Origin of the sequence: Sphingopyxis sp. PAMC25046, assembly GCF_004795895.1 — a bacterium.
Lineage (GTDB): Bacteria > Pseudomonadota > Alphaproteobacteria > Sphingomonadales > Sphingomonadaceae > Sphingopyxis.
The window spans coordinates 1,766,069-2,216,195 of record NZ_CP039250.1 but is presented as its reverse complement, the minus strand read 5'-3'; the positions used below and the strand labels follow the sequence as shown (position 1 = coordinate 2,216,195).

The window sequence follows — 450,127 nt, the reverse complement described above, 5'->3', positions numbered from 1 at the left end:
TCAACGAGACTTCATGGCTGTAATGGCTCTTGAACGTCGTCGTAAGTTCATCGACCACCCGTTTGCGCATCCGTCCGACAACTTCCGGCCCCGCCTTCGCCATGAAAGGCGTCAGCAGGAAACCGCCGAGCGCCCAGGTCAGGCCGAAGCTGCGCGCCGAAAAGGTCGTCGGCGACAGGTCGAGCGCGCCGTAGATGTAGACCTGTTTGAAGGTGTCCGAGCCATAGCGGCTGTAGCTCGTCATCCGCTTGACCGCGGCGGCTTCCATCGCGGTCAGGATCTGCCCCGCGAGCTTGCCGCCGCCGGTCGCGTCGAAACCGAGCGTCGCGCCCGTCTCGACGATCGCGTCGATCAGCCGATCCATGAAATCGTCGGCGCTGCTGTTGACGATATATTTGGCGCCGATGCCCTTGAGGATTTCGACCTGCGCGTCGCTGCGCACGATGTTGACGAGCGGGATGCCATCCTTCGCGCAAATCTTGACCAGCATCTGGCCGAGGTTCGACGCCGCGGCGGTGTGGACGATCGCGCTGTGGTTCTCCATCCGCATCGTCTCGGTGAACGCGAGGCTGGTCAGCGGGTTGACGAAGCAGGAAGCGCCGTCGGCGGGGTCGGTGCCGTCGGGCAGCGGCATTACCATCTGCACCGGCAGGCAGCGATATTCGGCGTACATCTCTCCGCCAAGCAGCGCGACGGTCTTGCCGAGCAGCGCCTGCGCTTCGGGCGAATTCCCTGCCGCGACGACGGTGCCGCATCCCTCGTTGCCGATCGCGAGCGCGTCGCCGATACGGCCGCCCATCGCGCGCATCCCGGCGGGCGGGACATCGGCGGTGATGACGGGCAGGCCGTCGCGTGTCGATGCGCGCGCAGTCGACATGTCGGCGCCACCGAACAGCAGGCCAAGGTCCGACGGATTGATCGGTGCGGCGAGCACCTTGACCAGCACTTCGTGCGGCTTCGGCACCGGCATCGGACGGCGCTCGAGCGATACTTCGAGCTGCCCTTCGGGCTTCACGAGCGTCAGCATGGTGAGGTTGGTTTCAGGCAGGTCGGTCATCATGCGTCTCCCGTGTTCGGTTTCTCGATGAAACCGAAATAGGACGACAGAATGACGCTGGCAATCGCCGACCGCGAAAAATGCAGCGGACGATTGCCCGCATCCCGGCCGTGCCGCCCTCAGACCAACCGCACCGAGACCCCGCCATCGGCGATCAAGGGGCTTCCCGTCATGAAACTCGAGCGATCGGACAGAAGGAACAGCGCCGCCTGCGCGATCTCGACGGGCGCCGCCATCCGTTTCATCGGGTGCAATCCGGCGATAAACTCCAGGGCGGCCGGGTCCCCTTCGCCCCCGGCTGGCGTGATCGTGCCGCCGGGCAACAGCGTGTTGACCCTGATGCCCTCGGCGGCATGATCCGATGCCAGCGACTGCGCAAAGCCGATCAGCCCCGCCTTCGATGCCGCATAAGCCCCCATGCCGGGCATGCCGCCGTTGCTGAAGCCCACGAAGGAGGAGGTGAAGACGATCGAGCCCCGGCCGCGCGCCTTCATCGCCGGTATCTGCGCCTTCGCCGCCAGAAAGGCGGCCGTCAGATTGACCGAAATCACATCGGTCCAGTTGCCGATGGCCATATCGGGGACGGGCTGCATTTCGCCGACGATACCGGCATTGTTGAACGCACCGTCCAATCCGCCGAACGCCTTTCCGGCAAGATCGACGAGCGCCGCGGCATATCCCTCGTCCCTCACGTCGCCGGCGAGGAACACCGCCCGGCCATCGCTTTTGTTGATCGTCGCTGCAAGGGCTTCGAGTTCCGCGCCTCGCCGCGCGCCGAGCACCACATTCGCTCCTTCGGATGCGAACAGCTTCGCCGCCGCCGCGCCGATCCCGCTGCTCGCGCCGGTGACGATGATGGTCTTGTTTTCGAGTTCCATGACGTGCCTTTCCTGACATTGGTCATGGCGGTCTATCGACGCGGCGGAGAGTGCCGCGACCCGATTCTTGCGCTCAAATCGCCTGTCACCGGAACAGGCGGGAACGCCCGTCGTCAGTCCGCAGGCGAATATTCCGCAGCGAGATGCAGCACCTCTTGGGCGAGCTCTTTCCGGCAGATCAGCAGGTCGGGCAGATAGGTGTCGGGATTATTGTAGCGGATCGGGGATCCGTCGACGCGGCTTACGTGCAGCCCCGCGGCCTGCGCGACCGCGACCGGGGCGCAATTGTCCCACTCATATTGGCCGCCGGTGTGGAGGTAGATATCGGCCTCGCCGCGCACGACCGCCATCGCCTTGGCGCCGGCCGAGCCCATCGCGAGCAGCTCGGCGCCGAGCTTTTCGGCCACGAACACCGCTTCCGCCGCGGGACGCGTCCGGCTGACGAGCATTTTGAGCGGCTGGTTGACGGGCTGGAGCGCAACCGGTGCACCCGACGTCAGCGTGACGCCCAAGCCGGGCAACGCGACCGCACCGACCGCCGCGGCGCCGTCAACGGCGAGCGCGACATGCACCGCCCAATCATCGCGGCCCTCGCCATATTCGCGGGTGCCGTCGAGCGGATCGACGATCCAGACGCGGCGTTGCCCGCAACGCGCGATATTGTCCTTTTCCTCTTCGGACAAAAGCGCATCGTCGGGACGTGCGGCGCGAATCTCGCGGCAGAGCAGCGCATTCGCCTGCTCGTCGCCCGCTTTCCCGAGCGCCTTGCCCTCGAGCTCGCCCTTTGCACGCAGGTCGAGCAGGATGCGGCCCGCGGCCGTCGCCAACCGCTCGGCGAGTTGTTCGTCGCTCTCTCCCACGCGCCCCCCTTAACCCAGCAGCCGATCGATGATCAGGTCCGCCGCCTCTTCGGGCGTCATCGCGGTGGTGTCGATACGAATTTCCGGATTCTCGGGCGCCTCGTAGGGGCTGTCGATGCCGGTGAAATTCTTGAGCTGGCCCGCGCGCGCCTTCTTGTAGAGCCCCTTTACGTCGCGCTTCTCGGCCTCGGCGAGCGGGGTGTCGATGAAGATTTCGAGGAACTCGCCTTCGGGCAACATGCCGCGCACCATTTCGCGTTCGGCGCGGAAGGGCGAGATGAAGGCGGTGATGACGATCAGCCCCGCATCGCTCATCAGCTTCGCAACCTCGCCGACGCGGCGGATATTCTCGATCCGGTCGGCCTCGGTAAAGCCGAGGTCGCGGTTGAGCCCGTGCCGGACATTGTCGCCGTCGAGGAGGAAGCTGTGACGGTTCATCCGGTGCAGCTTCTTTTCGACGAGGTTCGCAATCGTCGACTTGCCCGACCCCGACAGGCCGGTGAACCACAGCAGCGCGGGGCGCTGGTTCTTGAGGCTCGCGCGCATGTCTCGGTCGATGTCGGTCGCCTGCCAATGAACATTCTGCGCGCGGCGGAGGCTGAAATGCAGCATCCCCGCCGCGACCGTCGCATTGGTGAGCTTGTCGATCAGGATGAAGCCGCCGAGCGTGCGGTTGTCGCCATAGGCCTCGAAGGTGATCGGTTTGTCGGTCGACAGCTCGACGACGCCGATGCCGTTGAGTTCGAGCGTCTTCGCCGCGAGATGATCGAGCGTGTTGACGTTGATTTCATATTTCGGCTGCTGGATCGTCGCCGACACCGTCTGCGTAGCGAGCTTGAGCCAATAGGCGCGGCCTGCGATCATCGCTTCGTCGGCCATCCAGACGAGCGTCGCTTCGAACTGATCGGCCGCCTCTGGCGGCGCATCGGCGGCAGCCACCACGTCCCCACGCGAACAATCGACCTCGTCGGCGAGCGTCAGCGTCACCGACTGGCCCGCCACGGCTTCGTCGAGGTCGCCATCAAGGGTGACGATGCGGTCAATTGTGGTCGTCTTGCCGCTCGGCAGCACGCGCACGGCGTCACCTGGCTTGACCGCTCCGCCCGCTATCTGGCCCGAGAAGCCACGGAAATCGAGATTCGGGCGGTTGACCCATTGCACCGGCATGCGGAATGGCTTCGCCTCGTCGGCGGCGCTGCCGACCTCGACATTTTCGAGATGCTCGATCAGCGCCGGCCCCTTGAACCAGGGCGTGTTGTCCGAGAGCGCGGTGATATTGTCGCCCTTGAAACCCGAAATCGGGATCGCGGTGAAGTTGGTGATACCGATCTCACTCGCGAAGGCGCGGTACGCAAGCGTGATGCGGTCGAACACAGCCTTGTCGTAACCGACAAGGTCCATCTTGTTCACCGCGAGCACGATATGCTTGATGCCGATCAGATGCGCGAGGAAGCTGTGGCGACGCGTCTGCGTGAGCACGCCCTTGCGCGCGTCGATCAGGATGACCGCGAGGTCGGCGGTCGAGGCGCCGGTGACCATGTTGCGCGTATATTGTTCGTGGCCGGGCGTGTCGGCGACGATGAACTTGCGCTTTTCGGTCGTGAAAAAACGATAAGCGACGTCGATCGTGATCCCCTGCTCGCGCTCGGCGGCGAGGCCGTCGACGAGAAGCGCGAAGTCGATCTCCTGCCCCTGTGTGCCGACGCGCTTGCTGTCGGCTTCGAGCGCGGCGAGCTGGTCCTCGAAGATCATCTTGCTATCGTAGAGCAAGCGCCCGATCAGCGTCGACTTGCCGTCGTCGACCGAGCCGCAGGTGATGAAGCGGAGCAGCGACTTCTTTTCGTGGCCCGCAAGATAGGCGTCGATATCCTCGGCGATGAGGGCGTCGGTGACGTAAACAGGATCGGTCATCAGAAATACCCCTCCTGCTTCTTCTTCTCCATCGACGCGTCGCCGCCATCCTTGTCGATGATGCGGCCTTGCCGTTCGCTCGTGGTGGTGAGCAGCATTTCCTGGATCACTTCCGAGAGCGTCATCGCTTCGCTCTCGACCGCGCCCGTGAGCGGATAGCAGCCGAGGGTGCGGAAACGCACCGAACGTTCGACCGGGATTTCACCGGGCGCTAGCGGGAAGCGATCGTCATCAACCATCAGCAACAGCCCGTCGCGCTCCACCGTCGGACGCGGCGCGGCGAAATAGAGCGGGACGATCGGGATATTTTCGCGCGCGATATATTGCCAGATGTCGAGCTCGGTCCAGTTCGAGATCGGGAAGACGCGGATGCTCTCCCCCTTCGCCTTGCGCGCATTGTAGAGGTTCCACAGTTCGGGACGCTGCTTCTTGGGGTCCCAGCCGTGGCTCGCTGTGCGGAAGGAGAAGATGCGCTCCTTGGCGCGGCTCTTTTCCTCGTCGCGGCGCGCGCCGCCGAAGGCGACATCGAAGCCATGGAGGTCGAGCGCCTGCTTCAACCCCTCGGTCTTCCACATATCGGTGTGGAGCGGACCGTGGTCGAACGGATTGATCCCGCGCGCCTTCGCCTCGGGATTCTGGTAGACGATGAGTTCCATACCGCTCTCGGCGGCCATGCGGTCGCGCAGCTCGTACATCGCCTGGAACTTCCACGTCGTGTCGACATGAAGCAGCGGGAACGGCGGCGGCGAGGGATAAAAGGCCTTGCGCGCGAGATGAAGCATCACCGCGCTGTCCTTCCCGACGCTGTAGAGCATCACGGGCTTGGTGGCATCGGCCATCACTTCACGCATGATATGGATGCTCTCGGCCTCGAGCCGGTCGAGATGCGTCAACTCGGACGACAACAAGCTTCGTCTCCTGTCACTTCCGCCGTGCGTCAGCGGAATAGGCTATTTCAAATTCCGTCATACGTCCAAACGGACGGTGTGGATGAGGCCGCCGTAGCTCCGCGCGACGTTGGCCGGCAAACGTTATGGCCTTTGGGCGTTGCAAGCCAGACTTGGGAGGATCGCGTCAAGCAGCTGCCTCGACCTTCGACCGGCGCCATTCGGCCGCGATCGCACCGATGGTTTCGAGTGCGTGCGCGAGGCGCGGCGCGACATCGGGCAGCGCGCGCCACGCCGGATCGACAAGCAGCCCGAGTTCGCGGCGGAAGTCATAACCCGCGACCTTCAGCGGGACGATGCCCTCGATCGCGAGCGACGTCGGCGCGGTGGTGATGCCGACGCCGGCGGCAACCATGCGCAGGCAGCGTTCGTCGCTTTCGCTGCGCAAGGCGAAGCGCGGACGAACGCCATGACGCGTGAAAAAGCGGCTCGTCGCGTCGAGAAATTCGCACGAGCGACGCGCGATCATCGTCTCGGCGGCGAGCTCTTCGGGCGCCACCTCGACCCGCCCGGCGAGCGGATGGTCCGCCGCGACGAACATCGCGAGCGGTTCCTCGTAGAGCGGGACGGCATGGTCGCCGCGCTCGCCGTCGCGCAGTGGAACAAGCGCCATATGAAGCCGACCGCTGCCGAGCGCCGAGCGAAGTTCGGAGTCGCTGTTTTCGACGAGCTCGATCGAAAAGCCCGGGCGCAACGCCGCGGCGATCGCCTGCAGCAATTCGCCCGGTGCCGAGCGGACGATGCCGAGCTTGAGTTCGGCCGCCTGCCGGTCGGCGTCGCGCCCGAAGCTATCGGCGGCGCGAAAGCCGCGTTCGAGGTCGCGCGCGATCGGCAGGAAGCGCCCGCCCGCTTCGGTCAGCCGGATCTGGCGGCGGTTGCGGATGAAGAGCTGGGTGCCGACGAGCTTTTCGAGTTCGGCAATCCCGGTCGACAGCGCCGGCTGGGTCACGCGAATGCGGAGTGCCGCCTGCGTGAAACTGCCCGCGTCGACCACGGCGAGGAATTGGCGGATGTGGGCGCGTTTAATCATAGATTTTACTTATGATAAATGTGCAATCGTTTCAATTTCCATATGATGGAATTTTGATGCACACTCGCGCGCAATCCTGCCCTCCATCGATAGGTCCTCCATGCGCGCCACCCCCGATTTCGATTTCGCGCTCGGCGAAACCGCCGAGATGATCCGCGACACCACCGCTCGCTTTGCCGACGAACAGATCGCGCCGCTCGCCGCCAAGGCCGACGCACAGGACTGGTTTCCGCGCGACGAGCTGTGGACGGCGATGGGCGAGCTCGGGCTGCACGGCATCACCGTCGAGGAAGAGTTCGGCGGCCTCGGCCTCGGCTATCTCGAGCATGTCATCGCGGTCGAGGAAGTGAGCCGCGCGAGCGCCGCGATCGGCCTTTCCTACGGCGCGCATTCAAATCTTTGCGTCAATCAGATCCGCCGCTGGGGCAATGCCGAGCAAAAGGCGAAATATCTCCCCAAGCTGATCTCGGGCGAGCATGTCGGCAGCCTTGCCATGTCCGAAGCGGGCGCCGGCAGCGACGTCGTGTCGATGAAACTGAAGGCCGACAAGGTTCAGGGCGGCTATGTCCTCAACGGCACCAAATTCTGGATCACCAACGCGACCTGCGCCGACACGCTGGTCGTCTATGCCAAGACCAGCCCCGAGGCGGGATCGCGCGGCATCACCGCCTTCCTGATCGAAAAGGACATGCCGGGGTTCGCGATCGGACAGAAGATAGAAAAGGTCGGGATGCGCGGCTCGCCGACCGCCGAGCTGGTCTTCACCGATTGCGAAGTCAGCGAAGAACAGGTCATGGGGCCTGAGAATGGCGGCGTCGGCGTGCTGATGTCGGGGCTCGATTACGAACGCGTCGTGCTCGCCGGGCTCCAGCTCGGTATCATGCAGGCGTGCCTCGATACGGTCATTCCTTATGTTCGCGAGCGCAAACAGTTCGGCAAGCCGATCGGATCGTTCCAGCTGATGCAGGCCAAGGTCGCCGACATGTATGTGATGCTCCAGTCGGCGCGTTCCTATGTCTATAATGTCGCCAAAGCCTGCGACGCCGGCCAGACGACGCGTTTCGACGCCGCGGGCGCGATTCTGCTCGCGAGCGAGAATGCCGTGAAGGTCGCGGGCGAAGCGATCCAGGCGCTCGGCGGCGCGGGATATACCAAGGACTGGCCGGTCGAACGTTACTGGCGCGACGCCAAGCTGCTCGACATCGGCGCGGGGACGAACGAGATCCGTCGCATGCTGATCGGCCGCGAACTGATCGGCGCCGGCGCGTGATCTGGCTCTGGCTGTCGGCCGCCTTCATGGTGACGACGGCCGGGGTTCATTCGGTGCTCGGCTATCGTCGGATGATGGTCCCGCTGCTGCGCGGCGAAGCGGGCTCGCTCGCCAATCCACTGACGCGCCGGATTATCCGCTTCGCATGGCATGCGACGTCGGTACTGATGCTGATTTCGGCGGCGGCGGTCGCATGGCCCGGCACGCCCAAGGGTGTATTGATCGTCATCGGGGGCGGGTGGCTCGCTTCGGGACTTTTCGACGCAGCCTATACGAAGGGCCGCCATATCGCATGGCCGGCGCTAGCCGGCGCGGGCATCCTTGCCTTGATCGGCGCGTTGGCATGACCATGCGCGCGCCCCTCGCCGTCACCGGTTTCGATCATATCGTGCTGTGCGTGCGCGACGTCGCCGCGACGCGCGATTTCTACCAGCGCGTTTTGGGCATGGCCGCGCGCGAGGAGCGGCCGGGCAAATATTCGCTGCAGTTCGGCGAAAACAAGATCAGCCTGCAGGATGCCGCCGACAGCCCGACTATCGCGCGCGATACCGTGCCCGGCAGCGGCAATTTCTGCGTGCTTAGCGACACGCCAGTCGCCGAATGGCGCGTGCATCTGGCGGCCGAGGGGGTCGAGATTGTCGACAGCGGCCTTCGCGACGGCGCAACCGGAACGATCGACTCGCTCTATTTCCGCGATCCCGACGGCAATCTGATCGAAGTCAGCAACCGGGTCGATCGCCGGTGAGCCAGACGCTGCTCGACATCCTGCAATATTATGGCGCGGGCGCGGCGACGCTTGCGGCGCTGCTCGTTTCGCTCAACCTCGGGCGGCGCTGGACCGGCTGGGCGTTCGTCATCTTCGTGACGAGCAGTCTTGCGCTGATCGGCTGGGGTTTCCTGCAACCCGACAGCGAAGGCATCGGATGGCAGAATATCGCCCTGCTCTGCATCAACTGCGTCGGCGTCTATCGCTATCTGATCCTGAAAGAAAAGCCCGGCGGGCCGGCGGATCAGGGCGGGACCGACTGAGTGCCCCGCCCTTCCCGGTCATCAGCCCCAGACGCGGACGCGCTTGTCGGGCGCAAGGTAGAGCTTGTCGCCTTCCTTGACGTCGAACGCCTTGTACCAGGCGTCGAGGTTGCGGACGGTGAGCGCGCGATAATTGCCCGGTGCGTGGCCGTCGGTCGCGACGCGCGCGCGCAGTGCCTCGTCGCGCATCTTGGTCGCCCAAGTCTGCGCATAGGCGATGAAGAAGCGCTGGTCGCCAGTGAAGCCGCCGATTACCGGCGCTTCCTTGCCGTTCAGCGACGCGCGATACGCGTCATAGGCGGCCTGAAGACCCGCGACGTCGGCGATATTCTCACCCAGCGTCAGCTTGCCGTTCACCGCGAGGTCGGGGAACGGCTTGTACGTGTCGTATTGCGCGGCGAGCGACGAGCCCGCTTCCTCGAACTTCTTGAGGTCGGCGGCGGTCCACCAGTTGCGCAGCGCGCCCGTCGAGTCGAACGCGGCACCATTATTATCGAAGCTGTGGCTGATCTCGTGGCCGATGACGGCACCGATCGCGCCATAGTTATAGGCTGGATCGGCCTTGGCGTTGAAGAAGGGCGGCTGGAGGATCGCGGCGGGGAAGTTCAGCGCGTTCTGCACCGGCAGATTGACCGCATTGACCGTCTGCGGGGTCATCCACCATTCGGCCTTGTCCATCGGCTTGCCGATCTTCGCGAGCTGGTGGGCATATTCAGCCTTCCCCGCCGCAATTTCATTCGCATATGCGTCGGTCGCGCTGACGCTGTAACTGCCATAATCGCGCCAGCTTTCGGGATAGCCGACGCCGACGACGATCGTTTCGACCTTCTTGATCGCTTCCTTCTTGGTTTCGGGCGCCATCCAGTCGATGCCGTTCACGCGCGTCGCGAACGCCGCCTTGATGCCCTTCACCATGTCGCCGACTTCGGCTTTGGCGGAGGCCGGGAAATATTTCTCGGCATAGACGCGGCCGACCGCGTCGCCGAGGTCGGTGTTCAGCGCGTCGAGAGCGCGCTTGTCGCGGCTGCGCTGCTGCGGTGTGCCCGCAAGCGTCGTGCCGTAAAAGGCGAAGTGGGCATTGTCGATCGCGCTCGGCAGCACGTCGCTATGGCTGTTGATCTGGTGGAACGTCAGCCAATCCTTCCACGCATCGAGCGGCTCCGACGCCACAAGCGCCGACAGGCCGGTGATCGCGTTCGCGTGGTAGGCGCCGAACTTGCCCGCCGTGTCGAGCTTCGCCGCAGCGAACCAGGCATCCCAGTCGATTCCCGGCGCCTTCTTGGCGAAGTCGGCCTTGGTCCAGACGTCGGCCGATTTGGTAAAGTCCTCGCTCTGTTCGCGGCTGACGTGCGCCCGCGCGATCTTGAGTTCGAGGTCGTAGATGCGCTTGGCCTTCGCCGCAGCGTCGCTCTGGCCCGCCGCGGTCAGCAGCTTTTCGATGTAGGCCTGATAATCGGAGCGGATCTTGGCCATCTTGGGGTCGGCCGACAGATAATATTCGCGCTCGGGAAGCCCGAGGCCGCCCTGCAACATATAGGGGATCACTTCGCCCGGGGTCGCGAGCCCCTGCGTCACAAAGATGCCGAAGAGATTCTCGGTCCCGAAGTCGGTCGCGTTGAGCGGGTCGACGTCGGCGCGGGTCTGTTCGCCGAGGACCTTCGACAGCGCGGCCTTGTCGTTGATCGCGGCGAAGCGCGCGAGGTCGGCCGCGACCGGCTTGATGCCCGCCGCGTCGATCGCCTGAGTGTTCATATAGGCCTTGTAGAAAGCCGCGATGCGCCCTTCGTCGGTGGCCGGCTCGCCGCCCTGCTGGACGATCGCGCCGACCAGCTCGCGGACGCGCTTCTCGGTCTCGAGAAAGGCGATGTAGAAGGCGCCGATCGACGAGCGGTCGGCGGGGATTTCGGTCGTCCTTTGCCAATTGCCGTTGGCATAGGCGTAAAAGTCGTCGCCGGACTTCACGCTGGTGTCCATCGCGGCCTTGCTGATCCCGAGTTCGGTGCCGACAGTGTAGCTGGTGTCGGCCTTGTCAGTCTGGTCGCCCTTCGAACAGGCGACGGGCCCCGCGACGATCGCGGCGGTCGAAAGCAATATGGCGAGGACGGCTTTTTTCATGGGAATGACCTTGTTCTTAAACGGGCGTGCGAGGGGCATAGGCCTGTGACGAATTGGTTTCAACGCCAACCATTTTCGGCCTGCGGTCCTTGTCGCTCGACGAGCGGCGGGATAGTCCGGCCCGACTTCAGAGGAGATTTCGAAACGTGAGCGCACCTGTTCTGGGCACGATGGTGAGTAGCGAGAGCGACGCGTTCCGCGCCAATACCGCGCACAATCGCGGCTTGCGCGACGAGCTGTACGCGCGCGTCGCCGAGGCCGGCCTCGGCGGCAACGAAAAGTCGCGCGAGCGGCACACGAGCCGCGGCAAGCTGCTGCCGCGCGAGCGCGTCGAGCGGCTGCTCGATCCGGGTTCGCCCTTCCTCGAGATCGGCCAGCTCGCGGCGTGCGACATGTATGGCGGCGAAATCCCCGGCGCGGGGATGATCGCGGGCATCGGCCGCGTCTCGGGGCGGCAGACGATGATCGTCTGCAACGACGCGACGGTGAAGGGCGGCACATACTATCCGATGACGGTGAAGAAGCATCTTCGCGCGCAGGAGATTGCCGAGGCGAACCGCCTGCCCTGCGTCTACCTCGTCGACTCGGGCGGCGCGAACCTGCCGCATCAGGATCAGGTCTTTCCCGACCGCGACCATTTCGGGCGCATTTTCTTCAACCAGGCGAATATGTCGGCGAAGCGTATCCCGCAGATCGCGTGCGTGATGGGAAGCTGCACCGCGGGCGGCGCTTACGTGCCCGCGATGAGCGACGAAACCGTCATCGTGCGCAATCAAGGCACGATCTTCCTCGCCGGCCCGCCGCTGGTGAAGGCCGCGACGGGCGAAGAGATCAGCGCCGAGGATCTGGGCGGCGGCGACCTGCACGCGAAGAAATCGGGCGTCGTCGACCATCTCGCCGAAAATGACGAGCATGCACTGACCATCGTGCGCGATATCGTCAGTCATCTCGGCACCGACGAAGGTTTCAAGGTCGAGATGAAGGAACCGCGGCCGCCGAAATATGACGCCGAGGAACTCTACGGCATCATTCCGCAGGATGTGCGCGCACCCTATGACGTACACGAGGTGATTGCGCGCATCGTCGACGGCAGCGAGTTCCACGAGTTCAAGGCGAATTACGGCAGCACGCTCGTTTGCGGCTTCGCGCATATCTGGGGCATTCCGGTCGCGATCCTCGCGAACAATGGCGTGCTGTTCAGCGAGAGCGCGGTCAAGGGCGCGCATTTCATCGAGCTGGCGCAGCAGCGGCGCATTCCCCTGCTCTTCCTCCAGAATATTTCGGGCTTCATGGTCGGCGGCAAATATGAGGCCGAGGGGATTGCCAAGCATGGCGCGAAGCTGGTGACGGCGGTGGCGACGGCAACGGTGCCGAAGATCACCGTACTGATCGGCGGCAGCTTCGGCGCGGGCAATTACGGCATGTGCGGGCGCGCTTATTCGCCGCGTTTCCTGTTCACTTGGCCCAATGCACGGATCAGCGTGATGGGCGGCGAGCAGGCGGCAAGCGTGCTCGCGACGGTTCACCGCGACGCCGACAAATGGACGCCCGACGAGGCCGAGGCCTTCAAGGCGCCGATCCGCCAGAAATATGAGGATGAAGGCAACCCCTATCACGCCACCGCGCGCCTGTGGGACGATGGCATCATCGACCCCGCACAGACGCGCGACGTGCTCGGACTGGCCTTCTCCGCGACGTTGAACGCCCCGGTCGAAGACCGCGGCTTCGGCGTGTTCAGGATGTAATGACCATGATCACCTCCCTCCTCATCGCCAATCGTGGCGAAATCGCCTGTCGCATCATCCGCACCGCGCGCGAGATGGGCATAAGAACCGTTGCGGTCTACTCGGATGCCGACGCAAAGGCGCTGCATGTGCGCGAGGCCGACGAGGCCGTGCATATCGGGCCCTCGCCGGCGCGCGAATCCTATCTGATCGGTGAGAAGATCATCGCCGCCGCCAAGGCGACCGGCGCCGAGGCGATCCATCCGGGCTATGGCTTCCTATCCGAGAACGCCGAGTTCGCGCAGGCGGTCGCCGATGCGGGGCTCGTGTGGGTTGGACCGAAGCCCTCGTCGATCACCGCGATGGGGCTGAAGGACGCTGCGAAGAAGCTGATGGCCGACGCCGGAGTGCCGGTGACGCCGGGCTATATGGGCGAAAATCAGGATCCCGCTTTCCTCGCCGAACAGGCGGCCGAAATCGGCTACCCCGTGTTGATCAAGGCGGTCGCGGGCGGCGGCGGCAAGGGGATGCGCAAGGTCGATGCCGCGGCCGATTTTGCGGACATGCTCGCCTCGTGCCAGCGCGAGGCGGCGGCGTCGTTCGGCAACGATCATGTGCTGATCGAGAAATATATCCTGACCCCGCGCCATATCGAGGTGCAGGTGTTCGGCGACACGCATGGCAATGTGGTCCATCTGTTCGAGCGCGATTGCTCGCTGCAGCGCCGTCACCAAAAGGTGATCGAGGAAGCCCCTGCCCCCGGCATGGACGACGCCACGCGCGCCGACCTCTGCGCCGCCGCGGTGCGCGCTGCGAAGGCGGTCGACTATGTCGGCGCGGGGACGATCGAGTTCATCGCCGACGCGTCGGAGGGCCTGCGCGCCGACCGTATCTGGTTCATGGAAATGAACACGCGGCTGCAGGTCGAACATCCGGTGACCGAAGAGATCACCGGCGTCGATCTGGTCGAATGGCAGCTCCGCGTCGCGTCGGGTGAGCCCATCCCGCTGGGGCAGGACGAACTCGCGATCAACGGCTGGGCGATGGAAGCGCGGCTCTATGCCGAGGATCCCGCCAAGGGATTCCTGCCGAGCATCGGCACGCTCGAACTGTTCCAGCTTCCCGAACATAGCGGCCGCGTCGACACCGGCGTCTATGAAGGCGCCGAAGTCTCGCCCTTCTATGACCCGATGATCGCCAAGGTCATCGCCTGGGGCGAGGACCGCGAGGAAGCGCGCGAGATGCTGTCGGAGATGCTGGAGGACAGCGCGATCTGGCCGGTGAGGACCAATTCGGCCTTCCTGATCGCCGCGCTCGACCATCCCGATTTCGTCGCGGGAACGGTCGATACAGGACTTATCGGCCGCGACGGCGACAGCATGACTGCCGAGCCGGTTCCTTCCGGGCAGGCACTGACCAATGCCGCGATGGCGATGGTGCCTCGCGCGCTGCAATCGGGGTTCCGCCTCAACGCCCCCGACGTGCGCAACGCGCCATTCCTGCTCGACGGCAAGCGCGTCGACGTGACGCTGCACGGCCCCGGCACCGACGAGCCGGCACCGGCCATGCTGGTGGCCGAAAGCGGCGCGGTGTGGCAGCTTACCCCATGGCGCGCCGCGGGCGGCACCGGCGGCGGAGCGAGCGACGGCGCGATCCTGTCGCCGATGCCGGGCAAGATCATCGCGGTCGATGTCGCCGCGGGCGACAAGGTGACCAAGGGTCAGAAGCTGCTGACCCTCGAAGCGATGAAGATGGAGCATAGCCTGACGGCACCGTTCGACGGCATCGTCGCCGAACTCAACGCGATCGCAGGTACTCAAGTGCAGGTCGAAGCGTTGCTCGCGAAGATCGAGGCGGCCGAATGAACGAGCTGACCTTCCGCGATGCAACGGTGGCGGACCTTCCCGCTATCCTTGCCATGCTTGCGGAGGATACGATCCCTCCGGGGCGCGAGGCCGACCGGTCAGACCCGCGCTACCTCGCGGCGTTCGAGGTGATCGATGCCGATCCGAACCAGCATCTGATCGCAGCCGAACTGGACGGCCGCGTCGTCGGGACGATGCAATTGAGCTTCCTTCCCGGCCTGTCCTTTCGCGGAAGCTGGCGCGGGCTGATCGAAGCAGTACGCATCGCGAGCGGGCTGCGCGGACAGAAGCTCGGCGAGCAGATGATCCTGTGGGCGGTCGAACAATGCCGCGCGCGCGACTGCAAGCTCGTCCAGCTTACTTCGTCGGCAACGCGCACCGCGGCACACCGTTTTTACGCCCGGCTCGGCTTCGTACAGAGCCATGTCGGCATGAAACTGCATTTGAGGGACTGATAATGGCAGGCAAGTTTTTCGACGAATGGCGGATCGGCGACACGCTGACGCACGACATCCGGCGCACGGTGACCGAGACCGACAATCTGTTGTTCACGACGATGACGCACAATCCGCAGCCGCTCCACCTAGACATCGAGGCGGCGAAGGCGTCGGAGTTCGGCCAAATCCTCGTCAATGGCACCTTCACCTTCAGCCTGATGGTCGGGCTGTCGGTCGGCGATACGACGCTCGGGACGCTCGTCGCAAACCTCGGCTATGACAAGCTAGTGATGCCGAAGCCCGTGTTCATCGGCGACACATTGCGCGCGGAAAGCGAAGTGATCGGCCTCAAGGAATCGAAATCGCGGCCGAATGCGGGTATCGTGACCTTCCTGCACCGCGCGATCAACCAGCGCGACGAGATCGTCTGCCAGTGCGAACGCTCCGCGCTCATCAAGAAAAAGGACGCCTGATGCGCCTCCGATCCCTCCTCTTCGTCCCCGGTGATCGCCCCGAGCGTTTCGCCAAGGCGGCCGCCTCGGGCGCCGATGCGATCATCCTCGACCTCGAGGATTCGGTTGCGCTCGCGAACAAGGAGACGGCGCGCGCCGCGATCGCCGATTATCTTTCCGGCGAGCGAGAGGTCATCACGCTGGTGCGCGTCAACCCGCTTGACGGGCATATGACCGCCGCCGACGTCGCCGCGATCGCCGGCGCCCGCCCCGATGCGATCATGCTGCCCAAGGCCGAGGGTGCGCCGAGTATCCTTCAGCTCGACACCGTGCTGCGCAGCGAATCCGCGCGCGATGCCTCGCTGCCCGCCGTCCTGCCGATCGCGACCGAGACGCCCGCCGCGCTCTTCACGCTCGGCAGCTACCGCGAAGTAAAGGACCGCCTGCTCGGCCTGACCTGGGGCGCCGAGGATCTGCCCGCCGCGATCGGCGCGACGACGAGCCGGAACGACGACGGCAGCTACACTTCGCCCTATGAGACCGCGCGCGCACTGACCCTGTTCGCGGCGCATGGCGCGAATACCGCGGCGATCGACACCGTATTTCCCGCGATCAAGGACGAGGCTGGTCTGGCTGCCTATGCCGCCCGCGCACGACGCGACGGTTTTACGGGCATGATGGCGATCCACCCCTCGCAGGTCGGTCCGATCAACGCCGCCTTCACGCCCTCGACCGACGAGGTGGCGCGCGCGCAGGCGATCATCGATGCGTTCGCGGCCAACCCCGGCGTCGGCGTGCTCCAGGTCGACGGCAAGATGGTCGACGCACCGCACCTCAAGCAGGCGCACCATATCCTGTCGCTGGCCGACTAGGCCCTTCGCCGAAAGGGCCGGTGCCGCCGCATCCAGTCGCGGCCGCGATGCCAGCTTTTCCTGAGGCCGCGCTCGGTCAGGCTTTCGAACATGTCCTCGGGGCTCGTCGGGTCGAGCAACTCATTCTCGGCGATGAATTCGTCGAACGGACCCGGCTTGGTCAGATCGAGCAGCTCGAGCGACCGCCCGTTGCCGCGAAGCGCCTCGATCGTCGCGATCAGCGATCCCGTCACCTCGAACTGGCGGCGCACCTCGGCCGGATCGACGTCCAAATGCTCGGCGATCAACGATTCGCGCAGGCGTCGGATCGCAGGGCCAGCGTCGGCGTTCGCGGGCAAGGCGGCATCGATCGTCACGTCGCATTCGCTGTCGAGCCCCATCGAGCGGTTGTTCATATTGGCCGAACCGACACGGATCATTCGGTCGTCGATCACCGCGGTCTTGGCGTGAACGTAAATCGCCTCGCCCTTCGCCGTCCGCGGACAATAGACCTTGAGCCGGTCGCCATGCTTCGCTTTCGCGATTTCGCGGACGAGTTGCACGCGCGCGGCGTCCATCGCCATCTGTTCGAGCCAGCCGTCGGCAGTTTCGGGCATCACCATCACGAATTCGGGCGGATCATCCTCGTTCAGCCGTTCGGCGATCGCCGCGGCGATCTTTCCGCAGGTGAAATATTGATTTTCGAAATAGATGAAGCGCTTCGCCGCCGCGATCATGTCGAGGTATAGCTGTTCGATCTCGCGAATTTCGTCATAACCGTCATATTTGGCGCGCGTGCGCGAAATGGCGACGTCGACGCGCTCGAAATCGGGCTCCAGGTCGTCGGGCCAATTCTCGCCCTTGCCCGTCAGGTCGCGCAGCGGCTTTTTGGTCGCACGCTGCCAGCGCTCGTTGCCGAGGTCGGCGAGCGCGCTGCCCACCGGTCCAGCCAATATCATCGTGCTGTCGTGCCAGGGCATATAGGCTTTGCCGTCGGGGGCGATGCGTCGCGTGTCGCCATCCTCGTGCCCTCGAGTGTCCCAGCGCCGCGCACCGACGTCGATCCCGCCGCACACGGCGAGATGATCGTCGAACACCGCAACCTTCTGGTGATGGCTGCAGCCGACCGGATGCGCACTGTCGAGACGGAAACTGATCGAGCGCGTGAGTTTCCATCGCGCGATCATCGACAGGATGCGTGGTATCGCAAATTGTTTCAGTCCCCCGAAATTCCAGCGCAATATATCGATGTCGCGATCGGGCTTTTCGTGCGCGAGCTTCAGCAGATAGTCGCCAAGCGGTTCGCCCTTGCCCCCCTCGTCGGGTTTCAGCGCAATGCGCGGATCGAAGTCCCAACCGATGAGCAGGATACGCTCTTCCGCCTTCGCCATCAGAATTTCGAGCAGTTCGAAATAATCGGCGGCATCGACGATCATCCGCGCCTTGTTGGCACGTTCGATCCGCCAACAGTTGCGGCCTTCGACGACTATAGGTGCAAGCTCTGTCCCCATCGCCGCCACCACGCATGATGGCGGCGATAGTTGCAAGGGCTAAAGTCAGGCGGCGAACTGTTCGGGGGTCAGCGCCATCATCGCCTCGCTGCCCGCTTCGATCTTGCGGCGGAGCGAACCCGCGTCGGGCAGGAAACGTTCGGCGAAATAGCGCGCGGTGACGAGCTTGGCTTCGAGGAACGCCTTGTTCCCGCGGCCTTCGGCGAGCGCTTTCGTCGCGGCTTCGGCCATCATCAGCCACATCGAGCCGAGCGCAACGATCCCCAATATGTGCATATAATGATGCGCGCCGGCGCCGACATTGTTCGGGTTCGCCATGCCATTTTGCATGAACCACATCGTCGCGGCCTTGAGCTCGCCATTCGCCTTTTCGAGCCGGCCCGCGAAATCCGCGAGCGCTTCATCGCCCTTCGCGCGCGCGCATTCTTCGTCGACGATCGCAAAGAAGGTCTGGATGGCGCGGCCGCCATTCTGCGCGAGCTTGCGGCCGACGAGATCCATCGCCTGCACCCCGTTCGCGCCTTCGTAGATCATGGTGATGCGGGCATCGCGGACATATTGGCTCATGCCCTGCTCTTCGATGTAGCCGTGGCCGCCGAACACCTGCTGCGCGTTGGTCGCGACCTCATAACCCTTGTCGGTGCCGAAGCCCTTGATGACCGGAGTGAGCAGGCTGACGAGATCGTCGGCGCGCTGGCGCTCCTCCTCGCTCTCGGCAACATGCGCGAGGTCGACCTGCAGCGCGCCCCAGGTGCAGAGCGCGCGCAGTCCCTCGACCGTCGCCTTGCCGTCCATCAGCATCCGGCGCACGTCGGGATGCACGAACAGCGGATCGGCCTTTTCCTGCGGATCCTTCGGCCCGGTGAGCGCACGCCCCTGACGGCGATCCTGCGCATATTGGACGGCGTTCTGATAGGCGACATCGGCCTGGCCGAGACCCTGGATGCCGACGCCGAGGCGCGCGGCGTTCATCATCACGAACATCGCGGCGAGCCCCTTATTCTCCTCGCCGACCATCCAGCCCTTCGCGCCGTCGTAATTCATTACGCAGGTCGAGTTGGCGTGGATGCCCATCTTGTGCTCGATCGACCCGCACGAGAGGGTGTTCCGCTCACCGAGCGATCCGTCGTCATTGACGAGGAACTTCGGCACGATGAACAGCGAAATACCCTTGACGCTGTCGGGCGCGTCGGGGGTCTTGGCGAGCACCAGGTGGATGATGTTTTCGGTCAGATCATGCTCGCCCGACGAAATGAAGATTTTCGTTCCGGTGACGGCATAGCTGCCGTCGCCGTTCGGCACCGCGCGCGTCCGGATGAGGCCAAGATCGGTGCCGCAATGCGGTTCGGTCAGGTTCATCGTCCCGCCCCAATCGCCCGCGATCATCTTGGGAACATAAGTCGCCTTCTGTTCGTCCGATCCCTTGACAAGGATCGCCGCGGTCGCGCCCTGCGTCAGTCCCGGATACATGGCGAACGCCTGGTTGGCGGCATTGCGATATTCCTCGACCGGAAAACCGATCACATGCGGCAAACCCTGCCCGCCGAATTCCTCGGGCGCGGTGAGCAGGCCCCAACCCGCTTCCGAATAGGCCTTATAGGCCTCCTTGAAACCCTTGGGCGTCGTCACCGAACCGTCGTCGTGGCGCGTGCAACCTTCGAGGTCGCCCGACTGGTTGATCGGAAACAGCACTTCCTCGCAGAATTTTCCCGCCTCGGTCAGCACCGCTTCGATCATGTCGGGGGTCGCATTGGCGAAACCGGGCAGGTTCGAATAACGCTCGATCCCGAGCACATCGTTGAGGAGGAACAGTGTGTCCTGCACGGGAGCGCGATAGACGGGCATGGGAAATCCTTCTGAAAAGCAGTTTCGATGTCAACTTGCCTGGGGAGAGGCAGAGGGTCAGCAGCCGTGCGGCCTATTGGCGCGCGTCGACTTTCTTCACCGTATCGATGAAGCGTGACAGCTCATCTACAGCGCTGTCAATATCGTCGCGCTGGCGGCGGAGCAACGCGATGCGTTCCTCGCATTTTTCGATCGTCACCTGCCGCTGCAATTTTCGGCCGTCGCCGACGTCGTAAAGGTCGATCATCTCGCGAATGTCGGCGAGGCTGAACCCGGTGCGCTTCGCGCGCAATATCCACGCGAGCCGGGCGCGATCGCGCTTCGAATAGATACGCGACAGACCCTTGCGCGACGGGCTGATCAGGCCTTCATCCTCATAGAAGCGCAGCGCACGCGCCGTCACCCCGAACTCGGACGACAGGTCGGTGATACTGAATTGCTCGCGCCCCAGATGATCGGGCGTATCGATATGGGCGTGGCCGTAGGGTTCGGTCATGCCGAGGAAACTAGTTTCCGTTGACGTGAACGTCAATAGCACCCGATCTGGCGATTTCGGGACCGGTCAGCCCGCGCAGGGACGTACCGTATTGCCGCTTCGATCGCTGATCCGCAAGTCCCTCGCATCATCGGCCGACCAGCTCGCGCGCGGCAGCCGCAAACCCGAAAGCGAGGCGCGGTTCGGGCACAGCCGCGCGCATTGCGGCGGCAAGCGGCCCGGCAGGCGCAATTCATCCTCCTCCTCGAGCACCAGCGCCTCGCAGCCCTCCGCGCCGGCAAAGTCCATCCGCCATTTTTCGCCCTCGCGCACCATCGTCCCGGTCGCAAGACAGGACAGGGTCGTTCCAAAGGAAGCGGTGACCGCGAAGCGCCATTTCCCGGCGCCGTTGGGAACGACGCACATCGCGTCGCGGCCAAGGTCGTGCCGGCGCTCGAACACGCCGACCGGCGAGTCCGTTTCGGGACGGACGACGCCGCGCTCGCGCGCCGCGACCTCGAGCGGATTGCGCGCATCGATCCCCTTCGCGTCGGGCTCGGGCCGTTCGCACCCCCCGAGCAGCATCGCCGCCAGCACCAGAAGGGCTTCAGCCTTGCGCATCGTCCGCCAGAAAGGTCAGGCGGCCCTCGGCCTCGACGCGGCGATAGAAGCAGGAGCGGCGCCCGGTGTGGCACGCGGGGCCCGCGGGCTTGACACGCAGAAGCAGCGCGTCCTGATCGCAATCGACGCGCATCTCGACGATCGTCAGCCCGTTGCCCGAGGTTTCGCCCTTGCGCCACAGCGAGCCGCGCGAACGCGACCAGAAATGCGCCTGCCCCGTCTCGCGCGTTTTCGCGACCGCCTCTTCGTTCATATGCGCAACCATCAGCAGGACGTGGCTGTCGGCGTCGGTGACGATCGCGGTCACCAGCCCCGCGGCATCGAAACGCGGGAGAAATCGGTCGGTCGTATCGCGCTGATCATCCATAATGCGCGCTCTAGAGCAGGATTGCGGCTGCTGCCACCCCGTCCGTCGCGCCCTGTGTTACAAATGCGTGATTAGGGGGGCGACATTTGCGATCGCCGTCCCTATATGCGCCGCAGTCACTGCCCACCGCCCCTGGCCCGACCCTGGAATGACATGCTGACGACCCATCCTTTCGACGACGACAAGCTCCGCGAGGAGTGCGGCGTATTTGGTATTCACGGCGCCGACAGCGCCGCCGCGGTTGTCGCGCTGGGGCTTCACGCCCTGCAGCACCGCGGGCAGGAAGCCGCGGGCATCACCGCCTTCGACGGCAAGGAATTCCACACCCACCGCGCAATGGGACATGTCGCCGGCAATTTCGACCGCGACGACATCATGCGCCAGCTGCAAGGCGCATCGTCGGTGGGCCATGTCCGCTATTCGACCACGGGCGAAACCGCGCTGCGCAACGTCCAGCCTCTGTTCGCCGACCTGGCGACCGGTGGCTTTGCCGTGGCTCACAATGGCAATATTTCGAACGCCGCGGCGCTCCGCAAGGTTCTCGTCCGCCGCGGGTCGATCTTCCAGTCGACCAGCGATACCGAGGTGATCATCCACCTCGTCGCGACGTCGAACTATCGATCGCTGCTCGATCGCTTCATCGACGCGCTGAAGCAGGTCGAGGGTGCATATTCGCTGATCTGCCTGACCGCCGAGGGCATGATCGGCTGTCGCGATCCGCTGGGCATCCGCCCGCTCGTGATCGGCAAGCTCGGCGATGCGCATATCCTCGCCTCCGAAACCGTCGCGCTGGATGTGGTTGGCGCCGAGTTCGTCCGCTCGGTCGAACCCGGCGAGCTCGTCATCGTCCGCGATGGTCAGCTTACCTCGCACCGCCCCTTCGCCGAACAGTCGGCGCGGCCATGCATCTTCGAATATGTTTATTTCTCGCGCCCCGATTCGATCGTCGACGGGACGAGCGTCTATTCGGTGCGCAAGGCGATCGGCGCCGAGCTGGCGCGCGAAAACCCGGTTGACGCCGACCTCGTCATCCCCGTCCCCGATTCGGGCACCCCGGCGGCGATCGGCTATGCGCAGGAATCGGGCATTCCGTTCGAACTCGGCATTATCCGCTCGCACTATGTCGGACGCACCTTCATCCAGCCAGGCGACAAGGTCCGCCACCTCGGCGTCAAGTTGAAGCATAACGCCAATCGCGCGCTGATCGCGGGCAAGCGCATCGTGCTGATCGACGATTCGATCGTGCGCGGCACGACGAGCCTCAAGATCGTGCAGATGATGCGTGATGCCGGCGCCGCCGAAGTGCATATGCGCATCGCGAGTCCGCCCACGCAACACAGCTGTTTCTACGGCGTCGACACTCCCGAACGCGCGAAATTGCTCGCAGCGCAGATGACGGTCGGCCAGATGGCGAATTTCATCAACGCCGACAGCCTCGCCTTTCTGACGATCGACGGCCTCTATCGCGCGCTTGGCGAAACCGACCGCAAGCACGACGCCCCGCAATATTGCGATGCCTGCTTCACCGGCGACTATCCCACCACGCTGACCGATTTCGACGAGCATGGACTGGAAGACCAATTTTCGCTGCTTGCCGAGCGGGTTGTCTGACACAATGACGAACAAGTCTGAAGAACTGGCGGGCCAGGTCGCGCTTGTCACAGGGGCGAGCCGCGGGATCGGCGAAGCGATTGCCGAAGCACTCGCAGCTCGCGGCGCGCATGTCGTGATCACCGCGCGCACCGCGGGCGGACTCGAGGAACTCGAGGACCGCATCCACGCAGCCGGCGGCAGCGCGACGATCGCGCCGCTCGACCTCACCGACGGCGACAGCATCGCGCGGCTGGCGAGTGCGATGGCCGAACGCTGGCAGCAGCTCGACATGCTCGTGCTCAACGCCGCGATGCTCGGCACGCTGACTCCCGTAGCGGCGATCGACGGCAAGGAATTCAACAAGCTGCTGACGCTCAACCTGATCGCGCAGCAGGCGCTGATCGCCAATTTCGACCCGCTGCTGCGCCGCGCGCCGAACGGCCGCCTGCTCGCGCTGTCGAGCGGCGTCGCTCGCGAACCGCGGGCCTATTGGGGCGCCTATGCCGCGTCGAAGGCGGCATTCGAGACGCTGGTGACGAGCTATGGCGCCGAAATGCGCAATATCTCCACCCTGCGCACCGCGATTCTCGACCCCGGCGGCACCCGCACCCAGATGCGCGCGCGCGCCTATCCCGGCGAAGATCCGCAGAGCATCAAAGACCCGGCGGCGGTAGGCGAATATGTCGCGCGGCTGATGGTCGAGGGCTTCGACAGCACCGCGTTCCACGCGTTGCCCAAGGTCATGGAAAAAGCTTGAAGCCATCTTCGTTTTCCTGCGCTAGGATGTTCGCATAAGAGGGTTTGCGAGGGCGCGGGAATAATGACCAAGACTATTTTGCGATCGGCGATCGCCGCGATGATCGGTATCGTCGTCGCTTTCGCGCTGATCTGGCTGGCGCAATATGCCGGCAGTGAAGTTTCGCCCGACGTCTACGATCCGAATAGCGGCGAAATCCTGATCCCGGTCGGATCGACGATCGCGCTGATAGCGGGCTGGTTCATCGGCACCTTCGCCGGCGGCTGGCTCGCAATGCGCGTGTCGGCGGGCACCGGTCCGGGCTGGGTCGTCGCAGGCGCGGTCATCGGCGCGGCCCTGTACCGCGCCGTGACCCTCGCCGACAGCTGGTGGATCATGGCGCTGGGCGTTGCTGTCCCGCTCGTGGCGGTGTGGCTGGCCCAGCGCGCGACGAATATAATCACCGACTAACAACCCGTCGCCCCCCGAAGGCGGGGGCCGCCATCGGCGTAGCGCAATATGTCCAGCGGCCCCCGCCTTCGCGGGGGCGGACGTTTCTGGCTTATTTGGTTTCCTTATCCACCGCCACCTGCACGCTCTTGTAAAAGGCTTCGCGCGCCGCGCCGACGCCTTCGGGATCGGTCGCGGTCGGCCAGTTGCCGTTCGACGCGATCACCAGCTTGCGCTCGGGATCGATGAAAATGCCCTGCCCGAAGATTCCCTGCGCGGCAAAGCTGCCGTCGTCGTTCGTCCACCATTGATAGCCGTAGCCTCGACCGGGAATCTCGATCCCCGCCTGCTTCGTGGTCGCCAACGCGAGCCAATCGTCTGGAAGCACCTTCTTGCCGCCCGCAACGCCGCCGTTAAGGATGAACTGGCCGAAGCGCGCATAATCCTTGAGGCTCGCCGACATGCAGCAACCGCTGATTTCGTGCCCCGTCGCGCCAAGCATCCACACCGCGTCCTGCTCCATGCCAAAGGGCTGCCAGATCTTCTCGGACAGATATTGCGACAGCGCCTTGCCCGTCGCGCTCGATACAAGCACGCCGATCAAATTTGTCTCGCCGGTCTTGTACACCCACTTCGATCCCGCAGGCGCTTCGCGCGGCAAGGTCTTCATATAGCTGACTGTTATATCCTCGCCCGCGACGGGCTTTTGCAGGTTGAACTGCGCGACGTCGGATTTTGGATCGGTATAATCCTCGTTCCATTTGACGCCCGAGGTCATCGTCAGCAGCTGCTTTACCGAGACGTCGTCATAGGCCGAGCCCTTGAGCCCGGGGATATAAACGGTGACCTTGTCGTCGAGGCTCTTGATATAGCCGTCCTTCACCGCGGCGCCGACAAGCGTCGAGGTGAAGCTCTTTGCGACCGAGAAGCTCGTCCAGCGTCCCGCTGCGCCGTAGCCGAGTGCATATTTCTCGAGGCGCACCTTGCCGTCCTGCACGATGACCAGCCCCGCGTTACGCTGCTTCGCCATATAGGCATCAACATCGCCGCCGAGGTCGAGCGGTTTTCCCAGCGGCAGCGGATAGACGGGTCCGCCCGCTTTCACCGTGTTGACGACGACCTTGGGAACCGTCTCCATCGTGCGGAAGGCGGCGTCGCGTTGATCCTGGGTCCAGAACAGCACATTCAAATCCTTTGGCAGATCCTTTGACAGTTGATCGGTGGTTTGCGTCGTCGCGGGCGCGCTGCACCCCGCCGCCGCGGTGCCGAGCAGCACCGCCGCCAAAAATCTTCGCATATGCTTTCCTCCCCTGTTTTCAGGCTGTCTTTTCAAGCGTGACCTGCGCGACGTCGATCCCGCCGCCGCGAAACCCTCCCTCGCAATACTGCAGATAATAGCGCCAGAGCCGGACGAAGCGATCGTCGAACCCCGCCGGGAGCTTCTCGGCCGCGACCACCGCGTCGAAGCGTTCGCGCCACTGTCGCAGCGTCTCGGCATAATCGCCGCCGAACCGGCGCACGTCGCGCCATGCGAGCCCCCTCGCCTCGGCAAGCGCGCGAAAGCGGCTTTCCGAAATCAGGCATCCACCGGGGAAGATATAGGCCTGGATGAAGTCGCTGCTCGCGGCATAGCGTTCGAAAAGCGAGTCGTTGATCGAGATATACTGGATCGCCGCCTTGCCGCCCGGACGCAGCAGCCGCGCGATTGCGTCGAGATAGGCGGGCCAATAGGCCTCGCCCACCGCTTCGACCATTTCGACGCTGGCGATCGCGTCATAAGGCCCCTGCGCGTCGCGATAATCACAGAGCTCGATCCGCGAGCGTCCCGACAAATCGACCGCGTGCAGGCGCGCGTCGGCGATTTCGGCCTGCGCCGGCGACAGGGTGATGCCGGTATAGAGTACGTCGTGCCGCTCGACCGCGCGTTCGGCGAGCGCGCCCCAGCCGCACCCGATTTCGAGCAGTCGACTTCCCGAACGCAGGTCGAGCCGGTCGAGGATCGCATTGATCTTCGCCGCCTGGGCATCCTCGAGCGACTGGCGCGGATCAGTGAAGAGCGCGCTCGAATAATTCATCGCTTGATCTAGCCATAAACGATAGAAATCATTGCCCAAATCATAATGGGCATGGATGTTCCGCTTGGCCCCGCGGCGGTCGTTGCGGTTAAGCGAATGGATCGCGCGGTTCAGCCAGCGCCAAGGCCCCCGCGCGCGTCCGGCATTTCCCAACGCCTCGCCGTTGCGCATGAACAAGTCGAACAGCGGCACCGGATCGGGCGACGACCATTCGCGCGCTTCAAAGGCGCGATACCAGCCAACCGAGCCCGACAGCGCGAGCCGCGCCAGCGCCGCCCAGCTATGAAGATGGACGACCGCCACGGGCCCCTTGCCGCGCCCGCCAAGCAGCCGGACACTCGCGTCGGGCAGATGTCCCTCGATCGTGCCGTAAGCCAGCCCCGCGTCGATCCGGTCGAGCATATGGTGGAAGAGGCGCGCTGGCGCCAGCGCGATCAGCCGCGCCATGCCGCCGCCCGCGCGGTAGACGCGATCGGCGCGGAGCAGTTCTTTACCGCGGCGCGGGCTGACATGCGTGTTCATTGCGACCTTCCTGCCCCAAACGCACCGCGCTGACAATCGGTTGAAACGCGCGCCGCCATGACGTCACGCACGTACGGTCATTCGGGATAGGTTGCCGTATCGGGCGCGGTCAGTCGCACCTGAAAACGGTCTTGCGCGAGCGGGTGCATGAAACGCTGGTCGCGGAGCAGGATGGCCTCGCCGTCCTTTTGCGCTACGGGCATGCGCGACCAGAAAAGGAACGCGCGTGCCGCCGGATCGGCCCTGACCCAGGTCGTGAGGCGCGGATCGTCCATGCCTGTCGGCGCGCCGGTCAGATCGACCTCTCCGCCGATGCCCGGCACGAAACTCGCGCTCCCGTAACGATCGGCGGTTCGCCAGAAGATGTCGCGTTTCCAGAATGCGAGCGGCGGCGGGCTCGCGACCACCAGCGCGTCCTTATACCCGCCAGCTTCGAGCGCGCGCGACGTCATCCGTTCGGCGGCGCCGGTAATCAGGCCGTTGGCGAAGATATATCCGCATACCACCGTGAAGCCGATCCACGCAGGAAATTGCCAGGCCGCCACCCCGCGTCGTTCCTGACGAAAGGACAGACATATCGACGCGCCCAGCGCGATCCATATCCACAGGTCGATGATGAAAATGCTGTCGCCATAGAACCAGCGTGGGCTGAAGGGTTCGAGCAGGCGAATCCCGTAATTGTTGAGCCAGTCGAGCGCCGGATGGCTGAGGCAGCCGATATAGGCAAGCGCGAGCAGCCAGCCCTTATCGACGGGCAGGCGCTCGGCGGGCCGCTTGCCGCGCCGCGTTTGCCAGCGGTCAAAGGCGAGCATCAGACCCCAGAGGATAAGCGGCAGCACAAGCAGTGCGATCGGCCCATGCGTGATCCCGCGCCGCATTGCCAGCGATTCGATCCCGTAGATCGCGCAGCCGGCGTCGATATCGGGCAGGTTCGCCGCGATGATCAGCGTCGGCATCGCGAGCCCGCTCTTCTTCTTGAGCCCCATCTGGCCCAGCAGCGCGCCGACGAGGCTATGCGTCAGATTGTCCATGCGAATCTATGAACCCGACCCGGAGAGCCGCCGCAAGATCAGAGTTCGGGCCCGCCCTCGGTCACCGTCCAGGTCTGCCCCTTCTTGAGCAGCCCTTGCAGATCGGCCTTCTTGCCTTCCGCTGCCGCCTTGTTCTGGCGCACGACATCGGCCTCGAAGGTCGGGCGCGGATCGTCGTAGAGGACGCCGAGCGCCATCGGGAATTCGCCGAAACGCATCTCGACGAGCATATGTGCGACGCTGCGGTTGGTGACATCGTGGACGATCACACCCGCCGCTTCCCAATCGCCGTCGACGACATCGACGGTCTTGAGGTGCAGTGCCTCGGCGTCGAGCGCGATGCCTTTGGTGCCCTTGGCATAGAGCATCGGCTCGCCTTGCTTCAGCCAGAGCTGGCGGTCTTCGGCGCCCTTGGGCGCGGCGAAATCCTCGAACACATCTTTATTATAGACGATACAGTTCTGGAAAATCTCGATAAAGGCGGCGCCCTTGTGCGCATGCGCGGCTTTCAGCACATTCGGCAATTCCTTCGACACGTCGAAGCCGCGCGCGACGAAACGCGCGCCCGCTCCCAATGCGAACGCCGCTGGCTGCGCGGGACGATCCACCGAGCCATAGGGGGTCGAGGGGCTCGTGGTGCCGACGCGGCTCGTCGGCGAATATTGCCCCTTCGTAAGGCCATAGATCTCGTTGTTGAACAACATGATCTGGCAATCGAGATTGCGACGAATCAGATGCATCGTGTGGTTGCCGCCGATCGATAGCCCATCGCCGTCGCCGGTAACGATCCAGATATCGAGGTCGGGATTGGCGAGCTTCAGCCCCGTCGCGAATGCCGGCGCGCGGCCGTGGATCGTATGGAAACCATAGGTTTCCATATAATAGGGGAAACGCGACGAGCAGCCGATACCGCTGACGAACACGGTGTTCTCGGGCGCGGTGCCGATCTCGGGCATCGTGCGCTGCACTGCTTTGAGGATCGCATAGTCGCCGCAGCCGGGGCACCAGCGGACTTCCTGATCGGTCTCCCAATCCTTCAGCGTCGTCGGGCGCGCGATGGTGGTCATCTCATTCATCTTAGAGGGCTCCCTCGATCGCGGCTTCGATTTCGGCGATGGTGAAGGGCTGGCCCGACACCTTGTTCACCGGCTTGGCGTCGACCAGATACTGGTCGCGTAGCACCGTCTTGAGCTGTCCCGTGTTCATTTCGGGCACGATCACCTTGTCAAAGCTCTTGAGCAACTCGCCGAGATTGGCGGGCAGCGGCCAGATGTGGCGAATATGGATATGGCTGACATCGGCGCCTTGTGCCCGCTGGCGGCGTACCGCCTGATGGATCGGGCCGAAGGTCGAGCCCCAGCCGACGACCGCCAGCTTGCCACCCTCGGCGCCGAGTTCGACGACCTGATCGGGGACCTTGATCCCGTCGATCTTGTCCTTGCGGATGTCGGTCATCGTCTGGTGATTGCCCGGCGCATAATTGATGTGGCCCGTGTCGACTTCCTTCTCGATCCCGCCGATGCGGTGGAGCAGGCCGGGGGTGCCGGGCTTGACCCATGGGCGCGCGAGCTTTTCGTCGCGGCCATAGGGCTTGAAACCGCCCTCTGGCACTTCGGCGAGGAACTCGACCGGAAACGCTTCATAAGTCGTGAGGTCGGGCACCGCCCAAGGTTCGGCGGCATTCGCGATATAACCGTCGGTGAGCAGCATCACCGGAGTCATATATTGCACCGCGATGCGCACCGCCTCGATCGCGCATTCGAACGCGTCGCCGGGCGAGCGCGCGGCGACGACGGGCATCGGTGCGTCGCCGTTGCGGCCGTACACCGCCTGATAAAGGTCCGACTGTTCGGTCTTGGTCGGCAGGCCGGTCGAGGGACCGCCGCGCTGCGAATTGACGATGACAAGCGGCAGCTCGGTCATGATCGCGAGACCCATTGCCTCGCCCTTCAGCGCGATGCCCGGACCCGACGAGCTGGTGACGCCAAGCGAACCGCCATAGCTCGCGCCGATCGCCGAGCAGATCGCGGCGATCTCGTCTTCGGCCTGGAAGGTCGTGACGTCATATTCCTTGAGCCGCGACAAATGATGCAGGATCGCCGACGCCGGAGTGATCGGATAGCCGCCGAAGAACATCGGCAGCTTGGCAAGCTGCGCGCCCGCGACGAGGCCGAGCGCGATGCCCTCGGCGCCGGTGAGCGTGCGGTAAAGGCCGGGCGCGACCGGCGCCGGATCGACATGATGTTGTTTCAGCGGCCCCGCGAGCTCGGCGGTCTCGCCATAGGCGTGCCCTGCGTTGAGCGCCGCGACGTTCGCGGCCGCGAGGTCGGGCGCCTTGGCGAATTTGGCGTTGAGCCAGTCGACGAGCGGCTGGCGGTCGCGGTCGAACATCCAGAGCGCGAGCCCCAGCGTCCACATATTCTTGCAGCGCAGCGCTTCCTTGTTGCCGAGCCCAAAGGGCTTCACCGCGTCCATTGTCAGCTGGCTGATGTTGAGTTTCAGCAGCTGCCACTTCGCAAGGCTGCCGTCGTCGAGCGGGTTGGCGTCATATTTCGCCTTGGCGAGGTTGCGGTCGTTGAACTCGCCCTCGTCGGCAATGATCAGCCCGCCCGGTTTCAGCTGTGGGACATTGGTCTTGAGCGCCGCGGGGTTCATCGCGACGAGCACGTCGGGCGCGTCGCCCGCGGTGTCGATCGCCGATGAACCGAAATTGATCTGAAACGCCGAGACACCGAACAGCGTACCCTGCGGCGCGCGGATTTCGGCGGGGAAATCGGGGAAGGTCGCAAAATCATTACCCGCAAGCGCCGATGACAAGGTAAATTGCCCGCCGGTCAACTGCATCCCGTCGCCGCTGTCGCCGGCGAACCGCACCACCACTGCATCCGAAAGGGGGGACTGCCGCTCGCCGTCGGCCCGGTCCTCTACCGCTGTCGCCATTTTTTTCTCTGCCTCAAATCTTGCGAACCTGTGACATGGGCGTAGGCCTCTGCGCCCTAAGCCGCAATTGAGAAAAAATTGTGCGCCGCAAAGGGTGAAGCGCAGGTGAGTTTCATTTCGGGATTGAATTTACTCCGCCGATACCGAATAGCATGGCAAAAATATCGATCAGGGAGAGACGCGAATGACCGACGGCACCACCCAGCAGGCGCGCCCCGATGTGGCGGCTTTCCTTGCCTTTCTGAATGCACAGGAAGGCCCGAAGATGGAGGAGCTGCCGCCCGCGGGTGCGCGCGAGATGTTCCGGGTGATGGGCCAGCTCGCCGACGTTCCGCGCGGCGAGATCGCGAAGGTCGAAGATCGCACGATTCCCGGCCCAGCGGGCGATATTCCGATCCGAATCTATGATAGCCATCCGGGCCGCGAAACGGGGCCGGTGATGGTCTTCTACCACGGCGGCGGCTGGGTGATCGGCGATCTCGACACGCACGATCCTTATTGCGCCGAGGCCGCGCGGCAGCTCGACATGCCGGTGATCGCAATCGACTATCGCCTCGCGCCCGAACACCCCTTCCCCGCCGCGCCGGAGGATTGCGAAGCTGCGACGCGCTGGGTCGCCGACAATATCCCCTGCACGGGGCTCGTGCTCTCGGGCGAAAGCGCCGGCGGCAACCTGACGATCGCCACCGCGCTGACGCTCCGCGACAAGCCGGCGTCGAAACCGGTCGTCGCAATCCATCCCATCTATCCCGCCGTGACGACGCACGACGACTGGCAAAGCTATCGCGATTTCGGCGAGGGCCATTTGCTGACGCAGGGCAGCATGACGTGGTTCGGCAACCATTATGCCGCCGACCCAGCCGACTATCGCGCCTCGCCGCTCGATTTCCCGGCCGAGGGCCTGCCGCCGACCTTGCTGATCACCGCGGGTCTAGACCCGTTGCGCGATCAGGGCCGCGCCTATGCCGCAAAGCTGATCGAAGCCGGCGTGCCGACGACCTATCGCGAGGCGAAGGGCAATATCCACGGCTATATCAACCTGTCGCAGGGCATTCCGAGCGCGCGCGAAGATATTCGCGGTGCATTGACGGTATTGAAGGCGATCGTCGCCGAAGCTACCGGGGCGCGATGATCGACCACAGCAAACTTCCCTATCGCCCCTGCGCGGGCGTCATGCTCGCCAACCGCGACGGCCGCATCTTCGTCGGCCAGCGACTAGATACCTCGAGCGAGGCGTGGCAGATGCCGCAAGGCGGGATCGACGATGGCGAGGATGCCGAAACGGCTGCGATCCGCGAACTCGGCGAGGAAACCGGCGTTCATGGCGGACTGGTCGAGATCATTGCGCGCGGCCGCGAGGAATATTTCTACGACCTGCCCGACCATCTGATCGGCAAGATGTGGGGCGGAAAATATCGCGGCCAACGCCAGCATTGGTTCCTGATGCGTTTCATGGGGGAGGACAGCGACGTCAACATCCACACCAAACATCAGGAATTCCGCGCGTGGAAATGGGCCGAACTGGGTGAGATCGAGAAACTGATCGTCCCGTTCAAGCGCGCGCTTTACCGCGGGCTGGTCGAGGAATTCGGCCCGCTCGTCTGATCCTTCAGCGCCAGCGCGGTGCGGAAGACGTCGGCGAACATCGCGGGCGTCAGCCGTCCGGTGTTCGTGTTGTAGCGCGAGCAATGATAGCTATCGACGAGATGCCGCCCATCGGACAGCGCGTGGACCGCGCCATGCGCGAAAGGGTACGCGGCGAGGCGCTTGCCTGCGGCACGCAGCGTCGCATCGTGGGCGATCCGTCCGAGCGCGATGATCACGCACACGTTCGGCAAGGCCGCAAGCTGACGCTCGAAAAAGGGCCGGCAATTTGCGATTTCCATCGGCGTCGGCCTGTTCTGCGGCGGCAGGCATTTGACGCTGTTGACGATGATCGCGCCGTCGAGCGTCAGACCATCGTCGATCCGCGCATCATATCGCCCCCGGCTCAGCCCGAATTCGGCGAGCGTTGCGAACAAGAGGTCGCCGGCATAGTCGCCAGTGAACGGTCGCCCGGTGCGGTTCGCGCCATGCTTGCCCGGCGCCAATCCCGCGAACGCCAGCCACGCATCGGGATCGCCGAAGGCGTGGACGGGCGCGTTCCACCAGTCGGGATGCTCGGCCCGGCATTCGCGCCGCAAAGCGACAAGACGCGGGCAGCGCGGGCAATCGCGCGGCGGCTCGGTTCCGGCCAATGGGCTACCAATTTCCATGCGGCTGCGATAGGCGCGAGGGCATGAGCAATGCAATGCCGCTCCCCCTTTATGCCATCGGCCTCGGCTCGAACCGTCGCCACGCGCGCTACGGCGATCCGCGTGCGGTGCTGCTCGCCGCACTCGCCGCGCTCGAAAGCGACGACATCGAGGCCGTCGATGCGAGCCCGATCATCGCGAGCGATCCGCTCGGCCCGTCGCGCCGGCGCTATGCGAACGCCGTCGCGCTCGTCGCCTCACAGCTGAGCCCGCCCGAAATGCTCGCGCGCCTGCAAGAGATCGAAGCGGATTTCGGCCGCCGCACGGGCCAGCGCTGGAGCGCGCGCACGCTCGATCTCGATATATTGCTCTGGTCGGGGGGCGTCTGGTCTGACGCGGCGTTGACGATTCCGCATCCCGCCATGTCCAACCGCGCGTTTGTGCTCGGCCCGCTCCGCGCGATCGTCCCCGAATGGCAGCATCCGCTGACCGGACGCAGCATCCGCCAACTCGCCGCGCGCCTGACGCGTCCGAAGCCGGTTGACCGGGGCGGCTCCGCGCACTAGGGCGACGGCTCACTTCGCGCGCCGCGAGATTCCGGCGCCGGATGGGCCCTTAGCTCAGTCGGTAGAGCAACTGACTTTTAATCAGTAGGTCGCTGGTTCGAACCCAGCAGGGCTCACCAAATTTCGACGATTTTCAGGTTCTCGGCGGACGCGGACGCGCGCGTTGGATCGCCTCCGCCGCGGATCGGACGCGGCGTATGCAAGCGATCGGATGTGGGTGACGCATCTACCAGCGTAGAAAACGCGGCAGAACCAGCCGCCCCGCAAACGCCGAAAACAGGACGGCAGCGCCGTGCCAGAGCGCGATGTGGACGACGTCATCGCTCGCGCAATGAAGCGCAACGATCGTCGCGCCCGCAGCGCCCGCGGCGATGCCGATGACCCAGCCCGCGCGCGTCGGCGACGTCGGCGCGCCGGCCTTGAGCCAGAAGAACAGCGCCGCGCCGACGCCGAGGCCCGATGCGACGCCTTGCAAGAGGCAGCGTAGGCCAAAGCCGTGGCGCGCGGATTCCATCGCCGCATGGCCGTCGGTGATGCACGCGACGAGGGCCGCTAGCGGCAGCGACAGCGAGGCGCCGACGGCCCAACGCCAGCCGCCATAATCGCGCCCGACGCCGGGTAGGCCCATGCGCAGTGCGCTCCATGTCGCCGCGAGGCCGGTTGCGGCGGTCAGCCAGAAGGCGAGCATTGAAAGGGGCGGCATTCCGCGCACCGCGAGATCCTCGCGCAGCCCGAAGATCAGCAGCAAGGCGGCGGCGCCCGCCACCCAGCCGGCGGCGACCCATGCGGATCCGCGCGCGACGCGGCGCGGGCGAACGGGCGTCAGTTCCCCCGCCAGCTCGTCGATCAGATCGTCGATCGATGCGTCCTTCATCTCATTCGCTTTCAATCAGTTCGGCGAGCTTCTTGAGCCCGCGGTGGATATTCACTTTGACGAGCGACTCGCTCTGCCCGCAAATCTGCGATGCCTCGGCGATCGACGCCCCTTCGATCTTGACCAGCGTGATCGCCTGCGCCTGCTTTGGCGGCAACAGCGTCAGCAGATGATCGATGCTCAGCCGCGCATGGATCGCTTCATCCTCGGCGCCGACCGCTGCATCATTGTCGCCGAGTTCGGCCTCGTCACGCTGGCGACGCAGCATGTCGATCCAGCGGTAACGCGCAATCGCCGCGAGCCACGGCAGAAACGCCCGCCCGCTGTCCCATGTCGCAAGCTTGCGGTGCATCGACACGAGCGTTTCCTGCACGAGGTCGTCGATATGGTGCGGCGCGATCCGCCGCGCGAAATAACGTTCGAGCCATTTGCGGCAATCGACGAGCAGCGCGCGATAGGCGCTGCGATCCCCCCGCTGCGATGCGGCCATCAAGCGCGCCAGCGAAGGTTCGTCGATGCTCATTTCGCGCGCACCCTAGCAATCAGCGCGTCGAGCGAGAACAGTCCGCCGCCGCGAGCGATCAGGATCGCCGCCATCGCCGCCCACAGTGAATGGACGGGCCACCAGGCGTCGGGAAAAACGAAAATCTGGATAACGAGCGTCATCACGAGCAAGGCGCCCGCCGAAACGCGCGTCGCGAGGCCGAGGAGCAGCAGCGCGGGGAACAGATGCTCGGAAAAGGCCGTGAGCGGCACCGCGATCGCGGGATCGAGCGGTAATCCGGAAAATTCGCTGCGGAACAGGTCATATTGCGACGGATCGATCTGCAGGAAACTGCCCTCGACCACCTTCGTCTGCCCCGATCGCCAGAAGACGCCCGCGAGTGCGACGCGCAGCAGCAACAGTGCGAACCCTTCGGCAAGCCGCGATCCGGCGATCGCTACGCCCCTGTCATAAAATCGCGCAATCGCGTTCATCGCTCAAACCCTTTCGAAAGCCCCGGTCTCGATCAGCGCCGCGATGGCCGCGCCGCCGTCGGGATGCTGTTCGGCGAGATGCGCGATGAGGTTACCGATCGGTGCGATTTCTTGCGCCATGCCGAGCGCCGCCACAGCGACGGGCTCGATCGCGAACAGGCGGACGTCGGCGTCGGGGCGCGTTACGAGCAGCGCCCGCGTATCGGGCGCAAAGGCCGGATCAACCACCGGCGCGGCGTCGCTGGCAAGCACCACGACACGCGTTGCCGGGTGAAGCCGGACCGGAAGGCTTAGTAGGCCGGCTTCGCCGAGGCCGAGCAGTTCGGGCAGCGCCAGCGCGGGTGCATCGGCTGCATGATAGCTTTCGAGCCAGGCCCATTCAACGCGCGCGAGGTCGGCGGCGCGCGGATTGGCGAGCCGTTCGGCAAAGGTCGCGCCGATGTCGTTCAACGACCGGCGTTCCGCCCCGCCTTCTTCGACAAAGCGGTGCGACAGAAGGTTGAATTCCTCGTCGCCCAGATAAGCACGGGTGCGCGGAAACGTCTCTTCGAGCGCGACGAGTCGTGCGTGCGATATGGTGTTGGCGTGAACGCGAAGGCCGCGCAGCACGGCGGCCTCGCCTCCCGCAAACAGGTCGGGCGGCAGATGGGCGGGGCCGCGCAGCAAGGTCGCAGCTATTGCCGCCTGCCCCTGCTCAAGCATAAGCGGGCGCCCGCAGCAGTGCGTCGGCCTTCGCCACCTCCGCGATCAAGGTCGTGTAATCGGGAATTTCGCTATCCCATTCGACCAGCACGGGCCTCGGGCCGGATCGGTCGAGGAATCGGGCCAGCAGGTCCCAGCAACTCGCGCGCACGGGCGACCCATGATCGTCGATCGCGATCGTACCGCCCATATCGTCGTTCTTGACGACATGCCCCGCGACATGAATTTCGCCGACATGGCGCGGGTCGAAGGCGCCCAACCACGCCACCGGATCGAGCCCGAGATTGAAGGCCGAAACCTCGACATTGTTGATATCGAGCAGCAGGCCGCAGCCGCCACGCCGGCAAAGCTCGTGCAGGAAATCGACCTCGTCCCAGTCGTCGCCGGCATAGGCGAGATAGCGCGAGGGATTTTCGATCAGGATCCGCCGGCGCAGCCGGTCCTGCACGCGGCCGACCTCGGCAGTGAAATGATCGAGCGCCGCGTGGCTATAGGGAATCGGCAGCAGGTCCGGAAACTTGTCGTTGGGCCCGTTGCTCCAGCTCAGATGATCGGAAACCATCGCAGGATTATAGCGGCGGCAAAGCGCCGCCAGCGCTTCGAGCTCGCCCTCGTCCGCGCCCAACGCAGATCCCAGCGACAGCCCGACCGAATGGAAACTCAGCGGCAGATGCTCGGCGATCGCGGTCAGCCAGCGGTGCGGCGGCCCGCCCGCGCCGAAGTAATTCTGGGGGTGGACTTCGGCCCAGGCGGGCGCCGTTCCCTGCTCCGCCGCCGCCAGCACATCGGCATAGTGCTGCGGTTTGAGCCCGATGCCGGCGCGTGCGGGCAACGGCGAAGTCAGGGAAACGGTCACGCGCGTCAGCCCTTCTTGGCGACCGGCTTGGCGTTGCCCTTGTGCGCGGTCAGCGTGCCGCCCATCTTGGTGCAGCTGCCGGCAGGGACATGCTTCCAGGCATTGCCCTGATAGTCGACGGTCGAGGTGCCGGCGCAGCTCGTGCCCGGTCCGGCGGCGCAATCATTCTTGCCCTTCAGCGCGACGCCGTAGCATTTTTCCTTGGCGCCCTCAGCGGCGACAGCGGTTCCGCCGATTGCGGTGCCCGCGGCCATGGCGAGGACGGCCGAAGCGGCGAGCGACAGTTTCAGTGCATTGGTCATGATTATCTCCCTTCGAGAAAAATATGTGATGCGGAGGATGGCATCGTCATGGGTTCGCGGGAGAAGGTGCGAAAGTTACGCCGAGGCGCGATGCAATGATTTGGCAGGGTAACTCCGATAGAATAGGCCCGGATCGAACGAGAACGCGCGAATGGAGACAGGCAAGGCATGAATATTCTGCTCACCGGCGGCGCCGGCTATATCGGAAGCCATGTCGCGGTGCCGCTGGTGTCGGCCGGGCACCGCGTCGTCTGCTTCGATAATTTGTCGAACAGCGACCCCGCCGTGATGGACCGACTCGAGGCGATTACCGGCCACGCCGTCCCGCTGATCACCGGCGACATCCGCGACGGCGACGCGCTACGCCGGGTGATGCAGGAACATGCAATCGAGGCCGTGATCCATTTCGCCGGGCTGAAGGCGGTTGGTGAATCGGTCGCCGAGCCCATGAAATATTACGACAACAACGTCCGCGGCACCCTGTCGCTGCTCGAAGCGATGGCCGATTGCGGGGCCAAGACACTCGTCTTCTCGTCGAGTGCGACCGTCTATGGCCAGCCACAATATCTGCCCCTCGACGAGAGCCACCCGACTTCCGCGACCAATCCCTATGGCCGCACCAAGCTGATGATCGAGGAGATGCTCGCCGATGTCGCCGCCGCCGATCCCGAATGGCGCATCGCGATCCTGCGCTATTTCAACCCCGTCGGCGCGCACGACAGCGGGCTGATCGGCGAGAATCCCAACGGCATTCCGAACAATCTCATGCCCTTCGTCAGCCGCGTTGCCGCCGGGCGGCTCGCCGAACTGTCGGTGTTCGGCAACGATTACGACACGCCCGACGGCACAGGTGTGCGCGACTATATCCACGTCGTCGACCTCGCCGAGGGCCATGTTGCGGCGCTGGGCGCCATTGCAAAGAGCGAAGAGCCGCTGTCGATCTGGAACCTTGGGACCGGTCAGGGCTATTCGGTCCTCGATATGGTCGAGGCATTCGAACGCGTGAACGGCGTGAGCATCCCCTATCGCATCGCGCCGCGCCGCGACGGCGATGTCGCAAGCTGTTTCGCCAGCCCCGACCGCGCCGCGCGCGAACTGGGTTGGAAGGCCGAGCGCGGTCTCGACGCGATGTGCACGTCGAGCTGGAATTTCGAACGCACGCTCGCGGGGCGCAACTCGGACTAGCCGAACCAGCCCGCGGTCTGCGCGAGCACCCACAGACCGATCGCTAAAAACAGGCCCGCCGCGACGAGGCGCACCTTCGCGAAATCTACGCGTTTCAGCAGTTCGTTGCCAAGGAAGATCGCCGGCACATTGGCAATCATCATGCCGAGCGTCGTCCCCGCGGTGACCGCGACGACGTCGTGATATTGTGCGCCGAGAGCGATCGTCGCCACCTGCGTCTTGTCGCCCATCTCGACGAGGAAAAAGGCGACAAGCGTGGTCAGGAACGCCCCGAAGCGCGGCTTCGGCGCCTCGTCGTCATCGAATGAGTCGGGGATCAGCGTCCAAGCCGCCATCGCGATGAACGAGATGCCGATCGCATAGCGAAAGACCGGGCTGTCGAGAAAGGCGGCTGCGGACGCGCCGAGCAGCGCCGCGAGCGCATGATTGGCGAGCGTCGCGACCAATATGCCCAATATGATCGGCAGGGGCCTCCTGAAACGCGTCGCGAGCAGTATCGCGAGGAGCTGCGTCTTGTCGCCGATTTCAGCGAGCGCGACGACCGCGGTTGAGGTGAACAGGGCTTCCATGGGTTACTCCGGGGCCGGGCGGCTTGCGATTCCAACGGACATCGAACCCGCCGCCCGGCCCGGACGGAGGTCGATGCCATTGGTCTCGCCCAAGCGGTGCTCCCGCTTCCACCGCACCATGACCTCTCGGCCAAGTATGTTGACGCGGCGGCCCGCCCCGAAGGGCGGCTGGCTACTCCCCAGATGACGGGGGCGGGTTAGCGGGCTTTGCGGGCGCTGACAAGCCCGAAGCCGCGGCCGCTTTTTCGGATTCGGCGATGTCGGCGTCCATCGCCTTGGCGCGCGCTTCGATCTCCTTCGCCGCCTTGTCGTAGCGCGCGTCGAAGTCGGGCTCATCCTTGCATGCGGCGACGAGGAGCAGCGGCACGAGCAGGAAGGCCACGCGCATCAATAATCCTTGCGATAGCGGATGGAGAGGTTCGACTGTCCCGAACCGCCTGCCTGGCTGAGCAGCGATAGCGCGCGCGTCAGGCTGATTTCGAGCTGGGTGGCGGTATAGCCGCGCGCGTCGGTGATCACCTCCAGATAGATGTCCTTGGTGATATATTGCCCCGCGGCGAGCGCGGCGCCGCGCCCGACCGTATCATCGGGCCCGAGCACGCGTAGCCGGTCGATCCCCGTAGCCGACTGGAGCGCACCGAGCGGGCTCAATCCGCCGCCGCCGCTGCTCAGCGTATTGAGTGACGCCGCGAGTTGCACCGCCTGCAGCGGCGACAGCGTCGTGATCGAATCGCCGAACAGGATGCGCGAGACGATCTCGTCCTGCGGCAGGCCGGGAACGCTAGAGAAAGCGACCTGCGGATTGCTCGCGCGCCCGGTCACGCTGACGGTCACCGTCACCGTTTCGATCTCGTCGCTGGCGATCAGGCGGATCGCGGGGTCGAACGCGTCGCCGGTCGGGAAGGTCACCCTCCCCTCCTGAAGCTCGAACGAGCGGCCCGCAAAGCCGAGCGTGCCGCGCACCAGCTCGATTTCGCCGGTCACCTGCGGCGCCTGCGTCGTTCCGCGCAGCACGATGTCGGCGCTCCATTCGGATTCCAGCCCCATGCCGGAAACATAGATTTCGTCGGGCGCCTTCAGCGCGATGTCGAGGCGAATGAGATCGAACAGGCTGCCGCCGACCGCAGCGAGCCCGTCGCCGCTGATCCGCTGGCGTCCCGCAGGCGGTTTGCGCCGCACGCCGGTCAGCACGGGCACCTGCGCCGCGCCCTCGCGCACGATGCGATAGCGCGTTTCGGGAAGGCGCAGGCTGCCCGACAGCAAGGCGGTCTGCCCCGCGACCTTTTCGAGCGTAAGATTGCCCGTCGCGCGCGCGGCGATATTTTCACTGCGGGCAAGGCGAGCGTTGTCGAGCGTCGCCTGGAGGTTCATCGGATAGCCGTCGGCCGACGCGAGGCTGACGAAGCCCTTTGCCGCCACCGTGCCGTCGCCGGCTTTTGCTGTAAGCTGCTCGATTTCCAGCCGGTTGCCCGTGAAGCGGCCGCCCACGACGATGTTCGTCAGCTTGGTGCCGTAAGTCTGGTTCTCATAGGTCATGTCTTTACCGCGCACCACGCCATTGAGGCATGGGTCGGCAACACTGCAGCTGAAATCGGCCGCGACCGCGATCGGCCCTGCAACATGTTGATCGGCGGGACCGAAAAAGGAGTAGAGCGTGTCCGCGGGGCCGTTGTAGCGGATACCGCCGCCGAGCGGCGCCGCCATCAGCCGCTCGGTCCAGCCGCCCGCGCCGGGCCCAAGCGGCCGCAGCGACGTTTGCACCCGCCCGATCACGCTGCCGCGCTTGCGCATCACCGCGCGTGCCTCGCCGCCATCGGCGAGCAGCTTGCCTGCAAAATTGACGTCGACCGGTTGGCTCACCGACGCCGCCGTGGTGCGCGTGAAGCCCGTGATCGTCAGCCGCGCGTCGGCGCGGGGGAAGCTTTCGGAATTCGCCTGCTCGAAATCGAGGCTGCCCGTTGCGCGGCCGCCCAGCCCCATGTCGGGATAGACCGCGTTGAGGATCGCCATATTGACGCGCTCGAGCCGGCTCTGAAGCATGATGCCGTCGCCGAACCGGCCCGCGATGCGCGCGCTGCTGCCCCGGCCGAGATTGACCGTCGTCGGCAGCAATTCATATCCGTCATCCCCAGGAATGATCCGCGCGGGCGAAGTCGTGCGGAAATTGATACCTGTCGCGCGGCCCTGCACCGATGCGCGCCAGAGTTCGGGCGTCAGGTCGGCATTCGCGGCAATGCGGAAGGGGACGCCGCTGGTGCCTTCGACGAGCGCCTGCGCCTTGCCGCTGCCGTTGCGATAGTCGATCTTCACCCGTCCGACGGCGATGTCATAGTCGCGGATCTGCGTATCGGCGATCTGGATGTCGGCGACGATATGCGGCTGGTCATAGAGGGTCACATCGGCATCGACGATCGCTGAACCAATCGCGAGATTGGCGGCCCCGGGAAGCACGACATCATTCGCGCGGACGTTGATCGCCGCCGCTTGATACTCGCCCGCGGCGCTCAGCCGGACGAGTCCGCCCAGCCCCTGTCCCGATGCGTTGAGCTGCCCAGTGAACGGCCCGGCCTCGCTCTGCACGAGCCGGCCGTTGAACCCGATGCCCGCGAGATCGCCGCGTTCGACGTCGATCGTTAGCGGGCCCGTCGCCATGAGCAGCACGACGTCGGCCGACAGCGGTCCATAGTCGGTCTCGCCGGTCGCCGCGAGGCGATAGCCGTTCGGCGCGCCGTTGATCTTTGCCACGAGGTTGGCAAGCCCGATGCCGAGGCCCGGGCGGTCGGCGGTGACCACCGCGCGCGGATCGCTGATCGTTCCGGCCAGCTGGACGCCGATCGGGCCGTAGTCGGTCGAATTCGCGCGCGCGGTCAGCCGGATCTGACCGTTCGGCGCATAGCTCCCCTGCCCGCCAGTGATGCGCAGGCGCGGCGCGGTCAGGCGGAGGCCCGAGAAGCGGATGACGCCATCGGTGCCATAGCGCACCGCGCTCGACGCGGTCGCATTGCCGCCGAGGAAATCGCGGACCCCCGAGTTGAACAGCCGCGTCGAACGTGCCCGGACATTGCCGACGATCTCGAACCCGCCGCGCGGCGCGGTCTTGAGGTCGGCGTCGGTGTCGATGTCGAAGATGCCGACGCTTTCGATGCGATAATCGTTGATCCGCCCGTCGATCGCGCCGGTGTAGAAGCCCTTGTTCAGATCGGCGATGATGATTGCCTTGGCATCGATACGCGGCGAGCGCAGGCGCAGATTGTCGCTGAGGATGCGGCCGTCGGCATAGGCGAGGTCGCCATCGAGCCGCACTTGCACCAACGTCCCGCCCGCGACGGTGTCGAGCCCGCGAATGTGCGCGGCACGGCCCGCGACCGGAATCACGATCTGGTCGGCATCGACGCGCGCCTTGCCCGCGAGGCTCAGCCGCTCGACGATGATGTCGTTGACCGCGAGGCGGCTCGCATTCGCCTGGTAATCGACCGTCGGCAGCGCGAATTCGCCGTCGAGCGTCGCCGTCGCGCGTAGGCCGCTGGCGCGCACCGCGGGCGCGATCGCGCCCGGCTTCAATATATTGGCCGCGAGCTGCAATTCCTCGAAGCGGTTGGTACCGAGGTCGAGCCCGCCGCTGATCCCGAGCTGCGCGGCGTCCGAGGAGAGCCGGCCGTCGACCGCGGCCTTGCGCTCCTGCAGCCGGGCAGTGAGGTCAATCGCGGTTTCAGTGCCCAGCAATTCGGCCGTCGGCCCGGTCAGCAGCCGCGATGCCTGTGCCGTGCCTTTGGCGGCAAAGGTGCCGTCGCGCGCAGTCAACGCAACGCGCGCGAGCGGCGCGGTGCCGAGATTCGCGGTAAGATTGCCGTTCCACACCTTCCAGTCGCCGCGCCCAGCAAGCTTCGCCGTCAGCGGTTCCTCGAACCCGCCCATCGCCGCGAGCACGCCGCCTTGCGGCGCGGTGAGGTCGAGCGCGACCGTGAGCCGGTTCGCTTCGGGTACTGCATCGAGGACGAGCTTCAGCGCGTCGCCCCGCCCGCCGCCGCCGCTGATCGTTTCGGCATTGGCGCTGACCTGCGCGCGGCGATCGGCGATCGCGACCTTGCCGCTTAGCGCCGCCACCTGTCGCTCACCGGCCACGGCCGGCTCGAAGACAAAGCGGTCGACGCGGAGCAGCCCGACGTCGATGTCGAGATCGGGCAGAAGCGGGTCGCCGGTATCGGGCACCGCTTTGAACGCCGGAACCTTCTCCATCACCAGCGTCTGTGCCGTCGCCGATCGGATATCGACATGGTTCGCGAGATAGCGGATCGGCCGCCAGTCAACGCGAAGCTCGGGCGATCGCAGGAAGACGCCCTTCGGATCGGAGAGCGTGAAATCGCGGACGATCATCTGGCCATAGAGCGAGCCGTCGAGCCGGCCGATGCCGATCTTCATCCCGTTTTCGAATTCATATTTCTCGATCTGGGTGACGACAAAGCGCCGACCGGCATCGCTGTTGAGCCCGATCAGGAACAACGCGAAGAGCAGGACGAGCCCGAGCAGCCCGAGCCCGGTCCAGCGCAGGACCGCCATCGGCCACGACCGCGGCTTTGCTGGGGCCGAGTCATCAGTAGCGAGAGGCGCCTCCTCGGTCATCAGAAGGCCTGCCCGATCGAGACATAGACGCTGACGCGCGCTTCGCCCGGCTTGCGCCCGATTGGCGTCGCGATATCAAAGCGCATCGGGCCGAAATTGGTGTAATAGCGCGCACCGATCCCGGCGCCGAAGCGCAGGTTCTGGAAAGTCGGTGCCGACGAGCGATAAACCTGTCCCGCATCGACGAAACCGACGACACCGAAATTGCCGAAGCGATAGCGCGCCTCGAACGCCGCCTCGTTCACGCTGCGGCCGCCGATCGGATCGTTGTTGGGGTCTTTGGGGCCCAGCTCCTGAAAGCCGAAACCGCGCACCGATCCGCCGCCGCCGGCATAAAAGCGTCGCGACGGTGCCAACCGCTCGCGCGCCGCGCCAACGATCGATCCGACACGCACACGGCCCGCAAGCACGATGCTGTCGGTCACGGGATAATAGCCGCTGATGTCGGTGCGCAGCCGCGCATAGGGCGAAAAGCGCCCGGCGAGCGAGCCCTCGGGCTGGATCAGGCTGGTGATGCGAAAGCCCTTGGTCGGATCGAGCAGGCTGTCGGTCCGGTCCATCCCGACCTGTCCGGTCAGCCCCAGGATCGTGTAGAAGTCGTAGGACCGCTCGCCCGTCGCGAAATCATAATCATCCTCACGCGTCGCGATCAGTTCGACACCATAAGCATAGGTGAATTTCTTCTGCCAGATCGGCGTCGAATCATAGCTGACGCGGGCGCCGACGCGACCCGTGATCGCATTGAACGCGTCATAGGTGCTGCGCGTGACCTCGGTGACGAGCTCAAGGGTGCGGTCGCGGCGTCCGGCGTTCGAGCGGCGCAGCGTCGCGCCGACCCCCTGCTCCTGCGTTCCGAGCACGCCGCGGAAGGTCAGCGCGCCCTCGGGCGGCAGCAGGTTGCGGTGCGTCCAGCTGCCCTCCAGCCGGATCCCCTCGCCCGTGCCATAGCCCGCACTGGCGGCGAGCGTGCGCGGCGGGCCGGCCTGTTGGGTAACGAGCATAGTCACATATTCGGTATCGTCGCCCGCGCTTTCGCCGGTCGGTTGCGGTTCGGCGGCGACGGTCGCGAACAGGCCCGTCGCGACGAGCGCCTGGCGCAGATCGTCGACCATCCGGCTGTCGTAGAGGTCGCCGCGCTTGAAGCGCGCGAGCACCTCGACATGTTCGGCATTGAAGGCGAGATCGCCGGTGGTCTCGATCCCGCCGAAGCGCGAGCGTTTGCCGATGTCGACGGGCAGCGTGTAGACGCCGTCGCCGGTCGCGCCGTCGAGCAATATATCGCGCTGCCCGACCTTGGCGAAAGGATAGCCTTCCTCAGGTAGCTTGAGCGCGATCGCCGCCTCGGCGCCCTGGATGCGCTGCGCGACGATCGGCTCGCCGACGCTCAGCGGGAAATTATCGGCGATCAGATTGGGCGGGATCGTTGGGTCGGCATCGATGATGATGTCGGCCAAAGTATAGCGTTTGCCGGGCTTCACATCGATGACCGCGGTGGTCGACCGGCGCCGGCGTTCCTGCCCCTCCTCGCGCGGCCCGCGGTCGATCCGCGTATCGACGATGGCGTCATAATAGCCTTCGGACGCCAGGATGCGCTGCATCAGCTCGCCGTCGGCGGAGAGGCGCGCACGGATCATCGCCGCATTGTCGGCCTTGCCGTCGCCGTCGTAGAGCGCCGAAAGGTCGCCGAACAGGTCGGCGAGGTCGACATCGGTGCTGTCGTCGGCATCGCTCAGCCCGTTGACCTGCACCGTATAGGCGATCTCGACGTTGTCACTGTCGGCTTCGGGCTCGGCGAACTGGACCGGCTCGACGTTAAAATTTTCGAGCGGCGGCAGCGGCGCGGCAAGCTCGCTGTCGCTGATCGGCGCGTCGCCGATCGCCTCCACGGCGTCGCCGTCGGCCAGCGCCGGAACCGGCACGCCGTCCACCTGAGGCGGTTGGGTTTCCGCACTCGCTGCCTCCGCATCGTCGACGCCCTCCGCCGCGCCCTTGGCCGCTTCGGCCGCCAGGCGCCGCTCGAATTCGGCGATCGATTCGATCGGTCGGTCGAGTTCGGCGTCATCTTCGGCGCGGATGGGCGGGATCGATTTTTCGAACTCCTCATCCTCGATGATCGGCTCGACGGCGGGCAGTTGCGCTTCGGGCGGCGGTGACGACGGGGCAGCGATCTCGGCCGAATCGGCGTCAAGCGTCGGCACCACCTTCGGCGGCGGGACATCCTGCGCCTGCGCGGCGCCCGCCCAGGAGAGACCGATGAGTGAAGTGGCGCCGATCAGCAGCCGGCGCATGCGTGGGTGCGGCCGCCAACATGATCTGCGAAAAATTTCAGATTGTTTCATCTGCTGGCCACCGGTGCATGCTTGTGGCTCGCAAGATATGGCTGTGCAACCCGTTTCTCCCCTAATTGCAAGCTAACTCGCCGAGATCGGGACAGTTCCCGGCGATGCGGCGAGTTGCGTCAGGGGAAACAATCAGGAATCGGCGCCGAACAGGTCGCGGCTGTAAACCTTGTCCGCGACGTCGGCGAGATCATCGGTCACGCGGTTCGCGATGATGACGTCGGCTTCGGCCTTGAAGGCACCCAGGTCACGGATCACGCGCGAATTGAACAGCCGATCCTCCTCGATCAGCGGTTCATATACGATCACCTCGATCCCTTTCGCCTTGACGCGCTTCATCACGCCCAGAATGCTGCTGGCGCGAAAATTGTCCGACCCCGCCTTCATCGCGAGCCGATGGATGCCGACGATGCGGGGCCCGCGCTTGATCACTTCGGCCGCGACGAAATCCTTGCGCGTCGTGTTCGACGACACGATCGCCTGGATCAGATTCTGCGGCACATCTTTGTAGTTGGCGAGCATCTGCTTCGTATCCTTGGGCAGGCAATAGCCGCCATAGCCGAAGGAAGGATTGTTATAGAAACTGCCGATCCGCGGATCGAGGCACACGCCCTCGATCACTTGGCGCGAGTCGACACCGTGCGCGGCGGCATAGGTGTCGAGTTCGTTGAAGAAGGCGACGCGCATCGCAAGATATGTGTTGGCGAACAGCTTGATCGCCTCGGCCTCGGTATTGCCTGTCTGTAGGATCGCGGCATCGGGCTTCAGCGATCCTTCGAGCAGCAGCCGCGCGAAGTCGGCCGCGCGCGGATGCGTGTTGCCGACGATGATCCGCGAGGGATAGAGATTGTCGTGAAGCGCGCGCCCTTCGCGCAGGAACTCGGGCGAAAAGACGATCGCATCGGTGCCGAGTTCGGCGCGCATCCGTTCGGTGAAACCGACGGGCACGGTAGATTTGACAATGATCAGCGCGTCGGGCGCCATGACCATCGCGTCGGCGAGGACGCTTTCGACCGTGCTTGTGTTGAAATAATTGGTGTCGGGATCATAATCGGTCGGCGTTGCGACCACGACGAAATTCGCGCCGGTATAAGCTGCGTCGCGGTCGGTCGTCGCGACGAGGTTCAGCGGCCGGTTCGCCAGATAATCCTCGATCTCCACGTCGGCGATCGGCGACTGCTTCGCATTGAGCTGTTCAACCTTGCGAACATCGATGTCGAGCGCAACGACCTCGTTATGCTGCGCCAGCAAGATGGCATTGGAAATGCCGACATAGCCCGTGCCGACGACGGCGATCTTGACGGGCGAAACAGATGCAGGGGCCAATGATTTATCCTCTGGGTGGTGCGGCGCCGTCCCTAGCAACTGCGATGCACCGGCTCAACCGCAGCCGCCTCAAGTGCCGCAGAAGGTCTTGTAGGGCCCAGCATCGGCCGGCGCGGGAAGCGTGAAGCGTTCGAGTCCCGGACGAACTTCATAAGGATGGCGCACGACGCCGAGCAACTGAAGCCACGGCGCAAGATCGCCGGCCTCGGCCGCCTCCAGCGCTTCCTCGACCAGATGGTTGCGCGGGATATAGAGCGGGTTCACCGCGTCCATTGCGTCGGCATGGTCGATCGGCCCCGCGCTGTCTTGCGCGATCCGGTCCCACCACGCGGCGATCCACGGCGCCATCGCATTGGCGTTCGGCAGCAGGCTCTCGAGCATCGCACCGTCGCCGCGCAGCAGCATGGCGAGCGCGCGGAAGAAGGCGGTGAAATCGATGCTGTGGGTTTCGAGCTCGTCGAACAGGCTGTCGATTAGCTCGCCGTCGTCGCCTCCCTCGCCGTTCAGCCCCAGTTTCTGCCTGACCTTCGCATGCCAGCTGGTGCGGAACCGGCCGGGTATCGCATCGACGATCGCCTTCGCCGCCTCCACATCCTCCGGTGACACGCGGTGGATCGCCGGCAGCAGCGCCTCGGCAAAGCGCGCCATGTTCCAGTGCATGATCTGCGGCTGGCGGCCATAGGCATAGCGGCCATGGGCGTCGATCGAGCTGAACACGGTGTTCACCGCAAAGCGGTCCATGAACGCGCAGGGTCCGTAATCGATCGTCTCGCCGCTGATCGCGACATTGTCGGTGTTCATCACGCCGTGGATGAAACCCACTCCGAGCCAGTGGGCAATCAATTCGCATTGCAGGCCGGCAACGCGGTCGAGCAGCGCGAGATGCGGGTTGTCGGCGACTGCAAGCTCCGGAAAATGGCGCCTGACGCTGTAATCCGACAATTGCGCGACATGCTCGGCGCCGAAATGTGCGGCAAAGAACTGGAAGGTGCCGACGCGGATATGGCTGCTCGCGACGCGGGTAAGCACCGCGCCCGGATGCGCGCGTTCGCGCTGGACCCGGTCGCCGGTCGCGACCGCCGCGAGCGCGCGCGTCGTCGGCACGCCCATCGCCGCCATCGCCTCGGACACGAGGAATTCGCGCAGTACGGGGCCGATCGCTGCCTTGCCGTCGCCGTTGCGCGAGAAAGCGGTCGGTCCTGATCCCTTGAGCTGGATGTCGAAGCGCGCGCCGTCGGGCGCGACGATTTCGCCGAGCAGCAGCGCGCGCCCGTCGCCAAGCTGCGGTGAGAAATGGCCGAACTGATGCCCGGCATAGGCGAGCGCGAGCGGGTTTGCGCCTTCGGGCGTCTCTTCACCCGAAAAGATGCGCGCCAGCCGATCGTCCGAAGCACCCCCGATATCGATCCCGAGCCGCCCGGCGAGCGCATGATTGAACAGGAGCAACTTGGGCGCGGAAGGCTTGACGGATTCCGCGGGCGCGTAGAAGCCTTCCATGGAATCGTGGAAACTATTCTCGAACGCGAAATCCATAGCGTCTATGTCGAGCGTTGACGTCATGAATGCAAGTGGTCCGGCTCTCTCCTGCTCCCGCTCCACTCATGTCGTGCGCCAACGCGCTGCTCCTCGCGCGGAAAACCCCCTTCATCGCAGCAAAGTCCCGGCTGTCTCGTCCGGGCGAGATTGGCCATGGCGATTGCGCGCCGCCTGTCCTATGGCGCACCGGCGCGCCTCCAGGCGACCATGTCCAGATTCGGTAGAATGGAATTATGAAGAAGATATTCGTCACGGGCAGTGCCGGCTTCATCGGCTTTCACCTCTGCAAGCTGCTGTTGGACGAAGGTTTTGAAGTATTCGGCCTCGATGCCATGACCGACTATTACGACGTACGGATCAAGATCGAGCGCCACCGCATGCTGACGTCGCGCTCCAATCGCTTCACCGCACGGGAATTTCGCCTGGAAGAGGCCGACGAGCTAATGTCCTATGTCCGCTCGGTCCAGCCGGACGCCATCGTTCATCTCGCGGCGCAAGCCGGCGTTCGGTACAGCCTCGAAAATCCGCGCGCGTATATCGACACGAATATCGTCGGCACATTCAACATCATGGAATGCGCACGCGAACTCGGGATCGGCCACCTGCTCATGGCTTCGACCTCGTCGGTCTATGGCGCAAATGAGGAAATGCCTTTCGACGAGCGGCAGAAGACCGACACACCTCTCACCATCTACGCGGCAACCAAAAAGGCCAATGAAGCGATGGCGCACAGCTATGCGCATCTTTGGGACCTGCCGACGACGATGTTTCGTTTCTTTACGGTCTATGGCCCCTGGGGCCGACCGGACATGGCACTCTTCAAATTTACGAAGGGCATTATCGATGGGACCCCGATCGATATCTACAATCACGGCGACATGTGGCGCGACTTTACCTATGTCGAAGATCTGGTACGCGGAATCCGGCTCCTGATCGACGCGGTTCCTCCCGGGATCGCTGATCGCGGCGAACCGATCCCTGGCGACAATCTGTCGCCCGCGGCGCCGTTTCGCATCGTCAACATCGGCAATTCGGACAAGGTCCGTTTGCTCGACTTCGTCGAAGCGATCGAAGATGAGATCGGGGTGAAAGCGCTTCGAAACTATATGGACATGCAAACGGGTGACGTGCCGGCAACATGGGCCGACGCGTCGCTGCTCGAGGCTTTGACCGGATATGCGCCGCGTACCGACTTTCGCACCGGGGTGCGAAATTTCGTCGCCTGGTACCGGGAATATTACGGAGTTTGATGATGACCGACGTGAATAGCGCCGATGCCGCGGCGGCGTCCTATGACGATGCCGTCGTTGCGATTATCGGCCTCGGCTATGTCGGCCTGCCCCTCGCAGTCGAATTCGGGAAGCAGCGCCGCGTCGTCGGCTTCGATATCGACGCGCGGCGCATCGAAGAGCTGCAGGCGGGCCATGACCGGACGTTGGAAGTCGAAGGCGCCGAACTGGCCGAAGCGGAAAAGCTCGTCTTTGCACACGATCCCGAAGCGTTGCGCGAATGCCGTATCTTCATCGTGACCGTGCCCACCCCGATCGACGCGCACAAACGCCCAGACCTGACCGCTTTGAAGCGCGCTTCCGAAATGGTCGGGCGAGTGATGCCCGCGGGCGCACTCGTCATTTACGAGAGCACCGTCTATCCCGGCGCGACCGAAGAAGATTGCGTGCCTGTGCTCGAAAATGTTTCGAGCATGCGGTTCAACAAGGACTTTTTCGCAGGCTACAGCCCCGAACGCATCAATCCTGGCGACAAGGCGCACCGGCTGCCGACGATAACCAAGGTCACCTCGGGTTCGACCCCGGCGATCGCCGAAGAGGTCGACCGGCTCTATCGCGCGATCGTGACTGCCGGCACGCATAAAGCGCCCTCGATCCGCGTCGCCGAAGCGGCAAAGGTCATCGAGAACACACAGCGCGATCTCAATATCGCACTGATCAATGAACTCGCGCTTATCTTTGCTCGCATGGGCATCGACACGCTCGACGTGCTGGAAGCGGCGGGCACGAAGTGGAACTTCTTGCCCTTCCGCCCCGGACTGGTCGGCGGCCACTGCATCGGGGTCGACCCCTATTATTTGACGCACAAGGCGCAGGCGGTCGGCTATCATCCCGAGGTCGTGCTTGCGGGCCGGCGAATCAACGATGCGATGGGCCATTATGTGGCGAACCGGCTGGTACGCGAGATGATTGTTCGCGACATCGCGATCAAGGGCGCACGCGTGCTCGTCCTCGGCCTGACGTTCAAGGAAAACTGCCCCGACCTTCGTAATACGCGCGTTGTCGACATCGTCGCTGAACTGGAAGGCTATGGCATGACGGTCGATAGTCACGATCCGTGGGCCTCGGCCGACGAAGCCCGGCATGAATATGATATCGAACTCGTGGAGCCCGCCGAAGCGGCCTATGATGCGCTCGTCCTTGCGGTCGCGCACGACGAATATCGCGACATGGGCCTGCCGGGCATCCTGAAATTCGCCAAATCCGAATCCGCCCCCGTTTTCGACCTCAAGGGGATATTGGACGATCGCACCTCGACAATTCGCCTGTAGCCTGCCCAAGCGGGGCGCTGTCGGCACCGCACCCTTTGTGACCTTTACCAGGTTCCGCTGAAAAACAGCCGCGGCAGGTTGATCACATAGGGCAGGATCACAGCGCTGCTCAGCACCAGAACGGCGCCGCGATCGAATATGTCGCTTTCGCCATCGCGTCGCGATACCGACCATTCATAGGCGAGCACGACAAGTGCGCCCATGATAAGAAAGCGGTTGAACGTCGGCAGAATGAACGCCGAAACGAGAAACATCGAGGCGAAGGCCACAACATAAAGCGGAATATATCGCAGGCTCTTCGTCGGGGCCCGTACGAACAGGTAAGCGGCGGCAAAGATTGCGACGCCGAAATTCTTCAGGCCGCGCGAAGCTTCGGTAAGATCGATGTCGACCCGCGACCCGAGCACCGAACTTTCGAAGAAAATGACGACGCATGCAGCGGAAATCGCCAGGAGGGCCAGCCGGCGGCGATAAGCAAGTATGCCGGAAAGCAGCATCGAAATATGAATGCAGGTCAGGACCAGCGTCATTCGGCCCGCCTTGAACAGGCTCACTTCGCTGCGACACAGGAAATAGTAGAAATAAATAAGCGCGGAACAATAACGAAGGGACGATGTATCCAGCGTCAATACGAATGCGCAGAGGATCAGAAAAGAATAGTCGTTTCGGCGAACCCGGAAAGACATGATCATCCCGGCGATCTGAATAGCGCTTTCCACGAGGAGCCACAGCCTGAAATCGCGAAGCAAAAGGATCAGACCCGAATGCAGAGGCTCCAATTTTGTCAGGAAGAATATCTCGCTATCATTTACGAACGACAGCATATACACGTATGAATAATAATTCATCGTGTCGGAATTGTAGTCGAAACCCCTGAAGCCCCCGGCCGCGATCAGCGCAACGGTGATGACCAAGGCGATCAAGCTCATCGGCAGCTTGCGGAATACCACCCAGCCGACGAGCGCCGCCAGAAAGGCACTCCCCGCATAGATTTCCAGCCAGAGCAGGTCTTCGCCGAATATTTCCCAGGCAAGCACCGGCCGAACGCCTCGTCAGACCTCAGACCGCAACGGCTGAGCAGAAAATATTCCAGCTGTCGTCGTTCGGTTCGCCGCCCGCCGGAAAGCTGCGGATGACCGGCGGCCCGAACCCGGCGACCTCGAGCAACAACTCCAGTTCCTGCGGGAAGAAATAGCGCATGTCATGGGTTTCTTCGGCATGGCCCAAATAGCGATCGCCGTCCACCGTCCACAATTTGAATGTGACATGCGCCAGATGCCGAAAGCTGTCGATCGCCGTCGAGGCCGACCGGATCGTCTGCCCTTTCGCGCCTTCGACCACGCGGACGCGGTCCTCGGGCCGCACGCCGAGCACGGCAGGGCCATACCAGCAATCGAAAGCAAAGAGGCCGCCGGTACGCAAATGACAACGCACATTCCGCAGCGCGGCCAGCACTGCTTCGTTGCTGTTCATATAGCCGAGCACCGCGAACATCATCGTCGCGACGTCGAATGGCCCCTCCGCCTGAAAATTCCGTGCGTCGCCGACCAGAAAGTCGAGCTGCGCTTTTTCCGGAAGCGTCCGCGCCTTTTCTTCGGCGAGCGCGATCATCGACGGCGACATGTCGACGCCGACGCAGGAAATCCCGCGCCGCGCCCATTCGAGGCTGTGCCCCCCGGTGCCGCAGCCGATATCGAGGACACGGCCCATCGCGACGCCGTTGTTTCTCGCGGCCGCAGCCACGAGATCGCATTCCGCGACATAATCCTTGTCGCCATACATCGCATCATATTGGTTGGCGTAAGAGGTGTCGAAGACGGTCATGTCGCGGGGCTTTCGTTAGCTCAGAATCTTGCGGACGGCAGCGCAGACATGATCCATCTGCTCGGCGGTGATCGCCAGCCCGGACGGTATGTACAAGCCCTTGCGGGCAATCCGTTCGGTCACGGGATAGGTTTCGCCCAGGAACAGGCCCATGTCGTGGAACACCGGTTGTTCGTGCATGCCGAGGAAGAAAGGACGCGATTCGACACCCTCCGCCTTCAAAGCGGCGGCGAAGCTTGCCGCGTCCAGCGGATGGTCGTCGTCAAGAAGCAACGGATAGACCCAGAAAACACTACGCCCCCAATTTTCTTCCATCGGCAGCTGAACGCCCGGCAGGTCGCCAAGGCGCGCGGTATATTCGGCGGCGATCGCGCGCTTGCGCTCGACGATGTCCTCGATGCGCTTCACCTGGTTGACGCCGACCGCGGCCTGCATATTGGTCAGCCGGAATTGATGGCCCAGTTCGGTATGCAAAAAACGCCGGTCGGGACGAAAACAGAGGTTGCGCAGGTCGCGGCAGCGTTTGGCAAGGTGATCGTCGCTGGTAATCAGCATCCCGCCTTCGCCGGTCGTGATCAGCTTGTTGGCGAAAAAGCTGAACGTCGCGATATGCCCCATGCCGCCGCAGACCCGCCAGGTCGCGCTGTCGGTATCGCGGCCCGACAAATAGCGGGCGCCATGGACTTCGGCCGCGTCCTCGATGATCGCCAGGCCGTGTTTCTCGGCCAGCGCGAGGACGGGATCCATATCGACCGGATGGCCGAACATATGGACGACCATGATCGCCTTGGTCGCCGGCGTGATCTTGGCCTCGATCTCATCGGTCCGCATGTTGAAAGTGCGCGGGCAGCAATCGACGAGAACGGGTTTCGCGCCGACGCGCACCGCCGCGAGAGCGCAACTGATAATCGTATAGCTGGGCATGATGACTTCGTCGTCCTGCCCGATGCCCAACGCTTCGACCGCGACCTGCAACGCCACGGTGCCGTTGGCGACGGCAATGCCATGAGACTGGCCGCAATAATCGGCCCATCCCTGCTCGAACTCGTCGACATAGCGCCCGGCGGATGAAATCCATCCGCTGCGGAAAGCTTCCTCGAGAGGTTTGAAGTCCTCGTCGGTCAGCAGCGGTTCGTTAACCGGCACCCACGTCATCAAAATCGTTCCTTGTCTTTGTTGCCGGCATAGGGGCCCTGCTTCACTTCGAACAGGACCGTGTCCTCATAGAGATGAAAGCCGTGCCCCCCGCCGAGCAGCAGAATGATCGCGCCCTCTTCGAGATCGCGCTCCGCGACAAAATTCCGCCCGCTGTCGTAGATGGTGACCCGGCATCGCCCCTTGCGAACCACGATACACTCGTTCGTGCCCTCTACCTGCCGGGTGATCGGAAGGTGGACGTGCGCCGGAATGTCTTGCCCCGCGCCATAAACGATCATCCCCATCTGCAGGCTGAAATCGCCCGGCGTCATGAAGGTCGTTTCGGACGGCAGCCAGTGCGGGTCGACGATATAGGCGAGCGGGACGCCCGCATCGTTCGCAATGATTTCGACAGGCGAAGACTGACTCATCGCGGATACCGTCAGAAAAGCGAGCGGCGGCGCGCGCTGCTGGCCTGTTCGATTTCCGCCTCGACCAGATCGGCGTCGGCCATCTCGTCGACCAGCGACTGGAAGTCGACCTTCGGTACCCAGCCCAGCTTGGTGCGTGCCTTCGTCGCGTCGCCGAGCAGCGTCTCGACCTCCGTCGGACGAAAATATCCCGGATCGACCTCGACGATGCAGGTGCCGTCCGCGAGATACCCCTTCTCGTCGACGCCCTCGCCTTCCCACCGGATATCCATGCCGAGGCGGCGGCCAGCCACTTCGACGAATTCGCGCACGCTATGCTGCTCGCCGGTCGCAATCACGAAATCCTCGGGCTTGTCCTGTTGCAACATCAGCCACTGCATCTCGACATAGTCGCGTGCATGCCCCCAGTCGCGCAACGCGCCGAGATTGCCCAGATACAGGCGCTTTTGAAGCCCCAGCTTGATGCGAGCCAGCGCGCGCGTAATCTTGCGCGTGACGAAGGTTTCGCCGCGGATCGGGGACTCGTGATTGAACAGCACGCCGTTGCAGGCATACATATTATAGGCCTCGCGGTAATTGACCGTGATCCAATAGGCGTAAAGCTTCGCGACGGCATAAGGCGAGCGCGGATAGAAGGGCGTGGTTTCCTTCTGCGGCACTTCCTGCACCAGCCCGTAGAGTTCCGAAGTCGAGGCCTGGTAAAAGCGCGTCTTTTCGGCAAGACCCGAGATTCGCAGGGCCTCGAGGACGCGCAACACCCCGACGGCGTCCGAGTTCGCCGTATATTCGGGTTCCTCGAACGATACCGCGACGTGACTCTGGGCAGCAAGATTATAGAATTCGTCCGGTTCCACCTGCTGAATGACGCGCATCAGGCTGCTCGAATCCGTCATGTCGCCATAATGTAGAGTCAAACTGCCTCCACCTTCGTGCGGGTCGGAATATAGATGATCGATACGCGCCGTATTAAAGATCGAAACGCGCCGCCTGATACCGTGGACCTCGTAGCCCTTCTTGATCAGAAACTCTGCCAGATAGGCACCGTCCTGACCGGTAATACCTGTAATAATTGCCTTTTTCATCAACGAGGTCTTTCAAAATGCAGCGCCGCGCTAACTAGAGAGAGGTGCCGCGCAATGCAACAGATTAGCGTCCTTTAACCCACGCCCGAACGGGTTTGAGCAAAGGGATGTGACTGAGTGCGGAACGGATGCGGTAAGGACTGACGAGGCGGCGCAGCATCGTCGCACGCCCCTCGCTCACCGGCGCGATCTCGCGCGCATGGTGACCGCGATGCGCCGCCAGCAAACCGGCGACTTCTCCGACCCGCCCGTCCAGTATCGCATGCCAGATGATCGTATGCGCCTCGGCATACGACTGCCACGTCAGGCCGGCGACCGCACCTGCGCGCCGATCGACCTCCTCCGCGAGGTCGCGGAACACCGTTTCCAGTTCTTCCTGCGACCATATGGCATGGGTGATACCGCCGGGAAGGTCGACATGAAAGCCCTGCGGCGTGACGATCGTCTTCACCCCTGCGGCCAATGCGTCGAGCGTTCCGAGCGACCCTTCGTCCCGGCCCAGATAGAGATAATAATCGAACGCCGGCACGCGGGCCATCATCTCGACATAGTCGGCCCGGAAATCATCGGTCCCGGGCGAATAGGCGACCTCGGCCCCCGCTGCTTCGAGGAGCGGGATGACGTCTTCCCAGCCGAGGCCGAAAATTTCGAACCGGAACCGGTCGAGACGCATCGTTCGCGCCATTTCAACCAGCATGGCCTCGCGCTTGCGGCCGTCGGCATAGAGCCGGGTGGTCAAGCCGATCACGATGCGCCTCGGTGCGGCCGCGAAATCATGGCCGGGCACCGCAAAAGCAAGCGACGTCTCGCCCACGCCCGCGGCAACCAGCGTGTCGCACGTATGGCTCGACAGCGCGATTCCAACATCGACACCCGAGGTCAGCTCGCTCTTGACCAGGCCTACCTTGTAGGGATCGTCGAGGTGCGTGATGAGCATCGTCGCCGGCGTGTTGTGCGGCACGTTGGCGAAGGCATAGCTCATCCAATGGTTCACGTCGGCGTCGGCGTCCTCGGCCTCGCCCACCGAAACAGCAAAGCCGAAAGCCGGGGCATGTTCGGCGATCCGCGCAGCCATCTTTTCGATGATCCACGACCGATTGTCCTGCGCGAGGACCAAATGCGCCTTGCGGGCCTTTACCATGTCACGATCTTCTTTTTAACGAGCAGTATCCACGAAATGACGAATGCCGCAGCATAGGCGACGGACAGCCCGAGCGCCGCGCCGGAAAGGCTCCAGGATGCCGCACCGATCACCAGCGCCGCGATTCCGATGCCTGCTCCCAGCAAACCCGACCAGGCCTGAAGCGCGGCATTGCCCGACGCGATCGCGACCGAATGCGTCCATATGAACGGCAGTGCGACAACGATCCACAAGGATATCAGGGGATATATCGAAGGGACGTCGCTATATTCGGGCCCGAACACATAATGTGCGAGCGGATAAACCAGTGCCCATCCCGCAAGATATACGAATAACGCAATGGCAAGCAGATAGATCGTGGTCTTTTTCAGAATAGTGGACAGTTCGGCCATCTTCCCGTCGGCGACATAAGCAGCGACGTTCGGCAGAATGACGACGAAGATCGGGTCGACGCATTTCCAAGCCATACCGGCGATACTCTTGGCAATCTTATAGACCGCGACATTATGCTGCGAGAGGAATATCCCGCATATCAGTGTGTCGAGTTCCTTCACCACCGAATCGACCGCAGAAATCGTCTGGCTGCTGAAGAGCAGCTTCGATCGCTCGCGGTAAAAGATCCATAGTTGATCCGCCGCACCGGAGAGACCGGGGATGGGGCCGTAGCTCCGACGGGCGATACCGCGCGCGAGGTACAATATCCACAGGTTGATGACGATCGCCGGCGGAACCTGGACCAGAAATGCCGTTTCGACCGTCGCTTGCCCCAGAAGAAAGACGATGCCGAAACCCAGCAGCCTCAGCGCCCAGTCCAGCGACTGAAGCAGTGCATATTTGTGAATTTTTCCCGAGAGGCGCATGATTCCGATCGCGGGACCAATTCCGACCTTGGCGCCAAACACCCCCAAAGCCGCCAGCCACGGGACCGCTGGATCGACGTCGATTCCGAGCGCTCGCAGAACAAGAAAACCAGCGGGTACCGAAATGCCGAACGCTACGGTTCGCGCGAGTACGTCGAAAAGAAAGAGCGACCGCATGTTGCGCGCCGAATCTTCCGCGCTCGCCTTTTCGCTGAGAACGACGATCGAAACTTCCTGGATACGGTAATCGAACAGCGCGTTTACGACCGTCGGAACCGCCATGGCGAGCGCATAGGCGCCGAAATCCTGTGGCCCGAGCACACGGCCCGCAGCGAGAATATAGAGCGCGCCGAATATGGCGACGCCGAAGCTGGCGGCATATTGCCAAGCCATGTCCCGCAGGGAAAACAGCCGGATCTGTCGAGCCGCATCGCCGAGCCTCGAGAAAAGTCCCATTTTTTCTATTAGTCGATTTCTTGATTGAGGAACTCCGATCACGCCACGTCCGCTCGTCGGTGAGTGACTTGCGAGCGCAGGCGAGGTCGGGAGCAAGATCGCCCGGCCGCCCTATAGGCCGAAGCGCCGACGCGCAACTCTTCTGATGTCGCGACTCCCGCCAGTCGCAACCGGCCTCAAATTTCCAATAGCCCGGAAAGCTCGCGCCATCTATACGCGCGCACCGTGCACTCGGCGGGCGCATCGCATTCCACTTTCCGATCTCAGGACCATGACGGGTATATTTTCGATATGACGAAGCGCTTCATGGATATAACCGTTTCGCTGCTTCTCTTCGTCCCCGCCCTCCTTATCTGCCTGATCGCGAGTCTCGCGATTTTCATCGACATCAGGGCCAATCCGGTTTTCACACAGCGACGAGTGGGCCGTAATCGCCGTCCCTTTACCCTCGTGAAGATGCGGACGATGCCGCCGGACACGCCCCACCTCGCCTCGCATCAGGTCGGTGCGGCCGCGATCAGCCGGACCGGAACGGTTCTGCGCCGGCTCAAGATCGACGAATTACCCCAACTCTGGTGTGTTTTGCGCGGCGAGATGAGCTTGGTCGGCCCTCGCCCCTGCCTCGAAAGCCAGACCGAATTGGTCGCGGAACGGGACAGGCTCGGCGTTTTCCACATTCGGCCCGGGATAACCGGGCTCGCGCAAATTCAGGGCGTCGATATGTCGACCCCGGTCAAGCTTGCTCAGATCGATGCGGCCTACGCCGCAAACCCGAGCGTTATGGCGGATATTTCGATACTTGTTCGAACCGCCATCGGCGGCGGCCGCGGCGACGCGGCCGCCTGATCTTCTACCCCGTTCGCGTCGGCGGGTTCACCGCCCTGCCCATGGCTGCGCGAACAATATCGTCAGGAGGCACCAGCCACTGTGGGCTTGCCGCGCGGGCAAAACGGCCGCCATCGAAAGCCGCGGCGCCAAACAGGCTCTCTCCGCGTCGGCCAAGCAGCTTCTGCAGCATCCGACGCCCCAGTTCTCCAACGGAGAAGACGCGTTTGCGACGCCCCGCCGCGACGAGCATCCTCGCGTAAAGCTCCTCCGACGTGAGCGGCGCGCTGTCGGTCACGATATATGTCCCAGCTTGCCCGGTGCGAATCGCAGCGAGCACCGCTTCGACGAAATTGTCGACGTGCATAAAACTGCGACGCCCCTCGGCGCCCTTCAACGGCAAAGGCAAGCCACGCTCCGCCGCGCGGCGGAAGAGCGCAAAAACGCCGGGCGCATCCTCCGCGATCAGGATCGGCGGACGCAATATCGTCAGAAGGGGCCCGCCGCTCGCAATGCGGTGGAGAGCCTCGTCGCCGCGCAGCTTGCTTCGCCCATAGGGGCTGTCGGGCCGGGGCGTTACGGTGTCATCCAGCAATTCGCCGAAATTGCTGCTACTGGCGACGGCCGCCACGCTGCTGACGTGCACAAACTGCTTCACGGCGGCATTCCGCGCGGCTTCATATAGTCGCTGTGGAATGATTACATTGGCCAGTTCGGCCGCCTCCCCCACGCCCGATTTCTCGCCGACGCAATTCACCACCGTGCCGCACCCGGCAAGAAATCCGGGAATATCGCCCTGCTCCATATCCCGCCGTGACAGGATGCGACATGTCACGCCGTCGCGCGCGAGGCGGGCGGCCAGATGGCGCCCGAGAAAACCGCTGGCACCAGCGATCGCGACTTGCATATCGATCGATTCCTTTACATCAGACCGGATCACTAAATCGGGTGCGGCGCGCGCAGTCGACCATTTTCTCAAATCATTCTCAAACGAGACCTATGAGCAAAATTCTGATCAATGGATCGCATCCGCAGTATCTCGTCAATTTCCGCGGCCCTTTGATTCGCGACCTCATCGCGCGCGGACATGAACTCCATGTCTCGTCGCCCGATCTCGATGGAGAATGGCGCGACGCCGTTCTTGAGCTCGGAGCCACGCCGCACAGCGTCCCGCTGCGTCGCACGCGGATCAGCATATTGGGCGATCTCAATTATCATGGCTTCATCTATCAGCTGATCCGCAAGGTCGGGGCGGATTTTGTCCTCAACTACACTATAAAGCCCAACATTTGGGGAAGTTTGGCCGCCAGCCGCGCCGGAGCGCGGTCGGCAAGCATGGTCACAGGATTGGGGTTTGCCTTTATCGCCGGCGACGGGCTGGCACGCGCGGCGACCCAGAAAATAGCACAGCGCCTTTATCGCATGGCGACCGACGCCAACAGCCATGTCGTCTTTCAGAACCCCGACGATCTCGCCGATTTCATCGCGGCGGGAAGCCTCCGCAAGCCGGACAAGGCTGTGATCGTCAACGGCTCGGGCCTCGACCTCGATCATTATGATGTCGCGCCGCTTCCGCCCGCCCCCGTGTTCCTCAGCCTCGCCCGCCTTTTGCGGAGCAAGGGGCTGGAGGAATATGCCGAAGCCGCGGCGCAAGTCAGGACCACCATACCGGCGGCGCGTTTCCTGCTGGCCGGGATGCTCGATACCGGTCCCGATGCGGTAAGCCGGGAACAACTCGACCGCTGGATCGCCTCGGGTATCGAATATCTCGGTCATTTGAACGACGTACGTCCCGCCATTGCGCAAGCGTCGGTATTCGTCCTCCCGTCGTGGCGCGAGGGCACACCCCGCACCGTATTGGAAGCGATGGGGATGGGGCGGCCCATCATCACCACCGACGCGCCAGGATGCCGCGAGACGACTGTCGATGGCGTAAACGGGCTCCTCGTCCCGGTTCGGGATGCCGGCGCCCTCGCCGATGCGATGATCCGGCTTGCACGCGATTCCTCTCTGCGGGCCGCATGGGGTACCGAAAGCCGGCGAATGGCCGAAGAGAAATATTCGGTGGACAAGGTCAATCAGTCGCTGATCGAAGGCCTTGGCCTATAAGGATTCCAATATCCTTACCGCGCCTTTCCGGGAGCGCGGCCTCCGGCCAAGGACAATTTGCCGATCGAGAACAAGCTCGGGTTGCGGCCGATGCCCCCGGCGACGCGCATATCGAGCCGGACGAGTCTGCAGCCATCCGGTACCCGCAGCTCATGCGTCCGCTTCAGCGGCACGGACGTTGCAAGCAGATCGTTGGACCGGATGATCGTTTTCACCGACGGGCCCAGCAGGCACGTCATCTCCCAATTTGCCGATGCTTGCAAATTGGGCGTTCGATCGATCACCTGCCAACGGAATGCCGAACCGGCAGGGGGCGTGAAAATCTTGCTGGCTGCGATCCCGACCGTACCGGGCGCGCCCGTTATTTCCAGTCCGGTCTGGCCGTCGTCAAGCGCGATCGGAACCGCGCCTTGCTCTGCCCCATCAGCAAATGCCCAGACGAAGGGAGGATACCCCTCGGTTGCGTCGGCGGTCACGCTCACGCCATGCAAGCTCTCTTTTTCCGCGCCGGGCAGCTGCGGGTGCAATCGCAGTGCTAGTTCATATTGCTTTTCCTGAAACAGCCTGCCGACCAGCTGCGCATAGATGGGACGGATATACGGAACATCGGGCGCAACCGCCCGGCGGTCGATCAACAGCTGCGCAACCGGGGCCGAACGCGGCAGCCTTGTTACCGCTGCCTGGACAAGATCCAAAATCCACGGATTATCACGCCTGATATAGGGAGCAAGGTGGCGGCGTCCCTCAGGCGACATGATGATCATAGCGAGCGCTGGCATCATCTCGGTGGTGGCGCGATGATCACCGCGAAACATCAGGTCGAAGTGACGTATCCCCTCGGCCGGCGAGCCATAGCGCAAATTATCTTGCGCCAGCCAGAGCTGGACCGCCCCGTCACGCCGCGACAGGCGATCGGATTGGCGCATCGCCTTTCGCGCATCTGCCATATTGCCTTCGATCTCCAGCCCCTTGCCGACGAGCCACAAGGAACGCGGATTCAAAGGGGCGAGCTTCAGCGTGGCGCGCCCGGTATCGATCAGCCGCTCAGAATCGACCTTTTTACCAGGCTCGTACACGCTGATCGCCAGACGCATCTGCCCACTGCGCCAGGAAAAAAATCCGGCACCGAGGGGACGGAAACTGTCGATCGCCAGTCCGATTGAGGCCGCGGCCTGCGAGAATGCGAGCACCGCCAGAAAAAGACCGCAAAGCCAGCCCAGAAAAAGCTTCAGCCCAATTGTTCTCGCGCCCGTCACGCCCTTACCGTCCTCGCTCAGTTAGCGCCGTCAGTGGCAGCAGCATCCTTGCCATAACTATATCCATAGCCGTAGCCGTAGCCATAGCCCGACTGACGCGCTCGATATTTGGTGAGCAGCGCCCCGAGGATGTGGGCACGCGACTCCCGAAGACGTGTGATCGCCGCTTGCGAGGCGCGTACCGCCGTCCGGTCGGCTTCGATCACATAGATCAGACCCTCGACCACATTGGCGATAAGCGGTGCATCGGACAGTCCGAGCATCGGCGGGCTGTCGAGGATAACATGGTCAAAGCGTTCCGAAAGCGCGCGGACCAGCGAGGCGAGACGGTCACCGCTAAGAAGTTCCGAAGCGCTCGGCGGCACCGGCCCCGCGCTGATGAAGCTGACGTTGGACTTGCCGATCGTCTGAATGAGGTCTTCCCAATTATCCTCGCCGGCAAGGAAGTTCGACACCCCTTTCGAATTGTCGAGACCGAGCCGCGTCGCCACGACGGGACGGCGCATGTCGACATCGACCAGAACCACCGAACCCGATGTGCGGCCAATGACGCGTGCAAGCGAATAGGCCGAAGTCGATTTCCCTTCCGAAGGCGACGTGCTGGTCAGCGCCATCGTCCGCGGCAATCCGTGGTCGGTCGAGAAGCCCAGATTTGTTCGGACGGTCATATAGGCTTCGGACAGAATGGATTTCGGATCCTCGATATCCGAAAGCACCTCGTCGTCAACCACCGGGATCGCGCCGAGCAAAGGAACGCCGAGCCGGTCCGATATCTGCTGCGGCTCACGTACGCTTTCGTCGAGATTTTCGAGGATTACGACGGTCAACCCAGCGAAGAGCAAGCCCAACAAAAGCGCCGCCGCGAGGTTCAGAACCAAACGGGGCGACGACGGCTTGACCGGATTGACCGCATCATCGACGACCGAGATATTGTTCGTGCCGACGCCGGCAACGCCGATTTCCTTGTAGCGTTGTAACAGCCCGTCATACAGTTCGCGATTGGTATCCACCTCACGCTGATAGATATTATACTGGATGCTCGAACGGTTTTCCGTATCGAGGCGGCCCAGCAATCTGTCGACCCGGGCGCGAAGATCCGTTTCCCGCTGGACCGCCGCATTATAGTCCGCGCTGTACGCTCCGCGAACGCGCGTTTCCTCGGCCGAAATCGCACGATCGAGGGCCGCGACCTTCTCCCGCGCGGCCTGGGCCTGCGGATATTCGGGTTCGAACTGGACCAGCAATTCCTGGTAGGCAGCGTTGGCTTCCGCGCGCCGCTGACGCAGCGTACTCAGCGACTGGTTCGAAAGACCGAGCTGCGTAGCGCCAGGCGCCCGCGCTGCGCTCAGCTTCGATTCGGCTTCGGCCCGTTCTGCGGTTGCCTGGACGAGAAGACGATTGAGCTGTTCCAGATCGCTCGACGCCAAGGTCTGGGTCGTCCGTGTCCGCCCGTCCTCCCCCTGGATTTCCGACAGTCGTACAATGCCCTGTCGCGCGGCGTAGTTCACAAGGTCGCGTTCGGATTTTTCCAACCGGTCGCGCAGCCCCTGCAGACGTCCTTCGAGATAGATGCGCGCATCCGCCGTCGACGCCAAGCGGCGATCCATGCTTTGTTGCACAAATTCGTTCACCCAGGTACTTGCGATCAGGCGCGACAATTGCGGCGAAGCGCTGGAATAGCTGACGTCCACGAGCGCCGAGCCGCGCAGCGGCGAGATCCCGACATTGTCGAGCAACAATTCGACCGCCTGCCGCTCGCGTTCGCGAAGATCTGCGGCCGAAACCGGGCCCGAACGGACGCCGGAAAGCAATCCTTCGCCCTCAGGCGTTTCGCCATGCGCTGCGAAAAATTCGGGATTACGCGCCAGCCGCAAACGACGCTCGACCCGCTCCGCGAGCGAACGCGCGTTGAGCAACGAATATTGGGTGAGGTAGAATTCCTGATCGGGAGCGCTACTTTCTCGCTTCAATCCTTCGACGTTGGTCACATTGGCTTGTTCACGAGCGATTTCGATGCGCGATGTCGCTGTATATTGCGGCGTCATCAACAGGGTGATGATTGCCCCTGCCACGGTGACCGCTGCCACAATGGCAAGCGCCAGCCAGATATGGCGCCGCCCGGCGTTCCAATATTCCAGCAGCACCGGCGCAGACCAGAAGGGCCTTTCGGCCGCCCTTTCCGGTATCGCCGTGTTACCCACCGCAGTCGTCGTCATGTTTGACATCAGGGAGTTTCTCGCTCGATTTCTATAAATCAGTTGTTGTTGTCCAGAACCGCCACCAGCGGCGATACGAACAGCGGTGAAACAGATACGATCTGCTGGAACAGTCGGCGCCCCGGCGAATCGCCGACCACCACGATGTCGTTGGGATAAAGCACGGGGTCGGCATAGGCGCCGCGGCGTACTGCCGCCAGATCATAGAGTGCGATCATCTGGCGCCCGTTCACCTCGCGATGAATGACGACCTCGCGCAAGCGCGCGAATTCGGTGGCCCCGCGCGCGGCTGCAACGGCGCGCATCAACGTCATTCCGGGAAGGATCGGATAGTTGCCCGGCTGAGCCACTTCGCCGTCGACCGTCACGAAATTGCTCACCGACTGTTCGAGGTTAACCGCGACCCGCGGGTTGCGGACATAACCGGCGCGCAATTGTTCGGTGATCCGGTTCGTTGCCTCGCCCAGCGACAGGCCGGAAACCTGGACAACGCCGGCGATGGGCAGGGAAATATTGCCCGAGCCGTCGACCGTAACGCGCCGGTCCGCAAGATCTTCGATACCCATGACGTCGACAATCAGCTTGTCGAACGGCCCGACCTTATAGTCGTAATTCTGGTCGGCACCGGTCTGCCCCTGCGGCCCCGGGAGCTCGGACATGTCGACGCGAGTCACCGAAGGACCGCCCAGCCCTTGGCCTACAAGACCCGACGCGCAGCCGGCAAGCAACACGGCAAGCGCGATCGCGGTGACGCGAGGAATCATTTTCACGCCGGTTTTCGTAATATTACGCCGCATAATTCCAGTCACTTCCGATTAAATCCATAAGCATTGGCGCACCATACCGCTGCGATCGTAATATAAAGCAGGAGCGACGGAACTCGCAGCGGATAGTCGGTCACACTGGCGAGGGCAAGCATTGCCACGACCGCGAAACCCGCGCGGCCCAATATCTGTGCCGCATAGTCCGATTCCTCGGCGACGGCGCCGCGACGGCGCCAGAGCGACGCGAACGCGACGCTCGCCATATACGCTGCCCACAACAGCAGGAGGAGAGCCGGCAAGCCGCCGGTAAGGAGCCATTCGAGATAATCGTTGTGCGCGTGGTTGAAATAGAATTGGGATACCAATCTGTCGGGTTCAGAGATCTGATATACTTCCACAAAGGTTCCGATACCGCTGCCGAACGGGAAGAAACGCCCCGTCGCTTCGGCGAGAATCGGAAAGGCGCTGAAGCGGAGTTCCGACGCAGGATCGGTCTCCAAAATGCGGTCGAGCGCCGGCGTGTTCGCGGCAACAACCAGCCCTATGACGAGCAGGAATGTCGCTATCCCCAGCCCCACAAGGCGGGAGCGGTGCCTGCCGCGCATTCCGACGACGCGGCCCTGCGCGGCCGGCGCGCGATAGACCCACCACGCGAAGACCAAACCGGCTACGGCGAGCACCATGCCGGCGCGCGATCCGGTCATCAGGATGAACGAAAGCAAAAGGCACGCCCCCGTCAGCGTCATCGCCTTGTGAAAGAAGAGCGTATCCGGCTTCCCCTTGAAGAGCGAAAGATTGGCGGCAAGAAGCGGATAGAGCGTGGCCAGCAGCGCCGCCTGATGGTTGCGATTGGCGAACAGCCCGACCCCAAGGCCGTTGTTGGTAATGCGGTAGAAATAGAGTGCGCCGTTCGACGGGCCTATCGCCTGGATCATGCCGATGACGCCGCTCAAAAGGCCGACGACGATCAGGAACTGCAATAGCTGCCGGTGCCGCCGCAAGTCGAGGGCCAGCGCGGCGATCAAAAGGGCGACCGGCCCCATCAGGGAGAAAAGCGCATTCCACGTCCGCGCCTGCGCCATCGACAGCGGCTGCCAGGGCAATTCCATTCCGGCCGCCCGGTAAACATCGGTGACGACCTCGCGTCCCGGCAAGGCCGTCCAGACGGCCGGCGGCAACGGAATCACATGCAGCACCAGCAACAGGACGACGGCCAGCGCGAACAGCAGCAGCGGCTTCCCGCGTCGCCAGGCCTCCCCGCCACAGGTGACCGCCGCGACGCAAAGCAGGACCGCTGACAAGGGGCGCCAGATCAGCAAGGACACGATATCGTCGCGGCCGCTGCCCGCCATCAGAAAGGCTGCCCCCAAGAGGACAAGCGCGATCACAAATGCCGGGCGCCCCGGACCGTCAACGCCGGCCCTGCCCCGAATCCTGTTCAAGAAACTAGTCTGCATAAAGTCGTGCACTCGCTCAGGCGCCCGCAGCGCGCAAGTTCCCGATCCGTTCGGGAGCCGTCGAGCGGTCGGTTTGCGCATAGTCAGGAACTGCGCGGCGAACAACCGCCATTGCCTTGTCGACATCCGCCCTGTCGAGCGCCTGCTCCAGTTCGTCGAGCAGCACCGCAAGTTCGGTCCAACCGAGCTTCGCTTCCTGCGCGCGCATGATGCGACTATGTTCGGTCGGCAACGGATTGTCGCCGAGCAACAATTCTTCGTACATTTTTTCGCCGGGGCGAAGCCCGACCTCCTCGATCGCTATGTCTCCATCGGGACTGGTTTCGTCGCGAACGGTGCATCCCGACAGTTGGATCATCGAATAAGCGAGGTCATAGATGCGAATGGGCTGACCCATGTCGAGCACGAAGACCTCGCCCCCTTTCGCCATCGCACCCGCCTGCATCACCAGCTGGGCCGCCTCCGGGATCGTCATGAAAAATCGCGTGACGTCGCGATGCGTCAGCGTGATGGGCCCTCCCGCAGCGATCTGTGCCCGAAAACGCGGCACGACGGACCCGCTCGAACCCAGCACGTTGCCGAACCGCACCATCGAAAAAACGGTGCCGCTTTTCACATCGGCGCGCGCCTGCAGAACCAGCTCGCAGATGCGCTTCGAGGCACCCATGATGTTGGTCGGGCGCACCGCCTTGTCGGTGCTGACGAGAATGAAGCGAGACGCGCCGACCCGTTCGGCTTCGATACAGCAGCGATAAGTGCCGAATACATTGTTGCGAAGACCTGAGATCGGGTTCGCCTCGACCAGCGGCACATGCTTGTAGGCGGCCGCATGAAACACCGTTTGCGGCAGGTGGCGGTCCATGATGCGCGCCGCCACCAACGGCTCCGAAATATCGGCGAGCTCTGCGACAATCTCGGCCCCGTCATCCGCCGCGACGCTTTCTTCGAGTTCGGTATGAATCGTGTAGAGCGCGAACTCCGACTGTTCGACGAGGATCAGGCGGCGCGGGCGGCGCGCAAGGATCTGCCGGCACAATTCCGACCCGATCGAGCCCCCGGCACCCGAAACCAGTACGACTTTGTCCTCGATGGCACCCTTTAACAAGAATTCGTCCGGCGGGACGGCGTCTCGGCCAAGCAGCTCCTCGACCTGGACATCGCGCAAATCCCGGACCGAAACCTTGCCGTCCAGGATGCTCGCCATGCTGGGGAGCGAACGGACACGCACCGAATGGGGCTTCAGCTGTTCGACGATCTGCAATCGCCGCGAACGAGGTACGCTCGGCAACGCCAAAAGTATTTCGTCGAGCGCCAACTCGCCGATCACGCGGCCGATATCGCCTGTGCCGTAAATCCGGACGCCATCGATCCGGTGCCCTTCGACGCTCGGGTCGTCGTCGAGATAGCCTGCGAGCGCCACTTGGCCGTCCTGCCGGATCGCGAACGCGAGTTGCTGCCCTGCCCGCCCGGCCCCATAAATCGCCACACGCTGACCGCGCGCCTGCCGGGCGACATGCAGAATGTCGACCAGCGCATAACGGATCGCGATGCGGCTGAGGGCAAGCAAAAGCAGGAAGATCATCGGCTGCAGCACCCCGATTGTCCGCGGCACCCCGGCAATCCCGATGAACATGAATATCGTGATCATTGGCAGCGAGACAAGCAGGCAAGCGGCCGCGAGGTCCATCATCGTCCTGCCGCCTGCGAAGCGGATGATCGATCTATAGATGCTGCACCAGCGGGCGGCGATCAGCCAGGATGGAATGACCGTCGCCAGAACGATCCCGACTGCGGGGCTGACAAGATCCCACTCACCAAGACGGATGGAAAACGCCAGCCAGACCGAAATCAGGCAGAGCACCAGGTCCATGGCCAGCGCGATCAGGCGGCGTAGCGGACGCGGGAGGTCGGCCAGCCGCCGCAATCCCGCAACGATCGACATGATGATAAAGGTGGAAAAGTCATCGGATCGAGGCCGAATCGTCATGGAAGCTGTCCAACTTTCGCAGAATTGGTCTTAATGATGAGGGCATTCCGCGTTGCCAAAGCCAACCCTTATCAACTTCATCCCGAAGGAGAAGGCGCAATCCCCGTCGATATAGGGAGAGAGAGGGTCACGCAACGGCAAAGGCCGGGTTATGGGGAAGCCTTTAGGCCGAGATCAATATCAGCCAAAGGCACCCTCTTTGGCTATGCCGCCGCGAGGCCGGACACCGAAACCCCCTTGGTCCTCAGATAGCATCTTGCCGTCCCCTCGAGGACGATCGCCGTCAAAACGCCTGATTGATAGGCGCCCGTATCGATACCGATGCGGTTCGGGCATTCGTCGATTTCGTCGCGGATCGTATGCCCATGGACGACCATAACCCCGTGATCGCGTTCATCCTGCAGGAAATCTTCCCGGATCCAGCGCAGGTCGGCGAGCGATTGCCGTTCCAGAGCTACGCCAGGGCGGATGCCGGCGTGGACGAAAACATAGTCGCCGATCGTGATGATGTCTTCGCCCTGGCCCAGGAAATCGACATGCGCCGCAGGCACCATCGCGGGAAGACGCTCGGCCACCTCCTCGAAGCTCGCGGACGTGAGGCTCAGATCGTCGTTCCAATAGCTGGCGACGGTGGCGTCGCCACCTATCCGCATGAAATAGCGCAAACGGCGGACATCGCCGGTCAGCGCCGCCAGAAAACATTCCTCGTGATTGCCGATCAGCAAACGCAAATCCTCGAACTCTTCGCGCAGGCGGATCGCCCGCTCGACGACCTCGGCGGATTGCGGACCGCGGTCCACCAGGTCGCCAAGGAGTATCAGTGTCACCCGCGCAGGACCGCGCGTCATATTATCGGCGCGGATCAGGTCGACGAGCTCCGAAAAAAGATCGTCGCGTCCATGAATGTCGCCGATCGCATAGACGCGTTGCCCCGCAGGGATGGCAAAGCTGTCCCGCGCGGAGGGATCGGGCTTGCTCTTGCGCTTCCAGAACATCAAAAGGTCCAACTTCCAAATAATTTCGCTGGCGACGCGGGCGAGCCGGGCCATCAGGCGCCCAGCGCCCCTAGCCTCCCGGCCGGCAAGAGACAATAACGGCTTGGCGAGGCAGATGTTGCACTCGGTCTGCCGGATCGCTTTATGCGGCGAACGGGGTGGTTTAAGGGTGTCGCAATCTTTGCTGCTTAATCAAGCATTAGCCACCCGGCCATTGCCCGTTTGCGGGGGGCGACCAATGCCAGAGGATCGATAGATGAAAGTGATGGCGGTCTTCGGTACGCGCCCCGAAGCGATCAAGATGTTTCCCGTCGTTCATGCTCTACAGGGACATGATGCGATCGACGTGCGCGTCTGCGTGACCGCACAGCATCGCGAAATGCTCGATCAGGTTCTCGAAATTGCACGCATCACGCCCGAGGTCGACCTCGACGTGATGACCCCCAACCAGTCGCTCGACGCGTTGCTCGCTAAACTCGTCACCAGCCTCGGCGAGACGTTCGATCGCGAAACGCCCGACCGTATCCTCGTCCACGGCGACACGCTGACAACGATGGCGGCGACGCTCGCCGCCTATTTCCGCAAGATTCCCGTGGGTCATGTCGAGGCGGGACTGCGCAGCGGCAATATCTATCATCCCTGGCCCGAGGAGGTGAACCGCAAGGTGGCGGGCGCGGTCGCCGATCTGCATTTCGCGCCAACCGAAACGGCGGCCGCCGCCTTGCGCGCCGAAAATGTGCCTGCGGAGCGAATCCACATCACCGGCAACACCGTGATCGACGCGCTGCTCGCGACGAAAGCACGGATCGACGACGAGCCTTCGCTCGCCGCGGGTCTCGATCCCCTGGCCGCGCGTTTTACGGGCCGGCGGATCATCGCGGTCACCTCGCACCGCCGCGAGAATTTCGGCGAGGGCATGAAAGCCATCGCCGAGGCGATCGCCGGGATCGCCGCGCGCGACGATGTCGCGGTCGTTTTTCCGGTCCATCCCAACCCGCATGTACGCAGCGCTATGGAGCCAATCCTCGGCAATCTCGCCAATGTCGCGCTGATCGATCCCCTCGACTATCCGCATTTCGTCCGGCTGCTCGGGATGTGCAGTCTGGTCCTCACCGACAGCGGCGGGGTGCAGGAGGAAGCGCCCTCGCTCGGCAAACCGGTTCTCGTGATGCGCGAGACGACCGAGCGCCCCGAGGGCATCGCAGCGGGCACCGCGCGGCTCGTCGGCACCGACAAAAATCGCATCGTTTCTGAAATTTTCAGCCTTTTGGACGATGAAACCGCCTATAATGCCATGGCGCGCGCCCATAATCCCTTCGGGGATGGCCGCGCGGCGGAACGAATATCGGAGATTGTTGCGCGTGCCCATTGATAGCGAACAGACGGTCACCGTCCTCGGCCTCGGCTATATCGGCCTGCCCACCGCCGCGCTGATCGCGCGCTCGGGCAACAAGGTCACCGGCGTCGATGTCAGCCAGCATGTCGTCGACACCGTCAACAACGGCAAGGTGCACATCGAGGAAGTCGATCTCGACGGGCTCGTCCAGGGCGTCGTGTCGCGCGGCGCGCTCACCGCCTCGACCGAAGTCGCTCCCGCCGACGTATTCGTCATCGCCGTGCCGACGCCGCACGACGAGGAACATCGCCCCGACATCGGCCACGTTCTTTCGGCCGCGCGCGCGATCGCGCCCCGGCTCCAGCCGGGCAATCTCGTCATCCTCGAATCGACCTCGCCCGTCGGCACGACCGAAAAGGTCGCCGCGCTGCTCGCCGAGCTCCGCCCCGACCTCAAGGTGCCGGGCGCTTGCTCGGGCGCCGCCGACATCTTCGTCGCTTATTGCCCCGAGCGCGTCCTTCCGGGCCGCATCCTTGTCGAGCTCGTCGACAACGACCGCTGCATCGGCGGCATCACCCCGCGCTGCGCGCGTCGCGCGATGACCTTCTACCGCCAGTTCGTGCGCGGCGCCTGCGTCACCACCTCGGCGCGCGCCGCCGAAATGGTGAAGCTGGTCGAAAACAGCTATCGCGACGTCAACATCGCCTTCGCCAACGAACTTTCGATGATGGCCGAGCATATGGGGGTCGACGTGTGGGAGGTGATCCGCCTTGCCAACCGTCACCCGCGCGTCAACATCCTTCAGCCGGGCCCCGGCGTCGGCGGCCATTGCATCGCAGTCGATCCATGGTTCCTCGTCCATGGCGCGCCCGAGCACAGCCGCCTGATCCGCACCGCGCGCGAGGTCAATCTTGCCAAGACCGCGCATGTCATCGGCGCCGCCGAAATGCTGGTGTCGCAGCATCCCGGCGCGCGCGTTGCCTGCCTCGGCCTCGCCTTCAAGCCCAATATCGACGATTTCCGCGAAAGCCCCGCGGTCGAGGTCGCCGCCGCGCTCGCGCGTCGCTTCGGCAAGCAGATCGAGATCGTCGAACCCTATGCGCGTGGCCTGCCGATGGAATTCGCGGGCACCGGGGCCGAACTGATCGACCTCGACAGCGCGCTGGCGGGTTGTGACCTGCTGATCGTCCTCGTCGATCACGACCTCTTCAAGTCGATCCCGATCGAGGAACGCGGCGACAAGATCGTTTATGACACCCGCGGCCTGTGGCTCGACCAGCCGAGCGGTGCGAACGGCAGCCGCCTGCACAGAGCGGCCTGACCTTCCTGCTCGCTTTTGCGCAGCAAAGTAGCCATTATCGGCTATCGATCAATCTCCATCAGGCGCCGTCCCGGCGGAAAGAACGACAGATTCCGACCTTACATGCCGATACTGAAACGCCTCGAAACCATCATTGTCGAAAAGCCGTGGGGGCGCACCGACATTCCGAGGGATTTCGGCGATTTCGGCGACCGACGAGTGGGTGAGATATGGTTTGCGCACCCGGGCGGCGCCGACGCCCCGATCATGGTCAAATTCCTCTTCACCTCGGAACGGCTATCGATCCAGGTCCATCCCGGCGACGACGACGCGCAGGCGGCGGGCTATCCACGCGGCAAGGAAGAATGCTGGCTGGTGCTCGATGCCGAACCCGATGCCGAGCTCGGCGTCGGCCTTGTCGCACCAACGACCCGCGAATTGCTGCACGACGCCGCGCTCGACGGTTCGATCGTCGACATGATCGACTGGCGCGCGGCAAAGCCCGATGATTTCGTCTATAACCGGGCCGGCACGATCCACGCGATCGGCGCGGGGCTCACCGTCGTCGAGGTGCAGCAGAATGTCGACTGCACCTATCGCCTCTATGACTATGGCCGGCCGCGTGAGCTGCATCTCGATGCCGGTCTCGCGGTATCGGAGACCGCTCCGCGACCCGACCACCGCGATGGCCGCGTCGACGCGAGCGCAAACCGCATGCTTGTCGACGGTCCGCACTTCCGCCTGCTCCACCTCTCAGGGCTCGAGGCCGTAACATTCCTGCCACGGGAAACGGCCGACTTCACCTTCACCCCATTGTCACGGGGGTGCAGCATTGCCGGCGAAACGGTAAAGCTGGGCGAATGCGTGGCGACGGATCGCGCAGACGCCATCGCGCTCGCGTCCGGCGCGCGCGCACTGCTATGTTGGCCCGCCTGATTTCCTTCCCTAAAGGCCCGATATGAACAGCATCGTCCCCGTCATCCTATCCGGCGGCTCGGGCACGCGCCTGTGGCCGATGTCGACTGGCGCCGCGCCCAAACAGTTCCAGCCGCTGACCGGAAGCGACAGCATGTTCCGGCAAACGCTCGATCGGGCGGTCGACCGCACCCGCTTCGCCGCACCGCTTATCGTGTGCGGTCCTGGCCATGTAGCTTTTGTCGAGGCCGATCTGGCGGCGGCGGGGGTTACCGATGCGCGGATCATCGTTGAGCCAGCAGCACGCAACACCGCTCCGGCGATCGCGCTCGCGGCGCTTGCGACGCTCGCCGCCGATCCGGCCGCGATGATCCTCGTGATGCCGGCCGACCATGTGATGACCGACGTCCCGGCCTTCCTCGACGCGATCGAGACTGCGCGCCCGGCGATCGCGGCCGGTGCGCTCGCCACCTTCGGCATCGCCCCTGCCTATCCCGAAACCGGTTATGGCTATATCGCCGCGGGCGACCCGCTGACCGGCGCGCCGGGCGTCCACACGGTGCGGCGCTTCGTCGAAAAGCCGCCGCGCGACAAAGCCGAGGAAATGCTCGCCGAGGGTGGTCATTACTGGAACGCCGGCATCTTCCTGATGCGTGCCGACCGTTTCCTCGCCGAACTCGAACGACAACAACCCGCGATGGCTTCGTCGTGCGCCGCCTCTGCGGCGGCGGCACGGCACGACGGTGTGCAAATTCATCCCGGCGACGAAGCCTTCCTTGCCAGCCCGTCGAACTCGATCGACTATGCCGTGATGGAGGGTGCCGAAAGCGTAGTCGTCGTCCCGGTCGATCCCGGCTGGTCCGACGTCGGCGGCTGGGCGGCGCTGCACGACCTCGGCGGCAAGGACGAAGCGGGCAATGTTCGCATCGGCGACGTGATCGCGATCGGCGCGGCCGGCAATTATCTCCGCGCCGACAAGGGCAGGCGCATCGCGGTCGTCGGCGTTTCCGATCTGGTGGTCGTGACCCATGGCGACGACATTTTGATCATTCCGCGCGACCGCGCGCAGGAGGTCAAGGCAATCGTTGAACATCTCGCCGGCAATCCGCCGGCCTGAAGTCAAACGCCTTCCCCTTGCGGCCCCGCCGCCCATCGCCCATATCGCGCGGCATGACCAATCCCCATGCGCAAAGTGCCGCGCCCTGGCACGGAACCACCATCCTCTCTGCCCGCAGCGAAGACAAGGTCGTCATCATCGGCGACGGCCAGGTGTCGATGGGCCAGACGGTGATGAAACCCAATGCCCGCAAGGTGCGGCGTCTCCACGACGGCAGTGTCATCGGCGGCTTCGCGGGCGCGACCGCCGACGCATTCACCCTCTTCGAACGGCTCGAGGCTAAGCTCGAGCGCCATAACGGCCAATTGCTACGCGCCGCGGTCGAACTCGCCAAGGACTGGCGCACCGACAAATATCTCCGCAATCTGGAAGCGATGATGATCGTCGCCGACAAGGAGGTCACGCTCGTCATCACCGGCAACGGCGACGTGCTGGAACCCAAGGGCGGAATCGCAGCGATCGGCTCGGGCGGCAATTACGCGCTTTCGGCCGCGCGCGCGCTCGCCGACTATGAAAAGGACCCCGAGGTGCTGACGAAGAAGGCGATGGAGGTCGCCGCCGACATCTGCGTTTACACCAACGACCAGTTCACGTCCGAGACCATCGACATCAAGGGCTAAGCCACTATGGTCGCGAGGTGATTCAAGCGCTCCCTCGCCGCCATTTCGTCGCCGCCTGCGCCGCAGTCGCACTCCCCGGCTGCGCGACCACCACCGCACGCCCCCCTTCCGCCTGCCTCACGCCGGTGAAGGCAACGCCCGACCGCGTCATCCGCACCCTTGCCGGCCTGCGCCCCTATCGCCCCGGCGGCTTCGTCGTCCGCGCCGATACGCTCGGCGCCAAGCGGCTCGTCCACAATTACGGCCACGGCGGTTCGGGCATCACTATGAGTTGGGGCACCGCGAAACTCGCGGTCGAGATGGGCGCACCCGGCCACGCCGGCCCCGTCGCGGTGATCGGCGCCGGCATCGTCGGCCTGTCGACCGCGCGGCTGCTGCAGGAGGCGGGCTTTTCCGTCACCGTCTATGCCAAGGCGCTGCCGCCTGACACGACCTCGAACATCGCCGGCGGGCAATTCCACCCCTTCGGCCTGTTCAAGACCGACGCCGTGACCCCCGAATGGCGGCGGCAGTTCACCGCGGCGCTCGATTACAGCTGGCGGCGCTTCCAGATCATGGTCGGCGACGATTATGGGGTGCGCTGGCTGACGACCTATTCCGAAGGCACGCCCGAGGAGCCCAAGCTTGCGACCTTCCCGCCTGCGGCGCGCGCGCTTCACCGAGACGAGCATCCCTTTCCGGTCGAGCGGCTCTGGCAATATGACACGATCTATGTCGAAACCGGCCGCTACCTCCGCCAGATGATGCGCGATATCGAGGGCGCGGGCGGCCGCATCGCGGTACGCAGCTTCGCCACGCCCGCCGAGATCGCGTCGCTCCCCGAAACGCTCGTCTTCAACTGCACCGGGCTCGGCGCGCGCGAGCTGTTCGGCGACACGGAATTGATCCCGATCCGCGGCCAGCTCGCCATTCTCATCCCGCAGCCCGAGGTGCGCTATGCCTTCACCGGCGAGGCGGGCTATATGTTCCCGCGCGCCGACGGGATCGTGATCGGCGGCAGCTACGAACGCAACATATGGGAGGCCGAGCCCCAACCCGATCGCATCGCGCGCATCGTCGCCTCGCACCAGAAGCTGTTCGCGGGTTTCCGCTGCCCGGCTTGACTTGACCCCGCTTGACTTGATCGGCCCCCTTCCCATCTAGCCGTCACATGAAATTCTTTCTGCTGGACCTCTCCGACATATGAACAAAGACCTGACCCCGAAGGCGATCGTCGCCGCGCTCGACACGCATATCATCGGCCAGACCGCGGCGAAGCGCGCGGTCGCGGTGGCGCTGCGCAACCGCTGGCGCCGCCAGCAGCTGTCTCCCGACCTGCGCGACGAGGTCAGCCCCAAGAACATCCTGATGATCGGGCCCACGGGCTGCGGCAAGACCGAGATTTCGCGCCGCCTCGCGAAGCTCGCCGACGCGCCTTTCATCAAGGTCGAGGCGACCAAGTTCACCGAGGTCGGCTATGTTGGCCGCGACGTCGAACAGATCGCACGCGACCTTGTCGAGGAAGCGGTGCGGCTCGAGAAGGACCGCCGCCGCGAAGCGGTGCGTGCCGCCGCCGAAGAGGCGGCGATGGAGCGGCTGCTCGACGCGCTCACGGGCAAGGGCGCCAGCGAGGCGACACGCCAGAGTTTCCGCCAGCGCATCCGTGAGGGTCACCTTGACGAGAGCGAGGTCGAGATCGAGGTCGTCGACGCGCCCATGTCGTTCGAATTGCCCGGCCAGCCGGGGCAGATGAGCATGATCAACCTGTCGGACATGCTCGGCAAGGCGATGGGCGGCCCGCCCAAGAAGCGCCGCAAGCTGAAAGTCATCGAGGCCGCGACGCGGCTGATCGAGGAAGAGCAGGACAAGCGGCTCGACCAAGATGATGTCGCGCGCGTCGCGCTCGCCGATGCCGAGGCGAACGGCATCGTCTTCCTCGACGAGATCGACAAGATTGCGGTCAGCGACGTGCGCGGCGGCTCGGTGAGCCGCGAGGGCGTCCAGCGCGACCTGTTGCCGCTGATCGAGGGCACGACGGTCGCGACCAAATATGGCCCGATGAAGACCGATCATATCCTCTTCATCGCGTCGGGTGCCTTCCATGTTGCCAAGCCCAGCGATCTCCTCCCTGAACTCCAAGGCCGCCTCCCCATCCGCGTCGAACTCGGCGCGCTTTCCGAAGAGGATTTTGTTCGTATTCTCAGCGAGACAAAGGCCGGACTTCCCGAACAATATGCGGCGCTGCTCGGCACCGAGGGCGTGACGCTGAACTTCACCGATGAGGCCATCGCGCGCGTCGCGAAACTCGCGGCAGAGGTGAATGAAAAGGTCGAGAATATCGGCGCGCGCCGGCTCCAGACGATCATGGAGCGGCTGGTCGAGGAAATCAGCTTCACCGCCGAAGACGCGGGCGGCACGACGCTCGACATCGATGCCGCCTATGTCGACAGCCAGCTCGCCGACGTCGTCGGCGACACCGACCTCAGCAAATATGTCCTTTAGGGTGCAACGGCCAACCGCCGGTTGCGACCTCTCTTATCAATCACCATCCGGACTTGACCCGGAAGCCATAGCCGCGCCGTCATAAGGGCTCCCGGATCAAATTCGGAATAACGAAGCAAAATAGACGCCTGATCGCTCACCTCAAAGTCGCTCTCCCTCAAGCCGTCACACACTCGAATCCACCCCCGACTGGCAAACCCAAATCCCGCTTCTTTTCAAACCGTCCGTTTACCGAACTTCATTTGACTTTCGCGCGCCGTCAATGCGATGAACGGGTGACACGGTCGAACCTGGGTCAAACGGCCGGCACGGAGACAGCAATGACGGATGAGGACGTCGCCCCCGAACAGGGCGAGTTGGCGATCACGCGCACCGGCGATCGGCTTCGGCTGGCGCGGGAAGCGGCGGGTCTGTCGCTCGCCGATGTGGCGACGCGGACGCGCATCACCCAGCGCCATCTCGCCGCGATCGAAAAGTCAGATTTTTCGGAACTTCCGGGCCGAACCTATGTCACGGGTTTCGCGCGCGCCTATGCCCGTGCGGTCGACCTGCCCGAGGCCGAAATCGGCGCTGCGGTGCGTCAGGAACTCGAAGACGACGAATATGGCTCGCGGCCGCTTTACGAAGCCTACGAACCGACCGATCCCGCGCGGCTGCCGACCGCGCGACTGACCTGGACCCTGGTCATCGTCACGCTGCTGCTCGCATCGGCTTATGGCGTCTGGCGTTTCCTGTCGGTCGAACCCGACGAGGCTTTGATCGCCGCGCAGAACCGTGCCGCCGATGAATCCGAAGCGCCGCAGAGCGACGCCGCCGCGACGCCCGCGACCAAGGCGGGCGCGGTCGCGGCCAACGCGCCGGTCGTGCTGACCGGCCTGTCGGAAGTCTGGATCGGCTTCGACGATGCGACGGGCAAGACCGAGAATTGGCGCACGCTCGAGGCGGGCGAAGTCTATCAGGTGCCGCCGGCCTATATCGAACAATTCACGCTGCGTACGAGCATTCCTCAAGCGCTGCGGGTCACGGTCGGCGGCCGTGACGTCGGGTCGATCGGCCCCGCCGACACGCTCGTGAAAGGCATTTCGCTGAAACCCGCCGATCTTGTCGCGCCCACCGGAGGCAGCGGCGCGGCAGCCCCCGCGGGGCCGCGCCCCAAAGGCTGACTGCCGCGACGATCAGGGGCAAACAGGGCTTGAAACGCCGGTCGTTCGGGCCGGTTCGAACGGCAGCGCGCCTAAATGGGTTTGCACTGGCGCCGATTGCCGCGTTATGGACGGCGAAATTGGTTAATCAGTGGGGGCCTAACGGCAGATGATGATGCGTCAGATCACTTTCCTCGGAGCGGCAACGATCGCGCTCACAGCGGCGATGCCGGCAGCGGCGCAGGATAATAATATCGGCAAGCGCGTCGATCGGCTCGAAAAGGAAATGCGGGCGGTCCAGCGTTCGGTCTTCCCGGGCGGTAGCCCGACCTTTTTCGAAGGCGAGATCGCGCCCGACAATACCCCGGGCGAACGTTCGCGCACCAACGCCCCGGTGATCGACCTGACCGCGCGCGTCGATGCGCTTGAGGCGCAGTTGCAGATGCTGACCGGGCAGACCGAGCAGAACGCCTTCCAGCTGCGCGAGCTCGAAAAGGCGTTCACCGCCTACAAGGCCGAAATGGACAAACGCTTCGCCGATCCAGCAGCGGTCGATCCGGCGGCGGCTGACCCGGCGGCCACCCCCGCGAGCCTCGCCCCCGTGGTCAAGGCACCCGCGACCGCTGCCGCGACACCCGCGAAAAAGCCGGCCAGCAAACCTGCGGCAAAGCCCGGCGCGCCCGACGCGGCACGGCTCGCGCTTGTAAAAAAGGTCGAAGTGCCGTCGACGGGCAACGAGACCAAGGATGCCTATGATTATGGCTATCGCCTGTGGGACGCCAAACTCTATCCCGAAGCGCAGGCGCAGCTGAAGACAGTCGTCGCCGAATGGCCGAAGAGCAGCTATGCGAGCTTTGCGCAGAATCTGCTCGGCCGCGCCTATCTCGACGAAGGCAAACCGAGCCTCGCCGCGGTCGCCTTCTACAATAATTACAAGGACCGCCCGAGCGGCCCGCGCGCGCCGCACAGCCTCGTTTACATGGGCATCGCGCTCGACAAGCTCGGTCGCAAGGCCGACGCCTGCAAGGCGTTCCGCGAGCTCGACGAAGTCTATGGCGACAAGGCGCCACAGGATGTCCGCACCGATGCTGCCGCCGCAAAAGCAAAAGCAGGCTGCTGATCGCGACGTCGCCGGCCGGCTCGCCGGCGATATCGCGGCGCTGCTCGGCCCCGACTGGCACCGGCTCCATTACGGCGTTGCGGTATCGGGCGGCCCCGACTCAATGGCTTTGCTCTGGCTGATGACCAGCCTGCTGCCCGGACAGGTCTGGGCGGCGACGGTCGATCATGGTCTGCGCAAGGGATCGGACGACGAGGCGCGGATGGTCGCGGGTTTTTGCGCGCGCGAGCATATCCCGCATTCGACGCTGCGTCCGCCGGCGCCGATCACCGGATCGCAGCAGGCCGCTGCGCGCGCCGAACGCTACCGCCTGCTCGAACAATGGCGCGAAGCGAACGCGCTCGACCATATCGTCACCGCGCATCACGCCGACGACCAGCTCGAAACGATCGTGATGCGGCTCAACCGGTCGAGCGGTGTCGGCGGGCTCGCCGCGATCCGCGCGAAGAACGGCCTGCTTCTGCGCCCGCTGCTTGACTGGCGGCGAAGCGAACTCGTGCACCTCGCGCTCGAAAACGACCTTCCCTTCGTGGACGATCCGTCGAACAGCGACGATCGCTTCGACCGCGCACGGCTGCGCCATGCGCTGCGATCGCAGACCGCGCTTGACCCGGTGGCGTCGGCGCGGTCGGCGGCGTGGCTAGCCGAAGCCGACGAGGCGCTCGACTGGGCGGTCGAACGCCTGGTCGCCTCATGGCCCGACGCCTCCGACATCGCGGTAATCCGCGACGATGGATATCCGCCCGAAATGTTCCGCCGCATCGTCGCGCAACGTTTGCGCGCCAACGCGCCGCAACTGGTCCTGCGCGGCGCCTCACTCGACGGCGTCATCGCGGCAATGCGGCAGGGGCGCCGCGCGATGGTCGGCGCGCTGCTGATCGATGCCGTGCGCGGCCTCGAGGGGACGATCTGGCGCATTTCCGCGGCGCCGCGGCGGAAAGCCCCTAAAAAGGCCTGATTGCCTCATTGTCATTTAACCCGATTATCCTATCTTGTGGGGATCAGCTTCGCATGTGCGCGCGACGATAGGAAAGATTCCGAATGCAGGACGACAAGGAACCGCAGGGCAACCCCTGGATGAAGAGCGTGATGATCTGGAGCGGCATCCTGCTCGCCATGCTCCTCGTCGCCTCGATGTTCGGCGGCGCCGCGCAGCCCGCGGGCAGTCCGCTCGCTTATTCGGAATTCCGCCAGAAGGTCGAGGAAGGCAGCGTCAAGGACGTCGTCCTCTCCGAAGACAAGGTCACGGGCACGCTTTCGAACGGCGACCGCTTTACCGCGAACGTCGTGCGCGATCCCGAGCTGCTCAAGATGCTCAATGAAAATGGCGTCAAATATGATGGGAAAGCAACCGAAGTACCGAATTTCTGGATGTATATGCTCGTCCAGTCGCTGCCCTTCCTGCTGATCCTCGGCATTGCCTTCTTCGTCTTCCGCCAGGTTCAGAAGAATAACGGCTCGGGCGCGATGGGCTTCGGCAAGTCGCGCGCCAAGATGCTCACCGAAAAGCAGGGCCGCGTGACCTTCGACGATGTCGCGGGCATCGACGAGGCGCGCGAAGAGCTCGAGGAAATCGTCGAATTCCTGAAGGATCCGACCAAATTTTCGAAACTCGGCGGTCAGATTCCGAAGGGTGCCTTGCTCGTCGGCTCGCCCGGCACCGGCAAGACCTTGCTCGCCCGCGCGATCGCGGGTGAGGCGGGCGTGCCCTTCTTCACCATTTCGGGTTCGGATTTCGTCGAAATGTTCGTCGGCGTTGGTGCTTCGCGTGTTCGCGACATGTTCGAACAGGCCAAGCGCAACGCACCTTGCATCGTCTTCATCGACGAAATCGACGCCGTCGGCCGCCACCGTGGCGCCGGGCTTGGCAACGGCAATGACGAGCGCGAACAAACGCTGAACCAGCTTCTTGTCGAAATGGACGGCTTCGAAGCTAACGAGGGCATCATCATCGTCGCGGCGACAAACCGTCCCGACGTGCTCGACCCCGCGCTGCTGCGTCCGGGCCGCTTCGACCGCCAGGTCGTCGTGCCGCGCCCTGACATCGAAGGCCGTCAGAAGATACTCGAAGTCCACACGCGCAAGAAGCCGCTCGCCCCCGATGTCGACCTGCGCCGGATCGCGCGTGGCACTCCCGGCTTCTCGGGCGCCGATCTGGCTAATCTTTGCAACGAAGCGGCGCTGCTCGCCGCGCGCAAGGGCAAGCGCCTGATCGCCTCGAACGAGTTCGAGGAAGCGAAAGACAAGGTGATGATGGGTGCCGAGCGTCGCTCGATGGTGATGACCGAGGACGAGAAGAAGGCGACCGCTTATCACGAAGCCGGTCACGCGCTGGTCTCGCTCCACGTCGAGCACAACGACCCGCTTCACAAGGTCACGATCATCCCGCGCGGCCGCGCGCTGGGGGTGACGTGGAACCTGCCCGAACGCGACCGCTATTCGCAGAATATGAAGCAGATGAAGGCGCGCCTCGCGCTCTGTTTCGGCGGCCGCATTGCCGAGCAGCTCATTTATGGCAAGGACGAGCTCAACACGGGCGCCTCGAACGACATTCAGCAGGCGACCGACATGGCCCGCGCGATGGTCATGGAATATGGCATGTCCGAAAAATTGGGCTGGCTACGCTATCGCGACAACCAGGACGAGGTCTTCCTCGGCCACAGCGTGTCGCGCGCCCAGAACATGTCGGAAGAAACCGCCAAGTTGATCGACGCCGAGGTTCGCCGCCTCGTCGAGGAAGGCGAAAAGGTCGCGCGCAAGGTACTTACCGACCATCTCGACGAGCTCCACCTGCTCGCCGGCGCGCTGCTCGAATATGAGACGCTGTCGGGCGAGGAGGCGAAGCGCGCGATCAAGGGCGAGGACATCGGCCGCGAGGATGATGCTGACAAGCGTGGCACCCCGGTTTCGGGTCATGCCGGCGGCGTTCCGCAGATCAAGCGCAAGCCGCGCCCGTTCGGCGACGCCAATCCGCAGGGCGCGTAGGGCTCGGTCTGGCTCCCTCTTCAGGGACCATTCATTGGCTGGGGGGAAGGTGCGGCGCATGATCAACGCGAAACATGCGCGCCTCCTGCCTCTCCTGCTCATCGCTCCCCTCCTCTGTGCCATGGCGCCGGGCGACATGAGCGTAGCGGCGTTTCTCGCACGCGCGGCATCGATCGAGCGGCTCGGTCCGCTCGCGCTCGCGACACCGCAAGGCCATCAACTCAAAGGTGAGGTCATCGCGGCAGGCAAACGCTACAAGGCACGTATCGATGCCGAACGCCGTGCCGGTCGCAAGACGACGAGTTGTCCGCCTGAGTCGGGCGATCTCAGCCCCGATCAATGGCTGTCGCATCTGCGCAGCTATCCGGTTTCCGTGCGGCGGAAAGTCAGCATCTATTCGGCCTTCGATGCCCTGATGAAGAAACGCTATCCCTGCCCTGTCTGATGCGCCAAAGATGCTGGCGAGGACCAAGGGAGGAAGCGATGACGGGCAAGAAGTGGGGCATTCTGGCGGCGGCAGCGCTTCTGGCGATCGGCGCCCCGCCCGCGCTGGCGCAGAGCACAGGCACGCTGACCAGCAAGGTCGAACTAGAAAAATCGACCCCTGCCGCAGACGGACAGCCCGCAACCAAGACGTACCTCACGCCGGACATCGTCGTTCCGGGCGACCGGGTGCGCATCTCGCTCGCCTTCACAAATAACGGCGCGGAACCTGCGTCGGGCGTGGTGATCGCCAATCCGATCCCGCAAGCACTGTTGTTCGACGGCACCGACGACGAGGCGGGTTTCGGCGTCTCGGTGGACAGCGGCAAACAGTTTGCGCCGCTTTCCGACTTGGCGGTGCCGGTCGAGGGCGGAGCGACCCGCCCCGCGACCGCGGCCGACGTTACGCATGTCCGCTGGAAGTGGGCCGACGCGGTCGCGCCCGGCCAGACGCGCACGGTCGCCTTTTTCGGGCGTGTGCGGTAACCCCTCGGAATGACGATCTATTGCGACGAATCGGGCGGGCTCAACGCCGGCGCGATGACCTTCTCGGCGGTGATGCTCACCCCCCAGGCAGCGACCGAAATCCACGATCGTTTCCGCGGCGTCACCGGGCTGCGCGGCGAACTCAAAGGTAGTCGTATTAGTCTTGTCGAGCGCGCCTACCTGCTCGAACTGTTCGACCGCGCCGGCGGCAGGGCATGGGTCGCGGTCGCCGAGCGCGACAAGCTGGCGCAGAATCCCGGCGGCACCCTGCCTAGTGATCTCGAGCTCTACGGCGCATTGCTCAACAGCGCGGTCGGCCACTGGCTTCCGGAAACGGGAGGCGTCTGCACCGACGTCGTGATAGACGACGGGCGCTACGATCCCGAAATCCTGGCGCATGTCCGCGAGGAGATTCAGGCCGGGCTCGGTCAGTGGGGGCGCGCCTCGCTCGCAGACAGCCGTCGCAGCGATGGCGTTCAGATCGCCGATGTGATCGCCAACAGCCTGTTCAACATCGTGGTCGGCTCGCCGCGTGCGCACCGCATCCAGCGCATTCTGGAGCCGATGCTGGCTTCGAAGACGATCCGGATCGCCGAACTGACGCACGTTGACTGACAAAAGGGCCGCAGTTTCCTGCGGCCCCCTTGGTGATCGATTTTTCGGCAGCGCTTATTCGAAGTCGCCGCCACCGCCTGCGGGGCTGCGCGGCGGCGCCGCCGCGGTCAGGCGCAGCGCTTCGGCCGAGCGGCTGATCGAGCTGATTTCATCGGGCGTGTCGTCATCGTCAACGACAACCTTCTGCATCGAACCGACCAGCGTTTCCTGCAGATCCTTGGGACGAATCGTCTGTTCGGCGATCTCGCGCAGCGCGACGACGGGATTCTTGTCGCGGTCGCGGTCGACGGTCAGTTCCGAACCACCCGAGATTTCCCGTGCGCGATGCGCGGAGAGCAGAACCAGGTCGAAGCGGTTGGAAATCTTGTCGACGCAATCTTCGACGGTAACGCGGGCCATATTGTTTCCTTAGGTATCGGAGAAGCCAGCCCAAGGGCGTGGCGGCAAGCGCTACGCGCTAGCAGCCCGGCCCTATTATGTCAATCGGAGGGCACTCTTGCGACATTTGCGGCCGCCAGCCTATGAACGATCAATGAGCGACCTCTGCCCTTCCGCCGACCTGCACCAGAGCCTGTCGGCGGACGTAGCGGGTCATCGTATAGAACTGCTCTTCGACGGCGGCGATCGGCTGACACGGCTGCTCGATCTGATCAACGGCGCGGCGCACAGCATCGACCTCATCATGTATATCTTCGAGGACGATACGGCGGGTCGGCGCATTCTCGATGCCATGCTGGCGGCAACGAAGCGCGGCGTCCGCATCCGTGCGGTGATCGACAGTTTCGGATCGGGCGACACGCCCGACAGCCTCTTCGCCCCACTCCGCGAAGCGGGCGGCAGTGTTACCTTCTTCTCGCGCCGCTGGCGGTCGACCTATCTTATCCGCAATCATCAAAAGCTGATTCTGATCGACGACTATATCGCGGTCACCGGCGGGTTTAATATCGCCGACGATTATCTGAGCCCGCCGCGCAGCGACTGCTGGTTCGACATCGGAATGATTGTGAAAGGTCCGACGGTCGCTCGCGCCGCGCGATGGTTCGCCGAGATCCACGAGTACACCGTCAACAACGACGGCAAGGTGCTGACCTTGCGGAGGCTGATCCGCGAATGGCCTGTCGATGGCGAGGCTGTCTCTTGGCTCGTCGGGGGACCGACGCAGCGCCTCTCTCCCTGGGCACGGGCGGTTCGCGCCGACCTGGATGATGCGCGGCAGCTGGATATGGCGATGGCCTATTTCTCGCCGGGTCAGGGAATGCTGCGCCGGCTCGGCCGCGTCGCCCGGCGCGGCCGCGCGCGGTTCGTGATGGCGGGCAAGTCGGACAATCCGGCAACGATCGGCGCGTCACGGCTGCTCTATGGCTATCTTTTGCGCAAGACCGCCGAGGTCTGGGAATATCGGCCGTGCCGGTTGCACATGAAGCTGATCGTCATCGACGATGTCGTCTATATCGGATCGGCCAATTTCGACGTACGCAGCCTGTTCGTGAACGTCGAGGTGATGGTGCGGATCGCCGACGCTGGCTTCGCCGAAAAGATGCGCAACTTCCTCACGGCGCTCCGGCCCGACTGCGAGATCATCACGTCGCAGTCGCACAAGGCGCGCGGCAGTTGGCTGACGCGGCTGCGCTGGACGCTAGCCTGGTTCGTCGTTGGCGTCGTCGACTATACGGTATCGCGAAAACTCAACTTCGGGCTCGGCGACCCCGACCCGGACGTTTAGCCTTTTCTCGGACAGTCAGTCCTTCCAGCCCCAGAAGAGGAAGCAGGGCGGGACATTGACCCACTCGAATGCATTGTCGATGCGGTTGAAGTGCGCCGCGAGGAAATCGCGCGCGCGGGCGCGGAATTGATAGACGAGGAAAGCGCCGCCTGGACGCAATACACGGTGTGTCGCCGCTGCGATGGCGGGGCCGACGCCGGCGGGCAGCGTCGAGAATGGCAGACCGGAGAGGACATAATCGGCCTTTTCGAAGCCATGCGCGCGAATAATTTCCTCGACGTTGGCCGCTGAGCCATGAATCGCGATAAAGCGGCTGTCGCGGATGTCCTTGCGAAGATAATCGATGAATTCCTCGTTGGTGTCGATCGCGATCAGCGTCGCGTCGCCCGTCATCCGTTCGAGGATGGGGCGGCAGAAAGTGCCCACGCCCGGGCCATATTCGACGAACAGCTTGGTATTCTTCCAGTCGACAGGCTTCAGCATGTGGCGGATCAGCGTCGGCGACGACGGCACGATCGAGCCCACCATGACCGGGTGCTTGATAAAGCCGCGCACGAACATACCCCACGGCCCGAAAAAGCGCTTGAGGCCCACGCGCAGCCGGCGGGCAAGCGGGGCTTTCGTTTGTTGGGCCTGCGCCCGCGGATTGGTCATGATGGCTTTCGCGTTGTTGCGGTTGGTCAAATGCGTGGCAAAATCGTGGCGGTCACGCAAGGAAAGAGTCTGTCTTGACTCTGGACAGCGGGGCGCCCGCGTGTAGGGAGAAGCCACGTTACCGACGGCAAACAAAGAAGGGGCGGACATGGCGACGACATCGCATTCCATCCCTTCGGACCGCATGGCGGTGCTGTTTGCCGTCATGCTGGTCGCCGCGGCAGGCAATACGGCGATGCAGTCGATCCTGCCCGCCATCGGCGCCAAGCTGCACATTCCCGACGTTTGGGTTAGCCTCGCTTTCAGCTGGTCGGCGCTGCTTTGGGTGCTCACCGCGCCGCACTGGGCGCGCCAATCCGACAAACGTGGACGCAAGGCGCTGATGGCGCTCGGCGTCACCGGCTTCCTCTCGTCCATGGCACTGTGCGGTATCGTATTGTGGGCCGGGTTGAACGGCCTTGTCGGTGCCGGGCTCACCTTCATCGTCTTCGCTCTGTTCCGTAGCCTTTACGGCGGGCTCGGATCCGCATCTCCTCCCGCGGTGCAAGCCTATGTCGCGTCGCGCACCGACCCCGCGGAACGTACGCAAGCCCTGTCGCTTGTCTCCTCCTCTTTCGGACTCGGGACGGTGATCGGGCCGGCGGTCGCTCCCTATTTCATCCTGCCCGTCGTGGGACTGGCCGGACCCATGATCGTCTTCGCGTTGATTGGACTGATCGTCTTGATCATGCTGCGCTGGCGCCTGCCGAACGACACGCCCCGCTTTGCCGCACGCGGCGCCGTCGCGCCCTACCCTCTGTCCGCCGGTCCTGCCGAACCGACGGGCGAAGAGGAAAACGATCCGGACGCTCCCGAGCAGGAACCTCTCGGCTGGCGTGACGGCCGAGTCCGTCCATGGTTGCTCGCGGGTTTCCTCGGCGGACAGGCTCAGGCGATGATGCTGGGCGTCATCGGCTTCCTCGTCCTCGATCGCCTGCAATTGCGCGCCGACCCGGACACCGCCGCCAGATTGACCGGCACGGTGCTGATGGCGGGCGCGTTCGCGACCCTGCTCGCTCAATGGGGCCTGATCCCGCTGTTCAAACTGACCCCGCGCCCGACGGTATTATGGGGCGCCGTGCTCGCGATCGGCGGGATATTGACGACCGGCCTCGCGCAGGACCTCCACGGCATCGTGATCGGCTTTGCGCTCGGTTCGCTCGGTTTTGGCCTGTTCCGGCCCGGCTTCACCGCCGGCGCCTCGCTCTCGGTTCCGCGTCGCGACCAAGGAGCGGTCGCCGGCATGACCGCGTCGATCAACGGATCGGCCTATATCGTATCGCCCGCCATCGGCGTGCTGCTCTACAATTGGCATCCGATGGTCGCATATGGGTTGATGGCCGGCTTCTGCGGCTGGCTGATCCTGTGGGGCTGGTCGGCGTTGAAACCAAACCAGCCCTCGACCGATCTTTAGGAGTAGCGGCTCAGTCCCGCGTGTCGTCGTGCTTACGGTCGCGGATCGGCTTGAGCATGCCGGGAGCAAAGAAGCCGATCGGGTCGACGCTCATTGCGGCCTGCTTGATCTCGCCCTGGATCTTTTCATAGTCCCGCTCCATCGCTTCGGTCACCGAAGCGCGGGTGTCTTTGAGGGCGGTCTCGAAGTCCTCCATCGTCACCGTATCGCTGCCCATCGAGCGCTTGAGCGCCGCGAGGCCCGCACGCCGTGTCAGATCCTCCAGGTCGGCGCCGGTGAAGCGATCGGATTTTTCGGCGAGAATGCCTAGGTCCACGTCGTCCGCGAGCGGCATCTTCGCCGTCTGGATTTCGAGGATGCGCTTGCGCCCCTCGGCATTCGGCACCGAGACGTAGATGAGTTCGTCAAGCCGCCCCGGGCGCAGCAGCGCGGGGTCGATCAGGTTCGGGCGGTTCGTCGCGCCGATGACGACGACCGATTGCATCTCCTCGATCCCATCCATCTCGGCGAGTATCGTGTTGACGACGCGTTCGGTCACCTGCGGTTCGCCCGATGTGCCGCTGCCCCGCGCAGGCACCAGGCTATCGAGTTCATCGATAAAAATGATTGTCGGCGCGACGGCACGCGCGCGCTGGAATAGTCGCGCGATCTGCTGCTCACTCTCACCATACCATTTGGACAAAAGGTCCGAGGATTTGATCGAGATGAAATTGGCATCGGATTCGCGCGCTGCGGCCTTGGCCAGCAATGTTTTGCCGGTTCCGGGCGGTCCATAGAGCAGAAAGCCCTTCGCGGGACGGATTCCCAGGCGCCGGAACGCCTCGGGATTCTTCAGCGGCAGTTCGATCCCTTCGATCAACTTGTCTCGCGCCGCGTCGAGGCCGCCGATGTCGCTCCAGCGGGTCTTGGGCGCCTGCACCATCACCTCGCGCATCGCTGACGGCTGGACGCGTTTCAGCGCATTGTTGAAATCCTCGCGCGTCACGCGCAATTCCTCGAGCACCTCGGGCGGGATCGTCCCTTCCTCGAGATTGAGCTTGGGCATGATCCGGCGAACGGCTTCGATCGCCGCTTCACGGGTCAGCGCCGCCATATCAGCGCCAACGAAACCGAAGGTCGTGCGCGACAGCTCATCCAGATCGACATTGTCGGCGAGCGGCATGCCGCGCGTGTGGATGCCTAATATCTCGCGGCGCCCTTTCTCGTCGGGAACGCCGATCACGATCTCGCGGTCAAAACGACCGGGACGTCGCAGTGCCTCGTCGATCGCGTCGGGGCGATTGGTAGCGGCAATGACGACAAGATTCGTCCGCGGCTCCAACCCGTCCATCAGCGTGAGCAACTGCGCCACGAGCCGCTTTTCGGCCTCGCCCTGCACCTGCCCGCGTTTCGGCGCGATCGAATCGATTTCGTCGATGAACAGGATCGAGGGCGCAGACTTGGCCGCCTGCTCGAAGATGTCGCGCAAACGCTTTTCGGACTCGCCATAGGCGCTGCCCATGATCTCGGGCCCGTTGATCAGGAAGAATTGCGCTTCGCTTTCGTTGGCCACCGCGCGCGCGAGCCGCGTCTTGCCCGTTCCCGGCGGGCCATGCAGCAGTACCCCGCGGGGCGGATCAACGCCGAGGCGGCGGAACAATTCGGGATAACGGAGCGGCAGTTCGACCATCTCGCGCAGCTGGTCAATCGTCTCGCCCAGCCCGCCGAGATCATCGTAGGTGACGTCGGTGCGGCGCGCATCCTGTGGCTCTTGATATTCGGGGAGCAGTTCGATTTCGGTATTCTCGTCGATGAAGACGACGCCTTTGGGGCTCGCCGACACGACGAGCAGGCGGACCTCGGCGAGCGCATAGGCCGGCGCGTTGAGCATCTGGCGAAGCTGCGGCGGCATGTCGCCCGATGGCAGCCGCTGCTGCCCGGCGGTCGCGACCGTATCGCCTGCAACGACTGGACGGCCGAAGAAGCTGCGCTTCAATGCGTTGGCCGATCCCTGCAACCGCAGATTTTCCTGCGCTGGCGCGAACACCACGCGCGTCGCAGGGCGGGTCTCGACACGGCTCAGAACCACCATGTCGCCCGCACCGGCCCCCGCATTGGCGCGCTGCAGGCCGTCGAGGCGAATGACCTCCAGCCCTTCATCCTCGGCATAGGGCGCCACCACCCGCGAAGCCGTCTGCCGCTTGCCGCTGATCTCGATGATATCGCCCTCGGTCACGCCGAGTTCGGCCATGGCCGAGCGCGGGATCCGGGCGATGCCGCCGCCGCTTTCCTCGGCGCGCGAATTCGCCACCTGCAGTTTCACCTGTTTTTCCTTTACCGCTGCTTCGGCCAATGCGCATCTCCCTCAAAAAGGTCAGAATGCGAAACATAGGTTGTCGTTCCCGATTTGCGACCCCGCTTCCCCGTCAATCTATGACGCACTGCACAAAATTCTGGCATGTCCGCCGCGCCCATGTCATCATCGCCAACCGATATGCCACGCCTCCCCACTCTCAGCAGCATGGAAGCCTTTCTTGAGGTCGCGCGCCATGGCACGGTCAAGGCGGCGGCGATCGAACTCGGCCTGTCGATGCCCGCCCTTTCGCGGCGTATCCAGACGCTCGAACATGCGGTGGGACGTCCGCTGTTCAACCGGCATCACCATGGGCTCAGCCTCACCGAGACCGGACGCGCGTTGCACGAACAATTGTCGCCGATTCTCGATGAGTTGCGCGCGGTGATAGGCCAGGCCGGCAGCCCCGATGCGTCGCTCCGCCTCCACCTCAATGTCCTGCCATTGTTCGCGCAGCAGCGGCTGTTCCCGCGCTTGCCCGACCTGCGCCGACAGCATCCCGAACTGCATATCGATATCGACACTATGTCGCATGGCGAAGCGCGTCTGGGCGACGGCATCGACGCAGCGATTGCGCTGGCCCGTTCGATCGACCCGATGCTCTACGCCGCGCGCCTCGACCAGGACAAGGTGTTCCCCATCGCATCGCGAACGCTGACCGACGGCAAGCGTGCGATCAGCGTTCCCGAGCAGATGCAGCGGATGACCGTGCTCCTCCACCGCGAGATGCCCGAGACCTTTTCCGAATGGAAGAAGGCGATCGGAATGCCCTATCTTGAGCCTGCGGGGATCGACTATTTCGATTCGGGCTCGCTGATGTTGGAAGCGGCGGCACAGGGTATCGGGGTCGCATTCATGCACGGCCACCACTTCGATGATGCGCACGATCCGCGCCTCGTCCGCCTGTTCGATTTCGATGTCGACAGCCCGTACAGCTACTGGTTCGTATGTCGCCCACGCGCCCTACGCCAGCCGGCAGTGAAGCTTTTCCACGACTGGCTGCTAGCAGCAAAAATCTGAACCAGATTCTTTCAAACCATTGCCAGTTCCGCGGTGTACCGCTGGCCGGTAAACGTCAAGCATAGCAGCATCAGACCGACTTTCCTGAACGTCATATTGAAATAGGAACAATCGCGATATTCTTCGGGAAGCGACGACATCTGTTCCTTGTAACTCATGACTTCCTTGCTCTCGATCAGTTCGAAACCGGCCTGAGCAAAATCGTCCGCCATATTCTCGACGTTTCGGACCCGCACAACGCATTCGCCCGCCGAACTCGCTCCTTGCTCGGGCGTTATGTCCTGAATGGAATAGAAATCATCGCCGGCTTTTCGAAGCGGCGAACGGCTGACGAAGATCGTGTCGCCCGACAATCGCGACAGGGCCGAAATGAACGACTTTGAATCTAGAATATATTGCAAGGTCCCGATCAGAATGGACAATCCATATTGTCCCTCCGTCGGCAGGTCGGTTTGAAAGCAGACGCGATCTCCCAGCACGCGCCTGCCGACGCGGCAGGATTCGGCGCCGTCCACGACTGTATAGGGCGTCTCACCCAGATGTTTCCGCAGAAGGATGAAATTATCGCCGAAGCCCCCGCCGACATCGAGAATCGGCGCGCCGCCGTTGCGCCGGAGCAACGCCCTCAACGGACTCATGGTCCGCGGCAGCCCGTTGCCATATCGCGCGATCCGCGCCAACTCGCGAACACGGTCCGCCACCGTGGGATGGCTCAATCTGTCGGCGTAGCGATTCATATGGGAAACCCATTGAGGCGACTCCCACGGGCTCGGAAGATCAGGCACTTCAGATGCCTTGCGAAATATATGGTTGAAGGTCGCCAAGTCGCGCTCTCCTCAAAGCGCCCGCCCCTGCACCACAGTTCCGGAAAAGCATGACCTCGTCAAGATAACAGCGGTTGGAAGGCATAGCTCTCAGATAAAGGGGCGTCATTCTTCGTCATTGAAATCCTTTTCCTTTGAGGCGAACGCCGCCGATGCGGCCGGTGAGATAGACGCCGCGCGGACCGCCGCTCGTATCCATCCGACCGACGTCAACCTTCAACATCCCCTCATCCGAGCGCAGGACCATGCGCGAGGGGTCGGCCAACCGCCCGACCACGCGGTCGATCGTCAGCACGCCTTCGCCCGCCATGCCATGTTGCAACACGATCGCTTTATATGTGGTTTCGACGGTGTTGCTGTTGCGGAAATCCAGCGTGCCTATCCGCACCGATTTCCAGCGGTCGAAGAGCGCGACCGGATAGCTGGGATAATTTTCGACGCGCAACTCGCGAATATCCACCGACGCAACGCGGTTTATGCTGAGTGCAATGGCATTGACGCCGGGGTGATGCGGGTGGTTTGGCGTCGAATTGGCTATCCTGCTTCCGTCGAGGTCGAGGCTGTCTATGCGGATATATTCATTGATCACATTCGGATCGTCCGAGGTGATCTGCACCACCGAGCCCTGTATAGAGCCAATACGGGCAATGACCGGTTGATACGCCCCCTCTCGGTTCGGTTCGGCATCGAAATCGCGATAGCCGACTGGCCCATCCTGGACGATCCCGGCTATTTTCGCCTCTCCACCGGCCATGGCCACGATGCAACGGTAGATATTCCGTCCCGTTACGACGCCGGTTACGAGATTGCGCTGATGCTCGGCTTCGCTGGTCGCCCGCCCGTAGGTATAAAGCACATCGCCCCGGATATTCTCGCCATAGACGTTCCCGATCGTGATGTTATCGGCCGCTAGGACGGCGATGCCGTGCGAATATTCGTCGCGATCGGTCGCAATGTTTCCGATCAACCGCACATCACCCATTCGTATATTATTGGCGTCGGCGGTAAATGTGATAATCGGATGAAGCTGGTTATCGCCCGTCAGCCCCGGCTTCTGCCTGAAAGTTACGCCATCGGTCCGGATTTGATAGTTGGTTCCCGAAAACTTGATTTCGCCGACATAATAGGTCCCTTGCGGAAAAATCAGCGTTTTTCCCGTCCCCTGAACCTTGTCGCGAGCGGCGTGGATCGCCGACGTGGCGTCGTAACGCGACGTTCCAGCAAGAATCGCGGCACGCTGATTGTCGGGAATGAACTCCAGCACAGAAACCTCACCGGATTCGACCTTTGCGTCTGCACAGCCGCTTCCCGCTACTGTCAGAGCAATGCCGAGAACCATGGCAGCCGGCGCAAACATTCTGAAAATGACGGGAGGTCGCAATGCAGTTCCTTTGAATCGGCGTGCCGAACACAGACGCGCAAAGCGTTAAACCCCTCGCCTGAACGCATGCTTGCCATAAGAAGCGAACATCGCGAAGGAAGCCAATGCCTCCCGGCCCGAAAATTCCCACACCTTATCGACAAGCCGGCAAAGCGGTCGACAGGAGCGTACAGATTCCGGTAAGCAGGCGCGGTGCGTCCGGCTGAAATCGATTATCATTTCGAATGGAAAATGGTGCTGCTGGACAGGATTGAACTGTCGACCTCGTCATTACCAATGACGCGCTCTACCACTGAGCTACAGCAGCAACCGGGCCGCCCGCCAACGCATGTTCGCTGGGCAGGCGCGGCCTATGGCGGGGCGTCCCTCCCCTGTCAAGATGCGAGGCTTGACGATGCAGCGATTTCGCGTCCATGCCCGCCACGTGAGCAAAACACCGTCCCCCGCCGATATCGAGCGCGAACGCCGCCTGGCCGACGCGCTGCGCGCCAATTTGCGCAAGCGCAAGGCGCAGGCCCGCGACGCGAAGGCCGAAGCCCCGCCTAAAGACTGACCGTCACGACCACGTCATCGCCCTCGGCAAGGCCTTCCGCCTTGCGAACCATCGCCTTGACCGGAAGCAGCCAGCCGCCGCTCTCCTTATGCGGGAACACCGATGTCTTCCAGCTGGTCTCGCCGATTCTCGCCTCGACCCGCGCCGAGCCGAATCCCTTTCGCCCGTCCAGCCACTGTCCGGTCATCGCGGCCATGCGAATCCCATCGGCTTCATCGCCGGCGATGGTCACAAAGAACCAGGCGGCGGGCGCCGTCGCCGATTGCCAGCGCCAGAGCCGCGCCGTGACGGTGAAATCTTCCACTCCCTATTTCGCAGCGACCGGACGAACGGGAACCGGGATATTGCAAATATCGGCGCCGCCCGCGGGCCGAATGAAGAATGGATCGCGCCGGTTGGCGCGCGCATCGGCATAGCGCGCGAAGCTGTCGCTTTCGGTCGACAGATATTCGAATTGGGGCTGGTCGGCAGCCGGCAATTCGCTCGCGATGCGGATCGACGCGATAGGCATGCGCTCGGCCTCGGTTTTATAGAAGCCGAGCGCCTCGGTCCCACGCGGCAGGCTCGACAGATGCTCGATGCCGCTGATGACGCGGCCGACGACCGCGATGTTGCGATCAAGATGGCGCGGCGCATGACCGATGACGGCGTAGAGTTCGGCGCCGCTGCCAGTATCGGGCGACAGATTGCGGCCGACGCCGACGGCGCCATAGCAATGGATTGGCCACAATCCCGTGCTCCCAGCTACCGGCCAACCCTGCGCGAAGCCCTGAAGATCTGCATAGGGGTCGACTTTCGTCCGCATCTCCGGCGCATAGATTCTGGGAGACCCAGACCGTCGCTGCTGCCGGACCAACTCTTCGATCCGTACCTTGTTGCGGTGCATCGTCTCGATGATACGCATGACGGCCGGACGATCCTCGATCTGGTACTCGCTCTCGGGTACCGTCGCCAAACCAATAGGTAAGGGCTTCTTCTCCGTCGCATCGCCCCATTGCACGACATAATTGTCCTGCACGCGGTTGATGCTCGTCCCGTCCCACCAATGCGCCGCGGCGAGCTTGCGGATATTGCCGATCCAGCCTCGGCTGAACGGCGCGGGCATCAACTGGATGACGACGCGCCGCGGCTTGCCTTTGGCATCGGGCGCGAGATCCATCACCAACAGGTCGGATGGGGCGATGGCGATCCAGTCGCTCGCAGGCGCAGCCGCCGCGATTTCGCCGGGCGACGGGATCGGCGCCGGCTCAGAAGCGGCCACAGGAAGGATGAGCGACGCGGCCGCACTCGCCGCTAGCAACAGATGTTTCATGGCCGATGTCTGCCACGCCCAATCGGCTTGCGAAAGCCCTGCCAAGCGATTAGGGCGCCCCTTCCAGTGCGAATTGGTTGAGCACCCGATTCACGCTTCGTGCGTCGCACGAAACAACCGGGGTGCGTGCGGAGCGGTGGCCGAGTGGTCGAAGGCGCTCGCCTGGAAAGTGAGTATACGTCAAAAGCGTATCGAGGGTTCGAATCCCTCCCGCTCCGCCACTTCCATTCGAACGTCCCTATTGTCCTCGCCACGCCTTTTCGTGCTGGCTATAATCTATGTTGCAAGCGAACCGCCGCATCTCGACTAATGATTGTTCACGGATACCGACCTGCGACCCGGGGCGGTTGATGAGCATCCTCTTGCGTAGCCATATACAAGAGGACTGAAGGGCTCTGCCGCAAAGCAGGGCCCTTCTTGCACCTCGGGGCCCGCCGATTGTCCGCCGAGGCAGGGAGGTCCGATCCCGTCAGATAGTCGGAGAAATCGCGCCGCCGCCGTTCGGCCGGTCCGGCCTGTCGAAGCCCGACGGGAACAGCATCCGCGCCCGTTCGACCAATGTCGCCGCCTCGCCCAGGTGAAGATAGGTTGCGTTGAAGGACGCCAAAGCCGCCAGCTGGGCGAAGTCCGGAATTTCCAGCCGCATATTGCGAATCTCTACCGCGCAGCGGAGGCGGAGTTGCTGGACGATACGGTTCACATGCACTTGTGTCAGGCCCATCGCTTCGGCCATCTGTCCCTGGGTGAGTAGAAAGTCGCAGGCCCCGCCGCCAGCAGACGGGATGTCGTGCTGTCGCACATAGATTTCGCAAAGAAGCTGGGCCACGCGCTCGAGCGCGTTTCGCTGCCCGATGTTGATCGTCCATTCGCGCTGGACCGCCGCGCCGAGAATCGCGGCCCAGCACAACGCCGGCGCCAGATTCGGACATTGTTCGAAAAGCCGTTGCGCGTCCGACCGACCGATCTCCGCAACCGACAGGCGACGCACCGCGGCGATCGAATGATCGGTGTGCGCGACGGTGAAGAGATCGAGATCGCAGAGCTCGCCCGGCAAAACGACGCCCAGAATTTGCCGCCGACCGTCGGGCATCTGCTTATACTTTTGCGCCCAGCCCGCCAAAACAATCCGCAGAGCCATGGGCTTTTCACCTTCGCGGGCGAGGTCGGAGCCTTTCATATAGTCGCGCGCGTTGCGTGCCAGGCTGGCTTCCCAGACCAACCGCTCCCGCGGGGTCAGCAGCGCGTTCACGATTTCAGCCAGCCCCATGCGTCCCCCCTGGATTCGGAAGACCAGATGCGCGTTACGCGCCGCGCGGACATTCACCCATGTTAAGTTGCTGCAACACTGATGTTCGGGCCCCGGCAAGGCCCTTGGGCCGAGCCTGTTTTGCCAGTGCGAACACGGCAGAATCCGCCGCGAGAGGCAGCATCCAAAGATCAGCAATATTGAGAGGAAGGTCCCACTGCATGCCGTGAGACGGCTGCATGAAAGGAATGGCGCACCCGGAGCGATTCGAACGCCCGACCCTCAGATTCGTAGTCTGATGCTCTATCCAGCTGAGCTACGGGTGCGTGGAGAGGCGCCTTTAAGGGCCAGTGCCCGGGGGCGCAACCCCCTATTTCAGCTTTATGACCGCTTGGCCGGATTATTGGTCGCGGGCAGCGGCCAGCGCCCCTATTTCATACTCCCAACGCCGCATCCGGGTCGGCGCGGCTCGCGATGCGAGGCCGACGCCCGGTTCAGGCGATGCCGCACCCGCGCGTGCGTCGATGCATCCGCGCGTGCGTCGATGATGATTCGAGCTCCCGGCCGTCGCCGCCCCGCCTGCGCGGGGACAACGAACTATTTCGCCTTCAGTGCCGCCTGCGCCGCCGCCAGACGCGCGATCGGAACGCGGTAGGGCGAGGCGCTGACATAATCGAGGCCGGTCTTTTCGCAGAAATGGATGCTCGGCGCGTCGCCGCCATGCTCGCCGCAAATGCCGAGCTTTATGCCCGCGCGCGTGCCGCGGCCGCGTTCGGCGGCAAGCTCGATGAGCTGGCCAACGCCCTCGACATCGAGGCTGACGAAGGGATCGGTGACGAAGATGCCCTTGTCGACATATTGGGTCAGGAAGCGGCCCGCATCGTCGCGGCTGATCCCGATGGTCGTCTGTGTGAGATCGTTGGTGCCGAAGCTGAAGAACTCCGCCGTCTCGGCGATCTCGCCCGCCATCAGCGCGGCGCGCGGCAGTTCGATCATCGTGCCGACGAGATAGGCGATCTCGCGGCCCTTTTCGGCGAACACCGCCTTCGCCTGCGCATCGACGACCGCCTTCATCAAGTCGAATTCGCGGCGCGTGGCGACGAGCGGGATCATCACCTCTGGAATCGGCGCGGCACCGGTTTCGGCGGCGACGTCGCACGCCGCCTCGAAGATCGCGCGCGCCTGCATTTCATAGATTTCGGGATAGGTGACGCCAAGGCGGCACCCGCGATGACCGAGCATCGGGTTGAATTCGTGCAGCTCGTTCGCACGCGCCTTCAGCGCCTCAATCCCCACCCCCGCGGCAGCGGCGACGTCGGCGAAATCTTCTTCGCGCGTCGGCAGGAATTCGTGGAGCGGCGGATCGAGCAGGCGGATCGTCACCGGCAACCCCGCCATCACGCCGAAGATCGCGGCAAAGTCGCCGCGCTGTTCGGGAAGCAACTTGGCAAGCGCGGCGCGGCGGCCGTCCTCGCTGTCGGCGAGGATCATCTCGCGCACCGCTGTGATACGCGCGGCGTCAAAGAACATATGCTCGGTGCGGCACAGGCCGATGCCTTCGGCGCCAAAGTCGCGTGCGACCTGCGCATCCTGCGGCGTCTCCGCGTTGGTGCGCACCTTCATGCGGCGCACCTTGTCGGCCCAGCCCATGAGCGTGCCGAAATCGCCCACCAGTTCGGGAAGCAGCGTCGGAACCTCACCCGCCATCACCTCGCCGGTCGATCCGTCGAGGGTCAGGATGTCACCTTCGCGGAGTTCGCGGCCCGCAACGCGGAGCACGCGCGCATTGCCGTCAATGCTGAGCCCGCCCGCACCCGAGACGCAGGGACGCCCCATGCCGCGCGCGACGACCGCCGCGTGGCTGGTCATGCCGCCGCGGGCGGTCAAAATGCCCCTAGCGGCGTGCATGCCGTGAATATCCTCGGGGCTCGTCTCGACGCGGACGAGGATCACCGCCTCGCCCATTCCGGCCGCCTTTTCGGCGCTGTCGGCGTCGAACATGATCATACCCGATGCGGCGCCCGGGCTCGCGGGAAGCCCTTTGGTCAGCACGTCGCGCGGCGCCTTCGGATCGAGCGTCGGGTGGAGCAGCTGGTCGAGCGCGCCCGGATCGACGCGGCCGACGGCTTCTTCTTCCGAAATCAGCCCCTCGGCCGCCATTTCGACCGCGATGCGCAGCGCCGCCTTCGCGGTGCGCTTGCCCGAACGCGTCTGGAGCATCCACAAAGTCCCGCGTTCGACGGTGAACTCGATGTCCTGCATGTCGCGATAGTGCGTCTCAAGCGTGTCGAAGACGCGGCCGAGCTCGGTGAAGGTCTCGGGCATCGCCTCTTCCATCGACGCCGGCTTGGCACCCGCCTTTTCCCGCGCGATCTTGGTTAGATATTGCGGCGTGCGGATGCCCGCGACGACATCCTCACCTTGGGCATTGATCAGCCATTCGCCGTACCAGGCGCGTTCGCCGGTCGCGGGATCGCGCGTGAACGCCACACCCGTCGCCGAGGTGTCGCCCATATTGCCGAACACCATCGCCTGCACATTGACCGCGGTGCCCCATTCGCCGGGGATCGAGTTCAGGCGGCGATAGACTTTCGCGCGGTCGCTTTCCCAACTCGCGAAGACGGCGCCGACTGCGCCCCACAGCTGGTCGTTCGGCTCCTGCGGGAAGGGCGCGCCGGTCTCGCGCTCGACGATCGCCTGATATTCCTTGACCAGCGCCTGCCAGTCTTCGGCCGACATTTCGGTGTCGAGATAGAAGCCCTTGTCTTCCTTCGCGATTTCCAGCGCTTCCTCGAACTCGGCATGGTCGAGCCCCATGACGACGTCGGCGTACATCTGGACGAAACGGCGATAGCTGTCCCATGCGAAGCGCGGATCGCCCGACGCTTCGGACAGGCCGACGACGGTCTTGTCGTTGAGCCCGAGGTTGAGGACCGTGTCCATCATGCCCGGCATCGATACGCGCGCGCCCGAGCGGACCGATACGAGCAAGGGATCGGCGGCCTCGCCGAAGCGCTTGCCGGTGATGCCCTCGATATGCGCGATGCCCGCGGCGACATCCTCGACCAGCCCGGCCGGGAATTGTTCGCCATTGGCATAATAAGCGGTGCAGACGTCGGTGGTGATCGTAAAGCCCGGGGGCACCGGCAGGCCGATCGAGGCCATTTCGGCGAGGTTCGAGCCCTTGCCGCCCAGCAATTCCTTCGAACGCTCGGCCGTCGTGGCCGCGCCGCCGAACAAATGCACCATCTTCGTCATCATATGCTCCTGCTGCCCCGGGGAGGAGGTTGCGGCTGGATAGGGTGGAGTATGCTTATCGTCGATTCAGTTTTACTTCGTTCGGTTCAAATCACCCCTACTCCGTTCGCATCGAGCGAAGTCGAGATGCCCATCGTTTGTGCTCGCCTTCCCGGTGTCTCGACTTCGCTCGACACGAACGGAATGAGAGGTTCCTTCTATCCCTCGATCTTCGAGAAATCGGCGACGCCATACACCGCGCCGGTGAAGCGTGACAGCAGGCCGAGCCGATAGGCGCGGACCGCTTCGTCGGGATCGTTGACCATCACGCCGTCGAAAAAGGCGTCGATCGGCGCGCGGAGCGACGCGAGCGCGGCCATGGCGTCGGTGAAACGCTCCTCAGTGACCGCCGCGGAAGCCGCGGGTTCGGCGGTGTCGAGTGCCTTGAGCAAAGCGGCGTCGGCATCGGTCGGCGGTGTCGCGGCGGCGGTGCCGTTCACCTCGCGCGCCTGTTTCAGGATATTCGCCGCGCGCTTGTAGCCCGCGAGCAGATTGGTGCCGTCATCCGTCGCCATGAAGGCTTGCAACGCCTTCACGCGCGCGAGCAAGCGAACGAGATCGTCTTCGCCGCCGAGAGCGAACACCGCGTCGATCAGGTCATGGCGGACACCAGCTTCGCGTTGCTGGACCTTGAGGCGGTCGGCGAAGAAGTCGAGGAGGTCGGTCGTTCCTTCCACTGCCTTCATCACAATCTTGTGGCCCTCTTCAGTTGCGCTCGGCATTGAAGTTCGCAAAGCGGTAACGAGCATGGCGTTTGCAGCGGATTCGCCAAAGCTGGACTTTAACTGATTGAACAATCCAGCAGCGATTTTGCTGAGCGAAGGTTCTGATCTTTTGAGCAAATGGATCGCATGCTGAAACAACGGTTCGCCTAGCTGCAGACGGGTATTTTCAGCCACTAGCAGTTGGATTACCCCGATCGCCGCTCGTCGAAGGGCAAACGGATCTTTTGATCCCGTTGGCTTCAAACCATAAGCAAAAAAGCCAACCAGCGTATCCAGCTTATCCGCCAACGCCACAGCCACGGTCACCGGCGCGGTCGGCACGTCATCGCCCTGCCCGACCGGCTTGTAATGGTCGCGGATCGCGTCAGCGACCGCATCGGGCAGGCCCTCGGCGCGGGCGTAATAGCCGCCCATCAGGCCCTGCAATTCGGGGAATTCGCCGACCATTTCGGTGACGAGATCGGCCTTCGCCAGTTCGGCCGCGTGCCGCGCAAGCGCAGGGTCGCAGTTCGGAACGATGCCTTCGCTCGCCAGCCATTCGGCGAGCTTGGCGACGCGCTCGACCTTGTCCGCAACGGTCCCCAGCTTTTCGTGGAAGGTGATATTCGCGAGCTTCTCGGCATGCTGCGCCAGCGTCTTTTTCTGGTCCTGTTCCCAGAAGAAGCGCGCGTCCGACAGCCGCGCCGCCAGCACCTTGCGGTTGCCCGCGACGATCTCTGCGCCGCCGTCCTTTGCGTCGATATTCGCGGTGCAGACGAAGCCGTTGGCGAGCTTGCCGTCGGCGCCGTTCACGACGAAATATTTCTGGTTCACGCGCGCCGTCAGCTGGATGACCTCAGGCGGCACTTCGAGGAACGCTTCATCGAAACGGCCGAGCAAGGGCACCGGCCATTCGGTGAGGCCGGCATTCTCGATCACCAGCCCCTCGTCCTCGACGAGCGTCAGCCCGGCGTTGGCCGCAGCCTTGGCGGCGCCGTCGCGGACGATCGACTGACGTTCTTCATGGTCGACGATGACGTGGCACGCGCGGAGCTTTTCGGCATAGTCCGCCGCCGAACCGATCGTGATCTCGCCCGGGCAGTGGAAGCGGTGCCCGCGCGTCGCGAAGCCGCTGGCGATGCCGCCGATCTCACACGGAACCAGTTCTTCGCCAAAGATCGCGACGATGCCCGACAGCGGACGCACCCAGCGCAGGCTTTCGCTGCTCGCGCTTTCCTTGCCCCAGCGCATCGACTTCGGCCAGGCAAACGCGCGGACGATTGCGGGGATTGCCTCGGCGAGCACTTCGACGGTCGCGCGGCCGGGCTTGTCGATCACGGCGAAATAGACGCCATCGCGGTCTTCGAGCTGGTCCTGCGTCAGGCCGGTCTTGCGAAGAAAGCCTTCGAGCGCCTGCGGCGGCGCGCTGCTGCGCGGGCCCTTGAGTTCCTCGCTGACCGCGGCGGTCGCCTCGGGCAGATCGCGCGCGATCAGCGCGAGGCGGCGCGGCGTCGACCAGATGGTGAGATCGCCCGCTTCGAGGCCCGCGGCGCTCAGCTGCGCACGGAACAGCTTTTCGAGTTCGGCGCGTGCGCTGGCCTGCATCCGCGCCGGGATTTCCTCGCTGCGCAGTTCAAGAAGAAAGTCGGTCACAGCGTCCACCCCGGATATTTTGCGGTCCAGTTGTCGGACTGGCTGTCGATCCACGCCTTGCAGCTCCCCTTCGCGAGGTCGCGCACGCGCGCCATATAGTTCGCGCGTTCCTGCACGCTGATCACGCCGCGCGCCTGCAGGAGATTGAACAAATGGCTCGCCTCGATCGCCTGGTCATAGGCCGCGAGCGGCACGCCCGCCTCGATCGCGCGCTTGCACTCTTCCTCGGCGGCCTTGAAGCCTGCGAACAGGGTGTCAGTATCGGCAACCTCGAAATTCCATTTCGAGAATTGGCGTTCATTCTCGAGGAACACGTCGCCATAGCTCACCGCCGCGACATCGCCGACCGCGTCCGAAAAGCGCAGGTCGTACACATTGTCGACATTCTGGATATACATGGCGAGCCGCTCGAGCCCGTAGGTCAGCTCGCCCGCGACGGGTTTGCAATCGAAACCGCCCATCTGCTGGAAGTAAGTGAACTGGGTGACTTCCATGCCGTCGCACCAGACTTCCCAGCCCAGCCCCCACGCGCCGAGCGTCGGCGATTCCCAGTCGTCCTCGACAAAGCGGATGTCGTGGAGCAGCGGGTCGATCCCGATCGCGGCCAGCGAGCCGAGATATTGCTCCTGCAGGTCGGCGGGCGACGGCTTCAGGATGACCTGATACTGGTAATAATGCTGGAGGCGGTTCGGGTTCTCGCCATAGCGGCCATCGGTCGGGCGCCGGCTCGGCTGGACATAGGCGACGTTCCACGGCTCGGGACCGAGACTGCGCAAGGTCGTCGCGGGGTGGAATGTCCCTGCCCCCACGCGCATGTCATATGGCTGCAAAATGGCGCAGCCGCGTGCGCTCCAGTAATTGTGCAGCGTCAGGATCATGTCCTGAAAGCTGAGTGGTGTCTTGTCCGCCCCGTCGGCCACGGCCGCAATTCCTTCGCAGGTGCAAAAATCGCCGCCGCATTGGCCCAGCGGCGGCGCATGGTCAAGGCTCCGCGCCGTTCGCCATGCCGCGAAAACGCGCGCCCTAGTCAGGTCTCCAAAACTTTTTGTCAGGTCTTGTTGACATGGTCAGCGAACCGCGACATATAGTCATGGACACCTGACATAAAGACAGGTCAAGTTAACCACGACCGCTCGATTCAAGGAGAATGGATATGATGACCCGGACGCTAACTCTCGCTCTCTCGCTCGCCGTCATTGGCACGCCCGCTCTGGCCGGTGAGCGCGAAAACGCCGCTGTCGAAGTCCGCATCGATGACCTCGACCTGACCCGCACGGCGGATCGCGAACGCCTCGACACCCGCATCAAGACCGCCGCGCGGAGCGTTTGCCGCTCGGGCCTTCGCGGCACTGCCGAGCGGGCTCGCCAGTCGGCATGCGCATCGAATGCGATCGGGAAAGCCGAACTGCAGGTCGAACGCGCCGTCGCGCAGGCGCAGAACGAAATAAAGCTTGCGCTGCTGATGATCGACACCACCCGGTAACGACGGGATCCGGACGGTTTCGCTCGCGCCGTGCCTCCCCGGTGACGGCTGGCGACTTGGGCTGGAGCGCCCTCCATGCGACGGCGCTCCAGTCTCTTGTCGCCGGAGCGAATGTCCGATCCGGTCTTTGCCCCCACCGTTCGAAAGGACGATCAAATAATTCCCCTATCGCGACATATTGATGTCTATGGGAAGGCCATGGTCTTTCGGACGGAAATGCTGGCGAGGCGCCGATGAACAACAAGCTGAAAGTGCTGCGCGCGATGCGAAACTGGAGCCAGGCGGAACTCGCCGACCGGCTCGATGTCTCGCGGCAGGCGGTGAACGCGATCGAAACGGGGAAATACGATCCTTCGCTCCCGCTCGCCTTCAAATTGGCGCGGCTGTTCGAAATGCCGATCGAGGAGATTTTCGATGATGGATATATGGGGGGCGACGATGTCGCGTGACGACACGAAGCCGCGCAGCCTCGCGGCTCTGATCGGCTGGCCGATCATAATCACACTGATCGCCGCCGGGCTGCTCGGTGGCTTTGCGGGCCACAATCAGGCCACGCTCGACAGCGGCGGCACGCCCCTTCCCGCCTGGGTCGGCCCGCTCGCCGCGGTCGTCTTCGCCATCTTCGCGTTTGCCATCTACGCCCGCCGCTACCGGCCGACTTGGCAAGGCCTTTCGCCCCGCAAGCAGCGCTATTGGCTTGCACTCGGCTTTTGCGCAGTGATCGGCGGCATCGTCGGCGGTTGGCTGGTCGCCGACCAGCCGCCCGGGCGCGGAATGACCGAAACGCTCGCCAGCGGTTCGCTCAGCCCCGGTTTCGCAGTCGGCGCATCGCTATTGTGGATTGCCGGATTGGCAATCGGCATGGTCCTTTACCATCGCTCGATCGACGATCATGAAGAACGCGCATGGCTGTGGGCCTGCGTTGCCGGTTGGTACGCCTTCATCTTTCCCGCCCCGGCCTGGTGGGTGCTGCATCGCGCCGCGCTGGCGCCGCCGGTCGATATCATGACGCTGTTCGCATTTTCGTTGATCGTAAACGCCATCGTCTGGCTGTGGCTGAAATTCCGCTGACTGAAAGGGCCTTCCCCTTTTTTGCTCCCCTTTTCCCCTGCCACCGGCCACAAGACGCCATGAAGAGAGGCTTTCCCGTGAAAAAATGGTTCAAGACGCTTGCTGCCACCTGCGCGTTCATCCCCTTCGCGCAATGCGCGCTGATCCCCGGCGGCAATTTCGCCTCCGCCGCCGAACCCGCTGCGGCGACAAGCGCACCAGCGCCGGCCACGACCGATGCCGATCCCGCGCTGTGGGTGATGAAGGACGACGATACGACCATCTACCTCTTCGGCACCGTCCATGTGCTGAAGCCCGGGCTCGGTTGGTTCGACGAAGCGGTAAAGACCGCGTTTGACACCTCCGACCAGTTGATGCTCGAAATCGTTATGCCCGAGGATCAGCCCGAAGTGGCCAAAGTGATGATGCCGCTGGCGATCGACCAGAGCGGCAAGACGCTGTCGTCGCGACTCGATCCGGAGCAGCTCAAGGCCTATCAGGCTGCGATGACAAGCCTCGGCTTGTCCCCGGCGCAGTTCGACATGTTCGAGCCGTGGTTTCCGGCGATTACCCTTTCGGTTCTGCCGCTCACCAAGCTCGGCTATGATCCCGAACAGGGCGCCGAAAAGCGGCTGACGAGCTTTGCAAAGGCGGCGGGCAAGCCGGTGACGGGGCTTGAAACGCTGACCGAACAGCTCGGTTTCTTCGACACGCTGCCCGAAACACAGCAAGTCGCCTTCCTCGATGCGGTGGTGAAGGATCTCGACAAGCTGGGACCGCAGCTCGACAAGATGGTGCTGCTGTGGGCGAAGGGCGACCCCGACGGCCTCGCCACCGCGATGAACGAGAGCCTGGCGGCGACGCCCGAACTCGCCAAAACCTTGCTCTGGGATCGCAACGCGCGCTGGGCCGACCAGCTCAAGGCACGGATGGACCAGCCGGGAACCGTGTTCGTCGCGGTCGGCGCCGGGCATCTCGCGGGCGAGCACAGCGTGCAGGATTATCTGAAGGAACGCGGCCTGACGGTGAAACGGGTGGAATATTGAGGCTACCGGCGTCTCGATCCGGACGATGGGGTCGCCGCATCGCGGCGGCCCTTTCGCCATTGCTGTTGACCGCCTGCGGGACCGCCGAGATGGGTCTCGAAGCACGGCCGGCGATGTGGCTGGTCGCGGACGCCGATACGAAGATTTATATCCTCGGCACGATGCACGCACTGCCGCGAGGCACCGAATGGGAGACGGGCCGGGTGGCGGGCGCGATCGCGGCGGCCGACGAGTTGATGATGGAGCTGTCGCCTGCCGAACTCGCGGCCGCGGGCGAGATGTTCCGGACGCTCGCTCCGCGCGAAACTCCCCTTGCGATTGAAGCACGGCTGACGGGGAAAGCGCTGACCGGCTTTCGCGCGCTCGAAGCGAGCGGCCGCAGCTTCGGCGAGGACGGCCTCGATGATTGGGCGGTGATGGTCCTGATGGGCCAGCGCGTCGCACAGAATGCGGGCCTGTCATCGGCCGATGGCGTCGAAACGGGCCTCACGGAGAAGTTCGAGGCCGCAGGTAAGCCGATCGGGGGTTTCGAGACCGCGCGCGAGCAATTGATGCTGTTCGAAACGCTCGATCCGCAAACCCAGCGCATCCTGCTCACGCGAGCCGCCGAGGATGCGGGGGATGCGGTGAAGGAGGTCGGCGCACTGACCGCGGCATGGGGCCGCGCCGACGTCGCGGCACTCGAAAAGGTGATCAACGAGGATATCGACAGCGTGCCCGCCGCGCGCAAGGCGATCATCACCGACCGCAACCGCCGCTGGAGCGCGTGGATCAAGCGGCGGATGGCGCAGCGGGGGACCGTACTGGTGGCAGTGGGCGCCGGGCACCTGGTCGGCTCCGACGGCGTGCCTGCGATGGTCGCGGCCAACGGGTTCAAGGTGACACGGGTTCAATAAGCGCGTCGCGCTTGCAATTCCGCCGCTTCCCGGCTAAGCGCCCCGGCTTCCGTCATGGTCATCCCTGGAGGCGTGGCGGAACTGTGTAACCGAATCTCGGAGAAATACTATGAGCGATCAGCTGACGCTGACGGCCGAGACGCGCGAACGCGGAGGCAAGGGAGCCTCGCGTGAACTGCGTCGTGAAGGTCGTGTTCCCGCCGTCGTCTATGGCGGCAAGGAAGAACCCCTGATGATCCACGTCGAGGAAAAGCTGCTGATGAAGCAGCTGATGACGGGTCACTTCATGAACTCGGTCGTGATGATCGACGTCGGCGGCAAGCAGATCCGGACGCTGCCCAAGGACGTCGCGTTCCACCCGGTCAAGGATCGCCCGATCCACGCCGACTTCCTGCGCATCGCCAAGGGCGCGACCGTCCAGGTCGCCGTGCCGGTCTCGTTCCAGAACGAAGAAGCCTCGCCGGGTCTGAAGCGCGGCGGCGTGCTCAACATCGTTCGTCACGAACTCGAACTCGTCTGCGACGCGGACAAGATCCCCGACGAGATCGCGATCGACGTCACCGGCTTCGACGTCGGCGATTCGATCCACATCAGCAACGTCACTCTGCCGAAGGGTGTCGAAAGCGCGATCACCGACCGCGACTTCACCATCGCAACCATCGTCGCCCCGTCGGCGCTCAAGTCGAGCGACGGCGATACGACGAAGGACGAAGGCGAAGCTGCCGAAGGCGAAGCGCCCGCCGCCGAAGGCGACGAAGCCTAATATCGTTCGGACGGCCCCTTTCCGCGCGGAAGGGGCCGCCAACGACAGGACCCGGGAAAGACAGGATCATGCAGCTCTGGGTCGGCCTCGGCAATCCGGGGCCCAAATATGCGATGCACCGTCACAATGTCGGCTTCATGGCCGCCGACGTCATCGCCGACTTTTACGACTTTCCCGCGCCAGCCAAGAAATTCCAGGGCTGGATCCAGGAAGGCCGCATCGGATCGCAGCGCATCCTGCTGCTCAAACCCGGCACCTTCATGAACGAAAGCGGTCGCAGCGTGCGCGCCGCAATGGATTTCTACAAATTGACGCCGCAGGACGTCACCGCCTTTTACGACGAACTCGATCTCGCGCCGATGAAGGTCAAGGTGAAGCAGGGCGGCGGCGCGGCGGGCCATAACGGCATCCGCAGCATGATCAGCCACATCGGCGACGATTTTCGCCGCATACGCATCGGCATCGGCCATCCGGGGCACAAGGATCGCGTGACCGGCCACGTCCTCGGCAATTATCACAAGAGCGAAATGGAGCCGTTGATCGACCTGCTCGGCGCGATCGCCGCCGAAGCGAAATGGCTCGCCGACGGCGACGAGGTGCGCTTCCAGAGCGATCTGGCTCTGCGTTTGCAGAACTGACGAGCCCCGGCGCGCTTGCCGCTCCGATCACCGTCACATGGCCGTCATATAAGTCATTGCATTCCGACGCGTTCAAGCAACGCGGCTGACATCATCCTCTGCAATCGGTGCGCCACCTCCCAACCGGGACAATCGAGTCCCGGGGCTCAACCGAAAAACAGGGGAACTGCATGTCACATCTTACCGACAAAGCTCGCGCGCCTTATCGCGGCGAAACCGGCGGCCTTCCGGGCCCCGACAGCCTCGAGGCGATCGTCGCCGAAAATCCGACGCGCCGCACGCTGCTGCGGAACGGACTGTTCGGTCTGTCGGTGATCCCGGCAATGGCGCTCGCGGCGTGCGACGACGATGGCGAACCGATCGTCACCGTCCCGCCGACGCCCACCCCGGCGCCGACCCCCACCCCGACCCCGCCGCCGAGCTTTGTCGCCAGCTTTGCCGCTGTCGCCGCGAACCAGGAGGATCGGGTGACGGTGCCCGAGGGCTATTCCGTCGATGTGCTGCTGAAAGCGGGCGATTCGGTGGAAGCCGGCACGCCTTATGCCGGCAGTTTCCCCGCGAGCCCCGCGGTCGCCGAGAAATGGGCCGGCGGCAATCACGACGGCATGGAATATTTCGCGCTCCCGAACGTCGACGCCAATACCCGCGGCCTCCTCGCGATGAACTATGAATATCCCGACTTCAACATCCTGATGGCTGGCAGCTATGATGCCGCGACGGCGAGTGCCGACCAGAAGGCGATCGCGCTGTCGGCCGTCGGCATCGGCGTCGTCGAGATCGCCAAGGGGAGCGACGGCAAATGGACGGTCCAGTCCGGGTCGACCTATAATCGCCGTTACACGGGCAACAGCAGCTATCGCGCCGGCGGTCCCGCCGCGGGCCTGCTGTCGGGCAGCATCAAGGGTATGCTCAACAATTGTTCGAGCGGGCGGACGCCGTGGAACACCTACCTCACCTGCGAGGAGACGATGGACAATTATCTCGACCCGACCCAGCCCGAAACCAACTATGGCTGGGTAGTCGAGATCGACCCGCTGCGCGAACTCGCGCAACCGACCAAGCGCACCGCCATGGGCCGGTTTAACCACGAAAATGTCGCCTTTATGGCGAGTGCCGACCGCCGCGTCGCCTTTTACATGGGCGACGACACGACCCCGGGGTGCATCTATAAATTTGTTCCCGACCGCGCCTATAGCGACACGAACCGCGCGGCGAACACCGACCTGCTCGACTACGGCACGCTCTATGTGGCGCGCTTCAACGGCGACGGCACCGGCGAATGGCGCGCGCTGGTCGTCGGCGAAAACGGCCTGACCGCGGGCGCACAGGATCCGGGCAATGTCAGCCAGAGCACGACTCCGCCGGCGCCGACCACGGTCGATTTCAACAATCAGGCCGACGTGCTGATGAACTGCCAGCGAGCGGCGCGCGTCGCCGGCGGCACCGTGATGGACCGCCCCGAATGGTTGACCGTCGCGCCCGACAACAAGGCGATCTTCTGCACGCTCACCAACAACAGTGGTCGCCGCGTCACCGATCCGGCGAATCCGCGCATCCGGAACCTGCACGGTCATATCCTGAAGTTCAGCGAGGAAGGCAATTCGCCGCTGGCGACCAAGTTCAGCTGGGAAATCTTCCTGACCGCGGGCGATCCCACGCTCGCAGCGGGCGGCAGCAACCTCGTCGGCGACATCGAAGGCGACACCTTCTCAAGCCCCGACGGCCTTCGCATCGACCCGCAAGGCCGTATGTGGGTGCAGACCGACCACAGCGTTCCGGGCAATTCGGGTCTCGACGGAACGACGATCGACCAAGCATTCGGCCATAACGCGATGTTCTATGTTGACCAGCAGAACAAGCAGTCGAAACGCTTCCTCGTCGGCCCGCTCGGCTGCGAGATTACGGGCCTCGCTTATACGCCCGACCTCACGACCTTCTTCGTCAACATCCAGCATCCGACCGGCGACTGGCCGGTCGCGGGCGAAGCGCCGCGGTCGTCGACGATCGTAGTGCGGCGGACCGACAACCAGCCGGTTGGCAACTGACAACGCCCGGGGCCAGTCGCTCGCGGCCGGCCCCGCCTACTCGGCCTTCGTCGCCGCCCGCTTCGGCGGAGGCGGCGGGGAGCCGTCGCGCGTTTGTGACATCAACGTCACGCACATCGTCCGGTGCACCGGATGGCGGCCGCAGGCGATCCCGGCATAGCGGTGCGTCGGACGGAGCAGGCTGTGCCGATGGCCGCGGTCGGGCACGCCGTCGTCGATCAGCAACTGGTCGACGACGCCTTCGGGCGTGTGATGGCCATAGGTAATGACTTCGCTGACATAGGGTCCGCCGCCGCGCGCCTTCATCCGTTCGCCGGGCCCGCTTCCCCGCGTATAATGGCCGACCGCGCCCGAGCGCGACTGGACCGCGACATGGTCCGCCGCTGCGCGGGCAAGCGGGTCGCTCCATTCCAGCGTCGGAAGCGGCTTTTCGCGGCGCAGGTCGCGGATCGCCTCGTCGACTGCGGCGACGCCCTCGCGCGTCATGATGTCGATCTCGCTGTCGTCGTTGCCGATCAGTAGCTTGCCCTCGAAGCGCGGACGATAGTCGCGCAGATATTCAGTGTAGGCCGCGGGATCGCTGCGGAAGCGGTTGAGTTCGGTCAAAACGCCTTCTTCGAAACGGCTCTGCGCGGAAACGACCGCGGTCGCGCCGAGAGTCAGAAAAATAGCTGCGGCAGGAACTAGGCGCGATTTCGTCATGACGGATGCGATAAAGCGGCAAGTCTGAACCGGACGCAACGGCAAAGACTGGCATCGTGCGTGACTTGGCGCTAGGGGGCGCAGCATTACCGGCCCCCATTCACAGCATGCCGGACCTCACGGAGTTTTTATGGGTTTCAAATGCGGGATCGTCGGCCTGCCCAACGTCGGCAAGTCCACCCTGTTCAACGCGCTGACCGAAACCGCGGCGGCGCAGGCGGCAAACTATCCCTTCTGCACGATCGAGCCCAATATCGGCAATGTCGCGGTGCCCGACGCGCGGCTGGAGAAACTGGCCGCGATTGCGAACAGCAAGAAGATCATTGCGACGCAGCTCGCCTTTGTCGACATCGCCGGGCTGGTGCGCGGCGCGTCGAAAGGCGAAGGGCTGGGCAACCAGTTCCTCGGCAACATCCGCGAGGTCGACGCGATCGTCCACGTCCTGCGCTGTTTCGAGGATGACGACATCCAGCATGTCGAAAACAAGGTCGATCCGGTCGCGGATGCCGAAACGGTCGAGACCGAACTGCTGCTCGCCGACCTCGAAAGCCTCGAAAAGCGCGTTCCCGCTTTTGCCAAGAAGGCGGCGCAGGGCGACAAGGAAGCGAAGATCGCCGCGTCGGTGCTCGGGCAGACGCTCGACTTGCTGCGCGAAGGCAAGCCCGCGCGACTCGTCGAGCCCAAGGATGACGAGGAAGCTCGCGTGCTGCGCACCGCCCAGCTTCTGACTTCGAAGCCCGTCCTTTACGTTTGCAACGTCGACGAAGGCAGCGCCGCGAACGGCAACGCCTTCTCCGAAAAAGTCTTTGCAAAGGCAGCGGCCGAGGGCGCGCAGGCGGTGGTCGTTTCGGCGGCAATCGAGAGCGAGCTCGTCACGATGGACATGGCCGACCGGCTCGAGTTCCTCGAAGAAATGGGCCTCCACGAAACCGGCCTCGCGCGCGTGATCCGCGCGGGTTACGAGCTGCTCCACCTCATCACCTTCTTCACCGTCGGGCCGCAGGAAGCGCGTGCGTGGACCGTCCACACCGGCGCCACGGCGCCCGAGGCTGCGGGCGAAATCCACAGCGATTTCCAGAAGGGCTTCATCCGCGCCGAAACGATCGCCTATGACGATTATGTCACGCTAGGCGGCGAAGCGAAGGCGCGCGAGGCGGGCAAGCTGCGCGCCGAAGGCAAGGCCTATGTCGTGAACGACGGCGACGTGATGCACTTCCTGCATAGCTAAGCCTTCCCTCCCGCAGGCGGGAGGAGTGAGGTTGGATCGAACGCCGCCAGAATCGGGCAAGGCCCCTTGTCGCTCGCGGCGCATTGGTCGGCGAGGCGCGTGAGGGCGGCGCGCGTTGCGGTCATCTGGGCGATCTTTTCGTTGAGGACGTCGATCCGCTGGCGCGCGAGGGTGCGGACGCGGACGCGGTCGTCGCTCGCTTCGAGCGCAAGCAACTCGCCGATCTCGTCGAGCGTGAAGCCGGCGCCCTGCGCCGCGCGGATGAATTTGAGGCGTCGCAGATCATCTTCGTCGTAGCGGCGCACACCGCCGCCCCAACCGTCGCCGCCGCTGCGCGCGGGCGTGTCCATCAGCCCACGCCGCTGGTAATAGCGCACGGTCTCAATCCCGACCTCGCCCGCCGCCGCCAATTTTCCGATCGTCAATTGCATCGCTTGACTCCGTACCATGGTACGGAGCCTATATGGGGTGCATGACAAAACAGGCAATCCTCCATCGCATGGTCATGCCGGGGCATATTTGCCCCTATGGCCTCAAGGCAAAACATCTGCTCGAAAGCCGCGACTTCGCGGTCGACGACCGCTGGCTGACGACGCGCGAGGAAACCGACGCGTTCAAGGCCAAGCATGACGTCAAGACGACGCCGCAAACCTTCATCGACGGTAAGCGGATCGGCGGATATGACGACCTGCGCCGTCATTTCGGGTTGAAGGTCGCCGACCCCGACGCCACCAGCTACACCCCCGTTATTGCGCTGTTCGCGATGACCGCGCTGATGGCGCTCGCGGCCAGCTTTTCGGTCTATGGCGAGCTTTTCACGATCCGGGCCGCCGAATGGTTTATCTCGTTCAGCATGATCGTGCTCGCGTTGCTGAAATTGCAGGACGTCGACAAATTCGCGACGATGTTCCTGAACTACGACCTGTTAGCGCGGCGCTGGGTGCCCTATGCGAGCATCTATCCCTTTGCCGAAGGCCTCGCGGGCGTATTGATGACCGCGCACACGCTCGACTGGCTGTCGATCCCGGTTGCGCTCTTCATTGGCGGCATCGGCGCGGTTTCGGTGTTCAAGGCGGTCTATATCGACAAGCGCGACATCAAGTGCGCCTGCGTCGGTGGCAGCAGCAAGGTCCCCTTGGGCTTCGTCTCGCTCACCGAAAATCTGATGATGATCGCAATGGCGCTGTGGATGGCGCGGATGTGGTTCTGAGGCGGGCTCCTATCGGTCATTGATGAAACATATAGCTGGGCTATCAGGGGCATCGATTCGCCCCAGGGAGCCCAGCCATGTTCGACCGCCGCCACTTCCTCGCCGGGGCCACGCTCGCCGGCCTTGCCGCCCCGGCGATCCTGCGCGCCGAGGGCGGTATCTTCCGCGAATTTCCTTTCAGCCTCGGCGTCGCGGCGGGCGATCCGGCGAGCGACGGCTTCGTCATCTGGACGCGTCTCGCGCCCGAGCCGATGGAGCGCCACGGCGGGATGCCGTTGGCGAACTTCCCGGTCGACTGGGAAGTTGCGAGCGACACCGGCTTTCGCGACGTGGTCGCCAAGGGCACCGAACTCGCGCGGCCCGAGCTCGGCCACAGCGTCCATGTCGAGGTCACGGGGCTCCAGCCTGATCGCCCCTATTACTACCGCTTCACCGCGGGCGGCGAGCGCAGCCTGCGTGGCCGCGCGCGCACGCTTCCCCGCGTCGGCGCGCCGACCGAAGCGCTGAAATTCGGCGTCTGCGGTTGTCAGCATTTCGAAAGCGGCTTTTTCGGAGCCTACCGCCACCTCGCGCGCGAAGACCTGGCCTTCGTCTATCATTATGGCGACTTCATCTATGAATATAGCCAGGATTATCTGTTCGACGCGGGGCTGCCGACGCGGCCGGTGCGCAAACATGCGTTTCGTAATCTGATCGACCTCGGCGACTTCCGCCTCGCCTATGCGCAGCAGCTCGGCGACATCGACCTGCAGGCGGCGCGCTGCACCCATGCCTTTCTGTCGAGCTTTGACGATCACGAGATTCGCAACGACTGGGTGTCAGACATCGACAATTGGAAGCTCGGGCTCGACGGCAACGACCCCGAAGCCGCCCCGCCCGAGGTCTTCATGCTCAAGAAGCAGGCGGCGATGCAGGCATGGTACGAACATATGCCCGTCCGCCGCTCGATGCTGCCGCGCGGCGGCATGGTCGCGCTGAACCGCGAGCTTCGCTATGGCGACCTCATGTCGATGCAACTGCTCGACACGCGGCAATATCGCAGCGACCAGCCGTGCGAGGACGGCTTCAAACCCGCCTGCCCCGGCGTCTATGACAAGAAGGCCGAGGTGCTGGGCAAGGCGCAGGAAGACTGGCTGAACCGCAATTTGGGCGAAGGCGGCGCGACGTGGAACACGCTGGCACAGCAGGTGACGATGATGTCGCTCGACCGGCGGCGTCGCCCCGACGAGCCGAAGAAGATTCTCAACCTCGACAGCTGGGCGGGTTACGAAGCACCGCGCGAACGCATGTTGTCGCGGCTCGGCGGGCTCAAGAATGTCGTCGTGCTGACTGGCGACGAGCACCAGAATTTCTGCGGGGACCTCGTGCTCCGCGACAAGGTGGTCGGAGCCGAAGTCGTCGCGACTTCGATCTCGAGCGGTGGCGACGGCAGCGACAAGCGGAACGGCACCGACGACTGGCTGAAACTGAACCCCGAACTCAAATTCGCCAACGACCAACGCGGCTATGTCGTGTGCGAGGTGGGCCGCGAGGCGTGGCAGACACATTTCATGGTCGTCGACAAGGTGACGACGCCGGTGAACAGCCTTTCGAAGCGCGCGACGGGCATCGTCGAGAACGGCGTCGCCGGGATCAAAATGGCCTAACGGACCAGCGCCATCGCATGGATCGATGCGGCCGGCGCGTTGACGATCTGAAGCTGGTAGCGCCCCTGCGTTACCTCGAATTCCACCATCTTGCGGATACCCGAACAGGCGGGGCCGTGACCGTGGCCGACCGACTTCACGACGGCGCCATCGCGCACGAGATCGATCCACGCGCCCGCATCGAGCGCAATCACGAGCCGTCCCGCCTTCTTCACCTCGATCGGGATCATGCCGCCAAATTTATGGACGTCGGGCTTACGCTCGGGCGCGACACCGTAACGCAGGCTTTCGAACTTGTGCAGCGGCAATTCGGTGCGCGCTGCGCCGAGCGGCGACCAGTCGGCTCCAAGGTCGTCGCCATAGGCATAGATGGTCCTGCTGGTGGCATCGCGTGACCAGCCGGCGAGTTCGGGCGGGAGGACGGGCGCCGCCGGACAGGGGGGCGCAGCGTGGGCGATCGCAGGCAAGGCTGCAACGAGCAATATGGCGATGATCCGAAACCCCATCCTATTTCCTCCCGAACAATTTCTCGACATCGTCCATCGCGAGCTTCACCCACGTCGGGCGCCCATGGTTGCACTGGCCCGAATGCGGTGTGACTTCCATCGTGCGAAGCAGCGCGTTCATCTCGGCGACGCTCAGCGTCCGCCCTGCGCGCACCGAGCCGTGGCACGCCATCGTCGCGGCGACCAGCTCGAGCCGTTCGCTGAGGCCCAGCGCCGCGTCATAGCCCGCAAGATCGTCGGCGATGTCGGTGGCGAGCTTGTGGCAGTCGATCGCGCCGAGCATCGCGGGCGTCGCGCGCACCATCACCGCGGCGGGGCCGAAACGCTCGAGTTCGACGCCGAGCGCGGCGAGCTGCGGCGCGGCGGACTCGAGCCGGTCGCACGCGGGTTCGTCGAGCTCGACGACTTCGGGGAGCAACAGTCCCTGCGACGGCACCGCTTGCCCGTTCATTCCGCGACGCAGTTGCTCGAGCACGAGCCGTTCGTGTGCGGCGTGCTGGTCGACGATGACGAGCCCGTCCTCGGCCTCGGCGACGATATAGGTTTTGGCGATCTGTCCGCGCGCGATGCCGAGCGGATGCGCCTCGCCCCTCGGCACCGGCGCCGTCGCGGGTTCGGCGCGGCCCATCGGAAGCGCGTCGCGCGGCGGCGCGAAGTCGACGATGCGGTCGTGCAGCAGCGCGGTCGTCCCGGCATCGGGCGCACCGAACATAGGTGCAGCCGGATTTTGCGAGGTCAGATACGGGGCGAACAAGGTCGGCGGCTGCGGCGCGACCGGTTCCGGCTGCCATGCGGCGAGCGCGGCCTCGGCGGGGCGCTGGACGCTACGGAAGCCATGCTCATCGAGCGCGCGGCGAAGGCCCCCGACGATTATCCCACGAATGAGCTGCGGATCGCGGAAGCGCACCTCGGTCTTCGCGGGGTGGACATTGACGTCGACCTCGCTCGTCGGCACGTCGAGGAACAGCGCGACGACCGGATGGCGGTCGCGCGCGAGCAGGTCGGCATAGGCGCCGCGCAGCGCGCCGACGAGCAGCCGGTCCTTCACCGGACGCCCGTTGACGAACAGATATTGATGGTCGGCGATGCCGCGATTGTAGGTCGGAAGGCTGATCACCCCGCCGAGGTGGACATCGCCGCGATCGAGATCGACCCCGATGCTGTTCGCCGCGAGCTCGCGCTGGGTCAGCGCCGCGACGCGGGCGAGCCGGTCCTGCCCCCCCTGCACGTCGAGCACGCGGCGTCCGTCATGCTCGACCACGAAAGCGATGTCGGGCCGCGCCATCGCCAGCCGCCGCACGGCGTCGAGACAGGCGGCATATTCGCTCCGCCCGCTGCGCAGGAATTTACGCCGCGCGGGCACGCGCGCGAACAGATTCTCGACCATCACGCGCGCGCCCTTGGCGAGCGCGGCGGGTCCTTCGGCAACTACAACGCCATTGTCGACGATGCGTTTCCAGCCGTCGCCGCCCGCGACGCGGCTTTCGAGCGTCAATCGCGCGACGCTTGCGATCGACGGCAAAGCCTCGCCGCGAAAGCCCATCGTCGTGACATCCTCGATCGCGTCGGTCGGCAGCTTCGATGTCGCGTGACGTTCGAGCGCGAGCGCCATGTCGGCAGCGGTCATTCCGCACCCATCATCCTCGACTTCGAGGCGCGAAATTCCGCCTTCGGCGATTCGCACCGAAATGCGAGTCGAACCGGCGTCGATGGCGTTTTCAACCAGTTCCTTGAGCGCCGCGGCGGGTCTTTCAACCACTTCACCCGCTGCGATCCGATTTACTAGCTTTTCCGGCAGGCGACGTATTGACATGGCCGCTCTCCTAGCGCAGTCGAACGCAAATCGCGACCCATCCGCACAGCCCTGATCATTTTGTCCAGCCACCCCAAAAGGAAGAGCCGGAATCTCCCCCTGATTGTTGCTGTCGCCGGCCGGGCGCGCGGGTAAATCACGACAGGGGCGTGTCCGTCAGGGGCGCGGCTTCGATGACAGGAAGCAGTATCGATGTCCTTCTTTTCTCGCTGGCTTAAATTCAATTCCCAAGACATGGCTATCGATCTCGGCACCGCGAACACCGTGGTTTATGTGCGCGGCAAGGGCATCGTGCTGAACGAGCCGTCGGTCGTCGCGGTCGAGACGCTGAACGGGATCAAGCGGGTGAAGGCAGTCGGCGACGACGCCAAGCTGATGATGGGCAAGACCCCCGACAGCATCGAGGCGATCCGTCCGCTGCGCGACGGCGTCATCGCCGACATCGATGTCGCCGAGCAGATGATTAAGCACTTCATCACCAAGGTCCACGGCGGCAAGCCCAACGCGTTCCGCAGCCCCGAGATCGTGATCTGCGTCCCCTCGGGCTCGACCAGCGTCGAGCGCCGCGCGATCCGCGACGCCGCGTCGAACGCCGGCGCGAGCGAAGTGTGGCTGATCGAGGAGCCGATGGCGGCTGCGATCGGCGCCGACATGCCCGTCACCGAACCGATCGGTTCGATGGTCGTCGACATCGGCGGCGGCACGACCGAAGTCGCGGTGCTCTCGCTCCGCGGCCTCGCCTACACCACCTCAGTCCGCGCGGGCGGCGACAAGATGGACGAAGCGATCGTCTCTTACGTTCGCCGACACCATAATCTGCTGATCGGCGAATCGACCGCCGAGCGGATCAAGAAGGATTTTGGCATCGCGCGCATTCCCGCCGACGGCACCGGCCTGACGATCCACATCAAGGGCCGCGATCTCGTCAACGGCGTGCCCAAGGAAATCTCGATCAATCAGGCGCAGATCGCCGAGGCGCTCTCCGAACCGATCGGCACGATCGTCGAGGGCGTGCGCATCGCGCTCGAAAACACGGCGCCCGAACTCGCCGCCGACATCGTCGACCAGGGGATCGTCCTGACCGGCGGCGGCGCGCTGATCGCCGAGCTTGACGAACTGCTGCGCGACGCGACCGGCCTGCCGGTCACGGTGGCCGAGGATCCGCTGACCTGCGTCGCGATCGGTACCGGCCGCGCGATGGAAGATCCCGCCTTCCGCGGCGTGCTCCAGCAAGCCTGATCGGACGGTAGCGCTTCACCATGGTCCGCCCGGCACACCGACGTCCGGGGCAATCCCGAAAGGCTCAGTACAGCCTGTTCGTCGCCTATGTCATCGCGGTGACTGGCGCGGTGGCAGGTCTGCTTCTGGCGATCCTGTCGGTTGTTGATCCCGTCGGCTTCGCCCAACTGCGCGTGGCGAGTCAGGAAATCACCGCGCCGATCGCGCGCGTGACGCGGTCGGTGACCGGGTCGCTTTCCGGAATCGACGACAGCGTCGGCGCCTATGTCGGCGCGGGCACGCAAAACCGGCGGCTGCGCAAGGAACTCGCCGAAACGCGCCGTCAGCTCGTCGCGACCAGCTCGCTGCAGGAAGAGAACCGCCAATTGAAGGCGCTACTCAAACTGCAGGAAACCGACAAGACTGCGCTTGCCAACGGCTATCTGCTCACCTCGACGTCGACGAGCGCCAAGCGCATCGCGCTGCTCAGCATCGGACGCAATCTCGGCGTCGCCGCGGGCCAGCCAGTGCGCGGCGCCGACGGGCTGATCGGCCGCGTACTGACCTCCGGACCGTCGGTGTCGCAGGTACTGCTGCTCACCGACGTCGACAATATCGTTCCCGTCCGCCGCGCGCGCGATGGCCTGCCGGCACTTGCCAGCGGTCGCGGCAACGGCGATCTCGACGTCCGCACGCTCAACATCGCAAACAACCCGTTCAAGCCTGGCGACATCCTCGTGACCTCCGGCACCGGCGGGCTTTACCCGCCGAACATTCCGGTCGCGATCGTCGTGCGGCGCCAGCACGATGGCGCGCTCGCGCGCCCGCTCGCCGATCCTGGCAAGGTCGATGCGGTGGCGGTGCTGCGCCCCTATACGCCCGACAATATCGAGGCGCAGGGCCGCCCCGCGCCCGCGCCGCTTCCTGCTCCCGCCAGCGCGCCATGAAGCAGAAGGGGCCGCGCCTCGGCGAACCGGCATCGCTGTGGCGGATGCGCATCGTTCCGATCGCGAGCGTGATGTTCGCGTCGGCGCTGCCGCTGATGCTGCCGCTGATCGCCAACTCGCCGGTGCTACCGCCGCTCGGCCTGCTCTTTTTTCTGTGCTGGCAATTGCTCCGCTCCGAAATGTGGCCGGTATGGATCGGCCTGCCGCTCGGTCTGTGGGACGATCTGTTCAGCGGCGCGCCGATCGGCACCGCGGTCGGGCTGTGGACGCTTGCCAGCATCGCGATCGCCTATTCGTCGCAGCGCATCTATTGGCGCGGCTTCTTGCACGATTGGGCGATCGCGGCCCTGCTGATCGCGATCATCCAGTCGCTCGCGGCGCTGATCACCCATCCGCAGGCGGACATCCGCCTGGTGCTTGGTCTCGTCGTGCCGCAGATCATCATCTCGGCGCTGCTCGTGCCGCTGTTCATGCGCCTGACCGGCGCGTTTGACAATTTCCGCCTGAAACGCCGATAAACTGGTTCCAATCCGCCGATGCCGAAGAAGAAGAGTCCGCCGATCACCGAAGCCTGGAGGGGCATAACCTTCACCCGTCGCGCGCTCGTCGTCGGCGGGGCGCAGGCGGCGGTCGGCGTCGCGCTCGCGGCGCGCATGACCTATATTTCGGTGATCGACAATGATCGCTACGTCCTCGAATCGGAAAGCAACCGCGTCAATTTGACGCTGATTCCTCCGCGCCGGGGCTGGATCGTCGACCGCCATGGCACGGCGCTCGCGAACAATCGTGTTTCGCTCCGCATCGATCTCATTCCCGACCGCCTGCACAACAAGGAGATGGTGCTCGGGCAGCTCCAGACGCTGCTCCAGCTCGACGGCGATGCGATGGAGCGGATCAATCGCGACCTCAAGGCAGCCTCGGGGTTCCAGCCGGTCGCGGTCAAGGAGGACATGACCGAGGCCGAATATAGCTCGATCCTCGTTCGCCTGCCCGAACTGCCCGGCATCGCGCCGCAGCGCGGCTTTGCACGCAATTATCCGACCGGCGCCGCAGTCGGCCATCTGATCGGCTATGTCGGCGCCCCGAACGCCGAGGAATATCAGAAGGCCAGGGATCCGCTGTACATCACGCCCGGCTACAAGATCGGGAAGGACGGGCTGGAAAAATATTTCCAGGAGATGCTGAAAGGCAAACCCGGGGCGCGGCGCGTCGAGGTGACGGCGCGCGGCAAGGTCGTCCGCGATCTTTCCACCCAGCCCGACGTGCAGGGCAAGACCGTCCATCTGACGATCGACGCCGGCCTGCAGGAATATGTCGCGCGGCGCATGGGGCGCGAATCGGGCGCGGCGGTCGTCATCGACTGCCACAATGGCGATATCCTCGCCTTCGTGTCGATGCCGAGCTTCGACCCGAACAGCTTCTCCGACGGCATCAGCACCAGCGAATATGCGTGGCTGCGTGCCGACGATCACCAGCCGCTGATCAACAAGGCAACGCGCGGCCTCTATCCGCCCGGATCGACGCTGAAACCGATGGCCGCGATCGCCGCGGTCGAACATGGCGTCGACCCGAGCGAGCGCCACACCTGCATCGGCGGCTACCGCCTCGGCAACCGCTTCTTCCGCTGTCTCGGCACCCATGGCAGCCTCGACATGCCGTCGGCCATCATGAAGAGCTGCAACAGCTATTTCTACTGGCTCGCGCATCGGCTTGGCTATGACGCGATGGCCCCCACCGCCCGGCTGCTCGGACTCGGCGAGGAATTCCGGCTTGCGGGCAGCAGTCAGCGATACGGCACCATACCCGACAGCGCGTGGAAGATGCGGAAATACGACCAGCAATGGTCGGCGTCGGATTCGCTGAATGCTGTTATCGGCCAGGGATATGTCAGCGTGAATCCGCTTCAGCTTGCGGTCATGACCGCGCGCATTGCCTCGGGCCGCCGCCTCTATCCGCGCCTGATCAACCGCGAATTCCAGAATGAACCTCTGCCCTTCTCACCCGAGGCTCTCGCGGTTGCCCGTCAGGGAATGAACCTCGTCGTCAATGGCGCTGGCACTGCGGTGCGCAGCCGCCTGCCACTCGACGGCATCACCATGGCGGGCAAGACCGGTACCGCGCAGGTGCGCGGGCTCGGCACCGGCAACGGTAAAAGCGGAACGTGGAAATTTCGCGATCACGGTCTGTTCGTCGGTTTCGCGCCGGTCGACAATCCGCGCTATGCGACCGGAATCGTGATTGAGCACGGCATGGGCGGAAGTCGCGCCGCAGCGCCCGTCGCAAGGGATTTCATGACCTATCTGTTCGACCGCGAAAAGGGAATGGAGGCACTTGAGACACTTGAGGCCGGCTGGGGCGGGCCGATCAAGGATCGTATGGACCGTGACTATGCCGCATGGAAATCGGGCGCGTCGAGCGACCCCGAACCCGGAGTGCCGCAATGATCCCCGTCCCACCCGCGATCCAGCGCATCCCCTGGAAACTGATCGCCATCCTGGGCGGGATCACCGGCTTTGGGCTGCTCGTTCTTTATTCGGCCGCGGGCGGCAACTGGTCGCCGTGGGCCTGGCAACAGGGGGTGCGCTTTCTTGTCTTCCTCTCCGCCGCGCTTGTGATCGGACGCCTTCCCTTACGCATCTTCGAGGATTTCGCTTACATCGCCTATATCGGCGTGTTGGTCCTGCTCTTAGCAGTCGAACTTCTGGGTTTCGTTGGCGGGGGCAGCCAGCGATGGCTGAACCTCGGCTTCATCAACCTCCAGCCATCCGAATTGATGAAGGTCGCGATCGTCGTCGCCCTCGCCCGCTTCTACGCCCAGTTGCCGCCCGGAAACACGCGCACCTTCACCGCGCTCTGGCCCGCGCTGGTGATGATCGGGCTGCCCGCCGCGCTTGTGATGCTGCAACCCGACCTCGGCACCGCTCTCGCCATCTCGATCGGCGGGGTCGTCGTGATGTTCGCCGCGGGCCTGCCTTTCTGGTGGTTCGGCAGCACCGCCGCCGCCGGCATCGCCGCCCTGCCAATCCTCTTCTCCTTCCTCCACGATTATCAGCAAAAGCGCGTGCTGATCTTCCTCGACCCCGAGAGTGACCCCTTGGGCGCCGGCTATCACATCAGCCAGTCGAAAATCGCGATCGGATCGGGAGGCATCGGCGGCAAGGGTTTCCTCAACGGATCGCAAAGCCACCTCGACTATCTGCCCGAGGGACATACCGACTTCATCTTCGCGACTATGGCGGAGGAATGGGGGCTGATCGGCGGGCTGGCGCTCTTGTTCGGCTTTTTCCTGCTGCTCCGCTGGTCGACACGCGTCGCTCTCAAGGGGCGCACGCGCTTTGGCCAGCTCACCGCCGCGGGTCTCACGATGACGATCTTCTTCTATATCGCGATTAACCTGATGATGGTGATGGGGCTGGCGCCCGTCGTTGGCATTCCGCTGCCGCTCTTTTCCTATGGCGGCTCGTCGATGCTGACGATCATGACGTGCGTCGGTATCATTCTCGCGATCGAAAACGACAGCAAAACCGGCAGCCGTCGCTTTCATTGATAAAAAAATTCGGCAAGGCCATTGCCAAGGGTCTGGCACCATGATAGCGGGCCGCTCTCTTCACGACGCCAAGGGCTTTTCCGAGGCTGCGTGAGCGCCGGAAACCGGCAGTGGACGCATAGCTCAGTTGGTAGAGCAGCTGACTCTTAATCAGCGGGTCCTAGGTTCGAGCCCTAGTGCGTCCACCAATTTTTGTTTTATCACAGTCTCTTAGAAAGGTCTGCCCGTGCATCGAGGGCAGGCGGAGGTTGGCTAGGTAGCTCCCTAGGTAGCATGTCGCCGGTAGCCTGCCGCAGGCGAGCCTGCGAAAGGTTGGTCAAGCACGGTCCTGTAACGGCCTGATGCACCGCCTCAATTCAGGCGTACTCCCATGCTTCGTGCTTGAACTGCCCCTCAAGTGGCGCGTGAGCATGCGGGTCGCCCCGTGCTGCATCGAACGCACCCAAAGGTTGGTATTCTGCTGTCAGACCGATTTCTTGCCGCGCTGGGCAAGCGGCGAATGGCCGACCCACCGTTTGAACGCGCGGGTGAAGCTCGACGGTTCGGAAAAGCCTAACATTTCCGAGATCCGTTCAATCGATAATGTTGATTTATCCAGCAAGTCCAGTGCGCGTTCATGGCGCACCTGGTCCAGCAGCTGCCCAAAGCTGGTATGTGCCGCGACGAGCCGCCGGTGGAGCGTCCGTTCGGATACACGCAATTGCGTGGCGACCTCTGCGGCGGACGGAAAACCTCGTCCGGACCGCACCAGCAAATCAAACACCTGACTGACGAAGGCATCCTTCGCCGGAGCAGCGGCAACCAGCTTCTTGCAAAGGCTGCTGTACGTCTCTTCCAACAAAGGGCTGGCCATTGGCAGCGACAGGTTGCCTGCACCATGTTCGAATACCCATCGAGTCTGCGTGGCACCGAAAATGACCGGCGCGCCCAGCAGCGCATCGCAATTCTGCCATCCGGACGGCCGCTTCAAGACCGATTCGATGCGCCGCAAGGGAAAGCGTGGTGGCTGCATGTCGTTGAGGAACATCGTGACCGAGCCCAATGCGCGTTCCTGATGAAACTCACGCAGGCTGGCGGGTGCATCTCTGTCATGCGCGGTCAATGCAACCGCCTGACCGTCCTCCACCTGCAGTTCGTAATGCATGAGCGAAAATGTCAGACCCTGGAACGCTCCCAGCACCTGAAGTCCCTCGGCAACATTGCTGGCAGCCAGGACCGCCAAGCCAAGGGGGCCATAGGACATAACCCGGTAGCGTAGCCCGGTGCGCATCCAGAGGCCAGGAATGTGGCGGGTCTGCTCAGCAAAATATTGCTGAAACTGCAACTCCTGCGAACAAGTAACGTGACCTTCGGGATCGGCCAGCACGCCCGCTTCAATGCCTGCTTGCGTCAGCAAGGGTGCCGGATCCAACGCATTTTCCCGCATCGCCGCCGACATGATGCGCAGACTCTGATTTGACAGCCTAAGGGTTTCAAGCAGGTGAAGTTGCATCGTTCAGTCCTCCCTGATCCACTAGGCAGTATGTCAGTTTAAGTCAATTATTGGCAGATATGGCCATTCCGTTGCCGCAAAAGCTTTGGCAATTGATTACCAACTCGGAGTTCAACCGAGAACGGCAAGAGAGGATATCATGAACAACACGGCAGTCCTGCAGCCCCCTCGCGCTGAAACTTTCGGCCCACGGCCGTTTGCTCGTTGGGACGCAAATCCCTCCGTGAGGCTTGGCCAGCTCGGTGCCGAGCCGCCGATGGACGACTTGGTCAATCAATTGCATCAGACCGTTCACGGCTTTGCTGACAGGGTGATGCGCCCGATCGGGCGTGATCTTGACCGGCTGTCTGCGGAACAGGTGATCGCAACCGGCTCGCAGCTCTGGTCCTTTCGTGATGCATACGCATCGCTCGGGATCAATATGGAAGCTCTGGCGTCGTTTCCGCCCGAGCTGATGCCCGATATCTTTGCCATCCTTTTCGAGGAACTGGGCTGGGGTGACGCCGGTCTCGCAATCTCTGCGGGCGTAGATCTCATGCCGCATTACATGGCGGCCAAATTCGGCAACGAATTCGTCTTCAAGGCTTACCCGGAAGAGTTGATTGGGTGCTGGGGCATCACCGAGCCCGATCACGGCAGCGACTCGCTCGATGCAAACGGGGCGATCTTCCATGCGCAGGGCAAATATGGGCGGCCCAATTGCGTCGCGAAGATCACCGACGGAAAGGTCATCATTTCAGGTCAGAAATCGGCGTGGGTGTCCAACGGTCCGATCGCAGAGCTGGCAATTCTCTATTGCGCGGCGGAAACAAAGGACGGCGTCGACCCGCGCCGTGGGGCCGTCGTCATCGTTCCGCTGAAATCTCTTGGGGTGTCCAAGGGCAAGCCTCTTGAAAAGATGGGACAGCGCGCTTTGCCTCAGGGCGAAATATTCTTCGACAATGTCGAGTTGGACATCGACCATCTTCTGGTGGCGCCAGAAGACTATAAAAAGGGTGTATACGCGATCCACAGCGAGGCCAACGCATTGATGGGGGGGGTATTCACCGGCTGTGCTCGCGCAGCTTACGAGCATGCCTATGCTTATGCCCATGAGCGCAAGCAGGGCGGCGTGCCGATCATCCGCCACCAGGATGTGGCCAAGCGCCTGTTCCACATGGCGCGCAAGGTCGAACTGTCCCGGGCGATAACGCGCCGGGTTACCACCTTCAACATGACGAACGACATGCCTGCATTGCAGGCAGCGATGTTCTCGAAGGTGACCGCCACGCAGCATGCGCTCGAAGTGGCAAGCGATGCCGTGCAGATGTTTGGCGGCAATGGGGTGACGTGCGAATATCCGGTTGAGAAGCTCTTCCGTGACGCCCGTTCGTCGCTGATCGAGGACGGGTGCAACGAGATCCTCGCGATCAAGGGGGGTACGCTGATGATCGATCCTGATCGGCTGACGCCGACCGCCTGACGCCACACCGCGACGGGAACTTTCTTCCCGCGGTTCACACATGTTCACGACCATCACCGCGCCTCCGCATGCGAGGTACGGAACGGGGAGATTTGCTTTGCGCCAGAAGGCGATCATAGCCGGTGTCGGCATCACGCAGTTCGGGAAGCACCTCGATCGCACCCTTGCGGGGCTTGCGCGCGAAGCGATCGAGCAAGCGCTGGCGGATGCCGGAATCGGGCTCGACAAGGTTGAGGCCGCGTGGGCGGGCAATGCCGGTGGGGCGTTGGTGACCGGGCAGGTCTGCGTAGCTGGCCAGGTCGTCCTGCGTCAGATGGGCGTTGGCGGCATCCCGGTCATAAACGTGGAAAATGCTTGTGCCACGTCTTCAACGGCCTTCCAGCAGGCCTGCACGATGGTTTCGCTGGGCGTCTACGACGTGGTCCTCGCCTTCGGGATGGAGAAGCTTTACCACGCGGACAAGGAACGTCCGATGTCGGTCTATGCCGGATGCGTGGATGTCGAGCAGCCCGAGCAGCTCGATCATTACCTGATCGGCGACCTTACCGTGGCCGAACGAGATGCGGCTCCGCGCGACCGGCGCTCGCTGTTCATGGATATCTACGCACGCATGGCGCGCGATTACATGGCAGCGAGCGGCGCGACCCAACGCGATTTCGCGCTCGTCTCTTCCAAGAATTCACGACACGGCAGCCTCAATCCAAACGCTCAGTACCGCGAGGTTTTGAGCGTGGAGGACGTGCTGTCGGCGAAGCCGATCTCGCCTCCTCTGACTTTGCCGATGTGTTCTCCCATCGGTGATGGAGCGGCGGCGGCGGTGATCGTGTCGGAGCGGGCAGCTGCACGATTGGGCGTTGCCGATCCGGTACACGTCCTCTCTTCGATCGTGTCGAGCGGCTTCGACGCGCTTCCTGGCCAGCCTGGCTTGGCCGAGACGGTCTCACGCCAAGCCTATGAAGAAGCGGGGATCGATCCGCACGACATCGGCTGCGTCGAACTGCACGACGCGACATCACCCGCCGAATTGATCTATTACGAAGCGCTGGGTCTGTGCGGTCAAGGCGAAGGACCCGCCTTTCTCGCCAGTGGTGCCACCACGATTGGCGGGCGCGTCCCGGTCAATCCGTCGGGCGGCCTCGTTCGCAAGGGGCACCCGATCGGCGCGACAGGTCTCGGGCAGATCCACGAACTGGTGCAGCAATTGCGGGGCCGCTGCGGTGCGCGCCAAGTTGAAGGCGCCAGGGTTGCGCTCGCCGAGAATGGCGGCGGGTTCATCGGCCGCGATGCCGCAGCGATCGCCATGACGGTGTTGTCACGATGAGTGAGCCCACCCGAACCTTGCTGCAGATGGTGCTTGATGGCGTGGCCACGAACATGGCGACGCCGATCGCTACCTTCGTGGATATCGATGCCGCCGGCGAATTGAGCGAGGAGTCCAGAACCTACGCGGATCTGCTTGACGCGGGTAAACGCATGGCGGGGGCCCTGCTGGCAACCGGGATGGAAGAGGGCGATGCCTTTGCCATCATCATGCGCAATCACCCGGAATTCGTTGAAGCGATGGTCGCGTCCGAGATCGTCGGCACGGTCTTCGTGCCGATCGATCCCCGCACACGGGGTCAGAAATTGGCCTATATGCTGGGATTCTCGCGATGCCGCGGCGCAATCGTTTCGCCTGAGGTCCTGCCGCACCTTGCAACCGTACGCGCTAGCGTGCCGGACCTCGAATGGGTCTGGGTCATCGGCCAGGAGTCAGAGCAGGCAATGTCGCTAGACGCGGCGATCAGGGCCGCTGTTCCCCAAAGCGACGCTGCCCCCCGCCCGCTCGAAACACCCATGCAGATGCTGTTCACTTCGGGGACGACGGGCGACCCAAAGGCGATCCTGGCGCCGCATGCGCGCTTTGCAGCAGTCGCCTCGCTTGGTCCCGTCATCGGGTTGGCTCCGGGTGACCGCCTCTACACCGGGCTGTCCCTGACCCACGCGAATGCCCAGCTCATTACTCTGGGAAACGCTCTTGCGGGGGGGCTCCCGGTAATCATCAGCCGGCAGTTCACGAAGTCGCGGCTGTGGGAAATCCTGAGCCGCTACGGCTGCACCACATTCAATCTGCTGGGGGGCATGGCGACTGCGATCTTCGCAGAGCCGGAAGGCCCATACGATCGGCAGCATAAGGTCCGCTTTGTCCTGAGCGCTGGCATGCCCGCGTCGATGTGGCGTCCGTTCCAGGAACGATTTGGAGTCGATATATTCGAATTCTTCGGTGCGGCGGAGGGCGGTCTTTCGCTCAATCCGCCCGGAACCGGGCCAGTCGGCTCGATCGGCAAGCCACCGCTCGGCGGAATCTGCGAGATTCTGGACAGCGATGGGACCATTCTTGGCCCAGGCGAACCGGGCGAAATCTGCTTCCGCAATGCCGATGGAACGGTGGCACCGGTAACCTACTTCGGCAATCCCGAAGCCTCGGCAGCCAAAACGAAGGGAGGTTGGTTCCGGACGGGCGATATCGGGTGGAAGGATGCCGATGGCTGGCTGTTCTTCTCGCATCGCGATGGGCAAGCGATCCGGCGCAACGGTGATTTCATCGATGGCCGGGCGATCGAAACCGCAATCGCCGCCATGCCCGGCGTAGCCGATGCTTACGTCTATGGCTTGGCCACGCCGCGCAACACGCCCGGCGAGAAGGAGGTGATCGCCGCGATCGTACCCGAAAAAGGCTTCGATCCGGCGACGGTCATTCCCACCTGCGCCAGCGCGCTGGGATCGGCCAACGTGCCAACATATCTCCAGATCGTAGAAGCCATTCCAAAGACCGCTTCGGAAAAGCCCCAGGACCGGCACCTTATAGCGATGCTTGAGCGAAACGATTGCGAATTGTTCGATCGCAACGGCAAAACACAGTGGGAAAAAGAGGAAAGGATTGCATCATGACGGCACCCGTCGTTGTCTATGGCGCCAGCGGTTACACTGGTAAGCTGATCGTCTGGCACCTGGCCCTGGCGGGCATTCCGTTCATAGCCGCAGGCCGGAGCAAGGCCCGCCTCGAAGAGCAGATGGCCAAGGTTCCGGAACTGGCCGGGGCAGACTATGCGATTGCCGAGGTCGAACACGACCGGGCGTCATTGGCCACCCTCTTCCAAGGTGCAAAGATCGTCTACAACGTCACCGGCCCGTTCATGCAGTTGGGCGAACCGGTCGTTCAGGCGGCCCTCGACGCCGGATGTCACTATCTCGACACAACCGGTGAGACCGACTGGATGGCGTTCTGCCGCGATCATTATGGCGCACTGTTCGCGGAGAAGGGGCTGCTGCTGGCGCCCGCGTCGTCCTACATGTGGGCGGCCGGCAATATTGCCGCCGAAATCGCCCTCGAAACGCCGGGCGTCGACTCCCTCGACATTCTCTATCTCGCGGATTCAAGCACGAGCGTGGCATCGACCAAGTCGTTCCTGCGGATGTGTACCAAGCCGCAGTATTTCCTTGAGCATAACGAAATGTTGATGTGGCCCTATGCCACGGCCTACGACGTGCGTTCACCCGATCAGAACCGGCTCTTCAAGGCTCTGCCTTGGGGGGGCGGTGGCGAGCCGATCTGGTACAAGGACGATCCGCGGGTCAGCAACTGTGCGACGCTGGTTGGCTTCAAGAACCAGGTCATGTTTGGCGCAGTTCTGCACGTTCTTACCGAATTCGAGCAGAAATACCGGAATCTGGACGCCGATGCCCAGGAAAAAGTCACCAACGACCTCGGGGGGCAAATCACCGAAGTCGAACCTGATCGGGAAGATCCGAACCGCAATCGTTCCGTAATCTCCTGCATAGGGCGCGGCAATATGGCCGGTGTCACCGTAGTGATGCGTGGCAACTCGCCGTATTTGCAGACCGGCGAGATGGCTGCCGAAGCCTGCCGCCGTATTCTGGCAGGCAAGTTGCTGGCCACCGGCTTTCAGTCACCGGCAAAGGCAATCGGCGCACGCCATATCCTGAATGCCTGGGCTGAAAAGGGCTATCACGCATGGTCGGCCAGCGCGACCTGACAGACATTTAAACGCTATCGGCGGCGAAGCACCGAAGATTCAGACGTGAGTTCACACCGCGAATCCCGTCAACGGAGGGTTCTGCGGGCGGCGACCTGCGTCCAATTGAAAGGAGAGGGACTATGAGGGGCATCAAACTTAACACTACGACAGCACTGCTAACCGGAGTTGCCTCGCTAGGCATAACGCAAGCGGCGACAGCGCAGGAGACACAGCCTCCCGCCGCAGCGCAAAACCTGTCAGAGAGCGCAATAGCGGATAACGGCGGGATCGCCGATATCGTCGTCACCGCACAAAAGCGGTCACAGAACCTGCAAAGCGTGCCCGTTGCCGTGTCGGCCATCGATAGCAACGCGCTGAAAGCCAAGGGCATCACCGATACCACCGATCTGATGGGCGCCCTGCCCAGCCTCCAGATCACGACGCCCTATGGCAAGACCCAGCCTAACTTCTCGCTGCGCGGCGTATCGGTGGCGAATGAGTTCGCTGCCTCGACCGCCTCGCCGGTAGGGGTCTATGTCGACGAAGTTTACCAGAGCTTCCGCGCCAGCCACGGACAGCAGCTTTACGATCTGGACCGTGTCGAGGTTCTTCGCGGCCCTCAGGGCACGCTTTACGGTCGGAACACCACCGGCGGCGCCATCAGCTTCTTCACCAAGGCGCCCGACCTTGGTCGGAACAACGGCTATCTCACCTTGGGCTATGGCAACTATGACACGAAGACGGCGGAAGGCGCCGTCGAATTGACGCTCGTTCCCGATCAACTGGGCATTCGCGTTGCAGGCACCTATTCCAAGGGAGACGGCTGGCTCTACAACCGCGCGCAAAGCCGCTACATCGGCACGACCGACAGTCTCGCGGGCCGGGCGACGATCCGCTGGAAGCCATCCGACCGGCTCGACGTCCGCCTCAAGATCTATGGGGCCCGCGACAATCCCCTTGCGGCAGCGCCATTTGCTCTAGGCCAGCTGGCTGGCGGGCGAGACGACCTGGGCTATTCGCGCTTCGACCCTTCGCAGAATGGCGGGTCAGCACTTGGCGACAACGAAATCAACTCCGACACGTCGGGACACTATTTCACCGATTCCTACGGCGGAGCGCTTACCATCAAATACGACTTGACCGACAATCTCACGGTCACCTCGATCACCGGATACGATCATGGCCGGTATCGCAATTCGCCTTTCGACTGTGACGGATCGCCGAACGATGTTTGCTCTCTGCGCTATTTCTCCAGCAGCACCAATTTCAATCAGGATCTCCGCTTCACCTACAAGGACGGCCCGCTGAACGTCACTGCCGGACTCTACTACGGCAAGGACAAGGTATACACGCACAACCAGCCTGACTTTTTCGGCGTGCTGCGTCCACTGCTGCTTGGCGCCGGTCTGCCGGGCACCTACAGCAACCCTGCGATCGCCACCCCGGATTCGATCGGCATCATACCGGCTTTCGCGGTAAATCCCGCCCTGACCCCAAGCTCGCCGGGCTTTTGCGATCCCGTTACCGTCAAGCCCGATGGGTTTCTCGACGCGCGCTCGCTGATCGCCCTGCTCACCGACATATCGCTCAACAACAGCGGCGGCGGCGGCTTTGGCGGCGCATACTCGGCCGCCTGCCGTGCGGCCGGCGCCCCACCGTTCAGCCCCATCCTGGGCGAGCAATATTATACCATCAATCGTCCGTCGAAAGCGATCTACGCCGACGCAAGCTACGAAGTCACGGACAAGCTGACCGTTACTGCGGGCCTGCGCTACACTTGGGACAAGGTCAAATATCAGGACGGACGGACGATCCTCTACGACCTTTCCGGCCAGAATATTGTGGCGAGCACAATCCCCTACAGCTTCCCGTACAACCCCAACCTTTCGGCGGTGAATCTCGCGGAAAAGGCCAACCGGCTCACCGGGCGCTTCAACCTGAGCTACAATTTCACCGACCAGATCATGGGGTATGTGCAATATAGCCGCGGATATCGCGCGGGCAGCTACAACGGCCTCGCCTACCAGGGCCTGAACCAAGTTTACTACATCCAGCCCGAGACGGTGAATGCCTACGAAGGCGGCCTGAAGACCCGGTTTTTCGACAGGCACGTTCAGCTCAACCTCGCCGGGTTCTACTATGACTATAAGAACCAGCAGTTTACCCAGGTGATCGGGGCAACAACCTTCACCCGCAGCGGGAACGGTCGGCTTTTCGGCGGCGAGGCAGAACTGACTGTGCAGCCGACCTCGCGCCTGCGGCTTGACGCCTCGCTGGGACTACTGGACACCAAATACACTGGCAATGTGATCGATCCGACCAACCCGAGCAGCGCGACATTGCCGATCAACGGCAATCCGTTCCCGAATGCGTCGAAAGTCACGTTCTCCTCGTCGATCGACTGGATCGCTTACGAGCAAGGCGACAACAAACTGCGCTTGCACGGGGACACCACTTATGTGAGCAAATACTATTTCGATCCGTTCAAGAACTACGGTCAGTCACCCTGTGACAGCCCTGCCCCCGGCTTCAATGTCCTGCAAGCCGGACCGGCGATCGCCTGCGGAAATCCGGGCTATTGGCTATTCAACGGACGGATTTCCTATGAAACCCCCAGCTGGTCGTTGGCCGTTTGGGGCAAGAACCTGACCAATAAATATTATTACAATTACGGATTGAACATCAACATCTTTGGCCTCGACTATCTCAATCGCGGGATGCCACGCACCTACGGCATCGAAGCCACCGCCCGTTTCTGATCTCCACCCTGTGGGGTGGTGACACGGCCACCCCACCTCTTTTCACACCGGAGAATACGCCAATGGCTGACCGGCTCGCGGGCAAAGTTGCCCTTGTCACAGGCGCCGCGCGCGGAATTGGCGCGGCCATTGCGACAGAAATGGCGCGAGAGGGCGCACATGTCTTTGTCACCGACCTGCGCGCGGACGAAGGCGCAAATCTTGTGGCCGGCCTGCACGGAGAGGGCCTTCGCGCCGCTTTTGCCGTGCAGGACGTGACGCTGGAAGCGGGATGGGAGGATATCTGTGCGACCGTGGTGACCACGTTCGGTAGCATCGACATCATCGTAAACAATGCAGGGATCGTCATCACCGGAACCATCGAAGACCAGACATTTTCTGATTGGCGCAAGACCATGGCCGTCAATCTGGATGCCGTGTTTCTGGGGACCCGCGCTGGCGTGCGCGCCATGAAACAACGCGGCGGCACGATCATCAATGTCTCGTCGATCGAAGGCATTGTCGGCAACCCGTTCGTCCCGGCCTATAATGCATCGAAAGGCGGGGTGCGGTTGCTGACCAAGTCGGCTGCGCTGCATTGCGCCCGCTCGGGATACCCGGTGCGGATCAATAGCCTGCATCCGGGATATGTCGGCACGGCACTGGTGCAGGACGCCCTTGCCGATCTCCCCGCCGACTTCGGTGAGAGAACACTTCAGCGCATACCGGTCGGCCGCTTCGGCGAAGCGGCCGAAATCGCCCGATCCGCCGTTTTTCTCGCCTCGGACGATTCGAGCTACATGACCGGGGCCGAACTTGTCATCGACGGGGGATACACGGCATGAGCACGGACACGTTCCCCGCACTCGTGATCGATCGTGTCGACGGCGCGCAATCCGCTTCGTTGCGCCGCATCAGCGACGCCGATCTGCCGGCCGGGAATGTCCTGGTCCGGGTCGAGGCATCGACGTTCAACTACAAGGACGGTCTATTGCTGTCGGGGGCGATCCCGCTCATTCAGTCGTTTCCGATGGTGCCCGGGATCGATCTTGCCGGGATCGTGGAGTTCAGCGATCATCCCGATTGGGAACCCGGCGACCGCGTCATCGCCAACGGCTGGGGGCTCGGCGAACGGCACTGGGGCGGCTATGCCGGCAAGTGCCGGCTAAACGGGGATTGGCTGGTCGCCTGCCCCGCGCGTTTTTCGTCGGCCCAGGCCATGGCGATCGGCACGGCCGGCTACACCGCGATGCTGTGCGTGATGGCACTGGAGCGGCAAGGTGTGCGTCCGGAGGATGGCGAGGTTTTGGTCACCGGCGCCAGTGGCGGCGTCGGCAGTGTCGCCATCTCGCTGCTAGCTCGCCGCGGATATACAGTTGTGGCGTCGACCGGACGTCCGTCGGAAGAACAATATCTGAACAAGCTCGGCGCTGCGTCGATTGTCGATCGCGCGCGCTTCAGCGAAAAGGGCGCTCCGCTGCAACCGGAACGTTGGACGGGGGCGGTCGACACGGTTGGCAGCCATACGCTTGCCAACGTCTGCGCGACGCTCAAGTATGGCGGCACGGTCGCGGCAACCGGCATCGCACAGGGCGCGGAACTGCCCGCGACGATGTATCCTCTGGCGCTGCGTGGGATCACGATTTGCGGCATCGACAGCGTCTACGCGCCGCTTGCGTGCCGGAAAGAAGCCTGGCGCTCACTTGAAGCCGAATTGGACCTCGATCTTCTCGCAGCAATGACTGCAACAGTGCCATTGGCCGACGTTGTTGAATTGGCGCCGGCGATCCTTGCCGGCCAGATTCGTGGTCGCGTGGTTGTGGAGATACCGTCATGATCCTGCGCTCCATTTTCATCACCGGAGCAGCGTCCGGCATCGGGCGCGAGAGCGCACGACGTTTTGCGGCAGATGGCTGGCGGGTCGGCCTGTGCGATCGCAACCTGTCGGCCCTTGCCGATCTCCAGCGCGAACTGGGCAGTGGAGCTTCTGTTCATCCGGCAGATGTGCGCAATCTGCCATCCCTTCGGCAAGCGATCGCCGATTTTTGCGGAGAACAAGATGGCTTGGATGCGATTTTCAATTGCGCGGGCATCCTTGAAATGCGCGCCTTCGCCGACGCCACCCCAACTCGCTTGAAGGACATCGTCGACGTCAATGTGATCGGCGTGATCAACGGCATTCACGCAGCCATCCCCTGGCTGAGCAGAGGGCATGATCCGCATATCATCAACATGTCCTCGGTCTCGGCGATCTACGGCATTCCCGAAGAAGCCGTCTATTCCGCCAGCAAGTTCGCCGTGCGCGGCCTGACCGAGGCGCTGAACATCGAATTCGAAGCGCTCGGCATCTGGGTCTGCGATGTGATGGTGGCATATGTCGCGACGCCCATGGTGCTGGATCCATCCTCGAAAGCCAAGTCGGTCGATATACTCGGGGTGAACGTTCAACCTTCACAAGTGGCCGACACTGTCCGGGCGGCAGCGGCGGGGCGCAAGGTCCACTGGTTCGTCACGGAATCGGACGAGGCCGTTGCCCGGCACGTCGATGCGACGCCTTGGGAAGAGCGACGCGACTTCGTGAAGGGCATTACGGGTTACTGACCTTCAGCCCATTTGTCTCCCACCTTTAGTAACGCTGCGGCAATGGCGACCGCGCTGAATTTAAGCGTACGGCTAAACCGGCCATTCCCCCGAGAGGAAGGACCACTCGATGAAAGCCCTGGTCTGCGTAAAGCGCGTGATCGACTATAACGTGAAGCCGCGGGTCAAGGCCGACGGTAGCGGCGTCGATCTGGCGAACGTGAAAATGAGCATGAACCCGTTCGACGAAATCGCCGTCGAAGAAGCGATCCGCCTCAAGGAAAAGGGCGTGGTCACCGAAATCGTCGCGCTCAGCGTCGGTCCGGCCAAGGCCCAGGAAACGCTGCGCACCGCGCTGGCGATGGGCGCGGACCGCGCGGTGCTCGTCCAGGTCGACGACGGAGTCGAGGTTGAGCCGCTGGCGGTCGCCAAGATCGTCAAGGGCGTCGCCGATGAGGAAGCACCCGGCCTGATCATCACCGGCAAGCAGGCGATCGACGATGACAGCAACCAGGTTGGCCAGATGGTCGCTGCGCTGATGGGCCGCCCGCAGGGCACTTTCGCGGGCGAAGTGACGGTCGATGGCGATCACGTGACGGTCAAGCGCGAAGTCGATGGCGGTCTGGAAACGGTCAAGCTGGCGCTGCCGGCGGTGGTCACCACCGACCTGCGCCTCAATGAGCCGCGCTATGCCTCTCTGCCCAACATCATGAAGGCCAAGTCCAAGCCGCTCGCCACCAAGGCGCCGGCTGACTACGGGGTGGACATCGCGCCGGGCCTCAAGACGCTGAAGGTCAGCGAACCACCGGTGCGCAGTGCCGGGATCAAGGTGGCCGACGTGGATGCCCTCGTTGCCAAGCTCAAGGAAATGGGAGTAGCTTGAGATGAAAACTCTCGTTTGGGTCGAACACGACAACGCCTCGGTCAAGGATGCTACCCTGGCGGCCGTCACCGCCGCTGCGGCGCTGGGTGAAGTGCACCTGCTGGTCGCCGGATCGGGCTGCAAGGCCGTGGCCGATCAGGCCGCGCAGATCGCCGGTGTGGGCAAGGTCCACCTGGCCGACGATGCCGCCTATGCCAATGCGCTGGCCGAAAACGTCGCGCCGCTGGTTGCGGATCTAATGGGGCACCACGATGCCTTCGTCGTGCCTGCCACGACCACCGGCAAGAACATCGCCCCGCGCGTCGCCGCGCTGCTTGACGTGATGCAGATTTCGGACATCCTGTCGGTCGAAGGGCCCAAGACCTTCACCCGCCCGATCTATGCCGGCAATGCCATCGCCACGGTCGAATCGAGCGATGCCAAGCTGGTCATCACCGTGCGCGGTACCGCTTTTGCCAAGGCCGCGACCAGCGGCGGTTCGGGAACGGTTGAGACCGTGTCCGGCCCCGGCGATGCCGGTACCAGCAGCTTTGTCGGCAGCGAAATCGCCAAGAGCGAGCGTCCGGAACTGACCAGCGCCAAGATCATCGTCTCGGGTGGCCGCGCCCTCAAGGATGCGGACACCTTCAAGGCCACGATCTTCCCGCTCGCCGACAAGCTGGGCGCCGGTGTCGGCGCCAGCCGCGCGGCGGTTGACGCGGGCTATGTGCCCAACGACTACCAGGTCGGCCAGACCGGCAAGATCGTCGCCCCCGAAGTCTACATCGCGGTCGGCATCTCGGGCGCGATCCAGCACCTTGCCGGCATGAAGGACTCCAAGACCATCATCGCCATCAACAAGGACGAGGACGCACCAATCTTCCAGGTTGCCGACATCGGCCTGGTCGCCGACCTGTTCAATGCCGTGCCGGAACTGACCGGCAAGCTCTGAACTCATGCATTGTCAAACTGGAACCAATTCATGACCTTCTTTCCACCGATCGCGGAACAGCGGTTTGTTCTCGATCACGTCGCCCGCATTGATGACCTTGTGAATAGCGACCGCTTTTCAGATCTCGATCGCGATCTTGTCGGCGCAATCCTCGCAGGCGCGGGAGAACTTGCCGCGGACGTCTGGGCACCGACCAACCGTACAGGAGATCGCTCACCGCCCCAATGGACCGCAGGCGAGGTCACCATGCCGCACGGCTTCAAGAACGCATATTGTGCGTATGTCGAAGGCGGTTGGGGTAGCATTTCCGCGCCAAAGGCATTCGGCGGCCAGGGACTGCCTGCAGTGCTGGGCTTTGCGGTGGCCGAAAATCTGGGCACTGCGAACATGGGCTTCAACCTGTGCCCGATGCTTACCGGCGGTGCGATCGAAGCGATCGCCGCACACGGCTCGCCGGATCTTCAGCAGCAATACCTGCCTAAACTGATTACCGGAGAATGGACCGGGACCATGAATTTGACTGAACCGCAAGCCGGTTCGGATGTTGGCGCGGTTCGGACAATGGCTACCCCGACAGCTGACGGGGGCTGGATGGTCAAGGGCACAAAAATCTTCATTACGTTCGGCGAACACGACCTGGCCGAAAACATTGTCCACCTTGTGCTGGCGCGCACGCCCAATGCCCCGTCGGGAACCAAGGGCCTTTCGCTGTTTCTCGTTCCCAAGATCAGGCCCGACGGATCGCGCAACGACGTGCGCTGCGCGTCCATCGAACACAAGCTCGGCATCCACAGTTCACCAACCTGCGTAATGACCTTTGGTGACAACGATGTATGCGACGCGTGGCTGATCGGCCCCGAAGGCGCAGGCATGCGCGCGATGTTCACCATGATGAACAATGCCCGTCTGAACGTCGGCCTGCAGGGCGTCGAGATTGCCGAGCGCGCCACCCAGCAGGCCTTCGCCTATGCCCGGGAACGCACCCAGTCGTCGTTGGCAAGCGATTCGGGGCGCGGCCCTGTCGCGATCATCGAACATCCGGATGTCCGCCGAATGCTGATGCGGATGACTTCCCAGACCCAGGCCATTCGCGCGCTGGTCTATGCCGCCGCAGCGGAGATCGATCGGGCTCATTTAGGCCTTGATGGCGCGCAGAAACGGCTCGACCTGCTGACCCCGCTGGCCAAATCGCACGCGACCGATATTGGCTGTCAGGTCGCAAGTCTCGGCATCCAGGTTCACGGCGGTATGGGCTTTATCGAGGAAACCGGGGCTGCCCAGCACTATCGCGATGCACGCATCGCGCCGATTTACGAGGGGACTAACGGCATTCAGGCGGCCGATCTAGTCGGGCGAAAGCTGATGAACGATCACGGAGAGGGCATACGCAGTTTAATCGCGGACGTCAGGGCCGAGGCAAGAAGTCCGGAAGTTCTTGACCTCGTCTCCAACGTCGACCAACTGACTGATCATTTGCTAGCGGCCAGCATTTCCGACAGGCTTGCGGCCAGTTCCCCATATTTGACGATGGTTTCCGTCATGACATGCGGCTGGCTAATCGAGCGACAGATCACGGCGTTGGACCATGACGCCCGTTTTGACAGCAGCTTTCGATCGCTCAAACTTTCCGCCGGGCGCTACTATCTATCCGATATCGTACCGGAAGTGGCAGGTTTGCGCGCGGCCGTTCGCAATGGAGAAAAGTATCTGCACTTTTGAGATCGACGCAAGTAGACCAGTTCCAACGCATTGGGACGAAAGACTGCTCTTAATCAGCGGGTCCTAGGTTCGAGCCCTAGTGCGTCCACCACTTTCCTACATTATATCAATAACTTACGCGGCCTGGAATTTGGGTCGAGACGATACGTCGTCGTACTAGGTAGCAGCCTAGGTAGCACCGCCAGCTGTCGAGTATTTTTTCGGTTGCGGCTCCGCAGGAGAATCGTGGCCTCGAAATGACCCACCTGTCTGGCGTCGCGGGGGCAGGAAGAGCTGCATCAGCTCGAACACAGATCTTGGCACCAGGGGGCGACTTGGTTCGCCGATCTATGGCTGAAATTTGAGACGCAGAGCTTCGGCATGCGCCGTAACCGATGGGGACACGGCTGGCGCAGCGAAGCGAGCCAGCCAGTCGGCCCAACTCGTCGCAGCAAAGCGAACACGTGCGTCGCGCACTGCGGCAGAGAAGACTTCGATTTCCGCGCGATGGTCTGAACAAGCGGAGGCAGCCACACGCGATGGCTCGGCGTAGAGATACAACAAGACCGGCGCTCGACTGACACGCCTGGCTTCGGTCGAGAGCCCAAAAGCGTGCTTAACGAGCTGCGCTGCATCAAGATAGCGATAGGCGAACGGATCCTTTCGCAAGGCATCGCGCATGGCCAGCCAAGGCTCCATAGCCTCGCCCCAAACATCGCGATCATACGCTTGAGCCAGAACGGCTTGCTTCGTGTCACGAAATGGCTCGTATCGTTTGGATTCCACCCCGATGAGATGGGTCTCGGTCACAATGGCTGCATCAAGCCAAGGGTGACGACCGCCCTGCCATGGAAAGCGCATCTGGCGTTCAATCTCGACCGAGACGGCTGGCCATCTTATGTCATCGAGCCCTGGGAAAGCAGGAAGCAGGCTTGGCCTCTCGATGAACCAGCCAAACCCATTCGCCGCCAATGCGGCGCTGCTTTCGGGACTGGCGAATTTACCGGAGGCGAATTCGTTACCACCCGCCCTATCCAATGACAGTCGGACCAGGTCAGCCGGGACGCCCGGGAGAAACAGTTCAGTCATCATCGCCTCATACTTCGGCCATCCGTCAGAAGCGGTCGTAGCTCAGATCTGCAAATCGCGATCACACGCGATCGAAAGGGGATAGCTCCCGGTTGGTGACCCTCTCCCTATGGACACCCCATCCCGGTTCGTCGCCGAGGTCGATCGCCAATTGCCGCATCCGTTCATCGACAACGGTGGGGAACCTCGCCACGACATCCTGATGGTCCCAGGCCTGATACTCGTAGTGAGCGCCGATCAGAGCGCCACAGTGGGCGCATCCGTTGCTCAGGTAACGAGATCCAGCATCTCGGCTGTTGCGGTGCATGATACGGCCAAGCGATGCTTGTGCAGGGATCGCCTGCAAGGTCCTCCGCACGAGATCAGGGCAATTGCCGAGATCGGGAATGGTCGCCGAAAGCCTATGGGGGCCAATGCTGATATCGAGTCCGGTGACGATCAGTGTCTCGGCCCCGCACTTCCAGCAATCCAGATTGCCGCACCGGACCTCAACGTCCGCCGGCGCGCTGAGCGGAAGGCCAAATTGATACCGTCGGTTCAAGGCAGCAGAAATGAATGATGAGAGTGGCAGAGCCTGCTCACCGGCGCCGGTCGGAATGAAGACATCGTAGCCATCGAGAGGGTTGCCGCCGATCCGAACAGCGGGAATGTCCTTGGATGCGTCAAAACGCGCTTGCCTGAAAAGCCAGAGACCGCGAACACCGGACGAAGCGTAGCGGGACTGTCGGCGAGCCGTCTCCTCTTGGCTCTGCTTCGACCATTGCACCTCGATCGCGATGCGAACAGCCCCCTTGGTCAGCAGCACGTCGGCCCTCCAGGGCTCACTCTCGCTGCTCAGCCCGTCGAATTCAGCCTCTGCATGCCAACCATTGGCTCTCGCCGCCTCGACAATCACACGCTTCACTTGGCGATGGTCTTCGCTTTCCGGCGCGCTCGTGCAGGCGCCGCGAAACCTGTGCACGAAGTGCTGGGTGCCGAGCTTGGAACGCCTGAGTATTATCTCGGCCTGACAGCAAGGTGCGCGGAGATGCCGTTCGCGCGCATTTTGGGCGGCAAGCGATTGCCAGTCCTGTGGCGCAAATTCGAACGCATGAATGCTCTTGCCCGAATGAGTGTCGATACATCGCAGCGCCACTGTAGCCCCCGGCGAGATCAGCGAGACGACGCGAGCGGCGGAGTCCATGTGCTTTGGGAGGCACAGGCCATCTTATTCGAGCAATTCGTAAACATAGGCAGTCGTCGAGCTGTTGCTGGGGCCAATTCGTCGAGTGAGGTTCACCCGGCATAGTTCAGCGATCTTTCTCCCGCTGAGTGCTTGGCAAACCGACGGAAACGCGTTGCGCAGCCCGAGCGCATCGTGAATTTCCCGTGCTGAGATTTCAACAATGGACCGACCAGCATCCCGGGCCGGACCGAAGAACCGGCTCTCGGCATAGTCGCGAATGCGGTCGGCGGTTGTCGTTCTTTGGTCGGGAACCGCGGATCCGGAGGGGGCCGCGCTTTCGGCCGAATTGGTCGGTGGGCGTCCCGTCAATGCCGAGGACATCTGCGTTGGAATCGTCCCTCGCCGATTCCAGGGCAATCGGAAGCTGCGAATGATCGCGGCTTCGAGACCTTCCGCGCCAGACACTTTCCACCCATTCCATTCGAGGTCGGGCGGGTTCGCCACATAGACATCGACGATGCTGCCGACTGCGAGCTCGTCGCGGAGAGCCACGTTCAGGCGAATATTGGTTCGCTGGCTAATGCCAGGGCGGCTGTACATATAAAGCCGCTGCGCGAGGCTTCTCGACGCGACGCCGACATACCGGGCCCTTCCGGCCTGCACGAAAATGTAGACACCTGGATGCTTCGGCGCATTGCCCGCGAAAATCAGCATCCCTTCGGCATTCAAGTCCCACCTACCGGTGTGAACGAAGCCGCCATCGGTGATCTGGGAAAGCGAGAGTTCGGGTAGCTCTTCGGTCATGCAGGTTTAGATTCCTTTGCCTTGGCCGTCTTCGCCTTGGCATTCGGGAGCACGCGAATTTGGAGGTGGCCGGCGTCGGTCCTGCGCGACTCAAACCCTCCGGCCTTTTCAACCAGATCGCTGAGTTTGCTTTGGCCATACGTTCTTGGATCGAAATCAGACGCGAGCGCAGCCAGGCGCTGGCCAACTCGGCCGAGGGGAACCCAACCTGCCTCATCGTCCAACTGCGAAATCGCAGTCCGGATCAATGGTGCCGCAGCAGTCGGCGACTTTTTGACACTCGCGGGGCGCGTATCAGGTCGTTCCGGCTCATCCGGCGTTGGTGCCTCCGGCAGCAGGTTTTCCGAATAGATGAACCTGTGGCAGGCTTGGCGGAAGCTTTCGGGGGTCTTCTGTTCCCCGAATCCATAGACATCGACGCCCTGCTCGCGAATGCGCGATGCCAGACCGGTGAAGTCGCTGTCGGAAGAAACGAGGCAAAAGCCATCGAACCTGCCGGTGTGCAGCAGGTCCATCGCGTCAATGACCAAGGCTATGTCCGAGGCATTTTTGCCGCTGGTGTACGCAAAGTTCTGATGTGCCTTGATGGCATGTGGCGCGAGGACGTCGGCCCAGGACTTCAGCCTGGTTCCCGAAAAATCGCCGTAAATGCGCCGTACGCTAGCTTCGCCGATTTTCGCAATCTCTTCAAAGAGACGGGGGGCGATTCGCGAAGAGGCATTGTCCGCATCAATCAACACGGCAAGTCTGGGGGCACGTGGTTCAGTAGCCATTTACGCACCATGCCTCATTTTGCATTAATCAGCAGATAAAACTGAACTTGAGCCGACCTGTGTCCTGAAGTCCTGAAGGCGTCTGCTTACGATCTCTTTGTCGTTGGAATGCCTGAGCAGGCGCTTGGCTCTGTCATGGGCAAATTCATCCACCTCGAGAACGATTAGCCTATAGCCATGCTTCGGCAGCAAATCGGCGCGACGCTCATCATATCGTCGGCGCTGCTCGCCCCGAGGCACACCGGAAACCGTCGGCTTGTCGTCGAAAAATCCTACGCGTTCGCGATGCTGGCGCTCATGATATTCCACGACAAGGCTGAGAGCCGGGTAAAAGCCGTCGACAGGCAAAGGCTTCCGGTAACCACGCCGATCAGGATCTCCGGTCAGAAACGGAAAGCAATGCTGGCGGACGGCCTTCAGTCCGAGAACCGCATCGCAGAGATCGAGCACATAATGCTCGTCGCTGATTGCTGTCCGGGAAACCTCTTGGGCCGCCTTTGACGTTGACCGGATGGGGGAGCCTCCTCCGCCCAGCCGGGCCATGACCCTTTCCATGTCATGGTGCTGATCGCTTCCTCTCACGACCTCCCAACGCCCGTTGTGCGGATGCCAGCCGAGGCCCGCAGCTCTAAGGGCTGCGCGAAAGCGCTTGGGATCGATTCCGCTCGCGATGGCCATATCGACGGCGGTGATCAGCTGACCTGGAATCATCATGCCCGGTGCCCTTCACGCAAATCCGCGGGCCATTGCTGCCTCGATGCCAGCCCAATCCTGCTCGTGTGATCCGGAATTGTTCGGCATGCCCACCTTGGTCAAACAGCCCTTGGGATAGGTATAGCTGTCGATCCGTCGCTCCGGCTCCTCGCACCAGGCGATGTTCACGGCCCAGAACTTCGGGAAGAAATAGAGGCTCGAATAGGGCAGGTGATCGTGGATCCACCAGGCAAGCTTGCGCCAATCCCCCTCTGCCTGGAATGCGTCCCAAAATGCTGGAACGACGACGCACGCCGTGGCACCCATCCGGCCTTTGGCATCGCGTCGATCCCAAATGTGCCCGGCAAAATTGGCTTCGTTAGAAGCACAATTGTACCCGCTCTTCCCTGCGGCCTGCAACTCGTTGCCCAGCCCGTTCACTTCGCACGACCGAAACGCGGAACGAATGGCGATGCGGCCAAACCTATCCTGCAACGGCTCGAGCAGTTCCTCGCAAAGCCTGCTTCCCGCGGCGATCGCCAGATCAGGGTCGTCGGGCACGTTGCTCAGGCCATGTACCGCTGCAATGTCGGAGAACAGGAAATCGCGCATGAAGAACGACTTCGACAACCGAACACGGCCAAAATCAGCGAGCGCAGAAACAGAATCGGGTTTTCTCATGTCCCTGCCCTAACATCGTGCTGCGTCAAAAGCGGTCGTAAGCATGCGCTGGCCGCCTCCAGTCGCTCCCGCATAACCGCTTGGAGCGCGTCGGGGCCTTCAATCACAACCTCCCCGCCCCATGTAAAAAGATGCTCGGCAATTTCTCGGAGGCCGCCAGCCCTGAACCTTACGGTTAAACCCTCAGCCGTTTCTTCCAGCTCCTGAGCGGGATGGAAGCGCCATTGCCGTGCGCGTTCGACGGAGGATGGGAGTACGCGCAACACGACTGCGTGATCTTCCTCCCGCCAGATGCCAAAGCTTTGTGACAGCCACCGGTCGAGGTCCCAGTCTTCTGGAGGCAGTCCCGACGTGTTGGCCGCACGCACGTTTTTCATCCGATCCAGACGGAAGGGCACAGGGTCGGCATCTCGATCGGGCATTTTGCCGATCAAGTATGTGATCGGACCATGCACAAGGCCAAAGGGTATCACGCGGCGCCATCGTGAGATATCAGCCCCGTCAGCGCGATAATCGAATTCCACACATTGCCCTGCCATGATGGCGCCCTGGATAGCGGCCAGATTTTCCGGGTCGGCGACGACGGCCGGCCCGGCGGGAACCCTGCTGCGCTGAAGGCGGATCAAGGCTTCCAGATCCGGATCGACCCTTCGCTTCTCGCGATCATCCAATGCAGCTTTTGTCTTGTCGAGCAGGCTGGAGAGCAGTGCTGCCTGAGGTGCCATCTCGCGATTGCGAGCGTCGGCTTCAGCCTGGAGTGCCGCGATCTCGGCAGCCGTGGGGCGCGTGTACACCCGCCTCAGCGCGTCTCGAATGCGAAACCGTTTGGTTCGTCCATCGCTGTCCTCGACGACATCGAAATGAAGCGTGATCACGTCGCGCAGGCGCTCGGCGGTTCGCCTGGTAACCCCGAGCCCGGCAGCCATCTCGTCCAGGGTCAGGCCTTCGCCGCTGTCGCACAGCATATGAACGAGCTTCAGCGTGCGATCGAGCTTGGCCATCCTCTGGGTCACGGCGTTTCCCCTTGCAGTTCGAAGGGCCCAACCGGCAGGAATAGCAGAGGGCTGCTGTCCTCGGATCGCGAGGCTTCCAGCCAGTCGCGTCCGGAGATCTCCTGCCTTGCCAATTCTTCCAGCGTCTCCGCGCTGGCGGCCGCGGCGAGTTCGCGTTCGCGCGCTGATTTGACGATCGTGCGAAAGTCTTCGGTTCGCTGATCCATTCGCTCTTGCCACTGCGGCGTTGCCGCCAGGTCATTGTCTGGCGAAGCTGCGAGAACCAACCGGCCAAGGCGCACGGGCTCGCCAAGCGCCAGAAGCGTGTGGGTACGAGCCGTAGCGGCCTGACGCGCCATGTCATCCTGGCCTGCGGCCAACCTCGCGGTAATGCGCAGTCCCGAAGCCAATGCATAGGCATCCACGAAGGGTTCGCCACAAAGACGATCACTGGCATCGTCAAGGTCACGGGCACGGCGTTCGAAGCTGTCTGCGAGAAAATGGGAATCGCGGGCAATAGCCGTCCATTCGGTGTGGGTGGCGGATGGAAGCCATGCTTCCTCGACCTGGTCGGCCAGAGTGCGAAGCCGTGTAAAATCTTCCGCAATTCGCTCGGTTCGCAAACCCTCAATCCCTCGTGCAATCGCTGCTAGTCCGGGAAGGATGGCATCGACCTTCTGCTCAACGCGCGCGATCCGGCGGGCAAGCAGGGCGGTTCCCGCAATCGACACCCCAATCGATATGCCGCTCAATGCGAGGTTGGCGACCTGGAGCGACTGGACCACCGCGACCGCAGCTTTGATCTGTTCGTTCTGGACGACGCTCACGGCCTCGAGCGCCAACTGGGGCAACCCCAGGGGGCCGGAACTCAGCAACGAAGAGAGCGCCGAGGTCTCTTGCAAATGACCGACGATCCTTCCCGAGGTGACGGACTGGATGATGGAGCCCGAGACGCGGTATTCGCCCGAGGCAACGCCGGTCAGAAGGTGACCGGGAATCTCGCGCAGCAGCGTGTTCGCAAGCGAGCCAATCATAGGGACTTCGCCCGCTTGGCGGCTCGGTTAAATTCGGTCGCGAGTTGCTGCAGGATTGCAGGAGACTGTTCGCTTCCGTCGATCAGCGAGGCGACGATGAACCCTCGCCCCCGCTTTCGCAGACGGACCAACGTGCGATCGCGTATCTTAGCTGTGTTGAACACGCCGGTAGCAAGACCCAATCCGGCAAGGGCACCGCCGCCCAGCACCACCGGCCAACTTATAGCTGTGGTGGTCACCAGCCCGAGCCAGGCCGTCGTGGTCGTCACGGCTGCGAATGGAAGGGCAGCAGCGGTAGCCACCCCCGCGGCCAACGGAACCGCGGCTGCGGCAACATCCCTTGACCCCTCGAAGACACCTTCCGGTTCCTCCGCATGCTCTGGCCCCCGCACCCATACGGCCTGCTCCTCAACCAGTTCAAGGAGGGCCGTGTTCGCCTCGTCGAGGATCTCGATGGCGACGGGTTCCGCCACGGATCGCACCATTGGCGCGATACGCTCCTGGATGAAGGTGGCCTGGCTGAACAGCCCGTCTTTCAGGCCGACCTTGGCGATCTCATCTTCGGCAGACACGATCAGATCCGCCACAACCTGATTGAGCGTTCTCGCAGCGACGAGAGTGTAATCGGACGCCCATTCGTCGATCTTTTGCCCGGCAAAGATCCGGTTGAACAATCCCATGAATACCCCCGCCGCCCCTCGGCCGAATCCGGACTTCCGGTCGGACCTTGGAGACAGTCTCCACGACAGAACCGGTCGCAGCAAGCTTGAATCCGATCAAAATGCCGTTCGGGCACCTTGCATCCGATCATCAAAAGGCTTGTATGAGCGGTACTCGTAGGGGGCTGCCAATAATCACAAGATTCACGATTCTGTGCGCCAAGTCGGCGTAGCAAGATCATTTCGTTTGCTGACTGCTTGTCAGAAGGAAATCGATTGTGAATGTTGCTTGTCGCTCAACTATTGTGTGCCACGGAAGACATGCCATGCGCTGCGAGCGGCTGCATGCTGCACGCTATCGGCATCATGGCACCCAGATCATGTCCTTCGAGCAGGCAGCGGTGCGGTTGGCCGGAGGCTTCATCAAGCCGATTGACGACGAAACGCTTCGTTCGACGTTGCAGTCAGTGCTTCCCAATACGCCGCTCGGTGAGTTGGAAAACATCAAATCACTCCCCGGTATGGTCAACGCTGCGGCCGACACTCTTCACAAGGTTTGGCGGGCTGGGATCGACCTCTCCGCACGCGCAGGAGGCCATCCCAGGCTAGAGGCGCTGGCCCACCTCGAAGCTGCTGTTTTGGCCAAACTTCCCGCGGGAATGCTCAGGCCGATGGATATCGTCGCCTGCGCGCGGAGCCGGATTCATCATTCTCAGAAGGTGCTCGGCGCCCTGACTGTTGAGGGATTGACCGAGCTATCGCCGTGCTGGCGCCCATTGCTGATCGAGCTCGCGACCGAGATTCCGGTGACGTGGAGTGCCGGGCCGCGCCGGATTCCGGCCTGGTTGGTGGGATCCGCGATAAAGGTAGTCGAAGCTGCGGCCCAGCATCCCGAGGTCAGCGTCGCAAGCGCCGCCTCGGGTCTCCACGAGGCTATCGAGGCGTTGCGCTGGGTACGATCCCTTCTGGCATCCGGCGATGTCGCCCCGCACGAAATCGCAATCGCAGCGGCGTCGACTGCCGAATATGACCATTATTTCCTGGCGCTGCGGTCCGATGCGAACATCGACCTGCACTTTGTCCATGGCGTTCGGACAGTCACGACCCGCGATGGTCAGGCCGCTGCGGCGTTGGCCGACATTCTCGTTCGCGGCCTGTCGCAGACCCGTATCCGCCGCCTCGCCGCACTCTGCTCGGATGGCCCCGCACTTTCAGTCCTGCCGGAAGGGTGGCTGCGCGTCTTGCCAACCGATGCACCGATGGCGACGTCAGCTGCGTGGAACCGGCTGTTGTCGGGTCTCGAAGCCGAAGATTGGCCGGATGGATGCGACCATTCACCCGCTCTGAAGTTCGCGATCGAACTGCTCGCGAAAGGACCCGACGCTGCCGATGAAATCGGCCCGGCCTTTCTTTCAGGCCGCGCGCTCGCGATTTGGCGCAAGGCACTCATGGCCGGCCCGGCCGCATCGATCGACACTTCGCTGGAAAACCTGAAGCAGGATGACGGCCTCGACTCCTGCGTCTCGGTTACATGGATGCCAGCAAGTGCCCTTGCCGCCTCACCGCGCCGGTTTGTCCGGCTGATTGGCTTGAATTCCTCGCGTTGGCCGCGTGGCATTTCTGAAGACCGCTTGATCCCCGATCACATCATCCCAACCCATGTGCTCGATCCACTTCCGATCAACCAGGCGGATAGGCGCGATTTCGAGACTATTATGGCGACGACATCTGGCCAGCTCGTACTTTCTCGTGCCCGCCGCGACAGCGATGGCCGGCTACTCGGACGTAGTCCGCTGCTCTCCGGACTTGGCACCGAGACGTATCTTCGTCGCAATGCGGTTCCGCTTCATGCTTTCAGCGAGACCGATCGGTTAATGGCCAGAACGGAAGAGTTTCGCGGCTATCCCCAAGCGGTCAGCGCCTTGGCCTGCTGGCGGGATTGGAAGCGGGAGGAGATTACCGCTCACGATGGCAAGGTGAGGCCAGACCATCCCCTGATCCAGGCCGTTCTCGATCGCACGCAGTCAGCCAGTTCGCTGCGACGCCTGCTCCGCAACCCTCTCGGCTTTGTCTGGGTTTACGGACTCCACTGGAGCGCCCCTGACGCCGGGGCCGAACCGTTGGTGCTCGATCCGCTGGAAATGGGCGACCTTGTCCACATGGTGCTCGACATCGCCCTCCAGAGCATCGAGGCCGCCGGCGGGCTCGGCAGCGCAACGGCGCAAGTTGTCGACGAATTGGTCGAAAATGCCGCAGCCCGAGTAGCGGCCGATTGGGAAAGTGAACGTCCGGTGCCGCCGGCGATCATCTGGACGCGCACGCTCTCAGACGCTCGAATGACGGCAAGCAATGCCCTGACCTATGGCAATCAGGAACTGGCGGGAGCGCAAAGTTTTGCCGAGGTGCCGTTCGGTGGTTCTACGGCGAAATCGGACGGGGCCATTCCCTGGGATCCGAGCACCAGGGTTGAAATTCCCGGCGCAGGCTTTGCGATCAAGGGTTACATCGACCGCCTCGACATTTTTGACGATGGCAAGCGCGCCATTGTGCGAGACTATAAGACCGGACGCGCACCACGGTCGGCCATTCGCCTCAACGGGGGCAAAGAGCTTCAACGCTGTCTCTATAGCTTCGCCGTGAAATCCTTGCTCGGCGAGGATGTGAGCATAACTGCCTCGCTGTTGTATCCTCGGGAGAACCTGGACCTCCAGCTCGACGATCCCGAAGCCGTATTGTCCGAGGTCACCGGCTACCTCGTTGCCGCCCGATCGAACCTGCAATCCGGATTGGCAATCCCGGGCCCCGATACCGGCGATGATTACGATGATCTCGCCTTCGCCCTGCCCGCAAACGCCGGCCCCACCTACTGCAAACGCAAGCGTCCAATCGCGGCAGCAATGCTCGGCGATGCGGCTCAGGTGTGGGAGGCGGAGTGATGACGACCATGTCTGCTCAACTGAAGGACGACGGTGCCCGCTTCGATGCAATTGGTCGGCATACCCGCTCGATCCTTGTCGAGGCCGGCGCTGGCTCGGGAAAAACCGCGGTAATGGCGGGGCGTATCGCAGTAATGCTCGCGGAGGGAACCTCTCCGCGCGCCATCGCTGCGGTGACATTTACCGAACTGGCGGCAAGCGAATTGGTGTCGCGGGTCAGGGAGTTTGTCGCCGAGTTGAGCGAAGGCCGGATCGCGCCAGAACTGAAAGTCGCGCTTCCCGATGGCCTCAGCGATGCCCAGCGCAGCAATCTCGTCACCGCGAGCGCGGCGATCGATGAAGTCACCTGCTCGACGATTCACGGCTTCTGCCAGCGCCTCATCAAGCCCTACCCGGCTGAGGCAGACATCGATCCTGGCGCGACGGTCATGGATCGGAACCTGGCTGACCTTGCGTTTCTCGAAATCGTCGATGGCTGGCTGCGAGAGCGGCTATCCGGCAAACACGGCGGCATCATTGCCGAAATGGTGCTCTACAATCCGAAGAGCACGGTCGAGCTGCTTCACAAGATCGCGGCTAATTTGCGCAGCAGGCGAACTCTCAAGGCACCTTCGCCCTCCCCGTTTGCTCCACTCATGGCCGAATTCCAACAGGCGGCCAAGGCCTTGGCCGACTTCATCGAGAATGCTTCCGCGCACGAGCCCGAGACAGCCAACTATGCGGCAGGCTTCGCACAGATGGCAGAAGCGGTAGCCGCGATTGCCGAACCCCAATCACCCACGGGCCTTGTTCAGTTGCTGGTTGCGCGCGCCCATCCGGACGTTTGCACCAAGACCGGTGGATTTGCCGCCTATCGCAAAAAGGGCAAGTGGGTCGAAGCGGCGAAGCAGGCCGGTTTGTCCAAAGCCGATGGTGAGCAGCTCAACATCACCGCCGACGATCTCTACGGGAAATGCTGCGCGACGTGGGCTGCGATGCAGCAGGCGATTGCCGGCCACGTTCTGGCTGCGCTAGTCTCAGAAGCCGCTCCAATCCTCGAGCGTTACCGCGAATACAAGCGTTCCAGCGCGCAGCTCGATTTCGACGATCTGATTTATGCCGCGCGCGACCTGTTGCGCAGTCATGAGGCTGTACGCCAGGCGCTGGGCAAGCGTTTTGCCCACGTCCTCGTCGATGAGTTCCAGGACACTGATCCACTCCAGACCGAGATCTTCTGGCGGCTGTGCGGTGATCCGCAGAATGAAGGCGACGATTGGGCGGACTTCCGAATCCGTCCTGGCGCGCTGTTTCTCGTGGGCGATCCGAAGCAAGCGATCTACCGCTTTCGCGGTGCCGACGTCGGCGCCTATGTACAGGCTCGCAGCGCTTTCATCGCGCATAGTCAGGAAAGCTTGCTCTCCATCTCGACTAACTTCCGGTCGTGCGCCTCCATTTTGACCTTCGTCAACGCGCGCTTCGAAGCCGTACTCTCCGCTGATGGTCAGCCAGGCTTCACGGCCCTCGATGCCTTCCACTCCGATCCCGCAGAAGGCGTATGCGTTGCCGCCCTCGACGTCGCGATTGCCGGCGAGGATGGCAAAGCGAAGGTGGAGCAGCAACGAGACGGTGAAGCCGAAACTGTTGCCGACCTTTGCGCTCGGCTGATCGGCGGGTATGAAATTGTCGATCGCCGGACCGGCACTCCGCGCCTCTGCCAACCGGGCGACATCGCGTTGCTCGCGCCCACAGGCGCCGAACTATGGCGATACGAAGAAGCTTTGGAACGCCGCGGAATCCCGGTTGCAACCCAAGCCGGCAAAGGGCTCTTCCGCCGTCAGGAAATCCAGGATTTGATCGCGGTCACCCGTGTCCTGGCTGATCGTCGCGACACCTTGGCGCTGGGCGCCCTGCTTCGGGGGCCATTGGTCGGCCTTACGGATGAAGAATTGCTCGATATTGTCTGGGCGCTTCCGCGCAATGAGAGCGAACCCGACCGTATCCCGCGTCTGACCCTGTCAGTCGATGCTGACACCGTCACGCACGATCTGGCGCGGGCGGTGCTGGTGAAACTCCAGGCGCTTGCGCGGCGAGCGAACAGCACCACGCCGCATGAACTCCTGTCGCAGGCGATTGATGTCCTGCGCATCAGGCCCATTCTCGTCGAGCGCCATCGCGGTCAGGCCGAACGCGCGCTCGCCAACGTCGACCTCTACCTCAATCTCGCGACCGCATATGCGGTGCGCGGCCTGCGGTCATTTTCTGAGGCGATGACCACGGCGTGGGAGGATGAGGCCCGAGCGGTCGAAGGTCGTCCCGACGCGCAAGAGGAAGCCATCTCGCTGTTCACGATGCACGCAGCGAAGGGCCTCGAATGGCCTGTCGTCATTCCCATCAACACCATGACGGGGGTCATGGGTCCCGATAGCGCAGTGACAGATCGCCAGTCGGACACATTCTATTGCCCGATCTTCGGGGTGCCCCCCGAGGGCCATGAAGCGGCGATCGAGGCTGAGAAGCTGGAGCTGGATCGGGAACGCATACGTCTGTGGTACGTGGCGGCCACGCGGGCACGGCAATTGCTGATTCTTCCTCGCCTCGATGTCTCACCATCGAAGTCGGCATGGATAAGCCTGCTCGACCTTTCGCTTGCCGAGCTTCCAGCCATCGACCCCAGCGAACTGCCAGAGCGCGCACCATCGCCAGCGGCAGAAGTGGGCAATGGGCAGACGCGAGAGATATTTGCGGCGGAAGCTGAAGAAATCCTGCAACGACAGGTCCATCTGACCTGGCTCGCCCCGAGCCGAAGCGAAAATACCTCCGGCCCCGTCGTCGTCTCGGAGGAACCGGACCTCTGGACAGATTCCGACGACGGACAACCTCAGGAGATCCCGCTGCAGCTCGCCATTCAAGGCAGCCGCGAGCGGGGCCTGATCCTCCACAAGCTGATGGAGGAGGTTCTGACGGGCGAGACCTTCGACGACCTTGGTTCACTGACCGAGCGAGCGAAGGAATTGATCGTTCAATTCGGCCGAACTGCGGTTAGCGACGCCGCGGCAGGACTGTCCGCCGAGGAATTGGCCAGTTGCATCGACAAGACGCTCAAGCTTGAGTCGATTGCGGGAATTCGGGCCGAGCTGATAGCCGAGTTCCCGGTGTTTGCGAGCCACACCGCGGATGGTCATGAATATGCGACCTCCGGAATTGCTGACGCCCTCACCCTGACGCCTGGGGGCAAGCCGGGAACGATCGTGGATTGGAAGAGCGATGTAGCGCCCGATGCCGTGTCGCTCGAGCACTACAGAGGTCAGGTGCAAGCCTATCTCGACATGACTGGCGCCGAACGCGGAATGATCGTCCTGATGACGAGAGGTGAGATTATAGAGGTCTCACCATCCAGCGTTGGCTCGACGCCGTGATCGAACCGAGAACATGACCTCGCTACCCCGCCCTTCCAAGTACGTATCGAAGAAGCACTTATGTCCTATCTCGCCTGGATTGATTTTGACCCTGAAGAACGTCGCCGCGCACAAACACTAATCGACCTGTTCAAACAGCCCGAAGCGCGCGACGAGCTCGGCCTCGGCAGTGTGCGTGACGGACTGGCCGATCTTCTCTTTCCAGGAACCAGCACGATTCAGACGCGGCTGCGCTACATGCTTTTTATTCCGTGGATCTATTTGGAAGCGCAGGGTCGCAAGGCCACGCAGGCGGAACGCACGGTTATTGCTCGCGATCTGGAATTCCAGTTGAGCGAAGCCCTGCTGCGCGGCGGAGAGACGATCGGAGTGATCGGACGAGACGCGGGGCGGAACCTGAAGCGCCTCGCATCAAGCGTTTATTGGGCGGGTCTGAACACGCTAGGCATCCGCGCGCTGCCGGGCAGCCATTCGACCTTCCTGTCCTATGGCCCCGAAAGCCTGAAGGACCACGATCTGAAACTTTGGTCGTCCAACCTTCCGAAGCCCCCCGCAGATCTCCTGGACCAAGCGTCTTTCGCCCTGGCCGATGGTGAGGCTGATTTCCTGCGAGACCGCATCGAAAGCCATGCGGGCTCAAGCTTGCTGAACGAGCTGGCTCGCAAGGGCAAATCCTTCGCGGATGACTGGCCGTGGCAAATCAGCGAAGACGCCATTTCAGACGCCAATCGCGCGGTCCTTCGGCATGCCGAACGATTTTCCGGCGTTATGTACGGAGCCAGCCTTCTCTATAACCTCCTGCTGGCCATTCGTGCTGCAGACCTGCCAAACGCCAAGAAACATGCCGACGCGGACACATTGGCGGCGGACTATCGCTCGCGCATCGAAGTTTGGAGGTCGGAGCTCGATCACCTGGCGTTGAACGACTGGGATCTCGACGACCTCTTCGGCCTGATTGGCAGAACCAGCCACAACCTCACCAAGTCATCGCGGGATTTCATCCGGAGATGGGCAACAGTCGCCCAGGATGGCACTGGTCCCTTTGAGGCTGATCACCAAGCGATAGAACTGCTCAAGCAGCGAGAGCATGGGCTGAAACGGATGAAGGCAAGGCTTCTTCACGATGCGCCGCTTGAACGCTGGTCAGGGGCCTCGGGGGACGCGCGGCTCGATTTCAGGTGGGGCATCGCCAGCCGCTATCTCGGAGAGCTTGCCGATGCCGGTTGACCCCGCCTTCGACCCTGAAAATCGCGAACTCTATACCTCGCTCATGCGCTCGCCCGACGGGTATAGGTTCGACCACGCCATAGCCACCACCTATTCGCTCGATTTCGAGACCGCCCTCGCGATCCCGATCGCCATTGTATTTCGCGACGCGGAGAATCGCGACGAGATGCTGCGCAGCCCCTTGGCTCTGCTGCAAAGCGTCGAACGGATGGCGGGCCGGATGGCCATTTACTGCGATCGAGGCCGCATCAAGGAGGCGCGCCCGAATGCAGCGCGTCTGATGGCCCTCTATGAGAAAACCATCACCGAAGTTGCGGCGCCGGGAGGCGGAGCGTTTCATCCTAAATTGTGGTGCATTCGCTTCCAACCGGAACGCAAGGGCATGCCCATCCGCATGCGGCTGGCGATTCTTTCGCGTAACCTGACCAATGATCGATGCTGGGATTTGGCGCTTTGCCTCGATGGCACGGTCGCCGACGATATTTGCGAGGGCAATGAGCCCGTCGTCGGCCTGTTACGCGCACTTCCGGGACTGGCAAATGCGGCCAATCGGCCGACGGCGCCAAAGTTCCTCCCTTCGCTTCTGCGCGATCTCGCCTGCTGCTGGTGGGACGATCTTCCCGCCGGCGCAACCAAGATCCGTTTCGCCGTCAACGGCCTCGAAGGGGGAGCGTGGGCGCCGCAAAAGGGGGAGCGCCTCGCTATCCTGTCTCCCTTTGTAAGCGGGAACGCGCTCAAGCAACTGGCTTCGGGTTACGATGATCCCGCATCTTGCCAACTCATCGCGCGGGCCGATGAACTCGACTGCGTCAAGCCGGCCATTCGCAGTCTGTTTGAGATCCAAACCCTCGATGACCGTGCCACCGAATACGAGGAAGAAGACCGCGAGGAGGCCTGTTCAGCCGATCTCGAGGGTCTTCACGCCAAGGCCTATGTCGTCGAGCGCGGCTCACGCCTGCACGTCCATCTTGGGTCCGCCAATGCGACGACGGCTGCGCTGGTGCCGACCCACGGAGGCCGGACGCAGAACGTAGAGATTATGGCCACGCTCGATGGCCCAAAATCCCGGATGGGAACCATTGAGGATGCGGTATTCTCGGAAGGATTTCGCCGCCTCCTGGCTCCTTATACGCCATCCGAGCCGCCCGAGCAGGACGCTGCGGCGGCAGCCGAAAAGGCGCTGGAGAAACTGCGCATCAAAATCGCGGCGATCGCGCTTGACCTTCATTGCACCCAATTGACGGATACCATTGCGCTCGAAGTCGAGATCGCAGGCAAAGCCCCATCCCTCGATCTACCGGACGGCGTGAGCTGTTTCATGCGCGCAATCACCGTTGCGAACGAACGGGGATACGATGCTGCGGCGTTGCTCTCAAAAGCACAGCCTCGAATGACGCTTGGTTCGGTGCCATTGAGCGAGGTCACCCGCTGGTTGGGAATCCGCCTTCGCGACGAGCAGACTGGCGTGGAAGTCGCCTTCACCCTTGGTGCGCGGCTTGTAGGGGTCCCTGATGGGCGCGACGCCGCCGTGCTGCGGGCGCACATTGCGAATGTCGAGAATTTCTTTCGATATTTGAGCTTGCTCCTCGGAAGTCTGGGCGAAGGGAGTTTCCTCGAGAGCGAGGCCGCCGGCGAAGGGCAATGGCTGCGCCGGCTCGGTCAGGGCGGAACATCGCTTCTCGAACCGATGGTCCGTGCTCTAAGTCTCGATGGCGGCGAGCTCGCCGAGATCGATCAGCTCATCAAGCGCCTCGAAGATCCGGATGGCGGCGCGAACATAGTGCCGCCAGAGTTTCTCGCGCTTTGGGCAAGTTTTGCGCCGCTTCTGGCCACCAAGGGAGCGCGGCAGTGACCTATCGGGCGAACGACCATCTGGCACTCCTGAAGCCCTTCCAGCGCGCCACGGTCGACTATGTCTTCCAGCGCCTGTTCACGGATGCGTCGCCCACGCGTCAGTTCCTTGTTGCCGACGAAGTCGGCTTGGGAAAGACCATGGTTGCGCGCGGCGTCATCGCCAAGACTATCGAACAACTGACGGGGAAGGTTGACCGCATAGACGTGGTTTACATCTGCTCGAACCAAGCGATAGCCGAGCAGAATATCAAGTCACTCAATGTTATCGGATCAGCAACAAAACCGCTGAACACCCGCCTCACGCTCCTGCCGCTTGAGATCGAGCAGGAAGGAGGGATCGCGTCCAGGCCCATAAATCTTATCAGCCTGACACCGGGAACGGCGCTCGATCTCAAGTCATCGTTGGGCACGGCAAAAGAGCGAGCTCTCATCTATGAAATGCTGAGAAAAAGGCTCGGCATCCGGCATGGTGGCGTGCAGCGCATTTTTCGCGGCGGAGTTACGCCTGAGAACTGGCCCGGCTGGACAGACTGGATGCGCAGCCAGTCGATTTCGAAGGAGATTTCCGAGAAATTCAACGACGCTGTCGGGGATGACTTCATCCAGCGCATTCGCGCGGCATCGGAGCTGGCGCGAAACAAGAAAAGTCCTCACTACCCACCCGACCAGCGCCCGGCGTCGATAATCGGGGAACTTCGCAGCATCCTGGCACGGATATGCGTCGACGCGCTTACTCCGGATCTCATCATCCTGGACGAGTTCCAGCGGTTTGCCGAATTGCTGCATGAGCACGATGAGAGTCTTGCGCCCGAAAAAGCGGCGGCTGCGGAACTTGCCCGGGCGCTGTTTTCCTACTCCGGCCCGGACGGTTCGTCGGCACGCCTGCTGTTGCTGTCCGCTACGCCGTACCGGATGCTCACCTTGAGCAGCGACGATCCGGAAGAAGGCGATCACTACAGCGATTTTCTTCGAACCATGCGCTTCCTCTTCGGCGAGGTGGACGGCGAGGCGCGTGTCAGGGAACTCGAGAATGAGCTCTCGCAATTCCGGCGTGCGTTGCAGGCAATGCCTGCGTCAAAATCAGCCGCGCGTACCCAGCGGGACCGCGTGCATCACATCCTCAGACAGGTCATTGCCCGGACGGAGCGCGTAGACTCCACCGCGGACCGCAATTCGCTTGTGAGGGAGTTGAAGCCCCCGCTGACGATTGAAACGGACGATCTAATGGAGGCGAAAGCGGTCTCGCAGGTGGCCGAACTCGTCAGTGCGCCCGGTATCGTCGAGTATTGGAAGTCGTCGCCGTACCTTCTCAATTTCATGCGTGGCTACAAGCTGCGGGAGCGCCTGCAGGCAGTCAAATTGCGGCCGGCCAAGGAGCTGCGCACCGCCATTAGAGCCGCCGCGCCATACTTCATCGACAAAGCACAGGTCGAAGACTTCGCAGAGATTCCACTTCGCAACGGACGAATGCGCGCGCTCGCCGACACTGCATTCCAACACGGCCTCGATCGAGCGCTGTGGATTCCTCCTTCTCGTCCTTCGTTCGGAGAGCCTGTCCCGGCGACCAAGACGCTGGTCTTCTCGGACTGGTCGATGGTCCCAGACGCGATTGCGGCGCTTCTCTCGCATGAGGCAAGCCGGCGCATGAAGATGTCACCCGATCTGGTAGGGCGCACAAGCCGCCCAATCGGCGTCGAAGAAATGATGCCGATGTTGTGTCCATCTCCCACCCTTGCTGCTTGGGTGGATCCCTTGCAGCTAGAACAGCGGCATGGACGAGCGGGCACTTATGCTGAACTGCTTGTCCAGGTTCGTCAGGCTCTTGGGGAACGCCTCGATCCGGCGTGTCTTACCCGACTGGCCGAGCGATCCGACCGCCTGATGCCCCTTACAGTCGAGGCCGAACTGGGCTTGGGTGTGGACTGGGGCCGCGTCGGTGCCATCGAGCACGATGCGCATGACGAACATGGCGCGATGGCACGGACAATCGAAGCGATTAGGCAGGCATTGGATTCCGACGATCATCACGGCGACCCCGATCCAAGAGACATACTCGACAAGCTGGCGGAATTTGCGCTTGGCTCGCCTGCGACCTGCGCGCTCCGCGCCCTCGCTCGCCTTTGCCCGGAGTTGCAGATTGATGATCCGGCGCTTGTTGGCGCGGCGATCGTGGTCGCTCTCGGATTTCGCAGCCTGTACAACCAACCAGAAAGCCGCGCTCTACTGGAGGAAGCCTCGCCCCTGAACTATTGGCGCCAGGTCAACGCACACTCGGCGCAGCACGATCTTGCCGCAGTGCTGGATGAATATCTCCATCTCGTCCTGGAAAGTGAACGCGCCGAGCAAGTCGATGCGCCCGAACGAGCTCGGCTCATCGCCATGAAGGTGGTCGAGGTTGTCGCACTGCGGCCGGCTCAGATTACGCTCGATCACTGGACGGCCGGCCGCGCGCGTTTGCAGGAGCAGACATTCGAAATCCGTGCGCGGTTCGCCATGCGCTTCGCGACCAAAGCCGAAGAGGAAAAGGGTGTGCGCCGAACCACTCTTGTCCAGTCTGCTTTCAAATCGCCATTTCGCCCATTCGTGTTGGCATCTACGTCAATCGGACAAGAGGGCCTCGATTTTCATCCATATTGCGCGCGGATCGTCCACTGGAACCTTCCTCGCAATCCGGTCGAGATCGAACAGCGCGAAGGCCGTGTCCATCGATTCAAGAATCATGCGGTACGCCGCAATATCGCGGCAGATTTTGGCAATTGCGCTTCGGCGCTTGTTGGCACCGAGGCACCATGGACCGCCATGTTCAAAGCGGCGCAGGATCAACAAACGGCCGATGGGCATCCCGGCGATATTGTGCCCTACTGGATATATCCTGGCGAGGCGAAGATCGAGCGCATGGTGCTCATGCCTCCCTTCAGCCGAGAGCACGAACGCTACGAGAACCTGAAGAAGTCGCTGGCGAGCTATCGACTGGCATTCGGGCAACCGCGGCAGGACGAGCTGGTCGAACTCTTCTCAGGGATGAGCGAAGATGTCGTGAGCGAGCTGGCCGAGTTCCAGATTTCGCTCAGACCAGGAATTTGCCTGAATGCCCAATCAGATCACTCCACGACGGGATAGTTTGGCATCGGCCATTCATGGTCTGGATTATCCATCATCAGATCGACAAAGATCGGCAGCAGGCAACCCAGCAGCGACACCCCGTCCCTCAACTGGTCGCGGTTGACATCGCTGTTCCAAGTCGCGCCGCCGTGCACCAGCTGATTTCGCAAGACGTAGAGCCGATCGAACAGGATCGACAGTATCCTGACGGTGTCGTGCTCGCGCAATGCATGATTGATAGCGGTCCGGCTACGCTCGAGCTTGTGCTCCCAGTCGTCGTAACCTGACACACCATTCTGATGCTGCCAGAAGGGGTGGTAGACATATGGATTGTCCAGAAGGAGGCGGATTTCCTGACTGAACCGCTGCCAGACCGCGTCGTAGACGCGGTGACGCCCATCGAACTTTACGAGCGTCGAGAAAAACGATTGGAAGAGTCCACGTTCACCTTCCGGCGCTGAGCTGCTGGCCGAAGCTTCTACGTCACCGGCGTAGGCCGCGTTGAACCCGACCCACAGTAGGATGAAGCGAACGTCTTGGTCTTCCTGTTCTGCTTCAGCCCGACGAAGCCAGGAAAGCGCACGATGAACGCGAAGGGTCAACGGCGTTGAAAAACCGTCGCGAAGCGCACGTTGCTTCTCTTTCAGGGCTTCAGGATGGAGAGGATTGCCCGTCGGGTATCGATAAACCATGCGCGCAACTTAGCGCGATGATTTGTTTCGGGATAGTTTATGGAGCGTCTCTATGTGGCTTGTCCGCAATTGATCTGATCCACGCGTCGATTTCCGCCTCTATCCACACCGCGCATTTGGGGCCGAGCGAACGGGATTTCGGGAAACGGCCTTCGCTCATCCGCTGATAGATAGCCGAACGACGTAAGCCGACGCGGTCGATGACTTCAGGCAGTCGCAAAAGCCGTGCCGGCGGAGGGACTTGCGGTAAAGTGTGGTCTGCGTCGGCGCCGCTCTCGGTAAGCTGGGGATGTGCATTCATGATCGTTCCAGTCGGGTCAATTTCTCGGTCCCCTCCGAGGTGAATTGGATCAGCGCGGCAGCGCCATCGAAATGTCGCGGTTGGCAAAATCATCAATGTGCTTGGCAAGCATGCGGGCGACGAGCTGCGAAGTGCCGTTCGCCCACCGGGGTCGCAAATCTTCGACGCGTCGCCCAAGCGTCCGTTCAAGCTGGCCTGGCAGGGCCGTAAAGAAGTCCTCAAGAAACTCTCCCATTTCGCTGCGCATCCATTCGCAGGCGAGATCCTCCTGACCAGCCAAGGCGAGGATCATGCTCGCGCGGGGAAAAGCGCCGCACACGTCAAGAACGCGCGCGGCTTCATCAAGGCCGATCGGCCGATCGCCGCGCATCACACGGAGCAGGGTCTCGCGGTGGATCCCGACTTCCCGAGCGATCTGGTGCTTGGGCTTGTCAGACGACTCGATTGCATGGGCAAGAATGTGCGCGAGGCTGGTGTTGGCTTCGCCTCGGAATGGCGCGGGCTGGTGCATCGACAAAAACTCCAACGATGAGGAACTGAGTCGTAGCCATATCGCGCGTGATCCATGTAGGAAAATAAAAAGAACATTTATGGAACATCTCGTTTCTAGGCGAATCAGTCCCTAGGCCCGAGCCGCCGACAATCTCCGCCACTCTTGTGGGGATTCGTCGACGTTGATCACCACATAAACCGCTGTTTCTGCGCATTATCACCGACGCCGTCCAATCGATGCGTCCATATCCGTCCGCCACTTCAGCTACACCGACATTCCGACTTTCCTACACCAATTTCCTAGATGCATGTAGAACACACAGCGAACGAAAGAACGCTGGGTTCACCCCTCCAGATGGAGCTCCATATGCAGTCTCTCACCCTCTCCCGGCGTTCCGGCGCCATTGATCAGAACCCCTCGAAGTTCGGGCGGGCCATGACCTTTGCAGTACCGCTTGCCGTCGCAGCACTGGCCGCCAGCGCCGCCTATGCTGGCGCCGACACGACATTCACCCCTGCCCTGACGAAATTCACCGATTTCCTCGAAGGCTCGGGCGGCAAGATCATCACGGTCCTCAGCCTTGCAGGCGGCCTCATCGGTCTCGCCTCGGGCCGGTTCTCGCTCGGACAGGTCGCTGTTCCGGTCGGTGTCGGCATCGGCGTTGGCACGGGTGTTCCGATCGTCACCTCGGTCGTCACTGCGGTCATCTGACGCATCGGACGGGAAGGCGCGTCGCCATGGCAGACCCATATATCATCCCGCGTCGGCTCGACGATCCGGAGCTCATCGGCTTCTGGACCATCGACGAGTTCGCCGGGATGCTCATCCCCTTCACCTGGGGGATCCTCAGCCAGCATATCTTTGTCGGCATTATCGTTGCCTTCGGCGCCTGGTTCGCGCTGCGAAAGGCAAAAGCAGGACGCGCCAGCTCCTGGGTAGCCCATGCCGCCTATTGGTATCTGCCGGCCGGATTGCTGGGCCTGAAATCGACGCCGCCTTCCCACTGCCGCCTGCTTGCCGGTTGAGGGGAAATATCCATGTTTGCCGACATTTCACACGAGCGTCAGCAGTCGCTGCTGCGCCAGCGCAACCTCTTTGCGCTCACCAGCGCCGGACTTAGCATTGCGCTCGTCGTAGCGGTCAGCCTTGCTGCCACCCGCGACCGCGAAGTCGTCCTCCTTCCAACGCTCCCCAAGCAGCTCACTGTCAGCAGCGCGGGGGTCGAGGCCGACTATCTCGAACTCGTGACCCGCGATGCCGCACTCGTTCTCCTCAATCGCAGCCCCGAGGGTCTCGACTACTGGATGGACGAGATCCTGAAGCTCGCCGAACCGGCAAGCTACGGGCGCCTCAAGGCCGATCTCGTCCGGATTGTCGAAGAGCAGCGGGGTTCGGATGTCACCCAGGCCTTCGTCATCCGGTCGATGACCGTCGATCCCAAGGGGCTGACGTCCGATGTGACGGGCACGCTCAAGACCTTTGTCGGCGCCCAGGTCATCGCGAGCGACGAACGCCATTTCCGCTTCAACTGGACCTACCGGGGCCTGCGTCTCGCGCTGTCAGGCTTCAGCCAGTTGCCACCCAAAGACCCAACGAAGGAGGCCCAGTAATGGCTTACCGACGCAAGACGCGCGCGTGGAGCCTGGCTCTTTGCGCCAGTACCATCCTCGCATTTTCAGGGAGCGGCGCGCAAGCCGCCGATCAGTTCAAACAGGCTGCAGACGGAGCGAGCATCGAATGCGCCGTGTCGGCCCGCGAGCTGACGCGCTTCGCGCTGGTCGATGACCAGTTTGCCAGCGTCTCGAAGATCTCGACCGGCACGCCCTACAACGATTTTGCGGTCACCAACGAACCGCTTCGCGGCGACATTTATGTGTCGGTGCCCGAGACCTATGCGGCGCGGTCGATCAGCTTCTTCGCCACGACCAAGAAGGGCTTCGTCTACAAGGTTTCCTGCCAGGTCGAGCCTGTCCCGGCAGTGCAGGTCTTCATCACCAACCCGGCGATCGCGACAAACAAGGCGTCTGGCTGGGAAAGCGAAACGCCGCTGGAAACCAGCGCGGTGCGGCTGATCCAGGCCATGGCCAATGACCGGACGGTCGATGGCTTCGAAGTGAGGCAATCCTCAGCCCTTCCGGCACGGGTCGGCGATCTCGAAATCCAGCTCATCGCCGATTACCGCGGCAGCGCGCTCGCCGGAAAGGTCATCCGCCTGGCGAACCGTGGCCGCAAGCCGCTGACGCTTGCCGAAGCGGATCTCGCGTCCTCCCAGACACTCGCAATCTCGATCGCCCAGCCCACTCTCAAATCGGGAGAAAGCACGGTCGCCTTCATCGTCGGTTCGAACGGAGGGTTGGGTCATGACTGATGCTCCCTCGACATCAACGCCGATACAGGCCGATCCGGCATCGCCGTCGCCAGTAACCAGTCTCAACGCGAAGACCGCGCGGCGGCAGAAGCTTCTGCTTGGTTCCCTGGGCGCACTCGCGCTTGTCGGCGGCAGCTGGTTCATCCTGGGCGGCGACGACAGCACTAAGAGCGATGATCCGACCGCCGCGCAGACCATCGACACGGCAGGGCTCATCAATCGCGACCTTTCGCAGCGCGAGTTCGTCGCGACCTACGGCAACCGTCTCGATGCCGTGACCCGCGAGCAGAAGGCCATGAAGGACGCGAGCCTCCCGCGCGAGGAAATCGAATCCCAGCTGGCTGCGCTCAAGGCGGAAAACCAGGCCATGCGGGTCGACGGCCAGGCCGCGATCGATGCAATCTCTGCTGAGAACGCGGATCTCAAGTCGCGCCTCGCCAGCCAGGCCGCCCCGGCAACCGCAAGCCTGCCGCCACCGGCCTATGGCCCGCAGGCGGGTGGCTATGATGAGCGCGGTCGACCGGTTCAGCCTGCCCCTGCGGGTGCTGCGCTGGGCGCGAGCGAAACCGGCCTGCCCGGTCCCGGCGAAGTCAAACTCATGAGCTTCACTTCCGACAAGGCAGGAGCCAGCGGCCTCCGGGCGGCTCGCCCGGAAGCGCCGCCGGTCGTGGTCGAGGATTCGCCGGACTATTTGCCGCCCAATTCGTATGCTGCTGCCAAGGTCATCGTCGGCGTCGATGCGTCGGCGGGGGTCGCGAGCCAGACCGATCCGCTTCCCGTGGTGCTGCGCATTACCGGTCCGGCGCGATCGGTCATGCAGAACGGCAAGGTTCTGACCACGCGGCTTCAGGGCTGCATCGTAAATGGCGCAGCGCGCGGCGATCTCTCGTCCGAGAAGGTTTACGTGAAGCTGGCGCGGATGACCTGCGACCAGCCCGGCGGGCGCGTCGCGGTGAGCGAGGTCAAAGGCTTCATCAGCTTTGCTGGAAAATCAGGCGTGCGTGGCCGTGTCGTCAGCCGCGAGGGCAGCCTTGTCAGCCAGGCTCTGCTTGCCGGGATTGTCGGCGGGTTCGGGCGCGGCTTTTCGGCGAACGCCAACAGCGTCTTCTCCGGCGTCACGACCAATGCCGATGGCACCCGCTCGAAGCTCTCTGCCGGCGACATCCTCGGCGGTGGGCTCGGCCAGGGCGCTGCGGATGCCGCCGATACGGTCAGCAAATATCTGATCGAGCGCGCCGAACAATACCAACCCGTCGTCGAGATGCCGACCGGCATCGATGTCGAGATCGTCTTCCTCGACGGCGTCTACGTGAGGAACTCCCAATGACCCCCGCCACAAACGATCCAACCCCCACCAAGCCGCGGCGCTGGCTGCGACCGGTGGCGACCGTTGCTGCCGTCGTCGCCCTGTCAGCCGCAACGGGTTGGGGAGTGGCCAGCCTCGCTTCCCCGGCCCAGGCTCCCGACACGGCAAAAGTGCGCGACGCGCTCAAGCTGCGCCTCCCGAAGACGCCGATCGACGCCATCACCTGCGATGGCCTTGGCGGCCTGTGCGAAGTCGCCTCGAAATCGACGCTGTTCTACGTCGATCGCGCGGCGAGGTATCTGGTGATCGGGCGCATCTACGACATGGAGGCGCGGCAAGACCTGACGGCAGCCCGTCTCCTCGCACTCAACCCAGACTTGCTGGCTGCTGGTGCTGCACGGCGGAGCAATGCCGGCGAAGAAAGCCAGCCCGCCCCGCGCGCCACCCTGCAGAAGGTATCGCTCGCCGGCCTGCCCGCGAACGGCGCGATCACCTGGGGACCGGTGAACGGCCCCAAGGTCGTCGTCTTCTCCGATTTCCACTGCGGGTACTGCAAGAAGCTCGAAGCCGAACTGAAGGCGATCGGTGCGCGCGTTGAGGAGCGGCCCATTTCGATCTTCGGGGTCGACAGCCGCCGCGATGCCGAACGGGTGCTGTGCTCGCCGCGCCCCGAGGTCTCCCTCCACATGGCCTATTCGGGCCTCGCCCTCGCCAATCCGAAGCCGTGTGACACGAGCGGGCTCGATGCCAACGAGGCCTTTGCCAAGGCCCATGGCTTCAACGGAACGCCGGTGATCGTGCGCCCGTCCGACGGCGCGATCCTTGAAGGGTATCGCCCGGCTTCCGTGCTCCGCGAATTCCTCAAGCCCGCAAAAGCGGCCGCCATCGCTCCGGCCGAGAAAGGATAGTCGTCATGGGATTTTCCCACCGTATTCTCGCATCTGCCTGCCTTGTCGTGCTGACCAGCGGCTGCGCCACCTTCGGCACCAATATCGAAGGCGATTTCACCTGCCGTGCCCCCAAGGGCGATTGCGCACCCAGCCAGGTGATCGATGCCCGCGCGACCAGGGGCTTGTCCGCGACCGGACCGGTCCATGACGGCCTGCGTCCTCCTGTCCCCGTGGCATCCGGCGATCAGGGCCGCACCTCCGAGCGTACGCTCAGGATCGTCTTTCCGGCGCACATCGATGAAACCGGGACGCTGCACGACGATGCGGTCGCCTGGGCGGTGGTCGAAAATCCGCGCTGGGCCGCAGAACTGCGCCGCAAGGCAGGCGAGGATACCGCCCCGCCGCTGATGCGGCAGCTCAGGCGCCAGTTGAAGGCCGCACAGGCCAAGAGCGATCTCCTGGAGGAAACCACCACCCTTCCTGCGGCCGAACAGCCCGAAGCCGAGACGTTCGATCTCGGACAGCCCTTTCAGCCTTCGTCCTCGATCGAGGACATCCCCTCTGCCTCGCCGCTGGTCCTCCCCTCCACGGCGCGCGAGGCGGTTGCCGGTGCGAGCGCACCGGCGGTCGAGGGGTTCGACATGGCGCAGCCCCCGCATGATCGAACCCCTCGGCCCTCTGCCGACAAGGCCCCGCTGATCTACCCGACCATCGAGGCGATTGAGGCCGCCAAGAACGCCGCCAAGGCACAGAAGGAGCCCAAGTGATGGCCGAGAAACTCAAGACGATAGTCGACAGGCTCCTTACCGGGCTTCTGGGCGATGCCGAGCACGCCGAGCATGACCGGCCTGCCCTGATGCTCGACCTGCTGTCGGACTGGCTCCCGTACCGGGTCTATGATCCGGCGAGCCGGCTCTATTTCAACGCGCGCTCGAAAGGCTTTGTGCTTTCGGTAACCCCTCTGATCGGGGCCGACGAACGAACCGGCGAGATCCTCGGATCGTTCTTCTCCGAGGGGCTTCCGGCAGGCGCCTGCCTCCAGGTCCTGCATCTCGCATCTCCGCGCATCAGCCGGATCGTCGCACCCTGGTTTGCACCGCGCTACGTCCAGGGCGGCGTCTACGAGGCGATTGCCCGTCACCGCGCGCGTCGGCTCTATGGCCTTGTCTGGGAATCGGGCTCGCAGGACGCACCATTCCACGCCCGGCACCATCAGGTCATCGTTTCGGTCGGCGTGCCTGCGGCCAAGGCGGTCAGCAACGAGGATCTCAAGCAGACCCGCGACGGCCTTATTGCGATGCTGAAATCGCTCAACCTGGGCGTCGCCGAAGTCGAGCCGCAGCAACTGATCGCGATCATCGACGACCTGACCTCGCCGACCACCGCGCCGCAAGACGATGCAGTACCCTACAATCCTAACGACGCGATCGCGGCCCAGGCGATCCGGCACGATATCGAGCTCGTCATCCACGAAGACCGGATGCGGCTCGTCACCGAGCGGTTTCGTGCGACGGGCAAGATCGAGGACGGCGTTCCCGAGATCGGCACAGTCTACCCCGATGCGTTCGACGTGCGGCATTTTTCCTCGCGCAACATGCCCCAGCGTTGGGCGCCGTGGGAATGCGCGCGGCTCATCGGCGACATGTTTACCGACAAGCTGCGCTTCCCCTGCCCGGCGGCGACGATGCTGTGCCTCGTCTATCCCGACCAGGAAGCCGCTTCGGCCAAGGCCGGCTTCAAGTTCATGCGCACGACGAGCCTTGCCGGCACGCGCAGCGCGCGTTTTCTGCCCCGCATCGGCGAGCAGGCAGCCGAGTGGCAGCACGTGCAATCCGAGCTGCAGGAAGGCCGCCGTTTGGTGCGGGTCTTCTATGGTCTGACGACCTACTCCCCGCTCGGCCGCGGAGACCGCGACGAACGCGCGATCAAGTCGATCTACAAGGCGGCGGGCTGGGATCTTGCCGATGAGCGATACCTGCAGATCCAGGGGCTGCTAGCGGCCATGCCGATGACGCTGGCCGATGGGCTTGGCGCGGACATGGAGCGCCTCAAGCGCTTCAAGACTGTGCTGTCGACGACAGCGGCCAATATCGCTCCCATGCAGGGCGAGTATCTCGGCAGCGTCTATCCGCACCTGCTGTTCGTGGGCCGGCGTGGCCAGCCCTTCTTCTGGTCGCCGTTCGAGAACGATGCTGGCAACCACAATGTCGCGATCTGCGGCAAGTCGGGATCGGGCAAGTCAGTGCTGCTCCAGGAAATGTGCGCCGCGCTTCGCGGGGCTGGCGCGCAGGTCGTGGTCATCGACGACGGACGCAGCTTCGAGCATTCGGTGAAGCTGCAAGGCGGCCGGTTCGTCGAGTTCACGATGAAGGCGGGCTTCTGCCTCAATCCGTTCTCTATGATCGATGGCGAGCGCGCGGCCGAAGACGAGGATTACCGGCTCGACTGCTTCGGCATGGTCAAGGCGATCGTCGGCCAGATGGCGCGGCACAGCGCAAAGCTCAACGACACCGAGCGCGGCCTGATCGATCGAGCGGTCAACATGGTCTGGAGCGAACGGGGCGTCGATGCCTCGATCACCGGCGTCGGCGAAGCACTGGCGGGGCTCGGCAATGAAGCCGCGAGCGATCTCGCCACCGCGCTCGCACCTTATATGGCCGGCGGCACTTATGGCGCCTTCTTTGAAGGCCAAGCGAGCCTCGATCTCGACACCGACTTTACCGTCTTCGAGATGTCGGACCTTGCCACCCGCGAGGAACTGCGCAGCGTCGTACTCTCGGCGATCATGTTCATGACCAGCCAGGCCATGACCCGCAGCCCGCGCTCGGTGAGGAAGCTGCTGCTGATCGACGAGGCGTGGTCGATGCTCAAGGGCGGCTCGATGGGCGAGTTCGTCGAAACCTATGCCCGCACCTGCCGCAAATATGGCGGGGCGCTGGCAACCGCGACGCAGTCACTCAACGACTATTACAAGTCTGATGGGGCGACCGCTGCGCTGGAAAACAGCGACTGGATGCTGATCCTCCAGCAGAAGCCCGAGACGATCGCCGATTTCAAGGCGTCAAAACGCCTCGACATGGACGACCGCACCGAGACCCTGATCCGCAGCTTGAAGCGTTCGGGCAGCGACTATTCGGAAGTCTTCATCAAAGGCCCGGAAACCGAAGCCATCGGCCGGCTCGTGCTCGACGACTATTCGGCGACGCTGTTCTCAAGCTCGCCCCAGACCTTTGCCGCCATCGATGCCGAAATCGCGCGCGGCCATCAGCTTGCAGACGCGATCGAACGGATCGCCTTTGCCAATCGAACCTGACTTCTCCCTCCATCCAAGGACACCCCAAACCGATGCCACTCCATCTCGTCACGCCGATCGACCGGGCCCAGGACGCCCTTGCCGACAGCGACAGACTCGATCTGCCGGTCAAGGGCTGGCGGTCTCATGCCGCCGACCTTTGCTACATCGTGCTTCGCGGCAGCACCTTCCTCGCCTCGAGCTACCTCATGGCGCTCGGGCTCCCGCTGCTCTTCTTCCTTCTGATTTCCGGCGGAGATGCCGGGGTCTTCTTCGCCCATCTCGCCAATATTTCGGACCGCTTTCTCGGCGCCGAGCAAGGCCGCCAGATCGGCTTCCTCGACGAGTTCAAGTTCGTCCTCATCGGTGTCGCAACGCTCGTCGTGGTCTGGCGCCTGCCGCGCTTCATCAACGATCTCGAGCGCGAGCTTTCGGGAGAAAAGCTGTGAAGAACATATTGGCAACACAGTCCCTGCGCGGCCGCATGGGTGCCGTGAACTGGACCGCCGTCGTGCTCGGTTTGAGCATGGGCGGCTCGGCGCTCTGGGGCGTCTGGGCTACCGACAAGCTGCTCGCGCTCGACCAGCGCGAAGTGGTGACCGTGCAGCTGAGCCGCATCATGGGCGACTTCATCGAAGCCGAGGCGCGCGCAGGCCGACCGCCAGAAGAAACCAAGATGCGCGTCCAGGCCTATCTCCAGGCGGTCGAGGCCTCGGTCGAACATCTGGGCCGCGAGGGCCGCACGGTCCTTGTCGCCGAAGCGGTGGTGGCCGGCAGCACGCCTGATCTCACCGAAGCCGTGCGCGCCGATGTCGCGCGCCGCGTGGGGGCGATTCCCGATGCGCGCCGCTGATCTTGTCCTCCACTCACCAACCGGGCGGCGCCTCGCGCTGTGGGCAGGGCTTGGCGCTGCAGCGCTCGCGCTCACCTCGCTCGCCGCCTTCTCGAAGGACCACGCGCTGATGATCAACGCCAGTCCGAGCCTGCCTTACTGGGCGATCTGGCTCGATCGCGGCGCGCTGCCAAAGCGCGGCGAGATCATCCTGTTCGATCCGCCCGCCTCGCCGCTGCTCGAAAGGCACTTCGGCAAGAAGCCCAAGCCGTTCGGCAAAAAGGTGAGCGGAATGCCCGGCGACATCGTGACCGAAAAGGAGCGCAGCTTCTTCGTCAATGGCCGCAAGGTTGCGGTAGCCAAGCGCGCAAGCCGTTTCGGCGAGCCGCTGGCGCTCGGACCGACAGGCGTGGTGCCTCAAGGCTGCTATTTCGTCACCACCGCGCACAAGGACGGTTTCGACAGCCGCTATGCGGCGATCGGGTGGATCTGCGCCAGGCGCATTCTCGGGGTCGGGAGGCCGATCCTGTGACACCGCTGCGCGCCGCCCCATTCCTCGTAGTTGCTCTTCTGATGGCCGCGCCGGCAAGCGCCCGCGACTACGGCCAGCAAGGCACGGTCTGGTCCGTGATCGAGCCTGACCTGCTCGAGCAAATCCATGCGCGTCTCACCCATCTCGAGAAGACCGGCGAGACGGCCAAGCTCAACGAGGAGCTGAAGCGGCGCACGATCGCCCGCGTCAACCGCCCTGAGCCGGTCGCGGGGATCAAAGCCGCGGCGGCGGCGCGTAGCTGGCGGTTTGATCCGACGATCAGCGTGGAGCGCGACATTGCCGACGACAAGGGCCGGGTGATCGTCGCCGCCGGAACTCGGGTTAATCCGCTCGACACCGTACCGCTGCGTGTGCCGCTGGTCTTCCTCGACGGGGATGACCCCGAGCAGCTTGCCTGGGCAACCCGGCGCTATGCCAGCACCAAGGCCAAACTCATCCTCGTACGCGGCGCGCCGCTTGAACTGATGAAGGCCCGCCAGCGCCGTTTTTATTTCGACCAGGGCGGCAGCCTCGTGAAGCATTTCGGCATCCGCGCCGTGCCCGCAACCGTCGAGCAGCAGGGCCGCGTGCTCATCATCACCGAGCAGCCGGTTCGATCCAAGGAGCGCGCATCGTCATGAGCAGAAAAAATCGTCTTCTCACATGGATATGCTGCGCGCTCCTTGCCTGCAGTCTCAGCCTTGCTGCGGCTTCGCCAGCGCAGGCATCTGCCGGTCCGGGCCGCTGCACGGGCAAGTTCGTCAATCCGATCACCGACATCTGCTGGTCGTGCCTGTTTCCGATCTCGGTTGGCGGTCTGAAGATCTGGCCGTCGAGCCGTCCCGACACGAGCAACCCGACGCTTCCCGTTTGCCTCTGCGGTTTGCGGCCGGGCATCGCCATGGGCTTCTGGGAGCCGGTACGCCTTGCCGACGTCAGCATGAAGCCCTGGTGCTTCGTCAATCTCGGCGGGATGAAACTCGATCCCGGCTTCGACATCGGGTTCAAGTCGATGGCGGGTCCTTCGGCGGTGGGCGGCGCGACGCAGTACAATTCGCAGTGGCATGTCCACTGGTATGCCTATCCGCTGATCTACTGGATGGAGATCGTTGCTGATTTCCTGTGCCTCGAGCAGGGCTCGGTCGACATTCTCTACATCACCGAGATCGATCCGCTCTGGCAGGACAGCGAACTCACCGCGATCATCAATCCCGAAGCGGTTCTGTTCGCCAATCCGCTCGCGCTTGCGGCCTGTGCGGCTGACTGCGTTGCTGCGACGGCCAAGCTCCCGACCGACGAACTCTTCTGGTGCGCGGGATGCCAGGGCAGCATGTATCCTTTAAACGGCAATGTCTCGGCGACGATCGGGCATGTCCAGGCATCGCGGCTCGCCCTCGCCCGCTTCTCCTACAAGCTCCACCGCGAACTTGTCGCCTGGGGCACGATGGGCAGCAAGGGGCTTTGCGGCAAGTATCTGATGCCAGTGATGAGGAAGCAGCAATACCGCTTCCAGGCCACCAATCCCAATCCGCAGACCAAGGGCCGCTACGCCTGCGCGCCCATTGGCGCCTCCACCACCTTCATGTCGGCAGGTCAGGTCTATCCCGCCATCGGCGAGGACATGGGTTATCTGGTCTGGCGCAAACGGAACTGCTGCGCGCTATGAAAATATTCCCTCATCTCCTTGTAATCGCGTCGATCACTGGCGCGGCCGCTATGGCGGGAGCCGCAGCGCAGACGAGCGAGCCGGAGCTCGATCTCGAAGCGATACGCGCCCGCGCCAAGGTCGAGGCGAGCGAAGCAGATGCGCTTGCCGCCAGTGCCCGCGCGCGCGCCGAAGCTATCCTTAGCCAAGCCAATGACAGCGCCGCCGAAGCCCAGGCACACGGCAAGCGCTACACCGAGCAGGCGGCAAGATCCGCGCGGCCAGAAAGCGAGGATGTCTTCAACTTCGACAAGATGGTGGCCGACGCGGGCACCATGGCCAGCGATGGTCTGGGTGAAGCACCCCGCTTCATCGCTTTTGCGTCGCTCTCGATGCCGCCGGCGGCCTTGCGCGCCATGGCGGACGACGTCGCCCGTGCAGGAGGTGTGGTCGTGCTTCGCGGGCTGCCAGGAGGCAGCGCCAAGACCCTGACCGCAGCGCTCGCGAAAGTCGCAGGGGACGGCGGCAAGCTCGACGCGGTCGGCATCGATCCGCGCCTGTTTCGCGCCTTCGGAATCGAGACGGTCCCCACCTATGTGGTGACCAGCAGCGATTTCGATCTCTGCGATGGCTTCGATTGCCGAACCCAGGTTCCGCCCCATGACCGGATGAGCGGCAATGTCAGCGTGTCCTACGCGCTCGAAACCTTCGCGCAAGGCGGCGGTCCCGGCGCCCTTCTCGCATCCCAGCATCTCGCCCGCCTGCAACGGAGTGACCCATGAAGCGGCTTCTCCTTCCCCTTCTATGCCTCGCCTGTGCCTGTCTGCCGACAAGCGTCTCGGCCCAAACCACGACCGATGCCGCCAAGGCGGACGGCAAGGCGTTCGGGCGCGACCAGGCGGCCGCAGCGCAGAGCGCGGCGACAACCGCCCCGGATGCAAACCGCATTCCCAATTTCGGGGGTGTGCCGAACCAGTCGGGCTATTTCGACGATCCCGACCGGATGGCGCGTGAAGCCGCGAGCCAGGCAACGGCGAACACTGGCTACCGGACCATGCGCGATTCCATGGATCGCCGCGCGCAGTTCGCGCCCCAGGACCTCGACGCGGTTGTCGCGCGCAGCAATGTCATCAGCGACGATCCGCTCTCCTACACGAGCGGCATGAGCATCAGCGGGAGCCAGGGCCGCTGCGTCCCCCTGCCTCCGGGAACCGGCACCGCAGCGCGCTACATGGCGACCTGCAACGTCGGCTACACCGCGACCCAGGAGACCAGATCCTGCCCGGTGACGCTGAATGCCACGATCGAGCAGCGGCAGGTCTATGGCTACTACTGCGTCGGCGGGAGTGGCGTCGATCCGGCATCGATCTACAATTGCAATCGCTACCCGGCGCTGCAGTGCACGGTCACGCAGTCCTATCCGATCAATCTGTGCGATCCCTATCTCGGTATCTACTGGGGCTGTAACTCGGGCGACCTGCGCGTCGATCTGGTGAGCTGCACCGCGCCGGTCGATGGCGCGACGCCCTACAGCGTGACCGGCGAGAATGTCGTCGCGACGAGCCGCGATGAAAGCCAGTGCGCGGGTCTTGCTGCAGACAATTCATGTCAGCAGGACACCGAGACCTGCACCGACAGCGATCCTGTCACCCGGATCGTCGACGGCATTGCGGTCACTCAGCCCTGCTGGGCGTGGTCGCGCAGCTATACCTGCGCCCAATTTACCGAAGCCCAGGACTGCCAGACGCTGGAAAGCACGCCCGGCTGCTCGCTGGTGCGCGAAGACTGCCTTTCGGGGGAGCCCTGCCGAACCTGGGAGCGGGTCTACGACTGCCCTGTCCCGGACCAGCCTGCTGATACCAGCCAGTTCATCTGCGACGGCGACGTCTATTGCATCGATGGCTCGTGCGAGACGATCGAGCGCGAGGCCAATGACGAGTTTAAGGACGCGGTTGTCGCGCTCAACGCGATGGACCAGGCACGGCGCGAGTTCGATCCCGACACGCTCACTTTGTTCAAGGGTACGCGCAACACCTGCTCGTCCAAGGTCTTCGGCGTGCTCAATTGCTGCAAGGGCAAGGGTTTCCCGCTCATTCCGGGTATCCAGCTGCTTGTCGCTCTCGGCTGCAGCCGCGAGGAAATGCTGCTTCACCAGCGTGATGTGCAGGGCCTGTGCGCCTATGTCGGGACCTATTGCTCGGACAGCTTCCTAGGCGTCTGCCTGACCAAGAAGAAGGTCTATTGCTGCTTTGAATCCAAGCTTTCGCGGATCCTGCAGGAACAGGGGCGCCAGCAGCTGAACAAGCCCTGGGGCAAGCCAAAGACCGAGCAGTGCCTTGGCTTTACCATCGACGAGTTTTCGCGGCTCGATCTCTCGAAGATGGATTTCAGCGAGGTCTATGCCGAATTCACCGATGCCGCGCGCCTGCCAGATGAGCTCCAGGCCGCCACCGAAATCCAGCAGAAAATCGAGGACTATTATGCCCGCGCCAGCCAGTAAGGCCGCCCGGCGGCTGCTTGCCGCCTGCCTCTCGCTCACCGCCGTTGCGCCTGCGCTCAGTGCTCCGGCACGCGGCCAGGAACCGCCCCTGGTCACGACGAGCGACAGCCAGGACAGCTTCTATTGCGGGGAGCGGCGCCTTGGGTACTGGTTCTATTGCGCCAGGCCCAGGCCGCCCGAAGGGCAGGAGGAGGCATCCGAGCCTGCTCCGAGTGCGACGAGCCAGCTCGATGCAATCACGGCAAACCTGCGCGAACTGAAAGCCAAGGCGATCCTCGAGCCGACGCCGGCCAATGTGGCGGCCTATATCCGCTTTCAGCGCGCCCAGCTCGACCGGGCATCGCTGTTCAGCGATGTCTGGCAGCGGGCGATCTGGCAGGATCCTGATCTCGACTACACGCTCCAGCGGCCAGTCTCGACGCTCGGCAAGCGCCAATGGCAGGACTCGCGCAATGCCGAGCGCAATGCGGTGATGGCGCAGCTGTCCGAACGCTACGGGCTGTTCTACTTCTTCGCCCAGAGCTGCGGCGCCTGCGAAGTCATGTCGCCGATCGTCCAGAGCGTTGCGTCGACCTGGCACATCACGGTGCGCGCGATTTCGACGGACGGCGGCCCCTCGCGCCATTTCCCGAATTACACAGTCGAGACCAATCAGCGCAGCCGCATGGGTCTCGAGCCCAAGGTCACGCCGGCGGTCGTGCTTTGGGACGCCGCCAAGGGCCAGCCCATCCCGATCGGCTACGGCGTGATGAGCGCCGACGAGCTTCAGGACCGCATTTACCTCCTCACATCGAAGGAAGCCGGACGTGACTACTAGGATGAAACGTGCCGTCGCCGCGATCCTCGCGGCCACCCTCCCCCTTTCCAGCGCATCGGCCGATGTCGGCAGTTCGATGGACTCGTTCCTCAACGACGTTGGCGGCGCCGCCAACGTTAACGGGCCGACCGCGTTCGAGGGTCAGTCAGCCGGCTACTACAGCCTCGGCAACGTCTGGACGCGCTTCCCGCAGAAGACGACCAACATCGCCAATCTGCAGCTGCCGCGCGCCCGTGCGGGCTGCGGCGGCATCGATATCTTCGCCGGATCCTTCAGCTTCATCAACGCGAGCGAGATCGTCGCGATGCTGAAGGCTGTCGCCAACAATGCTGTCGGCTTTGCTTTCAGCCTGGCGATCGACACGGTCTGCCCGGAATGCTCGAAGATCATGCAGGAGTTCAGCCAGAAGGCTCAGCTCATGAACAACCTTAACATTAACTCCTGCGAAATGGCGCAGGGGCTGGTGGGCGGCATCTGGCCCAAGGGCGACCTGGCCGACAAAGCGATCTGCGAGGCAATCGGCAATTCGGAAGGCATCTTCACCGACTATGCCGCCGCCAAGCACGGGTGCGGCACCAAGGGCCAGCGGTCGAGCACTACCGCACAGGGCTCGGGCAAATATGACGACGTCAATCCCGCCGTGGCGAGAAACTACACCTGGACGATCCTCAAGAAGTCCGCGTTCTTCTCGCCGAATGGTACCTTCGACGAAGAACTCGCCGAATATGCGATGACGCTGCTGGGCACGATCATCTACGTCCCGCCCAAGGATGACGAGCCGGGCAAGTTCGTGCCGATCGTCGGGGAAGCGTCCTCGACGCTTGTCACCTCACTGCTCGATGGGACGAGCAACGGAAACGTCCTGATCTTCGACTGTGACGAGCCGGACAAGTGCCTCGATCCAGGCTTCAAGTCGCTCAGCCTTCCCGCGTCCAAGGCGCTGCGGCCGCGGGTTGCAGCCCTGATTGCCGGTATGGTCCAGGCGATCCATGAGGATACCGCGATCACCGATGCACAGAAGGAGCTGCTCCAGGTCGCTTCGATCCCGCTCTACAAGATCCTGACGGTCCAGGCGGCCTATGGCCGCGGCATGCCAACCGACGATCGCGAGACACTGGCGGAAATCGCCAGCGTCGACCTGCTGTTCGCCGTCCTCGATCGCATCGTCAGCGAAGCTGGCCGCTCGATGTCGAGCTTCATCGGCGCGGACGAAGCCAAGATCGCGATGTGGCAGAGCCAGGTGAATGTCGTTCGGCAGGCACTCGCCGACAGGCAGGCCAACACGCATCTGAAGGTCAACGCCATCATGCAGATCATCGAGAAGACCGCGTTCATCGAGAACGTGCTCGCCGCCTCGATGTCGCCCGGCATGGCCGCCTCGCTCGACTGGTCGCGCGGTGTGCAGTCGCGCGCCCTTACCCACTGATCCCTTTCAGCGCGCCGAAAGCGGCGGGAGCCCAGCATCATGGTCGAGATTTTCACGGTTGGCGGCGGCGACTACCTGGTCAATGTCTTTCAGGCGGTCGCCGCCTGGACGGGCAATGGGGGCTACAAGAGCCTCCTGCAGGTCGTCATGGTCATGGGGCTTGGCCTCTCCGCCATAACGCTGGCGTTCAATCAGGACTGGCGGGCCTGGATCAACTGGTTCCTCGGCGCGACGCTGATCTATTCGTGCCTGATGGTGCCTCGGCTCGACGTCCATGTGACCGACCGGCTTAACCCCAGTCTCGCTCCCGCCAATGTCGGCAATGTGCCGCTGGGGCTTGCGCTGATGGCGAGCTTCACCAGCCAGGTCGGCGACTATCTGACTGGCTCGGCCGAGGTGGTGTTCGGGCTGCCGGGCGACCTCAACTACTCGAAGAATGGCATGATCTATGGCGCACGGCTCTACGATGCCACGCGCACCTTGCGCATTTCCGACCCGGAATTTGCCGCCAATCTCGACGAGCACTTCCGGCAATGCGTCTTCTACGACGTGCTGCTTGGCCGCTATTCGATGAAGGAGCTCGCCGAGACCAGCGACATCTGGACGACCATTGCGCCCGGCAGTCAGGCGCGGGCCCAGCGCTTCCTGACCCGCGACACCGGGACCGGTCATGTGACTTCGAATATCATCACCTGCCGCGAAGCCTATGATGCGCTGAACGCGCAGTGGGCCGGTTTGATCGACGGCATGGGGACGGTCTTCGGACGCCAGCTCTATCCCAACCAGACTGCCGCCCTCGCCAAGGCCAAGCTTTTTGCTGACCTGCCGGTGGCTTACCAGTACCTCACCGGAGTCTCGGCCAATGCGACCGAGATCTTCAAGCAGACGCTGACGATCAACGCGATGAGCCAGGCCATGCATTCAATGGCGGCAACGAGCGGCGCGGGCAATGTCGATGTCTACGCCCAGACGCGCGCCGATATCCAGACCGAGCGAACCTATGGCTCGATTGCCAGCAACGCTATGAAGTGGGTGCCGCTTCTCAATGTCGTGCTGACCGTGCTCTTCTACGCCCTGTTTCCGGTCCTCTTCCCGCTGTTTCTGCTGCCCAAGACCGGTCCGCTCGCGCTCAAAGGCTATGTGACGGGTTTCTTCTACCTGGCGGCATGGGGACCGCTGTTCGTGATCCTGCACATGATGCTGATGTACAAAGGTGCTGCGGACATGAGCGCGGTTGCTGGAAGCAGCGGGCTTAGTCTTGCAAGCTTCACCGGCATGGCCGATGTGAACAGCGATATCGGGCTGCTCGCAGGCTATCTCATCGCCTCGGTGCCGTTTCTGGCCGGCGGTGTGGCCAAGGGCGCCATGGCGATTTCTCACCATGCGACAAGCTATCTCAATCCGAGCCAGAACGCGGCCGAGGAAGCTGCGCGCGAGGCGAGCACGGGCAACGTCTCGCTGGGCAATACCAGCTTCGAGAATTCGAGTGTGCTGACGCGCCAGTTCGCACAAGGGACGATCGCGCCAAGCTTCACCTATGGCGCGGCGCAGACCCGGACGTTCAGCGATACGGGCTCGATGACGACGAGTTTCCCTGAAGCCAGCTATGACCAGCTCCCCAACTCGAGCTATCCCTTCACGCCCAGCCTCGGACAGGAGTTCACTTCACGCCTGTCGACAATGGCATCGCAGGCCCGCTCGAACAGCGAGAGCTATGCGAACATTGCGACGGAATCGACCACCAGCGCCGTCACGAAATTCCGCGAACTGCGCAGCCAATTCAGTCGTGGATCGGCTTTCGAGAGCGCGACCGGCACATCCAACTCCGATAGCATCCAGACCGCCTTCAACGAGGTCGACCAGGCATCCAGCAACCTACAGCGGCAGTTTGGTCTATCGCGAAGGGCCGCTGACGACATTTCGACCGCATGGTTCCTTGGGGGCGAAGCGGGCGCTAAAGCTGGGGTTACTAACGGTGTACTTTCCGCAAACGTGGGGGCAAAGGCTGGCGGAACTCGTACTTGGACAGACAGCGACATCGGCATCGCATCCGAGGACCGCTCACGCATCTTCGGAAGCCTCGCGCAGATGTCGGACAGTCGGAACTGGTCGAGCACGCGCGATGGATTTGTTCGCAGCGTCAGCACCTCGTCGAGTTCCTCGATTTCGTCGACCGCGAGTGGCATGAACGCTTCGCTAACCGAGGCCCAGAGTTACAGCAGCGAAGCACGGCGGGCTGAGGAACTGGCAAATCGCCTCGAAAGCCAGGCATCGTTCTTCGAAGGCAACAGCGCCGCAGGCAGCCTCAATCTGTCACAGGCCTACCGCGAATGGGGCTTGGTCGAAATCGAACGCAATCGCGACTTCTACGGCAATGTCCGGTTCGACGACCTGACGTTTCAGCTCAGTCCGGAAGGTCAGGCGCTGCAGGGCAAATTCATCGAAAGCTACGCTGAAGAGCTGCGCGACGGGATCGAGGACAGGCTCGTACTGACGCCAAGACAGCCAATCTCGCGCCCTTCGGTGACAGGACCTGGATCTGTCCGTGGCCGCGCTCAAATCGGTGGAGGGGGTTCAGGAACCGTGCCGCAGGTGGACCCGGCCACCATTCACGACGAAGTGCTGCGCGCGCAGGATGCCGGGCGCCAACGGATCCGCGGATCCAGAAGCCGCCTTGATACGGTTACCCGTGGCGCTCAGGGCGCAAGCGCAGAGTCGGCCGATGAAGTGAAAGAATGGTGACGAATGGATTCACCAGAAACCGAACGACGCACCGGCAAGGAACAAAAACACGCCTAAAATGACAGCCAAGCCCGCGACAGTCAGCTTCTGCCCCCAAGGATCAGCCCAAGACTTCTTGATCCGATATTCCATGAGCCGATTATCGCGGATCGCTTCGCTTACTTCCGCAAAACCAGACCAAGGCGATGCAGGATCACCTCCATCCAAGTTGGAATGTTCGGTTTTTTTCGTGTCCATGGCTTTGCATTCCAATTCCGGAAGGCGGATTATTTTAGAACATAACAGGATCAAATGTCAGTTTGCAAGCGACGAAAACGTGAAGGGATGAGCATACTTCCCGGCCGTTTGGAAAGATTTGCTTGCGATCTTATGGAGCAGGCCCAACGCCGGGTTCTCGAGATCATCCCTGACGAAGGGCACGACGACGTGCGCTTTTGCCCGTGAAATCGCGACATTGATAAGCCGTTCGCCATCGCGGCCTTTCAGGAAACTTGCCGTTCCATCGACTGGATCGAATATCACAAGAGTCCGCTCGCTTCCTTGAGCCCGGTGAACAGTGTTGACGGAAATCTCTGGGTGCCTGCGCCTGAGAAAATTCCTGATCAGTGTTCGTTGAGCCCTGAAGGGGGTCAGAACCAGGATGTCTTGCGGATCGACGTAAGATCCCGCGAGATTATCGACAATGGTCTCAACGAGCTTCGCGGATTGGAAGCGAATAAAGCCACCATAGTTTTGAGAATATGTCGTGACGTGCTCCCCTGAAATGTGACCGATTGCTGGTAGAGTCCGACGCCAAGGAGTCGGACGATAATGAAGCGAAGCAGGTTCAACGAAGAGCAGATCATTGCGATCTTGAAGGAGCAGGAAGCAGGGATGGCGACGGCGGAGGTTTGCCGCCGTCACGGGATCAGCTCGGCGACGTTCTACAAGTGGAAATCGAAGTTCGGCGGCTTGGATGTGTCCGAGGCCCGGCGGCTGCGATCGCTTGAGGAGGAGAACTCGCGGCTGAAGAAGCTTCTGGCCGAGGCCATGCTGGACAATGCCGTGCTGAAGGATCTGGCATCAAAAAAATGGTAACGCCCGGCGCCAAGCGGGAAGCCGTCGCCCATGCCCGGGAGCATCACGGGGTGAGCGAGCGTCGGGCGTGTGCATTGGTTGGTGTGAGCCGCAGGGTGATCCGTTACGAGCCGTCGCGGCCCGATGATGGGGCGCTGCGGCAACGGCTGCGCGAGCTGGCGGCGGAACGTCGCCGGTTCGGCTATCGCCGCCTGAGTTATCTGCTGGCGCGGGAAGGCATCGCACCCAACCACAAGAAGCTGCTGCGCATCTACCGCGAGGAGGGCTTGCGCGTGCGGCGCCGTGGCGGTCGGAAGCGGGCGCTGGGCACGCGCAGACCGATGGTGCTGCCCGATGGTCCGAACCAGCGTTGGTCGCTCGACTTCGTCTCCGACAGCCTGATCTGCGGTAGGCGCTTCCGCATCCTGTGCGTGGTCGATGACTACACGCGGGAGTGCCTGGCGCTGGTGGCCGATACGTCGCTGTCCGGTGCTCGAGTGGCCCGGGAACTGACCAGCCTGATGGGCAGCCGCGGCAAGCCGCACACGGTGGTCAGCGACAATGGCACCGAACTGACCTCGTCAGCCATCCTGCGCTGGTCGCAGGAGCGGCGGGTCGAGTGGCACTACATCGCGCCCGGCAAGCCGATGCAGAACGGCTTCGTCGAAAGCTTCAACGGTCGCCTGCGCGACGAATGCCTCAACGAGACCTTGTTCACCTCGCTGGCCCATGCCCGGTTCGTCGTAACCGTGGTGTGAAGGCCGCCTTGCGGGACGGCGTTCCGGGGTGCTGATAGCCGCTCTTTGCGAGGAGCGGTGATGAGCGAGGATATCGGAGCGGCGGGAGCGAGTGCTCTTGTGACTGGTCATATGAGTGATCGTATGAGCAGTCGGATCGCGGTCGTTGGCGGCCGTCGCCGTTGGTCGGTGGATCAGAAGCTGTCGATCCTGCGCGAAGCGTTCGGCCCCGACGGCTCGGTTTCGGCGACGTGCCAGCGGCACGCGGTGGGCAGCGGGATGCTCTACACTTGGCGCAGGCAGGCACTGGCGGGCGATCTGACGGGAACGAAGCGGACACCGGCACCCTCGTTCGCCGAGGTCGAGGTGTCGGTGCCGACCGCGGCGACGACAGGGAGCGGCCAGATCGGGATCGAGCTGCCGTCGGGGGTACGGATCACCGTCGACGCGGCGGTCGACGCCGACGCGCTGGCACGGGTGATGTCCGTCCTTGCCCGATGATCCCGTTACCACCGACGACACGCATCTATCTCGCCTGCGGCGCCACCGACATGCGCAAGGGGTTCGATGGCCTCGCGGTGCTGGTGCAGCAGGTGCTGGAGAAGAGTCCGCACTCGGGCGCACTGTTTGCGTTCCGCGGCAAGCGGGGCGATCTGGTCAAGCTGCTCTGGTATGACGGCCAGGGTCTGTGCCTGTTCTCGAAGCGCATGGACCGCGGCCGGTTCATCTGGCCGGTCACCAAGGCGGGCAAGGTCAGCCTCACCGCGGCGCAGCTTTCGATGCTGCTCGAAGGCATCGACTGGCGGCGCCCCGAACGCACTGCGGCGCCCTTGCTCGCAGGTTAAAAAGTGGCGGATTAGTGAGGGTTTTACTGGCATCGCGGAGCCCGTTTTGCTAGATGTTCCGGGTGTCGGAACCAGTCTCTTCCAGCATCGACAAGGACGCCCGGATTGCCGAGCTCGAAGCCGCTCTCGCGGCTCGCGATACGCTCATCGATACCCTCCGTCACCAGCTCGCTCAGCTTCGCCGCATGACCTTTGGCCAGTCCTCGGAGAAGCTCGCGCTGCAGATCGAGCAACTCGAGCTCGCCCTCGAGGAGCTCGAAGGCGAAGCCGAGGTCGCCGATAGCCGAACGAGGGAGCAGGCACCCGCCAAGCGCTCCTCACCGGTGCGCGCCTTGCCCGAGCATCTGCCGCGCGCCGAACGGCGGATCGAGCCCGAGGCTGGTACCTGCACCTGCCCCGATTGCGGCGGCGCGCTGCGCCCGCTGGGCGACGACAGCGACGAGCAGCTCGATATTGCCCCGGTGCAGTGGCGCGTGATCCGAACCGTGCGGCCCAAGTATAGCTGCCGCGCCTGCGACAGGATCGTCCAGGCACCAGCGCCGGTGAAGGCGATAGCACGCGGCAAGGCGAGCTTTGCCACGCTCGCCCATGTCGTCGTCCACAAGTTTGATCATCACCTCCCGCTTTACCGCCAGGCAGAGATGATGGCTGCGCAGGGCATCGACATCGACCGCTCGACTCTCGCCGGCTGGGCGGGTCAGGCCGCGCATCTGCTCGACCCGATCGTCAGCCGTATCCGCGAGGAAGGGCTGAAGGCCGCCAAGCTCCACACCGACGACACGCCGGTGCCGATGCTCGTTCCCGGCAAAGGCCGCACCGCGCAGGCGCGGCTGTGGGCCTATGTCGTCGATGATCGCGCGTCGGGCGCCGCTACCCCGGCGCTCGCCTGGTATCGGTTCACCCCCGATCGCAGCGGCACCCATCCGCAGAGCGAACTCAGGTCGTTCACCGGCCTTCTTCAGGCCGACGGTTATGCCGGATATGACAAGCTCTACCAGGGCAACGGCATCCAGGAGGTCGCCTGCTGGGCGCACTTCCGCCGCAAGATCTTCGAGTGCCACCAGACGAGCCCGACGCCGCTAACCACCGACCTGCTCGATCGCATCGCCGGGCTCTACCGGATCGAAGAGGACGTCCGCGGCCAGCCGCCTGATGTCCGGCGCCGACACCGGCAAGAGCAAGCAATGCCAAAGATCGACGCGCTTCGTGGCGTGATCGACGACGCCCTGCGCCGCCTATCGCCCAAGTCGGCGATGGCAAAGGCGCTCGCCTATGGTCGCAAGCGCTGGGACGCGCTGACCCGCTACATCGACGAGGGCATGGCGGAGATCGACAACAATATCGCCGAGCGCGCCATCCGAGCGATCGCGATCGGGCGCAAGAACTGGCTGTTCGCCGGATCGAAGGCCGGCGGCGAACGCGCCGCCGCCATCTACTCCGTCATCGAGACGGCCAAGCTCAATGGCGTCGAGCCGCAGGCCTATATTGCCGATGTCATCGAGAAGATCGCCTCAGGCTGGCCCGCCTCCCGCTGGGACGAGCTCATGCCGTGGAACTGGACAGCACAGACCGCACCCGTATGCATGGCGGCATGACCGATCAGATCGCCCGGATTCGCATAACGCTCGAAGACATGAAGCCCGCCATCTGGCGCCGTGTCGAACTTCCCGTCACCAACAGCCTCAAGACCCTGCACCTCGCGATCCAGGCCTGCATGCTCTTCGAGAACTACCATCTGTTCCAGTTCGACATTGGCGATGCCGCCTATGGCATCCGCTTCGATGATGACGATGCTTTCATGGTCCGTACCCGTGACGCTGCCAATATGCGCATCAGCAAGCTCGCCGAGCGCGGCATCACCAGCTTCACCTACACCTATGATTTCGGGGACAACTGGCGACATCGTATCGAGATCGAAGAGATCTCATCCACCATTCCCGGCACCAATTACCCCCGCTTCGTCGATGGCGAACGGCGAGCCCCGCCCGAAGATGTCGGTGGCACACCAGGGTTCGAAGAGTTCCTTGAGGCCATGTCCAAGCCGCGTCATCCCGAACGCAAATCCATGATCGAATGGTATGGCCGACCCTTCGACCCCGCCGATATCAGCCCCGACGAGATCAGCGCACGCATGGCAAAGCTCGCCAAGCGAAGGGCGCAGGGAAAAGCCGCCTACGCCGACGCTAAATCCCGCGACAGCTAATCGATGGCGGTTTCCTGACCACGCTTACGGTTCGTCCTCGCCGCCTGGCGGCACGATTACAATACGGTCAGGCCGCACTCGAAACTGGGCGGGAAGACCCCCGCCGAGATCGCCGGCCAACGTGTCTGGGGGCATGCCCCCAGACACGTTGCCATCCCATCAAACAACCATCATCAAGGAGCCAGACTCTACCTCTGACTGGTAACAATCAGGGGAGCACGTCAGCCCGGACGCCTTCTAGGGCTTCATCGATGACAACCCGGCGCTGGCCCTTGACCGAGCGCACGACCAAAACAAGGTAACCGTCTTCCCAGTCCGCAGACTTTACTTCGACCCGCCCCCCTTTTTAAACGAAGCTTCGCTCTGCTTCCAACGCCCCTTGGATTGCAGCACGAGTAATCGCCATCGTTCAATGTCTCACGCGAGTTCCACGATCCGATTGCTGGCGCTGTCTACCCTGACCGCAAACCGTGCATCCTGGCTGAGGTTATAGGCCAGTCGATCGCTAAAGCTGAATGGGAAGAGCACGGGATTTGTGGCTACGGAGCTAGTCGGCATTGCTCGACCAGCGTGGCGTAGCGCTGCCTCAACAAGCCAGAGTTCGAGGTCTGGCGTAAGCGTGATGGGCGCGCGCAGTGCCTTGATGTTCTTGCCCTTGTTCATGCGCTCGATGGCGCCCCAGTCTGCCTGGGATTGGAGCACCATGTTCGTCATGCGGCGGGTGCCTTCGCGTTCGCCATAGCTCTCCGCCATCCGTCGATGAACTTCGGCGGACGTGCAATCTCCCTGCAGTCGAATAAGCCTGCCTACGATCTGCGCGACCGATCCAAAAAAGGGATACGTCGCGATCGCCATCCCCCAGGTCAGGGCGGCAACCGATGGCCTTGGGTCAGCGGCGTAAATGGCGGCGGCCCGATTACACAATTCTGCCAATTCAGGCCTGGGTTCCAACCAAAGCCTATTGAGGACCGTTCGCGTCTTTTTCTTGGCAGCAGCACCTGAGTGCGTCTCTTCGATCAGCTGTGTGAGTTCGTCTGGATCCGAAAGGCCAGCGCGTACGCGAAGTGCAGCGCGTGCCCAATCCAACTGAATAAAGCGATCGAAGCCGATCTGCGGAGCGCCCTCACTTTTCATCATTCAAACTCTTCGAACTGATGCGGATGAAGGGGACGATCAGTTCCTCGACCGACATCCCTCCATGCGCCACTATTTGATCGCCTGCCCCTGTGAAGGCTCCCCTCCCCTTGGGATAAACAGGCAGGAAGTCAGTTGGCAGACCTGGAAGATCGAAGCGCACAGCTTCGAGATTTTCCGGGACAGAGGCAGCAAGGTCATCGCTTCGATAAATCCTGACCCGCTCACCTCGAAGCTCCGAGAGAACGCCTTGGTTCAACCGCCCGATACCAACTGCATCGACGTTGCCGTGGTCGGACGTCAGATGGATCTCGAAACCTTGGTTGATCAGAAGCTCTATGAGCTGCTCGACAAAGCCGGTGTCGCACCAGTTCTCAATCTGGCTGGCGATACCGCGCTTCCCGAGCGTCGCACCATGGACGATTTCGTCGACCATATCGACCACGATCCCTGCCACTTTGATGGCGGGATCAGCGACTAGCTGCTCAATGGCTGGGAGCTGATCGCGGTGCTTGATCCCCTTCTGATAAGTGATCTCATTCTTGCGGAGGCCCGCCTCTTGCCAGAACTTTGCCCACAGGCTTGGCTCCTTTGACGTGGTATCGATCGAGCTGGCAAATTCACGCGGCTTAAGCCCAGAAAAGACAGTTTGCCGGGAGACAGAAGTAAGGCTCGGTAGCCATGCGAAACAGGCCCCTTCCTCAATTTCGATCGTCGACATTCTCTCAGTCAAACGGCGGCGCAGTTGACACCACTGGTCGATTGACAGTCCATCGAAGAGCAAAAGCGCTTGGCGAGCACATCCCTTGCCGCGACGGTAGGTGAGATAGCGCGGCACATGGTGAAGCATCACAGGGCCATTTGCCGCCGCAAGCGATGGCAGGTCGGCAAAATGCCGCCGAAGCCAATCTTGTAGCTGGTCGTCCGCAGCATCTTGAGCTTGCCGCACATCCTGCGCGACCGCGTCAGCGAGATCAGCGGGCAGGCCGAAGTACTGGTGGAGAAGTTCGCCCAACCGGCGCGCCAAGGCAAACCAGTCACGATGGGAGGCATCCACGCTTGGGAGGCTCTCGGCGACATTTGTGGCATTTTCCGCCACAAATTGCGCCTGGCCGCTGGAATCCTTGGCAATCCCAACGCGAGCCCACGAGGGGAAATCTGCTGGCAATGATGCGCATCGAACTGGCGTGAGAGCGCCCTCGAGGAAGAGCGTATCTATGCCCATCCGAATATCGGGATGGTCGAATGGAATGACGAATTGGTCTTCTACAGATGACGTTTCGCCCTTCATCTCGGCGGCGGACGCACCAGCGATTGTCAGATAATTACGCCAAGAACCCTGGATTGCTCGCAGGGCATAGGCCCTATCTTCGAAGAGCCGCTTCACCGGCAACTGCGCAAAACTTGGCTTCGCTTTCAGTGTCGCAGCGATCCTGTCGGCAAGGGAAGCAGGCAGGACCTCGCCCCGCAGGTGCAGCCGAAGCACTTCGCGCCAAAACGCCGTCTCATCGTCAATGAGAATGGGCGCGATCCTGAAAACGTGCGTGAGAATGAAATCCTTGGTCGCGGCATCCCCGAGCACCTGCGTTGCGTGCGCTTGGTGTGCTTCGAACAGTCGCTCGTAATGCTCAGGCCCGATATCACGAAGCGCCGGGTAACTCAGCTTCTGAAAGATGTCGGCCAGTCCAAGACGGACGAAGCGTGCCTGCCGTTGGTAGTCCCACGGCAATTGATCGCTGCCATTGGAGGGCAAGTGCAGGATCAGAGCGTCAGCGGGTGCTTTCAGACCTTGATCCCAGGCAGAACGGAAGCGGTCTTCGTATTCTGCTCGAAATGCAATCGAGTCGTCGAAAGACAATAGCTCGAACCCACGCTCCCTTAGCGCCTGCAAAACATGAGTATCGAGGAGCACCAAGTCTGGGTCGCAAGCAATCCAGAGGCGCGATAGTTCGCTGGGGAACTCGCGAACAATCCGGTCGATCCAGGCGCTCATGTTGCATGATCTCCCGACGAACCGACGCGCAGCATCATGACCGCACTAATGTCCGGGGTGTAGGCTTCGGCTGCGCTCAGCTGCGCCATCCGGGCATCGAATTCGGCTTCCAGACGATTTCGCCGAAAGTCTCTCACGGTCTGAAGACCGACGCGTCCAATGGCTTGGTGACGCACATCGAACGCGAATTTGGCGCGTTCGCGTTCTTCCAGCAGCCGCTCCGCATGCTCTGCAACCAGTTCGGAAAACTGGCGCTCACCTTGAGCGATAGCGGCATCTTTCGATCGGGCGAACCACTTGCCGGATTCCTCGCCATCCAACATTCCATGACGGTCGATCTGTTCGGTCAGTAACAGGTCCCAAATTCGCTTTGCTGTCGGAAGGAAAGAGCGCCCTTCCTCGTTGATGAAGACCGGGAGGAATCGCCTGCGACTGAAATCATCGGCCGCAATGCTAATTTCCCAGAGCGACCACAGGCCCTGCACGCTGTCAGGCAGTCCAGTAAGCCGCACGATGGGCAGAGGCTGACCAGGCACGCAGCGTGGCAGATCGCTGATCAGAGCGCCCGCACGCTGGTCTTCAAGTGTAACCCATTCCAGCTCGGGATATTCTTCGGCCGTACGCGCATCGAAGCAAACTTTGGCCGATTGGCTTCCATCCGGCCATCGAACGCGCCAGGCATTGCCGTCTTTTTCGGCAAGACCGCCGCGAGCCGGCAAACGGGTCGTGATTGCTCTTTCCAGCCAGAACTGGGCAGGATGATCCCGCCATTTGCGCGCGTCACCGGCATCAAGCTCATGGCTGTCCGATAGAAGTTCGCTGTCCTGCCGGCTATCAGCGATAGTGTTTCGAAGCTGCGCGACGACCGCATCGCATTCGTCTTCGATAGCATCGGGATTCTGCAAGCCGTGGACGAATAACTCGTCGAAAAGCGGCTCACTTTCGACCGAGTCCATCACATCGCTTGCCTTGTCGACACCGAACTCTTCAGCAATCACGGCCAACTTGGTCTCGAGGACCTCGCGCACCCGGTGTTCGACGGTGTCTTCGAGGACAAAGTTGATCGCCCGCACAACATGGGGTTGCCCGATACGGTCCACGCGACCGATGCGCTGTTCAACGCGCATAGGGTTCCATGGCATGTCGAAGTTCACGATCACGTGGCAAAATTGGAGGTTGAGCCCCTCGCCGCCAGCATCAGTGGAAACCAATACCCGGGCTTCGTGGGCAAAGGCCTGCTGGGCGCGCGTACGCGCATCGATATCCATGCTCCCGTTGAGGGTGACAACCGAAAAACCCCGGCTTTCCAGAAAGTCAGCTAGCATCGATTGCGTGGGCACGAACTCGGTGAAGATGAGGACCTTCAGCTCCGGATCGTTCTCTTCTTGCTGAAGCTTGTAGATCAATTCCAAGAGCGCTTCGGCCTTCGCATCTGAACCCTGTGCTTCGGTCGATCGCGCCAACTCCAGAAGTGTCTCAACCTCAGCCTTTTCGAGTTCCCAGCCCCTCGTCTGCACGGCCAAATCCACCTGCGTTTGGCCATCAAGCTCAGACCACTCAGCCACGTCGGCCGTCTCGAACAAGGATCGTTGAAGGTCCGGCTGCTCAAGCATTGCCTGCCGCTTTTCGAGCGTTGTTCGGATTGCCGCGGTGCTCGATGTGACGAGGCGCTGCATCAGGATCATCAGGAAGCCGATATGCCGCTGCTTCGCCGCCATCGCCTGATTGTATCCATGGCGCACATAGTCTGTGACCGCCTCGTAGAGCTTTTGCTGTGCCGAGTGCCGGTCGCTCCACGCGACGGGATAGAGACGCGTCAGTCGCGGCTTGAATAGCGGACGCCCCTCCGCATCGATCGCGACGCGCTTCTCGGTACGGACGACGAATGGATGCACGCGGTCACTCGAAACGCTGGTTTCATCCGGAAAGGAATCCCGGTCGAGCAGCTGCATGAGGCGATGAAACTGATCGGTTTTGCCTTGGTGCGGCGTGGCCGATAGCAGCAGCAAGTAAGGCGCTGCCTCCGAAAGTGCCGCGCCCAACTTATATCGCGCAACCTGATCAGTGCTGCCACCCATCCTGTGCGCTTCGTCGATGATGACCAGATCCCAGGATGCTGAGATCAGGTCTTCAAAACGCTCTCGGTTATACGTGCTTAGCTGCTCCATGCTCCAGCCACGCCTTGCCTCAAGTGGCTTCACGGAATCGAGCGAGCAAATCACCTGATCGTGGAGACGCCAGAGGTTCTCTTCGTCGCGGCGCCATTGGCGAAACGCGGAAAGCTCGGATGGCTCGATATACTGAACGTGTTCCCCGAAATGGAGACGCATTTCGGCCTGCCACTGTCTTACCAAGCCCTTTGGGGCCACGATAAGAATGCGTTTGGCCATCCCCCGTAGCTTGAGCTCCCGCAGAATGAGACCAGCTTCGATCGTTTTACCTAGGCCAACCTCATCGGCCAGCAGATACCGAATTCTGTCCCTGCTCATCACGCGATTGAGGGCGTAAAGCTGGTGAGGTAACGGCACCACGCTGGACTGAATGGGTGCCAGAAGCAGATTGTCTTCGAGAGCGTCCAACAGCTTTGCCGCCGCTGCGGTGTGCAAGATTTCATCGGATGTTGGCTGGACGGACTCCAGCGAGCTCAAATCACTCGTACGGGCGCGGACAACAGCATCCTTGCCGGGCAACCAGACCCGATAGGCAATCTCGCCCCATATCTCTTCCCGATCCACGACACGACACGGTGCGGCATGCCTCGCATGCCAACACCAGTCGCCGATGCCATGCCCGCGGCCCTCATGCGTCACGCATCAGCCTCCATGCGAGTGAGTGCCTGATCGTACCAGAGAAGGAGCTTCTCATCTTCCTGCAGCGCCTCATCGGGGATCTTTTGGGCAATACCGATGATGGTCTTATAGTCCTTGCCGGCCCACGCCGTTTTGAAGCCAGCCCGCAAAACCTCCAGACGAAACTCCTTGAGCCGTCGTCCTGGAGCCGATTTGTAGCTCTCGAACTCCTTCAGCAATGACCGTTCGCGCTTTTGCTCCAAATCCCTCGCTTTGCTTGGATCTGGTACATACCAGCGATCTTTTGCCTTAACCTTGAGACGTTGAGCATCCTTTTCCAAACCGCGCAGGTCCTTGAAATTGGAAGAAAGATAGCTGTGAATCTGGCTCGGAACATCATTTGAACCATCAAAGCGAAGGAAGTTCTCTTCCAGCAGCTCCGCCAGTTCAGGACGTTCTTCGTGCTTCTTCCAACCCGCCCCGAGTTGCGAGGTGAATTCTGGATGGATTTCCTGATAAGTGGACGGCCTGCGACGCAGAAAATCTGCTATCCAATCGATAGCCGATCTTTCGTCTGACACGAACAGCTCAATCTGAGGGGCTTGAGCATCTCTTGCCCGCCGCCGATCATACTCATCGATTTGTCCCGGCAAAAAGACCATACCATCGCGAATGCTGAATCTCGAGTTCACCTCAGCGAGAAACTCTTGGTGAGATAGCGGAACTAGCACTCCGTGCCTCACGAACCAGGCAACCGCTCTATCAAAAAGAACTCTAGGATCTCTTTCGGATACGAAGGCTAGCTCGCCGCCAACCGCTTTCGTGACCGGAACGCATTTCAAATGCTCAGAGACGAAAGACCATATTCCTTGCGTTTCGGTCCCAACTGATAGCAACTCCGCCTCCACACCCGGCTTGGGCTTATAGGCGGTGATCGCAAGATCCTTGTTTACCGCCGCCGCCTTATGGTCTTGGTGGAGTGTAGTTTGAATCTTATCGAGCAAAGCCACATTGGAAACGATAAATCCCGATTTCTCCAAAGCAAATTGGATTGCATTCCAAACAGAATTGGCTGAATTATGAAACTCAACAACTATGTATCGCCCAGGCTTTAAAACCCTATAATACTCCTTGAAAGCCAACTCCATTAACTTCGCATATTCCGCGATCCCTTTCTGCTGAACATTATTAGTTATTGCCTCACATTTGTTATTCGTGAAAACTTGCAACCACCACTCATACAAAATATTCTGCTCTGAATAATTAATATTTCCACCGAAAGGTGGATCTGTAAAAATAAAATCGATGGAATTGTCCGGAACTAGCGGAAAACTTGTCGCGCTTTGCGTCGAAACAAAGGCATTATTTCTAGGCCATAAATGCCTGACCTTCTCTATGCTTTTTAGAGTCTGATTTACCTTGCGCCCAATATTGGTCTCGGTCTGAAGACTAGGAACATAAAGTGTGTTAGAGAGGGGGCCAATTGGAGATCCATTAGGCCTACGCTTATCGACGTAAAACCTGTTTCGACGGGTCCCGTTATTTTCCAAGATCGTCAGCGCGCAAAAAAGCGCAGAGCGTCGCATTTCATCCTCTGATATCGCCGCGATTTTGTCGAGAGCGACATAATTCCTCTTCGAAAAGAAATGATGGATATGCGTTATCCCCCAGTATTCTGGAAGGTTATTGCGCTCGTGCGTCATGTGCGAATAGTTGAGCGGTTGCGGAATAAGGTGAACCGACCTTTCTCCTATCTCATTATAGAACGAGACATCCGCCTCTGAAGGCACAAGCCTAACTGCTTGCTGCCCTACCCGGCGTGACAACAGAACCATAGACGTTTTTGCGCTGCGGGTCTGAGATTTGATCCAAGGGTCATACTCAGTGGAGAACGCACGCTTCGCCGCGCGGGACTTGATGAGAGTTCCACAACTAGGGCAGTCGTATTCCGATTTTATCGCAGGAACTGAATGATCGATTATGTGGTCATAGAGGAGAAATTGATGACCACAGTCATCACACTCGCCCCACTCGGAAAAAACGGCATAATCAAATATTTGGCCATTCTTACCTTGCACTTCATACAAGGGAAGAACCTCTCCAGATATGAATTCTCCTAACGAACCGGATTCACCTTCATCTAAGATCTCTGCCAGGGGAGCCGCCATAAAGCTCGCGACGAACGCTGCTGCCGGCGACAAATCAATCAAAATAACATTTCGAGCGGACCCACTCGAAGCGGAGCGACCGGCCGAAGAACGACCACAGTTCAATGCAGCAACTCCGGTCATACCCGTGCCGCAAAATGCATCGAGAACTATCTCACCAGGCTTTGTGTAATGCTCAATGTACTTTTCAATCGCCTTCGGCGGAACTTTGGTGTGGTAGGATGGCACCGCGTACAATGGGTCATTTTTTCCCTCAACGACGTCTAGAGAGAATGATGAAATGCTGTAGTCATCATCATCTTCCGAGAATTGCTTCCCCACGGTTTTGATGAATTCTGACAGCCAAGGATTCGGACAAGCCGTGTAATACGGTGGATTTGATAGGGCTAAGATTGCCTCGTCCGAGCCTTCAGGGAACCCCTCCTGTTCACGGAAAGCGGGATCTTTGAGCATATCGGCCAGTATTGCCAAAAAATGCCGACGCCGTTCGTGATCATCAGAGAATGTCATACCAAGGCATTCAACCGAGGCGCTGCTTTTTTTCGCGTTCATCTTCAATTGGCCGTTCATCATCAATCTTTCAGGAAATCGGGGAAGCGCGCGATCAATCGACCACGAAGCGAAGCTTGGTAGTGTCCTTGCCTTTGCAGCGGTCGTTCAAGAATGCCTCGAACCGTTTGCGAAGATCTTCCGGCGTTGCAGGCGAGCCGCCAAGCAGAAGCGCCTGCCTTACATCCTCCCCACTGACATTTATCTTTTCAAGGCCTGACAGGGCCTCCTGAATAGCCGCCACAAAGTCTGGCGTGACCGGTTCGGGAATAACCTTCGACGACATATACCCTTCGACGAGGCTTCGTGCCGCCGGCTTAAGGAGATCGAAGTTCTCTTGGATGATCGGGTCTTCGAGATTGTCGAGAAGGGCCTGACTCCAGCCGTTGATTAGCCGGTCAAGCTCGTCATCGAGCTGCTTCAAGACATTGGCGGCGGGCAGCAAGTCACCTTGCTCATTCGCTGGTCGGAAACCGCAATGCGAACACACAGGTCCGGCTGAAAGATCAGATTCCACCAACGATGGGCAGCTCTTGAGCTTGTCCAGCTTCTCCTCGAAAGTAGTCAACTGGCTGGTTGGCATAAGCGAGATTCCGGCGAGCGCGCGCAAAGCGACAAGTCGAGAATCTTTGCGAAGCGAAGACTTTGTCTTGTCCTCGGTAAGGCCCAGTCGCGCAGCGCTGTGCTGCCCAACGTAGGCGGTAACGTAATCCTTTTTGAGCTTGGCCAGGGTCTGCCTATAATCGGTGGCATTCTGAACCCCGCTATCCGCAGCAAGCTTCTCGAGAAGCTGCTTGCGAGCATCCTTAGCCTGCTTAACCCATGCATGATCAGGCGACAGGACCATCTCAGCCTGCGATAGGTAGCCAGCCGTTGCGCCAAGCTCTGCCACAAGGTCGAGAAGGCCCTCTATGGCTTTCAACGTTTCGAGATTCTTGGTCTGCACAGCAATGTCTTCAGACCCGATCCGAAGGTTCTTGAGTTTGCCTACCGTATTGTAGGGGGCCAAACTCTCAGAGAACGCCTTCAGACTCTCGAGTTTGCTTCGCCGGTCAGCGATTTCCTCATCGCGCAAGAGCGACTGCCCCCAGAAGCTTAGCCTGCCGGACATATCGGTTGTCGCGCCAAGAACGCGGCGGGTGAGCTTTCCAACCTCTTCCTGCAGCAGTTTGACCGGCTCGTCGGAACCCTGGGTCGCTTGCTGAGCAAGCCCCGGCGGCAAGCCTAGCAACTCAAATAGCGATCGAAGGATCGCGACGTTGATTTCCTTCGGAGCCTCGACATGCTTGAACTGGCTCAGGTCATCCAGCGAGCGCTCAGCGAGCAGAGATATCTTGCCGGAATCGATCTTATCTCCAGTGACTGCGAGAACGATGTCGCCTGCGTAGACCAATGCTCCGAGCACCGTGACCAAGAGATCGGGCTCAAGTCGAAACTTGATTGGCGAGAAGAATTCCACGTCGCCGTCGCCGCTCAGCAGCTCGCTTCGGTTAAGTACCTGACCATGCCCCTTGGCCGTCAATCTATCGAGAACATCCTTGGCGTAGCGCGAGCGAGTGGGCTCGATCCGGTCGCCATCGAGCATTTCAAGGCCGTCGAGAATAATGATGGCATCTTTCGTGCGGTTTCCGCCCGCCAGTGCCCGCAAGGCGTTGCTGACCAGCTGCTTGCGGTTCGCTTCAGTCACCAGAGCTGAAAAGGCGGGATATTCCGGCGCGTCTTCCGCAAATTGGTTGTTGAGCGCCAAACCAGAGATGACGTTGACCACATCACGGAAATTGATGCGCTCATCAGGTCCGAGGCGCGCCTTATCCCGCAGCGAAACCCCCTTGGCCCAATCCTGCAGGGTCTTGGCCTTCCCTTGGTACGAAACCTCGAAGGCCGTCATCTGCTTTTCCTGCAGCCATTTGCTGATGTCCCGGAGGGCATCCTTCGCCTTGTCGAGGTAAATCGACTTCGCGCCGCCGCTCGCCGTCGACGCAAGGTCCTGCGCCGCAGCATAAAACGAGAGGTGACGATCGATCACGTCATCCCTGCCCTTTAGGCGGAAGAAGACTTCGTCACCATTGCTGTCATCCCGGAAGCGCGGAGGATCGTATGGCTGGATGAAGTAGATGTAGAAATCGCGCTCGGGCTGGGCTGTGGGACGGTCATTCGGCGCCCCGAAGAACAGGTAACCGTTGCGCTCGACGCGACGGTCCTGCCACTCGATCTGGTATTGCCAGATCTGGTGACCGGTCACGTAACTCGTTTCGTCGGTGCGCTCCATTAGCTGCCGCACAGCGCTGTAGTAGGCGCGATCGAGCGCATCATCCGACAGCGCTTCGGCGCGCTTCTCAATCTGAGCGTCGTAGTCCACGTCCTTCTTGAGATCGAGGTAGTACTGCTCGGTGTCGGGAGCTTTCGAAATGAACTGCCCGTTCACCGTCTTGAGCGTTTCGCGGAGCACCGTCTGGACGAGCGAAAGCAAGTCGGCTTCCGGCTCCCCACCCATGTCCTCAATGCCAGGCTGGAAGAGACACAGGGTGTCACGAAGCTCTTCGGCAGTGGGGCCCACCGGAACGTAGATGTCGCCGCCGGTGGTCAGGCGATGCACCGACAAGCCATCGATGATGCGCAGTGCCATGGGCTTGTATGCAGGACGCGTGAAAGCTTTCGTCACGCGCTCCGAGAGGACTTCAGATACCTTCAGCACCGGACCAATGTTGGGGTCCGCGCGAAGGACGGAGTTCGACGTGACGGTGTCCCAGAATTTGTCGTAGCCGATAAGGCCTGGCCGATCGCTCGGAACTTCATCCTTCAGGATCGCCTGGATTTGATCGCGCAAGGTTACGAGAGCGCCACGCTTTTCGGTGAATACCAGCCGCTCGAACGTTCCGATGTAGTCGGGATGCACAGGAAAGAGCCTGACATACTCGTCCATGCGCTCGTTCATTGAGCCATAGAATTTTGCAAACGGGGTGAGGTACGTTCGGATCTTGTCCTGCTGATCGGCGGTCTTCTTGAGGAGACGTTCGGCGACTACGAAGCTCACGTCCTGGCGTGCGAGAAGCACTTGGGTGAAGCGATCCTTCACGCGGCGCAGGCTGTCCGCAACATGCTGGAAACGACTGCTGTCGAAGATGGCTTCCTGAACACCGGCCACGAAGCGAAAACGCAGATGCTTTGCGACTTCACCAATCTCGCGAAGGAACGAGAGATCGAGAACCAGATCGTGATCCTTGCGAGACCGCAGATACTCAAGGAATTCGTCGACAACGAGCAGCACGCCCTGGTTCGGATGAACTTCCGCGAACGCGGCCATCATCTCTTCAAAGGCCGCCTTGTTGTTGATCACCTGGTCCGCAGGCGGGAAGGAAAAGCTGACGCCGTTTTTCTCGAGGAAAAGTTCCAGCTGCTGCGTGATGATGTCGCGCAAGGACATCTGGCTAGAGATTTCGATCCTGTGGACCTTGAACTTGCCGGCGATCGTTGCCGCGGCTTCAGCCACTTTGGGATGACGGATCAAGGGAACGTAGGCGGCATCCTCGGCGACGAGCGACAACACGGACATGAGGTGCGATTTACCCGTACCGTAGTTGCCGACGACCAGAAGTCCCTTGTGATCGACGGCTTCGTCGAACGACAGCTGCGGGACGATCTGCGTTGCGATGCGCTCGGCCATATCGTCGGAAATCACGTAGGTCGAGACGAGCTTCTTCGCTTCGTCCGGACGGTTCGCGTCCAGAAGCTGAATGACCGATTCAATCGGTTCAAACTGAATGAGATCGCCATACTGCATGGACATCTCCAAAATTCCTCTCAAAGCTCAGTTCAACTCAAGTACGATTGCGCCATCTACGGCGACATCGCAGTGCTCGGGATGACCCACTTTTGCGTAAAGCAGGCGGCCATCCTTGAAATCTCCCGGCCACGCCACGACGACTGTCATAGCGTGGGCCAAGCGTTTGATCGTATCGAAGGGATTTATCTTCAATTCTGCATCAAACATGACTTCGATATTGTCGAGTACGACTACCCCGCGATCGCGGTGATGCGACAGCATGCCCCTCAATACGCCCAACACCTCGAAGCTTCTTTGCGAAGACGGGATTGGAAGAAGCAGGTTCGAGAGTTCGCTACCGACATTTATGATCTGCAGATCATGGGTCTTAGCGAATTCGGCGAGCAGAGCGGTTTTGCCTCCTCCAGAATTCGCAACGACGAGGACCAACTTGCTGTTGAGCTGCGCCGCATCGGCAACCAATTGCTGAAGGTGCTCAAGCATCCTGCGCTCCGTGTGTCTGAGCGGAGGTTTCAGCTCGCAGTGCAGAGTTGATCGCGTCGGCATTCAACAAAACGATCTGCTGATCCTGAGGCCGCCGAGCCGACGGGTCGGTGTCGAGCCCAAGCCGCTTGAGCGCATAATATAGGAGCGCGCGCTTGACCGGGATGGTCGCCCTACCCCCTTCCATCGCATAATCGAGTTCGATTGCCTTTCGTTGGCCGACGCTCAGTTCAGGGTGGGGCGCGATGACGAGGTCAATGTCATCGAGCCAATCATGATCGCGCGAAGCTGTCTCCTCGCTAGCCTTGCTCGCGCGCGTTTCTCCGATGCGGGACAGGACGAAGTCCTTGAACTCCCCGCTACGGACGCAGTGGGCCCGGGCGTGCCATCTGAACCCGTCAAAGACCAAGGCATGCGGCGCGATCCAGCGCCAGGACGGATCCGGCGAGGACATCGATTGATAAAGGACCTCGAGTGCTTCCTTGCGCTTGATCGCGGTCACGACCGCTCGGAGAATGGGGGCAGACACACCGCGGGCAGGTGTTGGCGCGCAAGCAAACCCCGGAACGCTGCCGATCCAGGCATCGTCAGGAGTAATGATCCCGTCAGCTATCGACCGGATCTGGGTGAGGTACCGCTCGGCGTCAGGCTTATGGAAGATTGGCTTGAAGGAAGAGCTTCGCACATAGGTCCGTGCGCTTTTGTCGTAGACCATGTTGGTCTCGGCCAGACCCAGATATCTGTTGAGATCGGCTGACGCCTGATTGATCGAAACCCCGAATGTCTCGACGATGTCGCTTCGGTTTACGTGGCCTTCCCAGAACAACCGGAATTCGATGAATTCCAGCCTGCTCTCGACCCCTCTTCGTAATCCTGATTCGCCGTCCATGCCCCGTAGCCCCCACAAAAGCTGGACTGACCAGTTTCTGTATGGGCACACCTACTGTACGGATGTGATTAAGGCAATACGAATCTAATCCGCCAACACGTCAAGATGATCCGAGCGCGTGGACGCAACTCCCTCTGTAGACGCGAGAAAATTAAGGACACGTTGCGTTGTCTTGCGCCTGGGTCGACGCCCTTCGCGCATATCCTGCACGAAACGGGGGTCCCCGACGGCCTGCCTACCAAACATGCTGGCCTTCGTACCGCTTCGCGCCAAATAGCCCTCGATCTGGTCCAGGAGCTCCATCGCCTTCGACTCGCTTTCCGCTTGTGTTCTTGATATGTTCTTATTAGGAAGACTTCCTAGAGTCTAGGATCGAATTTCCTAGACGGATGCGATAGGACCCGCAGCGATGGAAGATGCACGCAAAGCCCTGGACGATCTGATCCAGCAACGAGGCTGTAATTACTCCTCGATTTCTCGCCTTCTCGGACGCAACGCGGCCTATATCCAGCAATACATCCGCCGCGGCAGCCCCCGCCAACTGGACGAGCAGGACCGCTCCGTGCTCGCCCGCTTCTTCGGAGTAGACGAGAAGATCCTCGGTGCGCCCGAACGGCGATCCGGCCCGGTCGTCGAACTGGTCCATGTCCCGGTTCTTGATGTCGAAGCCTCGGCGGGGCACGGCGCTTTGGCCGAAATGGAATCCAAATGCGCCCAGTTCGGGTTCGACGAGAAGTGGCTGCGCCGTCTGACCGCAAGCAAGGCGACGAGCCTTTCGATCATCGCCGTGCACGGGGATTCGATGGAGCCAACGCTGCATGACGGCGATGAAGTCATGGTCGATCTCAACGATGGACAGTCGCGGCTGCGCGACGGGATCTATGTGCTGCGCATGGACGACATGCTCAGCGTCAAGCGGGTCGCAATCGAGCCGCAAGGCAAGCGGGTCTCGGTCCTCAGCGACAATCCGGCCTATCCCAGTTGGCGCGGACTGGAGAAGCGGACGATCAATATTGTCGGCCGCGTGCTTTGGTTCGGCCGCGCGCTTCGCTAGGTAGCTCGCCAATGCTTGCCCTCCTCGCTGCCTCGATCGTCGCTGCCGGCCAGACCTTTACCTGCACACCCACGCATGTGTGGGATGGCGACGGGCCCATATGGTGCGCCGAAGGCCCCCATGTCCGCATCGCCGGGATCGCCGCGCGCGAAATGGACGGAACATGCCGGACCAACCAGCCCTGCCCCGACGCGTCGGCTACCGAAGCGCGCGACGCGCTCGTCGATCTTCTTGGCGGCCCTCGAGGGACCATCTCGACAGGGCACGTCGTGGTTCTTGGACCGAGATTGACATGCCGGTCGGAAGGTTCGGCAGGCGGCAACCGGACGGCTGCCTGGTGCCGACTGCCGAACGGAGCCGATCTCTCCTGCTCGATGATCCAGACACGCACAGTGCTGCGTTGGGATCGCTACTGGAAAGGGCCTGCATGCCGCTAGGCCCGGAACTCCGTCTGACAGGCCGTCTTGCCGAAGGCCCCTTCGGACTTGAACTGCATTCGGGCGGCGGGGTGTGGGAGCTCGACGCCGGGCGTAGAGTACGCCGGTTGATCGGATGCGAAGTGGAAGTCTGCGGACGCCGCGCCGGGTTCAACGAGCTCATCTGCGATCAGATCTGGCCAGCAGGACAATCCCGCCCTCCTCGCTCCAAATTCAATATTGAACTGCTCCTCGCCAGCAGTGTCGTGGGCTACGGTTTGATCGCGTTCTTACTCGGCCTTGTTGGACGTCTCGGCTGATGTTGAGCGATTGGGAACTCTGGGCTTGTGCCAACCAGGTCCTGAAAACCCATGGTGAGAATGCACCGCTTCATGTCGCCGAGCAGATCGGCGCGCTCGCGCTGGCACAGGACGAGGCGGGCATCGCCACCTGGAAAGCCATCGCCAAACGCGTGGCAGAGCTGATGGGCAAGGATCGCCCGACGCGCCTGCAATAAGCCAGTATTACCTCAGCCACATCTCAATGCTGGTCAGCCCATCGGCGAGAGATCGCCTGGAAAGAGAGTGGGCTGCGAGCTCCTGCTGGCATTCCCCTCGCCTTCGATCTCCAAACCCTGCATGCGTTCAACCAGATGGCGCGCGAGATCGACACGAGCATTGCGCTGGGTTCGCGGGTCGTCAGCACCGAGCCCGACAAGCGTTGCTTCGGACGCGATGGCAATCGCGACTTCGATATGCGTGAGCAGGATTTCATCGGCGATTCGGGACATGGTCGCCATGAGAACAAAAACAGAACTAACAGTCAACCGGTGCCATATGAACCCATGCGGATAGCCGCTGCGTCAGATCCCGATTTCGAAGGGCTTGGTGATCGAGCGATCGAGTTCTGGCGGCTCGCGAGCCGGTTCTTGCGAACGATCAGGCGCCTTGCCCTTAGCCTGGCCCGTTGCTGCCGCATCGCGCAGCTGATTGACCGTTTCGAGCGCCGAGCGTTTCATTCCCGGATTGCGCTCAACTGCTGATTCGAGCTTGCCCGCATTGTCAACAAACAGGGTCAGACCATCGCGCAGGCGGGTTATCGTCACGAGAAATGTCTGCTGGTTGGCAAGATTGCGTTCGCGGCTGTCCATGACGGCAATCCCGCGGTCGGATGTCAGACCCTGCGCCATGTGCGCATTGAGCGCGTAGGCGAGATCGAGACGCTCGAGCATGGGGTCGCCCAGCCCCAGCAGGTGTTCGGCGCCAAGCGACGTTTTCACTGTGACACCCTTCGGATCAACCGCCACGATGCGCGCCTGATCGGCGTTGAGCAGGCCGCGCTTATGATCGGTCGCCGTCCAGCGGATGCGGTCACCATCGTGAATTTCTAGTGGGCGAACCTCAAACAGACGCAGCGGATCCTGCTCACCTTGCGGTCGCATCTGGCCCGGCCGGAATTCAAAGCGCTTGCCCCGCTCGTTCTGCAGCATCACGCGTTCGCGGGAGGGATCGGTCGCGATCACCTCATAGCGCCCTCTCTGAAGGCCCTGCCCCCGTTGCCGGCGGTCGACTTCGAGCACCATGCCGGCCGCATAGCTGCGCGAATAGCGCATTTCCTCACGCGTCAGGTTGACCCGCGACAGCACAGTGAGACCCATGGAACCCGGTCCCAATTCTCCATTGGCCTTGAGCCCGGTCTGGACTGCTTCATTCACCTGTCCGCGCAAATTGCGACCCGACGCATAGATCGCGGTCACCTCACGCTCAGCAGGCGAAAGCGATAGCCAGGCCGCCGCGGCGTCGATGGTAGCTGTATCACCTGAAGCGACGATATGCGGACCGAGATGCCGCAAGGCCTCGTCGATATGTCCGCCCTGCGCTGCATATTGAGCATCGCGCAGCGCCTTATCGCGGGCCCGGAGATTTGTGTTCATGGTGGCCGTTTCGACGCCTGCCTTCTGCATGACGTCGAAGGGTTTGCCCGCATCGACAGCGCCCAATTGCTTCCTGTCGCCGATGCTGGCGAAGCGGTCGAGCTGAAGCAGATTGGCGAGGCGCACGAGCTTTTCCTTGTCGGCATTGCCGACCATCGAGGCTTCGTCGAGCAGCACCGTGGTGCCGCGCAGAGACGCGCGAGCCTCGGCAAGCCTCGCCTGGTCCGCTCCTTCCAGAAGGCCTTGATGTTGGCGTATAAAGCGCGCGACCGTCATCGAGGGAATGCCGGTGTCACGTTCAAGCATCTGCACGAGCGTGTTCTGGACTGCGAGCCCGAGCACAGACCTGCCTTCCTCGCGCAAGATGTCGGCAACGGGTTTGAGGACGGTACTCTTGCCGGCGCCAGCTACGCCTTGAATAGCGACAATTCGGTTATGCGAAGCGAGAAGCAGGCGCCCTGCCCCCTCCTGCCCAGGGTTCAAGGTCAGGCCATATTTGAGCTGAGTGAGCGCCTGTAGCCGCCCTCCGGCCACATCAGCTTCGACCACCGCAGTCCCATGTCCCCGGCCACCTTCGACGGCCGCAATGATGCGCTGCTCGAGCCCGATTGCATCGCGGGTTGTGACAAGATTGCGATCTGCACCCTTGCCTTTTTGCAGGTGGCCCTGGCGAAGTAATTGGTCGACGCGGTGTTCGATATCGGCAAGAGTTGTGGGCAAGGCGAAGCCTAGCGCCGAGCGATATATCTCGGTCCGCGAGAAGGCCGCCTCGCGCTCGCCCAAGTGCCTGATCGCCGATGCGACCGCATGAACGGCCGCGATCTGCTCGGGCGTCCGGCGCCCCATGTCGCGAGGCACAAGCGGGTCGCCCTGACGTAGCCCCAGACGCTCCGCAAAGGTCGCAGCCAAAAGGCGCGCCCGGTGACTGATCGATCGCACCGAATTTCCAATTCCGGAGACAGAGCCAATGTCGGTGGCGGCCCGTGCATTGGCCTGTGAAATGACAAGTCTCGGATCAAAGCCCAACTGTGCTGCTGCCTCGCGCCATTGGTTCACGAGAGCCTGGCGGTCTGCCACCGGCCCTTTGTCCGCCCGGGTCATCAGATTGGCCGCATTGCGCGCCGCGAGCCCTTTGCCTTCCATCGTCGAAAGCTTGTCGAGGATCTCGGCGCGGCGCGAACTGAAGGCATCACGAACGGGTTTAGGGACGCCCACTGCTTCAAAGTTGCCATGCTTGCCGTATTCCCCAACCTGGTAGCCGAGCTTTTCTACGGCTAAGCGGAAGCGCGCCATGGTCATGGCATTGAGCAGCGTGTTGTGCTCCCAAATCTTGTCATTTCTCAGCGCTCGCCATTTGCCATCGGGACCCTGGGTTACATTGGCAACCACGGCGTGAAAGTGCGCGTTTGGCTCCTGGTTACGGTTTGTATCGTGCTGGAAAAGCCCGATCACGAGATTGCGCGTCGCGACCACCCGTTCCTTGCCTCGGACTTCCATGCGGGTTTCGGCGAGATTCTTCTCGGCCCAGGCCAACGTCTCGCGGACGGCCGCGCCATAGGCATCGAGGATACGCCTGTCTCCGCCGACGAGGGCAAGGATGGACCAACTCTTGGGCATCGAAAATGTAAGATCGGTGCCGGCGCGATGGGCTCTGTTATCGCTCCCGACACGGCTGCCATCGGGCAGTATGCCCTTGAGTACTGCCTCGAACTGCGAGGCTTGGATAACGCCTCGCAGTCCAAGCGTTTCCGCCCCCTTGCCAAGCCATTGACCAGATCTCTCGGCATCGGCGCGGGTGTAGTAATTGTCGGCGGCAAAGTAGTTAGCAGCGCCGCCAGCAGTACGGACATTGGCTACAGAGAGCATCAGGTCTCACTCCGCCAGGCGGCGTCTGCCTCGTGCGTCACAGTTCAAAATCGCCGAGATCGGGGCCCTCGTGCGATGGCTGATCCTGCTCGGGAACGCCGTCTTCAAGCATGAGCTTGCGGGCTTCTGCCTCTCGCTGGCGCTGGGCTGTCCGGTCGACAGCTTGCGGCTTATCCGAGGGCGGATTGGCCCGCGGCAAGTCGCTTCGGCGTCCCTCCTTCACGCCATTCGATGGATCCTTCTCATCGGGATGATCGCCTTTGCGGAGCGCCGCATTCGTCGGCAGCAGCGGACGGGAGTTACGCGGCATTGCTTTGCGCTCGTCGGGCGACGATTTTCGCGGATGACCGGACTTACCTGACACCTTCCTGGTGTCGTCGGGAATGTCCTTCTCTACCCGTTTCGCGGCCTGCTGGCGTGATCGCCTGGCATCCGCCTCGACTACCGGCTCAAGCGGAAGGGTACCTTGCTTTGGGACGACAGGCTTGCCTGCTCCGTCGTCGTTCGACGAGGGATGTTCGCTCTGATTTGCTGGCGGATTGGTATCTGTCACGCCGCCTTTACTCTTGCCTTCGACTTGCCGGATCGGCTGTCGATCCTTGGCCCGACCGACGAAAACGTGTGCAATTCTTTCCCGGTCTATCGGCTTCAGACGGACCGGCGCTGCAGGAAAGCCGTCGGGGAATTTGATGAAGCCTGACAGGCGCGGCAGGTTCATCAACTGGTCGGGCAGCAGCAAAGGCTCGATATGCTTGCGCGGCGTCAGGCTGACGGCGTCGCGAGCATTGTTGTAGCCATAGGTGTAGCCCTCTTCCATGTCGCGAACCTGGCGATGACCGATGAAGTCGGAACACCAGGTAGCTGTCTCGCGGTCTGCCGTACCGAGGATCAATTTGGTCCGGGCAAGCGATGCAAGCGTCATCGCCATGTTCTCACCGTAGACCTCCTTGAGCTTGGCGTAGGCATGGATGCCGGTGACGATTGCGCCGCCGAAATTGCGCGCTGTCTGCAGGCCTTTCTCGAGAGCGGGGAGCCGGTGAAGCGCGCCCAGCTCGTCGATGAAGAACCAGCATTTGAGGTCCTTGGTGCGAGGCATCGTCATCAGCGTGTTCATCGCCGTATCGAGCCACAACGTGAGCAGCTGCGCGCACACGCTCATGTCGACGTAGCGCGCCGAGATGAAGACCATCGAGCCACTTCTTTTGGCGTTAGTGCCCTCGTCGTCATGGGCGCCCTCCTCGATCCAGTCGCGGACCGAAAAGCGGCGCCCGGAAGTGGGCAGGAGCTTCAGCGCCTTGGCGTTCACGTTGAACACTGCCCGGATCGATTCCGCCATGCGCGCGGCTTCAGGAGCAGTCAGGGGATCAGCGATCGTGCCTCGCATCATGGCGTGGACCCGCGAGAGATCAGCGGTCATCAGTTCGCGGGCAAGCGCAGCATTGGTGCCCCGTCCTTCAGCGACCAGTTTGAGGCAGAACTCGACGAATAGGGCACGCGCCGCGATGACCCAGAACTGCGCCTCCCCGCCCCCGTCATGGGGTACGAGGGCTTCCGCTGCCGCCCAGAATTCACCTTCGGTGCGGCATTCGTCGAAGAGGCTCCATTGGGGACAGCGCGCGTCGAGCGGGTTCAGAATTATGTCCCGGTCGGCCTGGTAGAAGTGTTCGATGAAAGCGCCGGTGAGGTCGAAGACGACGCAGCGCTGTCCCTTGGCGCGGGCTTCGGCAATCATGTCCGACATGGCGACTGTCTTGCCCATGCCGGTGGTCCCGATGAGCATGGCGTGGCTCTGTTCGAGCCGCCAAGGGTAAACAACCGTCGCAAGATGCGAGGGCCGGTAGGGAAATGCAGCAGACAGTTCTTTGGGCGAACACAGATGCCATTTCCAACCCATAGTGCTCGAAAGCTCACGGGCGCGCTCGCGCTGGTTGTGCCCGCGCAGCTCATCGACCAGTTCGGGTAGTGTCACGAGCATGGCCCCGCGCTCATGTTTGCGCTCTTTTGAACGACTGCCGAAGCGCGCTGCGAACCAGTAGAACAACACGAAGGCCGGCACGAGAAGCAAGGCCGAACGCACCAGAGCATCGCCCAGCAAGTCGAGCAGATGATCCCAGGCATTGATCACCGGCGGATAGGCATCGAGCATGATGATGGGGAGCTGGACGGTTCCTCCAAACCCCGTTTCGAGTGCGACCTGTTTGGCCGGGTCAAACTCCATGAAGCCGTAGATGGCAGCATAAATTCGCATCCAGACGAGGTAGGCTTCGTGATCGCTCAGCCCTGCCGAAATGGTCCACCAGCTAGTGCAGGAAATGCCGATGGCGGCGATGATCAGCGGCCCCTTGAGACCTGCTGCAAACATGAAGCTGAAGTGTCCGAGCAGCTGACTTCCGCGCGTGAAGTTGACGAGGTTACGCTTCATCGGAACCTCCCTCGCCGGCGTTTGCGGAGAGCCCCAGTTCCTTGCATTTGCGCGCGTAGGCTTGATGGGCTCGCTCACGCAGACTGTGATCGGCATGCCCTGCGAGAAGGGCATCAACGCCGACCATCGTGAACACTGATTGACGGCTGATGCGGTCGACCGATGTTTCGAGCTTGGATGCAAGATCGTCGTTTTCGCATGCCTGCGAAAGCAGCGACCGGATCCATTCGCTGACGCTTATATCGCGCCGCTTTGCTGCAGTACGAACCCGCTCAGCGAGCTCGACGGTGACATGTACCTGGAGAGATTTTGGCCGTGTCATGCACGGACTCCTTGTGGTCAGGAGCCCGGAACGCACTGCGAAAGGCGGTTATTGTCTAAATCAGAAACGAGAACATGTCAAGAACATGCGAGATGCGCAGGAATGCGCCCTTTCTGGCTGCCTTCAATCAACTTCGATTGGCGAATTGGCGACCATTCATTTCTGATTGAGAAGCAGCCATTTTTGCAAGAATCCATCAAAACCCTGTATTTATTCTCTTTTTTACTGCCCACCGCCTGCGATTTGTCGCGTACGGTGTGCTCTTCCGTCCCCAGCTTAGAGGGTAGGGTCCAGTGTCATGACCAGCACGGGATCGGCGGTTTTGAAGTCCCAAAACCAAAGGATGAATACCATGCCGCTCGATTGCCGATTGTGTTAAAGATCGATCGAGTCCGCCGGCAGGAAGAATGGTGTTGCGGGCACCCCACCAGGAGCATGGCTATGGCGGATGTAACACTGAGCGCGACGCCCAAAGGCAACGGATTCCAGGCAACCGTGACCTATTCGAGCGGCGTGTCGATCAGTTCAGCGGAAGCCTTTCCGACGAAGGCCGAGGCCATTTCAGCAGCGGCCATGAAGGTGCTCGACATGCCCGATCGGCTGGAGGAATTCGATGCGTCTAACGCCGAGGACTGATGCTGCACGGAATGCTCGCGCGATACCTCCGGGAGCGACAATCCAGGACCCGAGCAAAAAGAAAGGAGGAAGCCCTGACGGACTTCATCCTCGTGTGGGGCATCAGAATTCATCGCTCAGCTTTCCAGGCACTGTGTCGATAACCCGGTCCAGCATGGCCTTGGGCAGTGCGCCGTAATCGCCCTCATCGACCGCAATGTAACCTGCCTCACCATCGGTCAGGACATATTGGGTGAAGTAGCTGTGAAGGGACCGGGCATGAGCCTTGTCGAGTGCGGCAACGAAAGCTGCCTGATCTGCCTGGAATGAACCCTGCGCGATATTCAGTGAAGCGTACATGATCTTTCCTCCTGATGTTCGATGCGTCGCATCAGGAGCTGCGAGGATGTGGGTGACGGGCCGGGTCAGGGACCGCGCATGGCGCGGCCGCGAAGCGGCGATGGGGGAAACGATTTTTGCCGGGCTTGCCCGGTAAAAATGGTGGGGCCCCGTCGTCCTTGACGCGGCCCCAAAGCCCGCATCACACTTGGACTTTCTGCGAGAGAGACCTCTCCAACGTCAGCGTGAAAATCACTGGCATCGCGGCAAAAACCGTTTTCCTACATGGCCCCATGCTGGCACTGTCGCGCGTGGAGGGGACCAACGGCCAGCGAAAGGACAATCTGATGGCCAGGTCCAAACCGAGCGCGCGTAATGCGCTCAAGAAACTGCGTGAACAGCGCGACGAACTCGATGCACAGGAGGCCAGGCTCCGAGATGAAGCAGCCGGCGAACTGGGCAAGGTTCTTCTCGAATGCGGAGCCGAGACTATCGAACCTGCGCAATTGAAGCAGCTCATCCGCGCATCGCTCACCATCGGGATCGACGATGCTCTCAAGCGGCTCTCCCCCGCCTGACACTTCAACCGCGGCGGGGTGTGGGCTCGATGCCCCGCCCCGCCGTCCAAGCAGCGAGCACAAAAAAAGAGGCCCCGATGGCGCGAACCATCGGAGCCTTGTTATATGCGGGAGGAATTCAGTCCTCGTCGATGTCGGGCGCACCCTCATTGTTCGACGCCCGGCCTTTGGTGAGGAAGTCCACCTTGTCGGCGATGATCTCGCAGCCGTAACGCTTGGTGCCGTCCTGGTCTTCCCACTGCGTATAGTGGATGCGCCCGTCGACCGTCACGAGCTGGCCCTTGGTGCAGTACTTGGCGACGTTCTGGCCGAGCCCGTTGAAGCATGTCACGCGGTGGAATTCGCTGTCCTTGGCGGTGTAGCCGTTTTCGTCCTTGTAGGTCTTGCCGTCCTTGCGGGCGGGACGGTCGGTGACGACCGAGATCGAGGTGATGTTGGTGCCGCCTTGGGTAGTGCGGGTTTCGGGGTCGCGAGCGATGCGGCCAACGAGGATAACGAGATTGGTCATGGTCTTTCTCCTGATCGAGCATTCCGGGTCCATCCCGGCTGCAAACCCGACTAGGAAGCGGCCACGGCGAAGCGCACCGAAGGGAAACCTCGATCTGGTTCGGGTGGTGCGGGCAGCCGGGCGCAGCCCGGCAACTCGGCCGGACCTGATCGGGGTTGCGCGTCTCGACGGGGATGCTTCAGGAAAGGTTTGCTTACAGGCCGGGTTGGTCCCGAGTGCCTTGCAACAGGCCAAGCCATGACTTTTCGTATTATCGGGATGCGACGCACCCCCTGACCTCGCCTACCTTCTAAGGCGACATCATATCTCGACTACGGACGCTCCTCCCGAAGCGGACGAAAGACCCCCTGAAAACGCACCGCCAGCAGCAGTCTCAACAGTGCCAAGCGGTATAGGCTCGTCCAGACGGTGCCCCCGCAACATCCAGTCTTGGGGCGTGATTAGGCGCCCCCAATCCGCAAAGGAAGGAATCGTACCCAAGTCCTCGCGGACGTGCTGCTCGCCTACAAGGCGAACAGGCACGACACGGTTGTCGGCGTTGACGATGGTAGGCCCGAACAGCGTTTCGAGCATGAAAATGCCTTCGGCATGGTGCCGAAGGGCCCGGTGCCGCGGATCAGCAAAGATCGCCTTCGACTGGTCAAACCATTGGTGGAGCGGCAGGTAATCTTCCACCACCCCTCCCCATTTCCGGACTGACGATAGGGCGTGATAGTAGCAATGAGCCATCGCATCTCTCCTAGAGATCAGTCGAATGGTCGTCGGTCGCCGTGTAACGCAGCTGGCAGTCCAGAACGAAACTCGGCGTAGCCACGTCGATGACCAGTTCGCCGCAAGCACCATCATTGATTTCCCATCCGGGATGATGGCGTTCGAGAGCAAGGTAAGTCAGTTGCTCGAGGGCGGAATTGAGGCTCTGGTCGTCGCCTTCTCCAGCACAGTCGATCGTCACTTCGGGACACGGAACACTCGCCCCGCCGGCGTCAGAGAAGACGCATTCTTCGACCGCACCGCTGTCGCCGCACCCATCGAAACGGATTTCTACGCGGGCAATTTCGGCATTGCGCAGCGGGGCAATGATAGCTGCCTTGAGCCGTTGGATTTCACTTTGTGCCTGCGCCGCGCGCTCGGCCTGGCGGACAGCAAAATCCGCCATGATCGCCTGAAAATCAGTCATCAGATTTCTCCTGCAATGTGGGGGCAAGGACCGATCGTCTTGCCCACGATAACAGGCGATCTCTTTCCTCTGACGGCCTGCGCCAGCGCCGATGGCGCTGGCGCGATGCCGGACGTATCAGTCGGTATCCTGAGCCGCGCGCTTGGGAGAGGTTCCAAGCGGACCGCGGCGATCAACGACGGTAATCCGACGGGATTTGGCTTCGATGACGAGGCGCTCCAGGACCCCGTTTCCGGGAAAGGCGACGACATAACGGGGGTCAAGCGAGAGCATACGCTCGTTGCGCTTGAAGCCTGCGCGTGCCCCCAGGCGCATGTCGAGGGAGAAGCTGATTTGCGGGATGTTGCGTCGTTCCGCCCATGAAGATGCCAGACGGTCAACGCCCTTGGTATCACCGCCGTGGACAAGAACCATGTCAGGAACCCGGTCGTGAACCTTGTCCAGAGTAGCCCAGACGTTGTTGGCGAAAGTGAGAGCGTCCTGCTCGTTTGGATGGCGTGTGCGGCCACCGGCAAAGATCACCGGCGTACCTTCTGGCATGGCGGCGCGGCGCTTGGCTTCGGACCGGGCTCGGACGAACTCGCGGCCCTCGACAAGCGCGGAAGTCAGCATGGCGCTGTGATTGAAGCGCGAACTCGACACGGGCTTCCACGAGGAGCCGAATTCGTTGAGATAGAGGGCAGCGGCCACTTCGCGCATCTCTTCGAGAGCGATCATGGCCCCTTCGGCGCACTGCGCGCGCTCAACCTGGGTCTCGAGTTCATGGGTATGAATTTCGGATCCATCTGCAGTGGCGACGAGCGCTCGGACTTCGTCGGTTGCGCGGTCGACTGCGGTCGATTTGCGGGTCGCGGAACGGTGGAAGATGTTGACGAACGCCCAGCCTAGGTCCTCGGCATCGGCTTCCAGCGCAGTCCCAGAGACCATCGCAAAAAGATCGGACCAGACCGCTTCGAGAGTCTGAACGACCGCCTCGTGGACCGGAAAATCATTGGTGGAAACCGGGGCAGGACCAATCGAAAAACCGGAAAGATCGAGGCCGGCAAGTTGGTCAGAAAATGATGAGTGCATGGGTATTGTCCTCCTGACTGGTGTGAGGCTGACGCACCCGCTCATGGCTGCGCCAGCGAGAGCCCGTCAGGGCCAGCTTGAGGCAGTCTCCGCACCCGACAGGGGAAACCCGCTTGGGCAGGCTGGCGCGGGCAGGCCAACGGCCCACAGGGCCGGGCCAACTCGGGCCTGCGCAAGCCGGGTTGCGGCAGACTGGCGGCTGGCCCAGGGCCTTTCTCGCATGGCTTCAGGCCATGAGTGCAAAAGCAAGTTTCGTCAGGGAGGACAGGCACCTCGCCACGATCAAAGTGACTGGTGCATTCAGGCCACCCGTTTTGCGTAAACGCCCTCACCGTTCGACATGTGACCGAGGCAGACGAAGTCGCCGAACAACGCTTCAAAGCGCGAGGCGATCTGGGACAGCCAGCGCTGTGCTCTGGGCGATCTGGCCGTGCGCCAATCGGCATCCCAATAGGCGCCATCGTCACGCTCGACGATCCACACCGCAACCAGGCCGGCGTAAACCGACACGCCGAAATCTGCATAGGCATTGCGCATAAGGATGCGGTCTTCGCGGCCCCGCCAACCGTCGTGGGCGATCAGGGAAGGGAATGCCTGCCCTGCGCGCTCGCGCAGATCTTCGCGGAGCCACTCATATTCGAAGTCCCAGTCGTCGTCGTCTTCAACTTCGAGCACGGTGAAGGCGACAATGGCCCCGCTGGGGTAACTGACCGATCGGCCCATGACACCCTCCTCAGGCGGCCAACGCAGCGTCGGCGGACGCTTCGTCGGTATCATCGGCAGAGATCCGTCCTCCGAGTCTGAGCAAAAGCCTTGATGCTTCCTCAGCCTTCGCGGCAGCGGTGAGAATGGCACGGTCATCCTGCTTCAGGAGCTTGAGCCAGTGCTCGATATAGCTGGCATGGCTATCGAGGTGGGTGACTGGCAGACCGAGTTCAGCGCCAAGCATAGCGCTCGAAAGTTCGGCAATGAGTTCCTCGGCAGCGTAAGCTGCAGAACCAAATCGATTCTTGAGATTGCGGTCGAGGCGACTGGCATGGCCGGTCCAATGCGACAGCTCGTGCGCGAGCGTCGCGTAATAGTGGTCGAAGCCCGAGAAGAGATGCGCGGGCGGCATTGTCACCCGGTCAGCCACTGGCTCATAATAGGCTTCGTCGCCCTGATGCCGCAGCACGGCCGGAATACGGGCAAAGAATGAGTCGAGTTCAACCTGACGGCCCTCGGGCTCCACCACCTCAAGCGTCGCGGCGGGATGGAAACGCTCGGGCAGACCTTCGACCTGATCAGCATTGAAAACCGGATAGGCCTTCAACACACGACGACTTTCGTCGGTTTTTTCGCCGGTTTCGGGGGCTTCGACTTCCTTGGTGTAGCTCTTGTAGAAGATGGCGATGGTGGATTTTTCGCCCTTGCGCACCTGTGCGCCCAGTTCTTTGGCCTGATTGTAGGTCATCCAGAACGGCGAGGCGTAACCGCACATATCCGCAACCATCCAGAGCCAGAATACATTCATGCCGCGATAAGGGACGCCGCACGCCCGCAATGGACGCGAGACTGGCACACCGCGCCATGGCTTGATCCACGGCTTCGTGCCGGACTCGAGGCGGGCGATGATTTCCTGGGTGATACGGGTAGCAGGCGACACTCCGCCGCTTTGTCCCTTGCGATAGGCCATGTTGGATCTCCTGAAATGGCCTGACGACAGTTCCGTCGGTCAGTGCCGGAGATCCCGGAGCCCCCTCCGCTCTCTTTCCATGAAGGAAGCGGCCCCCCGGCATGTGCCGGAGGACCGCTTCACGGTAGCGAGCAGCCGTTCCTGTCAGGAGGAGGTCAGGCGGCCAGCTCGCTCGGGGGCTGATTGTCGTCGTTGGCGACGAAATCCGCGTCGGGACTTTGCGCTTCGCTATCGGCAGGAATTTCCGGCTGGTCGGCAAAGCGCATGACTTCAGGCACCCAGGCGAGGGCCCTTTCCCGAACTTCGACCTCGGTGATGTAGGTTCCCGCGAAGACGCGCTCGGCGCTCATCGCAAGATCGCCCTTTTTCACCGATGCGAAGCGTGAGGACAATTCCAAACCGCCAACATCGGTGAGCGCATCAAGGATGACCTGCTTTGAGACGCGGTCGAAGTAGTTTGCCGCGGTCGGACGCCACCATTGCGCCATGTCAATGCCGATCGTGCTGCCCAGATGATCCTGAAACGTGATCTGACGTTCGCCTGCCATGTTGAGGCTCGCCTCGAGCGTGCGAGCGACGACGAAGCCGAGCCACGCTGCGCGGCTTTCATCGGCGAGTGCCCGAAACATCTTGAAGCGCGACGAAGCGTCTTCGCCAGATCGCCAGCTCTCATCGAGACCAGAGCGCAGGTCCGCAAGGGATGCGCTTGCCGGCGCATCCTTCGCTTCGAACCCGACAATCGGACCCGCAGGGACGCCGCCACGCAGGGTCGTGGCCGCGCGTGACCGCCAGTCGTGGGTGTCGGCATCCGCGAGGGTGAAGACCATGATGTCGAGCGAAAGGCCGGGATCCGATGCCACGTGGAGCGCGAGCACGTCACGACGTTGCATCGCAAGTTCGTCGACCAGACGCTTGGAAAGCGCCGCACGGCGTTTGCCATCACTGCCGACACTCGCCACGACTTCGACGACATCGTCGTCACCAACGACTTCGATATCGCGCTCGCCGTAGAACACCGGCTGGAGGACCGGTGTGCCGTCGCGCGAGAGAACGAGGATCATTCCGGCATCGGCCTTCAGTTCGGGCGCCAGCTCCGGGGGCTTTGCCCGAATGTCCTGGCATTCGCGCTCGATCGCTTCGATCGTCGCCTCGGCCGCGGCAACTGCTTCTTCTGCGCTGTCTTCATCCTCGAGAATGGCCGCATGCTCGTCGTAAGAAGCATCGAGTTCGTCAAGGCGGGCCAATTCGGCGTCAGTCAACGGAGCCGGCTCGGCCGGAAGGCGAATGAGACCTTCTACGAGATCGTGACTGGCATAGGCGTCAAGCGTAGGCTTGACCCAGGCAAGACCCTGCTCTGCTGCGAGCGCCTTGGCGCGCCTTTCCATCTCCTCCGAGGCGAGGGTTTCCAGAAGCGCGACATCAACCCAGGACTCGCTGTCATCGTCGTCGAAGAGTTCGCGTTCGATCCGGCCACCTGCAGCGGTATATGCGTCGCGACCGACAAGACGGGCCCGAGCATCGCTGCCGCGAACCGTGCCGGAGAGCACCATGCGCCGGATGCTGTCGGCGCTGGGCGCATAATAGCCCGAGGACGCCTGTTCATAGACGCGAGCCTGAATTTCCTGGTCGGAGGTCGCACCGAAGGCTTTGGCGAGATCGAGAGTGATTTCACCGGATGCCAGAGCATCGAAGACGACAGGCGCGAGGGTCGCGAGACGCAGCCGGCCTTCGACGAAGCGGACCGTCAGCCCGAAGCGGCGCGCGACATCTTCCGTCGAGGCACCAGCATCAATAAGGGCAGCGAACGCCTGCGCTTCATCGGCTGGGTTCATCGCGAGGCGATGGAAGTTTTCGGCCAGACTCGTTTCGATGGCTATTTCCGCATCGTCCTCAAGCACGAGGCAGGTAACCTCGTAGCCCTTCGGCAGAACTTTCTCTTCGGAAAGCGCCAGCAAGGCGCACCGGCGGCGCTCTCCGGCTTCAACCTCGAATTTGCCACGAGCCGCTGGCCGAACGATGAGGTTCTGCAACAACCCATGGGCTGCAATGCTCGCTTTCAGTTCGGAATCTGCGGCGGGGTCACCGTGACGGCGCACATTGCGAGGGGACTGGACCAACTTGGTCAGCGGGATCGACTTGATCATGGGAAATACTCCTGAATATGAGCACAGGCATCGACCTTCGACGCTCATCCGGCTCAAACAGAAACAAGCCCCCTTCCCTCTCAATGACTGCCGATGGGCCGGCAGCTGCCGAACCGCTTTCAGCGGCGCGTCTTAGCTCGAAGTTCGCTGCGCTTGATACTTTACAATAATTAGCGGGAGACTTAGCGTTTCACATCTATGTTTGTGGAGCGGGGTCAGCGCTTCGCCGCACGACAGGGGGAGCAATATCGCTTCGAACTATAACGCCACCGGGTCGATGCTCGGCTATTTGTACCAGTGCCGAGAGGCGCTGCTGCTTGCGATCGTCGAGACGAGATCGCAGCCTGGCCTATCGGTGTCGATTGAGCGGTTCGACGATGTGGCTTTCGAGCAAAACGGCACCGCAACCGAACTGCTGCAGCTCAAACATCATGTGAACCCTGCGAGCCTGACCGACATGAGTGTCGACCTGTGGAAGACGCTGCGCATTTGGAGCGAGGCAGTCGCTGCTGATCCCCAAGCGCCGTTCGAGCGACGCTTCAGCATCATCACGACCGCGCAGGCACCGGCGGGCTCTGCTGCGGAACTATTACGCGCGACTAGGCCATCCATCGACGCGGAGAAAGATGCGCTCGCGCTGCTGAAGGCCGCCGCAACGACATCGATCAGCGAGGAAACCGCGGTCGGCCGCAAGGCTTTTCTCGCGCTGTCGGATCGTGATCAGGAGAATCTCCTTGCGGCTATCCATATCCATGACCAAGCGCCGAGCATCACCAATGCGCGCAGCGAGATCGAAGAGCAGCTGTTTTTCTCGGCACCGGATGGGAAAGTCGCGGATCTCGTCGACCATCTCGAGGGCTGGTGGTTCTCGCAAGTTGTTGCCTGTCTCGCCGATGTCGCTTCGCCGGCTATTTCACTTCTGGCGCTTCGGGCGAAGATCGACGAGATCGCCAAAGCGTTTCGGAACAATGAGCTGCTAATCAGTCCGGAAGCTTTGGCGGTTTCGGCCGACGACCTTCCCGAGTCTGACGGGCGGACGTTCGTTCGCCAGATGCGGTGTGTCGATGTCGCTGAGGAATCGATCGAACTCGCCAAGCTCGATTTCTATCGCGCGACGGCGCAACGCTCGACCTGGGCGCGGGAAAATGCGTTGCTCGACGGTGAGGCGGCGCGATATGATGCCGATCTCGTCGAACGCTGGAAACGCGAGCGTTTGGCCCGCGAAAGCGGCGGCAAACCAATCAGCGACGACGAAAAGAAAACGTTCGGACGCGACCTATTTCACTGGGCGAGCCGAGCCCAGGCGCCGTTCCGCAATCGCCATGAGCAATGGCTTTGCACGGGCTCCTATCAGATCCTTTCTGATGGCGTGACGGTCGGTTGGCATCCTGATCACAGCACCATGTTCGGTACGTCGGCGAAGGATGAGGCCGCATGAGCCTCACGCTCTGGGATAAGCGACCGCGCGAGGAAGCGTATCTGTTCAACCCAGCCTTCTGCGCTGCGCTTCTGCACGAGTTCGTGAAGGAATTTCAAAAGGCGAAAGGCCAAGCTGCGCCTTATGCGCTGCTGTTCTGCGCCTTGCCGATCTCCCTGCACGGCAAGACCAGGCGTGCGCTGCCCGGATCGACGGTGACATCCCTCTATTCATGGCGGGAACGTAATCCCGAAGTGCTTGTCGGCTTTGCGGAGCGCGCTCGGTCGCTCCGTCCGATCGTGCAGGAAGCCTTGCGCTTCGCGATCGACCGATCGGCGCTCGCCTTCGCCGAAGATGGCGGGGTGATGCTGGGTAATCGCGCGCTGTCGGTTGCGCGCAGGTTCGAGGAAACTTTGACCGACGATGCGCGAGATTGTGTCGCCGCAACCCGCCTCCTCGGCCGTTGGCTTGCCAAGGCAGGCACGGCCTCGACGATCATGGCGGCTTGGGGGATCAAACCATGAGCATGAATATCGGTGCGATCATTCTTTATTCGCATACAGGTGAAGAGCGTGAGCTCACCTTTAAGAGCGGCTGCCTCAACGTCATCACCGGCGATTCAAAGACAGGCAAATCCGCAATCATCGATATCATCGATTATTGTCTCGGACGAAGCAGCTGCAATGTCGCCGAGGGCGTGATTCGGCGAAGCGTCGCCTGGTTCGCAGTCCGACTGCTGAATGGCGACGACGAGCTGCTCGTTGCGCGCAAAAATCCGGGTCCAGGCACCGATACGGGCGGCGACATCTACGTGCGGCGCGGGAGCTTTGATGCGGCCCCCGCCTTTGAAGATCTCGCGCGCAATATGGTCGAGGGAGAGCTTATCTCGCTCCTATCACGTTTTGTGGGCATCTCTGAGAACGAGCATCGGCCTTTGAGTGGTACGCGACATCCGCTGCAGGCGACTATCCGCCACGCGCTGTTTCTGTGTTTTCAGAAGCAGGATGAGATCGACAATCGTGACCGGCTATTTCACCGGCAGGGCGACCAGTTCATTCCACAGGCGATCAAGGACACGCTCCCCTATTTCGTGGGCGCGGTGGACGAACAGCATTTCCTGCGGCAGCATGAACTCGATCTCGCGCGCGAGGCGCTGCGCGAACTAGAGCAACGCGTCCAGCGTCAGAACGAGGCACGCAATGTCGACATCAGTCGCATTCGCCGGCTGGTGACCGACGGCAAGCGTGTCGGGTTGATCGTCCCGGAATATGAACCGGTCGAGACCGACATTGCACTGGAAGTCCTGGACCGCGCCGCACGCACCGACCTGGCATCAATCACCAACCTTCCCGATTTCGGCGATTCCATCAACCGATTGCGCAATGAGCAGGCTACGCTGAGGTCAGCGCTAGAGCGAGTGAACGACGAGGCGAGGGCTTCCCGGCTGATGCTGTCGGAGCAGAGCGCCTATTCGCGTGAAGGCCATGAGCAACGCGCGCGACTCAGCTCGATCGGATTGTTCAAGGTAGAGGCAGACGGTCATCACTGTCCGCTGTGCGAAAGCGAGCTCGCGATCCCTACGCCTGCCAGCGACCAAGTCGCGAACGCACTTCGTTTGGTGGGCGAGCAACTTGCGGCAGTTGAAGTTGAGCAACCTCATCTCCAGCGCCACATCGAGGGACTGGAGCAACGAAAGGGCAAGCTCGAGCGGGAATTAGTTGAGGCGCAAAATAGCCTCGCCCGCTTGATCGCGGATGATGCGGGGGCCAAGGCGCAACAGGACCTGCTGGTCGACCAGGCGCGCGTTGTCGGCCGGATTGGCGCCTTTCTCGATGCAGTGCGACCCAGCGACAGCGAACCCGACCTAAAGCCCCTTATCGAAGCAGCCAAGCGCCGCGTCGAAACGCTCGAGGCGGCGGTAAATGCGGACGACGTCGCGCAGCGCCTCGACACCTATCTAAATCTCATCAGCAAGCAGATGTCGGCTTTCGCCGAGTACCTCGATCTAGAGCACAGTGGCAGCGAGCTACGGCTCGATGTGAAGAAGCTCACGGTTGTCGCCGATACACTTGACGGCCCGATCCCGCTCAATCGGATGGGAAGCGGTGAGAACTGGGTCGGTTATCATGTGCTGACCTATCTCGCGCTCCATTGGTGGTTTCGGAAACGCAATCGCCCAGTTCCGGCGATGCTGATCTTCGATCAGCCGAGTCAAGCGCATTATCCCGCCGAGCGCGATCAGGAAGGAAGCCTTGATCCGCTCGACGACAAGGACCGCCATGCCGTACAGGCGCTCTTTGAGTTGATGCACCGCGCATGCCAAGAGATCGAAGGCCTGCAGCTGATCGTACTCGACCACGCTCATCTCGCCGACGAGTGGTTTGAGGCTTCGATAGTCGAGGAGTGGCGCCGCCACCGCTTCCTTGTGCCGCCCGAATGGGACACGCGCGGACGGTGATCGCTTAGATGCGCGACGCGAACGCGCGTCTGGCCCGTGTCTCTGCCGCCCCGTAAGGGCCCGGCTATCCATGCGGCCGCCTGGCCAATCCTATGTCTGCTCGTGCGCCACTGCGGTGAGGTTCAACAACTGTTCAAGGAACACTGGTCCATCCTCGACCGCGAAGCATTGCTCATTCTCGCAGAATAGAACGAACGCGCGCTCCCCGCCTTCCCGGGAACTGCTATAGATAATGCCGTCGATCACGCAGTCGTCGGCGTCACGGAACACCCGTCGGAAATATTCGGTAACGATCTGCGTCGGAACATATTCGATGTGCTCGCGCCCGTCGCGCGCGATCGGTTTAACAATATCGCGTGCAAAGGCGTGGAGGAAGCGAAGCGGATGGATGCAGTGATGGCTGTCCTCCTCAAACACGCTCGGGATATCCGGCAGGTCGGCCAGGTCGAGCACCCGAAGAGCGCGCGTCGCACGAAATGTCCCGATCGACAGGATCTGACCGGCATGGTGGTCGGGATCGAAGGTCTCGAGCCGGGCCGTGTCGACGTCGAAAGCGCCATAGAACATGGGAATGCCCGCCGGGCTCATCCGGTTCGATTGCATCGCGAACTGCGCCGGTGGCGTGCCGATTTCCGCACCAGTATGGAAGGGTTCTGCGCCGATGCGGATGCGGAAGAGGTCGGTATCGGCCGGGATCTCGGTGATGAGATTCAGCTCAGCGAGTTCATCGACCACCGTTTCGCCGATTGCCGCCAGCATGCGCGATGGAGGAACCTCCGGCGAGTGATCGCTGTCATCTGGTGTGAGGAAGACATAGCGCGTCTGGTGTTTGACGGTTTCCTTGAAAGCATCCCAGCCCCATTCGAGCCGCTGACTCTTGTCGCCGATGTAGAACTCGCGCTCGACCCAACCGTCACTCCCGACAACATCGATAATTGCCTCAACGACGTCGCTATCGTCGCTGATGTCGTAATCGCCGAGGACATCCCAAGTGTCACTGATTGAGGCCTGATACCCCCCTTCCGCCGAGACATACATGATGCCCTCGTCGTCCGGATGGTTCCAGTCGAAGCGAACACCCGTCAGGACGACACCGATGAATTCATCAAAGCTGGCGGCCATCGGGTCATCGGATTCCGCGCCGCAGAACCGACACTGCGTTTCCGACACGTTGTCCGACACCCAAGATTTGAGAGCAGGATCAGTAACGCAGTCCTCGCAAATCGCTCCGTCGGCTTCGTAATAGCCGCGCTCTTCCTGCTCCATCTGCCACGCTTTTGCTCGGCCCATTACACCACCCTCGATACGCTCATTGCAGTCAAGGCGCTTGAGCAAGTGTGAGCCCACGCAACTGACATGCTCGGCAACACGCCGGACATGATCCAGACCGGCCCCTTCGGCAAGCAGATCAACGGCATCTACATCTCCGATGGCGCTTTCGACATCGACAGGGAATTCTACCTCGGTCTTCTGGTCGATCGCGCCAGAGGCCGCTCCGCGATGATCGCCCGCTTTCGGGGACGCTGATTGAGCGAAAGGAACGACCGAAGTTAGGTGCGGGCTGCCGGAAACACCGCAGCAGAACCCGGACGTTGGATCTTCAAGTTACGCAGCATCAACCACCCGAAACACCGCCCCTGTGCCAGCGTCTCGAACCAGATCGACACCCGTTCCATTCCAGTGGTAGTCGAGGTGACGTCCCTGAGTGGGGTCGGATGCACAATCCGGGTAGAACAAGCCGACACATTCACCACCCGGATGCCGGATGCTCGGATAAACAAGACCTTCGGCCCCGCCCCCTCTGAGCCTAACAGCGAGGGCTTGCGAGGCAGCATAGTTGTCGGGATCAAGTGCGGGATCGCCTGCGTCAAGGCTCCTGAGATCGTGAAGATCGGCGCTTACCGAAAGGATGATCTCACGGAACTGCGAGGTCCAACCTGGCGCTTCAAAAGTGCGAGCCATGAAGCGGGCATGATGATGGATTGTTTCGAACAGCGCTGTTTCGAATGCATCCCCCGCGTATAGGACGCCGTAGGTCCCATAAGTAAAGCGACTTGGTCGGTCAGTGCTAACATGCGTGAACGGGGCCATCAGATAGGATGCGCCGTTGCCCCCTACCCGGCGGTCAGCAGGTACCAGATCTAGATTGCCGATCGTCGCCATAATGCGGGGATTGGTTTTTTGCTCGGCAGAGATCAGCAGCGGCCAATCTGCGGGGTCTGCGATATCTTCGAACAGGTCGATCGGTGGAAAGGCACTGCGGATAATCCGTACCGCACCTTTCCACTCGACCTGGGCAACCGGAATTGCCTTGGGATCAATCACCAGGCACCACGTTCGGCATCAAGATAGCGACGCACCCGCATGATATCAGTCAGTTCGCCGCCAAGCATGACATCGAGCGCACTCGCTCCGGCAAAGGCGGCGTTACCTGCCTTGATCCAGGTGTAGCCACGCTGGGCTTCTGAAAAGATGATCCTCAGCGCCTTGTGAATACCCATCAGGTTGGAGAGCCGTGCCGCACCATCGCGCGAGACACGGCCCGCACCATCAGCCTTCCACCGCCGGTAGGAGCGAACCGGCATGTCGAGCAGAGTCGCTGCCTGCTCGTCTGTGAGTTCCCATTTGCCGAACAGGTTTAGCACGGCGCGAAACATCGCCGATGCTTCCTCCTGAGTTATAGGATCGGGTCGGAAGGCGTGGGGGACGGTATCAACGGGTTGCAAAGCCAACATGACTATTCTCCATATGGCAGCATATACCACTTTGAATGCCATTTGGCAAGATTCGTCAAATTCAGCCTGCAAGCCGAGCCAAGACCGCCACTGCGTTTGTGGTCGGAACGAAAAGCCGCGTCTGATAGCGGATGATCTCGGTGAAACACCCATGTGCCTTGTACCAGTCGAGCCGCGACGCCGACCAACCAGCCAGTTCGAGCCGCTGCGCGCCGTTGACCAAGCTGCGCTTGAGCGTGAGCGCTTCGCGGCTTTTTATTTGCATTGGTCGGCCTGTCCCGAGCACCGCATCGACGATTTGCTCTGCCGAGAAGGCATGTTCGTCTTCAAGCCCAAGCGCCTGGCATAGTTCGGGCACGCAATGGAGCGGAACCTCCCGGCCTAACAGCGAGCGTCCGTCTCGCGCCGAAATCCGGCTGACGCGAACATAGTCGGAAGGGAGTTTGTCCCAAACCGGTAGCAGCAGGCCGGTTGCAAGATGCAGTCGCTCGCGCTTGTGATTTGAGGCAGCGTCATCGACCTCCGCCTGCCACAAGCGCTGAAATTCGGTTGGATCCACCGTTTTCCAGCTGCTCTCCGCGAGTTGATCGGCGGTGATGTGCCCATGCTTCAAGGGACGGACAAGCTCGAAGCGGGCCACCCGCATACCTTCGTCTGTGAGCAGGCTGCGCGCTGGGACAAGCAGCCCGATCCGGCCTGAGCGCGTATTACGCAGAAGCTGCTGACGCGCACCTGAAAAGCCGTAGAGCTCCTCGAGGCGTTCGAGACGCATAGGCTTGAGCGCACGGGCGATCTCAAGTTCCAGGAGGTGCGTAGTCGCACCCGACAGCGCATCGGTGCGCAGTAGCGTGTCGGTCAGCACCTCGTAATGCTCTACCGCAATAGTCTCGACCCCAATGTCGAGCGTGCCGGCCTGGCGTGCTGCATCGATCCGCGCTTCGACGAGGCCGAGAAACTCGTCAAATATGCCGTTTTGCAAAGCAATCGGCAACGCGAGGATGCGATTGAGCCAGCGCTGGATTGTTGGCAGGTCATCGACCATCCCGCCGTCGGGCCCTTCGACCCTGAGCCCGCTCAATTCCTCAAACCGAGAGAGCGTAACGGCTTCCAGCTTACCTGCAAACAGCAGGCCGAACCAGCGATGAAGCGCCTCCTTGGCGTAGGTGCTCTCGAGATTGTCGGCAGGATCGAAGAGGTTCTGCCCACCTGTCTGGCGCTGCCCTCGGGTCAGTGCCCCGAGACTGTCGAGCCGACGTGCAATGGTCGATATAAACCGACGTTCGCCACGCACGTCGGTGGTCACCGGGCGGAACAGCGGGGCCGACGCCTGATTGGTGCGGTTGGTACGGCCAAGGCCCTGAATTGCGGCATCGGCCCGCCAGCCCGGCTCAAGCAGGAAGTGGACCCGGCGCATCTGGTTCTTTGCCGCAAGGTCGGCATGATAACTGCGGCCGGTGCCACCGGCATCGGAGAAAACCAGAATCCGCTTTGTCCCGTCCATAAAATCTCGCGTTTCGGCGACATTGGCGCGCGGAGAGCGCGACTGGAGCACCTGGCGTCCATCGCGCCCGACGATCAGGCGGCGGGTACGGCCGGTGACTTCGGCGACCTGATCGACACCGAACCGTTCGATGATCGCATCGAGCGCCGTCGCGATCGGCGGCAAGGCACAGAGCTTCTCGATCATGCTATCGCGCGCGGCAAGCGCCGAACGACAGAGAACAGGGGCACCGTTATCATCACTCATCGGTTCGGACCGGGCATTGCCATTCTCGTCCGTAAACACGGCCATCAACCGAACCGGGAAGCTTTTGGTGAGGTAATCGACCACGTATTCGCGGGGAGAGAGATCGATTTCGAGTGCTTGACGTTCCGCATCGGAGAGATCAGCGAGGCGGCGGTTGAGCATGGCTTCGGCGGTCGAGACAAGTTGCACTACAACAGCGTTGCCGTCGGCAAGTGCCGTATCAATCGCAGGCAGCAGGCTCGGCAGCTTCATGGATAGAAGGAGCTGCGCGAAGAAGCGCTGCTTGGTGCCTTCAAACACCGAAAACGCAGCCGATTTGGCACCTGAATTGAGTGTCTCGCCACTGTCAGTGTCGACGATCCGCGTTGCCTCGAGAGCTTCGCGCAGGTTGGCATGAATGATTGCCCAGGCGTCTGCATAGGCGTCATAAACCGCTACCTGGTCGGGGGTCAGGCAATGCTCGAGAATCTCGTACTCAACTCCGGCGAATGAAAGGGCCCTCGCCGCATACAACCCCAGTGACTTCAGATCGCGCGCGACCAGTTCCATTGCAGCGATACCGCCATCGCGGATATCTGCGACGAAGGCTTCGCGATTGGCAAAAGCCGTCTCGGGACCCCAAAGGCCAAGACGGGTGGCATAGGCGAGATTATTGACGTCGGATGCCCCGGTCGCCGAAGCGTAGAGCACGCGGGCGCGCGGCAGCAGATTCTGGATGCGAACACCGGCAATGCCCTGCTCCGATCCCTTGACCTTACCACGTGAGCCCTCCCCGCCTGCGGCGTTGGCCATCGCATGGGCTTCGTCGAAGACGATGAGCCCGCCGAAGTCCTCCCCTGCCCATTCGAGAATCTGATCGAGCCGGGTCGCATCGCTGCGGCCCGAACGGAGTGTCGGATAAGTCACGAAGAGTATGCCCTCGCGCATCCCTATCGGGACACCGAGCTTCCATTGGCCAAGGGGCTGGACGTCGATGGGAAGGCCGCCGAGCGCGCTCCAGTCGCGGCGGGCATCTTCGAGCAAAGCTTCGTTCTTGGAAATCCAGATGTGGCGCCGTTCACCCCTCACCCACCGGTCGAGGATGACAGATGCGACTTGTCTGCCTTTACCTGCGCCAGTTCCGTCACCAAGAAAGTAGCCCATGCGGTAGGCGTGCCCCTCGGCGCTCGCCTTCAAGGCGCAGCCCTTGTCGTCGGGCTCAAACCGTCCCGGCAGATCGCGGGCATGCGCGCTTGCGGCATAGATCAGGGTCTCGGCCTGCGCAGCGGATAAGGCGCCTCCAGTAATGAGGCTCGACGGAAGCTGAGGCACCACTTCGGGCACGGGTGCGGTTATCGAACCCATCGCAACGGATTCGACCAGGGGGGTCGGATGCGGGACAGCATCTGCAATTGAGATCCGGCTCGGCCGGTAGGGCAAATAATGCCCAACCTGGCTTTCGATCGGCGCAGGTGCTTCGAGCGGAGTAAAATCAAGCGGCAGGATCGACGGCGCCGCAACGGTTGGATGGACCTTAAGTGGAACTGGTTTCGTCCTGTTCGCAACCAGTCGAAGCGGCAATGCTGGCTTGATGCCGATGCTGGGTTCCGCGGGCAGGCTTACCCGGTCAGGGAGCATATCGATCAGCAGATGAAGCTCGGCAAAGTTTGCTGGCTGGGCGATGATCGGGCTGGTACCATCCTCAGCCTTGTCGAGAATCAGGAGCCGGGTTGAGATTGAGGTGCCCTGCTTGATGAAACCGCGCTCGATCGACGCGTTGAGGCGCAACGAGAGGGGACCAGCGATCCCGGCAAGGAACTTCGGAAGCTCGAACCATTCGGGCATCACTGCGACCAGGCGGCCACCGGGCATAAGGCGCTTCCAGGCAGAACGTAAGTGCCGGTCGCCAGTGCGACTATCGTGGCCCCTCTCGATACCGTGTGAATAGGGCGGGTTCATCAGCACCACGCTCGGACCCACGTCGGGCGTGAGAAGTTCGTCGATCAGTTCCCCGTCAAATCCCGTGACTGTCGCCTCCGGAAACACAACGCCCAGGCATTCGCGGCGCAGCGGCGAAATCTCGTTGAGAGCAAGACGCGCAGTTGCCTTTGCTGCCCATACGCCCAGCATCCCGGTCCCGGCCGACGGCTCGAGAACCAGTTCAGCGGCAGAAATCGCGCATGCCTTTGCTGCCATCCAGGCCAGACGGGGCGGCGTCGCGAATTGTTGCCACTCGATCTGCTCATCGCTCCGGTTGGACTGGGTCGGGACCAGACGTTCGAGGTGCGTGAATGCCTCATCGGCGAAGCTGGAAGACATTGCAGGTGAGAATTCAGTTGCCTGCGCCAGGAACAACACCTGCGCCAATTCAAGTGCGGCATGGGCATCGCGTACGGACCAGCGTCCTTCGGCGTCGCTACCGCCGAAGTGATCGGCCATTGTTGCATTCACAGTGAGCCGTGAAATTGCTTGATCTGTAGCGAGCCGCGCGGCCAGCGCCCTCGCCGCTGCCAACACTTGCGGCTCGGCGGGATCGGAGAATGCGAAAGCGGTATTTGCGTGTGACATGAGAGACCTCCTGTAGAGGCCCTGGGTTTGTCCGGGTGTCCGTTCGGATGGATCCGCCCTGGGGCCTCACAAGGCCCCAAGCCCGCTTTCCTCTCACCGGCATTCAGACCGTAGCTCGGACTGAGCGCATGAGCACATCATTCCAGTCGTCGCCGGTTAGCTCCGGACGCCTGGTGACAATCAGCCGCCCTTCGCAAGCGTAGGCCTCTCGCGCACGTTCTTCAGCAAGGCGCCCACCCGCATCATTATCGACAAAGAGAAACAGCCGCCGCACCGATTCCGGGATTGTGGCCAAGCCGAAGCGTTCGTTTCCTAGCGTCGCCCAGCAGGGAACCTTGAACATTTGCATCGCTGAGAGGGCCGTTTCGTTTCCCTCTGCGAGGCCAAGGCGTCCCCCATTCGGGTACGCGAAACGCACCGCCCCAGAACCGGGGCTGCCCAACGCACGCCTGGGCTGATCGAAAGAAGCCAAGCTGGTTTTGTCGAGGTCAAGGAAGGAGCGGTGCAGCGCCAGAATTCCGGCATCATTGCGCACGGCCGCCACCATCGCGGGTAGAAACCGGACAGCACCCTTTGGCCCCAGCGGCATACGCGGGTGGAAACGCAGTTCCGGCGAAGAAATCGTGATGCCTCTGGACACGAGGTACTTCTCGGCGGGGCTGCCAGCGATGGTCGACGCCTCACGCCAGAGCCTCAGCGCATTCCGATTGGCGACTTCCTCGCGCGGTTCGGCCACGATCGGACCACTCGTGCCATCGGACAGGTCCGCAATTCGTATTCCGAGCCCGGCCATCGCTTCTATCACCGCATCGTTCGTGCAGCCGGCAAAGCAATGAACAAGGATTGCGCGCTTTCCGAGTGTGATGCTTAGTGAAGGAGTGCGGTCGTCGTGGGCCGGGCAGCAGCACATTCCGCGCGAACGCGACCAGGCACCGCCCAGCTGCTCGACTATCTTGCGCGCGCGGTTTTCCAGTTGCAGACCTTGGAATCCGGATGATCGGTGTTGGTGCATGGGGGCATCTCCATCGTAACGTGCCTCCACCCGCGCAGCCTCCGCTCTGCGTCGCTGACGTTTCATTTTCCTACATCATATGTTCTATATATGTTCTCTCCCGATTCGACCACAAAAGGATTCGGGAATGAGACTGAAATCGGCAGTAGCCGCAGTGGCAACGGCAGGACTTGGGTTCGTCCTCCCCGCTCACGCGCAGGAGCTGGAAGCCACTCAGATGACCTTTGCCTCGGAGTTGACAACCGACGGCTTCCGCGTTGCAGAAGGAACCGATGGCTTTCGTCTCGTCGAACACGGCATTTGGAGAACGCCTCCAGCGGGCTCGTCCGAGCCGTCGGCTATCGATGCGGGTCGAACCTATCTGCCCTATCGATATCCAAAGCCCCAGGGCAGCGCGCCATCCGGCTTTCGACGGGCAAGCTACCTTCCTCATGTTTACGCAGCTGAGGTTCAATACTCGCTGCCAAGCGGTCTACTCGACGCTCTTGTCTGGACGGAATCGCGGTATAATCCTTTGGCGATCAGCAAGGCTGGCGCCGCCGGTCTGGGTCAGCTGATGCCGGGGACCGCGCGGGACCTTGGCGTTTCAAATCGCTTCGATCCGATGGCGAACATTTTCGGTGCGGCCAAATATCTACGCCAGATGCTCGACAAGTTCGGGGTAGTTCATCTGGCCCTTGCCGCCTACAATGCAGGTCCCGGTGCCGTCGAACGCGCCGGCGGTATTCCACGCAATGGCGAGACGCCGGCCTATGTGCGTGAAGTGCTGCGCCATTGGCGTTTTTGAGCGGGGGGCATTGTAAGTGCGGGTCGAATACGTTTGTCGGGGACATTAAGCCATGGCAGGCGCGGAATGATCCTGACTACTGCTGCTGACGATGTCTGGATTATCGAAGGCGATGATGTCGGTGAGGACTTCATCGGATCTACAGTGACCGTTGATGGCGTTGTCGCGGGCATGGATCGGATACGCGCCGACTGGCTCGGGGTGGAGAGTCATTCTTCCTGACTGTCCTGCGGCGGATACTTCGCGACGAGCATTAGAACCTCCTTGCCCCACAGCGCGAGAGCTTCGCGTTTTTCATTCGTGTACTGATGCCGATGATAGACCCCGGCGACACCAGCCATTGCCGAGCCGGACTGATGATTGAGAACGGCCTCTGAAACGACCAGTGGTATTCCAATCCTCTGCAGTCCGGTCGCCACCGTCCGGCGAATGTCATGCATGGTGAAATGAGCGGCTTCATAGCCGAGTTTCTCGTCCACACTTGCCCTTATCCGCTTCCAGGCCTTTGACAGCCCACTGACACTGTTTGTGCTGGTGACCTTGGATGCCAGTAGAATTTGGGATTGCTTGTGAGCATCTTCAGGCGCGATCCCAGCGGCCGCGAAGGTGTCGGTGACGACCTCGAGGGCCTGCGCGGATAAAGGCACCACATTTGCCTTGCCGTTTTTCGCTCTATCTCCTGGTACAGTCCAAACTTTCCCCTTGAAGTCGAACTCGTCGCAAGTGGCGTCGAGCACCTCTCCCCGGCGCTGGGCTGTGAGAATTAACATCTGCACAAGATGGCCAAACGGATAGCCATCCTCGACGGCGGCTTGCCACAGTGCAGCGACCTCTCGATCGCTGAGCACCCGGTCGCGAGGCTCGCTCCGTTTTGGGCGCCATGCGTCCCGGCACGGATTGGCTGGCAGATGTTCAAGTCTGGTGAGCGCCCATGAGTAAAACGTCGAAAGGTGCCGATAAACGATGCGAGCCATCGTCAGGGTTTCCTTGCCCCGCTCAAATGCGATCTTCTCTACGAAACGGCTGACGTCGCTTCGGGTGATCGAATCGGCGAGGCGGGCGCCTAGCTCAGGTTCGATGTACTTGCGGAAAACCCGGTCGAACTCATTCGCGCTCCTCTTTTTGCCGACGATCTGTTGAGCCAGGTATGTCTCGTATAGTTCGGCGACGGTGCCGACACCCTTCGATCCCTTCCTTTTAGCTCCCGGCTTTCTGGCGATACTTTTGCCTTGCTCAACGTCGACGAGCAGGTCCCGCGCCTTCCGACGGGCGTGTGCGAGAGTGAAATTCGGGCCATGCCGCCCGATAGTCACGTTCAACCATTTACCTTGAACGCGCTTACGCAAGATATAAGTCTTGGTGCCGCTCGCTCCCATTCGGAGCCGCAGGCCGGTCACGATGCCATCAGCGACCTCAATTTGCCCGCTTGCAGGCGCTTTCAATCCTGCGATCCGGGCATCTGTCAAACCAACTTTGTTCGCCATATGATCCTGCTACCTTAGGTAGCTTTTTGTAGTGGATACTGGCGAACATTTCAAGAACATTACGGACTATGAATTGCAGATTTCTGCCGTTTTTGGACGCATGCGGAAGCGTAAGGACCCTCTGATTTCAGCTCTTAATCAGCGGGTCCTAGGTTCGAGCCCTAGTGCGTCCACCATACTTTCTTATAAAAAAGCACCCGCTTTCAGCCTTGTGGAGGAACCGGGGGCCCATTCGGCTTGCCAACCGAAATACTGCGAATTAAACGCAGCTTCGTGCTCACCTCCGTTTCTTCCCGCTTTGACCGTCTGATCGGCACGCTGTGTGTCGCTCTGATGCTGTTCTATGCGGCGACTGCACCCGCCAAAGCTGCCGATCAGATCCAGCACAGCCCGGTATTCATGATCTCGCACGAGCATGGGGAGTTAGCCGATTTCCCGGTCGACACGGTGCATGATAGCCTCGCCGAGCATGCGGACCATCACGACAATGCGCCGGCGGATGACGAAGGCACGCCCGGCGATCATCTCGCCGTCGGGCACCACCACCACGGCGACACAGGACCTGGCTTGCTTGTTCCCAACGCCGTGACAGCCTCCGGCATTGCGCCGATCGGAAGTCTGCGCGGGATTGGCAACGACAGGCAAATGGCGGGCCGCAGATCCATTGGCCCCGAGCGCCCTCCCCGACCCCACTCGCTGACCGCTTGAGTTCCTGCGCCTCGTAGGCGTGGGAGGTTTCCACGCCATTCAGCGAGGCTTTTATCACATGTTTTCCCAATCTCGAGCGCGCTCCGGCGCGCACGCTATCCGCAGGGCCATGCTCTGCGGCGGCGTCCTGCTGGCTGCCACAGTGCAGCCTGTTTGGGCACAAAATTTAGGTCTGGAAGAAGCGCTGTCGCGGGTTGCGACGAGCGATCCCGCCCTGACCGCCAGCATCGCCCGCCTCGAGGCCGCAGATGCCGCCATCCTGCAGGCGGATGTCAGGCCGCGCGACGTGGTCGGAATCGACCTCGAGGATTTCGCGGGCACCGGCCCCTATTCGCCGCTGAAACAACCGCAGACTACCGGCTGGTATGAGCGGACATGGGAGCGCGGCGGCAAGCGCGAGGCGCGTATCGGTGCCGCGCGCGCCGACGCGGCCGTCGTCGGCGCGCAGAACCGGGTTCGCCTGCTCGACCGTCTCGCTCGCGTGCAGGCGGCCTGGGTCGAGGCGCTTGCCGCGGAAGCGACGGTTCCGGTCGCGGAATCCCGCCTTGCCGACATGAAACGCGTTGAACTGGAGGTGGTAAAACGGGTCACCAGCGCACTCGATCCCTGGTTCGCGGCCGAGCGTGCCCGCACCAATGTCGCCCAAGCAGAGATCGCCGTCGACCAGGCGCGAGAGAATGCCCGGATTGCGCGGGCGAACCTCGCCGCATGGTGGGGCGGCAACGGTGATTTCAAGCTCGATCCGGCCGCCTTGCTCGTGTTCGATGTCGCAGCGCCTCCCCGCGGCGAGTCGGTCGATATTGCCGTGCTTGCTGCCGAACTCAATGCGGCCGAGGCAAAGGCAAAGCTCGCCGAGACCGGCAATATCGCCGATCCCAGCGGGCGCGTCGGTCTCCGCCATTTCGGGGACGGCAACGACCTTGCGATCATGGTCGGAGGATCGATCCCGCTCGGGACCAAATCCGCGAATCGAGGCAATGTCGCTCGGGCTCGAGCCGATCAGCGCGCTGTTGAGGCGGATATCGCCGTAGCGCGGGTCGAGATCGAGCGCGAGATCGACAGAATCGTTGCCGACCGGCGCCTGATCGCAACCGAAATCAAGCGGATCGACGCCGACGTGCTCCCGAGCGCCAACCGCGCGGTCCGGCTGATCCGCGACGGTCTCGCACGCGGCGGCACCGCCTTCACCTTCCTGGAATATGCGCAGGCGCAAGCGGCGACCAACGAAGCGCAATCGCGGCGGGTCGAGCTGCTCAGGCGCTTTCATTTGCTCGGCGTGCGGCTCGACCGGCTTTTGGGCCGCCACGCGCCCCTGCTTGCCAATATGGAGACAATCCGATGAAAATATATCTGCTGGGTGCGGCACCGGTCATGGCCCTAACCCTGCTTGCCGCATGCGGCGAGACAGCGACGCCTGAAAAGGAGGACGCGGCGGCCACTGCGAGCGAATATGAACGCGGCCCGCACCGGGGACGCATGCTTCGCAGCGGTCCCTTCGCGCTTGAGATCACTATCTTCGAAGATGGCGTCGATCCCGAGTTTCGCGTCTACGCCTATCGCGACGACAAGCCGGTCAAGCCGACCGAAGTGGCTTTGGCGATCGAACTCGGTCGCCTCGGCGGAAGGATCGACCGCTTCAGTTTTACCCCGCAGGACGATTTCCTCCGCGGCAGTGGAATTGTCGCCGAACCGCATAGCTTCGACGTCCGGGTGGTAGCGCGCGAGGGTGGCCGGAGGCACAAATGGTCCTATGCCGCCTATGAGGGCCGCACCGCCATCACTGCCGCGGCGGCCAAGGCCGGCGGCGTGAAAACGGAAGCCGCCGGGCCTGCCACGATCAGCGATCGGATCGATATGGGCGGCCGGATCGAAATCACGCCCGAGGGCAAGGCCGATGTGCGCGCAAGGCTTCCCGGCCTGATTGTCTCGTTGGACGGCAACCTCGGTCAGCAGGTCCGGCGCGGTCAGCTGCTTGCGCGAGTCGAGTCGAGTCATTCGCTGCAAGTCTATCCGGTGACAGCGCCGATCGGCGGCACGATCATCGAGAAAAACGTGAACGTCGGTGATACGACCGGAGATCGCGCACTCTTCGTGATCGCCGACCCCGCCAAGCTTCACGCCGAGTTCTTCGTCTATCCGCGCGATGCCGAACGAATTCGCGTCGGCCAGGCGGTCACGCTGAAAAACCTCTCTGGCGAGGGACAGCTTCAGGCCGAAGTCGAGGCAGTCCTGCCGACAGCGGACGTCGCGAGTCAGACGATGATGGCTCACGTCCATCTGCCGCCGATCGCATCGCGGACCTTCCGTCCGGGCATGGGCGTGGAAGGCAGTTTCGCGGTCGCGCAGACCAATGTGCCGATCGCCGTGCGAACCAAGGCGATCCAACGCTTCCGCGACTTCGAGGTCGTCTTCGCGAGGGTCGGCGACACCTATGAAGTGCGGATGCTCGAAATCGGGCGCAGGACGCCCGAATGGACCGAAGTGCTCGGCGGCCTCAGGGCAGGCGAAGTCTATGTCACCGACGGTGCCTTCCTGATCCGCGCCGACATAGAGAAATCGGGGGCCAGCCATGACCACTGACACCACCACACCACGCGGCAACTCGCCCTTGCTCGAGCGGATGATCGCGGGCGCGATCCGCTTCCGCTGGGCCGTGCTTTCGGTTGTCCTCCTGCTCTGTGCAGTCGGGATCTGGAGCTTCCAGCGGCTGCCGATCGATGCCACCCCCGACATCACCAACGTCCAGGTGCAGATCAACAGCGAGACACCGGGCTTCTCGCCGATCGAAGCCGAGCAGCGCGTGACATTCCCCGTGGAGACGGCGATCGCAGGACTGCCGGGCCTCCAATATACGCGCTCGGTGTCGCGCTACGGACTGAGCCAGGTGACGGCCGTTTTCGAGGACGGCACAAGCATCTATTTTGCTCGCCAACTGATAAACGAGCGGCTGCAATCGGTGCGCGATCAGCTGCCACCGGGCGTCACACCCGAAATGGGGCCGATCGCGACCGGGCTGGGCGAAATCTTCATCTATACGCTGGAAGCGGAGCCGAGCGCGAAGAAGCCCGGCGGCGGCGCCTATACGCTGGCGGATCTCCGAACGCTGCAGGACTGGGTCATTCGCCCGCAGCTTCGCAACACGCCTGGCGTGACCGAAGTCAACAGCATCGGCGGCTACGAGCGCCAGTATCACGTGACGCCGATCCCCGCGCGGTTGTCGGCATATGGCCTCACTCTCGACGATGTCGTTCGCGCACTCGATCGCAACAACGACAATCGCGGCGCCGGCTATATTGAGCGCTATGGTGAACAATATCTGGTTCGGACGCCGGGTCAGGCTGGCGGGATGGACGAACTCGGGATGATCGTCGTAAGCAACCGGAACGGCATTCCGATCCGGGTTGCCGATATCGCCGATCTCAGCATGGGCGAAGAATTGCGCACCGGCGCCGCGACCGAGAATGGCCGGGAGGTCGTGCTCGGCACGGTGTTCATGCTTGCCGGCGAGAACAGCCGGATCGTCGCGCGCGCTGCAGCAAAGCGCCTCGAAGAAGCGGCCAAGGCCCTTCCCGCCGGCGTCAAGGCCGTGCCGGTCTATGATCGCACAAACCTTGTCGAACGTGCGATCTGGACCGTCGAGAAAAATCTTCTTGAGGGCGCGCTCCTCGTCATCGTCGTGCTCTTCGTGCTGCTCGGCAACATTCGCGCGGCGCTGATCACGGCGGCCGTCATCCCGATCACCATGTTGATGACAATTACCGGAATGGTACGCGGCGGCGTGTCGGGCAACCTCATGAGCCTCGGCGCGCTCGATTTCGGCCTGATCGTCGACGGCGCTGTGATCATCGTCGAGAACTGCCTGCGTCGTTTCGCCGAAACCCAGCATCGGTTGGGGCGCCTGCTCGGCCGGGACGAGCGTTTCGAACTGGCTGCGTCGGCAACCTCGGAGGTCATCCGGCCGTCGCTATTCGGCGTGCTGATCATCGCGCTCGTCTACGTGCCGATCTTTGCCCTCACCGGCGTCGAGGGGAAGATGTTCCATCCGATGGCAATCACCGTCGTGATGGCCCTGACCGCAGCGCTGATCCTCTCGCTGACCTTCGTGCCGGCCGCGATCGCGCTATTCGTCACCGGCAAGGTGGAAGAGAAGGAAAGTCGCCTCATGAACCTGGCGCGCAAAATCTATGCGCCAGCACTCGACAAGGCGATACGCCTGCGCGCCGCCGTCATCTCCGTCACGATCGGCCTGGTTGTTGTCGCCGGCCTGGCGGCAAGTCGCATGGGCTCCGAGTTCGTACCGAGCCTCGACGAAGGCGACATTGCGCTTCACGCGCTCCGTATGCCCGGAACCAGTCTCTCGCAGGCGATCCAGATGCAGACCGCGCTCGAAGCAAGGATCAAGCAGTTCCCCGAGGTCGCGCGGGTGGTCGCGAAAATCGGGACGGCGGAAATCGCGACCGATCCAATGCCCCCTTCGGTTGCCGACACCTTCATCATCCTGAAGGATCGCGCTGACTGGCCCGATTCTCGAAAGCCCAAGGCCGAATTGGTCCGCGAGATGCAGGCCGCAGTCGCGGAGATTCCGGGGAACAATTATGAATTCACCCAACCGATCCAGATGCGATTTAACGAACTCCTCTCGGGCGTGCGGGCCGACGTGGCGATCAAGGTCTTCGGTGATGATCTCGACACGCTCCTCCAGATCGGGCAGCGGATCGAACGTGTCGCTTCGGACATCAAGGGTGCGCAGGACGTCAGCGTCGAGCAGGTGACGGGCCTCCCCGTATTGCAGATCACACCCGACCGCGCATCCCTTGCCCGCTTCGGGCTCAGCGTCGGCGACATCCAAGATGTCGTCGCGGTTTCGATCGGCGGGGTAGAAGCGGGACAGATATTCGAAGGGGACCGGCGCTTTCCGATCATCGTGCGTCTGCCCGAGCCTATCCGCGGGCAGGTCGACGAGATCGGCCGCCTGCGCATTCCACTTCCGGCAAACGGCATTTCGCCCGACGTCACCTTTGACGGCGCGCCGCAAGCTGGGCTGCGCGGCTTTGTGCCCCTGGCCGAGGTCGCGAAGGTCGAGGTCGTGACAGGCCCCAACCAGATCAGCCGTGAAGACGGCAAGCGGCGCGTCGTGGTGACAGCCAATGTCCGTGGTCGCGATCTGGGTTCGTTCATCGAAGAGCTGCAGGCCAAGGTTGGAGCGGAGGTTGACGTGCTGCCGGGTTACTGGATCAGCTATGGCGGCACCTTCGAGCAGCTCATTTCTGCTGCTGCGCGTCTTCAGCTCGTCGTTCCAGCAGCGTTGCTGACGATCTTGGGGCTGTTATACGCTCTGTTCCGTTCGGGCAGGGACGCGGCGATCGTCTTTTCGGGGGTGCCGCTCGCTCTCACCGGAGGCGTCGCGGCACTGCTTGTCCGGGGCATGCCGCTCTCGATCTCGGCCGGGGTGGGCTTCATCGCCCTCTCGGGGGTCGCGGTGCTCAACGGTGTGGTGATGTTGAGCTTCATCCGGCAGCTTCGCGACGCCGGCGCAAGCCTCGGCGAGGCCATACGCGAAGGGGCGCTCACCCGGCTTCGACCGGTATTGATGACGGCGCTCGTGGCGAGCCTCGGCTTCGTGCCGATGGCGTTCAACGTCGGTGCGGGTGCGGAAGTTCAGCGTCCGCTGGCGACGGTGGTGATCGGCGGGATCGTTTCGTCGACGATCCTGACCTTGCTCGTCCTGCCGGCGCTCTACCGCATCGTCCATGGGCGGACAGAAAAGGAGGAAGCCAACTCGCCGGCGGCGAGCACCGCGCCCTTGGCGGTATGAACCCGATCCTTCCCGGCGCCGCTTGGCGACGCCGGGATTTTACGCCGCGCCGCTGCCGGGTATCATGAAACTTCCGCCGGCGCTTCTCGGAAACCACGACAGGCATCACGGCAAAGGCGCAGCCGGTCCATGCTGCCCCTTTTCGCGTCGGCGCAAGTCGGTCGGCGTCGTGCCGAACCGGCGCACGAAGGCGCGCGTGAAGCTGGCGTTGCTTTGATAGCCGCAGCGATAGCCGACGCTGGAAACGGGAAGGTCACTCAGCGAAAGCAAGGTGCGCGCGTGCGACAGCCGTCGCTCGCTCACCGCCTCTGCAACAGTGCATTTATACATCTCGCGAAAACCCTGCGTCAGCTTCGCCTTGCCGAGCCCCGACCGCCGCGCGACCTCCGCCACGGTCAATGGCTCGCGCCAGCTTTCGCTCACCAGCTGGTGCGCGGCAGCGACGCGCTTGGCATCGACCTCGCTCAGCGACGTCTTGCCGTGAAACTCGACCATCCGATGCTCTTCGAGCGCCTCGAACAGCCTGCAGAGCAGTTCGAGGCTGCGCGCGACGCGGAGCATGCCCGCCACTTCGCTCTCCCCCTCGACCGCGACGATCGCGCGACCAAGCTCGCGCAGGTCGGTGGAAAGATACCAGCTTCCCGCCACACTCGGCAGCAGGCCGAACATGCGCAGGCAGGCAGTGCGGCTGATCGCGAACAGCAGGATATGACCGTCCGCTCCGTGATCGATATCCTCGCTCGCCAATATGCTGACCGCGGGTTCACCCATATCGCCGAAGCCGATGACGATCGGTTCGGGCGGCAGCCACGCCGGATCGACGCGCCCGCGCCCCACGAAGCTGGCGAATTCCGCCGATATGATGATGGCGCGCTTATGTGTCATCGAACCTGCCAACCTCCCCCCAACCGCCGAGGGCATGAACCCCTTAGAGTTCGCGAAGAAACGCGTCCAGTTCGGCCGACGACGCCTTCGTACGGAGGATCAGCGGCTGGCGGTTCCGCGGGCCGACAGGCGGTTGAGAAGCAGTACGGTGAGCAGTGCGCCGCCGCTAAGCTGCCCGAGCCACTCGATCGCCCCATAACCCCAACCGAGCGCGAGGCCCGCCACCGGATAAGCGGCCAGCAGGAGGAACAAGCCGCCCCGGCGCAGACGGGCGGTCGCCCCCACGGGTAGCTTGCGGCCCAGAAGATCGCGCTGGTGCCGGTCGCGCGCGGCGCAGAGCAGCACGAAGCCCGAGAAGGCAAGCAGGAGGAGCAGAGCATGGATCATGCCGCCTCCACGCCCGGCACCGCATCGGTGGGCGAACGGCGCGCCATGGCCCTGCCGCTTTGCGCCCTGCCCCTGAGCGCAGCTTTCAGTGCCGCCCAGCCAAAGGCGGCGGCAATAAGGATCATCGCGCCGTCGAACACGGCAAAGACGCTATCGCCCGCAGCAAGGCTGGTGAAGAGGCCCCGATCCGTTGTCAGGGCGTTGACGACGGGCACCGACGCGAACGCAATCGCCGTTGCCGACAAGGTTTCGAGCCAGGCGTTCCGCGCGGGTCGCGCCAGCGCCCATACCGCCACCGCGCCCCACGCGATAAACATGGTGTCGATCTCTTGGTCGCTGCGGTCGACGATCCCGAGTGGCAGCAGGCGGTTAGCGAGGAAATAGACGGCCATGCCGAAGGGCAAGCCGACGATCGCCGCGATGTTCAGCTTTTCGACGAGCCGGAAGCCGAGATGCGGCCGATCGGGGTCGGGAAGCTTCGCACGGCGCTTCACCGTCCAGAGGATCAGACCCGACGCGACCATGATACAGCCCGCCAGCCCCGAGATGAAATAGAGCGCCCGCAGCCAGGGCGAAGCGAAGCGACCGGCATGAAGCCCGATCATCGTGCCCTCGGTCGCGGTCGCGGCGCCCGAGGGGACGTGCGCACCGACCGGGACGCCCGTTACCCCGTCGAAGGTCAGCGAGCGCGGGCGAACCGACATGCCCGCGTCGGGCGCACTCGTCACGATGACCTGCGCCGAGCGATCGCCGGGGTTGAGGATGCGTACGCTGCCGGCGGCGATTCCCCAGCTTTGTTCCGCGCGCTCGACGATCGGACCAATGGGTGCAAGCGGCGCCGGACCCGTCTTTTCCGCCGGCACGGGCCAAGGGAAAGCGGTTTCGAAATATTTGTCCTGATTGACGTAATTGGCAGCGATACCCCACGGCATATAGTGGGTCGCGAGGCTGACAAGGCCGGTATAGGTAATCATCAGGATGAAAGGCAGGAACAACACGCTCGACGCATTATGCGCATCAAGCCAGCTCCGCTGCCCCTTGCCGAGCCGCAGCAGGAAGAAATCGGCAAGGATTTTCTTGTGCGTGACGATGCCGCTGAGGATCGCGATCAGCATCGCCATCGCCGCGATGCCGACAAGCCAGCGCGCCCAATACCAGTCGATGTAATGAAGATCGTAGTGGAAGCGGTAGAGGAACCATCCGCCCAGCGTCTCGCGCGCGAAAACCTTGGTCCCCGTACCGTCGAGCCGCGCGCTGGTCGGAGCATCGGCGGGAGCATCGGGGCCGTTCACCCAATAGAGCTGCAGGCCGGCGGCCCGCTTGCCCGTCGAATAGATCGACCATTCGCTGCCACCGGGCGCCTCGCGCTTCAGCCACTCGGTCGCCGCGACGAAGCCGCTCGCCCGGTCGGCCGCGACGCTCTGCACTTCGGGCGTCATCCAGCGCGTGATCTCTTCCTGAAAATAGGCCGATGTCCCAGTCACGAAGATAGCGAACAGCAGCCAGCCGAGCAGCAGCCCGGTCCAGGTGTGCAGCCATGCCATCGATTGCCGGAAGCCGCTCTTCACAGCCGGCCTCCTACCGCGATCAGCGCCCAATCAGCCGCGCCTGCGACGAGTCCGGTGGCAACGAGGCCGAACCACAGCTTCGCGACCGAGCGGACCGTGAAGGCGGTCATGGCAAGGCTTGCGAAAATCGCAAAGGAAAGCGTGGTCGCGCCGATCGACGCCTGCGCCGCATCGCCCGGCAGAAGCCGCGCGACGAGCATGGTGAGCGCGCTCGTTACGGCATAGTTGAGCGGCACCGCGGCCACCACACGCGCCGCAACGGCGCGCGCGCTCGCGACGCGCAATTTTGGGACCGCCCTGCTCATCGCGTCCCTATCGCAAACATGCGACTGACTCGCAATAGCCTCGCTCCCAGCCCATATGCATCAGAAGCGATAACCGACCGTTCCCATCACATTGCGCGGCGCGCCGACGAAACAGTCGCCGCGCGCGAGGCAGGATGCGAAATATTCGTTGTTCAGGAGGTTCGTGGCGTTGACCGCGAAGCGCCAGTTGTTCCAGTTGATTTCGGCCAGCGCGTCGACCGTCGTGCGCGACGGCGTGACGATCGACCACACCGGGCTCGTCGACACGCTCTTGCCGCTGTAGACGACGCCGCCGCCGAGGCGGAGCTGCGCGTCCTCGGGAAGGCCGAAAGTCTTGGTCGACCAGAGCGACGCGGTGTGGCGCGGCATGTAATCGAGGCTGGTGTTGGTTTCCGACTTGAGCTTCGCATAGCCGTAATTGGCGAGCAGTTCGAAATTGCCGGGCAACGTGTGGCTGGCCTCGATTTCGAAGCCCTTGGTGTCGAGCACGCCCGACTGGGCCGTGCCGCCGGCGGCAAGATAGAGAACGCGGTTGCGCTCCTTGATCTTGAAGGCGGTGGCGGTGACGAGCGTGTTCGGCGTCGGCTGCCACTTCACGCCTGCTTCATACTGCGTGCCCGTTTGCGGCCGGTAGGGATCGCCGAAGGTGCCGTCACCATTGTCGATGCGGCCGGCGACCGGCAGGAAGCTCTCGGTGTAGCTGAAGAAGGGCGAGATGCCCGCGCCAATCTCGCCGATGATGCCGGCACGGAAGGTGGTGGCATTGTCCTTCTGCCCCGACGATCCGGTGACGCGGTCGCGGCGCGCGCCGAGCACGACCGAGACGCGGTCGAAGAAGCGGATCTGGTCCTGAACATAGACACCGAGCTGCTTCTGGCTTTCCGGGGTGAAATCGCCGCTGGGTTCGTAAGCGAGCAGCGCACCGCCATCGATGTCGTAGAGATCGACGATCTCGAAGCCGAAGACCCCACGCTTTTGCACTTTGTTCCAGCTGTAATCGACGCCGACGAGCAGCTTGTGCGCGACATTGGCGCCGGTGTCGAAATTGAACTGGAGATTATTGTCGGTCGAAAACACGTTCATCCGTGCGTCGCTGGCATCGGCATAGAGGCCGATGGTGCGCCCGTCGGTTCCATAGACCGAGAAGGGGTCCTGCGGGTTCGTATAGCTATCGGCATAGTGGGTATTATATTCAAGGTCGCTGTCGATGTAGCGCGCCTTAAGGCTGAGCTGCACCTTGTCCGAGAAGCGGTGGGTGATCGATCCGCCGCCCTGGAGCGAGCGACCGGCATAACGGTCCCAGCCAGGCTTGCCGACGAAGGTGTAGCGCTCGAGCTGCTCGCCGGCGACGGTGTTGGGGCGAAAGGTACCGACGATCGGCAAGAACTGCGAGGTCGAGCCGGTGTCGTCCTCCTGATAGAGGCCGGTCAGCACCACGTCGGTGTCGGGTGTCGGTTGCCAGCGGATCGAGGGCGCGAACATGACGCGGTCGTCGGGAACATGATCGACATAGGTGTCGGCATCGCGCGCGCGACCGACGAAGCGGACCGCGAGATTGTCGGTGAGCGCGAGGTTGACGTCGCCCAGCACTTCCTTGCGGTCAAAGCTGCCATAGACGAGGTTGATTTCGCCGCGCGTGGTGAAGTCGGGCGTCTTGCTGACGAGGTTGACGAGACCGCCGATCGACCCTTGGCCGAACAACACCGAGGCCGGGCCGCGCACGATTTCGACACGCGAGAAATTATAGGGGTCCGACGTGATCGAGGCATAATAGGAGAAGATGTCGCGCATCCCGTCGCGGAACTGCAGCGCATCGAGCCCGCGGACGTTGAACCCGTCCACGCGAGTGTCGCGGCCATAGGGATTGGCGAGGACGCCGGCGGCATATTTCACCGTGTCGCTGATGCTGATCGCGCCCTGCGCTTCATATTGTTCGGCGGTGATGACCTTGATCGGCTGTGGCAATTCGGTCAGCGCGGTATCGGTCTTGGTTCCGGTATAGCCAGTGACGACGATCGCGTCCTCGGCGGCGCCCGCATCGGCTTCGGCAGCTGCGTCAGCGAACGCGGCATCGTCCGCCCCCTCGCCCGCCCAAGCCGGATTGCCGGCAAGAACCAGCGTGGCTGCTCCGCAGAGCGCGATCATTCGGACGGTCATGGCATTTCCCTTTTTGCGACTCAATCTCAATTAGGGGCGGCAGCTAGAGCGAATAGGTCGCAATAGCAAGCTATTAATAATCGTTTGCAATAAGTGTCGTTCGAGGTCACATACCCTCCAACGGGCTGCCGCAGCCCCACCGCCGCTCCGGCATATTCGAAAAAGAGGACGCCCGATGAAAAAGACCTTGGCCGTGCTGATGGCTTTCAGCTTCCTTTCGTCACCCGCCACCGCACACGAGGTCTGGATTGAACGCGATGGGAGCGGCCCCGCACGCATCTACCTCGGCGAACCCGCCGACCCGGTTCCCGAAGCCGGCGACCCCGAATTTTCCAAGCTGACGGCCCCGCGTCTCGTCGCGGACCACAGTGCGAAGCCGGCGGCGCTGGTCCGCCGCGCGAACCATATCGAAGCGGCAGTGACCGGCACGGGCGACGTCCGCCTGACCGACGACAATGTATTCGCGCCGTGGAAAGCCGACGGCGGCAAATGGGAGGGCGTGATCTATTATGCGCGCGCCGGGCGCATCGAAACGCGGTCGGCGCTCGACCTCGAAATCGTTCCGACCGCCGCCGGGGCGGACAGTTTCGTCGTCCACTGGATGGGCCAGCCGCTCCCCGGCGCGAAGGTGACGGTGATCAACGCCGACCGCTGGCAAAAAAGCTTCGCCGCCGATGACCAGGGCCGCATCGACGTGCCCGTGACAGGCTCCGGCCGTTACCTGCTGTCGATCTCGCACGATATCGAGGGCCTTCGCCCCCTCGGCGGCAAAGACGTCGCGAAGACGTACCACATTTCGACGCTGACCTTCGTCGCACGATAGGCGTTCGCCACGACCGATTGCGTTGGTGCCCCTGGCCGGACTCGAACCAGCACTCCTTGCGGAACTCGATTTTGAGTCGAGCGCGTCTACCAATTTCACCACAGGGGCCCGTGGACGCGGAGCCGTTGCCATAAAAGCACGGTCCGCGTCCAGCGCGAATCACGGCGGAGCATATGCTTGCGCGAAATACCGCCGCCGATATGGTGGCGCGATGACCGAAAAGACGCCGGCACCCGCCGCCTCGCCCGCCCGACCGCAGAGCAAAGCGAAGCCCGCCGGTGCTCCGTCGCCCGCGTTTGGCCCCGGCCGGATCGCGGGAGCGACATTGATCGTGCTGGCGCTGGTCGGCGTCGCGCTGCTGGTGATCGAACTGACGCGTTTCTTTATGCTCGTTTTCGCAGCGATCGTGCTCGGCGCGATCTTCGACGCGATCGCGAGCTGGATCTGCCGCAAAACGAAGATCGGCCGTGGCATCGCGCTGACACTGTCGGTCGCGGGGATCGTCGCGATCTTCGCGGGCGCCTTCATGCTGTTCGGATCGCAGCTGGCGCGCGAGGTCGACACGATTCGCGAGCAGCTTCCGCAAGCATTGCGCGGCGTCGAGGCATTTCTCGACCGCTATGGACTGGGACAACGCGTGCGCGAGCTGGCCGAGGTCGGCAGCGACGATATCTCGCGCCTAGCATCGCAAGCGGGCGGCTATGCCCTGGCAGCGGGCAGCGGCATCGCCGATTTCGTGCTCGTGCTCGTCGCGGCGATCTTCCTCGCCAGCGACCCGGCGACCTACCGGCGCGGGCTGTTGCTCATGCTTCCGACGCGCGCGGAAGAAACGGGAGCGCTGGCGCTCGACGATGCGGCGCGCGGGCTGAAAGGCTGGATGGTCGGACAGGCGGTATCGTCGCTCGTCGTCGCGGCGCTGACCTGGGCGGGGCTCGCGCTGCTCGGCGTCCCCGCGGCCGGGGGTCTCGGCCTGATCGCCGGCCTGCTCGACGTCATCCCGATGATCGGGCCGATCATCGCAGGCGTTCCCGCGGTGCTGCTCGCCTTCACCGTGTCGCCCATGACGGCGCTATGGACGCTCCTGCTGTTCCTCGCGATCCAGCAATTGCAGGGCAATTTCCTGCAGCCGATGATCCAGAAACAGGCGGTCGACGTGCCGCCAGCGGTGCTGCTGTTCGCGGTCGTCGCCGCGGGCATCTTGTTCGGCTTTCTCGGCGTGTTGCTCGCCGCGCCGCTGACCGTGGTCGTCTATGTCCTGGTCCAGCGCATCTATGTGAAGACGCTGCTCGGCAAGCCGATCAGGGTCGCCGGGAAGGACTGAGCTATTTCTTCAGCTCTTTCGCCAGCGTCTTCGCCGTCGCTTTACCATAAGGCGGTTTGAAGCCGGCAAGTCCCGCGACGTCGAGCTTGGGCTGGCGATAGACGGCACGCGCATGGCTGAAGGTTCGGAAACCGTCCAGCCCATGATAATTGCCCATCCCCGACGGCCCGACGCCGCCGAACGGCAGGTCTTCCATCGCGTTGTGGAACAGTACGTCGTTGACCGTCACCCCGCCCGAGATCGTGCGCGTCAGCACGCGATCCTCCTCGCTCTTGTCCTGCCCGAAATAATAAAGACCGAGTGGACGGTCGTGCTCGTTCACATAATCGATCGCGTCGTCGATCGTCTTGTAGGTCTTGACCGGCAGGATGGGTCCGAAGATTTCCTCCTGCATCACTTTCATGTCGTCGGTGGGATTGCGCACGATATGCAGCGGCATCTTGTGGCCGTTGGCGCTAGCGAAATCCTCGCCGCCCGGATTGACCTCGATCACCTCCGCACCCTTCTCGCGCGCGTCAGCAAGGTAGGATTGCAGCCGGTCGTAGTTACGGACGTTGACCACAGAGGTGTAATCGTCGTTGGCGAGCAGCGTCGGATAGAGCGCCGCGGCGCCCTTGGTGACGCTGTCGATCACCTCGCCCTCCTGGTCCTCGGCGACGAGGAGGTAATCGGGGGCGAGGCAGATTTGCCCCGCGTTCATCAACTTGCCGAGCGCGACGCGCTGCCCCGCCTGCTCCTTGTTGGCGCTGCGCCCGATGAAGGTCGGCGACTTGCCGCCGAGCTCGAGCGTCACGGGGACAAGATTGTCGGCGGCGGCGCGCATGATGTGACGCCCGACACTGGTAGCACCGGTGAAGATCATATGGTCGAAGGCGAGCTTGGAAAAGGCGATGCCAACCTCGGCATCGCCGGTGAACACCGCCATCTCGCTCTCGTCGAAATATTCGGGGACCAGCCGTGCCATCAGCGCCGAGACATGTTCGGTGAACTCGCTGGGCTTGATCATCGCGCGGTTGCCCGCGGCGAGGATGCCCGCCATCGGGACGAAGACCATGCCGACGGGGAAATTCCACGGCGCGACGACCCCGACGACGCCCTTCGGCTGATAAACGACCTCGGCCTTGGCGCCGAGCAGCCCGAGCGGAAAGGTTGGCTTGCGCTTCTCGCCCTTCGACCAGGCGGCCATATGCTTTTTCGCATGTTTGAGGGCGCTGACCGACGGCATGATGTCGGTCATCAGCGTCTGTTCGCGGCTGCGATGGCCGAAATCCTCGCTCACCGCCTTCGCAAATTCCTCGGCATTATCGACGAGCAAGGCAACCGCGCGGTCGATCCGGTCGGTGCGGACGGCCAGGCTTTCGGGCATGGCGGCGGTGAAGCTCGCCTTCTGCGCGGCGAGCACCTCGTGCATGCGCGCCGTTTCGCCGGCTAGATCCTGCTTGATCGCGGTGGCCATGACCCGTCTCCCCTAATGCTTGGCGGCGATGTTTGATCATGTCGCAAGGCCGGTTGCAAGTTGAAACGCTCTCCCCATCTTTGCCCTACCCCTTTCGCAATTGCAGCAAAGCCGCTAATCGAACCGCCGACCAGTTTTCCCCTACGGAGTCTTTTGCCATGACCGCCACCGATCCCGTCGTCTTCCTCTCCTATGCGCGCACCCCGATGGGCAGCATGCAGGGCAGCTTGTCGGACGCGAGCGCGACCGACCTCGGCGCGACCGCGGTAAAGGCGGCGGTCGAGCGCGCGGGCGTTTCGGGCGACGATATCGAGCGCATCTATATGGGCTGCGTCCTGCCCGCCGGGCTCGGCCAGGCGCCGGCGCGCCAGGCCGCGATCAAGGCGGGCCTGCCCAAATCGGTGCAAGCGACGACCGTCAACAAGGTGTGCGGTTCGGGCATGCAGACGGTGATCATGGGCGCCGAAGCGCTTGCCGCGGGCAGCGTCGACCTGATCGTCGCGGGCGGCATGGAATCGATGACCAACGCGCCTTACCTGCTCAAGAAGCATCGTTCGGGCGCGCGCATCGGCCACGACACCGCCTATGACCATATGTTCCTCGACGGGCTGGAGGACGCCTATGATGCGGGCCGCGCGATGGGCACCTTCGCGCAGGACACCGCCGATGCCTATCAACTGAGCCGCCAGTCGCAGGACGACTATACGCTGACCTCGCTGAGCCGCGCCAAGGCCGCGATCACCGACGGCGCCTTTGCCGCCGAAATCGCGCCGGTAACGATCGCGGGCCGCAAGGGCGATGTCGTCGTCGACACCGACGAGGCGCCGGGCAAGGCGATGCCCGACAAGATCCCGACGCTGCGCCCCGCCTTTGCCAAGGACGGTACGATCACCGCCGCGACCAGTTCGTCGATTTCGGATGGTGCCGCCGCCGTCGTGCTGACGCGCCAGTCGATCGCCGATGCCAAGGGCGCGAAGCCCGTCGCGCGCCTCGTCGCGCACGCCGCGCACGCGCAGGAACCCAAGGATTTCACCGTCGCCCCGGTCGGCGCGATCAACAAGCTGCTCGCCAAGACCGGCTGGTCAATCGGCGACGTCGACCTGTTCGAGGTCAATGAGGCCTTTGCCTGTGTTGCGATGTTCGCGATGCACGACCTCGGCATCCCGCACGACAAGATCAACGTCCATGGCGGCGCGACCGCGCTCGGCCATCCGATCGGCGCCAGCGGTACGCGCATCATCACGACGCTGATCGCGGCACTCCAGCGTCATGGCAAGACGCGCGGCATAGCCAGCCTGTGCATCGGCGGCGGCGAAGCGACTGCGGTCGCGGTCGAACTGGTCTAACCGGAAATCGCGAAAAGTTGCATGGCGCCGTCGCGAGACGGCGCCATTTCGTCGTTATGATCACGACAAATTGCGACACTAATGACCTGAAAATAAACGCGGCATTCTGGGTCGGTTCAAATCGAATCGCCTAGACCATTTCTTGTCATCGGGCAGATCCCCTCCCCCTGACGGATGAAAAAGGAATGGCACAATGAAGAAGACCAAATTTCTCGCCGCCGGCCTGATCGCCGCGATGATGGTTCCGGCCGTCGCGCAGGCGCAGACCCGCGATATCCGTGAAGAACGCCGCGACGTTCGCGAAGAGCGCCGCGAATTGCGGGATGCACAGCGCTATGGCGATCGCGGCGACATTCGCGAAGAACGTCGCGAGTATCGCGATGCGAAGCGCGACTATCGCGACGAGGTCCGCGACTGGCGCCGTGATACGCGCTACCAGAATTATCGCGCGCCCTTCCGCTACCAGCAGTTCCGCGTCGGCGCGACGCTCCGTTCGAGCTATTACGCCCCGGCCTATCGCCCGGCCTGGGACAGCCGCTGGGGCGTGCCTCGGGCGGGTCGCAGCCTGACCTATGTCCGCCACTATAACGACCTTTTGCTGGTCAATACGCGCAGCGGCAAGGTCGTGCGGGTCTATCGCAACCATTTCCGGTGGCGCTAACCGCTAAAGACAGAAAGGGCCGGACGAGCAATCGTCCGGCCCTTTTCCTATGGGCCGTCAATCGCCCCAGATATGGTCGGTCTGGATCCACCCCTTGCGGCCTTGGACGTCGAACAGGCACCAGCCGTTCTTGCAATCGCTGATCCGGCCGACGACGCCGGGCTGAGCGCGATAGGCGACCGCCGCAGACACGCTGGCGTCCTCGTGCATCGGGCGGATTTCGCCGGTGACGATCGCGGTGCGGGCGCGGCTCAAGAGGCGCGCCGCCATCCAGCCTTGCGTCCCGTCGGGATCCTCGACCTTGCGCCAGTTTTCGTGGCGCGCGACGACCTTTACCGGCAAATCCTTTCGCCGATACTCCCACATTACCGGGACGTCGGGCGACGGCCCCTTGCGCATCCGCGCTTTATCGACGCTGATCGAAGCCCAATAAGGCACTTCGACATCGGGTTGGGATTGCGCGGCGGCCGGTCCCACACTGGCCATCAGCACGGCGGCGGCGAATATATGGCGGCTGGTCATCGCTTTGCCTTGTCAAACTCATATCCGCATTTCAACCGCTCACCGCGCAAAAGGCTGCGTTCATCCCCAGCCTTTTTGCGTCGCCCGCTCTTGACCGCCGCGTCGCGCGGCGCTCTATCGGCGGCCATGCCCGATTCCAACCGCCCGAAGCGACCGCGCGTCATCGTCACTCGTCAGTTGATGCCGCACGTCGAGGCGCGCATGGCCGAACTCTTCGATGTCGCGCTGTCCGCGCACGATCATGCGTTTACGCGCGACGAGTTGAAGGCCGCGGTTGCCGATTGCGACGTCTTCGTTCCGACCGTGACCGACGAGATCGACGCCGAGGTGATCGCCGCGGCGGGCGAGCGGCTCAAGCTGATCGCCAATTTCGGCGCGGGTGTCGATCATATCGACCTCGCCGCCGCGCGCGCGAAGGGCATCATGGTGTCGAACACGCCGGGGGTGTTTACCGAGGACACCGCCGACATGACGATGGCGCTGATCCTATCGGTGCCGCGCCGGCTGGCCGAGGGCGAGAAGCTGATGCGGTCGGGCCTATGGGCCGGCTGGGCGCCGAGCGCGATGCTGGGCCACCGCGTCGGCGGCAAGTTGCTAGGCATCATCGGCATGGGTCGCATCGGTCTAGCAGTCGCCCGCCGCGCTCGCGCCTTTGGCCTCTCGATCCATTACCATAACCGCCGCCGCCTTCCGCAAGCGATTGAGGAGGAACTGGGCGCAAGTTATCATGCCAGCGTCGATACGCTGCTGCGCATCAGCGATGTCGTGACGATCCATTGCCCACACACCGCCGAGACGCACGAGATGGTCAATGCGGCCCGGATCGGCGCCATGAAGCCGACCGCGTACCTGATCAACACGGCGCGCGGCGAGATCGTCGACGAAAAGGCGCTGATCGCGGCACTCCAGACCGGCCGCATCGCGGGCGCCGGGCTCGACGTCTATACGCACGAGCCCGCGGTCGATGCCGCGCTGCTTGCGCTCGACAATGTCGTGCTGCTCCCGCACCTCGGCTCGGCGACAATCGAGGGGCGCGAGGCGTCGGGCGAAAAGGTCATCGCGAATATTCGTGCCTGGTGCGACGGGCACCGGCCGCCGGACCAGGTGCTGGAGGGGTGGGCCTGATCCCCTCGTCAGCGCTGGCTACATTTTAGGTCGATCACCCGCATCGCCAGATCGCTCGGATTTCCGCCTTCGCGCTCGACTTCTTCATCGATGCAGCGCTGCCGCGGGGTGCGTCGGTCGGCGTTCCGATCTTCACGCATCAATTGCAGCAGCGCCGCCAGTTCGCGCCGCTCGACATCGCTCAGGTCGCTTGGCTTTTTGGCACCGCTGTGAAGTAACTCATAATTGCGCCAAGCCCGCTCGGCGGGCGTTTCCGCGTGTGCAGCGCCCGACCCGAGCGGGCCGAGCGCTAACGCCGCGGCGACCACTGCCATTGGCCAGATGCACTTCATGCAACCACGTCCCGTCCATGCTCTAAAAGGAGAAGCGCGCGTCAGTCTCCCGTCAGGATCCGATCGACAAGCTGCTTCACCGTGGGAGTGAAATTGTTCGAATAAAAGGGATCGGTCTTAAAATTGAACGCGGCGTGGCCCGCGAACATCAGATTCTGCTCGACGTCGCCACCATGCGCGATGTCCTGCAGCGTCTTCTGGATACAGAAGCTGCGCGGGTCGGCGAGGTAGCCGGTCGAATAATCGTCATGGTCCTTCCACGACGAAAAGCCGCAATGCGACAGGCAGCCCATGCAATCGGCCTGGTCCTTGCGGATCATCGCCTTGTCGGGCTCGGTCACAAAGACGACCGTATTGTCGGGGGTCTTCAGCGCCTCGGTATAGCCTTCGGCGAACCAGTCGCGCGCGCGCGCCCTATCGTGCGGCGTGACCCAGAAATTCTTGCCCTTCACCCCGACGTCGAGCTGGACGATATGGTCGCCCGCTTCCTGCTTCGAATAGGGGATCTGGCGCTCCGAGCGCGCTTCGAGATCGCGCAGGAACGGGTTGCGCACCGCGCTCGAATAGAAACCCGTCGGCGAAAAGCGATGGAGCAGCACGTCACCGTCGTCGAGCGTGCGCAGCCGATCCTTCCATTCTTGCGGGATCGGGCTTTCCTCAGTCAGCAGCGGCCGCGTGCCGTACTGGAAGGCGATCTGGCCGAGTTCGGGATTGTCGATCCAGTTTTCCCAGTCGCGCAGATACCAGACGCCGCCCGCCATCACGATCGGCACCTCGTCCGAAATTCCCTCGGCGCGCATCGTGTCGCGCAGCGCCTTGACGCGCGGATAGGGGTCCTGCGGCACCAGCGGATCTTCGGCGTTCGACAGGCCGTTGTGGCCGCCGGCGAGCCACGGGTCCTCATAGACCACCGCACCGAGCAGGTCCGACACCTTGTGATAGGCGCGCTTCCACAGCGCGCGGAATGCGCGCGCCGAGCTGATGATCGGCAGATAGAGCACATTGTGCCGCTGGGCGATCTCGCTCAGCTTGTAAGGCATGCCCGCACCGCAGGTGACGCCCGCGACAAGGCCCTTGGTCCGTTCGAGCACGCCTTCGAGAATCTGCTGCGCTCCGCCCATTTCCCACAGCACGTTGATGTTGATCGCGCCCTTGCCACCCGACACGTCATAGGCGCGCTCGACTTGTGCGACCGCACCCTCGATGCCGTATTGGATCAACTCTTCGTGGCGCTCCTTGCGCGTCAGCGCGCGGTAGATTTGCGGGATGATCTTGCCTTCGGCGTCGTAACTGTCGGCATTGACCGCCGAAACCGTGCCGATGCCGCCCGCCGCGGCCCACGCGCCGCTCGACATATGATTGGTCGCCGACACGCCCTTGCCGCCTTCGACCAGCGGCCAGACTTCACGCCCGCCATACAGGATGGGCTTCAAACCTTTGAACACTCTAAACCTTCTCTCTCTCCGCCGATCCGCGCTTGCGAACCGGCCCCCAATCCCGCTTGCGTAAGCGGAAATTGCCCCCCGTTGTCAATCGAAGCCGACCCAGCCACCGCTGAACGGCCCATAACCTTCCAGCGCGCGAGCATAGAGCTTTTCATAAGCGCCGACCATCATAGATTCGTCGAACCGTTGCACCGCGGCGCGCAGGTTCGCAGCGCCGACCTCGGCGCGCAGCGCGGCATCTTTGGTCATCCGGAGCAATGCCGCGCGGAAAGTGGATTCGTCCGCCGCGACATAGGAACGGTTGGCGTCCGAAACCATCGCTGCGACATCGCCTACCGCCGGGCTTACGACGGGCAAACCCGCTGCCATCGCCTCGATCACCGCGATCGGCGCCTGTTCGCTCAGCGACGAGAGCGCGAGCAGATCGAAATGGCCGATCCAGCGTGCGGGCTCGGCCATGAAGCCGGGCATGATGAGCCGGTCCCCCATCCCGCACGCCGCCGCCTCGGCGAGGATCGCCGCACGCTCGGGCCCTTCGCCCACAATGACGAGCCGGACGTTCGCCGGCAGCGTCGCCACGGCGCGCACGAGGCGCGGCAGGTCCTTAACCTTGCGCAGCCCGGCGACGGTGCCGATCACCACCTCGCCGTCGCGCCGCTCGAAGCCCGGGATCGGCACCGACGGCCCCTTGGCATAAGCGGCGGCGTCGATGCCGTTGCGGATCAGATGGGTGCGCGCGCCCGCCTTCCACTCATCGGTCGCGATCCGCTGAAGCAAGGCCGACGGGACGATGACCGACTGTGCGGTGCGCAGCGCCACGCGGCGGAACAGATTGCGTTTCCAGTTGCGCCGGACGCTTTCGTCCTCGTTGAACCCGTCCTCGTGATGGATCAGTTCGGGCATGCTGTGCCACAGGCGCGATACATGGACCCGGCGCGCCATCACCCCGTCCATTGCGCCCCAATTATAGCTGAGAACCAGCTCGAAGCGGGTCATATATTCCGCGAGTTCACGATAGCGCGCAAACGACGGCTTGCCGTGCAGCGGCGGCGCATCCTTGGGAAAATGGACGACAATCCCCGGATCGATCGCGTCACGCGCGCCGAGCGCGCCGGGCATCGCCGACAGGATCGTATGATGCGCCCGGTCCTCCATCAGGTTCATCAACCGGACGGCGCGCGCCTCCTTCCCTCCCAGCGAAAAGCTCGAGTGAAGGTGCAGGATACGGATCGGCCAGGGCGTCTCGGGCTCGTCGGCGCTCACGCTTGCGGGAGCTCCGCAGTCCATGCGTCGATGGCCGCGCGCGCCTCGGGCTCGTCCATCGTCGGCGCATGGCCGACCCCTGGAACCTCGACCAGCCGCGCGCCCGGCAATTCGGCCGCCATCTTCTCGCCCGCCCGCCGCGCCAAAATATCGGACAGCTCGCCGCGCAGGATCAGAAGCGGAATGCCGGCGAGAGCACGATAGGCCGGCCACAGGTCGACCCCCGCATCGCCGCCGTTCGGAACGCGCAGCGGCGCCGCGATCTGTTTGTCGTAATCGGTGACGATGCGCCCCTCGGGGGTCAGCTTGTGCGTACGCTTGGTCACCCGCAGCCAGTCGCGGATATCGTAAGCGGGATAGACCGCGCCGTTCAGTTCGGCAAAGGCGCGCGCCGCGTGAATCCACGTCGGCTGGCTGCCGCCCGCGCCGATATAGTCGCGGATCCGCTCGAGCCCCGCGGTCTCGAGTTCGGGCCCGACGTCGTTGAGCACTGCGCCGACGAGCCGGCCGGGCAGCGTCGCCGCCATCAGCATCGCCACCAGCCCGCCGAGCGAGGTGCCGATCGCCGTGAAACGATCGATCTTCATCTCGTCGAGCAGCGCGACGACATCCTGCACATAGGTCAGCGGGACATAGGTCATCGGATCCTTGGCATAGGCGCTCTCGCCGCGCCCGCGGAATTCGATGACGATCACTTTTCGGTATTGCGCCACATGCGGCGCCAAATCTTCGAAATCGCGCGCATTGCGCGCGAGGCCGGGCATGCACAGTATCGGCGGCGCGTTCTCGCTGCCCTCGGGCCCGGCATAGACGCGCGCGTGCAGGCGGACGCCATCGTGCGACCACCAATATTGGTCCGACCAGTCGTGGCGGCTTTCCTGCTGGGCCAATATGGTACGTCCCCTTCGCTTCGCGTTTCGCACGCCCCGCCGCGCGAGACTCGCCCCCCGCGTCTATCGCCAACCGCGCCGCGCGGCGCAAGCAATCCGTCGCGCAGGTTGCCGCAGCCCGCTTTCGCCGATAAGACGCGGGCGACCATGAGCGAGCCTTTGATTTCCTTCGAACCCGCAACCGGCGAAGAGCTCTGGCGCGGGCCGGTCAGCGACGTCGAAACCGAAGTCGAAATCGCGCGCCGCGCCTGGCCCGAATGGGCATCCAAGCCCGTCACCTTCCGCACCGAAACGCTGCGCCGCTTCGTCGACCGGGTGAAGGCCGAGGGCGAGGCGCTCGCCGACCTGATCGCGCGCGAAACGGGCAAACCGCTATGGGAAGCGCGCACCGAAGTCGAATCGGTCGCGAACAAGGTCGATATTTCGGTCAAAGCCTATGCCGAACGGACACCCAATCGCCGGATCGAAGGCGCGATGGGGCTGCGCAACGCGGTGCGCCACAAGCCGCACGGCGCCTTGGCGGTACTCGGCCCCTATAATTTCCCGGCGCATTTGCCCAATGGCCACATCGTCCCGGCGCTGATCGCGGGCAATTCCGTCGTCTTCAAGCCTTCCGAAAAGACCCCGGCGGTCGGCGCTAGACTAGTCGAGCTCTTTCACAGCGCGGGCGTGCCGCAGGAAGTGCTGCGCCTCGTGATCGGCGGGCCCGAAACGGGCAAGGCGCTCGCGGGCCATGAAGGCATAGACGGACTGCTTTTCACCGGTTCGGCGCGTACCGGCCTGGCGCTTAACCGTCAGTTCGCGGGCCAGCCGGGCAAGATGCTCGCGCTCGAAATGGGCGGCAACAATCCGATCGTCGTGTGGGACACTGCCGACATCCGCACCGCGGCGATCCTCGTCGTCCAGTCGGCTTTCCTGAGCGCCGGGCAGCGGTGCAGCAACGCGCGGCGGCTGATCGTGAAGGACGGCCTCGCCGACGCGCTGATCGACGAGGTTTGCAAGCTCGCGAACCGGCTGATCGTCGATCACCCGCACGCCGATCCCGCTCCCTATATGGGGCCCGTGATCGACAATGAGGCGGCCGACGGCCTCACCGAAAGCTTTCTGATCCTGATGTCGAACGGCGGACAGGTAATTCGCCACATGACGCGCCCGGTCGCGGGCCGCCCCTTCCTGACCCCGGGTATCATCGACGTGACCGCAATGCGCGAACGCCCCGATATCGAGCTGTTCGGCCCGCTGCTGCAGGTCGTCCGCGTCGGCACCTTCGAGGCTGCGATCGCCGAGGCGAACAACACGGCTTTCGGTTTGTCGGCGTCGCTGATCGGCGGCACGCCGCAACTTTATGATCAGTTCTGGGCCAATGCCCGCGCCGGGGTGATCAACTGGAACCGCCCCACCAACGGCGCTTCGTCGGCGGCGCCGTTCGGCGGCATCGGCCTGTCGGGCAATCACCGGCCAAGCGCCTTCTATGCCGCCGACTATTGCGCCTATCCGGTCGCAAGCTCGGAAAGCGATGCGATGCGCGCCTCGATCGGCGTGGGACTGCGCGATCCCGAGGGATCGCGGCTGGTGACGAAGAAATATCTGTAACCCCATTTTCGTCATGCCGGACTTGATCCGGCATCCATTCCGGCGACGAAGCCATGAACCCCGGATCAAGTCCGGGGTGACGAGAGTGGTGGAGCGGCAATTTTACCTTCACCACCGTCAATAAAGCCTGCTTTGCCAATCGCGGCCCGCGCGATCATCTATCCTGCATGGCAAAGACTCTCCCTCCTGCGGGCAAGCTCTGGCTCGTCGGTGCCGGTCCCGGCGATCCCGACCTGTTGTCGCTACGCGCCGCGCGCCTGCTCGAAAGCGCCGACCTCATCGTCCACGACGGGCTCGTCGGCGAAGGCGTGCTCGCACTGATCCCGGCGCATATCGAGCGGATCAGCGTTGCGAAGCAGCGCAGCCGTCACACGATGAAGCAGGAATTGATCAATGAAATGCTTGTGCGCGAGACGCTTGCCGGCAAGCAGGTCGTGCGGCTGAAGGGCGGCGATCCCTTCATCTTCGGCCGCGGCGGCGAAGAACTCGACGCGGCACGCGAAGCCGGGGTCGCCTGCGAGGTCGTCCCCGGCATCACCGCCGCCGCGGGTTGCGCCGCGCAGGCTGGCCTGCCACTCACCCACCGCGAAGATGCGAGCGCGGTGAGCTTCGTCGCCGGCCAGTGCAAGGATTTGACCGATCAGGATTGGTCGGGGCTCGCGGGACACGGCCGCACGCTCGTCATCTACATGGGCCTCGCGACCGCGCACGCGATCGCCGACAAGCTGATCGCCGACGGCGTTTCGCCGGACCTGCCGATCGCGATCGTCGAGCGCGGGACCACCGACGACGCGCGTGTTCTCCGCACGCTGCTCACCGATCTTGGCGACCTCGTCGCGCGCGAGAAGGTCGCCAGTCCGGCCCTCATCATCGTCGGCAAGGTTGCCGCGCGCGCCGACGCTCTCGACTGTCTGGGCGCACCGGGCGTCGCCGCAAAGATCGAAAATACAAGGGACTTCACATGAAACTGCTCACGGGCAACGACCTGAAAACGGGATTTGTCACTTGGTGGACGGGCGCCGACTGGTCGCTGCACATCGAGGACGCCGCCGATGTCGGGGAACATGGCGAGGCGATCCTCGCCGCCGAGGAAGGCGCGCGCCGCGTCAACGCTCCCTATATCATCGCGGGCGAAGCGACGCCCGATGGCCCGCGCCCCGCGCATATCAAGGACCGTATCCGCGCATTGGGGCCAACCGTACGCCCCGACCTGACACTGAAACCCGCTGATCCTGCGGCCGGCGACTGGGTGATCTGACATGTACAAATATGACGAATATGATCATGCGATGGTCGCCGCCCGCATCGCCGAATTTTCGGACCAGGTGAAGCGCCGTCTTGCCGGCGAGATCACCGAGGACCAGTTCAAGCCGCTGCGGCTGATGAACGGCCTCTACCTCCAGCTTCACGCCTATATGCTGCGCGTCGCGGTGCCCTATGGCACGCTCGACAGCCGACAGATGCGGATGCTGGCGCATATCGCGCGCAAATACGACCGCGATTATGGCCATTTCACCACGCGCCAGAATATCCAGTATAACTGGATCAAGCTGGAGGACGCGCCCGCGATTCTCGAAGACCTCGCGTCGGTCGAAATGCACGCGATCCAGACGAGCGGCAATTGCATCCGCAACATCAGTTCGGACCAGTGGGCCGGCGCGGCTGCCGACGAGATCACCGATCCGCGCCCGTGGGCCGAATTGCTCCGCCAATGGTCGAGCTTTCACCCCGAATTCAGCTATTTGCCGCGCAAGTTCAAGATTGCGGTGATCGCAGCCGACGAGGATCGCGCCGCGATGCGCCTTCACGACATCGGCATCCAGATTGTCGAAAAGGACGGGCAGCACGGCGCCGCCTTCTACGTCGGCGGCGGCATGGGCCGCACCCCGATGATCGCGCCGCTGATCAAGGATTTTGTCCCGCTCGAAGACATGCTGAGCTATGCTGAGGCGTGCCTGCGCGTGTACAATCGCTACGGCCGCCGCGACAATATTTACAAGGCGCGTATCAAGATCCTGCTCCACGAGCTCGGCGCCGACGAATATCGCCGCCAGGTCGAGGAGGAATTCGCGCATGTGAAGTCGCTCGGCATCGACCCGCCAAAGGCCGAGTTCGACCGCATCGCTGCGCAATTCGCTTCGCCTCCGCTCGACGCTTCGGCTTCGGACGAAATCGACCGCAGCGATCCCGACTTCGCCGTGTGGGTCGACCAGAATGTCGCCGCACACAAGGTACCGGGCCATGCGATCGTCAATATCAGCCTGAAACCCGTCGGCGGCATCCCCGGCGACGCCAGCTCGGCACAGATCGACCTGATGGCCGACCTCGCGGAGAAGTACAGCCACGACGAACTGCGCGTCACCCACGCGCAGAACATCGTGCTGCCGCACGTCCGCAAGGCCGACCTCTACGCGATCTGGCAGGCGCTCGACGCCGCCGGGCTCGCGACGCCGAACCTCGACCTGATCAGCGACATCATCGCCTGCCCCGGGCTCGACTATTGCAGCCTTGCCAACGCGCGCTCGATCCCGGTCGCGCAGAAGATCGCGACGCGCTTTTCGGACCTCGGCCGGCAGAAGGAACTGGGCGAACTCAAGCTCAAGATTTCGGGCTGCATCAACGCCTGCGGGCATCACCATGCGGGCCACATCGGCATCCTTGGGGTCGATCGCAAAGGCACGGAAAACTACCAGCTTTTGCTCGGCGGATCGGGCGCGGAGGATGTGTCGCTCGGTACCATCACCGGTCCGGGCTTCGACGAGGACGGCATCGTCGATGCGATCGAGCGCGTCACCGACAAATATCTTGCCGAACGGACCGAAGGCGAGCGCTTCGTCGACACCTATCGCCGCGTCGGCATGGCCCCCTTCAAGGAGGCGATCTATGGCTGAGCGCGACGCGGTTTTCCCGCCCGAACCCCATGCGCTCTACGAGGCGCATCGCTATTCGCCCGCGATCCGTTCCAACGGCTTCCTGTTCGTATCGGGGCAGGTCGGCGCGCGGCTCGACGGCTCGCCCGAACCCGACCTTGCCGCGCAGGTGCAGCTCGCCTTCGACAATCTGAACGCGATCCTGAAGGCCGCCGGGTCGAGTTTTGAAGAGGTGGTCGACGTGACGCTGTTCATGATCGATCCCGACCGGAATTTCGACACGATATTCCCGGTGCTTGGGGCGAATTGGGGCGGAAAGCCCTATCCGAACATTACGGCGGTGGGCGTGACCTGGCTGTCCGGCTTCACCTTCGAAATCAAGGTGATCGCGCGCATCCCGGGAGAAAGCGAATGACTGATACGGCCCTTCAATCGGGTGAGGAACCCTGCGTCACGCTCGACGCTTTCCTGTCGCAATCGAACGCGACCGCGGTGCGGCTCGAGCCCGACGAGGATGCGCGCGCGCTGATCCCGCATCTGGACCGGCTCGCGCTGATCGAGGTCGCCTTTCCCAAGTTCCGCGACGGTCGGGGCTATTCGTCGGCGCGCATCCTACGCGAGGCGGGCTATACCGGCGAACTGCGCGCTCAGGGCGACGTCCTCGTCGACCAGATCGCCTATATGAAGCGTTGCGGCTTCGACAGCTTCGCGCCCGAAAAGGCGCTCAATCCCGCCGATGTCGAGGCGGCGCTAACGCGCTGGCCCGAACATTATCAGGGCGCCGCCGACGGTGCGGTGCCGATATGGAAATTAAGGCATGGCTGACGTGAAACACTCTCTCCCCAAAGCCGGCGAAGACCGCACCCGCGACCGCATCGACGTCGCGCCGCGCTTCACGCAAGCCGACGTCATCCGGCTCAACAATTTGTTCCGCGGCCAGGACGCCGCCGAAATCGTCGCGAGCGTGATCGGTGCGGGCCTGCTCGGCGAAACCGCGATCGTCTCCAGCTTCGGGGCCGAAAGCGCGGTGCTGCTCCATCTCGTGGCACAGACTGCGCCCGGCATGCCGGTTTTGTTCCTCGACACCGGCAAGCATTTCCCCGAGACTCTCGCTTACCGTGACGAGCTGGCGGCGAAGCTGAATCTCAACATCGTCAACCTGACCCCCGATGCCGAAGACCTCGCGCAAAAGGACGCGACCGAGCTGCGCTGGTCCTACGACCCCGACGGCTGCTGCGAAATCCGCAAGGTCAAGCCACTCGAAAAGGCGCTGACCGATTTCGACACGTCGATCACGGGCCGCAAGGGGTTCCAGTCCGCGACGCGGCAGGGGCTCGCGCGCTTCGAGCTCGACGGCTCGACCGGCCGGCTCAAGTTCAACCCGCTTGCCAACTGGACGCGCGAGATGCTCGACGATTATTTCGCCGCGCACGACCTACCGCGCCACCCGCTGGAAGCCGAAGGCTATCCGTCGATCGGCTGCTCGCCCTGCACGTCGAAGGTCAAGCCCGGCGAAGACCCGCGCTCGGGCCGCTGGCGCGGCTGGGACAAGACCGAATGCGGCATCCACAGCGAAGTTACCCCGGTCGACGACGATCCGGCGAACGATCCGGCCTTCTAACTCGACCTATTCATAATCATCATAGGCCATGCTGTCGTCGGCGAGGTCGCTGAACTTGGTCGTCTTCGCTTCGAAGTGCAGGCGCACCTTGCCGGTCGAACCGTGACGCGATTTGGCGACGATGACTTCGGCGAGGCCGAAGACGCGCTCCATCTCGGCCGCCCATTCCTCATGCTGTGCGTGGATTTTCACGTCGTCGCCCTCGACCGGGCGTTTGGGCTCGCGCGCCGCGACATAATAATCCTCGCGGAACACGAAGAGCACCATGTCGGCATCCTGTTCGATCGAGCCCGATTCGCGAAGGTCGGAGAGCTGCGGACGCTTGTCCTCGCGGCTTTCGACCTGGCGGCTGAGCTGCGAGAGCGCCATCACAGGGACATTAAGTTCTTTCGCCAAGGTCTTTAAGCCACGCGAAATTTCCGAAATTTCCTGCACGCGGTTATCGCCGCTTTTCGACGAGCCCTGCAAGAGCTGGAGATAGTCGACGACGATGAAACCGATGCCGTGGCGCCGCTGCAGGCGACGCGCGCGCGTGCGCAGCCCCGCGATCGTCAGCCCCGGCGTATCGTCGATGAACAAAGGCAGTGTCTGTAGCGCTTGCGCCGCGCGGCTCAATTGCTGGAACTGCTCCTTGCTGATCTTGCCCATGCGCAGCGCTTCGCCCGACACGCCCGATTGTTCGGCGAGCACGCGCGTCGCGAGTTGGTCGGCCGACATCTCGAGGCTGAAGAAGGCGACCTTTGCGCCCATATTCTTCTCGGGCGGAATGCCGTCTTCCTCGTCGCGGCGCCAGCGTTCGGCGGCATTATAGGCGATGTTGGTCGCGAACGAGGTCTTGCCCATGCCCGGGCGGCCGGCGAGGATCATCAAGTCCGAATTGTGCATGCCGCCGATCTTGGCGTTCATGCTCGCGATCCCGGTGGTGATCCCCGACAGATGCCCACCAGAATTGAGCGCCCGCTCGGCCGCCTGCAGCGCGGTGAGGCTCGCCTGGCTGAAATTCTTGACCGACCCCATCTCGGCCTCGCCGCCCGCGACACGGTAGAGCGCGGTTTCGGCCTCCTCGATCTGCGCCTGCGGGTCGACGCGCTCGCTCGTGTCGAGCGCATTGTCGACGAGTGTGCGCCCGACCCCCGCAAGTTCGCGAAGCAGCGCGAGATCGAAAATCTGCCGGGCAAAGTCGCGCGCGCCGATCAGACCCGCACCGCTGCCGGTCAGCTGCGCAAGATAACCGACCCCGCCGACCGCCTTCATCGCCTCGTCGGCCTCGAAATAAGGCTTCAGCGTCACCGGTGTCGCGATGCTGTTGCGCTCGATGAGCGCCATCGTCTGCTGAAAGATGCGGCCGTGAAGCGGTTCGAAGAAATGGTCGGGGGTCAGCGCAACCGGCAAATCCTCGACGACTCGGTTGTCGATCAGGATCGCGCCGAGAAACGCGGCCTCGGCTTCGATATTACGGGGTAATTGGCGTTCGTCCCCGGTGTTGGCCGGGGTCGGGATCAGGGCTAGCTCAGGCATGGCGACCTTCATGCGGTGCCGCTTCGGACGGCGCAACAGGTGATGCCCGACAGGCTATCATAACTGTGGGTTGCTGTGAATAAGTCGCCCCCTTGCCCTTCGCGGCGCGCCAAGTAGAAGCACAGGCAGCATGAGCGACGCAGACCCCTCCAAACAGCGGATCATTTCGGTCGAGCTCGACGAAGGGTCGATTGTCTGGCGCAATCCCGACGTCGAGCAGGAACGCCGTGTCGCGATTTTCGACCTGATCGAGGATAATAAGTTCGTACCGCAGCGCGGCCATCCCGACGGCTATGCCGGCCCCTATCGGTTGATGTTGCGTGTCGAGGACGGCCGCCTGATCTTTGAAATCGCGCGCGAAGATGGATCCCCGCTCGAGGCGATCATCCTTGGTCTCGGGCGTTTCCGCCGCCCCATCCGCGATTATTTCGCGATCTGCGATTCCTATTATCAGGCGATCAAGACCTCGACCGCGCAGCAGATCGAGACCGTCGACATGGCGCGCCGCGCGCTGCACAATGAAGCGGCCGAGATGCTGATGGACCGGCTCGACGGCAAGATCGCGGTCGATTTCGACACCGCGCGGCGATTATTCACACTGATCTGCGTGTTGCACATCAAGGGCTGACGATGAAGGCGGGGGCAATCAGGGGCGGAAAGGCAGCAAAGGCCGCGGCGGCATGGCGCGCGAAGGTAGCGCGTCTGTTGCGCCGGATTGGCGCGGTTATCGTGCTGCTGCTCCTAGTCGCCGGCCTCGCGCTGTGGTGGGCGGCGCGCTGGACGCCCGACCGCGCCATCTATCCAACGCAGGGCGTGACGATCGACGCTGGCAACGGCGACGTCCATTGGGGCTCGATCAAGGCCGCAGGCGCCGAATTCGCCTATATCATGGCGACCGACGGATCGGGCGGGGTCGACGCGAAATTCGCCCGCAACATGGCCGAAGCGCGCAACGCGGGGGTTCAGGCGGGCGCGATTCATCGCTACAGCCTTTGTCAGCTCGCGACCGATCAGGCCGCCAATTTCATCCGCCATGTCCCGCGCCGCGCCGATATGCTGCCCGCCGTGGTCTGGCTCGATTATGACGACCGCTGCCCCGACCGACCGACACGCGCACTCTTGCTGTCCGAACTCGCCACATTTCTCGCCCAGATCGAGGCGCATATGGGCAAGCAGAGCCTGATCGCGCCGGGCCCGACGTTCGAGAGCGATTATAAGGTGACGCGGGGAATCGCCCGTACCACCTGGCTGCGCCGCGATTTCTTCGAACCGGATTATGGCGCGCATCCCTGGGCGATGTGGCAGGCGAACGACTATGTCCGTCTGTCGGGCGCCAACAGCACCGTCGGCTGGAACGTGCTGCGCCCGCAAGGAGAGATGCGATGACCAAGACCCGCCCCGACACTCGCGATGCGCTGATCGACGCGGCGCGCGATGCCGCGAGCCGCGCCTATGCGCCCTATTCGGGTTTTCATGTCGGCGCCGCGCTGCTCTTGAAGAACGGCGACGTGGTGACCGGTGCCAATGTCGAAAATGCGAGCTATGGCCTGACGCTCTGCGCCGAAACGGCGGCGGTGGCCAAAATCGCGAACGAGGGCTGGATCGGCGAACTCGCCGAGGTCGCGATCGTCGGCGGGCGTCCCGACAGCGATGCGCTTCTGGGCAGTGCCCCGGTCAATCCGTGCGGGCGCTGCCGCCAGATCCTCAACGAAGCCGCCGAACGGTCGAAGACCGACATTCTCGTCCATTGCGCCTCGGGCGACGGCAAGGCGGTGAAGAGCTACAGGCTCAGCGAACTGCTTCCCGCCGCTTTCGGGCCGAAGGACCTCGGCCTCATCGACTGACCGCTTGCGCAACGCGCGCAGCCCTTACAAGAGACACGCATGGCCATTCTTTCCGATCGCTGGATTCGCGAAGCCGCCCGGACGCAGGGCATGATCGAACCGTTCGTCGAGGCGCAGCGCCGCGACGGCTGCATCAGCTACGGCCTTTCCTCCTATGGCTATGACGCGCGCGTTGCACCCGAGTTCAAAATTTTCACCAACATCGATTCGACCACGGTCGATCCCAAGGAATTCGATCCCAAGAATTTCGTCGACCGCGAAACCGACGTCTGCATCATTCCGCCGAACAGCTTCGCATTGGCGCGCACGGTCGAATATTTCCGTATCCCGCGCGACGTGCTCGTCATCTGCCTCGGCAAGTCGACCTATGCACGCTGCGGCATCATCGTGAACGTCACCCCGCTCGAACCGGGCTGGGAAGGCCATGTGACGCTCGAATTTTCGAACACCACCCCCCTGCCCGCCAAGATCTATGCCAATGAGGGCGCCTGCCAGTTTCTCTTCCTCCAGGGCAACGAGCCCTGCGAGACGAGCTACGCCGACCGCGCGGGCAAATATATGGGGCAGAAGGGCGTTACACTGCCAAAGCTTTGATACCCCGACCCACGCGGTCGCGCTTGCTCCGGACGCGAAAATTGATAACGTTCCCATAGATCAAAAACGGGGATGAGATCATGAAATTCCACGCCGCCGCGGTCACGCTCGCCGCGCTGCTTTGCTCCGCCGCCGCGCACGCCGAAGGCTTTCTGAAGGTCGAGGGCACCGAAATCGTCGACGGATCGGGCAAGCCCGTGATCCTGCGCGGCATGGGGCTCGGCGGCTGGATGCTTCAGGAAGGCTATATGCTGAAGCTTGGCGAAGTCGGGCAACAGCATAAGATCCGCGCGAAACTCGTCGAATTGGTCGGCGAGGAACGGACGGCAGAATTCTACCGCGCCTGGCTCGATAACCATACGACCCGCGCCGACATCGACCAGATGGCGAAGTGGGGTTTCAACTCGGTGCGCCTGCCGATCCATTTCGACCAGCTCACCCTGCCCTCCGACAAGGAACCCAACGCAGGTCAGGATACGTGGCGCGAGGAAGGTTTCCGGCGCATCGACCGCCTGCTCGAATGGAGCAAGGCGAACCGAATCTGGCTGATCCTCGACCTCCATGCCGCACCCGGCGGCCAGGGCAACGACCTCGCCATCTCCGACCGCGATCCCGCCAAGCCCTCGTTGTGGCAGAGCGAGGAGAACCAGCGCAAGACCGTCGCGCTGTGGAAGAAGCTCGCCGCGCGCTACAGGGACGAACCATGGATCGGCGCCTATGATCTGATCAACGAGCCTAACTGGAGCTTCGCGACCCCCGGCAAGGGTAATGGCTGCGACGAGACCGAGAACAAGGCGGTGTGGGCGCTGCAACAGCGCATCACCCGCGCTATCCGCGAAGTCGACCAAAAGCATATCGTCATCATCGAGGGCAATTGCTGGGGCAATAATTACCAGGGCCTGCCGCTGGCGTGGGATGCCAATATGGTGCTGAGCTTCCACAAATATTGGAACCGCAACGACGAAGCGAGCCTCGCCGGAATCAAGGCACTGCGCACCAGCTACAACCGCCCGATCTGGCTCGGCGAGTCGGGCGAGAACAGCAATGCATGGTACCGCGACGCGATCGCGCTCGTCGAGGAAGGCGGCATCGGCTGGAATTTCTGGCCGCTCAAGAAAATCGGCTTCAACCAGCCGCTCGAAATCGTCGCCGGCGACGACTGGATGAAGATCACCCTATGGATGACCGGCAAGGGACCGAAGCCCGTAGCCGACGAAGCCTTCGCCGCAATGATGCAACTTGCCCAGAACACGCGCTTCGACCGGAATATCCCGAAACCCGATGTCATCGACGCGATGTTCCGCCAGCCGCACGACCCGACTTACCGCGCGTTCGCACCGCGCACTTTGGCAGCGGAGCCGCTAACCATCGCGGCCGTGGACTATGACCTCGGCCCGCCGGGCGTTGCCTATGGCGATACGGTAGACGCCAATTATCACGTCACGACCGGCGGCGAACGAACACCGTGGAACAACGGAACCACCTACCGCAACGACGGCGTCGACATTTCTCGCGAAGCCGACGGCACGCCCTATGTCAGCGACTTCGTCACGGGCGAGTGGATGCGCTACAGTGCCGATATCGCAAAGACCGGCCGCTGGACCGTCTCGGCGCGCGTCCGCACGGCGAAGGGCGGCCGCATCGGGATCGACGAAACTGGCGTGTCGGTTCCGGCCAGCACCGCTTGGCGGACCGTGAAGCTCGCCGACATCGATGTGCCTGCGGGCCCCGGTGCCGCGACTCTGCGGGCGCTCGCTTGCAGCGACTGCGAGGTTGCCGAGTTGGTCTTCACTCCGCACTGACGGGAACCCATCGCCTTCGCTGCGCGTCCTGTCTGCACAAGCGGCCGGGGCGCGCCAGAGGAGGATAATCCATGTCCATGATCGCCGTCTTTTTCGGCCGCCTGTTCATCGCCGTGATTTTCATCGTGTCCGGGATCAACAAGCTGATCCATGTCAACGACACCAATGCGATGATCGCCGCCGCGGGGCTGCCCGGCGGGCTTGCGATCCCGACCGGACTGTTCGAACTTATCGCGGGTGCCTGCCTCGCGCTCGGCATAGCGACGCGGCTGTGGTCGATCCTGCTCGCGGCGTTCGTGCTGCTGACGATCCTCTTTTTCCACCGCGAGTTTACCGATCCGGTGCAGGCGATGGCGGCGATGAAGAATCTCGCGATTGCGGGCGGCCTGCTCTGCCTCTTCGGTTATGGCAACACGCGTTGGAGTTACGACGCGCTGCGCCAGCGCCGCCGCGACGAACTCGCCACGCACCGGGCTCAACAGCACGCGACCGATGCCGAACTGCGCGCCGCGCGCGCCGAGGGCCGGGCAGAAGCGGCCGGCGCGCCGGTGGTGGTCGAGAAACGCCCCTTCTGGCGTCGCTGACGCTTCGCGCTTGGCATCGTGGTGCGTCTGCGCTAGCCTTCACTTAACGTTTACGTAAAGGGAGGGTTTGCCATGGCGTCCCGCGATTTCGACATCGTCGTCTACGGCGCGACGGGCTTTACCGGCCGCCTCGTCGCCGAATATCTCGCGCACCATTACAAGGGCCGCAAGGACGGGCCGAAATGGGCGATGGCGGGGCGCAGCCTCGACAAGCTTGCCGAAGTGCGCGACCTGATCGGCGCCGACGAAAAGACCCCGCTGATCGTCGCCGATGCGAGCGATCCCGCGAGCCTCGACAAGATGGCGGCGAGCACGAAGGTCGTGCTGACCACCGTCGGCCCCTATCAGCTATACGGCAGCGAACTCGTCGCCGCCTGCGTCCGCGCGGGCACCGCCTATGCCGACCTCTGCGGCGAACCCGGCTGGATGCGCGAGATGATCGACGAGCACGAGGCCGCGGCGAAGGCGTCGGGCGCGCGCATCACCTTTTCCTGCGGCTTCGACTCGATCCCCTTCGATCTCGGCGTCTCCTTCCTGCAAGCCGAGGCTGTCAAACGTCACGGCAAGCCCGCGCCGCGGGTGAAAGGCCGCGTGCGCAAGATGGCGGGCGGCGCATCGGGTGGCACGATCGCGAGCCTCACAGAGACGTTAAAGGCGATCGCCAAAAAGCCCTCGCTCGCACTGCTGCTCAAATCCTCTTTCGCGCTGACGCCGGGCTTCGAGGGCCCCGCGCAGCCGACCGGGCTGATCCCCGAATATGACGGCGCGACGGGTACCTGGACCGCCCCCTTCGTGATGGCACCGATCAACACCAAGAATGTCCACCGCACCAATTTCCTGCTCGGCCACAAGTGGGGCGAGGATCTGGTTTACGACGAGATGGTGATGACGACGATCGGCGACGCGGGCAAGGCAATGGCCGAAGCGATGGCGAAAGCGAATCCGTTCGGCGAGTCGACGCTCCAGCCCGGCGAAGGCCCGAGCAAGGAAGAGCGCGAGAAGGGCTTTTACGACATTCTCTTCATCGGCGAATATCCCGACGGCGCCACAGTCCGAGCGAGCGTTCAAGGCGACCGCGACCCCGGATATGGCTCGACGTCGAAGATGCTCGCCGAAACGGGCATGGCGCTGCTCGAAAACAAGGGCGCGGGCGGCGTGTGGACGCCCGGCGCGCTGCTCGGTGATGCGCTGATCGCGCGGCTGACCGCGAATGCGGGCCTGACGTTCCAGATCGAGGACTAATTTCGGCTCCGTTCGTGCTGAGCTTGTCGAAGCACCGTTCTTCCATGCTTCAAAAGAAGAGCGGCCCTTCGACAAGCTCAGGGCACGCCGGCTTTATGGTGAAATGACATTATGACTTCCGCTTCTCCATCCGCCCTCGACACCCTTCTCTCCACCCTCCACACCGAAGACGGCGTGGCGAAGGCGCATATCGACGAAGGGTGGATGCAGGGCCGCACCGCCTATGGCGGGATCAGTTCGGCGGTCGCGCTCGCGGGCGCTATGGCGCTTCACCCGACCGAGACGCCGCTGCGCTATGCACAAATCAGCTTCGTCGGCCCGGTCGGCGGCGATTGCACCGTCAAGACGCGCGTGCTGCGCCAGTCGAAATCCTCGTTGTTCATCGACGCCGGCGTCTCGAGCGACCAGGGTTTCGGCACCGCCGCGGTCTTCGCCTTCTCGCCCGACCGGGAAAGCCATCTCGACCATAACCGGCTGGCGATGCCCGATGCGCCCGATCCCGAAGCGCTGGCACCGGTGCCCGAACATCATGCGCGGCCGTCGTTTACGCGCCATTTCGACATGCGCCCGACGACGGGCCCGCGCTTTGCGTGGAAAAGCGAGGTCGGCGAATATCTGACCTGGGTGCGCTTCGTCGAGGAGCCCGCGTGCCATCCCGCCATCGCGCTGCTCGCGATGGGCGACGCGCTGCCCCCTGCCGCTATGGCGCTGTTCAGCCAGTTCGGCCCGATCAGTTCGATGAACTGGACGGTGAACATGCTCACCGGGACGCCCAAAACCGACGACGGATGGTGGCTGCTCTCGGCGAAGACCGGCTATGCGCGCCACGGCCTGTCGGTGCAGGACATGATGCTGTGGAACCGCGCCGGCGAACCGGTCCTCAGCGGCAGCCAGGCGATCGCAATCTACGCCTGAACGGGCAGCGCAATCACCGCATCGAGCCCGCCGCCGGGACGGTTGGACAAGGTTAGCGAGCCGCCTTCGCCTTCCGCGATGTCGCGCGCGATCGACAGACCCAGCCCCGCGCCGCCGGTCGCGCGATTGCGCGACTGTTCGCCGCGGGCAAAGGGCTCGATCAGCGTCCGGATCTGCTCGTCGGTCAGGCCGGGGCCGTCGTCGGATACCGCGATCCGCGCCGTCTCCCCTTCGACGCGCACCGACAAGCGCGCCCGCACGCCATAGGCCACGGCATTGTCCGCCAGATTGCGCAAGGCGCGCTTGAGCAGCATCGGCCGCGCCAGCACGGAAACATCGGCGACGTCGGCGATCGCGACGTCCCGACCACGCTCCTGATAGTCCGCCGCCAGTTCGCCGATCAGTTCGCGGAGCGGAATGCGCTCCTGCGCCTCGGTCCCCGCGCCCGAGCGCGCCAGCGCCAAAATGTCGCTCAGCATCGCGGTCATTTCCTCGATGCTCGCGATCATCTTGTCTCGCAGCGCCTCGTCCTCGACCTGCTCGACGCGCACGCGCAGGCTGGCGAGCGGGGTGCGCAGGTCGTGTCCGACGGCGCCGAGCATTCGGTCCTTGTCGGACAGCATCGTCGCGATCCGCGCGCGATAGGCGTTGAAGGCGGCGATGAGGTCGCGCATGTCCGACGGTCCCTCCTCTTCGAGCGGCGTGGCGTCGCGCAGCGCGGGGTTTATGCGCGCCGCGCGCGTCAGGTCGCGCAAGGGCCGTGCGACGCGCCACGCGATCAGCATGATAGGGACGAGCAGAAGTAGGTAGAGCGACAGCGTCTGCCACAGAAGAAAACCCTGCAACCGGTCGCCGCCGATCTGGATCCTGCTGCGCACCGTGACATAGCGGCCATCGATCTTTGCCGAGACGACGACGATCCTGCCCGGAAAGCCGGACCGGCGCGGGAAATCGGCGCGCGGCCCGTGCGACCGGACAGGCAAGGCCCAAGCGTCGACCGTCCCGACCTCGACATCGGCCTCGCGCAGCAGGCCCGAAACATATTCGGCCAGCTCGGGCATCCTCTTCGCGCGGACGGGCACCGCGATCGGCGTGTCGGAAATCACCTGCTTGGCGCTGCGCTCGCGCCGCTCGCCGTCGCGGCGCGCCCGAAAATCGCCGCGCCGGTCGCGTTCGACGGCGTCGATGATCCGCGCGACCGCCATCCCGCCGCCATGCGCCAGAAATTGCTGTTTCTGCCCGCGCACGAGCAGCGCGAAGTTGATCGCCTGCGCGACGAACAACATCACCGCGACGGCAAAGACGAGCTGGCCGACAAGACTTCTCGGCCACAGGCGGAACTTCATGTGGCGGGCCCCATGCGCTTGACCTCGCAGGCGAGCGTATAGCCGCCGCCCCACACGGTCTTGACGATCTGCGGATGCGCGGCGTCGATTTCGATCTTCTTGCGCAGCCGGCTGACCAGATTGTCGATCGCGCGGTCGAAAATGTCGGCCTCGCGCCCACGAACGAGGTCGAGCAGCCGGTCGCGGCTCATCACCTGCCGCGGATGGCGGACCAGCGCGTGGAGCAGATGATATTCGCCCGACGACAGCGCGACTTCCTCGCCCGCTTCGTCGACGAGCACGCGCTCGACCTCGCGCAGCACCCAGGGCCCGAAAGCATAGCTGGTGCCGTTGCTGTCGAGCGCGCGGCCGCCCGCCTGCGTCCGGCGCAGCACGGTGCGGATGCGCGCGACCAGTTCGCGCGGGTTGAAAGGTTTGACGACATAATCGTCGGCGCCGATCTCGAGCCCGATGATGCGTTCGGTATCCTCGGCGCGCGCGGTCAGCAGGATGACGGGAATGCTGCTCGTCTCGCGCAAATGGCGGGTCAGCGACAAGCCGTCCTCGCCGGGCATCATGATGTCGCTCACCACGAGATCGACGGTCTGCGCGCGCAGCACCGAGCGTGCCTCGGCGGCGCTCGCCGCGTCGACGACGATATAGCCCTGCGCGGTCAGATATTCGGCGAGCGGTTCGCGGATCGACGGTTCGTCGTCGATCAGCAGGATGCGCGGCGTATCGCTATCGTTCATCGTTTTTCCGTCAAATGCTAGTTCGCCCACCGGCCCGCGAGGACCGGTGGGCGATAGCTGGCAGGGACCGGCGGCAAAGGCAATGCCGGGAGGGGGATGGCCTGTCGTTACCAAAAGGCCCCTGCCAAATCGCTTATTCGCCGGTCGGAGCCGCGCCGCGCTTGGCACGCCATTCGCCAGCCTTGGCTTTCCACGCCTCGCGCTGCGCTTTGCGTTCCTCGGGCGTCACCTGACCGTCCTTGTTCGCGTCGGCGGCGTCGAAGCGGGCGAGCGCCGCGGTCTGGAATTCGGCCTGGCTGATCGCCTTGTCGCCGTCGGTGTCGGCCTTGCCCATCATCATGCCATGGTGACCGCCACGCTTTCCGTGATGGCCGCGCATGCCGTGGCGCTTGCCCTTTCCGGCCTCGCCGGCCTCGGCGCGCCTTTCATCGCGCTTGGCCGCGCGGTCGGCGCCATGCTGATCCCATTCGGCCTTGCTGATGCTGCCATTGCCGTCGGCGTCGAGCTTGGCGAACATCTTCGCCTGGCGCTCGGCGCGCTTGGCGGCGCGATCGGCGGTGTCGAGCTTGCCGTCCTTGTTGGCATCGAGCTTGGCGAACATTTCCGCCGCCTTGGTCTGCACCTCGGCGCGGGTCTGCGTCGCGTTCCGATCACCGCCGGGGGCAGCGAGGACGGGCACGGCGATCAGGGCCGCGCCCAGCGTCAAAAGAGTGATTTTCCTGTTCATCTAACGAACTCCTTCGAGGGACCTTGCGGGGAGAGCCGGGTCCCGATGAAGCCGTTTTAGGAGCGATTTGTCCCAGCCGGGTGCCGGATGACCGAAAAAATGTCGCAAAATGTCGCAGAACGGGCGCGCCGTTCATGGGGGCGCAAGCAGAAGGAGCCGGCCGCGCCAAGCGCGACCGGCCCCGACCTATGCTCAATTCAGGACCTGTCAGGGACTGACAGGCGAATCCTCGTCATTATCGGCGACGAGGATGATCGCGCCAACGCCGACCAGCAGGCCGACCAGACCGATGATCCAACTCGAATTGCCCTCGAGCTCGCTCGCGCCCTCGACGGCCGAAGCCGCGCGCGGGGCGCTCGCTGCGGCCGACGCCGCGACCGGGGCCGCCACGACCGACAGGGCCGCAAAAGATATCGCCGTCTTCTTGAAAATATTCATCTCATTCTCCGTCGCTGGACATGTCCCTACCCCCAAGTAACGACCGAGCGGCCGCCATTGATCCGCGCCCAGAGGCCATTCGTCGCGGAAGTCGGACGGATGGACCGGCGGCGGCTATGTCGAAGTAACGAAAAGTTTCGCAATCGCGTCAGCATGTTGCGGCGGCAACCTCGTATCTCTACGCTCCCGTCGCCTGACAAGAGGGAGACTCGCATGACCGACACCGTGCCCGATCGACGGACCGTCCTTGCCGCGATGGGCGGTCTTGCCGTCGCCGGCCTCGCTCGCCCCGCGGCGGCCGAAGCAAGCGCCGACGTGCGCCTCGACGCGCTGCTCTCCGCGCAATTCGAGCAGGGGCTGCGCGACGAGCCGACGCGCGCCACTTCGCTCGGTATTGATACCGGCGCCCGTGCCGCGCTCCGGGCAGAGTTTCCAGACTGGTCGCCCGCCGCGCGCACGGCACGTAACCGCCAGATCGATCGCGACCTCGCCGCGGTCCGCGCGATCAAGCCCGAAACGCTTGGCGACGCGGCGCGGATCGCGCACGACAGCGCCGAATTTGACCTTGTGGCGCGCCAGCGGCTCGCCCGCTTCACCTATCACACCGGCGGTTTCGGGCACCGGCCCGGCCCCTATGGCGTGACCCAGCTCGGCGGCTTCTACACCGGGGTCAGCACCTTCCTCGACAGCCAGCACCCCGTCGCGACAAAGGCCGACGCCGACGCCTATATGGTACGGCTGCAGGCGATCCCGGCGCTGTTCGACGCCGACACCGAAATCGTCAAGGCGAACGCCGCGATGGGCGTCGTCGCGCCGCGCTTCATCCTCGATCAAGCACTCCAGCAACTCGCCCGCCTCCGCGACGGCGAGGTCGCGGACAAGACGCTCGTCGCCTCGATCGCGAAGCGCAGCACGGCGATCGGCCTTTCGGGCTATGGCGAGCGCGCCGCCGCGGTCTTCGCAGGCCCGATCCGCGCCGCGCTCACCCGTCAGATCGACGCGCTAACCGCGCTGCTCTCGCTCGCAGGCACCGACGCCGGCGTCGCGCGCCTGCCCGATGGCGAGGCCTATTATGCCGCGACGCTCGCGCAGCATACGACGACCAGCCTCGACGCCGCCGAAATCCACCGCATCGGCCGCGAGCAAGTCGCCGATCTGACCTCGCGGATGGACGAACTGCTCAAGGCGCAAGGTTATACGAAGGGCAGCATCCGCGACCGCCTGAACGCGCTGGGTAAGGCCGAGGGGCAGCTTTTTGCCAACGACGATTCGGGCCGCGCCGAAATGCTCGCCTATCTGAACGGGCTGCTCGGCAAGGTTCGTGGCCGCCTGCCGCAGGTGTTCAGCCGTATGCCGAAAGCGCCCTATGAAATCCGCCGCGTCCCGCCCGAGATCGAAATCGGCGCGCCGGGCGGCTCGGCGCAGGCTGGAACCCCCGACGGTTCGCGCCCGGGCATCTTCTTCATCAACCTGCGCGATACCGCCGAATGGCCGCGCTACACCCTCCCCACCCTCGCCTATCATGAAGGCGCGCCGGGACATTTGTTCGAAGGGGCATTGAAGTTCGAGGACAGCGAACTGCCGCTCTATCGCCAGGCGGCGTCGGTCACCGCTTATGGCGAAGGTTGGGGCCTTTACGCCGAACAGGTCGCCGACGAGCTTGGGATGTATGACGACGATCCGCTCGGCAAGATTGGCTATCTCGCTTCCTACGCCTTTCGTGCGTCGCGCCTCGTCGTCGACACCGGCCTTCATTCGATGGGGTGGAGCCGCGAGCAGGCGATCGATTATATGGTTGAAAATTCGTCGAACTCGCCGAGCGCGTCGCGCACCGAGATCGACCGCTATATCGTTTATCCGGGGCAGGCCTGTTCGTACAAGGTCGGGCAGATCGCGATCAGCCGCGCGCGCGACGCGGTGTCGAAGCGCCCCGGCTATGACATCAAGCAGTTCCACGATGTCGTGCTCGGCGCCGGGCGCATCCCGCTCGCGGTGCTCGAACGCCGCGTCCTCGCGGCATTTCCGGCCTAGAAAAGAGTAAGCCCCGTCGCATTTCTGCGGCGGGGCTTCCCTAGACTTCGTCCGAAGACAGAAGTCAAATTCCACTCTCTCTTTCGATCGAGCAGACAAATGAAACGCGGCGGATCCCGGATGGTTCCCGACGCGCCGAATCTTTTTAACTTATCTTGCGCGCCGCGGCCGATCCGAGGATCAGGAACAGCACCACAAGCGCGAGACCGACGAAGAACAGGATCTTGGCGACACCTGCCGCCGCACCCGCAACGCCGCCAAAGCCGAGTACCGCGGCGATCAGCGCGATCACGGCGAAAATCAAAGCCCATTTGAACATCTGTCGTCTCCTTGCATTTTTGCATTCGCGCGCATCACCGGTTTCGAAAGCGCATGGCTTTCGAGGGGGGAACGGCCGGTGGCCGCGCATCAAACATCTGATAGTCGATACGAACGCAGAACGACGACGGCCCGCGAAAGTTCCTGCCATCCGACAGATAGCCCCTTGCCTATCCGGCCCGCGATGCGTTTATGCAGGCATCGTTCGAGGGAGTTTCACGCCTATGTCATCGCCGCACCGGCTGATTGCCGCCGCAGCCGCCACCCTGTGCCTATCCGCCGCAGTCCACGCCCAGCCGACCGATGCGGCGCCTATGCAGGGCACCGCATACCTTAACCGGCAAATGGCCGCGCTCGCCGAACGCCATGGCGCCGACGGATGGCGCGTGACCCCAAGCGGGCTGCGCTGGCGGCGCGTTGCAGGCGACGGCAGCGGCGCCCACCCCGGCGCGACCGATGAAGTCACCGTCCATTATGTCGGCACCTTCGCTGACGGCCGCGAGTTCGACAGTTCAGTCGCGCGCGGCGAACCCGCCACCTTTCCGCTCAATCGCGTGATCGACGGCTGGCAGGAAGGCGTCCAGCTCATGGGCGTCGGCGACAAGGTCGAATTCGCGATCCCGTGGCAGCTCGCCTATGGCCCCGACGGAAAGGGCCCGATTCCGGGCGGCGCGACTCTGTTGTTCGCGGTGGAACTGCTCGGCATCGAGCCTGCGGGCTGATTGTCGGGGAAAGGCCTGGAGCGGGTAGCGGGAAACCCGCCTCTAAAGTTATGATTTGAAACGGAAAAAAATTATCCGATTTCGATAAAATTTTAGCCCCAACAGCGGCCCCGAGGCAGTTTTGATGCTCGGGTTTGATGCCAAAACAGGGAATCCGAGACGTCTTAAACACCAGTGATTCGTCTTGAACAAGTGATTTTTTGAGCCAATCTTTTTGGGTCGGATCAACCGCCGTCAGAGAATATTGAATGTACTCACCGCGAACGCGCGAAGGTGTCGGCGATGAAATCCCGGCCAAGCCGCAGGCCGACTGGTTCGACGCTGTGAGCGACGCCGTAGGAGATGTGTGTGGTGACCTCCACACCGAGGCGCCTCAGCTCGCCTTCTGCCATGTGCAGCGCCGCGATCGGAACCACGGGATCAGCCGTTCCATGCACTAGGAGCACCGGCGGCTTTGCGAAGTCATCGTGCGCAATATCGGCCGTGCTCGTTAGCATCCCCGAATAACCCACCACTGCGGCGACCGCGCGCCGCCGGCGGAGAGCTACATGAAGCGCCATCATCGTGCCCTGGCTGAAGCCGACAAGCGCCAAATCTGCCTCGGTCAGCTCATACTGTGCAAGTTTGCGGTCGATAAAGGCATCAATCGCGGGCGCCGCCGAGGCCGCGCCAGCTGCCAGTGCCGACGGTGAGAATCCGGTCAGTCCCCACCATTGGTATCCGGCTCCCATCATTCCGCAGCGCTGCGGCGCATGCGGGGCGAGGAACAATGTGTCGGGAAGCGCCTCTTGCCATTGGGGCGCGAGCGCGATCATGTCTGCGCCGCTTGAACCAAACCCATGAAGCAGCAGCACGATCTTTTTAGGCGAAGCTCCGGAGCGCGGCTTCAGACTCGCGCCGTTGACAATTTTGGACAAGGAATTTTTCCTACAGGCTTGTCGCAGTTAGTTCCTCGGCATTGCCAGATGGCGCCACGGCATAGATCGAGCGACCTTATAGGTAGAAACGCAGCAGCCAACTTTCCAGCCGATGCTTCACATTCCGTTGGCACCGTCGAACACTGGGTGATTTTCGTCGGTTCTGGCCGATTGCCGACGGACTGCTTTCGGTAGAAAATCATGAAAAGCTGACGTTCCGGCTGGAGCTTCAGCAAGAGACGGATGGCAGACCTTTCGCAATGCAAGCAATAGGAGCCGCGCGCGCAAAGTTCATGCCGCGCTGCGACTTCAAAGGCGCGGCGTGTTTAGCGAGCATACTCCAGATCCACGCTTGCCCCAAAAAAAATTGGCCTCTGGCCCGAGAAATCATCCTTTGGCCACGTGGTCGCTTGGAGGCTAGATGTTGTCAGGAGGAATTTTTCTGCTGGCGATTCAACGGGAGGAAGCGGCACAATGCGGCATGCGGGGCGGTCCGGAATTTCATTGCAGCGAAGCCTGATTCTGGCAGGCCTGTTGTGCGTTCAAGGCTTCGTTACTGGCTGCAGCGAGGCTGAGACGCTTAATTCTGACACTAAGGGCCTGACAAAGATATCCGAGACGGCGAGCATTGAGGGCAGGAAAGAGGGCGTGTGGCAACCTCCGGCCGGCCATCAGCAGACGCCCTTGTGGCCTGGAGCCGCGCCGAACATGGAAGATGTCAGACTTCCTCCAGAGTATAGCGAAACGGCAACGAATCCGAAACGCTTCGCCGGACGTCCGGTTACCGGCGTGTTCAACGTCGCCGTACCCACTCTTACAGTGTTTCCAGCCAAACAACCCGGCAATGGCGCAGCGATGCTGGTTTTTCCCGGCGGAGGATTCGCCAAGCTCGCGATCGACCTGGAAGGTAGTGAAGTTTGCGACTGGCTGACTTCAAGAGGCACAACCTGCGTGCTCGTCAAATACCGCGTACCCAAAAGCAACCACCACCATGATGAAGACTGCGATTGTGGCGTGACACCCAAACATCTCCTTGCATTGCAGGACGCGCAGCGTGCGATACGCTTGATGCGCTCGCGCGCCGGTGAACTCGAGATCAACCCCCGCAAGATCGGTGTCATAGGCTTCTCGGCCGGAGGCTATCTGGTCGCTCAGACCAGCAATATATTCGAACCTGCATATGAGCCAGTTGACGAAATAGACAAAGTGAGCAGCCGGCCCGATTTTGCCATCGCAATGTTCCCGGGCCACCTCTGCAGAGCGGGGGGTTCGCTTGATCCTGGTATCAAAGTCACCAAGGCGACCCCGCCAACATTTCTTCTTCAGGCTTGGGACGATCCCGTCGATCCGATTTGCAACAGCATAGTCTATGCGCGAGCGCTGGACGACGCAGGTGTTCCAGCAGAAGTCCATCTCTTTGCCAGGGGAGGGCACGCCTTCGCCATGCGCCCGCTGGGTCATCCCGTCGAGAGATGGCCGACGCTTGTGGAAGATTGGCTCAAGGACACAGGAATTCTTTGAGCGAATGTGGCAATCGATTGCGCCCGAGGTCGGAACCTCATCCCCCGGAACGCTTGTTTCGGAGCGAAATCGCTGCTCTTGGCCGTGTGTGGACGGGCAGCTTTCGGTTCCGAAGCCAAAGAAGCGGACAGATACTCAGCCCATCCAGGAACGTTTCCGAAGTTCAGAGCCGATGAAAATTGCCTGCGCGCAGGCCAGAAGTGCAATCTCGTCGAGCGCTACTTCAATAACTCAAGCATTTCCGCGCCGTCGCAACCCGATATGGCAAGCCGGCGACAACTTCCTCGCCTCAGTCCAACTCGCCGTCATCCATATCAAGGTACGCACTAATGAGACGGTGACCCATTCTTTTATACGCTGGCCGGAACGTCATGCCAACGTAGCGAGCCGGTCACGCAGCCAGACTTGTGCGGGATGGTTGGTGGTCCGGTCATGCCAGATACTGGCGATGGCAAAGCCGGGTATGTGGAGCGGCGGTTCCAGTACCTGCACCCGGTCTGGCCAACCGTCTGCGATCCGACGTGGAATCACCGCAATCATATCGGATCGTGACACGATCTCCGGCACGATCAGGAAGCCCGACGTGGACAAGGCAACAGTACGACGGTGGCCGATCGCCTCAAGCGCCGCATCGGTAGGCCCGGCAAAGCCTCCGCCCAGTTTTGAAACGACGATGTGGTCCAACGCACAGAACAACTCCAGATCAAGGACACCCCGCACGACCGGATGCCCTTGTCGCGCGACCACCACATACTCCTCCTCGTAGAGCCGGCGCTGGCGCATCGCCGCCGGCGCTTCTTCGGGCCTTGCCAAGGCCAGGTCCACCTCACCATGCTCCAACTGTGTCGTGAGCGCCATCACGTCGAGCGTCCGCCAGGCGATGCGGACCATCGGCGCCTCGGCCCGCAAAACGACCGAGTAGCGCGCCAGCAGCGCATATTGGACGTAGTCGCTCGCCGCAATCACCACCGTCGCACGCAGGGTCTCCGGGTTGAACGGCGCTCCTTGCTCGACGACGCGGCGAACACCCTCCAGTGCCTCGTGCAGTGGCTGCATCAGTTCGAGTGCCCGCTGGGTCAGGATCATTCCGCGCTGGCCCGGGATCAGGAGCGGATCGCCCAGCGCCTCACGGAGCCGCGCCAGCCGTGCCGACAAAGCAGGCTGGCTGAGGTTCAACCGGCGCGCGGCTCGTGTGACGTTGCGCTCCTCAAGCAGGGTCTCGAGCGTCACGAGAAGCCCGAGATCGAGGTTTCTGGTATCCATCGTGTCGATAACAACACGTAAAAGGTTCGATTTCAATATCCAAGGCGACTGCACCATTTAAGCCAGGAGCAGGCCTAATCCTGCGACGCATCAATCGACGACCCGGATACCATTTCTCCTATGATAGCTATCCAGGCTTCTCCGCACCAAGGGCTCGACAGCCTGACGCTGGTGGACCTCCCCGACCCCGGCGAACCAGGACCGACCGCCATCCGCAGTCGCCGGCCTCAATTGGACCTGATCCGCCGTGCCGACGCCGTTCACCCCCCCCCCGGTGATCGACCGCTCCTTTCCGCTGGCCGAAATCGCGGACGCCTTCCGGCTCCAGGGATCTGGCGGCTATTTTGGCAAGATCGTCCTCGAATTATAGCAACCCCAACTATCAGGAAGAGATCATTATGAACATTCTCGTTGTTTACGCGCACCCCGAACCCACTTCGCTGACACGGCAGTTGGTCGAGGTGACGGCTGAGACGTTGTCGGCAGCGGGACACACCGTGGTCCATTCGGACCTCTACGGCATGAAGTGGAAGGCGGTGTACGACGCCGACGACTTTCCAGTGCGCGACAACCCCGAACGGTTGTCGTTCATCATGGAGTCGGGCCATGCTTACGCAAGCGGGCATCAGACGCCCGACGTGATCGCCGAGCAGCAGAAGCTGCTCGAAGCCGATGCCGTGATCCTGCAGTTCCCGCTGTGGTGGTACGGCGTGCCCGCGATCCTGAAGGGCTGGATAGAGCGGGTCTATGCCTTCGGCTTTGCCTACGGCTATCAGAATGGCTCCAACGAGTTCCGCTTTGGCGATGGCATCCTCAAGGGCAAGCGAGCGCTGGTCAACGTGCAGGCCGGCGGCCCAGCGGCCGACTATGGCCCGCGCGGTATCAACGGGCCGATCGATCAGCTGCTGTTCCCGCTGACTCATGGCGCCCTGTTCTACCCCGGCATGGACGTGCTCCCGACGCACGTGGTCTATGGCGCGGGTCACGTTTCCACGGCGGAGGAAGTGGACGCGATCAAAGCAGCATGGCGTGTGCGTCTTGCAGGGCTATTCACCGACGCGCCCATCCCCTTCCGGTCACAGAACGGCGGCGACTTCCCTGATCGCCACACGATGGCCGAACATGTTGCGCCGGGCCAAACCGGCCTCGTCGCCCACGTTGCGGATATGGTCGACGCTTGAAGAGCAACGCCGATGTCGCCTGGTTGGTCAGCTCAGATCGCCGGGGCGGCCCTCGAAGCTAGAGGAGATGAAAATGGATGTAGCATTCGTCGGGCTCGGGCAAATGGGCTCGGGCATGGCCGGCAATCTCCTAACGGCCGGTCACCAGGTCACCGTCTGGAACCGGGACCGGAACAAAGCCGAGCCGTTCGCTGCTCGGGGTGCGAAGGTCGCCGCCGGCCTCGCCGCGGCCGCCCAGGCTGGCACCGTCATGACGATGCTGGCCAACGACGCGGCCGTCGAGGCGGTCGTGTTCGGGAACGGCGGACTGCTCGCGGCAGGTCCCGACCTGCTCCATATCTCGTGCAGCACGGTCAGCGTGGACCTCACCGCCAGACTGGCGGCGGCGCACGCCGAGGCGGGACAGCGTTTCGTGTCGGCGCAGGTGCTGGGCCGCCCGGACGTGGCGGCGGCCGGCAAGCTGTCGGTGATCGCAGCGGGCGCCGCGGACGATCTGGACGCAGCACAGCCCTTGTTCGACGCGATCGGGGCAGAGACGCAACGGGTCGGCGACCGCCCGGCGATGGCCGCGGCGGCAAAGATCGCGCTCAACGCCGGCATCCCGGCCATCATGCAGATGCTGACGGAACAGTTCCGCATCGTCGCCGCTCACGGGATCGCCGCGAATCGGATGGCGGCGCTGCTGCTCGAAGTGAACTACGGCAATCGCCTGATCGGCAGCTACGGGCCGATCATCGCGCAAAAGCGGTTCGAGCCGGCGGGATTCCCGATGCGGCTGGGGCGCAAGGATGTGGGCTTGGCGCTCGCGGCGGCAGGCGATGCGGAACTGCCACTGACGGAACTGATCGCCGGACGCATGGACGCGATCATTGGTGCTGGCGGTGGGGAGCGCGATTGGTCTGCGGTCGGCCAGACAGATGGAACGTCGAGGAACCTTACCTGATTCCGGACGGAGACGGAGGGCGCTTTCGTCCACCATTGACCGCCACCATCGGAGAAAACCAAATGCGCATTCTGAAACCGCTCCTGCTCCCGCTTATGCTCGCGGTGCCATTGCCGATGGCGACAGTCCAGGCCGCTCCCGCCGAGGTGCGGGCGGCCGTCGCCGATCCCGGGAGGCCCGTCGAGGCGGTCGCGCTCGACGAAAGCCGCAAGCCCGTCGAGGTGCTGAAGTTTCTCGGGCTTGAGCAGGGCGACCGCGCGCTCGACCTGTTTACCGGGACCTCGGTCCCTTTCACGCACGTCGGCTATTATGCCGAGATCATGGGCCGCGCGGTCGGTCCCAAGGGTGCGGTGGTCGCGTGGGAGCCCGCCAATCTGCTCGACGATGCAGGCAAGAAGAATTTTGCCGACCTGGTCGCGCGCGTTCCCAGCGTCCACCTGATCTCGAGCACCGCCGCCGATCTGACGCTCGACCCTGCGAGCTTCGACTTTGTGCTAATGCACCTCGTCTATCACGACACCTATTGGGAGAACGAACAGTTCCAGTTTCCGCGGATGGACCCGCACGCGTTCCTCGCCAGAATCTTCGCGGCGACCAAGCCCGGCGGGATTGTCGGCGTCGTCGATCACGTCGCGGCGCCCGGCGGCGACACACGCGCGGTCGTCAGAAAGCTCCACCGCATCGAACCGGCGAAGCTCCGCGCGGATTTCGAGCGCGCGGGGTTTAAGCTCGAAGCCGAGTCCGATCTGCTGCGCAACCCCGCCGACGATCATTCGAAGCTGTCGCTCGATCCCGCGGTCCGCGGAAAGACTGACCGCATCATTTACCGCTTCCGCAAACCCCGGTGAGGGCGCCCGCCACCTCCTCTGCCAGTCCGGCCAAATCAGAGCGAAAAACGATGACCACCGAGTATGAATTGCAAGAAGCGCATCCCGCCGACTATCCCGCGGCCATCGAAATGACGAACCGGGCGTATCGCGACATCGCTGGGCAGGCCGAGTGGAAGGTTGAGACGCTGATCCAGGGCACGCGGATCGACGAGTCCCTTTTGCGCGACGATTTGGCCGCTTCGGGTGCACGATTGCTGATCTGGCGAGATACCGCGGGAGCGCATATCGGTCATGTGCGCCTCGACGACAATGGCGATGGATCCTGGTATCTCGCCATGCTCACGGTGAAGCCGGAGATCCAGGACGGCGGTCTCGGCACGAAGTTGCTCGCGGCAGCCGAAGATTTCGCGGTTACCCATGGTGCCCGGCGAATGCGCCTAAGCGTCGTCCACCAGCGCGCAGAGCTGATCGCCTGGTACGAACGGCGCGGGTATGCGCGGACCGGAGAGACCGAGCCGTTCCCCTACGGAGACGATCGGTTCGGCCGCCCGGCCCGGAATGACCTCTTTTTTGAAATACTCGAGAAGGAGCTTTTACGGGGGTGCTGAGGAAGAGCCTTGTACCTCCAACCGAATTGGTTCTCCCAAATTTGGCCGGTCGCGGTCGGGCACCTTTCAAGCGCAGATATCAATGAACAGCAGTGACCCTGGGCCGCGAGCCCGTGCACGGCCCGAAATGGATGCTGCGGTCTTGTTGCTGTAACTGACCGGGCCCTCCGAGCGAATATAAAACCACGATAATTTGTGAGCTTTCCCGGTGCTTCGTGTCCAAAGGCTGTTTTGGATCGTCCACGGCGGAAGGCTGACACTGGCTGGATCGAGGACCTTTCATGATTTGCTGTGCGGCCGTCCGCCTGACAAATTGGCTATTCTGCGTGGCGGCAGCTGTTATCCTATTTACCAATGTCACATCGGCGGCATGGGCCGCTCCGCAGGCGTCTTCTCATTCGATTACGACCTATCACAAGGTGCAAATCGGCGGCGTCGGCATATTCTATCGCGAAGCCGGACCGAAAGATGCGCCGACAATCGTCTTGCTGCATGGTTTTCCGACGTCATCTCGCCAGTATGACGCGCTCATCCCGCTGCTGGCCACTCGATACCACATCATCGCGCCGGATTACCCGGGCTTCGGACAAAGCGACGCACCCGATCCATCCGCCTTCCCCTATACGTTCGATCATCTCGCGAAAGTGATGGATGAGCTGCTGGTACGCCTAAAGGTCGAGCGTTACAGCATGTACCTTCACGATTACGGCGCTCCGGTAGGTTTCCGGATGATGCTGGCGCATCCCGAGCGTCTGGAAACGCTCATAACGCAGAACGGCAATGCATATCGGGAAGGTCTGGGCAAGAAATGGCCCGGAATTGCCGAATTTTGGGCCGATCCGAAAGGCCATCCGGAAGTTCTTGAAACCTTCCTGTCTTTCGAAACCACGATGCAGCGCCACATAGCCGGCACATCGCATCCAGAGCGTTATAATCCCGAAAGTTGGCTTAACGAGTTTGCGCATCTCGCAAAGCCGGGCCAGCGCGAGATCCAGTCCGCCTTGCTCTACGATTATCGGACCAACGTGGCGGCCTATCCGAAGTGGCAGGCTTGGCTTCGCGAACGTCAGCCGCCAACCCTGGTTGTATGGGGAGCCAACGACCCATCCTTCATCGCCGCGGGGGGCGCCGCGTTCAAGAAGGACGTGCCTGATGCAGAAATTCACTTGCTCGACGCGGGCCACTTCGCTCTCAACGAGAAGAACGAAGAGATAGCGCGCCTGATCCTCGACTTTATGGGGAGACATTCGGAATGAGTTTCTCCGGAACAATTTCGCTTCCGGCCGCTGGCGCGACTGCGGGACTATCTGCGGCTGAAACAGCTTCCCCTTCATACCCGCCGATCCGGCATCCACTCAAAACTGCCACTTTGCTCTTGCGATTGCTGCCCGGAGTGGCCGTGTGTGGACGGCCCTCCGTTGGCAAGCGGTTTCTGGATGATGCAGTTGCTGGTTGGTGCAGCCATGTGTCCGGCCTGTGATGCGGCCTTGTCATGCGCCGCTGGCCATGATGCCTTTCGCGCGGATCGGGTCCCGACCAATTTCTCGCACTCGGAGTGCACCGGCCAAAATGGGTTTTCCTGATCCGGCGGTTTCAACCGGCTTTGTGCATCAGCTCCTGTCTGCCCTTCCCAACCTCGGCGACGCCTTCTTGCCCGGCGCCTGATCTCCTATGCGTGCGCGACCTGCGGTTCGCGGTAGTGCTCGCCGCTCGTCATCAGGGCCCAGACCATGCGCGCGGTCTTGTTCGCGAGCGCGACGGCCGCGACCTTCGTGGCGCGCCTCTTCATCAGCTCGATAAGCCAGACCCGCTTGGTCCCGTGTCGTTCTGCGTGACGGATTACCGCCATCGCCCCAACAACGAGCATCTGGCGCAGATATTGGTTGCCCGCACGCGATATGCCGCCGAGCCGCTCCTTCCCGCCGCTGGAGTTCTGTCGGGGGACCAGGCCGATCCATGCAGCAAGGTCACGGCCTGTCTTAAATACCTGGGGATCAGCGACGCTGGCGACGAAGGCGCTCGCAAGCAGCGGGCCGACGCCGGGAATCTCCATCAGCCGCCGCCCGACTTCCGTATCGCGCGCACTCGCCCGGATGCTCCGGTCGTTCTCGAGGATCTGTTCCTTCACGATGGCGAGCTGCGCCCCGAGCATCTCCAGGCAGAGCCGGGCATCGGGTGGGATGCTCTCGTCATCTTTGTCGGCGACTATCGCCAGCAGGCGGTCGAACCCAATGCGACCTACCGGCGCCACGATCCCAAACTCCGACATATGCGCCCGCGTCGCGTTCGACAGCTGAGTGCGCTGGCGGTTGAGCATCAGGCGGACCCGGTGAAGCATCATCACGCTCTGCTGCTCCGGGGTCTTTACTGCGACGAACCGCATCGTTGGCCGCGTCACCGCCTCGCAGATCGCCTCGGCATCGGAAGCATCATTCTTGCCGCGCTTCACGTACGGCTTCACATATTGCGCCGGCATCAGCCGAACATCATGCCCCAACGCGATCAGCTCACGGGCCCAATGATGCGATGTACTGCAAGCCTCGATACCGACCAGGCACCGCGGCAGCTTCGCAAAGAATGGAACAACCCGCGCCCGGCTCAGGCGCTTGCGCACCACGACTTCGCCTGCAGCATCAACGCCGTGGACCTGAAACACCGACTTCGCGATATCCAACCCGACTGTTGCAATCTTCTCCATCGTAGCTCTCCTTCCAGCTCATCCCGCGGATCATACCGCGGGAGGTTGGAGAGCCGTCCACGTCATCAATTTCAGACAGGCGGGTTTCGAGCGCGAATCTCGGAAAGCCGACGTTCACGGCAAAATGGTTGGAGTATTGCGCGACATACTTCCCACCCCCGACGGAACCGCATAGGCTGAGCCGAAGGATGGCCTTCAAAGGCGTGCCGTTCGTTCCCTCGCTTGTGCGGGGATGGGACGGCGGCACGCCCGGCATAAATCACGGGATCGATCGCCTCGGCAACCGACTACGCGGTTCTGCTTTCCGGCTAGCTGTAAAACCGCATCGGTTCGTGACCCGGAAACGTAAGCACAGAACGATCGGTTTCGCACCAAAGATGCCCGGTCGCGCCGCACGTCAGACTTGCGAAATCGTCTTCGGATATGATCAGGATGGGAATAATCGTGCCGTAGAGGTCGTCGGCAACCAAGGCGCCGATCGTTAGGATCGGGTCGGCGCGCGTGGTGATCACGCCGGCCGGCGCGCGCTTCGCGCGGGCAAGTTCGACCAGCGCACTCGATGACGAGGAAGATCCCCGGCTGCCCGGCATCGCCAGCAGTTGATCGGCGAGTATGGCGCCCCGCTGCGGGTGGGAGGCATCGACGATTCGGCCGGTGTGCAGATCGACTCCGCCCCAAAGGCTCAGCGGATCGGAGAGCTTCAATAGCGTCCCGCTCGCCATCCCCTCGATCGATGCGTGTCCACGGATCAGCATGGTGCCGCCACCTTCCCCGTCTCGGCCGACCGGACGCAACGCTCGAGCGTCATCAGCGCGACGCGGCGCCCAAGATTGCCGGGACCGTAATGCGCATATTTGCCGGATGTCGTCAGGATCAGCCCCGATGTCTCACGGACGACCGGCGCCAGATAGGTGCAGGTGTCGACGACGATATTGATGCCAAAGGCGCGCAAGGCGTCGAACGCCGGGTCGCCTGCGATCAGGGCCGCGATCTCGCGCGACGTCGACACAAAGATTTCGGTTGCCGCCGACCGGCGGCGCCCGTCGACCGCCCGATTGAGCAAGGCGAATTCTTGGATCGAATAGTGCGGCGTACCGAGGCAGACGGCCGCGACCGCCTCGCCCTGGGCCGCGCGGCAGAGCGAGGCGATCGCGGCTTCGACCTCCACCGGCGACACGGTTTCGACCGGAACCCCTCGCGTCGGCATGTCCGCGGCCTCGGGCGTCACCCCCTCGGCATGGAACAGCGCGAGCGCGCCCGACGACGCCCCCGTCGCGCCGAGCGCCTTCAACTCGTCCTCGCTCGCATCGATCGGCAAGCCGCGCAAATAGGGAACGATCCCCGGCGCGCGCCGGCCGAAGACATAGCCGACCGCGGCAAAATAGAGATCGCGCGGCAACCCCGTGGCCTCGATCGACGGAAGCTCGAAAACGACCGCGGGCCGCCGCGCCGCGTCGCGGTGCAGGCCCGCCAGCGGGACGCGCCCCGTCAGCGCGGCGCAGAGGTCGGTGAAATCGCCATAGCGGTCGGTGCGCGCGCCGAGTACCGAATTGATGAAGACGATCGCATTGGATTCGGCCCAGGCGACATGTTCGCCGCGCCGCGGACGCGCCATGCGCTGATAGGGCGCGCAGGTCAGCGTCGGCAGACAACCGAGTTGTTCGTGCAGGTGCGTCAGCGTCTCCTGCTCCGCGACGATCTCCGGCGGGCCGCAATGCCAACCAGGGTGCGTGACATCGACCGCCGCGACATTGAGCGTGGTCGGCACGCGCACCTGGCCGCCCAGATCCACGAAGCGCCGGGCGAAATCGATGCTCGATGGCCCATGATAGAGGCATCCGTCGATATGCGCGGACTCGATCGGGATAAAATGCTCGGCGCCGCAGGCGGTGCCGTAACGGACGAGAAGCGCCATGGCGCGCGCGGCTGCCGCGCCATGCTCGCCCGCCAGCAGGGCATGGTCGATCGGTTCGAGCTTCACGGCGCGACATCCCGCACGACGAGTTCGGCCGCCACCAGGTCCTCGATCGCGGTACCGACCGATTTGAACAGAGTGATCGACTTTTCATCGCCCGCGCGGCCCGGATGTACGCCGGAACAGAGCGCCGCAAGATCGGCTTCGATTGCACCCGCGCCGACTGCACCCGCGGCGATCGCCTGCAGCAGGTCTCCCGCCTCTTCCATCGCGCCTTTGCGGGTATCGACGAAAACGCGCGCACGAGCGAACGCCTCGGCATCGGCCTCACACATGTCGGGCCGGAAGGCGCCGATCAGGTCGATGTGCATACCGGGCCGCAGCTTCGCTCCCGCGATCAGCGGTTCGGCCGCGAGCGTCGCAGCCGACACGATATCCGCTACCGCCAATCCCGCCTCGACCGTCGCAACCGCTTCCGCAGGATATCCCTGCGCGCGCGCCGCGCGCGCCGCCGCCTCTGCCTTGGCCGCATCGCGGCCCCAGACCAGAACCCGTTTCAACGCGAAAGCGGAGGCATAGGCTTCGATGATCGGCGCGTTGAGCGCGCCGGTCCCGAGGACGAACAAGATGGCCGACGCCGGCCGCGCAAGCCGCGATGCGGCAAGAACCGAAGCCGCCGCGGTGCGGCGCCGCGTGAGCGCAGCACCATCGATCGCAGCGACCGGCCGGCCCGACGCGCGGTCGCACAGGATATATGTCGACTGGATCGAAGGACGCGCGCGCGGATCGACCATGACGATCTTCGTGCCGATCCGTTCGCTTCCTTTCCACGCCGGCATGACGAGCAGCGACGCCCCGCCCATATCGGCGGCGAGCCGCGGTGGTGCGTGATATTCGTCCGAAGCGAAAGCGTGCTGCAACGCAGCGATCAGCGCGGGCATCGGCGTTGCCCGCGCGACCGCTCCTGCATCGTACCAAGGGATTGTTGCGGCCGTCCCGGTCATGCGCCCGGTGTTCTGAGCTTCAACATCTCGCGCGTCTCGGCGGGCGTCGCGACCTCATAGCCGCCGACGGCGTTCACGAGCGTATAGGCGCGTTCGACGAGTTGGCCGTTGGTCGCCCAGACGCCGCGCGACATATAGAGATTATCCTCCAGCCCGACGCGGATGTTGCCCCCGAGCAGCAGCGTGTGCGCGAGCATCGGCATCTGTTCGCGCCCGATACCGAAAGCGCCCCAGATCGTACCGGGCGCCATCAGGCCCTTCTGATACAGGATCGTCTCGACGCCGTGCGGCGCCGCCCATTGCACGCCGAGCACCATCTGCATCATCGGCGGCCCATCGATCAGCCCTTCCTCGACCAGCTTGTTGCCGAACAATATGTCGCCGGGGCCGAACACTTCGAGTTCGGGCTTCACCCCTGCCGCCTGAAACCGTTTAGCCATCGCGCGCAGCGTGTGCGTCGGGCTGAAATAGATATATTCGGTCGGGCCCTCGACCTGATTGTTCGTAACGATGTCGAGCGTTGCGATCTCGGGCAGCAGTTCCTCGACATGCGCGACGCGCTCGTCGACGCCGACGACGTCGCTGCCCGGCAGCATATGCCCTTCGCGCTCGGGATCGGGCAGGAAATAGGCGCCCATGCCGCACGTCAGGTTGAGCACAATGTCGGTGCCGGTCTGGCGGACGCGGTCGACGACTTCGCGGAAATGAGCGCGGTCGCGATTACCCTCACCCGTCTCGGGATCGCGGACGTGGATGTGGACGATGCTCGCCCCCGCCGACGCCGCCTCGATGCACGCGTCGGCAATCTGCTTCGGGGTGACCGGCATCGACGGATGCTTCTTGTTATAGGGGGCGCCGCCGGTGACCGCGCAGGTCAGGATCGTTTTCTGGTTCATCGTCATTCTTCCCATTCCATGTTGCCACTGACGGCGATGATCTCGCCGGTGATCTTCTTGCCGGCGTCCGAGGTGATGAATTCGACCATGTCCGCGAACTCGGAGAGTTCGACCTTGCAGCGCAGCGACACATATTTGAGATAGTCGTTCTCGATATCCTCGAAGCTGCGGCCCGTCGCGTCGACGTTGCGCTGGACGATGAAGCGGAAGCGGTCGTTGTTGATGATGCCGGGCAGGATTGCGTTGACACGGATTCCCGACGGACCCAGCTCGCGCGCGCTGTTCTTCGTCAGCCCTTCGACCCCCGCCTTCGACGCGATATAGGGCGCGCGGAACGGAATGCCGGTTCGCGTCGAACAGGTCGAAAAATTGACGATCGACCCGCCGCCGTTCGCCTTCAGCATCGGGACGGCGCGCTTCATCGTATAGAACATACCCGACAGGTTGACCGCGATCGTCTTATCCCATTCATCCTCGTCGATATCCTCGATCGGCGCACGCGGGCCCGCCATGCCGACGACGTTGACCAGGATGGACAGGTCGCCGACCTGCGCGCGGACATCGTCGAACAGCGCGTCGACCTCGGCGCGCACGCCGACGTCGGTGACGCTGCCGCTCATTCCCGGATTGGCCGCCAGCGTCGCCGCGACGGCATCGCCGCGCACGTCGCAGATATGCACCTTCGCGCCCTTTTGCAGGAAACGCTCGGCGATCGCTCGGCCGACGCTGTCGCCCGCACCGGTTACCAGCACTCGTTGCATTAAAGTCTCCCTCTGGTTCAGTTTGTTTCGGCCGGCAGCATCAGCCGCTCGGCTATCGCGCGTTCGCGATCGGACAGCGGCGTCGCTTTGCGCGCGCAGAGGTCGAAGCGGGCGGTGACGCCCTCCATGATCGTGCAGGCCGTCGCATCGGGGCGCCGCGACAGGATGGTCCGGTGCCGGATCGACGAACGCCCGACCGACAGGATGCCGCTCGAAAGGACGAGCAGGTCGCCCGCGGTCATTTCGTCGAGATAGCGAATTTCGTGCGAGACATCGGCCCAGCCTGCGCGGCGGCCATCGACCTCGGCCGCGACGGGGCCGAAAAAGCCGAGCAGATGATAGACGGCATTGTCGAGAAGCGGCATCTGATGCTGCACCGACATGTGCCCCATCGCGTCGCAATGCCACGGAAAGACGACTCCGCGAAAGGTTTCGACGGGAGCGCTTCCCACTGATTCTACGGTGATTTCTTGTTCCATGTCGCACCTTTCCGTTGCCGATGGCATCGGACTAATCGCCCGCGCTTGACTTGTCTACACAGATTATACACAATGTGTTCATTGGGTATTCGCACTCTCGTCACAATCCATAAAACGTGCAAAAGGGGACATTATGCGTAGCAAGCTGAAGACTGGATCGGGCCTTGGCGTTCTCGCCGCGCTGCTGTGGACGGCGCCCGCCACCGCGCAGACGGCGGACGAAGACGCGGGCGCCGGGAGCGCGAACGAAATCGTCGTCACCGCGCAAAAGCGTGAGGAACGGCTCCAGGACGTGCCGATCTCGATCACCTCGCTCGGCGGAAAGGAACTCGACGCGCAGGCCAGCGGCGGCGTCTCCGAAGCTTTGCGTTCGGTCGCCGGCATCTCGATCACCAACTCGCCGCAGGGCGGCGGGACGCAGCTCACGATCCGCGGCGTCGCCGCGAACGGCGCGACGCTCGCGGGATCGAGCACGTCGGCCTTCTATATCGATTCGGTCCCCTTCGGCCTTGTCAAGTCGGCGATCCTGCCCGACACCAACGCCTATGACATGTCGCGGATCGAAGTGCTGCGCGGGCCGCAGGGTACGCTCTACGGCGCCAACGCGCTGAACGGCGTCGTGCGCGTCCTCACCAACGATGCAAATCTCGACCGCTTCGAATTCAAGGCACGCGCCGGCGTCGCCGCGACCGAGGGCGGCGACCAGAGCTATCGCGGCGACATGGCCGTCAACATCCCGCTCGTCGAGGACAAGCTTGGCCTCCGCATCGTCGGCGGCTTCGAAAGCGCCGGCGGCTGGATCGACCAGCCCGCGCGCGGCATCAAAAACGCCAACGACACGCGCTCGCGCAACGTGCGCGTCAAGCTCAACGGCCAGCCGACCGACGAATTCAGCTTCGGCCTGTCGGCGTGGATCTCGCGCATCGATCAGGACGCACCCGCCTATGCCAATGACGACGGCAACCAGCTCACCACCGTCCCCCTGCCGCAAAAGCTCAATTATGACGCGTTCAGCGCCAAACTCGGCTACGACTTCGGCGCCTTCGAAGTGTCGAGCGCGACGAGCTATCTCAAATTCACCAACCTCAGCGAGCGCGACTATACCAATCTCGCCGCGAACCAGACGCTCCACACCGAAATCAGCTCGAAGATCTTCACCGAGGAGCTGCTGATCAATTCGACCGGTGGCGGCGACTGGCGCTGGTCGGTCGGCGGCTTCTATCGCGACGCGTCCGACCTTCTGAACCAGACCTTGTTCGTGCTTCCCGCACCGATCAACTTCCAGGACAAGTCGCGCTCGTTCGCGGCGTTCGGCGAAGTCACGCGCAGCTTCATGGAGGGCACGCTCGAAGTCACCGGCGGCCTGCGCTACTTCAAGGACCGCGTGACCCAGATCGAGGTCACCCCGACCACGGGCAATCCGGCCCAGCCGCTCGCGCGCCGCACCGACACCTTCGACGCGGTCACCCCGCGCGCGGTGATCACCTGGCTGCCGAGCCGCAAATTCACCGCCTATGCCTCCTATTCGCAGGGTTTTCGCAGCGGCTTCAACCAGAGCCCGACGATCATCCGCAGCGCGCCCGGCATTCCGCCGGTCAAGGCCGACCGCCTGTCGAACTACGAAATCGGCGCGAAGGGTAGCCTGCTCGACGGCGGACTGACCTTCGATGCCGCGCTCTATTATATCGACTGGAAGGATATTCAGCAGAATCTGAACGTCGATATCGACGGCGTCGTGTTCGCCGCGTCGGTGAACGGGCCGAAAGCGAGCGGCTTCGGCGCCGACCTCGCGCTGACCGCGCACCCGCTCGAGGGGCTCGATATCGGCGGCACGTTCAGCTGGAACGGTCTCGACCTTGCCGGCCCGATCGTGACGCAGACCGCTGCCGGACCCGTCACGCTCTACAACAAGGGCGACCGGCTCGCCTTCTCTCCCGAATATACGGCGAGCGGCTTCCTCGATTATCGCTTCCCGGTCGGGCAGGCGGGATTGAAGGGCGTGCTCTCGGGCTCGCTGACCTATCGCTCGAAGATTCCGGCGCGCCTGCTCGCCGCAGGCGCGGCGCGCTATTTCGTCAGCGACGACCCCTTGCTCGCGCGCGGCAGTATCGGGCTCGAATCGCCCGACAACTGGACCGCGTCGCTCTATGTCGAGAATATCGGCAACTGGAACGGCATCACCCAGCCCCCGACGGACATCAGCCAGGAATATCGCATGCGCCCGCGCACGGTGGGCCTGCAGTTTGAATTCCGTTATTGAGTCTCTTGCAGGGGCCGGAGCGATCCGGCCCCCGCCTTTTCAAAGGTTTGCCCGTGCCTTCCCCGGATTGCGATCTCCCCTCCTCCGCCAACGCCATCGAAGCGCAGGTCCGCGATTATTTCGAGCGCGTCTATCGCCCCGGCGCGGCGCAATTCCATGGCATCGTCCATGTCGCGGCAAATCCGACAAACGGCATGATCGCCTTTTCGGGTCCGATGATGCGCGCCAGCGGCGGCTTCCCGGTCTCCCGCATCGGCCTGCTCGCCCCCGACGGCGCGGTGACCCTGCTGGGCAGCGACGCAGCGAACGACAGCCAGCCGAAATGGTCACCCGACGGCCGCCGGCTCGCCTTCCTGTCCGACCGCGATCATGGCGCAGGCAATTTCCAGTTGATGATCGCATCGGCCGATGCCCTCGATCGCGCCACCGCGCCCGCACCGATCGCCGGCGAGGCAGTGGAAAGCTTCGTCTGGGCAGCCGACAGCGGCAGAATTCTGCTCCAGAGCGCCGACGCCGGTGCCGATGCTGCCGGGTCGGCGGCGACCGCACGCATCGGCGGCGGCGATGGCGGCGAACGCCCCTCATGGATGCCGACCGTCGAAACCGGCGGCCATGACGGCCTGTGGCGCCGCGCGCACATTCTCGACGTCGAAAGCGGGGCGCTCCAGCGTGTCGGCGCCGATGGCCAAAATGTCTGGGAAGCCGACTGGTGCGGTCCCGACGCAGTCGTCGCGATCACCTCGGCCAGCCCGACAGAAGGCGGATGGTATCAAACCGAAATCGCGATCGCCCCCGCGGCGGGCGGCGCGTTCGAACGCTTCGCCGCGCCGGAGGTTGAGATAGCAGGCGTAACCGCCGCGCCCGACGGCAAGACGATCGCGGCGATCGAGGGACGCTTCCACCGCACGGTGCAGCTCGGTTCGCTCATCCTCTACGACCGCGCGACCGGCGCGGCGCGCGAGCCCGATATAGGCGCACAGGTCTCGGCGCTCGCCTGGCGCGATGCGAACCGCCTCTTCTTCGCGGGCTTCGCCGCACCGGGGTCGGTCGCGGGGACGCTCGATATCGCGAGCGATACCACCGTGATTGAATGGCGCGCCTCGGGCACCGCGGGGCGCAAAGTGCCCTATGCGATCCCGGAAGGCGACTACGCCGTCCTCGTTCCCGGCCACGCCTTCGATCGCTATCCCTATCTCGCGCGCTCGACCGCCACGGGCGAGCAGATGCTGCTCGATCTGACCCCGCCCGATCTCGCGCCCGTTCAGGCACGTATGAAACCGGCCGAAGTCGTGCGCTGGCAGGGCCGCGACGGGCTCGACATACTCGGCTATCTCGCGATGCCCCAAGGGGTCGAACGTCCGCCGCTCGTCGCTTTCATTCACGGTGGCCCCTCGCACCTGTTTCGCGACAGCTGGACCTTCGACAACCCGCTCGCCGCGCTGCTCGTCGGTTCGGGCTATGCCGTGCTCTTCCCCAATCCGCGCGGCAGTTCGGGACGCGGGCTCGATTTCGCCTCGCGCGTCATCGGCGACATGGCGGGCGAGGATGTGCACGACATATTGGCCGGCATCGACCATGTGATCGCCAATCATCCGGTCGACGGCAGCCGGCTGTTCGTGACCGGCGGCAGCTACGGCGGTTTCATGACCACCTGGCTCGTCGGCCAGACCGGCCGCTTTCAGGCGGCGTGCGCGATCGCACCGCTAACCGATATGCGCAGCCAGTATTTCACCGCCCACCATCCGGAATTCCTGTCGCTCTATTCGGAAGGCGATCCGTACGATGTCGGCGGCACCTTCGACCAGCGGAGCCCGCTGGCGCATGCGAACAAGGTGACGACACCGACGTTGCTGATCGCGGGCGAGATGGACAAGACCACCCCGCCGGCGCAGGCGGTCCAGTTCCACCACGCGCTCGTGCTTGCCGACGTACCGACCGAACTGGTGCTGTACCCCGAAGAGGGGCACGCCGCTGCGCGCTACGAAGCGCAGATCGATCAGGGGACGCGCGTGCTGCGCTGGTTCGCACAGTGGCGAGATCGCAATTGAGCATCACCCCCACCCCCGCCGCACGGGGTGGCGGCGCGGCGCATCTCTATTCTCCGGCACGCCGCTGGACCTTCCTCGCGATCCTTTTCCTTGTCGGCGCGTCGAGCTCGATCGACCGCGTTGTCATTTCGGTGCTACTCGAGCCGATCAAACAGGAATTCGGGGTCTCCGACACCCAACTCGGTCTGCTCAGCGGCCTCTCCTTCGCGCTGCTCTATTCGGCGTTCGGCCTGCCGATCGCGCGCTTCGCCGATCGTGGTAACCGCAAGATACTGATCGCCGTCGCGATCTCGGTATGGAGCCTGATGACGGTCCTGTGCGCTGCGGCGGCGAGTTTCTGGCAGCTGCTGCTCGCGCGTATCGGTGTCGGTGTGGGCGAAGCGGGCGCGACCCCGCCCGCCCAGTCGCTGATCGTCGATTATTTCCCGACCGCGCAGCGCGCCCGCGCGATCGGCATCTTCGCGACATCGGGAACCGTCGGCTATCTGATCGGCCTTTCTGCAGGGTCGCAGCTCGTCGCCGCGCATGGCTGGCGCGCGACGCTCGTTGCGTTCGGCCTGCCCGGGTTGTTGATCGCCGCGCTCGTCTGGTGGGTGCTCGACGAGCCGCGCCAGCGCGTCGATGCCGCGGTGCCCCGCGCCAGTACGGAAGATTTCCGTACCTCGGTCGAGCGCCTCGTCGGAAAGCGGTCGTTCGTGCTCATGCTCGCGGGCTTCACCCTCTATCATTTCGCGGCCTATGGCTCGCTCGTCTTCGTGCCCTCCTACCTCGTGCGCGTGATCGAAAGCCCGATCGAACAGGCGGGCCTCTATTATGGCGCGACATCGGCGCTCGGGGTGCTCATCGGCAGCCTCGCCGGCGGCGCGATCCAGGATGCGCTGTCGCGGCGCGATCCGCGCTGGATCGTGCGTTTTCCCGCCATCGCCTTCGGCCTCGCCACGCTGCCCAATTGTGCGATGTTCCTGATCGACGACCTGCCGACCTTTCTGGTCGTCAGCACGATCGGGGGTATCCTGCTCTACGCCGCGCTGCCAGCCGCCTTCGCCGCAATCCATGCGGTGTGCGGCAGCGCCCGGCGAGCGACAGCGATCGCAGTCGTTCTCTTCTTCGGCAACCTGCTCGGCTTCGGGCTCGGGCCGGTGATCACCGGCGCGCTCAGCGACCATTTCAGTGCGATTCACGGCCCCGAAGGGCTGCGCTATGCGCTCATCATCGTCATGGCGCTGACCGTGCCGACCGCGGCCTTCTTCTACCGCGCAAGCGGCAGAGTTGCAGAGGATCTGGAGGACTGAAGCTGGCGGTCGCGGCTCAGCCGCGACCGTTCAGCAAGAAATCGGCGGTGCTCGCACCGGCGACAAAGGTCTTCATCCGCTCGCGAAACTCGTCCGAATGCTCGTAGACGAGCCGCTCGGCTTCGTTCGCATCGCCGCGGCTGATCGCATCGATCATCTGGTTATGCTGGTCGATGACGTCCGAATAGCTCAGCAGCGCCGCGCCGTTCTGGCGAAAGGCGAGCAGCGACAGGCGCATCACGCCGCGCAGCATTTTCGAGCAGTCGGCGGCTAGGAACTTGTTCCCGCACGCCTGATTGATCGCATCGTGAAAGGCCCAGTTCGCCTCGACGATCAGGCGCGGATCGCGCGTTTCGCTCGCGGCGGCGAACTCGCGGTTGCGCTGTTCGAGCAGGTCGAGATGATGCGGCTGCCGGCGGAGGGCGGCCCAGCGCGTGGTCGCCCGTTCATAAAGCTCGAGCGCCTCAAGCACCTGCGGCACCTGATCGAGGTCGAGCGGCGCGACGCGGGCGCCCCGGTTCGGCGCCAGCACCACCAGGCTGTCGGACGCCAGCCGGATCAGCGCCTCGCGGATCGGTGTGCGCGAAAAGCCGAGCTCGCGGCTGAACTGAACCTCGTCCAGCTCGGTGTTCGGCGGCAGGTCGAGGTTCAGTATCTGCTCGCGCAGCAAGGCATAGACCTTCTGTCCCGAGGACTGACGGGCGACCTCGTCGCTTATGTCGAGGACCTCCGCTGGCTCGGCGGATTTTTCGGATTTGGGTCGGGCGGCGCGCATCGCCGATCTCTACTCCGCATGGGTCATCGCAATCAACCTCGACATGAAGCGCGCGCCCGCCTCAATCTGCGCGATCTCGATATATTCGTCGGGACGATGCGCCTGGACGATCGAACCCGGGCCGCAGATCACCGTCGACATGCCCGCCGTCTGGAATTGTCCGGCTTCGGCGCCATAGGATACCGCGCCCGCCGGGGCCGCGGCCTCGCTCAGCATTGCGGCCAGCCGCTCGGCTGCGCCCTCCTCCTCGCGGCGCAGCGGCGGGACCTCGGCGATCGTCCGTACCGTAATGCCGGTCTCCTCGCCCTCGTCCTTCAGCCGCGCTCGCGCTTCCTCGATCGCTGCCCAGAAGGGCGCGAGCACGCCACCGACGTCGCGGTCAGGCACCGTGCGCAGGTCGAAGGTAAAGCGGCATTCGCGCGCCAGGATGTTCGCCGCGGTACCGCCGCGGATCGTCCCCACGGTCAGCGTCGACCAAGGCGGATCGAAGCGCGCGTCGCGGTGATAGGCGCGCTCGCTTTCGGCGATGCGTCCGAGCACGCCCAATATGTCGATCGCGACCATGTTCGCCGACACGCCCTCGTGCACCAGGCTCGAATGCGCCTCGCGCCCCGTGACGACGACTTCATAGAGGTGGATGCCCTTGTGGCTGTTGATGATCGCCATTTCGGTCGGTTCGCCCACGATCGCCGCGACCGGGCGACGCCCTTCGGCGACCAGCGCGTCGATCAGGTCGGGCGCGCCGAGGCACCCGATCTCCTCGTCATAGGAAAAGGCGAGATGGACCGGGCGCGTCATCATGCGCGGCGTCAGATAAGGTACCGCCGCGAGCGCCAGCGCGATGAAGCTCTTCATGTCGGCAGTGCCGCGCCCGTAGAGCCGCCCTTCGTCCTTTACCAGCGTAAAGGGATCGTGGCTCCACGGCTGGCCTTCGACCGGCACCACGTCGGTGTGCCCCGACAGCACCAGTCCGCGCGCGTCGGCAGGCCCGATCGTCGCGAGCAGATTGGCCTTGCTGCCGTCGGCGTTGGCGATCCGCCGCGAAGCGACGCCATGCGCCTTCAGATATGCTTCCACATAGTCGATCAGCGCGAGGTTCGACGCGCTAGACGTCGTGTCGAACGCAACCAGATGCGCAAGGATTTCGATCGCCGACGCGGCCAGCGCGTGCGCAAGATTGTCGTCGCTTCGCGGTGCGCCGGTCATCGGCCGGGACCTCCACCGATCGGCACCGCTAGCGGCACGCACAACCGTCGCGCGCATCCCGTCTGCGCGCGCCGTCCATAAACTTCTTGCATGAATACCCCTGTGCGGATGCAATATCAAATTGTTGTATACATCTTGTATTTTTCTCGTCGGCAGTCAATAGCCATTGCGACGAAACACGGTCGATATGCGCAATGATCGAAAAGTTGCCGGGCCTCCCAAGCCCGGTGTCGGCACCGACCGGGTTTGGAGGGAATTTCGATGACCGGCTTATCACGCCTCGCCCTGACGCTCGCCATAGCCATCGCAGCCGCTCATCCTTCGCCGCTCCGGGCCGACCAACGCGGCGCTATCACAGCGCCCAACTCCGAAGCCGAACCTTATGTCATGCCGCGTTCCGAAGTGCGGCCACTGCGCTCAGACGCCGGGAGCGACTATCTAATCTACATCGCTTGGCCCCAGCAGCAGCCGCCACCCGAAGGATATCCGATCCTCTACCTCCTCGACGGGAGCGAAAGCTTCGCAATCGCGGCGGAATATCAGAACCGGCTGGGTAGCTATGCTGGCATGGCTCCCGGCATTGTGGTGGGTATAGGCTATCCCGATGCCTCGCGCCGCAATTTCGACTACACACCGGCCGTGCCGGAAGGCGTCGAACTCATGCCGGGCATGGGTCCGACCGGCGGGGCTGGACCCTTTCTCGATTTTCTTGCCGACAAAGTCATTCCCGAGGTGGAGTCCGAGTTTCCCGTAAATCCCGATCGCCGGTCATTGGCGGGGTATAGCCTCGGCGGACTGCTCACCTTGCAGGCGCTGTTCAAGCGGCCCGATCTATTCCGCACCTATGTCGCGTCCAGCCCTTCGATCTGGTTTGGTGAAAAGCAGGTTTTGAAGATGTTGCCGGGATTTGCCGATCGGCTGGGCGCATTGTCGTCGCGTCGCAGTCTGCTGCTGAGCGCGGGCGAATATGAACAGTTGCCGCCTCCGGGACGAGAGCGGGATCCGTCATGGTTGCTAATCGCCGACCTCAGCCGCCGCGCCAGAATGATTGACAATGCCAGCGATCTGGCGGTCAGCCTAAGATCAGCACCCTTGGACGTGGAATTTCGCGTGGCTCCTGGCGAAACCCATGCATCGGGCAATTAGCCGGCCATTCGCGATGCGCTCCAACGGGCTTTCGGAAACAAGCCATGAACGCGGGAACCGCCAACAGATGCGCGCGCGCCCGTGCCTTTTGAGGCAATGACGATGCGAGCGAGTGAGCCGCCCCTTCGGCGCTGACCGCCTACGCTTCGCTTCTCGACTCCAGCGCAGACGGCTACCCGTTGCCTCTGGCCGGTTTCGGTCGGTCGACTTTGCGGCAAAACATTGAGTAAGCGGACATTCGAAGGCGTCGCGCGCCCTAGTCGCGGTCCGGTGCTCCCAATGGGAAATAGTGTCGGAAGCGACGCGCCTCATCGACCGCGCGTGCGAACGACGGTCGTGCCAGCAGCCGCTTTCTATAGAGTGCGAGATGTTCATATTGCTCCGGAATTCGGTGCGTCCAGTCGGCATAAAAAAGTGAGGGCGCAGCAGCGCAATCGGCAAGAGTAAATTGATCGCCCACGGCCCAGGTGCGGCCGTTCATTCTTCGGTCGAGCCACGCATAACTGGTATCCAGCATCTTGCGCGCTTCCTCGACACCGAAGGGGTCGCGGCTTTCCGGAGGGCGAAGCGCGTCGAACACGAACTTGCCTTGGGGCGTCATGACATAATTGTCGAAAAAGCGGTCGAGCATCCGCACTTCGACGGCAGTGTCCGGATCTTCAGGGATCAACTGGACCGGGCCGGGATGGCGGAGCTGGAGATATTCGATGATGATGGTGGCCTCGAACACGGTTCGGCCGCCTTCGCAAAGAATCGGGAAGCGCTTCATCGGCCACAGCGATGCGAGTTCATCCCCGACGCCGGGATCCTCCATCATTCGGTAGGTGAAGGGAATGTCATTCTCGTAAAGGGCGATAAGTGCCTTCTGGCAATAGGAAGAGAAAGGGTGCGCAAAAAGTTCGAGTGTCATGCAAAGGCCCTCGCTTCGCGGCCTTCGATGACGGCGACCAGATTATCGATATGCCAGGCGGTGCCGTGTTCGCGGCCGCTCGCCGCTTCTATGCCGCCGGAAAAATAGGAGGCTTGCTCGGTATGAAGCAGCCGCGTTTGGGCACCCTCGGCGTTGAGTTCGAGGGTCTGGAGGGAGACCGACAATTTGTCGCCATTGTGGAATAGATCGTAGACAAGCACGATCCGCTCGTTTTCGACGATGTCATGATAGACCGCCTGAAAGTCAGTGACGAGACCGCTCGGCCAGCGCGCATGAAAGCGTTCTTTTCCACCAACCCGGAAGTCGAGCTCGCGATCCAGTGTCTCGATATCAGAGGGCGCCTTGAACCACGCGCTCTTGGCTTCGAGACTTTTGTAAGCGGCAAACACGCGTTCGGGCTTGGCGTTCAGTACCCGCTCGATTGTGAAGGCAGCATTGGTAACGGTCATTCGTCATTCTCCTTGGACACACCGTCGGCCAAATAGGCCTCAAGCTGGTCATATTGCTGTTCCCAGAAGCGCTTGCGCTCGGCGATCCACCGTTCGACATCGGCCATCGCGCTCATTTCGAGCGTGCAGGTGCGGACGCGTCCCACCTTCTCGCTTTTCACGAGGCCCGCTTCTTCCAGTATCTTCAGGTGCTGAACGACCGCCGACAGGGTCATCGGCATCGGCCGGGCAAGATCGCTCACCGATGCGGGTCCGAGGCTGAGGCGATCGACCATTGCTCTGCGCCCCGCGTCGGACAACGCATGAAAAATGAGATCCAACTCTTTGGCATGATACTGAAGCATATACTAAACCAATAACGCAAGAAATTCGTTAGTCAAGCATGTACTTAAGTGTCGTAAGATTTGCTGGTGGTGCAAATGTGATGGACCCGCCCGGCCTATGAGACTTGAGCCATGCCCCGATCTATTCCGTCACGGCGAGCGCGGGGATACTATGCTGCGGGCAAGCGCGGCTCGGCTTGGCCACAAATCGTCGCAATAAGACGTTCGCCGCCGCTTCCTCGCTAGGCCAATATCCGATGACTGCAGGTTGCGGGTGCGGCACTCAATCGAAACTATAGTGGAGGCGGACGCAACCTCGATCGAGCGCCTTGGCCCCGATCAACTTTGGACTGCTGCGAAATCCCGTGGAGGGAAAAAGCGGCCTTCCCCCGCCGAGCAGCTCGGGGAACATATAGATTTCGATCTCGTCGAGCGCGCCGCGTTCCATGAAGGCCATCTGGAGCTGGCCTCCACCGAGCATCCACACTGGCCCGTCATCGAGTGCGCGCAGCTCGTCGATAAGGGAGTCGATGTCGCTCCGGGTCTCAAGCACTCCTTTCGGCTTAACGATCAGGCGCGAGGTCACGACGTAGACGCGCTGATCGCCATAAGACCAATCTGATCCGTCCTTTTCGAGGAAATCATATGTGCCGCGGCCCATTACGATTGTCCGGATTCCCTTGATGAACTCGCGGTAATCGTGCTCGCCCAAGTCGATCTGGTCATAGGCAAAGAGCCAGTCGAGACTGTCATTCTTGGTGGCAATATAGCCGTCGAGGCTGGTCGCAATATATCCTAAGATCCGGGCCATATCGCCTCCTTGCAAATAAACGAATGATCGTTTACTAAACGCCGACATGGGCAGGATCAAGACAGTTTCGGACGAAGCGGCGCTCGACGCCTTGCTGGCAGCAGTGAGCGAGACGGGTCCCGAAGGACTGAGCTTTTCCAAAGCTTCTGCTATCGTCGGCCTGTCCGCCTCCTCACTCGTTCAACGCTTTGGCAGCCGGGAGGGGATGGTCCGAGCGGTACTTCTACACGCGTGGGATAAGCTCGACGCCTTGACGCTCGTGGCTGCCAGCGAAACCCCCGAAACGCCCGCCGGCGCAGCCGACCTCCTCCTCCGGCTCATGCATGCCCCCCAAACGGAGACAGATGTCACCGAAGGCCTTCTTCTCCTGCGCGAGGATTTTCGCGATCCAGTGCTACGCGCTCGCGGCGCGGCTTGGGGACGGCACCTGGCAGCTGTTCTCGGCGGGAGATTGACGCAAGAATCAGCTAATGCCGAGGCAATGGGGTGGCAGATGCTTGCCGTCTGGCAGGGCACCATCATCTGGTGGGGATTTACGCGCGACGGTGATCCAGAAGAAGTCATCCGGGCCGCATTGACGGAATGGTGGCAATCTGTCAGCGATTCCGGAAGGCCGAGCCCGTCGCAGCGGCGGCAAGCTATTCCGATCGACCGTCCGTCAACGCGATCACGTTAGTTCCTTTCCGCTGGTTCTGGCCGGTTGGAGCCTGTCAGCTTTTGGAAATCAAATAGAGAGAGCGGACGTTCTAAGTTGCGCCAGAGCGCTCGCTCTCCAGGATATCGAGATTTGATCGTTAGACTTCGATGCCTTCCGCCAGAGTCAACGCGTCTTCAACGTCGACGCCGAGGTACCGCACGGTATTTTCAATCTTGGTATGACCGAGCAGAATTTGGACGGCACGTAGGTTGCCGGTTGCCTTGTAAATGATTGACGCCTTCGTTCTGCGTAGAGAGTGCGTCCCGTAATCTTCGCTTCGAAGGCCAACCGCCGTTACCCATTCGTCAACGAGACGCGCATATTGACGCGTGCTCATATGGGCAGAGTGGTCGATCCGGCTGGGAAACGCAAAATCCTCGATCGATCCACCGCGACGCTCAAGCCATGCCAAGAGGCTTCCACGAGCGTCCGACATGATCTCGAACTGAACTGGTCGACCGGTCTTCTGCTGAATCACCATCGCCCGTGTTCTCAACTCACCGCCGGTGACAAGGTCGCCGATCTTGATCTTCACCAGATCGCAGCCTCTCAGTTTGCTGTCGATCGCAAGATCGAAAAGTGCCCTGTCTCGAAGCCGATGCTCTCGATCTAGGTGAAAGCGAATAGCCCAAATCTGCCGTGGTTTTAACGGCCGCTTTGCGCCAACCTTTCGACCGGCATTCCACGCCGGTCGCGGAGGTAAATAGTCGAATTCTGACCTACCCATGATCGTTCTCCTAAGGCCAAAATGGCCAAAAAGGGAAACGCATGGGTCAAGCTGGTTGGCTGCTTGCAGGCAGCCAGCTTTGAGGCTCCATACAGCGAGAGCGGACGTTCGAACTGCCCAAGCGTTCGCTCCAGTTCATGTGATGCGTTCGATCGACAAGTCCTGATTTAAGCCTCGCTGTTTCCCGTTGCTGCCGTTGAACCGGTTACGGACCGAAACTGAAATTCCAAACTTAAAAACGGGGCAGCGAAAGCAAGGCAATGGGTGGAAAACCACCGCTTGTTATGGTCAGGTAATAGCGCCGCGACGCACCTTGTTCCCTGGCGACAACATCGACCTCTTCATTCTGAAACCAGACCCAGAAACGGTGGGTTCCGGCATTGATCCAGTCGACGATCTGATCGGCGAGGAACAGGCTCTCGCCTACCTTCACCGCGGCGATATGATGCGTCCGGCCATTACCGGTACCTACGCGGACGGCGATAATCTCATAGTCGGCCATATCATGACGTCCGATCCTCTTGTGCGGGCCAGCTAGTAGCGAACCGGAACGATGCGGATCCGGTCGATAGCGCCAGGGGACGCGCGCGACCGGGCGATGGCGGCAGCGCGAAGCTCATCGAGAGCGATGGCTTCATAGCCGTTTTCATCGGGCTGCATGGGAAGGTCGGTTTCGACGACAAGAATGACCTTTCGGGCGAGGCCGTCGATCTCCCACTCGAACCAGCAGCGGACGATGTGACTGGCTCCTTCTCGATCATCCTCCATGGGGCGCATCCCGGACAAGCGATCGTGCGCGAAGCTCGCGCTCGATGCTGGCATAGCCGGCGTCGCTTCGCGTCGCGACCGCGATGGGACGCCCACTCAGAATTGCGTCTTCGGTGTTGAGAAAGTCGAGCGCCGCGTCGCGTCCGCCAAGCAGTTGGAACGCCAGCGCGCTGATCGCGCCTTGCCGCTGCGCGTCCTCCGGCGCAAGGGGTGTGACCTTGCGATTTCGCCGAAACGGGTTTGTACGCGCGTTCGCCAAACCGGTGCGCGGTTTATCGTGCTTAGGCGTCATTGGCTTGCTCTCCTTCGGCTCCGCTCCCGGAACCTTGGCGCCGGAGCGCGGCACGCGCGTCGTCGATATTCGAATATCGGAATGGCCCGACCCGGAACTGTTCCACATATGTGTGGGCGATACCCGCTTCCGATAGCGACCGAACCGGCTGGAGATGCACCGCAGCGGCTGGATTCAAATCAGGCAAGGCGGACAACTTGGCCGTAAGCGTCGCCAGCTTGTCCTCGTCGAGGTCAAGCGCGCGATAGATGTCGCGGCCGATAACCCAGATATCCTCCTGGACTGCGGCAAGCCGACCGACGACGTCCTCCAAGCCGAAGGCCACCCTTTCTTCCTCGGTCATCGCCAGCGCCTCGTTGACGAGCAATTCTGCAATCAGCGTGTCGCCAACAAAAACCGGGTAGTCGGTTGCAGGCTCGGAAAAAGGTGGGTCAGCCTTCGGACCAACATGTTCCGGCACGATAACCGCTGCAAAGCCGTCCGCCAGCCCACGGCGCTCGCGATACTCGTTGATCCGCTTCGCATAATAGCGGGGCAGATCGAAGTTCGGAAGCAAGTGACCGTCGCGCCGGGCCTGGCTCACCGCCATGAGCGCCATCTGGTGATGATAGAGAATTTGGTTGAGATCCATGTCTGCTCCCTTTTGCGGGAGCGCGATTGTCTCTCAGTCACCGGCATGCAATGCCAAGCTGGCGATAGCCTCATGTGGGCGTCCCGATGCTGCATTACAAGCCATCTGCATGTCGAAAGGTCCTGATCGAACTTCAGGCGCCCCGGGCGAGCATCGACCTCCTGCTCTCGGCCGACTATTTGTCGACGTAACTGAAAGCCAAGGAATTCCTTGATTTTTTGAGATCTCTGACTTATATGCAGATCGCTAACGTCGCCTGCGACGGAAATTTGATGCCCCCTGCGGGGGTCGCTTCTTCCCTTCTCACGCTTCCAGCTCTGCCGGTGCTTTTGCCGACGGATACCCTGTTTTCGTGAAAGGAAACATCCATGCCGATCGGCAACGTCAAATTCTTCAACAGCGACAAGGGCTATGGATTCATCGCAGCCGCGGATGGCTCGGGCGACAGCTTCGTCCACATCACCGCCGTCGAGCGCGCCGGGATGGCGACGCTGAACAAGGACCAGCGCCTCAGCTACGACCTTGAGACCGGCCGTGATGGCAAGGTTTCGGCCGTAAATCTCGAAACGGCCTGACGCGTCGGGTGGCCAAGGAAGAGCTTCTCACCTTCGACGGCATGATCGACGAGATCCTGCCTGACGGGCGCTTTCGCGTCGAACTCGAAAATGGCCACCGGCTGATCGCCTACACCGCCGGACGGATGCGGCGTTTCCGCATCCGCTCGGTAGTGGGCGATGCCGTACGCGTCGAAATGACGCCCTACGATCTGACCAAGGGCCGCATCGTCTATCGCGATCGCGGCCCTGGCAATCCGGGCGCCGCAAGCAAGCGTCGCTGACACTTTCAATCAAGTAGACCAACATGTTTCAGAATAATATCTACCCCGGCCTTACAGGCCTTTCACAGGCAGGGAGGCCGATACGCCTCCGCCCGGAGGCTCGGCGCTCGCCGACGTTATCGCGCCGCGAACTCCGCCGTCTCATCGCCGACATGATCGACTGATCGAAAGGACTCCCATGGCCGCTACAGCAACAAGCGTTCATTATCGCGAGCAGGCCGAACGGTGCGAGGCCGAAGCCGCTGCAGCCGAACTGACGCAGGTACGTGATCGCAGCCTGCGCTCGGCGGCCGCCTGGCATGCCATGGCGGTTCGCCAGCTGAAGTCCGAAAAGGCACGAGCTGAAAGAGACCATCTCGCGAATGAGGTGCGCAAGCAATGCCTCGCATGAGCGATGGATCAGCAACGCCATCCTAACGCTTCGGCCTGCATTTCCGAATATCCAGCCGCGAGATTTTAATGTACGCAGCAATGGCTTCCGGTGGCAAAAAAGGGGCCCACCAAGCGGGGGCCGGCCCAGCAGCCTATGACCGAAGCACCACCCCATCCCGATCCAACACGGCGTCTTCCGGACCCCATCGGGAAGAAAAATGGCTACACACCGAAGCCCACCCTTCAATAGCTGTTCCATATCGCCGACAGCCGGGCGAATCGTTCAACAGCGTCAACACGCTGCGCATCCTCGGCCGCTGGATGCGGATGATCACCATACCGAACCAGTCGAGCGTTGCGAAGGCCTACGCGGAGTTCGACGAAGCGGGGCGCATGCTGCCATCGAGTTACTATTACCGGATCGTCGACGTCGCCGAGGAGCTTGTCCGCTTCACAATCCTCACACGCGAGCATGCCGACCAGTTCGTCGACCGCTATTCGAAGCGCAAGGACCGGAACGAACCCGTCGCCACGCCAGCCGAACAGGCCGGGATTCCGGGGACCCGCTAAACGGTCTTGGCCGGTCGCGATCGGTCGGCTCAGAGATGAGCTGAGAAAAGCGGACACCGACCTCCGGCCACCGCTCGCCTCTTACATCTTTGACCCCGGCCCCCATATCTACCTCATCGCGGCATCGGAAGTTGTAGGCCGTCGCGGCTGAGAGACATCGCGCTCCCGCTTACGAAGGAGGCGCACCATGACTTCCGATGTGCAGGGACAAGACGCTATCAAACGGCGGTCGAATAGCTTTTTGCGCAGGAGCCGGACGCCCTCCGCACTCGAGGATGCGCGGCGGCAAGGCGATATCAGTCAACTCGCTTTCCTGCTTCTCGGTGGCCGCGACGCCGCAATCGCCTTCCTCAACGCGGAGAATGACGAGCTGGGAGGCCGCCCGCTCGCAGTGGCGACCGCAAGTGCCGAAGGCTATGAACAAGTGGCCGCCGCCAAACGGGCGTGGAAAAACACGCCGCGGTCCCAATGAGCCGCGCCATGAACCTGTCCCTGCCCGAAGAGGAGGTCAGGCGCCTCTGCCTGGCGCAAGGGGTCAGCATCAGCGCGATCGAGCCGCTTCAGTCGGGCGGTACGCGCCTCGTCTGTACCTCGAGTGCGGGCGCCGAGGAGATGCGACTGCGGCTTCGCGGCCACCTGATCGAAGGCGATGTCATACGCTACCGTTTTTATCGCCCATCGGCGAACGAGAACTAATATCTCCCAATCCCGTATTCGTGCGGCGATCCTTGCGGAATGTGTTATAAGGCCACATCACCTGAATTCTGAACAAGCTCCATGTGACAGAGGGACAATCATTGTGCTCTCGCTTGATACAGGAGCACGCACCATGTGCCTCAATCAACTACTCGAAGACGAACAGCTCGCGCTGATGCGCTATTCCGCAGTGACCAAGCCCTCGGAGATCATGCGATATCGGCGCAAGATCGAAAGCCTCGGTCAGCGCTTCAAATCCTTCCCATACCATCACCGTCCCTATTTTCCCTCGAACGCGGCGGCTGGCGCGATTGCGTCGCCCCGTCCCACGCATCCGGTCGGATTCTCGGTCGCAGCAAACGATCGGAAGGACGTCTGACATGGCCAAATCGCAAAAGCGCAGCAATCGCGAGATCCGCAAGCCCAAGGCCGCGAAGCCGAAGGCACAGACCGCGCTCGCCGTACAAGAGGCATCCGCGGTCAAGATGACCGCCAAGCCGAAAGGCAAGCACTGAGATGGCCTTCACACGCCGGCGCTGCGGATCGCGTTCGTCGGCAATGCCCTTCCACGCCGCTGCGGCATAGCCACCTTCACGACCGACCTCGAACTGGCGGTCGGAGCGCTCGGCGAGGTTGCGGAAACGACTATTGTCGCGATGATCGAGCCGGGCGGCGACCATGTATTTCCGGAAACCGTCGGCAGGACGATCCGGCAGGACGATGCGGCCGACTATCGCGCCGCCGCCGATTTCATCAATCGCGAGGCGTTCGACCTCGTCTGTCTCCAGCATGAGTTCGGCATCTTCGGCGGCGAGGCGGGCGCGCTGGTTCTCGATCTGGTCGTGAGGCTCGACGCGCCGCTCGTCACCACCTTGCACACGGTTCTCGATCGGCCGAACGCGGCGCAGCGCCGGGCCCTGGACGCAATCATCGCCGCATCGGCGCGGGTGGTGGTCATGGCCGGCAAGGCCCGCGACATGCTGATCGACGTCTATGGTGCTGATCCGGAGAGGATTGACGTCATCGCGCACGGCATTCCCGATGTTCCGCTCGCCTCGACGCGCGCGGCGAAGGAACGGTTGGGCTTTACCGATCGCAAGGTGATCCTGACGTTCGGGCTGATGAGCCCGAACAAGGGCATCGAGACGATGATCGACGCCATGCCCGAAATCGTACGGTGCGCACCCGACGCGCTCTATGTCGTGATGGGCGCCACCCATCCCATATTGCAGGCCGAAGAAGGCGAACAGTATCGCGACACGCTGATGGCCCGGGTGCGCGCTCTTGGCCTCGACGATCATGTCGTCTTCATAAACCGCTTCGTCGACCGCCCCGAACTGCTCGACCATATCGCGATGTGCGATGTCTACGCGACGCCCTATCTGGCGGCCGCGCAGATGACCTCGGGGACCCTCGCCTACTCGCACGGCATGGGGCGGCCGGTCGTATCGACGCCATATTGGCACGCCGCCGAGCTGCTGATCGATGGGTCGGGCGTGCTGATCTCGTTCGACAATCCGGCTGGCTTCGGTCCTGCAATTGCCAATCTGCTGGGCGACGAAACCGGGCGTCTGGCGATGGGTCGCAAGGCCTATGCCGCCAGCCGTCCGATGACTTGGGCCAATACGGCGCGCCGCTATGCCGCGAGCTTTCGCGCGGCTTCCCGCAAAGGCAGGGTTGCGACCGGCGACCGGATGGACATGCCAAAACCCATCCCGACGATCGCACAGACGAAAGCCCGACCGAACCTCCCGCCCATGTCGCTCGATCATCTCGCCGCGATGAGCGACGATACCGGCATGGCCCAGCATGCGGTTCATGCGATCGCCGACCGCCGCCATGGCTATTGCATCGACGACAATGCGCGGGCGCTGCTGCTGTGCTGCGGTCTCGCCGACGGTCCCGACGCGCCGCTGGTGCGCCGCCTGTCGTCCACCTTCGCGGCCTTCATCCAGCATGGCTGGAATCCGGACAATCGGCGCTTTCGCAATTTCATGAGCTTCGACCGGCGATGGCTGGAAGATGCGGGCTCGGAAGACAGTCATGGGCGGACGCTCTGGGCGCTGGGCACCTATAGCGCTCGCGCCGGCTCCCCCGGACACGCGCGCTGGGCAAGAGAGCTGTTCAGCGAGGCGCTGGACGGGGTGGTAGCGTTTACTTCGCCGCGGGCCTGGGCGTTCACCTTGCTCGGCCTTGCCCCCTATTGCGGCGTTTACGCGGAAGATTATGCCGCCGCGGGCCTGCGGGCCGAACTCGCCGACCGTCTCGAAAAACTGCTGAGCGCACGGGAAGGTCCCGAATGGACATGGTTCGAGAATGGCCTCAGCTATGACAATGCGCGGCTGCCGCAGGCGCTGATCGTCACGGGCGCGGCAATGCGCTCGGCGAACATGGTCGAAGCGGGACTGCGAAGCCTGCGCTGGCTGGTGCCAATGCAGACGGCAGGCGAAGGTCATTTCCGGCCCGTGGGCTCGCATGGTTTCCTGATGGCTTCGCGGAATATGCCCCAGGCGTTCGATCAACAGCCGCTGGAAGCCTGTGCGACGATCGCCGCCTGTATCGCGGCGCAACGCGTCGATCCGGGCTTTTCTTGGCATGCGGAAGCCGAACGCGCATTCGCATGGTTTCTCGGCGCGAACGACCTCGGCATCGAACTGGCCGACGTCGCAATGGGCAGTTGCCGCGACGGCCTGCATCCAGACCGAGCGAATGAGAACCGGGGGGCGGAATCGGTGTTGTCCTTCCTGCTCTCGCTGGCCGACATGCAAAGATTGAACGCCATGAACCGGCCGGCGCCGCCACAGACGATCGCCCCATCCACGCACGACACCGTCGATGTCTGAAGAGGCTCCGCCATCCGCCCCATTCTTCAACCGGCAGGCGCTCCATCTGCGGCCCGACCCGTCGCGCGTCGTCGTCCGCCCGTTCCGACCAGCGGTCGAGCCGCGGGACCTCAATCCCCTCGACAAGACACGCGCCAATCACATCGTCGACCGCGTCCTCGCGCTGACTGCGGATCAAACCGACATGCTGCTTGCCGAAACGCTGCGGAACTTCGACGACCGGCACCGCAATCTGCCCGCGATCTTCGAACGGCGTGCCGCCGAAATGGAGGATGCCTTCGCCGCGCACGCGACTTTCTCGCTGGCGCAACGCCAGCTCGTCGGCGCCTATTTCCTCCATGAATACAGCTTCGAAGCAGCGGCGCTGTTCAATCCGAGCATCGTGCCGCATCCGGACCAGTCGGACGTTCCCGAAGGGTGCCGCCGCTTCATCCTCAGCCTGCGTGCGGTCGGCGAAGGCCATATCTCGTCGCTGACGTTCCGGTCGGGGATATTGGCGGCCGACGGAACCGTCACCATCGACCCGCCCGCGCGGCTCGCCGCGACGCCCGACGTGACGGCCCGCGTCGGCGATTACCTGGAACTCAGCTTCGATCCTGCCGGCGACATCGCCGAGCGAGTGATCTTCCCCGTCACCGAAATGCAGGCGAACGGAATCGAGGATGCCCGCTTCGTCGCCTTCCAGAGCGAAGGCCAGACCATCTATTATGCGACCTACACCGCTTACAGCAGCCGCGGCATACGATCGGAGCTGCTCGAAACCCGGGACTTCGTGACATTCCACCTGACGCCGCTCAAGGGTACCGCGGCGCGCAACAAGGGGATGGCGCTGTTTCCGCGCAAGATCGGCGGGCGCTATGCGATGATCGCGCGCCACGACAATGAGAGCCTGCACCTGATCCTGTCGGACAGCGTCCATGAATGGGGCCTGGGCGAGGTGATCGTGAAACCCGAATATCCCTGGGAGTTCGTCCAGATCGGAAATTGCGGCTCGCCCATCGAACTCGACGAAGGCTGGCTGCTCTTCACCCATGGCGTCGGGCCGGTACGCCATTATTCGATCGGCGCTGTCCTGCTCGACAAGGACGATCCGTCGCGCGTGCTCGGGCGCTCGCGTGAACCGCTCGTCCAGCCCGCGACCGCCGAACGGCACGGCTATGTCCCCAATGTCGTCTATTCGTGCGGCGCCATGAAGCTCGGCGAGCGGATCCTGCTTCCCTACGCGATTTCCGACGCCTTTTCGACCGTCGCCACGATCAAGATTGCGACGCTTCTCGACCAACTCCAGGCTTGAAAGAACTTCGACATGGACAAAAGCACAGCCGGCAATGGTGGATCATGCCGATGCGGCGGCATCGACGCAGCCGAGCGCGAAACGCTGGATCGATACGCCATTACCCGCGTGCCCGCCGCAACCTATCTCCGGGACGGGTATCGCTACACCAGCCTTGCCGATGCGGTCGCGCTGGCACGCCGTTCCGGCATGTGAACGGATAATCGGACACCGCCGGCAACCGAAACCTTGAGGCGCCGCGGGGCACTTCCCAAAACGAAACCCGGCCAGCACCGGCTGCTCCGCTTGCCCGGCTTTGCCGTTTCTATATCCCGGGTGAGACCGCTGGTTCCGGGCCAGTCGGCCCAGGGCGCGACGGGGGCTACCGACTTCCTCCTGAAACGGAGGTTCGCGAGATCAAGGGCAGGAAACCGGATTCTCAGGTCCGCCGCCCGCTTACCTGCCATGCCAGATCGCCAAGCTTGACCATTTCGCAGCCGCAGACCCTGCAGTGGCCGACGAACCGGCCCCGATCCTGCCGACTGGTCCTGATGTTGACGACATGGCGGCCGAAAAGATTGTGCAAAATCACGATCGCGGTCCTCGTCGGGGTTGAGCGCCTCCTTCATTGTCCCATCGTTCAATCGCTTGTTGGGCGGGAGACAATGGTGCGATTGGAAGATCGGCTGGTTGCGGTGCGCCCGGGTGGGCATTGCTCTCACGCGCCCAGCTGTCGATTGCGCGCTCAAGGTCGCCGCGGCGGCGGCGCGACTGATAAAACGCATTCTCCATCGTTTGCGGGACATGTTCCAGCCCGTGATGGAGGAGCCGGTTCCACAACCGAATGATCCGCCCCAAAGGTCGCGAAGGTTCGTGGATAGCGATCATCGAATAGACTCCCGTCGGGCAAGCGGGAGCTCGATGTCTCTCAGTCACGGGAAGCTTGCGATCGAAATCGGGTGATGGCGCATTCTATCACAGACGGGCATGATGCGGGCATCAATTCGCTACGCAGAACGAGATCTTCCACCCGTACCAGCGTCTACCACCGCGTCCCCTCCGGCTTACCCAAACCCGGTGCGAAACCCAAGCGGATCACGAGCACAAAAAAAACCGCCGATTTCAGCGAGGCATCCACCTTTCGCGCCTGGTGGTTTTTACCGCTCGACTCTCTCATGGATAAGCCTAGGCTCTCCCGGCAAAGACTCTCGAATGCGACCCTTGTGAGAGTTGATGGGGCTTCCTTTGGTCACGACCGCAGAGGATGGAAAAAGCCCCGTCGAAGGATGGGGCTTTTTCTGATCGGCCGGTCCATTTGCACCGCCATCGCCCCTCGGCGTTGCCGGACCGATCATAAGTGGCCGGTTGCGGTCAGGCCGGTTTCAGGCGAGAATCGCAGAAAGCAGCCGTTCGTGGAAAAAAATGGCTGCACTTGAGTCGAAGTGACCAGTTGCCGCCTACTAATCTCGTCATCCCGACATAGTCCGGGATAACTGTTTGGGGGAATGCCAGTCCGGCAAATCGAAAATAGACATATCTCAGCATTCGATGAGATGGAGCGCGGCCCGGTGTGAGCCGACGCCCCATCCTTTACTTCCTCAGTTGCGGAGGAAGTCGAGCAGGTCGCGATTGATGACATCCGCGTGCACGGCGGCCATGCCATGCGGATATCCTTCATAGGCCTTGAGGACGCCCTTCGAGAGCAGCTTGGCCGACAGCGGCGCCGCATGTTCGAAGGGCACGACCTGATCGTCGGTACCATGCATGACGAGCGTCGGAACCTGGATCTTCTTCAGATCATCCGTGAAGTCAGTTTCCGAGAACGCTTTGACGCAATCGTAATGCGCCTTGGCGCTGCCGACCATGCCCTGACGCCACCAGTTCTGGATCAGCCCCTGGCTGACCTTCGCGCCATCGCGATTGAAGCCGTAGAAGGGGCCTGACGCGATATCGAGATAGAATTGCGAGCGATCTTCGGCGAGCGACTTACGAAACCCATCGAAGACATCGATTGGCAGTCCACCGGTGTTGCCCGGCTTCTTGACCATCACCGGCGGGACCGCTGCGACCAGTACCAGTTTCGACAGCGTCCCGGGCTTTGCTCGCGCTGCGTAATGCGCGGCCTCGCCGCCGCCGGTCGAATGCCCGATATGCACCGCGCCCTTGAGATCCAGCGCAGCGACCAGCGCGGCGACGTCGGCTGCGTAGGTATCCATGTCGTTGCCGGTATCGGTCTGGGTCGATCGGCCATGCCCACGACGGTCGTGGGCAATCACCCGGTAGCCCTTCGACAGAAAGAAAAGCAGCTGATTGTCCCACTCGTCGGCGGTGAGCGGCCAGCCGTGATGGAAGACGAGCGGCTGTGCGTCGCGCGGTCCCCAATCCTTGTAGAAGATCTGCACACCGTCGGCGGTTTTGATGAAGTTCATTATATTGTCTCCTTCGGATCCCGGAATGGGAGGGGCAGCGAAACCGGAGGCCGGCCAGTCGGCAGCGCCGATCATCGCAGCAGCGGCCCCCGCGACGATGAGCGCGCGGCGATCGATCATGAATTCTTCGAGAAGCGGCATGTTGCGGTCCCCTGCATGAGGCCAGCTCCGTGACGTGACGATGATGGATGGAGCCGGCCCTTCCGACATAACGAATCCGGGGAGCTTCACGACCGTCCGGGAAGCAGAGGGCGCCTATGCGAAGGTCGAGGCGCTCCGTGCGCTTTGGGTAGGGTTAAACAGCACCCTGGCGCACGCGACACGCCATTTGGTCCCACTGCCAGGGAGTAAACGCACGCTTCCCTGTTCGAAAGGCCTGGTTCCTTAACCCGGCGGCACAGTCGCGGGGCGGCGTTCGCGCGGTCTAGCTCGGAAGGGACGCCCCGCCCTTCTGGCTCGCCAAATTCCAAGGAAATTTCATGAAGATCAACGATGTCGCAGCGCAGGCCTTTGCAATGCCGCTCACCAACCCCGCCTACCCGCGCCCGCCCTATCGCTTCTATAACCGCGAATATATCATCATCAAATATCGCACCAACCCCGATGCGCTGCGCGCCGTGGTGCCCGAGCCGCTCGAGATCGCCGAGCCGATTGTCAGCTATGAATTCATCCGAATGCCCGATTCCACCGGCTTCGGCGATTACACCGAGACGGGCCAGGTCATCCCGGTGCGCCATCGCGGCGAAGCCGGCGGCTATGTCCACTCCATGTATCTCGACGACGAGGCGCCGATCGCCGGGGGGCGCGAGATCTGGGGGTTTCCGAAGAAGCTTGCCGCCCCGGCGATCGTTCATGAATCCGACGTCATTCGCGGCACGCTGCACTATGGTTCTGCGCTCTGCGCCTCGGGATCGGTCGGCTACAAGCACGAGATCCTCGACCCGGCGCCGGTGCTCGAGAGCATGCGACGCCCCAATTTCATGCTCAAGATCATCCCGCATGTCGATGGGGCACCGCGCATCTGCGAGCTCGTCCGCTATTCGCTTGAAGACATTGATCTCAAGGGCGCATGGAGCGGCCCGGCTGCCCTGGCGCTCTTTCCGCATGTGATCGCCGACGTCGCTCGTCTTCCCGTACTCGAGGTGCTGGGCGCAACGCACTTCATTGCCGACCTTACGCTTGGGCTCGGCGAGGTCGTCCACGACTATCTCGCAGGAGACGCGGCATGACCGGTCCGGCGCCGACGCGCGATCCCAATTATTTCGATCCCAATGCAACACCGCGAATCGAAGAACTGACGGCGAATTACGATCGCGTCGCGCTGATTCTCCAGGGCGGCGGCGCGCTTGGGGCCTATCAGGTCGGCGTTTACAAGGCCCTCGCCGAAGCGGGCGCCGAACCCGACTGGATTTCGGGCGTTTCGATCGGCGCGATCAATGCGGCGATCATCGCCGGCAACCGCCCGGCCGATCGACTGGACCGGCTGGAAGAGTTCTGGTCCACAGTCTCGGGACGCACATTGTGGAGCGACCATCTCCCCGAATGGGATGTCTACCGTCAGTTTCGCGACCGGATGAGCGCCCTGTTGACCCTCTCGGGAGGTGCTCCCGGATTCTTCACCCCGCGCCAGCCCAATCCCTGGCTGCTGCCGCCCGGCGCACCCGGGGCGACGAGCTTTTACGACACAAACGCTCTTCGCGAGACGCTCGAAAAGCTCGTCGACTTCGACATATTGAACAATGGCGAAAAGCGGATCAGCCTTGGCGCGGTCAAGGTCCGCACGGGCAATCTGACCTTCTTCGACAGCGCCGCCATGCGGCTCGGTCCCGAGCATATAATGGCGAGCGGCGCGCTGCCGCCCGGGCTTCCGGCGGTCAAGATCGACGGCGAGGATTATTGGGACGGCGGCCTCGTCTCGAACACACCGCTCCAGCATCTGCTCGCGCAGGAAGAGGAGATGCGGTCGCTTGTTTTCCAGGTCGACCTTTTCTCAGCGCGCGGCATGCTTCCGCGGGACATGGACGATGTCCTGACGCGCCAGAAGGACATTCTTTATTCCAGCCGCACCCGGCAGAATACCGACAGCTACCGCCACATCCACGATCTCAAGCTCCAGCTGCGCGAAGCCTTGAAGCGGGTGCCCCCCGATCAGCTCACCCCGCTCGAAAAGGTTCAGCTCGAACGGACGAGCGCGCCCGCCTCGGTCAACATCATCCAGCTCATCTATCAGCAGAAGGCTTATGAGAGCCAAGCCAAGGACTATGAGTTTTCGGCGGTCTCGATGCGCGAGCATATCGCCGCCGGCTGCGAGGACACACGCAAGACGCTGCACCACCGCCAGTGGCTCGAACCACTGCTCAACGGCGAATGCATCGTCGTCCACGACGTCCACCGCGAAGAAGCGGCCTGAACAACGGTTTTCAACAGCAAAATGGAGAATGACATGACCTTGAAAGGCAAGACGGCCGTCATCACGGGATCGACGAGCGGCATTGGGCTCGCTTACGCGCGCACGCTCGCGGCGGCAGGCGCCAACATCGTGATCAACGGCCTCGGCGACGCCGAGACGATCGAAACCGAACGCGCGGCGCTCGAAGCGCGGCACGATATCAAGGCGCTCTATATCGAAGCCGACATGACACGGCCCGACGAGATCGCCGCGATGATCGCGGAAGCGGAAGCGCGCTTCGACGGTGTGGACATCCTCATCAACAATGCCGGCGTCCAATTCGTCGCGCCGATCGAGGAATTTCCGCAGGAGAGATGGGACCAGATCATCGCCATCGACCTGTCGTCGGCTTTCCACGCGATTCGTGCCGTCGTCCCGGGCATGAAGAAGCGCAAATGGGGCCGGATTATCTCAACCGCTTCCGCGCATTCGATGACAGCCTCCCCCTTTAAAAGTGCTTATGTGGCTGCCAAGCACGGGCTCGCCGGCCTTACCAAGACCGTGGCGCTCGAGCTCGCGACCTCGGGCATCACCGCCAACTGCATCAGTCCCGGCTATGTCTGGACGCCGCTCGTGGAAAAGCAGATACCCGATACGATGAAAGCGCGTGACATGACACGCGAGGAGGTCATGCACGACGTGCTGCTCGCCGCCCAGCCGACCAAGGCGTTCGTCCAGCCCGACGAGGTGGCGGCCATGGCGCTGTTCCTCTGCTCGGATGCCGCGTCACAGATCACCGGCGCCAACATCGCCATCGACGGCGGCTGGACCGCCGAATGAACGCCAGCGCCGTGACGCACGACCAGCCGTTGCTGTCCACTGCCTTGGTGGTGCAGGCGACTCGCCGCTGGTGTGGAGCCCGGCAACGCGCACTGCCGGGCGGCCCGGCACTCCACCGCCTGTTTGCGCCGCTCGGGCTCTTCATGATGGCGGCCAGCTTCGACAGTTTGATGCTGCTGGTCGAGCACGCTGCCGGGCGCCCACTCCTTGCGGGTGTCGCGGACCAACCGACGCGCGACCAGCGCGGCATAGACGCGCTGCTGGCGACCGGTGAGATCGCTGCAGCCGACGGCTGGCTCGATTTCACCGCATCGCGCTGCCCGCTCGCGGGCACCATCGACTGCGCCGCCGTCTCGGTGCGGTTGGCCGCAGCGTCCGAACCGGCCTCGCCGCGCGCCTGAACAGGCAAAACATTCAGGGGCCGTATAAACGCCGCAGGATCTTCATCACGTCGGGGGCGCCCTCTGCGACTTCCCCGTCCCTATGCATGTCATCGCCCCCCAGGAGATGGCGATGGTTGAAACCAAGACACAGCGCGAGCGTGATCCATGCGGCCTCGTCGGGATTGTCGCCGCGTAGTGCGCCGTTGGCCATGTGCGCGGCGAAAAAATCCGATAGCGGCGCTTCAAGATCGTCTACGAGCCGACGACGAAGCAAGGCCGCTGCGCGGGGCAGACGAATCGCCTGAGCCCCGACCTCGCGTTGCAGCGTGAGGCTGTCGTCCGAACGCAGGGCATCGATCAGTGGGATGACGAAGGATTGGAGCACGGCAAGCGGGTCGCCCGGTGCCGAAAGCTGCGCGAGGGCATCGCCGTGCAGCCGCTCGGTCGCCGTTTCGACGACGGCTTCGAAAAGGACCTCTTTTGAACGAAAATACTTCCACAACGTCGCTTTTGAACCGCCGGCGTCCGCCGCGATCGACGACATGGTGGTAGCCGAAAACCCCTGGCCAAAAAAATGTCGCGCGGCCACGGCAAGGATCGCGGAGCGGCGATCCCGCCTCACGGGGCGCCTACCGCAGGACGCCCAGCCGGCACGCCCGGCAAGGTGAATATGAGCCGCGCGCCCACAGGTTCGTTCGTCTCAGCCCAAAGCCTGCCGCCATGCGCTTCCACGATCGACCGGCAAATCGCGAGCCCCATTCCCATGCCGCTCGCCTTTGTGGTGAAAAAGGAATCGAACATTTTCTCGGGATCTTCGATCCCGCATCCCCGGTCGGCGATCTCGATTCGCAAAACGGCCTGTCCCGCCCCGCGCACGGACAGCGAGAGACGTTTATCGTCCACGCCTTTCTCCATCGCCTCCATGCCGTTGCGCAGCAGATTGACGAACACCTGCTGAATCTGGATCGGATCGATGGCCACCGGCGACAGGCCATTCGCCACATCGACCTCGATCTGCACGCCGCGGCGCGACGCATCCTCCGCAAGAAGATCGACTACTTCGCCGACAAGCACCTCGATCATGCTCTCTGTCCGCGGTTCGGACGACTGACTGAACAGGGCGCGGATATGGCTCACGACATCGGCCGCCGACTGGGCGCTGCGGGTGATCCGTTCGACGATCACTCTTGCGCGCTCGAGGTTCGGCGGCTCGGCGACGAGCCAGCGCTCGCATGCCTGCGCATTGGTCATGATCGCCGCGAGCGGCTGGTTGACCTCGTGCGCGATCGAGGCGGACAGTTCGGCAAGGCTTGCCGCCTGCGCAGCGCGGCCAAGCTTATCCTGAACCTGCCGCAATTCTTCCTGCGCGCGGACCTGCTCCTCGATGTCGAGGCAGACGCCGTTCCACTGAACGATCTCCCCATCCTCGCCGCGCATCGCGGCGATACGGGTTTCGACCCAGCGATAGACGCCGTCGAAACGCCGCTGGCGGTGCGTCAGTGCATAGGAGGCGCCGGTCTTCAGCGAATGCTCGAACCGCTGATTGACCTTGTCGAGGTCGTCAGGATGAATGACGGCGCCCAAGACGCTCTGGAGACGGGTCTGGCCGGGAAGGTCCCGGTCTTCGACGTCGAACCCGAAAAACTCGCGCAGATGGCGGCTGAAGTACACAGGTTCGCCCTTGGGTGTCATGCACCAGATCAGCGCGGGCGCGGTCTCGATCAGCTCGCGTAGCGATCGTTCGCTCTCGAGAAGCGCCACCTCGGTCTTGCGAAACACATCGATGTCGAAGCCGATGCCGAACCAGCCCGTGATCGCGCCATCCGGACCGCGCGTGGGACGAATGGCAAAACGGTGCCAGACGTAAAGCCCCGTCGCGCGCAGGACGCGATACTCATAATTATAGGGATCGCCGGTTCGCAGGCACCGCCGAAGTTCGCGCGCGGCCTCCGGATAGTCGTCGGGATGAACGCCCAGCTTCCATCCGAAATCCCCACCGTCGACAAATGCACCGTCCCCGAGCGGTCGGTTGAGGTCCTCGAGCGTCATCGATATCGACGTCTGCGCCATCGGCGTGGCGTATGTGAACTGCCCGCTCGCATCGAAGGCGAACGCTGCGCCATAGAGGCTTTCGATGATCTTGGCGGCATGGACCGCGTCGACCGTATCGCCAAGCGACGCCGCGACCGTCCAGGCCTGATCGGGCGCATGGACGATCGGATCGACGCGGATACGGCTGCCGCGCGGTGGCTCGGCGAGAAATTCCGCCCATTGCCATTCGCCCCCGGCACTGCGCTGACGATAACTCACCACCTGTGGCACCCCGCCCCAGAAGGCGCGCGCCTTTGCCTGCGCCACCGCCGCGGCATCATCCGGGTGAATGTCGGGCGCCCGGGCAATCGGTTCGCGATCATCGGAATCGAGCGATGCCCCACGCTCGGCCATGACGATCGGCGCAAGACTCAAGATTGCGCCGACGGAAAGCGCCACGATCAGAAGGGCCGCCCAGGACAGCAAGGCCTCGCGTGGGCCGCCGAGCAGCGCAGCGCAAAGTAGCGCGGCGAGCAACAGGGCGAGCGCGCTCATCAGTGGGCGGCGCAAGCGCGGTGCCACGAGGAACAGCGCGGTGATCGGCACGATCAGTCCAGCGGCCTCTCCGAGCAGTGCGATGAGCAGCCCGGCAAGCGAAGCGCACAGAAGGACAGCAAGAGAACGGCGCGTATCGATGTGAATCATTAGGGATCCTTTCCCGGCAAAGGGACGATATCGCCACGCGGAGCCGACGCCATCTGTGCCAAGGTATAGACCCACGGATCAGCTTTTCGGCATAGTTTCGGCGACTTCCCAACCGCCGCCGAGCGCCTTGTAGAGCGCCGCGAATTGCTGCAGCTCTGCGCTACGCGCCTGAATTTCGAGCCGCTCGGCCGTGCTCTGCGCAAGCTGCGCCTGCAAAAGCGCCGTCAGATCGTCTTCCCCGGCACGATAGCGACGCCGCACCAGATCGACCCCTTCGCGCGCGGCCGCACTCGCTGCATCGCGTTCGGCGCGCGTCTCGCCCGCCGCCGCATAACGGTTGATCGCCGTCTCGCTGTCGGAAAGCGCGGCAAGGACGGCACGCTCGTAGCGGACAAGCGCGGCGTCGGCTCGGGCGTCAGCGGCGCGGATCTGGGCACGGATGCGTCCGCCGGAAAAAATCGGCCAGCGGAGCGAGGGGCCGACCTGAAAGCGCAGGCTGTCCCCCGAAAAAAGATCGCCGACGTCGCGCGCCTGGAAGCCGACGCCGCCGAGAAGTGAGAAGCGCGGGAACAATTCGGCGGTCGCGACGCCGACGTCGGCGGTCGCTGCGGCCAGTTCGCGCTCGGCGCGCCGGATATCGGGGCGGCGGCGCAGCAGATCCGAACGCAGGCCCGCACCCACGGCGCGATCGATCGACGGCAGGGCGGCCGGAGCCCGCAGCCGCGCGTAGACGGCTTCGGGCGGCTGCCCGAGGAGCAGCGCCAGCCGGAATGCCGTGGCGTCGGCGTCGGCGCCATATTGCGGCACGCTTGCTGCGCTGCCGCGCGCCTGCGCCTCGGCGCGGACGAGGTCGGTGCGCGACGCCAAGCCAACACGGAGACGATCGCCGACGAGGCGCGCCACCTCGCTCTGCGCCGCCGCGTCGGCCGCGGCAGTGGCGCGCAGGCTCTGCGCGGTTCGCAAGTCGACATAGGCGCGCACGACTTCGGCGATGACCTGAATCACGACCGCGCGGCGTGCTTCCTCGACCGCGCCGGTGCGCGCCTCGGCGCTTTCGATCGCGCGCCGCGTACCGCCCCAGAGGTCAATCTCCCAGGACGCGTCGAAACCGCCGTCGAAAATCGCAAGGTCGCGGCCGAGCCCGGGAACCTTGCCGACGGGAAGCTGGCCGTTTTCACTGAGGCGGTTCTGCGTCGCGACCGCCGAGACGCCCGCTTGCGGCAGCGCCCGACCCTGCACCGCGTCACGCAGGGCGCGCGCCTCGCGAAGGCGCGCTTCGGCTTCTTCGAGATCCTTGTTACCGGCAAGGGCCGCCTCGACCAGTTCGCTAAGCAGCGGGTCGCCGAAGGCGGTCCACCATGCCGCGTCAACCTCTCCGGCACCGACGGGCGCGAGCCAGTTTTCGCTGATGGCGGTCTCCGGCGGACGATAGTCGGGACCGACGGTACATCCGCCGAGAGCGCCGACGAGCAGTATCGCGCCCAGATTCGCCGGGCGCCGGAGGGAGGTCGTCATAATATCCTGTCCTTGTGCAATTTCGCGGCGCTGCGGCGCGCCGCCGAGCGAGCGAGGCCCTTCTTGACCGCGACAATGATCGGTGCAGCGACGATAAAGAGGAGCGCCACGGCGTTGAAAGCGGTGTCGAAGGCGATCACCGCGCTCTGCCCCGCGACGCTGCGACCAAGCATCGCGCCGGCTGCCTTGGCGGCTTGCGCCGCATCCATTCCCCGCCCGACCAGCATCGCCGCGATCGCCGACAGCCGCTCGCCGGTCGCGGTCGAGCCCGATGTAATCGCGGCGCCGAGGACCGCCTGGTTCGCGGTCGTCTGGTGATCGATCAATGTCTGAAGCCCGGCCACGCCGATCAGTCCGCCGAGCTGGCGCCCGATATTGAAGATACCGATCCCGAAGGCGAGCGCCACCGGAGGCAATTTGCTGAACGCGATCAGGGTGATCGAGAGAAAGAGACAACCAAGCCCGAAGCCGCGGAGCAGGATCGCCGGCATCATGTCGTCCGGACCGCTTTCGCCCGACGAGCCGGATAGCATCCACATCGCGGTCATCACCGTCAGGATGCCGAAGGGAACGGTCACGATCGGGGAAATCCAGCGCGCTTGCATCAGCGCAGCGGCCAGCAGGAGTGTCGCTGCAAAGACGGCCCCGCTCGGCAGCAGCAATGCGCCCGCCTCGGTGGCGGTAAAGCGGAGCACCAAGAGCGAAAAGGCCGGTATCAGGAACGCACTTCCGAACAGCGCGGCGCCCGCGACGAAACTGACGATGAAGGCGAAGGCGAAATCTTCGACACGAAACACCGCAAGATCGAACAGGGGTTGCACGGCGCGTCGCTGGCGGAGCGCGAACAGCGCGCCGCCGGCGACGACGAGACCGATCGACCAGTTGATCCGGCTTGCGTCGAGCCAGTCCCAGCGACTGCCCTGGCTGAGAAGAAAGGACGCCGCGACGAGCGCAATCGCCAGACCAGCGAGGCCTGCTATGTCGAGACCGCGCCGCGGCACGGCCGGCGGCGAAGGCGCGTCGCCGAGCAGAAGCAACCCGGCTGCCGCCAGCGCCACCGGAAAGATGCCGAACAAAATCCAGGTCCAGTCGTGCGTGTCGATGAGCCAACCCTGCAGGACCGGCGCGAGCGTCGCGGGCGCGACCACCGCTCCCATCGCGAACAGCGCCTGCACGACGGGCTGGCGCGCTGCGGAAAAGCTCCAGAACAGCAGCGCCTGGCCGCTGACGAGCAGGATCGCGCCGGCGAGGCCTTGGACGATACGCAGAAAAATGAGGAGGTCGAGTTGCACGACAAGCGCTCCGAGCGCGCTGGCGAGCCCCATGGCCAATGTCGCGCCGAGCAAGGTCCGGCGCGCTTCGATGCGGGTGAGAAACCAGGGCGCCAGTGCAAAGCCGATCAGCTTGAAGGCGGTATAGCCGACGTCGAGCCAGGCGAATTCGTCGGGCGTTGCGTAAATATCGCCGATGATGTCGGCACGTCCAAGCGCTAGCAGCGTGCTCGCGATCGCCTCGGTGAGGCTCGCCAGAAGGATCGCAGCGAGCAGCAGACTACGTGACAGTGCCGTCTCGCCGCGAGCCCCTGGGGCGGCGATCGCCGTCACGATATTTTGCCGCGCCGGATCTCCACGCGGGCCGACAGGCCGGGAACGAGCCGACCCGGCAGGGGATTGCCGCGCAGACGAATCTTGACCGGCACGCGCTGGACGACCCGCACGAAATTGCCGGTAGCATTATCGGACGGTATCAGGCTGAACGCGGAGCCACTGCCCGGTGCAAGGCTATCGACGATACCCTCGACGACTTCGCCCGGATAACCGTCGACCTCGATCCGTGCCGGCAGTCCGGGCCGGATATGCTCCAGCTGGGTTTCCTTGAAATTGGCAACGACATAAAGGGCTGCGACGGGCACGATGTCGAGCAGCGCACTACCGGGCGCAACGAGCCGCCCCACCCGAACCTGCCGATTGCCGACGACGCCGGCGATCGGCGCGCGGACCACGGTGTTTTCCAGATCGATCCGCGCGAGCTCGCGCGCGGCTTCCGCCTGTGCCAGCGCGGCGATGGCCGCCTCGCGCTGTGTGCCGAGCACGCCGATCTTTTGCCGCTGCGCATCGAGCGTCGCGGACGACGCGGCCGCTCCGGCCTCGGCCCGGCTCTCGCCGGCGTCGCTCTCGTCGACTTGCGCCTGGCTGACCGCGCCGCCGTGGATAAGGTCGCGCCGCCGCGCGCTCGACTTTCGGGCGAGTCCGAGATCGGCAACCGCCGCGCGGCGCTGGGCATCGGCCTGCCGCACCAGCGCTTGCTGGAGTATCGTCTCCTGCGCGACATTCGCCAGCCGGGCGCGCGCAGCTTCGACGTTCGCATCGGCCTGCGCGAGCTTCGCGCGATAGTCGCGATCGTCGATCCGGAACAGGACATCGCCGACCTTCACCGCCTCATTGTCTGCTACCTCGACCGCGGTCACATAGCCGGCGACCTTGGGCGCCAGCGAGGTGATGTCGCCACGTACATAGGCATTGTCGGTCGATGCGGCCGCGCCGGCGCTGGCCCAGAGCCAGGCCCCGACCCCTACGACAAGCGCGGTGAGAATGAGCAGCCCACCGGCGGTCTTGCGCCGTGCGGCGATGAAGTTGCGAAGCTTTGCCATAGCAGCCGTCCCGCCTTTTCTGTCGAAGCGATTGAAATCCTTGGAACCGCAATGCCGCGATGCTGCTCCTCCGCCTATCCGGTCAAAGCATCTCCCGACCGCGCCTTTGGTCTTGGCGACCCCATACCGAAGCATAGGTCGGCGCAGCCCCGCCGCCGCGGAGGATCTGCCTCGGCATGATCCTTCCCGACCGTTGAGGCGGCTAGCGCAGACGTGCGAAGCGCTGGCACGCTGGGCCGGCACAATGGGAAAGGAACAGCGATGTCACGGACGGACCTGGCGATCGAGGCGCGAACCAATCAGCAGCACGGGCTCGAGGCGGTCGGGCTGATGACCGCGGGCCTCGCACATGATCTGGCGAACAGCGTCCAGACGCTGACCAGCGCGGGCAATATCCTGCAGGCCCATGCTCTCCTCGCCGATGCGGCAGACCTGCGGCCGACACTCGACGGCGCCGCCGTGGCGCTCCGCCATGTCGAAATCATGGTTTCGGCGCTGCTTGCCTTTGTGCGTTCGCGGCCCGACGATCGATCGCCTTTCGACCCCGCCCAGTGCGTCCGCGCGCTCGAGCCGCTACTGCGATGGAGCATCGCGGCTGACGTCGTGCTCTCGATCCATATCCAGCCCGAATTGCCGCGGCTCGACTGCAATCGCCAGCAGCTCGAAAGCGCGCTCCTCAACCTGGTGCGCAATTCCAGCCAGGCGATTGCCGGTGGAGGATTGATCGTCGTCGCGGTGAGCACCGATCATGATCGCCGCAATATTCTGCTGGAGGTCGCCGACAGCGGCGCCGGAATGAGCGCAGGCGATCGCTCGCGAGCATTCGAGCCTTTTTTCACGCTGCGCGAGGCCGGGACCGGACTGGGCCTCGCGACGGTCCAGCGCTTTGCCCACGATCATGCGGGCGATGTTTCGATCGACAGCGAACCGGACGGCGGTACCAACGTTCAGCTGCGGCTTCCCGCGGCGGATGACGAGAGAAACGACCGGTCTTTGTCGCCGGGCAATCGTGCGACGCCTCAAGCCTGTGCCGGTTTGGCCTTGAAGCGCCGGCGGGCTGTGCCATCCGCGGCCTGATTAGCGCGCGCTGCCCGCGCCTCGCCGGGAAGCGCGACGCGAAATTCCGCTCCGCCGCCGGGCCGGTTTTCGACCGTGATCGAACCGCCGTGCGCTCCGACGATCGAATGGCAGATGGCAAGGCCAATGCCCATGCCGCCCTCCTTGGTCGTGAAGAATCCTTCGAATATCCGGCCGAGATGGTCGGGCGCCACACCGGGCCCCGAATCGCGTAGCCTGAACCAAATTGCGCCATCGGTATCGGACCCGGTAGCAAGGGCGATCTCGCGGTCGCTCTCACGCTGGGCCTCGACCGCCTGGATTGCATTGATCAGCAAGTTTACGACGACCTGCTGCAGCTGGATACGGTCGGCGATGACTGGCGTCAGCCCCTTGGCATAGCTTGCCGTGACGCGGATGGCCCGCGTATCGACCTCGTGCCGCACGAACAGCAGGCTCTCCTGCACGACTTCGTTGAGATTGAGCGGGACGAGTTCGGGTGGCTGCTTCGCCGCCATGCCGCGAATCCGTCCGACGATATCGTCCGCCCGGCGCGCGCTGGCTGCTATGCGCTCGGTCAGCTGCCGAACTTTTGCCAGATCGACGTCGGGCCGAACCAGCCAGCGCAGGCTGGTCTCGGCATTGGTCATGATCGCCGCAAGCGGTTGGTTAACCTCGTGCGCGATCGAGCTCGTCAATTCGCCGAGCGTCGAAATGCGCGCCGCATGACTGAAGTCGGCCTGGATCTGGCGCAGCTGCGATTCCATGCGCAGGCGGTCGGTCACATCCTCAAGACTGAAAATCGTAGTATCGAGTTCGAGCAGCGGTTCGGGATAGGTCACCGAAAAACGCACATCGAGAATGAGGCCGTCCAGCCGGCGGACCTTCATGAACTCGCTATAGTTCTGCCGCCCGCTGAAGCGTCCGATCATCACTCGCCGCAGGGACTCGCGGCTTATCGCGAACAGATAGCCGACCGGCTGGATCAGATCCTGAACGTTCGATCCGCCGATCAGCTGGATCGCGCTGCGGTTGACGTCGGTGACCGGGACGGTGGTCGCAGCCAGTTCAACCAGCTCGGGATGTTCTTCGAGATAGCGCTCGAAGTCGGTTACGCCGCGAGCGCGCAGTTCGGCGTAGATCTTTCCCATCCGGCTGGCGTCGACCTGCCATAGGGCGACCGGCATGAAATGGATGAGCTTGCGGTAGCGGGCCTCGCTGGCGCGCAGATAGGGATAGGACCGGTCGTCGTCGGCCGCGCCGTTAACCGCGACAAACAGGCGCTCGGGCGGCGCGTCGCTGCCGCCCCGCCAGACGCTCAGGGTCGGATCGCGCAGGATGCCGTCCGAGGCAAGCGAGCGCCGGTGCACCGCGTCGCCGGTCTCGCAGCCTGCAGCTTCGACAATCAGTTCGCCGAGCGTCGCGCGGCTCCCGACTGGCCAGAAATCGGCGACCGATTGACCGACCATCAGACCGCGCCCCCGGTTTCCGCCAACAAGCCGTGCGGTCCGATCATTGACCGCGACGATGCGGGCCGCATGGACGACGGCGCGCAGCCGTGTGTCCAGCTCGGCCGGCTCGAGCGCCACTTGCTGCCCGGCGACCGAAGCGATCGCGGCGCGGGCTCCGGAAATATCGATTTCCCATGTCGCCGCGAGCCGAGCGTCATCGACCTGGTCGTCCGGGTAGCCGGGGCGTTTGCCATCGGAGACGCCCATTCCATATTCAACGATGTCGCGCGGCGTGCCGTCATCATGATACCGCACATGCTGGCGCACCGCGGCCCCGACATAGGCGCCCGCAGGACTGCGGCGGTGGACGATGCCTTGCCAACGCCCCTCCTGGAGGAGCTGCTGCCAGCCGCCGCCGGCGTCTTCGGGAGGCATGAGATGGTCGAGTGTTCGTCCGACCATCGCCAGCGGGGGCCAGCCGAACAGGATTTCCGCTGCGGGATTCCAGTACCGGACCCGGCCCGCCATATCGAACAGGATAACACTTTCGGAGGCCAGTTCGGAGCCCGGATCGTCAGCCGCAAGCGCGGCGGGCGATGCCAGCGCGGTCATGGAGCGGCGTCGGCTTCGACCGCCGACGCGATCGCCGCGAGAAGGCGATCGTCGGCGACCGGCTTAGTCAGCCAGGCATGCGCGCCAAGCGCGAGCGCCCGCGCGCGCGTCGTGTCGTCGAGAACGGACGTCAGGACGACGACAGGCAGCGATGCGCCGGAGTCGTGAAGATGCGCGAGCAGTTCGATCCCGCTCATCCCGGGCATCCGCATATCGGTTACGAGGCATGAAAAATCATGGTCTGCGCGGCCGGCCAGAAAGGCGGCGGCGCCGTCGAAGGCGATGCAGGCGAAGCCCGACACCATCATCAGATCGGACAGGGCGTCGCGAATGGCTTCATCGTCGTCCACGATCGCAATGCAATATTTCTCGGACAAGCGGCTCGATCCTCTCTGACACGGCCCTCGGAGCCTGACGTGTCCATCTCGCGCAGCTTGGCCGTCATTATAACCATACCAAAGGCTAGGCTGCGGCTGTTTCGCGCAGTTCCTGCGGCAATTTTTCCCAGGCGCGGATCAATTCGCCCACGGACGCAGCCTGCATCTTCTTCATCACGTTGGAGCGATGAAGCTTTACCGTAATCTCGGTAATACCAAGGTCGTAGGCGATCTGCTTATTGAGACGGCCCATTGACACTTCGCGCATGACCTGGCTTTCGCGCGGCGTGAGTGTCGCGAAACGCTCGACATGCTGCTGCACCACCTCGGCGCTCGCGCGCTCAGCAATATCGCGTTCGAGACCCGCGGTAACGGCATCGAGCAAGGTCTGGTCACGAACGGGCTTGGTCAGAAAATCGACCGCGCCCGCCTTCATCGCCTGGACGCTCATCGGGATGTCGCCATGCCCGGTGAGGAAAACGATGGGCTTGGCGATTCCCGCCGTCGCCAGATGCTGTTGAAGGTCGAGGCCGCTCGATCCAGGCATTCGGACGTCGAGCACCAGGCATCCGGCGCGAGCGAGGACCGGCGACTCGATCAACTCGCGCGTCGAGCCGTAACAGATTGCCTCGATTCCGACCGAGAGCATCAGTTCTCCGAGCGCGGTACGCACGTCCTCGTCATCATCGACGATGAGGACGAGCGGAGGATCTTCTTCGGCGAGAGTGCTGATCATGTCGCAAGCGCTTTCGAAGGGTTGGAACGCCGCGGCCGGCGCGCGGCGATCCGTTGGTCGAACCACGTTTTGGTATCGGCGCCGAATTCGGCAGGCGCCTTGCGCTCCAATTGCCCGGCGATATCGGCAAGCGTTTCGCTCGCGAGCGCACCACGCATGGCCTTTTCGGCCTTGAGCATCACCGCGTGAATCGAACACACCCCGCGACTGGCCCATGCGGGCGGCTCTGCTCCGAACAACGGGCAGCGGGTCCGGATCTCCTGGCATTCGAAGAGCGGCTTGCGCCCCTCGATCGCATCGACGATCGCCAGAACAGTGATCGTGTCGGGAGACCGCGCAAGCAGATACCCCCCGCGCACGCCCTCGGCCGCTCTCACGATACCGGCCTTCTCGAGCTTCGCGAGAGTCTTGGCGGCGAACGTCGGCGATATGCCCTGGAACAGCGCGAGGTCCTTGCCGCTGCGCGGCGCCGGACCGGCGTCGACAAGCGTGAGCAGGCAATGGAGGCCATATTCGACGCTGGCGGTGAGATGAGCCATAACATGGACTATACTACTCCATGTTTGCTGAAACAAGAGACGCGGCGCGCGCGTCGCCCGGCGCCGGACCAACGCCGACGCCGGGCGCAACGCGCGCCGAGAGCGATCAGAAATGATAGGCAATGCCGAACAGCGCCTGATGGCGCTCGAATTTCGTACCGCTGCCGCCGAGGTCGCTGTAGCGATACTCGACGCGCGCCGAGATCCGGTCGGTCACGGCGCGTTCGACACCGCCGCCTACCGACCAGCCGTCGAAATTATCCTTGTCGCCATAGGCGCCCTCGATATTGCGCAGCCGAACCGAGGCACGGATATTCTCATAGCCGCCACGCGCGTAAACAAGCGTGTTGTCGGTCACAAGATAGCCAGCGCGGACGCCGAGATCGAACCCATATTCGGGGTTGATACGCCCCATCGCGTCCTTCTGCGAGCGGCTGACGCCGTCGTCGAAGCCGAAATTGACCGCGCCTTCGGCCGAGAGCACGATGCGGTTCGCCGGCTGGATATTATAGCCGAAGAAGACGCCTGCAGTCGCGGCGTCGCGCGAATCGTCGATCTGGGCGGCGCCGCCATCGGTTTCGACGGTGCCGAGCTTGTTCTGGCTCCAGCCTGCCTGTGCCCCGACATAGGGGCCCTCGAAGGTCTGCGCGGAAGCAGGCGTCGCGATCGCACAAAGCGATGCAAAGCCAAGCGAGAGGGGGAGAAAATAAGGCTTCATATTTTGATCTTTCTTCGTTGTTCATTGGCGTGGGGATTTGGCCGCAGCCCCTGCCTCCAGGCTGGCCCCATCAACGGCGGGCGGCCTGGAGGCGCGGGCAGCGCCGGCTTCTCAGCCCGCGTTCTGGCGGGGCGGAAGGAAGTTGCCGTCGATGCCGCCCGGCCAGGGCGTCACGGTCTCGCCCGCGACCATCCAGCGGTCGCCATCCTTGCGGAGCCGCAGCTCGTACATGGCCGGAGGTGCCTCGGGGCTCATGCGGCGAAAGAGGATCGCCGTCGCGTGGTCGCCCTGCTGCTCGACGTGCAGCACGCGGTGCTCGGTCGAAAGCGGTGGCTCGCCGGCATCGCGGCGGGCGCGGAACTCGGCAATCGAGTCATCGCGGGCGACGCGGGTCACATGACCGTCCGACCCGAGTATCAGGAAGCTCTGGTCGGCGGCATAATGGGTTTCCATGCTGTCGATGTCGTAGGCGCTGCCATCGTGAACGACGTCGTGGATCAAGGTCGTGATCGCGGGATCGATGGAGGGATTGGTCATTTTTCTATCTTTCTGTTCAAAGCGAAGATCGGGAGAATCAGAGCAGCGCCATGCCGCCGTCGACGCGCAGATTGATGCCGGTGACGAAGCTGCTCGCATCCGACGCGAGGAAAAGCGCGGCGCGCGCCAGTTCTTCGGGCTGGCCAAGGCGCCCGAGCGGAATGGCGCCCGCCATCATGTCGATGAACGACCCCCGCTCCGTGGCGGGCACGCCGAGTTTCTCAAGAATGGCCGTCTCGGTCGGCCCGGGACTGAGCATGTTGACCCGAATCCGCCGCGTCTTGAATTCGAGCGCCCAGCTGCGGGCAAAGGCGCCGATCGCCGCCTTGGTGCCGGCATAGACGGCATGACCGTCGAGGACCTTCTCGCTCGCAAGCGATCCCACGAGAATGATCGAGCCACCGTCGCGCAGGATCGGCACGATCTTCTGCACCCCGAAGAAAGTGCCTCGCGCGTTGATGCCGAATTGCGCGTCATATTCCTCTTCGGACACCGCGTGTGAGGCGGTGATCGTGTTGACGCCGGCGTTCGCCATATAGATGTCGGCGCGGCCGAAGCGGTCGGCGACGAGCGCCGCCACCCGCTCGTGATGCGCTGGATCGGCGACGTCGCCCTGGACGACGGTTGCTTTCGGCCCGATCGCCTGCGCCGCGGCGTCGAGCGCGTCCTGACGGCGACCGGTAATCACCACATCGGCGCCTTCGCTGGCAAAGAGCGTCGCTGCTGCGAGGCCGATGCCGCTATTGCCGCCGGTAATGACGGCAATTTTTCCATTCAAACTGGTCATGAACCACCTCTTTCGTTGCTGGGAGAGGCGGATATGAGCGTTCCATTGTGGAAGATTAGATTGGACAATGGCACATCATTTTTGCCATAAACTATCGAATGTCCGTAGGTCTTGAACATGCCACCGGCCTGCAGGCCTTCGTGCGGACGGTCGAAGCCGGATCGTTCAGCGCCGCCGCGCGGCGGGCGGGCACCACCCCGTCCGCGGTTTCGAAGAGCGTCGAGCGGCTCGAACAGCGGCTTGGAGTCAAATTGTTTCTCCGCTCGACGCGTTCGCTCGCGCTGACGCTCGACGGGACAGCCTATTATGAACGGGTTGCGCCGCTGCTTCGCGCGCTCGACGATGCCGACGAGGCGCTCGCCGAGACCGGACAGGCGCGCGGCACACTGCGCGTCAGCCTCCCCGGCATTCTCGGTCCGGTGCTCGTCGATGCGCTGACGCGTGATTTCCTGGCCCGCTTTCCCGACATCCGCCTCGAAATCAGTATCACCGACCGTCATGTCGACCTGGTCCGCGAAGGCTTTGACGTGGCGCTGCGCGCCGGGCCGGTCGAAGACAGCGACTGGATCACGCGATCGCTCGGCGGCCTGTCGCTCGTTCTGGTTGCAGCGCCAGCCTATCTCGCGCGCGCCGGAACGCCTTCCACCCACGAAGACCTGAGCGGCGCTGCCCACATTCGCTATCGACTGCGCGCGCAGGCCTATCCGATCCGCTTCGCCGACGGCACCCGGCTTCTGCCGGAGGGAGTTTTCGACACCGACTCGGGACAGGCAATGCGCATCGCGGCCTTGAACGGCACCGGCATCGCGCAGCTTCTGCGCATTGCGGTGGCCGACGACCTCGCCGCTGGCCGGCTCGTCGAAATCATGGAGCATGCTCCCCTCGCGCCGGTCCCCGTCCAGACCCTGCACGCGTTCGGCCGCTTCGCGCCGCTGCGCCTGCGCGTCTTCACCGATTTCCTCGCCGAGACGCTGGCGCCGCACCGGATTTGAACCGGGCATGCTCATGTTCGGAAGCCGATCCGGCGGTGCGTGCCATCGCAGAAGGGTTTGTTGGAGCTGCCGCCGCACCGGCAGAGCCGCGTCTTGCGGACGCAGGCGATCGCCCGTCCCGTTCCGCTCAGGATTTGGAGATTGCCTGTCACATGCAGCGGACCGTCGTCTTCGGGCTCGATCGCCAGTACGCCGCCGCGATCTGCGAGCTTGGGCGTATCGAGGCTCAGCGGCTCGCCGGTTGCGACGAAGCCGACATGGTCGTGCGACTTGTCGCAATAGGGCTTGTTTTTCGACGCGCCGCAGCGACACAGCGTCGCGCGATGGCCGACGCACTCACCCGCCAGCAGTAGATCGGCGCGCACGGCATAGGGGCCATTCTCGCGCAGCGTCACGAGATTTGCGGGCGGCACCGGCTCGGGAGCACCACCGCGCCGCTCGTAGGACAAGGCGCCCGACGGGCATTGGCGAATGATGCCGCAGAGCTGCTCGGTGTCGGTGGCGTCGGCAATGATCCACGGCCCCTCGACATCGGCGAGGAATGTGGCCGGCGCCTGCGTCACGCAGACGCGGGCGTGAATGCAGCGCGTGCCATCGAAATGCACCGTCACGTCATGGCCATCGGCGGGATCCTTTGCGCCGGGCTGCACCGGCCCCGCGCTCAAGACGGCCTGGTCGCAAGTGCGCGAAGCCGGTTCCTGCCTTTCGGATACCGGCGCCGGCGCAGCGCGGAGCCGATCGGCCTGCTTTTCGAGGATTCGCGCCGCGCGCGAGCAACGCGGGTCAGCCGGATCGAGGGCGGCGGCGACCGCGCTCAGTTCCTCGACCCGCTCGCGATAGAGGTGCCGCGCGCTTGCGCCCTGGGGCAGCGCGGCCGCCTCGCGCAACGCAGTGAACGAAACGCCGGCATTGCAATGGGGGTTCGACGGGCCGGCAGGCAGCCGGGCGGCGCGCTCGGCGATCGCGGCGAGCGCGTGCATCAGTCCGATCGCGCAACCGACATAGAGCGCCTTTTCGGGTGACGGACTCGGGAGCGCATAAGCACCGGCGAGCAGGCGTAGCGAAAGAGCATAGATCGCGTTGGCGAGATCGACCGCCGCGACCGCGTCGGCATCCTTGAGCCAGACGCGCCCCGCGGCCTCGGGCGGCTTGCGCAGCACCGGATTGACCGCGGCAGGATGGGCGGGGGCAAATCCCGGGTTTGCGGTCAGGAGGGCACGAAGCTCCTCGCGCACCCCGAGAAAGCGCTGGAAATGCGAGTTGGCGCGGTCGCTCGGCGCGCCCTCGCCTTCGACGACGATTTCGGCCAGCGCGGCAAGCGCCGCGTCGAGCGATGCAATGGGGGTCGCGCCCGCGAGGTTGGTTTCGTCGGACGACAGCTGCAGCGCGGGATCGCCGCAGAAGACTGCCGCTTCGCCGTGCTTGGCGACGAGGGCGCGGAGGCCGGACTCGATCGCCTGGTAGAAGGATCCGATCGTCGCATAATCAAACGCCGCCGGCGTCAGCCGGGGCGCAACCGGAGTGCGCGTTGATCCATTTTCCGCCGCGAATCCGTTGCCATCGGGCTCGCCCGACTCTTCGGGACGCTCGAGGAAGATGAAATGCTGCAGCACGGCCGGACCGAACGGCGCGAGCTTTACCGAGATGCCCCCAGGCAGATATCCGGGGGCGAGCGGGAAGTTGGTGCGCCCGAAGCGCGGCGCGCCGCCGAGCGCAGCCGTGATATTCCAGACCGTCACGAGATGGCTCATTTCGTCGATGGCGACGTCGAGAATGACCCGGCGCCAGCGCGCCACTGCCTCGGTTTCGGCACGGTTCAACCCCTCCGCTTCGCCATCCCTGAGGCTGAACGCGGCATAAAGGTATGTGCACATTAGATTCTGCTCGAGCTCGGCCGCTTCGTAGAGCGCGTGCAGCAGCTTCTCGCGGCTTACGCTGTTCAGTGCATCGATCTGCGGCATCTGACTGACCCCTGGTGGCGGACCCATAGCGGTCCCGATGCGCGCAAGTCTGGAAGGATCGAACTCGCGTGGGGAGACGCGAGTGGTGCCGAAGCGATTGTACCATGCGGGCCGCCCGCATGGTTCGCGATCAGCTGAGCCTAGCCCCGCGGGCAGCCGACCCCCAACCATCGGATAGGTGGCCCCCGGCTCGACAGCGCCAGCGGGCGAACCCTAGTTTTCCGGCATCACCTGGACTTACCAGCACCATGAGGTTGAGCGATGACTATACCATGGAATCCGGCAACAACGGGCCTCGCCATCGATCGAACGCGCGCCGTGCCGCTCACCCAGCAGATCGCAGCCGCGCTGCGCTGCGCGATCGTCGAGGGGCGGCTGCGCCCCGGTGCGCGGCTGCCATCCTGGCTCGACATGGCGGCGCAGCTTGGCGTCTCGCGGGGAACCGTCAAAGCCGCTTACGAGACGCTGATCGACGAGATGCTGGTCTTTTCCGCAGGCGCGGCAGGAACCCGCGTTGCCGATCGCCCTGCTCCGCGCCCCGTCGCGGTCCGCACGGTCGAGATCGCTCCCCCGCTTCAGCACGCCCAGCACGGGTTCGGTTTGCGGCCCCTGCCCTTCCAGATCGGAGTGCCGGCGCAGGACGCGTTTCCCGCCAAACTCTGGGCCCGGCTGCGCACGCGCGCGGTGCGGGCCAACGCCATCGCGCCCGTCACCGCACCCGACCCGCGCGGGACGCCCGAGTTGCGAGCGCAGATCGCCGCGCAGATCGCGATCACCCGAGGTATCCGGTGCTTGCCCGACCAGGTCATTTTGACGAGCGGCTATCGGGCCGGTCTCGGCCTGGCGCTGAGCACGCTCGGCATGGTCGGTCGCCGCGCATGGGTCGAGGATCCGGGCTGTCCCGTGACGCGCAAGGCGCTGCGCCTCGCCGGCGTCGATGACGTGGCGGTTCCCGTCGATGAACACGGCCTTCGGATCGACCGGGCCGTTCGCGCCGCACCCGAAGCGGCGCTCGCGATCGTTACCTCCGGTCTGCAAGGTCCGGGCGGCGCGGCCTTGTCGGCCGGGCGGCGTGCGGCGCTGCTTGCCTGGGCGGAGCGCGAAGGGGGTTGGATCGTCGAACATGACCAGGCCAGCGAACTGCTCCTCGAGGGCCGTGCGCCTGCGGCGATCGCAGCGAACGACCCGAGCGGACGCGTCATACATATCGGCAGCTTCGACATGACCATCAGCGGCGCGCTCGGGCTCGGCTATCTTGTTGCACCCATCGCGCTGGCCGCGCGCTTCGCCGAGATGGCGGCGCACCTCAATCCCGCGCCCAACGCCGCGACGCAGGTCGCGCTTGCGGGCTTTCTCGGCGACGGCCATTTCCTCCGCCACATGCGGCATATGAAAGCGCTTTATCGCGAGCGCCGCGACCTGCTTGCACGATATCTTGGTGACGCCATCCTGCCCGACCTTGGGGGGCTGGCGGCGATCATGCCGCTTCCGGCCGGTACCGACGACGTCGCGCTCGCGGCCCAGGCACCGTCGCTCGGCATCGCCCCCGCACCGCTATCGCCATGGAGCGCCGAGCCCGACCATGCGCGCCCGGGTCTGGTCCTCGGCATCACCAATCTGCGCGAACCGATCGCAGCCAAGGCCTGTGAGACGCTTGTTCGCCTCGCCGAAAGCTCCGCCGCGGCTCCCCTCCCCGCCCGCGCCGCCTGAACGATCGCGGGGCGGCGACGGTACAGCCGGTTGGGCAAGGCTTGGGCCTGTCGGCGGGCGCCGCCGCCCCTAGTCTTTCGCGGGAGGGCTGAAGGAGAATTTGCCATGGACATCAACGTCTTCGAGAATGTCGAGGAGCATCGCTTCGAACTCGACCTGCCCGACGGCAGCACGGCCGCAATCTATTACCGGCTCGACGAGGAAGACCGGCTGGTCCTCTTCCATACCGATGTGCCCTCGGTATTTGCGGGTCTCGGCATCGGCACACAGCTCGCGGCAGGCGCCTTCGACCTCATCCGCCAATCGGACCGCAAGGCGATCCTGCGCTGCGCTTTCCTTCAGAGCTTCTTCCGCGACCACCCCGGATATGCGGAGATTATCGCGGGCTAGGACCGCGCGACCGCGAAGAGCATGGAACCGGACGCTTCTGCTCCCGGAACCGCGCTATTTCGTCATGCCGATGCGATCCACGCGCGAAGCCAGCTCTCGAAATCGATCGGCGCCTTGTGCGGTTGCTCGCCTCCGACCAGCGGTTCGCCCTCGAAGCGCGCCTCGAAATAGAGGGCCTCGGGATCGACGATGATCCCGCGCGAATCCTCGTTGGCGGTCAGGATCTGAAGCGCCAGGTCGGGAAGCGCGCGTTGATCGGGGCCGACGACCTCGACCATGCCGCTCGCCGGCAGCTCGAGCGCGATTTCGGCGAGCGCTGTGGCCACATCGGCGGAACCGATCGGCCGCATCTGGATGGGAGGAACACGGACGCGATCGCCCTCGCCGCCGGCATCGACGATCTTGTAGATGAATTCGAAGAAGGGTGTCGAGCGAACGATGGTGAAACCCAGCCCCGAATCGCGCACCAGCTCCTCCTGCGCTTTCTTCGCGGCGAAATAACCCCCGTTGAGCTGGTTCGTCCCGATCGCCGAAAGGGCGACATGATGCGCGACTCCCGCCTCGCGTTCGGCGCTAAGCAGCCTCCGCCCCGCGTCCGCAAAGAAATGCGTCATGTCGTCGGCTCGCGCATAGCCCGAGTTCGAGGCATCGATCACAATCCGGGCGCCCTCGATCGCCTCGGCAAGGCCTTCACCGGTCACGATGTTGACCCCGGTCGATCGTGCGGCCGCGATCACCTCATGGCCCTGGTTGCGCAAGCGTTCGACGAGCTGGCGGCCGACGAGTCCGGTTCCGCCGATGACGGTGATTTTCATGGCTTGCTCCTGATCAATCTTCGCGCCGCAGCGTCGCCGCCCAGCCCGCTTCGGTCGGCTCGAAGCGCGCGCCGGCCTCCAGCGTGCGATGCACGGGGCAGCGGTCTGCAACGCCAGCCAGTTCGGCACGCTGCGCGTCGTCGAGCGCCCCTTCGATCTCGACGCGCCGCGAAAACACGTCGGGAAGCGTCGCCCCGCCTTCCTTGTGATGGCGCACACCGGTGCTGATGCGGGAAACCGGCCAGCCCTTGCGCGTCGCGTAAAGCCGCAGCGTCATCGTCGTGCACGCCGCCAGCGCGGCCGAGAGCAGGTTGTAGGGCGTCGGGCCCGACCCCAATCCGCCCACACTCTCGGGCTCGTCGGCGATGAAAGCTGCCTTGCCCGCGCGCATCGCAAGCTGGAATTTTCCCAGTCCCGTCTCTTCCGCCTCGGCATCGAACGGCCCGGTCGCCGTCGGCAGCGGCGGCGGCAGGTAGCGGCTGGCCCAGGCGGCAATCATGTCCGCCGCGAAGGCGGCGTCGTCGCCATTGCCGAGCAGATGGTCCGCTCCGTCGAGCGAGACGAAACTCTTGGGATGGCGAGCGGCGAGATAGATGCTCGTCACATTGTCGATGCCGACCACCGCGTCGGTCGGGGAATGGAGCAGTAATAAGGGCCGCCTCAATGCGGCGATGCGGGCGCCCTGGTCCTGCTGCCGCAAATCGTCGATCAGCTTTCGGCCGACGCGAAACGGCCGGTCGGCGATCGCCACCACCCCCTCTCCGTCGGCTTCGATCCGCGCCAATGCGTCGGGGTCGAGCTGGGCCAGCACATGCGCCACATCGAACGGCGCCGCGATCGTCGCAACCGCCCTGGCATCCGGCAGCGATCCCGCCGCCGCCATGACCGCGGCACCGCCGAGACTATGCCCGACGAGCAGCATCACTGGCATGCCGGCCGCGGCCATCGCACCGGCGGCGGCCACGAGGTCGGCGATATTGAGGCTGAAGCTCGTGTCGGCAAAATCGCCTTCGCTGCGCCCGAGCCCGGTAAAATCGAAGCGCAGCACACCGACGCCGGCGCCCGCGAGACGGCGCGAGATACGCACGGCAGCGATATTGTCCTTCCCGCAGGTGAAGCAATGCGCGAACAGCGCCCAGGCGCGCGCAGGTCCGACGGGAAGCTCGAGACGGCCCGAAAGCCGCTCGCCTGCGGCATTGAGGAAGTCAAATGGCTGGGTAGGCATCGGTCTTGTCTCCGCGGGCAGCGCTACGTCCGGCGCTGTTCGGCGTCGGCCGCGACGGCGTCCGCACCCGCGACGCCAAGCACCGAGGCGGTGATCGAAGTCGGCAGCGGCAGCGGCTTCTCGATTCTCGCGATGATCGGAAGAATGATCAGGAAATGCGCGAAATAATAAATGGCGGCGATCTGCGAGATCACGACATAGGGCTGCTCGGCGGGCGCGCCGCCGCAATAGCCGAGGACGAACACGCAGGGCACGAGGCCGAACCAGAAGAATTTCCGGAACAGCGGGCGATAATTGCCCGAGCGCACCGGCGAGGTGTCGAGCCAGGGCAGGAAGAATAGCAGGAAGATCGACGTGAACATCGCCAGCACCCCGAGCAGCTTTGCCGGTAGGATGAGATCCACCGTGAAGGCGCGCAGGATCGCGTAGAAGGGCCAGAAATACCATTCGGGGACGATGTGCGCGGGCGTCGAGAGCGGATTGGCGGGCACGTAATTGTCGGGATGGCCGAGGGCATTGGGAAAGAAGAGGACGAGCGCGGCGAACAGGGTCAGCACCAGCGCGACGCTGAAGCCGTCCTTGGCGGTGTAGAATGGATGGAAGGGCACCGTGTCCTGCGGGCCCCTGACGTCCACCCCGGTCGGGTTGTTCGATCCCGGAATATGGATCGCCCAGATATGCAGCACGACGACCGCCGCGATCACGAACGGCAGCAGATAATGCAGCGCGAAGAATCGATTGAGCGTGGCATTGTCGGGCGCGTAGCCGCCTAGTAGCCAGGTCTGGATCGGTTCGCCGACGAGCGGGATGGCGCTGAACAGGCCGGTGATGACTTTGGCGCCCCAGAAGCTCATCTGACCCCAGGGCAGGACATAACCCATGAAGGCGGTCGCCATCAGCAGGAGCAGGATCACCAGCCCCATCAACCAGGCCATTTCGCGGGGTGCCTTGTACGATCCGTAATAGAGCCCCCGGAACATGTGGATATAGACCGATGTGAAGAACAGCGAAGCGCCGTTCATATGAACGTAGCGGATCAGCCAGCCCGCGTTGACGTCGCGCATAATATGCTCGACCGAACTGAATGCGATGCTGCTGTTGGCGGCATAATGCATCGCCAGCACCACGCCGGTGACGATCTGGATCACCAGCGCCATCCCGTTGAGCACGCCGAAATTCCAGAAGAAATTGAGGTTGCGCGGCACCGGATAACCGCCGCCGGTTGCATTATGGACGAAGCGCGGGAGAGGCAGCTTCTCGTCCAGCCACCGCATGAGCGGATGCTTGGGTTCGTAATTTTTCGCCCAGGGAAAACTCATCGCAGGGTCCATCGCTCGCGCCGGAAGATGCGATCAAAATAGCGGGACGCAGCGCGCGCGGCAGGCACAAGATCGGTCGAGGCGACTGTACCAAGGCGCATCGGCGCCATGATCAGTCGCGCAGGATGCGCTCCATCCGCCGGTCGGGCACGAACCAGAGCAGGATGATGGAGAGGTAGATCGCAAGCGCGATCCCGGGATGCACGAAGGCCAGCGCCGCCGCGACCGCATAGGAGGCGACACTGAGGCGGCCCTTCATATCGCGGCCCACCGCGCGGGCGATCGCCGCATTGGCGGGATGCGAGGCGATGATCGCGCGGACGAGGAGTTCATAGCCGATCGATGCCATGCCGAGCACCATGCCATAACCCGCCACCGCGAGCCCGGCGAAGCCGGTCTCGTCGAGCCAGCGGATCGTGTAAGGGATGAGGCTGAGCCAGAAGAGGTGGAAGAGATTGGCCCAGAGTACCCGGCCGTCGATGCGCCCCGTCGCCTGCAGTAGATGGTGGTGGTTGTTCCAGAAGAGCCCGACGTTGACGAAGCTCAGCGCGTAGACGAGGAGCAGCGGCATGCTCGCTGTGACGCTGACCCATTCGCCGCCCGGAACGCGCAGTTCGATCACCATCACCGTTATCACGATCGCGACCACGCCGTCGGTCAGCGCTTCCATCCGCGCCGACGGCATGCCGCGTCTCGTCGGGCTATCGTCTTCCCGGAATCCGCGATCGGGCACGCCGTCGTCGCCGGCTCGTATCAGACCAGCCCCTCGGCCGCGAGCGTCGCCGCGACCGCGGGCCGTGCTGCCAGTCGGTCGCGCAGGGCAGCGATCGGTGCGGGCAGCTCGACGCCGAAGCGCTCGGCCCACTTCGTCATGACGAAGACATAGAAGTCGGCGGCGCTCGGCGCATCACCGAACAGATAATCCCCCTTCATCGTCTCGCCGAGATAGCGCAGCCGCGCCGTGATATAGGCGCCGGCAGCCGCCTTCTGGCTGTCATTACCCTGATGCCAGAAGGGCTTGAAGCTCTTGTGGATTTCGGTCGAGATATAGGCGAGCGCCTCAAGCAGCCGGGTCCGGCCCAGCGCTCCGGGCACGCCGAACCGGGGATAGACCTGCGCGAGATAGTCGAGAACTGCGATATTCTCGGTCACCAGCTCCTGATCGTCGAGACGCAGCGCGGGAACATAGCTCTTGGGCGTGATCGCGTTGAAGTCGGCGCCGCTGGCGGTAATCTTCGTGCGAAGATCGACGCTTTCGCTTTCGAAGGGCTCACCCGCCTCGTGGAGGATGATGTGGGCGGCAAGGCTGCACGCCCATGGGCAATAATAGAGCTTCATCGGACAGGATCCTGCAAGGGGGCCGCTGGAGCGCCGGGGAGGAGGGAGGCACTCCAGCGGCCGGGTCGACACCGGAGCAACAGGGTCAGGAGCTCCGGTGCCGGGGGGCTTCAGGCCGCGGCAGCGGCCGCTTCGACAGGGTGGACCGCGCGCAGACCGATCTGGACCTTGTTCCAAAAGTTGATCGCGGCGATCGCGACGGTGAGATGCGCGATTTCCTTGTCGTCGAAATGCGCCTTGAGCAGTTCGTAATCGGCGTCGGGGGCGTGCGTCTTGGCGACCCGCGTCAGCGATTCGGTCCAGCCGAGGACGGCGCGTTCGCGATCGGTGAACAGCGGCGAGTCGCGCCAGGCGTCGAGCAGATGAATGCGCATGTCGCTTTCGCCATGCTTGGTCGCATCCTTGCTGTGCATATAGATGCAGAAGGCACAGCCGTTGATCTGCGACGCGCGCAGCTTGACCAGCTCGAGCAGGCCATGATCGAGGCCCGAGGCATCAACGGCCTTCTCGACTTCGAGCATCGCCTTCATGGCTTCGGGAGCGGTCTGGAAAATATTCATGCGGGGCTTCATCGAAATATCCTTCATTTGGCTTGGGGAATAAAAAGCGTCATCATGCTGCGCGCCCGGCGCTGCCGGGCGTCGACTACCGCCCAGACCGCGAGCAGCGTTCCGAGAATGGCTGGGAGCGTCACCGCGGGAAAATCGCGTGCGAGCGCCGAGGGACCGCAGATACCGACCGCGACCTCCCAATAGTGAAATAGCGCATGGCCCCAGAGCCAGAGCGTCGGCGCGGTCCAGAACAGGACACGATGCTCGGAACGGACAGCGCCGAGAAGAAAGGCACCGCCGAGGGAGAGGAAGATCAGTCCAATGTCGCGGATGAAATGCTGGTTGAACGGGCCGGTGGTGGTCACGCCCGGCACCGCAAAATACCAGCCGGCGGGGGCGGCTAGCATGTACAAACCGTTGGCGATCGCTCCGAGGCCCATGAGCAGGGCAAGACCGAGACAGCAATATCTAAGCATGACAGGATCCTTCCGAACGATGGTGACAGGCGGTGACCGGGCTATCCCCCCGCCTATCTGCGCGGCGGCGGCGGGACGTTTTCGAGCCACCAGTCGAAGCGCGTGGCGCCGAGCTTCGCGGCAGGCCCCGGGATCAGCGAGTTGTCGTCGATCACGACGCCGAAATAGGGCGCTGCGGGATCGGCGACGACCGGGCGCGGATCCTTGTCATGGTGCAGGACGCGAGCGATCAGCTCGTCGAGATAGAATTTCTCGGGGCCGCCGATCTCGATCGTCCGGTTGGCGGGCTCGGCGAGCGCAACGGCCGCCACCGCCCCGGCGACGTCTTCCGCGGCCATCGGCTGGATGAAGGCGTGCGGGAGCCGGATTTCGTCGCCGACAACTCCCGACTGGGCAATGCCGCGCAAAAACTCCATGAACTGGGTGGCATGGAGGATCGTGTAAGGAATCGGGCTTTCCTCGATCAGCTTCTCTTGCGCGAGCTTGGCGCGAAAATAGCCGCTGGCCTGCAGGCGCTCGGTGCCGACGACCGATAGCGCGATATGATGACGCACGCCCGCGGCCGTCTCGGCCTCGACAAGATTCCGCCCGGCGGTCTGGAAAAAGTCCATCGCGACCTGGTCTTCGAATGTCGGCGAGTTGGCGAGATCGACGACGACCTCGGCGCCCGACATTGCCTCGGCAAGGCCCTCGCCAGTGATCGTGTTGACCCCGGTGTTGGGCGCCGCGGCGATCGCCTGATGACCTGCTTCATTGAGCTTGGTGACGACTTTCGAACCGATGAGCCCGGTTCCTCCAATCACGACGATCTTCATCGGCTTGCCCTTCCGTTGCCGGCGCGGTCTGCGCCTCCTGCAACCGGACTAGAGGAGATGGCCGAAAGGCTGCAGACCCGAGACCTGCCCAACCTCCTGTACCAACCGCGGTGCCGGACGTCCGCTTGGTACAATGCACCGGACGGTTTTCGGACCTACCGGCTCTCTTGGCCCACCGCTCTAATCCTGCGGGTGACCGGTGATGCAAGGCAGGCGCGATCTCCCCCCGGAAGATCGCCCAGGAGAGCGGCGCATCCCGGTCATCGACGCCATGATCATGGGCGACCTGGGGAGCCGTGTTAACCGGACGCGACAGGGATGGTGAACGCAGCGGCTTTTTTCCGGTTTCACCCTGCGGCCAACGAAATGGCAGGCGAGCATCCCACCTGTCCGGCTCCCCCTTTTTCTCCCGACCCAACCGACGCGCCCAGCGTGTTCCCCCTTCCCCCTCGCGCTCTGCCGCGAACAGACGCTCGCGCCGATGCGCAATGCGTTGAGAATAGTGGCCCCCGGCGGTGGAGGAACGACCGCCGGGGGCTGCAATTTGACCCGTGCAGCTGAAAGACACAGCTGCCGACAGGTGTTTATCCGGCCGGGAGTGGGAGGCGCTGTCGCAGCCGTAGGCCGGCAGGCCTCATCTCCCGGCAATCCGCATCAATAGTCCCAGACAGCGGGAACGCATCGAAAGGCGTCTCCGTCGAGAGCCACATGGAAGATCGACGGGAACGGAAGATGCGTCGCCACGAACGCTTCGCGGTTTTCCGCGAACCCGCGCATGAGCTCGACCCGGACGCGAGCGGCTTCCGCGGGATCGTGCTCGAAGCCATTGTACCAGCCAGGACGTTCGAACGAGACCTGGAATATCGCGTCGCCGACGAATGTGAGCCGGTCGCCGCCCGAGGCGATGCGAACCACGCTATGGCCGGGCGTGTGGCCACCGGTGCGTTGGACGAGAACGCCGGGCGCGACTTCATATTCTTCTTCGAAACTTTGTACCTGGTCGCGATAAAGCTCCATGAACCGGGTGGCGGTGCGGCGAAGCGCATCGGGGAACCCCTCGGGCATGGCGGTAAGCGAGAAATCGGGATCCTCCCAGAACGCGACCTCGGCGGCCGCGACATGGACCCGCAGATCGGGACGCATCCGCTCCTTGATGCCATCGACGACCAGGCCGCCGATATGATCCATGTGCATATGGGTGAGGATCACGTCGGTTACCGATGCAAGATCGACGCCGGCGGCCGCAAGGCGCTGGATCAGGCGACCAGCCTTCCCGAGTTCGAGGTTCGGATCGAAGCCGAGCCCGCAGTCGACGAGGATGGTCTGCGCGCCGCTCCGCACCACGAGGACGTTGAGCGGCCACTCGGCCACATCGCGCGGGAGGAACTGGTCGTCGAGCCAGGAGCCCAGGACTTCGGGCTCGACATTATGCGCCAGGACGTTGGCAGGGATCGGCAGCACACCGTCGCTGATCACGAGCACTTCGATGTCGCCGACCTGCAGCGCGTAGCGCGACGGTACCAGCTCATCGAGCCCTTCTCGGTCGGTAATATTCGTCTTCGGGATCATGACAGTCTCCTATTTCTCGATTTCGGAAGACCATGGATCGCGCCTTTGACCGGCGACCGATATCGTGCGCGCCGACAGGTTGGACTGCCCAATCGTCAGACCGACCTACACTTTCACATAGGTTCCTCTCGCGGGCGCAGCGCGGCATGATCGGCGAACAGGGGACGGTCGGTTACCGGTCCCGACCGGAAGACCGACCGAACCGCAGCCGTGCGCGCCCTCGGGTACGCCGTGCCGCCGCATCGAAAGGCAATGCCATGACCGCCGGCTCCAGCGCCGATCGCAGACATTTCCTGCAGGCCGCCGGCCTCGGCGCGGCGGGCGTCGCCGTGGCGGGATTTCCGATGGCGAATGCAGCGCAGATTGGCAAAGGCGCGAACGCACAGTCGCTGGCATCGCCAACCATGGGGCAGCTGCGGCGGGTGAGAGCCGGCGATCTCGACGTGGCCTACGCCGAAATGGGTCCGGCGGAAGGCCCGGTCGCCATCCTACTGCATGGCTGGCCGTACGATATCCACTGCTATGAAGAGGTCGCGCCGCTGCTGGCCAAGGCGGGCTATCGGGTGATCGTCCCCTATCTGCGCGGCTACGGACCGACGCGATTCATCGGTGCCGATGCCTTTCGCAACGGCCAACAGACGGTGCTCGCGCTCGATGTCATCGCCTTGATGGATGCGCTCAAGATCGGGACCGCCACGCTCGGCGGTTGCGACTGGGGCGCGCGCACCGCGTGCATCGTCGCGGCGATCTGGCCCGAGCGATGCACCGCACTGGTTTCGGTCAGCGGATATCTGATCGGCAGCCAAGAGGCGGGCGCGATGCCATTGCCGCCCAAGGCCGAACGCTCCTGGTGGTATCAATTCTACTTCGCCACCGATCGCGGCGAGCGTGGATATGAGACCAATCGCGCTGAGTTCTCGAAACTCATCTGGCAAAGCGCGTCGCCCGAGTGGAGGTTCGACGACGCCACCTTCGCGCGATCGGCGCAGGCGTTCGACAATCCCGACCATGTCGCGATCGTGATTCACAATTATCGCTGGCGACTGGGACTGGCGGATGGCGATCCCCGACTTGATGCACTGGAAAGACGCCTGGCAGCAGCGCCGATCATCAGCGTCCCGGCGATCACGCTGGAAGGCGACGCAAATGGCGCGCCGCACCCCGAGCCGCGCGACTATGCCGGGAAATTCTCCGGCCGATACGCGCATCGCACGATCGGCGGCGGCATTGGCCATAATCTACCCCAGGAAGCACCCGTCGCATTTGCGGCAGCCGTCATCGATGTTGCGAAAGCAGGTTAGGAAGCACGTTGCATCACAGTGGCAATTCCCGCGTGACCGCTCGCCTGTCCGGTTTGTTTAGACCGGTCACCAAACAGATGTTCGCCCGGCCCGCCGACCCGCTCGGCATCGCGCTGAGCTATGAAATTCTCCGCAATGGAATAGGCGTGCTCGCGCTCGCGTTTCCAGTCGTCATGATCGTGGGCGGCGGACTCCACCATATCCAGCCCTCGCTCAGCGCCTATTATCACTTTGACCCTGATGCGCCGGGCCAATATGGCGCCGGGACGATGCGCGACGCCTTCGTCGGCATGCTCTGCGCGATCGGATCATTCCTCTTCTTCTATCGGGGTCATTCGTTCCAAGAGGATCTGGCCCTGAATTGCGCGGGCATCTCCGCTATTCTGGTTGCGCTGGTGCCGACCGACTGGCCCACCAACAAGGGCGCCGCGACAAGCCCGTCGGGGACCGTTCATTGGGTCTCCGCGACGGTCTTCTTCGTGATGATCGGATATGTCTGCATTTTCCGCGCGCGGGACACGCTTGTACTGACCGACGATGCCTGCCGCAGGATCAGATTTCATCAAATATATGTGTGCCTCGGCGCGCTCATGCTCGCGACGCCCGCCGCAGCCGCCGTTTCGTTTCAGCATAGCAGCCATGCAACCCTGACGATCGAGGTGTGCGGCATATTCGTATTTTCCGTATTCTGGTTGATCAAGGGGTACGAGATCAGATCCTCCTTCGGGACAAGGTTGGATGCCGCTTTCGTAGATGCTCAACAAGGTTAGCTAATGGCCGATTGCGGTCGGGCGGGTTTCGGGCGTGGATCCAAGATAGCCGACATTCACCAGGATCCCGTGCGGGCGCCCTAAAGGGACCACTAGCGGACCTTCAAAGCAGAGGGGATTGTCCATCCGTCGTTTTTGAACCGAACTCGCCAACCACCTCATACATGCCGGGATCAAATGTAGCGAATGACAGGGCTTCTTCGAGATATGGGCGTGGCGCTGGGTCTTGGCGCATGGCCTCGTAGTCAGCGAGGCTGGCCCATTTGGCGTACATGGTGACCTTGCTGCCGTCTGTGCTGCGATGAAGGGTCGACGAAATGAACCCAGGCGCTTTGCTGACGATCTCGCCCGTCACCTTGGTCAATATATCGACCAATCGCTGTTGATTGGACGGATCGACCTGAAAGACATTTATGAAGACAATCACGGCGTTCCCAGCTGGGCGAAAAAGCGAATCGAACATACGAGAAGTAGGGTCGATGGATGCAGAGGCAACTGCCGCTTTCCATCTCACAAGAGAAGTTTCGCCGAGATTGCTTCATTTTTCGACTTTTTACCGCTGGACTTGGCCGATTTCCGACTGGCAGCTTTCGGCGCGAAAGTACGCGTTAGCGGACAAGGGCCAATTCAGCGTTCGTTTCTAGCCATCCCAACGGCCTCGAGGATATTGTCGATCACAAAGGACGGATCCTCGTGCGGAAGCCCGTGTCCGGCCGTCTTGGAAATATTCTGCCTTGCGCGGGAGGACAGGGAGAGCAGTCCTCGCTGCATCCTCTGCGTGGCTGCCTCAAGTTTGACAGCAATCGGTTCCGACAACCCCGGCACCATTCGGTAACTTGTGCTGTGGGTTGCAATAACCACCGGCTTGGAACCCAGAGATCGCAGTTTGCGCGCCTGCGCGGCGCTAGCCTTGAAGTCGAGCCTCTCTTCATTTTTCGTCGGATCGTTAGCCATGGACGTCAGAAACGTCCGCGCTTCGGTGACAGCCTTCTCTTCATCGGGGGCCGGGGCTGGTAGGACCGAAAGCCAGCTATCGATCTGGTCGGGATGGGTCGAAGACACGAGCACGAGACCGGCCGTTTCTTCCGGATACAGGCTTGCGAATACCTGCGCGTGCAATCCCCCGATGGAATGCCCGACGATAAGGTAAGGCCCCGCTATTCCCGCAGCGTGGAGAACGTTGCGCAAATCCGCCGCCGCATCGGCGCTGGTGCGGATGAGTTCTGGCGCAGCCCCGCTCGCGCCAAGGCCCGCCCGATCATAGAGGCAGACACGAGTGTGTTCTGCAACCTTGGCTGCGATACCTTGCCATCCTGGATCTTCGGCAGGCGCCGTTCCCATCCCGGCATCGACAACGACGGCGGGCGCACCAGCCCCCCGGCATGTCAGTTGGATAGAGCGCCCACCTATGTCGAAGCGGCCGTCTACGGAATAACCGTCCGATCCCTCGGCAGTGCCGATGGTCGTGGTCATCAAAACGATTGGCAAGACTAGCAAAGAGCGCATCAATATCTCCAAATCGGCTGCGCAGCCAAAAGTTGCGTCAGCTTATAGACGGTAGCTCGACGGCATTTGGATGCGCAACCGGAGGAAGCGCAATCGGCTTTTCTGGCCGAAGGCGGGCAGGCAGGTTTAACCAGATATCCAGCGAAAGCAGCCGTTCTCGGCGCCCCTGAAATTGAGCTTCACCGGCGTCGAACGAATATCGACGGCGACCCGGTAGAGACGAAAAATCCTCTCCCGATTCGCCGGTCACGCCGCCTCCCGGGTGCAGCCAGCTCTCCTGCTATCCCTCGAGCCTCTCTTTGAGGAACGCGTAGGTGCGCCCATTCGCTAGCGCGGCCGCGTCGGCGTCATAGTGGGTTCCAGTGTGCCGAGCAAACGCATGGCTGCAGCCGGGGTAAGAGAAGACGACGACCGAGGGATTCTGTGCGACCGCCGACTTGATCGTTTGCTGCGCTGCCTTCGAGATGAACTCGTCTTCCTCGCCGAGATGAATCATCAGGGGACTGCGAATGTCCTTGGCCTCCGAAGCATAGTCCCCCGCGGAGCCGGGATAATATGCAACGCCCGCATCGGCGCCATGCCGTGCGGACACGAGGTAGGTCATCAATCCACCGAGACAATATCCCATCAATCCCACCTTGCCGGCGGCACCCGGAAGCGAACCGGCAAATTCCATAATAGCGGCGATGTCGATCGCGCCCTGCGCACGATCATAGGCCTGATAAAGCGCGAGCCCCTTCTTCCATTCCTCGTCAGTCCAGTGTGAGAGGTCGACGCCTTTTTCCTGTCGCCAGAAGAGATCGGGTGCGAGCGCAATGAAGCCCTGCTCTGCAAGTTCGCGGCAGCTGGCCCGCATGTCGTCGTTCACGCCGAAGACTTCGTGCAGAACAACGACGACAGGTCCGCTTCCAGACGCCGGCCGTTCGACAAACGCGCCGAGCGAGCCGCCGTCAATTGAGATCGTGATATTTTCCCCCATCTCGGTTCTCCCACTGACTGTCGTCGGTCCCAGTAAATATCGTGATCGCATGCCAGCCTACTCGGAGTTCGACCCGGATCCGGCCTGAATGCGCCGCAAAGACTGCGATTGCTCGAGATGATCTGCAAGCGGCTTTTTGCTTTTGTGCAGATGATTTCCGCAGGTATTGGCCGATTGGGGCCAGGCGGCTTTCAACTCTGATTCCAGATAAGCGACATTCTGTAGCGGTACGACAATGCCTTGGCCCCTCGTTTCTTAGCGCGGCCTGATCGGTACACTGCGCTAGATCAATCTCGGACCTTTCTTCCGATCCCATTCGCCAACATCTGGTCGAACCGGCATTTTATTTGCTCGGGATGTCACAGCGGCGGGATCCCGCTCGTCAGGCATGGTGACGCCGATTTTGGCTCAGGAAGAAAGGAAGATCAGATGAATCGGTTGAATTGGTCCGAAGTCGCTCCCGCCGGAGCGAAGGCGCTGTACGGTGTGCACCATTATGTCACCAACAGCACGGCCCTCCCTGAAGAACTGATTCATCTCGTCTTCCTCCGGGTCTCCCAGATCAACGGATGCGCTCACTGTATCGATCTGCATACCCGGGACCTTCTCAAGACCATGCCGATCGACAAGATCGCGCTGCTCCCGGTGTGGCATGAAGTCCCGCATCTGTTCCCAGACCAATATCGCGCGGCTCTGGCTTGGGCGGAGGAAGTCACGCGCGTCAGCGAGACCCATGCTTCCGACGAGGCCTATGCAGCAGCAGCCGAGGCATTCGAGCCGAAAGACCTCGTGGACCTGACGATCGCGATTGCGGCGATGAACGCCTTCAACAGGCTGGGCGCACCATTCCGCCTTCCGGTTGCGGCCAAGCCCTGAGGCGTGAGCGCTGCTCGCTTTTTGGCGTCGCGGTACAATATCAAGGCGATCAGCGAGGCTAACCGCGCCATGCGACCCAGGAGGGCTCTTCCTTTCAGGAAACACGGCTCTTCATCTTGCGCCCGTCCGATTTCGATCGGGCGGGCGTTCTTTTTAGGCAAATCGTCCCTAGTGGCCGGTTTCGGCCTGGCGGCTTTCAGGCGGCGGTCCTGAAGAAGCGGACGTGCGAAACCGATGGGGCGGCGATGACAGCTCGCGACCGCTAGCGGATCTGCACGCTGGTCGGGACGACTCTACCCTCCTGTGGACAAAGCACGCGCGGCATATTATGTATGGGTTATTGCATGGCTTTATATAGGTATTGTATATGGCTCAGGAACTCGAGGCCCGAGAGAAATGGGTATGGATATATAAATCCGGTCTCCACGGTCTCTGCCCGCGCTGCGGACAGGGCCGGATGTTCAAGCGTTGGCTGAAGGTCACGGATCAATGCCCGACTTGCGGCTTGAACTATGATTTTGCGACCCCCGATGACGGACCCGCCTTTTTTTCCTTATGCTTTATCGCCTTTCCCCTCGTCTTTCTGGTTGTGTGGTTCGAAGTTGCTTTCAGCCCACCCTGGTGGATGCACGCGCTCGTCTCGGTGCCGCTTATGATCATTCCTTGCGTCCTCGCGCTCCATCCGATCAAGGGATGGCTTGTCGCATCCCAATATGTGAACAAGGCGCAGGAAGCGGGGACAGACGCCCTTTGGGCCAAACTCAATGCGCGCGCCAAGGAGGAGTGACCAGGCGTGGTCAAGAAGGACTGGCTTCCCGATCTCGATAGCGCTGATGGCCCCAAATATCTGGCGATCGTCGATGCCATGGCTGTGGCGATCGAAGCGGGCGACCTGCGCGGCGGTGATCGGCTCCCCCCGCAGCGTGATCTCGCCGCCCGTCTCGGTGTCGATCTTACCACTGTCACCAAGGCTTATGACCAGGCCCGAAACCGCGGCTTGATTGTGGCGCGCGGACGCGCCGGAAGCTTCGTGCTGCCACAGGACGTAATGGCCGCAGGGCCCCCTCCGCGCGATACGGGCATGAACATGCCGCCCGAAGTGGAAGGCGGGTCGCTGCTTGCATCGTGGGAGCGAACGACAAGTGCGCTGCTGAGCGTGCCCGGCGCGGGCGGCCGCCTCCATTACGTCCCTGCCGGTGGAAGCGAAGCCGACCGGATCGCAGGCACAAAGATATTCGAGCGTGTCAGCTTGGCGAGCCACCCGGACGAAGTAATCGTGACCTCGGGATCGCAGAATGCCCTGCACGCGATTATCGGCGCGGCGCTGGCGCCCGGTGATACGGTCGCCTGCGGGCCCTATGTCTATCCAGGCTTCCTTGTGCTCGCCCGAAAAGCCGGGTTGAAGCTCGCACCCATGGCCCGCATTGATGCAGCGAATCTGGAGGCCCTTTGCCGAACGAGAAAGATTGCCGCTCTTTACCTCGTGCCGACCAACGACAATCCGACGACGACGACGCTGAACGCGGAAGAGCGGGCGGCCATCGCCGAGGTCGCACTGCGGCACGCTATCCACATCATCGAGGATGATGCCTATGGTCTACTCGACGAACGGCCGCTGGCGCCTCTGGCCAGCCTGGTGCCGGAACTTGGGTGGTACATCGCGACCAGTTCGAAGATCATCTCGCCGGCATTGCGCGTCGCGCATGTCCGGGCGCCGTCGCTCCGACAGGCGATGGCTTTGGCCGCGGGGGTGCACGACACTAATGTGATGGCGCCTCCGCTTAACGCCGCGCTCCTGACCTGCTGGGTCGAAGACGGCCGCTATGACCGGCTGATCGCCGAAACGCGCGCGGAGGCCAAAAGGCGCCAAGCGCTTGCAGCAGAGATTTTGCCACCCGCAAGCTATGCCGCCCATCCTTGCGGCTACCATCTTTGGGTGTCGCTACGCGACGACGACAACGCGGCGCAGATTGGCAGCGCCCTTGCCGGCGCTGGGATGACCGCAATACCGGCTGACAGCTTCTCAGCCGACAACATGCGCGCGCCAGCCTTGCGTGTATCCCTTGGCGGAGCAATTGACACGTCGGGCCTGCGGCGCGGGCTAACGATGCTCTCGTTGTATTTGACGTCTGCCGGGCCGCTGCCGCCGGTTATTTGATCCGAATGCCGCGCGAAGCTGGCCGTTTTCGGTCGGTCGGCTTTCAGGTTGGCGACCCAAAGAAACGGATGTTGGAAGCTCGCCGGGAGGGATGACGGCTCGCGACCGTTTGCTGCCGTCTCTTTATTCGTCACCCCGGATTTGATCCGGGGTCCCGCTTGATGCCGAAGACCGGTCGACGCCCCCAAAAGCGGGATCCCGGGTCAAGCCCGGGATGACGGAAGTGGAGAAGAGCAACGACAGCTCTCCACCCCACATGAGACGTTTCGCCAAATTTTCCGTCGACTGAAAATGTATCGCTGGACCGGGCCGATTGCGGACCGCCAGCTTTCGGGTTGAAACCGACAAAAGCAGACGTTGAATGGTTCGCACCTAGCCCCGCAAGAAGGTCCATCGGGTCGCACCGCTCTGCAACACCATTCGCCCACCGCCAATTTGAACGTCATATTGCTCCGACGTCTGCGCGAGCTTCGAACCACCTTGGCGGCCACAGCTTGATTCAAAGCTTTCCGTGCCATTTTCGACCGCGAAAATTGTCTTGCCACCCTCTTGACTGACGCGCCCATGTTTCACTTGCGTCGTCGTCATCGAGCAGCCTTCCTTTTCGGCATGGCGTTTGGCGATCTTCCACGTAAAACGTCCGTCCTTCCCGATTTCAAGCGTCATGGAACGCGCCACCTGCATCGACGCCGGTTCGGTCACGATCGTGGTGCGCGTAGGCGAACCATAGCCGGCGGTGCCGCCCAGGCTGGTGCCATAGGACACGCCGACGTTGGGCTGGAGTTTGATGCGCGGGACAAGTACCAGCTCTTTGCCGCTGCTGGATTGCGTCCAGACACCTGCGGCGCTTGCCGAAATTGCCTCAGCATGGAGCACCGAGGTCGCGGCGATCGCAGTTACGGCGGTAAAAATGGCCAAATTCTTCATAAAAAAACCTCGCTTTGTAACCGATTTTCTCGCGAGCCTTAGCCCGTCGTCGACCCCGGCGGCTCAGTATATCTCGTGCCAGTTTTCGACATCCGACGAGCTGTTCGCCAGTCCAAGGCAGATCAGGCCGGGCCGACTGACAGAAGACCCGCCCCGCTCCAGCCGATATTCAAGCCGGCGGCACTGAAAGCCGTCGACCCGCTCTTCCGACATCAAGGTCAACGTCCCCTTAGAGGCTCTACCCTGCCAGCGGTGGATGTGGCCGATCGGCCAGCTTCCCGCGCGCTTGGCGCGTTCATTATATCGTCCGCTGAACTCGTCGAACGGGAAGGTCGGGCGGCCATCGAGTTCGATTCCGCCTTCGCAGACGTTGCAGCTCACTTCACCGAACTTGTTATACTCGGCCTTCTTCGCTTCAACGTGGGGTGGCGTCTTGAGGCTGTCGATGTAACGTGCTTTTGGCGCGGGCGCTTCGGGAACGGGCTGAACCGACGCCGGCTCCTGCGAAGTCTCAACAGGGACAGGTGCCTCGTCATTCGAGCTCTCATCCTGTCGGGGTTTTGCCGATCCATTGATTATGTCGCCGGCGAGCTTTTCCGCGTTCTGCTCTACCTTCTCCGCAGCGCGATCGGCGAGCCGCTTCAGAAAACCTTGGGCATGCGCGCCTTCGGCCGAAGCTAGCAGAACCGAGGCGGCAAGCGCCGCGCACAAGATGCGTTGCATGATGATCTCCGGAAATTTCGATTGGAAGAGGTCAGCCGAAATCAGCTGTCAGCGTGGCGGTCAGCCGGCGCGGAAGGTTGTAGAGGTAGATACCCGAGGACCCGTTCGCCCAGCCATATTTGTTGCCGATGTTCGCGACCTGCACACGCAAGGTTGCGGGCGCCTTGCCGAGCTTGAACCGGTAGCGGCCCCCGACCGACGCTATGGCACGCGCAGGGATAACAAGCTTGCCGTCGGCGCTTGCGACCCGGTCCGACGTGCTTTCGACGACGAGGTCGACCGAGACGGCGGGCGCGAAGGTCGGCCGATAATCAAGTACCGCGGTCGAAAGCCGGCCGAAGCTCGCGAGCGGTTTCCGGCCAACCAGCCCGCTATCGACGGCGTCGCCCGACAGCTTGGCGTCGATCAGCGCGGTCCCGGCGATTGCGGTCAGGCCCGGGGCGATCTGGCCCGAAAGCGAGAATTCGGCGCCGCGATGGCGCACGGCGCCGAGTTGCCGGAACAGCTTTGCGCCGTCGAGCGAATAGAAGGGCTTCGTCACCTCGAACACGCCCGCCACCAGACGGATCGCGGGTGTGATCGACCAGCGAAGGCCAGCGTCGACCTGGCGCGTGCGGATCGCTGGCGGCGCTTCGTCGCGATTGACCGCGTGGCCGGGCGCAACGGGGCTTTCCTCCAGCCCCTCGGTATAGCTGCCGTAGAAGGCGAGCGACGGCGAGGCGTAGAAGGCAGCGGTCGCGTTCAGCAAAAGCGGCGCATTCTTCGTCGTGATGACGGGCAGGCCGGGGCCGAACACGCGCTTGCTATAGTCTGTCTTCTGCACGCCGATGCTCACTTCGCCGACGTCCTTCCATCGTCCTTCATAGGCGATGCCCGCCGTCCACTGCCGGACGGTATCGCGTGTCTGCGGCCCAAAGTCCGAAACGGGCTCGGGGAAGTCGACGGGATCCTCGAGCGGATGATTACCAACATAGATTTCGCGGCCGCCGCCATAAGTGCGTGCGCGGTCGCGCCCCTTGATCGAAAGGTGAAGCGTGTGGAGCCGCGGCCCGTCGGCGAAGCGGCGCGACAGCCGTACCTCGCCGCTCGTGGAGGCCGAACGCCGCCCGGGTTCCGCGATGACAACCTCATCGGCGGTCCCGTCAGGCCGGACATTGAGAAACAGCTGGGTGTGCGAGCGGTCAAGATCGAGAATCGAACGAAATGCCCCGGCCTTCAGCGTCCAGCCGCCGCTTTTCAACGTGGTGGCAAGACCCGCGGTGATTGTTTCTCCGTCGTTGGCCGCCCATTTCTGCCCGATCCGCTTCACGCGCTCGATCCGCGGCGGCAGGAAGTCTCCAGCGGTAAGTAGCAGCGGCGGGAGTTCCTCGTCGGCGATCCCGACACGGCTCCAAAAAGGCATGATTTCGACGCCGTCGACCGGTTCCCACCGTGCAATCAGCGCGGCCGTGCGAAATTCGGCCGCACCGCCTGTGTGATTGCGGTCGGACACCAGTCCATACCCCGCGCCGATCGACAGCCGGTCGGTGACCGGCACTTGCGCGTCGAGTTCGAGAACCTTCGATTCGAACGGCCCGAGGCGCCCGCTGAGGCTCAGCAGCCTTTTCGCGCCGGGTTGGCGCAGCTCATATTCGGCGATTCCGGTGGGCGCCGGAAAGGGATATCCTTGCGCCGACAGGCCGACGCGCATCTGCAAGCCTCCGATCAGCCGATCGGAAAAGGCAGCTTGCTGGTCAATGTAGAGTCCGTCGAGGCGGATGTTTCCCGCCTCCGCGGCCGAAAAGCCCCGGACATAGTTCGGGTTATAGATGCCGATCTGCTCGCCGCCGATCGAAGTGCCGAAAGCATCCTCGGCGCTGGTCGTCGCATTGTCGTCCGTGCGCTGGGCGGCCGAGGTCGCCGGTGCGGCGGCAAGCGCGAGCCCGAGCGTCGTCAGGATCAAGCGGCTCATCAATTTATCTCCTTCATGCGGCGTTGCACATCTTCCCAATCGGTCATGAACATCGCCGCGGCGAGACGAGCGGCGGGGCGCTCGGGGCTCAGCCGGTCGCTGCGCAGGTCGTCATTTTCGTGCGAATAGCTCGACATGTGGGCGAGCAGCGGATGGACGCCTGCAGCGCCAGGCTGATACCAGCTTCGGTCGTGCTGCAGTTGCAGCGCAAGCGGCCGCGGGCCCCAGGCATATTCCGAATTGGGATCATAATCGGGCAGCCGGTCGGCGACATACACGCCGAAGGCGGACCCGGTGCGCACCTGAAAGCTTTGGTGCTGCACGCCCTCGGCTTGCACCTGTCGCCGCGCCATCATGTCATAGGGATTGAGGAAGACGCTCAGCACCGCGCCCTCTTCCGATGGAGTAAGATAACGTCCGTCGCGCTGGATCGTGTCAGGGTCGCCATCGATCACGCTTTTGGCCCGGATCGTGAAGGTCGCGCCGACCAACCGGACGCCATCGAGTGTCGGCACGACCGAGATGTTGATGTCGGCGTGCAGGCTGGTGCCGCGCACGTCGCGGAGCGAGGGTTGCTGCATCAGCGCATTGAATGCGACCATCACGCGCCGGCGCAGCAGGTCGATCTCGGCGATCGGTATCTTCGCGAGATTGCGGGGCTGATGGACGTGGAGGTCGGGCGTCTTCGAGTACCAGCCGGGCAGACCAGCCCCGGGATGCGGCGTGGCGGCCGCCCAACGCTCCATCAGTTTCTTCGGCGCCCGGCTGTCGCCCGCCGCGGCATGCGCTGCGGGAATGGCGGGCGCTGCGGCGAGCAGCCCGAGAAGGGCCAGTTTCAGGAAGGAAAATTTCATCGATCGAACTTTCTTGATTTTTCGATACTCAGCCGGGCAGGCCCAGCGCCCCGCCGATCACGCCGCGCAGCAAGCCGCGCTTCTTTTTGGGCTTCGCATCGCCCGCCCGTGCATCGTTATCGCCGTCGTCGCCGCCCCCGTCCGCCATCAGCGATGCGACGTCGACACCGAGCATCGACATGTGGGTCGCCTTGGTACGCAGCTTGACGCCCCAACCGGCGGGCGCCTCGCGCGGCGAGCCATAATTTCCCTCGGGGCCATAAGCGGTCATCATCAGCATCGCCGATTCCGAGGCCTTGCTGACCGCCGACGGCACGACGCACTCGGTGGCTTGGGGGGAAAGCAGGATCCGCTGCTGGACGAGGCGGGCGATGTCGCCCTGCTCGAGATAATCGGGCAGCGCCATGCCAGGCATGCGCACCGCGCTCGACGTCCACATCAGGATCGTGCCATCCTCGCGCGCGCCCGTCACAGTCATGATGTAGCCGCGGGCATTGGCGAGCGCGGGCCAGCTGACCTTGACCGCGCCCGACGCAAGCTTGGCACTTTGCGGCGCGAGCGGCGCAAGGAAGTCGTTGCCGCTGGCAATGGCGAAGCGCATTTCGGGCGAATAATTGCCCTGCACGACATGATCGCCGACGAGCGAGGCGTCGCGTGGGACGCGAGTGCCATTCTTGCCCCCTGGCCACTCGCCATAGGTCGCATGGCGCCCCGCCGACGGCGGTACCATTGCCTTCACATTGGGAATCGCGCCAAAGGGTGATGCGGCGCCGGGTCTCATCGTCGCAAGGTCGATGACCACCGGCTGTCCCGAGGGAGCGGTTTCGCCGCAGCCCCAATATAGCTCGATCCGTCCTTTGGGCTTGTCCGGCGTTCCGGGCCGGTAATCGGGGTTGGCGTCGGTTTTGGGCACGCCCTTGCCCGGCGAGACCAGCGGAAGGCGCTCGCCGGCGCGCAGCCCCTGCGGCGGCAGATGCTCGGCGTTGGGAGCCGTGTTGCTCCGCCCCGAGCCGAGCTGGAGCGAGAGATTCTTCGCGACGCCCGCGGGCTGACCAGTTGCCATGCCCGAAACGGTTTCGGCCGACAGCCAATAGACGGCCTCGATCTTCGGTTTGGGCGCCTGCTGCGCGAAGGCAGCGGTCGCGGCGATGGCGAGCGCGCCGAGCGCGGCGCCGCGGGTCAGTGTCTTTTTCATGATGGCCTTCTCCCGATCGTCAGGGCTGTTAGGGTGCCGGCAAAATCGGCGGCGAGACGTGGAGCCGCAGTCCCGGGTGATCGATGACGAAGCGCCGGTCGGCGAACATATCGATCCCGAGGATCACCGCGGGCTGTTCGGGGGCGAACCCCAGCACCTTGAAGATCGAAAGGTCGGCGACGCGCACCTTGCGGCCCGCAACCATCGCATCGCCGATCATGAGCGCGTCGATCGGCGCTTCGACGCTCGGCATGGCATGGTTGGTCGCGCCCTTGATGTCCGACGCCTTGGCGAGACCGGGGCTGTCGGGGGTGAGCCCGATCGCCTTCGCCGCCGCCCAATTGATGATCGTCCCGCGCGCGCCGGTGTCGAGAATGGCGGGGACTTCGACGCCGTTGAGACGGATCGTCAGGCGCGGTGCGCGCATATCGTCGAGGACGAAGGGCACCGACGCGGAAAGTCCCTCGAGCATCCCGGCTTCAAGTTTCGGCGTCATCCGCCAAAGGCCACCGGGCATATCCAGCTCGACCGTAAAGTCGGCGATGATATCCGCGCCCAATATCCCGTCGACGCCGAGATGGTCGGTCGGCCCGGGGGGTAGAAGCATGAGCTCGGGAGAGTTGAACACGTGCCCGGCGACTGCAACCTGCCTGACGACTGTCGTTTCGACATCGCTTCTTCCTGCGGCTCCATTGAGCGGAGTGTCCGAAAGCTTGGCGACGAGGCCGGGCATCTCTGCCCGCAGCTTCGGCATGATCGTCGTGCTGCTTGCGGCCGTGTCGATGACGAAGCGTTTAGGTTCCGCGCCATCGATACTTACCCGTACGACCGGATGCCCCGAGGGTAGGACTTCAAGCGGCTGCCGTGTGTTCGACGCAGCGGCGGCAGGCGCCGCCGCTGCGCGCATGCTCGTCGGCAGCTCGGAGGGAGCCGCGCGCGCCTGCTCGGCGATGATCAGGGCGCCGAGCAGGCCGAAGGCAATCAGGCTGTGACGGTAACGGGTGAGTGCCATGAAGGAATCTCCTGGCGGCCAAGTGCCGCGAACAGGGTCCGGCTATGGCGAAGAGGGCGGGTGTTCCACGCCTGTGCGACGAAGGCCGATACTGATTCGCCGGAGTCGATTGCCGCGCGACGAAGGCCGACGCCAGTGCGACGAGGCAGGACGCCAACCGCGCACCCTTCCTTTATGCTCGGCGCGAACTACACATTGGAATTGCCATGCCGCTGAAGCCCGAACACCGCCAGACCATCTCTCTGGTTGCCGCGACCTGGATCCTGTCCGGGGTACTCTACATCATCCCCTATCACCTGTTCAGCGGTGCAGGCATCTATGTCACCGTCTCGGTCATCAACATCTGCGTGATGGGCGCGCTGCTGTCGGGCGGCGTCTATTGGGCGGTCCGGGCCACGCGCCGCCGCAATACCGTCGTCCGCCTCGCCGCGATGGGCGCGGCGGTGATCCTCGCTTCGGGGTCGCTGGCGCTGATCGACGCTTCGACCGGCGAATGGATCGGGCGGCTCGTCGTATCACCGCAACAATCCGCGCCGTTCGCGCTGCGCGCGACGAACAATTTCATCGCGCTCGTCTGGCAGTTCGCCTTGCTCGGCGCCGCCTTCACCGTGATCGAGGCGAACAAGCTGACGCGTGAGCGCGAACTGGAGCTTGCCGTGGCTCGCGAAGCAGCGAGCCGCGCCGAGGCCGCCGCAAGCGCTGCCAGCCTCGCGGCGCTGCGTTACCAGCTCAACCCGCATTTCCTGTTCAACACGCTCAATGCGATCTCGTCGCTGATTGTCACGAAGGAATATCGCACCGCCGATGCGATGCTTGCCAAGCTGTCCGAGTTCCTGCGCGCGACCTTGTCGTCGCAGCCCGATGCCTTGCTACCGCTCGAGGACGAGCTCGCGACGCTGCAACATTATCTCGAGATCGAGAGCGTACGCTTCGGCGAGCGGCTCGCGGTCGAATTTGTCTGCCCGCCCGCGCTTAACAGCGCGCTGGTGCCAGGTTTCCTCCTCCAGCCGTTGATCGAGAATGCGATCAAATATGCGCTCGCACCATCCGCGGTGCCGGTGACGATCAAGGTCGAAGCGTCGAGCGACGCCGACATGCTGCTCGTCTCGGTCGAGGACGATGGCGCCGGACAGGAAAAGGATGCACGGCCCGGCACCGGCGTCGGTATCGCCAACGTCCGCCAGCGGCTCGAAACGCTCTATGGTGCGAAGGGCAGCCTCGAAACGCTGAAACGCGAACGCGGCTTTCTTGCGATCGCGCGACTGCCGCTCGAACGGCGCAACGAGTTAGCGGCATGAGCACGCTGCACGTCCTGCTCGTCGACGACGAGCCGCTTGCGCTGCGGCGTCTTGAAACGCTGTTCGGAGACATCGACGATGTCGAGGTCGTCGGCACGGCTTCGACCGGCGAAGAGGCAGAAGACCGGATTGCCAAGCTCAGGCCCGACCTCGTGATGCTCGACATCTCGATGCCCCAGAAAAGCGGCATCCGCGTTGCCGCCGATCTCGTCGCCGATCCGCGCCCCGAAATCATCTTCGTCACCGCCTTCGAACAATATGCGCCCGATGCGTTCGAGGTCGATGCCGCCGACTATCTGCTTAAACCCGTGCGATTCGACCGGCTCCGCCAGGCAGTCGAACGGGCGCGGCGGCGGCGGGCGATGCGCGACGCGGCCGACCGTATAGCGAACGCTTCGCCAGCGGACGCGCGGGAAGAGGCCATCTGGGTCCAGGTCGCGAGCGGCAACCTCCGCCTCCCCGTGGCGCAGATCGAATGGGTCGAGGCCGCCCGCGACTATGTGCTGCTCCACACTGCTACGCGCAGCTACATCCACCGTATTTCGATGACGGCGCTGGAGCAGTTGCTTGACCCCGCGCAGATCATGCGTGTCCATCGATCAACCTTCATCCGGCCCGCGCTCGTGAAAGCGGTGCAGCGGCTCGGCAAGGGGCTCATCGCACTCGAAATGGAAGATGGAGCGGTCGTTCAGGTCGGGCCGAGCTATGTCCGCGCCGTGCTCGAGAGGCTCGGCCTCGCCTGACATTTTCGTCGCGTCGGCGTCCGCTTTGGTCGATGCCACGGCGGTCATGTCGCACGATCATCCGGTTTCGAAGCAAGCCCAGGGCGTCGATATCGACGCTCCCGTAGCGTGCCAGTTGCGGCATCGAGCCGCGAGCAGAGATGGCCGGTTCGTCCCACGCCACCCCGGCAAGGGCCGGCCTCTCTGCTCAGCCTCACGATGATGGAGTCCAAGATGAGCAAACTCCCCTTCCTCGCCGCTGCGATCGCGCTCGGCATGCCGATGCCCGTATTGGCGAAGGCTGAAGCCAAGCCCGAAGCCCATGCCAAGGCCGAAGCCAAGCCGGAGGCCCGCGCGAAAGCCGAAGCAAAGCCCGAGGCGCGCGCCAAGGCCGAGGCCAAGCCCGAAGCCCGCGCAAAAGCCGAGGCAAAACCGGAAGGCTGATCGCGTCGGCAGCGGAGCGCCGACGAGCCCCCTCCCGGCACTCCGCCACGCCTGCCGCCGCGCAACCCCAGAAGAAATTTGATGCGAGCAGCTTCGCAGCTCCCTGCGGCCCGAAACGCGCAGCAGCATCCAGAGGATTTTCCCATGACGATCATGCGCACCTTGCCGGCCCTTGCGATCGGATTGACGCTGTCGGGTGCGGCCGCCCCGGTGGCAGCCGCAGCGGCCGCCCAATGCACGGCTGGCTGGGCGGGAACGGTGGAATATTCGCGTCACCAGGCGAGCAGCGACTCCAAAACAGTCAAGCGGGTTTCGGGCAAGGGCACCGAGACGACCAACGGCTCGATCAACGACGACTATGTCGCGCATGTCGCGGTCCGGCCGGCGCCCGATGGCGAATACAGCCTCGGCACGGCGAATATAAATCTCAGCGCGACGGCGACCGAAACCATAAACTCAAACGACCAGATGATCTGTCCGCATGAGCGCACAATGCGCCAGATGTCGGGGCAGTTCGTGAGCAAGAACGAGCGACGCGGTAACGCAAGCGGCCTCGAGGCGGGCGTGGACATCACGACCGATAACGACGGCACCTATAGCGTCAGCGTCCGGCTGCCCGAGTTCCAGGGCACCGCCTCGGGATCGAATTCGGCAAGCTTCAGTGGCCAGTGCAAATCAAAGGAGGCCACGAACCAGAAGATTGCAGACGTGCCCACCACGATCGACGCGATGCGCTTTTCGAGCAGCGGCGAAGACCGGATGCAGCCCTCCGATCCCAACCGCCTGACGGGGGCGCACTCGGTCACATCCTATGGCGTGACTGAGTCGCTGCGCTGGAACCTGCGTCGCTGCGGCGGCGATCTGCGCCTCGTCGATGTAAAGTTCGAGGACATGCGCTTTCCCACCTGGGACGCCTGGAAAGAAATCGTCGAGCAGGTCGGCACGATCGATGGTAATATCGTGCGCCTGACCGCGGTGGTCGCAAACGACAGCCCCGACGAGAAATTGGCGACGGTGAAGTTCCGCGACACGTACAAGGGCGACAAATGGGACGGCGCCAAGCCCGACGGCCTGCTCGGCGAAGTCTCGGTCACCGTGCCGGCAGGTGAGCAGCGCGAGGTACAGCTCAAGTGGGACAGCTCGGGCTATGCCTGGTTCGACGATGGCCGCCCGCGGCTCATGCAGCGTATCAAGGCCGAGGTCGAGGACAAGGGCAAGAAGATCGACGACATGACGCGCAATCTGAAAGTTGCGCCGAAACCGCTCGTGCTCGTTCACGGCCTCTGGTCCAACTGGCGCGCGTGGGGGCCTTGGCAGAATATCCTGACCACCAGCCACAGCTATGACTGGAAGGCCTTTCCCGTCGGCGAGAAGCCGGAACATGGGCGGATGAACACCGGCGATGAGATGGGCAACTTCGGTCCCACCAACACGATCGCCCAAAATGCCGTCGAGCTCGGCAATTATGTCCGCTACGCGCAAAAGGACCGCAATGCGTGGCATGTCGACCTTGTCGCGCACTCGATGGGCGGCCTGATCAGCCGGCGCTATATCCACGCGACGATGCCAACCTATCCCGACGGCAAGCCCCAGATATCGCACCTGGTGATGCTCGGAACACCCAACAGGGGGAGCAGCTGCGCCGACCTGATGAGCATCCCGCTGGAGCTCGCCGGGAGACCGATGGAGGCCCTGCGCGAACTGCGGCCGATCAATGTGATGAAGTTCAACGCGGAGACCGTCGATCGCAAGGGCGTCCTCTTCTCGGTTCTTGCCGGCAACCCCCTGCCCCCCGTGTGCCGGATGCTCACACGGAGCGATGGCGTGGTCGCCGAGCCATCGGCGAAGTGGATGATCGCGGACAATGAAACGCAGGCCGTTCTTCACACGAGCATGACCGAGACCGGCCCCTTCTCTACGTTCGTGATGCCGCGCATTGCGCTCGGCCCCGGCGAACAGTCGGCGAGCGCGTCGCGATCCGCAGCGTCCGCTGGAAGCGCACGGGCACCGGCGCGCCTCATGCTGCTCGGCGTCGAGGGGCCGGAAGAGGAGAACGGATCGACCACACCCGACTTTTCGAAGATTCTCCTCATCGCGCCCGGTCAGACGCTGACCATCACGATCCCAGTCGAAGAAGCGAGTAACTTCGGCATGACTTTCCTAGCCGCGAACAGCGTGTCCGCGACGCTGATCGATGACAAAGGCCAAGTCGTCGCCAGCAACAGGAGCGACACTCCAGAGGCGAACCAGATCTTCCGCTCAATCTTCATCGACCGCGCAACCACTAAGGGAAGCTGGAAACTGGCACTCGAAAGCAAGGACCGCGCCGATCGCGAGATCATCCTCTCCACCTGGTCGAACGCCATCCAATAGAGGCTCTAATGGCCGATCCCGCAGAAGCGTTCAACGCGCTGCGTGGTCAAATCGCCCTCCTGCAGACCGCGCTCGAAGGACTGACGGCCGCGCGCGAGAAGCTGCCGGACTATACCGACGAGCTTCGCCGCATCGTGGAATATCTTCGCGGTCTCGATCGCCGTCTGACCGAGATCGAAGGAAAGCCCGCGCTTGCAACGACGCCGACGGATTTTGCGGCCGAGATGGTTCGGTGCAGCGTGGTAGCGCGTGATGAGGACCGTCGGCTCGTGCAGCAGGCCCACCAGAATGTCGTGACGATTTACGCTCAGCTCCGCGAACTGGTCCGGCAGGCCGATGGCGCCGAGGCACAGCGGATGCGCTACTATTATTTTGCGGGAGGCGGCGCGGCTGTAGGGGCTTCGCTTTCCGTGCTCATCATGCGGGCGTTCGGTTGAGGCAGGTTCGCGCCTCATCTCGGCCGTGGCGGGTTATTCTGGAGGGCCCCAAAAGCGGACAGAGGAATTGATCGCGCCAATCGACATTAAAGCGGCATGGGCCGCCTTAGGTCTGATCAGATGGCGCGCAAAGCTTCGTCTTTAGCTCACTCGGAAGTTATTCGCTATAAAACTATCCGATTAACTCGATAATCTGGCTACTTTGAATATTGCCGTCACGAAGGAATTCTTGAAGTGAGATATACTGAGCGTGAAATCGGGCGCTTTTTATCTTAAACGGTGAGAAGCAGAATCCTATATCCGGTATGCTCTCGCTCTCTTGATCGCGCCAAAACATCGGGGATAGTATCTCAAGCAAGGCGAGAGCGTTATCTCGCAAATCTTGGCCCCTACAATGGACATTTATTGCCCATCGCAGACTCCCGATCAGTATGTCGGAGAGACTTGTAAAATGGGCCTGACCGATCGCTGCATAGTGAAATCCAATCACCCGGTCTAAAGGGGTGGTTCCATTGCGATGCGGAAGATCGACCCCTATCGACATTTTCTCCCGGAGATGATCATCGATGAGGTTGCCGGCATCATTGAAACGGTCAATCAAAACGAGCCCGGGCTGCTCAAGGCGACGCAAAGCACACTGAAAGTGCCAGCAGATGGTGTTGATGCCCCATCGTCGCGCCACGTCCGGTCCCTGAGATAAATCATGCAGAACCGCGTAGGCTAGCAGCTTGCAACCGTGCTCTATCGCGGCTTCGATGATGGCCTGTTTGAACGCTCGGTAGCCGGCATGATCCAATGGTGCGGCGGCTGGGGCGAATTTGACGAGGGAGGAAGGATCGATCCCCGCGGTTCTGCGGAGCGTCCCGATGGCATCACTGAGTTGCTTCGCACGATCAGTTGGTATCATGACCCCCGCATAGATGAGAAAGTCGCCTGGGCGATCTTCAAGGTTGCTCTCATCGCAATACAATAGCTGCATATTCACCTAAATGGGTTAGAAGTCGTCCGGACAGCCTGCGGCGATCCACTTGTCCAGTTCGGAGATTACGATCGCAAAATCGCGCGGCATCTCTGGCCCACCCTTGTGGATGATCCCCACGACAGCGTCGCTGCTGTTTATTAGCGGACCACCTGACATGCCTTGAGAAAGTTTGAAGTTTACTTCCACGAGCGGAATGAGGCTTTTGACGGTCGTTGAACTCACGGTACCAGACCGAATGTTGATTTTGTCGGCGGGGTTGAAATCAGGATAGCCAAAGGCTGTCACTGCATCTCCAGCAGCTGCCGGAATCAGGCTCTTCGCAAACTGAAAAAAGTCCGTTGGAGGTATCGCGTGCGATAGAATCGCAAGGTCACGGTGCTTTGAATAGTGAAGAACCTGAACTTTGAATTTATTGGAGGGGCGGGACGGATGGTGCACCGTCGCCTCCTTCACACCCGCGACGCAATGGGCAGCAGTGACTAAGCCAACGCCATCGAGGAAGAATACACTTCCTTGTCGATAGGTGTCGTCCAGAACTGAGCCGTGTTCAATCACCCAAACAGAGCGGTCGATCTGTTCCTCTCGCGTTGCTTGCACCGTAATCGCCTGTGACTGGAACGACTTGTTGAAGCGAAGGGCCAATGATCGATAGACCGGGTCGGCGGATCCTTTGATAAAGCCGAGCCAAGCGATCTTTCCCTTCAAGTGCGCGGAGATGGTCGTACTTCCGCCAAATTTTGACAGGTAACGCGCTTGCGCAGCTAAGTGGTCCTTTTCTACCTCAAACAGGGCAGCCCGAATATTTCGTACAAAACGGCGGTCGACATTGAGACCTTCATTGACCTTTACGCCAGTCACCACACGTCGCGAGAACTTGTCGGCGTAGTGAATCTTCTCCGGATTTAATACGAAACCGTTGTTAGCGAACGCCGATTGCAACGCTGATGAGAGCAGCTCCGGAGAAATTGGACCGGACGGTGGTAGTCCGTTCTCAAACAGCGGCGAGAGAGGCCGCAATCCAGATAGGCTGATGTCGTCGGCATAGCGGGTGTATATGCATCTCCCCTCCTTCGCGACCTTCAGCAACGCTCGATCAAGTCGGAAACAAATCATATTCGATAGTACGGGACTGGCGGGGCCACCTTGCGGGAGGCGGCCGCCGTAGCAACAAATTCGAGCGATAATTGCCGATACCCTGTCGGGGACGCCGATCGCGGTAAGAACGCCAACAATACGCCCTTCTGTTATTGTCAGAAAGAAGTCTTTGATATCGAGATTTAAAACGAACCTTTGGTTCTGGTGGGCTGCCGCGTTGGATTTAACAGAGCGCTCTTTGACATATCCGTGCACGGGATTTCTCCGCGGATATATCATATCGAGCTTGGTCGCGATTTGCCTTTGAAGGAATTTCAGTCGGCGATCTGGCGAATTTATCGGTCGCGGTTTGCCGCTCTTCTTCGCAACGTTGAAATTTTTGTACATCTTTTCACGATGATACCAGATTTTCTTAAGCTCGGCCTGCGACAGCCCTAGGTAAGCTAACAGTGTCCCCTCATCGCCGAACTCAGGCGGTAGGGGAATTTGAACGGCCGTGCCAAACATTGACCAAACACTCGGCACGAGGTCTCCCTTCCAATCACGCCACGGTTATCAATCGATATTCATGGCGCGCACGACATATCTAGACTTTTACTCTTACGCCGCAGTTACTACAGCGCGTATGCGAAGGGAGACCCCGTTCTCCGCAGGTATCAAAGCGGTTCGGAAAAATCCAGCACACTCGACGCGGAAATAGGTGAGGGTGATGTCACAAGATAGTCAGCAGCAGCTTTTTCAGCGGGAAATTGATTTCATCGAATGGCTCACCACTCTCATGATGTCCCATCCCGACTTTGCAAGTGTTTCGGTCGACGAACGCCTGCCGAGCCCGGTTAAACAAGAACGAGATGGACGCGCCGACATACTGGTGCGCCGCAGCGGCCGGGCCCTCATCGTCGAGTGCAAAAATCGGCCGATCTTTGGTCGCGGTGTCGATGAGACGATTGCTCAACTCCACCGCTATTCCTCCTTCTTGCCTTCTGCCCAGCTAGTTCTTGCGCTGCCAGGGCGATTGTCGGACCGCGACGCGGTGCGGATACGTGCTGCCGGAATCGAGCTTTGGGACATCGACACGATCGCTCGCATTTTTGCTATGCAGATACCGTTCGGACCAGAACACTTGGCCGCGGCATTCAACTCTGTTGAGATAGGTGTGAGCGAGTCGGATCAGCTGCTAAGTGAGCTGGATGAGTGCGTCCCAGGTAAGCAGCAATGGACAATATACCAACAACTTGTAGGGCGAGTTCTCGAATTTCTCTTCTGCCCTCCTCTAAGCGTCCCCTTGTCGGAATCGCCGGACGAATCAGGCGCAAACCGACGCGATTTCATCCTAGCTAATTTCGCGGAATCGGGCTTCTGGAATCACATGCGGCAGCGCTATGCTGCCGACTATATTGTCGTCGACGCTAAAAATTACGTCGGCAAAATTAAAAAGCGTGAGATACTACAGATGGCCAACTACTTGCGGCCACACGGCGCCGGTCAGTTTGGGATTATCTTTACCCGCGCGGGTGCGGACGCCTCGGCACGAATTACGGCACGGGAGCAATGGGCGCATTATCAAAAGCTCGTACTCGTCTTGGACGACGCAGATTGCATCGCGATGCTAACCTCGGCGGGTGCTGGCGGCGCTGCGGCAGTGCTGACGCAAATTATTCAAGATTTCCGACTTTCGATGTGAATACAACAAAGTTGAATTAGACCGATAGGTGCTTGAAGAATGCTTCATTCCGCATCCGCGCATCCTTCAAAACATATTTGTAAGAAAGCGCCTGCACAAACGCTTTGTAGTCGTCGTTATATCCGTAGAATCCGCCGCCGCCTGGGAGTGGGACGTTGATCTGCGCCATCTTAAGCCATCGCCTTAGCTTCGGCGTAAGATCGGCAACGATGTAGCAGAAGAAGGGCGTCGCATCGGTGATCTCTTGGATTACCCCTCCGTCGCGATCATAGATCTTTCCGGCGCGAAGCTCGTCGATATAGCCGTAAATCTGCGTAAACGGATTCTCGTCGTCATTATAGTCGTCGCGAGCGGGCTTCTTGAATTCAATAATTACGACCGGCTGGTCCGTGCCGGGGCGGTGATAGGTGGTGCGTCCACCGAAGAGCACGACATCGGGCCGGCCCGCTGAATCGCTGTCCTTCACGATCGTGCGCATCGCGCGATCGGACGCCCAATGCTCATAGTAGGTGAGCTTGTCGTCGATGATCCAGAGGTTGTGCTTGTCGACGTGCACATCCTGATTCGTCACGCGCATGGGCACGATAAAATCATGCATCGCCGCCTCGGCGTGATGCTTGATCGTCCCGTCGGGCTTGTAGCCTAGCCGGCGCTCCAGCAAGTCGAGAACGACCTTTCTACGGACCGTGTAGTCGGCGAGGACAGAGAATTCCTGATTGGTGAGCCGTGACAGGATTCCATCGACGCCTTCCTGGATGACCGAGTCTGTGCTGGCTTCCGCAGTCTTGGATAGATTCTCGACCTTGCGCTCGATGTCGCGGTTTTCGCGATAATCATAGACGGCGAGCTGCTGATAGATCTGCTCAGCGGAGCGGTAGTTGCGCGGAACGTTGTCTTCGACAAACTTTTTGGGATCTCCCACCATGTATGAGAAGCGGGGGTATTTCTTGATAACCGATTTCGTGAGCTCGGCCTGCTGCTCGATCACGCGTTCAATTTGCGGCGCGAGGATCTGGTTCACCGTTCCCATCGCGCTGCGGATTAGGGTGCCGATCCGCTGCTCGTCGAGATCGAACGCTGTGCGTTCCGAGTTCACGTTGTCATCGAGCAGTTTGCCCGACAGTACGCCTGCGTAAACGTAACGCTGGCCTGCCCGTTCGATGAAGGTCGTAAGCCCTAGGGCGAGGCCGATGTCCTGCTCGTAAACAACACGGTCATTGGCGGCGAAATAGAGCTTATGGCTGACCTTGCCCTCGACCACTCCGCGTTCGAGCAATGTATGCTTCAGCTGAAGGCTATCGCCGTCGGCATCGGTCAGCGCGATCGTCCCAAGATCGATCTCCTTCGATCCTAGGAACTCGGCGAGGTCGTAACTCTCATCGTCGTTCTGGATCGTGATCGAGGGTTTCACTTCGGCAAGCAAATAAGGAAGAAACTGACTGGCGAGCTTGCGCAGGATCGTGTCGAGACGCGTAGGAACATGGGTCGCATAGGCCGACTTCATGTTGCGGAGCGTGACCACTGTTCCGGTGGTTGCGACATCCTCGTCTTCCAACGAGTGTCCTCGGATCGGTCCCTCATTGTCGAGGTTCAGAGTGAACCGGCGACGACGCAACCTGTCATCCGCTGCGAAGCTGCTGTCGACTTCGGCCCGTTCGAATACCTTCAGCCAAGAAAGCCGTCCGACGCCTTTGCCGCCGCGCCCCACCTTGAAGTCACTGTCATATGTCCGAAAGGATCGAAAGTTGGCTGTGTTCAGCCCTATGCCGTTGTCACGGATTTGGATCGAAGGTGCATCTCCGGCAAAGTCGATGAGCTCGATTTCGATTCGGCACTTCGCGGCCCAATCCTCGCCAAACCGGTCTTGTATTGCGTGGATGGCGTTGAAGATCGCTTCGTAGAGCGGAACGAGCGCATTGGACGGCGTTTTGGGTCCTAGCGCCAGATTTTTCACTCTGCGTTCGAGATCGGACTCGAACGCCAGCACGTCGTCCGTCAGTTCGTCGTCAGCCATCTGATATGTCCGCTCCCTATTGCTGGAGAACTCTAGCAACGTCCATCTAGTGCGGAAAGGGGCGCTAAAGGAGCCGTCGCTCTCTAGATCCGAATGCTAGAGACGCTTGAGGTGCGATTTGTCGGCTTTCACCAATTTCACCCAAAACCGGACTGTCTACTAGCGGCCAGATGAAGTGATAAGGAACTTGCACGATCAGAGCCCGAAGTCCGAAGGACGAAAGCTGAACCGCTCCTTCGACGGAAATGCGCCAAATGCGGTCAGTTCCCCCTGCTCGTACCGAAAGTGCCAGGTTTGCGCATTTCGCGGCGCCGGATCGCGGAAGGTCGATGCATCGAATATCGCAACATTGGCCCGGTGCTCCGGATCGCGGACCGAGGCATAACGCATCGCCTGCGTATCGATCGCCCGCGCTTCGGCAGCGAACAGCTGGCAGGCCGAATAGTCATCGGGCGCCATCCAGAGAGAAGCGGCTTTGATATAAGGCGGCGCGCAGAGATCGAGCATGCGATCCATCGCGACGGTCACGCTGATCGCCGAATGCTCGACAGTCGCATTCGGCGGCGGGAATCCGGGCGATCGCGAGTAAAAGCGAAGCCGCCAATAGGCCGTCTCGGCGATCGCCGTGGCGACGGACTCAGCCGCGTAGAAAATGCCTGGCTTCTCTCCGGCACGACGGAACCTCGAACTGCTCTTGTGCCCGTAGCGAAACGGGGTCGCGAGCAGATAGTGAAGATGGCGGGCCGCCGCAGGCAGCCTCGGCTTCACCTCTTCTACCAACTGTTCGAGCAGAGCCTGATCGTCGGCACCGGCGGCAAGGCGGTTCGTGGAAATGCGATGCTGTGCCTCGACGATCCGCCAGAGCTTTCCGCGATAGGCGCGAAAATGCTCGGGCTTCGGCGATCGCTCAGACGCGGGCGCGGTAGTCATCGACATAGTCGGCGACGTCGCTCAGCCCGCGAATGGAGCGGATCAAGTCGATCGGCCTGCCGCCCAGATCGATGTTCTCGGATTTCAGCCAGGACATCGACGCGGCATCGTCGCTCCCCATAAGGGCGTCGAGGCTGCGAAACAGCCGGACCAGATATTGCCCGAGCTCGAACGCCTTTTCGGACCGTTGAAGCTGATAGCTGCCCGAACGCAGACGCGACGCGGTAGCTGCAGAAATGCCGACAACCGCGCCCAATTGGTCGTTGGTCAATTTCCAGCACGCCGCGACGCGCGCGACGGCTTCCGAAAGAACCCGGCCCTGATCCGTCTGCGAGGCGAGCTGCGTTGCCACACCATTCTCCTGAATGAAATTCTATAAAATCATTCATAGGAACAAACCCTGACTTATGCAAGGCGTGTGGCAACATTCCGGCAAACAGCTTGATCGCGAGTTGTGATCCTAGCGACGGCCGCGCGATCGCCGCCATCCAAGATCATGATTGATCACAACACTGCCCGAACTTGAGGATGTGATTTCCGGCGCCGCTGAAAGCGCTGATCCCTCGTCGCCCTTTTGACCAACATCGGCCCGCCGCTCGTCGAGATAGTCGGACCACCATTGCGCCATGGTAACGCGCTCCTCCCAATGCGCGCCGCGATGATAGGCCGCGCGCACCCGATTGTTGTCGCCATGCGCCAGCGCGCGTTCGATCGCATCATAGGACCATTTGCCGGATTCATTGAGGAGCGTGCTGGCCATCGCCCGAAAACCGTGCGCCGTCATTTCGCTACTGGCGTAGCCCATCCGCCTGAGCGCGGCATTGAGCGTGTTGTCGGACATCGGGCGCTTCCGTGACCATAAAGACGGAAAAATATAGCTCCATGGCGCGGTAATCGACCGAATTTGTTCGACCAGCTCGACCGATTGGCGAGACAGCGGCACATGATGCGGTTTGCGCATCTTGGTCTTCTCGGCGGGAATGGTCCAGACGCGGGCTTCGAGGTCAAATTCCTCCCACTGGGCGCTGCGCAACTCTCCCGGACGCACGAACACATGCGGCGCCAGCTTCAAGGCCCAATCGGTCATGCCCTGGCTCTTGTACGCGTCGATGGCACGCAAGAGCGGTCCGACCTGACTCGCATCCGTGATCGCGCCATAATGTGTGACGGTGGGATTGATGAGCGCTCCGCGCAGGTCGCGGGTCGGATCCGACTTCAGGCGGGCCGACGCAACTGCATAGCGAAAGACCGCTCCAGCGAGCTGCATCGTCCGCCGCGAGCTCTCCAGTTTCCCCTTGGCCTCTATCTTTCGAACCGCCGCAAGCACATCAATTGGCTCGATCTCGTCGATCGGCATTTTGCCAATCGAGCTGTCCAGCAGGCTCAGAAGATATTCGCACCTCTTCGCGGTCGAAGGCGCCCATGCCTTGTCGCCATCGCGGCGTCGCTTGTCGCAATATTCACGACTGATATCGCTGAAGCTATTCCCGGCCGCGACATGCCCACGAAGCCGATTCCGGCGCTTTTCGAGGGACGGATCAATGCCCTTCGTGATCTGATTGCGCGCTTCGTCGCGAAGGCTGCGCGCATCGCGAAGGGAAACCCGAGGATATTCGCCGAAACTCAGCTTCTTTTCGCGGCCGGCGAATCGATACTTCATCTTCCAGTGCTTGCTGCCCGACGGCATGACCTGAATGTAGAGTCCCTGACTGTCCGCCATTTTATAGGATTTGTCCTTGGGCTTCGCCTGGCGAACGGCGGCGTCTGTCAACTGCATGTCCGATCCTTCAATCCGAGGCCCCCAAACGAGGGGACTGAGAGCTTGAATCGGCCCCTACTAGGCCCCCACTTTGGGGAGCTGCCCTGAGATGGAGCAAAACGTCGTGAGCCGATAAATGGCAGAATACCGCCGTTTTTTTCGGATTGTAAAGATGTTGGGACGGCCTGAAACAGGCCCTTGGAGCGGGTAGCGGGAATCGAACCCGCCTAGCTAGCTTGGAAGGCTAGAGCATTACCACTATGCTATACCCGCATCGCCAAGGTCGGCGGCGATTGCCAGTTTGATCGGCCGCCGTCAAGCGCGCCATTGCCGCCCCGCTCTGCACCGGCCCGCTCGCCTCCGCGCTCGAATGCCCTAACCCGCGTCATAAACGCGACCAAAAGCTTGCGCGCCGCATCGCAGCCCGCCGCAACCCTTGCGTGGCGCGTGCGTCCTTATCGGCAACAGGCGAAGGACATATGATGCCGAGCAATCGATCAGGCGGCAGACGCCCCCGGGATAGGTGCGCGTCGCGCGAATCCACCTTGATGCAACGCGCCCGAGGAGGCGCGAGCGAAATTTCGCACGGGGGAGGTGAACCGCGTCATGCCTCCTGAACTTGCCCCCCGCGGCGTCGATCTTCTGCTACGCAAGCTTTTGAATCACAGCCTTCTCTCGACCGACGACCAGAATGCGATCGCCGCTCTCCCCTTCACGCGGCGTCGTCTTGATCCGGGCAGCATCATCATTCGCGAAGGCGAACGGTGCGACATTTGCCCGATCCTGCTTGCGGGTTTTGCCTATCGGCACAAAATGACCGGCGACGGCGGACGACAGATCGTCGCGCTCAAGCTTCCGGGCGACCCGCTCGATTTCCAGTCGCTCTATCTCGGCCGAGCCGATCATACGGTTCAGACGCTGACCTCGGTCGAACTGGCGATCGTTCCCAACCGCGAACTCGAGCGGCTGATCATGGCGCGCTCGTCGCTTGCTCGCGCGGTGGTCGTCGACATCGTGATCGAGGCATCGATCGGCCGCGAATGGCTGCTCAACATCGGGCGCCGCAATGCGCTTGCGCGGCTCGCTCACCTGATCTGCGAAATTCATCACCGTCTGGCGATCAGCGCCACGAGCCTTGTAGAGAGCGACCTGCCGATAACCCAAGAGCAGCTCGCCGACCTGCTCGGGCTCACGCCGGTACATATCAACCGCACGCTGAAGGAGCTGGAACGCGCGGGAGCGATCCTGCGCAACGGCAGGCGCATTCGGATCGGTGACCTCGATCGTCTCTGCGATCTTGCGGACTTCAGCGATCTCTATCTCCACGCCCATGAGGCGCCAGATGACCGCAACGTCAGGAAGGGTGGCTAGCCGAGATCCGGAGGGCGCCTCACCAAAGCCATGTTGGCGAATATTGATCTTCGATGATGCGTGATGCGATCATGACCAAAGATGTTCCCGATCAAGGCATGCGATGCAAGGCCGAGGTCGGCGCGAAGGCGCTGGTCGATGGACTCGCGCAGGCGGTTTGGGAGACCGACGCGCGCGGCATCATGATATCGGACTGTCCCGCGTGGCGCCGCCACACCGGCCAATCGCTTGCCGAGCTTCTCGAGCATGGGTGGATCGCCGCGCTCCACCCCGACGAGCGCCGTGGCGCCCGGCGGCGGTGGTGCGCGGCAGTGGCGCGAGGAAGAAGTCTCGACATCGAGGCGCGGCTGCAGACGGAGGGAGGCGGCTATCGATGGAGCCGCTTGTATATCGTACCGCTCCGGACCGGGGACGACAGCATCGGCAAGTGGATCGGCATGAGCATCGATATCATGGCGCGCAAGGAGGCCGAGCAAGCGTTGCGTCAAAGCGAGGCGAGTCTGCGGGTGCTCGTGACCGACCTTCAGCACCGCGTGCGCAATATGGCGATGGTCGTGCGGTCGGTTTTTTCCCGAACCATCCGGGGCGAACGCCCGATAGAGGATATTGCCGAACATTTCAGGGGACGGCTCGACTCGCTCGCGCGGACGCAGGTGATGCTGGCGCAGCATCAGGACGGTCCTGTCGACCTCGAAAATCTGATCCGCGACGAATTGCTCGGCGCGGGTGTGCAGGAAGGCCCGCGGCTCTCCATCGAGGGGCCCGACGTCGGCCTCAACCCGGTCCAGACCGAATTGCTGGCATTGGCCTTTCATGAACTGACCACGAATGCACTTAAATATGGGGCGCTTCGCGTTCCGGGTGGGCGCCTGAAGATCGTCTGGAGACTGAACGCCGGCCATGATGGACATCGCCAGCTCGACCTCGAATGGGCCGAATACGGCGTGCCTGCTATTCCCGTTCGGCCCGCCTATCGGGGGTTTGGGATGGAATGGATCATGGACGCGCTTCCGTATCGACTGGGAGCGGAGACCCACGTCGAATTTCTGGGCGGCGGAGTGCGCTGCTCGTTTTCCCTACCGCTGCCGGAGAGGGATGACACAGCCTCGGCGATGTGAAGGTCGTTCGATCGGGCGCTCGTCGCCCGGAATGCATCGCCCGCTACGGATGTTGCCGAGCGCACGCCCCCTGTTGATTGTCACGCGGATTCGTGGTTTGTTCTCCTTGCCGTTCTGCCGCGCATCGCCCTTGTTCGCGCCGGACTATGAGACAATTTCGGCCCGTGTAAGCAAAGGTCGACCAAGGGGTATGTGATTGTTTGCCGATTCTGACACGACGCCGGAGGGCCGCAAAATCATCCATGTCGACATGGATGCCTTTTATGCCTCGGTCGAGCAGCGCGACGATCCGGCCCTGCGCGGAAAGCCCGTTGCGGTCGGCGGATCGTCGCGGCGCGGCGTCGTTGCTGCGGCGAGTTATGAAGCGCGCAAGTTTGGCGTCCGCTCGGCGATGCCCAGCATCACCGCGAAGCGTCAGTGCCCCGGCCTCATATTCGTGCCGCCGCGCTTCGAGGTCTATCGCGACATCTCCCACCAGATCCGCGCGATCTTCCGCGACTATGCCGACGAGGTCGAGCCGCTCTCGCTTGACGAAGCCTATCTCGACGTCAGCGCCGACAAGGCGGGGCTTGGCAGCGCGACCGCGGCGGCGAAGCTGATCCGCCAGCGCATCCGCGCCGAAACCGGTCTCACCGCATCCGCCGGCGTGTCGTACAACAAGTTCATCGCCAAGCTCGCGTCGGACCAGAACAAGCCCGATGGCCTCACAATCATCCCCCCGGGCAAGGGCGCCGCCTTCGTCCAGACGCTGTCGATCCGCCGTTTCCACGGCATCGGCCCCGTAACCGCGGCGAAGATGGAGGGGCTTGGCGTCTTTTCGGGAGCCGACCTCGCCGCCAAAGGTCCGATGTGGCTTGCCGAGAATTTCGGCAACAGCGCCGAATGGCTCTATAACCTCGCGCGCGGGGTCGACCATCGCCGCGTCAAGTCGAACCGGCCGCTGAAATCCTTGGGCGGCGAGCGCACCTTTTTCAACGACCTGATCACCGATACCGAGATTCGCGAGGCGCTCGCGCATGTATGCGCCGTCGTGTGGGATCGCGCCACGAAGAAGGGTGCGCGCGGGCGGACGGTGACGCTGAAGCTGCGCTACGCCGATTTCCGGACGATCACGCGGGCGAGATCCGTCCCCTCGCCCATAATCGACGGCAATTCGCTGCTTGCGGCAGGCGAAGCGATCCTTGCGCCCCTGCTCCCGACCGAACAGGGCATCCGCCTGCTCGGCGTGACGCTCAGCAAATTCGAGGGTGAGGAGGATGAGGAAGGCGGCGCGGCGGTAGCGCCCGCCGATCTCCTCAGTCTTATTTGACCACGGCGGGCGCGAAGCGCTTCATTGCAGCCTTCATCTTCGGCGACAGCGAAGCAAGGCTACAGCGGATCAGCGACTCGTCCGTTTGCTGAATCTCGTCACGGAACGGCGCGCCGACGCGATAGAGCGCGCGGCCGGGGTCGGTCGGCTTGATCCGGAAATAGCCTGCGCCGTCATAGCCGCCGAATTGCATCTGGGTGAAGCCATCGGCCGTGGCGCGTGTCTGCGTGATCGGCTCCAGTTCGGCGGCCGGTCCCATACTGCCGCCGGGCCCGTAATAATAGAGCGCGCCCCAGCGTTTGCCGTCGAAGACGTAACCGTGATGAACGGTCGCGCATTTCTCGGTGTCGTTCGTCCAGAAGCCCCTGTCGATCGGCATCGCGATCGTCTGTGCTGCCGCAGGTGCGCTGCTCGCCATCGCCGCAAGCGCCAAAATCCATGTGCGCATCGATACCCCCACCATTATCGACCCGGCGGTCATGGTGGAGCAGATGCGCGGTTCGATCAACCCGCCTCGGCGAACACGCGTTCCTTCGTAGCGGTGAAGCGGATCGACGGGTTGCGCTGGGTCACATAGCCGACCTCCCACGCGTCCTTCGCCATGAACACCGGCGCGCCGTCGCGGTCGGTCGCCGCGGCGCCGCGATTGTCGGCCTGGAACGCCTTCAAGGCCGCGGCATCGTCGCTCGCGATCCAGCGGGCGGTGTCCCACGGCGACTGCTCGAGCTTCGCCTCGACCTTATATTCGGCCTCCAATCGGCTGATCAGCACGTCGAGCTGGAGCTGGCCGACGACGCCGACGATCATGTTCGCGCCGATCTCGGGGTAAAAGACCTGGATAATCCCCTCCTCGGCCATGTCGTCGAGCGCTTTTCTGAGCTGCTTGGTCTTGGTCGGATCGACGAGCGCGACGCGGCGCAGGATTTCGGGGGCGAAATTGGGCAGCCCGGTGATCATGATGTCGCTGCGTTCCGACAGCGTATCGCCGACGCGCAGCGTCCCGTGGTTCGGGATGCCGATGATGTCGCCCGGGAAGGCCTCTTCGGCCATCTCGCGATCCTGCGCAAGGAAGAGCATCGGGCGGCTGATCGCGATCGCCTTGCCCGTGCCGCCCTGCATCAACCGCATACCGCGCTCGAACTTGCCCGAGCAGAGGCGCATGAACGCGATGCGGTCGCGGTGCGCGGGGTTCATATTGGCCTGCACCTTGAACACGAAGCCGGTGACGGCATCGTCATCGGGCCGGACCGGCGCTGGTTCGGCGGGCTGCGGCTGCGGCCCGGGCGCGTGGCTCGCGAGCCCGGCGAGCAGGTCGACGACGCCGAATTCCTTGAGCGCCGAACCGAAGAAGACCGGCGTCAGGTCGCCATTGCGGTAGGCGGCAGCGTCGAAGGGCGCGTAGCAGGCCGACGCCAGCTCGGTCTCTTCCTTGAGCAAGGCGAGTGCCGGCGCGCTGAGCTTCGCGGCAAGCCGCGGATCTTCGAGCCCCTCGACCGCGATCCGGTCACCCTCATACATGCGCGACGCATCGCCGCCGGGCACCATCAGCGCGGGGTCGACGAGGTCGTAGATGCCCTCGAACTGGCCGCCCATACCCGCCGGCCAGTTCATCGGACAGACGTCGAGCGCGAGCCGGTCAGCAACCTCGTCGAGCAGTTCGAACGGCGTCTGCCCCTCACGGTCGACCTTGTTGATGAAGGTGATGATAGGGACCGAACGCAGGCGGCACACCTCGAACAGCTTCAGCGTCTGCGGCTCGATGCCCTTCGCGGCGTCGATCACCATCACCGCGCTATCGACGGCAGTGAGCGTGCGATAGGTGTCTTCGCTGAAATCCTCGTGCCCCGGCGTGTCGAGCAGGTTGAAGATCAGCCCCTGATGCTCGAAGGTCATCACCGACGAGGTCACCGAAATCCCGCGCTGCTGCTCGATCTTCATCCAGTCCGAACGTGCGCGCCGCGCGGCGCCGCGCGCCTTCACCTCGCCCGCGATATGGATCGCGCCGCCTGCGACGAGCAATTTCTCGGTCAGCGTCGTCTTGCCCGCGTCGGGGTGCGAAATGATGGCGAAGGTGCGGCGGTCGGGGTGCTTGGACATGGCGCGGGCGCCTAGCAGGTGGCAGGGCAAGTGGAAAGGGGCTGGCGCGGGGGCCGCGGCGGACGCATGATCCGCGCCATGCGAACGCTGCTCCTCGCCGCCTTTCTGATCGGCACCCCCGCCGCCGCCCGGGTATCGTCATGGGTAGGCGAGTATAGCCTCGCCGAAGGGCCCGATGTCGGCGGCGGACTCGTCATCCGGACCGACGGTCGCTTTCTATATATGCTCGCCGCGGGCGCGCTCGACGAACGCGCCGAGGGCCGGTGGGATATCCGCGGCGAGACCATCTGCCTCACCACCAACCCCAAGCCTGTGCCGCCGGCGATGGAGAAGGGCCCGCTGATCGAGGTCGAGGGCGCCGTCCCCACGCTGCTCGTTACCTGGCCAAACGGCGAAGGCGTACCCGGAGTCGACTTCACGATCGGCTTCGACGGCGGCGACCCAGCCGAGGATTACACCCAATATTATGGCTGGACGATGCCCGACGACGACAAGCGCATCCCGCGCTGGGTCGAGCTGCGTGAGCCGATCTACGGCATCACCGCGCCGCGCTACGAGCTGACCGAAGCCGACGGGGGCAAGCTGCGGGTGATTATCGTGCCCAATGATATCGGCGTCGTCGATTTCGACAGCGCATGCGCGGAGAAGACCGAGCGCGGCCTGACGCTGCACCGCGCCGAAGGCGAGATGCGGTTCGTGCGGCTAGGCCGTGAATGACGCCGGCTTTGGGGTGGGGAGCTGTCGCTGCTCTCCTCCACTTCCGTCATCCCGGGCTTGACCCGGGATCCCGCTTTTTGGGGCGTCGACCGGTCTTCGGCATCAAGCGGGACCCCGGATCAAGTCCGGGGCGACGAATAATGAGACGGCAGCAATCGGTCGAAAACCCTCATCCCCCTTCCCCCTTGCACTCCCCTCCCAAATGCGTCACATCTTTACGTGAACGTAAAGGTAAAGCACCCGCGAGAGGATTCTTCCCCATGACCGATGTTCCCAGCTTCGAAACGATCAAGTTCGGCGTCGCCGACCATGTCGCAACGATCACCCTGAACCGCCCCGACCGGCTCAATTCGATGCCGCCCGCGATGGCCGACGACATTCGCGCGGCGCTCGATTACCTGCCCATTCTGGGCGCGCGCGCGCTGCTGATCACCGGCGAGGGGCGCGGTTTCTGTTCGGGTGCGGACCTTGCGGGCGATCGCAGCGGGTCGGCGGTCGGCGGCGGTGCCAACAGCCGCAAGGCGTTGCGCAACCATTATAATCCGATGCTGCTGGCGCTCGCCAATGTCGAGGTTCCGGTGGTCGTTGCGGTCAACGGCCCCGCCGCCGGGGTCGGGTGCAGCTTCGGCCTGTCGGGCGATTTCACGATCGCGGGCAAGAGCGCCTATTTCCTGCAGGCGTTCGTCAACATCGGTCTGGTTCCCGACGGCGGTTCGTCGTGGTTGCTGCCGCGCCTGATCGGCCTGCCGCGCGCGACGCAGATGATGATGTTGGGCGAGAAGATCGGCGCCGAACAGGCCGCCGACTGGGGCCTGATCTATAAATGCGTCGAGGATGCCGAGTTGATGGCCGAGGCGAAGGCGCTCGCGACACGGCTCGCGAACGGCCCGACGGTGTCGCTCGGCACGATGCGCCGCGTGCTGCGCGAAGGCTTGTCGCAAAGCTATTCGGACACGCTCGATGCCGAAGCCAAGGGGCAGTATATCGCGGGCAACAGCGCCGATGCGATGGAAGGCATCATGGCCTTCCAGCAGAAGCGCAAGACCGAGTTCAAGGGTCGATAAGTAAGCGTCGCCCCCGCGGAGGCAGATTTACTCCGCCGCTTCCTCGACCATCACCTTTTTGTAGATGCTGGTGCGCGGGTAGGAGCAGAGCCGCATCACCATCGGCTCGAAAAATTCGAGGGGCTCGCTGTCATAGTCGGGGTCGAACGCCGGCGCGTCGTATTTCTCGCAGAATTCGGCGCACGCCGCATAATAGGGATGATCTCGGAACTGATCGCGCATGTCGCGGTCGAGCCCGAGATAGTGGAAGAAATAATGGCCCTGGAAGATGCCGTGATGCTGGACGATCCAGAGATTTTCTTCTGACAAGAAGGGTTTGAGGATCGCCGCAGCGACGTCGGGATGGTTGAACGCGCCGAGCGTGTCGCCGATGTCGTGGAGCAGCGCCATCACGACATATTCCTCGTCGCGGCCATCCCGGTGCGCCCGCGTCGCGGTCTGCAGACAATGTTCGAGCCGGTCGACGGGGAAGCCGCCATAATCGCCGCCGAGCAACTTCAGATGCTCGAGGATGCGCTTGCCATTGTTCGGCGCGAATTCCTTCTGCTCGCGCGCAATAATGTCCCAATCTTCCTGCGTCCCGTCGATCATCGAGCGGAATGTGGCATGCTCGTGCGTCATGTCGTTCATGGCGGCCTCTCCTTGTTCGAGGCTAGCCTACGTCATTCGTTTCTGAATGCAACCTTATCCGCCGCACGTCATTCGGGCGCGTAGGTCACGCCATATTTCAACGCCTCGTCGATGGTCAGGCAGCGGCGGGTCGACTTATCCTCCGCGGTCGCGACGGCCTGCTGCCGGTACATGATCTCGGTCAATAGTTTCCGTGAGACGCCCATCTTGATCAGGAAAGCATTGTCCTCGCTCGCCAGCAGCGCCGAATCCTGTTCGATACCGCCGATCATTTCACGCGTCGCGTCGGTTCCCATCGCGACGCTCATGTCGATCGCCGATCGATCACCCGTACTCGTAAACATATGGACCATGAAGACGCCCCCCGGATCGATGACGCGCGGCAGTCCGCCCATGAACACGAAATTGCAGGCGCTAAAGCAGGTCCATCCGGCCGGAACCCGCGTCAATATACCGGGGTTGCTGCGGATGATGCGCCCCGCCGCATTGCCGGCGCGGGCATCGCCCCCCGGCGAACGCAGCCAGATTTCCTCGACATCGGGGTGCACCTTCAATGCGGCGGCGAGCCGGTCGGGAAGTCCGGCATCGACCCGCCCCTCGGCGAGCATGACCTTCATGCCCCCGCGCTTCTCGATCTTCAGGGTCATCACCGGGTTCGCCGACCAGTTCGGATTGAGCGGACAGGTCGGATTCGCAGGATCCATGCCGCTTGCAGCCGTCAAGCCCGCGAGCGCGAAAGCCGACAGCGCCAGCCGAAGCAGCAGTTTAGGCCGCAAGGACATAGCGCGTATCGCCCGGTCCCTTGCACATGCGCTTGGTGACCTGCGTCTCTTCGCCATCGACGATGATGAAATCGTTGACGTTCATGCACTTCCGCCCGCCGCCCTCTTCGTTGATCGAAGCGACGGTCGACGACCCGCTGACATTGGCGCGCGTCTCGCTCGTCCAGTTGGCGGTCGCGCCGACCTCTTCGCCGCGCGTCGCTTCCTCGGTCGCCGCAGCCGCCTGCACCTGTTCGCCGGGATCGAGGCGACAGGCGATCGCATCGGTGAGCGTCCCGCTCACCTCCGCGATCGGCACATAGGAATAGACGCCGGCCTTGCTCGCCACGTCGCCGACCGCGTCGTTGATGACATTGCCCAATATGTTGCGGCCGATGCTGCTGCCCTTCTTGCCTTTGGGGCAGCCGCCATTGTCCTCTTCGGCCGGTTTGGGCGCCGGGGTGGTCACCTTGCGAAGCAGGCTGCCGAACTGCGCCTGCGCGGGCGCCACCGCAAGCAGGCATGCCGCCAGCACCGCGGGAGTCGCGAATATTTTACGCATCATCGAATCCACCCTTGTCGCGCCCGGTTTCGGGCCACCATGCGACCTTTTATAAGGACCGTTCATGCCACTCGCTGTGATTTTCATCAACCGTGCAACATTTGTCATCCAGACAGGTTGAATTAAGGTCGATTATGTCACAGTAACGCCGCCATGCTCTCGCAGAAGACCCGCTATACGATCCGCGCGTTCCAGCATCTTGCCGACCATTGGGGCAAGGGGCAGGTACAGCTTGCGGACATCGCGGACGCGCAGAACATCCCGCCCAAATTCCTGACCGTGATTCTGTCCGAAATGGCGCGCGAGGGCCTGCTCATCTCGCAGCGCGGGCGCGACGGCGGCTATCAGCTCGCCCTGCCCCCGATCGACATCAGCTATGGCGACCTCGTCCGGCTGACGCGCGGTTCGCTCGCGCTCGTCCCGTGCGCCAGCCGAAATGCGCATGAGCATTGCAAGAATTGCCTGCCCGAACGGGATTGCCGGATGCGCAGCCTGATGCTCCGGGTCCGCGACGATACCGCTGCGATCCTCGACCGCATCACGCTCGCCGATCCGATCGAACTGGCGCCGCTGTTCGAGAAGGAAGAAGCCGCCGAATAGCACAGCCCGCGCCAGCTCAACAAAAAAAAAGGCCCGCTTTCGCGGGCCTTTTTTGTAATGGTGGAGCCTAGCGGGATCGAACCGCTGACCTCCTGCATGCCATGCAGGCGCTCTCCCAGCTGAGCTAAGGCCCCGTGCCATTTCGCGTGTCGCCCTCGCCAATATTGCTGGCTGCTGCGACCGGGACGCCGCCTTTAGCAGCGCCGCCGCGTGATGCAAGGGGCCAAATCATCTTTCGATGCTTTTTTGGCTCCCCGAAATCAAAACCCGGGAATTATCAGCTTTCGTCGTCCTCGTCGTCGCCGGTGGCCACGCCCAGGTCGTCGTCACCGCCCAGATCGACGTCATTGTCCGGCGAATCGCTGTCCTCGTCGACATCGACGTCCAGATCCAGATCCTCGTCGGTGCTTTCTTCCTTCGCGACCTTGCCGGGCTTCTCGGCTTCCTCGAACGGCATCGGCTGCTTCGATTTCAGCACCGATTCCGGGATCCAGCTATAGCCGCAATTGATGCAGCTGATCGGATCATCCTTGGTCAAATCATAGAATCGGGTGGCGCATTTCGGGCAGCTGCGCTTCGTGCCCCATTCAGCCTTGATCATAAACGCCTCATAATCCTTTGGAAACAGGATAGAAATATCGGAAGAGCGACGGCGCCTGAATAGCTATCCGTCAAATCGGCGTGCGCCTTGCCAGATTGCAAGGCCGCTGTCAAAAGCCGCACGCCATGACCGATCAAACCGCCACACCGCGCGCCTTTTCCGCTTCCGTTCCGCTGAAAGGTAGGATCGCGATCCCGGGGGACAAGAGCATCTCGCACCGTTCGCTGATGCTGTCGGCGCTGGCCATTGGGGAAAGCCGTGTTACAGGCCTGCTCGAAGGACATGACGTGCTCGCCACCGCCGCTGCGATGCGTGCGATGGGCGCGACGATCGAACGGCAGGACGATGGCGAATGGCGCATCCACGGCGTCGGGGTCGGCGGGCTGCTCCAGCCGCGCGAAGCGCTCGACATGGGCAATAGCGGCACCTCGACGCGCCTGCTGATGGGGCTCGTCGCGAGCCATCCGATTACCGCGACCTTCGTCGGCGACGCCAGCCTGTCGGGGCGCCCGATGGGCCGCGTCATCGATCCGCTGTCGCAGATGGGCGCCGACATCAGCGCCTCGCCCGGTAGCCGCCTGCCGCTGATGGTCCGAGGCCTGGCGCCTGCCATTCCCCTTTCCTACCGCCTGCCGATGGCCTCGGCGCAGGTGAAGAGCGCGGTGCTGCTCGCCGGGCTCAACACGCCCGGCATCACCGAGGTGATCGAGCCCGTCCCCACCCGCGACCATAGCGAGCGCATGCTGCGCGGCTTCGGCGCCGAGCTGACGGTCGAGGCCGACGGCGACGGCACGCGACATATCCATATTCGTGGTGAAGCCGAATTGAAGCCGCAGACGATCATTGTCCCCGGGGACCCCTCGTCCGCCGCCTTCTTCATCGTAGCGGCGCTGGTCGTGCCCGGATCGGACGTCACCATCGCCAATGTCGGCCTCAATCCGACGCGCGCGGGCCTCGTCGATGTATTACGACAAATGGGCGGCGACATCACTCTCCTCGATGCGCGCGAAGTCGGCGGCGAGCCCGTCGCCGACCTTCGCGTCCGCCACAGCAACCTCAAGGGCATCGAAGTCGATCCCGCGGTCGCGCCGAGCATGATCGACGAATTCCCGATCCTCTTCGTCGCCGCCGCGCTCGCCGAGGGCCGCACGACGACGACCGGCCTCGACGAATTGCGCGTCAAGGAGAGCGACCGCCTGGCCGTCATGGCGGCGGGCCTCGATGCCATCGGCGCGCGCGTCGAGGAAAGCGAGGACGGGCTGGTCATCGACGGCACCGGCGGCGGCCCACTGCCCGGCGGCGCGACGATTGCTGGCCATCTTGACCACCGCATCTGCATGAGCTTCGCGGTCGCCGGCCTTGTCAGCACGGCGCCGGTGACGATCGACGACATCGCCCCCGTCGCGACGAGCTTCCCCAATTTTGAAGCCTTGCTCGTAGGCCTCCAGCAATGATCATCGCGGTCGATGGCCCCACCGCGTCGGGCAAGGGCACGCTCGCGCGCCAGCTTGCCGAACATTTCGGCCTGCCCGTACTCGACACCGGGCTGCTCTATCGCGCCGTCGGCTACCAGACCCAGCTCAATCACGGCGACGCCGACAATGCCGACGATGCGCTGGCGGCGTGCGATTTCCCTGCCGCGCTGCTCGACGATCCCGCGCTGCGCTACGAAACGACGGGCGGGCTCGCGAGCCGCGTGTCGGTCCATCCCGCGGTGCGCGCCGCGCTGTTCCAGCGCCAGGTCGATTTTGCCAACCAGCCTGGCGGCGCGGTACTCGACGGACGCGATATCGGCACCGTGATCGCGCCGCACGCCGATGCAAAGATATTTGTCACGGCGTCGCCCGAGGAACGCGCGCGCCGCCGGCATGTCGAAATGCGCGCGCGCGGCGTCGACGTGAGCTACGATGTCGTGCTGGCCGACATTCACGCCCGCGACGCGCGCGATACCGGCCGCGCCGATGCGCCGCTTGCCCGCGCGGCCGACGCGATGCTGCTCGACAATAGCGACATGACCCGCGAAGCCGCGCTGGCCGCCGCGGTCGCCTTTGTCGAACAGCGGCGCACGGACCGCGGTTGACCGCCCTTTTCCCTTGCTTTCGCGGGGGTCCGCGCCTATAGGCGCCGCGTCCGACGGGCGCTTTTGCCGGTCGAGGCACGGACAGACCGCCACTCCATTCGAGTGTCGGGCGTGACGAGACCGACTCGTCGCGCCCTTTTTGCTTTGCCCGCGCCTTGCCGATCGAAGCGCTTCGAGGATGTCTTGCTCCGCATCCGGCGGGCAGGACGGATCGGCCACAAGACCAGCGGAACCAACCGCTTGGCCGGAACAAATGAAGTAAGGAAAACACTCTATGGCCTCTACGGCTTTTCCGTCGCGCGACGATTTCGCCGCGATGCTCGACGAATCGCTGGGTGGTGCTGATGGCGGCTTTGAAGGCCGCGTCGTCAAGGGCACCGTGACCGCGATCGAAAATGACCTGGCAGTGATCGACATCGGCCTGAAGAGCGAAGGTCGCGTGCCGCTTCGCGAATTCGCGATGCCGGGCCAGAAGGCCGACCTCAATGTCGGCGACGAAGTCGAAGTCTATGTCGACCGCGTCGAAAACGCCAATGGCGAAACCATGCTGTCGCGCGACCGTGCTCGCCGCGAAGCCGCGTGGGACCGCCTCGAAGAAGAATTCAACAAGGAAGCCCGCGTCGAAGGCGTCATCTTCGGCCGCGTCAAGGGCGGCTTCACCGTCGACCTCGGCGGCGCCGTGGCGTTCCTTCCGGGTTCGCAGGTCGACATCCGCCCCGTGCGCGACGTCGGCCCGCTCATGGACCTGCCGCAGCCCTTCCAGATCCTCAAGATGGATCGCCGCCGCGGCAATATTGTCGTGTCGCGCCGCGCCATCCTCGAAGAAACGCGCGCCGAACAGCGTTCGGGCCTGATCCAGAACCTCGAAGAAGGCCAGATCATCGAAGGCGCGGTCAAGAACATCACCGATTATGGTGCGTTCGTCGACCTCGGCGGCATCGACGGCCTGCTCCATGTCACCGACATGAGCTACAAGCGCGTCAACCATCCGAGCGAAGTCATCAACATCGGTGACACCGTCCGCGTCCAGATCATCCGCATCAACCGCGACACGCAGCGCATCAGCCTCGGCATGAAGCAGCTCGAAAGCGATCCGTGGGAAGGCGTCGCCGCCAAATACCCGGTCGGCGCGAAGCTGTCGGGCACCGTCACCAACATCACCGATTACGGTGCGTTCGTCGAACTCGAGCCCGGCATCGAAGGCCTGGTCCACGTCAGCGAAATGTCGTGGGTCAAGAAGAACGTCCACCCCGGCAAGATCGTTTCGACCAGCCAGGAAGTCGACGTCATCGTCCTCGAAGTCGACAGCGACAAGCGCCGCATCTCGCTCGGCCTCAAGCAGGCCCAGTCGAACCCCTGGGGCGCCTTTGCCGAAGCCCACCCGGTCGGCTCGGTCGTCGAAGGCGAAGTCAAGAATGCGACCGAATTCGGTCTGTTCGTCGGCCTTCCGGGCGACGTCGACGGCATGGTCCACATGTCGGACATCGCGTGGGGCATCTCGGGCGAAGAAGCGCTGCATCTCCACCGCAAGGGCGAGGCCGTGCAGGTCGTCGTTCTCGACGTCGACGTCGAGAAGGAACGCATCAGCCTCGGCATCAAGCAGCTTGAAAAGGGCGCCCCGGCCGTTGGCGGCGGCGTTGCTGCGGCGGGTTCGCTGAAGAAAAACGACATCGTCACCGTCTCGGTCCTCGAAGTCCGCGACAACGGCCTCGAAGTGCAGGCCGGCGAAGATGGCGCCACCGGCTTCATCAAGCGCGCCGACCTTGGCCGCGACCGCGACGAACAGCGCGCCGAACGCTATCAGGTCGGCCAGAAGTTCGACGCGATGGTCATCGGTTTCGACCGTTCGAAAAAGCCGAACTTCTCGGTCAAGGCAATGCAGATCGCCGAAGAGAAGGAAGCCGTCGCACAGTACGGCTCGTCGGACTCGGGTGCATCGCTCGGCGACATCCTCGGCGAAGCGCTGAAGGCCGGCAAGAAGGACTGACCCTCCTTCCGCCACGAGGCAAAGAAAGGCCCGCAGAGTGTCCCTCTGCGGGCCTTTTTCTTGTCGTGATATATTTTTGACCGAACCGCGATTCGTGATACCTTCGCGGAGCGTTGGGAGGGGTCTCACGCACTAGGGGCCGGCAACGACCGGAACCCGCCTCGGCGGGAAATGCGTGGCTGTATATATTAGGGGAAGCACATGATCCGGTCAGAACTGGTTCAAAAGATCGCGAGCGAAAACAGCGATTTGCGACTCGAGGAAGTCGAGCGCATCGTCGACACTTTCTTCGACTCGATCGTCGACCAACTCGCGGCGGGCGGCCGCGTAGAACTCCGCGGCTTCGGCGCCTTCTCGACCCGCGCGCGCGAATCGCGTACCGGTCGCAATCCCCGCACCGGAGCCGCCGTCGATGTGAAGGCGAAGAATGTGCCCTATTTCAAACCGGGCAAGGAAATGCGCGAGCGCTTGAACAGCTGAGCCGACCATTTTCTCGTCATCCCGGCGAAGGCCGGGATCTCACCACAACCCTGGACGCTACGTCGAGATTCCGGCCTTCGCCGGAATGACACGCTGTTTGTGGTCGGCATTGCCTCAGTTCTTGAGCCGGTATCCGGTGCGGAACATCCAGAAAATCACGCCGAGGCACAGCGCCAGGAAAAGCGCGACCGCCCCCATGCTCACCTCGATCCCGACGTCGCCCTTGCCGAAGAAAGTCCAGCGGAACCCGCTGATCAGGTAGACGACAGGATTGAACAGCGTAATCGTCCGCCACGCCGCGGGCAGCATGTCGAGCGAATAGAAGGCGCCGCCCAGAAAGGTCAGCGGATAGACGACCAGCATCGGGATGACCTGAAGCTGTTCGAAGCTCTGCGCCCAGATGCCGATGATGAAGCCGAACAGGCAGAATGTCACCGCCATCAGGATCATGAAGGCGGCCATCAGCAGCGGATGCGCAACCTGCACGTCGACGAACAGGTGCGCGGTCGCGAAAATGATCGACCCGATCACGACCGACTTGGTCGCGGCGGCACCGACATAGGCGATCACCGTTTCCAGAGGCGACAGCGGCGCCGACAGCATCTCGTAGATCGTGCCCGTCCATTTGGGCATATAGATGCCGAACGACGCGTTGCTGATACTTTCGGTGAACATCGTCAGCATCATCAGTCCGGGGACGATGAAGGCACCATAGGGCACGTCGCTGACCTCGGCCATCCGGCTGCCGATCGCCGATCCGAAGACGACGAAATAGAGCGCCGTGGTGATCACCGGCAGCATCAGGCTGGTCCAGAAGGTGCGCCCGAATCGGGCCATTTCGAAAGCGTAGATCGCGCGCACGCCGCGCCAGTTCGCGGTCATGCGGCTTCTCCCTTCGTACCGTTCGATTCGTGAACCAGCCCGACGAAAATATCCTCGAGCGAGCTTTGCCTTGTATGCAGATCCTTGAACCCTACGCCGATGTCGGTCATCCGGCGTAGCAGCGACGGCACCCCGGTGGCCTCGGCTCGGCTGTCGAACTCATAGACCAGCTCATTGCCCTCGCCCGCAAGTTCGAGCTTCCATTGCGCCAGCTCGTCGGGAATCGCCGCGAGTGGTTCGGCGAGGTTGAGCGTCAGCGTCTTGCGCCCGAGCTTCTTGATCAACTCGTCCTTCTGCTCGACCAGAATCAGCCGCCCACCGGTGATCACCCCGACGCGGTCGGCCATTTCCTCGGCCTCCTCGATATAGTGGGTGGTGAGGATGATCGTGACCCCGCGCTCGCGCAAACCGCGCACCATGTTCCACATGTCGCGGCGCAGCTCGACATCGACGCCCGCGGTGGGTTCGTCGAGAAACAGGATTTCGGGTTCGTGGGAGAGCGCCTTGGCGATCATCACGCGGCGCTTCATCCCACCCGACAATTCCATAATCTTGGAATCGCGCTTGTCCCACAGCGACAGATCCTTGAGCAGTTGCTCGACGAACGCCGTGTCCTTGGGCCTACCGAACAATCCGCGCGAGAAGCTGACCGTCGCCATCACGCTTTCGAACGCATCGGTATGGAGCTCCTGCGGCACCAGCCCGATCATCGCGCGCGCGGCGCGATAGTCGCGGGCGTGATCATGTCCGCCGACGGTGACCGTCCCAGCGCTCGGCGTGACGATGCCGCAGACGATGCTGATCATAGTCGTCTTGCCCGCGCCGTTCGGCCCGAGCAGCGCAAAAATCTCGCCTTTGTTGATCGAAAGGTCGACATCGCTCAGCGCTTTGTGACCGCTTTTATATGTTTTTCCGAGGCCGGAAATCTGGAGAACCACTGTCATGCCATGCGTTTAGCCCAGCCGCCGCATCGCGTGAAGCGCCAAACATCGCTTGACCTCACCCGGCCCATCGGCTTGACCAAGCCCGGCGCGGACGTGGCGAAATCGGTAGACGCAGCAGACTTAAAATCTGCCGGCCTAGTGTCATGCGGGTTCAAGTCCCGCCGTCCGCACCATGTTTCACGCACGAGGCCTCATGCTGACAGCCAAATCCACGCTTCGCGGCAACAACGCCATTTCACGGCATCTGGCTGCCCTGATCGCCGCGTTGCTCGTCGCAGCCCCGGCCGCCGCGGCCGAAACCGACTGCGCGCAGGGCGCATATCGGCTTTCCGACGGCGGCGTCATCGACGTCGCCGCGGCAAGCGAGGGTGCGCTGCGCTGGCGCGGTCTCGACGGGGCGAGCGGCGAGTTGAAACGCGATGGCGATCGCTGGACCGGCACCGCCGGCTGGACGGGGCGCCCCGATGGGCTGACGGTCCGTTTCGACTGCGCGGCGAAAACGATGCAGTTCGGCGAGCGCAGCGGGCAACGGATCGCGCTCGAAACGCGCGAGACCAGCTTCACCAGCCACGGCACCCGCCTCGTCGGACGGCTGGTGATGCCGCCCGGCAACGGCCCCGTCCCGATCGTCGTGCTGCTCCACGGCGCGGAATTCGCATCGGCGCGCGATACCAATTCGCTGCAGCGCATGCTTCCCGCCGCGGGTGTCGGCGCCTTCGTCTATGATAAGCGCGGCACCGGCGCGTCGGGCGACAAATATACGCAGGTCTTCTCGCTGCTCGCCGACGACGCCGTCGCCGCGCTCGCCGAGACGTGGCGGATGGCGGGTGCGCGCGGGACGCGATTCGGTTTTCAGGGGCCGAGCCAGGGCGGCTGGATCGCACCACTCGCGGCGACGCGCACGCAGGTCGACTTCCTGATCGTCAGCTTCGGCCTCGCAGTGTCGGTTGCCGACGAGGATCGCGAAGCCATTGCGTTTCAGATGGGGCTCAAGGGCTACGGCGCCGACGTGATCACCAAGGCGCAGGAAATCGGCGCCGCGACGACCCGCATCTTCGCCAGCGGCATGACCGACGGGATCGAGGAGCTCGACGCGGTGCGCGCGCGCTATCGCGATGAGCCTTGGTACAAGGATGTTTACGGCAATTACACTCACCTCATCCTCGGGATGACCGCCGAAGAGATCAGGACCAAGGGGCAGGTCTATCGTTTCGGCACGCCCGTTCACTATGATCCGATGCCGACGCTCCGCGCGGTCCGCGTGCCGCAGCTCTGGGCGCTCGGCGGGCAGGATATCGACGCGCCGGCTGGTGAAACCGCGCGGCGGATCAAGGGACTGATCGCCGACGGGCAGCCGATCACCCTCGCCGTCTTTCCCGAGGCCGAACATGGCATGACCGAATTCGAGACCGCGCCTGACGGATCGCGCGTGTCGACCCGTTTCACGCCGGGCTATTTCCGGTTGCTGATCGACTATGCCAAGGGGGCGCCGCTCGCGTTCGCCTATGGCGATGCCGAAATAACGCGCCCGACAACGACGAAATGACATCTAAAGGTCGAGCTTTTCCAGCAACTTACGCCGCGGTCCGGATGACCGCTTCCGGTTTTACCGCTTATCATTATGATGCCTGCCATGCTGAACCAAGACGATCACCGGGCCAGAGGAAAGACTAGCCGCGGCCGCGATATCGGCCTCACCGCCCTGATCGCCTTGAGTCTTGCCAGCTGCGGCCTGTTCGGCGAGCGCGGCCCCGTGAAGGTCGCCGCGATCGGCACGCTCAACCTCGCCGCGACGCCGCTCTCCGGCGAATTGTCGGCCGCCAATGCCGCGCTACTCGACGCGACCTCTCAGGGGCTCGTCAGCTATGACGGCGAGGGCCAGATCGACACCGGCCTCGCCGACCGCTGGACCGTCACCACAGATGGGCGCAGCTATATTTTCCGCCTTCGTGAAGCCAAATGGACCAACGGGCGCAAGGTGACGGCCGAGGATGTCGCCGAGATCCTGCGCTCCTACCTCGCGCCTTCCAGCCGCCACATCCTAAAGGACGATTTTCCGGAGGTCGAGACGATCAAGGCGATGACCGATACCGTCATCGAAATCCGCCTCTCGGTGCCGCAACCCGCGATCCTTGAACTGCTCGCCCAGCCGTCGATGGCGATTGTCAACAAGGGCATGGGCTGGGGCCCGATGCGCGCGCGCAAGATGGGCAATGCAGTACGGCTCTCGCCCGTCCCCGACCCGCTCGCCGAGGATCCCGAGGCGGCCGAGGCCGCCGCGAACGACCCCGCCGCCGCGATCGAACTCGTCGGCACCTCGCCCGAAGGCGCGCTCGCGCGGTTCAAGAACGGCTATGCCGACGGCGTGATCGGCGGCCGCTTTTCGACCCTTCCCTATTTCGTCGCTTCGAACGTCGGCCGATCGCGCCTCGTCGTCGACCCCGTGCCCGGCCTATTCGGCCTGTCGTTCGTGCGCGCCGAGGGGTTCCTCGCTACCGACGTCAACCGCGACGCACTTGTTCGTGCGGTCCGGCGCGAGCGACTGATCGAGGCCTTTGGCCTCACCGAATGGCAGCCGCAGGTCACGCTGCGTCCCGCGCTCTACGCGCGCGATGGCGGCCCAGTGCCGCTGATCCCCGCCTGGGCCGAGTTCGACGAGGCCTCTCGCCTTGCGCAGGCGAAGCGCGTCGTCGATGCGTGGCGCGCCGCGGGGCGCGAGATCGACCCGCTGCGCGTCGCGGTTCCGGACACCCCGGGCGGGCGCATATTGTACGCCTATGTCGCCGCCGACTTCAAAGCGATTGGCGTGCCTAGCGAACGCGTCGCGATGGCATCGAAAGCCGACCTGCGCCTGATCGACGAGGTCGCGCCGAATGACGATCCGATCTGGGCGCTCCGCCGCCTGTCGTGCCGGCGCGACACGCTGTGCAATCGCGAAGCGCAGGACCTGATCGCGCTGGCGACCGCCAACATCGACATCGGGCAGCGCCGCCAGCAGATCAGCGACGCCGAGAAGGTGCTCGCGCGTTACGCGCCCTTCATTCCGATCGCGACGCCGCTGCGCTGGTCGGTCGCGTCGCAGCGCCTGACCCGGCTGCGCGCCAACGGCCGCGCGCAGCACCCATTGAATCATCTGATCGACTTACCTAACTAATACAGCGGCGCCGTAAGTCCGGGCGCCTTGGAAAGGACCCCGATGGCCCCTTCGCCCCCCAATCCCGATGCGATCTTCGACGCGCTGATCCAGAACCGCAACGATCCAGCCGCGCTACGCAAGCGGGTCGAAACGCTCGAAATCCTGCTCGAACGCAGCTTCATCATTCCGGGCATCAACCGTCCCGTCGGCCTAGATGCGATCGTCGGTCTCGTTCCTGTCGTCGGCGACGTGATCGCCGCAACGATGGGCGCCTATCTGATCTGGGAAGCGCGCAACCTCGGCATGCCGAAATGGAAGATCTGGCGCATGATCGGCAATCTTGGCGTCGATACCGCGCTCGGCGCTGTCCCGCTCGTCGGCGATGCGTTCGACTTTTTCTTCCGCTCAAATACGCGGAACCTCAAGATCATCAAGAAGCATCTCGACAAACATCATCCGGGCACGATCATCATCGATCAATAGCCCTTCCCCGTCTTCCCCCGGGGTGTGTAATGCTGCTAGCACAGCGCCACCATACCCCAGGGGAGACCATCGAATGATCCGCGCCAGCTTCGCCGCGCTTGCTCTCAGCTGTTCCTTCGCCGCCGTCGCGGCTGCCGCGCCGCAGGACGACGACCCGTACCTCTGGCTCGAGGATATCGAGGGCGCAAAGGCGCTGGACTGGGTCAAGAAGGAAAATGCGGCAACCGACAAGCTGATCGTCACGCGCCCCGGCTTCGAGGCCGATCGCAAGCGCGCGCGCGCCATCCTCGACGACGATCGCCAGATCGCCATGCCGGGCGAGGTGATGGGCGACATGATCACCAATTTCTGGCGCGACGCCAGCAATCCGCGCGGGCTGTGGCGGCAGAGCCCGCTCGACGCCTATCTGGCCGGCAAGCCCGTCTGGACGACGCTGATCGACGTCGATGCGCTCGGCAAGGCCGAGAAGCAGAGCTGGGTCTGGCACGGCGCCGACTGCCTCGCGCCCGACTATAAGCGCTGCCTCGTGTCGCTCAGCCCCGGCGGCACCGACGCCGACATCGTCCGTGAATGGGACCGCACGACGAAAAGCTTTGTCGAGGGCGGCTTCACCCTGCCCCAGGCGAAGAGCAGCGTGACGTGGGAGGATGCCGACACCCTGCTCGTTGCGACCGACTATGGCGAGGGCAGCATGACCGCGTCGGGTTATCCGCGTATCGTCAAGCGCTGGAGCCGCGGCACCCCGCTGTCGGCCGCGACGACCGTGGCCGAGGGCGAGCATGAGGATGTCGGGATGAACGTCTTCGCGCTTGTCGACGGCGACAAGCGCTGGCCGATGATCAGCCGTGGAAAGACCTTCTACACCGCGAACTATCTGCTGCCGAACATCGACGCTTCGCGCTATATTTCGACGATCATCCCCGATACCGCCAGCATCCGCGACATCGTCGACGGACAGCTCGTCATCTTCCTCAACCAGGATTGGGCGAATATCCCGGCTGGCTCGCTCGTCTCGCTCTCGATCGCGGACATGTCGGCCGATCGCAAGGTGCCGATCGTCACCGCGATGACCCCGACGAAGGCGCAGGCGATCGAAAATGTCGCCGCGACCGACAATATCCTGTGGGTCAAGGCGCTCGACGATGTCGAGGGCAAGTTCTTCGCCCTGCGCCGCGACCCCGCGACCGGCACATGGAGCCAGAAGGAGGTTCCGATCGCCGAGAAGGCAACCGTGAGCATTGCCGGCACGATCGGCAAACGCGACATCGTCCTCGCGACCGCCGAGACGATGCTGATGCCGCCGACGCTCTATTCGGTAGCCGAGGACGGCGCGCCGAAGCCGGTGCAAAGCCTGCCCGCGACCTTCGACGCGAAGGACATGCTGGTCGAAAAGCGGTTCGCGACGTCGAAGGACGGCACCAAAATCCCCTATTTCCTCGTCCGCAAGAAATCGGACAGCGAAGCGCCGGTCCCCGCTCTGATTCACGCCTATGGCGGCTTCCGCGCCGCGCAGACGCCGGGCTATCTCACCGGTCAGCCGTATCGCGCCGGCCCGCTCGGGCTGTTCTGGGTCGAGGACGGCAACGCCTATGTCCTCGCCAATATCCGCGGCGGCGGTGAATATGGTCCCGCGTGGCACCAGGCGGCGCTGCGCGAAAAGCGCCAGAACAGCTTCGACGACCTGCACGCGGTCGCCGAGGACCTCGTTAAGACCGGGGTCAGCGCCAAGGGCAAGATCGCGATCTCGGGCCGCTCGAACGGCGGCGTGCTCGTCGGCGCGGCGATGACGCAGCGCCCTGATCTTTACGGCGCGGTGATTTCGGGCTCGCCGATCAAGGACATGTGGCGGTACGACAAAATGCTCGCGGGCGCATCGTGGGTCGCCGAATATGGCGATCCCGACTTGCCCGGCGATTGGGCCTTCCTGTCGAAATATTCGCCCTATCACAACATCCGCAAGGGCGTGACTTATCCGCCGATCTTCCTCTACCTGTCGACCAAAGACGACCGCGTCCACCCCGGCCACGCGCGCAAATTTGCCGCGCGGCTGATGGAGAACGGCAACCGCGTCTATTATCACGAATATATCGAGGGCGGCCATTCGGTCGGCGCCGACCACGCCGAAGACGCGGTGCGCGCCGCGATGCTCCACGGCTTCCTGCAGCGTGAACTGGTGGAGAAGAAATAGGCCCTGTCGATCAGCGGATCTGCCTTTTCTCCAGCTTTCGCGCCAAGGTGCGCCGGTGCATCCCCAGCCGGCGCGCGGTCTCCGAGATATTGAACCCCGTTTCGACCAACACTTGATGGATATGTTCCCATTCGACGGTCTTGATCGAAGAGGGGCGCGCATCGAGCGGCGTTTCGGCATTGCCCTCCGACCGCTCGAACGCCGCCTCGATATCGTCGGTGTTCGACGGCTTGGCGAGATAATAGGAGGCGCCGAGCTTGATCGCCTCGACCGCGGTCGCGATGCTCGCAAAGCCGGTGAGCACGACGATCCGCATCGCCGGATCGAACGCGCGCAGCGTCTGCACGCACGCGAGCCCCGACGCGCCGCCGAGCTTGAGGTCGACCACCGCATAGCCCGGCCGGAACGTCGCGAGCAGCGCGTCCATCTCCTCGGGGCTGTGTGCGGCCTCTACCACATAGCCGCGCCGCTCGAACGAGCGTTTCAGCGTGCGGGCGAAGGCGTCGTCGTCCTCGACGATCAGCAATTGGCGCGGGTCGCCTGGGGCGTGGGTCATGCCTTGTCTCCACCGGGCGGGGCGAGCGCCGAAATCGGCAGGAATATCCGCACCAGCGCCCCGCCCGCATCACGATTGGCGACGCTGGCGCCGCCGCCGAGCTTGCGCAGCACATTGACGAGCAGGAACAACCCCAGCCCGCCGCCGGGCCGCCCCTTGGTCGATCGATAGGGCTGGCCGAAATTCTCGAGCATCTCGGGGCTGAAGCCCGGCCCCCGATCGGCGATCTCGATCACCAGCATGTCGCCGTCGCGCGACGTCGTGAAGCTTGTCCAGTCGGGCGACACCTCGGCCGCATTGTCGAGAACGTTGCCGATCACCTGCCGCAGCGCCGGGTCCGATACGATCGCGACGTCGGCGCCGAAGCGGTCGTTGAATTCGACCGTATCCGGACGGCGCACCGCACGCGTGTGCGCGACGATTTCGTTGAACGCCGCGCGGATCGTGGTGAGCCGCGGCGCTTCGCCGCGCGCCTCGCCCGCCGACATCAGGATGCCGCTGACGATCGTCTTGCAGCGTTGCACCGCCGCATCCATGTCGGTGAGGTCTTCCTGAAGCTCGCGGTCGTCCTTCAGTCGCGGCGCCGCCTGCCAGTCGCCGATCAGCACCGACAAAGGTCGACAGCGGCGTGCCGAGTTCGTGCGCCGCGCCCGACGCGAGCAGCCCCATGCGCACGATATGATCCTCCTCGGCCGCGCGCTGGCGACTGGCGGCGAGCGCGGCGTCGCTGTCGCGCAGATTGCGGCTGATCCGCGTGACGAAGGCGACGAGCAGCACGGCGATCAGCAGGAAGCAGACGAAGCTGCCCTGCAGATAAAGGCCCATCGGATCGTCCGCATAGGCGGGCGGCAGGACGAGCGGGGTCGGATCGACACGCAGCGCCGCAAGCGCTACCAATGCCGCGACAACGATCGCCCACGACGAGCGCGGCGTGAGCAGGATCGCGCCGATCACGATCTGGAGCAGGAAGAGCGAGGCGAAGGGATTGGCGAGCCCGCCGCTATGGTGAAGCTGCCAGCCGAGCGCCGCGACATCGAACAGCAGCGCCGCGGTGAGTTCGGCATTGGTCACGCCGCGGCCGCGACGCAGCAAGGCGGCGCTCGCAAAGTTGATCGCGATCAGCACGAGGATCGCCGCGAGCAAGGGCGCGCGCGGCAGCGAAATTCCCATCGGCCCGCTGACGATCCCGATCGTCGCGAGCTGCCCCCCGACCGCGAGCCAGCGCAACTGGATCAGCAGCGTCATGTTGCGGCGGCCCGCAGGAACTCTCGCGGGCGCCGCGGGCAGGATCGTCGGGTCGGTCATCATTCGCGAGTATGCCACAGTCGCCACGCAAAAAAGAGGCTGAGCGCAGCGAGCGCGAACCAGGTCAGTGCATAGACCATGTGATGGTCGCGAAAACGCACGACAGTCAGCCCGCCGACCGGGTAGCCGCCGGGGTTCGGCGCGGCGTCGGCATCGACGAAATAGGGCGCGGTCCTGCCGAGTCCCCTCGCCTTCGCTATTCCCGCCACGTCGCGCGAAAACCAGCGGTCAGCCGCCGGATCGTTCGACCGGAGGAAGGCACCGCCGGGCTCGGTCACGCGCAGGAGGCCGGTCACCGTCACCCGGCCCGCGACCTGGCCCACCGCCCGCGTCCTCGCATCACGCCGATCCTGGGGAACGAAGCCGCGATTGATCAGCAGCGTAAAATCCGGCGTTTCGAGCGGGGTGAGCACCCAATATCCCGCACCGCGCCCGGTCACCGCCTGCACTAACGTCTCGCGATCGTGACGGAACCTCCCCGATGCGGTGACGCGGCGATATGCATCATCCTTCGCATTGACCGCGTCCCACTGGCCGGGCTCCGGGGCCGCGACCGGCTCGGCATGAATGCGCGCGTTGACCGCCGCGATAAGCTCGTGCTTCCACGCGCGCCGTTCGACCTGCCAGACGCCCAGCGCTGCGAGGCCGATCGCCGCGATCAGCGCCGCCGCGGCAAAGGCCGCGCGGCGGGTGCGTGTCAAAGCACCTGACTCGTCGGTTCGTGCGGCATCGGCATCATATTGGTGTTGAGATGGTGCATCACCCACAGGGAGCCCGCCAGCATGATGACGACGACAATGATCGTGAAGACGAGCGAGGTCAACGACCAGCCGCCCTCGGCCTTCGGCGTCATGTGGAGGAAGAAGATCATGTGGACGACGATCTGCACCACCGCGAAGCCCATGATGATCGCGCCGGTCGCGCCGGGGCTCAGCGGCATCGTGATCACCAGCCAGAAGGGGACGGCGGTCAGAATCACCGACAGCAGGAAACCGATGACATAGTCGCGCATCGACGCGTGCGGCATCTCGATCTCGTGATGGCCGTCGGCGGTATGGTGGGTGCCGGTTTGGCTAGGATTGGGGCTCACCGCAGCACTCCCATCAGATAGACAAAGGTGAAGACGCCGATCCACACGACGTCGAGGAAGTGCCAGAACATCGAAAGGCACATCACGCGGCGCTTGTTCGCGGCGATCAGCCCGTGCTTCGACAGCTGGACCATGAGCGTCACCAGCCAGATAATGCCGAAGGTAACGTGCAGCCCGTGCGTGCCGACGAGGGTGAAGAAGCTCGACAGGAAGGCGCTGCGCTGCGGGCCCGCACCGATCTCGATCAGATGGTGGAATTCGTAAAGTTCGATCCCGAGGAACGCGAGCCCGAACAGGCCGGTGATCGCGAGCCAGAGCTGGACGCCCCTCACCTTGCCCTGCTGCATCTGCAGCACCGCAAAGCCATAGGTGATCGACGAGAAGAGCAGCATCGCGGTGTTGAGCGCGATCAGCTTCAGGTCGAACAAATCCTTCGGTGCCGGTCCCGCGGCATAGCTGCCGCCGAGCACCGCATAGCAGGCGAACAGGATCGCGAAGATGAGGCAGTCGCTCATCAGATAGATCCAGAAGCCCAGCATCGTGCTGTGCCCCTCGGGATGCGCATGCTCGTCGAGCTCGTAGAACTGGACGGGCTCGTTGGCAGTCATGGTCTTGGCACTCATCGGATCAGGCTCCGGCCGCCAGCTGGCGGGTCCGCGCTTCCTCGACCGCGGTGACCGTCGCCGCCGGAATGTCGAAATCGCGCTTGTAGTTGAAGGTGTGGATGATCGCGCCGGTCACCACCGCGACGAAACTCGCCGCGACGAGCCACCAGATGTGCCAGACGAGCGCGAAACCCATCACCAGGCAGATGCCCGACAGGATCATTCCCGCGCCGGTGTTCGACGGCATGTGGATATCGCGATAGCCATCGACCGGACGCCGATGCCCGCGCTTCTTCATGTCGTACCAGGCGTCGAGGTCGTGGATCACCGGCGTGAAGGCAAAGTTGTAATCCGGCGGCGGCGAGCTGGTCGCCCATTCGAGCGTGCGGCCGTCCCACGGATCGCCGCTTTCCTCGGCCAGCTCCTTGCGGCGCCAGATGCTCACTGCGAACTGCACCAGCATCGCGCCGATGCCCGCCGCGATGATCGCCGCGCCGACGCCCGCGATCACGAACCATATCTGGAGGCTTGGGTCGTCGAACACGCGCATACGCCGCGTCACGCCCATCAAGCCGAGGATATAGAGCGGCGTGAAGGCGACCCAGAAGCCGACGACCCAGCACCAGAAGCTGACCTTGCCCCAGAAGACGTCGAGCTTGAAGCCGAACGCCTTGGGCCACCAATAGTTGATCGCCGCGAACAGGCCGAACAACACGCCGCCGATGATGACATTATGGAAATGCGCGATCAGGAACAGCGAGTTGTGCAGCACGAAGTCGGCGGGCGGCACCGCCAGCAGCACCCCGGTCATGCCGCCGATGACGAAGGTCAGCATGAAGGCGATCGTCCACATCATCGGCAGTTCGAAGCGGATGCGGCCGCGATACATGGTGAACAGCCAGTTGAAGAGCTTCGCCCCGGTCGGGATCGAGATCACCATCGTCGTGATGCCGAAGAAGCTGTTGACGCTCGCGCCCGATCCCATGGTGAAGAAATGATGCAGCCACACGATGTACGACAGGATGGTGATACATACCGTCGCATAGACCATCGAGGTATAGCCGAAGAGCCTTTTGCCCGAGAAGGTCGAGGTGACTTCGGAGAAGACGCCGAACAATGGCAGCACGAGAATATAGACCTCGGGATGCCCCCAGATCCAGATCAGGTTCACATACATCATCGGCGATCCGCCGAGATCGTTGGTGAAGAAGTTGGTCCCGACATAGCGGTCGAGGCTGAGCAGGACGAGCGTCGCGGTCAGGATCGGGAAGGAAGCGACGATCAGGATGTTCGAGCAGAGCGAAGTCCAGGTGAAGACGGGCATCTTCATCAGCCCCATGCCCGGCGCGCGCAGCTTCAGGATCGTGACGATCAGGTTGATGCCTGACAGGGTGGTGCCGACGCCGGCTATCTGTAAGCCCCAGATATAATAGTCGACGCCGACATTCGGGCTGTAAGCGATTCCCGACAACGGCGGATAGGCCAGCCAGCCGGTCTGGGCATATTCGCCGACGAACAGCGAGATCATCGTCAGCACCGCGCCCGACGTCGTCATCCAGAAACTGAAATTGTTGAGGAAGGGGAAGCTGACGTCGCGCGCGCCGATCTGAAGCGGGACGATATAGTTCATGATCCCGGTAATGAACGGCATCGCGACGAAAAAGATCATGATCACGCCGTGCGCGGTGAACACCTGGTCGTAATGATGCGGGGTCAGATAGCCTTCGGACCCGCCGAACGCCATCGCCTGCTGCAGCCGCATCATGATCGCGTCGGCAAAGCCGCGCAGGAACATGATGAGGCCGAGGATCATGTACATGATCCCGATGCGCTTGTGGTCGACGGTCGTGAACCATTCCTTCCACAAATAACCCCAGAGGCGGAATTTGGTGATCAGGCCGAGCACCGCGATGCCGCCGAGAACGACGCCGATGAAAGTGACGACGAGGATCGGTTCGTGGAGCGGCAGCGCCTCGAGCGACAGCTTGCCGAGGATCGGACCGGTTTCGGGTGCGGGATGCGGGATGGTCATGTTGATCTCGGGCTTCGGTTCAGGACATCGGGCGGGCGGCGGGCGCGTTCAGCGCGGTGCGTTCGGGCTTGGCCGGGACGGGCAGCCCCTCCCCTTTCAGCATGTCCGGCGCCACCGGCTTCGCGTCGGGGCGGTCGTTCGACATCACCGGCGCGCTGCAATAGGCCGCGACATAGCGCATGCTCCAGCGCGCGACGTCGACGGTGCCGCGCGCGGCGAACTTGTCATATGTCACCTGCCGGACATTGCCGATGCCCGCGATCCCGGCGCCGCCCGCGGCGTCGACCGACATCATGTCGTGCATGCACATCTTGCCGGGCTCGACGCACATGTTGACGACCGCGTCGAACAGCTGCGGATCGCTCGCGGCAAAGCGGCGGACGGGCTCCTTGTGCGTCGGCTTTTCGAGTTCCAGATAGATATTGCGGCTGAGATCGCCTTCGGCCGAAGCCTTCGTCGCCGCGACCCATTTTTCGAACTCGCCCGCGGGCAGGCTCTTCACCGCGAAGCGCATGTTCGAAAAGCCCCAGCCCGAATAATTGGCCGAAAAGCCTTCATATTCGCCGGTCTTGTCGAAGACGCCGTGCAGCTTGGTTTCCATGCCCGGCATCGCGTAAATCTGCCCCGCGAGCGCGGGCACGTAAAAGCTGTTCATCACCGACGAAGAGGAAATGCGGAACCGCACCGGCCGGTTCACCGGCAAGGCCAGCTCGTTCACCGTCGCGACGCCCTGTTCGGGGTAGATGAATAGCCATTTCCAGTCGAGCGCGACGACCTGCACGTCGAGCGGCTTCACCTCGGCCGCCACCGGCTGCCCCGGCGCCGTGCGTGCGAGCGGACGATAGGGGTCGAGCAAATGCGTTGCGACCCACGTCACTGCGCCCAGGCAGATGATGATCAAGAGCGGCGCCGACCAGATAACGAGTTCGAGCTGGGTCGAATGGTCCCAGTCGGGCTTGTAGGTCGCCTCCTTGTTCGACGCGCGATATTTCCACGCGAAGAAGATCGTCAGCGCCATCACCGGCACGATGATGACCAGCATCAGCACCGTCGACAGGACGATCAGATCGCCCTGCTGGCGCGCGACGTCGCCGGCGGGATCGAGCACGATCAGTCCGCAGCCCGACAGAAGAGGCAGCGCGGCGAGCAGCGGCACGAGCCGCAATCGGGCGGGAAAACGGGGGAGATTGCTTGGCATGATGCGCGCCTAGGCCTCCTTTGTTGCACTGCACATAGGACATTTTGTCCAATCCCGCGACCGCTCATCATCGCGCAGGGGCATTTTCATTCCGGGCGATTTTGCCCTATGACCGACTCGTGCCGCCGCATCTTGCGCAAGCGACGGCGCCAGCTCAAGGATTGTTACCATGGCTGCCGATACCGTCCCCACCACCGAGGCCGAACGCGACGCCCGCGCCCTCCACGGCGCCGACAAAGACGGCGGCAGCCACCGTATCGATCCCGCCGAGATCGCGATCGGCGTTATCATCGGGCGGACGTCGGAGTTCTTCGACTTCTTCGTCTATGCGATCGCGTCGGTGCTGGTGTTCCCGAAGCTCGTCTTCCCGCATCTCGACCCGCTGACGGGCACGCTCTGGTCGTTCGCGATCTTCGCCCTCGCCTTCGTTTCGCGCCCCGTCGGCACGATCATCTTCACCGCGATCGACCGCGCCTATGGCCGCGGCGCCAAGCTCACCATCGCGCTCTTCCTGCTCGGCGGATCGACCGCCGCCATCGCCTTCCTGCCCGGATATGAATCGATCGGCATCGGCGCCGCGCTGCTGCTCGCGCTGTTCCGCATGGGCCAGGGCGTCGCGCTCGGCGGATCGTGGGACGGCCTCGCCTCGCTGCTCGCGATCAACGCCCCCGAAAACCGCCGCGGCTGGTATGCGATGATCCCGCAGCTCGGCGCGCCGCTCGGCCTCATCGTCGCCAGCCTGCTCTTCATGTTCCTGATCGCCGCGCTTCCGGCCGAGGATTTCCTGGCGTGGGGCTGGCGCTATCCCTTCTTCGTCGCCTTCGCGATCAACGTCGTCGCGCTGTTCGCGCGGCTGCGCATCGTCGTAACCCCCGAATATGCCGAGCTGTTCGAAAATCGCGCGCTCGAACCCGCGCCCCTGCTCGAAACGCTGCGGTCGGAATGGAAGACGATCGTCATCGGCACCTTCGCGCCGCTCGCCAGCTTCGCGATGTTCCACATGGTCACCGTCTACCCGCTGTCGTGGGTCTTCCTGTTCACCGACGAAAGCCCGGTGCGCTTCCTGGTAATCGAAGCGATCGCCGCGGTCGTCGGCATCGGATCGATCGTCGCGTCAGGCATCCTCGCCGACCGCGTCGGCCGCCGCACGCTTCTTGCCGTCACCGCCGCCGCCATCGCGGCGTTCAGCGGCTTCGCCCCGCAACTGCTCGACGCGGGCGAATTCGGCGAAGCGGCGTTCATGATCCTCGGCTTCGCGCTTCTCGGCCTGTCGTTCGGCCAGTCGTCGGGCGCGCTCTCGTCGAATTTCCAACCGCGCCACCGCTATACCGGATCGGCTTTCACCTCCGATCTCGCCTGGCTGTTCGGCGCCGGTTTCGCGCCGATGGTCGCGCTCTGGCTGTCGAGCCAGTTCGGGCTGATCGCGGCGGGCGGCTACCTGCTGTCGGGCGCGATCGGTACGCTCGTCGCGCTGTGGCTCAACCGCGAACTGGCGAGCACGATTGACTGATCGACGCGATCGAACCGGGATCGGCCGCCGGTCCCGCGCCGGCTTCGCCTAGGAGCAGGCCTTGCGGCATCTGGCCCGGTTCGATCTCAACCTGCTGCGCATTTTTGACGCGATCTTCGCCAAGGACGGCGTGTCGGCCGCGGCGCGTCATCTCAACCTGTCGCAGCCGGCGATCAGCCACGCACTCGCGCGGCTGCGCACGCAGTTCGACGATCCACTCTTCGTGCGGCAGGGCAATCGCCTCGTCCCGACCTCCGCCGCGCGCGCCATCGCGGGGCCGGTGCGCGAAGCGCTGCGCGGGCTCGACGCCGCGCTCGATGCGGCGACCGCGTTCGATCCCACGCAAACGGCGCGCGAGTTCCGAATCGGGGTTCGGCTCTCGGGCGAGATGCCGCGTTTTTCCTCGCTGGTCGCGCGCGTGCGCGCCGAGGCGCCGCATGCCGCGCTCGCCAGCGTCACCTTCCGGCGCCGCGAGCTCGTCACGATGCTCGCGAACGGCGATCTTGACCTTGCGCTCGATGTCGCGTTGCCCGCCGATGGCCAGCTGTGCCGCCACTATCTCGGCGCCGAGAAGATCGTCGTCGTCGCGCGCAAGGGGCACCCGTGCGTCGACGGTGCAATCGACCTCGACACCTATCTGGCGCTCGACCATATCATCGCGACGGCGCGTCCCTATGGCCCCGGGATCGAGGATATGACGCTCGACCGCATGGGCCTCGCGCGGCGCGTCGCCGTCCGCTGCCAGCACGCCATCACCGCATGGCAGATCGTCGCCGCGTCCGACATGCTCTTTGCGCTCCCCAAATCGCACGCCGCGGTGCTCGACGCGATGTGGCCGATGCAACTTCTCGACCTGCCGCTGCCCGTCGAACCCGGCGGCAGCTATCTCTATTGGCATCAGGCGGCTCAGGCCGATCCCGGGCTCGGTTGGCTGCGTGCGATCATCGTCGATGAGTTGGGCAAACCGGCATAGCATCTATTCGGCCGGTGAATATAGATTATTCAATCCTATCATTATCCTTGATGGCATAGCGCCGCTACCTTCTCCGGCGAAAACCTGCTGGAGACGCAAATGACCGAAATCGAACTTCAGGCCGAACTCAACGACCTGCGCATGTCGAAGGAAGCGCAGCCGCTCTTCGACGCGGTGAAACGCCACATCGCCGACAATGTCGATCCGATTACCGAAGAGTTCTTCCGGCTCGGCGAAGGCCGCGCCGACCGCTGGAGCTGGGCACCGGGACAACTCGAACTGCTCGAGGGCGCGAAAAACAAGGCGAAGGCCGCGGGCCTGTGGAATTTCTTCCTGCCGCACGGCGACACCGGAACCCCGCTCACCAATCTCGACTATGCCTATATCGCCGCCGAACTCGGCAAGTCGCCGCTCGCCTCCGAATCGCTGAACTGCTCGGCGCCCGATACGGGCAATATGGAAGTGCTCGAAATGGTCGGCACCCCCGAACAGAAGGAGCGCTGGCTCAAACCCCTTCTGAACGGCGAAATCCGCTCGGCCTATGTGATGACCGAACCCGGCGTCGCGTCGTCCGACGCAAGCAACCTTGAAACCAGCGCGGTGCTCGACGGCGATGAATGGGTGATCAACGGCGAGAAATATTTCATCAGCGGCGCGGGCGATCCGCGCTGCAAGATACTGATCTGCATGCTCAAGACCAACCCCGAGGCGTCACGCAAGGGCCAGCATTCGCAGATACTGGTGCCGATGGACACACCGGGCGTGCAGGTGCTGGGGCCGATGCGCGTGTTCGGTGCCGACCATGCGCCGCAGGGGCATATGCACATGCGCTTCGACAATGTCCGCGTCCCGCGCGAGAATATCCTGCTCGGCGAAGGAAGGGGCTTCGAGATTTCGCAGATGCGCCTAGGCCCGGGCCGCATCCACCATTGCATGCGCACGATCGGCAAGGCGGAAGTCGCGCTCGACCTGATGGTGAAGCGCGGCAATTCCCGCACCGCTTTTGGCCGCCCGCTGTCGCAGCTCGGCAAGAATCTGGAGGTGATCGCCCGCGCGCGCGTCGAGATCGAGGCGATGCGGCTGATCGTATTGAAGGCCGCAAAGGCGATGGACCTCCTCGGCAACCGCGAAGCGCGCGTCTGGGTCAGCATGGCGAAAGCGATGGTCCCCGAGCGCGCCTGCCAGATCATCGACCAAGCGATCCAGATCCACGGCGCCACCGGCATCTCGCACTGGACGCCGCTCGCCGAGCTCTACGCCGACGTTCGCCACCTGCGCTTCGCTGACGGGCCGGACGAGGTTCATTATATGGTGGTCGGCCGCGACGAGCTCGGACGCCACTGACGATGCGGGCGGGCGGCGGTTGCCGTCCGCCCGATTACCGTCTGTCAGCTATCGCCTTCCCCCAGCATATAATCGGCCACGCTATAGGCGTGGCTGGCCTGATAGGCGTTCCTGCCGCGGTTCATGTGGGTCAGATTGAATCGCCGGACGGCGCGTAGCACGCGCGGGTCCGCGAGGAAGTCGCGGATGGAAGCGGCGCCGCGTATCTTGACGATGAAGATGTCCGAGCCGGCCGGAAAGGAATAGCTCAAATCTTGGGGTGTCCGCACGCTCTGCTCGAGAAAAGCCCGGTCGATCGCCTCCGGCGCGAGCGAACCGTCGGCGGCGAAATCCGAAAGATGGACAATGAACCGGGCGCGGAGATCGTCGCCGTCGCCGTAGAGGGTGAACAGCTCCATCCAGCTCGCATTGACGCGGACCAACGGCTTGTCCGAGGTCGATGGCAGGCAGGAAACCGACCAATAATATCGCTCTGTCGTGCGCGGCATGGGAAGGCAGGTCCGGCCGTAGAGCTCCAGAATCCCGAAAAGCTCGGTCGCCTGCGGCCGGCGAAGCAGCTTCTGAAAGCGCGGTGCATATTTTATCCGCTGTTCGATCGCATCCATCCGCTCGCCGACATCGGCCACTTCTGCCCGCCCCTCCAGCCACGCGTCCTGCTGATCGGGATCCATAAATTGACGCAGCCCCTTTGGGCGTTGGCTGGACTTCCTGTTCATGCCTCGAGAATGCTGGACGCGCGCCCAGACATCAAGAGCACCCGTCCGCATCGCGCGCCGGCGCTGGCCAGCGAGAACTCGCCGGCGCGGCCTTGTCTTCGTGGAAGGTGGTGGCAGGGCTTGTATCGAACCAAATATATTATCTAATAATTATCATAACTTAAAGACCACTCGAAAAATATCACCCCCACATTTACCCCCACATTATTGAAGCCTAGGGTCGATTAATAGAACCGCCGTTTAGATTCGCTTTGGCAGATAGACTAACGGTGGCCGTACCGTCCCCCTTCGGAGGGGCAAGGGCGCCGAATTCATACGCGTCCGCGCTCGCGGGCATGCTATACTCGGCTTTCGGGCATGGTCGGCGGAGTCGATCAAGCTCGCTCCCCGATTTGGTCTGCCGACAAGGCCGCTTCCTGCGGTCCGGGTCGACCGGAAAGGCGCGCCGCATGGCTGCCGACAATCCTCCTATCAATCTGGGCCGCACGCTGGGACTGGCGCTGGTGCTCGCGTCCGATGCCCCGCTGCTGCTGCTCGACGAGAATCTGGCGATCGTCGCGGCGAGCGACAGTTTCTGTGCCGCCTTCGGTATCGCCCCCGAAACCGTCACCGGCCAGACGATCTATGACCTCGACCATCATCATTGGGATTTGCCGCGGCTGCACTCGCTGATCGACGCGACGCTGTCGGGCGCCGCGGAGGTCGAGGCGTATGAGATGGAAATCGAGACCAGCGCCGGGGCGGTGCGATGTATCGTGATCAAGGCGCAGCGGCTCGATTATGGCGACGACCTCAACACGCGGATGATGGTTACCGTGATCGACGTCACCGAGGAGCGGAGGAATGAGAAGCGCCAAAAGGAACTGGTTCACGCCAATGCCGCGCTGCTTCACGAGATGCAGCACCGCGTCGCCAACAGCCTGCAGATCATCGCGAGCATATTGATGCAGAGCGCGCGCAAGGTGCAGTCGAACGAGGCGCGCGGCCATTTGAGCGACGCGCATCAGCGCGTGATGTCGATCGCGACGCTGCAGCGCCACCTCGCCGAATCCGACGGCGGAGCGGTCGAGCTCGAACCCTATCTGGCGCAGCTGTGCGCCAGCATCGGCGCGTCGATGATCTATGACCGCGAGCAATTGACGCTGTCCACCGACGTCGATCCAGTGTCGATCAGCGGCGATATATCGGTCAGCATGGGGCTGGTCGTCACCGAACTGGTGATCAACGCGCTCAAGCACGCTTTTCCGGATGGCCGCCCCGGCCAGATCGTCGTCGGCTACGCCGCACAGGGCGACGACTGGACGCTCTCGGTGTCCGACGACGGGGTCGGCATGGACGAGGATCCCGAACGATCCACTGCTGGACTAGGCACGCGCATCGTCCAGGCACTCGCAAAACAATTGGGGGCGGAGATTGTAGTCGAGGACACCGCGCCGGGAACGCGCGTGTCACTGACCCGCACCGCGCGGATCGCACGGCAAGTCGCCGCCAATGACGAAGCACAGATAGCCGCGGTCTGATCTGCCCTCCCTCGATCGGGAGCGGGAATTCAGGATCTCCGCGTCATCCGCCCTCACACCCCACCGGCGAGGTTTCGCCGGCATAATCTGCCGACAGAACATCATCCACTAGTCTTGGCCGATGACGGACAGTCGGCTCTTGGGATGCCGATAACCAAAGGCCGACGGCCGCATCACACGCTGGATCACGCCAAAGTCAAAAAGTCGGCGACCCGTGCAGCGCCGCCCCCAAGGGCAACGCGAGCCCTCCTGCCAGATAAGAGATAGTCGCGCAACGCGTCGATGGTCTCGAGGAGAGCGGCGTCTCAGGATGGCCAGTGCGAAAGCTCTGCCGGCACGCGAAGCCTTTTCTTCAGCCAAGCGGGCATTTTTAACGCTTTGGCCAGCATGGGTGCGCGCAACGGAACGTTCGTTGCGAAGGGCCGTAGTCTCAAGCGGCGGGCAGTTCGCTCTCGCCATGGGAGAAAGACAATGAAAAGGCTTCTGACAATTTTCGTACTGGGCAGCTCGATGCTGGCGCTGTCTGCTTGCAACACAGTTGAAGGCGCAGGTAAAGACGTCGAATCCGTTGGCGACTGTGCCGATGGAGTTAAGGGCAACTGCTAAGGCGGCGCGGACTGATTGGCGTCGACCGGCATTCTCTGTCCAGCCGAGAGAGGCCGAACCGAGGCAGGCAGGTCTCCGGCCCGGACGTCGGAAACCGAACTAGCCGGCGAAGGCTTCCGCCACGAAATCTCGGCCGAGGCGAAGTCCGACGGGATCCACGGTGTGCGCCACGCCGTGGGAGACGTGCGTCGTGACCTCGACGCCGAGGCGTTTGAGCTCACTCTCCGACATGTGTAGTGCGGCGATCGGGACAACCGGATCGGCCGTGCCGTGCACCAGGAGCACGGGCGGCTTCGGAAACTCTCCGTGATTCAGCCCCAGCGTCCCCGCCAACATGCCGGAATAGCCAACGACGGCAGCCACCGCCCGCGGTCGCCGAAGCGCGACATGCAGTCCCATCATCGTCCCCTGACTGAAGCCGACGATGGCCACGTCAGCCTCGCTCAGACCATATTGTGCGAGCTTGCGGTCAAGAAAGGCGTCGATCGCCGGCGCGGCCGAGGCGGCGCCGGCGGCGAGCGCGGACGGCGCAAAGCCGGAAAGCCCCCACCATTGATAGCCCCTCCCCATGATGCCGCAGCGCTGCGGCGCGTGCGGGGCCAGAAACAGCGTGTCCGGAAGCGCCTCCTGCCACGCTGGCGCGAGCGCGATCATGTCTGTTCCGCTCGACCCGAAGCCGTGCAGTAGCAGGACGATTTTCTTGGGCGGCTCTCCGGAGCGCGGCTTGAGGCTGGCTCCGTTCACGATCTTGGACAAGCTCATGTGTCCCATATGGGTATCGCTGGCAATTTGTCAGCAAGGCGTCAGCGCCTCCACGTCAGGTTTCGTCCGCCGTCCAAAGCGTCCGCCGGATCATCGCGCGTTCGAACAGGTCCGACGAGATCAATCTCTCCAGCCAGCCCTGCAGCTTCTGCGGCGCCTGCGCTTCGAACCATGCCGGATCAACGCCCGCAAACTGGCGCACGAAGGGAAAGATCGCGATGTCACCAAACCCTCGCGCACTGCCGCTGAGATAATCCCGGCCGGCGAGCTGCGCGTCGAGCCGACAGAGCATGGTCAGACCGGCGGCGCGATGCATCAGCGGATCCTCACCATAGCGCACTGCATATTTGTAGCGGTCGAGATGATATTTGAAAGCGCCGTCATAGTCCGCGACCAGGCACGGCTCGGCAGCCGTCATCCACCCTTCGGGATCGTTCTGATCCAATGCCCAGCGCATGATATCGATGCTCTCGTCGATCACCTGGCCGTTCGCCAAGACGAGCACCGGCACGGTGCCCTTGGGGGAGGCGGCCAGCATCGCAGCCGGCTTGTCGCGCAGCAATATTTCTCGATGTTCATAGGCAACGCCGCTCGCGATCAGCGCCATACGCCCACGCATCGCATAAGGACAGCGGCGAAAGCTGTAGAGGATCGGCGGTGCGTGCATTTGCCAGCGGCATAGCGAAACGGCAGTGCGAACGTACAGCCCCATCCGGATAACGCGCCGACTCAAACTGGCCTATTGCGTATTGGCGGCTTTGGGCGGTGGAACGAAATTAGCAGACGCTCCAAATATTCCCTAGCGTTCGCTTGAAAGGTCGATCTCCGTACTGGCTCGTGCAATCGAGGCGGGGCCACGTTTCGCAGAAACCGAATAGACGCTGAACGCCCAGATTCCCGATATTCGTCAGATGATCGGCACGACATCTTATAATCCTGGCCCGAGCTCCCATATAGCGATCATCGTGGCACACGTTCATCGTAGGCGGCCGCGGCTGAGAGACATCGTGCTCCCGCTTACAAGCAGGAGCCGCGCCTATGCCCCCCGATCCAGATCAATCCCAGTCGGCCGCCCCGGACGCGCCTGTCCTATTGAGACCGCAATCGAGCCGATTTTTCCGTAAGAGCCGCAGTCCATTCGCCCTCGATGACGCACGGCGCCAAGGGGACATCAGTCAGCTCGCCTTCCTGGCGATGGGCGGACGCGATCCGGCGATAGCCTTCCTGAACACCGACAACGCCGCGCTCGGCGGCCGCCCGCTCACAATCGCGACCGCGAGCTCCGAGGGATATGAACTGGTTGCGGCGGCGATCCGCGGCTGGCCGAGCGGCCCAGGATTCAAATGAGCCGTGCGATAAACATTTCGCTGCCGGAAGACGAGGTCAAGCGCCTGTGCCTTCTGCAAGGTGTCAGCATCAGTGCGATCGAGCCGCTTCAGTCGGGCGGTACCCGCCTTGTCTGCACATCCGGCTCCGGCGCCGAGGAAATGCGCCTTCGGCTCCGCTGTCACCTGATCGACGGCAATGTCCTCCGTTACCGCTTCTATCGCCCTCCGGCCACGCAGGAACGGCCATGAGGCCGGAGCAAGATTCCGCGGTGTGCGAACGTCTCTGCCGAACTCGAATAATATCGGTATTCGTGCCGCACATTTATCGGGATGTGCTATAGGCCTCCCATCACCTGAAATCGAACAAGCTCCATGTGACAGAGGGACGATCCGTGCTCTCGCTTGATGCAGGAGCACACACCATGTGCCTTATTCAATTGCTCGAAGACGAGCAGATCGCGCTCGCGCGATACGCCGCCGCAACAAATCCCTCGGCGATCGACCGTTATGGGCGCCTGATCGAAGGGATCGGTCGGCGTCTGACGGCCTTTCCCTACCCGCATCGCCCCTATTTTCCGCTCAACAGATTGCGGACGCAAACGGCTCGCTAGCACGTTCGCGAACACGCGCATCCTGAAACCGAAGAAAGATATCTGACATGGCCAAATCGCAAAAACGCAGCAATCGCGAGATTCGCAAACCCAAGGCCGCCAAGGCGAAGCCGCCGACCGCGCTCGCAGCCCAAGAGGCCTCCGCGGTGCAGATGACCGCCAAGCCGAAGGGCAATCGCTGACGCGCCGTCAAAAACTGCGGTGGAAGCTGACCAGATCGGCGTCGGGATCGCCATAGCCGCAAATCAGGCCGCGCAGCACCTGCGCGGCCATCATCGAGAAGGTGATGCCATTGCCGCCATAGCCCATCGCGGCATAGCAGTTCGGCATACCCGGAATCCGACCGATAGTCGGGGTACCGACCGGGCTGTCGCCGAAACTGCCGGCCCAGCTATAAGCCGGTTCCGCATCCACTCCCGGTAACAGGGCAGCAAGCTTTCGCGATAGCGTCGCTGCCTTGTCGGGGAGCTTCGCATCGCGGAGAGCCGCGTCACCGATTTCCTCATCCTCGCCGCCGCAGATGATTTCTCCGCGCGGGGTGGTCCGGATGTAGAGGTAGGGATCGGCGGCTTCCCATATCATCGCGGCGGTCGGCCAGATGGCGCGGGGTTGTGGACGCGTGGCGATCGACCAGCTCGAGATGATCTTGTTCCCCTTGCGCGGAATCCCCTTCATCATCTCATAACCCGTTGCCATGACGACATGGCGCGCGCGAATGCTTGGCCCGCGCGCCGAGACCAATGTTACACCTTCGCCCGTCGGCGCGATGTCGCAGATATCGACGGGCGAGTAGAGCCGGGCGCCCCGTGTCAGCGCGACGTTCAGATAGCCTGCCGTCAGGCGGCGCGGATCCGCGGAATAATTGCCAAAGCCTAGCAGCGCGTGGCGTCCCTTGATCCCGTAGCGATCCAGCACCGCGGCAGGTTTGAGCAGCTCGACCTCGAACCCCGCGCGCCGCCGGGCGTCGGCTTCACGCGCAAGACCTTCGGCGTCGAGGACGTTGCCGTCGAGATAGATCGAGGCGCGCGTCGCCCCATCGACGGCGAGGCCCAGCCGCTCGGTCCGTTCGCGTAGTGCATCGACCGACTGGCGCGATCGCCGCCAGATGCGTTCGGCCTTTTCGCGCCCGATCCGCTCGGCCATCAAGGTCAGCGGGATATCGAGCTCATATTGCAGCATGGCGGTCGACGCGGCGGTCGATCCTTCGGCGGGACCCCGGCGATCGACGATCACGATGTTGAGCCCCGCTTCCGACAACGTCTCCGCGATCAGCGCGCCCGACACGCCAGCCCCGACGACGACCACGTCGCACGCGATATCCCTTGTCAGCGGCCGCGCAGCGATCGCGGGACGACGCCGTGCCGACCAGATCGACTGGCCGGTCCGGAGATCGCGATGATGGGTCGCCGATGCGCGGCTCACCATGACGGGCGATCAGGCAAGATCGCGCACCCTGGCTTCGCGGGCCCAATGGCGCCGGGTGCCGACGCTTTCGAACTCGTCGATCGCAACGACCCCGCCGTCCTTTTCGACCCCTGCCTTGTCGAGCAGCAATTGCGTCGCCTCGTCATGCGCGATCGTCTTGCAATGGCCATAGGCGTCCATGAACCACTGGACCGCCGCGCCCTGCCCCGACAGCGCCTTGGCCTGTTCTTCGGTCAGGATCGAAGCCACGGCGTCGAACAGCACCGAGGGCGAGCCCGCGAGCTGGCCGTCGGCCTTGAGCGTGCCGCCCTTGACCTTGATCCCGCCGACCTTCGGCGCGACGAGGAAGGCGGTGCCGCCGGCGCTTTCGATGTCGCCCTTCAGCTTGTCGATCGCCGCCTTGTCCGATCCTTCGGCAAACAGTATCGCGACCTTGCGGCCCTCCATCGTATCATCGGCATTCTTCTGGATCGACAGCGCGTCGGACGTTTTGAGATCGACCGGCGCGCGCGCGGCCTTTTCCTTCGCTGGCAGATCGATCGCAAGTCCCGCGGCGACACGCGTCGCGAGATCCCCATCGATGTTGCGAAGCTGGCCGACGACGCGGGCGCGAACATGATCGAGCGCGACCTTCGACAATTCGAACACCAGCGCCGAGGCGATATGCGCCTGCTCATTCTCGGTCTGCGACAGATAGAAAAGTCGCGCCTGGCTGAAATGATCGGCGAAGAGTTCGGCGCGAATACGCAGCTTCTGCGCAGGGTCGTTCTGCTCGTCATTGGCCGTGAACGTCGAGAAGCCCGTTTCGGCGCTCGCGCGTGGGCCGCCATTCTCTCCGGCTTCGGCAAGGCTGTTGGGCTCGTAGTTGGCACGCCCGGTCGGCACGAGCGTCTGCATCATCCCGTCCCGCTGGAAATTGTGGAACGGGCATTTGGGCGCGTTGATCGGGATCTGGTGGAAATTGGTCGTGCCGAGCCGCGATTTCTGCGTGTCGAGATAAGAGAAGAGCCTGCCCTGCAAGAGTGGGTCGTTGCTGAAATCGATCCCTGGAATGATGTTCGACGGCAGGAAGGCGACCTGCTCGGTCTCGGCGAAGAAATTGTCGACATTGCGGTTGAGCGTCATGCGGCCGACGATCTCGACGGGGATATCCTCCTCTGGGATCAGCTTGGTCGCGTCGAGCACGTCATAAGGCTGCTTCTCGGCGAAGGCTTCGTCGAACACCTGCACGCCGAGGTCCCACGCCGGGAAATCGCCCGCATCGATCGCCTCGAACAGGTCGCGGCGGTGGAAATCGGGATCGGCGCCGGCGATCTTGACCGCCTCGTCCCATGTCGTCGACTGGACGCCGAGCACCGGCTTCCAATGGAATTTGACGAACTTGCCCTCGCCCTTCTCATTGACGAGCCGGAAGGTGTGGACGCCGAAGCCCTCGATCATGCGCAGGCTGCGCGGGATCGTGCGGTCGGACATCGCCCACATGATCATGTGCATCGCCTCGGGCATCAGCCCGATGAAGTCCCAGAAGGTATCGTGTGCACTCGCCGCCTGCGGATAGCCGCGATCGGCCTCCATCTTGACGCTGTGGACGAGGTCGGGGAATTTCATCGCATCCTGGATGAAGAAGACCGGAATATTGTTGCCGACGAGGTCCCAGTTGCCGCTGTCGGTGTAGAGCTTCACCGCGAAGCCGCGCACGTCGCGCGGGGTGTCGACCGAGCCCGCGCCGCCCGCGACGGTCGAGAAGCGGACGAAGACCGGACAGGTCGCGCCTTCCTTCTGGAAGATCGACGCCTTGGTCAGCCCGGGGATCGCCTTGGTGCATTCGAACACGCCGTGCGCGCCCGACCCGCGGGCGTGCACGATGCGCTCCGGAATACGCTCATGGTCGAAATGGAAGATTTTCTCGCGAAGGACAAAGTCCTCGAGCAGCGTCGGCCCGCGTTCTCCGGCGCGCAGCGAATTCTGGTTGTCCGAAATCCGGTGGCCGAAATTGTCGGTCAGGAACGCCGTATCGGCCGATTTGTCGCCCGATGCCAGATTCTGGTGCAGCTCGTCACCATTGCCGCGGCTCACCTCGATCTTCGGCTGACCTTCGCCCGGCTGGTGTTCGCGAAGGGCCTGGTCGTTCGCGGGCGACGGCGGCGGAGATTTCGGCATCGATCATTCCTTCTGCCGCGGAAGGCGACACTCCTACAATCCGCCGCTCCGCCTTATGTTGCGTCTCGCTAGGCCATGGCGGCCAGAATCTCCTTGATCGCGACGAACGCAAAGCAGACCGAACTGTCGGCCACCCCGTAGGGCAGGAAAATATCGTCGCCGACGCGGATCGCGCCGCAGGTATAGACGACGTTGGGGACATAGCCTTCGCGGTCCTCGTCGGCGGCTGACAGGATCGGATTGGGCGTCCGGCCGATGACCTTCGACGGATCGGCCTTGTCGAGAAGCACCGCACCGATCGCATATTTGCGCATCGCGCCGACGCCATGGGTCAGCACCAGCCAGCCCTCGTCGAGTTCGATCGGCGCGCCGCAATTGCCGATCTGGATGAGTTCCCATGGAAAGCGCGGCTCCAGCAATAATTCGCCGTCCTCCCACTGATCGACCATGTCCGAGCGCAGCAGATAGAGATTCTTGCCATCCTGGCGACCGATCATGCAGAATTGCCCGTCGATCTTGCGCGGAAACAGCGCCATACCCTTGTTGCGTCCCGCCTTTCCCTTGATCGGGCTCAGCGTGAAATCCTTGAAATCTCGCGTCCTCAACAATTCAGACTGGATGTCACGGCCGCTGTAGGCCGTGTAGGTCCCGATCCACTCGCTTTTGCCGTTGTCGCGCTCGAACTCGAGCAGCCGCAAATCCTCGAGGCCGTTGCGCTGCGCCTCCGTAATCGGGAAGATCACCGTTCCCGACAAGGTGCTGTCCTTCTGGCGGTAGAGCGAAACGACCTCGTCGGGCTTGTCGTCGCGGTGCGGACCAAGCATCGCCGCCGTAGCGAAGGCGGGCTGCGGCAGCAGCGTCAGTTCGCGGTCGCAGGTAATGATTCCCTCGCGAAAGGCGATCGTCGAAATATGACCCTCGCCGACCGCGCGCAGCGACAGGAGGATGCGGATGCAGCCTTCCTCCAGCCCGGTCTGGTCGGGATGACGAACGACGCTGGGGTTCATCAGCGCCGCCGCCGCATAACTATATTCGTGACAGAAATAGGCGCCGATCAAGAGGCGCATCTCGCGCTTCAATGTGAAGCCTTCGAGACCAAGTTTGGGTTCGATCTGCTCGAAGCGATCCTCAAACACCTTCTCGATCTGCCAGTGCCGGTCGGCGAAATCGCGCAGCACCACACTGAGCTCGGCGCGCACGGTGCGCGTGTCGAGCGTCACGATTTCGCGAGCCAGCCGCTGCACGCGTTCGAGATCGGGACCCGATGCTTGCCATGCGAGGTGAAAGGACCGCACGACGACGCGCGTCGGGTCGGCATGGAGCCGCAATTCATCCTGAACCAGATGCACCATAATCCCCTCAGTCGGCGTTGCGGATAAAATCCCGGATCGCGTATGTCGCATGCTGATAGGCAAGTACCGACTCCGCCCCTTCGTTGAGGTTCAGGCCGCGCGGGTTAATGCCATCCCTGCTGCTCCCGGTCAGCGGATCGCCAACGATCACGCCGCGGTCGTTACGCCCGGAGAACCAGTCGTAAGCGCGCCGCGCGTGCGCCAGCCAGATATCGTCGCCGGTCACATCATAGGCGGCCGAAGCGGCATCGATCGCGGCCCAAATCTCGAGCGGCTGCTGATCGAATGGCCGCGGCAGCGCATAGGCATGGCCGAAGCTGTCGGACCCGACGGGGCGATAGTGACCATAAGGCGAAACCTGCGCATCGTTGATCCACCGCAGCGCTTCGATCCCGCACGCGGTAACATCCGCGCGCTCAAGTCGCACGCCTGCACGCAGCATCGCTTCGGGCAGGCGGCCATTGTCATAGGCAAGGACCGGCTCGAACCATCGCCAGTCCGGTCGCGCCGCGGCTTGATATAGCGCGATCAGCCGGTCAGCGCCGCTGCGCAATATCCGGTTCGCGAGATCATGCGCGGGTCGCGCGGCGAGCACGAAGTCGGCGCCGAGCATCGCGAAAGCGATCGCGCGCGGCGACTGGAACTCCGGCGCTGATGCCGCGGTGCGCTCGAACAGTTCATGCGCCCATTGCCGCAGACCGGGGTCGCGCGCGTCACGCCCCGTCGCGCCGAGCGCCCAGAGGGTTCGGCCGCAGCTGTCTTCGGACCCCACATCCTCGAGCCAGTTGCGTGCGAATCCCATGAAGTTGCGAAACTCGCCGCGGTCGGGGTTCCAGGCATGCAGTACGAACGCAGCAAAGACCGGGGTCAGTTGTCCGCACTTGCCGAGCGCATCGTCGTCGAGCCGATGCATCAGCATCAGCGCCCGCGCATTGTCATCGACGCAATAGCCGTGCGCGCGATCGGGGACCATATGAACGCTGTGCTGGAGGATGCCGGTGTCGTCGCAAATGCGCAGGAACCCATCGATACCGATATGCTCGGGAATAGGCGCAGCTTTCGGCACGACGCGGCTTTCCGCGATCAGCGAACAGGTCCGCTCCGCGAACACCGGCCAGATCATGTCGCGACTGCGGTCATAGGCGCGACGCTGCAGCGTGAGCAGCCGGTCGGCATCGCCGAGCAGATAGCGGATTTCGTTCGCGATCGCTTCGCTGTCGTTGAAGGGAACGAGCACGCCATGATCGTCGGCGAGGAGCTCGACCGCATGCACGTAAGGCGTGGAGATCACGGCCTTGCCCAGCGCCATCGCATAGGCGAGCGTACCCGACGTCGATTGCTGCGCCCCGATGTAAGGCGTCACATAGATGTCCGCCGCCTCGATAAGATCGAGGAGGTCGTCGGTGTCCATGAACGCATTGATCCAGCGGACATGCGCATCGACCCCGAGCGAGACAGCGAGCGCCTGGAGCCGGTCGCGATAGGCCTCGCCTTCAAGCGCCAGCATATTGGGATGCGTCGCGCCAGCAATGCAGTAAAGGAAGTCGGGATGATCTTCGATGATCGCGGGCAATGCCTCGATGACCGCCTCGATCCCCTTGCCCGGCGACAAAAGACCGAAGGTCAGCGCGACCTGTTTGCCCGCAAAGCGGAACTGCGGCTTGAACTGCGACGCGCGGCCGAACGGGCGATCGGGGACGCCATGTGCGATCATGGCGATCTGGTCGTCGTCGGCATGATAGACGCTTCGCAGCAGATCGTGCGAGCGCTCGGACATGACGACCAGCTTGGTCGCGCGCGCGATCAAGCGCTCCATCACGCGGCGCTGATCGGCGTCCGGTTCGGCGAGCACCGTGTGAAGCGTAACGATCAGCGGCGCGGAAACACGATCTACCAGTTCCAGGATCATATCGCCCGCCAAGCCGCCGAAGAGGCCGAACTCGTGCTGCAGCCACACAATCTCGGCACAGCTCGCCTCGATTTGCCGGGCCGCCTCGACAAAGCTACCGGCGTCACCCTCGGTTATGACGCCGCGAACAACGGGGTCGAATATCGTGGGAACCGCGGCCGGCGCCATCGCATATACATCGACGGCGATCTCCGGCGCGGCCACTGCAAGCGATGCGTGGATATCGGCGGTGAAGGTCGCGATGCCGCAGCGCCGCGGAAGGAAACCGCCGATCAGTGCGATCCGGACAGTATCCGAAGTTTTTGGCCGAAGCGTTTGGCACGCCTCCAAACCTTCATCGAACGATCTACGATCAAGCGTTTCGTACACAGGCATACCTTCCAAAAAAATGATGCGACAGAAGGCCTCACCCAGTATTTTGTCGTTTGTTTCGAAGCGCGCAGTCGGCCTCGGAGCATCAGAAAACAGAACAGCTCAGCGGCGCATTTGTTCCAATTGACCGACGCCTCGCGAGAAGCTTCGCAGGCCAATTCCGGTCATGCTCGCCAGACGGCAACGCCCCGCATTCATTTCAGGCAGGCGACGATGATTCCGATGATTCCAAGCGTTTCTTCGGGATTGCGTACGGAGATTGTATCGAGGCCCAGCGCCTTCGCCGGATAATCATTGCCGCCCGGAAAGATCGCATCGCCGATAAAGAGCATCGCACCCAGTTCGACACCGCTGGCGCCGCTTAGCTTCGTCAGGCCATAGGCCTTGTCGACGCCCTCACGGGTAATGTCGATCGAAGTCGCCCCGCCCATGTTGATCGACAGACCGGGCAGACGTTGGCGAAGCTCGGCCTGAATCACCTTGCGTTTGGCGAAGTCGGGATCCCATTTTTCCTTGGCATCGATCGGCGCTTCCTGACCCAGGGCCGAAAAGGTGATCTGACTCCCGCGATCCTCGATCCGTTCGCCCCAGACCGTTTGGGGAACGAACCCGGTCGCCAGTAGCGCCGCATCGAAGGCTTCGAATATGTGTCGCTTCTCCGCATCGGCGAAGATTTCGGCATAGCGCGCCTGCCACGCGCCCGAGCGGAACGTGTAGAGCTTGGTGCCGGTTGTCGGCATGAGCCAGAGCCGGGCGAGGTCCGCGCGCTCGGGAAGGCGTGTCGCCACCTGTTTTTCGAATTGCGGCCAGTCGCCACCGGATATCACCGCGACATCTGCCACGCCGAGGAGATCGGCAAGCGCCTCACCCATTGCGGGTTCTATCGGCTGCTTGCTTTCGGCAAGCGTTCCATCAAGATCAAGGGCAATCAGCCGTTTCACGCAGGCGTCGCTCCGCGCCCGTCGCTCGCCGCGTCACGCTGCCGCCGCGCGGCGGCTTTGGCATCGGCAAGGTTCGAATAGCGATAGTCGCCCACCGCAAATTGTTCGACATAGGTCCGGATGATGCCATCCTCCTCGTCGCCCGGTGGACGCAGGCCTCCGCCCTCGCCTTCCCACGCCGAGCGTGACGCAGCTTCATCGATCGCGGCGGCGAGAGGGCCGTCCTCCACGCCCAGAGAGCGATAAAAGTCGCGCCCGACGGCCAGAAGGGTGGCGCGAATATCGACGACCGGATCGTCGGCTCCGACGCTTCCGTCAGCGCGATGTTGGTGTGTCGCCTTTTCGAAGGCCTTCGCCATGAGCAATTCGGCGATCAGTACGTCGCTGACCAGATCGTCCGGCGCTTCAACGGCGCCGGCAGGTGATACAGCGAGATCGGCGATAGCCTCGGCATCGCCGCTCAAGCCGCGCCGCTCGCGATATTCGTTGATCCTTTTGGCATAATAGCGCGGCAGGTCAAAGTTTGGCATCGCCTGCCCCTCGCGTCGCGCTTGGCTCACGGCCATCAAGGCCATCTGATGGTGGTGGAGAAGTTGGTTGAGGTCCATGATTTTGCTCCTTCAGCGGGAGCGCAATGGTCTCTCAGTCGCCGGCACGCGGTGGAAGCGGACGATGTTAAGGAAGTGGGGTCGCAGGCTTCTAATTGCAATGAGCAGGCATTTATAATTGTAGCCGACCGACGAGAGCCTAATCATATGTCTCGACTTCCTTCGGAATAGGCCTAGCGTTCGACCGCCAGCGACTTTCCACGCGACCCGGAAAGTCGATGGGGCTTCCTTTGGTCACGAACGCAGAGGATGAGAGGGCTTCGCGGTAGCGAAGCCCTTTTGCCCAAGTTGCTGGGGCCTCATCCCAAACATGTTGGCCGGTCGCGGACTGGTAGTTTTTGGAGCCGAAATCGAAAAAGCAGACGAGTACGTCTCCGCCGTACCGGATCAGCTCAGAGCGTCAAAAATCTTCTGCCTGTTCTCCAAGCGCGGAGACCGACACCGCCGGCCCGCGCTTTCCCGACGTCCGCACGAGGTGCGAACGTCGGGGCGATAAACTCAGACGGTCGGAACGGTGCCGCCGTCAATGACGAACTCGGCGCCGTGGATGGCGGCGGCGCGATCCGAAGCCAGATAGGCGATAAGATCGGCGACTTCATGGGGGTCGGCCGGACGACCGATCGGGATCCCGCCCAAGCCATCCAGGACGAGTTGCCGCGCCTCCTCGATCGTGCCGCCATTGGCGGCCCGCAGCCGCTTCAGCAGCTCCTCGGACGTTTCAGTCATGATCCAGCCGGGGGAGACGATATTGACCCGCACGCCCTTCGGCCCGAGTTCCTTGGACACCGACTTGCTGTATGTCCTGAGCGCGGCCTTGGCGGCGGCATAGGCGGTCGTCGACTCGGGGAGGGGCAGGACTGACTGGATGGAGGAGACGTGCACCACGGCCCCGCTCCCCCGCTCCATCATCTGCGGCACCAAGAGGCGATCAAGGCGAACGGTTGCCAGAAGGTTCAGGTTGAGTTCGGTAAGCCAGTGATCGTCGGTCAGCGCGACAAAGCCGCCGCCGGGTGAGGATGAACCGCCGATCACATGGACAAGGATGTCGACGCCGCCCATGTGCGCGAGAGCCGCTGCAGACAGGCTTTCGCCTCCCGCGGCCGTCGTCAGGTCTGCCCGGACGAACTCCGCACCGCTAGGGGGTTCAGGGTTGCAGCGGGCTGCAGTCATCACCCTCGCGCCACCCGCCAGGAAGCGTTCGACGGTGGCCCGGCCCAAACCCTTGGTGCCGCCGCTGACAACTACGCGCTTGTCAGCGAACCCGGCTGGATCAGCCGGGATGCTCATAGCGTGATCTCCAGCATCTTGATGGAATCGTTGTCGAGCGTGAAGTCATAGGTGAAACGGATTGGACTGCCCTTGAAGTCACCATGGGCTGACCCTTCGACCACGATCTTACTTTTCTCGTGGCGCACGAAATCCGGCACGAAGATCGCCTTTACGGCTACCACCTCCTCTTCGAACAAGGTCCTGATTTCGGCATAGCCTTCGTGACGGTGCCCGTTGTCCACGATGACGGCGTCGGCGGCGAAAGGCGTCAGCATGCCGTCGACGTCGAGTCGAGAGTTGGCTTCGATATAGTCTGCAATGGGCTTGGGTAAGGTTGCGACAAGCGCTTTCGCGACGCGCTTACTCGAACCGGATGCGTTGTGGGTGTACATGGCATGCCTCCTTCGTTTGACTTGCCTCCGTTGTAAGATCAGCACACTATCCGGATAAGTAGGTCAATATGGCATGAGCTAGTGAAGGATTCGGGATAATGTCGCGACTTGCTCTTCGGGACTTCGATGCCGTGTTGGCCGTTGCGCGGCGCGGATCCTTCCGGCAGGCCGCCATCGATCTGGGCATATCGACAACCGCGCTCAGTCACATGATTGCGCGGATCGAAGCCGAGCTTGGCGTGCGCCTGTTCAACCGGACGACGCGGAGCGTCGCATTGACCGACGCGGGGCGGATCTTCGTCGACCGCCTTGGTCCCTCGCTTCAGGACGTTCGCGAAACCATCGAGATCGTCCGTGAACGCCGTGCAACGCCGACGGGAACGCTGCGGATAAACGCCCCGCCATTTGCCGCGCGCTCGCCCGCCCTCACCGATCTTCTCGTGGAATATTCCCGCCGCTATCCCGACATGCACGTCGACGTGGTGACCGAGGGGCAGCTACGCGACATCGTGGCCGAAGGCTTCGACCTCGGCATTCGCGTCGCCTCGCTCGTCCCGACCGACATGATCACGCTGTCGCTCGGCGAGGCGCAGCGCTTCGCCGTGGTCGCCTCGCCCGCCTATCTGGCCACGCGATCACGGCCGCTGGTGCCGACCGATCTTCCTTCCCACGACTGTGTCCGCGTCCGGTTGCCCGATGGCTCGCTCTACCGCTGGCATTTCGAGAAAGGAGGCGACGCAGCGCAGGTCGAGGTGAGCGGTCCCATGACATTCGACGATCTTACGCTATCGCGTGCCGCGGTGCTGGCGGGCTTCGGGATCGGTTTCTTTTTCGAGCAGGACGTCATTGCCGACATCGAAGACGGAAAGCTTGTCCGCTTGCTCGAAGATTGGACACCGCCCTTCCCGGGCCTCTGCCTCTATTATCCAGGTCGAAGACACCCTTCTGCGGGTCTCGCAGCCTTTCTCACTTTGGCGCGCGAGCTCGCTTCCAACGCGCGCGGTCCCGGCCGTGCCGCGTCATCATGATTGCAGCGGCGCGACTGTTCAGCCGTTCGGTTCGGCCGTGAGGTCCCAGCCGCCAACAGGGGCAGCTCGGCGAAGTGGAGTTGCGCGATTACTTCGACCAGCTCTGCAAGAGCCTCGGTGCATTGATGATCAACGACCCGGCGGAGCTTTCACTGACGGTCGATGTCGACGAGAGCCGTGTGAATGCCGATATCTCGGTGAGCCTCGGGCTCATCGTCACCGAACTGGTGATCAATGCGCTCAAGCACGCCTTTCCGGGCGAGCGCGGCGGGGCGATCATCGTCGATTTTCACGCGATGGGCAAAAGCTGGAAGCCGTCGGCCGGTGACGATGGCGTCGGGACGACGGCAAAGCTGGCCGACGCGAAGCCCGGTCTCGGCACCAGCATCGTCGCTGCGTTGGCGGACCAGCTTGACGTGACGGTCACGACCGAAAATGGCGAGCCGGGCACCAAAGTGTCGATCGTTCATGATGAGCCAACGGGCCGATGTCATAATGACAAGGGCTTTGGCCGCGTCTCCTGAAAACCGTGAGACAAGAGGCGTCAGGAGACGGGGTTGCCTTCATTACGCTGGAGCGGACCGCAAGTTCCCGTCAGCCGCAGACCCATGTGATCGCTCCTGCCCTTCCACCCTTGGAAACATTAGTTTTCGTGACCCGGGGACCTATTGGGCAGCAGGACGTTGCGCCTTCGATCGTCCAGAAACGTGAAGACGAAACGTCGCTCGGGTCGACGATGTGAGTTTGGATGCGGGAGAGTGCAGTGAATGATGTATCTGCCAGGACGGTGCTGGTCGTCGAGGACGATCCGCTTGTCCTTCTCTCCGCCGTCGCCATGATCGAGGATGCGGGCTACGATGTTCTCGAAGCCGCGAACGCCGACGAAGCGATCGCGTTGCTCGCGGACCATCCGCAGATCCGCGTCGTGTTTACCGATATCGAAATGCCCGGATCCATGGATGGATTGAATCTGGCGGCCTATGTCCGCGATCGCTGGCCGCCCGTGGCGATTATCGTGACCTCGGGGCGTATCCTTCCAGGCGAGGGTCTTTTACCCGCGGACGGCGTTTTTCTCGCCAAACCCTATCGGTCGGAAGACCTTGCGGCACGCCTAAATGTCTTCCTGCCGGTACCGTAAGCGCGCCAGTCCGCTCCGGGATCGACGGGAGCGAGGCAGCCTTTCTCCGCGCCAAGCGTAGAACAGCAGAGGGGCCTTTTGTGCCGGAGACATCGTCATCGAAACGCCCTGGCTCATAGCATCAGGCCTTGCCGCCCTTCTCGTCGCCACGACAGCGGTAATCGCAAAACTGCGCTCAAGCAGGCGCGCGTCAAACCGGGCCATCTGGAAGCAATGGCGGCGCGCTTGACCTCTCACCCTGTTTCGCTGGCTTGCTGGGAAATCGATCAAAGGATAACTCATGGCCGAAGTTGACGAACCGACCCAGTTGCTATGCCAGTCGAACAAGGCCGACGCGATGACCGTCAAGACACGCGACGGTGACAAGCTGGGGCATATCCATGCCTTCATGATCAACAAGCGGAGCGGGCATGCGGTCTATGCGATCGTCACCATCGGCGGTTTCCTCGGCATGGGCAAAGCTTACTACCCGTTGCCCTTTCGCTTGCTGGCATTCGAGGCGACAAGCGATTCCTATGTCGTCACGATCGACCGGCGCGTGCTCGAAGGGGGGCCAAGCTGGGCCGCCAATGCGCCGCTGTTCGACCAGGCCTATGCCGACCGTGTTGCCAGCTATTATGAGGTGGCGAAGGAAGATCTGACGCTCGGGTAATGGTGCTTTTTGTCACCGAGCGACGTCAAGAATTCGATCCTTGAGAGCAGCCGGACAGGCTTGTCAGAAAGATTCAGGCGCGGCGGGAGTGATGCTTGGATGGCGTCGCGGCGCATGTGTTAGCCGGTTTCGCGCTGGGGGCTCCCCGGCCACACGGAATTGCCGAAAGCGGCCTTCCTATAGTCGGACGTCCGCCCAGGTGGCAGTTTGCATGGCCTGTCTACTTGGGTTGCATGACCACCGCGAACAACCGGTCAAGGTTCGACTGGAGATCCTGTACATCCGGGTTCTCGGCATATTTAGGCAGCCCGAGCGGCAAGCTCATGCTCTCGTACATGGCCGAAGCTTCGGCATCGCTTAGCAGGCCGCGCTTACGCAGAATGTTGGCAAGGCTAAGAATCCCATTGATCGCCGAGACGTCGGATGCCTCCTGGGCCTCAATAAGGTTCATTACGCCAAGGCCAGGGACATCATTCATCTCGAATCCTTCGGTTCCCGGCTCTAGACATAAAAGCGCCGTGACTTGCCTGGCACGGTAGGAAACGATGTCGCCCTTCATCAAATCCAGCGACGATCGAGAGCCTTTACCGACATTCTATCGGCTTGCTCCCGCGCCCGGCGTCATCGACATGAGAGATAGAGACACCTCATGGGTCGGTGCGGGCGCCATCTGAGGGCAGTTCGCTCGAACGAAATGAGAGCAAGCTGGCGCATGGCGGATTTTCGGCGATCGCAGCCCACACGCGGGCGGCATTTCCAGGGCCCATATGGATAGCGGCGGGCGCTGATGCAGCCCGCCGCCAGAGGATCATGCAGCCTGGAGATTCACGGCAGAGGTCTTGCCTCGCTGATCGGTCTCCAGTTCGTATGATACGCTCTGATCTTTTTGAAGGGTGTGCATGCCGGCGCGTTCGACGGCCGAGATATGCACGAATGCATCCTGACCGCCATCGTTCGGCGCGATAAAGCCATAGCCCTTGTCGGCGTTAAAAAATTTCACGGTTCCGGTAGTCATATGGGTATCCTTTATCCCAAATATGACGGGCATGCGCCAACAGCGACGCGGCCCGGCTTCAATAGTGCTAGAAAGGGATAAAGGGATGGCATGAAGCTGCCGATTATCCGTCGCATGCGACGTAAGCACTACCCTAATATCAGTTAAATCGAAAATTGAAAGATAATTCTGCTTTTTACGAAAATCCGGGCATGGCTATTTTCACGCAAGGACGATCAACATCGAGGGATCAGCGATATAGTTTTAGCTGCGATGGCAGAATATTTCATCCCATTGCGCTTAGCACGTCATTATTTTCCGGCTGGAAGCGGGCAAGGAATTGTCGAGCCAAAGGGGTCGAAGCGCTACAGCGCTTTCCAGTGAGGCAACGCCGCCCTGTAATGGCCCCTCTGAACATTGTCCCACTCCTTGCCACATGCGGATTCCGGCCGGTGCCGCGGCAACAATATGACTGTCTGCGAAAACGCCGGGAGGCTCCTGTGCGATGCAGAAGCAACGCGAGACCGGACTTGAAATTCCTGACACTGGACTATCACCATTCTCCCCTCTTCAAACGCTCGCTAATGGGCGGGATAGGGCATTGTTCCTGACGATCATGCCGGACGACGAACAGAGCGCTTCCGTCCGGTCGGGCGGCAGAAGCGAATCGCCTCAGACCCGCCGCCCGCTCGCCTGCCAGGTCAGGCCGGGTAGTTTGACCATCTCGCACCCGCACACCGTGCAACGACTGACGAAGCGCCCCCGATCCCAGTGACTTGCCTTGAAGTCGACAAGATGGCGGCCGAAAAGAGTGTGCAAAATCATGATCGCGCTCCTCGCTCAGGTTGTGCGCCGCCTTCATTGTCCCAGCGATCGAGCGCATGAAGAAAGGGTTCCGGGAGACCATCTTGCGGACAGGCGGGTTGCGGCGATCCTGGCCGCGTGCCGTTATCGCTCGCCCAGCTATCGAGCGCGCGTTCCAGATCGGCCTGCCGCCGCGGAGACTGGCGGAACGCATTTTCCGTCGTTTGCGGAACATGTTCCAGTACATGGCGAACCAGGCGGCTCCACAGCCGAACGACCCGGCTGAAAGGTCGCGAGGGTTCAGGAATAGCGATCATCGGAAAACTCCCGGCGGGCAAGCGGGAGCTCGATGTCTCTCAGTCACGGGAAGCTTGCGATCGAAATCGGGTGATAGCGTATCTTATCACAGGGTGGACGCATTGCAGGCATCAATTCGCACCGGGGCATCGCTCCGCCCATCGGTATCAGCCCATATCGTCATCATTCCTCCGGCGCCGGCGCAGTCCCGGCGCTTTGCGGGACGGTATATCGGGATGGCGCTCGAAGGCGCCGCTTTCCCTGGACATGCGCCCGTTCTGAACCATGGCCGTCGCGCGCGTTTTCGAAGTGCCGAAGCCGCACAGCGCATAGCCGGCCAGGAGACGAGCTTCCCCCGATACTCTGTCGTTCCGTCGCCGAACAGGATGGCTCCGCCCTAGCATTTGACCTGCATCATCCCCACATGGGAAACATCGCATCCCATGCCCCGGGCGCCGGTGCGACAGAGAGATACTCCCATACTCCCGCTCGCCTATGGAGTCGGGTCATGCCGAACATATCAGACGTTTTGAAGCCTGAGCTGGCCGTAACCGCGCCGCATGCCATGGCGTTTCCATTGCTACCAGAGGCTGACCGGCGATCCGCCGTGGAGAGTTGGGAAAATGAAGGCGGTCACTTCCCCGCGTTCACGCCCTGCCGAAACCCCAGCGCCTCGGGTCCCCAAACGGCGGTGACCGACTCCGACACGCAGAGAGCGGAAATAGACTGGTTGACCCGTAAACTCGCCGACGACTTCGCCAATGGGCGCGTGGGAAAACGATATAGCACCTATCAACATCGCATGCGGGTCATTCGCCAATTGACGGCGATATGGAACGCAGGGCGCCACTGATCGCCGACGACCGGCGACTTGCGTCGAAAGTGCGCCCCAGGCGCGCTCCGCTCCCTATTGCGCGTCATTCTTTTCCTAATTCATGCCTCAGATAAAGCGATAGGCGATTTCTTTGCGCGAACCGTTTGTCAAATTTCCCGACCGCATTCTCATTACGTTGAAAAAATCTAAATAAACTTCAATCAAGATTATCCAGATAATTTATAATGATAAGATGCCTTATTTCCATATTTAGGAATATTATTCCATAAAACTGAAACTTAAGGAACAAAATCAGGCGCGGGGCGTTCATTCAAAGCGAACGGCATTTTGCCAGTTCCAGGAGCCCCCAAATGTACAGGTTTATTCTCGCGGCGAATATCGCCGCCATCGCCCTTGTTCCGTCCGTCGCCGGCGCACGAACGCAGTCGCAGGCGACCTGCGAAGAACAGCGCTCGACGCGCGTCGTCGCCACCATCGGTGGCGCGGCGGCCGGCGGCGTGCTCGGTAACGTCGTCGCGGGACGCGGAGACAAGACGATCGGCACCGTGGTCGGCGCTGCCGCTGGAGCTGTTATCGCCAACCAGATCGCCAAGCCGACGCGCGATTGCCGCGACGCCTTCGGCTATTACGACGATCAGAATCGCTGGCACGCCACCGGCGTCAACTCCTCAGATGCCCGCGGCTATTACAATCGCGAGGGCATATGGGTCGATGGCCCGCCCAACGGCCGATATGGCAGCGATGGTCGCTGGGTCACTTATGCGGCGTCCAGTCGCGGCGAAGGCGACTATCGATCGGGCGGCGAATGGGTGCCGGCATCGGCGAATGGCTACTACGACCGTAACGACACCTGGGTGCCGGGCTCGGCCGGTGGCCGGTATGACGATCGCGGACGCTGGATCGGAACGACTGCCTCCGCACCGCAAAATCGCCGCGACGATGCCTATGGCTATTACGACACCACCGGCGCCTGGCATGCGACGTCAACCGCGCGCGGCCGGGCCACCGGCTATTATGACCGCGACAACAACTGGGTCACCGGAACCCCGAACGGCTATTACGACGAGCGGCGCAACTGGATCCCCCAGCGCGAGGACGGCGCTGCGAGCGGCAGCTATGACGGCCAGAACCGCTGGATACCGGCCTCCTCGGCGGGCTATTATGATGACAATGATCGCTGGATATCCGGTGCGGCGAGCGGGCATTACGATCCGCGCGGTCGCTGGGTAGCGGGCGTGACCGTCGGCCATTATGATATGAACGGTCGCTGGATTGCCGGTGCTGCGAACGGACGCCGCGATGCAAACGGCAATTGGGTCGCCGATCCGCATCCGGGCTATTATGATCGCAACGGCCGATGGAACGCCGGCGCGACGACCGGCTATTATGACGCCCGTGGGCGCTGGGTTCCTACCGGGCGCGAGGGCATGGGCAGCGACTATGGGACGAACCGTCCCGCTATTCTCTCGCAGCTCGCCAACCTCGACCAATATGTCCGCACCGCCCGGTCGGAGCGCACGATCGACAATCGGACGGCCATGAGTGCCACCCGCGAGCTGCGATCCATTCGCGCCAGCGAGCGGGCCATGCGGCATGACCGGATGGATCGGCTGTCGGCACGCAACGAAGCCGCGCTGCAATCGAGGATCGATCGCCTGAATCTTCGCCTGCGGCTCAGCCCGCAGTAAAACGAACACCCATTAAAAGGGGATCTGCCGCTTCCGCTCGGTGCGGGGGCGGCAGCTTATCGTCCGGATCACATGGCGAGCGGCGGGCCGGTCCTATTAGTCGGCCGTGCCGCTTCAGCTTACACCAACCGGCCCTTCGTGAACGATCGAAACCCTTGTTCCCGGACGGGCCCCCGCCGTTTCGACGGTCGCATTAAGCTGCAGAGCTTGTATCGAACTCAAGATATTACATAATAATTATCATGGCTTATAGTTTCATCAACAGTTCATACCCCCCCACATTATCTTCGCTTAGCGCCGATTAGGCTCCGGACTCAATTGCACTAGAAAGAGATGATGGCGGCGAGGAAAACGCCAGCCATGTAGTTGGCGGCGAGTTTGTCGTGGCATCTATGCACCTGGCTCCCGAACCGCTGCAGCCCCCAAGGGCTAGCCAGCTAATTCGGAGCGAGCTTCGTGCTCGCACAGACCCGGAGGATGGGTGTGCCGAATCTGGCCGGTAGCGGCCAGTCAGCCTTTGTCCAGCGATCGATATAAGCTGATACGGGACCAATCCATCGTAATTTCCCGATAAGAATTGACAAGGCATGACGCATCGAATAATTCCGATGCATGAAAATAGACTCCGCGCTTCCCGCTCTCGCCGCCCTTGCCCATCCGACGCGTCTCGAAGCCTTCCGCCTGCTCGTCCGGCATGAACCCGAAGGCCTGTCGACTGGTGAGCTTGTTGACGCATCGGGTCTCACACAAAGCACCTTCTCGACCCATCTCGCGGTGCTGGCCAAGGCAGGCCTCGTAAAATCCCAGAAACAAGGCCGGCAGCAAATCCAGCGAGCCGATATCGACACGCTCCGCGAGCTGATGCTCTTTCTCGCCAAGGACTGCTGCCAAGGAAGAGCCGAACTGTGCGAGCCGCTGCTCGCTGAGCTTGCTTGCTGCTGAAGGAACCCGCCCCTTGACCGACATCATCGTCTATCACAACCCCGAGTGCGGCACCTCGCGCAACACGCTCGCGCTGATCCGCAATGCCGGGATCGAGCCGCACGTCATCGAATATCTGAAGACACCGCCTTCGCGTGCCTTGCTGGAGCAATTGATCGAGCGCGCCGGTATCTCCCCGCGAGAGCTGCTGCGCGAGAAAGGCACGCCCTATGCGGAGCTCGGTCTCGGCGACGAAAGCCTTACCGACCGCGCACTCGTCGATGCAATGATGGCGCATCCGATCCTCATCAACCGCCCGCTCGTCGTCTCGCCGCGCGGAGTCAAGCTCTGCCGTCCCTCCGAAGCCGTCCTCGATATCCTGCCCGCACGGCAGCTTGGCGCCTTCACCAAGGAAGATGGCGAACAGGTGGTCGATGCGGCCGGCAATCGCGTTCAGGCCTGACGAAAATATCATGACCATTGCCACCAAGCCCGAACGCCTGTCGTTCCTCGACCGCTATCTGACGCTCTGGATTTTCCTCGCGATGGGGCTGGGCGTGTTGCTGGGGTCGGTCTTCAAGGGGCTGCCCGCCGCGATTGACGCCATGTCGGTTGGCACGACGAACATCCCGATCGCGATCGGCCTCATCCTGATGATGTATCCGCCGCTCGCGCGCGTGCGTTACGATGAGCTTCCACGCGTCTTCGAGGACAAGCGCGTTCTCGCTATCTCGCTGATCCAGAACTGGATCATAGGGCCGGTGCTGATGTTCGCGCTCGCGGTCATTTTCCTCTCGGACAGGCCCGAATATATGACCGGCCTGATCCTGATCGGTCTCGCGCGCTGCATCGCGATGGTCATTGTCTGGAACCAGCTCGCCAAGGGCGACAATCAATATGTCGCGGCGCTCGTCGCCTTCAACTCGATCTTCCAGATTCTCTTCTTCAGCGTCTACGCCTGGTTCTTCCTCACCATCCTGCCGCCGCTGTTCGGGCTTGAAGGCAGCGTCATCGACGTGAGCTTCTGGACCATCGCCGAAGCGGTTCTCATCTATCTCGGCATTCCCTTCTTCGCCGGATATCTGACGCGCCGCATCCTCGCGAAGGCGAAGGGTGACGAGTGGTACGAGACGCGCTTCCTGCCCAGGATCGGCCCGATCACGCTCGTCGCGCTGCTGTTCACGATCGTCGCGATGTTCAGCCTCAAGGGCGGCGAGATCGTCACCATCCCCGGCGACGTTGTCCGGATCGCAATCCCGCTCACCATCTATTTCATCGTGCAATTCCTCATCAGCTTCTGGATGGGCAAGCTCATCGAGGCGGACTATCCGCGCACCACCGCGGTCGCCTTCACCGCCGCAGGCAATAATTTCGAGCTCGCGATTGCTGTCGCGATCGCGGCCTTCGGCCTTGCCTCGCCGGTCGCCTTCGCTGCCGTCATCGGCCCGCTCGTCGAAGTGCCCGTCCTCATCCTGCTCGTCGGCGTCGCATTCCGCCTCGGACGCCGCTGGTTCCCCGCCACCACGCCTTCACAAGCCTGAGTATCATGACAGAACAAGCCCACAGCCGCCTTCGGACACTCTCAGACCCGGACCATCTCCCGGCGCTCAGCCCGGAATTTCTTCGCGCGCAGCCGGCGCTCGGCCTCGGACCGCTCGATCCGGCGCCGCGCATCCTGCTGCTCTACGGCTCGTTGCGCGAACGCTCATATTCGCGGCTCGTCGTCGAGGAGACGGCACGCCTGCTCCAGCTCTTCGGCTGCGAGACGCGCATCTTCGATCCCTCCGACCTCCCCTTGCCCGACCAGATCGCCGACGACGATCATCCGGCGGTTGAGGAGCTGAGGCAGCATTCCATCTGGTCCGAAGGCCAGGTCTGGTGCAGCCCCGAGCGGCATGGCCAGATCACCGGCATCATGAAGGCGCAGGTCGACCATCTTCCGCTCGCTTACAAGGGCCTCCGTCCGACGCAGGGTCGCACGCTCGCGGTGATGCAGGTGTCGGCGGGGTCGCAGTCGTTCAACAGCGTCAACACGCTGCGTATCCTTGGCCGCTGGATGCGGATGATTACCATTCCCAACCAGTCGAGCGTCGCCAAGGCCTGGCAGGAGTTCGACGAAGCGGGCCGCATGCTGCCGTCGAGTTACTATGACCGGATCGTCGACGTCGCCGAGGAACTCGTGCGGTTCACCGTGCTCACGCGCGGCCACGCCGACCAACTCGTCGACCGCTATTCGGAACGCAAGGACCGAAACGAGCCGGTTCCTACGCCCGCCGAGATGGCCGGAATTCCCGGGACGACATCGGCCGCGTGAGATCAAAGAACAGCCGGGCGGTTCAACTTTTCTCGAAGAGACGCTTCAAGCTCGCGTGGAGAATGAAGGTCGATCGGCCGATCCTGACGGTGTCGATGGTACTTGCCCGATCAGCTCATAAAGGGTCGAGTACGGAATGCCGGTGAACTTCATAGCATCGGCGATGCGTAAGCTGAGCGGCTCGGCCGGCAAGATCTTGCGCTACCAACGCAGTTCGCTCGCGCTCCTCGATGCTCATTCCCTGCATCGTTTCGGCATCGAGGAACCGGGAGCAAGACTCGCGATTTCGTCTCGCGAGAGCCAACCTTCGAAATCGGCCTGCCGCCTCGCGAGATCGAGCGGCGGTAGCGCCTCGGCAAACCGCGACACGCCCGATCCGTCGAAGCTGTGGGCGCCGGCCGCCGCGCAAAGCCGGATGCGCCGCGCACTGTTGACCCGGCCGACATGACATATTGCGCCGCGCGCGCGTGCGAACCGTGCCCAACCCGCCATCGTCGCCAGCTTCCACTCGGTATCGCCGCCGACGAAGACCCCGACGCGCGGCCCCACCAGATCGCGGACATGCGCGGGCATGATGCCGTTCTGGACAGCGACCATGAAGCGCGCCTTGGCAAGGGAACGACGATTGCGGAGCCGGGCGAGCCAGGTCCGCGAAAATTTCAGCGATGCCATGCCGCCCATGACGATGTCGGGCACGACGATCCAATCCGCATCGGCGCCGAGCCGGGCAATAGCGCGCTCGAACGCGGCTTCGTCAAACGGCTCGCCGCGCTGGAACGAAGTCCATGCGCCATTGTCGAGGGCATAGCGGAATCCTTCCGTCCGCAGCGCGCCGCGGGCCGACACCATCAGCCTCCACCCGGCACGGCGCAGGGCATCGAGGTTGCGGCGCGTACAGGTGCGCGAAGCATAGGCGATCATCATCCCCCCGTTCCTCTCCGTTCTCGGCGCAACCGCTGGAATACCCGGTCATTGTCGAGAAAGGCCGCTAGCATCGCGGGGATCAGGTCGGCGACGGATTCTTCGCGGCCATATTGCTCGTGATAGAAAGCGGCATATTCGCCGATCGTCGCGTGGAGGTCAGGCATGAGGTTGATCGCGAGCTTGACCGGTGTTCGATCGGGCAATTGCCTGAGGCTGATACCGGCCATCGTCAGCCTCCCCGCGCCTGCCAGGGCCGCAATATGATATCGCTATGCCGGTCGAGGTTGATGCGGCGCATGTGGAACATTGGCTGCTCAGCGACGGGCACTGGGCGGTTCGCCTCGACCTTCACGACGGCACGCTGCTTGGCGGGCCGACCCTGGTCGAGCATCGCGTGACGGGTCTCGCATCGGCAATACCGAATCTCGAGGCGCTCCGGCAGTTCGTCCTCCTCGCCCGGAAAGGGCGGCTGCCCGCATCGCTTTTGCCCCGCGAGCGGCGCGCGGCGCAGTGGATCCTCGAACTGCGCGTCGGAGACGCACTTCTTGAAGGCGCGCCTCAGCAGGCGATAGCGCGCGCGCTGTTCCGGCATGCCATAGCCCCCGAGCGATGGCGGATCGAAAGCGCCTCCTATCGCCTGAGGGTGCAAAGGCTCGTGCGCGCCGCGCGCCGCTATCTTGCCGCGCCGCTCAGCGGTCCATGGTTCGATTGACGGTACGCGCCGGCAGGGTCGTGCACGATGTCGCATGGCGGAACGGCCTGCAGCACCCGCCGGCGACAGGACGAAGCATCGCTGCACGCCCGCCCATAACCGGCTCCCGAGGCTTGATGGGCGGATCATGCACATCCAGATCGGATTGGGGAGCGTCAAAGCGAAGACAGGATATGTCATGGAACCCGAACGATTTCTGCGAATGCAAAGCGTGCTTGACCGGACCGGCCTCAGCCGCGCGACGCTCTACCGGCAAATCAGCGACGGCAGCTTTCCCCGTCAGCTTCAGCTCACACGCCGATGCGTCGCATGGCGCGGTCGGAGGTTCAGAGCTGGATGGCCGAGCGGTTCAGCGAGCGGGCGGGCAATGCCGACGCTCCGCCGCGAAGTTGAGCACCGCCGCTTTCAAAACCGGTAGTTGCGCGACCTCTGGCTGCGGTGTGATGCCACCGATGCACGCCTAATCGAGGCTGCGTCCATCGGGGTCTTGCAGCACCGCCCCGGCAGCGCCTCCGGCACAATAGCTTCCCCACGCCTCCATCAGCCTGACACGCGCGCCCGGCTGGGTCGGCGTGCCAAGATAGGTTGTACGCCGATAGGCCGCCTGCACGGCGTCGGGTGTCTTGTGAGCCAGCGCCGCTTCCACCACGGCATCGGGAAAATCCTCATTGGCCGCCCAGTCGGTGAATGTGGAACGAAAGCCGTGCACATGGAACGGCTCCTTCATGTCGCGCAGCACTTTGAGCAGCGTCATGTCCGACATCGGCTTTCCGGCCACGCCCGGAAAAACGACATCGGTATCGGGAAGCCGGAAGGCATTCGCTTTGGCGAGCACCGCCAGAGCCGCGTCGGATAGCGGCACCATGTGCGCCTTGCCCCGCTTCATATGGTCGGCCGGAATGGCCCAGAGGCGCCCTTCGAAATCAAACTCATCCCATGTCGCGAGCCGAACCTCCTGGCTGCGCACGCCTGTAAGGATGAGCAGTTCGAGCGCCAGCCGCCCGAATGCTGGCTTTCGACGCAAGGCGACCATGAAGTCGGGCAGCGCGCTGTAAGGCATCGCCTTGCGATTCTCGCGCGATTTGACTTGGCGGGGCAATCCGCGCCCGGCTTTCAAGCTGCCGTTGCCCGACGGGGCTTCGCTGGAGCGCCAGCCTTTCGCGTGGGCATAATCCAGGACGACGCAGATTCGGTTGCGAACCTGACGCGCCGTTTCGGGAATCTCCTGCCATATCGGCAACAGCACATCGATGATGTCCGCCGCGGAGATTCTCCCGGTCGGAAGGTCGCCCAATTTCGGGAAAGCATGGCTCTCGAGGGCCGCAAGCCATTGGCGGGCATAGATGACGCTTTTCCAGCCTGCCGCATTCTCGCTATGATATTGGCGGGCCGCTTCCCGGAATGTCACCTTGGCGGCGGCTTCGTCCTTCCTTTCCGCCAACACATCGCGACCCTCGATCTTGACCGCCTTGCGAAGTTCATTGGCTTTCTCACGCGCCTCCGCAAGAGGAAGCAGCTTGGCGCTGCCCAAGCCGATATCCTGGCGTTTGCCGTCACGTTGCAGCCTAAGAAGCCAAGAGGCCCCTCCCCGCTTATCGACCTTCAGAAACAGCCCGTCGCCGTCCTGATACGTGCCGGGATTCGCCAATGCTGCCTTGACCGCCAAAGCCGTAAGCTTTTTCATAGGGTTAACCCAATTTTTTACCCCCACACTCGGAAGCCCGATTCTTAGGGGTCGAAAAATTTACCCCCACATTCTCCCCACACTTTTCACTGCGCTGCAGTGATCTGCGATGAGATGCAGAGGAACGACCGAGGGATAATACCCTAGGATTTCCGCGGCTTCCAGCGATTTTAGGAAATGCCCTCGGACCAGAGGGTGGTGGACAGGGCTGGATTCGAACCAGCGTACGGAAACCCGGGCAGATTTACAGTCTGCTGCCTTTAACCACTCGGCCACCTGTCCATCGGGGCCCGCTTTGGGAAGTGGCCCAATGGCGAAACGAGGCTTGCCTGTCAATGGCGGTCGTGGGAAAGGCGCGCCTTATGAGACAATTTTCCCGACATCGCCGCCCGTCAGGCGGAAATCAACGCGGTCAGGCCGTCCGTTTCTGGGGCCGCCACGCCGTTCTCGCCGCGCTCGCCAACCCCGAACGCACGGTCAAGCGCATCTGGGGCACGCGCGAAGCATTGGGCCAGCTCGACCTGCCGCCGGTGATTCCCATTTCCTACGCCGATGTCACCGACCTCGCGCGACTCGTCGCCCGCGACGCCCCGCATCAGGGGCTGGTGATCGAAGTCGACCCACTCGAAAGCGTCTATCTCGGCGACCTGCTGCAGGAAGAAAGCGACGCGGACAGCAAGCGCCCGCTCATCATCCTCGATCAGGTTACCGACCCGCACAATATCGGCGCGGTGCTCCGTTCGGCCGCGGCGTTCGACGCCGCCGCGATCATCACGCAGGACCGCCACAGCCCACCCGAAAGCGGCGTGATTGCGCGCTCGGCGTCGGGCGCGCTCGAAACCGTGCCGTGGGTGCGCGTCGTCAACCTGTCGCGCGCGCTGGAGGAAATCGCCGAGGCGCAATATTGGCGCATCGGGCTGATGGGCGACACTGATACGACGCTGGGATCGACGCTCGACGGCAGCAAGGTCGCGCTGGTGCTCGGCTCCGAAGGCGACGGGATGCGCCACAATGTCATGGAGCATTGCGACGTGCTGGCAAAACTTCCCATCTCGCCGCGAATGGAAAGCCTCAATATCTCCAACGCCGCGGCGATCGCGCTCTACGCGGTCGCGACGGCGAGTAAATAACCGTCGCCCCCGCGAAGGCGGGGCCGCTAGAGATGTTACTCAAGGCCGACAGCGGCCCCCGCCTTCGCGGGGGCGACGTATAGGTCAATCCTCCGCCGCGATCCGCACGCGGAGACCGTCGAGCGCATCGCTGAACGGGATCTGACACGACAGGCGCGAATTGTCGTCGCGGTCGGTGGTCGAATCGAGCAGGTCGTTCTCGTCCTCGCTCATCGCGGGCATCGCATCCTTGTCGCCCGCTTCGACATGTACATGACAGGTTGCGCACGAACAGCAGCCGCCGCACAGCGCGAGCAATTCGTCGAAACCGGCGTCGCGGATATTTTCCATCACGGTCAGGCTGGTGTCGCCTTCGATCTCATGCTCGGTCCCGTCGCGCGTCACGACAATCAGCTTGGCCATGCTAGTCCCTCATCTCTTTCTTGTCGCAGGCGCTATGTCGCGCGTTGCACGGCAAATCAAGCGTTGCTATCAGCTACCCAAGGAACAAAAGGAGAATATGCGATGGGTCTCAGCCAGCAGCAGCTGAACGCGGGAATCGACGCGCTGGCGGAGCGCGACGCCAATTTCGCGCGCGCGCTCGGCAACGCTGGCTATCCCGAGCCGCGCATCCGCGCACCGGGCTATACGACGCTTCTTCGTACCATCGTCGGCCAGCAGGTCAGCGTCGCCGCCGCAACCTCGATCTGGAACAAGCTCGAGGCGCAGTTCGGCGAAGGCTGCCCCGCCGAGGTCATGGCCGCCGCCGATTTCGACACGCTGCGCGCCTGCGGCCTGTCGGGGCAGAAACAGGGCTATGCCAAAAGCCTCGCGCAGCTGATCCTCGACGGCGAACTGACCTTCGACGCCCTCCCCGCCGACGACGAGGAAGCGATCGCCTTGCTCACGCGCGTCAAGGGCATCGGCCGCTGGTCGGCCGAGATCTACCTGCTCTTCGCCGAAGGCCGCCCCGACATCTGGCCCGCGGGCGACCTCGCGGTGCAGGAAGCCGTCGGCCGCATTCTCCAACTGGGCGCGCGCCCGAGCGAGAAACATGCGCGCGAACTGGCCGAAGCCTGGCGCCCGCACCGCGGCGCGGCGGCGATCTTCAGCTGGCATTGTTATAATATGGACGTGATTTGAGGGTGAAGCGAATAGCCCCTCCCTTCTTCGTCATTCCCGCGAAAGCGGGAACCCAGTAGCGCCGTCGATGCACGAGAGCTTCAGCCCGACCGTCTACCTCCTTGCCTCGCGCCGCAATGGCACGCTCTACCTTGGCGTCACGTCCAATCTTGCTCATGGAATCGCGCGTGGAAGCTCGAACTGATCGAGAGCGCCAACCCCGATTGGCGCGACCTTGCCGAAGACTTTGGCTTTGATCCGTTAGGTTGAACTGGGTTCCCGCGTTCGCGGGAATGACGAGGGAGGGAGTTAGCTCCAAACAAAAAGGCCGGGCGGAGCATCCCCCACCCGGCCTTTTTTTGTTGATTGCAGCCGAAGCTTATTTCTTCGCCGCGGCCTTCTTGGCCGGGGCTTTCTTGGCGGGCTCGGCCTTCTCGGCCGCGGCCTTTGCCGGAGCCGCCTTCTTCGCCGCAGGCTTGTCCTCGGCCTTGGCTTCAGCCTTCTTCGCCGGCGCCTTCTTGGCGGGAGCCTCGGCCTTTTCTTCCTTGGCCTCTTCCTTCACCGCGTCCTTCTTGGCGGCGGGCTTCTTCGCCGCCGCCTTTTTCGCGGGCTTCGCATCATGGTCATGGTCGTGACCGCAGCCCGGGCCGTGGACATGTCCGTCGTCATCGGCTTCGATCGCGGCTTCGATTTCTTCGCGCGTCACTTCGCGGTCGCTGATCTCGGCCTTTTCGAACAGGAAGTCGACGACCTTGTCCTCATAGAGCGGCGCGCGGAGCTGCGCGGCGGCGAGTGCGTCCTGCTGGACATATTCGACGAAACGCTGGCGGTCCTCGGGGCGATACTGCTGCGCCGCCTGCATGACCAAGCGCTGCATTTCCTGGCTGCTGACCTGAACGCCATGTGCCTGGCCGATCTCCGAAAGGAGCAGGCCGAGGCGGACGCGGCGCACCGCGATGTTGCGATATTCGTCGCGATCGTTCTCGAGTTCGGCTTTCGCCGCTTCGGGATCTTCCTCGTGGCTCGCTTCATGCTCGAGCTGCTGCCAGATCTGGTTGAACTCGGCCTCGACCATCGTCGGCGGCACATCGAAGTCGTGGCTCGCGGCGAGCTGGTCGAGCAGCTTGCGCTTCATATAGGTGCGCGTCAGGCCGTTGAGCTCTTGCTCGACCTGATCCTTCATCAGCTCTTTCAGCTTGTCGAGGCTTTCGAGGCCGAGCGTCTTCGCGAACTCGTCGTCGATCTTCGACGCCGCGGGAACCTTCACTTCCTTCACCGTGACGGCGAATTCGGCGGGCTTGCCCTTCAGATTTTCGACCGGATATTCATCGGGGAAAGTGACCTTCAGGGTCTTTTCGTCGCCCGCCTTCACGCCGACAAGCTGGTCTTCAAAACCCGGGATCAGCTGGCCCGAGCCGATTTCGACCGCCATGTCCTCGCCCGTGCCGCCGTCGAAGGCGACGCCGTCGACGCTGCCAGCGAAGTCGATGATGACCTGGTCGCCCTGGGAGGCCTTCTTGGTCTTCGGCGCTTCTTCGAACCGCTTCATCTGCGCGGCGAATTCCTCGATCTTGGCCATCACCGCCTTGTCGTCGGCGGGAACGGTCAGGCGCTCGAGCTTCAGCCCGTCGATCGACGGAGTTTCGATTTCGGGCAGCACTTCCAGCGCGACCGTGACTTCGGCATCCTTGCCGCTTTCATAGCCGTCGGCCAGCGACACCGCGGGCTGCAACGCGGGGCGCAGCTTTTCCTTCGCCATCAGGTCGCGCACGCCGGCGTCGATCGCCTTGTTGAGCGCGTCGGCCGACAGCGCGGGGCCGTGCATCTTGCGGATCAGGTTCGGCGGAACCTTGCCGGGGCGGAAACCGGGCATGCGGACGGTCGGGGCGATGCTCTTCACCTCGTCGTCGACGCGCGCGTCGATATCCTTGGCGGTGATCGTGACGCGATATTCGCGCTTCAGGCCTTCGTTCAGCGTTTCGACGGTCTTCATTGCCTTGGTCTTATCCTTGCTCAAAATCTCGTATCCGAACCCCGCCAATATGGCGAAGTTCCTCATGATCCCGGCCTGCATTGCAGAATGGTGCGGGCGAAGGGACTCGAACCCCCACATCTTGCGATACTGGTACCTAAAACCAGCGCGTCTACCAATTCCGCCACGCCCGCAGGTGTTTTTCGGCCGGGTGCACGAAATCGCGCGCTGCCGCGCACGCCCGTGCGGGCCGCGCGGGGCTATAGCAGACGCGTGGCCGAGGGCAAGGGGCACAAGGGGCGATAATCCGCGGGCGGAACATGCTTCGTGTCCGTTCGTTGATCGGGTCAAGGAGAATGACGATGGCGAGCAACCCGGACCCGCTTCCCAAGCCCAAACCCGACACGATCGAACCGCAGTCGCCGCCCGAACAGCCGGTGCAGCCGACCCCGCTCGAAGATCCCGCCGGCCAGCCGGCCGAAGTCCCCGGCCGCCCGGGCGGCGGCGATATCGACGAACCCGGCCGCGGCCCCAGCGAAGTCCCGCCGCAGCAGGTTTGATGGGCCCTTCCCTTCTCGTCATTACCTCGAACGCGGGGATGACGAAGATTAGGTTGCTCAGCAATACTTGACCTCTTCCCCAACGCTCAGCACGATGCGTTGCAGGGGAGAGAGACATGAGATTGACCGCCGCCATTGCGTTGCTCGTGGCAACCGCATCGCCCGCCACCGCGCAGGAAACGACGCTCTACCGCGGCGGTCCGATCGTCACGATGGATGGCGACACACCGCAGGTGGTCGAGGCGGTGGTCACGACCGGCGACCGCATCGCCTTCGCCGGCCCTGAAAAACAGGCGCGCCGGGCGGCGGGCAAGGACGCCGCGATCCACGACCTTCAGGGGGCGACGATGCTCCCCGGCTTCATCGACGCGCATTCGCATTTCGCCGTCGCACTCCAGATGGCGGGCGGGCTCGACCTTTGGGACAAGGCGTTGCCGCCCGTCACGGACATCCCCAGCCTGCAAGCCGTCGTTCGCGACCATATCGCGCGGCGCGCCATTCCCAAGGGCGGCTGGGTGATCGTCTGGCAATATAATGAAGAGGCGCTTGCCGAAAAACGTCACATCACCCGCGCCGAGCTCGATGCCGTATCGCCCGACCACAAGATCGTGCTGCTCCACATCTCGCTCCACGGCCTCGTCGCGAACAGCCCCGCGCTCGCCGCCGCGGGCCTGTCGGACGCGAGCCAGCCCGAACCCGGCGGGCTGATGCTGCGCGACGGCTCCGGGCGCCTCAACGGCGTCCTGCTCGAAAAGGCGATGTACCGACTGCTGCCCGCGCTGCCGCAGCCGACCGCCGAGCAGAAGCTCGCGATGCTCGACGCCGCGCAGGCGCGCTATTTCGCCGAAGGCTATACGCACGCGCAGGACGGCGCGACCCAGCCCGCCGACCTCGCCTTCTTCACCAGCGCCGCCGCGCGCGAACGGCTCAAGATCGACCTCGCCCTGCTGCCGATATTTACCGGGCTCGACGCCTTGCTCGCCGATCCCGCGCCGCAATTCGGCACGTACGAGGGCCATGTGAAACGCCAGGGCATCAAGTTCATCCTCGACGGCAGCCCGCAGGCGCGCACCGCTTTCTTCACTCGCGACTATGCGCGCGGCGGCCCCGACGGCGCGCATCCCTGGCACGGCCAGCCGATCGTAACGCAGCAGGAGTTCGAAACGCTCGCGCGCAAGGTCCACGACCACGGCTGGCAGCTCTTCGTCCACGCCAATGGCGACGCCGCGATCGACATGGCGATCAAGGGCTTCGACGCGCTCGGGATCAAGGCCGCCGACGACCGCCGCCCGGTCGTCATCCACTCGCAATTCCAGCGCCGCGACCAGCTCGCCGCCTATAAGCGCATCGGCGTCGGCCCCGCCTATTTCTCGAACCACAGCTGGTATTGGGCCGACGTCCACCGCACCAACTTCCCGAAGGACGTCGTCGATTTCATCAGCCCCTTCGCCTCGGCGCGCGCCGCGGGGCTGATCGCGTCCAACCATAGCGACTATAGCGTCACCCCGCTCGACACGCGCTTCATGCTCTGGACCTCGATGGCGCGCGTCTCGCCCACCGGCGTCGTCAGCGGCGAGAGCGAGCGGCTCGGCGCCTATCAGGCACTGCAGGCGCTCACCACCGGCCCCGCGTGGCAGGCGCGCGAGGAGGACCGCAAGGGCCGCATCAAGCCGGGCCTGCTCGCCGACTTCGTGATCCTCGACAAGAACCCGCTCACGACGCCGGGGTACGCGATCAAGGACATCAAGGTTCTGGAAACCATCAAAGAGGGCCGCAGCGTTTGGCGGCAGCCGGCCGGCGCCGCTTCGCGCTGACCTTTTTCCTTATGCGCCGCCCGGTGACACTTGGTGGCCGAACGGCGGTGCGATAGAGTGCCGCGGCTTCGGCAACGGAGTATCCGTCGCGCGGCTATGCGCCGCCTGCCGACCATCACGCGCCGCCCACCGAACCGGGATATCGCGACGCCAATTCGCTCGTCCTCGTCTGCTACGACGTCGGCAACTGGGCGGCAGGGCAGCGGCGCTTCTAGGGAACGATGCGCTTCGCTGCGACGTCGGCGAGCATCGCCTTGAGCGCTGCGGCGTCGTGCCAGCGACCGTCCGCCATCACGCCCAGCGGCGACCGCAATGTTGCTGGCCTTTCGAGCGGATTTTCGGCGACGAGCAACAGGTCGGCGCGATAGCCCGGCGCCACGACGCCGAACTTCGCCGCGCCCGGCACTGTCTTCGCGATGAACTCGCCCGGCGCTCGCGTCGCCGCCGACAGCGCCTGCCACGGCGTCAGCCCCGCGGCGAGCATCGCGTCGATCTCTTCGTGCAGCGCGAAGCCCGGCACCTGCCCCGGGATCGTCGGCGCATCGCCGCCGGTAATCAGCGGCACGCCGGCATCGGCCATCGCCTTCACAAAGCGCGCTTCGAACGCCACGCGGCGCGACAGGTCGACCGCCTTTTTCTGATAGCCCGACTGCGCCCAGCCGATCCGGTCGGCGGGCGACAAATATCGTGCCTCGGGCGCCGCGAGATAGGCTCTCACCACCTCGGGCTTGCCGAACTGCGCCGCAATCGTGCGATAGTTGAACAGGTCCGACGTCACGAAGGCGCCATACGCCTTCACCAGCGCGATGGCGTCGGCGATCCCCGCATCGGGGGGCGGCGCATTCTGATCGTCGGCGGGCGGTTCGGGGAAGAAACCGTAGAAAAATTCCTCGACATGCGCGACCATCGCCTGCCCCGCCGCCAGCTGCTTCGCGAGCCCGACCGCCTTCACATTATGCCCGACGACGCCGATTCCTTGGCGCTGCGCCTCGTCGGCGATCCCGGCGAACGCGTCGGCCGACAGGTTCGTATAAACTTTCATGAAGCTGTAGCCGTTGGCCTTCGCCAGCCGCACGATCGCACGCCCCTCGTCGGCCGTCCGCACGACGAAATGGCCATATTGCGGGTCGCTATCGACGACGAAGGCGGTGAAGATATACGGTCCCGGCACGTCGCCCTTGTTCACCGCGATCCGCGTGCGTCCTGCAAAGGCATTGGCCGCCTCACCCATGTTGAGCATCGTGGTAACGCCGTTCGCGAGCAGCAGCGTCAGGTCGTCGCGCGTCGTCACATGATTGTGCATGTCGGCGAGCCCCGGCACCAGCCACGCGCCCTCCCCGTCGATTACCTTTGTGCCTGCAGGCAGCTTCGCCTTGCTCCCGACGCTGGCGATCACCCCGTCGCGAACGATCACCGTCGTGCGCGGAATCACACGTTCGGTGTCCATCGGCACGACGTTGACGTCGGTGAATACGACCGTCTCCGCCCGCGCGAGTGTAGCGCCGGCGAGGATCAGCCACAGCGTCAGCAGCGCGCGCAGCATGTAGCGCATCGCGTCAGCCAGCACAGAAAGCGGCGAAACGCGCAATCGCCTGCTTGCCGCCAGCCGTCGCCGCCATGTCGACCGTGTCACCATTGGCAGTCATCCGCAGCCAGCCGTTCGCGGCAAAGGCACGAAAGAAGGGAAAGGTCGCGGGCATTTCCTGCGCAGCAAAGGTCGGCATTTCGTCGGTCTCGGTCGTCCCGGTCAGCCGCACGCGCTGGTCGCCCGATTCGAGGGTGATCGCCGTCAGGTCGGGCGCGCCGCCCGAAATTCCGGCAAAGACGCGGTCGCCGCCTTCCTCGCAGGTGAAGTTCAGCGGCTGGTCATCGGTGCCGTCGACCTCATAGGCGAGGATCGCGTCGGGCACCGGCCTCTCGTCGTTGACGCGCATCGCCCAGTCATAGCCGTCGTTGATCGCAGGCGCCGCCGCCGCGCTCGTCGCGCCGCCCGCGATCATCGCCAGCGGGCCGCCGACCGCAACCATCATCCGCTTCATCATCATCCGCCCTTCCTATCATATCTGCACTGATTTCAATGCCATGACAGCGAAGCGGCCGGATTCGCTGTGAACGCGATCACTGATAAGGGATCAGCCGAGCGCCTTCTTCAGCAGTTCGTTGACGACCTGCGGGTTCGCCTTGCCCTGCATTGCCTTCATCGTCTGCCCGACGAAGAAGCCGAACAGGGCTTCCTTGCCGCCCTTATACTGCGCAACCTTGTCTTCATTGGCGGCGAGGACCTTGGCGATTTCGGTTTCGATCGCGCCGGTGTCGCTCGTCTGCTTCAGCCCCTCGCGCTCGACGATCGCCGCAGCGCCGTCGCCGCTCTCGAGCATCTTTTCGAACACCTGTTTCGCAATGGTGCCCGAAATCGTGCCGTCGGCGACGAGGCCGAGCAATTCGCCCGCCTGCGCCGGGGTGACCGGGCAGTCGTCGAAGCTCATGCCGAGGCGGTTGAGCGCGCCGAACAGCTCGCTCGATACCCAGTTCGCCGCCGCAGCCGGCTTCGCGCCGGTTTCCAGCAGCGTATCGAACCACAGCGCGCTCTCGACCTCGGCGGTCAGCACGTCGGCGTTATACGCCGAAATCCCGGCCGCCAGATAGCGCGCGCGCTTGGCGTCGGGCAGTTCGGGCAGGCTGTCGCGGCACTCGGCCAGAAACGCATCGTCGAGTATGAGCGGCAACAGGTCGGGATCGGGGAAGTAGCGGTAATCATGCGCATCTTCCTTCGACCGCATCGACCGCGTCTCGTTGCGATCAGGGTCGTAGAGCCGCGTTTCCTGCACCACCGTGCCGCCGCTTTCGATCAGCTCGACCTGCCGCTTTGCCTCGCCCTCGATCACCGCCATCACGAAGCGCACCGAATTGACGTTCTTCGTCTCGGTGCGCGTTCCGAACTCGTCGCCGGGCTTGCGCACGCTAACGTTGACGTCGGCGCGCATCGAGCCTTCTTCCATATTGCCGTCGCACGATCCGACGTAGCGCAGGATCGAACGCAGCTTGCGGACATAGGCGCCGGCCTCGGCGGGCGAGCGCATGTCGGGGCGCGAAACGATCTCCATCAGCGCGACCCCCGAACGGTTGAGGTCGACGTAACTCATCGTCGGATGCTGGTCATGCATCAGCTTGCCCGCGTCCTGCTCGACATGGATACGCTCGATCCCGATGCGCTTGGGCTCGGGAATCCCCGCCTTTTCATCTTCCTCGATCGTCAGCGAACCTTCGCCGACAAGCGGATGATAAAGCTGCGAAATCTGGTAGCCCTGCGGCAGGTCGGCGTAGAAATAATTCTTGCGGTCGAACCGCGACCATTTGTTGATCTCGGCCTCGATCGCCATCCCCGTGCGCACCGCCTGGCGGATGCACTCGCGGTTCGGCACCGGCAGCATGCCGGGCATCGCCGCGTCGACGAGGCTCACCTGCGTGTTCGGTTCGGCCCCGAACGCCGTCGCGGCGCCCGAGAACAGCTTGGCGTTGGAGGTGACCTGCGCATGGACCTCGAGGCCGATCACGACCTCCCACTCGCCGGTTTCGCCCTTGATGCGATAGTCGCTCATCAAAACACTTCCAATTCGATTTTATCGTGATCTGTCGCAAACTCGATCAGCACCGCCTCATATGGAGCATGATCCGAGAAAATGTCGATATGATCACCTGACGAGAATGATATCCGAAGCCTTAATTCATCCAACAGAACAACATTTTGCGGCGTTTGACCGACAAGCCGCCAAATTGGCGCGCTCGGCGGCTCTTCAGTCCAGTCGTAGCTCTTCCCATCAATGAAGAACGAAACCTTGAAGAAGCAAGCGATGCGGCTGACGCCTTCAAAGGCAAACTGAAAATCATGCCTCCCCAAGCCAATCCAGTGGATCGGCTCGCGACGGCACAATTGGTCAAGACGGAGGGCTACATCCTCCGTAAATGACAGCATCTTACCACCACTTCTCCGCCCGCGCCGTGAACCCGGCACGCTCCTCGATCGCCAGCCCGGCATTGAGCACCCCCTGCTCGTCGAACGCCTTGCCGATGATCTGCAAGCCGAGCGGCAGCCCTTCGCGGTTCAGCGCCGCGGGGACCGACATCGCCGGCAGCCCCGCGAGGCTCGCGGGGACCGCGAAGACGTCGTTCAAATACATCGCCAGCGGATCGGCCATCTTTTCGCCCAGCCCGAACGCCGCCGACGGCGCGGTCGGCGCGAGGATCACGTCGCAGCTTGCAAAAGCCTTCTCGAAATCGCGCGCGATCAGCGTTCTAACCTTCTGAGCCTGTGTATAATAGGCATCATAGAAGCCCGCCGAGAGCACATAGGTGCCGATCATGATGCGGCGCTTGACCTCGGGCCCGAAACCGTCGGCGCGCGTCGCGGCGTACATGTCCTGCAGCCCCGCCTTTTCGGGCAGGTCGCGCAAACCGTAACGCACGCCGTCATAGCGCGCGAGGTTCGACGACGCTTCGGCGGGCGCGATGATATAATAGGCCGGAAGCGCATATTTGGTGTGCGGCAGGCTAATCTCGACGACCTCGGCCCCCGCATCCTTCAGCATCGCGATGCCCGCATCCCACATCGCGTCGATGTCGGGATCGATGCCCTCAAGCCGATATTCCTTGGGAATACCGATCCTCTTGCCCTTGAGATCGCTCGACAAAGCCGCTTCCCAATTGGGGACCGGCAGGTCGAGGCTAGTCGCATCCTTCGGATCGAAGCCCGCCATATTCTCGAGCATGATCGCGCAGTCCCTGACGTCGCGCGCCATCGGCCCCGCCTGATCGAGCGAGCTGGCGAACGCCACGATGCCCCAGCGCGAGCAGCGGCCATAGGTCGGCTTGATCCCCGAAATGCCGGTGAAGGCGGCGGGCTGACGGATCGAGCCGCCGGTGTCGGTTCCCGTCGCCGCGGGGCACAGCCGCGCCGCGATCGCCGACGAAGAACCGCCCGACGATCCACCCGGCGCGAGCGCGGCATTGCCGCCGTCGTTGCGCTTCCACGGGCTGATCACATTGCCGAAGTAAGAGGTCTCGTTCGACGACCCCATCGCGAACTGGTCGAGGTTGAGCTTGCCGAGCATCCCGCAACCCGCGTCCCACAATTTCTGCGATACGGTCGATTCATAGCGCGGCACGAAACCTTCGAGCATATGGCTCGCCGCGGTCGTCTGGACGCCGTCGGTGCAGAACAGGTCCTTCATCCCGATCGGCACGCCCGACAAAGGCTTCAGCTTCCCCGCCGCACGGTCCGCATCGGCCACTTTCGCCGCCGCAATCGCATGTTCGGGTGTCTCGACGATGAAGGCGTTGAGCGCCTTCGCGCCCGCGACATTGGCGTTGAACGCCTCGGCGACCTCGACGGCGCTGAAATCGCCCGCGCGGTGCCCGTCGCGGATCTGGGCGACGGTCAGGTTGGTCAGTTCGGTCATTATTCGATTACCTTGGGAACGCCGAAAAAGCCGTGCTGCGGCGCGGGCGCATTGGCGAGGACATCGTCGCGGCGGTTGCCGCCGGTCAGCGGGTCGGCGTCGACGACATCGTCGCGCAGCCGCAGCATGTTGGGAATCACCGCGGTCATCGGCTCGACCCCGGTCACATCGACCTCGCCGAGTTGCTCGACCCAGCCCAAAATGCCGTTGAGTTCGCCTTCCATCGCGGCGGCTTCGGCATCGCTGATCGCGATGCGCGCCAGCGACGCGATTTTCCTTACTGTTGCCTGATCGATTGCCATGATCGCCCTAACTTTAACGAAGCCGCGCCGCTAGCATCCCGCCCCGCGCGCTTCAACGTCCTTATTCCCTTCCCCCTCGATGGGGGAAGGATACGAAGCCTTGTCGCGAAGCGGCTAGGCGAAGTTGGTTGGGGGTGATGGCGCGTCCAAACGTCATCGCTCGATCTCGAACCCGCACCCCTCCACTACGCCCCGGACTAGATCCGAGGCTCGCCACCTCAATCGAACGTCCCCGATTCCGGCTCCCCGTCCACCAGCACGCGGCGCTGCGTCACCGTCTCGACCTCGATCCGCGCCGTCGACAGGTCGACCGCCGGCTTTTTTGCGGGCGCCGGTTTGGCCCAATCGCCCTGCACCCATTGGCCGGCATCATTTTGCGTCACGAAGTCGAAATTCAGCGCATCGCCCGGTTCATTCTGCCCCAGCACGCCGATCCTTTTGTCGTCGAGCCACAGCGCGACGCACGCCTTGGCGCGGCTGCACATATAGCTTCCCGCAACCCGGTCGAGCGCCGCGGCGGGCAAGGCGCGGCCCTCGGGAATGACGCGCAATCGCTCGGCCAACGGCTTCAGCAACAGCACGCCGCGCGGCCCGTTCAAATCCCAGCGGCTCTTCGCTGCCAGCGCCGACTTCGCCGCGTCGGCGCGCGCCTTTTGCGGAGAACGCGCCACCTCCGCGAGCGCCGCGCGTCCGCTCGGTCCGAAATCGAACGCCATCGCCGCCCAGTCGAACTTTTCCACCGGCGTCGCCCCCGATTTCAGCCGGGCGAGCTGGTCGCGCGTCGAAATCGCCCCGAAATCGAGGATCGGCAACGCAAGGAACAGCGCGAGCAGCGCCAGCCCGATCGCGAGCTTCTGTTGCAGCGGCCGCAGCAGGTCGTCGAAACCGCGCCGCCCGCGCGCCACCGCCCACAGGCCCGCGATCCCGTAAGCGAGCGCGATCCCCGCCGCGATCACCCCCCAGATGCGCTCGGGGGTCCAGCCATATTGGACCACGCGCAGGTGCATCGAATAATAGGCGATCGCGGCGAGCGGCAGCACCGCGACCGCCAGCACCGGCGCCGCCCAGCGCAGCACCGGGCTCGTCGCGCGGTCATCGCCGCCGTTGCCGATCACCGCATTGGCGAGCAACACCGCGAAGGCCGCCACCGCCATCATCACCGCCGCGGTCGAAAAGCCCGAATCCCACAGTTTCTGCAGCCCCGTCCCCGCGAGCGAGAGCAGAAAGAGCACCAGCGCGACCGCGAGCACCGGCGCGAGCACCGCGAGCACGATCATCACCAGCCGCTGCAAGGTCGCGACCAGCCGGTCGCGCTCGCGCAGCAGCCCGACCGCGCCGCCGAACGCCGCGCCCGCGAGCATCCAGCCGAACCATTCGTCGTTCAATAGGTCGAAGATCAGGTTGATCCCGATCAGCTTGAACATCTGCCCGATCAATACGGTGAGCAGGAAGGCGATGCCGACGAACGCCAGGCTCGCCGCGCCTATCACTGCGTCGGTCCACGCATGGCTGTGGAGCCGTTCATAGGGCATCTGCCACAGCTTCCAGAAGCGCCAGTCGGGTGCGACGTCGCGCCGCGTCTGGAACAGCGGGGTCGCGACGAGCACCGCGAGAATGCCCGACCAGAAGGGCCATTCGACCGGATTACCCTGGATATTATAGGCCGCGGTCGTCCGCGCGATCAGCCCGAGGATCACGCCCCAGCCGAGCGCGAAGCCCAGCGCCCAGTGCCAGCGACGCCGTTCGACGCCGAGCACGAACACCACCGTCGACGCCGCGATTCCCGTCGCCAGCGCGCTCCGCCAATGCGCGAGCGCATCGTCATAAGGATGGTCGATCAGCAGGTGAAAGGCGAGCCCCGCGGCGGCGCAGATCGCCGCCATGATCCACGGGCGCAACGGCCAGGGCGGGTCGCTGTCGTCGAGACGCGCAGAGACATGGGACGGCCTTAGGGGCGAATCGGCGGCGGCGCCGGCTGCTACTGCATCGGTCATGCCGACATCTGGGCTTGTTTCACGGCGCGCGGCAAGCCAAATGCGCGTCTCTAGACACCGGGAACCTCCCCCCTTTTCCGTTCGCGTCGAGCGAAGTCGAGATGCCCCGCGGTCACGCGCTGGCGACGGGTGCCTCGACTTCGCTCGACACGAACGGCTAGAATGGGAGCAATTCCTCTCCCATGGAGCCCCCGATTTGGCCCGCAAATTCCTCTACTTCATCGCCGCGATCATCCTCCTCATCCTCGCCGCCGGGGTCGTGTACCAGCTGTTCCCGGGCTGGATCGCGCGCACCGCCTTCGTCCCCAGCACCGAATTCAAGCCGCAGGCCGCGGTCGCACCCAACGCCTATGATGATCCCAAAATGTGGTTCGCGCGGCCGGGAATGGAAAAGGACCCCTCGGCTTGGCGCCCCGCCGCCGACGGCAGCGAGACTCCCGGCACCGAGCTTCCGGACGAAAAAGCCGCGGCGCCGCTGATCCCGCCCGCGAAGGCGGCACAATCGACCACAGACGCGCGGTTCGAAAGGGGCGACGCCGCGGTCTTCTTCGTCCACCCGACCAGCTATTACAGCCGCTCGAGCTGGAACGCCCCGCTCGAGGACCGCGATTCGGACCATCGCGCCAATCTCTTCGTGCAGGGCATGGCGAGCGCCTTTGCCGATGCGGGCGAAATCTGGGCGCCGCGCTATCGCCAGGCGACGCTCGGCGCCTTTCTCGCCGAGGACCGCGTCACCGCGGGCAAGGCGATCGATTCGGCCTATCGCGACGTCGAGGAAGCGTTCGATGCCTTCCTCGCCGCGCAGCCGAAGGACAAGCCGATCATCCTCGCGGGTCACAGCCAGGGCGCGCTCCACCTCACGACCTTGCTCAAGACGCGGATCGCGGGCACCTCGCTCGCAAAGCGCATCGTCGCGGCCTATATCATCGGCTGGCCGGTCAGCCTCGACACCGACATCGCCGGCCTCGGCCTGCCCGCCTGCCAGACGCCCGAGCAAAAGTCCTGCATCCTCAGCTGGGCGAGCTTCGCCGATCCCGCCGACCCGGTGATGGTCACCGACGCCTATGATGGCACCATCGGCTTCGACGGCCGCCCGCGCGCCGGGACCCGCATGCTCTGCACCAACCCGCTCACCGGCATCCCCGACACCGCCGCACCCTCCGAGGCGAATATCGGCACGCTCAAACCCACCGAAGGCTTCAAATCGGGATCGCTGGTCGCGGGCAAGATCGGCGCCCAATGCGACGATACGCGCGGCTTCCTGATGATTGGCGATGCCGACGTGGCGAAAAACTACGTCGTCGCGGGCTATGTGCTCCCCGGCAACAATTACCACGTCTACGACATCACCCTCTTCTGGGCGAATGTCCGCGCCGACGCGCTCCGCCGCCTCGCGACCTATGAGGGCAAGCCGTCGCCGGTGCCGCCGCCTGCGAAACCGTTAGCGCCGGAAGCTCCGCCCACGCCATCACCGCTATCGACCCGGACCTGATCCGGGTCCCGCTTTCAACCGTTCGTCTCGAGCGAAGTCGAGACACGCAGAAGCCTTGCGCGCCCCATGCGTGTCTCGACTTCGCTCGACACAAGCGGGTAAGGGAGGCGGAGCATGATCACCACCGCCGCCTCCGACTTCGCCGCCAACTTCCCGAACGGCGGCCGTCTGATCGGCCTGGACGTCGGCACGAAAACCATCGGCGTCGCCTTCTGCGACACCAATTGGAGTTTCGCGACCCCCGACAAGACGATTATCCGCAAGAAATTTTCGGTCGATTTCGAAACCCTTAAATCCCTCGTCGCACAGCACGGCATTGTCGGCCTTGTCGTCGGCCTGCCGCTCAACATGGACGGCAGCGACAGCCCGCGCACCCAAAGCACCCGCGCCTTCGCGCGCAACCTCGCGCCGCTCGGCCTGCCCCTCCTGCTCTGGGACGAACGCTGGTCGACCGCCGCGGTCGAGCGCGCGATGATCGCCGCCGACGTCAGCCGCGCCAAGCGCGCCGAACGCGTCGACAGCGCCGCGGCGGCGTTCATCCTGCAGGGCGCGATCGACGCGATGACGCGCTAAGGCCCTGCCCCGCGCGCCCGGCGCTACGCGGCATCTTAAGATTTTGCGCCTAAGCGATCCGCATGGCCCGTTATTTCGCTTATTGGCTGATCTTCGCGAACCTGACCGCCTTCGTCCTGATGGTTGTCGACAAGCGCCGCGCCGAAAAGGGCGACGACAGGATCAGCGAAAACACCCTGCTCGGCTGGGCCTTTTTCGGCGGCGCGGCGGGCACCGTGATCGCGTCGCGCGCCGTGCGCCACAAGACGCGAAAACAGCCCTTTGCCGCGACCATGTTCGCCTACCTCGGGCTCCAGCTCCTGCTGCTCGCGCTCTGGCTTGCGGGTTTCCTCGATCCGCTCGCCGCTACGGCGCTTGCCTATTGGCGCGCCGCCTCTTAAACGCTCGGCTTTAATGACAAGCTCCACCATCCGACCCGCCAGCGACTATCCGCCCGGCGGCGATGCCTTTCGCCATCGCCACCTGACCGGCATCGCCCAGCTCACCCCGTGGGAGATTTCCTACGTCCTCGACGCAGCCGAAGAATGGGTCGATCTGAACCGCAGCGGCGCGGCGAAGCATGACGACCGCCTCGCGGGCCTGACGATCATCAACGCCTTTTTCGAAAATTCGACGCGCACATTGCTGTCGTTCGAAATCGCGGGCAAGCGCCTCGGCGCCGACGTCGTCAACATGCACGCCGCGCAGTCGAGCGTGAAGAAGGGCGAGACGCTGATCGACACCGCGATGACGCTGAACGCAATGCGCGCCGACGCGATCGTCATCCGCCATGCCAGTTCGGGCGCGGTGCAGCTCATCGCCGACAAGGTCGACTGCCCGGTGCTCAACGCCGGCGACGGCCGCCACGAGCATCCGACGCAGGCGCTGCTCGACGCGCTGACGATCCGCCGCCGCCTCGGCCGCGTCGAGGGGCTCACCATTGCGATCTGCGGGGACGTTCTCCACAGCCGCGTCGCGCGCTCGAACATCCTCGCGCTCACCTTGCTCGGCAACGAGGTGCGTATCGTCGCGCCGCCGACGCTCACCCCGCCCGCGATGGAGCGGATGCACGTCGCCACCTTCACCGACATGGACGAAGGGATCAGGGACGCCGACGTCGTGATGATGCTCCGCCTCCAGAACGA

General features: G+C 63.1%; 426 protein-coding genes, 12 tRNA genes, 5 pseudogenes and 1 riboswitch (2 of these 444 cut by a window edge). Of the genes and pseudogenes, 222 read left to right on the top strand and 221 right to left on the bottom strand.

The genetic code is table 11. The features are described from left to right. The 6 genes from E5675_RS10385 to E5675_RS10360 all read right to left on the bottom strand — a co-directional run. Positions 1 to 1,057 carry the 5' portion of a zinc-binding dehydrogenase gene (locus E5675_RS10385; RefSeq protein ID WP_136176422.1) on the bottom strand. 83 nt of this gene lie to the left of the window's left edge, so the window shows 1,057 of its 1,140 coding nt (coding positions 1-1,057); the start codon lies at positions 1,055 to 1,057; the stop codon falls past the left edge of the window. 119 nt (positions 1,058 to 1,176) lie between these two features. After that, positions 1,177 to 1,935 carry an SDR family oxidoreductase gene (locus tag E5675_RS10380; protein WP_136174443.1) on the bottom strand — a complete coding sequence of 253 codons (759 nt, stop codon included), beginning with the start codon at positions 1,933 to 1,935 and terminating at the stop codon, positions 1,177 to 1,179. 113 nt (positions 1,936 to 2,048) lie between these two features. Next, positions 2,049 to 2,795 carry a 3'(2'),5'-bisphosphate nucleotidase CysQ gene (locus tag E5675_RS10375; RefSeq protein WP_136174442.1) on the bottom strand — a complete coding sequence of 249 codons (747 nt, stop codon included), beginning with the start codon at positions 2,793 to 2,795 and terminating at the stop codon, positions 2,049 to 2,051. Positions 2,796 to 2,804: 9 nt separating this feature from the next. Further along, the gene (gene cysN, locus E5675_RS10370) at positions 2,805 to 4,706 is read right to left on the bottom strand and encodes a sulfate adenylyltransferase subunit CysN (RefSeq protein WP_136174441.1); all 1,902 of its coding nucleotides are present in this window, start codon (positions 4,704 to 4,706) and stop codon (positions 2,805 to 2,807) included. Beyond that, entirely contained in the window at positions 4,706 to 5,557 is an 852-nt protein-coding gene (gene cysD / locus E5675_RS10365; protein WP_247594878.1) for a sulfate adenylyltransferase subunit CysD, read from the bottom strand. Before cysD ends, cysN begins: the two co-directional genes overlap by 1 nt. A 223-nt stretch (positions 5,558 to 5,780) precedes the next feature. Further along, positions 5,781 to 6,683, bottom strand: a complete 903-nt coding sequence (locus E5675_RS10360) for a LysR family transcriptional regulator (protein ID WP_136174439.1) — start codon at positions 6,681 to 6,683, stop codon at positions 5,781 to 5,783. Positions 6,684 to 6,783: 100 nt separating this feature from the next. Between E5675_RS10360 and E5675_RS10355 the strand changes: the two genes are divergently transcribed. From E5675_RS10355 to E5675_RS10340, 4 genes are read left to right on the top strand one after another with little or no spacing between them, the layout of a single operon-like run. After that, positions 6,784 to 7,953, top strand: coding sequence for an isovaleryl-CoA dehydrogenase (locus E5675_RS10355; protein ID WP_136174438.1), 1,170 nt, complete (start codon positions 6,784 to 6,786; stop codon positions 7,951 to 7,953). Continuing rightward, positions 7,950 to 8,300: a hypothetical protein gene (locus E5675_RS10350; RefSeq protein WP_136174437.1), complete on the top strand. Its 351-nt coding sequence runs from the start codon at positions 7,950 to 7,952 to the stop codon at positions 8,298 to 8,300. Before E5675_RS10355 ends, E5675_RS10350 begins: the two co-directional genes overlap by 4 nt. Then, complete coding sequence (locus tag E5675_RS10345) at positions 8,297 to 8,698, top strand: VOC family protein (protein WP_210727642.1); 402 nt, start codon at positions 8,297 to 8,299, stop codon at positions 8,696 to 8,698. Before E5675_RS10350 ends, E5675_RS10345 begins: the two co-directional genes overlap by 4 nt. Then, positions 8,695 to 8,982 carry a hypothetical protein gene (locus tag E5675_RS10340; RefSeq protein ID WP_136174436.1) on the top strand — a complete coding sequence of 96 codons (288 nt, stop codon included), beginning with the start codon at positions 8,695 to 8,697 and terminating at the stop codon, positions 8,980 to 8,982. Before E5675_RS10345 ends, E5675_RS10340 begins: the two co-directional genes overlap by 4 nt. Positions 8,983 to 9,003: 21 nt before the next feature. Here the strand turns inward: E5675_RS10340 and E5675_RS10335 are convergent, their stop codons facing one another. Next, on the bottom strand, positions 9,004 to 11,097 hold the full coding sequence (locus E5675_RS10335; protein WP_136174435.1) for a M13 family metallopeptidase: 2,094 nt from the start codon (positions 11,095 to 11,097) through the stop codon (positions 9,004 to 9,006). Positions 11,098 to 11,243: 146 nt separating this feature from the next. Between E5675_RS10335 and E5675_RS10330 the strand changes: the two genes are divergently transcribed. Genes E5675_RS10330 through E5675_RS10310 form a run of 5 tightly spaced genes read left to right on the top strand, consistent with a single transcriptional unit; the run spans position 11,244 to position 16,447 of the window. Next, the gene (locus E5675_RS10330) at positions 11,244 to 12,842 is read left to right on the top strand and encodes a carboxyl transferase domain-containing protein (RefSeq protein ID WP_136174434.1); all 1,599 of its coding nucleotides are present in this window, start codon (positions 11,244 to 11,246) and stop codon (positions 12,840 to 12,842) included. A gap of 5 nt (positions 12,843 to 12,847) precedes the next feature. Then, on the top strand, positions 12,848 to 14,686 hold the full coding sequence (locus E5675_RS10325; protein WP_136174433.1) for an acetyl/propionyl/methylcrotonyl-CoA carboxylase subunit alpha: 1,839 nt from the start codon (positions 12,848 to 12,850) through the stop codon (positions 14,684 to 14,686). Then, entirely contained in the window at positions 14,683 to 15,141 is a 459-nt protein-coding gene (locus tag E5675_RS10320; protein ID WP_136174432.1) for a GNAT family N-acetyltransferase, read from the top strand. Before E5675_RS10325 ends, E5675_RS10320 begins: the two co-directional genes overlap by 4 nt. Positions 15,142 to 15,143: 2 nt before the next feature. Further along, positions 15,144 to 15,596, top strand: a complete 453-nt coding sequence (locus E5675_RS10315) for a MaoC family dehydratase (RefSeq protein WP_136174431.1) — start codon at positions 15,144 to 15,146, stop codon at positions 15,594 to 15,596. Next, positions 15,596 to 16,447, top strand: a complete 852-nt coding sequence (locus E5675_RS10310; protein ID WP_136174430.1) for a CoA ester lyase — start codon at positions 15,596 to 15,598, stop codon at positions 16,445 to 16,447. The genes E5675_RS10315 and E5675_RS10310 overlap by 1 nt, the downstream gene beginning before the upstream one ends. Here E5675_RS10310 and E5675_RS10305 read toward each other — a convergent pair. From E5675_RS10305 to hisI, 5 genes are all read right to left on the bottom strand, one after another. After that, on the bottom strand, positions 16,444 to 17,937 hold the full coding sequence (locus E5675_RS10305; protein WP_136174429.1) for a phospholipase D-like domain-containing protein: 1,494 nt from the start codon (positions 17,935 to 17,937) through the stop codon (positions 16,444 to 16,446). The two genes, E5675_RS10310 and E5675_RS10305, sit on opposite strands and share 4 nt — an antisense overlap. Before the next feature lie 45 nt (positions 17,938 to 17,982). Further along, the gene (locus E5675_RS10300; protein ID WP_136174428.1) at positions 17,983 to 19,782 is read right to left on the bottom strand and encodes an acyl-CoA dehydrogenase C-terminal domain-containing protein; all 1,800 of its coding nucleotides are present in this window, start codon (positions 19,780 to 19,782) and stop codon (positions 17,983 to 17,985) included. A gap of 73 nt (positions 19,783 to 19,855) precedes the next feature. Then, the gene (locus E5675_RS10295) at positions 19,856 to 20,278 is read right to left on the bottom strand and encodes a MerR family DNA-binding transcriptional regulator (protein ID WP_136174427.1); all 423 of its coding nucleotides are present in this window, start codon (positions 20,276 to 20,278) and stop codon (positions 19,856 to 19,858) included. Between the two features lie 66 nt (positions 20,279 to 20,344). Then, positions 20,345 to 20,878, bottom strand: coding sequence for a hypothetical protein (locus E5675_RS10290; RefSeq protein WP_136174426.1), 534 nt, complete (start codon positions 20,876 to 20,878; stop codon positions 20,345 to 20,347). Then, the gene (gene hisI, locus E5675_RS10285; protein WP_136174425.1) at positions 20,865 to 21,245 is read right to left on the bottom strand and encodes a phosphoribosyl-AMP cyclohydrolase; all 381 of its coding nucleotides are present in this window, start codon (positions 21,243 to 21,245) and stop codon (positions 20,865 to 20,867) included. Before hisI ends, E5675_RS10290 begins: the two co-directional genes overlap by 14 nt. 153 nt (positions 21,246 to 21,398) lie before the next feature. Between hisI and purF the strand changes: the two genes are divergently transcribed. The 3 genes from purF (at position 21,399) to E5675_RS10270 (ending at position 24,045) form a co-directional block, all read left to right on the top strand. Next, the gene (purF, locus tag E5675_RS10280; RefSeq protein ID WP_136174424.1) at positions 21,399 to 22,856 is read left to right on the top strand and encodes an amidophosphoribosyltransferase; all 1,458 of its coding nucleotides are present in this window, start codon (positions 21,399 to 21,401) and stop codon (positions 22,854 to 22,856) included. 4 nt (positions 22,857 to 22,860) lie between these two features. Next, on the top strand, positions 22,861 to 23,595 hold the full coding sequence (locus E5675_RS10275; RefSeq protein WP_136174423.1) for an SDR family NAD(P)-dependent oxidoreductase: 735 nt from the start codon (positions 22,861 to 22,863) through the stop codon (positions 23,593 to 23,595). 63 nt (positions 23,596 to 23,658) lie between these two features. Beyond that, positions 23,659 to 24,045, top strand: a complete 387-nt coding sequence (locus E5675_RS10270; protein WP_136174422.1) for a hypothetical protein — start codon at positions 23,659 to 23,661, stop codon at positions 24,043 to 24,045. A 91-nt stretch (positions 24,046 to 24,136) separates the two neighbouring features. Here the strand turns inward: E5675_RS10270 and E5675_RS10265 are convergent, their stop codons facing one another. From E5675_RS10265 to E5675_RS10245, 5 genes are all read right to left on the bottom strand, one after another. Next, positions 24,137 to 25,321: a serine hydrolase domain-containing protein gene (locus E5675_RS10265; RefSeq protein WP_136174421.1), complete on the bottom strand. Its 1,185-nt coding sequence runs from the start codon at positions 25,319 to 25,321 to the stop codon at positions 24,137 to 24,139. A gap of 19 nt (positions 25,322 to 25,340) precedes the next feature. Then, the gene (locus E5675_RS10260) at positions 25,341 to 26,621 is read right to left on the bottom strand and encodes a cyclopropane-fatty-acyl-phospholipid synthase family protein (protein WP_136174420.1); all 1,281 of its coding nucleotides are present in this window, start codon (positions 26,619 to 26,621) and stop codon (positions 25,341 to 25,343) included. 77 nt (positions 26,622 to 26,698) lie between these two features. Then, a complete protein-coding gene (locus tag E5675_RS10255; RefSeq protein ID WP_136174419.1) occupies positions 26,699 to 27,652 on the bottom strand; it encodes a metal-dependent hydrolase in 954 nt (317 codons plus the stop codon). A 38-nt stretch (positions 27,653 to 27,690) separates the two neighbouring features. Then, a complete protein-coding gene (locus tag E5675_RS10250; RefSeq protein WP_136174418.1) occupies positions 27,691 to 28,728 on the bottom strand; it encodes a 2-oxoacid:ferredoxin oxidoreductase subunit beta in 1,038 nt (345 codons plus the stop codon). A 1-nt stretch (position 28,729) separates the two neighbouring features. Next, the gene (locus tag E5675_RS10245; protein WP_136174417.1) at positions 28,730 to 30,592 is read right to left on the bottom strand and encodes a 2-oxoacid:acceptor oxidoreductase subunit alpha; all 1,863 of its coding nucleotides are present in this window, start codon (positions 30,590 to 30,592) and stop codon (positions 28,730 to 28,732) included. A gap of 184 nt (positions 30,593 to 30,776) precedes the next feature. Between E5675_RS10245 and E5675_RS10240 the strand changes: the two genes are divergently transcribed. Next, positions 30,777 to 31,724, top strand: a complete 948-nt coding sequence (locus tag E5675_RS10240) for an alpha/beta hydrolase (RefSeq protein WP_136174416.1) — start codon at positions 30,777 to 30,779, stop codon at positions 31,722 to 31,724. Then, positions 31,721 to 32,197 (top strand): RNA pyrophosphohydrolase, encoded by a 477-nt coding sequence (locus tag E5675_RS10235; protein WP_136174415.1) that lies wholly within the window; start codon positions 31,721 to 31,723, stop codon positions 32,195 to 32,197. The genes E5675_RS10240 and E5675_RS10235 overlap by 4 nt, the downstream gene beginning before the upstream one ends. Here E5675_RS10235 and E5675_RS10230 read toward each other — a convergent pair. Beyond that, positions 32,158 to 32,847, bottom strand: coding sequence for a uracil-DNA glycosylase (locus E5675_RS10230; protein WP_136174414.1), 690 nt, complete (start codon positions 32,845 to 32,847; stop codon positions 32,158 to 32,160). The two genes, E5675_RS10235 and E5675_RS10230, sit on opposite strands and share 40 nt — an antisense overlap. Positions 32,848 to 32,870: 23 nt before the next feature. On the opposite strand from E5675_RS10230, the gene folK reads away from it, so the two are divergent. After that, the gene (gene folK / locus E5675_RS10225) at positions 32,871 to 33,392 is read left to right on the top strand and encodes a 2-amino-4-hydroxy-6-hydroxymethyldihydropteridine diphosphokinase (protein ID WP_210727641.1); all 522 of its coding nucleotides are present in this window, start codon (positions 32,871 to 32,873) and stop codon (positions 33,390 to 33,392) included. 43 nt (positions 33,393 to 33,435) lie between these two features. Next, positions 33,436 to 33,511, top strand: a tRNA-Lys gene (locus tag E5675_RS10220). A gap of 107 nt (positions 33,512 to 33,618) precedes the next feature. Here E5675_RS10220 and E5675_RS10215 read toward each other — a convergent pair. The 6 genes from E5675_RS10215 to E5675_RS10190 are packed head-to-tail and all read right to left on the bottom strand — an operon-like array spanning position 33,619 to position 37,104. Beyond that, the gene (locus E5675_RS10215; protein ID WP_136174413.1) at positions 33,619 to 34,266 is read right to left on the bottom strand and encodes a DUF1109 domain-containing protein; all 648 of its coding nucleotides are present in this window, start codon (positions 34,264 to 34,266) and stop codon (positions 33,619 to 33,621) included. Position 34,267: 1 nt separating this feature from the next. Continuing rightward, entirely contained in the window at positions 34,268 to 34,789 is a 522-nt protein-coding gene (locus E5675_RS10210; RefSeq protein ID WP_136174412.1) for a sigma-70 family RNA polymerase sigma factor, read from the bottom strand. Beyond that, positions 34,786 to 35,244, bottom strand: coding sequence for a DoxX family protein (locus tag E5675_RS10205; protein ID WP_136174411.1), 459 nt, complete (start codon positions 35,242 to 35,244; stop codon positions 34,786 to 34,788). The genes E5675_RS10210 and E5675_RS10205 overlap by 4 nt, the downstream gene beginning before the upstream one ends. A gap of 3 nt (positions 35,245 to 35,247) precedes the next feature. Then, on the bottom strand, positions 35,248 to 35,946 hold the full coding sequence (locus E5675_RS10200) for a putative DNA-binding domain-containing protein (RefSeq protein ID WP_136174410.1): 699 nt from the start codon (positions 35,944 to 35,946) through the stop codon (positions 35,248 to 35,250). Next, entirely contained in the window at positions 35,939 to 36,802 is an 864-nt protein-coding gene (locus E5675_RS10195; RefSeq protein WP_247594863.1) for a DUF692 domain-containing protein, read from the bottom strand. Before E5675_RS10195 ends, E5675_RS10200 begins: the two co-directional genes overlap by 8 nt. 5 nt (positions 36,803 to 36,807) lie before the next feature. Next, positions 36,808 to 37,104, bottom strand: a complete 297-nt coding sequence (locus E5675_RS10190) for a DUF2282 domain-containing protein (protein ID WP_136174409.1) — start codon at positions 37,102 to 37,104, stop codon at positions 36,808 to 36,810. Positions 37,105 to 37,272: 168 nt separating this feature from the next. On the opposite strand from E5675_RS10190, the gene galE reads away from it, so the two are divergent. Next, entirely contained in the window at positions 37,273 to 38,289 is a 1,017-nt protein-coding gene (galE, locus tag E5675_RS10185; protein ID WP_136174408.1) for a UDP-glucose 4-epimerase GalE, read from the top strand. On the opposite strand, the gene E5675_RS10180 is transcribed toward galE, so the two are convergent. The 6 genes from E5675_RS10180 to E5675_RS10155 all read right to left on the bottom strand — a co-directional run bounded on the left by E5675_RS10180 (position 38,286) and on the right by E5675_RS10155 (position 48,676). After that, positions 38,286 to 38,858, bottom strand: a complete 573-nt coding sequence (locus tag E5675_RS10180; protein WP_136174407.1) for a TMEM165/GDT1 family protein — start codon at positions 38,856 to 38,858, stop codon at positions 38,286 to 38,288. The genes galE and E5675_RS10180 overlap by 4 nt on opposite strands. Positions 38,859 to 38,877: 19 nt before the next feature. Beyond that, positions 38,878 to 39,052, bottom strand: a riboswitch (yybP-ykoY riboswitch). Then, positions 39,031 to 39,246, bottom strand: coding sequence for a hypothetical protein (locus E5675_RS10175; RefSeq protein ID WP_136174406.1), 216 nt, complete (start codon positions 39,244 to 39,246; stop codon positions 39,031 to 39,033). Its footprint overlaps the riboswitch before it by 22 nt. Then, positions 39,246 to 43,415 carry a translocation/assembly module TamB domain-containing protein gene (locus E5675_RS10170; protein ID WP_247594862.1) on the bottom strand — a complete coding sequence of 1,390 codons (4,170 nt, stop codon included), beginning with the start codon at positions 43,413 to 43,415 and terminating at the stop codon, positions 39,246 to 39,248. Before E5675_RS10170 ends, E5675_RS10175 begins: the two co-directional genes overlap by 1 nt. Positions 43,416 to 43,477: 62 nt before the next feature. Beyond that, positions 43,478 to 45,766: a BamA/TamA family outer membrane protein gene (locus E5675_RS10165; RefSeq protein WP_136174404.1), complete on the bottom strand. Its 2,289-nt coding sequence runs from the start codon at positions 45,764 to 45,766 to the stop codon at positions 43,478 to 43,480. A gap of 183 nt (positions 45,767 to 45,949) precedes the next feature. Next, on the bottom strand, positions 45,950 to 47,143 hold the full coding sequence (locus E5675_RS10160; protein WP_136174403.1) for a nucleotide sugar dehydrogenase: 1,194 nt from the start codon (positions 47,141 to 47,143) through the stop codon (positions 45,950 to 45,952). 69 nt (positions 47,144 to 47,212) lie between these two features. Continuing rightward, positions 47,213 to 48,676, bottom strand: a complete 1,464-nt coding sequence (locus tag E5675_RS10155; protein ID WP_136174402.1) for a protein adenylyltransferase SelO — start codon at positions 48,674 to 48,676, stop codon at positions 47,213 to 47,215. A gap of 236 nt (positions 48,677 to 48,912) precedes the next feature. Here E5675_RS10155 and E5675_RS10150 point away from each other — a divergent pair, with 236 nt between their 5' ends. Both E5675_RS10150 and E5675_RS10145 read left to right on the top strand, forming a co-directional pair. Then, positions 48,913 to 49,929 (top strand): NAD-dependent epimerase/dehydratase family protein, encoded by a 1,017-nt coding sequence (locus tag E5675_RS10150; protein WP_136174401.1) that lies wholly within the window; start codon positions 48,913 to 48,915, stop codon positions 49,927 to 49,929. Next, positions 49,929 to 51,239: a nucleotide sugar dehydrogenase gene (locus E5675_RS10145; RefSeq protein WP_281727864.1), complete on the top strand. Its 1,311-nt coding sequence runs from the start codon at positions 49,929 to 49,931 to the stop codon at positions 51,237 to 51,239. Before E5675_RS10150 ends, E5675_RS10145 begins: the two co-directional genes overlap by 1 nt. A 44-nt stretch (positions 51,240 to 51,283) precedes the next feature. On the opposite strand, the gene E5675_RS10140 is transcribed toward E5675_RS10145, so the two are convergent. The 7 genes from E5675_RS10140 to E5675_RS10110 all read right to left on the bottom strand — a co-directional run bounded on the left by E5675_RS10140 (position 51,284) and on the right by E5675_RS10110 (position 58,212). Next, complete coding sequence (locus E5675_RS10140; protein WP_136174400.1) at positions 51,284 to 52,276, bottom strand: hypothetical protein; 993 nt, start codon at positions 52,274 to 52,276, stop codon at positions 51,284 to 51,286. Positions 52,277 to 52,298: 22 nt separating this feature from the next. After that, positions 52,299 to 53,063, bottom strand: a complete 765-nt coding sequence (locus E5675_RS10135; protein ID WP_136174399.1) for a class I SAM-dependent methyltransferase — start codon at positions 53,061 to 53,063, stop codon at positions 52,299 to 52,301. 15 nt (positions 53,064 to 53,078) lie between these two features. Further along, positions 53,079 to 54,218, bottom strand: a complete 1,140-nt coding sequence (locus E5675_RS10130) for a DegT/DnrJ/EryC1/StrS family aminotransferase (protein WP_210727640.1) — start codon at positions 54,216 to 54,218, stop codon at positions 53,079 to 53,081. Continuing rightward, the gene (locus E5675_RS10125; RefSeq protein ID WP_136174397.1) at positions 54,218 to 54,631 is read right to left on the bottom strand and encodes a hypothetical protein; all 414 of its coding nucleotides are present in this window, start codon (positions 54,629 to 54,631) and stop codon (positions 54,218 to 54,220) included. Before E5675_RS10125 ends, E5675_RS10130 begins: the two co-directional genes overlap by 1 nt. 11 nt (positions 54,632 to 54,642) lie before the next feature. Beyond that, a complete protein-coding gene (gene gmd, locus E5675_RS10120) occupies positions 54,643 to 55,713 on the bottom strand; it encodes a GDP-mannose 4,6-dehydratase (RefSeq protein WP_210727639.1) in 1,071 nt (356 codons plus the stop codon). A 64-nt stretch (positions 55,714 to 55,777) separates the two neighbouring features. Beyond that, complete coding sequence (locus E5675_RS10115; protein WP_136174395.1) at positions 55,778 to 56,854, bottom strand: hypothetical protein; 1,077 nt, start codon at positions 56,852 to 56,854, stop codon at positions 55,778 to 55,780. Next, positions 56,848 to 58,212, bottom strand: a complete 1,365-nt coding sequence (locus E5675_RS10110; protein ID WP_136174394.1) for a lipopolysaccharide biosynthesis protein — start codon at positions 58,210 to 58,212, stop codon at positions 56,848 to 56,850. The genes E5675_RS10115 and E5675_RS10110 overlap by 7 nt, the downstream gene beginning before the upstream one ends. A gap of 249 nt (positions 58,213 to 58,461) precedes the next feature. On the opposite strand from E5675_RS10110, the gene E5675_RS10105 reads away from it, so the two are divergent. Continuing rightward, positions 58,462 to 59,016 carry a sugar transferase gene (locus E5675_RS10105; RefSeq protein ID WP_058812094.1) on the top strand — a complete coding sequence of 185 codons (555 nt, stop codon included), beginning with the start codon at positions 58,462 to 58,464 and terminating at the stop codon, positions 59,014 to 59,016. A gap of 4 nt (positions 59,017 to 59,020) precedes the next feature. On the opposite strand, the gene E5675_RS10100 is transcribed toward E5675_RS10105, so the two are convergent. Beyond that, positions 59,021 to 59,974, bottom strand: a complete 954-nt coding sequence (locus E5675_RS10100; protein WP_136174393.1) for an NAD-dependent epimerase/dehydratase family protein — start codon at positions 59,972 to 59,974, stop codon at positions 59,021 to 59,023. 20 nt (positions 59,975 to 59,994) lie between these two features. On the opposite strand from E5675_RS10100, the gene E5675_RS10095 reads away from it, so the two are divergent. Further along, the gene (locus E5675_RS10095) at positions 59,995 to 61,104 is read left to right on the top strand and encodes a glycosyltransferase family 4 protein (RefSeq protein ID WP_136174392.1); all 1,110 of its coding nucleotides are present in this window, start codon (positions 59,995 to 59,997) and stop codon (positions 61,102 to 61,104) included. A gap of 14 nt (positions 61,105 to 61,118) precedes the next feature. On the opposite strand, the gene E5675_RS10090 is transcribed toward E5675_RS10095, so the two are convergent. The 6 genes from E5675_RS10090 to E5675_RS10065 form a co-directional block, all read right to left on the bottom strand. Next, positions 61,119 to 62,360: a hypothetical protein gene (locus E5675_RS10090; protein ID WP_136174391.1), complete on the bottom strand. Its 1,242-nt coding sequence runs from the start codon at positions 62,358 to 62,360 to the stop codon at positions 61,119 to 61,121. Between the two features lie 17 nt (positions 62,361 to 62,377). Then, positions 62,378 to 64,585 (bottom strand): polysaccharide biosynthesis tyrosine autokinase, encoded by a 2,208-nt coding sequence (locus E5675_RS10085; protein WP_136174390.1) that lies wholly within the window; start codon positions 64,583 to 64,585, stop codon positions 62,378 to 62,380. 29 nt (positions 64,586 to 64,614) lie between these two features. Beyond that, positions 64,615 to 65,340, bottom strand: a complete 726-nt coding sequence (locus tag E5675_RS10080; RefSeq protein WP_247594877.1) for a polysaccharide biosynthesis/export family protein — start codon at positions 65,338 to 65,340, stop codon at positions 64,615 to 64,617. A gap of 41 nt (positions 65,341 to 65,381) precedes the next feature. Then, on the bottom strand, positions 65,382 to 66,809 hold the full coding sequence (locus tag E5675_RS10075) for an O-antigen ligase family protein (protein ID WP_168707843.1): 1,428 nt from the start codon (positions 66,807 to 66,809) through the stop codon (positions 65,382 to 65,384). Between the two features lie 4 nt (positions 66,810 to 66,813). Beyond that, positions 66,814 to 68,784: a nucleoside-diphosphate sugar epimerase/dehydratase gene (locus E5675_RS10070; protein WP_247594861.1), complete on the bottom strand. Its 1,971-nt coding sequence runs from the start codon at positions 68,782 to 68,784 to the stop codon at positions 66,814 to 66,816. 203 nt (positions 68,785 to 68,987) lie between these two features. Next, a complete protein-coding gene (locus tag E5675_RS10065) occupies positions 68,988 to 69,779 on the bottom strand; it encodes a metallophosphoesterase family protein (RefSeq protein ID WP_136176415.1) in 792 nt (263 codons plus the stop codon). 256 nt (positions 69,780 to 70,035) lie between these two features. Here E5675_RS10065 and wecB point away from each other — a divergent pair, with 256 nt between their 5' ends. The 14 genes from wecB to E5675_RS09995 all read left to right on the top strand — a co-directional run bounded on the left by wecB (position 70,036) and on the right by E5675_RS09995 (position 84,379). After that, a complete protein-coding gene (gene wecB, locus E5675_RS10060) occupies positions 70,036 to 71,151 on the top strand; it encodes a UDP-N-acetylglucosamine 2-epimerase (non-hydrolyzing) (protein ID WP_136174387.1) in 1,116 nt (371 codons plus the stop codon). Further along, positions 71,141 to 72,436 carry a UDP-N-acetyl-D-mannosamine dehydrogenase gene (wecC, locus tag E5675_RS10055; protein ID WP_136174386.1) on the top strand — a complete coding sequence of 432 codons (1,296 nt, stop codon included), beginning with the start codon at positions 71,141 to 71,143 and terminating at the stop codon, positions 72,434 to 72,436. Before wecB ends, wecC begins: the two co-directional genes overlap by 11 nt. Before the next feature lie 102 nt (positions 72,437 to 72,538). Next, on the top strand, positions 72,539 to 73,351 hold the full coding sequence (locus tag E5675_RS10050) for a class I mannose-6-phosphate isomerase (RefSeq protein WP_247594860.1): 813 nt from the start codon (positions 72,539 to 72,541) through the stop codon (positions 73,349 to 73,351). Between the two features lie 22 nt (positions 73,352 to 73,373). Then, complete coding sequence (locus E5675_RS10045; protein ID WP_136174385.1) at positions 73,374 to 74,447, top strand: mannose-1-phosphate guanylyltransferase/mannose-6-phosphate isomerase; 1,074 nt, start codon at positions 73,374 to 73,376, stop codon at positions 74,445 to 74,447. A 53-nt stretch (positions 74,448 to 74,500) separates the two neighbouring features. Beyond that, on the top strand, positions 74,501 to 75,067 hold the full coding sequence (gene hslV / locus E5675_RS10040; protein WP_136174384.1) for an ATP-dependent protease subunit HslV: 567 nt from the start codon (positions 74,501 to 74,503) through the stop codon (positions 75,065 to 75,067). 17 nt (positions 75,068 to 75,084) lie between these two features. After that, positions 75,085 to 76,170, top strand: coding sequence for an FAD-dependent oxidoreductase (locus E5675_RS10035; protein ID WP_247594859.1), 1,086 nt, complete (start codon positions 75,085 to 75,087; stop codon positions 76,168 to 76,170). Between the two features lie 79 nt (positions 76,171 to 76,249). Next, positions 76,250 to 77,548: an ATP-dependent protease ATPase subunit HslU gene (hslU, locus tag E5675_RS10030; RefSeq protein ID WP_136174383.1), complete on the top strand. Its 1,299-nt coding sequence runs from the start codon at positions 76,250 to 76,252 to the stop codon at positions 77,546 to 77,548. Positions 77,549 to 77,868: 320 nt separating this feature from the next. After that, the gene (locus E5675_RS10025; RefSeq protein WP_136174382.1) at positions 77,869 to 78,711 is read left to right on the top strand and encodes a helix-turn-helix domain-containing protein; all 843 of its coding nucleotides are present in this window, start codon (positions 77,869 to 77,871) and stop codon (positions 78,709 to 78,711) included. Between the two features lie 148 nt (positions 78,712 to 78,859). Further along, positions 78,860 to 79,810, top strand: a complete 951-nt coding sequence (locus E5675_RS10020) for a hypothetical protein (protein WP_136174381.1) — start codon at positions 78,860 to 78,862, stop codon at positions 79,808 to 79,810. Further along, a complete protein-coding gene (gene tilS / locus E5675_RS10015; RefSeq protein WP_136174380.1) occupies positions 79,764 to 80,768 on the top strand; it encodes a tRNA lysidine(34) synthetase TilS in 1,005 nt (334 codons plus the stop codon). Before E5675_RS10020 ends, tilS begins: the two co-directional genes overlap by 47 nt. An 83-nt stretch (positions 80,769 to 80,851) precedes the next feature. After that, the gene (gene ftsH / locus E5675_RS10010; protein ID WP_136174379.1) at positions 80,852 to 82,795 is read left to right on the top strand and encodes an ATP-dependent zinc metalloprotease FtsH; all 1,944 of its coding nucleotides are present in this window, start codon (positions 80,852 to 80,854) and stop codon (positions 82,793 to 82,795) included. A gap of 58 nt (positions 82,796 to 82,853) precedes the next feature. Beyond that, positions 82,854 to 83,240 carry a hypothetical protein gene (locus E5675_RS10005; protein WP_136174378.1) on the top strand — a complete coding sequence of 129 codons (387 nt, stop codon included), beginning with the start codon at positions 82,854 to 82,856 and terminating at the stop codon, positions 83,238 to 83,240. Between the two features lie 38 nt (positions 83,241 to 83,278). Next, positions 83,279 to 83,764, top strand: a complete 486-nt coding sequence (locus E5675_RS10000) for a hypothetical protein (protein WP_168707842.1) — start codon at positions 83,279 to 83,281, stop codon at positions 83,762 to 83,764. A 9-nt stretch (positions 83,765 to 83,773) separates the two neighbouring features. Continuing rightward, a complete protein-coding gene (locus tag E5675_RS09995) occupies positions 83,774 to 84,379 on the top strand; it encodes a DUF3800 domain-containing protein (RefSeq protein WP_136174376.1) in 606 nt (201 codons plus the stop codon). Between the two features lie 54 nt (positions 84,380 to 84,433). On the opposite strand, the gene rpoZ is transcribed toward E5675_RS09995, so the two are convergent. Next, positions 84,434 to 84,778 carry a DNA-directed RNA polymerase subunit omega gene (rpoZ, locus tag E5675_RS09990; RefSeq protein ID WP_037557031.1) on the bottom strand — a complete coding sequence of 115 codons (345 nt, stop codon included), beginning with the start codon at positions 84,776 to 84,778 and terminating at the stop codon, positions 84,434 to 84,436. A gap of 133 nt (positions 84,779 to 84,911) precedes the next feature. Between rpoZ and E5675_RS09985 the strand changes: the two genes are divergently transcribed. Continuing rightward, complete coding sequence (locus tag E5675_RS09985) at positions 84,912 to 86,102, top strand: phosphatidylserine/phosphatidylglycerophosphate/cardiolipin synthase family protein (protein WP_136174375.1); 1,191 nt, start codon at positions 84,912 to 84,914, stop codon at positions 86,100 to 86,102. Between the two features lie 15 nt (positions 86,103 to 86,117). Here E5675_RS09985 and E5675_RS09980 read toward each other — a convergent pair whose 3' ends face one another. Continuing rightward, positions 86,118 to 86,756, bottom strand: coding sequence for a methyltransferase domain-containing protein (locus E5675_RS09980; protein WP_136176412.1), 639 nt, complete (start codon positions 86,754 to 86,756; stop codon positions 86,118 to 86,120). Positions 86,757 to 86,904: 148 nt separating this feature from the next. Here E5675_RS09980 and E5675_RS09975 point away from each other — a divergent pair, with 148 nt between their 5' ends. Beyond that, positions 86,905 to 88,209, top strand: a complete 1,305-nt coding sequence (locus E5675_RS09975; protein ID WP_136174374.1) for an MFS transporter — start codon at positions 86,905 to 86,907, stop codon at positions 88,207 to 88,209. A 10-nt stretch (positions 88,210 to 88,219) separates the two neighbouring features. On the opposite strand, the gene E5675_RS09970 is transcribed toward E5675_RS09975, so the two are convergent. Further along, positions 88,220 to 90,541 (bottom strand): CDC48 family AAA ATPase, encoded by a 2,322-nt coding sequence (locus E5675_RS09970; protein WP_247594858.1) that lies wholly within the window; start codon positions 90,539 to 90,541, stop codon positions 88,220 to 88,222. 141 nt (positions 90,542 to 90,682) lie between these two features. Here E5675_RS09970 and E5675_RS09965 point away from each other — a divergent pair, with 141 nt between their 5' ends. Next, complete coding sequence (locus E5675_RS09965; protein ID WP_136174373.1) at positions 90,683 to 91,561, top strand: LysR substrate-binding domain-containing protein; 879 nt, start codon at positions 90,683 to 90,685, stop codon at positions 91,559 to 91,561. Positions 91,562 to 91,572: 11 nt separating this feature from the next. Here the strand turns inward: E5675_RS09965 and E5675_RS09960 are convergent, their stop codons facing one another. The 3 genes from E5675_RS09960 to E5675_RS09950 all read right to left on the bottom strand — a co-directional run bounded on the left by E5675_RS09960 (position 91,573) and on the right by E5675_RS09950 (position 94,073). Next, positions 91,573 to 92,298, bottom strand: coding sequence for a methyltransferase domain-containing protein (locus tag E5675_RS09960; protein WP_168707841.1), 726 nt, complete (start codon positions 92,296 to 92,298; stop codon positions 91,573 to 91,575). A 202-nt stretch (positions 92,299 to 92,500) separates the two neighbouring features. After that, positions 92,501 to 93,766: a hypothetical protein gene (locus tag E5675_RS09955; protein ID WP_168707840.1), complete on the bottom strand. Its 1,266-nt coding sequence runs from the start codon at positions 93,764 to 93,766 to the stop codon at positions 92,501 to 92,503. A gap of 232 nt (positions 93,767 to 93,998) precedes the next feature. Continuing rightward, positions 93,999 to 94,073, bottom strand: a tRNA-Thr gene (locus tag E5675_RS09950). Positions 94,074 to 94,154: 81 nt separating this feature from the next. Between E5675_RS09950 and E5675_RS21480 the strand changes: the two genes are divergently transcribed. Continuing rightward, complete coding sequence (locus E5675_RS21480; protein ID WP_168707759.1) at positions 94,155 to 94,319, top strand: hypothetical protein; 165 nt, start codon at positions 94,155 to 94,157, stop codon at positions 94,317 to 94,319. Here E5675_RS21480 and E5675_RS09945 read toward each other — a convergent pair. Then, complete coding sequence (locus E5675_RS09945) at positions 94,309 to 94,623, bottom strand: DUF1905 domain-containing protein (protein WP_136174370.1); 315 nt, start codon at positions 94,621 to 94,623, stop codon at positions 94,309 to 94,311. The genes E5675_RS21480 and E5675_RS09945 overlap by 11 nt on opposite strands. A 3-nt stretch (positions 94,624 to 94,626) precedes the next feature. Continuing rightward, entirely contained in the window at positions 94,627 to 95,631 is a 1,005-nt protein-coding gene (locus E5675_RS09940; RefSeq protein WP_136174369.1) for a peptidylprolyl isomerase, read from the bottom strand. A gap of 130 nt (positions 95,632 to 95,761) precedes the next feature. Between E5675_RS09940 and E5675_RS09935 the strand changes: the two genes are divergently transcribed. Beyond that, positions 95,762 to 95,852, top strand: a tRNA-Ser gene (locus tag E5675_RS09935). A gap of 248 nt (positions 95,853 to 96,100) precedes the next feature. On the opposite strand, the gene E5675_RS09930 is transcribed toward E5675_RS09935, so the two are convergent. The 5 genes from E5675_RS09930 to E5675_RS09905 all read right to left on the bottom strand — a co-directional run bounded on the left by E5675_RS09930 (position 96,101) and on the right by E5675_RS09905 (position 103,409). Beyond that, the gene (locus tag E5675_RS09930) at positions 96,101 to 96,898 is read right to left on the bottom strand and encodes a Crp/Fnr family transcriptional regulator (RefSeq protein WP_136174368.1); all 798 of its coding nucleotides are present in this window, start codon (positions 96,896 to 96,898) and stop codon (positions 96,101 to 96,103) included. 228 nt (positions 96,899 to 97,126) lie between these two features. Beyond that, positions 97,127 to 97,203 (bottom strand) — tRNA-Arg (locus tag E5675_RS09925). A 271-nt stretch (positions 97,204 to 97,474) separates the two neighbouring features. After that, positions 97,475 to 100,135, bottom strand: coding sequence for a pyruvate, phosphate dikinase (ppdK, locus tag E5675_RS09920; protein ID WP_210727669.1), 2,661 nt, complete (start codon positions 100,133 to 100,135; stop codon positions 97,475 to 97,477). 197 nt (positions 100,136 to 100,332) lie between these two features. Further along, the gene (gene glyS, locus E5675_RS09910) at positions 100,333 to 102,531 is read right to left on the bottom strand and encodes a glycine--tRNA ligase subunit beta (RefSeq protein WP_136174366.1); all 2,199 of its coding nucleotides are present in this window, start codon (positions 102,529 to 102,531) and stop codon (positions 100,333 to 100,335) included. After that, positions 102,528 to 103,409, bottom strand: coding sequence for a glycine--tRNA ligase subunit alpha (locus E5675_RS09905; RefSeq protein ID WP_136176410.1), 882 nt, complete (start codon positions 103,407 to 103,409; stop codon positions 102,528 to 102,530). Before E5675_RS09905 ends, glyS begins: the two co-directional genes overlap by 4 nt. Before the next feature lie 275 nt (positions 103,410 to 103,684). Here E5675_RS09905 and E5675_RS09900 point away from each other — a divergent pair, with 275 nt between their 5' ends. The 8 genes from E5675_RS09900 to E5675_RS09865 all read left to right on the top strand — a co-directional run bounded on the left by E5675_RS09900 (position 103,685) and on the right by E5675_RS09865 (position 110,452). Continuing rightward, positions 103,685 to 104,014, top strand: coding sequence for a UrcA family protein (locus E5675_RS09900; RefSeq protein WP_168707839.1), 330 nt, complete (start codon positions 103,685 to 103,687; stop codon positions 104,012 to 104,014). 233 nt (positions 104,015 to 104,247) lie between these two features. Next, the gene (locus tag E5675_RS09895; protein WP_136174364.1) at positions 104,248 to 104,463 is read left to right on the top strand and encodes a helix-turn-helix transcriptional regulator; all 216 of its coding nucleotides are present in this window, start codon (positions 104,248 to 104,250) and stop codon (positions 104,461 to 104,463) included. Further along, positions 104,429 to 105,085, top strand: a complete 657-nt coding sequence (locus tag E5675_RS09890) for a hypothetical protein (protein ID WP_136174363.1) — start codon at positions 104,429 to 104,431, stop codon at positions 105,083 to 105,085. The genes E5675_RS09895 and E5675_RS09890 overlap by 35 nt, the downstream gene beginning before the upstream one ends. A gap of 77 nt (positions 105,086 to 105,162) precedes the next feature. After that, positions 105,163 to 106,110, top strand: a complete 948-nt coding sequence (locus E5675_RS09885; protein WP_136174362.1) for a TraB/GumN family protein — start codon at positions 105,163 to 105,165, stop codon at positions 106,108 to 106,110. 89 nt (positions 106,111 to 106,199) lie between these two features. After that, positions 106,200 to 107,006 (top strand): TraB/GumN family protein, encoded by an 807-nt coding sequence (locus E5675_RS09880; protein WP_247594857.1) that lies wholly within the window; start codon positions 106,200 to 106,202, stop codon positions 107,004 to 107,006. 109 nt (positions 107,007 to 107,115) lie between these two features. Further along, positions 107,116 to 107,769, top strand: coding sequence for a 50S ribosomal protein L25/general stress protein Ctc (locus tag E5675_RS09875; RefSeq protein WP_136174361.1), 654 nt, complete (start codon positions 107,116 to 107,118; stop codon positions 107,767 to 107,769). A gap of 68 nt (positions 107,770 to 107,837) precedes the next feature. Next, the gene (gene pth, locus E5675_RS09870; protein ID WP_136174360.1) at positions 107,838 to 108,407 is read left to right on the top strand and encodes an aminoacyl-tRNA hydrolase; all 570 of its coding nucleotides are present in this window, start codon (positions 107,838 to 107,840) and stop codon (positions 108,405 to 108,407) included. 170 nt (positions 108,408 to 108,577) lie between these two features. Continuing rightward, positions 108,578 to 110,452 (top strand): PhoX family phosphatase, encoded by a 1,875-nt coding sequence (locus E5675_RS09865; protein ID WP_136174359.1) that lies wholly within the window; start codon positions 108,578 to 108,580, stop codon positions 110,450 to 110,452. 36 nt (positions 110,453 to 110,488) lie between these two features. Here E5675_RS09865 and E5675_RS09860 read toward each other — a convergent pair whose 3' ends face one another. Next, positions 110,489 to 111,154, bottom strand: coding sequence for a CAP domain-containing protein (locus E5675_RS09860; RefSeq protein ID WP_168707838.1), 666 nt, complete (start codon positions 111,152 to 111,154; stop codon positions 110,489 to 110,491). 130 nt (positions 111,155 to 111,284) lie between these two features. Between E5675_RS09860 and ychF the strand changes: the two genes are divergently transcribed. Further along, the gene (gene ychF, locus E5675_RS09855; RefSeq protein ID WP_136174357.1) at positions 111,285 to 112,382 is read left to right on the top strand and encodes a redox-regulated ATPase YchF; all 1,098 of its coding nucleotides are present in this window, start codon (positions 111,285 to 111,287) and stop codon (positions 112,380 to 112,382) included. On the opposite strand, the gene E5675_RS09850 is transcribed toward ychF, so the two are convergent. After that, entirely contained in the window at positions 112,379 to 112,813 is a 435-nt protein-coding gene (locus E5675_RS09850) for a MerR family DNA-binding protein (RefSeq protein WP_136174356.1), read from the bottom strand. The genes ychF and E5675_RS09850 overlap by 4 nt on opposite strands. A 41-nt stretch (positions 112,814 to 112,854) precedes the next feature. Between E5675_RS09850 and E5675_RS09845 the strand changes: the two genes are divergently transcribed. Together E5675_RS09845 and E5675_RS09840 are read left to right on the top strand one after the other, a co-directional pair. Further along, on the top strand, positions 112,855 to 113,592 hold the full coding sequence (locus E5675_RS09845) for a glutaredoxin family protein (RefSeq protein ID WP_136174355.1): 738 nt from the start codon (positions 112,855 to 112,857) through the stop codon (positions 113,590 to 113,592). A gap of 77 nt (positions 113,593 to 113,669) precedes the next feature. After that, entirely contained in the window at positions 113,670 to 115,238 is a 1,569-nt protein-coding gene (locus tag E5675_RS09840; protein ID WP_136174354.1) for an alkaline phosphatase D family protein, read from the top strand. Here E5675_RS09840 and E5675_RS09835 read toward each other — a convergent pair. Further along, entirely contained in the window at positions 115,235 to 115,744 is a 510-nt protein-coding gene (locus tag E5675_RS09835) for a homogentisate 1,2-dioxygenase (RefSeq protein WP_136174353.1), read from the bottom strand. The two genes, E5675_RS09840 and E5675_RS09835, sit on opposite strands and share 4 nt — an antisense overlap. A 1-nt stretch (position 115,745) precedes the next feature. Then, the gene (mutL, locus tag E5675_RS09830; RefSeq protein WP_136174352.1) at positions 115,746 to 117,557 is read right to left on the bottom strand and encodes a DNA mismatch repair endonuclease MutL; all 1,812 of its coding nucleotides are present in this window, start codon (positions 117,555 to 117,557) and stop codon (positions 115,746 to 115,748) included. A gap of 192 nt (positions 117,558 to 117,749) precedes the next feature. On the opposite strand from mutL, the gene E5675_RS09825 reads away from it, so the two are divergent. The 6 genes from E5675_RS09825 (at position 117,750) to E5675_RS09800 (ending at position 123,457) form a co-directional block, all read left to right on the top strand. Beyond that, entirely contained in the window at positions 117,750 to 118,796 is a 1,047-nt protein-coding gene (locus E5675_RS09825; protein ID WP_037557053.1) for a rod shape-determining protein, read from the top strand. Positions 118,797 to 118,816: 20 nt separating this feature from the next. Next, complete coding sequence (gene mreC, locus E5675_RS09820; protein WP_037557054.1) at positions 118,817 to 119,722, top strand: rod shape-determining protein MreC; 906 nt, start codon at positions 118,817 to 118,819, stop codon at positions 119,720 to 119,722. Next, positions 119,719 to 120,240, top strand: coding sequence for a rod shape-determining protein MreD (locus E5675_RS09815; protein ID WP_136174351.1), 522 nt, complete (start codon positions 119,719 to 119,721; stop codon positions 120,238 to 120,240). Before mreC ends, E5675_RS09815 begins: the two co-directional genes overlap by 4 nt. A gap of 18 nt (positions 120,241 to 120,258) precedes the next feature. Further along, positions 120,259 to 122,166 carry a penicillin-binding protein 2 gene (gene mrdA / locus E5675_RS09810; protein ID WP_136174350.1) on the top strand — a complete coding sequence of 636 codons (1,908 nt, stop codon included), beginning with the start codon at positions 120,259 to 120,261 and terminating at the stop codon, positions 122,164 to 122,166. Next, positions 122,163 to 123,269, top strand: coding sequence for a rod shape-determining protein RodA (rodA, locus tag E5675_RS09805; protein ID WP_136174349.1), 1,107 nt, complete (start codon positions 122,163 to 122,165; stop codon positions 123,267 to 123,269). The genes mrdA and rodA overlap by 4 nt, the downstream gene beginning before the upstream one ends. Positions 123,270 to 123,381: 112 nt before the next feature. Then, a tRNA-Lys gene (locus E5675_RS09800) sits at positions 123,382 to 123,457 on the top strand. A 275-nt stretch (positions 123,458 to 123,732) separates the two neighbouring features. Here E5675_RS09800 and E5675_RS09795 read toward each other — a convergent pair. Then, positions 123,733 to 124,761 carry an AraC family transcriptional regulator gene (locus E5675_RS09795; RefSeq protein ID WP_136174348.1) on the bottom strand — a complete coding sequence of 343 codons (1,029 nt, stop codon included), beginning with the start codon at positions 124,759 to 124,761 and terminating at the stop codon, positions 123,733 to 123,735. A gap of 139 nt (positions 124,762 to 124,900) precedes the next feature. Here E5675_RS09795 and E5675_RS09790 point away from each other — a divergent pair, with 139 nt between their 5' ends. From E5675_RS09790 to E5675_RS09740, 11 genes are all read left to right on the top strand, one after another. Next, complete coding sequence (locus E5675_RS09790; RefSeq protein WP_136174347.1) at positions 124,901 to 126,223, top strand: acyl-CoA dehydrogenase family protein; 1,323 nt, start codon at positions 124,901 to 124,903, stop codon at positions 126,221 to 126,223. A gap of 97 nt (positions 126,224 to 126,320) precedes the next feature. Continuing rightward, positions 126,321 to 127,544 carry a thiolase family protein gene (locus tag E5675_RS09785; protein WP_210727638.1) on the top strand — a complete coding sequence of 408 codons (1,224 nt, stop codon included), beginning with the start codon at positions 126,321 to 126,323 and terminating at the stop codon, positions 127,542 to 127,544. Further along, positions 127,541 to 129,154 carry an AMP-binding protein gene (locus E5675_RS09780; RefSeq protein WP_136174345.1) on the top strand — a complete coding sequence of 538 codons (1,614 nt, stop codon included), beginning with the start codon at positions 127,541 to 127,543 and terminating at the stop codon, positions 129,152 to 129,154. The genes E5675_RS09785 and E5675_RS09780 overlap by 4 nt, the downstream gene beginning before the upstream one ends. Then, the gene (locus tag E5675_RS09775; protein ID WP_136174344.1) at positions 129,151 to 130,260 is read left to right on the top strand and encodes a DUF5938 domain-containing protein; all 1,110 of its coding nucleotides are present in this window, start codon (positions 129,151 to 129,153) and stop codon (positions 130,258 to 130,260) included. The genes E5675_RS09780 and E5675_RS09775 overlap by 4 nt, the downstream gene beginning before the upstream one ends. A gap of 122 nt (positions 130,261 to 130,382) precedes the next feature. Then, the gene (locus E5675_RS09770) at positions 130,383 to 133,001 is read left to right on the top strand and encodes a TonB-dependent receptor (protein WP_136174343.1); all 2,619 of its coding nucleotides are present in this window, start codon (positions 130,383 to 130,385) and stop codon (positions 132,999 to 133,001) included. A 62-nt stretch (positions 133,002 to 133,063) separates the two neighbouring features. Beyond that, positions 133,064 to 133,825 (top strand): glucose 1-dehydrogenase, encoded by a 762-nt coding sequence (locus E5675_RS09765; protein WP_136174342.1) that lies wholly within the window; start codon positions 133,064 to 133,066, stop codon positions 133,823 to 133,825. Further along, positions 133,822 to 134,817: an MDR family oxidoreductase gene (locus E5675_RS09760; RefSeq protein ID WP_136174341.1), complete on the top strand. Its 996-nt coding sequence runs from the start codon at positions 133,822 to 133,824 to the stop codon at positions 134,815 to 134,817. Before E5675_RS09765 ends, E5675_RS09760 begins: the two co-directional genes overlap by 4 nt. Then, the gene (locus E5675_RS09755) at positions 134,814 to 135,581 is read left to right on the top strand and encodes an SDR family oxidoreductase (RefSeq protein ID WP_136174340.1); all 768 of its coding nucleotides are present in this window, start codon (positions 134,814 to 134,816) and stop codon (positions 135,579 to 135,581) included. The genes E5675_RS09760 and E5675_RS09755 overlap by 4 nt, the downstream gene beginning before the upstream one ends. Positions 135,582 to 135,690: 109 nt before the next feature. After that, the gene (locus E5675_RS09750) at positions 135,691 to 136,443 is read left to right on the top strand and encodes an electron transfer flavoprotein subunit beta/FixA family protein (protein WP_136174339.1); all 753 of its coding nucleotides are present in this window, start codon (positions 135,691 to 135,693) and stop codon (positions 136,441 to 136,443) included. 1 nt (position 136,444) lies between these two features. Then, positions 136,445 to 137,374, top strand: a complete 930-nt coding sequence (locus tag E5675_RS09745; RefSeq protein WP_136174338.1) for an electron transfer flavoprotein subunit alpha/FixB family protein — start codon at positions 136,445 to 136,447, stop codon at positions 137,372 to 137,374. 30 nt (positions 137,375 to 137,404) lie between these two features. Next, the gene (locus E5675_RS09740) at positions 137,405 to 139,093 is read left to right on the top strand and encodes an acyl-CoA dehydrogenase (RefSeq protein ID WP_136174337.1); all 1,689 of its coding nucleotides are present in this window, start codon (positions 137,405 to 137,407) and stop codon (positions 139,091 to 139,093) included. 327 nt (positions 139,094 to 139,420) lie between these two features. Here the strand turns inward: E5675_RS09740 and E5675_RS09735 are convergent, their stop codons facing one another. Genes E5675_RS09735 through E5675_RS09695 form a run of 9 tightly spaced genes read right to left on the bottom strand, consistent with a single transcriptional unit; the run spans position 139,421 to position 146,983 of the window. Beyond that, positions 139,421 to 140,164 (bottom strand): hypothetical protein, encoded by a 744-nt coding sequence (locus E5675_RS09735; protein ID WP_136174336.1) that lies wholly within the window; start codon positions 140,162 to 140,164, stop codon positions 139,421 to 139,423. Between the two features lie 58 nt (positions 140,165 to 140,222). Continuing rightward, positions 140,223 to 141,344, bottom strand: coding sequence for a competence protein CoiA family protein (locus E5675_RS09730; RefSeq protein ID WP_247594856.1), 1,122 nt, complete (start codon positions 141,342 to 141,344; stop codon positions 140,223 to 140,225). A 24-nt stretch (positions 141,345 to 141,368) separates the two neighbouring features. After that, on the bottom strand, positions 141,369 to 142,130 hold the full coding sequence (locus E5675_RS09725; protein ID WP_136174335.1) for a GIY-YIG nuclease family protein: 762 nt from the start codon (positions 142,128 to 142,130) through the stop codon (positions 141,369 to 141,371). Beyond that, the gene (locus E5675_RS09720) at positions 142,127 to 142,903 is read right to left on the bottom strand and encodes an NYN domain-containing protein (RefSeq protein ID WP_136174334.1); all 777 of its coding nucleotides are present in this window, start codon (positions 142,901 to 142,903) and stop codon (positions 142,127 to 142,129) included. Before E5675_RS09720 ends, E5675_RS09725 begins: the two co-directional genes overlap by 4 nt. 24 nt (positions 142,904 to 142,927) lie before the next feature. Next, positions 142,928 to 143,617: a hypothetical protein gene (locus tag E5675_RS09715; protein ID WP_210727637.1), complete on the bottom strand. Its 690-nt coding sequence runs from the start codon at positions 143,615 to 143,617 to the stop codon at positions 142,928 to 142,930. Positions 143,618 to 143,629: 12 nt separating this feature from the next. Beyond that, complete coding sequence (locus E5675_RS09710; protein ID WP_015459207.1) at positions 143,630 to 144,277, bottom strand: hypothetical protein; 648 nt, start codon at positions 144,275 to 144,277, stop codon at positions 143,630 to 143,632. Further along, positions 144,274 to 145,278 (bottom strand): WYL domain-containing protein, encoded by a 1,005-nt coding sequence (locus E5675_RS09705; protein ID WP_247594855.1) that lies wholly within the window; start codon positions 145,276 to 145,278, stop codon positions 144,274 to 144,276. The genes E5675_RS09710 and E5675_RS09705 overlap by 4 nt, the downstream gene beginning before the upstream one ends. An 8-nt stretch (positions 145,279 to 145,286) precedes the next feature. Further along, positions 145,287 to 146,303, bottom strand: coding sequence for a hypothetical protein (locus E5675_RS09700; RefSeq protein WP_007688255.1), 1,017 nt, complete (start codon positions 146,301 to 146,303; stop codon positions 145,287 to 145,289). Next, the gene (locus E5675_RS09695; RefSeq protein ID WP_136174332.1) at positions 146,300 to 146,983 is read right to left on the bottom strand and encodes a hypothetical protein; all 684 of its coding nucleotides are present in this window, start codon (positions 146,981 to 146,983) and stop codon (positions 146,300 to 146,302) included. Before E5675_RS09695 ends, E5675_RS09700 begins: the two co-directional genes overlap by 4 nt. Before the next feature lie 305 nt (positions 146,984 to 147,288). Here E5675_RS09695 and E5675_RS09690 point away from each other — a divergent pair, with 305 nt between their 5' ends. The 5 genes from E5675_RS09690 to E5675_RS09670 are packed head-to-tail and all read left to right on the top strand — an operon-like array spanning position 147,289 to position 159,494. Then, a complete protein-coding gene (locus E5675_RS09690; protein ID WP_136174331.1) occupies positions 147,289 to 149,898 on the top strand; it encodes a PD-(D/E)XK nuclease family protein in 2,610 nt (869 codons plus the stop codon). Further along, positions 149,898 to 153,293 carry a UvrD-helicase domain-containing protein gene (locus E5675_RS09685; protein ID WP_136174330.1) on the top strand — a complete coding sequence of 1,132 codons (3,396 nt, stop codon included), beginning with the start codon at positions 149,898 to 149,900 and terminating at the stop codon, positions 153,291 to 153,293. The genes E5675_RS09690 and E5675_RS09685 overlap by 1 nt, the downstream gene beginning before the upstream one ends. A gap of 60 nt (positions 153,294 to 153,353) precedes the next feature. Then, positions 153,354 to 154,520, top strand: a complete 1,167-nt coding sequence (locus E5675_RS09680) for a DUF6361 family protein (protein WP_136174329.1) — start codon at positions 153,354 to 153,356, stop codon at positions 154,518 to 154,520. Beyond that, on the top strand, positions 154,510 to 156,372 hold the full coding sequence (locus tag E5675_RS09675; RefSeq protein ID WP_136174328.1) for a phospholipase D family protein: 1,863 nt from the start codon (positions 154,510 to 154,512) through the stop codon (positions 156,370 to 156,372). Before E5675_RS09680 ends, E5675_RS09675 begins: the two co-directional genes overlap by 11 nt. After that, positions 156,369 to 159,494, top strand: coding sequence for a helicase-related protein (locus tag E5675_RS09670; RefSeq protein ID WP_136174327.1), 3,126 nt, complete (start codon positions 156,369 to 156,371; stop codon positions 159,492 to 159,494). Before E5675_RS09675 ends, E5675_RS09670 begins: the two co-directional genes overlap by 4 nt. Here the strand turns inward: E5675_RS09670 and E5675_RS09665 are convergent. The 3 genes from E5675_RS09665 to E5675_RS09655 are packed head-to-tail and all read right to left on the bottom strand — an operon-like array spanning position 159,476 to position 160,980. Next, on the bottom strand, positions 159,476 to 160,168 hold the full coding sequence (locus tag E5675_RS09665; protein WP_136174326.1) for a HEPN domain-containing protein: 693 nt from the start codon (positions 160,166 to 160,168) through the stop codon (positions 159,476 to 159,478). The two genes, E5675_RS09670 and E5675_RS09665, sit on opposite strands and share 19 nt — an antisense overlap. Positions 160,169 to 160,205: 37 nt before the next feature. Then, complete coding sequence (locus tag E5675_RS09660; RefSeq protein ID WP_136174325.1) at positions 160,206 to 160,469, bottom strand: AlpA family transcriptional regulator; 264 nt, start codon at positions 160,467 to 160,469, stop codon at positions 160,206 to 160,208. Between the two features lie 49 nt (positions 160,470 to 160,518). Next, positions 160,519 to 160,980: a transcriptional regulator gene (locus E5675_RS09655; protein ID WP_054529585.1), complete on the bottom strand. Its 462-nt coding sequence runs from the start codon at positions 160,978 to 160,980 to the stop codon at positions 160,519 to 160,521. A 348-nt stretch (positions 160,981 to 161,328) separates the two neighbouring features. Here E5675_RS09655 and E5675_RS09650 point away from each other — a divergent pair, with 348 nt between their 5' ends. From E5675_RS09650 to E5675_RS09565, 18 genes are read left to right on the top strand one after another with little or no spacing between them, the layout of a single operon-like run. Next, the gene (locus tag E5675_RS09650; RefSeq protein WP_127692048.1) at positions 161,329 to 161,673 is read left to right on the top strand and encodes a TrbC/VirB2 family protein; all 345 of its coding nucleotides are present in this window, start codon (positions 161,329 to 161,331) and stop codon (positions 161,671 to 161,673) included. 26 nt (positions 161,674 to 161,699) lie between these two features. Further along, positions 161,700 to 161,987 carry a type IV conjugative transfer system protein TraL gene (traL, locus tag E5675_RS09645; RefSeq protein WP_007011018.1) on the top strand — a complete coding sequence of 96 codons (288 nt, stop codon included), beginning with the start codon at positions 161,700 to 161,702 and terminating at the stop codon, positions 161,985 to 161,987. 12 nt (positions 161,988 to 161,999) lie between these two features. Beyond that, positions 162,000 to 162,572 carry a type IV conjugative transfer system protein TraE gene (locus E5675_RS09640; protein ID WP_136174324.1) on the top strand — a complete coding sequence of 191 codons (573 nt, stop codon included), beginning with the start codon at positions 162,000 to 162,002 and terminating at the stop codon, positions 162,570 to 162,572. Beyond that, the gene (locus tag E5675_RS09635; RefSeq protein WP_136174323.1) at positions 162,572 to 163,330 is read left to right on the top strand and encodes a type-F conjugative transfer system secretin TraK; all 759 of its coding nucleotides are present in this window, start codon (positions 162,572 to 162,574) and stop codon (positions 163,328 to 163,330) included. The genes E5675_RS09640 and E5675_RS09635 overlap by 1 nt, the downstream gene beginning before the upstream one ends. After that, on the top strand, positions 163,323 to 164,657 hold the full coding sequence (locus E5675_RS09630) for a TrbI/VirB10 family protein (protein ID WP_136174322.1): 1,335 nt from the start codon (positions 163,323 to 163,325) through the stop codon (positions 164,655 to 164,657). The genes E5675_RS09635 and E5675_RS09630 overlap by 8 nt, the downstream gene beginning before the upstream one ends. Then, positions 164,654 to 165,544 (top strand): DsbC family protein, encoded by an 891-nt coding sequence (locus tag E5675_RS09625; RefSeq protein ID WP_136174321.1) that lies wholly within the window; start codon positions 164,654 to 164,656, stop codon positions 165,542 to 165,544. The genes E5675_RS09630 and E5675_RS09625 overlap by 4 nt, the downstream gene beginning before the upstream one ends. Before the next feature lie 5 nt (positions 165,545 to 165,549). After that, the gene (locus E5675_RS09620; RefSeq protein WP_136174320.1) at positions 165,550 to 166,293 is read left to right on the top strand and encodes a conjugal transfer protein TraV; all 744 of its coding nucleotides are present in this window, start codon (positions 165,550 to 165,552) and stop codon (positions 166,291 to 166,293) included. Beyond that, positions 166,293 to 168,839: a type IV secretion system protein TraC gene (traC, locus tag E5675_RS09615; protein WP_136174319.1), complete on the top strand. Its 2,547-nt coding sequence runs from the start codon at positions 166,293 to 166,295 to the stop codon at positions 168,837 to 168,839. The genes E5675_RS09620 and traC overlap by 1 nt, the downstream gene beginning before the upstream one ends. 32 nt (positions 168,840 to 168,871) lie before the next feature. Continuing rightward, positions 168,872 to 169,267, top strand: coding sequence for a hypothetical protein (locus E5675_RS09610; RefSeq protein ID WP_136174318.1), 396 nt, complete (start codon positions 168,872 to 168,874; stop codon positions 169,265 to 169,267). Next, complete coding sequence (locus E5675_RS09605; protein WP_136174317.1) at positions 169,264 to 169,671, top strand: TrbI F-type domain-containing protein; 408 nt, start codon at positions 169,264 to 169,266, stop codon at positions 169,669 to 169,671. Before E5675_RS09610 ends, E5675_RS09605 begins: the two co-directional genes overlap by 4 nt. Further along, positions 169,658 to 170,182 carry a S26 family signal peptidase gene (locus E5675_RS09600; protein ID WP_136174316.1) on the top strand — a complete coding sequence of 175 codons (525 nt, stop codon included), beginning with the start codon at positions 169,658 to 169,660 and terminating at the stop codon, positions 170,180 to 170,182. Before E5675_RS09605 ends, E5675_RS09600 begins: the two co-directional genes overlap by 14 nt. A gap of 41 nt (positions 170,183 to 170,223) precedes the next feature. Beyond that, positions 170,224 to 170,823, top strand: coding sequence for a type-F conjugative transfer system protein TraW (gene traW, locus E5675_RS09595; RefSeq protein WP_247594875.1), 600 nt, complete (start codon positions 170,224 to 170,226; stop codon positions 170,821 to 170,823). Further along, positions 170,820 to 171,848 carry a conjugal transfer pilus assembly protein TraU gene (gene traU / locus E5675_RS09590; RefSeq protein WP_136174314.1) on the top strand — a complete coding sequence of 343 codons (1,029 nt, stop codon included), beginning with the start codon at positions 170,820 to 170,822 and terminating at the stop codon, positions 171,846 to 171,848. Before traW ends, traU begins: the two co-directional genes overlap by 4 nt. Before the next feature lie 50 nt (positions 171,849 to 171,898). After that, positions 171,899 to 172,609 carry a type-F conjugative transfer system pilin assembly protein TrbC gene (trbC, locus tag E5675_RS09585; RefSeq protein ID WP_247594854.1) on the top strand — a complete coding sequence of 237 codons (711 nt, stop codon included), beginning with the start codon at positions 171,899 to 171,901 and terminating at the stop codon, positions 172,607 to 172,609. Continuing rightward, a complete protein-coding gene (locus E5675_RS09580; RefSeq protein ID WP_136174312.1) occupies positions 172,606 to 174,327 on the top strand; it encodes a conjugal transfer protein TraN in 1,722 nt (573 codons plus the stop codon). The genes trbC and E5675_RS09580 overlap by 4 nt, the downstream gene beginning before the upstream one ends. Then, positions 174,308 to 175,144 carry a conjugal transfer protein TraF gene (locus tag E5675_RS09575; protein ID WP_136174311.1) on the top strand — a complete coding sequence of 279 codons (837 nt, stop codon included), beginning with the start codon at positions 174,308 to 174,310 and terminating at the stop codon, positions 175,142 to 175,144. The genes E5675_RS09580 and E5675_RS09575 overlap by 20 nt, the downstream gene beginning before the upstream one ends. Before the next feature lies 1 nt (position 175,145). Continuing rightward, positions 175,146 to 176,570, top strand: a complete 1,425-nt coding sequence (locus tag E5675_RS09570) for a conjugal transfer protein TraH (protein WP_136174310.1) — start codon at positions 175,146 to 175,148, stop codon at positions 176,568 to 176,570. 39 nt (positions 176,571 to 176,609) lie between these two features. Continuing rightward, positions 176,610 to 179,312: a conjugal transfer protein TraG N-terminal domain-containing protein gene (locus tag E5675_RS09565; RefSeq protein WP_136174309.1), complete on the top strand. Its 2,703-nt coding sequence runs from the start codon at positions 176,610 to 176,612 to the stop codon at positions 179,310 to 179,312. 9 nt (positions 179,313 to 179,321) lie between these two features. On the opposite strand, the gene E5675_RS09560 is transcribed toward E5675_RS09565, so the two are convergent. Further along, entirely contained in the window at positions 179,322 to 179,549 is a 228-nt protein-coding gene (locus E5675_RS09560) for a hypothetical protein (RefSeq protein ID WP_136174308.1), read from the bottom strand. 573 nt (positions 179,550 to 180,122) lie between these two features. Here E5675_RS09560 and E5675_RS09550 point away from each other — a divergent pair. From E5675_RS09550 to E5675_RS21745, 6 genes and pseudogenes are all read left to right on the top strand, one after another. Continuing rightward, positions 180,123 to 181,105: pseudogene (locus E5675_RS09550) on the top strand (IS3 family transposase); the annotation flags it as partial. 144 nt (positions 181,106 to 181,249) lie between these two features. Next, positions 181,250 to 181,606, top strand: a complete 357-nt coding sequence (locus tag E5675_RS09545) for a transposase (protein ID WP_136174306.1) — start codon at positions 181,250 to 181,252, stop codon at positions 181,604 to 181,606. Then, a complete protein-coding gene (gene tnpB / locus E5675_RS09540; RefSeq protein ID WP_136174305.1) occupies positions 181,603 to 181,950 on the top strand; it encodes an IS66 family insertion sequence element accessory protein TnpB in 348 nt (115 codons plus the stop codon). Before E5675_RS09545 ends, tnpB begins: the two co-directional genes overlap by 4 nt. Positions 181,951 to 182,003: 53 nt before the next feature. After that, on the top strand, positions 182,004 to 183,545 hold the full coding sequence (locus E5675_RS09535; RefSeq protein ID WP_136174304.1) for an IS66 family transposase: 1,542 nt from the start codon (positions 182,004 to 182,006) through the stop codon (positions 183,543 to 183,545). Continuing rightward, positions 183,542 to 184,153, top strand: a complete 612-nt coding sequence (locus E5675_RS09530; protein ID WP_120218190.1) for a plasmid pRiA4b ORF-3 family protein — start codon at positions 183,542 to 183,544, stop codon at positions 184,151 to 184,153. The genes E5675_RS09535 and E5675_RS09530 overlap by 4 nt, the downstream gene beginning before the upstream one ends. A gap of 33 nt (positions 184,154 to 184,186) precedes the next feature. After that, positions 184,187 to 184,276 (top strand): annotated as a pseudogene (locus tag E5675_RS21745) (integrase core domain-containing protein); the annotation flags it as partial. A 294-nt stretch (positions 184,277 to 184,570) separates the two neighbouring features. Here the strand turns inward: E5675_RS21745 and E5675_RS09520 are convergent. From E5675_RS09520 to E5675_RS09490, 7 genes are read right to left on the bottom strand one after another with little or no spacing between them, the layout of a single operon-like run. Next, a complete protein-coding gene (locus E5675_RS09520) occupies positions 184,571 to 185,290 on the bottom strand; it encodes a hypothetical protein (protein ID WP_136174303.1) in 720 nt (239 codons plus the stop codon). After that, on the bottom strand, positions 185,277 to 187,280 hold the full coding sequence (pglZ, locus tag E5675_RS09515) for a BREX-3 system phosphatase PglZ (protein WP_136174302.1): 2,004 nt from the start codon (positions 187,278 to 187,280) through the stop codon (positions 185,277 to 185,279). Before pglZ ends, E5675_RS09520 begins: the two co-directional genes overlap by 14 nt. Further along, positions 187,277 to 190,090, bottom strand: coding sequence for a helicase-related protein (locus E5675_RS09510; RefSeq protein WP_210727636.1), 2,814 nt, complete (start codon positions 190,088 to 190,090; stop codon positions 187,277 to 187,279). The genes pglZ and E5675_RS09510 overlap by 4 nt, the downstream gene beginning before the upstream one ends. Then, on the bottom strand, positions 190,087 to 192,810 hold the full coding sequence (locus tag E5675_RS09505; protein WP_210727635.1) for a DNA methyltransferase: 2,724 nt from the start codon (positions 192,808 to 192,810) through the stop codon (positions 190,087 to 190,089). The genes E5675_RS09510 and E5675_RS09505 overlap by 4 nt, the downstream gene beginning before the upstream one ends. Before the next feature lie 31 nt (positions 192,811 to 192,841). Continuing rightward, on the bottom strand, positions 192,842 to 196,573 hold the full coding sequence (locus E5675_RS09500) for a DUF6079 family protein (RefSeq protein WP_210727634.1): 3,732 nt from the start codon (positions 196,571 to 196,573) through the stop codon (positions 192,842 to 192,844). A gap of 21 nt (positions 196,574 to 196,594) precedes the next feature. Continuing rightward, on the bottom strand, positions 196,595 to 197,053 hold the full coding sequence (gene brxF, locus E5675_RS09495; protein ID WP_168707836.1) for a BREX-3 system P-loop-containing protein BrxF: 459 nt from the start codon (positions 197,051 to 197,053) through the stop codon (positions 196,595 to 196,597). Then, the gene (locus E5675_RS09490; protein ID WP_136174300.1) at positions 197,046 to 197,942 is read right to left on the bottom strand and encodes a WYL domain-containing protein; all 897 of its coding nucleotides are present in this window, start codon (positions 197,940 to 197,942) and stop codon (positions 197,046 to 197,048) included. Before E5675_RS09490 ends, brxF begins: the two co-directional genes overlap by 8 nt. Before the next feature lie 409 nt (positions 197,943 to 198,351). On the opposite strand from E5675_RS09490, the gene E5675_RS09480 reads away from it, so the two are divergent. From E5675_RS09480 to E5675_RS09465, 4 genes are read left to right on the top strand one after another with little or no spacing between them, the layout of a single operon-like run. Beyond that, positions 198,352 to 198,996 (top strand): S24 family peptidase, encoded by a 645-nt coding sequence (locus E5675_RS09480; protein WP_007011047.1) that lies wholly within the window; start codon positions 198,352 to 198,354, stop codon positions 198,994 to 198,996. Positions 198,997 to 199,007: 11 nt separating this feature from the next. Next, a complete protein-coding gene (locus tag E5675_RS21740) occupies positions 199,008 to 199,433 on the top strand; it encodes a hypothetical protein (RefSeq protein WP_136174298.1) in 426 nt (141 codons plus the stop codon). Next, positions 199,424 to 199,732 carry a DUF5818 domain-containing protein gene (locus tag E5675_RS21735; RefSeq protein ID WP_136174297.1) on the top strand — a complete coding sequence of 103 codons (309 nt, stop codon included), beginning with the start codon at positions 199,424 to 199,426 and terminating at the stop codon, positions 199,730 to 199,732. The genes E5675_RS21740 and E5675_RS21735 overlap by 10 nt, the downstream gene beginning before the upstream one ends. Beyond that, on the top strand, positions 199,732 to 199,929 hold the full coding sequence (locus E5675_RS09465) for a hypothetical protein (protein ID WP_103729568.1): 198 nt from the start codon (positions 199,732 to 199,734) through the stop codon (positions 199,927 to 199,929). Before E5675_RS21735 ends, E5675_RS09465 begins: the two co-directional genes overlap by 1 nt. 33 nt (positions 199,930 to 199,962) lie before the next feature. On the opposite strand, the gene E5675_RS09460 is transcribed toward E5675_RS09465, so the two are convergent. The 4 genes from E5675_RS09460 to E5675_RS09445 form a co-directional block, all read right to left on the bottom strand. Next, entirely contained in the window at positions 199,963 to 200,202 is a 240-nt protein-coding gene (locus E5675_RS09460; RefSeq protein ID WP_136176403.1) for a hypothetical protein, read from the bottom strand. Between the two features lie 72 nt (positions 200,203 to 200,274). Next, positions 200,275 to 203,211 (bottom strand): MobF family relaxase, encoded by a 2,937-nt coding sequence (gene mobF / locus E5675_RS09455; RefSeq protein WP_136174296.1) that lies wholly within the window; start codon positions 203,209 to 203,211, stop codon positions 200,275 to 200,277. Positions 203,212 to 203,248: 37 nt separating this feature from the next. Next, positions 203,249 to 205,633, bottom strand: coding sequence for a type IV secretion system DNA-binding domain-containing protein (locus E5675_RS09450; RefSeq protein WP_136174295.1), 2,385 nt, complete (start codon positions 205,631 to 205,633; stop codon positions 203,249 to 203,251). Then, a complete protein-coding gene (locus tag E5675_RS09445; RefSeq protein ID WP_062902927.1) occupies positions 205,623 to 205,955 on the bottom strand; it encodes a ribbon-helix-helix protein, CopG family in 333 nt (110 codons plus the stop codon). Before E5675_RS09445 ends, E5675_RS09450 begins: the two co-directional genes overlap by 11 nt. Positions 205,956 to 206,396: 441 nt before the next feature. On the opposite strand from E5675_RS09445, the gene E5675_RS21980 reads away from it, so the two are divergent. Further along, positions 206,397 to 206,591, top strand: a complete 195-nt coding sequence (locus tag E5675_RS21980; protein ID WP_054729007.1) for a hypothetical protein — start codon at positions 206,397 to 206,399, stop codon at positions 206,589 to 206,591. Between the two features lie 102 nt (positions 206,592 to 206,693). Here E5675_RS21980 and E5675_RS09435 read toward each other — a convergent pair whose 3' ends face one another. Continuing rightward, a complete protein-coding gene (locus E5675_RS09435) occupies positions 206,694 to 206,930 on the bottom strand; it encodes a hypothetical protein (protein WP_013832744.1) in 237 nt (78 codons plus the stop codon). A 272-nt stretch (positions 206,931 to 207,202) separates the two neighbouring features. On the opposite strand from E5675_RS09435, the gene E5675_RS09430 reads away from it, so the two are divergent. Beyond that, positions 207,203 to 207,487 carry a DUF6437 family protein gene (locus tag E5675_RS09430; protein ID WP_239987412.1) on the top strand — a complete coding sequence of 95 codons (285 nt, stop codon included), beginning with the start codon at positions 207,203 to 207,205 and terminating at the stop codon, positions 207,485 to 207,487. A gap of 118 nt (positions 207,488 to 207,605) precedes the next feature. Here E5675_RS09430 and E5675_RS09425 read toward each other — a convergent pair whose 3' ends face one another. The 7 genes from E5675_RS09425 to E5675_RS09395 all read right to left on the bottom strand — a co-directional run bounded on the left by E5675_RS09425 (position 207,606) and on the right by E5675_RS09395 (position 214,062). Next, the gene (locus E5675_RS09425; RefSeq protein WP_136174294.1) at positions 207,606 to 207,995 is read right to left on the bottom strand and encodes a single-stranded DNA-binding protein; all 390 of its coding nucleotides are present in this window, start codon (positions 207,993 to 207,995) and stop codon (positions 207,606 to 207,608) included. Positions 207,996 to 208,295: 300 nt separating this feature from the next. Further along, a complete protein-coding gene (locus E5675_RS09420) occupies positions 208,296 to 208,724 on the bottom strand; it encodes a hypothetical protein (RefSeq protein WP_103729560.1) in 429 nt (142 codons plus the stop codon). A 10-nt stretch (positions 208,725 to 208,734) separates the two neighbouring features. After that, entirely contained in the window at positions 208,735 to 209,172 is a 438-nt protein-coding gene (locus tag E5675_RS09415; RefSeq protein ID WP_136174293.1) for a DUF6878 family protein, read from the bottom strand. A 117-nt stretch (positions 209,173 to 209,289) separates the two neighbouring features. Then, the gene (locus E5675_RS09410; protein WP_136174292.1) at positions 209,290 to 210,243 is read right to left on the bottom strand and encodes a DUF2493 domain-containing protein; all 954 of its coding nucleotides are present in this window, start codon (positions 210,241 to 210,243) and stop codon (positions 209,290 to 209,292) included. Between the two features lie 300 nt (positions 210,244 to 210,543). Next, entirely contained in the window at positions 210,544 to 210,966 is a 423-nt protein-coding gene (locus tag E5675_RS09405) for a hypothetical protein (protein WP_136174291.1), read from the bottom strand. Positions 210,967 to 210,976: 10 nt separating this feature from the next. Next, on the bottom strand, positions 210,977 to 211,918 hold the full coding sequence (locus E5675_RS09400) for a zincin-like metallopeptidase domain-containing protein (RefSeq protein WP_136174290.1): 942 nt from the start codon (positions 211,916 to 211,918) through the stop codon (positions 210,977 to 210,979). 155 nt (positions 211,919 to 212,073) lie between these two features. Then, complete coding sequence (locus tag E5675_RS09395; protein ID WP_136174289.1) at positions 212,074 to 214,062, bottom strand: ParB/RepB/Spo0J family partition protein; 1,989 nt, start codon at positions 214,060 to 214,062, stop codon at positions 212,074 to 212,076. 277 nt (positions 214,063 to 214,339) lie between these two features. Here E5675_RS09395 and E5675_RS09390 point away from each other — a divergent pair, with 277 nt between their 5' ends. Genes E5675_RS09390 through E5675_RS09380 form a run of 3 tightly spaced genes read left to right on the top strand, consistent with a single transcriptional unit; the run spans position 214,340 to position 217,937 of the window. Further along, positions 214,340 to 215,500, top strand: a complete 1,161-nt coding sequence (locus E5675_RS09390) for an ABC-three component system protein (protein WP_119083637.1) — start codon at positions 214,340 to 214,342, stop codon at positions 215,498 to 215,500. Beyond that, positions 215,497 to 216,003 carry a three component ABC system middle component gene (locus tag E5675_RS09385; RefSeq protein ID WP_136174288.1) on the top strand — a complete coding sequence of 169 codons (507 nt, stop codon included), beginning with the start codon at positions 215,497 to 215,499 and terminating at the stop codon, positions 216,001 to 216,003. Before E5675_RS09390 ends, E5675_RS09385 begins: the two co-directional genes overlap by 4 nt. After that, positions 216,000 to 217,937 carry a DUF3732 domain-containing protein gene (locus tag E5675_RS09380; protein WP_136174287.1) on the top strand — a complete coding sequence of 646 codons (1,938 nt, stop codon included), beginning with the start codon at positions 216,000 to 216,002 and terminating at the stop codon, positions 217,935 to 217,937. The genes E5675_RS09385 and E5675_RS09380 overlap by 4 nt, the downstream gene beginning before the upstream one ends. Before the next feature lie 90 nt (positions 217,938 to 218,027). On the opposite strand, the gene E5675_RS09375 is transcribed toward E5675_RS09380, so the two are convergent. Continuing rightward, positions 218,028 to 219,203, bottom strand: coding sequence for a HEPN-associated N-terminal domain-containing protein (locus tag E5675_RS09375; protein ID WP_247594852.1), 1,176 nt, complete (start codon positions 219,201 to 219,203; stop codon positions 218,028 to 218,030). 60 nt (positions 219,204 to 219,263) lie between these two features. On the opposite strand from E5675_RS09375, the pseudogene E5675_RS21725 reads away from it, so the two are divergent. Beyond that, positions 219,264 to 219,422, top strand: a pseudogene (locus E5675_RS21725) (ATP-grasp domain-containing protein); the annotation flags it as partial. Between the two features lie 120 nt (positions 219,423 to 219,542). On the opposite strand, the gene E5675_RS09365 reads toward E5675_RS21725, so the two are convergent. From E5675_RS09365 to E5675_RS09350, 4 genes are all read right to left on the bottom strand, one after another. Next, entirely contained in the window at positions 219,543 to 220,262 is a 720-nt protein-coding gene (locus E5675_RS09365) for an RES family NAD+ phosphorylase (protein WP_136174285.1), read from the bottom strand. Beyond that, positions 220,259 to 220,672, bottom strand: coding sequence for an MbcA/ParS/Xre antitoxin family protein (locus E5675_RS09360; protein WP_136174284.1), 414 nt, complete (start codon positions 220,670 to 220,672; stop codon positions 220,259 to 220,261). The genes E5675_RS09365 and E5675_RS09360 overlap by 4 nt, the downstream gene beginning before the upstream one ends. A gap of 61 nt (positions 220,673 to 220,733) precedes the next feature. Continuing rightward, positions 220,734 to 224,966 carry a bifunctional class I SAM-dependent methyltransferase/DEAD/DEAH box helicase gene (locus tag E5675_RS09355; protein WP_136174283.1) on the bottom strand — a complete coding sequence of 1,411 codons (4,233 nt, stop codon included), beginning with the start codon at positions 224,964 to 224,966 and terminating at the stop codon, positions 220,734 to 220,736. Positions 224,967 to 225,069: 103 nt separating this feature from the next. Next, entirely contained in the window at positions 225,070 to 225,978 is a 909-nt protein-coding gene (locus E5675_RS09350) for a toprim domain-containing protein (protein ID WP_136174282.1), read from the bottom strand. Between the two features lie 127 nt (positions 225,979 to 226,105). Here E5675_RS09350 and E5675_RS09345 point away from each other — a divergent pair, with 127 nt between their 5' ends. Together E5675_RS09345 and E5675_RS21475 are read left to right on the top strand one after the other, a co-directional pair. After that, positions 226,106 to 226,765 carry a lytic transglycosylase domain-containing protein gene (locus E5675_RS09345; RefSeq protein WP_136174281.1) on the top strand — a complete coding sequence of 220 codons (660 nt, stop codon included), beginning with the start codon at positions 226,106 to 226,108 and terminating at the stop codon, positions 226,763 to 226,765. 66 nt (positions 226,766 to 226,831) lie between these two features. Then, positions 226,832 to 226,987, top strand: coding sequence for a DUF5818 domain-containing protein (locus tag E5675_RS21475; protein ID WP_168707834.1), 156 nt, complete (start codon positions 226,832 to 226,834; stop codon positions 226,985 to 226,987). Here the strand turns inward: E5675_RS21475 and E5675_RS09340 are convergent. After that, on the bottom strand, positions 226,975 to 228,249 hold the full coding sequence (locus tag E5675_RS09340; protein ID WP_136174280.1) for a tyrosine-type recombinase/integrase: 1,275 nt from the start codon (positions 228,247 to 228,249) through the stop codon (positions 226,975 to 226,977). The genes E5675_RS21475 and E5675_RS09340 overlap by 13 nt on opposite strands. A gap of 94 nt (positions 228,250 to 228,343) precedes the next feature. Here E5675_RS09340 and E5675_RS09335 point away from each other — a divergent pair. From E5675_RS09335 to E5675_RS09315, 5 genes are all read left to right on the top strand, one after another. Then, positions 228,344 to 228,425: transfer RNA gene (locus E5675_RS09335), tRNA-OTHER, on the top strand. 61 nt (positions 228,426 to 228,486) lie between these two features. After that, positions 228,487 to 228,957 carry a hypothetical protein gene (locus E5675_RS09330; protein ID WP_136174279.1) on the top strand — a complete coding sequence of 157 codons (471 nt, stop codon included), beginning with the start codon at positions 228,487 to 228,489 and terminating at the stop codon, positions 228,955 to 228,957. Positions 228,958 to 229,099: 142 nt separating this feature from the next. Next, the gene (locus E5675_RS09325; RefSeq protein WP_247594851.1) at positions 229,100 to 230,299 is read left to right on the top strand and encodes a TolC family protein; all 1,200 of its coding nucleotides are present in this window, start codon (positions 229,100 to 229,102) and stop codon (positions 230,297 to 230,299) included. Further along, positions 230,296 to 231,537: an HlyD family efflux transporter periplasmic adaptor subunit gene (locus E5675_RS09320; protein WP_136174277.1), complete on the top strand. Its 1,242-nt coding sequence runs from the start codon at positions 230,296 to 230,298 to the stop codon at positions 231,535 to 231,537. Before E5675_RS09325 ends, E5675_RS09320 begins: the two co-directional genes overlap by 4 nt. Before the next feature lie 28 nt (positions 231,538 to 231,565). Next, positions 231,566 to 234,772, top strand: a complete 3,207-nt coding sequence (locus E5675_RS09315) for a CusA/CzcA family heavy metal efflux RND transporter (protein ID WP_168707967.1) — start codon at positions 231,566 to 231,568, stop codon at positions 234,770 to 234,772. 105 nt (positions 234,773 to 234,877) lie between these two features. Here E5675_RS09315 and E5675_RS09310 read toward each other — a convergent pair whose 3' ends face one another. From E5675_RS09310 to E5675_RS09290, 5 genes are all read right to left on the bottom strand, one after another. Further along, a complete protein-coding gene (locus E5675_RS09310; protein ID WP_168707833.1) occupies positions 234,878 to 235,657 on the bottom strand; it encodes an AraC family transcriptional regulator in 780 nt (259 codons plus the stop codon). A 99-nt stretch (positions 235,658 to 235,756) separates the two neighbouring features. After that, complete coding sequence (locus E5675_RS09305; protein ID WP_136174274.1) at positions 235,757 to 236,044, bottom strand: DUF3325 family protein; 288 nt, start codon at positions 236,042 to 236,044, stop codon at positions 235,757 to 235,759. After that, positions 236,041 to 237,612: a PepSY-associated TM helix domain-containing protein gene (locus tag E5675_RS09300; RefSeq protein ID WP_136174273.1), complete on the bottom strand. Its 1,572-nt coding sequence runs from the start codon at positions 237,610 to 237,612 to the stop codon at positions 236,041 to 236,043. The genes E5675_RS09305 and E5675_RS09300 overlap by 4 nt, the downstream gene beginning before the upstream one ends. Continuing rightward, entirely contained in the window at positions 237,609 to 237,917 is a 309-nt protein-coding gene (locus E5675_RS09295) for a hypothetical protein (RefSeq protein WP_136174272.1), read from the bottom strand. The genes E5675_RS09300 and E5675_RS09295 overlap by 4 nt, the downstream gene beginning before the upstream one ends. Before the next feature lie 60 nt (positions 237,918 to 237,977). Then, on the bottom strand, positions 237,978 to 240,074 hold the full coding sequence (locus tag E5675_RS09290) for a TonB-dependent siderophore receptor (RefSeq protein WP_247594850.1): 2,097 nt from the start codon (positions 240,072 to 240,074) through the stop codon (positions 237,978 to 237,980). A gap of 175 nt (positions 240,075 to 240,249) precedes the next feature. Here E5675_RS09290 and E5675_RS09285 point away from each other — a divergent pair, with 175 nt between their 5' ends. Continuing rightward, entirely contained in the window at positions 240,250 to 240,897 is a 648-nt protein-coding gene (locus E5675_RS09285) for a DUF4198 domain-containing protein (protein WP_136174271.1), read from the top strand. A 23-nt stretch (positions 240,898 to 240,920) separates the two neighbouring features. On the opposite strand, the gene E5675_RS09280 is transcribed toward E5675_RS09285, so the two are convergent. Further along, positions 240,921 to 241,005: transfer RNA gene (locus E5675_RS09280), tRNA-Leu, on the bottom strand. A 103-nt stretch (positions 241,006 to 241,108) separates the two neighbouring features. Here E5675_RS09280 and E5675_RS09275 point away from each other — a divergent pair. Further along, complete coding sequence (locus tag E5675_RS09275) at positions 241,109 to 242,218, top strand: AI-2E family transporter (RefSeq protein WP_136174270.1); 1,110 nt, start codon at positions 241,109 to 241,111, stop codon at positions 242,216 to 242,218. Between the two features lies 1 nt (position 242,219). On the opposite strand, the gene E5675_RS09270 is transcribed toward E5675_RS09275, so the two are convergent. Further along, a complete protein-coding gene (locus E5675_RS09270) occupies positions 242,220 to 243,674 on the bottom strand; it encodes a coniferyl aldehyde dehydrogenase (RefSeq protein ID WP_136174269.1) in 1,455 nt (484 codons plus the stop codon). 158 nt (positions 243,675 to 243,832) lie between these two features. On the opposite strand from E5675_RS09270, the gene E5675_RS09265 reads away from it, so the two are divergent. Both E5675_RS09265 and E5675_RS09260 read left to right on the top strand, forming a co-directional pair. Then, positions 243,833 to 245,020 carry an acetyl-CoA C-acyltransferase gene (locus tag E5675_RS09265; protein ID WP_136174268.1) on the top strand — a complete coding sequence of 396 codons (1,188 nt, stop codon included), beginning with the start codon at positions 243,833 to 243,835 and terminating at the stop codon, positions 245,018 to 245,020. A 193-nt stretch (positions 245,021 to 245,213) separates the two neighbouring features. Then, a complete protein-coding gene (locus tag E5675_RS09260) occupies positions 245,214 to 245,681 on the top strand; it encodes a hypothetical protein (protein ID WP_136174267.1) in 468 nt (155 codons plus the stop codon). A 57-nt stretch (positions 245,682 to 245,738) separates the two neighbouring features. On the opposite strand, the gene E5675_RS09255 is transcribed toward E5675_RS09260, so the two are convergent. Then, positions 245,739 to 246,203 carry an SH3 domain-containing protein gene (locus tag E5675_RS09255; RefSeq protein WP_136174266.1) on the bottom strand — a complete coding sequence of 155 codons (465 nt, stop codon included), beginning with the start codon at positions 246,201 to 246,203 and terminating at the stop codon, positions 245,739 to 245,741. A 126-nt stretch (positions 246,204 to 246,329) separates the two neighbouring features. Here E5675_RS09255 and E5675_RS09250 point away from each other — a divergent pair, with 126 nt between their 5' ends. Continuing rightward, positions 246,330 to 247,328 carry a D-glycerate dehydrogenase gene (locus E5675_RS09250; RefSeq protein WP_136174265.1) on the top strand — a complete coding sequence of 333 codons (999 nt, stop codon included), beginning with the start codon at positions 246,330 to 246,332 and terminating at the stop codon, positions 247,326 to 247,328. Between the two features lie 8 nt (positions 247,329 to 247,336). Here the strand turns inward: E5675_RS09250 and E5675_RS09245 are convergent, their stop codons facing one another. The 4 genes from E5675_RS09245 to E5675_RS09230 all read right to left on the bottom strand — a co-directional run bounded on the left by E5675_RS09245 (position 247,337) and on the right by E5675_RS09230 (position 251,258). Further along, positions 247,337 to 247,642, bottom strand: coding sequence for a hypothetical protein (locus E5675_RS09245; RefSeq protein ID WP_136174264.1), 306 nt, complete (start codon positions 247,640 to 247,642; stop codon positions 247,337 to 247,339). A gap of 59 nt (positions 247,643 to 247,701) precedes the next feature. Beyond that, the gene (locus E5675_RS09240; protein WP_136174263.1) at positions 247,702 to 249,105 is read right to left on the bottom strand and encodes a nitronate monooxygenase; all 1,404 of its coding nucleotides are present in this window, start codon (positions 249,103 to 249,105) and stop codon (positions 247,702 to 247,704) included. An 84-nt stretch (positions 249,106 to 249,189) separates the two neighbouring features. Next, positions 249,190 to 250,368 carry a glycosyltransferase family 4 protein gene (locus E5675_RS09235; protein ID WP_247594849.1) on the bottom strand — a complete coding sequence of 393 codons (1,179 nt, stop codon included), beginning with the start codon at positions 250,366 to 250,368 and terminating at the stop codon, positions 249,190 to 249,192. Further along, positions 250,365 to 251,258 (bottom strand): alpha/beta hydrolase, encoded by an 894-nt coding sequence (locus tag E5675_RS09230; protein WP_136174261.1) that lies wholly within the window; start codon positions 251,256 to 251,258, stop codon positions 250,365 to 250,367. The genes E5675_RS09235 and E5675_RS09230 overlap by 4 nt, the downstream gene beginning before the upstream one ends. Positions 251,259 to 251,405: 147 nt before the next feature. Between E5675_RS09230 and astD the strand changes: the two genes are divergently transcribed. The 7 genes from astD (at position 251,406) to E5675_RS09195 (ending at position 257,342) form a co-directional block, all read left to right on the top strand. Continuing rightward, positions 251,406 to 252,851 carry a succinylglutamate-semialdehyde dehydrogenase gene (gene astD / locus E5675_RS09225; protein ID WP_136174260.1) on the top strand — a complete coding sequence of 482 codons (1,446 nt, stop codon included), beginning with the start codon at positions 251,406 to 251,408 and terminating at the stop codon, positions 252,849 to 252,851. Between the two features lie 167 nt (positions 252,852 to 253,018). Next, entirely contained in the window at positions 253,019 to 253,816 is a 798-nt protein-coding gene (gene cobA, locus E5675_RS09220) for a uroporphyrinogen-III C-methyltransferase (protein WP_136174259.1), read from the top strand. Then, positions 253,813 to 254,109, top strand: a complete 297-nt coding sequence (locus E5675_RS09215; protein WP_136174258.1) for a DUF2849 domain-containing protein — start codon at positions 253,813 to 253,815, stop codon at positions 254,107 to 254,109. Before cobA ends, E5675_RS09215 begins: the two co-directional genes overlap by 4 nt. Before the next feature lies 1 nt (position 254,110). After that, the gene (locus E5675_RS09210; protein ID WP_136174257.1) at positions 254,111 to 255,742 is read left to right on the top strand and encodes a nitrite/sulfite reductase; all 1,632 of its coding nucleotides are present in this window, start codon (positions 254,111 to 254,113) and stop codon (positions 255,740 to 255,742) included. Continuing rightward, complete coding sequence (locus E5675_RS09205) at positions 255,735 to 256,136, top strand: RidA family protein (RefSeq protein ID WP_037557078.1); 402 nt, start codon at positions 255,735 to 255,737, stop codon at positions 256,134 to 256,136. Before E5675_RS09210 ends, E5675_RS09205 begins: the two co-directional genes overlap by 8 nt. Continuing rightward, entirely contained in the window at positions 256,133 to 256,546 is a 414-nt protein-coding gene (locus tag E5675_RS09200) for a DUF934 domain-containing protein (RefSeq protein WP_136174256.1), read from the top strand. Before E5675_RS09205 ends, E5675_RS09200 begins: the two co-directional genes overlap by 4 nt. Further along, entirely contained in the window at positions 256,539 to 257,342 is an 804-nt protein-coding gene (locus E5675_RS09195) for a phosphoadenylyl-sulfate reductase (protein ID WP_136174255.1), read from the top strand. Before E5675_RS09200 ends, E5675_RS09195 begins: the two co-directional genes overlap by 8 nt. A gap of 6 nt (positions 257,343 to 257,348) precedes the next feature. On the opposite strand, the gene E5675_RS09190 is transcribed toward E5675_RS09195, so the two are convergent. Next, positions 257,349 to 258,860: a replicative DNA helicase gene (locus tag E5675_RS09190; protein ID WP_037557188.1), complete on the bottom strand. Its 1,512-nt coding sequence runs from the start codon at positions 258,858 to 258,860 to the stop codon at positions 257,349 to 257,351. A 130-nt stretch (positions 258,861 to 258,990) separates the two neighbouring features. On the opposite strand from E5675_RS09190, the gene E5675_RS09185 reads away from it, so the two are divergent. From E5675_RS09185 to E5675_RS09150, 8 genes are all read left to right on the top strand, one after another. Then, positions 258,991 to 259,488 carry a UPF0262 family protein gene (locus tag E5675_RS09185; protein WP_058803761.1) on the top strand — a complete coding sequence of 166 codons (498 nt, stop codon included), beginning with the start codon at positions 258,991 to 258,993 and terminating at the stop codon, positions 259,486 to 259,488. Between the two features lie 2 nt (positions 259,489 to 259,490). Next, positions 259,491 to 260,246 (top strand): GH25 family lysozyme, encoded by a 756-nt coding sequence (locus E5675_RS09180; RefSeq protein WP_136174254.1) that lies wholly within the window; start codon positions 259,491 to 259,493, stop codon positions 260,244 to 260,246. Beyond that, complete coding sequence (locus tag E5675_RS09175) at positions 260,243 to 260,704, top strand: cytidine deaminase (RefSeq protein WP_136174253.1); 462 nt, start codon at positions 260,243 to 260,245, stop codon at positions 260,702 to 260,704. Before E5675_RS09180 ends, E5675_RS09175 begins: the two co-directional genes overlap by 4 nt. A gap of 39 nt (positions 260,705 to 260,743) precedes the next feature. Further along, a complete protein-coding gene (dcd, locus tag E5675_RS09170) occupies positions 260,744 to 261,298 on the top strand; it encodes a dCTP deaminase (RefSeq protein WP_058803764.1) in 555 nt (184 codons plus the stop codon). Between the two features lie 80 nt (positions 261,299 to 261,378). Continuing rightward, positions 261,379 to 263,100 carry a cellulase family glycosylhydrolase gene (locus E5675_RS09165; protein WP_136174252.1) on the top strand — a complete coding sequence of 574 codons (1,722 nt, stop codon included), beginning with the start codon at positions 261,379 to 261,381 and terminating at the stop codon, positions 263,098 to 263,100. A gap of 71 nt (positions 263,101 to 263,171) precedes the next feature. Beyond that, a complete protein-coding gene (locus tag E5675_RS09160; RefSeq protein WP_136174251.1) occupies positions 263,172 to 263,684 on the top strand; it encodes a DoxX family protein in 513 nt (170 codons plus the stop codon). A gap of 72 nt (positions 263,685 to 263,756) precedes the next feature. After that, a complete protein-coding gene (locus E5675_RS09155) occupies positions 263,757 to 264,926 on the top strand; it encodes a saccharopine dehydrogenase NADP-binding domain-containing protein (RefSeq protein ID WP_136174250.1) in 1,170 nt (389 codons plus the stop codon). Between the two features lie 111 nt (positions 264,927 to 265,037). Continuing rightward, positions 265,038 to 265,841, top strand: coding sequence for a thioesterase family protein (locus E5675_RS09150; RefSeq protein ID WP_136174249.1), 804 nt, complete (start codon positions 265,038 to 265,040; stop codon positions 265,839 to 265,841). Here the strand turns inward: E5675_RS09150 and E5675_RS09145 are convergent. From E5675_RS09145 to E5675_RS21470, 4 genes are all read right to left on the bottom strand, one after another. Further along, complete coding sequence (locus E5675_RS09145; RefSeq protein WP_136174248.1) at positions 265,832 to 267,187, bottom strand: ATP-binding protein; 1,356 nt, start codon at positions 267,185 to 267,187, stop codon at positions 265,832 to 265,834. The genes E5675_RS09150 and E5675_RS09145 overlap by 10 nt on opposite strands. After that, positions 267,184 to 267,918, bottom strand: coding sequence for a response regulator (locus tag E5675_RS09140; protein WP_136174247.1), 735 nt, complete (start codon positions 267,916 to 267,918; stop codon positions 267,184 to 267,186). The genes E5675_RS09145 and E5675_RS09140 overlap by 4 nt, the downstream gene beginning before the upstream one ends. A 133-nt stretch (positions 267,919 to 268,051) precedes the next feature. After that, positions 268,052 to 268,645 carry a hypothetical protein gene (locus E5675_RS09135; protein WP_136174246.1) on the bottom strand — a complete coding sequence of 198 codons (594 nt, stop codon included), beginning with the start codon at positions 268,643 to 268,645 and terminating at the stop codon, positions 268,052 to 268,054. Positions 268,646 to 268,852: 207 nt separating this feature from the next. Then, on the bottom strand, positions 268,853 to 269,083 hold the full coding sequence (locus E5675_RS21470) for a hypothetical protein (RefSeq protein WP_168707832.1): 231 nt from the start codon (positions 269,081 to 269,083) through the stop codon (positions 268,853 to 268,855). 213 nt (positions 269,084 to 269,296) lie between these two features. Here E5675_RS21470 and E5675_RS09130 point away from each other — a divergent pair, with 213 nt between their 5' ends. Further along, positions 269,297 to 271,114: a DUF885 family protein gene (locus E5675_RS09130; protein WP_168707831.1), complete on the top strand. Its 1,818-nt coding sequence runs from the start codon at positions 269,297 to 269,299 to the stop codon at positions 271,112 to 271,114. Positions 271,115 to 271,259: 145 nt separating this feature from the next. Here E5675_RS09130 and E5675_RS09125 read toward each other — a convergent pair whose 3' ends face one another. Then, positions 271,260 to 271,433, bottom strand: a complete 174-nt coding sequence (locus E5675_RS09125) for a DUF1328 domain-containing protein (RefSeq protein ID WP_037557099.1) — start codon at positions 271,431 to 271,433, stop codon at positions 271,260 to 271,262. A gap of 223 nt (positions 271,434 to 271,656) precedes the next feature. Here E5675_RS09125 and E5675_RS09120 point away from each other — a divergent pair, with 223 nt between their 5' ends. After that, positions 271,657 to 272,154 carry an FKBP-type peptidyl-prolyl cis-trans isomerase gene (locus E5675_RS09120; protein ID WP_136174244.1) on the top strand — a complete coding sequence of 166 codons (498 nt, stop codon included), beginning with the start codon at positions 271,657 to 271,659 and terminating at the stop codon, positions 272,152 to 272,154. 254 nt (positions 272,155 to 272,408) lie between these two features. Here the strand turns inward: E5675_RS09120 and E5675_RS09115 are convergent, their stop codons facing one another. Next, complete coding sequence (locus tag E5675_RS09115; RefSeq protein ID WP_247594848.1) at positions 272,409 to 273,071, bottom strand: dienelactone hydrolase family protein; 663 nt, start codon at positions 273,069 to 273,071, stop codon at positions 272,409 to 272,411. 708 nt (positions 273,072 to 273,779) lie between these two features. Here E5675_RS09115 and E5675_RS09110 point away from each other — a divergent pair. Continuing rightward, positions 273,780 to 274,592, top strand: coding sequence for an alpha/beta hydrolase (locus E5675_RS09110; RefSeq protein ID WP_210727633.1), 813 nt, complete (start codon positions 273,780 to 273,782; stop codon positions 274,590 to 274,592). A gap of 369 nt (positions 274,593 to 274,961) precedes the next feature. On the opposite strand, the gene E5675_RS09105 is transcribed toward E5675_RS09110, so the two are convergent. Next, complete coding sequence (locus E5675_RS09105; RefSeq protein WP_210727632.1) at positions 274,962 to 275,912, bottom strand: LysR family transcriptional regulator; 951 nt, start codon at positions 275,910 to 275,912, stop codon at positions 274,962 to 274,964. A gap of 190 nt (positions 275,913 to 276,102) precedes the next feature. Between E5675_RS09105 and E5675_RS21975 the strand changes: the two genes are divergently transcribed. The 6 genes from E5675_RS21975 (at position 276,103) to E5675_RS09075 (ending at position 280,673) form a co-directional block, all read left to right on the top strand. Next, positions 276,103 to 276,225: a zinc-binding dehydrogenase gene (locus E5675_RS21975; protein ID WP_136174242.1), complete on the top strand. Its 123-nt coding sequence runs from the start codon at positions 276,103 to 276,105 to the stop codon at positions 276,223 to 276,225. 28 nt (positions 276,226 to 276,253) lie between these two features. Then, complete coding sequence (locus E5675_RS09095; RefSeq protein WP_136174241.1) at positions 276,254 to 277,036, top strand: NAD(P)H-dependent oxidoreductase; 783 nt, start codon at positions 276,254 to 276,256, stop codon at positions 277,034 to 277,036. A 73-nt stretch (positions 277,037 to 277,109) separates the two neighbouring features. Then, a complete protein-coding gene (locus E5675_RS09090; protein ID WP_136174240.1) occupies positions 277,110 to 277,979 on the top strand; it encodes an NAD(P)-binding domain-containing protein in 870 nt (289 codons plus the stop codon). Positions 277,980 to 278,041: 62 nt separating this feature from the next. Continuing rightward, positions 278,042 to 278,827, top strand: coding sequence for a methyltransferase domain-containing protein (locus E5675_RS09085; protein WP_136174239.1), 786 nt, complete (start codon positions 278,042 to 278,044; stop codon positions 278,825 to 278,827). Between the two features lie 50 nt (positions 278,828 to 278,877). After that, the gene (locus E5675_RS09080; RefSeq protein WP_136174238.1) at positions 278,878 to 279,417 is read left to right on the top strand and encodes a GNAT family N-acetyltransferase; all 540 of its coding nucleotides are present in this window, start codon (positions 278,878 to 278,880) and stop codon (positions 279,415 to 279,417) included. Positions 279,418 to 279,743: 326 nt separating this feature from the next. Further along, entirely contained in the window at positions 279,744 to 280,673 is a 930-nt protein-coding gene (locus E5675_RS09075; RefSeq protein WP_247594847.1) for an alpha/beta hydrolase, read from the top strand. Positions 280,674 to 281,086: 413 nt separating this feature from the next. Here the strand turns inward: E5675_RS09075 and E5675_RS09070 are convergent, their stop codons facing one another. From E5675_RS09070 to E5675_RS09040, 7 genes are all read right to left on the bottom strand, one after another. After that, on the bottom strand, positions 281,087 to 282,115 hold the full coding sequence (locus tag E5675_RS09070; protein ID WP_136174236.1) for an IS110 family transposase: 1,029 nt from the start codon (positions 282,113 to 282,115) through the stop codon (positions 281,087 to 281,089). A 308-nt stretch (positions 282,116 to 282,423) separates the two neighbouring features. Beyond that, the gene (locus E5675_RS09065) at positions 282,424 to 282,837 is read right to left on the bottom strand and encodes a DUF126 domain-containing protein (RefSeq protein WP_168707830.1); all 414 of its coding nucleotides are present in this window, start codon (positions 282,835 to 282,837) and stop codon (positions 282,424 to 282,426) included. Between the two features lie 26 nt (positions 282,838 to 282,863). Further along, positions 282,864 to 284,096 (bottom strand): aconitase X catalytic domain-containing protein, encoded by a 1,233-nt coding sequence (locus E5675_RS09060; RefSeq protein ID WP_136174234.1) that lies wholly within the window; start codon positions 284,094 to 284,096, stop codon positions 282,864 to 282,866. Further along, a complete protein-coding gene (locus tag E5675_RS09055; RefSeq protein ID WP_210727631.1) occupies positions 284,093 to 284,971 on the bottom strand; it encodes a hypothetical protein in 879 nt (292 codons plus the stop codon). The genes E5675_RS09060 and E5675_RS09055 overlap by 4 nt, the downstream gene beginning before the upstream one ends. A gap of 59 nt (positions 284,972 to 285,030) precedes the next feature. Then, the gene (locus E5675_RS09050) at positions 285,031 to 285,930 is read right to left on the bottom strand and encodes a 3-keto-5-aminohexanoate cleavage protein (protein WP_136174232.1); all 900 of its coding nucleotides are present in this window, start codon (positions 285,928 to 285,930) and stop codon (positions 285,031 to 285,033) included. 2 nt (positions 285,931 to 285,932) lie between these two features. After that, a complete protein-coding gene (locus E5675_RS09045) occupies positions 285,933 to 286,691 on the bottom strand; it encodes an SDR family oxidoreductase (protein WP_136174231.1) in 759 nt (252 codons plus the stop codon). A 17-nt stretch (positions 286,692 to 286,708) separates the two neighbouring features. Beyond that, a complete protein-coding gene (locus E5675_RS09040) occupies positions 286,709 to 287,170 on the bottom strand; it encodes an acyl-CoA thioesterase (protein ID WP_136174230.1) in 462 nt (153 codons plus the stop codon). Positions 287,171 to 287,303: 133 nt separating this feature from the next. Between E5675_RS09040 and E5675_RS09035 the strand changes: the two genes are divergently transcribed. Genes E5675_RS09035 through E5675_RS09025 form a run of 3 tightly spaced genes read left to right on the top strand, consistent with a single transcriptional unit; the run spans position 287,304 to position 292,770 of the window. After that, a complete protein-coding gene (locus tag E5675_RS09035) occupies positions 287,304 to 289,430 on the top strand; it encodes a TonB-dependent receptor (RefSeq protein WP_136174229.1) in 2,127 nt (708 codons plus the stop codon). Between the two features lie 53 nt (positions 289,431 to 289,483). Continuing rightward, positions 289,484 to 291,478, top strand: coding sequence for a S9 family peptidase (locus E5675_RS09030; protein WP_136174228.1), 1,995 nt, complete (start codon positions 289,484 to 289,486; stop codon positions 291,476 to 291,478). Further along, positions 291,475 to 292,770 carry an MFS transporter gene (locus tag E5675_RS09025; RefSeq protein ID WP_168707829.1) on the top strand — a complete coding sequence of 432 codons (1,296 nt, stop codon included), beginning with the start codon at positions 291,475 to 291,477 and terminating at the stop codon, positions 292,768 to 292,770. Before E5675_RS09030 ends, E5675_RS09025 begins: the two co-directional genes overlap by 4 nt. Positions 292,771 to 292,786: 16 nt before the next feature. Here E5675_RS09025 and E5675_RS09020 read toward each other — a convergent pair whose 3' ends face one another. Next, positions 292,787 to 293,545 carry a GntR family transcriptional regulator gene (locus E5675_RS09020; protein WP_136174226.1) on the bottom strand — a complete coding sequence of 253 codons (759 nt, stop codon included), beginning with the start codon at positions 293,543 to 293,545 and terminating at the stop codon, positions 292,787 to 292,789. A gap of 9 nt (positions 293,546 to 293,554) precedes the next feature. Further along, positions 293,555 to 294,751, bottom strand: coding sequence for an acetylornithine deacetylase (gene argE / locus E5675_RS09015; RefSeq protein WP_136174225.1), 1,197 nt, complete (start codon positions 294,749 to 294,751; stop codon positions 293,555 to 293,557). A gap of 261 nt (positions 294,752 to 295,012) precedes the next feature. Here argE and E5675_RS09010 point away from each other — a divergent pair, with 261 nt between their 5' ends. After that, positions 295,013 to 295,897, top strand: a complete 885-nt coding sequence (locus E5675_RS09010; protein WP_136174224.1) for an alpha/beta hydrolase-fold protein — start codon at positions 295,013 to 295,015, stop codon at positions 295,895 to 295,897. A 256-nt stretch (positions 295,898 to 296,153) separates the two neighbouring features. Here E5675_RS09010 and E5675_RS09005 read toward each other — a convergent pair whose 3' ends face one another. The 4 genes from E5675_RS09005 to E5675_RS08990 form a co-directional block, all read right to left on the bottom strand. Next, on the bottom strand, positions 296,154 to 296,807 hold the full coding sequence (locus tag E5675_RS09005) for a glutathione S-transferase family protein (protein ID WP_136174223.1): 654 nt from the start codon (positions 296,805 to 296,807) through the stop codon (positions 296,154 to 296,156). Then, entirely contained in the window at positions 296,804 to 297,277 is a 474-nt protein-coding gene (locus tag E5675_RS09000) for an SRPBCC domain-containing protein (protein ID WP_136174222.1), read from the bottom strand. The genes E5675_RS09005 and E5675_RS09000 overlap by 4 nt, the downstream gene beginning before the upstream one ends. Continuing rightward, positions 297,274 to 297,552, bottom strand: coding sequence for a metalloregulator ArsR/SmtB family transcription factor (locus E5675_RS08995; protein ID WP_247594846.1), 279 nt, complete (start codon positions 297,550 to 297,552; stop codon positions 297,274 to 297,276). Before E5675_RS08995 ends, E5675_RS09000 begins: the two co-directional genes overlap by 4 nt. Before the next feature lie 331 nt (positions 297,553 to 297,883). After that, a complete protein-coding gene (locus E5675_RS08990; RefSeq protein ID WP_247594845.1) occupies positions 297,884 to 298,471 on the bottom strand; it encodes a dihydrofolate reductase family protein in 588 nt (195 codons plus the stop codon). Here E5675_RS08990 and E5675_RS08985 point away from each other — a divergent pair. Further along, positions 298,458 to 299,087, top strand: a complete 630-nt coding sequence (locus E5675_RS08985) for a TetR/AcrR family transcriptional regulator (protein ID WP_210727630.1) — start codon at positions 298,458 to 298,460, stop codon at positions 299,085 to 299,087. The two genes, E5675_RS08990 and E5675_RS08985, sit on opposite strands and share 14 nt — an antisense overlap. A 118-nt stretch (positions 299,088 to 299,205) precedes the next feature. Here the strand turns inward: E5675_RS08985 and E5675_RS08980 are convergent, their stop codons facing one another. The 4 genes from E5675_RS08980 to E5675_RS08965 all read right to left on the bottom strand — a co-directional run bounded on the left by E5675_RS08980 (position 299,206) and on the right by E5675_RS08965 (position 301,526). Next, positions 299,206 to 299,835: a tyrosine-type recombinase/integrase gene (locus E5675_RS08980; RefSeq protein ID WP_136174220.1), complete on the bottom strand. Its 630-nt coding sequence runs from the start codon at positions 299,833 to 299,835 to the stop codon at positions 299,206 to 299,208. A gap of 232 nt (positions 299,836 to 300,067) precedes the next feature. Further along, the gene (locus E5675_RS08975; RefSeq protein WP_136174219.1) at positions 300,068 to 300,337 is read right to left on the bottom strand and encodes a DUF3892 domain-containing protein; all 270 of its coding nucleotides are present in this window, start codon (positions 300,335 to 300,337) and stop codon (positions 300,068 to 300,070) included. A 32-nt stretch (positions 300,338 to 300,369) separates the two neighbouring features. Further along, positions 300,370 to 300,603, bottom strand: a complete 234-nt coding sequence (locus E5675_RS08970) for a hypothetical protein (protein WP_168707828.1) — start codon at positions 300,601 to 300,603, stop codon at positions 300,370 to 300,372. Between the two features lie 281 nt (positions 300,604 to 300,884). Then, complete coding sequence (locus tag E5675_RS08965; protein WP_136174217.1) at positions 300,885 to 301,526, bottom strand: hypothetical protein; 642 nt, start codon at positions 301,524 to 301,526, stop codon at positions 300,885 to 300,887. Between the two features lie 368 nt (positions 301,527 to 301,894). Between E5675_RS08965 and E5675_RS08960 the strand changes: the two genes are divergently transcribed. From E5675_RS08960 to E5675_RS08915, 11 genes and pseudogenes are all read left to right on the top strand, one after another. After that, positions 301,895 to 302,101 carry a cold-shock protein gene (locus E5675_RS08960; RefSeq protein ID WP_054728090.1) on the top strand — a complete coding sequence of 69 codons (207 nt, stop codon included), beginning with the start codon at positions 301,895 to 301,897 and terminating at the stop codon, positions 302,099 to 302,101. An 8-nt stretch (positions 302,102 to 302,109) separates the two neighbouring features. After that, on the top strand, positions 302,110 to 302,364 hold the full coding sequence (gene infA / locus E5675_RS08955; protein ID WP_136174216.1) for a translation initiation factor IF-1: 255 nt from the start codon (positions 302,110 to 302,112) through the stop codon (positions 302,362 to 302,364). Positions 302,365 to 302,542: 178 nt separating this feature from the next. Beyond that, on the top strand, positions 302,543 to 302,755 hold the full coding sequence (locus E5675_RS08950; RefSeq protein WP_054728096.1) for a hypothetical protein: 213 nt from the start codon (positions 302,543 to 302,545) through the stop codon (positions 302,753 to 302,755). A gap of 257 nt (positions 302,756 to 303,012) precedes the next feature. Further along, positions 303,013 to 303,306 (top strand): annotated as a pseudogene (locus E5675_RS08945) (arsenical resistance protein ArsH); the annotation flags it as partial. Positions 303,307 to 303,493: 187 nt separating this feature from the next. After that, positions 303,494 to 303,778: a hypothetical protein gene (locus E5675_RS08940; RefSeq protein ID WP_136174215.1), complete on the top strand. Its 285-nt coding sequence runs from the start codon at positions 303,494 to 303,496 to the stop codon at positions 303,776 to 303,778. A gap of 8 nt (positions 303,779 to 303,786) precedes the next feature. Further along, entirely contained in the window at positions 303,787 to 304,002 is a 216-nt protein-coding gene (locus E5675_RS08935; RefSeq protein ID WP_247594844.1) for a hypothetical protein, read from the top strand. A 103-nt stretch (positions 304,003 to 304,105) separates the two neighbouring features. Next, positions 304,106 to 304,381, top strand: a complete 276-nt coding sequence (locus tag E5675_RS08930) for a hypothetical protein (protein WP_136174213.1) — start codon at positions 304,106 to 304,108, stop codon at positions 304,379 to 304,381. A gap of 1 nt (position 304,382) precedes the next feature. Then, positions 304,383 to 304,517 (top strand): hypothetical protein, encoded by a 135-nt coding sequence (locus E5675_RS21900; RefSeq protein WP_281727863.1) that lies wholly within the window; start codon positions 304,383 to 304,385, stop codon positions 304,515 to 304,517. Positions 304,518 to 304,658: 141 nt separating this feature from the next. Then, positions 304,659 to 306,845: a glycosyltransferase family 4 protein gene (locus E5675_RS08925; protein WP_247594843.1), complete on the top strand. Its 2,187-nt coding sequence runs from the start codon at positions 304,659 to 304,661 to the stop codon at positions 306,843 to 306,845. After that, a complete protein-coding gene (locus E5675_RS08920) occupies positions 306,838 to 308,139 on the top strand; it encodes a glycoside hydrolase family 130 protein (protein ID WP_136174211.1) in 1,302 nt (433 codons plus the stop codon). Before E5675_RS08925 ends, E5675_RS08920 begins: the two co-directional genes overlap by 8 nt. Before the next feature lie 12 nt (positions 308,140 to 308,151). Then, entirely contained in the window at positions 308,152 to 308,334 is a 183-nt protein-coding gene (locus E5675_RS08915; RefSeq protein WP_136174210.1) for a hypothetical protein, read from the top strand. 1,382 nt (positions 308,335 to 309,716) lie between these two features. On the opposite strand, the gene E5675_RS08910 is transcribed toward E5675_RS08915, so the two are convergent. Further along, positions 309,717 to 310,547 (bottom strand): alpha/beta hydrolase, encoded by an 831-nt coding sequence (locus tag E5675_RS08910; protein WP_136174209.1) that lies wholly within the window; start codon positions 310,545 to 310,547, stop codon positions 309,717 to 309,719. Positions 310,548 to 311,026: 479 nt separating this feature from the next. Here E5675_RS08910 and E5675_RS08905 point away from each other — a divergent pair, with 479 nt between their 5' ends. The 4 genes from E5675_RS08905 to E5675_RS08890 are packed head-to-tail and all read left to right on the top strand — an operon-like array spanning position 311,027 to position 314,177. Next, entirely contained in the window at positions 311,027 to 311,776 is a 750-nt protein-coding gene (locus E5675_RS08905; RefSeq protein WP_136174208.1) for an acetoacetate decarboxylase, read from the top strand. Continuing rightward, entirely contained in the window at positions 311,773 to 312,957 is a 1,185-nt protein-coding gene (locus E5675_RS08900) for a patatin-like phospholipase family protein (RefSeq protein WP_136174207.1), read from the top strand. The genes E5675_RS08905 and E5675_RS08900 overlap by 4 nt, the downstream gene beginning before the upstream one ends. A 33-nt stretch (positions 312,958 to 312,990) precedes the next feature. Next, on the top strand, positions 312,991 to 313,776 hold the full coding sequence (locus tag E5675_RS08895; RefSeq protein WP_136174206.1) for a 3-hydroxybutyrate dehydrogenase: 786 nt from the start codon (positions 312,991 to 312,993) through the stop codon (positions 313,774 to 313,776). Further along, entirely contained in the window at positions 313,773 to 314,177 is a 405-nt protein-coding gene (locus tag E5675_RS08890; RefSeq protein WP_136174205.1) for a hypothetical protein, read from the top strand. Before E5675_RS08895 ends, E5675_RS08890 begins: the two co-directional genes overlap by 4 nt. 13 nt (positions 314,178 to 314,190) lie before the next feature. Here E5675_RS08890 and E5675_RS21720 read toward each other — a convergent pair whose 3' ends face one another. The 5 genes from E5675_RS21720 to E5675_RS08865 all read right to left on the bottom strand — a co-directional run bounded on the left by E5675_RS21720 (position 314,191) and on the right by E5675_RS08865 (position 321,060). Beyond that, a complete protein-coding gene (locus E5675_RS21720) occupies positions 314,191 to 314,703 on the bottom strand; it encodes a TetR/AcrR family transcriptional regulator (protein WP_247594842.1) in 513 nt (170 codons plus the stop codon). Between the two features lie 74 nt (positions 314,704 to 314,777). Then, positions 314,778 to 316,895 carry a PAS domain-containing protein gene (locus E5675_RS08880; RefSeq protein ID WP_136174203.1) on the bottom strand — a complete coding sequence of 706 codons (2,118 nt, stop codon included), beginning with the start codon at positions 316,893 to 316,895 and terminating at the stop codon, positions 314,778 to 314,780. 78 nt (positions 316,896 to 316,973) lie between these two features. Then, on the bottom strand, positions 316,974 to 318,410 hold the full coding sequence (locus E5675_RS08875) for an efflux transporter outer membrane subunit (protein WP_136174202.1): 1,437 nt from the start codon (positions 318,408 to 318,410) through the stop codon (positions 316,974 to 316,976). Continuing rightward, complete coding sequence (locus tag E5675_RS08870) at positions 318,407 to 320,014, bottom strand: MFS transporter (protein WP_136174201.1); 1,608 nt, start codon at positions 320,012 to 320,014, stop codon at positions 318,407 to 318,409. Before E5675_RS08870 ends, E5675_RS08875 begins: the two co-directional genes overlap by 4 nt. Next, positions 320,011 to 321,060, bottom strand: a complete 1,050-nt coding sequence (locus E5675_RS08865; RefSeq protein ID WP_136174200.1) for an HlyD family secretion protein — start codon at positions 321,058 to 321,060, stop codon at positions 320,011 to 320,013. The genes E5675_RS08870 and E5675_RS08865 overlap by 4 nt, the downstream gene beginning before the upstream one ends. A 261-nt stretch (positions 321,061 to 321,321) precedes the next feature. Here E5675_RS08865 and E5675_RS08860 point away from each other — a divergent pair, with 261 nt between their 5' ends. Next, positions 321,322 to 322,137, top strand: coding sequence for an ATP-binding protein (locus E5675_RS08860; protein ID WP_136174199.1), 816 nt, complete (start codon positions 321,322 to 321,324; stop codon positions 322,135 to 322,137). Here E5675_RS08860 and E5675_RS08855 read toward each other — a convergent pair. The 7 genes from E5675_RS08855 to E5675_RS08825 all read right to left on the bottom strand — a co-directional run bounded on the left by E5675_RS08855 (position 322,080) and on the right by E5675_RS08825 (position 327,873). Then, entirely contained in the window at positions 322,080 to 324,179 is a 2,100-nt protein-coding gene (locus E5675_RS08855) for an ATP-binding protein (protein ID WP_136174198.1), read from the bottom strand. The two genes, E5675_RS08860 and E5675_RS08855, sit on opposite strands and share 58 nt — an antisense overlap. Then, entirely contained in the window at positions 324,176 to 324,556 is a 381-nt protein-coding gene (locus tag E5675_RS08850; protein WP_247594841.1) for a response regulator, read from the bottom strand. The genes E5675_RS08855 and E5675_RS08850 overlap by 4 nt, the downstream gene beginning before the upstream one ends. 85 nt (positions 324,557 to 324,641) lie before the next feature. After that, positions 324,642 to 325,292, bottom strand: a complete 651-nt coding sequence (locus E5675_RS08845) for a response regulator transcription factor (RefSeq protein ID WP_136174196.1) — start codon at positions 325,290 to 325,292, stop codon at positions 324,642 to 324,644. Further along, positions 325,289 to 325,831 (bottom strand): Rrf2 family transcriptional regulator, encoded by a 543-nt coding sequence (locus tag E5675_RS08840; protein WP_136174195.1) that lies wholly within the window; start codon positions 325,829 to 325,831, stop codon positions 325,289 to 325,291. Before E5675_RS08840 ends, E5675_RS08845 begins: the two co-directional genes overlap by 4 nt. Before the next feature lie 106 nt (positions 325,832 to 325,937). Further along, complete coding sequence (locus tag E5675_RS08835; protein ID WP_136174194.1) at positions 325,938 to 326,549, bottom strand: porin family protein; 612 nt, start codon at positions 326,547 to 326,549, stop codon at positions 325,938 to 325,940. Positions 326,550 to 326,660: 111 nt separating this feature from the next. Continuing rightward, positions 326,661 to 327,086, bottom strand: coding sequence for a hypothetical protein (locus E5675_RS08830; protein ID WP_136174193.1), 426 nt, complete (start codon positions 327,084 to 327,086; stop codon positions 326,661 to 326,663). Positions 327,087 to 327,123: 37 nt separating this feature from the next. After that, positions 327,124 to 327,873: a glucose 1-dehydrogenase gene (locus E5675_RS08825; RefSeq protein ID WP_136174192.1), complete on the bottom strand. Its 750-nt coding sequence runs from the start codon at positions 327,871 to 327,873 to the stop codon at positions 327,124 to 327,126. A 98-nt stretch (positions 327,874 to 327,971) separates the two neighbouring features. Between E5675_RS08825 and E5675_RS08820 the strand changes: the two genes are divergently transcribed. Then, positions 327,972 to 328,865, top strand: coding sequence for a LysR family transcriptional regulator (locus tag E5675_RS08820; RefSeq protein ID WP_136174191.1), 894 nt, complete (start codon positions 327,972 to 327,974; stop codon positions 328,863 to 328,865). Positions 328,866 to 328,876: 11 nt separating this feature from the next. Here the strand turns inward: E5675_RS08820 and E5675_RS08815 are convergent, their stop codons facing one another. After that, positions 328,877 to 330,826 (bottom strand): ferritin-like domain-containing protein, encoded by a 1,950-nt coding sequence (locus E5675_RS08815; RefSeq protein WP_168707826.1) that lies wholly within the window; start codon positions 330,824 to 330,826, stop codon positions 328,877 to 328,879. 261 nt (positions 330,827 to 331,087) lie between these two features. On the opposite strand from E5675_RS08815, the gene E5675_RS08810 reads away from it, so the two are divergent. Together E5675_RS08810 and E5675_RS08805 are read left to right on the top strand one after the other, a co-directional pair. Further along, a complete protein-coding gene (locus E5675_RS08810; RefSeq protein WP_136174189.1) occupies positions 331,088 to 332,536 on the top strand; it encodes a PLP-dependent aminotransferase family protein in 1,449 nt (482 codons plus the stop codon). 105 nt (positions 332,537 to 332,641) lie between these two features. Continuing rightward, a complete protein-coding gene (locus E5675_RS08805; protein WP_136174188.1) occupies positions 332,642 to 332,926 on the top strand; it encodes a GNAT family N-acetyltransferase in 285 nt (94 codons plus the stop codon). Between the two features lie 62 nt (positions 332,927 to 332,988). Here E5675_RS08805 and E5675_RS08800 read toward each other — a convergent pair whose 3' ends face one another. From E5675_RS08800 to E5675_RS08760, 9 genes are all read right to left on the bottom strand, one after another. Next, entirely contained in the window at positions 332,989 to 333,741 is a 753-nt protein-coding gene (locus E5675_RS08800; protein WP_136174187.1) for an NAD(P)H-binding protein, read from the bottom strand. Positions 333,742 to 333,754: 13 nt separating this feature from the next. Then, complete coding sequence (locus E5675_RS08795; protein WP_136174186.1) at positions 333,755 to 334,966, bottom strand: bifunctional alpha/beta hydrolase/OsmC family protein; 1,212 nt, start codon at positions 334,964 to 334,966, stop codon at positions 333,755 to 333,757. Positions 334,967 to 334,989: 23 nt separating this feature from the next. Beyond that, positions 334,990 to 336,285 (bottom strand): cytochrome b N-terminal domain-containing protein, encoded by a 1,296-nt coding sequence (locus tag E5675_RS08790; protein ID WP_136174185.1) that lies wholly within the window; start codon positions 336,283 to 336,285, stop codon positions 334,990 to 334,992. A 112-nt stretch (positions 336,286 to 336,397) separates the two neighbouring features. Then, positions 336,398 to 336,970, bottom strand: coding sequence for a TMEM175 family protein (locus E5675_RS08785; protein ID WP_136174184.1), 573 nt, complete (start codon positions 336,968 to 336,970; stop codon positions 336,398 to 336,400). Between the two features lie 68 nt (positions 336,971 to 337,038). Then, the gene (locus E5675_RS08780) at positions 337,039 to 337,623 is read right to left on the bottom strand and encodes a glutathione binding-like protein (protein ID WP_136174183.1); all 585 of its coding nucleotides are present in this window, start codon (positions 337,621 to 337,623) and stop codon (positions 337,039 to 337,041) included. Between the two features lie 110 nt (positions 337,624 to 337,733). Next, entirely contained in the window at positions 337,734 to 338,195 is a 462-nt protein-coding gene (locus E5675_RS08775; protein ID WP_136174182.1) for a carboxymuconolactone decarboxylase family protein, read from the bottom strand. Between the two features lie 11 nt (positions 338,196 to 338,206). Then, on the bottom strand, positions 338,207 to 338,650 hold the full coding sequence (locus E5675_RS08770; protein ID WP_136174181.1) for a hypothetical protein: 444 nt from the start codon (positions 338,648 to 338,650) through the stop codon (positions 338,207 to 338,209). Positions 338,651 to 338,703: 53 nt separating this feature from the next. After that, complete coding sequence (locus tag E5675_RS08765; RefSeq protein ID WP_136174180.1) at positions 338,704 to 339,465, bottom strand: SDR family oxidoreductase; 762 nt, start codon at positions 339,463 to 339,465, stop codon at positions 338,704 to 338,706. Positions 339,466 to 340,119: 654 nt separating this feature from the next. Further along, positions 340,120 to 341,034: an MBL fold metallo-hydrolase gene (locus E5675_RS08760; protein ID WP_136174179.1), complete on the bottom strand. Its 915-nt coding sequence runs from the start codon at positions 341,032 to 341,034 to the stop codon at positions 340,120 to 340,122. A gap of 146 nt (positions 341,035 to 341,180) precedes the next feature. Here E5675_RS08760 and E5675_RS08755 point away from each other — a divergent pair, with 146 nt between their 5' ends. Then, positions 341,181 to 342,335, top strand: coding sequence for an alpha/beta hydrolase (locus tag E5675_RS08755; protein ID WP_348769828.1), 1,155 nt, complete (start codon positions 341,181 to 341,183; stop codon positions 342,333 to 342,335). A 32-nt stretch (positions 342,336 to 342,367) separates the two neighbouring features. Further along, positions 342,368 to 343,105 carry a hypothetical protein gene (locus E5675_RS08750; RefSeq protein ID WP_136174178.1) on the top strand — a complete coding sequence of 246 codons (738 nt, stop codon included), beginning with the start codon at positions 342,368 to 342,370 and terminating at the stop codon, positions 343,103 to 343,105. Positions 343,106 to 343,208: 103 nt separating this feature from the next. Here the strand turns inward: E5675_RS08750 and E5675_RS08745 are convergent, their stop codons facing one another. The 3 genes from E5675_RS08745 to E5675_RS08735 form a co-directional block, all read right to left on the bottom strand. Beyond that, the gene (locus tag E5675_RS08745) at positions 343,209 to 343,568 is read right to left on the bottom strand and encodes an antibiotic biosynthesis monooxygenase family protein (RefSeq protein ID WP_210727629.1); all 360 of its coding nucleotides are present in this window, start codon (positions 343,566 to 343,568) and stop codon (positions 343,209 to 343,211) included. A 164-nt stretch (positions 343,569 to 343,732) separates the two neighbouring features. After that, positions 343,733 to 344,578, bottom strand: a complete 846-nt coding sequence (locus E5675_RS08740) for an alpha/beta hydrolase (protein ID WP_168707825.1) — start codon at positions 344,576 to 344,578, stop codon at positions 343,733 to 343,735. 313 nt (positions 344,579 to 344,891) lie between these two features. Further along, positions 344,892 to 345,590, bottom strand: a complete 699-nt coding sequence (locus tag E5675_RS08735) for a dienelactone hydrolase family protein (RefSeq protein WP_136174176.1) — start codon at positions 345,588 to 345,590, stop codon at positions 344,892 to 344,894. 429 nt (positions 345,591 to 346,019) lie between these two features. Between E5675_RS08735 and E5675_RS08730 the strand changes: the two genes are divergently transcribed. The 3 genes from E5675_RS08730 (at position 346,020) to E5675_RS08720 (ending at position 348,624) form a co-directional block, all read left to right on the top strand. After that, positions 346,020 to 346,466 carry a carboxymuconolactone decarboxylase family protein gene (locus tag E5675_RS08730; protein WP_136174175.1) on the top strand — a complete coding sequence of 149 codons (447 nt, stop codon included), beginning with the start codon at positions 346,020 to 346,022 and terminating at the stop codon, positions 346,464 to 346,466. A gap of 367 nt (positions 346,467 to 346,833) precedes the next feature. Continuing rightward, positions 346,834 to 347,253 (top strand): DUF983 domain-containing protein, encoded by a 420-nt coding sequence (locus tag E5675_RS08725; RefSeq protein WP_136174174.1) that lies wholly within the window; start codon positions 346,834 to 346,836, stop codon positions 347,251 to 347,253. A 6-nt stretch (positions 347,254 to 347,259) separates the two neighbouring features. Continuing rightward, on the top strand, positions 347,260 to 348,624 hold the full coding sequence (locus E5675_RS08720) for a PLP-dependent aminotransferase family protein (RefSeq protein ID WP_247594840.1): 1,365 nt from the start codon (positions 347,260 to 347,262) through the stop codon (positions 348,622 to 348,624). A 372-nt stretch (positions 348,625 to 348,996) separates the two neighbouring features. Here E5675_RS08720 and E5675_RS08715 read toward each other — a convergent pair whose 3' ends face one another. The 6 genes from E5675_RS08715 to E5675_RS08690 all read right to left on the bottom strand — a co-directional run bounded on the left by E5675_RS08715 (position 348,997) and on the right by E5675_RS08690 (position 355,286). Then, positions 348,997 to 349,551 carry a hypothetical protein gene (locus E5675_RS08715; RefSeq protein ID WP_136174173.1) on the bottom strand — a complete coding sequence of 185 codons (555 nt, stop codon included), beginning with the start codon at positions 349,549 to 349,551 and terminating at the stop codon, positions 348,997 to 348,999. A gap of 63 nt (positions 349,552 to 349,614) precedes the next feature. Continuing rightward, positions 349,615 to 350,274: a hypothetical protein gene (locus tag E5675_RS08710; RefSeq protein WP_136174172.1), complete on the bottom strand. Its 660-nt coding sequence runs from the start codon at positions 350,272 to 350,274 to the stop codon at positions 349,615 to 349,617. Positions 350,275 to 350,305: 31 nt separating this feature from the next. After that, positions 350,306 to 352,225, bottom strand: coding sequence for a TonB-dependent receptor (locus E5675_RS08705; RefSeq protein WP_136174171.1), 1,920 nt, complete (start codon positions 352,223 to 352,225; stop codon positions 350,306 to 350,308). Beyond that, positions 352,225 to 353,079 (bottom strand): hypothetical protein, encoded by an 855-nt coding sequence (locus E5675_RS08700; RefSeq protein ID WP_136174170.1) that lies wholly within the window; start codon positions 353,077 to 353,079, stop codon positions 352,225 to 352,227. Before E5675_RS08700 ends, E5675_RS08705 begins: the two co-directional genes overlap by 1 nt. Positions 353,080 to 353,107: 28 nt before the next feature. Continuing rightward, on the bottom strand, positions 353,108 to 354,274 hold the full coding sequence (locus E5675_RS08695; protein WP_136174169.1) for a hypothetical protein: 1,167 nt from the start codon (positions 354,272 to 354,274) through the stop codon (positions 353,108 to 353,110). A gap of 28 nt (positions 354,275 to 354,302) precedes the next feature. Then, positions 354,303 to 355,286, bottom strand: a complete 984-nt coding sequence (locus E5675_RS08690; protein WP_136174168.1) for an aspartyl protease family protein — start codon at positions 355,284 to 355,286, stop codon at positions 354,303 to 354,305. A 206-nt stretch (positions 355,287 to 355,492) separates the two neighbouring features. Between E5675_RS08690 and E5675_RS08685 the strand changes: the two genes are divergently transcribed. The 5 genes from E5675_RS08685 (at position 355,493) to E5675_RS08665 (ending at position 360,560) form a co-directional block, all read left to right on the top strand. Then, complete coding sequence (locus E5675_RS08685; RefSeq protein ID WP_062185608.1) at positions 355,493 to 356,584, top strand: histidine kinase; 1,092 nt, start codon at positions 355,493 to 355,495, stop codon at positions 356,582 to 356,584. Continuing rightward, on the top strand, positions 356,581 to 357,327 hold the full coding sequence (locus E5675_RS08680) for a LytTR family DNA-binding domain-containing protein (protein ID WP_238586769.1): 747 nt from the start codon (positions 356,581 to 356,583) through the stop codon (positions 357,325 to 357,327). Before E5675_RS08685 ends, E5675_RS08680 begins: the two co-directional genes overlap by 4 nt. Before the next feature lie 213 nt (positions 357,328 to 357,540). Next, positions 357,541 to 357,750, top strand: coding sequence for a hypothetical protein (locus E5675_RS21895; protein WP_168707824.1), 210 nt, complete (start codon positions 357,541 to 357,543; stop codon positions 357,748 to 357,750). Between the two features lie 144 nt (positions 357,751 to 357,894). Further along, on the top strand, positions 357,895 to 360,123 hold the full coding sequence (locus tag E5675_RS08670) for an alpha/beta fold hydrolase (protein ID WP_168707823.1): 2,229 nt from the start codon (positions 357,895 to 357,897) through the stop codon (positions 360,121 to 360,123). Between the two features lie 8 nt (positions 360,124 to 360,131). Continuing rightward, positions 360,132 to 360,560: a hypothetical protein gene (locus tag E5675_RS08665; protein ID WP_136174166.1), complete on the top strand. Its 429-nt coding sequence runs from the start codon at positions 360,132 to 360,134 to the stop codon at positions 360,558 to 360,560. Between the two features lie 172 nt (positions 360,561 to 360,732). Here E5675_RS08665 and E5675_RS08660 read toward each other — a convergent pair whose 3' ends face one another. Continuing rightward, on the bottom strand, positions 360,733 to 361,539 hold the full coding sequence (locus tag E5675_RS08660) for a DUF3800 domain-containing protein (protein ID WP_168707822.1): 807 nt from the start codon (positions 361,537 to 361,539) through the stop codon (positions 360,733 to 360,735). Positions 361,540 to 361,554: 15 nt separating this feature from the next. Continuing rightward, entirely contained in the window at positions 361,555 to 363,162 is a 1,608-nt protein-coding gene (locus E5675_RS08655) for a reverse transcriptase domain-containing protein (RefSeq protein ID WP_136174164.1), read from the bottom strand. A 184-nt stretch (positions 363,163 to 363,346) separates the two neighbouring features. Between E5675_RS08655 and E5675_RS08650 the strand changes: the two genes are divergently transcribed. Further along, on the top strand, positions 363,347 to 364,321 hold the full coding sequence (locus E5675_RS08650; protein WP_136174163.1) for an HNH endonuclease: 975 nt from the start codon (positions 363,347 to 363,349) through the stop codon (positions 364,319 to 364,321). Positions 364,322 to 364,337: 16 nt separating this feature from the next. On the opposite strand, the gene E5675_RS08645 is transcribed toward E5675_RS08650, so the two are convergent. From E5675_RS08645 to E5675_RS08625, 5 genes are all read right to left on the bottom strand, one after another. Beyond that, a complete protein-coding gene (locus tag E5675_RS08645; RefSeq protein WP_136174162.1) occupies positions 364,338 to 366,335 on the bottom strand; it encodes a hypothetical protein in 1,998 nt (665 codons plus the stop codon). A 195-nt stretch (positions 366,336 to 366,530) separates the two neighbouring features. Beyond that, positions 366,531 to 367,115, bottom strand: coding sequence for an RES family NAD+ phosphorylase (locus tag E5675_RS08640; protein WP_247594839.1), 585 nt, complete (start codon positions 367,113 to 367,115; stop codon positions 366,531 to 366,533). Positions 367,116 to 367,242: 127 nt separating this feature from the next. Continuing rightward, positions 367,243 to 367,617, bottom strand: a complete 375-nt coding sequence (locus E5675_RS08635) for an MbcA/ParS/Xre antitoxin family protein (protein ID WP_136174160.1) — start codon at positions 367,615 to 367,617, stop codon at positions 367,243 to 367,245. Positions 367,618 to 367,725: 108 nt separating this feature from the next. Next, a complete protein-coding gene (locus E5675_RS08630; RefSeq protein ID WP_136174159.1) occupies positions 367,726 to 369,042 on the bottom strand; it encodes an integrase arm-type DNA-binding domain-containing protein in 1,317 nt (438 codons plus the stop codon). A gap of 181 nt (positions 369,043 to 369,223) precedes the next feature. Continuing rightward, positions 369,224 to 369,297, bottom strand: a tRNA-Gly gene (locus tag E5675_RS08625). Between the two features lie 333 nt (positions 369,298 to 369,630). On the opposite strand from E5675_RS08625, the gene E5675_RS08620 reads away from it, so the two are divergent. The 3 genes from E5675_RS08620 to dinB all read left to right on the top strand — a co-directional run bounded on the left by E5675_RS08620 (position 369,631) and on the right by dinB (position 372,822). Further along, positions 369,631 to 370,395, top strand: coding sequence for a Crp/Fnr family transcriptional regulator (locus E5675_RS08620; protein ID WP_136174158.1), 765 nt, complete (start codon positions 369,631 to 369,633; stop codon positions 370,393 to 370,395). Between the two features lie 53 nt (positions 370,396 to 370,448). Continuing rightward, positions 370,449 to 371,513, top strand: a complete 1,065-nt coding sequence (locus E5675_RS08615) for an HWE histidine kinase domain-containing protein (protein ID WP_136174157.1) — start codon at positions 370,449 to 370,451, stop codon at positions 371,511 to 371,513. A 250-nt stretch (positions 371,514 to 371,763) separates the two neighbouring features. Then, positions 371,764 to 372,822, top strand: coding sequence for a DNA polymerase IV (dinB, locus tag E5675_RS08610; RefSeq protein ID WP_247594874.1), 1,059 nt, complete (start codon positions 371,764 to 371,766; stop codon positions 372,820 to 372,822). On the opposite strand, the gene E5675_RS08605 is transcribed toward dinB, so the two are convergent. Both E5675_RS08605 and E5675_RS08600 read right to left on the bottom strand, forming a co-directional pair. Then, entirely contained in the window at positions 372,815 to 373,270 is a 456-nt protein-coding gene (locus E5675_RS08605; RefSeq protein WP_136174155.1) for a hypothetical protein, read from the bottom strand. The genes dinB and E5675_RS08605 overlap by 8 nt on opposite strands. A gap of 56 nt (positions 373,271 to 373,326) precedes the next feature. Continuing rightward, positions 373,327 to 374,919, bottom strand: a complete 1,593-nt coding sequence (locus E5675_RS08600; protein ID WP_136174154.1) for a peptide chain release factor 3 — start codon at positions 374,917 to 374,919, stop codon at positions 373,327 to 373,329. A 78-nt stretch (positions 374,920 to 374,997) separates the two neighbouring features. On the opposite strand from E5675_RS08600, the gene E5675_RS08595 reads away from it, so the two are divergent. Further along, positions 374,998 to 375,636 (top strand): hypothetical protein, encoded by a 639-nt coding sequence (locus E5675_RS08595; RefSeq protein WP_168707821.1) that lies wholly within the window; start codon positions 374,998 to 375,000, stop codon positions 375,634 to 375,636. Between the two features lie 260 nt (positions 375,637 to 375,896). Further along, a complete protein-coding gene (locus E5675_RS08590; protein WP_136174152.1) occupies positions 375,897 to 376,700 on the top strand; it encodes an enoyl-CoA hydratase-related protein in 804 nt (267 codons plus the stop codon). 27 nt (positions 376,701 to 376,727) lie between these two features. Here the strand turns inward: E5675_RS08590 and E5675_RS08585 are convergent, their stop codons facing one another. The 3 genes from E5675_RS08585 to E5675_RS08575 form a co-directional block, all read right to left on the bottom strand. Then, the gene (locus E5675_RS08585; RefSeq protein WP_136174151.1) at positions 376,728 to 377,330 is read right to left on the bottom strand and encodes an HD domain-containing protein; all 603 of its coding nucleotides are present in this window, start codon (positions 377,328 to 377,330) and stop codon (positions 376,728 to 376,730) included. A 68-nt stretch (positions 377,331 to 377,398) separates the two neighbouring features. Next, entirely contained in the window at positions 377,399 to 378,112 is a 714-nt protein-coding gene (locus E5675_RS08580; protein WP_247594838.1) for a hypothetical protein, read from the bottom strand. Further along, positions 378,096 to 378,656: a hypothetical protein gene (locus tag E5675_RS08575; protein WP_247594837.1), complete on the bottom strand. Its 561-nt coding sequence runs from the start codon at positions 378,654 to 378,656 to the stop codon at positions 378,096 to 378,098. The genes E5675_RS08580 and E5675_RS08575 overlap by 17 nt, the downstream gene beginning before the upstream one ends. Positions 378,657 to 378,806: 150 nt before the next feature. Here E5675_RS08575 and E5675_RS08570 point away from each other — a divergent pair, with 150 nt between their 5' ends. Beyond that, positions 378,807 to 379,253 (top strand): Rrf2 family transcriptional regulator, encoded by a 447-nt coding sequence (locus E5675_RS08570; protein WP_136174149.1) that lies wholly within the window; start codon positions 378,807 to 378,809, stop codon positions 379,251 to 379,253. Positions 379,254 to 379,311: 58 nt separating this feature from the next. On the opposite strand, the gene E5675_RS08565 is transcribed toward E5675_RS08570, so the two are convergent. Both E5675_RS08565 and E5675_RS08560 read right to left on the bottom strand, forming a co-directional pair. Further along, positions 379,312 to 379,387: transfer RNA gene (locus E5675_RS08565), tRNA-Ala, on the bottom strand. A 143-nt stretch (positions 379,388 to 379,530) separates the two neighbouring features. Further along, positions 379,531 to 379,854, bottom strand: a complete 324-nt coding sequence (locus E5675_RS08560; RefSeq protein ID WP_037553534.1) for a TIGR02300 family protein — start codon at positions 379,852 to 379,854, stop codon at positions 379,531 to 379,533. A 125-nt stretch (positions 379,855 to 379,979) separates the two neighbouring features. On the opposite strand from E5675_RS08560, the gene aroA reads away from it, so the two are divergent. The 4 genes from aroA (at position 379,980) to E5675_RS08540 (ending at position 384,401) form a co-directional block, all read left to right on the top strand. Next, on the top strand, positions 379,980 to 381,308 hold the full coding sequence (gene aroA / locus E5675_RS08555; RefSeq protein ID WP_136174148.1) for a 3-phosphoshikimate 1-carboxyvinyltransferase: 1,329 nt from the start codon (positions 379,980 to 379,982) through the stop codon (positions 381,306 to 381,308). Then, entirely contained in the window at positions 381,305 to 381,934 is a 630-nt protein-coding gene (locus E5675_RS08550; RefSeq protein ID WP_136174147.1) for a d(CMP) kinase, read from the top strand. Before aroA ends, E5675_RS08550 begins: the two co-directional genes overlap by 4 nt. A gap of 274 nt (positions 381,935 to 382,208) precedes the next feature. Next, positions 382,209 to 383,921, top strand: coding sequence for a 30S ribosomal protein S1 (gene rpsA / locus E5675_RS08545; RefSeq protein WP_136174146.1), 1,713 nt, complete (start codon positions 382,209 to 382,211; stop codon positions 383,919 to 383,921). A 201-nt stretch (positions 383,922 to 384,122) separates the two neighbouring features. After that, positions 384,123 to 384,401 (top strand): integration host factor subunit beta, encoded by a 279-nt coding sequence (locus E5675_RS08540; RefSeq protein WP_136174145.1) that lies wholly within the window; start codon positions 384,123 to 384,125, stop codon positions 384,399 to 384,401. 114 nt (positions 384,402 to 384,515) lie between these two features. Here E5675_RS08540 and E5675_RS08535 read toward each other — a convergent pair whose 3' ends face one another. Next, a complete protein-coding gene (locus E5675_RS08535; RefSeq protein WP_136174144.1) occupies positions 384,516 to 385,283 on the bottom strand; it encodes an ABC transporter permease in 768 nt (255 codons plus the stop codon). Continuing rightward, positions 385,280 to 386,227 carry an ABC transporter ATP-binding protein gene (locus E5675_RS08530; RefSeq protein WP_136174143.1) on the bottom strand — a complete coding sequence of 316 codons (948 nt, stop codon included), beginning with the start codon at positions 386,225 to 386,227 and terminating at the stop codon, positions 385,280 to 385,282. Before E5675_RS08530 ends, E5675_RS08535 begins: the two co-directional genes overlap by 4 nt. 87 nt (positions 386,228 to 386,314) lie before the next feature. On the opposite strand from E5675_RS08530, the gene E5675_RS08525 reads away from it, so the two are divergent. The 5 genes from E5675_RS08525 (at position 386,315) to E5675_RS08505 (ending at position 392,034) form a co-directional block, all read left to right on the top strand. Next, a tRNA-Leu gene (locus E5675_RS08525) sits at positions 386,315 to 386,400 on the top strand. Between the two features lie 20 nt (positions 386,401 to 386,420). Further along, positions 386,421 to 387,773 carry an alpha/beta hydrolase gene (locus tag E5675_RS08520; protein ID WP_210727628.1) on the top strand — a complete coding sequence of 451 codons (1,353 nt, stop codon included), beginning with the start codon at positions 386,421 to 386,423 and terminating at the stop codon, positions 387,771 to 387,773. Between the two features lie 87 nt (positions 387,774 to 387,860). Continuing rightward, a complete protein-coding gene (locus E5675_RS08515) occupies positions 387,861 to 389,381 on the top strand; it encodes an ABC transporter substrate-binding protein (protein WP_136174142.1) in 1,521 nt (506 codons plus the stop codon). Between the two features lie 42 nt (positions 389,382 to 389,423). After that, positions 389,424 to 389,846: a DUF4112 domain-containing protein gene (locus E5675_RS08510; RefSeq protein WP_136174141.1), complete on the top strand. Its 423-nt coding sequence runs from the start codon at positions 389,424 to 389,426 to the stop codon at positions 389,844 to 389,846. 73 nt (positions 389,847 to 389,919) lie between these two features. Then, positions 389,920 to 392,034, top strand: coding sequence for a prolyl oligopeptidase family serine peptidase (locus E5675_RS08505; protein ID WP_136174140.1), 2,115 nt, complete (start codon positions 389,920 to 389,922; stop codon positions 392,032 to 392,034). 10 nt (positions 392,035 to 392,044) lie between these two features. Here the strand turns inward: E5675_RS08505 and E5675_RS08500 are convergent, their stop codons facing one another. Then, a complete protein-coding gene (locus tag E5675_RS08500; RefSeq protein ID WP_136174139.1) occupies positions 392,045 to 392,590 on the bottom strand; it encodes a response regulator transcription factor in 546 nt (181 codons plus the stop codon). Further along, positions 392,587 to 393,198 (bottom strand): HAMP domain-containing sensor histidine kinase, encoded by a 612-nt coding sequence (locus tag E5675_RS21970; protein WP_348769829.1) that lies wholly within the window; start codon positions 393,196 to 393,198, stop codon positions 392,587 to 392,589. Before E5675_RS21970 ends, E5675_RS08500 begins: the two co-directional genes overlap by 4 nt. A gap of 70 nt (positions 393,199 to 393,268) precedes the next feature. Between E5675_RS21970 and E5675_RS21965 the strand changes: the two genes are divergently transcribed. After that, the gene (locus E5675_RS21965) at positions 393,269 to 393,970 is read left to right on the top strand and encodes a hypothetical protein (RefSeq protein ID WP_348769827.1); all 702 of its coding nucleotides are present in this window, start codon (positions 393,269 to 393,271) and stop codon (positions 393,968 to 393,970) included. Here the strand turns inward: E5675_RS21965 and E5675_RS08490 are convergent. From E5675_RS08490 to cyoA, 5 genes are read right to left on the bottom strand one after another with little or no spacing between them, the layout of a single operon-like run. Beyond that, positions 393,895 to 394,596 carry an SURF1 family protein gene (locus E5675_RS08490; RefSeq protein WP_136174138.1) on the bottom strand — a complete coding sequence of 234 codons (702 nt, stop codon included), beginning with the start codon at positions 394,594 to 394,596 and terminating at the stop codon, positions 393,895 to 393,897. The genes E5675_RS21965 and E5675_RS08490 overlap by 76 nt on opposite strands. Then, positions 394,593 to 394,922 carry a cytochrome o ubiquinol oxidase subunit IV gene (gene cyoD, locus E5675_RS08485; RefSeq protein ID WP_136176393.1) on the bottom strand — a complete coding sequence of 110 codons (330 nt, stop codon included), beginning with the start codon at positions 394,920 to 394,922 and terminating at the stop codon, positions 394,593 to 394,595. The genes E5675_RS08490 and cyoD overlap by 4 nt, the downstream gene beginning before the upstream one ends. A gap of 59 nt (positions 394,923 to 394,981) precedes the next feature. Beyond that, positions 394,982 to 395,608: a cytochrome o ubiquinol oxidase subunit III gene (gene cyoC / locus E5675_RS08480; protein WP_136174137.1), complete on the bottom strand. Its 627-nt coding sequence runs from the start codon at positions 395,606 to 395,608 to the stop codon at positions 394,982 to 394,984. 4 nt (positions 395,609 to 395,612) lie between these two features. After that, positions 395,613 to 397,622 (bottom strand): cytochrome o ubiquinol oxidase subunit I, encoded by a 2,010-nt coding sequence (cyoB, locus tag E5675_RS08475; RefSeq protein WP_136174136.1) that lies wholly within the window; start codon positions 397,620 to 397,622, stop codon positions 395,613 to 395,615. Positions 397,623 to 397,641: 19 nt separating this feature from the next. Further along, positions 397,642 to 398,820 (bottom strand): ubiquinol oxidase subunit II, encoded by a 1,179-nt coding sequence (gene cyoA, locus E5675_RS08470; RefSeq protein ID WP_136174135.1) that lies wholly within the window; start codon positions 398,818 to 398,820, stop codon positions 397,642 to 397,644. A gap of 169 nt (positions 398,821 to 398,989) precedes the next feature. Between cyoA and E5675_RS08465 the strand changes: the two genes are divergently transcribed. From E5675_RS08465 to E5675_RS08455, 3 genes are all read left to right on the top strand, one after another. After that, positions 398,990 to 400,330 (top strand): MFS transporter, encoded by a 1,341-nt coding sequence (locus E5675_RS08465; protein ID WP_136174134.1) that lies wholly within the window; start codon positions 398,990 to 398,992, stop codon positions 400,328 to 400,330. A gap of 61 nt (positions 400,331 to 400,391) precedes the next feature. After that, positions 400,392 to 401,303: a LysR family transcriptional regulator gene (locus E5675_RS08460; RefSeq protein WP_136174133.1), complete on the top strand. Its 912-nt coding sequence runs from the start codon at positions 400,392 to 400,394 to the stop codon at positions 401,301 to 401,303. 99 nt (positions 401,304 to 401,402) lie between these two features. Then, entirely contained in the window at positions 401,403 to 402,647 is a 1,245-nt protein-coding gene (locus E5675_RS08455; RefSeq protein ID WP_136174132.1) for an acyl-CoA dehydrogenase family protein, read from the top strand. Positions 402,648 to 402,691: 44 nt separating this feature from the next. On the opposite strand, the gene E5675_RS08450 is transcribed toward E5675_RS08455, so the two are convergent. Continuing rightward, a complete protein-coding gene (locus E5675_RS08450) occupies positions 402,692 to 403,318 on the bottom strand; it encodes a hypothetical protein (RefSeq protein ID WP_210727627.1) in 627 nt (208 codons plus the stop codon). A 494-nt stretch (positions 403,319 to 403,812) separates the two neighbouring features. Here E5675_RS08450 and E5675_RS08445 point away from each other — a divergent pair, with 494 nt between their 5' ends. Further along, a complete protein-coding gene (locus tag E5675_RS08445; protein WP_136174130.1) occupies positions 403,813 to 404,883 on the top strand; it encodes a histidine kinase dimerization/phosphoacceptor domain -containing protein in 1,071 nt (356 codons plus the stop codon). 705 nt (positions 404,884 to 405,588) lie between these two features. Here the strand turns inward: E5675_RS08445 and E5675_RS08435 are convergent. Continuing rightward, positions 405,589 to 406,245 carry a dienelactone hydrolase family protein gene (locus E5675_RS08435; RefSeq protein WP_210727626.1) on the bottom strand — a complete coding sequence of 219 codons (657 nt, stop codon included), beginning with the start codon at positions 406,243 to 406,245 and terminating at the stop codon, positions 405,589 to 405,591. Between the two features lie 61 nt (positions 406,246 to 406,306). Next, positions 406,307 to 406,918, bottom strand: a complete 612-nt coding sequence (locus E5675_RS08430; protein ID WP_136174127.1) for a glutathione S-transferase — start codon at positions 406,916 to 406,918, stop codon at positions 406,307 to 406,309. Between the two features lie 676 nt (positions 406,919 to 407,594). On the opposite strand from E5675_RS08430, the gene E5675_RS08425 reads away from it, so the two are divergent. The 3 genes from E5675_RS08425 to E5675_RS21890 all read left to right on the top strand — a co-directional run bounded on the left by E5675_RS08425 (position 407,595) and on the right by E5675_RS21890 (position 408,372). Next, complete coding sequence (locus E5675_RS08425; protein ID WP_136174126.1) at positions 407,595 to 407,828, top strand: hypothetical protein; 234 nt, start codon at positions 407,595 to 407,597, stop codon at positions 407,826 to 407,828. Positions 407,829 to 407,971: 143 nt separating this feature from the next. Next, positions 407,972 to 408,190 carry a hypothetical protein gene (locus E5675_RS08420; RefSeq protein WP_136174125.1) on the top strand — a complete coding sequence of 73 codons (219 nt, stop codon included), beginning with the start codon at positions 407,972 to 407,974 and terminating at the stop codon, positions 408,188 to 408,190. 47 nt (positions 408,191 to 408,237) lie between these two features. Further along, entirely contained in the window at positions 408,238 to 408,372 is a 135-nt protein-coding gene (locus E5675_RS21890; RefSeq protein WP_264081034.1) for a hypothetical protein, read from the top strand. A 7-nt stretch (positions 408,373 to 408,379) separates the two neighbouring features. On the opposite strand, the gene E5675_RS08415 is transcribed toward E5675_RS21890, so the two are convergent. From E5675_RS08415 to E5675_RS08380, 8 genes are all read right to left on the bottom strand, one after another. Next, positions 408,380 to 409,615 carry an FAD-binding oxidoreductase gene (locus E5675_RS08415; protein ID WP_247594836.1) on the bottom strand — a complete coding sequence of 412 codons (1,236 nt, stop codon included), beginning with the start codon at positions 409,613 to 409,615 and terminating at the stop codon, positions 408,380 to 408,382. Between the two features lie 9 nt (positions 409,616 to 409,624). Continuing rightward, entirely contained in the window at positions 409,625 to 411,775 is a 2,151-nt protein-coding gene (locus E5675_RS08410) for a catalase (protein ID WP_136174124.1), read from the bottom strand. Positions 411,776 to 411,843: 68 nt separating this feature from the next. Continuing rightward, entirely contained in the window at positions 411,844 to 413,127 is a 1,284-nt protein-coding gene (locus E5675_RS08405) for a glycoside hydrolase family 130 protein (protein WP_136174123.1), read from the bottom strand. A 7-nt stretch (positions 413,128 to 413,134) separates the two neighbouring features. Then, entirely contained in the window at positions 413,135 to 415,405 is a 2,271-nt protein-coding gene (locus tag E5675_RS08400; protein ID WP_247594835.1) for a glycosyltransferase family 4 protein, read from the bottom strand. Between the two features lie 197 nt (positions 415,406 to 415,602). Next, positions 415,603 to 416,349 carry an HAD-IIB family hydrolase gene (locus E5675_RS08395; protein ID WP_136174122.1) on the bottom strand — a complete coding sequence of 249 codons (747 nt, stop codon included), beginning with the start codon at positions 416,347 to 416,349 and terminating at the stop codon, positions 415,603 to 415,605. Then, on the bottom strand, positions 416,346 to 416,957 hold the full coding sequence (locus E5675_RS08390) for a hypothetical protein (RefSeq protein ID WP_136174121.1): 612 nt from the start codon (positions 416,955 to 416,957) through the stop codon (positions 416,346 to 416,348). Before E5675_RS08390 ends, E5675_RS08395 begins: the two co-directional genes overlap by 4 nt. Before the next feature lie 498 nt (positions 416,958 to 417,455). Continuing rightward, positions 417,456 to 418,244 carry an SDR family oxidoreductase gene (locus E5675_RS08385; RefSeq protein WP_136174120.1) on the bottom strand — a complete coding sequence of 263 codons (789 nt, stop codon included), beginning with the start codon at positions 418,242 to 418,244 and terminating at the stop codon, positions 417,456 to 417,458. Beyond that, positions 418,241 to 418,618, bottom strand: a complete 378-nt coding sequence (locus E5675_RS08380) for a nuclear transport factor 2 family protein (RefSeq protein ID WP_136174119.1) — start codon at positions 418,616 to 418,618, stop codon at positions 418,241 to 418,243. The genes E5675_RS08385 and E5675_RS08380 overlap by 4 nt, the downstream gene beginning before the upstream one ends. Before the next feature lie 98 nt (positions 418,619 to 418,716). Here E5675_RS08380 and E5675_RS08375 point away from each other — a divergent pair, with 98 nt between their 5' ends. The 4 genes from E5675_RS08375 to E5675_RS08360 all read left to right on the top strand — a co-directional run bounded on the left by E5675_RS08375 (position 418,717) and on the right by E5675_RS08360 (position 421,436). After that, positions 418,717 to 419,646: a LysR substrate-binding domain-containing protein gene (locus E5675_RS08375; protein WP_136174118.1), complete on the top strand. Its 930-nt coding sequence runs from the start codon at positions 418,717 to 418,719 to the stop codon at positions 419,644 to 419,646. Positions 419,647 to 419,726: 80 nt separating this feature from the next. Further along, entirely contained in the window at positions 419,727 to 420,170 is a 444-nt protein-coding gene (locus E5675_RS08370; RefSeq protein WP_210727625.1) for a sensor histidine kinase, read from the top strand. A 239-nt stretch (positions 420,171 to 420,409) separates the two neighbouring features. Beyond that, entirely contained in the window at positions 420,410 to 420,784 is a 375-nt protein-coding gene (locus E5675_RS08365; RefSeq protein WP_348769826.1) for a response regulator, read from the top strand. Between the two features lie 280 nt (positions 420,785 to 421,064). Next, positions 421,065 to 421,436 (top strand): PRC-barrel domain-containing protein, encoded by a 372-nt coding sequence (locus E5675_RS08360; RefSeq protein ID WP_136174115.1) that lies wholly within the window; start codon positions 421,065 to 421,067, stop codon positions 421,434 to 421,436. Positions 421,437 to 421,656: 220 nt separating this feature from the next. On the opposite strand, the gene E5675_RS08355 is transcribed toward E5675_RS08360, so the two are convergent. From E5675_RS08355 to E5675_RS08345, 4 genes are all read right to left on the bottom strand, one after another. After that, positions 421,657 to 421,995, bottom strand: coding sequence for a hypothetical protein (locus E5675_RS08355; protein ID WP_136174114.1), 339 nt, complete (start codon positions 421,993 to 421,995; stop codon positions 421,657 to 421,659). A 249-nt stretch (positions 421,996 to 422,244) separates the two neighbouring features. After that, positions 422,245 to 422,451, bottom strand: a complete 207-nt coding sequence (locus E5675_RS08350; protein ID WP_136174113.1) for a cold-shock protein — start codon at positions 422,449 to 422,451, stop codon at positions 422,245 to 422,247. A gap of 651 nt (positions 422,452 to 423,102) precedes the next feature. Next, positions 423,103 to 423,255, bottom strand: a complete 153-nt coding sequence (locus E5675_RS21455) for a hypothetical protein (protein WP_168707820.1) — start codon at positions 423,253 to 423,255, stop codon at positions 423,103 to 423,105. Beyond that, on the bottom strand, positions 423,252 to 423,551 hold the full coding sequence (locus E5675_RS08345; protein WP_136174112.1) for a hypothetical protein: 300 nt from the start codon (positions 423,549 to 423,551) through the stop codon (positions 423,252 to 423,254). The genes E5675_RS21455 and E5675_RS08345 overlap by 4 nt, the downstream gene beginning before the upstream one ends. A 488-nt stretch (positions 423,552 to 424,039) precedes the next feature. On the opposite strand from E5675_RS08345, the gene E5675_RS08340 reads away from it, so the two are divergent. The 6 genes from E5675_RS08340 to arsH all read left to right on the top strand — a co-directional run bounded on the left by E5675_RS08340 (position 424,040) and on the right by arsH (position 429,289). After that, positions 424,040 to 424,384: a hypothetical protein gene (locus E5675_RS08340; protein WP_136174111.1), complete on the top strand. Its 345-nt coding sequence runs from the start codon at positions 424,040 to 424,042 to the stop codon at positions 424,382 to 424,384. 332 nt (positions 424,385 to 424,716) lie between these two features. Then, positions 424,717 to 426,054 (top strand): glycine zipper 2TM domain-containing protein, encoded by a 1,338-nt coding sequence (locus E5675_RS08335; protein WP_136174110.1) that lies wholly within the window; start codon positions 424,717 to 424,719, stop codon positions 426,052 to 426,054. Positions 426,055 to 426,666: 612 nt separating this feature from the next. After that, positions 426,667 to 426,996, top strand: coding sequence for a metalloregulator ArsR/SmtB family transcription factor (locus E5675_RS08330; protein ID WP_136174109.1), 330 nt, complete (start codon positions 426,667 to 426,669; stop codon positions 426,994 to 426,996). Positions 426,997 to 427,009: 13 nt separating this feature from the next. Further along, the gene (arsC, locus tag E5675_RS08325) at positions 427,010 to 427,438 is read left to right on the top strand and encodes an arsenate reductase (glutaredoxin) (protein WP_136174108.1); all 429 of its coding nucleotides are present in this window, start codon (positions 427,010 to 427,012) and stop codon (positions 427,436 to 427,438) included. A 10-nt stretch (positions 427,439 to 427,448) separates the two neighbouring features. After that, positions 427,449 to 428,516, top strand: a complete 1,068-nt coding sequence (arsB, locus tag E5675_RS08320) for an ACR3 family arsenite efflux transporter (protein ID WP_136174107.1) — start codon at positions 427,449 to 427,451, stop codon at positions 428,514 to 428,516. 5 nt (positions 428,517 to 428,521) lie between these two features. After that, positions 428,522 to 429,289: an arsenical resistance protein ArsH gene (arsH, locus tag E5675_RS08315; RefSeq protein WP_136174106.1), complete on the top strand. Its 768-nt coding sequence runs from the start codon at positions 428,522 to 428,524 to the stop codon at positions 429,287 to 429,289. Between the two features lie 234 nt (positions 429,290 to 429,523). Here arsH and E5675_RS08310 read toward each other — a convergent pair whose 3' ends face one another. Together E5675_RS08310 and E5675_RS08305 are read right to left on the bottom strand one after the other, a co-directional pair. Next, a complete protein-coding gene (locus E5675_RS08310) occupies positions 429,524 to 430,213 on the bottom strand; it encodes a hypothetical protein (protein WP_136174105.1) in 690 nt (229 codons plus the stop codon). Then, on the bottom strand, positions 430,210 to 430,440 hold the full coding sequence (locus E5675_RS08305; RefSeq protein WP_136174104.1) for a DUF2274 domain-containing protein: 231 nt from the start codon (positions 430,438 to 430,440) through the stop codon (positions 430,210 to 430,212). Before E5675_RS08305 ends, E5675_RS08310 begins: the two co-directional genes overlap by 4 nt. 44 nt (positions 430,441 to 430,484) lie before the next feature. Between E5675_RS08305 and E5675_RS08300 the strand changes: the two genes are divergently transcribed. Both E5675_RS08300 and E5675_RS21960 read left to right on the top strand, forming a co-directional pair. Further along, positions 430,485 to 430,925 carry a DUF2285 domain-containing protein gene (locus tag E5675_RS08300; RefSeq protein WP_136174103.1) on the top strand — a complete coding sequence of 147 codons (441 nt, stop codon included), beginning with the start codon at positions 430,485 to 430,487 and terminating at the stop codon, positions 430,923 to 430,925. A 34-nt stretch (positions 430,926 to 430,959) separates the two neighbouring features. Further along, positions 430,960 to 431,343, top strand: a complete 384-nt coding sequence (locus E5675_RS21960; protein ID WP_348769825.1) for an AlpA family phage regulatory protein — start codon at positions 430,960 to 430,962, stop codon at positions 431,341 to 431,343. 42 nt (positions 431,344 to 431,385) lie between these two features. Here E5675_RS21960 and E5675_RS08290 read toward each other — a convergent pair whose 3' ends face one another. Beyond that, entirely contained in the window at positions 431,386 to 432,591 is a 1,206-nt protein-coding gene (locus tag E5675_RS08290) for a site-specific integrase (RefSeq protein ID WP_247594834.1), read from the bottom strand. A 214-nt stretch (positions 432,592 to 432,805) separates the two neighbouring features. Continuing rightward, positions 432,806 to 432,891: transfer RNA gene (locus E5675_RS08285), tRNA-Tyr, on the bottom strand. Between the two features lie 80 nt (positions 432,892 to 432,971). Here E5675_RS08285 and rlmB point away from each other — a divergent pair. Beyond that, positions 432,972 to 433,739, top strand: coding sequence for a 23S rRNA (guanosine(2251)-2'-O)-methyltransferase RlmB (gene rlmB, locus E5675_RS08280; protein ID WP_136174102.1), 768 nt, complete (start codon positions 432,972 to 432,974; stop codon positions 433,737 to 433,739). An 84-nt stretch (positions 433,740 to 433,823) separates the two neighbouring features. On the opposite strand, the gene E5675_RS08275 is transcribed toward rlmB, so the two are convergent. After that, positions 433,824 to 434,141 carry a 2Fe-2S iron-sulfur cluster-binding protein gene (locus tag E5675_RS08275; RefSeq protein ID WP_136174101.1) on the bottom strand — a complete coding sequence of 106 codons (318 nt, stop codon included), beginning with the start codon at positions 434,139 to 434,141 and terminating at the stop codon, positions 433,824 to 433,826. Between the two features lie 102 nt (positions 434,142 to 434,243). On the opposite strand from E5675_RS08275, the gene E5675_RS08270 reads away from it, so the two are divergent. Next, positions 434,244 to 434,861 (top strand): DNA-3-methyladenine glycosylase, encoded by a 618-nt coding sequence (locus tag E5675_RS08270; RefSeq protein WP_136174100.1) that lies wholly within the window; start codon positions 434,244 to 434,246, stop codon positions 434,859 to 434,861. A gap of 67 nt (positions 434,862 to 434,928) precedes the next feature. Further along, a pseudogene (locus E5675_RS21705) lies at positions 434,929 to 435,110 on the top strand (hypothetical protein). A gap of 109 nt (positions 435,111 to 435,219) precedes the next feature. Here E5675_RS21705 and tig read toward each other — a convergent pair. Beyond that, positions 435,220 to 436,833: a trigger factor gene (tig, locus tag E5675_RS08260; RefSeq protein ID WP_136176388.1), complete on the bottom strand. Its 1,614-nt coding sequence runs from the start codon at positions 436,831 to 436,833 to the stop codon at positions 435,220 to 435,222. An 88-nt stretch (positions 436,834 to 436,921) separates the two neighbouring features. Continuing rightward, positions 436,922 to 437,006: transfer RNA gene (locus E5675_RS08255), tRNA-Leu, on the bottom strand. 168 nt (positions 437,007 to 437,174) lie between these two features. On the opposite strand from E5675_RS08255, the gene E5675_RS08250 reads away from it, so the two are divergent. Together E5675_RS08250 and E5675_RS08245 are read left to right on the top strand one after the other, a co-directional pair. Further along, complete coding sequence (locus tag E5675_RS08250) at positions 437,175 to 437,372, top strand: hypothetical protein (RefSeq protein ID WP_136174099.1); 198 nt, start codon at positions 437,175 to 437,177, stop codon at positions 437,370 to 437,372. Positions 437,373 to 437,488: 116 nt separating this feature from the next. Beyond that, a complete protein-coding gene (locus E5675_RS08245) occupies positions 437,489 to 439,186 on the top strand; it encodes an amidohydrolase (RefSeq protein WP_136174098.1) in 1,698 nt (565 codons plus the stop codon). 211 nt (positions 439,187 to 439,397) lie between these two features. On the opposite strand, the gene E5675_RS08240 is transcribed toward E5675_RS08245, so the two are convergent. The 7 genes from E5675_RS08240 to E5675_RS08210 all read right to left on the bottom strand — a co-directional run bounded on the left by E5675_RS08240 (position 439,398) and on the right by E5675_RS08210 (position 446,938). Continuing rightward, positions 439,398 to 440,738, bottom strand: a complete 1,341-nt coding sequence (locus tag E5675_RS08240) for an amidohydrolase family protein (RefSeq protein WP_168707819.1) — start codon at positions 440,736 to 440,738, stop codon at positions 439,398 to 439,400. A gap of 4 nt (positions 440,739 to 440,742) precedes the next feature. Continuing rightward, the gene (locus E5675_RS08235; RefSeq protein ID WP_136174096.1) at positions 440,743 to 441,231 is read right to left on the bottom strand and encodes a hypothetical protein; all 489 of its coding nucleotides are present in this window, start codon (positions 441,229 to 441,231) and stop codon (positions 440,743 to 440,745) included. A gap of 87 nt (positions 441,232 to 441,318) precedes the next feature. Beyond that, positions 441,319 to 442,785 (bottom strand): Asp-tRNA(Asn)/Glu-tRNA(Gln) amidotransferase subunit GatB, encoded by a 1,467-nt coding sequence (gene gatB, locus E5675_RS08230; RefSeq protein ID WP_136174095.1) that lies wholly within the window; start codon positions 442,783 to 442,785, stop codon positions 441,319 to 441,321. Next, positions 442,785 to 443,159: a hypothetical protein gene (locus E5675_RS08225; RefSeq protein WP_136174094.1), complete on the bottom strand. Its 375-nt coding sequence runs from the start codon at positions 443,157 to 443,159 to the stop codon at positions 442,785 to 442,787. Before E5675_RS08225 ends, gatB begins: the two co-directional genes overlap by 1 nt. Before the next feature lies 1 nt (position 443,160). Beyond that, a complete protein-coding gene (gatA, locus tag E5675_RS08220; RefSeq protein ID WP_136174093.1) occupies positions 443,161 to 444,642 on the bottom strand; it encodes an Asp-tRNA(Asn)/Glu-tRNA(Gln) amidotransferase subunit GatA in 1,482 nt (493 codons plus the stop codon). Continuing rightward, entirely contained in the window at positions 444,642 to 444,944 is a 303-nt protein-coding gene (gene gatC / locus E5675_RS08215; protein WP_136174092.1) for an Asp-tRNA(Asn)/Glu-tRNA(Gln) amidotransferase subunit GatC, read from the bottom strand. The genes gatA and gatC overlap by 1 nt, the downstream gene beginning before the upstream one ends. A gap of 218 nt (positions 444,945 to 445,162) precedes the next feature. Then, positions 445,163 to 446,938, bottom strand: coding sequence for a DUF4153 domain-containing protein (locus E5675_RS08210; protein WP_136174091.1), 1,776 nt, complete (start codon positions 446,936 to 446,938; stop codon positions 445,163 to 445,165). A 196-nt stretch (positions 446,939 to 447,134) separates the two neighbouring features. On the opposite strand from E5675_RS08210, the gene E5675_RS08205 reads away from it, so the two are divergent. From E5675_RS08205 to E5675_RS08190, 4 genes are all read left to right on the top strand, one after another. Next, positions 447,135 to 448,430 (top strand): DUF3089 domain-containing protein, encoded by a 1,296-nt coding sequence (locus E5675_RS08205; RefSeq protein WP_136174090.1) that lies wholly within the window; start codon positions 447,135 to 447,137, stop codon positions 448,428 to 448,430. A gap of 114 nt (positions 448,431 to 448,544) precedes the next feature. Beyond that, a complete protein-coding gene (gene ruvX, locus E5675_RS08200; RefSeq protein ID WP_136174089.1) occupies positions 448,545 to 449,003 on the top strand; it encodes a Holliday junction resolvase RuvX in 459 nt (152 codons plus the stop codon). Positions 449,004 to 449,065: 62 nt separating this feature from the next. Continuing rightward, entirely contained in the window at positions 449,066 to 449,383 is a 318-nt protein-coding gene (locus E5675_RS08195; RefSeq protein ID WP_136174088.1) for a DUF1294 domain-containing protein, read from the top strand. Between the two features lie 13 nt (positions 449,384 to 449,396). Beyond that, a protein-coding gene (locus tag E5675_RS08190) for an aspartate carbamoyltransferase catalytic subunit (protein ID WP_136174087.1) crosses the window boundary here: on the top strand, positions 449,397 to 450,127 show its 5' portion. The gene runs 265 nt beyond the window's last position; the window shows 731 of its 996 coding nt (coding positions 1-731); it begins with the start codon at positions 449,397 to 449,399; its stop codon lies off the right edge, out of view.

What these genes read in the sequence shown, in the direction of transcription:
- E5675_RS09480 (WP_007011047.1), top strand. Translation starts at nt 198,352, where the DNA reads ATGGAAGATGCACGCAAAGCCCTGGACGATCTGATCCAGCAACGAGGC.
- E5675_RS09850 (WP_136174356.1), bottom strand. Translation starts at nt 112,813, where the DNA reads ATGCAATTGACGATCGGAAAATTGGCGGCGGCGGGCGAGGTCGGGATT.
- E5675_RS10085 (WP_136174390.1), bottom strand. Translation starts at nt 64,585, where the DNA reads ATGTCAAACATGACGACGACTGCGGTGGGTAACACGGCGATACCGGAA.
- E5675_RS21980 (WP_054729007.1), top strand. Translation starts at nt 206,397, where the DNA reads ATGGCGGATGTAACACTGAGCGCGACGCCCAAAGGCAACGGATTCCAG.
- E5675_RS09600 (WP_136174316.1), top strand. Translation starts at nt 169,658, where the DNA reads ATGCGCGCCGCTGATCTTGTCCTCCACTCACCAACCGGGCGGCGCCTC.
- E5675_RS08350 (WP_136174113.1), bottom strand. Translation starts at nt 422,451, where the DNA reads ATGACTACCGGAACCGTGAAATTTTTTAACGCCGACAAGGGCTATGGC.
- E5675_RS09090 (WP_136174240.1), top strand. Translation starts at nt 277,110, where the DNA reads ATGGATGTAGCATTCGTCGGGCTCGGGCAAATGGGCTCGGGCATGGCC.
- E5675_RS08965 (WP_136174217.1), bottom strand. Translation starts at nt 301,526, where the DNA reads ATGGATCTCAACCAAATTCTCTATCATCACCAGATGGCGCTCATGGCG.
- E5675_RS09185 (WP_058803761.1), top strand. Translation starts at nt 258,991, where the DNA reads ATGAGCGACGCAGACCCCTCCAAACAGCGGATCATTTCGGTCGAGCTC.
- E5675_RS08980 (WP_136174220.1), bottom strand. Translation starts at nt 299,835, where the DNA reads ATGGGTAGGTCAGAATTCGACTATTTACCTCCGCGACCGGCGTGGAAT.
- E5675_RS08550 (WP_136174147.1), top strand. Translation starts at nt 381,305, where the DNA reads ATGATCATCGCGGTCGATGGCCCCACCGCGTCGGGCAAGGGCACGCTC.
- E5675_RS09720 (WP_136174334.1), bottom strand. Translation starts at nt 142,903, where the DNA reads ATGGCTACTGAACCACGTGCCCCCAGACTTGCCGTGTTGATTGATGCG.
- E5675_RS09065 (WP_168707830.1), bottom strand. Translation starts at nt 282,837, where the DNA reads ATGGCGAGCGGGACGCTATTGAAGCTCTCCGATCCGCTGAGCCTTTGG.
- E5675_RS09000 (WP_136174222.1), bottom strand. Translation starts at nt 297,277, where the DNA reads ATGACCGTTACCAATGCTGCCTTCACAATCGAGCGGGTACTGAACGCC.
- E5675_RS08960 (WP_054728090.1), top strand. Translation starts at nt 301,895, where the DNA reads ATGCCGATCGGCAACGTCAAATTCTTCAACAGCGACAAGGGCTATGGA.
- E5675_RS09190 (WP_037557188.1), bottom strand. Translation starts at nt 258,860, where the DNA reads ATGCCTGAGCTAGCCCTGATCCCGACCCCGGCCAACACCGGGGACGAA.
- E5675_RS10245 (WP_136174417.1), bottom strand. Translation starts at nt 30,592, where the DNA reads ATGGCGACAGCGGTAGAGGACCGGGCCGACGGCGAGCGGCAGTCCCCC.
- E5675_RS10305 (WP_136174429.1), bottom strand. Translation starts at nt 17,937, where the DNA reads ATGGGGACAGAGCTTGCACCTATAGTCGTCGAAGGCCGCAACTGTTGG.
- E5675_RS09890 (WP_136174363.1), top strand. Translation starts at nt 104,429, where the DNA reads ATGATGGATATATGGGGGGCGACGATGTCGCGTGACGACACGAAGCCG.
- gatB (WP_136174095.1), bottom strand. Translation starts at nt 442,785, where the DNA reads ATGAGCGACTATCGCATCAAGGGCGAAACCGGCGAGTGGGAGGTCGTG.
- E5675_RS10355 (WP_136174438.1), top strand. Translation starts at nt 6,784, where the DNA reads ATGCGCGCCACCCCCGATTTCGATTTCGCGCTCGGCGAAACCGCCGAG.
- E5675_RS10290 (WP_136174426.1), bottom strand. Translation starts at nt 20,878, where the DNA reads ATGCGCAAGGCTGAAGCCCTTCTGGTGCTGGCGGCGATGCTGCTCGGG.
- E5675_RS09305 (WP_136174274.1), bottom strand. Translation starts at nt 236,044, where the DNA reads ATGATCCATGCTCTGCTCCTCCTGCTTGCCTTCTCGGGCTTCGTGCTG.
- cysD (WP_247594878.1), bottom strand. Translation starts at nt 5,557, where the DNA reads ATGCGTGAAGTGATGGCCGATGCCACCAAGCCCGTGATGCTCTACAGC.
- traL (WP_007011018.1), top strand. Translation starts at nt 161,700, where the DNA reads ATGGCAGACCCATATATCATCCCGCGTCGGCTCGACGATCCGGAGCTC.
- E5675_RS09295 (WP_136174272.1), bottom strand. Translation starts at nt 237,917, where the DNA reads ATGAGCAGGGCGGTCCCAAAATTGCGCGTCGCGAGCGCGCGCGCCGTT.
- tilS (WP_136174380.1), top strand. Translation starts at nt 79,764, where the DNA reads ATGTCCGCACCGATGCTGCCGCCGCAAAAGCAAAAGCAGGCTGCTGAT.
- E5675_RS08535 (WP_136174144.1), bottom strand. Translation starts at nt 385,283, where the DNA reads ATGACCGCGAACTGGCGCGGCGTGCGCGCGATCTACGCTTTCGAAATG.
- E5675_RS09675 (WP_136174328.1), top strand. Translation starts at nt 154,510, where the DNA reads ATGCCGGTTGACCCCGCCTTCGACCCTGAAAATCGCGAACTCTATACC.
- E5675_RS08355 (WP_136174114.1), bottom strand. Translation starts at nt 421,995, where the DNA reads ATGAAGGGCGACATCGTTTCCTACCGTGCCAGGCAAGTCACGGCGCTT.
- E5675_RS10175 (WP_136174406.1), bottom strand. Translation starts at nt 39,246, where the DNA reads ATGCGCGTGGCCTTCCTGCTCGTGCCGCTGCTCCTCGTCGCCGCATGC.
- E5675_RS08505 (WP_136174140.1), top strand. Translation starts at nt 389,920, where the DNA reads ATGATCCGCGCCAGCTTCGCCGCGCTTGCTCTCAGCTGTTCCTTCGCC.
- E5675_RS09900 (WP_168707839.1), top strand. Translation starts at nt 103,685, where the DNA reads ATGATGACCCGGACGCTAACTCTCGCTCTCTCGCTCGCCGTCATTGGC.
- E5675_RS09780 (WP_136174345.1), top strand. Translation starts at nt 127,541, where the DNA reads ATGAGTGAGCCCACCCGAACCTTGCTGCAGATGGTGCTTGATGGCGTG.
- E5675_RS09160 (WP_136174251.1), top strand. Translation starts at nt 263,172, where the DNA reads ATGTCCATGATCGCCGTCTTTTTCGGCCGCCTGTTCATCGCCGTGATT.
- E5675_RS08330 (WP_136174109.1), top strand. Translation starts at nt 426,667, where the DNA reads ATGAAAATAGACTCCGCGCTTCCCGCTCTCGCCGCCCTTGCCCATCCG.
- gatC (WP_136174092.1), bottom strand. Translation starts at nt 444,944, where the DNA reads ATGGCAATCGATCAGGCAACAGTAAGGAAAATCGCGTCGCTGGCGCGC.
- E5675_RS10155 (WP_136174402.1), bottom strand. Translation starts at nt 48,676, where the DNA reads ATGGATTTCGCGTTCGAGAATAGTTTCCACGATTCCATGGAAGGCTTC.
- E5675_RS09460 (WP_136176403.1), bottom strand. Translation starts at nt 200,202, where the DNA reads ATGTCCCGAATCGCCGATGAAATCCTGCTCACGCATATCGAAGTCGCG.
- E5675_RS09255 (WP_136174266.1), bottom strand. Translation starts at nt 246,203, where the DNA reads ATGACCAGCCGCCATATATTCGCCGCCGCCGTGCTGATGGCCAGTGTG.
- E5675_RS08970 (WP_168707828.1), bottom strand. Translation starts at nt 300,603, where the DNA reads ATGGAGGATGATCGAGAAGGAGCCAGTCACATCGTCCGCTGCTGGTTC.
- E5675_RS08310 (WP_136174105.1), bottom strand. Translation starts at nt 430,213, where the DNA reads ATGATGATCGCCTATGCTTCGCGCACCTGTACGCGCCGCAACCTCGAT.
- cyoA (WP_136174135.1), bottom strand. Translation starts at nt 398,820, where the DNA reads ATGCCAAGCAATCTCCCCCGTTTTCCCGCCCGATTGCGGCTCGTGCCG.
- E5675_RS09880 (WP_247594857.1), top strand. Translation starts at nt 106,200, where the DNA reads ATGGGTCTCGAAGCACGGCCGGCGATGTGGCTGGTCGCGGACGCCGAT.
- E5675_RS08245 (WP_136174098.1), top strand. Translation starts at nt 437,489, where the DNA reads ATGAGATTGACCGCCGCCATTGCGTTGCTCGTGGCAACCGCATCGCCC.
- E5675_RS10260 (WP_136174420.1), bottom strand. Translation starts at nt 26,621, where the DNA reads ATGAACACGCATGTCAGCCCGCGCCGCGGTAAAGAACTGCTCCGCGCC.
- E5675_RS08305 (WP_136174104.1), bottom strand. Translation starts at nt 430,440, where the DNA reads ATGGCCGGTATCAGCCTCAGGCAATTGCCCGATCGAACACCGGTCAAG.
- E5675_RS08600 (WP_136174154.1), bottom strand. Translation starts at nt 374,919, where the DNA reads ATGTCCAAGCACCCCGACCGCCGCACCTTCGCCATCATTTCGCACCCC.
- ruvX (WP_136174089.1), top strand. Translation starts at nt 448,545, where the DNA reads ATGATCACCACCGCCGCCTCCGACTTCGCCGCCAACTTCCCGAACGGC.
- E5675_RS10130 (WP_210727640.1), bottom strand. Translation starts at nt 54,218, where the DNA reads ATGACGTGGGTGCCGGTTAACGAACCGCTGCTGACCGACGAGGACTTC.
- E5675_RS10320 (WP_136174432.1), top strand. Translation starts at nt 14,683, where the DNA reads ATGAACGAGCTGACCTTCCGCGATGCAACGGTGGCGGACCTTCCCGCT.
- pglZ (WP_136174302.1), bottom strand. Translation starts at nt 187,280, where the DNA reads ATGAGCGCCTGGATCGACCGGATTGTTCGCGAGTTCCCCAGCGAACTA.
- E5675_RS09320 (WP_136174277.1), top strand. Translation starts at nt 230,296, where the DNA reads ATGAAAATATATCTGCTGGGTGCGGCACCGGTCATGGCCCTAACCCTG.
- E5675_RS08975 (WP_136174219.1), bottom strand. Translation starts at nt 300,337, where the DNA reads ATGGCCGACTATGAGATTATCGCCGTCCGCGTAGGTACCGGTAATGGC.
- E5675_RS09105 (WP_210727632.1), bottom strand. Translation starts at nt 275,912, where the DNA reads ATGGTGCAGTCGCCTTGGATATTGAAATCGAACCTTTTACGTGTTGTT.
- E5675_RS08450 (WP_210727627.1), bottom strand. Translation starts at nt 403,318, where the DNA reads ATGGATCCCGATCAGCAGGACGCGTGGCTGGAGGGGCGGGCAGAAGTG.
- E5675_RS10240 (WP_136174416.1), top strand. Translation starts at nt 30,777, where the DNA reads ATGACCGACGGCACCACCCAGCAGGCGCGCCCCGATGTGGCGGCTTTC.
- E5675_RS08880 (WP_136174203.1), bottom strand. Translation starts at nt 316,895, where the DNA reads ATGATTCACATCGATACGCGCCGTTCTCTTGCTGTCCTTCTGTGCGCT.
- E5675_RS09465 (WP_103729568.1), top strand. Translation starts at nt 199,732, where the DNA reads ATGTTGAGCGATTGGGAACTCTGGGCTTGTGCCAACCAGGTCCTGAAA.
- rpsA (WP_136174146.1), top strand. Translation starts at nt 382,209, where the DNA reads ATGGCCTCTACGGCTTTTCCGTCGCGCGACGATTTCGCCGCGATGCTC.
- E5675_RS08760 (WP_136174179.1), bottom strand. Translation starts at nt 341,034, where the DNA reads ATGATCCCGAAGACGAATATTACCGACCGAGAAGGGCTCGATGAGCTG.
- E5675_RS08845 (WP_136174196.1), bottom strand. Translation starts at nt 325,292, where the DNA reads ATGATCAGCACTCTCGCCGAAGAAGATCCTCCGCTCGTCCTCATCGTC.
- hslU (WP_136174383.1), top strand. Translation starts at nt 76,250, where the DNA reads ATGAACAAAGACCTGACCCCGAAGGCGATCGTCGCCGCGCTCGACACG.
- E5675_RS08225 (WP_136174094.1), bottom strand. Translation starts at nt 443,159, where the DNA reads ATGCTGTCATTTACGGAGGATGTAGCCCTCCGTCTTGACCAATTGTGC.
- E5675_RS21895 (WP_168707824.1), top strand. Translation starts at nt 357,541, where the DNA reads ATGAGCAAACTCCCCTTCCTCGCCGCTGCGATCGCGCTCGGCATGCCG.
- cyoD (WP_136176393.1), bottom strand. Translation starts at nt 394,922, where the DNA reads ATGCCGCACGCGTCGATGCGCGACTATGTCATCGGTTTCCTGCTGTCG.
- E5675_RS08360 (WP_136174115.1), top strand. Translation starts at nt 421,065, where the DNA reads ATGGCCGAAGTTGACGAACCGACCCAGTTGCTATGCCAGTCGAACAAG.
- E5675_RS21720 (WP_247594842.1), bottom strand. Translation starts at nt 314,703, where the DNA reads ATGTCGTCGATCGCGGCGGACGCCGGCGGTTCAAAAGCGACGTTGTGG.
- E5675_RS08235 (WP_136174096.1), bottom strand. Translation starts at nt 441,231, where the DNA reads ATGATGATGAAGCGGATGATGGTTGCGGTCGGCGGCCCGCTGGCGATG.
- E5675_RS08785 (WP_136174184.1), bottom strand. Translation starts at nt 336,970, where the DNA reads ATGCCGTCGGCGCGGATGGAAGCGCTGACCGACGGCGTGGTCGCGATC.
- E5675_RS08410 (WP_136174124.1), bottom strand. Translation starts at nt 411,775, where the DNA reads ATGCCGAAATCTCCGCCGCCGTCGCCCGCGAACGACCAGGCCCTTCGC.
- aroA (WP_136174148.1), top strand. Translation starts at nt 379,980, where the DNA reads ATGACCGATCAAACCGCCACACCGCGCGCCTTTTCCGCTTCCGTTCCG.
- E5675_RS08645 (WP_136174162.1), bottom strand. Translation starts at nt 366,335, where the DNA reads ATGGCTGACGACGAACTGACGGACGACGTGCTGGCGTTCGAGTCCGAT.
- E5675_RS09580 (WP_136174312.1), top strand. Translation starts at nt 172,606, where the DNA reads ATGAAGCGGCTTCTCCTTCCCCTTCTATGCCTCGCCTGTGCCTGTCTG.
- E5675_RS09905 (WP_136176410.1), bottom strand. Translation starts at nt 103,409, where the DNA reads ATGATCCTGACGCTGCACAATTACTGGAGCGCACGCGGCTGCGCCATT.
- E5675_RS21900 (WP_281727863.1), top strand. Translation starts at nt 304,383, where the DNA reads ATGGCCAAATCGCAAAAGCGCAGCAATCGCGAGATCCGCAAGCCCAAG.
- E5675_RS08530 (WP_136174143.1), bottom strand. Translation starts at nt 386,227, where the DNA reads ATGACAGTGGTTCTCCAGATTTCCGGCCTCGGAAAAACATATAAAAGC.
- E5675_RS09735 (WP_136174336.1), bottom strand. Translation starts at nt 140,164, where the DNA reads ATGATGACTGAACTGTTTCTCCCGGGCGTCCCGGCTGACCTGGTCCGA.
- rpoZ (WP_037557031.1), bottom strand. Translation starts at nt 84,778, where the DNA reads ATGGCCCGCGTTACCGTCGAAGATTGCGTCGACAAGATTTCCAACCGC.
- E5675_RS08375 (WP_136174118.1), top strand. Translation starts at nt 418,717, where the DNA reads ATGTCGCGACTTGCTCTTCGGGACTTCGATGCCGTGTTGGCCGTTGCG.
- E5675_RS08415 (WP_247594836.1), bottom strand. Translation starts at nt 409,615, where the DNA reads ATGGTGAGCCGCGCATCGGCGACCCATCATCGCGATCTCCGGACCGGC.
- traC (WP_136174319.1), top strand. Translation starts at nt 166,293, where the DNA reads ATGGCCGAGAAACTCAAGACGATAGTCGACAGGCTCCTTACCGGGCTT.
- E5675_RS09745 (WP_136174338.1), top strand. Translation starts at nt 136,445, where the DNA reads ATGAAAACTCTCGTTTGGGTCGAACACGACAACGCCTCGGTCAAGGAT.
- E5675_RS09180 (WP_136174254.1), top strand. Translation starts at nt 259,491, where the DNA reads ATGAAGGCGGGGGCAATCAGGGGCGGAAAGGCAGCAAAGGCCGCGGCG.
- E5675_RS10345 (WP_210727642.1), top strand. Translation starts at nt 8,297, where the DNA reads ATGACCATGCGCGCGCCCCTCGCCGTCACCGGTTTCGATCATATCGTG.
- E5675_RS09265 (WP_136174268.1), top strand. Translation starts at nt 243,833, where the DNA reads ATGACCGCCACCGATCCCGTCGTCTTCCTCTCCTATGCGCGCACCCCG.
- gmd (WP_210727639.1), bottom strand. Translation starts at nt 55,713, where the DNA reads ATGAAAAAGGCAATTATTACAGGTATTACCGGTCAGGACGGTGCCTAT.
- E5675_RS08335 (WP_136174110.1), top strand. Translation starts at nt 424,717, where the DNA reads ATGTACAGGTTTATTCTCGCGGCGAATATCGCCGCCATCGCCCTTGTT.
- hslV (WP_136174384.1), top strand. Translation starts at nt 74,501, where the DNA reads ATGACCAATCCCCATGCGCAAAGTGCCGCGCCCTGGCACGGAACCACC.
- E5675_RS21890 (WP_264081034.1), top strand. Translation starts at nt 408,238, where the DNA reads ATGGCCAAATCGCAAAAACGCAGCAATCGCGAGATTCGCAAACCCAAG.
- E5675_RS08620 (WP_136174158.1), top strand. Translation starts at nt 369,631, where the DNA reads ATGCCTCCTGAACTTGCCCCCCGCGGCGTCGATCTTCTGCTACGCAAG.
- E5675_RS09790 (WP_136174347.1), top strand. Translation starts at nt 124,901, where the DNA reads ATGAACAACACGGCAGTCCTGCAGCCCCCTCGCGCTGAAACTTTCGGC.
- E5675_RS09775 (WP_136174344.1), top strand. Translation starts at nt 129,151, where the DNA reads ATGACGGCACCCGTCGTTGTCTATGGCGCCAGCGGTTACACTGGTAAG.
- mreC (WP_037557054.1), top strand. Translation starts at nt 118,817, where the DNA reads ATGGTCCGCCCGGCACACCGACGTCCGGGGCAATCCCGAAAGGCTCAG.
- E5675_RS08860 (WP_136174199.1), top strand. Translation starts at nt 321,322, where the DNA reads ATGTCACGGACGGACCTGGCGATCGAGGCGCGAACCAATCAGCAGCAC.
- E5675_RS09425 (WP_136174294.1), bottom strand. Translation starts at nt 207,995, where the DNA reads ATGACCAATCTCGTTATCCTCGTTGGCCGCATCGCTCGCGACCCCGAA.
- E5675_RS10265 (WP_136174421.1), bottom strand. Translation starts at nt 25,321, where the DNA reads ATGCGAAGATTTTTGGCGGCGGTGCTGCTCGGCACCGCGGCGGCGGGG.
- E5675_RS09400 (WP_136174290.1), bottom strand. Translation starts at nt 211,918, where the DNA reads ATGGCCTATCGCAAGGGACAAAGCGGCGGAGTGTCGCCTGCTACCCGT.
- E5675_RS08560 (WP_037553534.1), bottom strand. Translation starts at nt 379,854, where the DNA reads ATGATCAAGGCTGAATGGGGCACGAAGCGCAGCTGCCCGAAATGCGCC.
- E5675_RS08795 (WP_136174186.1), bottom strand. Translation starts at nt 334,966, where the DNA reads ATGCCTACCCAGCCATTTGACTTCCTCAATGCCGCAGGCGAGCGGCTT.
- E5675_RS09135 (WP_136174246.1), bottom strand. Translation starts at nt 268,645, where the DNA reads ATGAACAGGAAAATCACTCTTTTGACGCTGGGCGCGGCCCTGATCGCC.
- E5675_RS09755 (WP_136174340.1), top strand. Translation starts at nt 134,814, where the DNA reads ATGATCCTGCGCTCCATTTTCATCACCGGAGCAGCGTCCGGCATCGGG.
- E5675_RS09195 (WP_136174255.1), top strand. Translation starts at nt 256,539, where the DNA reads ATGGCTGACGTGAAACACTCTCTCCCCAAAGCCGGCGAAGACCGCACC.
- E5675_RS09750 (WP_136174339.1), top strand. Translation starts at nt 135,691, where the DNA reads ATGAAAGCCCTGGTCTGCGTAAAGCGCGTGATCGACTATAACGTGAAG.
- E5675_RS09730 (WP_247594856.1), bottom strand. Translation starts at nt 141,344, where the DNA reads ATGGACTCCGCCGCTCGCGTCGTCTCGCTGATCTCGCCGGGGGCTACA.
- E5675_RS08680 (WP_238586769.1), top strand. Translation starts at nt 356,581, where the DNA reads ATGAGCACGCTGCACGTCCTGCTCGTCGACGACGAGCCGCTTGCGCTG.
- E5675_RS08940 (WP_136174215.1), top strand. Translation starts at nt 303,494, where the DNA reads ATGACTTCCGATGTGCAGGGACAAGACGCTATCAAACGGCGGTCGAAT.
- tnpB (WP_136174305.1), top strand. Translation starts at nt 181,603, where the DNA reads ATGATCCCGTTACCACCGACGACACGCATCTATCTCGCCTGCGGCGCC.
- E5675_RS08210 (WP_136174091.1), bottom strand. Translation starts at nt 446,938, where the DNA reads ATGACCGATGCAGTAGCAGCCGGCGCCGCCGCCGATTCGCCCCTAAGG.
- E5675_RS08830 (WP_136174193.1), bottom strand. Translation starts at nt 327,086, where the DNA reads ATGACCAATCCCTCCATCGATCCCGCGATCACGACCTTGATCCACGAC.
- E5675_RS09765 (WP_136174342.1), top strand. Translation starts at nt 133,064, where the DNA reads ATGGCTGACCGGCTCGCGGGCAAAGTTGCCCTTGTCACAGGCGCCGCG.
- E5675_RS09680 (WP_136174329.1), top strand. Translation starts at nt 153,354, where the DNA reads ATGTCCTATCTCGCCTGGATTGATTTTGACCCTGAAGAACGTCGCCGC.
- E5675_RS09285 (WP_136174271.1), top strand. Translation starts at nt 240,250, where the DNA reads ATGAAAAAGACCTTGGCCGTGCTGATGGCTTTCAGCTTCCTTTCGTCA.
- E5675_RS09095 (WP_136174241.1), top strand. Translation starts at nt 276,254, where the DNA reads ATGAACATTCTCGTTGTTTACGCGCACCCCGAACCCACTTCGCTGACA.
- E5675_RS08905 (WP_136174208.1), top strand. Translation starts at nt 311,027, where the DNA reads ATGAAGATCAACGATGTCGCAGCGCAGGCCTTTGCAATGCCGCTCACC.
- E5675_RS08250 (WP_136174099.1), top strand. Translation starts at nt 437,175, where the DNA reads ATGGCGAGCAACCCGGACCCGCTTCCCAAGCCCAAACCCGACACGATC.
- E5675_RS10050 (WP_247594860.1), top strand. Translation starts at nt 72,539, where the DNA reads ATGCCGATACTGAAACGCCTCGAAACCATCATTGTCGAAAAGCCGTGG.
- E5675_RS10020 (WP_136174381.1), top strand. Translation starts at nt 78,860, where the DNA reads ATGATGATGCGTCAGATCACTTTCCTCGGAGCGGCAACGATCGCGCTC.
- hisI (WP_136174425.1), bottom strand. Translation starts at nt 21,245, where the DNA reads ATGGATGATCAGCGCGATACGACCGACCGATTTCTCCCGCGTTTCGAT.
- E5675_RS08780 (WP_136174183.1), bottom strand. Translation starts at nt 337,623, where the DNA reads ATGAAGCTCTATTATTGCCCATGGGCGTGCAGCCTTGCCGCCCACATC.
- E5675_RS08590 (WP_136174152.1), top strand. Translation starts at nt 375,897, where the DNA reads ATGACCGATGTTCCCAGCTTCGAAACGATCAAGTTCGGCGTCGCCGAC.
- E5675_RS10170 (WP_247594862.1), bottom strand. Translation starts at nt 43,415, where the DNA reads ATGGCGGTCCTGCGCTGGACCGGGCTCGGGCTGCTCGGGCTCGTCCTG.
- trbC (WP_247594854.1), top strand. Translation starts at nt 171,899, where the DNA reads ATGGCGGGAGCCGCAGCGCAGACGAGCGAGCCGGAGCTCGATCTCGAA.
- E5675_RS10025 (WP_136174382.1), top strand. Translation starts at nt 77,869, where the DNA reads ATGACGGATGAGGACGTCGCCCCCGAACAGGGCGAGTTGGCGATCACG.
- E5675_RS08865 (WP_136174200.1), bottom strand. Translation starts at nt 321,060, where the DNA reads ATGGCAAAGCTTCGCAACTTCATCGCCGCACGGCGCAAGACCGCCGGT.
- E5675_RS10080 (WP_247594877.1), bottom strand. Translation starts at nt 65,340, where the DNA reads ATGATTCCTCGCGTCACCGCGATCGCGCTTGCCGTGTTGCTTGCCGGC.
- E5675_RS10250 (WP_136174418.1), bottom strand. Translation starts at nt 28,728, where the DNA reads ATGAATGAGATGACCACCATCGCGCGCCCGACGACGCTGAAGGATTGG.
- E5675_RS09815 (WP_136174351.1), top strand. Translation starts at nt 119,719, where the DNA reads ATGAAGCAGAAGGGGCCGCGCCTCGGCGAACCGGCATCGCTGTGGCGG.
- E5675_RS08790 (WP_136174185.1), bottom strand. Translation starts at nt 336,285, where the DNA reads ATGAGTTTTCCCTGGGCGAAAAATTACGAACCCAAGCATCCGCTCATG.
- E5675_RS10115 (WP_136174395.1), bottom strand. Translation starts at nt 56,854, where the DNA reads ATGGTAAAGGCCCGCAAGGCGCATTTGGTCCTCGCGCAGGACAATCGG.
- E5675_RS09490 (WP_136174300.1), bottom strand. Translation starts at nt 197,942, where the DNA reads ATGGACGGCGAATCAGGATTACGAAGAGGGGTCGAGAGCAGGCTGGAA.
- E5675_RS09435 (WP_013832744.1), bottom strand. Translation starts at nt 206,930, where the DNA reads ATGTACGCTTCACTGAATATCGCGCAGGGTTCATTCCAGGCAGATCAG.
- E5675_RS08405 (WP_136174123.1), bottom strand. Translation starts at nt 413,127, where the DNA reads ATGGTGCATCTGGTTCAGGATGAATTGCGGCTCCATGCCGACCCGACG.
- E5675_RS08665 (WP_136174166.1), top strand. Translation starts at nt 360,132, where the DNA reads ATGGCCGATCCCGCAGAAGCGTTCAACGCGCTGCGTGGTCAAATCGCC.
- E5675_RS09635 (WP_136174323.1), top strand. Translation starts at nt 162,572, where the DNA reads ATGGCTTACCGACGCAAGACGCGCGCGTGGAGCCTGGCTCTTTGCGCC.
- rodA (WP_136174349.1), top strand. Translation starts at nt 122,163, where the DNA reads ATGATCCCCGTCCCACCCGCGATCCAGCGCATCCCCTGGAAACTGATC.
- E5675_RS08540 (WP_136174145.1), top strand. Translation starts at nt 384,123, where the DNA reads ATGATCCGGTCAGAACTGGTTCAAAAGATCGCGAGCGAAAACAGCGAT.
- E5675_RS08800 (WP_136174187.1), bottom strand. Translation starts at nt 333,741, where the DNA reads ATGAAAATCACCGTCATCGGCGGAACCGGACTCGTCGGCCGCCAGCTC.
- E5675_RS09695 (WP_136174332.1), bottom strand. Translation starts at nt 146,983, where the DNA reads ATGGGATTGTTCAACCGGATCTTTGCCGGGCAAAAGATCGACGAATGG.
- E5675_RS09205 (WP_037557078.1), top strand. Translation starts at nt 255,735, where the DNA reads ATGGCTGAGCGCGACGCGGTTTTCCCGCCCGAACCCCATGCGCTCTAC.
- E5675_RS09710 (WP_015459207.1), bottom strand. Translation starts at nt 144,277, where the DNA reads ATGAGAAAACCCGATTCTGTTTCTGCGCTCGCTGATTTTGGCCGTGTT.
- E5675_RS09355 (WP_136174283.1), bottom strand. Translation starts at nt 224,966, where the DNA reads ATGTCACACGCAAATACCGCTTTCGCATTCTCCGATCCCGCCGAGCCG.
- E5675_RS10150 (WP_136174401.1), top strand. Translation starts at nt 48,913, where the DNA reads ATGAAGAAGATATTCGTCACGGGCAGTGCCGGCTTCATCGGCTTTCAC.
- E5675_RS09965 (WP_136174373.1), top strand. Translation starts at nt 90,683, where the DNA reads ATGCCACGCCTCCCCACTCTCAGCAGCATGGAAGCCTTTCTTGAGGTC.
- E5675_RS08715 (WP_136174173.1), bottom strand. Translation starts at nt 349,551, where the DNA reads ATGAAGAATTTGGCCATTTTTACCGCCGTAACTGCGATCGCCGCGACC.
- E5675_RS09450 (WP_136174295.1), bottom strand. Translation starts at nt 205,633, where the DNA reads ATGAAGCGTAACCTCGTCAACTTCACGCGCGGAAGTCAGCTGCTCGGA.
- E5675_RS09120 (WP_136174244.1), top strand. Translation starts at nt 271,657, where the DNA reads ATGTCATCGCCGCACCGGCTGATTGCCGCCGCAGCCGCCACCCTGTGC.
- E5675_RS08585 (WP_136174151.1), bottom strand. Translation starts at nt 377,330, where the DNA reads ATGAACGACATGACGCACGAGCATGCCACATTCCGCTCGATGATCGAC.
- E5675_RS08690 (WP_136174168.1), bottom strand. Translation starts at nt 355,286, where the DNA reads ATGGCACTCACCCGTTACCGTCACAGCCTGATTGCCTTCGGCCTGCTC.
- E5675_RS09445 (WP_062902927.1), bottom strand. Translation starts at nt 205,955, where the DNA reads ATGACACGGCCAAAATCTCTCCAGGTACATGTCACCGTCGAGCTCGCT.
- E5675_RS09275 (WP_136174270.1), top strand. Translation starts at nt 241,109, where the DNA reads ATGACCGAAAAGACGCCGGCACCCGCCGCCTCGCCCGCCCGACCGCAG.
- E5675_RS09145 (WP_136174248.1), bottom strand. Translation starts at nt 267,187, where the DNA reads ATGAAGTTCCGCCTGTGGCCGAGAAGTCTTGTCGGCCAGCTCGTCTTT.
- E5675_RS09080 (WP_136174238.1), top strand. Translation starts at nt 278,878, where the DNA reads ATGACCACCGAGTATGAATTGCAAGAAGCGCATCCCGCCGACTATCCC.
- E5675_RS08915 (WP_136174210.1), top strand. Translation starts at nt 308,152, where the DNA reads ATGGACAAAAGCACAGCCGGCAATGGTGGATCATGCCGATGCGGCGGC.
- rlmB (WP_136174102.1), top strand. Translation starts at nt 432,972, where the DNA reads ATGAGACAATTTTCCCGACATCGCCGCCCGTCAGGCGGAAATCAACGC.
- E5675_RS08515 (WP_136174142.1), top strand. Translation starts at nt 387,861, where the DNA reads ATGCTGAACCAAGACGATCACCGGGCCAGAGGAAAGACTAGCCGCGGC.
- E5675_RS09975 (WP_136174374.1), top strand. Translation starts at nt 86,905, where the DNA reads ATGGCGACGACATCGCATTCCATCCCTTCGGACCGCATGGCGGTGCTG.
- E5675_RS08520 (WP_210727628.1), top strand. Translation starts at nt 386,421, where the DNA reads ATGCTGACAGCCAAATCCACGCTTCGCGGCAACAACGCCATTTCACGG.
- E5675_RS09995 (WP_136174376.1), top strand. Translation starts at nt 83,774, where the DNA reads ATGACGATCTATTGCGACGAATCGGGCGGGCTCAACGCCGGCGCGATG.
- E5675_RS08465 (WP_136174134.1), top strand. Translation starts at nt 398,990, where the DNA reads ATGGCTGCCGATACCGTCCCCACCACCGAGGCCGAACGCGACGCCCGC.
- E5675_RS08300 (WP_136174103.1), top strand. Translation starts at nt 430,485, where the DNA reads ATGCCGGTCGAGGTTGATGCGGCGCATGTGGAACATTGGCTGCTCAGC.
- traU (WP_136174314.1), top strand. Translation starts at nt 170,820, where the DNA reads ATGAGCAGAAAAAATCGTCTTCTCACATGGATATGCTGCGCGCTCCTT.
- E5675_RS09360 (WP_136174284.1), bottom strand. Translation starts at nt 220,672, where the DNA reads ATGTTGGCTTTGCAACCCGTTGATACCGTCCCCCACGCCTTCCGACCC.
- E5675_RS09110 (WP_210727633.1), top strand. Translation starts at nt 273,780, where the DNA reads ATGGAAGATGTCAGACTTCCTCCAGAGTATAGCGAAACGGCAACGAAT.
- E5675_RS10215 (WP_136174413.1), bottom strand. Translation starts at nt 34,266, where the DNA reads ATGAAGGACGCATCGATCGACGATCTGATCGACGAGCTGGCGGGGGAA.
- E5675_RS08740 (WP_168707825.1), bottom strand. Translation starts at nt 344,578, where the DNA reads ATGACCACGACCATCGGCACTGCCGAGGGATCGGACGGTTATTCCGTA.
- E5675_RS09625 (WP_136174321.1), top strand. Translation starts at nt 164,654, where the DNA reads ATGACCCCCGCCACAAACGATCCAACCCCCACCAAGCCGCGGCGCTGG.
- E5675_RS09960 (WP_168707841.1), bottom strand. Translation starts at nt 92,298, where the DNA reads ATGAATCGCTACGCCGACAGATTGAGCCATCCCACGGTGGCGGACCGT.
- E5675_RS09020 (WP_136174226.1), bottom strand. Translation starts at nt 293,545, where the DNA reads ATGCGCGCCGCCCGACCCAAATCCGAAAAATCCGCCGAGCCAGCGGAG.
- E5675_RS10135 (WP_136174399.1), bottom strand. Translation starts at nt 53,063, where the DNA reads ATGACCGTCTTCGACACCTCTTACGCCAACCAATATGATGCGATGTAT.
- E5675_RS08745 (WP_210727629.1), bottom strand. Translation starts at nt 343,568, where the DNA reads ATGTTCGATTCGCTTTTTCGCCCAGCTGGGAACGCCGTGATTGTCTTC.
- E5675_RS09715 (WP_210727637.1), bottom strand. Translation starts at nt 143,617, where the DNA reads ATGATGATTCCAGGTCAGCTGATCACCGCCGTCGATATGGCCATCGCG.
- E5675_RS09385 (WP_136174288.1), top strand. Translation starts at nt 215,497, where the DNA reads ATGAGCCTCACGCTCTGGGATAAGCGACCGCGCGAGGAAGCGTATCTG.
- dinB (WP_247594874.1), top strand. Translation starts at nt 371,764, where the DNA reads ATGGATGCCTTTTATGCCTCGGTCGAGCAGCGCGACGATCCGGCCCTG.
- E5675_RS09835 (WP_136174353.1), bottom strand. Translation starts at nt 115,744, where the DNA reads ATGGGGTTTCGGATCATCGCCATATTGCTCGTTGCAGCCTTGCCTGCG.
- E5675_RS08580 (WP_247594838.1), bottom strand. Translation starts at nt 378,112, where the DNA reads ATGTCCTTGCGGCCTAAACTGCTGCTTCGGCTGGCGCTGTCGGCTTTC.
- E5675_RS08735 (WP_136174176.1), bottom strand. Translation starts at nt 345,590, where the DNA reads ATGGGGGAAAATATCACGATCTCAATTGACGGCGGCTCGCTCGGCGCG.
- E5675_RS08710 (WP_136174172.1), bottom strand. Translation starts at nt 350,274, where the DNA reads ATGCAACGCATCTTGTGCGCGGCGCTTGCCGCCTCGGTTCTGCTAGCT.
- E5675_RS08705 (WP_136174171.1), bottom strand. Translation starts at nt 352,225, where the DNA reads ATGAGCCGCTTGATCCTGACGACGCTCGGGCTCGCGCTTGCCGCCGCA.
- E5675_RS10315 (WP_136174431.1), top strand. Translation starts at nt 15,144, where the DNA reads ATGGCAGGCAAGTTTTTCGACGAATGGCGGATCGGCGACACGCTGACG.
- E5675_RS09010 (WP_136174224.1), top strand. Translation starts at nt 295,013, where the DNA reads ATGACCGGCTTATCACGCCTCGCCCTGACGCTCGCCATAGCCATCGCA.
- E5675_RS09350 (WP_136174282.1), bottom strand. Translation starts at nt 225,978, where the DNA reads ATGCACCAACACCGATCATCCGGATTCCAAGGTCTGCAACTGGAAAAC.
- E5675_RS09725 (WP_136174335.1), bottom strand. Translation starts at nt 142,130, where the DNA reads ATGACCGAAGAGCTACCCGAACTCTCGCTTTCCCAGATCACCGATGGC.
- E5675_RS09575 (WP_136174311.1), top strand. Translation starts at nt 174,308, where the DNA reads ATGCCCGCGCCAGCCAGTAAGGCCGCCCGGCGGCTGCTTGCCGCCTGC.
- E5675_RS08835 (WP_136174194.1), bottom strand. Translation starts at nt 326,549, where the DNA reads ATGAAGCCTTATTTTCTCCCCCTCTCGCTTGGCTTTGCATCGCTTTGT.
- E5675_RS09290 (WP_247594850.1), bottom strand. Translation starts at nt 240,074, where the DNA reads ATGACCGTCCGAATGATCGCGCTCTGCGGAGCAGCCACGCTGGTTCTT.
- E5675_RS09760 (WP_136174341.1), top strand. Translation starts at nt 133,822, where the DNA reads ATGAGCACGGACACGTTCCCCGCACTCGTGATCGATCGTGTCGACGGC.
- E5675_RS09545 (WP_136174306.1), top strand. Translation starts at nt 181,250, where the DNA reads ATGAGCAGTCGGATCGCGGTCGTTGGCGGCCGTCGCCGTTGGTCGGTG.
- E5675_RS09560 (WP_136174308.1), bottom strand. Translation starts at nt 179,549, where the DNA reads ATGGACACGAAAAAAACCGAACATTCCAACTTGGATGGAGGTGATCCT.
- E5675_RS09390 (WP_119083637.1), top strand. Translation starts at nt 214,340, where the DNA reads ATGCTCGGCTATTTGTACCAGTGCCGAGAGGCGCTGCTGCTTGCGATC.
- E5675_RS09040 (WP_136174230.1), bottom strand. Translation starts at nt 287,170, where the DNA reads ATGGAACAAGAAATCACCGTAGAATCAGTGGGAAGCGCTCCCGTCGAA.
- E5675_RS09740 (WP_136174337.1), top strand. Translation starts at nt 137,405, where the DNA reads ATGACCTTCTTTCCACCGATCGCGGAACAGCGGTTTGTTCTCGATCAC.
- E5675_RS10145 (WP_281727864.1), top strand. Translation starts at nt 49,929, where the DNA reads ATGATGACCGACGTGAATAGCGCCGATGCCGCGGCGGCGTCCTATGAC.
- E5675_RS08765 (WP_136174180.1), bottom strand. Translation starts at nt 339,465, where the DNA reads ATGAAGATCGTCGTGATTGGAGGAACCGGGCTCATCGGTTCGAAAGTC.
- E5675_RS08820 (WP_136174191.1), top strand. Translation starts at nt 327,972, where the DNA reads ATGTCCGTAGGTCTTGAACATGCCACCGGCCTGCAGGCCTTCGTGCGG.
- E5675_RS08390 (WP_136174121.1), bottom strand. Translation starts at nt 416,957, where the DNA reads ATGGACCTCAACCAACTTCTCCACCACCATCAGATGGCCTTGATGGCC.
- E5675_RS08660 (WP_168707822.1), bottom strand. Translation starts at nt 361,539, where the DNA reads ATGCAGCTATTGTATTGCGATGAGAGCAACCTTGAAGATCGCCCAGGC.
- cyoC (WP_136174137.1), bottom strand. Translation starts at nt 395,608, where the DNA reads ATGAGTGCCAAGACCATGACTGCCAACGAGCCCGTCCAGTTCTACGAG.
- E5675_RS09175 (WP_136174253.1), top strand. Translation starts at nt 260,243, where the DNA reads ATGACCAAGACCCGCCCCGACACTCGCGATGCGCTGATCGACGCGGCG.
- E5675_RS09260 (WP_136174267.1), top strand. Translation starts at nt 245,214, where the DNA reads ATGAAGAAGACCAAATTTCTCGCCGCCGGCCTGATCGCCGCGATGATG.
- E5675_RS09500 (WP_210727634.1), bottom strand. Translation starts at nt 196,573, where the DNA reads ATGTCCATGCAGTATGGCGATCTCATTCAGTTTGAACCGATTGAATCG.
- E5675_RS10045 (WP_136174385.1), top strand. Translation starts at nt 73,374, where the DNA reads ATGAACAGCATCGTCCCCGTCATCCTATCCGGCGGCTCGGGCACGCGC.
- E5675_RS08755 (WP_348769828.1), top strand. Translation starts at nt 341,181, where the DNA reads ATGATCGGCGAACAGGGGACGGTCGGTTACCGGTCCCGACCGGAAGAC.
- E5675_RS08430 (WP_136174127.1), bottom strand. Translation starts at nt 406,918, where the DNA reads ATGCACGCACCGCCGATCCTCTACAGCTTTCGCCGCTGTCCTTATGCG.
- folK (WP_210727641.1), top strand. Translation starts at nt 32,871, where the DNA reads ATGAGCAATGCAATGCCGCTCCCCCTTTATGCCATCGGCCTCGGCTCG.
- E5675_RS10335 (WP_136174435.1), bottom strand. Translation starts at nt 11,097, where the DNA reads ATGAAAAAAGCCGTCCTCGCCATATTGCTTTCGACCGCCGCGATCGTC.
- E5675_RS09045 (WP_136174231.1), bottom strand. Translation starts at nt 286,691, where the DNA reads ATGCAACGAGTGCTGGTAACCGGTGCGGGCGACAGCGTCGGCCGAGCG.
- E5675_RS09860 (WP_168707838.1), bottom strand. Translation starts at nt 111,154, where the DNA reads ATGACGAAATCGCGCCTAGTTCCTGCCGCAGCTATTTTTCTGACTCTC.
- E5675_RS09535 (WP_136174304.1), top strand. Translation starts at nt 182,004, where the DNA reads ATGTTCCGGGTGTCGGAACCAGTCTCTTCCAGCATCGACAAGGACGCC.
- E5675_RS09865 (WP_136174359.1), top strand. Translation starts at nt 108,578, where the DNA reads ATGTCACATCTTACCGACAAAGCTCGCGCGCCTTATCGCGGCGAAACC.
- E5675_RS09140 (WP_136174247.1), bottom strand. Translation starts at nt 267,918, where the DNA reads ATGAACGATAGCGATACGCCGCGCATCCTGCTGATCGACGACGAACCG.
- E5675_RS08650 (WP_136174163.1), top strand. Translation starts at nt 363,347, where the DNA reads ATGTCACAAGATAGTCAGCAGCAGCTTTTTCAGCGGGAAATTGATTTC.
- E5675_RS09375 (WP_247594852.1), bottom strand. Translation starts at nt 219,203, where the DNA reads ATGGAGCAGGAAGAGCGCGGCTATTACGAAGCCGACGGAGCGATTTGC.
- E5675_RS09420 (WP_103729560.1), bottom strand. Translation starts at nt 208,724, where the DNA reads ATGGCTCATTGCTACTATCACGCCCTATCGTCAGTCCGGAAATGGGGA.
- brxF (WP_168707836.1), bottom strand. Translation starts at nt 197,053, where the DNA reads ATGCTTGAGCACCTTCAGCAATTGGTTGCCGATGCGGCGCAGCTCAAC.
- E5675_RS08630 (WP_136174159.1), bottom strand. Translation starts at nt 369,042, where the DNA reads ATGCAGTTGACAGACGCCGCCGTTCGCCAGGCGAAGCCCAAGGACAAA.
- E5675_RS10255 (WP_136174419.1), bottom strand. Translation starts at nt 27,652, where the DNA reads ATGGACAATCTGACGCATAGCCTCGTCGGCGCGCTGCTGGGCCAGATG.
- E5675_RS09640 (WP_136174324.1), top strand. Translation starts at nt 162,000, where the DNA reads ATGTTTGCCGACATTTCACACGAGCGTCAGCAGTCGCTGCTGCGCCAG.
- E5675_RS08380 (WP_136174119.1), bottom strand. Translation starts at nt 418,618, where the DNA reads ATGTACACCCACAACGCATCCGGTTCGAGTAAGCGCGTCGCGAAAGCG.
- E5675_RS08770 (WP_136174181.1), bottom strand. Translation starts at nt 338,650, where the DNA reads ATGCTTAGATATTGCTGTCTCGGTCTTGCCCTGCTCATGGGCCTCGGA.
- E5675_RS10095 (WP_136174392.1), top strand. Translation starts at nt 59,995, where the DNA reads ATGAGCAAAATTCTGATCAATGGATCGCATCCGCAGTATCTCGTCAAT.
- E5675_RS08900 (WP_136174207.1), top strand. Translation starts at nt 311,773, where the DNA reads ATGACCGGTCCGGCGCCGACGCGCGATCCCAATTATTTCGATCCCAAT.
- E5675_RS08890 (WP_136174205.1), top strand. Translation starts at nt 313,773, where the DNA reads ATGAACGCCAGCGCCGTGACGCACGACCAGCCGTTGCTGTCCACTGCC.
- E5675_RS08385 (WP_136174120.1), bottom strand. Translation starts at nt 418,244, where the DNA reads ATGAGCATCCCGGCTGATCCAGCCGGGTTCGCTGACAAGCGCGTAGTT.
- E5675_RS08815 (WP_168707826.1), bottom strand. Translation starts at nt 330,826, where the DNA reads ATGCCGCAGATCGATGCACTGAACAGCGTAAGCCGCGAGAAGCTGCTG.
- E5675_RS10310 (WP_136174430.1), top strand. Translation starts at nt 15,596, where the DNA reads ATGCGCCTCCGATCCCTCCTCTTCGTCCCCGGTGATCGCCCCGAGCGT.
- E5675_RS21740 (WP_136174298.1), top strand. Translation starts at nt 199,008, where the DNA reads ATGCTTGCCCTCCTCGCTGCCTCGATCGTCGCTGCCGGCCAGACCTTT.
- ychF (WP_136174357.1), top strand. Translation starts at nt 111,285, where the DNA reads ATGGGTTTCAAATGCGGGATCGTCGGCCTGCCCAACGTCGGCAAGTCC.
- E5675_RS09055 (WP_210727631.1), bottom strand. Translation starts at nt 284,971, where the DNA reads ATGCCCGCGCTGATCGCTGCGTTGCAGCACGCTTTCGCTTCGGACGAA.
- E5675_RS08695 (WP_136174169.1), bottom strand. Translation starts at nt 354,274, where the DNA reads ATGAAAAAGACACTGACCCGCGGCGCCGCGCTCGGCGCGCTCGCCATC.
- E5675_RS08615 (WP_136174157.1), top strand. Translation starts at nt 370,449, where the DNA reads ATGATGCGTGATGCGATCATGACCAAAGATGTTCCCGATCAAGGCATG.
- E5675_RS10300 (WP_136174428.1), bottom strand. Translation starts at nt 19,782, where the DNA reads ATGCCCGTCTATCGCGCTCCCGTGCAGGACACACTGTTCCTCCTCAAC.
- dcd (WP_058803764.1), top strand. Translation starts at nt 260,744, where the DNA reads ATGGCCATTCTTTCCGATCGCTGGATTCGCGAAGCCGCCCGGACGCAG.
- E5675_RS10070 (WP_247594861.1), bottom strand. Translation starts at nt 68,784, where the DNA reads ATGACGATTCGGCCTCGATCCGATGACTTTTCCACCTTTATCATCATG.
- arsH (WP_136174106.1), top strand. Translation starts at nt 428,522, where the DNA reads ATGACAGAACAAGCCCACAGCCGCCTTCGGACACTCTCAGACCCGGAC.
- E5675_RS09930 (WP_136174368.1), bottom strand. Translation starts at nt 96,898, where the DNA reads ATGGGGCTGGCTGAAATCGTGAACGCGCTGCTGACCCCGCGGGAGCGG.
- galE (WP_136174408.1), top strand. Translation starts at nt 37,273, where the DNA reads ATGAATATTCTGCTCACCGGCGGCGCCGGCTATATCGGAAGCCATGTC.
- E5675_RS08455 (WP_136174132.1), top strand. Translation starts at nt 401,403, where the DNA reads ATGACCGAAATCGAACTTCAGGCCGAACTCAACGACCTGCGCATGTCG.
- E5675_RS21960 (WP_348769825.1), top strand. Translation starts at nt 430,960, where the DNA reads ATGGCGGAACGGCCTGCAGCACCCGCCGGCGACAGGACGAAGCATCGC.
- E5675_RS09245 (WP_136174264.1), bottom strand. Translation starts at nt 247,642, where the DNA reads ATGGCAGTGGTCGCCGCGGCGTTAGCGCTCGGCCCGCTCGGGTCGGGC.
- E5675_RS09985 (WP_136174375.1), top strand. Translation starts at nt 84,912, where the DNA reads ATGAGCGACCTCTGCCCTTCCGCCGACCTGCACCAGAGCCTGTCGGCG.
- mutL (WP_136174352.1), bottom strand. Translation starts at nt 117,557, where the DNA reads ATGTCAATACGTCGCCTGCCGGAAAAGCTAGTAAATCGGATCGCAGCG.
- E5675_RS09395 (WP_136174289.1), bottom strand. Translation starts at nt 214,062, where the DNA reads ATGATCAAGTCGATCCCGCTGACCAAGTTGGTCCAGTCCCCTCGCAAT.
- E5675_RS08605 (WP_136174155.1), bottom strand. Translation starts at nt 373,270, where the DNA reads ATGCGCACATGGATTTTGGCGCTTGCGGCGATGGCGAGCAGCGCACCT.
- E5675_RS09700 (WP_007688255.1), bottom strand. Translation starts at nt 146,303, where the DNA reads ATGATTGGCTCGCTTGCGAACACGCTGCTGCGCGAGATTCCCGGTCAC.
- E5675_RS08595 (WP_168707821.1), top strand. Translation starts at nt 374,998, where the DNA reads ATGCGAACGCTGCTCCTCGCCGCCTTTCTGATCGGCACCCCCGCCGCC.
- mrdA (WP_136174350.1), top strand. Translation starts at nt 120,259, where the DNA reads ATGCCGAAGAAGAAGAGTCCGCCGATCACCGAAGCCTGGAGGGGCATA.
- E5675_RS09770 (WP_136174343.1), top strand. Translation starts at nt 130,383, where the DNA reads ATGAGGGGCATCAAACTTAACACTACGACAGCACTGCTAACCGGAGTT.
- cobA (WP_136174259.1), top strand. Translation starts at nt 253,019, where the DNA reads ATGGCAAAGACTCTCCCTCCTGCGGGCAAGCTCTGGCTCGTCGGTGCC.
- cyoB (WP_136174136.1), bottom strand. Translation starts at nt 397,622, where the DNA reads ATGACCATCCCGCATCCCGCACCCGAAACCGGTCCGATCCTCGGCAAG.
- E5675_RS10360 (WP_136174439.1), bottom strand. Translation starts at nt 6,683, where the DNA reads ATGATTAAACGCGCCCACATCCGCCAATTCCTCGCCGTGGTCGACGCG.
- purF (WP_136174424.1), top strand. Translation starts at nt 21,399, where the DNA reads ATGCTGACGACCCATCCTTTCGACGACGACAAGCTCCGCGAGGAGTGC.
- E5675_RS10325 (WP_136174433.1), top strand. Translation starts at nt 12,848, where the DNA reads ATGATCACCTCCCTCCTCATCGCCAATCGTGGCGAAATCGCCTGTCGC.
- E5675_RS09430 (WP_239987412.1), top strand. Translation starts at nt 207,203, where the DNA reads ATGCTGGCACTGTCGCGCGTGGAGGGGACCAACGGCCAGCGAAAGGAC.
- argE (WP_136174225.1), bottom strand. Translation starts at nt 294,751, where the DNA reads ATGACCGGCGCACCGCGAAGCGACGACAATCTTGCGCACGCGCTGGCC.
- E5675_RS08725 (WP_136174174.1), top strand. Translation starts at nt 346,834, where the DNA reads ATGGCTCAGGAACTCGAGGCCCGAGAGAAATGGGTATGGATATATAAA.
- E5675_RS10165 (WP_136174404.1), bottom strand. Translation starts at nt 45,766, where the DNA reads ATGCGCCGGCTGCTGATCGGCGCCACTTCACTCATCGGTCTCTCCTGG.
- E5675_RS09250 (WP_136174265.1), top strand. Translation starts at nt 246,330, where the DNA reads ATGCCCGATTCCAACCGCCCGAAGCGACCGCGCGTCATCGTCACTCGT.
- E5675_RS09155 (WP_136174250.1), top strand. Translation starts at nt 263,757, where the DNA reads ATGGCGTCCCGCGATTTCGACATCGTCGTCTACGGCGCGACGGGCTTT.
- E5675_RS08895 (WP_136174206.1), top strand. Translation starts at nt 312,991, where the DNA reads ATGACCTTGAAAGGCAAGACGGCCGTCATCACGGGATCGACGAGCGGC.
- E5675_RS09200 (WP_136174256.1), top strand. Translation starts at nt 256,133, where the DNA reads ATGACTGATACGGCCCTTCAATCGGGTGAGGAACCCTGCGTCACGCTC.
- E5675_RS09665 (WP_136174326.1), bottom strand. Translation starts at nt 160,168, where the DNA reads ATGGTTTATCGATACCCGACGGGCAATCCTCTCCATCCTGAAGCCCTG.
- E5675_RS09340 (WP_136174280.1), bottom strand. Translation starts at nt 228,249, where the DNA reads ATGGCGAACAAAGTTGGTTTGACAGATGCCCGGATCGCAGGATTGAAA.
- E5675_RS09005 (WP_136174223.1), bottom strand. Translation starts at nt 296,807, where the DNA reads ATGACACTCGAACTTTTTGCGCACCCTTTCTCTTCCTATTGCCAGAAG.
- E5675_RS10190 (WP_136174409.1), bottom strand. Translation starts at nt 37,104, where the DNA reads ATGACCAATGCACTGAAACTGTCGCTCGCCGCTTCGGCCGTCCTCGCC.
- E5675_RS09345 (WP_136174281.1), top strand. Translation starts at nt 226,106, where the DNA reads ATGAGACTGAAATCGGCAGTAGCCGCAGTGGCAACGGCAGGACTTGGG.
- E5675_RS21735 (WP_136174297.1), top strand. Translation starts at nt 199,424, where the DNA reads ATGCCGCTAGGCCCGGAACTCCGTCTGACAGGCCGTCTTGCCGAAGGC.
- E5675_RS09085 (WP_136174239.1), top strand. Translation starts at nt 278,042, where the DNA reads ATGCGCATTCTGAAACCGCTCCTGCTCCCGCTTATGCTCGCGGTGCCA.
- E5675_RS08345 (WP_136174112.1), bottom strand. Translation starts at nt 423,551, where the DNA reads ATGATCGCTATTCCTGAACCCTCGCGACCTTTCAGCCGGGTCGTTCGG.
- E5675_RS10000 (WP_168707842.1), top strand. Translation starts at nt 83,279, where the DNA reads ATGACGGGCAAGAAGTGGGGCATTCTGGCGGCGGCAGCGCTTCTGGCG.
- E5675_RS09210 (WP_136174257.1), top strand. Translation starts at nt 254,111, where the DNA reads ATGTACAAATATGACGAATATGATCATGCGATGGTCGCCGCCCGCATC.
- E5675_RS10125 (WP_136174397.1), bottom strand. Translation starts at nt 54,631, where the DNA reads ATGAGTCAGTCTTCGCCTGTCGAAATCATTGCGAACGATGCGGGCGTC.
- E5675_RS08730 (WP_136174175.1), top strand. Translation starts at nt 346,020, where the DNA reads ATGAATCGGTTGAATTGGTCCGAAGTCGCTCCCGCCGGAGCGAAGGCG.
- ftsH (WP_136174379.1), top strand. Translation starts at nt 80,852, where the DNA reads ATGCAGGACGACAAGGAACCGCAGGGCAACCCCTGGATGAAGAGCGTG.
- E5675_RS09845 (WP_136174355.1), top strand. Translation starts at nt 112,855, where the DNA reads ATGACAAAACAGGCAATCCTCCATCGCATGGTCATGCCGGGGCATATT.
- E5675_RS21965 (WP_348769827.1), top strand. Translation starts at nt 393,269, where the DNA reads ATGATCCTCCTCGGCCGCGCGCTGGCGACTGGCGGCGAGCGCGGCGTC.
- E5675_RS08985 (WP_210727630.1), top strand. Translation starts at nt 298,458, where the DNA reads ATGGGCAGGATCAAGACAGTTTCGGACGAAGCGGCGCTCGACGCCTTG.
- E5675_RS10005 (WP_136174378.1), top strand. Translation starts at nt 82,854, where the DNA reads ATGATCAACGCGAAACATGCGCGCCTCCTGCCTCTCCTGCTCATCGCT.
- E5675_RS08920 (WP_136174211.1), top strand. Translation starts at nt 306,838, where the DNA reads ATGTCTGAAGAGGCTCCGCCATCCGCCCCATTCTTCAACCGGCAGGCG.
- E5675_RS08425 (WP_136174126.1), top strand. Translation starts at nt 407,595, where the DNA reads ATGAGCCGTGCGATAAACATTTCGCTGCCGGAAGACGAGGTCAAGCGC.
- E5675_RS09685 (WP_136174330.1), top strand. Translation starts at nt 149,898, where the DNA reads ATGACGACCATGTCTGCTCAACTGAAGGACGACGGTGCCCGCTTCGAT.
- E5675_RS09570 (WP_136174310.1), top strand. Translation starts at nt 175,146, where the DNA reads ATGAAACGTGCCGTCGCCGCGATCCTCGCGGCCACCCTCCCCCTTTCC.
- E5675_RS08685 (WP_062185608.1), top strand. Translation starts at nt 355,493, where the DNA reads ATGCCGCTGAAGCCCGAACACCGCCAGACCATCTCTCTGGTTGCCGCG.
- E5675_RS09125 (WP_037557099.1), bottom strand. Translation starts at nt 271,433, where the DNA reads ATGTTCAAATGGGCTTTGATTTTCGCCGTGATCGCGCTGATCGCCGCG.
- astD (WP_136174260.1), top strand. Translation starts at nt 251,406, where the DNA reads ATGAGCGAGCCTTTGATTTCCTTCGAACCCGCAACCGGCGAAGAGCTC.
- E5675_RS21470 (WP_168707832.1), bottom strand. Translation starts at nt 269,083, where the DNA reads ATGAATATTTTCAAGAAGACGGCGATATCTTTTGCGGCCCTGTCGGTC.
- E5675_RS08240 (WP_168707819.1), bottom strand. Translation starts at nt 440,738, where the DNA reads ATGCGCTACATGCTGCGCGCGCTGCTGACGCTGTGGCTGATCCTCGCC.
- E5675_RS09130 (WP_168707831.1), top strand. Translation starts at nt 269,297, where the DNA reads ATGACCGACACCGTGCCCGATCGACGGACCGTCCTTGCCGCGATGGGC.
- E5675_RS09505 (WP_210727635.1), bottom strand. Translation starts at nt 192,810, where the DNA reads ATGATGAACGGCCAATTGAAGATGAACGCGAAAAAAAGCAGCGCCTCG.
- E5675_RS08935 (WP_247594844.1), top strand. Translation starts at nt 303,787, where the DNA reads ATGAACCTGTCCCTGCCCGAAGAGGAGGTCAGGCGCCTCTGCCTGGCG.
- E5675_RS09410 (WP_136174292.1), bottom strand. Translation starts at nt 210,243, where the DNA reads ATGCACTCATCATTTTCTGACCAACTTGCCGGCCTCGATCTTTCCGGT.
- E5675_RS08340 (WP_136174111.1), top strand. Translation starts at nt 424,040, where the DNA reads ATGCCGAACATATCAGACGTTTTGAAGCCTGAGCTGGCCGTAACCGCG.
- E5675_RS08775 (WP_136174182.1), bottom strand. Translation starts at nt 338,195, where the DNA reads ATGAAGCCCCGCATGAATATTTTCCAGACCGCTCCCGAAGCCATGAAG.
- E5675_RS08950 (WP_054728096.1), top strand. Translation starts at nt 302,543, where the DNA reads ATGGCCGCTACAGCAACAAGCGTTCATTATCGCGAGCAGGCCGAACGG.
- tig (WP_136176388.1), bottom strand. Translation starts at nt 436,833, where the DNA reads ATGAAGACCGTCGAAACGCTGAACGAAGGCCTGAAGCGCGAATATCGC.
- E5675_RS08700 (WP_136174170.1), bottom strand. Translation starts at nt 353,079, where the DNA reads ATGAAATTTTCCTTCCTGAAACTGGCCCTTCTCGGGCTGCTCGCCGCA.
- E5675_RS08275 (WP_136174101.1), bottom strand. Translation starts at nt 434,141, where the DNA reads ATGGCCAAGCTGATTGTCGTGACGCGCGACGGGACCGAGCATGAGATC.
- E5675_RS09405 (WP_136174291.1), bottom strand. Translation starts at nt 210,966, where the DNA reads ATGGGCCGATCGGTCAGTTACCCCAGCGGGGCCATTGTCGCCTTCACC.
- E5675_RS09310 (WP_168707833.1), bottom strand. Translation starts at nt 235,657, where the DNA reads ATGACACATAAGCGCGCCATCATCATATCGGCGGAATTCGCCAGCTTC.
- E5675_RS08445 (WP_136174130.1), top strand. Translation starts at nt 403,813, where the DNA reads ATGGCTGCCGACAATCCTCCTATCAATCTGGGCCGCACGCTGGGACTG.
- E5675_RS10380 (WP_136174443.1), bottom strand. Translation starts at nt 1,935, where the DNA reads ATGGAACTCGAAAACAAGACCATCATCGTCACCGGCGCGAGCAGCGGG.
- E5675_RS10200 (WP_136174410.1), bottom strand. Translation starts at nt 35,946, where the DNA reads ATGCTTGAGCAGGGGCAGGCGGCAATAGCTGCGACCTTGCTGCGCGGC.
- mobF (WP_136174296.1), bottom strand. Translation starts at nt 203,211, where the DNA reads ATGCTCTCTGTAGCCAATGTCCGTACTGCTGGCGGCGCTGCTAACTAC.
- E5675_RS09565 (WP_136174309.1), top strand. Translation starts at nt 176,610, where the DNA reads ATGGTCGAGATTTTCACGGTTGGCGGCGGCGACTACCTGGTCAATGTC.
- E5675_RS09035 (WP_136174229.1), top strand. Translation starts at nt 287,304, where the DNA reads ATGCGTAGCAAGCTGAAGACTGGATCGGGCCTTGGCGTTCTCGCCGCG.
- E5675_RS09165 (WP_136174252.1), top strand. Translation starts at nt 261,379, where the DNA reads ATGAAATTCCACGCCGCCGCGGTCACGCTCGCCGCGCTGCTTTGCTCC.
- E5675_RS09840 (WP_136174354.1), top strand. Translation starts at nt 113,670, where the DNA reads ATGTTCGACCGCCGCCACTTCCTCGCCGGGGCCACGCTCGCCGGCCTT.
- E5675_RS08910 (WP_136174209.1), bottom strand. Translation starts at nt 310,547, where the DNA reads ATGAACTTCATCAAAACCGCCGACGGTGTGCAGATCTTCTACAAGGAT.
- E5675_RS10205 (WP_136174411.1), bottom strand. Translation starts at nt 35,244, where the DNA reads ATGAACGCGATTGCGCGATTTTATGACAGGGGCGTAGCGATCGCCGGA.
- E5675_RS08270 (WP_136174100.1), top strand. Translation starts at nt 434,244, where the DNA reads ATGGGTCTCAGCCAGCAGCAGCTGAACGCGGGAATCGACGCGCTGGCG.
- E5675_RS09895 (WP_136174364.1), top strand. Translation starts at nt 104,248, where the DNA reads ATGAACAACAAGCTGAAAGTGCTGCGCGCGATGCGAAACTGGAGCCAG.
- E5675_RS09215 (WP_136174258.1), top strand. Translation starts at nt 253,813, where the DNA reads ATGAAACTGCTCACGGGCAACGACCTGAAAACGGGATTTGTCACTTGG.
- E5675_RS08500 (WP_136174139.1), bottom strand. Translation starts at nt 392,590, where the DNA reads ATGACCCACGCCCCAGGCGACCCGCGCCAATTGCTGATCGTCGAGGAC.
- E5675_RS10065 (WP_136176415.1), bottom strand. Translation starts at nt 69,779, where the DNA reads ATGTTCTGGAAGCGCAAGAGCAAGCCCGATCCCTCCGCGCGGGACAGC.
- E5675_RS09050 (WP_136174232.1), bottom strand. Translation starts at nt 285,930, where the DNA reads ATGAACCAGAAAACGATCCTGACCTGCGCGGTCACCGGCGGCGCCCCC.
- cysN (WP_136174441.1), bottom strand. Translation starts at nt 4,706, where the DNA reads ATGACCGATCCTGTTTACGTCACCGACGCCCTCATCGCCGAGGATATC.
- E5675_RS08995 (WP_247594846.1), bottom strand. Translation starts at nt 297,552, where the DNA reads ATGGTCGATCGCCTCAGCCTCGGACCCGCATCGGTGAGCGATCTTGCC.
- E5675_RS08875 (WP_136174202.1), bottom strand. Translation starts at nt 318,410, where the DNA reads ATGACGACCTCCCTCCGGCGCCCGGCGAATCTGGGCGCGATACTGCTC.
- E5675_RS08510 (WP_136174141.1), top strand. Translation starts at nt 389,424, where the DNA reads ATGGCCCCTTCGCCCCCCAATCCCGATGCGATCTTCGACGCGCTGATC.
- E5675_RS09270 (WP_136174269.1), bottom strand. Translation starts at nt 243,674, where the DNA reads ATGGCCACCGCGATCAAGCAGGATCTAGCCGGCGAAACGGCGCGCATG.
- E5675_RS08855 (WP_136174198.1), bottom strand. Translation starts at nt 324,179, where the DNA reads ATGACCGCGCTGGCATCGCCCGCCGCGCTTGCGGCTGACGATCCGGGC.
- arsB (WP_136174107.1), top strand. Translation starts at nt 427,449, where the DNA reads ATGACCATTGCCACCAAGCCCGAACGCCTGTCGTTCCTCGACCGCTAT.
- E5675_RS08925 (WP_247594843.1), top strand. Translation starts at nt 304,659, where the DNA reads ATGATCGAGCCGGGCGGCGACCATGTATTTCCGGAAACCGTCGGCAGG.
- E5675_RS09825 (WP_037557053.1), top strand. Translation starts at nt 117,750, where the DNA reads ATGTCCTTCTTTTCTCGCTGGCTTAAATTCAATTCCCAAGACATGGCT.
- E5675_RS08810 (WP_136174189.1), top strand. Translation starts at nt 331,088, where the DNA reads ATGACTATACCATGGAATCCGGCAACAACGGGCCTCGCCATCGATCGA.
- E5675_RS09705 (WP_247594855.1), bottom strand. Translation starts at nt 145,278, where the DNA reads ATGGCCAAGCTCGATCGCACGCTGAAGCTCGTTCATATGCTGTGCGAC.
- E5675_RS09795 (WP_136174348.1), bottom strand. Translation starts at nt 124,761, where the DNA reads ATGCAACTTCACCTGCTTGAAACCCTTAGGCTGTCAAATCAGAGTCTG.
- E5675_RS08825 (WP_136174192.1), bottom strand. Translation starts at nt 327,873, where the DNA reads ATGACCAGTTTGAATGGAAAAATTGCCGTCATTACCGGCGGCAATAGC.
- E5675_RS10210 (WP_136174412.1), bottom strand. Translation starts at nt 34,789, where the DNA reads ATGAGCATCGACGAACCTTCGCTGGCGCGCTTGATGGCCGCATCGCAG.
- E5675_RS08670 (WP_168707823.1), top strand. Translation starts at nt 357,895, where the DNA reads ATGACGATCATGCGCACCTTGCCGGCCCTTGCGATCGGATTGACGCTG.
- E5675_RS09530 (WP_120218190.1), top strand. Translation starts at nt 183,542, where the DNA reads ATGACCGATCAGATCGCCCGGATTCGCATAACGCTCGAAGACATGAAG.
- E5675_RS09660 (WP_136174325.1), bottom strand. Translation starts at nt 160,469, where the DNA reads ATGAATGCACATCCCCAGCTTACCGAGAGCGGCGCCGACGCAGACCAC.
- E5675_RS08805 (WP_136174188.1), top strand. Translation starts at nt 332,642, where the DNA reads ATGGACATCAACGTCTTCGAGAATGTCGAGGAGCATCGCTTCGAACTC.
- E5675_RS08840 (WP_136174195.1), bottom strand. Translation starts at nt 325,831, where the DNA reads ATGGCTCATCTCACCGCCAGCGTCGAATATGGCCTCCATTGCCTGCTC.
- E5675_RS09650 (WP_127692048.1), top strand. Translation starts at nt 161,329, where the DNA reads ATGCAGTCTCTCACCCTCTCCCGGCGTTCCGGCGCCATTGATCAGAAC.
- E5675_RS08575 (WP_247594837.1), bottom strand. Translation starts at nt 378,656, where the DNA reads ATGATGCGTAAAATATTCGCGACTCCCGCGGTGCTGGCGGCATGCCTG.
- E5675_RS10235 (WP_136174415.1), top strand. Translation starts at nt 31,721, where the DNA reads ATGATCGACCACAGCAAACTTCCCTATCGCCCCTGCGCGGGCGTCATG.
- E5675_RS10295 (WP_136174427.1), bottom strand. Translation starts at nt 20,278, where the DNA reads ATGACCGAACCCTACGGCCACGCCCATATCGATACGCCCGATCATCTG.
- E5675_RS09980 (WP_136176412.1), bottom strand. Translation starts at nt 86,756, where the DNA reads ATGACCAATCCGCGGGCGCAGGCCCAACAAACGAAAGCCCCGCTTGCC.
- E5675_RS08570 (WP_136174149.1), top strand. Translation starts at nt 378,807, where the DNA reads ATGCTCTCGCAGAAGACCCGCTATACGATCCGCGCGTTCCAGCATCTT.
- E5675_RS09070 (WP_136174236.1), bottom strand. Translation starts at nt 282,115, where the DNA reads ATGGAGAAGATTGCAACAGTCGGGTTGGATATCGCGAAGTCGGTGTTT.
- E5675_RS10275 (WP_136174423.1), top strand. Translation starts at nt 22,861, where the DNA reads ATGACGAACAAGTCTGAAGAACTGGCGGGCCAGGTCGCGCTTGTCACA.
- E5675_RS21475 (WP_168707834.1), top strand. Translation starts at nt 226,832, where the DNA reads ATGATCCTGACTACTGCTGCTGACGATGTCTGGATTATCGAAGGCGAT.
- E5675_RS09875 (WP_136174361.1), top strand. Translation starts at nt 107,116, where the DNA reads ATGAGCGATCAGCTGACGCTGACGGCCGAGACGCGCGAACGCGGAGGC.
- pth (WP_136174360.1), top strand. Translation starts at nt 107,838, where the DNA reads ATGCAGCTCTGGGTCGGCCTCGGCAATCCGGGGCCCAAATATGCGATG.
- E5675_RS09690 (WP_136174331.1), top strand. Translation starts at nt 147,289, where the DNA reads ATGCGCTGCGAGCGGCTGCATGCTGCACGCTATCGGCATCATGGCACC.
- wecB (WP_136174387.1), top strand. Translation starts at nt 70,036, where the DNA reads ATGAAAGTGATGGCGGTCTTCGGTACGCGCCCCGAAGCGATCAAGATG.
- E5675_RS08195 (WP_136174088.1), top strand. Translation starts at nt 449,066, where the DNA reads ATGGCCCGTTATTTCGCTTATTGGCTGATCTTCGCGAACCTGACCGCC.
- E5675_RS09380 (WP_136174287.1), top strand. Translation starts at nt 216,000, where the DNA reads ATGAGCATGAATATCGGTGCGATCATTCTTTATTCGCATACAGGTGAA.
- E5675_RS09620 (WP_136174320.1), top strand. Translation starts at nt 165,550, where the DNA reads ATGGGATTTTCCCACCGTATTCTCGCATCTGCCTGCCTTGTCGTGCTG.
- E5675_RS21455 (WP_168707820.1), bottom strand. Translation starts at nt 423,255, where the DNA reads ATGATTTTGCACACTCTTTTCGGCCGCCATCTTGTCGACTTCAAGGCA.
- E5675_RS09150 (WP_136174249.1), top strand. Translation starts at nt 265,038, where the DNA reads ATGACTTCCGCTTCTCCATCCGCCCTCGACACCCTTCTCTCCACCCTC.
- E5675_RS09655 (WP_054529585.1), bottom strand. Translation starts at nt 160,980, where the DNA reads ATGCACCAGCCCGCGCCATTCCGAGGCGAAGCCAACACCAGCCTCGCG.
- E5675_RS10270 (WP_136174422.1), top strand. Translation starts at nt 23,659, where the DNA reads ATGACCAAGACTATTTTGCGATCGGCGATCGCCGCGATGATCGGTATC.
- ppdK (WP_210727669.1), bottom strand. Translation starts at nt 100,135, where the DNA reads ATGACGAAGATGGTGCATTTGTTCGGCGGCGCGGCCACGACGGCCGAG.
- E5675_RS10230 (WP_136174414.1), bottom strand. Translation starts at nt 32,847, where the DNA reads ATGGAAATTGGTAGCCCATTGGCCGGAACCGAGCCGCCGCGCGATTGC.
- E5675_RS09630 (WP_136174322.1), top strand. Translation starts at nt 163,323, where the DNA reads ATGACTGATGCTCCCTCGACATCAACGCCGATACAGGCCGATCCGGCA.
- gatA (WP_136174093.1), bottom strand. Translation starts at nt 444,642, where the DNA reads ATGACCGAACTGACCAACCTGACCGTCGCCCAGATCCGCGACGGGCAC.
- E5675_RS10180 (WP_136174407.1), bottom strand. Translation starts at nt 38,858, where the DNA reads ATGGAAGCCCTGTTCACCTCAACCGCGGTCGTCGCGCTCGCTGAAATC.
- E5675_RS09940 (WP_136174369.1), bottom strand. Translation starts at nt 95,631, where the DNA reads ATGAAACATCTGTTGCTAGCGGCGAGTGCGGCCGCGTCGCTCATCCTT.
- E5675_RS10105 (WP_058812094.1), top strand. Translation starts at nt 58,462, where the DNA reads ATGACGAAGCGCTTCATGGATATAACCGTTTCGCTGCTTCTCTTCGTC.
- E5675_RS09415 (WP_136174293.1), bottom strand. Translation starts at nt 209,172, where the DNA reads ATGACTGATTTTCAGGCGATCATGGCGGATTTTGCTGTCCGCCAGGCC.
- E5675_RS09610 (WP_136174318.1), top strand. Translation starts at nt 168,872, where the DNA reads ATGCCACTCCATCTCGTCACGCCGATCGACCGGGCCCAGGACGCCCTT.
- traW (WP_247594875.1), top strand. Translation starts at nt 170,224, where the DNA reads ATGGCCGCGCCGGCAAGCGCCCGCGACTACGGCCAGCAAGGCACGGTC.
- E5675_RS09520 (WP_136174303.1), bottom strand. Translation starts at nt 185,290, where the DNA reads ATGATGAAAAGTGAGGGCGCTCCGCAGATCGGCTTCGATCGCTTTATT.